Annotated in this window: 290 protein-coding genes, 1 tRNA gene and 2 pseudogenes; 75 read left to right on the forward strand and 218 right to left on the reverse strand. The window is 52.0% G+C overall.

Going from position 1 to position 347,824, the window contains the following annotated elements:
* Window positions 1-1,249 (forward strand): magnesium transporter (gene mgtE / locus SACSAC_RS17210; RefSeq protein WP_037288643.1); only part of this gene is annotated, 1,249 nt, incomplete at its 5' end.
* A 434-nt stretch (window positions 1,250-1,683) separates the two neighbouring features.
* Here mgtE and SACSAC_RS17215 read toward each other — a convergent pair.
* On the reverse strand, window positions 1,684-4,038 hold the full coding sequence (locus tag SACSAC_RS17215; RefSeq protein ID WP_037288645.1) for a heavy metal translocating P-type ATPase: 2,355 nt from the start codon (window positions 4,036-4,038) through the stop codon (window positions 1,684-1,686).
* Between the two features lie 280 nt (window positions 4,039-4,318).
* Between SACSAC_RS17215 and SACSAC_RS17220 the strand changes: the two genes are divergently transcribed.
* Window positions 4,319-4,627, forward strand: coding sequence for an ArsR/SmtB family transcription factor (locus SACSAC_RS17220; RefSeq protein WP_051507534.1), 309 nt, complete (start codon window positions 4,319-4,321; stop codon window positions 4,625-4,627).
* A gap of 279 nt (window positions 4,628-4,906) precedes the next feature.
* On the opposite strand, the gene SACSAC_RS17225 is transcribed toward SACSAC_RS17220, so the two are convergent.
* Entirely contained in the window at window positions 4,907-6,004 is a 1,098-nt protein-coding gene (locus SACSAC_RS17225) for a cation diffusion facilitator family transporter (protein ID WP_084778154.1), read from the reverse strand.
* Between the two features lie 182 nt (window positions 6,005-6,186).
* Window positions 6,187-7,869, reverse strand: coding sequence for a glutamine--tRNA ligase/YqeY domain fusion protein (locus SACSAC_RS17230; RefSeq protein WP_037288648.1), 1,683 nt, complete (start codon window positions 7,867-7,869; stop codon window positions 6,187-6,189).
* 730 nt (window positions 7,870-8,599) lie between these two features.
* Between SACSAC_RS17230 and SACSAC_RS17235 the strand changes: the two genes are divergently transcribed.
* Window positions 8,600-10,807 carry an anthranilate synthase component I gene (locus SACSAC_RS17235; RefSeq protein WP_037288650.1) on the forward strand — a complete coding sequence of 736 codons (2,208 nt, stop codon included), beginning with the start codon at window positions 8,600-8,602 and terminating at the stop codon, window positions 10,805-10,807.
* A gap of 688 nt (window positions 10,808-11,495) precedes the next feature.
* Here SACSAC_RS17235 and SACSAC_RS28490 read toward each other — a convergent pair.
* Together SACSAC_RS28490 and yidC are read right to left on the reverse strand one after the other, a co-directional pair.
* Complete coding sequence (locus SACSAC_RS28490; RefSeq protein ID WP_245608658.1) at window positions 11,496-11,849, reverse strand: hypothetical protein; 354 nt, start codon at window positions 11,847-11,849, stop codon at window positions 11,496-11,498.
* Window positions 11,850-12,376: 527 nt separating this feature from the next.
* Window positions 12,377-13,177: pseudogene (yidC, locus tag SACSAC_RS17245) on the reverse strand (membrane protein insertase YidC); the annotation flags it as partial.
* A 530-nt stretch (window positions 13,178-13,707) separates the two neighbouring features.
* On the opposite strand from yidC, the gene SACSAC_RS17250 reads away from it, so the two are divergent.
* Window positions 13,708-15,813, forward strand: coding sequence for a sensor histidine kinase (locus SACSAC_RS17250; RefSeq protein WP_037288652.1), 2,106 nt, complete (start codon window positions 13,708-13,710; stop codon window positions 15,811-15,813).
* 109 nt (window positions 15,814-15,922) lie between these two features.
* Here SACSAC_RS17250 and aguB read toward each other — a convergent pair whose 3' ends face one another.
* From aguB to SACSAC_RS17270, 4 genes are all read right to left on the reverse strand, one after another.
* A complete protein-coding gene (gene aguB, locus SACSAC_RS17255) occupies window positions 15,923-16,804 on the reverse strand; it encodes an N-carbamoylputrescine amidase (protein ID WP_037288654.1) in 882 nt (293 codons plus the stop codon).
* A 76-nt stretch (window positions 16,805-16,880) separates the two neighbouring features.
* A complete protein-coding gene (locus SACSAC_RS17260; RefSeq protein ID WP_037288658.1) occupies window positions 16,881-17,909 on the reverse strand; it encodes an agmatine deiminase family protein in 1,029 nt (342 codons plus the stop codon).
* 120 nt (window positions 17,910-18,029) lie between these two features.
* The gene (locus SACSAC_RS17265; RefSeq protein WP_037288661.1) at window positions 18,030-19,256 is read right to left on the reverse strand and encodes a multidrug effflux MFS transporter; all 1,227 of its coding nucleotides are present in this window, start codon (window positions 19,254-19,256) and stop codon (window positions 18,030-18,032) included.
* A gap of 175 nt (window positions 19,257-19,431) precedes the next feature.
* Window positions 19,432-20,358 (reverse strand): ketopantoate reductase family protein, encoded by a 927-nt coding sequence (locus SACSAC_RS17270; protein WP_037288664.1) that lies wholly within the window; start codon window positions 20,356-20,358, stop codon window positions 19,432-19,434.
* A gap of 176 nt (window positions 20,359-20,534) precedes the next feature.
* On the opposite strand from SACSAC_RS17270, the gene SACSAC_RS17275 reads away from it, so the two are divergent.
* Window positions 20,535-21,125, forward strand: coding sequence for a TetR/AcrR family transcriptional regulator (locus SACSAC_RS17275; protein ID WP_051507210.1), 591 nt, complete (start codon window positions 20,535-20,537; stop codon window positions 21,123-21,125).
* 89 nt (window positions 21,126-21,214) lie between these two features.
* Window positions 21,215-22,345, forward strand: a complete 1,131-nt coding sequence (locus SACSAC_RS17280; protein WP_037288667.1) for an AI-2E family transporter — start codon at window positions 21,215-21,217, stop codon at window positions 22,343-22,345.
* A gap of 113 nt (window positions 22,346-22,458) precedes the next feature.
* Here the strand turns inward: SACSAC_RS17280 and SACSAC_RS17285 are convergent, their stop codons facing one another.
* Both SACSAC_RS17285 and SACSAC_RS17290 read right to left on the reverse strand, forming a co-directional pair.
* Window positions 22,459-23,346 carry an aldo/keto reductase gene (locus tag SACSAC_RS17285; protein ID WP_037288670.1) on the reverse strand — a complete coding sequence of 296 codons (888 nt, stop codon included), beginning with the start codon at window positions 23,344-23,346 and terminating at the stop codon, window positions 22,459-22,461.
* Between the two features lie 116 nt (window positions 23,347-23,462).
* On the reverse strand, window positions 23,463-23,957 hold the full coding sequence (locus SACSAC_RS17290) for a GNAT family N-acetyltransferase (RefSeq protein WP_037288672.1): 495 nt from the start codon (window positions 23,955-23,957) through the stop codon (window positions 23,463-23,465).
* 197 nt (window positions 23,958-24,154) lie between these two features.
* On the opposite strand from SACSAC_RS17290, the gene xerS reads away from it, so the two are divergent.
* A complete protein-coding gene (gene xerS, locus SACSAC_RS17295) occupies window positions 24,155-25,240 on the forward strand; it encodes a tyrosine recombinase XerS (RefSeq protein WP_037288675.1) in 1,086 nt (361 codons plus the stop codon).
* A 309-nt stretch (window positions 25,241-25,549) separates the two neighbouring features.
* On the opposite strand, the gene SACSAC_RS17300 is transcribed toward xerS, so the two are convergent.
* The 7 genes from SACSAC_RS17300 to SACSAC_RS27265 all read right to left on the reverse strand — a co-directional run bounded on the left by SACSAC_RS17300 (window position 25,550) and on the right by SACSAC_RS27265 (window position 31,263).
* Entirely contained in the window at window positions 25,550-25,960 is a 411-nt protein-coding gene (locus tag SACSAC_RS17300) for a DUF350 domain-containing protein (protein WP_037288677.1), read from the reverse strand.
* Between the two features lie 146 nt (window positions 25,961-26,106).
* Window positions 26,107-26,778 (reverse strand): PspA/IM30 family protein, encoded by a 672-nt coding sequence (locus tag SACSAC_RS17305; protein WP_037293087.1) that lies wholly within the window; start codon window positions 26,776-26,778, stop codon window positions 26,107-26,109.
* A 103-nt stretch (window positions 26,779-26,881) separates the two neighbouring features.
* Complete coding sequence (gene lpdD, locus SACSAC_RS17310) at window positions 26,882-27,229, reverse strand: prenylated flavin chaperone LpdD (protein ID WP_037288681.1); 348 nt, start codon at window positions 27,227-27,229, stop codon at window positions 26,882-26,884.
* 32 nt (window positions 27,230-27,261) lie between these two features.
* Entirely contained in the window at window positions 27,262-28,206 is a 945-nt protein-coding gene (locus SACSAC_RS17315) for a dihydroorotate dehydrogenase (RefSeq protein WP_037288685.1), read from the reverse strand.
* On the reverse strand, window positions 28,203-28,895 hold the full coding sequence (locus tag SACSAC_RS17320; RefSeq protein WP_037288688.1) for a dihydroorotate dehydrogenase electron transfer subunit: 693 nt from the start codon (window positions 28,893-28,895) through the stop codon (window positions 28,203-28,205). Before SACSAC_RS17320 ends, SACSAC_RS17315 begins: the two co-directional genes overlap by 4 nt.
* 352 nt (window positions 28,896-29,247) lie before the next feature.
* Window positions 29,248-30,282 (reverse strand): NADH:flavin oxidoreductase/NADH oxidase, encoded by a 1,035-nt coding sequence (locus tag SACSAC_RS17325; RefSeq protein ID WP_037288691.1) that lies wholly within the window; start codon window positions 30,280-30,282, stop codon window positions 29,248-29,250.
* A 216-nt stretch (window positions 30,283-30,498) separates the two neighbouring features.
* Window positions 30,499-31,263 (reverse strand): MarR family winged helix-turn-helix transcriptional regulator, encoded by a 765-nt coding sequence (locus SACSAC_RS27265; RefSeq protein ID WP_051507211.1) that lies wholly within the window; start codon window positions 31,261-31,263, stop codon window positions 30,499-30,501.
* A 241-nt stretch (window positions 31,264-31,504) separates the two neighbouring features.
* Between SACSAC_RS27265 and SACSAC_RS17335 the strand changes: the two genes are divergently transcribed.
* Together SACSAC_RS17335 and SACSAC_RS17340 are read left to right on the forward strand one after the other, a co-directional pair.
* A complete protein-coding gene (locus tag SACSAC_RS17335) occupies window positions 31,505-31,831 on the forward strand; it encodes a helix-turn-helix domain-containing protein (protein ID WP_037288693.1) in 327 nt (108 codons plus the stop codon).
* Window positions 31,771-32,655, forward strand: a complete 885-nt coding sequence (locus SACSAC_RS17340) for an IS3 family transposase (protein ID WP_169833786.1) — start codon at window positions 31,771-31,773, stop codon at window positions 32,653-32,655. The genes SACSAC_RS17335 and SACSAC_RS17340 overlap by 61 nt, the downstream gene beginning before the upstream one ends.
* A 198-nt stretch (window positions 32,656-32,853) precedes the next feature.
* Here SACSAC_RS17340 and SACSAC_RS17345 read toward each other — a convergent pair whose 3' ends face one another.
* Complete coding sequence (locus SACSAC_RS17345) at window positions 32,854-33,576, reverse strand: amino acid ABC transporter ATP-binding protein (RefSeq protein WP_037288696.1); 723 nt, start codon at window positions 33,574-33,576, stop codon at window positions 32,854-32,856.
* Window positions 33,563-35,038: an ABC transporter substrate-binding protein/permease gene (locus SACSAC_RS17350; RefSeq protein WP_037288699.1), complete on the reverse strand. Its 1,476-nt coding sequence runs from the start codon at window positions 35,036-35,038 to the stop codon at window positions 33,563-33,565. The genes SACSAC_RS17345 and SACSAC_RS17350 overlap by 14 nt, the downstream gene beginning before the upstream one ends.
* Before the next feature lie 207 nt (window positions 35,039-35,245).
* Between SACSAC_RS17350 and SACSAC_RS17355 the strand changes: the two genes are divergently transcribed.
* The 3 genes from SACSAC_RS17355 (at window position 35,246) to SACSAC_RS28690 (ending at window position 38,690) form a co-directional block, all read left to right on the forward strand.
* Complete coding sequence (locus SACSAC_RS17355) at window positions 35,246-36,445, forward strand: M20 family metallopeptidase (RefSeq protein ID WP_037288702.1); 1,200 nt, start codon at window positions 35,246-35,248, stop codon at window positions 36,443-36,445.
* Window positions 36,446-36,664: 219 nt separating this feature from the next.
* Window positions 36,665-38,422 (forward strand): alpha-glycosidase, encoded by a 1,758-nt coding sequence (locus SACSAC_RS17360; protein ID WP_037288705.1) that lies wholly within the window; start codon window positions 36,665-36,667, stop codon window positions 38,420-38,422.
* A gap of 133 nt (window positions 38,423-38,555) precedes the next feature.
* Complete coding sequence (locus SACSAC_RS28690) at window positions 38,556-38,690, forward strand: hypothetical protein (RefSeq protein WP_281175782.1); 135 nt, start codon at window positions 38,556-38,558, stop codon at window positions 38,688-38,690.
* 273 nt (window positions 38,691-38,963) lie between these two features.
* Here SACSAC_RS28690 and SACSAC_RS17365 read toward each other — a convergent pair whose 3' ends face one another.
* The 3 genes from SACSAC_RS17365 to glgB all read right to left on the reverse strand — a co-directional run bounded on the left by SACSAC_RS17365 (window position 38,964) and on the right by glgB (window position 43,060).
* Entirely contained in the window at window positions 38,964-39,335 is a 372-nt protein-coding gene (locus SACSAC_RS17365; RefSeq protein ID WP_037288708.1) for an iron chaperone, read from the reverse strand.
* A gap of 258 nt (window positions 39,336-39,593) precedes the next feature.
* On the reverse strand, window positions 39,594-41,024 hold the full coding sequence (gene glgA / locus SACSAC_RS17370; protein ID WP_037288711.1) for a glycogen synthase GlgA: 1,431 nt from the start codon (window positions 41,022-41,024) through the stop codon (window positions 39,594-39,596).
* The gene (glgB, locus tag SACSAC_RS17375) at window positions 41,021-43,060 is read right to left on the reverse strand and encodes a 1,4-alpha-glucan branching protein GlgB (protein WP_051507212.1); all 2,040 of its coding nucleotides are present in this window, start codon (window positions 43,058-43,060) and stop codon (window positions 41,021-41,023) included. Before glgB ends, glgA begins: the two co-directional genes overlap by 4 nt.
* Window positions 43,061-43,278: 218 nt before the next feature.
* On the opposite strand from glgB, the gene SACSAC_RS17380 reads away from it, so the two are divergent.
* Window positions 43,279-44,493, forward strand: a complete 1,215-nt coding sequence (locus SACSAC_RS17380; protein WP_037288714.1) for a glucose-1-phosphate adenylyltransferase — start codon at window positions 43,279-43,281, stop codon at window positions 44,491-44,493.
* A 50-nt stretch (window positions 44,494-44,543) separates the two neighbouring features.
* Here SACSAC_RS17380 and SACSAC_RS17385 read toward each other — a convergent pair whose 3' ends face one another.
* The 6 genes from SACSAC_RS17385 to SACSAC_RS17410 form a co-directional block, all read right to left on the reverse strand.
* Window positions 44,544-45,092: a GNAT family N-acetyltransferase gene (locus SACSAC_RS17385; RefSeq protein WP_084778159.1), complete on the reverse strand. Its 549-nt coding sequence runs from the start codon at window positions 45,090-45,092 to the stop codon at window positions 44,544-44,546.
* A 19-nt stretch (window positions 45,093-45,111) separates the two neighbouring features.
* The gene (locus SACSAC_RS17390; RefSeq protein ID WP_037288716.1) at window positions 45,112-46,584 is read right to left on the reverse strand and encodes a sensor histidine kinase; all 1,473 of its coding nucleotides are present in this window, start codon (window positions 46,582-46,584) and stop codon (window positions 45,112-45,114) included.
* Window positions 46,581-47,279, reverse strand: a complete 699-nt coding sequence (locus SACSAC_RS17395; RefSeq protein ID WP_037288719.1) for a response regulator transcription factor — start codon at window positions 47,277-47,279, stop codon at window positions 46,581-46,583. The genes SACSAC_RS17390 and SACSAC_RS17395 overlap by 4 nt, the downstream gene beginning before the upstream one ends.
* 59 nt (window positions 47,280-47,338) lie before the next feature.
* A complete protein-coding gene (locus SACSAC_RS17400; RefSeq protein ID WP_037288722.1) occupies window positions 47,339-48,643 on the reverse strand; it encodes an FG-GAP repeat domain-containing protein in 1,305 nt (434 codons plus the stop codon).
* A gap of 52 nt (window positions 48,644-48,695) precedes the next feature.
* Window positions 48,696-49,421: a phosphonate ABC transporter ATP-binding protein gene (locus tag SACSAC_RS17405; RefSeq protein ID WP_037288724.1), complete on the reverse strand. Its 726-nt coding sequence runs from the start codon at window positions 49,419-49,421 to the stop codon at window positions 48,696-48,698.
* Window positions 49,422-49,494: 73 nt separating this feature from the next.
* On the reverse strand, window positions 49,495-50,670 hold the full coding sequence (locus SACSAC_RS17410) for an MFS transporter (RefSeq protein ID WP_037293095.1): 1,176 nt from the start codon (window positions 50,668-50,670) through the stop codon (window positions 49,495-49,497).
* Window positions 50,671-51,016: 346 nt separating this feature from the next.
* Here SACSAC_RS17410 and SACSAC_RS17415 point away from each other — a divergent pair, with 346 nt between their 5' ends.
* Together SACSAC_RS17415 and SACSAC_RS17420 are read left to right on the forward strand one after the other, a co-directional pair.
* Window positions 51,017-51,877, forward strand: a complete 861-nt coding sequence (locus SACSAC_RS17415; protein ID WP_051507540.1) for a helix-turn-helix domain-containing protein — start codon at window positions 51,017-51,019, stop codon at window positions 51,875-51,877.
* 60 nt (window positions 51,878-51,937) lie between these two features.
* Complete coding sequence (locus tag SACSAC_RS17420; protein WP_037288729.1) at window positions 51,938-52,705, forward strand: HAD family hydrolase; 768 nt, start codon at window positions 51,938-51,940, stop codon at window positions 52,703-52,705.
* A gap of 30 nt (window positions 52,706-52,735) precedes the next feature.
* Here the strand turns inward: SACSAC_RS17420 and SACSAC_RS17425 are convergent, their stop codons facing one another.
* The 8 genes from SACSAC_RS17425 to pdhA all read right to left on the reverse strand — a co-directional run bounded on the left by SACSAC_RS17425 (window position 52,736) and on the right by pdhA (window position 63,812).
* Window positions 52,736-55,018 carry a DNA topoisomerase III gene (locus tag SACSAC_RS17425; RefSeq protein WP_037288732.1) on the reverse strand — a complete coding sequence of 761 codons (2,283 nt, stop codon included), beginning with the start codon at window positions 55,016-55,018 and terminating at the stop codon, window positions 52,736-52,738.
* A 342-nt stretch (window positions 55,019-55,360) separates the two neighbouring features.
* Window positions 55,361-56,848, reverse strand: coding sequence for a glutamate synthase subunit beta (locus SACSAC_RS17430; RefSeq protein ID WP_037288735.1), 1,488 nt, complete (start codon window positions 56,846-56,848; stop codon window positions 55,361-55,363).
* 158 nt (window positions 56,849-57,006) lie between these two features.
* Window positions 57,007-57,501, reverse strand: a complete 495-nt coding sequence (locus tag SACSAC_RS17435) for a dihydrofolate reductase (RefSeq protein WP_037288738.1) — start codon at window positions 57,499-57,501, stop codon at window positions 57,007-57,009.
* A gap of 12 nt (window positions 57,502-57,513) precedes the next feature.
* Window positions 57,514-58,308 carry a thymidylate synthase gene (locus SACSAC_RS17440; RefSeq protein ID WP_037288741.1) on the reverse strand — a complete coding sequence of 265 codons (795 nt, stop codon included), beginning with the start codon at window positions 58,306-58,308 and terminating at the stop codon, window positions 57,514-57,516.
* A 195-nt stretch (window positions 58,309-58,503) separates the two neighbouring features.
* On the reverse strand, window positions 58,504-59,928 hold the full coding sequence (lpdA, locus tag SACSAC_RS17445) for a dihydrolipoyl dehydrogenase (RefSeq protein WP_037288744.1): 1,425 nt from the start codon (window positions 59,926-59,928) through the stop codon (window positions 58,504-58,506).
* Between the two features lie 3 nt (window positions 59,929-59,931).
* Window positions 59,932-61,614: a 2-oxo acid dehydrogenase subunit E2 gene (locus SACSAC_RS17450; RefSeq protein WP_037288747.1), complete on the reverse strand. Its 1,683-nt coding sequence runs from the start codon at window positions 61,612-61,614 to the stop codon at window positions 59,932-59,934.
* A gap of 30 nt (window positions 61,615-61,644) precedes the next feature.
* Complete coding sequence (locus SACSAC_RS17455; protein ID WP_037288750.1) at window positions 61,645-62,622, reverse strand: alpha-ketoacid dehydrogenase subunit beta; 978 nt, start codon at window positions 62,620-62,622, stop codon at window positions 61,645-61,647.
* Window positions 62,623-62,744: 122 nt separating this feature from the next.
* Window positions 62,745-63,812, reverse strand: coding sequence for a pyruvate dehydrogenase (acetyl-transferring) E1 component subunit alpha (gene pdhA, locus SACSAC_RS17460; protein WP_037288753.1), 1,068 nt, complete (start codon window positions 63,810-63,812; stop codon window positions 62,745-62,747).
* A 276-nt stretch (window positions 63,813-64,088) separates the two neighbouring features.
* On the opposite strand from pdhA, the gene SACSAC_RS17465 reads away from it, so the two are divergent.
* From SACSAC_RS17465 to SACSAC_RS27270, 3 genes are all read left to right on the forward strand, one after another.
* Window positions 64,089-64,814, forward strand: coding sequence for an alpha/beta hydrolase (locus tag SACSAC_RS17465; RefSeq protein WP_037288756.1), 726 nt, complete (start codon window positions 64,089-64,091; stop codon window positions 64,812-64,814).
* A 211-nt stretch (window positions 64,815-65,025) separates the two neighbouring features.
* Window positions 65,026-65,667 (forward strand): thiamine diphosphokinase, encoded by a 642-nt coding sequence (locus SACSAC_RS17470; protein WP_156951029.1) that lies wholly within the window; start codon window positions 65,026-65,028, stop codon window positions 65,665-65,667.
* A 246-nt stretch (window positions 65,668-65,913) separates the two neighbouring features.
* Window positions 65,914-66,234 (forward strand): helix-turn-helix domain-containing protein, encoded by a 321-nt coding sequence (locus SACSAC_RS27270; protein WP_051507213.1) that lies wholly within the window; start codon window positions 65,914-65,916, stop codon window positions 66,232-66,234.
* Between the two features lie 30 nt (window positions 66,235-66,264).
* Here the strand turns inward: SACSAC_RS27270 and SACSAC_RS17480 are convergent, their stop codons facing one another.
* The 20 genes from SACSAC_RS17480 to SACSAC_RS27755 all read right to left on the reverse strand — a co-directional run bounded on the left by SACSAC_RS17480 (window position 66,265) and on the right by SACSAC_RS27755 (window position 83,948).
* Window positions 66,265-67,239, reverse strand: a complete 975-nt coding sequence (locus SACSAC_RS17480) for a hypothetical protein (RefSeq protein WP_037288762.1) — start codon at window positions 67,237-67,239, stop codon at window positions 66,265-66,267.
* The gene (locus tag SACSAC_RS17485; RefSeq protein WP_037288765.1) at window positions 67,226-67,777 is read right to left on the reverse strand and encodes a hypothetical protein; all 552 of its coding nucleotides are present in this window, start codon (window positions 67,775-67,777) and stop codon (window positions 67,226-67,228) included. The genes SACSAC_RS17480 and SACSAC_RS17485 overlap by 14 nt, the downstream gene beginning before the upstream one ends.
* 3 nt (window positions 67,778-67,780) lie before the next feature.
* Window positions 67,781-68,161, reverse strand: coding sequence for a hypothetical protein (locus SACSAC_RS17490; protein ID WP_156951030.1), 381 nt, complete (start codon window positions 68,159-68,161; stop codon window positions 67,781-67,783).
* A gap of 174 nt (window positions 68,162-68,335) precedes the next feature.
* Entirely contained in the window at window positions 68,336-68,800 is a 465-nt protein-coding gene (locus SACSAC_RS17495; RefSeq protein WP_037288769.1) for a hypothetical protein, read from the reverse strand.
* Window positions 68,801-68,840: 40 nt separating this feature from the next.
* Window positions 68,841-70,919 carry a hypothetical protein gene (locus SACSAC_RS17500; RefSeq protein WP_051507214.1) on the reverse strand — a complete coding sequence of 693 codons (2,079 nt, stop codon included), beginning with the start codon at window positions 70,917-70,919 and terminating at the stop codon, window positions 68,841-68,843.
* A complete protein-coding gene (locus SACSAC_RS17505) occupies window positions 70,916-72,811 on the reverse strand; it encodes an ATPase, T2SS/T4P/T4SS family (RefSeq protein ID WP_037288771.1) in 1,896 nt (631 codons plus the stop codon). The genes SACSAC_RS17500 and SACSAC_RS17505 overlap by 4 nt, the downstream gene beginning before the upstream one ends.
* 3 nt (window positions 72,812-72,814) lie before the next feature.
* Window positions 72,815-73,660 carry a CpaE/TadZ family protein gene (locus SACSAC_RS17510; protein WP_037288773.1) on the reverse strand — a complete coding sequence of 282 codons (846 nt, stop codon included), beginning with the start codon at window positions 73,658-73,660 and terminating at the stop codon, window positions 72,815-72,817.
* A gap of 1 nt (window position 73,661) precedes the next feature.
* The gene (locus SACSAC_RS17515) at window positions 73,662-74,333 is read right to left on the reverse strand and encodes a hypothetical protein (RefSeq protein ID WP_037288776.1); all 672 of its coding nucleotides are present in this window, start codon (window positions 74,331-74,333) and stop codon (window positions 73,662-73,664) included.
* A 12-nt stretch (window positions 74,334-74,345) separates the two neighbouring features.
* Window positions 74,346-75,311 carry an SAF domain-containing protein gene (locus SACSAC_RS17520; RefSeq protein WP_051507215.1) on the reverse strand — a complete coding sequence of 322 codons (966 nt, stop codon included), beginning with the start codon at window positions 75,309-75,311 and terminating at the stop codon, window positions 74,346-74,348.
* A gap of 66 nt (window positions 75,312-75,377) precedes the next feature.
* Window positions 75,378-76,772: a serine/threonine protein kinase gene (locus SACSAC_RS17525; RefSeq protein WP_169833787.1), complete on the reverse strand. Its 1,395-nt coding sequence runs from the start codon at window positions 76,770-76,772 to the stop codon at window positions 75,378-75,380.
* 202 nt (window positions 76,773-76,974) lie between these two features.
* Window positions 76,975-78,057, reverse strand: a complete 1,083-nt coding sequence (locus SACSAC_RS17530; protein WP_084778162.1) for an SAM-dependent methyltransferase — start codon at window positions 78,055-78,057, stop codon at window positions 76,975-76,977.
* Between the two features lie 69 nt (window positions 78,058-78,126).
* Window positions 78,127-78,477, reverse strand: a complete 351-nt coding sequence (locus SACSAC_RS17535; protein WP_051507217.1) for a thioredoxin family protein — start codon at window positions 78,475-78,477, stop codon at window positions 78,127-78,129.
* Window positions 78,474-78,839 (reverse strand): cyclic-phosphate processing receiver domain-containing protein, encoded by a 366-nt coding sequence (locus SACSAC_RS17540; RefSeq protein ID WP_245608659.1) that lies wholly within the window; start codon window positions 78,837-78,839, stop codon window positions 78,474-78,476. Before SACSAC_RS17540 ends, SACSAC_RS17535 begins: the two co-directional genes overlap by 4 nt.
* 32 nt (window positions 78,840-78,871) lie before the next feature.
* On the reverse strand, window positions 78,872-79,699 hold the full coding sequence (locus SACSAC_RS17545; protein ID WP_037288778.1) for an Fpg/Nei family DNA glycosylase: 828 nt from the start codon (window positions 79,697-79,699) through the stop codon (window positions 78,872-78,874).
* Between the two features lie 21 nt (window positions 79,700-79,720).
* Complete coding sequence (locus SACSAC_RS17550; protein ID WP_037288779.1) at window positions 79,721-80,527, reverse strand: HAD-IIA family hydrolase; 807 nt, start codon at window positions 80,525-80,527, stop codon at window positions 79,721-79,723.
* 18 nt (window positions 80,528-80,545) lie between these two features.
* A complete protein-coding gene (gene rnz, locus SACSAC_RS17555) occupies window positions 80,546-81,481 on the reverse strand; it encodes a ribonuclease Z (protein ID WP_037288781.1) in 936 nt (311 codons plus the stop codon).
* 170 nt (window positions 81,482-81,651) lie between these two features.
* A complete protein-coding gene (locus tag SACSAC_RS17560; RefSeq protein WP_037288783.1) occupies window positions 81,652-82,461 on the reverse strand; it encodes an HAD family hydrolase in 810 nt (269 codons plus the stop codon).
* A gap of 69 nt (window positions 82,462-82,530) precedes the next feature.
* Window positions 82,531-83,061, reverse strand: a complete 531-nt coding sequence (locus SACSAC_RS17565; protein WP_037288785.1) for a hypothetical protein — start codon at window positions 83,059-83,061, stop codon at window positions 82,531-82,533.
* 136 nt (window positions 83,062-83,197) lie between these two features.
* Window positions 83,198-83,398 carry a DUF896 domain-containing protein gene (locus tag SACSAC_RS17570; RefSeq protein ID WP_037288787.1) on the reverse strand — a complete coding sequence of 67 codons (201 nt, stop codon included), beginning with the start codon at window positions 83,396-83,398 and terminating at the stop codon, window positions 83,198-83,200.
* Between the two features lie 145 nt (window positions 83,399-83,543).
* A complete protein-coding gene (locus tag SACSAC_RS27755) occupies window positions 83,544-83,948 on the reverse strand; it encodes a LysM peptidoglycan-binding domain-containing protein (protein ID WP_169833788.1) in 405 nt (134 codons plus the stop codon).
* Between the two features lie 250 nt (window positions 83,949-84,198).
* On the opposite strand from SACSAC_RS27755, the gene lexA reads away from it, so the two are divergent.
* Window positions 84,199-84,825 carry a transcriptional repressor LexA gene (lexA, locus tag SACSAC_RS17580; protein ID WP_037288789.1) on the forward strand — a complete coding sequence of 209 codons (627 nt, stop codon included), beginning with the start codon at window positions 84,199-84,201 and terminating at the stop codon, window positions 84,823-84,825.
* 92 nt (window positions 84,826-84,917) lie between these two features.
* Here lexA and SACSAC_RS17585 read toward each other — a convergent pair whose 3' ends face one another.
* From SACSAC_RS17585 to SACSAC_RS17670, 18 genes are all read right to left on the reverse strand, one after another.
* Complete coding sequence (locus SACSAC_RS17585) at window positions 84,918-85,286, reverse strand: hypothetical protein (protein WP_037288791.1); 369 nt, start codon at window positions 85,284-85,286, stop codon at window positions 84,918-84,920.
* A 70-nt stretch (window positions 85,287-85,356) separates the two neighbouring features.
* A complete protein-coding gene (locus SACSAC_RS17590; RefSeq protein ID WP_245608660.1) occupies window positions 85,357-86,313 on the reverse strand; it encodes a D-alanyl-D-alanine carboxypeptidase family protein in 957 nt (318 codons plus the stop codon).
* Window positions 86,314-86,335: 22 nt separating this feature from the next.
* A complete protein-coding gene (coaA, locus tag SACSAC_RS17595; RefSeq protein WP_037288793.1) occupies window positions 86,336-87,259 on the reverse strand; it encodes a type I pantothenate kinase in 924 nt (307 codons plus the stop codon).
* A gap of 182 nt (window positions 87,260-87,441) precedes the next feature.
* A complete protein-coding gene (locus tag SACSAC_RS17600; protein ID WP_037288795.1) occupies window positions 87,442-87,642 on the reverse strand; it encodes a hypothetical protein in 201 nt (66 codons plus the stop codon).
* A 182-nt stretch (window positions 87,643-87,824) separates the two neighbouring features.
* Window positions 87,825-89,153 (reverse strand): type I glutamate--ammonia ligase, encoded by a 1,329-nt coding sequence (glnA, locus tag SACSAC_RS17605; RefSeq protein WP_037288797.1) that lies wholly within the window; start codon window positions 89,151-89,153, stop codon window positions 87,825-87,827.
* Between the two features lie 176 nt (window positions 89,154-89,329).
* Complete coding sequence (locus SACSAC_RS17610) at window positions 89,330-89,743, reverse strand: MerR family transcriptional regulator (RefSeq protein WP_018977629.1); 414 nt, start codon at window positions 89,741-89,743, stop codon at window positions 89,330-89,332.
* Between the two features lie 175 nt (window positions 89,744-89,918).
* A complete protein-coding gene (locus SACSAC_RS17615; protein ID WP_037288800.1) occupies window positions 89,919-91,172 on the reverse strand; it encodes a methionine gamma-lyase family protein in 1,254 nt (417 codons plus the stop codon).
* A 233-nt stretch (window positions 91,173-91,405) separates the two neighbouring features.
* On the reverse strand, window positions 91,406-92,689 hold the full coding sequence (hflX, locus tag SACSAC_RS17620) for a GTPase HflX (RefSeq protein ID WP_037288802.1): 1,284 nt from the start codon (window positions 92,687-92,689) through the stop codon (window positions 91,406-91,408).
* 65 nt (window positions 92,690-92,754) lie between these two features.
* Window positions 92,755-93,438: a YdcF family protein gene (locus tag SACSAC_RS17625; RefSeq protein ID WP_051507219.1), complete on the reverse strand. Its 684-nt coding sequence runs from the start codon at window positions 93,436-93,438 to the stop codon at window positions 92,755-92,757.
* 37 nt (window positions 93,439-93,475) lie between these two features.
* Window positions 93,476-94,027: a ribonuclease FAU-1 family protein gene (locus tag SACSAC_RS17630; RefSeq protein WP_037288804.1), complete on the reverse strand. Its 552-nt coding sequence runs from the start codon at window positions 94,025-94,027 to the stop codon at window positions 93,476-93,478.
* A 205-nt stretch (window positions 94,028-94,232) separates the two neighbouring features.
* Window positions 94,233-96,989, reverse strand: coding sequence for a penicillin-binding protein 1A (locus SACSAC_RS17635; protein WP_037288806.1), 2,757 nt, complete (start codon window positions 96,987-96,989; stop codon window positions 94,233-94,235).
* Between the two features lie 197 nt (window positions 96,990-97,186).
* Complete coding sequence (gene hfq / locus SACSAC_RS17640; protein ID WP_037288808.1) at window positions 97,187-97,429, reverse strand: RNA chaperone Hfq; 243 nt, start codon at window positions 97,427-97,429, stop codon at window positions 97,187-97,189.
* 39 nt (window positions 97,430-97,468) lie between these two features.
* Complete coding sequence (miaA, locus tag SACSAC_RS17645) at window positions 97,469-98,419, reverse strand: tRNA (adenosine(37)-N6)-dimethylallyltransferase MiaA (RefSeq protein ID WP_037288810.1); 951 nt, start codon at window positions 98,417-98,419, stop codon at window positions 97,469-97,471.
* Window positions 98,412-99,191, reverse strand: a complete 780-nt coding sequence (locus SACSAC_RS17650) for a class I SAM-dependent methyltransferase (protein WP_342666474.1) — start codon at window positions 99,189-99,191, stop codon at window positions 98,412-98,414. The genes miaA and SACSAC_RS17650 overlap by 8 nt, the downstream gene beginning before the upstream one ends.
* Window positions 99,192-99,404: 213 nt before the next feature.
* Window positions 99,405-101,495 (reverse strand): DNA mismatch repair endonuclease MutL, encoded by a 2,091-nt coding sequence (gene mutL, locus SACSAC_RS17655; protein WP_037288812.1) that lies wholly within the window; start codon window positions 101,493-101,495, stop codon window positions 99,405-99,407.
* Window positions 101,496-101,655: 160 nt separating this feature from the next.
* Window positions 101,656-104,478, reverse strand: coding sequence for a DNA mismatch repair protein MutS (mutS, locus tag SACSAC_RS17660; RefSeq protein WP_037288814.1), 2,823 nt, complete (start codon window positions 104,476-104,478; stop codon window positions 101,656-101,658).
* Window positions 104,479-105,344: 866 nt separating this feature from the next.
* Complete coding sequence (locus tag SACSAC_RS17665; RefSeq protein ID WP_037288816.1) at window positions 105,345-106,298, reverse strand: aromatic acid exporter family protein; 954 nt, start codon at window positions 106,296-106,298, stop codon at window positions 105,345-105,347.
* A 153-nt stretch (window positions 106,299-106,451) separates the two neighbouring features.
* Entirely contained in the window at window positions 106,452-107,975 is a 1,524-nt protein-coding gene (locus SACSAC_RS17670; protein WP_037288819.1) for a carboxypeptidase M32, read from the reverse strand.
* A gap of 146 nt (window positions 107,976-108,121) precedes the next feature.
* On the opposite strand from SACSAC_RS17670, the gene SACSAC_RS17675 reads away from it, so the two are divergent.
* The 5 genes from SACSAC_RS17675 to SACSAC_RS17695 all read left to right on the forward strand — a co-directional run bounded on the left by SACSAC_RS17675 (window position 108,122) and on the right by SACSAC_RS17695 (window position 110,837).
* The gene (locus SACSAC_RS17675; RefSeq protein WP_051507220.1) at window positions 108,122-108,484 is read left to right on the forward strand and encodes an iron-sulfur cluster biosynthesis family protein; all 363 of its coding nucleotides are present in this window, start codon (window positions 108,122-108,124) and stop codon (window positions 108,482-108,484) included.
* 103 nt (window positions 108,485-108,587) lie between these two features.
* Window positions 108,588-109,169, forward strand: a complete 582-nt coding sequence (locus SACSAC_RS17680; protein ID WP_037288822.1) for a beta-class carbonic anhydrase — start codon at window positions 108,588-108,590, stop codon at window positions 109,167-109,169.
* 236 nt (window positions 109,170-109,405) lie between these two features.
* The gene (locus SACSAC_RS17685) at window positions 109,406-109,945 is read left to right on the forward strand and encodes a PadR family transcriptional regulator (protein WP_037288825.1); all 540 of its coding nucleotides are present in this window, start codon (window positions 109,406-109,408) and stop codon (window positions 109,943-109,945) included.
* 145 nt (window positions 109,946-110,090) lie between these two features.
* Window positions 110,091-110,555 carry a hypothetical protein gene (locus SACSAC_RS17690; protein WP_037288828.1) on the forward strand — a complete coding sequence of 155 codons (465 nt, stop codon included), beginning with the start codon at window positions 110,091-110,093 and terminating at the stop codon, window positions 110,553-110,555.
* Between the two features lie 3 nt (window positions 110,556-110,558).
* The gene (locus SACSAC_RS17695) at window positions 110,559-110,837 is read left to right on the forward strand and encodes a DUF2653 family protein (protein WP_037288831.1); all 279 of its coding nucleotides are present in this window, start codon (window positions 110,559-110,561) and stop codon (window positions 110,835-110,837) included.
* 279 nt (window positions 110,838-111,116) lie between these two features.
* Here the strand turns inward: SACSAC_RS17695 and SACSAC_RS17700 are convergent, their stop codons facing one another.
* Complete coding sequence (locus SACSAC_RS17700) at window positions 111,117-111,926, reverse strand: VOC family protein (RefSeq protein WP_051507221.1); 810 nt, start codon at window positions 111,924-111,926, stop codon at window positions 111,117-111,119.
* 86 nt (window positions 111,927-112,012) lie between these two features.
* Here SACSAC_RS17700 and SACSAC_RS17705 point away from each other — a divergent pair, with 86 nt between their 5' ends.
* Both SACSAC_RS17705 and SACSAC_RS17710 read left to right on the forward strand, forming a co-directional pair.
* Window positions 112,013-112,390, forward strand: coding sequence for a MerR family transcriptional regulator (locus SACSAC_RS17705; RefSeq protein ID WP_037288835.1), 378 nt, complete (start codon window positions 112,013-112,015; stop codon window positions 112,388-112,390).
* Window positions 112,391-112,477: 87 nt separating this feature from the next.
* Window positions 112,478-113,323 (forward strand): oxidoreductase, encoded by an 846-nt coding sequence (locus SACSAC_RS17710; RefSeq protein ID WP_037288838.1) that lies wholly within the window; start codon window positions 112,478-112,480, stop codon window positions 113,321-113,323.
* 192 nt (window positions 113,324-113,515) lie between these two features.
* Here the strand turns inward: SACSAC_RS17710 and SACSAC_RS17715 are convergent, their stop codons facing one another.
* Both SACSAC_RS17715 and SACSAC_RS17720 read right to left on the reverse strand, forming a co-directional pair.
* The gene (locus tag SACSAC_RS17715) at window positions 113,516-115,603 is read right to left on the reverse strand and encodes a glycosyl hydrolase 115 family protein (protein ID WP_156951031.1); all 2,088 of its coding nucleotides are present in this window, start codon (window positions 115,601-115,603) and stop codon (window positions 113,516-113,518) included.
* Complete coding sequence (locus tag SACSAC_RS17720; protein WP_037288841.1) at window positions 115,600-116,337, reverse strand: rhamnogalacturonan acetylesterase; 738 nt, start codon at window positions 116,335-116,337, stop codon at window positions 115,600-115,602. The genes SACSAC_RS17715 and SACSAC_RS17720 overlap by 4 nt, the downstream gene beginning before the upstream one ends.
* Window positions 116,338-116,537: 200 nt before the next feature.
* On the opposite strand from SACSAC_RS17720, the gene SACSAC_RS17725 reads away from it, so the two are divergent.
* Complete coding sequence (locus SACSAC_RS17725; RefSeq protein WP_037288844.1) at window positions 116,538-117,416, forward strand: AraC family transcriptional regulator; 879 nt, start codon at window positions 116,538-116,540, stop codon at window positions 117,414-117,416.
* A gap of 9 nt (window positions 117,417-117,425) precedes the next feature.
* On the opposite strand, the gene SACSAC_RS17730 is transcribed toward SACSAC_RS17725, so the two are convergent.
* Window positions 117,426-120,605, reverse strand: coding sequence for an alpha-mannosidase (locus SACSAC_RS17730; protein ID WP_037288847.1), 3,180 nt, complete (start codon window positions 120,603-120,605; stop codon window positions 117,426-117,428).
* A gap of 93 nt (window positions 120,606-120,698) precedes the next feature.
* Window positions 120,699-121,757 (reverse strand): LacI family DNA-binding transcriptional regulator, encoded by a 1,059-nt coding sequence (locus SACSAC_RS17735; RefSeq protein WP_037288850.1) that lies wholly within the window; start codon window positions 121,755-121,757, stop codon window positions 120,699-120,701.
* A 157-nt stretch (window positions 121,758-121,914) separates the two neighbouring features.
* Between SACSAC_RS17735 and SACSAC_RS17740 the strand changes: the two genes are divergently transcribed.
* The 4 genes from SACSAC_RS17740 (at window position 121,915) to uxaC (ending at window position 127,416) form a co-directional block, all read left to right on the forward strand.
* A complete protein-coding gene (locus tag SACSAC_RS17740; RefSeq protein ID WP_037288852.1) occupies window positions 121,915-122,928 on the forward strand; it encodes a LacI family DNA-binding transcriptional regulator in 1,014 nt (337 codons plus the stop codon).
* Window positions 122,929-123,030: 102 nt separating this feature from the next.
* Entirely contained in the window at window positions 123,031-124,440 is a 1,410-nt protein-coding gene (locus SACSAC_RS17745; RefSeq protein WP_037288855.1) for a tagaturonate reductase, read from the forward strand.
* 13 nt (window positions 124,441-124,453) lie between these two features.
* Window positions 124,454-125,941 (forward strand): UxaA family hydrolase, encoded by a 1,488-nt coding sequence (locus SACSAC_RS17750; RefSeq protein ID WP_037288858.1) that lies wholly within the window; start codon window positions 124,454-124,456, stop codon window positions 125,939-125,941.
* Window positions 125,938-127,416, forward strand: a complete 1,479-nt coding sequence (uxaC, locus tag SACSAC_RS17755; protein WP_084778167.1) for a glucuronate isomerase — start codon at window positions 125,938-125,940, stop codon at window positions 127,414-127,416. The genes SACSAC_RS17750 and uxaC overlap by 4 nt, the downstream gene beginning before the upstream one ends.
* A gap of 839 nt (window positions 127,417-128,255) precedes the next feature.
* On the opposite strand, the gene SACSAC_RS17760 is transcribed toward uxaC, so the two are convergent.
* Window positions 128,256-129,137, reverse strand: a complete 882-nt coding sequence (locus SACSAC_RS17760; RefSeq protein WP_037288860.1) for a helix-turn-helix transcriptional regulator — start codon at window positions 129,135-129,137, stop codon at window positions 128,256-128,258.
* A 222-nt stretch (window positions 129,138-129,359) separates the two neighbouring features.
* On the opposite strand from SACSAC_RS17760, the gene SACSAC_RS17765 reads away from it, so the two are divergent.
* Window positions 129,360-131,351 carry a beta-galactosidase trimerization domain-containing protein gene (locus tag SACSAC_RS17765; protein WP_037288862.1) on the forward strand — a complete coding sequence of 664 codons (1,992 nt, stop codon included), beginning with the start codon at window positions 129,360-129,362 and terminating at the stop codon, window positions 131,349-131,351.
* Window positions 131,352-131,609: 258 nt separating this feature from the next.
* Here SACSAC_RS17765 and SACSAC_RS17770 read toward each other — a convergent pair whose 3' ends face one another.
* Complete coding sequence (locus SACSAC_RS17770; RefSeq protein WP_037288864.1) at window positions 131,610-133,016, reverse strand: NCS1 family transporter; 1,407 nt, start codon at window positions 133,014-133,016, stop codon at window positions 131,610-131,612.
* A 581-nt stretch (window positions 133,017-133,597) separates the two neighbouring features.
* Complete coding sequence (locus SACSAC_RS17775) at window positions 133,598-134,845, reverse strand: pyridoxal-phosphate-dependent aminotransferase family protein (protein WP_037288866.1); 1,248 nt, start codon at window positions 134,843-134,845, stop codon at window positions 133,598-133,600.
* A gap of 280 nt (window positions 134,846-135,125) precedes the next feature.
* Between SACSAC_RS17775 and SACSAC_RS17780 the strand changes: the two genes are divergently transcribed.
* Window positions 135,126-136,757, forward strand: coding sequence for a PucR family transcriptional regulator (locus SACSAC_RS17780; protein ID WP_037288869.1), 1,632 nt, complete (start codon window positions 135,126-135,128; stop codon window positions 136,755-136,757).
* A gap of 70 nt (window positions 136,758-136,827) precedes the next feature.
* Here the strand turns inward: SACSAC_RS17780 and SACSAC_RS17785 are convergent, their stop codons facing one another.
* The 4 genes from SACSAC_RS17785 to SACSAC_RS17800 form a co-directional block, all read right to left on the reverse strand.
* A complete protein-coding gene (locus SACSAC_RS17785; RefSeq protein WP_051507222.1) occupies window positions 136,828-137,316 on the reverse strand; it encodes an SMI1/KNR4 family protein in 489 nt (162 codons plus the stop codon).
* A gap of 19 nt (window positions 137,317-137,335) precedes the next feature.
* Window positions 137,336-137,881 carry a hypothetical protein gene (locus tag SACSAC_RS17790; protein WP_037288872.1) on the reverse strand — a complete coding sequence of 182 codons (546 nt, stop codon included), beginning with the start codon at window positions 137,879-137,881 and terminating at the stop codon, window positions 137,336-137,338.
* Window positions 137,878-138,282, reverse strand: coding sequence for a hypothetical protein (locus tag SACSAC_RS17795; protein WP_037288874.1), 405 nt, complete (start codon window positions 138,280-138,282; stop codon window positions 137,878-137,880). The genes SACSAC_RS17790 and SACSAC_RS17795 overlap by 4 nt, the downstream gene beginning before the upstream one ends.
* A gap of 212 nt (window positions 138,283-138,494) precedes the next feature.
* Entirely contained in the window at window positions 138,495-138,815 is a 321-nt protein-coding gene (locus SACSAC_RS17800; protein ID WP_156951032.1) for a hypothetical protein, read from the reverse strand.
* A gap of 199 nt (window positions 138,816-139,014) precedes the next feature.
* Here SACSAC_RS17800 and SACSAC_RS17805 point away from each other — a divergent pair, with 199 nt between their 5' ends.
* Complete coding sequence (locus tag SACSAC_RS17805; protein ID WP_037288880.1) at window positions 139,015-139,419, forward strand: CBS domain-containing protein; 405 nt, start codon at window positions 139,015-139,017, stop codon at window positions 139,417-139,419.
* Window positions 139,420-139,524: 105 nt separating this feature from the next.
* Here SACSAC_RS17805 and SACSAC_RS17810 read toward each other — a convergent pair whose 3' ends face one another.
* The 13 genes from SACSAC_RS17810 to SACSAC_RS17870 all read right to left on the reverse strand — a co-directional run bounded on the left by SACSAC_RS17810 (window position 139,525) and on the right by SACSAC_RS17870 (window position 153,081).
* Window positions 139,525-141,420 carry a bifunctional homocysteine S-methyltransferase/methylenetetrahydrofolate reductase gene (locus SACSAC_RS17810; protein WP_037288883.1) on the reverse strand — a complete coding sequence of 632 codons (1,896 nt, stop codon included), beginning with the start codon at window positions 141,418-141,420 and terminating at the stop codon, window positions 139,525-139,527.
* A complete protein-coding gene (gene metE, locus SACSAC_RS17815) occupies window positions 141,420-143,858 on the reverse strand; it encodes a 5-methyltetrahydropteroyltriglutamate--homocysteine S-methyltransferase (RefSeq protein ID WP_037288886.1) in 2,439 nt (812 codons plus the stop codon). The genes SACSAC_RS17810 and metE overlap by 1 nt, the downstream gene beginning before the upstream one ends.
* A gap of 436 nt (window positions 143,859-144,294) precedes the next feature.
* Window positions 144,295-145,206, reverse strand: a complete 912-nt coding sequence (locus SACSAC_RS17820) for a DUF6612 family protein (protein ID WP_037288889.1) — start codon at window positions 145,204-145,206, stop codon at window positions 144,295-144,297.
* 209 nt (window positions 145,207-145,415) lie between these two features.
* Window positions 145,416-145,766 carry an immunity 51 family protein gene (locus SACSAC_RS17825; RefSeq protein WP_037288890.1) on the reverse strand — a complete coding sequence of 117 codons (351 nt, stop codon included), beginning with the start codon at window positions 145,764-145,766 and terminating at the stop codon, window positions 145,416-145,418.
* Between the two features lie 434 nt (window positions 145,767-146,200).
* Window positions 146,201-146,809, reverse strand: a complete 609-nt coding sequence (locus tag SACSAC_RS17830; protein ID WP_037288892.1) for a hypothetical protein — start codon at window positions 146,807-146,809, stop codon at window positions 146,201-146,203.
* A 142-nt stretch (window positions 146,810-146,951) separates the two neighbouring features.
* Complete coding sequence (locus SACSAC_RS17835; protein WP_037288894.1) at window positions 146,952-147,590, reverse strand: DUF4241 domain-containing protein; 639 nt, start codon at window positions 147,588-147,590, stop codon at window positions 146,952-146,954.
* 81 nt (window positions 147,591-147,671) lie between these two features.
* The gene (locus tag SACSAC_RS17840; protein WP_037288897.1) at window positions 147,672-148,586 is read right to left on the reverse strand and encodes a cytochrome c oxidase assembly protein; all 915 of its coding nucleotides are present in this window, start codon (window positions 148,584-148,586) and stop codon (window positions 147,672-147,674) included.
* Window positions 148,579-149,049 carry a DUF2243 domain-containing protein gene (locus SACSAC_RS17845; RefSeq protein ID WP_037293137.1) on the reverse strand — a complete coding sequence of 157 codons (471 nt, stop codon included), beginning with the start codon at window positions 149,047-149,049 and terminating at the stop codon, window positions 148,579-148,581. Before SACSAC_RS17845 ends, SACSAC_RS17840 begins: the two co-directional genes overlap by 8 nt.
* Before the next feature lie 276 nt (window positions 149,050-149,325).
* Window positions 149,326-149,844 carry a MarR family transcriptional regulator gene (locus SACSAC_RS17850; RefSeq protein WP_051507223.1) on the reverse strand — a complete coding sequence of 173 codons (519 nt, stop codon included), beginning with the start codon at window positions 149,842-149,844 and terminating at the stop codon, window positions 149,326-149,328.
* Window positions 149,845-150,036: 192 nt separating this feature from the next.
* A complete protein-coding gene (locus tag SACSAC_RS17855) occupies window positions 150,037-151,062 on the reverse strand; it encodes a phosphotransferase (protein ID WP_156951033.1) in 1,026 nt (341 codons plus the stop codon).
* 31 nt (window positions 151,063-151,093) lie between these two features.
* Window positions 151,094-151,453, reverse strand: a complete 360-nt coding sequence (locus SACSAC_RS17860) for a YhjD family protein (RefSeq protein ID WP_037288899.1) — start codon at window positions 151,451-151,453, stop codon at window positions 151,094-151,096.
* A 42-nt stretch (window positions 151,454-151,495) separates the two neighbouring features.
* Entirely contained in the window at window positions 151,496-151,837 is a 342-nt protein-coding gene (locus SACSAC_RS27275) for a YolD-like family protein (protein WP_051507224.1), read from the reverse strand.
* The gene (locus tag SACSAC_RS17870; protein WP_037288902.1) at window positions 151,834-153,081 is read right to left on the reverse strand and encodes a DNA polymerase IV; all 1,248 of its coding nucleotides are present in this window, start codon (window positions 153,079-153,081) and stop codon (window positions 151,834-151,836) included. The genes SACSAC_RS27275 and SACSAC_RS17870 overlap by 4 nt, the downstream gene beginning before the upstream one ends.
* Before the next feature lie 282 nt (window positions 153,082-153,363).
* Here SACSAC_RS17870 and SACSAC_RS17880 point away from each other — a divergent pair, with 282 nt between their 5' ends.
* Window positions 153,364-154,164, forward strand: coding sequence for an SDR family oxidoreductase (locus SACSAC_RS17880; protein WP_037288908.1), 801 nt, complete (start codon window positions 153,364-153,366; stop codon window positions 154,162-154,164).
* Window positions 154,165-154,328: 164 nt separating this feature from the next.
* Here the strand turns inward: SACSAC_RS17880 and SACSAC_RS17885 are convergent, their stop codons facing one another.
* From SACSAC_RS17885 to SACSAC_RS17950, 15 genes are all read right to left on the reverse strand, one after another.
* Window positions 154,329-155,465, reverse strand: coding sequence for a glycoside hydrolase family 88 protein (locus SACSAC_RS17885; protein WP_051507542.1), 1,137 nt, complete (start codon window positions 155,463-155,465; stop codon window positions 154,329-154,331).
* A gap of 79 nt (window positions 155,466-155,544) precedes the next feature.
* Window positions 155,545-158,832 carry an alpha-mannosidase gene (locus SACSAC_RS17890; RefSeq protein ID WP_037288911.1) on the reverse strand — a complete coding sequence of 1,096 codons (3,288 nt, stop codon included), beginning with the start codon at window positions 158,830-158,832 and terminating at the stop codon, window positions 155,545-155,547.
* A gap of 33 nt (window positions 158,833-158,865) precedes the next feature.
* Window positions 158,866-161,295: a heparinase II/III domain-containing protein gene (locus tag SACSAC_RS17895; protein WP_037288914.1), complete on the reverse strand. Its 2,430-nt coding sequence runs from the start codon at window positions 161,293-161,295 to the stop codon at window positions 158,866-158,868.
* 83 nt (window positions 161,296-161,378) lie between these two features.
* Window positions 161,379-163,004: an extracellular solute-binding protein gene (locus tag SACSAC_RS17900; RefSeq protein ID WP_051507225.1), complete on the reverse strand. Its 1,626-nt coding sequence runs from the start codon at window positions 163,002-163,004 to the stop codon at window positions 161,379-161,381.
* Between the two features lie 24 nt (window positions 163,005-163,028).
* Complete coding sequence (locus SACSAC_RS17905; RefSeq protein ID WP_037288916.1) at window positions 163,029-163,904, reverse strand: carbohydrate ABC transporter permease; 876 nt, start codon at window positions 163,902-163,904, stop codon at window positions 163,029-163,031.
* A 34-nt stretch (window positions 163,905-163,938) separates the two neighbouring features.
* A complete protein-coding gene (locus SACSAC_RS17910; protein WP_037288918.1) occupies window positions 163,939-164,907 on the reverse strand; it encodes an ABC transporter permease in 969 nt (322 codons plus the stop codon).
* A gap of 470 nt (window positions 164,908-165,377) precedes the next feature.
* Entirely contained in the window at window positions 165,378-166,808 is a 1,431-nt protein-coding gene (locus SACSAC_RS27760; RefSeq protein ID WP_084778175.1) for a DUF3969 family protein, read from the reverse strand.
* A gap of 378 nt (window positions 166,809-167,186) precedes the next feature.
* Window positions 167,187-167,573, reverse strand: a complete 387-nt coding sequence (locus tag SACSAC_RS17920) for a hypothetical protein (RefSeq protein ID WP_037288920.1) — start codon at window positions 167,571-167,573, stop codon at window positions 167,187-167,189.
* Window positions 167,574-167,746: 173 nt separating this feature from the next.
* Complete coding sequence (locus SACSAC_RS28055) at window positions 167,747-167,905, reverse strand: hypothetical protein (protein ID WP_156951034.1); 159 nt, start codon at window positions 167,903-167,905, stop codon at window positions 167,747-167,749.
* Window positions 167,906-168,320: 415 nt separating this feature from the next.
* Window positions 168,321-168,644, reverse strand: a complete 324-nt coding sequence (locus SACSAC_RS28060) for a hypothetical protein (protein ID WP_156951035.1) — start codon at window positions 168,642-168,644, stop codon at window positions 168,321-168,323.
* A gap of 310 nt (window positions 168,645-168,954) precedes the next feature.
* Window positions 168,955-169,299 carry a hypothetical protein gene (locus tag SACSAC_RS17930; RefSeq protein WP_037288925.1) on the reverse strand — a complete coding sequence of 115 codons (345 nt, stop codon included), beginning with the start codon at window positions 169,297-169,299 and terminating at the stop codon, window positions 168,955-168,957.
* 23 nt (window positions 169,300-169,322) lie between these two features.
* Window positions 169,323-174,149: an RHS repeat-associated core domain-containing protein gene (locus tag SACSAC_RS17935; RefSeq protein WP_037288927.1), complete on the reverse strand. Its 4,827-nt coding sequence runs from the start codon at window positions 174,147-174,149 to the stop codon at window positions 169,323-169,325.
* A 19-nt stretch (window positions 174,150-174,168) separates the two neighbouring features.
* Window positions 174,169-175,674, reverse strand: a complete 1,506-nt coding sequence (locus SACSAC_RS17940; protein WP_037288930.1) for a fibronectin type III domain-containing protein — start codon at window positions 175,672-175,674, stop codon at window positions 174,169-174,171.
* Between the two features lie 406 nt (window positions 175,675-176,080).
* The gene (locus SACSAC_RS17945) at window positions 176,081-176,392 is read right to left on the reverse strand and encodes a YtxH domain-containing protein (RefSeq protein ID WP_037288933.1); all 312 of its coding nucleotides are present in this window, start codon (window positions 176,390-176,392) and stop codon (window positions 176,081-176,083) included.
* A 108-nt stretch (window positions 176,393-176,500) separates the two neighbouring features.
* Complete coding sequence (locus SACSAC_RS17950) at window positions 176,501-178,897, reverse strand: AraC family transcriptional regulator (RefSeq protein WP_037288936.1); 2,397 nt, start codon at window positions 178,895-178,897, stop codon at window positions 176,501-176,503.
* Window positions 178,898-179,061: 164 nt separating this feature from the next.
* On the opposite strand from SACSAC_RS17950, the gene SACSAC_RS17955 reads away from it, so the two are divergent.
* From SACSAC_RS17955 to SACSAC_RS17970, 4 genes are all read left to right on the forward strand, one after another.
* Window positions 179,062-179,775 (forward strand): cytochrome c biogenesis CcdA family protein, encoded by a 714-nt coding sequence (locus SACSAC_RS17955; protein WP_037288939.1) that lies wholly within the window; start codon window positions 179,062-179,064, stop codon window positions 179,773-179,775.
* A gap of 18 nt (window positions 179,776-179,793) precedes the next feature.
* A complete protein-coding gene (locus SACSAC_RS17960) occupies window positions 179,794-180,342 on the forward strand; it encodes a redoxin family protein (protein ID WP_051507226.1) in 549 nt (182 codons plus the stop codon).
* 44 nt (window positions 180,343-180,386) lie between these two features.
* Window positions 180,387-181,613: a peptide-methionine (R)-S-oxide reductase MsrB gene (gene msrB, locus SACSAC_RS17965; RefSeq protein WP_051507227.1), complete on the forward strand. Its 1,227-nt coding sequence runs from the start codon at window positions 180,387-180,389 to the stop codon at window positions 181,611-181,613.
* A gap of 171 nt (window positions 181,614-181,784) precedes the next feature.
* Entirely contained in the window at window positions 181,785-182,306 is a 522-nt protein-coding gene (locus SACSAC_RS17970) for a hypothetical protein (RefSeq protein ID WP_037288943.1), read from the forward strand.
* Between the two features lie 45 nt (window positions 182,307-182,351).
* Here the strand turns inward: SACSAC_RS17970 and SACSAC_RS17975 are convergent, their stop codons facing one another.
* Both SACSAC_RS17975 and SACSAC_RS17980 read right to left on the reverse strand, forming a co-directional pair.
* Window positions 182,352-182,585: a YuzB family protein gene (locus SACSAC_RS17975; RefSeq protein WP_037288945.1), complete on the reverse strand. Its 234-nt coding sequence runs from the start codon at window positions 182,583-182,585 to the stop codon at window positions 182,352-182,354.
* Complete coding sequence (locus SACSAC_RS17980; protein ID WP_051507228.1) at window positions 182,582-184,027, reverse strand: SMI1/KNR4 family protein; 1,446 nt, start codon at window positions 184,025-184,027, stop codon at window positions 182,582-182,584. Before SACSAC_RS17980 ends, SACSAC_RS17975 begins: the two co-directional genes overlap by 4 nt.
* A gap of 134 nt (window positions 184,028-184,161) precedes the next feature.
* Between SACSAC_RS17980 and SACSAC_RS17985 the strand changes: the two genes are divergently transcribed.
* Window positions 184,162-185,718 carry an ABC-F family ATP-binding cassette domain-containing protein gene (locus tag SACSAC_RS17985; RefSeq protein ID WP_037288948.1) on the forward strand — a complete coding sequence of 519 codons (1,557 nt, stop codon included), beginning with the start codon at window positions 184,162-184,164 and terminating at the stop codon, window positions 185,716-185,718.
* A gap of 573 nt (window positions 185,719-186,291) precedes the next feature.
* Complete coding sequence (locus SACSAC_RS17990; RefSeq protein ID WP_051507229.1) at window positions 186,292-186,966, forward strand: hypothetical protein; 675 nt, start codon at window positions 186,292-186,294, stop codon at window positions 186,964-186,966.
* A gap of 67 nt (window positions 186,967-187,033) precedes the next feature.
* Here the strand turns inward: SACSAC_RS17990 and SACSAC_RS17995 are convergent, their stop codons facing one another.
* Both SACSAC_RS17995 and SACSAC_RS18000 read right to left on the reverse strand, forming a co-directional pair.
* On the reverse strand, window positions 187,034-187,924 hold the full coding sequence (locus tag SACSAC_RS17995; RefSeq protein WP_037288951.1) for a fumarylacetoacetate hydrolase family protein: 891 nt from the start codon (window positions 187,922-187,924) through the stop codon (window positions 187,034-187,036).
* Window positions 187,925-187,999: 75 nt separating this feature from the next.
* On the reverse strand, window positions 188,000-188,452 hold the full coding sequence (locus tag SACSAC_RS18000; protein WP_037288955.1) for a MerR family transcriptional regulator: 453 nt from the start codon (window positions 188,450-188,452) through the stop codon (window positions 188,000-188,002).
* Window positions 188,453-188,667: 215 nt separating this feature from the next.
* Here SACSAC_RS18000 and SACSAC_RS18005 point away from each other — a divergent pair, with 215 nt between their 5' ends.
* Window positions 188,668-189,519 (forward strand): aldo/keto reductase, encoded by an 852-nt coding sequence (locus SACSAC_RS18005; RefSeq protein ID WP_037288958.1) that lies wholly within the window; start codon window positions 188,668-188,670, stop codon window positions 189,517-189,519.
* 75 nt (window positions 189,520-189,594) lie between these two features.
* On the opposite strand, the gene SACSAC_RS18010 is transcribed toward SACSAC_RS18005, so the two are convergent.
* The 5 genes from SACSAC_RS18010 to SACSAC_RS18030 all read right to left on the reverse strand — a co-directional run bounded on the left by SACSAC_RS18010 (window position 189,595) and on the right by SACSAC_RS18030 (window position 194,678).
* A complete protein-coding gene (locus tag SACSAC_RS18010; RefSeq protein WP_037288961.1) occupies window positions 189,595-189,876 on the reverse strand; it encodes a hypothetical protein in 282 nt (93 codons plus the stop codon).
* Window positions 189,877-190,142: 266 nt separating this feature from the next.
* Window positions 190,143-191,201 carry a diacylglycerol kinase catalytic domain-containing protein gene (locus tag SACSAC_RS18015; RefSeq protein ID WP_245608661.1) on the reverse strand — a complete coding sequence of 353 codons (1,059 nt, stop codon included), beginning with the start codon at window positions 191,199-191,201 and terminating at the stop codon, window positions 190,143-190,145.
* The gene (locus SACSAC_RS18020) at window positions 191,198-192,235 is read right to left on the reverse strand and encodes an SPFH domain-containing protein (protein ID WP_037288963.1); all 1,038 of its coding nucleotides are present in this window, start codon (window positions 192,233-192,235) and stop codon (window positions 191,198-191,200) included. The genes SACSAC_RS18015 and SACSAC_RS18020 overlap by 4 nt, the downstream gene beginning before the upstream one ends.
* A 173-nt stretch (window positions 192,236-192,408) precedes the next feature.
* The gene (locus tag SACSAC_RS18025) at window positions 192,409-193,164 is read right to left on the reverse strand and encodes an alpha/beta hydrolase (RefSeq protein WP_037288966.1); all 756 of its coding nucleotides are present in this window, start codon (window positions 193,162-193,164) and stop codon (window positions 192,409-192,411) included.
* Window positions 193,165-193,295: 131 nt separating this feature from the next.
* Window positions 193,296-194,678: a HEAT repeat domain-containing protein gene (locus SACSAC_RS18030; RefSeq protein WP_037288969.1), complete on the reverse strand. Its 1,383-nt coding sequence runs from the start codon at window positions 194,676-194,678 to the stop codon at window positions 193,296-193,298.
* Window positions 194,679-194,970: 292 nt separating this feature from the next.
* On the opposite strand from SACSAC_RS18030, the gene SACSAC_RS18035 reads away from it, so the two are divergent.
* Together SACSAC_RS18035 and SACSAC_RS18040 are read left to right on the forward strand one after the other, a co-directional pair.
* Entirely contained in the window at window positions 194,971-196,662 is a 1,692-nt protein-coding gene (locus tag SACSAC_RS18035; protein ID WP_037288972.1) for a DUF6138 family protein, read from the forward strand.
* Window position 196,663: 1 nt separating this feature from the next.
* A complete protein-coding gene (locus SACSAC_RS18040) occupies window positions 196,664-197,014 on the forward strand; it encodes a hypothetical protein (RefSeq protein WP_037288974.1) in 351 nt (116 codons plus the stop codon).
* A gap of 68 nt (window positions 197,015-197,082) precedes the next feature.
* Here the strand turns inward: SACSAC_RS18040 and SACSAC_RS18045 are convergent, their stop codons facing one another.
* The gene (locus tag SACSAC_RS18045) at window positions 197,083-198,612 is read right to left on the reverse strand and encodes an MDR family MFS transporter (protein ID WP_037288976.1); all 1,530 of its coding nucleotides are present in this window, start codon (window positions 198,610-198,612) and stop codon (window positions 197,083-197,085) included.
* A 246-nt stretch (window positions 198,613-198,858) separates the two neighbouring features.
* Between SACSAC_RS18045 and SACSAC_RS18050 the strand changes: the two genes are divergently transcribed.
* Window positions 198,859-199,353 carry a hypothetical protein gene (locus SACSAC_RS18050; RefSeq protein WP_037288979.1) on the forward strand — a complete coding sequence of 165 codons (495 nt, stop codon included), beginning with the start codon at window positions 198,859-198,861 and terminating at the stop codon, window positions 199,351-199,353.
* A 32-nt stretch (window positions 199,354-199,385) separates the two neighbouring features.
* Here SACSAC_RS18050 and SACSAC_RS18055 read toward each other — a convergent pair whose 3' ends face one another.
* Window positions 199,386-200,174 (reverse strand): SDR family oxidoreductase, encoded by a 789-nt coding sequence (locus SACSAC_RS18055; protein ID WP_037288982.1) that lies wholly within the window; start codon window positions 200,172-200,174, stop codon window positions 199,386-199,388.
* 140 nt (window positions 200,175-200,314) lie between these two features.
* Here SACSAC_RS18055 and SACSAC_RS18060 point away from each other — a divergent pair, with 140 nt between their 5' ends.
* Entirely contained in the window at window positions 200,315-200,866 is a 552-nt protein-coding gene (locus tag SACSAC_RS18060; RefSeq protein WP_037288985.1) for a helix-turn-helix domain-containing protein, read from the forward strand.
* A gap of 250 nt (window positions 200,867-201,116) precedes the next feature.
* Here SACSAC_RS18060 and SACSAC_RS18065 read toward each other — a convergent pair whose 3' ends face one another.
* The 6 genes from SACSAC_RS18065 to SACSAC_RS18090 all read right to left on the reverse strand — a co-directional run bounded on the left by SACSAC_RS18065 (window position 201,117) and on the right by SACSAC_RS18090 (window position 207,300).
* On the reverse strand, window positions 201,117-201,812 hold the full coding sequence (locus tag SACSAC_RS18065; RefSeq protein WP_037288988.1) for a hypothetical protein: 696 nt from the start codon (window positions 201,810-201,812) through the stop codon (window positions 201,117-201,119).
* Entirely contained in the window at window positions 201,809-203,017 is a 1,209-nt protein-coding gene (locus SACSAC_RS18070; RefSeq protein WP_037288991.1) for a DUF418 domain-containing protein, read from the reverse strand. Before SACSAC_RS18070 ends, SACSAC_RS18065 begins: the two co-directional genes overlap by 4 nt.
* Before the next feature lie 167 nt (window positions 203,018-203,184).
* Window positions 203,185-203,607, reverse strand: a complete 423-nt coding sequence (locus SACSAC_RS18075; RefSeq protein WP_037288994.1) for a MaoC family dehydratase — start codon at window positions 203,605-203,607, stop codon at window positions 203,185-203,187.
* 177 nt (window positions 203,608-203,784) lie between these two features.
* Window positions 203,785-205,215 carry an NAD-dependent succinate-semialdehyde dehydrogenase gene (locus SACSAC_RS18080; protein ID WP_084778182.1) on the reverse strand — a complete coding sequence of 477 codons (1,431 nt, stop codon included), beginning with the start codon at window positions 205,213-205,215 and terminating at the stop codon, window positions 203,785-203,787.
* Window positions 205,216-205,342: 127 nt separating this feature from the next.
* A complete protein-coding gene (locus SACSAC_RS18085) occupies window positions 205,343-206,512 on the reverse strand; it encodes a saccharopine dehydrogenase NADP-binding domain-containing protein (protein WP_051507230.1) in 1,170 nt (389 codons plus the stop codon).
* Window positions 206,509-207,300 (reverse strand): class I SAM-dependent methyltransferase, encoded by a 792-nt coding sequence (locus tag SACSAC_RS18090; protein WP_037288997.1) that lies wholly within the window; start codon window positions 207,298-207,300, stop codon window positions 206,509-206,511. The genes SACSAC_RS18085 and SACSAC_RS18090 overlap by 4 nt, the downstream gene beginning before the upstream one ends.
* 226 nt (window positions 207,301-207,526) lie before the next feature.
* On the opposite strand from SACSAC_RS18090, the gene SACSAC_RS18095 reads away from it, so the two are divergent.
* Complete coding sequence (locus SACSAC_RS18095) at window positions 207,527-208,615, forward strand: helix-turn-helix transcriptional regulator (protein ID WP_037288999.1); 1,089 nt, start codon at window positions 207,527-207,529, stop codon at window positions 208,613-208,615.
* Between the two features lie 381 nt (window positions 208,616-208,996).
* Here SACSAC_RS18095 and SACSAC_RS18100 read toward each other — a convergent pair whose 3' ends face one another.
* The 3 genes from SACSAC_RS18100 to SACSAC_RS18110 form a co-directional block, all read right to left on the reverse strand.
* On the reverse strand, window positions 208,997-210,175 hold the full coding sequence (locus tag SACSAC_RS18100) for an acetoin utilization protein AcuC (protein ID WP_037289001.1): 1,179 nt from the start codon (window positions 210,173-210,175) through the stop codon (window positions 208,997-208,999).
* Between the two features lie 19 nt (window positions 210,176-210,194).
* A complete protein-coding gene (locus tag SACSAC_RS18105) occupies window positions 210,195-210,827 on the reverse strand; it encodes a GNAT family N-acetyltransferase (protein ID WP_037293164.1) in 633 nt (210 codons plus the stop codon).
* 272 nt (window positions 210,828-211,099) lie between these two features.
* Window positions 211,100-211,459, reverse strand: coding sequence for a DUF3502 domain-containing protein (locus tag SACSAC_RS18110; protein WP_037289003.1), 360 nt, complete (start codon window positions 211,457-211,459; stop codon window positions 211,100-211,102).
* Between the two features lie 341 nt (window positions 211,460-211,800).
* On the opposite strand from SACSAC_RS18110, the gene acsA reads away from it, so the two are divergent.
* From acsA to SACSAC_RS18125, 3 genes are all read left to right on the forward strand, one after another.
* The gene (gene acsA / locus SACSAC_RS18115; protein ID WP_037289005.1) at window positions 211,801-213,579 is read left to right on the forward strand and encodes an acetate--CoA ligase; all 1,779 of its coding nucleotides are present in this window, start codon (window positions 211,801-211,803) and stop codon (window positions 213,577-213,579) included.
* Between the two features lie 213 nt (window positions 213,580-213,792).
* Window positions 213,793-214,389 carry a hypothetical protein gene (locus SACSAC_RS18120; RefSeq protein ID WP_037289007.1) on the forward strand — a complete coding sequence of 199 codons (597 nt, stop codon included), beginning with the start codon at window positions 213,793-213,795 and terminating at the stop codon, window positions 214,387-214,389.
* 15 nt (window positions 214,390-214,404) lie between these two features.
* Window positions 214,405-215,463, forward strand: coding sequence for a hypothetical protein (locus SACSAC_RS18125; RefSeq protein ID WP_037289009.1), 1,059 nt, complete (start codon window positions 214,405-214,407; stop codon window positions 215,461-215,463).
* Window positions 215,464-215,590: 127 nt separating this feature from the next.
* Here SACSAC_RS18125 and SACSAC_RS18130 read toward each other — a convergent pair whose 3' ends face one another.
* On the reverse strand, window positions 215,591-215,953 hold the full coding sequence (locus tag SACSAC_RS18130; protein ID WP_037289012.1) for a DUF4181 domain-containing protein: 363 nt from the start codon (window positions 215,951-215,953) through the stop codon (window positions 215,591-215,593).
* Between the two features lie 156 nt (window positions 215,954-216,109).
* Here SACSAC_RS18130 and SACSAC_RS18135 point away from each other — a divergent pair, with 156 nt between their 5' ends.
* The gene (locus SACSAC_RS18135; RefSeq protein ID WP_037289015.1) at window positions 216,110-216,991 is read left to right on the forward strand and encodes a PhzF family phenazine biosynthesis protein; all 882 of its coding nucleotides are present in this window, start codon (window positions 216,110-216,112) and stop codon (window positions 216,989-216,991) included.
* A 75-nt stretch (window positions 216,992-217,066) separates the two neighbouring features.
* Here SACSAC_RS18135 and SACSAC_RS18140 read toward each other — a convergent pair whose 3' ends face one another.
* The 11 genes from SACSAC_RS18140 to SACSAC_RS18190 all read right to left on the reverse strand — a co-directional run bounded on the left by SACSAC_RS18140 (window position 217,067) and on the right by SACSAC_RS18190 (window position 228,963).
* Window positions 217,067-217,825, reverse strand: a complete 759-nt coding sequence (locus SACSAC_RS18140; RefSeq protein WP_037289017.1) for a MerR family transcriptional regulator — start codon at window positions 217,823-217,825, stop codon at window positions 217,067-217,069.
* Window positions 217,826-218,148: 323 nt separating this feature from the next.
* Window positions 218,149-218,976 (reverse strand): endonuclease/exonuclease/phosphatase family protein, encoded by an 828-nt coding sequence (locus tag SACSAC_RS18145; RefSeq protein WP_037293166.1) that lies wholly within the window; start codon window positions 218,974-218,976, stop codon window positions 218,149-218,151.
* A gap of 138 nt (window positions 218,977-219,114) precedes the next feature.
* The gene (locus SACSAC_RS18150; protein WP_051507232.1) at window positions 219,115-219,831 is read right to left on the reverse strand and encodes an ABC transporter ATP-binding protein; all 717 of its coding nucleotides are present in this window, start codon (window positions 219,829-219,831) and stop codon (window positions 219,115-219,117) included.
* The gene (locus SACSAC_RS18155; protein ID WP_037289019.1) at window positions 219,828-220,946 is read right to left on the reverse strand and encodes an ABC transporter permease; all 1,119 of its coding nucleotides are present in this window, start codon (window positions 220,944-220,946) and stop codon (window positions 219,828-219,830) included. The genes SACSAC_RS18150 and SACSAC_RS18155 overlap by 4 nt, the downstream gene beginning before the upstream one ends.
* A gap of 111 nt (window positions 220,947-221,057) precedes the next feature.
* Window positions 221,058-222,464, reverse strand: coding sequence for a sensor histidine kinase (locus tag SACSAC_RS18160; protein ID WP_245608662.1), 1,407 nt, complete (start codon window positions 222,462-222,464; stop codon window positions 221,058-221,060).
* Window positions 222,461-223,138 (reverse strand): response regulator transcription factor, encoded by a 678-nt coding sequence (locus SACSAC_RS18165; RefSeq protein WP_037289021.1) that lies wholly within the window; start codon window positions 223,136-223,138, stop codon window positions 222,461-222,463. The genes SACSAC_RS18160 and SACSAC_RS18165 overlap by 4 nt, the downstream gene beginning before the upstream one ends.
* 21 nt (window positions 223,139-223,159) lie before the next feature.
* Complete coding sequence (locus SACSAC_RS18170) at window positions 223,160-223,939, reverse strand: apurinic/apyrimidinic endonuclease family protein (RefSeq protein WP_037289023.1); 780 nt, start codon at window positions 223,937-223,939, stop codon at window positions 223,160-223,162.
* A gap of 296 nt (window positions 223,940-224,235) precedes the next feature.
* Window positions 224,236-225,216, reverse strand: a complete 981-nt coding sequence (locus SACSAC_RS18175) for a glycoside hydrolase family 43 protein (protein WP_037289026.1) — start codon at window positions 225,214-225,216, stop codon at window positions 224,236-224,238.
* A gap of 550 nt (window positions 225,217-225,766) precedes the next feature.
* A complete protein-coding gene (locus tag SACSAC_RS18180; protein ID WP_037289028.1) occupies window positions 225,767-226,663 on the reverse strand; it encodes a carbohydrate ABC transporter permease in 897 nt (298 codons plus the stop codon).
* A 17-nt stretch (window positions 226,664-226,680) separates the two neighbouring features.
* Complete coding sequence (locus SACSAC_RS18185) at window positions 226,681-227,559, reverse strand: carbohydrate ABC transporter permease (protein ID WP_037289031.1); 879 nt, start codon at window positions 227,557-227,559, stop codon at window positions 226,681-226,683.
* Window positions 227,560-227,706: 147 nt separating this feature from the next.
* Entirely contained in the window at window positions 227,707-228,963 is a 1,257-nt protein-coding gene (locus SACSAC_RS18190; RefSeq protein ID WP_037289033.1) for an extracellular solute-binding protein, read from the reverse strand.
* A 278-nt stretch (window positions 228,964-229,241) separates the two neighbouring features.
* Between SACSAC_RS18190 and SACSAC_RS18195 the strand changes: the two genes are divergently transcribed.
* Both SACSAC_RS18195 and SACSAC_RS18200 read left to right on the forward strand, forming a co-directional pair.
* Window positions 229,242-230,144: an ArsR/SmtB family transcription factor gene (locus tag SACSAC_RS18195; protein ID WP_037289034.1), complete on the forward strand. Its 903-nt coding sequence runs from the start codon at window positions 229,242-229,244 to the stop codon at window positions 230,142-230,144.
* Between the two features lie 172 nt (window positions 230,145-230,316).
* Window positions 230,317-232,536, forward strand: coding sequence for a carboxypeptidase-like regulatory domain-containing protein (locus tag SACSAC_RS18200; RefSeq protein ID WP_037289039.1), 2,220 nt, complete (start codon window positions 230,317-230,319; stop codon window positions 232,534-232,536).
* A 79-nt stretch (window positions 232,537-232,615) separates the two neighbouring features.
* On the opposite strand, the gene SACSAC_RS18205 is transcribed toward SACSAC_RS18200, so the two are convergent.
* Entirely contained in the window at window positions 232,616-233,548 is a 933-nt protein-coding gene (locus tag SACSAC_RS18205; RefSeq protein ID WP_051507233.1) for an AraC family transcriptional regulator, read from the reverse strand.
* A 167-nt stretch (window positions 233,549-233,715) separates the two neighbouring features.
* On the opposite strand from SACSAC_RS18205, the gene SACSAC_RS18210 reads away from it, so the two are divergent.
* Window positions 233,716-234,474 carry an SDR family oxidoreductase gene (locus SACSAC_RS18210; RefSeq protein ID WP_051507234.1) on the forward strand — a complete coding sequence of 253 codons (759 nt, stop codon included), beginning with the start codon at window positions 233,716-233,718 and terminating at the stop codon, window positions 234,472-234,474.
* 104 nt (window positions 234,475-234,578) lie between these two features.
* Here the strand turns inward: SACSAC_RS18210 and SACSAC_RS18215 are convergent, their stop codons facing one another.
* The 3 genes from SACSAC_RS18215 to SACSAC_RS18225 all read right to left on the reverse strand — a co-directional run bounded on the left by SACSAC_RS18215 (window position 234,579) and on the right by SACSAC_RS18225 (window position 237,766).
* Window positions 234,579-235,409 (reverse strand): energy-coupling factor transporter transmembrane component T family protein, encoded by an 831-nt coding sequence (locus tag SACSAC_RS18215; RefSeq protein ID WP_037289042.1) that lies wholly within the window; start codon window positions 235,407-235,409, stop codon window positions 234,579-234,581.
* Window positions 235,409-237,112 (reverse strand): ABC transporter ATP-binding protein, encoded by a 1,704-nt coding sequence (locus SACSAC_RS18220; RefSeq protein ID WP_037289045.1) that lies wholly within the window; start codon window positions 237,110-237,112, stop codon window positions 235,409-235,411. Before SACSAC_RS18220 ends, SACSAC_RS18215 begins: the two co-directional genes overlap by 1 nt.
* Window positions 237,113-237,208: 96 nt before the next feature.
* Window positions 237,209-237,766: an ECF-type riboflavin transporter substrate-binding protein gene (locus SACSAC_RS18225; protein WP_037289048.1), complete on the reverse strand. Its 558-nt coding sequence runs from the start codon at window positions 237,764-237,766 to the stop codon at window positions 237,209-237,211.
* Between the two features lie 243 nt (window positions 237,767-238,009).
* Between SACSAC_RS18225 and SACSAC_RS18230 the strand changes: the two genes are divergently transcribed.
* On the forward strand, window positions 238,010-238,882 hold the full coding sequence (locus SACSAC_RS18230; protein ID WP_037289050.1) for a CPBP family intramembrane glutamic endopeptidase: 873 nt from the start codon (window positions 238,010-238,012) through the stop codon (window positions 238,880-238,882).
* 234 nt (window positions 238,883-239,116) lie between these two features.
* Here SACSAC_RS18230 and SACSAC_RS18235 read toward each other — a convergent pair whose 3' ends face one another.
* The 6 genes and pseudogenes from SACSAC_RS18235 to SACSAC_RS18260 all read right to left on the reverse strand — a co-directional run bounded on the left by SACSAC_RS18235 (window position 239,117) and on the right by SACSAC_RS18260 (window position 246,922).
* On the reverse strand, window positions 239,117-239,725 hold the full coding sequence (locus tag SACSAC_RS18235) for a hypothetical protein (RefSeq protein WP_156951036.1): 609 nt from the start codon (window positions 239,723-239,725) through the stop codon (window positions 239,117-239,119).
* A gap of 22 nt (window positions 239,726-239,747) precedes the next feature.
* Window positions 239,748-240,250: pseudogene (locus SACSAC_RS18240) on the reverse strand (GNAT family N-acetyltransferase).
* 29 nt (window positions 240,251-240,279) lie between these two features.
* Window positions 240,280-240,966, reverse strand: a complete 687-nt coding sequence (locus SACSAC_RS18245) for a DUF1266 domain-containing protein (protein ID WP_037289054.1) — start codon at window positions 240,964-240,966, stop codon at window positions 240,280-240,282.
* On the reverse strand, window positions 240,966-243,596 hold the full coding sequence (locus SACSAC_RS18250; RefSeq protein ID WP_037289056.1) for a tetratricopeptide repeat protein: 2,631 nt from the start codon (window positions 243,594-243,596) through the stop codon (window positions 240,966-240,968). Before SACSAC_RS18250 ends, SACSAC_RS18245 begins: the two co-directional genes overlap by 1 nt.
* Window position 243,597: 1 nt before the next feature.
* The gene (locus tag SACSAC_RS18255) at window positions 243,598-245,295 is read right to left on the reverse strand and encodes a molecular chaperone HscC (RefSeq protein ID WP_037289059.1); all 1,698 of its coding nucleotides are present in this window, start codon (window positions 245,293-245,295) and stop codon (window positions 243,598-243,600) included.
* Window positions 245,296-245,464: 169 nt separating this feature from the next.
* Complete coding sequence (locus SACSAC_RS18260) at window positions 245,465-246,922, reverse strand: amino acid permease (protein ID WP_051507235.1); 1,458 nt, start codon at window positions 246,920-246,922, stop codon at window positions 245,465-245,467.
* Between the two features lie 164 nt (window positions 246,923-247,086).
* Here SACSAC_RS18260 and SACSAC_RS27280 point away from each other — a divergent pair, with 164 nt between their 5' ends.
* Complete coding sequence (locus SACSAC_RS27280; protein WP_051507236.1) at window positions 247,087-247,545, forward strand: PH domain-containing protein; 459 nt, start codon at window positions 247,087-247,089, stop codon at window positions 247,543-247,545.
* Window positions 247,546-247,842: 297 nt separating this feature from the next.
* Here SACSAC_RS27280 and SACSAC_RS18270 read toward each other — a convergent pair whose 3' ends face one another.
* The 7 genes from SACSAC_RS18270 to SACSAC_RS18300 all read right to left on the reverse strand — a co-directional run bounded on the left by SACSAC_RS18270 (window position 247,843) and on the right by SACSAC_RS18300 (window position 256,488).
* Window positions 247,843-248,988 carry a Gfo/Idh/MocA family protein gene (locus tag SACSAC_RS18270; protein ID WP_037293183.1) on the reverse strand — a complete coding sequence of 382 codons (1,146 nt, stop codon included), beginning with the start codon at window positions 248,986-248,988 and terminating at the stop codon, window positions 247,843-247,845.
* A gap of 380 nt (window positions 248,989-249,368) precedes the next feature.
* The gene (locus SACSAC_RS18275) at window positions 249,369-250,376 is read right to left on the reverse strand and encodes a LysR family transcriptional regulator (RefSeq protein WP_084778189.1); all 1,008 of its coding nucleotides are present in this window, start codon (window positions 250,374-250,376) and stop codon (window positions 249,369-249,371) included.
* Between the two features lie 234 nt (window positions 250,377-250,610).
* Window positions 250,611-251,171 carry a flavin reductase family protein gene (locus SACSAC_RS18280; RefSeq protein ID WP_037289064.1) on the reverse strand — a complete coding sequence of 187 codons (561 nt, stop codon included), beginning with the start codon at window positions 251,169-251,171 and terminating at the stop codon, window positions 250,611-250,613.
* A gap of 133 nt (window positions 251,172-251,304) precedes the next feature.
* Window positions 251,305-252,330 carry a FecCD family ABC transporter permease gene (locus tag SACSAC_RS18285; protein ID WP_037289066.1) on the reverse strand — a complete coding sequence of 342 codons (1,026 nt, stop codon included), beginning with the start codon at window positions 252,328-252,330 and terminating at the stop codon, window positions 251,305-251,307.
* Window positions 252,320-253,333 (reverse strand): FecCD family ABC transporter permease, encoded by a 1,014-nt coding sequence (locus SACSAC_RS18290; RefSeq protein ID WP_037289068.1) that lies wholly within the window; start codon window positions 253,331-253,333, stop codon window positions 252,320-252,322. Before SACSAC_RS18290 ends, SACSAC_RS18285 begins: the two co-directional genes overlap by 11 nt.
* Complete coding sequence (locus SACSAC_RS18295; RefSeq protein ID WP_037289070.1) at window positions 253,334-254,368, reverse strand: ABC transporter substrate-binding protein; 1,035 nt, start codon at window positions 254,366-254,368, stop codon at window positions 253,334-253,336.
* Between the two features lie 485 nt (window positions 254,369-254,853).
* Window positions 254,854-256,488, reverse strand: coding sequence for an AraC family transcriptional regulator (locus tag SACSAC_RS18300; protein ID WP_051507237.1), 1,635 nt, complete (start codon window positions 256,486-256,488; stop codon window positions 254,854-254,856).
* 313 nt (window positions 256,489-256,801) lie between these two features.
* Between SACSAC_RS18300 and SACSAC_RS18305 the strand changes: the two genes are divergently transcribed.
* Window positions 256,802-257,647 (forward strand): alpha/beta hydrolase, encoded by an 846-nt coding sequence (locus SACSAC_RS18305; protein ID WP_051507238.1) that lies wholly within the window; start codon window positions 256,802-256,804, stop codon window positions 257,645-257,647.
* A 340-nt stretch (window positions 257,648-257,987) separates the two neighbouring features.
* Here SACSAC_RS18305 and uvsE read toward each other — a convergent pair whose 3' ends face one another.
* Entirely contained in the window at window positions 257,988-258,989 is a 1,002-nt protein-coding gene (gene uvsE / locus SACSAC_RS18310) for a UV DNA damage repair endonuclease UvsE (protein WP_037289072.1), read from the reverse strand.
* Window positions 258,990-259,287: 298 nt separating this feature from the next.
* Window positions 259,288-260,010: a YceI family protein gene (locus SACSAC_RS18315; protein ID WP_037289074.1), complete on the reverse strand. Its 723-nt coding sequence runs from the start codon at window positions 260,008-260,010 to the stop codon at window positions 259,288-259,290.
* 219 nt (window positions 260,011-260,229) lie between these two features.
* On the opposite strand from SACSAC_RS18315, the gene SACSAC_RS18320 reads away from it, so the two are divergent.
* The 3 genes from SACSAC_RS18320 (at window position 260,230) to SACSAC_RS27285 (ending at window position 263,032) form a co-directional block, all read left to right on the forward strand.
* Window positions 260,230-260,913 (forward strand): response regulator transcription factor, encoded by a 684-nt coding sequence (locus SACSAC_RS18320; RefSeq protein WP_037289076.1) that lies wholly within the window; start codon window positions 260,230-260,232, stop codon window positions 260,911-260,913.
* Window positions 260,898-262,337, forward strand: a complete 1,440-nt coding sequence (locus SACSAC_RS18325; RefSeq protein WP_051507240.1) for a HAMP domain-containing sensor histidine kinase — start codon at window positions 260,898-260,900, stop codon at window positions 262,335-262,337. The genes SACSAC_RS18320 and SACSAC_RS18325 overlap by 16 nt, the downstream gene beginning before the upstream one ends.
* A 371-nt stretch (window positions 262,338-262,708) precedes the next feature.
* Window positions 262,709-263,032: a hypothetical protein gene (locus SACSAC_RS27285; RefSeq protein ID WP_051507241.1), complete on the forward strand. Its 324-nt coding sequence runs from the start codon at window positions 262,709-262,711 to the stop codon at window positions 263,030-263,032.
* Window positions 263,033-263,240: 208 nt separating this feature from the next.
* Here SACSAC_RS27285 and SACSAC_RS18335 read toward each other — a convergent pair whose 3' ends face one another.
* The 8 genes from SACSAC_RS18335 to SACSAC_RS18370 form a co-directional block, all read right to left on the reverse strand.
* On the reverse strand, window positions 263,241-264,293 hold the full coding sequence (locus SACSAC_RS18335) for an MsnO8 family LLM class oxidoreductase (protein ID WP_037289077.1): 1,053 nt from the start codon (window positions 264,291-264,293) through the stop codon (window positions 263,241-263,243).
* A 56-nt stretch (window positions 264,294-264,349) separates the two neighbouring features.
* Window positions 264,350-264,922: an NADPH-dependent FMN reductase gene (gene ssuE / locus SACSAC_RS18340; RefSeq protein WP_037289079.1), complete on the reverse strand. Its 573-nt coding sequence runs from the start codon at window positions 264,920-264,922 to the stop codon at window positions 264,350-264,352.
* Between the two features lie 50 nt (window positions 264,923-264,972).
* Window positions 264,973-267,066, reverse strand: coding sequence for a dipeptide ABC transporter ATP-binding protein (locus SACSAC_RS18345; protein WP_037289081.1), 2,094 nt, complete (start codon window positions 267,064-267,066; stop codon window positions 264,973-264,975).
* A 47-nt stretch (window positions 267,067-267,113) separates the two neighbouring features.
* Window positions 267,114-268,031: an ABC transporter permease gene (locus tag SACSAC_RS18350; protein WP_037289083.1), complete on the reverse strand. Its 918-nt coding sequence runs from the start codon at window positions 268,029-268,031 to the stop codon at window positions 267,114-267,116.
* Window positions 268,028-268,963, reverse strand: coding sequence for an ABC transporter permease (locus SACSAC_RS18355; protein ID WP_037289085.1), 936 nt, complete (start codon window positions 268,961-268,963; stop codon window positions 268,028-268,030). Before SACSAC_RS18355 ends, SACSAC_RS18350 begins: the two co-directional genes overlap by 4 nt.
* A gap of 52 nt (window positions 268,964-269,015) precedes the next feature.
* Window positions 269,016-270,671: an ABC transporter substrate-binding protein gene (locus tag SACSAC_RS18360; protein ID WP_037289087.1), complete on the reverse strand. Its 1,656-nt coding sequence runs from the start codon at window positions 270,669-270,671 to the stop codon at window positions 269,016-269,018.
* A gap of 189 nt (window positions 270,672-270,860) precedes the next feature.
* A complete protein-coding gene (locus SACSAC_RS18365; RefSeq protein ID WP_037289089.1) occupies window positions 270,861-272,228 on the reverse strand; it encodes an LLM class flavin-dependent oxidoreductase in 1,368 nt (455 codons plus the stop codon).
* Between the two features lie 683 nt (window positions 272,229-272,911).
* Entirely contained in the window at window positions 272,912-274,753 is a 1,842-nt protein-coding gene (locus tag SACSAC_RS18370) for a UbiD family decarboxylase (RefSeq protein ID WP_037289091.1), read from the reverse strand.
* Window positions 274,754-275,114: 361 nt separating this feature from the next.
* On the opposite strand from SACSAC_RS18370, the gene SACSAC_RS18375 reads away from it, so the two are divergent.
* A complete protein-coding gene (locus SACSAC_RS18375; RefSeq protein ID WP_037289093.1) occupies window positions 275,115-275,996 on the forward strand; it encodes an AraC family transcriptional regulator in 882 nt (293 codons plus the stop codon).
* 61 nt (window positions 275,997-276,057) lie between these two features.
* Here the strand turns inward: SACSAC_RS18375 and SACSAC_RS28065 are convergent, their stop codons facing one another.
* The 4 genes from SACSAC_RS28065 to SACSAC_RS18390 form a co-directional block, all read right to left on the reverse strand.
* Window positions 276,058-276,201 carry a hypothetical protein gene (locus SACSAC_RS28065; RefSeq protein ID WP_156951037.1) on the reverse strand — a complete coding sequence of 48 codons (144 nt, stop codon included), beginning with the start codon at window positions 276,199-276,201 and terminating at the stop codon, window positions 276,058-276,060.
* 189 nt (window positions 276,202-276,390) lie between these two features.
* Complete coding sequence (locus SACSAC_RS18380; RefSeq protein ID WP_037289095.1) at window positions 276,391-277,032, reverse strand: sugar O-acetyltransferase; 642 nt, start codon at window positions 277,030-277,032, stop codon at window positions 276,391-276,393.
* 93 nt (window positions 277,033-277,125) lie between these two features.
* Window positions 277,126-277,755, reverse strand: a complete 630-nt coding sequence (locus SACSAC_RS18385) for a DapH/DapD/GlmU-related protein (RefSeq protein WP_037289097.1) — start codon at window positions 277,753-277,755, stop codon at window positions 277,126-277,128.
* Between the two features lie 25 nt (window positions 277,756-277,780).
* Entirely contained in the window at window positions 277,781-279,160 is a 1,380-nt protein-coding gene (locus SACSAC_RS18390) for an MATE family efflux transporter (RefSeq protein ID WP_037289099.1), read from the reverse strand.
* 271 nt (window positions 279,161-279,431) lie between these two features.
* Here SACSAC_RS18390 and SACSAC_RS18395 point away from each other — a divergent pair, with 271 nt between their 5' ends.
* Window positions 279,432-279,779: a hypothetical protein gene (locus SACSAC_RS18395; RefSeq protein ID WP_037289101.1), complete on the forward strand. Its 348-nt coding sequence runs from the start codon at window positions 279,432-279,434 to the stop codon at window positions 279,777-279,779.
* A 155-nt stretch (window positions 279,780-279,934) separates the two neighbouring features.
* Window positions 279,935-280,921 carry a 3-oxoacyl-ACP synthase III family protein gene (locus tag SACSAC_RS18400; RefSeq protein ID WP_037289102.1) on the forward strand — a complete coding sequence of 329 codons (987 nt, stop codon included), beginning with the start codon at window positions 279,935-279,937 and terminating at the stop codon, window positions 280,919-280,921.
* Window positions 280,922-281,265: 344 nt separating this feature from the next.
* Here the strand turns inward: SACSAC_RS18400 and SACSAC_RS18405 are convergent, their stop codons facing one another.
* The 3 genes from SACSAC_RS18405 to SACSAC_RS18415 all read right to left on the reverse strand — a co-directional run bounded on the left by SACSAC_RS18405 (window position 281,266) and on the right by SACSAC_RS18415 (window position 284,137).
* A complete protein-coding gene (locus SACSAC_RS18405; RefSeq protein WP_037289104.1) occupies window positions 281,266-282,723 on the reverse strand; it encodes a catalase in 1,458 nt (485 codons plus the stop codon).
* 269 nt (window positions 282,724-282,992) lie between these two features.
* Window positions 282,993-283,766, reverse strand: a complete 774-nt coding sequence (locus tag SACSAC_RS18410) for a winged helix family transcriptional regulator (RefSeq protein ID WP_037289106.1) — start codon at window positions 283,764-283,766, stop codon at window positions 282,993-282,995.
* Window positions 283,742-284,137, reverse strand: coding sequence for a Fur family transcriptional regulator (locus SACSAC_RS18415; RefSeq protein WP_037289108.1), 396 nt, complete (start codon window positions 284,135-284,137; stop codon window positions 283,742-283,744). Before SACSAC_RS18415 ends, SACSAC_RS18410 begins: the two co-directional genes overlap by 25 nt.
* An 892-nt stretch (window positions 284,138-285,029) precedes the next feature.
* Here SACSAC_RS18415 and SACSAC_RS27765 point away from each other — a divergent pair.
* Together SACSAC_RS27765 and SACSAC_RS18420 are read left to right on the forward strand one after the other, a co-directional pair.
* The gene (locus SACSAC_RS27765; RefSeq protein ID WP_084778191.1) at window positions 285,030-285,206 is read left to right on the forward strand and encodes a YjfB family protein; all 177 of its coding nucleotides are present in this window, start codon (window positions 285,030-285,032) and stop codon (window positions 285,204-285,206) included.
* 138 nt (window positions 285,207-285,344) lie between these two features.
* Complete coding sequence (locus SACSAC_RS18420) at window positions 285,345-286,187, forward strand: GNAT family N-acetyltransferase (RefSeq protein WP_051507242.1); 843 nt, start codon at window positions 285,345-285,347, stop codon at window positions 286,185-286,187.
* Between the two features lie 71 nt (window positions 286,188-286,258).
* Here the strand turns inward: SACSAC_RS18420 and SACSAC_RS18425 are convergent, their stop codons facing one another.
* Together SACSAC_RS18425 and SACSAC_RS18430 are read right to left on the reverse strand one after the other, a co-directional pair.
* Entirely contained in the window at window positions 286,259-287,011 is a 753-nt protein-coding gene (locus SACSAC_RS18425) for a hypothetical protein (RefSeq protein WP_037289112.1), read from the reverse strand.
* The gene (locus tag SACSAC_RS18430) at window positions 287,008-287,457 is read right to left on the reverse strand and encodes a flavodoxin (protein ID WP_037289114.1); all 450 of its coding nucleotides are present in this window, start codon (window positions 287,455-287,457) and stop codon (window positions 287,008-287,010) included. The genes SACSAC_RS18425 and SACSAC_RS18430 overlap by 4 nt, the downstream gene beginning before the upstream one ends.
* Before the next feature lie 196 nt (window positions 287,458-287,653).
* Between SACSAC_RS18430 and SACSAC_RS18435 the strand changes: the two genes are divergently transcribed.
* Together SACSAC_RS18435 and SACSAC_RS18440 are read left to right on the forward strand one after the other, a co-directional pair.
* Window positions 287,654-288,523: a class I SAM-dependent methyltransferase gene (locus SACSAC_RS18435; protein ID WP_037289117.1), complete on the forward strand. Its 870-nt coding sequence runs from the start codon at window positions 287,654-287,656 to the stop codon at window positions 288,521-288,523.
* A complete protein-coding gene (locus SACSAC_RS18440) occupies window positions 288,523-289,275 on the forward strand; it encodes an RluA family pseudouridine synthase (protein ID WP_037289119.1) in 753 nt (250 codons plus the stop codon). Before SACSAC_RS18435 ends, SACSAC_RS18440 begins: the two co-directional genes overlap by 1 nt.
* A 93-nt stretch (window positions 289,276-289,368) precedes the next feature.
* Here SACSAC_RS18440 and SACSAC_RS18445 read toward each other — a convergent pair whose 3' ends face one another.
* From SACSAC_RS18445 to SACSAC_RS18470, 6 genes are all read right to left on the reverse strand, one after another.
* Entirely contained in the window at window positions 289,369-289,752 is a 384-nt protein-coding gene (locus SACSAC_RS18445) for a DUF4181 domain-containing protein (RefSeq protein ID WP_037289120.1), read from the reverse strand.
* A gap of 181 nt (window positions 289,753-289,933) precedes the next feature.
* The gene (gyrA, locus tag SACSAC_RS18450; protein WP_037289122.1) at window positions 289,934-292,390 is read right to left on the reverse strand and encodes a DNA gyrase subunit A; all 2,457 of its coding nucleotides are present in this window, start codon (window positions 292,388-292,390) and stop codon (window positions 289,934-289,936) included.
* A 24-nt stretch (window positions 292,391-292,414) separates the two neighbouring features.
* Entirely contained in the window at window positions 292,415-294,394 is a 1,980-nt protein-coding gene (gene parE / locus SACSAC_RS18455) for a DNA topoisomerase IV subunit B (RefSeq protein ID WP_037289124.1), read from the reverse strand.
* Window positions 294,395-294,487: 93 nt separating this feature from the next.
* Window positions 294,488-295,477 (reverse strand): ABC transporter permease, encoded by a 990-nt coding sequence (locus SACSAC_RS18460; protein WP_156951038.1) that lies wholly within the window; start codon window positions 295,475-295,477, stop codon window positions 294,488-294,490.
* Window positions 295,474-296,445 carry an ABC transporter ATP-binding protein gene (locus tag SACSAC_RS18465; protein ID WP_037289126.1) on the reverse strand — a complete coding sequence of 324 codons (972 nt, stop codon included), beginning with the start codon at window positions 296,443-296,445 and terminating at the stop codon, window positions 295,474-295,476. The genes SACSAC_RS18460 and SACSAC_RS18465 overlap by 4 nt, the downstream gene beginning before the upstream one ends.
* A gap of 56 nt (window positions 296,446-296,501) precedes the next feature.
* Window positions 296,502-297,317, reverse strand: coding sequence for a GDSL-type esterase/lipase family protein (locus tag SACSAC_RS18470; protein ID WP_037289128.1), 816 nt, complete (start codon window positions 297,315-297,317; stop codon window positions 296,502-296,504).
* Window positions 297,318-297,536: 219 nt separating this feature from the next.
* Between SACSAC_RS18470 and SACSAC_RS18475 the strand changes: the two genes are divergently transcribed.
* Window positions 297,537-297,609: transfer RNA gene (locus SACSAC_RS18475), tRNA-Lys, on the forward strand.
* A gap of 230 nt (window positions 297,610-297,839) precedes the next feature.
* On the opposite strand, the gene SACSAC_RS18480 is transcribed toward SACSAC_RS18475, so the two are convergent.
* The 10 genes from SACSAC_RS18480 to SACSAC_RS18525 form a co-directional block, all read right to left on the reverse strand.
* On the reverse strand, window positions 297,840-298,391 hold the full coding sequence (locus SACSAC_RS18480) for a CAP domain-containing protein (RefSeq protein ID WP_037289130.1): 552 nt from the start codon (window positions 298,389-298,391) through the stop codon (window positions 297,840-297,842).
* Between the two features lie 178 nt (window positions 298,392-298,569).
* Window positions 298,570-299,025 (reverse strand): GNAT family N-acetyltransferase, encoded by a 456-nt coding sequence (locus SACSAC_RS18485; protein ID WP_037289131.1) that lies wholly within the window; start codon window positions 299,023-299,025, stop codon window positions 298,570-298,572.
* Window positions 299,015-300,205, reverse strand: coding sequence for a formate-dependent phosphoribosylglycinamide formyltransferase (purT, locus tag SACSAC_RS18490; protein WP_037289133.1), 1,191 nt, complete (start codon window positions 300,203-300,205; stop codon window positions 299,015-299,017). Before purT ends, SACSAC_RS18485 begins: the two co-directional genes overlap by 11 nt.
* Window positions 300,206-300,385: 180 nt before the next feature.
* Window positions 300,386-302,230, reverse strand: coding sequence for an ABC transporter ATP-binding protein (locus tag SACSAC_RS18495; RefSeq protein WP_037289135.1), 1,845 nt, complete (start codon window positions 302,228-302,230; stop codon window positions 300,386-300,388).
* A complete protein-coding gene (locus SACSAC_RS18500) occupies window positions 302,227-303,999 on the reverse strand; it encodes an ABC transporter ATP-binding protein (protein WP_037289137.1) in 1,773 nt (590 codons plus the stop codon). The genes SACSAC_RS18495 and SACSAC_RS18500 overlap by 4 nt, the downstream gene beginning before the upstream one ends.
* Window positions 304,000-304,545: 546 nt before the next feature.
* Window positions 304,546-305,502, reverse strand: coding sequence for a pectinesterase family protein (locus SACSAC_RS18505; protein WP_037293198.1), 957 nt, complete (start codon window positions 305,500-305,502; stop codon window positions 304,546-304,548).
* A gap of 24 nt (window positions 305,503-305,526) precedes the next feature.
* Complete coding sequence (locus SACSAC_RS18510; protein ID WP_037289139.1) at window positions 305,527-306,870, reverse strand: glycoside hydrolase family 28 protein; 1,344 nt, start codon at window positions 306,868-306,870, stop codon at window positions 305,527-305,529.
* Between the two features lies 1 nt (window position 306,871).
* Window positions 306,872-308,119, reverse strand: coding sequence for a glycoside hydrolase family 88/105 protein (locus tag SACSAC_RS18515; RefSeq protein ID WP_051507243.1), 1,248 nt, complete (start codon window positions 308,117-308,119; stop codon window positions 306,872-306,874).
* A 111-nt stretch (window positions 308,120-308,230) separates the two neighbouring features.
* A complete protein-coding gene (locus SACSAC_RS18520) occupies window positions 308,231-309,760 on the reverse strand; it encodes an extracellular solute-binding protein (protein WP_037289141.1) in 1,530 nt (509 codons plus the stop codon).
* Window positions 309,761-309,809: 49 nt separating this feature from the next.
* Window positions 309,810-310,682 carry an ABC transporter permease gene (locus SACSAC_RS18525; RefSeq protein WP_245608752.1) on the reverse strand — a complete coding sequence of 291 codons (873 nt, stop codon included), beginning with the start codon at window positions 310,680-310,682 and terminating at the stop codon, window positions 309,810-309,812.
* A gap of 369 nt (window positions 310,683-311,051) precedes the next feature.
* Here SACSAC_RS18525 and SACSAC_RS18530 point away from each other — a divergent pair, with 369 nt between their 5' ends.
* Window positions 311,052-311,939, forward strand: a complete 888-nt coding sequence (locus SACSAC_RS18530; RefSeq protein WP_037289145.1) for a carbohydrate ABC transporter permease — start codon at window positions 311,052-311,054, stop codon at window positions 311,937-311,939.
* A gap of 100 nt (window positions 311,940-312,039) precedes the next feature.
* On the opposite strand, the gene SACSAC_RS18535 is transcribed toward SACSAC_RS18530, so the two are convergent.
* The 12 genes from SACSAC_RS18535 to leuC form a co-directional block, all read right to left on the reverse strand.
* Window positions 312,040-314,280: an AraC family transcriptional regulator gene (locus SACSAC_RS18535; RefSeq protein ID WP_037289147.1), complete on the reverse strand. Its 2,241-nt coding sequence runs from the start codon at window positions 314,278-314,280 to the stop codon at window positions 312,040-312,042.
* A gap of 351 nt (window positions 314,281-314,631) precedes the next feature.
* Window positions 314,632-315,672, reverse strand: coding sequence for a peptide-methionine (S)-S-oxide reductase MsrA (gene msrA, locus SACSAC_RS18540; RefSeq protein ID WP_084778192.1), 1,041 nt, complete (start codon window positions 315,670-315,672; stop codon window positions 314,632-314,634).
* A 36-nt stretch (window positions 315,673-315,708) separates the two neighbouring features.
* Window positions 315,709-316,557: a S66 peptidase family protein gene (locus SACSAC_RS18545; protein ID WP_037289149.1), complete on the reverse strand. Its 849-nt coding sequence runs from the start codon at window positions 316,555-316,557 to the stop codon at window positions 315,709-315,711.
* A gap of 322 nt (window positions 316,558-316,879) precedes the next feature.
* Entirely contained in the window at window positions 316,880-319,297 is a 2,418-nt protein-coding gene (locus SACSAC_RS18550; protein WP_037289151.1) for a putative bifunctional diguanylate cyclase/phosphodiesterase, read from the reverse strand.
* Between the two features lie 223 nt (window positions 319,298-319,520).
* Window positions 319,521-323,327, reverse strand: coding sequence for a dynamin family protein (locus SACSAC_RS18555; RefSeq protein ID WP_051507244.1), 3,807 nt, complete (start codon window positions 323,325-323,327; stop codon window positions 319,521-319,523).
* Between the two features lie 54 nt (window positions 323,328-323,381).
* Window positions 323,382-323,639, reverse strand: a complete 258-nt coding sequence (locus tag SACSAC_RS18560; protein ID WP_037293207.1) for a hypothetical protein — start codon at window positions 323,637-323,639, stop codon at window positions 323,382-323,384.
* 63 nt (window positions 323,640-323,702) lie between these two features.
* Window positions 323,703-324,374 (reverse strand): endonuclease III, encoded by a 672-nt coding sequence (nth, locus tag SACSAC_RS18565; protein ID WP_037289153.1) that lies wholly within the window; start codon window positions 324,372-324,374, stop codon window positions 323,703-323,705.
* A 137-nt stretch (window positions 324,375-324,511) separates the two neighbouring features.
* A complete protein-coding gene (locus SACSAC_RS18570) occupies window positions 324,512-327,247 on the reverse strand; it encodes an S-layer homology domain-containing protein (RefSeq protein WP_051507245.1) in 2,736 nt (911 codons plus the stop codon).
* Between the two features lie 133 nt (window positions 327,248-327,380).
* On the reverse strand, window positions 327,381-328,790 hold the full coding sequence (locus SACSAC_RS18575; protein WP_037289154.1) for an N-acetylmuramoyl-L-alanine amidase: 1,410 nt from the start codon (window positions 328,788-328,790) through the stop codon (window positions 327,381-327,383).
* 321 nt (window positions 328,791-329,111) lie between these two features.
* The gene (locus SACSAC_RS18580) at window positions 329,112-329,501 is read right to left on the reverse strand and encodes a DUF6037 family protein (protein ID WP_051507246.1); all 390 of its coding nucleotides are present in this window, start codon (window positions 329,499-329,501) and stop codon (window positions 329,112-329,114) included.
* A 164-nt stretch (window positions 329,502-329,665) separates the two neighbouring features.
* Window positions 329,666-330,268: a 3-isopropylmalate dehydratase small subunit gene (leuD, locus tag SACSAC_RS18585; protein WP_037289156.1), complete on the reverse strand. Its 603-nt coding sequence runs from the start codon at window positions 330,266-330,268 to the stop codon at window positions 329,666-329,668.
* 34 nt (window positions 330,269-330,302) lie between these two features.
* Window positions 330,303-331,724, reverse strand: a complete 1,422-nt coding sequence (leuC, locus tag SACSAC_RS18590) for a 3-isopropylmalate dehydratase large subunit (RefSeq protein ID WP_037289158.1) — start codon at window positions 331,722-331,724, stop codon at window positions 330,303-330,305.
* A gap of 467 nt (window positions 331,725-332,191) precedes the next feature.
* Between leuC and SACSAC_RS18595 the strand changes: the two genes are divergently transcribed.
* The 4 genes from SACSAC_RS18595 to proC all read left to right on the forward strand — a co-directional run bounded on the left by SACSAC_RS18595 (window position 332,192) and on the right by proC (window position 336,865).
* Entirely contained in the window at window positions 332,192-333,109 is a 918-nt protein-coding gene (locus SACSAC_RS18595) for a LysR family transcriptional regulator (RefSeq protein WP_037289160.1), read from the forward strand.
* Between the two features lie 399 nt (window positions 333,110-333,508).
* Window positions 333,509-334,612: a glutamate 5-kinase gene (proB, locus tag SACSAC_RS18600; RefSeq protein ID WP_037289162.1), complete on the forward strand. Its 1,104-nt coding sequence runs from the start codon at window positions 333,509-333,511 to the stop codon at window positions 334,610-334,612.
* A 29-nt stretch (window positions 334,613-334,641) separates the two neighbouring features.
* Window positions 334,642-335,937, forward strand: coding sequence for a glutamate-5-semialdehyde dehydrogenase (locus SACSAC_RS18605; RefSeq protein WP_051507247.1), 1,296 nt, complete (start codon window positions 334,642-334,644; stop codon window positions 335,935-335,937).
* A 49-nt stretch (window positions 335,938-335,986) separates the two neighbouring features.
* On the forward strand, window positions 335,987-336,865 hold the full coding sequence (gene proC / locus SACSAC_RS18610; protein WP_037289164.1) for a pyrroline-5-carboxylate reductase: 879 nt from the start codon (window positions 335,987-335,989) through the stop codon (window positions 336,863-336,865).
* A gap of 104 nt (window positions 336,866-336,969) precedes the next feature.
* On the opposite strand, the gene SACSAC_RS18615 is transcribed toward proC, so the two are convergent.
* The 6 genes from SACSAC_RS18615 to SACSAC_RS18645 all read right to left on the reverse strand — a co-directional run bounded on the left by SACSAC_RS18615 (window position 336,970) and on the right by SACSAC_RS18645 (window position 344,865).
* Window positions 336,970-338,223: a hypothetical protein gene (locus SACSAC_RS18615; protein ID WP_037289166.1), complete on the reverse strand. Its 1,254-nt coding sequence runs from the start codon at window positions 338,221-338,223 to the stop codon at window positions 336,970-336,972.
* Window positions 338,204-338,674: a hypothetical protein gene (locus SACSAC_RS18620; protein ID WP_037289168.1), complete on the reverse strand. Its 471-nt coding sequence runs from the start codon at window positions 338,672-338,674 to the stop codon at window positions 338,204-338,206. Before SACSAC_RS18620 ends, SACSAC_RS18615 begins: the two co-directional genes overlap by 20 nt.
* Complete coding sequence (locus tag SACSAC_RS18625; protein WP_084778196.1) at window positions 338,671-339,297, reverse strand: sigma-70 family RNA polymerase sigma factor; 627 nt, start codon at window positions 339,295-339,297, stop codon at window positions 338,671-338,673. The genes SACSAC_RS18620 and SACSAC_RS18625 overlap by 4 nt, the downstream gene beginning before the upstream one ends.
* A gap of 370 nt (window positions 339,298-339,667) precedes the next feature.
* The gene (locus SACSAC_RS18635) at window positions 339,668-341,338 is read right to left on the reverse strand and encodes a type 2 periplasmic-binding domain-containing protein (protein ID WP_037289174.1); all 1,671 of its coding nucleotides are present in this window, start codon (window positions 341,336-341,338) and stop codon (window positions 339,668-339,670) included.
* A 134-nt stretch (window positions 341,339-341,472) separates the two neighbouring features.
* Window positions 341,473-343,080: a response regulator gene (locus SACSAC_RS18640; RefSeq protein ID WP_037289176.1), complete on the reverse strand. Its 1,608-nt coding sequence runs from the start codon at window positions 343,078-343,080 to the stop codon at window positions 341,473-341,475.
* 15 nt (window positions 343,081-343,095) lie between these two features.
* Window positions 343,096-344,865 (reverse strand): sensor histidine kinase, encoded by a 1,770-nt coding sequence (locus SACSAC_RS18645; protein WP_051507248.1) that lies wholly within the window; start codon window positions 344,863-344,865, stop codon window positions 343,096-343,098.
* 144 nt (window positions 344,866-345,009) lie between these two features.
* Here SACSAC_RS18645 and SACSAC_RS18650 point away from each other — a divergent pair, with 144 nt between their 5' ends.
* Window positions 345,010-345,960, forward strand: coding sequence for an ABC transporter permease (locus SACSAC_RS18650; protein WP_037289178.1), 951 nt, complete (start codon window positions 345,010-345,012; stop codon window positions 345,958-345,960).
* Between the two features lie 16 nt (window positions 345,961-345,976).
* Window positions 345,977-346,849, forward strand: coding sequence for a carbohydrate ABC transporter permease (locus SACSAC_RS18655; RefSeq protein WP_037289181.1), 873 nt, complete (start codon window positions 345,977-345,979; stop codon window positions 346,847-346,849).
* 410 nt (window positions 346,850-347,259) lie between these two features.
* Here SACSAC_RS18655 and SACSAC_RS18660 read toward each other — a convergent pair.
* The coding region (locus SACSAC_RS18660) for a DnaD domain-containing protein (protein ID WP_051507249.1) at window positions 347,260-347,824 on the reverse strand (565 nt) is incomplete at its 5' end.

A 347,824-nucleotide genomic window follows, 5' to 3' on the forward strand; every position in this document is an offset into this window, starting at 1 on the left:
TCTTGTACAGATTTATCACGAACTTTTGCCCCATGATCAAAATCGATTCCTGCACTTGCTGCCGATCGAACAGCTTGCGGATCTGACCGAATCGACCAGCAATGCCGAACAGGTCGAGATTTTCGGCATTCTGGGACCGGAGCGTTCGATCGACGTTATGCAGCAGATGGACGAAGGCGATTTGGCGCGCTTTTTGCATGATTTGACGCCCAATAAGCGCGAAGAGCTGCTATCCAGCATGCAGGTCAGCAGCGCGACTTCGCTGCGCAAGCTGCTGAGCTATCCGCCGGAAAGCGTCGGACGACTGATGTCGGAGCGCTTTATTGCGATTTCGGCAGAAGATACGCCGAGGCAAGCCACGGAGCACATCCGCCGCGTTGCTTCGATCTCCGACACGATCAGTTATCTGTATGTTGTCGATGAAGAAAAAAGACTGGTCGGCGTCGTGTCGTATCATGATCTGTTTTTCGCCGCGGAAGACGCTACGATTAGCGACCTGATGAAAAAACGCGTAATCACCGTCCCCGTCACGATGGATCAAGAAGAAGCGGCCCGATTGATTCAGGACTATGATTTTCTGGCGCTGCCGGTAATCGACGAATCGCAAAAGCTGTGCGGCGTGATTACGGTGGACGACATTCTGGATATCGTTGTGTCCGAAGCGGACGAAGACGTCGCGAAAATGGGCGGCGGCGGCAAAGATATCGACTTTGACACTAAGGCTTTCGTCGCGGTTCGTCGCCGTCTTCCGTGGTTGATCCTGCTGCTGTTTATCGGGCTGGTATCAGGAAGCATCGTTGGATATTTCGAAGATACGTTGCAGCAGATCGTGGCGCTGGCGTTCTTTATGCCGATGATCGCGGGCATGACCGGGAACACGGGCACGCAGTCGCTTGCGGTCGTGGTGCGTGGACTGAACGGACGCAAGCTAACGGCAAAGACCGTGTGGAAACTGATACGGCGCGAGCTGGTCGTAGGCGTCTCGATCGGCGTATGCTGCGGCATCCTTATTACGCTTATCGCTTATTTCTGGCAAGGGGATTGGATACTCGGAGGGATTATCGGCATTTCGCTGCTGGCGACGCTGATTATCGGGACGCTGACGGGTACCTGCATCCCGCTGCTGCTCAGTCGGTTCAAAGTCGATCCGGCCGTCGCTTCGGGACCGCTCATTACGACGTTGAACGATATTTTGTCGTTGTTTATTTATTTCGGGATCGCTTCGCGGTTTTTGGGGATGTTGGGGTGAGGCGGGACGGCTTTGGATTAGCCGAAAAGTTCCTGTTCGTTAAGGGAGCTTGAGGCGGCGCTGCGGGAGAAATTGCCAGCATATGCTTCCGAAGTGCATTTCTTCGAAATGCTTCACAAGCCGCTGTCTCGCCCGAGAATTTTAGAGTTGACCCTAAGGTCCACTCTAAAATTCTCGGGCTCAAAGGCGTCGTTCACTGAATTTCTCCCTTGCTTGCGAAGCTGCTTAAAGAACAGGATATCGTCAAAACAAAGCCCTCTCGTTTAGCGAGAGGGCTTTGTTTTGATTGGTTTTTAATTGAATGAATGATGGCAGCTATCATTTATTAGGAGAGGATGAATAGCAAAAGTTGAGAACATACCGGTAACACATCAATGCTATAAGTAAGGTTGCGACTATCGAAAACCTTAAATTAAATACGGCCAAGTTACTCGTTACAACGAAGTCTGAACCGATCTGGGTTCGGATGGCTGGGTGGCTTGGGGCGGGATCGGTGTGCGTAGCACCCGCATGGCGTTCAGTACGGCAATCAAAGTGACGCCGACGTCGGAGAATACGGCTTCCCACATGGTGGCGATGCCGAAAGCGCCGAGGATCAGGAAGACGGCTTTGACGCCTAGGGCGAAGATGATGTTTTGCCATACGATGCGGCGAGTGCGTTTGGCGATGCCGATCGCGGTCACGATCTTCGACGGTTCGTCGGTCATGATGACGACGTCGGCGGCTTCGATTGCGGCGTCGGAGCCGAGACCGCCCATCGCCACGCCGATATCGGCGCGTGCCAGCACGGGCGTATCGTTGATACCGTCGCCGACGAACAGGATTTTTTCTTTGGCGCCTTTTTCCCGATCAAGTCTCTCGATCTGTTCGACTTTATGCTCGGGCAGCAATTCGGCGTGGACTTCATCGATTCCGAGACTGCGTCCGACGGATTCCCCCACGCTTCGGACATCGCCGGTCAGCATGACCGTTTTGCGAATGCCCAGATTTTTCAGACCGCGAACGGCTTCCGCCGAGTCCGACTTTACTTCGTCCGCGATTACGATTCGACCCGCGTAACGTCCGTCAACCGCAACGTGTACGACTGTGCCGGCATCCGAAGCTTCGGTGAACGAAATGCCTTCGACGCGCATCAGCTTCGCGTTGCCGGCCAGTACGGTCGACCCATTCAACCGAGCGCGGATGCCGTGTCCGGATACTTCTTCGTAATCGTTCACTTTGGACGCGTCTAGTTCACCAACGAAGGCTTCGCGGATCGAATCCGCAATTGGATGGTTCGAATGCAGTTCGGCATAAGCGGCAGCTTCCAACAATTGTTCGTTTTCAAAACCGGCTTCAGGATGAATCGCGGTTACTTTGAAGCTGCCCTGCGTCAATGTGCCTGTTTTATCGAACACGACTACTTTTACATGGTTCAGTGCTTCCAGATAGTTACCGCCTTTGACCAACACGCCCTGTTTCGACGCTGCGCCAATTCCCCCGAAGAAGCCGAGCGGGATCGAGACAACCAGTGCGCAAGGACACGAGATCACCAGGAAAATTAAGGCACGATAGATCCAGTCAGAGAATAAGGCACCCGGGATGAAGAGCGGCGGAACAACAGCCAGCAGCAGTGCCGTAATGACTACGATCGGCGTATAGGCACGTGCGAATTTGTTGATAAACGTTTCGGTCGGCGCTTTGCGTCCCGCCGCATTTTCAACCAATTCCAAAATTTTGGCTACCGACGATTCACCGAACGTACGCATAACTTCTACGGTCAGCACGCCGTTTTTATTAATGAATCCGCCGAGCACTTCGTCTCCGGCTTTCACGTCGCGAGGAACGGATTCGCCTGTGAGCGCCGAGGTATCCACCAAGGAGGAACCTTCAATGATTCGTCCGTCCAGCGGTACTTTTTCACCGGGGCGAACCAGAATATACGCACCGACAGCTACCGATTCCGGCTTAACTTTCTTCGTTTCTCCGTCTATTTTCAAGTTCGCGTAATCGGGACGAATGTTTAGCAGCGACGTAATGGATTTGCGTGAGCGATTGACAGCCAGGCTCTGGAAGAACTCGCCTACCTGGTAGAACAGCATGACCGCTACGCCTTCCGGATATTCGCCGATTGCGAAAGCACCGATCGTCGCAACCGACATCAGGAAGTATTCGTCAAAGACTTGCCCGCGGAAGATGTTCTTCACCGCTTGCAAGACGACATCGCCGCCAACGGTCAGATACGCCAGCAGGAACAATGCCAGCTCGATGCCTCCGTTAAGCGGAGCGAGCAATGCCGTTGCCATAAGCATCGCCCCTACCCCAAGCCGGATTAACAGCGTCTTTTGACTTCCGTCGTGATCATGGGAGTGTCCGGCATGCCCATGATCACTATGATCGTGACTTTCATGGTCTTGGCCTGTATGCGTATGTCCATGTTCACTCTGCTTCGAATCTTGACCATGCGTATCGGATGCTCCGCTGTGTGCATGACCGAAAGAAGCTGTAGCTACCGCACTTGAGGAAGCCTGGACAATACGTCCCTTAGCGTCAACCGGCTGTCTGGTTCCTTTCAATACAATCCGTACATGAGGCTCAAGCTTTTTAATCGTTCCGGCAGCTTTCGAAGACACTTCCGCTTCTTGCTCCGAATCCGTTTCAAAGGTCAGCGTTTTATTCACGAAATTCAGTGAACAGGCAGATACGCCTTGCATCTTCTGGACGCTATTTTCGATCTTGAGCGCACAGTTCGCACAATCCAATCCTTCAAGCACCCACTCGCGCTTGACGGTTCCCGTAGCGGTTCCCATAACAATCCCTCCCGGCTTGTCTCTTGCATGATGCTATTCAAAAACATTACGGATAATATATGAGCATATGTTCATGTGTTATTTCGATTATAGCCCCCTCCTTCCCCGAAGTCAAAGCTTTCAACCAAAAAAGCCTATTCGTAATCTCAACGATTTTTGTTATAATGAACACATGACGCATACGGGAAGGTGATGAAGCGTGACACAGGAAGCGCTACGCGAAGATTTGACGGACGAGTGCGGCCATGAAGGCGCAGACAGCTCGGCTCCCCGAGACACGCTGGTTCAGATCAAGGAAAATTTTGTGGATGAGTCCACCACTATAGATATGGCCGAAATGTTCAAGGCTCTTGGCGATCCGACTCGGGTGAGAATCATTTATGCTTTGTTGCAAAAAGAGCTCTGCGTGCATGACGTCTGCATCGTACTCGATATGACGCAATCGGCCGTCTCGCATCAGCTTCGGTATCTGCGCAACACTCGTATTGTGAAAAGACGCAAAGTGGGCAAGACGGTGTTTTATTCGCTCGATGATCGGCATGTGGAGGAGATTTTTGCTCAGACGCTGCAGCATTTGAAGCACGGGTGAGGGGAAGATCCTGTTCGCTGAAGAAGCTTGGGCGCTGCGGGAGAAATTGCCAGCATACGCTTCCGAAGTGCATTTCTTCGAAATGCTTTACAAGACGCTGTTTCACGAATAAAGCTTACAGCTTTACTCGTTCAAAGGCGTCTTTCACTGAATTTCTCCCTCCGCTGGAAGCTGTTTTCAAGATCAAGATCTTTTTGGATAATAGAAAAGGGAAGCCCGGAATTTGGGGCTTCCCTTTCTTGGCGTTGCAAAGGCGTTTGCTTTTTGGGACTTGCTGCGTTAGTCGTCGCTGACTTTGCAATCGAAGCCGGGCAGGTCGAGTTGGATGGTGATATGCGAGATGCCAAATTCTTCGGTTAGGAGATTACGGGCTTGCGTTAGTACGGCGGGGCCGTCGGCTGCGTCATTGAGTGTCAGGTGACCGCTGAATAGAGGCAGGTCGGAGGATAAGGACCAGATGTGCAGGTCATGTATGTTTTGCACGCCGGGAATCTCGGAAAGTGCTTTGCGAATTTCGTTGGCATCGTAACCGGCAGGTGTGCCTTCCATCAGAATATGCACGGAGTCGCGCGTAATGCGGTAAGCGCTGAGCAGAACCAAAGCAGCTACGATGACGCTGGCGATCGGGTCGGCCAGATCCCAACCGAAAGCCATAATGAGAATCGCCGCGACGATCGCGCCGACCGAGCCGAGCAGGTCTCCGATGACGTGCAGGAAAGCACTTCGAATATTCAGATTTTCCGACGCATCGCCCCGCATCAGAAGGTAAGCGGCTGCGATGTTAACAAGCAAACCGATAACGGCAATCGTCAGCATGCCTGTGCTCATGACGCTCGGCGGATCGGAGAAACGTTGGAAAGCTTCGTAGAAAATGTACAATGAGATGCCCAGCAGCGCCAGACCGTTCAGGAAAGCAGCCAGAACCTCAAAGCGTTTATAGCCGTAAGTCTTCGCGTTGCTTGCCCGGCGTTCGCCCCAGATCATTGCCAATAAACTGAGTCCTAGCGCTACAGCGTCGCTTAGCATATGCCCGGCATCGGATAACAGAGCCAGGCTGTTGGTGACAAGGCCCCCGATGACTTCGACAACCATGTAGGATGCGATCAGGAAAAACGATAATTTAAGTGCTTTTTTATTCGCGTTATGCGTATGGGAGTGTCCTCCCGGCCCATGCGAATGACCGTGGCCGCCGTGATTATGCGCTTTACGAGGGGTGCCAGAACCAGCTGAATGATGATCGATGCGAGAGGCATGGTTATGCGCGTGATCATTATGCTGATGAGAATCGGAATGGTCGTGTTCATGACTGTCATGAAGCGGATATTCATTGGAACGACGTTGTGCGAATGATTGTTTTTCACCTGGGATCTGACTCATGTAGTTCGCCCTCTTTTCGATTACATATGAGTGATTGCTCATATGTTTACTATAGACCTCTTTTTAATATTTTGCAAGCCGCTTCCGTGACTCCTCATAGAAAAACGCTCCGCCGAAGCGAAGCGTTTACCGATGCTTTTAACATATACGAGTCTTTCGAGAAATGCGATCCAGATTCCGGTTTACTTGCCAGCCTCTTTAGGTTTGGAATCTTTTAATGAAACGATCCGATTAAATACCCTTTCGCCCGAAGGCCCCGCATCCGGATCAAGCGCGTAATAGCCATGACGAATAAATTGGAATCGATCGCCTACAGTCGCGCGCGTCACACTCGATTCTACACGCGCATGAGTGATTTTGACCAAAGAATCCGGATTGACAAGCGATGTCCAGTCATTGCCGGATTCCGTCAATCGAACATCAGGTTTCAACAATGGGCCATAATGACGGACTTCTGCTTGAATGGAATGCTTAACCGAAACCCAATGAAGAGTCGCTTTCACTTTTCGGGCATTAAAGCCGCTTCCGCTCCGCGTGTCCGGGTCATATGTTCCGTGCAGCTCGATAATCTCTCCAGTCCCGGGATCTTTGACGACCTCTGTGCAAGTGATAAAATAGGCCCCTTTCAATCGCACTTCTCTTCCGGGAGCGAGCCGATGGAATCCCTTTATCGGTTCTTCCATAAAATCCTCTCGTTCCAGATATAACTCCCGACCGAACGGCACACGTCGTTTACCCATAGATTCGTTCTCCGCATTATTTTCGATATCCAGCCATTCCGTCTCTCCTTCGGGATAATTGGTGATGACAAATTTGAGGGGCTCAAGTACAGTCATGACGTTGCTCGCTTTAGATTTTAAATCCTGACGCACGGCATGATCCAACAAAGCGATATCGACGGTGCTTGACGTTCGAATCATACCTACATCCCCAATGAATCGGCGAATGCTCTCAGGGGTAACCCCTTTTCGACGCAAACCCATCAGCGTAGGGAGACGGGGATCATCCCAACCCGAAACGAACCCGCCTTCCACCAGTTCTCTCAAATAGCGCTTGCTGGTCACGACTCCGGTAATATTCAAGCGGCCAAATTCTCTTTGTTTAGGAGCTTCCCGGATATCCAGCTCATTCATTACCCACTCATACAACGGTCGATGATCTTTAAATTCAATCGAGCACAGGGAATGGGTGATGCCTTCAACGGCGTCTTGAATCGGATGGGCAAAGTCATACATCGGGTAGATGCACCAGGTGTCGCCTGTCCGGTAATGCGGAGCGTGAATAATCCGGTAAAGGGCCGGATCGCGCAACGTCGGATTGGGCGACTTCATATCGATCTTGGCGCGCAGCACTTTGGCTCCCGCCTCGTATTCCCCTGCTTTCATACGACGGAACAAATCCATATTTTCTTCGACGGATCGTTCCCTGTACGGACTATCGATTCCGGGCTCCGTCAGCGTTCCCCGATACATCGCCATCTCGGTCGGAGTCAAGTCACACACGTAAGCTTTGCCTTTTCGAATCAAATGCAGTGCCGACTCGTAGATATGCTCCGCATAATCAGAGCCGAAAAACACTTCCGGTTCAAGACCCAACCAGCGGATATCCACTTCGATCGCCCGAACGTATTTCATGTCTTCTTTTAGCGGATTGGTATCGTCGAAGCGCAGATTGAATTTGCCTCCGAAATGCTCTGCCATTCCTGCATTGGTTAAAATGGCAAACGCACTGCCGATATGCAAGTAACCGTTCGGCTCAGGCGGAAAGCGAGTCGCGATTGGACGCGAATAAGTTCCGGCCTCAAGGTCGCTTTGAATGATTTTACCGAGAAAATGGTCTGTGTTCATACTTATATCCTCCTCCATTGAGTCTCCGAATTTGCGCAAACTAAAAAATCCCACCTCCAAGACTTGTCGTCTCGGAGGCGGGATTGAATTCGCGGTGCCACTCCGGGTTCGCCGTCGCCTCACGGCAAACGGCCTCGTCAGGTACGTCGCGGCTGCGCCCTATGGCACCCCACGGTTATACCCTAGCTCTATAACAGGAGCACCTGTCGCTTCATCCTTCCGGATCGGAATTCCGAAGCGCTGCGGACGATCTCTGAACTCTCTTCTGCTCATCAGATGGTCGGATAGGGCTTGGTTCAGGTCGACTTTTAACGTCCCTTCTCAGCTTACCGGGATTCTCTGTAGTCAATCAGGCAACCGTACTCTTCCTATCACTCGCGTTTTGGATTTGGAAATCTATTGTTACTCATATGCGCCAAGCGTGAACAGAGTTTATCATACGTGTGGTAAAATGACAATACGTGCCTGTTCCGTAGCGTGTTTGTGCCAAGGAACTTTGACATAACTTCGACTCGGCATTGACAAGCGGCCTGCTGACCCGGTATGATTTGCGATAAGTCCGGAGAGCCGGACGCCCGCGGAGGAGTCCGCATGCAAGACCGAGCCGATTTACCTATACCAGCAGAGCCTGAGCAGAGACAAGAGCAGAGACAAGTTGAGCGGAGCCGAGTCCCCATTTTCAATCACATATCCATCACTTTCTTTCTCTTTGCTCTCCACCCTCGCCTGAATTGAAGGAGGAGAAAAAGTGAAATTTCAAGCCACTCTTAGTCCACAACAAACCACTTACGTAACCCAGGGGAACCTGGAAATCACGCGTACCTTAACCCCTCTCGACTCGTCGGAGGCAGTATCTCCTATTCTTGACCACATCGACAGCCATCGCGGCGCCCTGTTTACTAGCGGCTATGAATTCCCCGGCCGTTATTCGAGATGGGACGTCGGATTTTTAAACCCGCCGATCGAGCTTCGCTCTTCGCGCGGTCTTTTTGAAATTCAATCGTTGAATGAACGCGGCGATCTGCTGCTTGATTTTTTGCATCATCATCTGTCGGCTGATCCTGTATTCGATTTGTCCCGCGACGGCGGTCTGATCTCCGGTTCTATCCTACATCAAGAAGACGAAGAAGAACTGCTGTCCGAAGAAGAACGCACTCGTCGCCCTTCGATCTTCACGCTGATTCGCAGCATTAAGAACGCGCTGGAAGCGCCGGAAGATTCGCAGCTTGGCCTGTACGGCGCGTTCGGTTATGATTTGGTATTTCAATTCGAGCCGATGCCGCTTAAACACGAGCGTACGCTTGAGCGGCCAGACGTTGTTCTTTACCTTCCGGACGAGATCGTCATGGTCGACCGTCAGATGGGGCAAGCGTATAAGTTGAGTTACGATTTTGCGCTGGAGGGTCGGTCGACTGCCGGATTGGATCGCATAACGCCGGAGACGGCAACAGCGACAACTTCCAAAAAAACTCCGCCGCAACTTCCAAAGTACGTTCCGGGGCGTTACGCGAGCCTGGTCGATACCGCCATCGAAGAGTTCAAAGTCGGCAATCTGTTCGAGGTTGTACCGACGCAGACTTTATACGAGCCTTGCCCGGAAGCGCCTTCCGCCGTTTTCCGTAGACTGTGCGAGATCAATCCGAGCCCGTACGGCTTTATCGTCAATTTGGGCACGGAACATCTGGTCGGTTCGTCGCCGGAAATGTACGTGCGCGTCGAAAACAAACGGATGGAAACGTGCCCGATCTCCGGTACGATCAAACGCGGCGCTTCTCCGATCGAGGACGCCGAACAAATTCGCAAATTGCTCAATTCGCATAAAGACGAAGCGGAGCTGAATATGTGCACCGACGTCGACCGCAACGACAAATCGCGCGTTTGCGAGCCGGGATCGGTCAACGTGATCGGACATCGTCAGATCGAGACCTACTCCCACCTTTTCCATACGGTCGATCATGTGGAAGGCACGCTGCGCGAAGGCTGCGACGCGCTCGATGCCTTTATGACGCATATGTGGGCGGTCACGGTCACGGGTGCTCCGAAAAAGGCGGCGATCCGCTGGATCGAAGATCATGAAGATTCCCCGCGCGACTGGTACGGCGGCGCTGTCGGATTTTACAGCTTCGACGGCGGGTTAAATACCGGCTTGACGCTGCGCACGATTCGGATCCGCGGCGGCGTGGCCGAGATTCGGGTCGGCGCGACGCTACTCTACGATTCCATTCCGGCGGAGGAAGAAGAAGAAACACTGACGAAAGGCGCGGCGCTGCTCAAAGCGGTTCGCGGGAATCGGGCAATTGGCGCAACAACGGAACTTTCCGCGGCGGAACAAGCGTTTAACAAGCCTGGCGTAGGCAAAAGATTACTGTTCGTCGACCATGAAGACTCTTTCGTGCATACGCTGGCAGGTTACTTCAAAGAAACGGGCGCCGAGGTGTTGGTTCTCCGTACGCCGGCCGCTTTGCGCGTGCTGCGAAGCGGCGAAGCTTTTGACGGAATCGTACTATCGCCGGGACCGGGACGACCGGACGATTTCCGGATGCGCGAGGTATTGGATCTGGCGCTGCAGCGCGAAGTTCCGCTGTTCGGCGTCTGCCTCGGCCTGCAAGGCATCGTCGAATATTTCGGCGGCAGCCTGGGTATTCTGGGCGTTCCGCAGCACGGCAAGCCTGCTTACGTGACGGCTACCGCCGATTGCCCGTTGTTCGAAGGCATCGACGGCGCATTCAAGGTCGGTCGTTACCACTCCCTGCACGCCGACAGTATGCCCGAATCGCTGGAAGTGACAGCGCGTTCGGAGGACGGCGTCGTTATGGGCATCCGTCACCGGGAGTTGCCGATCTACGCCGTTCAGTTCCATCCGGAGTCGCTGTTGACTGCCGGAGGTCGAATCGGCCACCAGATCATCGGAAACTTTATGCGGACGGCGAACTTGAGCCAGTCGGCGGTGCGGTGAGTTGATGCCAGATTCGATCCAATTGTAACTGATACGTTAAAATACGCCTTACATCCAAGCTGCAACAAGGCTTGGACGTAAGGCGTATTCTGCTGTTCATGTCGATATGAAATGCTTTTAAGATCAATCTTGCTAAAAAGCAATAATATTTTTCTAATGCCGCGACTTTACTCTCCATTCTTGCCAAAAAGCAACAATTTCAAGCGATATCATCTAAAATAGCCAATACCCCTCCAAATTGTTGCTCATACGCAAGAATAAATAGAAAATCGACTTGAATCCTAGAAATTGTTGCTTATACGCACGATTGAATACGAATACTTGAACTTCTTGTTCCGCGACGATAACTTCAAAGCTTCTTCAACGCTTCACTCTTCAACCGGTATCCGCTCACGTACTTTCCTGTTTTTCCTCTAACCTCTTCAAAAACCCCTTTCTCACACATCAATTGCATCAATTTAATGGAAGCTCGATACCCCAAATCAAACTGCCTTTTCAAATCAATCGTCCGCAAAGGCCGTCCCCATGCATAAGCCAACCGAATCACGGATATCTCTCCGATATGCGTATTCAATGAATCCGAACTCGAATGCTGCATTTCTCCGCTAAATCGCGCCAAAACCATACGCAGTAGCGTCTGACATAATTCCGGACGCTGTGACACATCATCGTACGCGAAAGAAATCACCTAAAACCCCATAGCCGTCAAAAAAGTTTCACGATTCAACTCATTGCAGAACTTGCGGCGATCCATATCCTGAACATGCGCTCCGTACCCTTTGATTTCGATCGCGATTTTCGTATCTGACTTGATCCATACAAAATCGCAAAAGTATCGTTGACTCCGCCAATCCAACACTTCGTATTCGGGATGCAAATGGTCGAAATTCTCTTGTAGCGGCCACCAGACATGTTCGCAAAACGTCTTTTCGGCATACAGATGCCCGCGCTTTAGCCGATCTCGGCGTTCTCCGTTTCGGCATGCAAGATGTGATTCCAAAAATAAGGCATAAGCTTTTTCATATTGCTTTTTGTTATTCATGAGCATTGCTCCTTTGCAGATCATATTTTTTTGGGAAATACGGCTAGGGCGTGTCTTCAAACCTCGATGGAAGCAGAGGACGAAAAGGCGGCAAAAGATGCACATTGGCAGGTTTGAAGACACGCCCTAGCACCTTGTCAAGACTAATTGAAAACAAAAAAACGTCCCAACCTATTCCGAAGAATAAGCGGGACGTGCTTCGTCACCGAATCGCGATATGTTTTTAAACGTGCAGGATCGACTTCATCTTTTATTGGGTAGAATCCTTATCCGTCGCCTTAAGCTTTTGCTGGCTTCTTGCTGCCTTTCACAGACGAACTACCGCCTTTTTTCGCAGCTTGATTCCGATTGCCTGACGTATTTGCACTTTTGCCAGTCTTGGCCGTGCCCGTCGTTTGGGACGTTTTGACCGATGCGGCTTGCGAAGATTTGGCATTTGTTTTACCAGGCTTGTCATTTCCGTTATCCGGCTTATCCGTCTCCTCGACCACAGGAAGCTGTGCCTGCATAGCCGCGATTGAATCAGGATCGGACGGATACATCTTGCGGAACAACAGCGTCTGGAGCAGCAAGAACGATCCGCTCGCCATCCAGTACAGCGGCATGGCCGCTGGTGCGCTGAAAGAGAAGAACAACATCATGATCGGCGAAATGTAGCCCATGATCGCCATCTGCTTGCGTTGCTCAAGCGTCATGCTGTATTGGGAGACTTTGGCTTGCACCAGATACAGAATCGCGACCAGAACCGCCATGATCCAGTCCGGCGAGCCCAGCTTGAACCACCAGAACGAATGCGTCGACAGTTCCGGAGTCAGCCGAATCGCCGTATATAGCCCCGACAAGATCGGCAGTTGAATCAGGATAGGCAGGCAGCCGATGTTGAGCGGATTAAACTTATGCTTCTGGTAGATCGCCATCATTTCTTGCTGCATTTGTTTCTGTTGTTCAGGGTCTTTCTTGTTCTCGTACTTCTTCTTCAATTCGTCCATGTCCGGCTGCATCACGCTCATCTTGACTTTCATCTGCTGCTGCGAACGGGCTTGACGCATCATAAGCGGGAACAAGACCAAGCGAACGATTAACGTAATCGAGATGATCCCGATGCCGTAACTGCCGCCGAACCACCCTGCCAGGTGCTGAATCAGATACGAGATCGGGAATACGATATAGTGGTTAAAAAATCCGGGCGTCGAGCTGGTGATTTCGCCGCTCTGCATGCCGCATCCCGACAACAGAACCACCATACCGATCAATACCGCTAATGCGAAAAACTTGCCTCTTTTCGAGCTGAAAATGAATCCTTTGGACTGCGTATTTCCTTGTACCATGCTGCTTTTCCTCCTCGTGAGTTCGAATTAACGTCATCGCACGAGGAAAAGCAATCACCGCCGTCATCATCGGGGGCTTCGCGGCGCCGGATCATCCGACTCAGCCTGGAAGGCGCGCCGGTACCGTGGGGCGCGGGAATAAGATTAAAGTAGTTCCGATAATCGTAATTACCGGCGATAAACCACGTAAAGGACAACCCGCCATACAAAAACAACAGATAAAAATAACGCAAGATCAAGATTAAGCTGATTGAAAATAAATAAGGGAGCAAATCCTGGAGATCGAGCAAAGGATTCACCTCCTTTCACCGTTCAAATGTTTAAATCTTTAATTGTGAATAATATAACATATTCTCGTCCGCTTGTACATCTTCTCCCCGCCTTTTGCTTCAAGCTTCCGCCTTTAAGGTAAACAACGTGTAGAACGCCAATCCATTACCTTACAGAACCGACCGCACATGTACGTTGACCGCGTTTGACAAAGCGCATGCGCTACAGTTCGGTCGGACCGGAAAGCAGGAAGACCCATGATGAGCTATCGAAAAAAACAATTACTCGGCTTCGGCGTGATCCTTTTTTCCCTAATGATTCTGCTCATCGTTCTGGCCGCCATGCTGGACGGAGTCCGTCAGAACTTATCGGAAATTATGGATGAACGCTACGATAAAGTCAGCCGTTCCGCCGCTTTCCGCAACAATTTTGCTTATCTCGACAGCGAAGTCGGTTATCTGATCAACGAAAACGATCCGCAGCAGGTCTCTTCCCACCTCGCCCAGATCGACAGGCGCAGTCAGGCTGCGTACAACCATCTCTCTTATCTTCAGCTTCATATCGGCAAAGACGCCAACGCGAACATGCTCGGTTCTATCCAACAAGGCCTCGATCGGTACATGGACGTCGTCGAACGCATCGACAATGCGCTGGACCGAGGCGATCCCGAAGCGGCTTCAACCCTTTTCGTCGAGGAAGCGCAAGGAATACGGACCAATCTGCTGCGCAATCTGGGCGAGTACACGATGATGCAGGAAGATCGGATGCAGACTGCGCAGGAGGAAGCGGATACTCGTTTCGGTCATATTTTGATGGTCAGCGCGGTGTCGGCTTTGGCGATCATCCTGATCGGAGTGATTTGCGCCTCTTGGGTTATCCGGGGCACGGGACGAAGCCTGAGGCGAATCACGGATATGATGGACCGTTTCGATCCGGGAGCGGTCGAACGGATGTCGCGTTTGACAATCGATACGGACGACGAAATCGGCAATATCGCGAACGGTTACAATCATATGCTGGATGCGTTGGAAGACCACAACCGACGAAGCCGAGCGTTCAATCAACGGATCGAAGAGACCAACTGGCTGCAAATGAAACTCAACGAGCTGCTGCTGTTGTATCATCAAATGCCGGATCAAAAAGCGTTGGCGCAAAAATTCCTTTCGATCGTCGCTCCGGCCGTTCAAGCTTCGTGCGGACTGTTTTATATCCGCGAAACGAAGGACGGAAAAACGAGCTTTTCGCGTATCGCGTCTTACGCGGACGGCAGCTCTCCGGGCACGCAAAAACGCTTTCTGCCCGGCGAAGGGCTGATCGGCCAAGCCGCTATCGACCGGCGCGAAATTTTGATCGATCTTCCCGGCGACCATGCCGCGACGCTTCGGGTAGGCAGCGGCGACTTCCGCCCGAAACAGCTCTGGATCATCCCGATCCAGGCGGACGACCATGTCGAAGCCATCCTGGAACTGTCTTCCGTTCAACCGTTCGCCCCGCTGCACCATGAACTGATCGAACAGCTTCGTTCGACGCTCGGCATCGCGCTGCAAAGCGTATCCGGACGGATCGAAGTCGAACGGCTGCTGCAGGAATCGCAATCGCTCACCGAAGAGCTTCGCCTTTCGTCGCAGTACAAGTCGGAATTTTTGGCCAATATGTCGCACGAACTTCGCACGCCGCTGAACAGTATCTTGATCTTGTCCCAATTGATCGCGGAAAACCCCGAAGATGCGGATAAAGAAAACAAAAGTTATGCGGATATCATCCATCGTTCGGGCGAAGATCTGCTCAGCATCGTCAACGACGTGCTGGATCTGTCGAAGGTCGAAGCCGGCCTGCTGGATATCAATCGAGAAGCCTTTTCGCTACGCGATTTCCCTGAACTGATCCATTACGGCTTCGACGCCCTCGCGCGTCAAAAAAATATCGAATTCGAAATCAAGGTTGCCGAAGATATTCCCGCTTTTTTCTATACGGACGGCAAACGCATGCAGCAAATCGTTAAAAACCTGCTTTCCAACGCGTTCAAATTTACTTCGTCGGGCAAAATCTCCTGTACGCTTCATCCCGTTCGAATCAGCGATCTTCCCTGCGCCGCTCCCGGCGCCGAAGCCGCCATGTCCGCGATCGCCGTTACCGTTCAAGATACGGGAATCGGCATCGCGGAGGACAAACGCGAAGTCATTTTCGAAGCGTTCCGTCAAGCCGACGGCAGCACGGAACGCATGTACGGCGGAACCGGACTGGGCCTGTCGATCTGCCGGGAGTTTGCCAGACTGCTCGGCGGCTGCATGACGCTGGACAGCACGGAAGGCCAAGGCAGTTCCTTCACCTTGTATCTGCCCGAATTGCCGGAAGAATCGGCCTGATTCGAACGCTTCGCAACCGCCTATCATAAAAGGACGACTCTGGGCGAGTCGTCCTTTTTGCTTGCGTCTATGCGATTCGTGCCGATTCGTTACCTTTTTCGGGCTTTTTTTAGCGGCCCATCTTGCGTTCGCCGTCGTACGTCGCCAGCACGCCGTACAATTCCGGTCTGCGATCGCGGAACACGCCCCACTCGATCCGGTCGATCTCCAGTTGGTCGAGATCGAACTCGGCCGTCAAGATTTCTTCCTGGTCGCGGCTCGCTTCGGCAATCTTGTTGCCGCGAGGACCCGCGATGAAGGAAGAGCCGTAGAAGTTGATCGAAGAATCTTCGTCGCTTTCCGGACCGATGCGGTTGGACGCGATAACCGGGATCAGGTTGGAACCCGCGTGGCCGATCATGCAAGCTTGCCAGTGATCCTTCGAATCGATCGAGCTGTCCTGCGGCTCCGAACCGATCGCGGTCGGGTACAGCAGGATCTCCGCGCCCATCAGCGCCATCGCGCGCGCCGCTTCCGGATACCATTGGTCCCAGCAGATGCCGACGCCGACTTTGCCGTACCGGGTATTCCAGACTTTGAAGCCGGTGTCGCCCGGATTGAAGTAGAACTTCTCTTCGTAGCCCGGACCGTCCGGAATATGGCTTTTGCGATACGTGCCGAGGATTTCTCCGTCTGCATCGATCATCGCGAGCGCATTATAGCGGGCATAGTTTTTCTTTTCATAAAAGCTGATCGGCAGTACGACTTCAAGCTCTTTGGCGATCTGCTTGAAATGGTTGATGGCTTTGTTGCTCTCCAGCTCCGTCGCGTACTGATAATACTCCGCTTTTTCCTTCTGGCAGAAGTAAGGCGTCTCGAACAGCTCTTGAAGCAAGATGACCTGCGCGCCTTCCGCTGCCGCTTTGCGCACGAGCGCTTCTGCTTTGCGAATGTTATCGTCGATGTCCCAGGTACAGCTCATTTGGGTCGCGGCTACTTTCACTTTTCTCATAAAACTCCAGCTCCTCTCGATTCTTGTTCTCTGTCATAAAGGGCATCCGCTCAAGCACGATTACCCGATTTTCAAATTAACGGCCTGCCGGAATTTGCTGCGTCGTACAGTGCACATTGCCGCCTTCGCGAATAACGGCCATGCCGTCAACGGTGCGAATGCGAAGTTCCGGGAAGGTCTGCTGCAAGACTTCTTCCGCCAGACGATCGGTCTCGGCCGCCGTTCCGCCGAATACGGGAAGGATAATGCCTCCGTTGACGAAGTAGAAGTTCAAATAGCTCAATGTCAGTCGGGCACCTTCATACTCCGAATAAGGCGGTTGTTGAATTTTAACGATCTCCAGCTTGCGTCCTTTCGCATCCGTTGCTTCTTCCAGAATGCGCAAGTTTTCTTGAGTAATGGCATAGTTCTCGTCCGACGGATCGTCGCAAACTTGAATAATGACTTTACCCGGTGCCGCAAAACAAGCCGCGTTGTCGACATGGCCGTCCGTCTCGTCTCCTGCCAAGCCGCGGTTCAGCCAGATGATTTTTTGCACGTTGGTGAAGTTTTTGACATGCTCTTCGATTTCCTCGCGGCTTAGCGAAGGATTGCGGTTCTCGTTGAGCAGGCATTCTTCCGTCGTCAGCATGGTGCCTTCGCCGTCGACGTGAATCGACCCGCCTTCAAGTACCAGCGGCGCGTCGAATCGACGCAGTCCCAGGTGATCCAGCACGGCAGGCGCTACCGCATCGTCCAGATCCCACGGGGAATATTTGCCGCCCCAAGCATTGAAGCCCCAATTGACGCCGGCACGTTCGCCTTCTGCGTTCACGACGATTGTCGGACCGTTGTCGCGCAGCCAGGCATCATTGTGCGGAATCGCCAGCAGCTCGACCGAATGACCGGCGAACACCGGATGCAGACGCTCGACGTCCTCCGGATTCACGACCAGGGTCACCGGTTCGAATTCGGCGATTGCTTTGACCAGTTCCGTATATCCCCCGCAAACTTCGTCGAAGTTGCCTGGATATACCATCGAGGCCTGTACGGGCCAGGACAACATCGTCCGTTCATGCGGCGCCCATTCGGCAGGCATTGTATAATGAAGATCTTTCGGATTCATGGTTTGTCGTCCCCCTACTTTAGGTTTGAAAAAAATCGTTGATTCGCGAACACCATCATACAATAAGTGCCGAACGCAAACAAGCCATTCCCGTAAAGTACAGGAACGGCCTGCATAAAGTCAATTGGGCGCAATACGACGAGCCGGCAGCACCAACAGCGTATACGACATAAGCGCCAACAGCTCTGCGATTCCGATTACCAACCCCATGGGAAACGCGGTCTGTCCGCTTCCCAGTCCGACGAGCGGACTGGCCGCGGCTCCGAGCAGCAGCGGCATCAAACCGATCAAAGCCGAAGCGCTGCCCGCCGTACGCGGTTCCTGGCTTTGCATCGCGAGGGATGTCGTTGTCGAGGCAACCATCCCTACACTTGCTACGACAAGGAACAGAAGCGGCGCGATCGCCCATAATCCGCCGCCGAGCCAGGTGACGACCGTTAATGAAAGTCCTGCGGAAAACGCGATCACCAGGCCTGTTGCCAGCAGTTTGCTTTCTCCAGTCCGATGAACCAACCGTCCCGTGATTTGCGAGAACAAGACAATGCCCAATCCATTGACGGCAAAAAATAGGCTGTAGCCTTGCGGCGAAACGCCGAACAAGTCTTGAATCACGAACGGCGAGCCCGAAATGTAAGCGAACATGGCTGCCGTGACAAAAGCTTGAGACAACGCGTAGCCGACAAAAGCGCGGCTTCGCAGCAGTTGTCCGAACGTGCCGAGCGTATCGCCCAAACCGCCGGAAGAACGCCGTTCGCGCACCAGCGTCTCCGGAAGCGCCAGCACCACCGCAATCAGCATCAGCGCGCCGATCACGCATAGCACCGAGAATACGCCGCGCCAGGACACATAGTTCAGAATCAAGCCGCCGAAGATCGGGGCGAGAATCGGCGCCAAGCCGTTCACGAGCATAAGCATGGTGAAAAACTTCGTCAATTCGGTTCCGGCATACAAGTCCCGAACGACGGCGCGGGAAATGACGATCCCTGCCGCGCCTGCCGCTCCCTGAACCAATCGCAGCACGATCAGAATCCAGACAGACGGAGCGAAAGCACAGGCCAGTGAAGCAAGCGTGTAAAGAATCAGGGCGATAATCAACGGACCGCGTCGGCCGCGAATGTCGCTGAGCGGTCCGGCAATCAATTGTCCCAGCGCCAAGCCGAGCAAACAGGCGGTGAGGCTCAATTGAGCGAGGGACTGGGTCGTACCGAGATTCTGCGCAAGCGTGGGCAGCGCAGGCAGATACATGTCGATCGACAGCGGACCGAAAGCGGATAAAGCACCGAGGATCAGAATGAATTTCAAACGCTGGGCTCGGCCGACCGGCGTCTTGGCGGAGACGGTTGACATGAAAAATGCAGCTTCCTTTCTTTGGTCGGGTTGTTTATCGGAAAGTTTTATTTCGATAAACATTAATCTTTGAGTATCGATTATCGACCTTTGCCGCGTTTCCGTCAATGCTTGCCGAGTGATTGAGGTCCCTTTTTCGTGGTTTGGGTTTTTATTGATTCCTATTATGAATTTTTCATGTAATGATTTTATATTTTAAAAGATGACTCCAGTTCGGTGTTTGTGTTTCGGATGAGGTTGTCAGGTTGCGGAATTCTTGGTCCAAAGCTTCGATTTCCGCGAAAGAACCGTCGATCAGTTTCGCTGCGGGAAGTCGGTGGTAGAAACTCAGAAGCGTAGGCAGGATGTTTTTGTAGCGACGGATAGCCTTGGCTTGGCCTGCCGGAACCATGGAATAGCCTGCGGCTTCTAATTGGTCGAAACCTTCCCCCATCGCCGCGACGATTTGTTTGAGCAAACGTTTGTCGCGCGCTATGGCTTTGAGGTCGCCGTTGTGGATATGCCAGGCAGCGTTAAGAGGGACAATCGGAACGATATGGTTTTTCAACCAGCCGTCGATGTCCGAATGAAGAGTGAATTTGGCGTTGCTGTTCGCGAATGCTTCTTGCAAAAGCGGAAGGAATGCAGGTTCTCCGCGCAATCCGCCTGCAATCAATTGTCCTTTGCCGAATCGAAGAGATACGACGGTACCGTCTTCCCGGCGTATGCCGCCTCCGACTTGGAACCCGAAAGCCAGATGTTTGTCGCTGTTCGCCAATGCTTTTAACTGTTTTTCGGTTGCGGCGATGTTCGGGTTATTGCCTACCATCATGATATGCTCGCTAATATTGGCTGCAAGAACCGGAAGCACGGCTTCGATATCCGAATATTTCATCACCGTAAAGATCAGATCATAACGATCATTCGGTTCCAGCGTGCGTATCACACGGGGATGATCGGTCGTCGTTTTGCGTTGAAAGTGATGCCGGATCACCAATCCCTTTTGTTCGAGCTGGTCAGCTCTTTTTCCTCGCGCCAAAAAGGTGACTTCATGTTTCTTCTGCATCAATAGCTGTCCAAGCACGCTGCCCAGTACCCCTGCTCCATAAATCAAAATTCTCATATTCTCTCTCCCTTTTCTGCAAAGACATTTATTATTGACAATTGTTGATTCCTGAACATCTGTTGAGTAATATAAACGTATCAAGACTTCAAATTCGCGGCAATGACCGATTAGTTCGCCTTTGTTGTTTACTCAACACAAGAATATAATCTGTTTAGAAAAAAGGAGGGAAACCGATGGACCGACGCGTACGTAAAACGAGGGGTACTCTTTTTGAAACCTTCATCGAGCTGCTTCAGGAAAAAGGATTCGAGCGTATTACCATTCAGGAAATCGCCGATCGCGCCGATGTGAATCGCGGCACGGTTTATCTGCATTTTCAGGACAAATTCGATCTGCTGAACCAATGTATCGACAGTTATCTGCACGAATTGAGCGAAAGCTGCCGTCCGGAAGTTCCGGAGAAGAGTCCCGAAGCTTCCCTGCTGCGCACTTTCGAATATTTGGAGCAGAGCGCCGAACTTTATTCTTTGCTGGTTCGCAGCGAAGGAAATCCGGCTTTCCGTTCGCGATTGTCCTTGATGCTTAAGGAAGGCGTAGGGACGCAATTCGACCGGTTCGTGCAGCATGATCGGATGAACAAAGAAATTGCTGTTCAGTTCCTCACCACCGCGATCGTCGGGCTAATTGAATGGTGGCTGGCGGAAGGGAGGCCTTACCCGCCGGCCGAAATGGTCAAGCAGCTGATGATGTTGCTGGAGGCGCACGGGCTTCCGTGTTCGGCTGCGGAGACGGAGCAGGCCGTCCCTTCGCCATCCATGCATTAACTTGCACCTCGTTTGCTCATTTTGTATGCTTGAACATAAGAAGATCTTCAATTTAGTAGAGAGATCAAGCCAAGAATGGAGAAGTGAGAATGAACCAACCCAGGTCATGGTCAGGACGATTTCGCAGATTGTTTCTGAACAACAAGTTTGTGCTGTTTTTATTCATCGCGCTGCTGGTCGGCGTCAACGTTCTCGTCTTTTCCAAAATATCGTTTATCTTTAACCCGCTTTGGGTGCTGATCAAAACGATCGTCCTGCCGATTATTTTGACGGGCGTCGTTTATTATCTGCTAAACCCGATCGTCGATTTTATGGAAAAGAAAAAGGTCAAACGGGTATACACCATTTCGGTCCTTTATCTGCTGATTATCGGAATCCTTGTGACGGTCATCACGCTGATCGTGCCGGTGATCCGGGAACAGCTGCTGGGATTCTTCGAAAACTTCCCGGCGTACAGCCAAACGATCCAGACCGAATTCGAAAGATGGATCGGCAGCGATCTGGTCGCCCAATTCCAAGCCGCAACCAATTTGAACACCCAGGAAATCGTCAGCACGATCTCCGAACGGGCGACGACCATCCTCAACCATACCTGGACCGGAATCGGCGGGCTGCTCGGCATCGTAAAAGAATTGGTGCTCGCGATCGTGACGCTTCCGTTCATCCTGTTCTATCTGCTCAAAGACGGACACAAGCTGCCGGGCTACATCTTGAGCTTTATTCCGACGAAGCTCCGTCCGGGCTCGCTGACCGTTCTGCAAGAAGCGAATCATCAGATCAGCTCTTATATTCGCGGACAAGTCATCGTCAGCATGTGCATCGGCGTGCTGCTTTACATCGGCTACCGCATCATCGGACTCGAATATTCGCTGGTGCTCGCCATCGTTGCCGCCTGTACCGCGATCGTTCCTTATCTCGGACCTGCGATCGCGATTACCCCGGCGATTATCGTCGCAGCCGTCACCTCGCCGATCATGCTGCTGAAAATGATCGTCGTATGGACGGTCGTGCAATTGGTGGAAGGCAAATTCATTTCGCCGCAAATCATGGGCAAGTCGCTTAAAGTGCATCCGATTACGATCATCTTCGTAATCCTGACGGCGGGCAATCTATTCGGCGTCGTCGGCATTCTGCTGGCTGTTCCGGGTTATGCCGTGTTGAAAGTTCTGGCTACTCATATCTTCGATTGGTTCAAAATGCGTTCGCAGTTGTATTTGTAATATTGCCAAGCAAAAAGCCTCCGGCTCGCTTTACGCGAGTGCGGAGGCTTTTTTATAGGAGCGGCTTTACCGAGCGATGTTCACTCGAAGCCATTGGCGTTTTCGTTTACCGATTACGTGCGTCCCGTCCAATCTGCCGGCGCAATCTCATGCCAACGACGGCGAATCTCGTCATAACGCTCCGGATCAAGCGCGCCCGCTTCAAGCAGCTTGGCGTTCTGCTGCCAGCGATCGGGCTTCGTGGTGCCGACGATCGCCGTATGCACGCCGGGCGTCGACAATGTAAACCGCAGCGCCGTGCCTACGGAGTCCGGTTCGGATTGGAATCCGTACTGGAGTTCGCGCAGGCGTTTCCAATATACGTACGCATAATCGTCGGGATCTACCGTATCGAACAACCAAGCCGCATTGGCGATCGGGCGCTTCACGGTGACACCCATATCCCGTTTGATTGCTTCCGGCAATACCAGATCGATGACCTCTTGATCCGCTACGTTCAGGGAAGTTTCCAAGCTGTCGAACGCATCCGTTTTTACCGCGTACAGCGCATCCGTCGTATCGCCACTGTAACCGATAAAACGGGTCTTTCCTTCTTGTTTGGCGCGTTGCAGGACCTCGATCACCTCGCCTTTGCGCAGCACCTCTTCCGAGCAGCTATGCAAATGAATCATGTCGACATGGTCCACTTTAAGTCTTTTCAAGCTGCGATCGATCGTGGCGGCAAGAACAACCGGGTCCCAGTCGGAACCGTCGATTCGCGAGGCATGTCCGCACTTGGTAAATAGATAGAAGTCGTCGCGACGGTGAGAGATGGCATTCCCGATCAGCTCTTCGCTGTCTCCGTAGCACTCGGCCGTATCGATGATATTGAGCCCTGCATCGATGGCGCCGCCCAGCAGCTTATCCACATCGGCCTGCGAAACTCCGCTTCCGATCTCCGACGCCCCGAAGCCAAGCACGCTCACATCCATTCCGGTCTTGCCGTACGTTCTTTTTTCCATGTTACATCCTCCTCTTCGCGGCGTTAAACTTTGGTCCATTGTCCTTTTACCCATCCTACCGTTTTAAGAAAGCGCATTCTTGAATTTAATATCTTGTCAACGCTAAAAGTAAGGTATTAGTTCTCGAAATACTGGCTCGGATGTCCGTGAAACGGATGCGTTCGCTCTTTGTACGCGCCGTTCGTATAAATTTCGACCGTATTTCGCCAAAAGCGCTGCGCAGGTTCGTTGTTTTTGAGCTGCGTGATTTTCCAGCGTCCCCGGAAACGATCGAACAGCATCACCGCCGCGCTTCCTCCCACGCCGTGCCGACGAAACTTTTGCAGCACGAAAAACTCGACCATGTAATACGAAGGCTTTTTTCCGTTATCGTCGGTTCGTTCCACCAATGCCAGCCCTGCGGGTTCGCCGTCGGCGCGGATCAGAAACGGAAATTTCCGATCTGCCTTGCTCCAAAATTCGTCCAAATCCGGATAATCGGGAAAACGTCCGTTTTCGTCCGCGGCAATATCCAGATACAACGTGAAATCATACAGGTAAAACTGAAGCAGATTCTCGATCACCGCACGACGCTGCTCCGGTACAAGTTCCAATTCCACAATCGGTTTCATGCTTTTCGGCTCCTTTATCCCGTATGATCCGTATCTTCCTTTTCTATCGTAACCGACTCCGCGTCTTTCCGGCAACTTCGCGAACAGATGTGGACGAACAACCGTTTGCCTGCTTCAATGCTGGGTATGGTACACTAAAGACATACGCCCGTTTCGACGGCAGAACCGTTATGTTATTCGTGAAAAGAGGAACCGTCATGAGTATTCAAAAAACAATCGACCGCGCAAAACTTGGCGAAAAATTGCCGGAAATGCCGTGGTACGTTCAACAATTTATCGACTATAAACTGCCTGATCTGTCTCCGTCCACGCTGTTGGAGTACGTGCGGGACTACGAGTCTTTTTTTAACTGGCTGCGCGCCGAAGGTTTATCTTCCGCTACCGCTACGAAAGAGATCACGCTGGAGGAACTGGAATCGCTACGGATGGAAAACGTGACGAGCTATCGTCTTTATCTGACCACTCGCACGGAAGGCACTAATTCGCGTATTACGGTCACCCGCAAGCTGTCGGCACTCCGATCCATGTTCCATTATCTCAGCCAAATTGCCGAAGATGAAGACTTTTACCCGCTACTGAAACGCAACGTCATGGCTAAAATCGAGGTCAAGCGCACCAACAAACCCAAAGATACCGCCGCCAAGCTAAAAGGAAAAATCTTGGAGGAAGAAGAGCTACTCGCGTTCATCGACTACATCCGCGAAGGCTACGCCGCCGATGTCGCAGACAACAAACAAGCCAGCTACGCCCACGCCAAAAACAAAGAACGCGACGCTTCGATTGCAAGCCTGATCCTCAATTCCGGCCTGCGCGTCTCCGAAGTCGTCAACTTGAACATCGCCGATCTGGATATGGGCAACAAAATGCTCTACGTTATGCGGAAAGGCAACAACGACGAGACATTCAAAACCCCTGTCTATTTCCGCGACCAAGCCCGTTTTGACATGGAACGTTATCTGTCTCTGCGAGACGCCGACTACGCCGCCCCCAAACGCGAAAAAGCCCTTTTCCTTGCCATTCCCAACGGCCAAAAAGAAGGCAAACGCATGACCAAACGCGCAATCCAGGCGATGATCATCAAATACGCCAAACGTTTCGGCAAACCATACTTAACCGTCCACAAACTCCGTCACTCTTTCGCGACCGATTATTACCTGCAAAACGACATCTACAAAACCAAAGAACAACTGGGCCACGCCTCCACCGAAACCACCGAAATCTACGCCCACCTCACCGACAAAACTATGTCCGAAGCGATCGAACGGCGCGGCGAGGAGTCTTGAGTTTCCTTGTTTACTTGCCTTTACCTATAATCGAGCAACATATTCGTTTTTAATCTTTATTCTTTTCCTTAAACTAAAAAAGAGAAGCGGCACTGGTCCGCTTCTCTTTTGTTGCGCCGTAAAGTATTGCTCGAAAACGAAGCCGCTAGGCGGAGGGGAAAATTCAGTGAAAGACGCCTTTGAACTCGGAAACTTCCACTAAAAATTTTAATCGGTTTTTCCGAGTGAGACAGCGCCTTGAACGAATTTTCCCCGCAGCCTTTCGCCTTCTTTTACGAACAGGACTTTCCCCGACGTCATCAAAATAGACTAGATGGACAACGCCGCCGTAATAATCATCGCGCCAATGACGTGCAGCGTCCCCGCAAACAACCCGTGCGCCACATTCCCGCGTTCCGTTCCCTCGTCCAGATTGAGATCGCCCCATTTGCGCAAAATAAACTCCACGGCGCTTTCCAAGGCAAGCAAAATTACAAACGAAATAAACGACACGATCCAGGCGCTAACGATGCTCGAAGACCCTTCCAGCACGTATTTCAAAATCAAAGCTTGAGCAAATATTTTCATAACAAGACGGATCGTAACCGCCAGATTGCCTCTTCGGATTTCCTGGAAATCCTTATACTTCGTAAATAACGAGTCGATCACCATTAACAGTGTCAGCAGTACAGCTCCGGAAAGCGTCCATACCGCAAGTCTAGCCAAATCCGAAAATTCCACTTTCCGTCCTCCTTACGCGCCGATTATGTAAAACCATGAAAAAGCGAAGGGAGCCGCCGCGTACATACGTTCCCCTTCGCTTGGCTTTGTTCGCTTTATTGGCGCTTCAGCCGTTATTCTGTTTTGATTTTACTTCGTTGTGCGAATTATTCGTTTTTCTCGTATTGTTTCATCAGTGCTGCCAATTCGCTATCTACGGCGCTGTTTTTGCCCAGTTCAGCAAATTCGTCGTCGAGCGATTTGCCTTTGGAAGACATTTCGTTGCTCGCTTCGGCTTGCGCTTCCATGTTCAGCATCTTCTCTTCCATGCGCTTCAAGCCAGATGTCGCGCTGTCGGAGTTGAAGCCGGACATCGTTTTGTTGATTTCCGTTTGCGCTTTGGCTGCACTGTAACGGGCAACCAGCGTATCGCGCTTGTTTTTCATTTCGGTGAGCTGCTTGCGCATCTCTTCCAGCTTGCCGCGCAGGTTATCCGCAGCCGCTTTGTTTTGGTCGAAGCTGTTTTTGTACTCGTTCATCTTCTGCTCGGCCGTGTTTTTTTCTTCCAATGCGCGGCGGGCCAGATCGACGTTTTGAGCTTTGGCTGCCATATGCGCCTGCTCGGTGCGGCGGTTGACCAGCTCTTGTTGCTCCTCGTACAATTGTTTAAACTTTTTCTCGATGGCGATCTGGGCAGCAACGGCTTTTTCGGCGTCGGCCAAATCTTCCTGCATGTCGCGAATGTATTGATCCGTCAGTTTAACCGGATCTTCAGCCTTCTCGATCAGTGCGTACACGTTAGACAAAGTTAGATCTCGCAATCTTTTGAAAACGGACATCTCTTTTTCCTCCTTGAAAATGCTCTTTTCTGTATTGTTTTGAACCATTACCCTTCCTATTACGCGAGAGGTACAGCATCGGTTTCACAAGGACTGTAAATTTTTAAAAGATTTTTTTCGATGTATCCAACGCTTCATCAATTAGGCGAGCTACGACGCTGCCCACTTCGCTAATTTGTTCGCGCGTGATGCAATCGTAGTGAATCCCCATGACCACGGTTACGGTACGCCCAAGCAAACGAGCCGCGTGCAGGGCAGAAGGCTCGCTGAGCACATGTTCTTGATGTCCGGAAACGATTGTCGTGCTCACCTTATACTCGTCCGCTTCAAGATAAGCTGTCGAGGCTGCTCCAATATGAGCCTCGCCGCCCGTGACCACGAGCAACGTATCTCTTCCAATATCCTGACGTTGCACTCGGATATCTTCAGGGTTAAATGGATAGGTCTCCAAGTTGCACGCCTCCTGTTAGATGGGTCGAACTTCTACAAAATGCCGCGAATTTCGTCCAAGCTCCGAATCCCTTCCGCAAGCATGAATCGTTCCACGCCTTCAGCCAGGTCCGCACCCGCCTGCCAATTGACGAAGTTATACGTACCGACTTGCACCGCTTCGGCCCCTGCCATAATAAACTCGATGATATCCTCCGCGCTCGAGATCCCGCCCATCCCGACGACCGGAATACTTACGCGTTGGCAGACCTGATGCACCATGCGAAGCGCAATCGGCTTGACCGCCGGACCGGACAGTCCTGCATACAAGTTCTCGAATACGCTCCGACGTTTGCGCACATCGATCTTCATGCCGGACAGCGTATTGATCAGCGATACGGCTTCCGCACCTTCTTCCTCGCACATCCGAGCCATATCCGCGATATCCTCGGCATTGGGCGACAGTTTCACCATGAGCGGCAGGGTCGTTGCGGCGCGAACTTCCCGAACGACTTCGCGAGCAATGCAGGTCTTAATGCCATAAGCCATTCCGCCTGCTTTGACATTGGGGCAGGAGATATTCAACTCGATCAGATCGACGGCTTGACGCCCTTCCTGTTGGCGCTTTTGCGAATCTTCTTCTATCAATCGCGCGCCGTCCACATAATCCTGTACCGTGCCTCCGCCGAGGTTGGCGATTCGAACGGTGTCCAACGTTTCCCAGAAGGCGCATTCTTCATCCAAGAAAGCTTGGACGCCTGGATTTTCTAATCCGACGCTATTCAACATGCCCGAGGGCGTTTCATAGACACGGATACCCAAATTTCCGGGTTTCGGATGCAAAGTGATTCCTTTTCCCGAGATTCCGCCGAGCTTGGAGAGATCGTACAATTTCCCGTATTCCTTGCCGAAGCCGAATGTTCCGGATGCCATCACGACTGGATTTTTAAACGTGACCTCTCCGATGCGGCAAACTGTATCCAATGTGGTCTCGATCATGCCAACACAACCTCCTCTGCACGGAAGACCGGACCATCCGCGCACGCCTTTTTCCGACCGTTCTCGCAGCTTACGCTGCATACCAGACAAGCTCCGATTCCGCAGGCCATCCGATTTTCGAGAGATACATAGACGTTCGCCCGACCGGACGACATCGCGCTTTTCATCTGGGCGGTACGCAGCATCGGTTCGGGTCCGCAGATGAAGATCGTGTCGTAATCGTCGAAGTTTACCCGGTCCAGCACGATTCCGCCAAGGTCGATCTCGACAGGATGTCCAAGCGACCGGAATTCATGTTCTTCATACACTTCGACGCTATATCCCAGATACAGGTCGGCTTGCTCCAGATGTCTGGCCGCATAAAAAAGAGGCGCAATCCCGATGCCGCCCCCAATCAGCGCTGTACGGCCTTCCGCCGCCGGAAACCCGTTGCCCAGCGGTCCAAGCAGCGCCACATCTTCGCCCGCTTGCATCCGCGAAAGCATCTGCGTTCCTTCTCCCGCCACTTTATATAGAAACTTCACGCCGTGTTCGTCCTGATCGTACACGCTTAACGGACGAGATAGCAGCGGATAGCTATCCCAGCCCCGCACCATGAAAAATTGTCCTTGCTTCGCTTGAAAGTGTCCTTCCGCATGCATCACGTAAATGCCTTCCGCCACACGCCGGTTGGAAATGATTGTCGCCATATGATCCTCCCCCAGATTGCTGACTTGCGCATATCTTGTCTATGATGCCTTGAGGCGTGGGGGAAAAGCTATGACATGAATCACCCATTTTCAAACTGCCTTTGAAAGTCGCGTGTGCGTGGGAAGCAAGAAGACTGCGAGAGAAATTCGTTCAATTCGCTGTCTCACTCGGAAAAGGGATTGGATTTAACTAAGGTATTTTCCGAGTTCAAAGGCGTCTTGAACTGAATTTCTCTCTCCGTCTTCTCGCTTCCAGCTACGTCAGGCTTTCACGAAAAGCTAGAAGACAATTTATCTCTATCCGCTAATTTCTGCTTTATTAATTTAGTTATTTTAATTGCTTTAATCACTTCTACTTCAATGCCCGATAGCCGCGGCGGTAGGGTTCGGGGACATCGAGATTGCCTTGCAGTTCGCGCGAAGCGTGCACGGCCCAGTAGGGATCGCGGAGCATGCCGCGGCCGACGGCAACGAGTTCGGCGCGGCCTTCGGTGACAACGCGCTGCGCGTCTTCGAAATCGTCGAGCAGACCTACGGCGATGACGGGGACGTCGAGTGCTTTGCGAATTTGTTCGGCCAAACCAACCTGATAACCGGGACCTGCGCCCGGGCCGCCTGCGGAACCGATTGCGCCTTCGCCGCCGGACGTGATATGGAAAATGTCAGCACCGGCATCCCGGTAACGGCGGCTGATTTCGATCGCGTATTCGACATCGTAACCGCCGTCCACATACTCGGCGGCGGAGATTCGCATCAGCACCGGCATATCGGCAGGCACTTCGGCGCGAACTGCCCGGGTAACTTCTTCGCCGAACAAGGCTAGATCTTGTCCGTATTGATCGTCACGTCGGTTGGTCAGCGGCGAATGGAACTGATGGATCAGATAACCGTGCGCTCCATGAATCTCGACCGTATCGAAACCTGCTTGAACCGCTCTGCGTGCCGCGTCCGCATACAGGCTGACCATATTCTGAGCTTCTTCGGTTGTCAGCGCTCTAGGGGTCCGATAGGTCTCGTCAAAAGCAATCGCCGAAGGTGCGACTGGAGGCGTGGCATCTTGTGCTTTTCGACCTGCATGTCCAAGTTGAATTGCGGCTTTGGCTCCGTAACGGTGAATGCCGTCGACGATCTTTTTCCAAGCCGGAATCATCTCGTCGCTCCAAATGCCTGTATCCCTGTTCGTGATTCGTCCGTCAGGATCGATGCCGGACATTTCGGCAATGATAAACCCGGTTCCGCCCACTGCTCGGCTTATATAATGAACCTCATGCCATTCGTTCGGAATCCCGTCCTCGGCATCTACCGAATACTGGCACATCGGCGGCATCACGATTCGGTTCGGGAGCTTCAATCCTTGATATTCAAAAGAAGAAAACAAATCAGCCATTTCTTATACCCCTTCCGTTTTTCAACATTCTATCTTTTCGTAACCCTAAACGCTTTTTATTATACACGCTCCTCCGACTTTGCCAATGTGAGAAGTGAATATCCGTTCTTATATGAAAAACCCGCTTGAGCAAGCACTCAGGCGGGTTGGAAATGATAGCGTGGATGAAATCAACAAACGTTCAATCGCTTAGCCGGCTATTACTCGTTCTTGCTGTTATTCACGCTCTTGTTCGGCGTTACGGTCCGGACCCGAATACGGCGAGTCCGGGAATCCGAATCCTCGGAAATGCCCCAGTCCGTGACCATGACCATGTCGACCGCCCTTCATCCCGCCAAAGCGGAAACGTCCGCCTCCGGGACCGAATCCTCCGCGCCCTCCCGGACCAAACGGCGGGCGCGGCCCTCCTTCGCGTCCCCAGAACTCTCTCGGATCGCGTCCGGCAAAACCATCGCCTTCCATCTGCTTCTCAAGCTCCGCAATCAACCGCTTCAAATATCCGCCGAACTGCTCGCGCTCTTCCTCCGTAAAGCTTTCGAATAGTTTCCCGTCATCCTGCTGATTCTGATCCGCTTGTTCAGCCGCTTCGGCTCCCGCTTCCGTCAACTTCACGTTCATCACGCGGCGATCCGTCTCCGAAGGCGTACGCTCGATATATCCGTTGCGCTCAAGCTTCACCAACAGCTCGCCGAGCGACTGATTACGCATATTCAAAAGGAACGTCAACTCCTTCTGCGTAATCTCCGGCTTCAGCTTCAGCAATGCCAATACCCGTCCTTGTCCGCGATGCGGATTTCCCCCATGCTCCCGATCCCGGCGAATATGGTGGTGATATCTATGCATAAGCGCTGTAGCATGGAAAAACGTTCTCATTAATCCATCATTAAATCCCTGCTCTTCTTCAGGCATTCCTTGCTCTTGATCTCGACGAGGTTCATTATCCATCTCTTCATGCCCTTGATTCCCTTGATGTTCACTCATGAATGAGCCCTCCTTTTTATGAAGGCACCTTAAATTCAGGTACCTTACTTTTATAATATAAAGGTACCTGAATACTTTTGCAACTCTTTTTTATGTCCGAGTTATTTTTGCTTATCCCAAAGTCATTTACGTTTCTATCGATCCATACAAAAAGCCCCGGACCCATATAGAGTGCACCCCTTAAAATGGACATTAGAAAACCCCTTGGGTAAACTAATGAGCATTTGGGGGTGCATTTTTTATGGCAAAAAAAGGACAAACCTTTAAGTCGTATCCGGTCGAACTGAAAAGAGAAGCGATTCGGTTACACATCGAAGAGAAATGGACGTATCGAAAGATTACCGCACATTTCCAAATTCAAGATGCAGATCGAGTCAGAAAGTGGGTCAGGAAATATCGAGAGCAAGGCGAGTTTGGCCTGCTGGATCAGCGAGGACGAAAAGAAGAATATCAAGATACAGACCGACAAATTGAGCGATTGAAGCGGGAGAATACGCTGCTAAAAAAGTGCTTAGCCATCTGGAAGGAGGAAAAACTCAAGCCAAGTATGCGCTTATTCGACAAGTAAACGAGAACCAAACGATTCGGTGGCTATGCCAGATCTTTGGTGTTTCTCGAAGTGGATATTACGCTTGGTTAAAGCGACAAGAGGCTACACCTGAAGCCGCAGACGCCAAGCTTGTTCATGCCATCTATTGGAAATACAACGGCATTTACGGGTACCGCCAGCTTCAACTCTTTCTGTGGCAGGATTGTGGAATCTGGATGAATCACAAGAAAGTACTCCGACTCATGCAGAAGCTCCGGATTCAAGCCAGAGTCCGCAAAAAGCGCAGGTACAGATATACCGCAGACGCAGCCGGACTCGTCGCAGAAAATGTACTCAACCAACATTTCAAAGCCGACAAACCGAACGAAAAGTGGGTAACGGACATCACGCAGTACCGAGTTGGCGAGCGTTGGCTCTATCTCTCCGCAGTCAAGGATCTGTTTAATAACGAAATTGTCGCCTACCAGATCGGAGAACACCCGGACAAAGAACTCGTGAAGCAGACGTTCAAGAAAGCGTTCCGCAAACGAAAAGACGTGACGGGTGTGGTCATTCACAGTGACCGTGGAGCCCCGTACACGTCTCATCTTTACCACGACATGCTGCCCAAGGTTGGCGCCCAAATCAGCATGTCTCGCGGGGGCAATTGTTATGACAATGCCTCCATAGAGAGCTTCTTCTCGCATTTAAAAACGGAAGGACTCTATCCGTATTCTATCCGAAGTTTGGACGAGGCGCAAAGACGGATCGAGCAATACATTCGCTTTTACAACACCAAACGACCACAGAGAAAACTAAACAAACTGACGCCGGTAGAGTACCGACGTCAGTTCATTTCTTAGGGTGTTTTTAACTGTCCATAAAATAGGGGCTTGACTAATAAGTCCGAGGCGCTTTTGTATATTCTTTTGATCTAATCTTTTGATCTAAGGGTCATTCCCTACTCTACACCCTCGGGGAGCGTGATCGCGTGTGGAGCGCTTTTGGCTTTCCGCAAGGAAAACAACCAAGCGACACACGCGATCACGCTCCCCCTCTCCTCACAATACTTTACTCAAAAAATCCTGCGTACGCACATTCTTCGGCGCGCCGAACACTTCTTCCGGCGTGCCTTCTTCAACGATAACCCCACCGTCCATAAAGACGATCCGGTCGCCGACTTCGCGAGCGAAGCCCATTTCGTGCGTGACGATGACCATCGTCATGCCGTCTTCCGCCAGTTTTTTCATCACGTCCAGCACCTCGCCGACCATCTCGGGGTCAAGCGCCGAGGTCGGCTCGTCGAACAGCATCACATGCGGCTGCATTGCGAGCGCGCGCACGATGGCGATACGCTGTTTCTGACCGCCGGACAGTTGCGCCGGATACGCGTTCTTTTTATCAGCCAGACCTACGGATTGCAGTAACGCTTCGGCGCGTTTATCCGCTTCGACTTTCGATAAACCCTGAAGCTTGATCGGAGCCAGCGTAATATTATCCAACACGCTTTTATGCGGGAACAAATTGAACTGCTGGAACACCATGCCCATTTTCTCGCGCGTTTTATCGATGTTATGCTTTTTATCCGTGATCGGTTGACCTTCGAACAAAATCTCTCCGCCCGTTACGTCTTCCAACCGATTCAAGCAGCGAAGGAACGTGCTTTTGCCCGAGCCGCTGGGTCCGATGACCACGACGACTTCGCCTTTTTTGATTTCGGTATCGATTCCGCGCAGGACGTTGTTTTTCCCGAACGATTTTTGCAGATTCTTAACGGCTATCACCGGCACTCAACCTCCGTTCTAATACATTTAACAGCTTGGACAGAATCAGCGTCATGACCAGATAGATGCCTGCGGCAATAACGAGTGGGTACAGACCGGAATAGGTTAGCGTACGCACGGCATTGGCTTGGAACATCAGATCGGCAACACCGATAAACGAGACGATCGAAGATTCTTTGATGATAACCACGAATTCGTTACCGATCGCCGGCAGAACGCCTTTGATCGCTTGCGGAATAATAATCGTGCGCATCGCCATACCGCGAGGCATGCCGAGCGAGCGCGCGGCTTCCATTTGTCCTTTATCGACGTTCTGGATACCCGCGCGGAAAATTTCCGCCAAGTAAGCCGAACTGTTCAGCGACAGCGTGATAATCCCCGATTGCAAGACCGAGAATTTGATATCGAACGCGCTCGCGAGACCGAAGTGAATAATCAGGAGCTGTACGAGCATCGGCGTGCCGCGAAGCACTTCGATGTACGTTACGGCGATCCATTTCAGAATTTTGACGCCCGACAGCCTAAGCAATGCAATCAACAGACCGATCAGGAAACCGAACAACACGCCCAGAGCGGACAGCAGCAGCGTGTACTTCACGCCGTCCGCATAAAACCCGCGATATTTCCAGAAGAACGAGAAAATATTGCTTGGAGCCGTCTCGCCGGAATTCAGTTCGTTGGCTTGTTGAATAAATCCGTCTACCGCATTGGTTGCGCGCAGACGCTCAAGCGTAACGTTGATTTCATTGACAAGCTCGGTGTTGCCTTTTTGAACCGCGATCGCCATCGGCGTATCGCTGTCTTCCGGTACGGCTTCGGCGATCGCGATGCCCGGACGGTTCTTGACCTGCGCTTCCGCAACCGGTCCTTCGAACACGGCGGCATTGACGCGATCCGAGCTCAGCAGGCTGACCACGTCGGAAATGGTCTTCACCGCTGTAACTTGTGCATCCGGAATCGAGTTTGCAATTTCCTCTTGGATCGAACCCGTTTGCACCCCGATTTGCTCGCCTTGCAGCGCATCCATCGTTTTGTATTTATCGACGTCTTCCGAGCGGGTCAGAATGACCTGGCGCGACGTATAATAGAGATCGGAAAAATCAACGTTCTGGCGTCTCTCGTCGGTCGGCGTCATGCCGGAGATGATCATATCGATCCGGCCGCTTTGCAGCGCCGGAATCAAGCTATCGAACGACATTTCTCTAATAACTAACTCGGCGCCCATATCTTTGGCGATCTCTTCCGCGATCATCACGTCGGAGCCGACAACTTTGCTTTTTCCGTCTACCGTCATCAGGAATTCGTAAGGCGCAAAGTCCGGGCTCAACCCGATTGTAAGGGTTCTTTTCTCATCCGTGCTCGATGCGCTCTGTGCATTTGCTTGTCCGTGACCCGGATACAGTGCCAGGGTCAGCATCAACAAAGCCATCAGCATAGGGATTATTCGTTTCAGTCTCAACATGCCCTCTCTCCACTCTCTAAGTAAAATAACAAGTCATCATTATAAAACGATACTCATATTTATACAACAATATTCACGAAATGTCGCGTACTTTTTCAACGTTCATCAAATTGTTTCATTCCTTACAAAGCCGCGTCATCATTGAAAACGTTTCGCTTGCATGATAAGCTTTGACTTCAAGTCCATCGACACAAGGAGCGTTTACTCATGAATAATAAGCAAGCCGTTTTTGATACCATCGATACCTCTTCCGCCGAGCTCAAAGAGATCGCCGTTTATATTGCGCAGAACCCGGAGCTGGGCAACGAAGAATTCAAAGCGTCCACCAGGCTCAAACAGTCCCTCGCGGAACACGGCTTTGAGGTCGAAGCTCCGGTGCTCGATATCGAGACTGCGTTTATCGGTACGTTCCGCTCGGAGAAACCGGGGCCGACCGTCGCGCTTTTATGCGAATATGATGCATTGCCGGAGATCGGTCATGCGTGCGGACATCATCTGATCTGCACGATGAGCCTCGGCGCAGCGATCGGGTTGAAAAATGCCATTGCCGAGCTAGGAGGCATGCTTCGGGTATACGGAACGCCTGCTGAAGAAACTCGCGGAGCCAAGGTGACGATGGCCGATGCCGGATTGTTTGACGACTGCGACTTTGCCCTGATGGCGCATCCGTATTATTCGTTCCAAAAGTCGGGCAGCGCACTGGCGATGGACGCGATTCAGTACGAGTTTTACGGAAAGTCCTCGCATGCGGCCGCCAGTCCCGAAGCGGGCGTGAATGCGCTGGACGCGGTGCTGCTTCTTTTTAACGCGATCAACGCGCTTAGGCAGCAGACCCGTTCGGACGCGCGCATTCACGGAATCATCAATCATGGCGGCGTGGCAGCGAATATTATTCCGGACTATGCTTCCGCTCAATTCTATATTCGTTCAGCGGATCGCCCTTACACCGATAAGTTGGTGGAAAAGATTCGTCGGATCGCGGAAGGCGCAGCGCTCCAGACCGGATGCGAGCTGAAAGTATCGAACTATGAATACTCCTACGACGAGCTGATTACGAACGAGACGCTGTCGGAGACGTTCACGCGCAATCTGATCGAATCGGGTGTCGACGCAAACGTGATCGAAGCTCCGGTAAACGGCGGTTCGGCGGATGTCGGCAACGTATCCACCCGCTGCCCGGCTATTCATCCTTACGTGCAGGTGGTATACGAGCGCCATGAGTTGCATAGTATCGGGTTCCGCGATCTGGCTCAGAAAGACGAAGCTTACGAGGCGATGGTATTCGGGGCTAAAATACTGGCAGGAACGGCTTATGATGTTCTGACCGTTCCGGGATTGCTGGAGAAAGTTCGGGAAGAGTTTATGCAGAATGCTTATCGGGAGAAAGGTTCCGTAACAAAAGTTTAAGCTTGGATCGAATGGAATGATAGGGACTTGGCAAGGTGGCCTGTTTTCGATTGTATCGGAAGCAGGCTTTTTCGTCTTGTAGGATTCTTTTCTTTCCGGGTGTTGGTTTCGATGTAAAGTTTTTCCGGGTAATAACGTCCATCTTTGCGTCGCTGGGTAACTGGATTTATAGGATATGGACTCGTTTAGCAAGATTTTCGTCATTAGGGAGGCGACGTTATGTTTCGGGAAGCAATGTACCACGTACCGCGTGACAAATGGGCTTATTCGTATGATCTCCAGACGATCCACCTGCGTTTTCGCACCAAGAAAAATGATGTTGATCACGTTACCGCGTTAACCGGAGACAAGTATGACTGGAACCGTACATATTTTGAGGTAGAATTGGAAAAGGCGGCGACTGATGAGTATTTCGACTATTGGGAAGGTCCCGTACAGCCCAAGTTCAAGCGTGTCGCCTATATTTTCAGATTGAATTCAGGCAACGAAACGCTGTTCAAAGCCGACAACGAATTCCATGACGGTTTCCCTTCTCCGACCGGAGGATTTTACGAATTCCCTTACATCCATGCTGTTGACCTGTTCGCGGCACCCGATTGGGCGAAGAAAGCGATTTTTTACCAGATCATGCCCGACCGCTTTGCCAAAGGCGATCCTTCGATCGATCCGCCCGGGACGCTTCCTTGGGGGGCGCAGCCTACATTAACCGACTACTTTGGCGGAGATTTGCAAGGCGTGCTGAATCATGTTGATTATCTGGTAGAGCTGGGCGTTAACGCGATTTATTTCACTCCGATCTTCACCGCAATGACCTACCATAAATACGATACCGTTGATTATAAAACGATCGATCCGCATTTGGGCGACAGCACGCTGCTTAAACAGCTTGTTGAAACTTGTCACGGCAAGGGGATTCGGGTCATTCTCGATGCGGTGTTCAATCATTGCAGCGATCAATTCCCGCCTTTCCGCGACGTGGTGCTCAAAGGTTCGTATTCGCCCTACGCGGATTGGTTTCATGTGAACCAGTTCCCGCTTGAGGTCAAAGATGGAATTCCGACTTACGACACCTTTGGATTCTACGGCAATATGCCCAAGTTCAATACCGGCAATGAAGAGGTTCGAAAATACTTGCTCGGCGTCGCGAAGTATTGGATCAAGGAGATTGGGGTTGACGGCTGGCGCTTGGACGTAGCCGACGAGGTCGATCATCATTTTTGGCGGGAGTTTCGGGACGTAGTCAAGACGGCGAAGCCCGATGCTTATCTGGTCGGCGAAGTATGGAGCGATTCGCTCTCGTGGCTGATGGGCGACCAATTCGATTCGGTAATGAACTATCCGTTCTCCGACAAAGTATTGGCTTTCTTCGGCGGAGGCATGGACGGCTACCAGTTTTCGAGCCATATGAGCAGCCTGTTGATGCGTTATCCGCAGCAAACGAACGAAGTAGTCTTCAATATGCTGTGCAGCCATGACACGCCGCGCTTACTGACCCGATTGGGCGGCGATAAGCGGAAATTGAAGTTGGCGATCGTCTTCCTATTCACGTATATGGGCACGCCCTGTATTTTCTACGGCGACGAGATCGGACTGCAAGGCGGCGCGGACCCGGATTGTCGAAAATGCATGGAATGGGATCCGAACAAGCAAGACCGAGAACTGCATGGCTTCTATCGGTTAATGATTATGCTGCGAAAAAGAAATCCTGCGCTGCGCGGCGGACGTTTTCGCTTCCTGATGGCAGAGTCGGGCAATCCCTGCATCGTGTATGAACGGATCGACGATCATATTCATTTTACGATCTGGATGAACAATACCGGTCAGCCCAATATCCTGTCTCACCCGATGGAAACAGACGACTGGCGCGACGCGCTGACCAGCGAAAGCATTCCTACAACGGACGGGCGGCTTGCTATTCCGCTTGATGCTTACGGTTACCGCATTCTATACCGGAATTTGTCACCTGCCGACGCTTAATGCGTCGGCTTTTTGCTTGGTGCAAAAAGAGTTTTAAGCAAATGGAAAAGAAAGCGTTTTAATCTCTGTATTTTGGTTATTTTTTCTTAGGTACGATGTGATGATTACAGCGACTCAGAAGGAGGCAGCCGACATGTTTTTCGTCGTTTCGATGGCAGCTATTGTGGTGTCGGTGTTAGCGACGTTAAGGTGGATTGACAAAGGTTCGATCGGAACCGGAGTGAAGACCGCATTGTTCATGGTTTGTTATTATTTTAGCCCTTTTTAGGGGCTGGAAGGCGTGGGATGGGCGGGGGCGCTGCGGGGTGGGAGGGAGCTGCGATCGCTGTTGAAATCCGATTTCTTGATTGGGAACCCTGGTCAGGGTGGAAATCGGATTTCAAAGGCGAGCACTTCGTTTCTACGCTTCCCTCCCACCCCTCCGCTCAAGCCCATCCGCCCCCGGACTAAAAGCATTCGGGGGTAGAGATTAAAAAAGAACTTCGCTTTGACGAGAGCGAAGTTGCTTCCTACCAAATCGGATTTGACTTAGAGACACTGCTTATTTTCTCCAAAAAGTCGTACAGTCCGCTTTATCTTCGATATTGAACTCGATGATTTCTTTCAACAAGTCGTAATCCACCTGACTTTTCCAAGGAATGCGAAACAACTGGTTCGTATGGGTATAACCCGACGCTGCAATCTTGTCCGCAAAACGATCCAAAGCCGCCTTTTCCGGAGCGACCGACATATGTGCTTTAGCCGTACTGAAAGCAATAATAAACGTCTCATGATCCGTAAACATCGGTTGATTCCAGGCTATCTTGGCCCCTAAATCCGGGAACGTCTCATGAACCCAGGCAAAAATGTTCTCCAACCGTTCCCTTTGAAGCGGATCATCCACCTTATCCAGGTACTCGGCAAATACGTCCATTGAATAACCTCCTTGTTCATGTAGAGATACATCTGAAAATAATCAGGTATGTAACCGTTCATTTCATTGCTATGCACTTATACGTTATAATTCTGCCTGACAACAATCTTTTTAACAAGCCTTTAATCAAAAAAAGACTGAAGCAAAAATCCGGCTTCAGCCTTGCGTACTTAATCATTGCCCTAATAATCCAAAGTAGAAATGTCCTATTCCTTACCGTAGCTCCTTCAAGCTTCCCACCCGAATAGGCATTCTTTGCTACTTACTCAACACCTCATAAATCTCAAGATATTCTTTCGCCGAAGCCAACCAGCTGAAATCTTCGCTCATGCCGTTCTGCACGATCTTTTTCCAAGCTGCATCATCCTGATAAAAGGCCAAAGCACGACGAATGGTATGCAGCATATCATGCGCATTATACGAAGCAAAGGTAAAGCCGTTGCCTTCGCCGGTGTACTCGTTGTAAGCATGGACCGTATCGTTCAAACCGCCCGTCTCGCGAACCACCGGAACGCTGCCGTAACGCATCGCGAGCAGTTGGCTAATCCCGCAAGGCTCGAACATCGACGGCATCAGGAACAGATCGCTTGCCGCGTAAATGTTGCGCGATAGCGGCTCGCTGAACCGAATTTGCGTCGACAGTTGTTGAGGATGGCGGTAAGCAGCCTGACGGAACCATTCCTCGTATCCAGGCTCGCCGGTACCCAAAATAACGACCTGGACATCGTTGCCGTACAAGAGTTCGTCCAATACGCGAACGACCAGGTCCAGTCCTTTTGGCTCAACAAGGCGGGATACGATCCCGATCATCGGCGTTTTTACATTCACGGGCAACCCTAATTCATTTTGCAAAGCTGTTTTATTTTCCCGTTTCTTCGCAATGCTGCTCTTATAACGAGAGTACAACGCCTTATCCGTATTCGGATTATAACTGCGGATATCGATGCCGTTCACGATTCCCGTCAGCTTATCGCCGATCGAAGACAGCAGAGGATCCAGCCCGTAGCCGTAATGAGCGGTGCGAATCTCGTTGGCGTAAGTCGGGCTTACCGTCGTCACTTTTCCGGAATAGACAATGCCTGCTTTCATGAAGTTGACGTTGCCGTAGTATTCCGCTCCGCTCTCCGTAAAGTGGCGGTTATCCAACCCCAACAGCTCGCCGAATACCGCATACGGGAATACCCCTTGATAGAGCAAATTATGAATCGTATACACGGTTTGAATATTATCGTAGAAAGGATCATGCGCATAACGGTCCTGAAGCAGCAGCGGAATCATTCCCGTGTGCCAGTCATGGCAGTGAATAACGTCCGGCTTGAATCCGATCTCCGGCAAAATGTCGAGAACGGCTTTGTTGAAGAAAGCAAAGCGTTCGCCGTCGTCCCCGTACCCGTATACGCCATCGCGTCCGAAGTAAAATTCGTTATCGATGAAATAAACCGGAATTCCCCCGTCGTCATATTCTTCGATTCCGCAATACTGGCTGCGCCAACCCATTTGTACATAAGTGACGCCTTTATGAATCATTTTTTCTTTGTAGGCTTCGGGAATCGCGTTATATTTGGGAAGAACGACACGAATATCCGCTCCCGCCTCCTTCAATGCTCTTGGCAAGGCCCCGATTACATCTGCCAAGCCACCTGTTTTGATAAAAGGAGCCGCCTCGGCGGCTGCAAATAGCAATTTCATTTCGCTTTCCCCTTTCTTGCTGCTGATTTAGCGTCTGCTTTCGGCGATTTAGCCGATTTGTCGGACGTCTTCTTTTTTACTGCCGACTTTTTTGAGGGAGTTTCAGAGATTTTCAATGTATCCTTCAGACGTCCGCTTTTTTTTAGAATCACCATGCCCAAAGCAGGCAACTTCACCGGAAGATGATAGTCGCGGTCATGCCAAGTCCCCTTCTCTGCGCGAATCGGCTTATCGTTCAATAGACCGTTTCCGCCGAAGCGAAGTTCATCCGTATTGAACACTTCCGTATAAGACCCGGACTTCTCTACGCCGATTCGGTAATCGTCATACGTGATCGGTCTGAAATTGATCAGAATATACAGCGTATCGCCCGGCTTCTTTCCTTTTCGCATAAAAGTGATTACGCTTTGTCCGGCATCGGCAGCACTGATCCAATCGTAACCTTCCCAAGCGTGGTCGATTTCCCAGAGTGCCTTTTCCGCCAGGTAAAAATGATTCAAGGCTGCCGTGTACGCATGCATCTTAGAATGGGCATCATAATTGAGCAACAGCCAATCCAACTGCTCCTCGTCCTTCCATTCGATAAACTGGCCGAACTCCCCTCCCATGAAGAGAAGTTTTTTGCCTGGGTGCGTGATCTGATAACCGAGCAGCAGACGCAGACCCGCAAACTTTTCCTCGTAAGAACCGGGCTGCTTGTCCAGCAACGATTTCTTGCCATGCACGACTTCATCATGGGATAGCGGCAGTATGAAATTCTCCGAATGGGCATAAACGAGAGGGAACGTCAGCAGATTATGCAAAGAAGGACGACGATCGAAATCCGACTCCACATATTTGAGCGTGTCGTTCATCCAGCCCATATTCCATTTGTAATTGAAGCCGAGTCCGCCCTCGTGTGCCGGAGCCGTCACCAATGGCCAAGCGCTCGATTCCTCCGCCGCCATAATCGCGTGCGGATAATAGTTAAAAATCGTACGATTGAGCTTGCGCAAAAATTCGATTGCATCGAGATTCTCCACGCCGCCGTATTTATTCGCTTGCCATTGATGGGGCTGCTTCTCGAAATCGAGGCGCAGCATGCTCGTTACCGCATCAATTCGCAGTCCGTCAAAGTGGAATATTTCCAACCAATAAAGCGCGCTGGAAATCAGGAACGACTGAACCTCCGGTTTGCCGAAGTCGAAAGAGAGCGTCCCCCATCCCGGCTTCTCGGCCAGCATCGGATCGGCATACTCGTACAATGGCGTTCCGTCGAATTGTCTGAGACCGTGCGCGTCTTTGGCAAAATGCCCGGGAACCCAATCAAGCAGCACGCCGATGTCAGCCTGATGGCACCGATCGATCAAATACATGAGATCTTTGGCTTCTCCGTAACGACTTGTCGGCGCGAAATATCCCGTGGCTTGATATCCCCATGAGAGGTCGTAAGGATATTCGGTAAGCGGCATGAATTCCAAATGGGTATATCCCATTTCTTTGATATAAGGGATCAATACGTCAGCTAATTCCCGATATGTATAAAAGGTTCCGTCTTCCTTTTGCCTCCAGGTGCCCAGTTGCATTTCGTAAATATTGATCGGCTTTGCATAAGGAGCCCGACGTTTTCTGCGCCAAGATTGATCGCCCCACTCGTAACCGTCTACAGATCCGACGCGAGATGCCGTGTCGGGTCTTACTTCCGCATATACGCCGTACGGATCGGCCCGAAGCAAACGTTCTCCCGTCTTCGACCAGATCTCATACTTATAAAGATCCCCATAACGAACCCCTTCAATAAAGGCGCTCCACACCCCGCCGGATTCAGGTAGAAGTTCAAGCCTGGCTCGGGTTCCGTCCCAATCGTTTTGATTCATGGCTACACCGACGGAAACCGCGTTCGGTGCCCATACCGTGAATCGAACTCCTTCTGCTTTATGTTCGGTGCCCAGATGTGCGCCGAACATCCGGTAGCTGTGAAAAAAGTTACCTTCATGGAATAAATAAATGTCGTCTTGCGATAATGGCTGAGATCCAGCCGCCGGTTGCTTGGCCATCCCTTCACTCTCCCTCGTCCGATACATTCTCCGCTAACTATCTTGATTGAAACAGATCAATAGTTCTATTACCCGCAGAGAGGCCCTATGAATAAGGCGATAGTAAAAAAAATAAATTCAAGAAATTGCAACTCATTTCCATTTTTCATGGTTTCAAAGCTTGCTTCTTCCGTTTAATTATACCTCATGTTGACATACATCACGGGAGGGAAATTAACATGGAAAAGAAAGATTGCATCGCTATGCTACTGGCTGGAGGAGAAGGTCGCAGATTGGCGCCGCTGACGTCTACGATCGCAAAACCTGCCGTACCTTTTGGCGGGCACTACCGTATTATCGATTTTCCTCTCAGTAACTGCCTCAATTCAGGAATCGACACTGTAGGCGTACTGACCCAGTATGCTGCCGAGTCGTTGCATGAACATATTGGAGAAGGCACACCCTGGAAGATCAATGCGCAAGACGGTGAAATCGCGCTGCTGCCGCCTGGCGAACAAGGCGAATATCGCGGAACGGCCGACGCGATCACCAAAAACATCGAATTTATCGACAAATATGATCCTGAGCATGTGTTAATTCTATCGGGCGATCATATTTACCATATGGATTACGCAAAAATGGTTGAAGCCCACAAAGCGTCCGGAGCCGATGCGACTCTTTCCGTAATGGAAGTGCCGCTGGATGAAGCGCATCGCTTCGGTATTGTGACAGCTGATGCCGATCTGCGCATTATCGACTTTACGGAAAAGCCGGCTAAACCGATGAGCAGCTTGGCCTCGATGGGCATTTATGTGTTCAAATGGTCGTATCTGCGAGCTTATCTGCTGGAAGACGCGATGAAAACGGAATCCAATCACGATTTCGGAAAAGATTTGCTGCCTCTGATGCTCGGCGATGGTTCTCAGCTTCATGCCTATGCTTTTGCAGGCTATTGGAGAGACGTAGGTACGGCAAACAGCCTATGGGAATCCCATATGGACCTGCTGGGCGACAAGAGCGAATTCCGCTTGAACAAGTCGGAATGGCCGATGTACACCAAGCGCCAGTTCAGTCAACCGGCTTTGTTCCGTCGCACGCTGGCTCTGTCGCCGATCGATTCGATGGTACATGAAGCTTGCATCGTCGAAGGTTCAGTCAAACATTCCGTGCTTTTCCGAGACGTTGAAGTAGGTAAGGGTTCAACTATCCTGGACAGTGTCGTCATGCCGGGAGCTTCGATCGGACGCAACGTCAAAGTCCAATATGCCATCATCGGCGAAAATGCCGTTATACACGACGGCGCGATCGTTACCGGATCTCCAAGCGACATTTTGATGATCGGACCCAACGAAACGGTGCATGCCAAACCCGTCGTTCGTCCGCAGCCCGTTCATAGTTTGAAGGAATCTTTCGAACCCGTCTCGCTTCGCCGAGCCGGAGGAATGTCTTCGTAATCAAAAAGCCTTTCCCGAGATTTTACATGCATTTCGGGAAAGGCTTTTTTTCATGACGTTTTTTCATACAAATTTACGTAACGTCCTCCAACGCTTCGATTCAAATCGCGTTCAGCGATAAAACGGAACCCGCTTCGCTGATAATAAGCGTTCAGGCTGGGCAGATGAGCCACACAATCGAGTCTTAAGCCCCGTTTATTCAGTCTCGCAGCTTCCTCTTCCGCATAACGAAGCATTTCTCCGCCATAATCCAGCCCTCGATATTCCGGACAAACTGTCAAACGGTGCACATAGAGATAACGTTCATCGTTCAATTCTTTCCAGTAGCCCGGATCGCTGTCTTGAAGCGTAAATAATCCTGCCGGATTCCCGTCTGACGTCAACAAAAATACGCGCCGGCTGTCAAAGTATTCAAGTACCGTTTCCATACTGAACATTTCGGGCTTCCACTGTTCCACGCCTTGGCTAACCATGACTTCAGCCGCTTCACGCAGCATCCCTGCAAGAACCGCTGCATCGTGCTGAACGGCTTCGCGAATGACGAGCACAGCTTCATGTTCGCGGAGCCGTTCATGGGGGGGCCGCTTTTCCGAAGACATCTTTTCGCCCCGCTTTCGGTTATATCGGTTTCGTGTCGGAAGGTTCCTCGTTGAACGTTTTCTCGTCCAATGATTCTTCTTCGACTTTCGGTTCTTCCTCAAGCAGAGGCAGCTTCACGCTTACGGTGGTTCCTACCCCCAGCTCGCTCGTCATATTCAGTTCGCCTTCATGCAGTTCCACAAGCTGCTGCGTGATCGCCAAACCGAGTCCCGTCCCTCCGCCTTGCGTGTTGACCTGGAAGAAACGATCCTTGACCCGCTTCAAATTCTCTTCGTCGATGCCGATCCCGCTGTCTTGAACCGCAGTTCGTACCCAGCCGTCTTCACGGACAACATGCAGCACGATAACCGAACTTTCATGCGAGAACTTGATTGCGTTGTCGACGATATTCAAGAATACCTGCTTCAAACGATTGGCATCCCCGTATACAGGGAAGCTGTCGCCGTCCGCGTCCAGGCGCAACTGTACCTTTTTCAGCTCGGCTTTGGCCCACACGTTCAATACGATCTCTTTGAGCAATTCCTTCAATTCGACATGCGCCATCGTCAGCTTCATCTCGTTCTGTTGAAGCTTCGAGAAGTCCAACAGTTCTTCGACCAGACCGATCAGGCGCTCTGTTTCCTTGGAGATAATGCCCATGCCGATTCGCGTCTCATCGGGATCGTAACCGCCTGAATCGAGCGTCTCGCTCCAGCCTTTGATCGAAGTAAGCGGCGTCCGCAGCTCATGCGAGATCGAAGAAATAAAATCATCCTTGATCTGGTTGCTTCGCACGATCTCCTCGGCCATGTAGTTCAGCGTAGAACCCATCTCGCCAAGCTCGTAGCGATAATCGCCTTCGACCCTGACATCGAACCGACCTTTGGCCATTTGCGCCGAGACCGCGATGATATTGTTGATCGGTCGCACGATCGAATTCGCCAAGCCGATACTGACTATCAAAACAATGACTAGAATCGCTGCAATAATCGCCATCGATACCAGAGTAATCTCGGTAAGGCGTTGATTAACCTTTTCGATCGAAGTCACGAAACGCGCGAGATATACCTGACCTCCGCCGGGCTGAAGAGTAGTCGTCACGGCCATGACCGGTTCTCCCGTTGTCGCTTGGCGTCCGATCCATTTCGACGTGCTTCCCGAAGCCAGCGCTTGCGGGATATCGCTGGTTTGTACCGGTTTGTCCGACGGGAAACCCGACGAACTGATCAGCACTTCGCCTTTGCCGTCGAGAATCTGCAATTCGGCTTCGGGAAGTTTGAGCAACGCCAAAATCTGACTCAGGTATTCCATCTCCCCGTAATCCCCGGCGCTGGTGGAGATCAGCGCGCTTCGTACCGTCACGTCGATATGGCTCGAAATCGAGTTGTAGATCGTGTCGTAATAGTAAGCCCGGATCGCAAACAGAAACACCACTTCCACGAGCATCAGCGCCAGGAAGATGACGATGAAATAGTGCATGACGATCTGCCTGCCGATGCCTTTCTTAATCATTGACCCTGGCCTTTCCACTTATATCCGTGCCCCCATACCGTTTGCAAATATTCCGGTTCGGAAGGGTTATCTTCGATTTTCTGGCGCAGCCTGCGAATGTTTACGTCCACGATCTTCGGGTCGCCCATGTACTCTTTGCCCCAGACGTGGTCAAGCAGCACATCCCGGCTAAGCGGCGTGTTTTCTTTTTCCAGGAAAAATTGAATCAGCGAAAACTCCGTCGGCGTCAGTTCGATCGCCTGGCCGTTTTTCTTGAACTGCTTCGAGATCAAATCGAGCTTGAACGGTCCCGAGTCGAAGGTCACTTTCGCCGCCGTCTCCCGATGCACGTTGACCCGTCTTAACAACGAGTGAATCCGAGCGATCAATTCAGTCGGGCTAAAAGGCTTGCTGACATGGTCGTCGGCGCCTACGGACAGCGCGTATACTTTGTCTTGCTCCTGCACCTTGGCAGTCAGGAAAATGATGCCCATCCGTTCATTCGTTTCCCGTATCCGGCGGCAGACCTCGAATCCGTCAATGCCCGGTACCATGACGTCGAGCAGCGCAATGTCGATCCCCGGCTCCGTTTGCAGAATATGCAGAGCCTCATTACCTTCCCCGGCCTCCAAGACCTCGAATCCGTTCCGCTTCAAGTTAATAACGATAAAGCTGCGGATTGATTCTTCGTCCTCCAAAATCAATACTTTACTCATGAGACTCCCCTTCCCTTATTTTAATCGTGCCTATTTCTGTTGGATTCGTTTTTGACTTTTCAAGTACTCGGGATTCCGGCTTTATCGGCCGCCAGTGCCCCGTCCGGATTTACCCGATACGCGATGACTTGGCTGCTCGTGCCGTACAACTTGATCCAGCCTTTGTCTTCGGATTCGTTTTGCCATTGTGCCGGCGTGAAAAATCGAACTTCCTCTACCCATTCGCGAGTATCGATGGTAACAAACTGCAAATATTTATCGACGATCGATACCGTGTTCAGCGTGACGTTTTTCAACAGGCTTTCGGGAAACGGCTGAAGGACGAATCGTCCGTTCGGATCGCGATATTGCTCCCTGACCGGAGTCAACCCTTTTTCGCCGTCCCAACGGCTGTACAAAGTGAGCATCGGGATGTCTTCCTTATTCTCGAAATAACTCCACCCGTCCGGCATGTTCAGCAAGCCGATCTCGATGATGCCGTCCCCGTCGACGTCTTCGCTTTTTACCCAACCGTCGCGGAACGCCGAATCTTCGCTGAGCACGGATTGAAGGATACCGTTTTTCATCACCACGATCTGCGTGTACGAACCGGAACCGATGATCATATCCAGCACGAGTCCGACCTGGGTTTCCGAGACTTTGCCCGCCGTGACATTGTAGTACCCCGTAACCGTCTTGTTCGGCAGCACGAGCGAAGACAATTCCTGAAAATTATTATCCTGATACTGATAGACTTTGATATCCGTTCCGACGTTCGGCTTCAAGTTGATCAACGCCAGCTCGTTTCGCCCGTCGCCGTTCAGGTCGACCAATGAAAATGCCGAGTAGGCCAGCTTGTTGCCGAGCGTCTCCAATACGGCTTGGCTGTCCGTGCGGACGTAGGAGTACACCATTAGCACATTGCTTCCGGCACTGGCCGGGTTTTCGCCCTCAACGCCGAATCCTGCCAAAATATCGATATGTCCGTCTCCGGAAACATCCATGAATTCCAGTTTGTCCAGCGTCGTCCCTTCGCCTACGATATCCAGCATTTTGACCCAGGTCCCGTCCTGATTTTGCAGAATCATGATATGAAGATTTTCGCCGCTGTTCGCGGATTTGTAAAAAACGATAGCCTCATTGACTCCGTCGCCGTCCAAATCTTCATAACGAACCGCGCTCGTATCGCTCGAATTTTGCGCCCGAACTTCCACGGCACCGGCCGGGAGCTGGCGATCGATCGTATTTCTCAACGCTTCTTTATCCGCCGGAAGGCGAGGTGGCTGGATCAGCGAGGTCGGGTCCGGCAGCGACAGCGTATCGCTGCAACCCGACAATAACAGCAGCCCCGCCGTTCCAACGATGCTTAACCACAATTTTTTCATTCCTTCGCTCACTCTCTTCCAGTTGTGCCTGTCGGACGATTGACGGAAAAAGCTACAGGCGATTTTTCTCGGCCGTAGTCAGACGACGACCCCGTATATCCAGAATCACCTTACCGTCTTCCATTCCCCATATGCGGCTCGCATGACGTTCCGCCAACTCGATCGGAAGAACGGCCACGACCGTTGTTTCCTGCGTCTCGCACAGGTTTTTCAGCATGCCCAGCACATTGTCCGCGGTATGCGGATCAAGTCCGATGACGGGTTCATCCGCCAACAACACGTTCGCTCCGTGCGCAAGCGCCCGCGCCGTCGCGATCCGCTGTCTCTCGCCGCCGCTCAGATTGCCTGCCTTGAGCTTGGCTTTATCCAGCAGTCCGAACGATTCGATCATATCCATGGCTCCCATATAGTCATCGGTGCGAACCATGCCGGTAAGCCGCCGCCAAGCCGGTGTCTGACCGACTTGGCCGATCAATACATTTTTCAAAGCGGTGCGGTTCGGATCGAGATCGGGATTTTGCTGGAGATACGCCCATTCTTTTCGAATGCGGCGTTTGCCCGACCATCCGGCTTTGAACACATCGAGATCATCCACCACGAATGTTCCGCCGTCCCAATCTTCCCTAAGCGCCAGACAACGGAGCAGCATGCTTTTCCCGCTGCCGCTCGGTCCGACGATCGCCACGAATTCGCCGCGAACCAAATCAAAGTCTATGCCTTTAAGTATAGGTGTTTTATCGCTGCTTACGGTCTTTCTCAAGCCTCTCACCTTAATCATTCGCCATCCGACTCCCCTGACTTGGTAAACTTCACTTCTCTAGTGTACCCCGAAACGTTCATTCATTGCCACGTTAGGCGGTCTTTTTCTCGATATTTTTCGCGGTTTTGCCCCGGAAAAAGAATCCCGTCATCCCAAAGAGCACATAGGCGCCGCCCATGATCCAAAAGAGCAGAAACGGCGAGCCGTGCTGCATGCCGAATCCGCCGATTCCCGGCCCGACCATGCTGCCGAGACTGAAGTGGAAGGAAGCGACAACGTTCGCGGACGGAATCAACGCTCTGGGCAGCAAGTCAGCCGCATAAGCCATCCCGAGCGAATAAAATGAACCTACAAGTCCTCCTGCCACAAGGAACAATGCCATGTTGATCCACAAATGCGTTCCGGCTAGCGGTACAAGCGCAAACAACAATCCTCCGCAAATTCCTGCCGCGATCAAAATCGGACGTCGCCCGAAACGGTCGCTTAACATTCCGAGCGGCAATTGCAAGATTAACCCGCCGATCCCGATACATAAAAGAAGCAAGGCAATATCTTCTTTGACCAGACCGATTCGCAGCCCGTATACCGGGAAGTTTCCGTTGAGCGACGCTTCCATATAGCCGTACAGAAAGGCCGGAATCAGCGCAAACCAAGCATACCGATAAATCCGGGGGAAACGCGCAAACCCTTTTTGTTCCTGCAAATCGCGTTCCGGCTTGTACTCGGGCAGATAACGCAGGACAAGAATAAGCACGACCAAGAAGAGCACGGCCAACGAGACAAAAGGAACATAGTCCCCGTAATCGACCAACCCGATCCCCAGCGGCCCGATACTGAATCCGATTCCGTAGGACATGCCGTAAAGAGACAAGTTCCGCCCGCGATTCTCTGCCGGCGTCACTAACAGCACCCATAATTGCGCCACATAATTCAAAGCGCTATCTCCTGCCCCGACGATCAGACGCAGAACGAACCATACGCCAATGCTCGGGATCAGCGGAAACAACGGCAGCGCGATCATCACCATCAACAGACCGCCGATCAGCAGTTTTTTAAATCCGACAACCCCGACCAATCGTTCGGCCACGAGCGTCATCGCGAACGATCCGATATACAAAGCCGCTGAATTCAAGCCGTTAACGGACGCGGAAACGCCTTGCTCCTCCAACAAAATAGACAACAGCGGCAGCAATAACCCCTGACTCAGCCCGGCCATGACGACGATGCCGAGCAATATGTAATAAGAAAATGCAGATCGAGAAGCCAACAAACGATTCCTTCCTTTCGGGGGCAATAATCCAAGACGGAGCCTTTGCCCTTACCTCTGATTATGATGTGAAAATGTAGTCCCTTATCAACGCTAAAAGTAAGGTTACGCCCGTCTTAAATGCACCTAAAGCGTATGCATTTAAACCAAACGCAATCCTCTGATTAAGAGTTGAAAAGGTAGTAGTGGACAAGTTCAGGTGAAACCATACATAATAAGTGCAAAAGATTCATTTCGAACGTCAATCTATTTTTCGAACGCGGTCAACGGCATAGGAGGTCATGATTTGAATAATTACGAAGTCAAAATCGACGTATCCGAGATTTACGAGCTTCTCGGCAGTTTTATGGTACATATTACAAAGAAATGGCTTCAAAATCTCGATATCGGATCGGAGTGGTCGACTGAAGCCGAAGCAGGCATGCCGCCGGAAATGCGCCAGCGCTTCGCGGAAGCGGCGGAATGGCCGTTTTTGGACTTCGACGCCTTGTATGCCCTGGTTATCGAACGCGAAGCAGGCGAAGATATTCCGGCCTTTCTGGACCGATTGTTTGCGGAACCGGCAGAACGCCTGTTGGAACGAATTTCTCCGCAGTTGCCGCTCCTGACCGAAAAAGAGGTGTACCGGATTCAGCGAGACTACACGCCTTTGCTGAAATCATGGTATACTTATTACTTCAAAAATATCCAGGATTCCATCCTTCCCCTTATCGAAGAAGACGCGGTCGAGAAACGCGAGCTGCTGCTTAAAATGGATGCGAGCGCCCTTGTGGAGTACGCATCGGGCGGCCTAGTCGTCGAAACGCCGCTTGATCTGAAGACGGTTATCCTTTTCCCTACCGTACACAACCGCCCGATGAATACGTACTGCTTCTATGAGAATGTACTTCTCATCCAGTACCCGGTCGACGTGCCCGAAGCCGAAGAAGACGAGCCTCCAACCGTGCTGCTTCGTATGACGCGCGCGCTGGCTATGCCGGACCGGCTGAAGCTGCTGCGTTACGTTGCGGATCAGCCGCGCTCGCTTCAGGAAATGGAACGGGATCTTGGACAACCCGCCGAAGCGCTCAAGCATCATATGGTGCTGCTTCGCACCGCCGGATTGCTGCGCACCCATATCGGCGAGCAATTCAATGAAAAATTCAGCATACGTCCCGACGGGGCATCGGAATTGCAAATGTTTCTGGAATCGTATCTTCGGATTTAATCGGTTTCTTCGAATCATTGAACCGAGCCCTGCCGGGAGATTTGAAGGAGTGAACATCCCATGACGGGCACCTGCAAACAACATTTGATTTTCGATCTGGACGATACACTGGTCTATTGCAACCGATATTTCGATCAAATTTTGGACGAGTTTTTCGACCGGATGGTTCGTTGGTTTTCCGCCTACGGATTGGACGCCGAACAAATTCGCCAAAAGCAGTTGGAGATCGATATCGCCGGCGTTCACGTCGTGGGCTTTGCCAGTCACCATTTCCCGGAATCGCTGATTGCGACCTACCGCCATTTCAACTCTGCTTATCAGAGAATTGGCAGTGACGCCGAAGAAGCGCAGCTGATGAAGCTCGGTCTTAGCGTGTACGATCAAGAGGTCGAAGCTTACCCGGGCATGGTCGAGACGCTGGAACGCCTTCGCGGCGAAGGACATGGTCTGTATCTGTATACAGGCGGCGAAGATCAAATCCAGCAGCGCAAAATTGATCAAATGAAGCTGAGTACGTACTTCGGCTCCGATATTTTTATTCGCCAGCACAAAAACGTTCAAGCGCTCGAAGGCATTTTGCAAAAGAAAGTGCTGCCTCGGGAATCCACCTGGATGATCGGCAATTCGCTCCGAACGGACATCGCTCCTGCGCTTAGCGCCGACATCAACGCCGTGTATCTGAAGCAGGAACGCGAATGGGCCTACAATATGATTGATCTGGACGGAACTTCGAAAGGAAGCCTGCATACAATCTCCAAGCTTCCCGAAGTGCCTGATCTGATTAGCCGCTTCGCACGCGCTCCTTTCCAAAAACGGACCCTTTCCTAAGGGCCCGTTTTTTTGCGTGAAAAGGAACGGTTACGTACGCGGTTTCGCCTGATCTGTCTTCTCGACCCGATCCGCAAAAAGGAAATCGAGTTTTTTCTGCTCGGCATTCCAGGACAGCGCGGCATCGAAGGTTCGCTCGCCTTTTTTGAATCCTTTGAGCGTAAGTGTCTGGCCTTTATCGAGCAGGCGTTTGACCTGACTATCCGATATGGCTTTGCCAAGAATCTTTTTCGAGATGGTAAACAGGCATGACGGATAACCCGTGCATCCGTATAGCTTCTTTTTATCCACGACCGGCTTGCCGCAGATCGGACATGCGCCGAGTTCAGGAGAACTCGCACCGCTTCTTCCCTGCTCTCCGTTTTGCTGACTGCCGCCTGGTTTCCCGTAGGCCGGACGCTGTTCGCCGCTTGGCAGCTCGACGGTAAAGGTCCAGCCTTTTTCCGCGGCGACCGCATCGGCGACAATCTTTTGCGCCAGACGTTGGGCCTGCTCCATGAAAGCTTTCGGCGATTCCTGGCCTTGGCCGATTTCGCCCAAACGCTGCTCCCATTTCGCCGTCATTTCTGCCGAAGCCAGCACGCTTTCGCCTAACGCTTCGATTAACACGGTGCCCTTGTTCGTCGCGTAGACCATGTTTTTTCGGACTTCGATATATTGACGGTCTTTCAAGCCCCCGATGATGCCCGCTCGAGTCGCTTCCGTACCCAGACCTTCCGTGCGCTGAAGTACCTTTTCCAGCTCCGCGTTATCAAGATGCTTCCCGGCCGTTTTCATTAAAGTGATCAATTGGCCTTCCGTATACCGCTTGGGCGGTTGGGTCTTGCCTTCTTTGACCTGCACGTCGGCCACTTTTCCGGTATCGCCTTCTTTGACGGGAGGAAGCACGGACATGTCCTCGTCGTCTTCTTCTTTGCCGCTGTTGTCTTCTTCTTTGGCTGAAGCTTTCGTTTTCTTTTTCGGCGCGTTATCGTAAAGCACTTTGCGCCACCCCTCTTGCACGATTACTTTGCCCTTGGTCATAAACGGATCGCGTCCATCGACCCGCGTCACGAGATTCGTATAGTCGATGATCGCCTTTTCTTCGTGCGCGGCAATCAATCGTTTGGCAATAAGCAGATACAGATTCAAATTCATGCCTTGCAGCTTGCCCGGTGTCGGCACCTGCTCAGTCGGAATGATCGCGTAGTGATCGCCGACTTTGGCTGCGTTCACGTAACGTTTGTTGCCGATCAATGTTGATTTGGGCGCAGGAAGAAAAGGACTCAGCTCCTGAAATCCCGCCAGCTTTTTCAAAATATCGGGAAACTGCTTGGCTTCTTCATCGGTTACATAAGACGAGTCGGAACGCGGGTAAGAGATATATCCGTCGAGATACAACTGCTGCAACGCGCTAAGCGTATCCTGCGGCGAATATTTGAAAATTTGGTTGGCCGAAGCTTGAAGAGATGACAAAGAAAACAATTGCGGCGGTTGGAACTCTTTGCGCTCCGTCTCGATCGAATCAACGACGGCGTCTTTACCTTCGCAGCGCGCACGGATCTCTTCGGCTTCTTCCGGCGTCTTTAGACGCGTTTCTTCGCCTTTGAACCAAGTACCTTCATACTCTGCGCCGTCGAATGCGAATTTCGCTTTGACTTCCCAAAACGGCTCAGGCTTGAAGTTGGAAATTTCTTTCTCGCGAGCCACGATCAGCGCAAGCGTCGGGCTTTGGACCCGTCCTGTCGAAAAAACGCCCTGGACGCCTCGACGCTGGAACAGTAACGAATAAACCCGCGAACCGTTCATGCCGACCAGCCAATCCGCGCAAGAGCGGCTAACTGCCTCGTAGTACAGGTTACGCGTCTCGATCTCTTCCTTTAGGTTGGCAAAACCCTGCTCGACCGCACGCGGCGTCAGCGAGGAGATCCATAGACGCTTCATTGGTTTTTTTACGCCGCTAAGTTGAATAACGATGCGCACGATATATTCCCCTTCACGTCCGGCATCGCTCGCGATAATGATTTCTTTGACTTCAGGACGCTTCAACAGATCATTTAATAGATTGAACTGTTTGGCTTTATTCGGTGTAATGCGATGCTTGAATTTACCGGGCAAAATCGGCAGACTATCCAGGCTCCAGCGCTTGTAGGCCGGATCATATTCCTCCGGCGGCACAAGCTCGCAAATATGCCCGACCGCCCAACTGACATAAGCGCCGTCCGGAAACGCGGGGCATTTGTCGATCTGAATATACCCTTGCGTCTTTTTGTGCTTGAACGGCGCGGCCAACTTCGCTCCCTGGTCGGGCTTTTCCGCAATAATCAGCTGCAAATTAATCTCCTCCTGTGAAATACAGCAAGCAAAAGGCCGAGAGCGCTCCTCCCGACCCATTTGGCCACGTTTCTTCGAACGAATATCCGAACTCCTATTTTAGCACGGAGGTTCGATTTTCGCTATAAGGCAAAAGGAAATGCTACATGACTCAATGAAGATAGTATAGTGTTATTTAATATTACACAAAGTACAAAAAAAACTAAAAAAATCTATCTTTATTGCTTATTATGTAATATAATATGACCATAAAATACAATCAAGCAACAAAAAAGGCCACTCATTGAAGAGTGACCCTATCAAACAAAGATTGTTAACCTATCATAGTCAAACCGTTTACCATTAAACGAGTACAGTAGCCCCCATCAGGAACTTATCTACTTCGCGTGCCGCTTCGCGGCCTTCGTTGATCGCCCAGACCACCAAGCTTTGTCCGCGACGCATGTCGCCGGCAGCAAATACTTTTTCCGAGTTTGTTTTGTATTCGCCGTACTTCGCTTTTACGTTCGTCCAACGATCCGTTTGCAAACCCAGCTGCTCCGCCAACGTTTGCTCCGGCCCGTCGAAACCAATCGCGATCAAGGCCATTTGCGCCGGGAACACGCGCTCGGTGCCTTCTACTGGTGCATAGACTTTACGTCCAGTCTCATCAACCGTACGCTGGATTTGAACCGTATGCAGTTCCTTGAGATTGCCTTCTTCGTCGCCGACGAATTTTGTCGTCATGATCGAGAACTCGCGCGGATCGTCGCCGAAGATCGCTTTGGCTTCTTCTTGCGCATAATCGAGCGTGTACACGTTCGGGAATTGCGGCCATGGATTGGCGAGCATGTCGCGCTCAAGCGGCGCTTTTTTGTGCGTGCCGAATTGGGTAACGCTGCTGCAACCGTGACGCAGGGATGTGGCTACGCAGTCGGAACCGGTATCGCCGCCGCCGATTACGATGACGTCTTGACCCGCTGCCGAGATATAGTTACCGTCTTCCAGATTGGAGTCGAGATAGCTTTTGATCGTACCGTTCAGGAAGTCCATCGCGTAGGTTACGCCTTTGAGGTGGCTGCCTTCGATGTTGAACTCGCGAGGCTTGGTTGCTCCGCCGCACAGGACGACCGCATCGAACTCTTCCGTCAATTGCTGAGCGGGAATGTCTTTGCCGATCTCGGTCGAAGTGATGAAGGTGATGCCTTCCGCAGCAAGCAAATCGACACGGCGTTGCACGATATCCTTTTCCAGCTTCATGGACGGAATACCGTAAGTCAACAGACCGCCGACACGGTCGGAACGCTCGTATACCGTCACGTAGTGGCCGGCTTTATTAAGCTGCGCCGCGCAGGCCAGACCCGCAGGACCCGAGCCGACAACCGCTACCTTTTTCCCTGTACGGTTTTTCGGAGGTTCAGGCTGCACCCAACCTTCCGCAAAGCCCTTCTCGATAATCGCTTCTTCGATAGTCTTGATCGTAACCGGTTGGCCGATCAGCCCCACCGTACATGAGCCTTCGCAAGGAGCCGGACAGATTCTGCCGGTGAATTCCGGGAAATTGTTCGTTTTGTGCAAACGGTCGAGCGCCTCTCTCCACAGTCCGCGATAAACGAGGTTGTTCCATTCCGGAATCAAGTTGTGCACCGGACACCCGGAAGTACCGCCGGTCATGTTGACGCCCACATGGCAGTATGGCGTGCCGCAGTCCATACATCTGGCTCCCTGCGTACGCAATTCTTCTTCCGACATATGTTTATGGAATTCTTCCCAATCTTTCACGCGCTCAAGCGGACTGCGATCCGCCGGCAGTTGCCGTTTATATTCCATAAATCCAGTAGGTGTAGACATCGAACGTTTCCCCCATCCGCATAAATTCTCGATTTTTGTTCTCTATTTGATCACAAGCGATATATTTCACCTATAATATCATCTTTCATTTATCGTTTGAAATAGATTATACGGAATTTAATTTGCATTTTCTGAATACGGCGCATTTTGATTCAACGTTAATTTTTGGGGCGTTCATAAACTTCGAATTCGTAACGGTAGACGTTTTTTTCATCACGGATTCCTTCTTGCGAAGAAAGCAGCAGCCACGATGACCAATCTACAGTCGGGAAAACGGCATCTCCTTCAAAGCTCTCTCGCACTCGAGTTACGCGCAAACGATCTGCAATCGGAAGCGATAAGGCATAGATCTCCGAACCCCCGATGATCATGACTTCTTCACCGTCAGCAACAGATAACGCCTCTTCGATCGAATGGACAATTTCCGCGCCGTCAGCCGTATAAGAAGCATCGCGTGTCAACACGATGTTCTTCCGGTCTTTGAGCGGCTTGGACCCGAACGACTCCCAAGTTTTGCGTCCCATCACCACAGTCTTACCTATAGTTTCGCGCTTAAAATAAGCCATGTCGGCCGGAATGCGCCAAGGTAGCGCATTGTCCCGACCAATCACTCCGTTCTCTCCTTGTGCCCAAATCAACGTAATGGTTGGCATGGTTAATCCCTCCTATACGGCAATCGGCGCTTTGATTCCCGGTTGCGGGTTATAATCGATAAATTCAAAATCCTCGTACGCATAATCAAAAATGGATTCCGGTTTGCGCAGAATGCGCAGTTGCGGAAGTTCACCCGGTTCGCGCTCCAACTGTGTCTTTACCTGCTCGATATGATTCGAATAGATATGCACATCGCCGCCCGACCATACAAATTCACCGACTTCCAGACCGCATTGCTGCGCGATCATATGCGTGAGCAATGCGTAGCTCGCAATGTTGAACGGCAAGCCCAAGAAGGTGTCGACCGAACGCATCGTGAGCATACAGGACAATTTACCGTTAGCTACGTAAAACTGGAACAGCAAATGACACGGAGGCAGCTTCATATTGTCGATCTCGGCCACGTTCCACGCACTGACGATGTGGCGACGCGAATCCGGATTATTTTTGATCGAGTCGATCAATTGCGAGATTTGGTCGATCTTGCGGCCGTCCGGCGCTTCCCAGGCACGCCACTGCGAACCGTAGACCGGCCCCAGTTCTCCGTTCTCGTCCGCCCATTCATTCCAGATACGAACGCCGTTCTCTTGCAGGTAGCCTACATTGGTGTCGCCTTTGAGGAACCATAGCAGCTCATGCACGATCGACTTTAAATGAAGCTTCTTGGTCGTCAGCAGCGGAAATCCTTCAGCCAGATCAAAATGCAATTGACGCCCGAATACCGAAACGGTTCCTGTTCCCGTCCGGTCACCGCGCTGTATGCCGTTATCCAGAATATCTTGTAGCAAATCCAAATATTTACGCAAAACATCCACCTCTGTTCTCACTTATCGTTTTTTTAGTTTATCATGCCTGCTGCCAGCTTGAACAGGCTTGAACGTTTAAGAAATCGCACAATATGCATATAAAAAAACGGACGCCTATAACAGGCGCCCGTTCCGGTTAAAATCATCCTCGAAAATCATTTGCGGTAACGCAATCGATTCTCCGTGTTTGATTTCTTAGCGTTTTTTAGGAGCGATAGCATGGATCGGGTTACCCAGAACCAGTTCAGCCGCTTCCATCACGATTTCGCCCAGTGTAGGGTGAGCGTGAATAGTCAGAGCCAGATCTTCAAGAGTTGCGCCCATTTCTACAGCCAGACCCATCTCGGCGATCATGTTTGTCGCTTCAAGACCTACGATTTGGCTACCCAGCACTACGCCAGTGCTTTCTTCAGCCACGATTTTCACGAAGCCTTCAGGGTGGTTCAAGGATACGGCACGACCGTTACCGCCATAGCTGAACTTGCCAGCAACAACGTTGAAGCCTTTTTCTTTCGCTTCTTTTTCAGTCAGACCTACGCTCGAGCATTCCGGATCCGTGAAGACTACAGCAGGCATGCACTTGTAGTCGACCACGGACGAATGTCCAGCGATCGCTTCAGCTGCAACTTTACCTTCGTACGAAGCTTTGTGAGCCAGTGCCAGACCCGGTACGATATCGCCGATTGCGAAGATGTGTGGGATGTTGGTACGGCCTTGCTGATCAACTTTGATCAGACCGCGCTCGTCGAGTTCAAGTTCAATCAGGTCCAGACCCAGTTCGCCATCGGTGTTTGGACGACGTCCAACCGTTACGAGCAGGTAGTCAGCCGTGATTTCTTGCGCTTCTCCGCCAACGGAGAATTTCACGGTAACGTCTTTATCTGTTTGCGTTGCACTTTCAGCTTTGGCATTTGCATGAATCTCAATGCCATTTTTCTTCATGGTTTTCGACACGAGGTTCGTCATGTCTTTGTCGAAGCCTGGCAGCACGCTGTCCAGACCTTCGATAATCGTCACTTTCGTTCCGAACTTCGCGTACATTTGGCCCAGCTCGGCACCGATATAACCGCCGCCGATTACGACGAGGCTTTTCGGAATTTCAGGCAGGTTCAACGCTTCTGTCGAAGACAGAATGCGTCCGCCGAATGGGAAAGGCTTCAGTTCGATCGGACGGGAGCCCGTCGCGATGATGCAGTTCTTGAAACGGTAGCGCGGCGATTCGTGATCGTTGAATACCCGTGCTTCGTTTTGGTTGATGAACATGCACTCGCCGTTGAAGACTTCAACGTTATTGCCTTTCAGCAATCCGCTTACGCCGTTCGTCATTTTTTTGACGACGCCGTTTTTGAACTCTTGAGTTTTAGCGAAGTCGACTTTAACGTCAGTTGCCGTTACGCCGAAAGCATCGCCGTGCAGCGCATTTTCATAGCTATGCGCAGCCGAGATCAGAGCTTTGGAAGGGATACAACCACGGTTGAGGCAGACACCGCCGAGCTCGGCTTTGTCCACGATCAGAACCTTTTGTCCCAGTTGAGCGGCACGGATGGCAGCTACATAGCCGCCGGGTCCCGCACCGATTACCAATGTGTCAATATCCAGGGAAGCGTCTCCTACTACCATTGTTTATACCTCCATTACCATCAACTCGGGGTTAGCGAGTAGGGATTTAAGATAGTTCATGCAGTTTTGCGCAGTCGCGCCGTCGATCAGACGGTGGTCGAAGCTCAAGGACAGAGCCATCATTGGAGCAGCTACGATTTCGCCATTTCTTACGATGGCTTTTTCGCTGATACGGCCGGTTCCGAGAATCGCAACTTCCGGATAGTTAATGATTGGCGTGAAGAACATGCCGCCTGCGGAACCGATGTTCGTGATGGAGATCGTGCTTCCTCTCATCTCGTTCGGAGCAAGTTTGCCTTCGCGGCCGCGTTTTGCCAGATCGCTGATCGACTCGGCAATCTTGAACACGCTCTTGCGGTCAGCGTCTTTGATAACAGGTACGATCAGACCGTTTTCGGTGTCTGTCGCAATACCGATATCGTAGTGTTTCTTGTACACGATCTCGTTGGCAGCTTCGTCGATCGAAGCGTTCAGAGCCGGGAATTCGCGAACTGCGGCAACCAGGGCTTTTACGATGAATGGCAGATAAGTAACCTTAACGCCCTTCTTCTCGGCCAGTGGTTTCATGCGAGTACGGAAAGCAACCAGTTCGGTTACATCGACTTCGTCCATGATCGTAACATGCGGAGCTGTGTATGCCGATTTAACCATCGCGTTCGAAATGGCTTTACGGATACCTTTGAACGGCACGCGCTCTTCGTCGGCTGCTGCCGGAATAGCCGTAGGCGCAGCTGCTGCTTTTGCAGGAGCTTCTGCTTTCGCTGCTGCCGGAGCTTCGCTTGCCGCAGCGGCTGGAGCCGATGCCGCCGCTGGTGCTTGGCCGCCGTTTTTCTTGAAGTTCTCTACGTCTTCACGCGAGATTTTGCCGTTTTTGCCCGTACCTTGTACTTGTCCCAGTTCTACGCCTTCTTCGCGAGCGAATTTGCGTACGCTTGGCGTTGCCAGAACTTCGCGATTCGGAGCTCCCGAAGTCGAAGCGGCTGCAGGAGCCGATACCGGAGCTTTCGCCTCGGCCGCCGGAGCGGATTCTTCGATCGTTTCCGAACCTTCAGGCAGTTCGCCTTCCACTTCGATGATCGCAACGATGTCGCCTACGTGGTGAGTTTCGCCGTCGGCTACGCGAACTTCGAGAACCGTTCCGTTTACCGGACAAGGTACTTCGACGACCGCTTTATCGTTTTGAACTTCCATGATGATATCGTCGTCAGTGACTTTGTCTCCGGCTTTGATATGCATTTTAACGATTTCGCCTTCGTGCAGGCCTTCGCCAAGTTCCGGGAACTTGTAGGCGAATTTGTTGCTGCTGGAAGCCGAACCTTGCGATGCCGAAGGATCAGCCGTTGCAGGGGAAGCAGCAGCGCTCGTATCCGCTCCGCCTACGGCTGCATTCGCTTCTTGGGCAGCGTCAGCTTCAGGTGCGCTTTCCGAACCTTCCGGCAGTTCGCCTTCAGCTTCGATGATCGCAATGATGTCGCCCACGTGGTGAGTTTCACCGTCTGCCGCGCGAACTTCGAGAACCGTTCCGTTTACCGGACAAGGTACTTCAACGACCGCTTTATCGTTTTGAACTTCCATGATGATATCGTCGTCGGTGACTTTGTCTCCGGCTTTGATGTGCATCTTGACGATTTCGCCTTCATGCAGGCCTTCGCCGAGCTCTGGGAATTTATATTCAAATTTTGCCACGTTGCATTACCTCCTTCTGGATATCGCTAATTAAAATTCAAGAACTTTTTTCACATTTGTGATAATGCGCTCTGGTGTTGGCAGCCATGCATCCTCGATTTGCGCAAATGCGTAAACCGTATCCGGAGGAGTCACGCGCAGGACGGGAGCTTCCAGGTGAAGAATAGCTTTTTCGTTGATTTGCGCAATAACTTCAGCGGCTACGCCGGAAGTCTTTTGAGCTTCTTGAACAACGATCGCGCGGTTTGTTTTCTTGATCGAAGCTACGATCGTGTCGATGTCGAGCGGGTTCAGGGTGCGCAGGTCGATAACTTCGGCTTGGATACCCTCTTTTTCGAGTTGCTCAGCCGCTTTTACCGAAGTGTGCACGCACATGCCGTAAGTCAGGATCGTTACGTCCGAACCTTCGCGAACAACATTTGCTTTGCCCAGTTCTACCGTGTATTCGCCTTCCGGCACTTCGGCACGGAATGCATGGTACAGGTTCAAGTGCTCCATGAAGAAGACAGGGTCGTTATCGCGGATTGCAGAAATCAACAGGCCTTTTGCATCGTAAGGGTTCGAAGGAACGACCACTTTGATACCCGGGCTTTGAACCAACAGGCCTTCAAGCGCGTCCGTGTGCAACTCGGCCGCTTTAACGCCGCCGCCGAAAGGCGTACGGAAAACGATTGGCGAGTTGTAACGGCCGCCCGAACGGTAACGCATGCGTGCCGCTTGAACGATCATTTGGTCAAGAGCTTCGAAGATGAAGCCAACGAATTGAATCTCGGCGATTGGACGGAAACCTTGCACGCCCAGACCTACAGCCATACCGCCGATCGCGGATTCGGCCAGCGGAGTATCGAATACGCGCTCTTCGCCGAATTCTTTTTGCAGCCCTTCTGTTACGCGGAATACGCCACCAACGTTACCTACGTCTTCACCGAAGATCAGAACGTTCGGATCACGCTTGAGTTCCACACGCATTGCGTCGCGGATTGCTTCTTTCATATTCATTTGTGCCATTGCTACATTTCCTCCTTAACGTTACGTTCAATGGATACCGCTCTATATGCATGTAAAGCTTGTATGCGCAGGTAAAAGGTTCGGTTGAGTGCCGCCAGGGCACTCAGCCGGAACCGATTCTTTTATTGGAAGTCCGCTTTTTGCTCTTCCAGATGTTTAGGTGTATGTTCGAACATGGAATCGATCAGGCCGGAAACAGTCATTTTCTCTGTTTTCTCTGCCTTTTTGATTTGCTCGGCTACGGTTTCTTTGGCTTCTGCTCTTACGCGTTCGGTGTCTTCCGCAGTCCAAAGTCCTTTTTTCTCCAGGTATTTCGCAAGGCGAGTGATTGGATCTTTCTCGCTCCATTGTCCTTCTTCTTCCTTCGTACGGTACTTGGAAGTATCGTCGGAAAGGGAGTGCGGCTTAACGCGGTAAGTTACGGCTTCGATCAGTGTCGCGCCTTCGCCGTTACGTCCGCGTTCAGCAGCGTCTTGTACCGCTTTGATGACGGCAAATACGTCCATGCCGTCGATTTTAACGCCTTTGATGCCTGCTGCAACCGCTTTGTGAGCGATCGACAGCGCAGCCGTTTGCTTCGCGAACGGAGTCGTGATCGCATAACCGTTGTTTTGCACGAAGAAGATTACAGGAAGTTTGTATACGCCTGCGTAGTTCAGGCCTTCGTAGAAGTCGCCTTCCGACGAACCGCCGTCACCCGTATAAGTGATCGCGACTTGTTTTTGCTTTTTCAGTTTGAAGCCCATGGCAATCCCCATCGCGTGCAGAATTTGCGCACCGATGATGATTTGCGGCATCAGAACGTTAACGCCTTCCGGAATTTGTCCGCCGTGCTGGTGACCGCGGGAATACAGGAAAGCTTGGTACAACGGAAGACCGTGCCATACGAGTTGCGGAATGTCGCGATAACCCGGGCAAACGAAGTCTTCTTTTTGCAGAGCGAACTCGCTGCCTACCATTGTTGCTTCTTGACCGGAAACCGGTGCATAGAATCCGAGACGTCCTTGACGGCCCAAGTTGATTGCTCTTTCATCCCAAGTACGGGTAAAGACCATGCGACGCATAACTTCTTTCAGTTGGTCGTCAGTCAATTCTGGCATCAATGCTTCGTTAACAATTTCGCCATCCGGCGAAAGAACGGAAAGAGCTTCAACGTCTTCCGTATACACTTCATAAGGAACCTTGCTCATTATTTTTCACCCCAATAAAAAATTTGAATATCATGTCCCTCTGTTATATCATTATTATACACCTGTTGCATAGCCGAGTCAAAGAAATTAAGCATATTTGTTCATTAATTTCTTGTATTGTATATATAACAGGAAGCGTATATTAGTATAACAAAAAGGAATTTCCGAACGTTCTACGTCTTTTCGTCCGCACATTTCCAATCTTACCGCATTCTCGCCTGCCCTGTAAAGCGCATGCAAAACCAGCGGTCAAACTTGTAAAAGGAGAGAGTTTCCATGACAGATTCCCGCTACCTTAAACGCACCATTGTGAAGGAAGTCATTGCGAGCAGCTTTTTAAATGAAGAAAGAACACTTCGAATTTACCTCCCCCCCGGTTATAACGAGGTGCTCAGCTATCCTGTTGTCTACTGCCAGGACGGTGAAGAATTTTTCAATTTCGGTCGAATCGCCACCTATGCCAACCAGCTTATTCTCGATGAGGGAGTCGAACCTTTCATTATAGTAGGCATTGAAGTGGACGTTAAAAAGAGAACTGCTGAATATGCTCCGTTCGGAGATCGCCACGAAGCCTATGTGCGCTGTATTATGGAAGAGATTATTCCGTTCGTCGAGCAAAAGTACCGCGCGCGCGAAGACGATCGCATTTTAGCCGGAGATTCATTGGGCGGTTCGATGTCTCTCCATCTGTCCCTGTTATACCCGGGCGAATTCCCTCGAATTATCAGCCTCTCGGGTGCCTACTACGGAGAGTCCCAGGAAATCATTGCGCGAGAGTCTGACTTGAGCTGGCTCGACGCGTACATGATCGTAGGGCTGCAGGAGGATGAATACGAGACGGATCACGGAACATTCGACTTCGTTGACCTCAACCGCCGAACCCGCGATCTGCTGCAAGACCGCGGCGCAACCGTACGCTACGCGGAAAAGGAAGGCAAACATCTCTGGGGATTTTGGCAGAAAGAACTTCCGGACGCACTCATGTATTTTTTAACCCATTGAAGGAATCGCAACGCTTAATTTTTTGTCAATCTTGCAAACTTGGTCGCTAAACGCGCAGCATCAACGCAACTCTGCCGCTTCACTCGATGTCTTTGCGTACATGCGCCGGTTCGGTATACTGAAGAGTAGCAATACCGTGGTTGCGCTTAGACTTTATTGAGCCTGCACAAACGGAGCGCCTCATCCTTTATTTATGAAAAGAGGGTTTGTATTGACTGCCAAACGAGTTATCATCGTCTCAGGTGGATCATGGACCGACGATTACCTGGAATATATCAGCGCTGGCGATCTGCTTATCGGAGCGGATCGCGGCGCCTTGCTATTGATCGAACACGGGTTGACGCCAGATATTGCCGTAGGCGACTTTGATTCGGTATCCCCGGCAGATGCCGAACGAATTCGTTCAGTCAGTATCAAAACCGATTCCTGCGATCCGGTCGACAAAAATTATACGGACACCGAGCTTGCCTTTGAATTGGCTTTGAACCAGCGTCCTTCAGAAATCATCATGTTGGGCGTAACAGGCGGACGGATGGATCATACTCTAGCTAATGTCCAATTGTTGATTCGCGCACTGCACCATCAAGTCGTCTGCACGATTCGCGATGCCAACAATTACATTCAACTGACAAGCAGCCAACTCACCGTAGAAAATCATGGGTTCACATACATATCCCTGATTCCGGCTACGATGGAGGTCAGCGGCGTAACGCTTCAAGGCTTCGAGTATCCGTTAACCAATGCCACGCTTAGACAAGGACAATCGCTGGCGGTCAGTAATAAGCTTGCCGGCCCGACAGGCACAGTATCGATCGACAGCGGATTGTTATTCGTCATTCAAAGTCGGGATTAAAAGCACGATACGAATCAATCGTAAGAGCAAATCAAAAAGCACCAGGCCTTTCCCGAACATGGGTGCAGGACTGGTGCTTTTTTCACTTCCGGAAGGCTTCGGATGTTTCGTTTGTTTGGAAAAAGAATACGTAGACCTTGGCTACTCATTCGTTATATAGTCTAGTTGCAGGCATATTTTGACGCATCTTAAAGCAAGGCAGCCCTATTCCCAATCACTTATTTTGTTCAGAGAAAGGCGGATTTTATGGACATCGGAAGCAAACTGCGCTATTTGCGCAAAGCGCGTCATTTATCTTCGGTGGAGCTTGCTCAACGGGCCAACGTCTCCCAATCCTCAATCAGCGACATTGAATGCAATCGGCGCTCGCCGAGGCTCAATACACTGAGCAGCCTCAGCCGCGCACTGGGTCTCCCCCTTTCCGAGCTGCTGCCCGTCGACGACCTGCTGGAACATCCGTTGAAAGAAGAAGAACGCGAAATCCTCGATTTGTTCGGCCGAATGAACGAATCCCAGCAAAAGAATCTATTGGAGCTTCTGAGAAGCTTTTCCTCACAAAAAAACTAACATCACTTACCAATCAGTCATGATCACTACTTACTTCCGGACCGGGAAATAGCCGGATCTGGCCGCGTCTTTCTCGTTCTCGAATCGCTCTTCGACTTTCGCGGGCAGCTGCGCAGGATCGCGCGAGTAGTATCTGATTCCGGTAGACGGATCAACAGATCCATAGATTACTTTTTTCTTCTTCAGCATGCCGCCGCCGAAGGAATAGTTATTGTACTGCTGGTCGCCCACAGGGATCCCTTGAATGAACGCGACGATTCCGATATCATCGATCCCGTTATCCCACTCTTCCTGCGAAATTTGCGGCAATGTGAACAGATAATCGATTCCGTAGCGCGTCGCATATTGATTATGTCTATTGATCGTATACGCAAGGTCGTTTTGAATCGCATGGATGATAGTTTGCCTGCGGGCGGTCTCGAACGTCGCGCCGTCTCTCAGCAAAGGAATTTGCGTAGAATCAACAACTTCCGTGCGCTGCCCTTGAATCCAACGCGAGGAACTACGATCATACGTTTTCACAAATCCATCCAGGGAAAATTGTACGATATTCCCTTGCTTATCCGCATACGAGTATGGTTTCTTCGGCGACCATACCAGTCTCATCTGTGCCTGACCGCTGTCATCCACGAATTGTTCGGTTGCATAGATGTAGTAGCCGTCATAATCGATCACTGCGACTGCCGGGATATAACCCGCAAGCGCTCCGATCGCGACCGCGTCGCCGTCCACATTAAAGTTCAAAGCCAGCGTTCGATAGAAAGCTTCTACGGCACGCTCTTTGTTGGCCCGAAAAAACTTTTTCGATCCGTACCCGGGTTCGTACCGCTGATCGACCGTTTCGTTCAACATGTACGCCGCATCCTGAATCGCCGTCTTGGTGACCGCATTATAACGATCGGTCAGCTGCATGACTTTATCCAGATCATCCAGGCGCATTGACGCAATTTGAAAAAAAGGCGAAAAGATCAGAACGAAAATAATCGCGAAACTAGTAATCTTCATGCAAGACCATTCCTTCGTAGTTCATCAGAACCGTCGAATTTTCCGTGGTATTGTCGCTCATTAAAAAATCCCAAAGCTGCGTAGCCGCCGTTCTATTTTTATTCGTCATCTGAATGCCGATGTAATCGCCGACCTGCATCGTGTAGCGCCTACCGGGATCATTCGAAGGCAACGTGCTGTCGGGAAACAATACGGCAAGAATTTGTTGATTGTAAAATCCGGAATAGTAAGCGGTAAAGCTATGCTGAAAAGTAACCGAATTTGCCGGATCGCCGTAATCAGGGCTGACTTGCTTATGCAGATGCTCCAGCTCCACTTCATACTGGTTACCTGTTGCCGCCAGTTGAGCATTAAACTCTTCGTACATTTTCGGCGTGATATACCCCTTCGTTCTTGCGCTATCGATAAAATGCATCGCTGCGCCCTGGACCACGATGTTTGCAATTTTATCTTGGCTTCTGGCTTGCTCATATAACGGGTACATGAACAAAAGCAAAACAGCCAAAAGAGCCGCGAATATGCCGGTTACATATTTCATGTTTTATCCCCTAAATACGATTTTGATTAAATATCCCGCGCTGTCCCTCTCGTAAATTGCCCGGTATCTTTTGCTTAAATCAATCCTGCTCGGGTCAAAGTCTTCGTAATTTCCCGTCCGTAAATAAAGCATTCCGTTCACCTCAATATCCAGATCGCTTTCTTGGATATTTCGAATGATGTTCACGATAGCAGCACCGCTATACGTTTCTTCTCCGGGAGCAGAGAGCTTGGCTTTAACCTTTCTGTCCTGATCCGTCTTCAACGCGTAGGCAAGCCGGGTTCCGTGTTCGATCGATTGAATGACGTTCACCGTATATGTACATGCCCCGATGAACAAGAAAAACACAGCTGCCAGTACCATAAAACTCCTCGCATTGCTCATCTATTCCCTCCAACCGGGCAGCAGCCTTCCGAACGGTCCGGAAGGCTGTGGGTACCTTTTCAACGACACAGGTAAGATTACGCCCGCCTGGAATTTGGATCTTAACCCGGTACGAAGTGCTAGGCGAACACAATCCTCTGATTAAAAGTTGACAAGGTACCCGTTCCCTTTGTTTTATTTAGCTTGAACGAACACGATACCGCGAACCATGTTGTTATCATCGCGAACGACCGAAGACTTGAATTTACCCGACGGATTGATGAAATTGTTGTCGGCTTCATCCAATGCGGGAGACAAAACGGTATTGTTTTTTTCGCCTGTAATGATGCCTGTCGTCTGATTGAACTGGCTGCCGTAATAAGTCGAACCGCCTTTACCCGTCTGAACGTATACGCCGAATTGCTTTTCATTGTTATACTGACGGACCGCGTTCATAACTTGGCTGCCGGACAACGTCGTGTTCTCATAGATATTGAAGCGCGTCTGCGACAACTGCGTCTGAATGGTAGAAAATTGAGTTTGGCCTTCTTTTGCAGCGTCTTGCGAAGAAATGAAAATGACGACCACCGTTGTGATCAGCGCGAGCGTCAGAAAAATTCCTGCTGCCAATTTCAAACCCGAAGTTGCATTGCTTCCCATAATAAATAGTCCCCTTTAAAATGAATTTTGGTTGATTGTTTTAAATTTGGCCCAGTTGCGTAATCAGATCCTTCATTTGCATAAACGATACGTACAGGAACGGAACGATGATGTAAGCGCCAAGCATGAACATGACAGGCGCAAATCCGATATCCCTGCCCCAGTTTGCTTTGCTTTCAATCAGACGATCCATCGTTTCTTTTTTCTGTTCCCGGTAATACTCTTGCTCCATTTCCAAATCGTCGAACGCTTCCTGAATCGAAATACGCTCCAGCGCGTTTTCCAAACGTTCGATCATCCGGACAAACGATGGAAAAGGGGCTTCAGTCTTCAACTGCCGCAATGCCGCCGCAGGCCCGCTATCGTAATCGAGCAAACAGCGCTGAAGCGCAGGTTTGAAAATGATTCCGAAACGTTCCATCCATTCCAAAATAATCTGCACGCTCATCCGGTCAAATTGACTCAGAATCGAGATTAACATCCGGAATTGATCGACTTCATTCTGCATTTCCATTCCGCGAATCCGACGTTGAAATTGCATGATTCCCAGCGGAACAAAGTAAACGCCCATCCCCGCCGCAACGGCGATCAACACTTCCCACCATTTCAAATACTCGCTGTTTGCCTGACTCAACTTTTCCACAATGCGCGCTGACATGTCATTTTGTTGAACCTCGCTTAGTGTTGACGTAGCCGATTCTCTCACCAGAACTCGTACCTTATCCTCCCAATCGGACTTTCCGGCATCAATGTCCTGCATGATCCGGTTATCGAGAGAAGTACGCTCCTCCGCTTCCCGGCGCTCTGCATCATCAACCCGCCCCAGCATTAATCCACCTTTGAGATAGGTCGGTGCATTCCAGATTCGTTCAACCTGACCGATATGCGCCGATACAAACATACCCGAGACAAAAAGGACGGCACACAGCGACAGCAGCAGACGTCTTACCGTCAACCATTCAATCATGAGCGGCGAATTGGATTCTTTAATCAACCGCGATAGACTGTAATGCGCCTTCGTATGTTTCTGAGGCACGAATCGGTCAACGACGAAACGAATCGGCCGATACTCATATAGTTTCTTTTCCCAACGAATACCGCCCGATTTCGGCGTATAACGCGACTCTTCCGTTTCTGCGAGCTTGCGAATCAGCACATATGCCGCAACAGCTACCGCGTACAACAGCAGCTTCGCCGCCAGGCCGATCCGCCCTTCGTAAAATTCGCCCATGACAGGAAAATATGTTTCAGCCCAACGCTGAAGCGGGAAAGACAGCAGAATCGGCGCTAATGCAATGACCGTTAAGCTATTTAGCTGATAACTCAAACGGTTTCTTCGCAGCAGGTCGAAGTTGATATCCTGAACGAACTTGCTGATTGCATTCAGGTATAACGAACCTTTCGCCGTCGTTTTGTCGCCGTATTCCATAATCATGCGCGCGATCCCCGTAAATACTTTCAAGTAACGGTTGGGAGCGACTTCATAGTAGGCTGCCAAGCTGCGATCCGGATCTTTGGCTGTTAGTACGCCATGCATCCGTTCACCGTGCAGCTTCATGTCATGACTGGATAACTGCGCGGCTTCATAGATTGCTTCATCCGCCATGCGGGTTGCTTGAAATTGATGCCGATTATCCTCCAAAAAGTCGCGAAAATCCTTCAGCAAGCGATTCTCTACGCGATGAACGAATAGATCGATAAGCATCCCGTTCAAAACGAGACAGCCGATCATACCCAGTAGCACAACGGACACGCTTCGGCCGAATAGAGCAAGAGCCAAAATCAATCCGACGACAATCAGTAAAACGGAGTAGGTGATCTTCATCGTTTCCTTGCGAATAGTCAGTTCATCATATGGACTGATCACCGCAAGCCGTTGACGGATTCGACGCACTTGACCGCGAAAGATCGGGATTTGCGCGGAACGAACATAGGAACGTTGATAGAAGCGATTGAGCTTCGGGTTTTCCTTCTTCATCCCCGGCTGACGATTCATCCAACTGGCGATCGTCTCTTCTTGAACCCCGCTTTTCTTACGCAGCTGTCGCAGAATGATCCAGAGCACAATCGGAACGACGTACAATGCGGAGGCCAGGATAATAAGCAATTTCACACTCATGCCGATTCAATCCCCCAGTACCGGTCCAGAAAGGCGCGAAAATCAGCGGCATCTTCCCTCGACATGTTTCCTGCCATCAACTCTACTTTTCGAGCAGTAGGACGATGTACCGGAACATACCTACCGTCTCGGAATTCGATAATATTCCTCGCTTCGAACGTACGTCCCGTCAAGCGTCGGTAGTAATCGAGATTGGCGCGGGCTAACACTTTAATCGCCGATGCCTCATCCAACTCTCCATCCAATTTTCCTGCAAGTTCGGCAAACCCTTGTTCGTCGGGATCCAGCACGACGCATTCCGTCAACCGTTCGATATACCGGGTACCGTCGCGCTCTTTTTCCAGATGCACATCGAACGCGATGACACTGGCTACCTGTTCCTCGGCGATCCGTTCGTTCTGAAACGTTCCCGTCTTAAGCAATGAGTTTCGCAGCGACCAGATCAAGTCTTTCATCGTTTTGGCGTGATGGCTGAAAACCGTGAATTTACTGGCAACTTGCGACATTTGAACAGCCCAGGCCGCAACCGGATCGGTCGCAACTTCCCCGAGAATGTTAACCGTGCCGTCGGTCTTTTTTTGAAGATCCAAGCCTTCCTGACCGCTGATTTTGTCCGTCTCGCGAAAAGCCAGTGTATTTCGTTCCGGATACAACCTGCGTAAATGCAGCTCGAACGCCAATTCTTGAATCCGCAGATTGAACGTTCCGTAGATCGACTTGACCATCGCCATAAGCAGCGTCGTTTTACCCGAACCTTGCTCGCCCGTCACGGCCGTGACCTGAGCGCCTTTCATCAAATAATCCAGCATTTTCATCGGCAGTTCGGCGCCTTTGACTTGTTCGGAAGCGAGCAAACGCTCCAAACTCAGATTCGGCAAATCGAATTTACGCACAAAGAACGCCCAGCTTTCCGAAAAAGGAGGTCGTACCACGACAACCCGCGAACCGTCCTGCATTTCATTGACCATGTAAGCCTTGGCTTCGGACAGCTGTCCGGGACTGCCGAATTTGTAGATGTTCTGACAGACCCGCTTCAACTCCAGATCGCTGCCGAACCCAAGGAATGCCAAACGAATCGATTTTCCTCGGTAAAAAATCCAGATGCTGTCGCAGCCGCGAGGTCCTTTTTCCCGCATGGATCGCATCAATTCAACTTCATGCTCCAGCTCTTGCATATCGGCAGGCAGACCGGAGACCCCGCCCGAGACGCCGTCAATGGTCTGATCCCGCAGTTCATCGATCGGTCCAAATCCCTTATACTGCTGATACACACGTTGAACGACGATTTGCAGCTTGTCATCGAAAGACAATCGAGGCGCTTCCAGAGCGTAGATATCGCGAATCTCTTCAGGAGTGATGATGTACGATTCCGTCTCGCCGTTTTCGATAATGGACTTCAGTTCTGCCAAACGATGCTTTTCGATCAGCCGGCTTAAGCCCTGCATGCCGTGCTCCAATTTGTAGGCGTGCAGCAAAATATCAAATTTGTCCTGATCGGTAAGCAGCCGCTCGTCGCCGAAAGGCAGCACGCGATCAATCGTCGATTCGTTAATCACTTCTCCGCGCAGAAGCAAATCGGCAATGAATGATTTAACGTAAGTCTTATCCGCCAAACTGCCGGAATTGCACATCTTAAGCGAACTTTTCAGTTCAGCCACGACATTTCTTCTGCGCTCGAACTCTTCAGCCGATAAACCAAGGTCCAACAGATTGGCATTGGTGAATTCATTAATGGCCGCCGTCGCATAGGACTGAAGCGCCTCGATCGTAAGAAGCTCGGCCTCAAGTTCGCGTGCTCCTTGCGCCATGGGACTTTTACGAAGCAGCAGGAGCAGCCACAACAAAATCCCGGCAAGAATCACGCAAATCAGCAGCAAATTAATCCAGTCCATGCCTTATGAGGCTCCTTTCGCGGCATCTACGTGTTTCAGTCTGGTGTTGATGCCGATCTCTTCCAGTACCTTTTCCGCAGTCCGACGAACTTCCATCATGAACGGATAGTTGTCATGCCGCCGATCCAATGAGCGACTGCGCGCCATGAAGCCTTTGATATCCCCATCATTGATCGCATCTCTAAAATCAGAACTGTAAGGCACGGTCAATGCAGGCTCGCGTCTTCCGTACTTGCGCAAAATGTTGGCTGCTTTGTATTTGGAACGAGGATCGTAACCCGAGAACAAGAGCAGTTGTTTTTTGCCATGAAGCTCTTTCGGCCATCCGTTTCGATTGAAATAACGTTCCAGCATATCCGCATTCTGCGTTAAACAAACGACAACGAGATCCGCTTCCGCAAGCGCCTGCGCCGCAGCCGGACTGTCGGTTCCCGATCGGATATCCAGCAAAATGCAGTCGTAATAGTTTCGTGCGTTGGCATAGATATTTCCGATAAGTCCGCCGGCATTCTCGAATTGCAGACGATTCATTCGCTCCGAGCCGCTGAGCAAATCCAGACGATCCCGTTCGATCAAAAGCGCGTTGTTTTTAACCGTTTCCCGCTCCAACTTGCCGCTGCGAGCCAAACGAACCAACGCATCCAGTCCGGTTCCGGCATCGGTAGCCAGGTCTCGACTATATGTATTGATCGAGCGGGAAAAGCCTCGTTCCAGCGTGCTTTCTTCTCCCTGCGGTTGGGAAACCAACGTGCGAATCCGATACTCGCTGCCGATAATCGAAGCAATTGCGGCAACAGAAGAAGTGACGCCTGTGCCATGCCCCATACTCCAAAAGGCGATTTGTCCCATTTTATTTGCTCCTTTCAGCTTTTTTCCACAATTTGCGCGTTTCGCGTTCGTCATTTTCAAGCAATACCGTGGCAATCCCTTGCACGGCTTTTTTCATTTCCGGGGACAGTCCTTTCAGCTTTAAACTGTTGGCATACTGATTGCCAATTTTGATCGCAAGATCACGTTCATCCGGGTAATAGACCAAGGTTTCTTTCCAATCGATCGGAAAAGCTTCAAATTGTTCATTGATATAAGCTTCTCCCGGTTCACGCGCACCTTCCATCCATACTTTATGAAAGGCAGATAGTTCAGCAAGCGGCCGTTCTGTAAAAAAGCTCTCCAAGAGCCGAACGCTTCGACGAACCGAGGTCTGCTCGCATCCCATTACAAGGAATCGCTGCTCCGCTTCCGGCAGCTCGCTGATCCGAAACGGATCGTCCGTGTCATACAGAACAAAATCATAGTCCGCATGGGCAAAAGCTTGCTCACCTCTCGCCGGAATCCAAACTTCAAATCCGTCATACTCCTGCGGCTGGCCCGGAACATCCAACGCCGGATACGAAAATTCGTAACTTCCAAGCGCTGTAGCATCGACAATCAACACGCGCAGCCCGCTTTCGGCTAATATTTTGGCTGTATAAAACAGCAGGTCCGTTTTATCCCGATCACCGATAAAAATAGCTCGTTTCACTCGTCATCCTCCTCAATCGCTTACGCCGGCATCGGAGTTATCCGTGAAAACGGGCTCGCTTTCTGCCGCCTCGGCTTCTTGCGTCGTTCCGGTATCCACGCTTTGCTCTTGAATCAGCGAGTTGTTTTGCGTACCGGGATTGATCGTGCTCATGTTCGCCTTACTATTCAGATACTTCTGAATGTCTTCCGGCGTCAGCAGATCGAGTCCGCTCTCCAGCTTTTCGCGCATCCGGCGTTCCAGCTCGGTCTTCGCACGTTCGACGATATTCGGATCGCTTTCAATCAGATCCAGAACACTTGCGTTTGCCGGATAAGTAATAGTTGCGGCTTGTTGAAGACCCGGTTCAACATAGGTTACCGCGTAGATCGAAGCATCGTTCAGATAAGCGTCCACAATCGCCGACGACATCGTCAAAATCTCGCGTTCGTTCATCTGCACCCAGATTGTTCCCGAAGCCAGATCTTCCGTGCGTTTTTTGGACAATACGATGAAGTCTTCGCCTGTCGGGAACTTTACGCGAACGTCGACGAACTCTCCGGCTTGCAGGCGACTCGGCAGCTCGATCAAGCGAAACTCTTGATTCCGCAGATCTTTAGGCGTCACTTCGCCTTCGTACAGCATCGACTCGCTGACAGGCATGTTTTTGGAAAGCGAAACTTTCGCATAACGCCCTACTGCATCTTCCCGCGCGGACATATCTTCCGGAACGGTCGTTTTAACCACTTCAATCTGGACTAGATCATCCTCCCCGATTTCTTCGCCGGCCTGGATATTACGCGTCAGCGCAAAGACCGGTACGCGCTGCGCGTCCATCTCCGCAATCTGCTGTTCATAACCGCTCCGATCAGCCTCGTAGTTTTTTTCGATATGGCGCACATAAGGAATGCCCGCCGCTGCGCAGATCAATAACGCTGCCGCGGCTCCCGCCCCCGCAGTCAGCAAACGCTGACGCTGGCGAAACCTGATTCTTGACATGATTGTTCTCCCTTCATTTCTGGTTATGCCGATCTTGCTTTTGCAGCTTCAGCTTCGTTTTCCGCTCTATCGGAAGCCCAGTTTCAAGATCGACCGTCTCCCTTTTCTTGCATAAAACGAACCCAGAATCGGCTCAAAAACGTCGCGTTGGTTGCCATCGAACGGATTCGATAGCGAAGGCAGCGAATAGATTCTTTTGTGACCGAGCCTTCGGCGCATTTCCCGCACGGCATCCTCAGCGGCAAAGGGAAGCACGTACGTCCACTTGGGCCTGACGCGCAATGTTTCCCGATGGGCAAAAGCGACTAAATCTCCGCTTCGCCACTCGCTTGCGGAGCCGACAATCACCGGAACGTCCGCCCGCAAAAATTCTTCAAAGTCACGAGCATCACTGCACGTCCCAAGATCCAGGACCACGTATCGGTATCCTCTGCTGAAAATGTCGGTCAAACGGTTGCGTTCTGACGAGGGCCAGTAATCGACTCCCCGAATACTGAACATCCGTCGTCCTCTGAGCGGCTCGCCCTCCCATTCCATCGCAATTCGTTCAAAAGCTCCAGACATTCGGCTCAACTCGACGAGCGCGGTTCGCCCTCCCTCGCGAGCCAGAGTATGTGCCGCGGCAACCGCTATGTGCGTAGCTCCGCAACCTTGGAAGTTGCCCAGCACCGCAATCGTGGATGTGCCTCCAACACCCGGGGTCAACGAAGTTTCGCCTTCGACGGGTTCAGGCTGAATGATTCGCTTGATATCACCGATATGCGGATAACGCTCTTCTCGTCGATAACTGAGCATCCGGCGAATCGCAGGCACCAGCGCCGAAGGAAGATCAGGCCGAAGCGCTCGCTGTGCCTCCGGTGTCCATTCGCTAAACCGACCACCCGTGGAGAGATACAACAGCATCGCCCCCAACGCGTACTGATCGCTGGACGGATCGCTTTGCCCTTCATACTGCTCGGGTGCGGCAAATCCGATAGTCCCCAGCTTTACCGTATCGGCGCTCTTGTCCGGATTGGCACTACGCGCAATTCCAAAGTCGATCAAACGAATAGTTCCGTCTTCACCGATCATCACATTGCCTGGTTTCAAATCCCGGAAAACGACAGGCGGACTTTGCGTATGCAGATACTCCAACGTTTCGCAAATGCGCAATGTCAGCTCCAAGATAAACGGAATGTCCAGGATGCCTCCGGCTTTACTCGCATAATCGCTCAGATTCGAACCTTCGATGTACTCCATGACCAGAAATACTCGACCTTCCGTATCCGGCGCAAAAAAGTCCGCGACCTGAGGCAAACTGCGATGACGCAGCCTGGTCAGCATTCTCGCTTCGTTTTCGATCCTTTCATAATCCGCCGTATCGGCCATCGTCTCCTTGACGGCCCACCACTTGCCCGGAAGCTTGGCATCGGAAGCCAGATAGACCCGACCCATTCCGCCGCTCCCGAGTACGCGTTCCACCCGGTATCGATCTCCTATTACGGCTCCTCGCTCCAATTTCGGCGGGTACGGCATGAATTCACCCCTTTTCGGACAAAAAAAGAAAGCACCCCTCGCAAACCAGGTCCTAAGACCGAATTCGTGAGGGATGCTTTCCCTTTCCGTGCATATGATTTTGAAGTCATTATAAACCTATTGCTTGCTAAGTGTAAAGGCCTATTTCTTAATATTTGATCATGTAAAGCGTAATTTCTTCGCGATTATGGAACAATTGCTTAGCCCGCTGGACCTGTAAACGCGAGTTTTCGAACGAAGCAATGACCTCTTTGATCAGCGCCATCGGCTTTTTGTGCATGAGCTTGATCGTGACGATAGCCGTACCGCCAGGACTTAATCCATGCAGCAAGCCCGTCACCAGTTGAACCATCAATTTGGGGCTCCAACTCATGTCGCACACCAGCAAATCGAATTCGTTTTCTTTGAATTTGACTTCGCTTGCGTTTTTACGGATATAGGTCAGGTTCGGCGACTTGAGAAGCGATGGATGCAGTTTCGCCGGGTCGATCGCGGTTACCTTCAACCCGCGTTCAAGCAGCAGCGACGTCCAACCGCCCGGAGCCGCACCAATGTCTACCGCGCTGCGATAGGCAGAGAGATCCAGTCCGAATTCCCGTTCGGCTTCAAGCAGTTTGAATTTGGCGCGGGACAGCTGGCCTTCCTCGCGGCGGAAACGAACCGCTCCTCCGCTCCAATCCGACAAATTGTCCTCCGGACGCGAAATTCCCGCGTAAATTGCCGAATCCGTCAAATACACCGAGGCAATCCAATCGGCGCTTGCCGTCACGAATTCCACTTCGGATGCCCGAAGCAATTCTTCCAGCCATTCCTTCAACTGCGACGAACTTTCCTCGCCCGCATCAGCGCTTTTTCTCACCTGAAGCGCGACTTTGACGCCTGCTCCCATTACGGGGCTCCGCAGAATAAATGACGCGGCTTCAGCCAACAATTCTCCGGCATTTTCACCTTCGCGTTCGAATTGAACAGGTTGAATATGACGCAGGAAAATAGGACGACTATCCGAAATTTGTTGTACAGCGTTCTGCTCGGATACGTTCAATTTAACCAAAAGAACTTCACGGTCGCTCAATACGCTGCTTTTTACCGAGCCGAAAAGTCGACGAAGCTCTTCCTGTGCATAAGCCGCAAAGTCACGGTTCGCCGTGCAAATGAATAAACTTTCTCCTTGCTCCGGCTCCTGAACTTCTTCTATGTTTTGATTTTCTTGTTCCAACTCGTGCTCACTCAAAATACATTAACCTCCACAGAATCCGCGTATTATATAGGTTTCAACGATACGCAGATTCTCTCTTGTTCGTTATCGTCTTTTTGTTTCGGACCATATGCCTTGCTTCTGCTCTTGTCCGATAAATTCCAGCAAATACGGAACAGAATGCATCGCATAAACCGTACGCGGTTCGCCAGGGTTCGCTGGATCGAAGATACTGAGCGAAGGCGTGCTGCTAATCTGATACTTGCGAATAAACTCAGGAGCGAAATTCAGATCAAGCGCATAAATATCGATTTCCCGGTCCATTTGCTCAATCACGTCCAACATTCTTCGCGCTGCTTTGCAAGTTCCGCAAAAAGGCGTGTGCCCGAATACGATAATCCGGCGTTCCCTCGCTTCGATCCAGTCGGCCAGTTCACGTTCGGTCGATTCTCTCATCGGGACTCTTCGGCGGCGACTTTTCTGCGGACTTCTTCCGGCATGGACCCCTTGTGCAAAATCACATCGTCAGGCTTCCCCGCATACAGGGTCTGATACATGCTCCGCCGACCGTATTCGCTCGAAGTGTGCAGATAGATTTCGCGCGGGAATGTTCCGTTGGCTACAATTCGCGCCGCAACCTCGCTGCCGCTCAATTCTCCGGGACCCATCTCATGATCCAACGACAAAATATCCACTTCGCACGCTTTCAACATTTCCAGGCATTCCTCACCCGTACGCGCCAATGCGAAGCCTTCCGGACAAGGACGCCAGTCATCCATATAGAGATGAATTTTCGGTTTGTTTTCGGTATTCGTCACGTTCTCACTCCTTCCCGAACGAATTCTCCCGATTACGAAAATACGGGAGTTTGCTCGTATTGGCATTGCGGGCAATAGTACGCTTTTTTACCCGACACATCCATCTTTTCGACTTTAGCTCCGCCCTCGGTGCATGGCTGCCCCTCACGTTCGTAAACGCGGCACTGTGCCAAGTATCCGCCCGTTATCGTATCCTTGGCGCTAAGTGGCGTTTGAATGCAGCCTCCCGCATCGATTGCGGCACTCAGTACGCTTTCCAAAGCTTCGTACAAACGAGCTGCACTCTCCCCGTTAAGTTCCTGTACTTTAACCGAAGGCAGCAGTCCCGCGGCAAAGGCGATCTCATCCGCGTAACGAGGACCGATTCCGGCTGCCAACTTCTGACCGGTCAATAGGCTGCGGAGCGCTCCGCGACGCTTTTTAAGCTGAGCGACAAACGATTCCGCGGTAAGTTGACGGGAAAATGGATCGGGACCCAGCGTTTTAACCACATCGTCCAACCCGCGTACAGTCATCAAACGCAGAACGCTTGCTTTGCCGGATACATAAAGCGTCCGTTCTCCAAATCCGATCTCGGCTTGAACGGTGAACGGCGGCTTTTCGTCGCCTTCTCCGCAGTACAACGCTCCATCCTTCGCCAAAGCAATCAACAGGCGGTGACCGTTATCCAGATGGAAAATCAGAAAGGTTCCGCGACGCTCAAGGAACAGCAAGCTTCTTCCCTCTAAAGCTCCCGAAAATTCTTCGGGCGTAACATCCGTGCTGCGCTCATTAGCCAAGAATACTCGATCAATCGGACGATCGAGGATCCACTGGCCTAGTTGTCTGCGATAGTGTTCGATTTCGGGAAGTTCAGTCATCAATCATCGTTCCTTTCTCTTTTAGCTTAACGTTAACACCCATTCTCTCACTTCATGCAAATTATTCTTGACGAGATCAGGCTCGGCTTCAGCAAGGCCTTTGTGACGCTCCAGATTATGCGGAGTCGTAACGCCTTCGTCCGTAAGCAACAATAACGAACGGCAACCGGATTGAACCCCGGCCTTGATATCGGTCATCATGTTATCGCCGATAATCGTGACGCGCGAAGCTTGAGCACCAAGCAAATCAAAAGCAAAGTTCATCAAAATCGACGAAGGCTTTCCGATTACAACAGGTTGGATTCCGGTCATGGATTGCAGAGCCGCCCCTAATGTACCCGCTCCCGGCATCAGTCCGCCTTCGGAAGGAAGCAGCAGGTCGGGATTCGTTAATACGAACTCCGCGCCAGCCAAAATCAAACGTCCGGCCTGTGCCAATTTTTCGTAGGAAAACTCGCGGTCAATCCCTTGCAGTACATAGTCGGGATTCCCGTTTTCGCCAGTGAATTCGTTCAGTCCTGCCGCAGATACCGCTCCGCGCAATCCTGCCTCCCCGAATACAGCCACAGAAGCTCCCGGCTTGCGCCCCGCCATATAGGCAGCAGCTGCCATGGAAGAGGTACACACCTGTTCAGGACATGCGGGAATCCCCATTTTGTTCAACCTCAACGCGACCGTTTCCGGTGCGGCAGAAGAGTTGTTGGTCAAAAAAAGAAACGGAATGCGACGATCATTCAATGTCGCAATGAGTTCGTCCGCTCCGGGTACCATTCGCTCACCATGATACAAGGTTCCGTCCAAATCGATCAAGATACAGCTTTGCGTCATAACCCTTCATTCCTTTTCTTATTCTACGCCTTTCGCAGCCTGGATCGGATAAGATTGGTGTTCGATCGCGAGCTGCGTATGAGGAAATACGGCTTGTGCTTCCTCCAATAAAGGTTGAAGTTGTTCAAAATCCTTATAACGCGAACTGAAATGAGTCAGAATCAACTCGCCCACTCCCGCTTGCTTTGCAGCTTCCGCGGCCTGAACCGCGGTACTGTGGTAATACTTATAGGCCAAATCGGAAAATTCGTCAGTGAATGTCGCTTCGTGAACCAGCAGATCGGCTCCCAATGCCAATGGATGAATACCCGGTGTCGGACGCGTATCGCCGAGAATCGTGACGATTCGGCCACGCTTCGGAGGTCCGAGCACCTGTGCGGGTTCAATAGTGCGCCCGTTCACCGTAATGCATTCTCCATTCTTAAGCTTACCGTATTCCGGCCCCGGACGCACGCCCCATTCCTGCAAAAGTTCCATATTCAAGCTGCCCGGACGATCCTTTTCGGTCACGCGATAGCCATAGCTCTCGATTCGATGCTCCAAAGCCTCGGCTTCAACCTTGATCTGATCGTCTTCAAACACCAACCCGCCTGAATGTTCCACGATCTCCAAGCCGAAATCGATTCGGCTTTGCGTCGCTCGCAGCGTGGCTTCCAAGAAATCTCTCAGACCTTGCGGGCCGTATACGGTCAATGGCGGGGAACCTTCATGCGAAGCCCGGCTGGATAACAGACCCGGCAGTCCAAAGACGTGATCGCCATGCATATGCGTGATAAAAATTTTTTCCAATTTGCCGAGTTTAAGCGGCGAATGCAGAATCTGATGCTGAGTCGCTTCGCCGCAATCGAACAGCCAGGAACAACGCCGTTCCTCCAACATGCGGAGCGCGACGGACGTAACATTGCGCTGCGTGGTCGGCAAGCCTGCATTGGTGCCGAGAAAATAAAGTTCCACAGCCGCACTCCTCCTTCTTTTGACGCCGTCTTGCACGCCGTAAATGCTAATTCAATACCCGAATCCGGATTGCGATAATCGGATTCGTTCGTTATCCCTGTTAAAATGATGAAGCGAAAAAAAAGCCCGCCCGCCGCAGCGGGCGGACGGAATACCGGTTCGCCGATTTCTCAGGAATTGCGGATTCCCGCCAGTGGAAGCAGATCGCGCAACGAGTCGATTTGATGCACAGGGACAATACCGGAGTGCGGCGGACGGCCTACACGGTTAATCCAGACCGAAGGAATTCCCGTGTCCAGTGCTCCGCGAATGTCCGTACTTTGTTTATCGCCAACCATCAAAGCTTCTTCCGGCGCAACGCCCAACAATCCAAGCGCATGATGGAAGATCGAAGTATCCGGTTTGCCTTTTCCGAACGTTCCCGAAATCACGATATGGTCAAAATAAGGAACCAGCTGCGGTACGCCGTCCAACTTTTCTTGTTGCAGCGAAGGGCAACCGTTCGTCAGCATGAGCAACTTTACATTTCCTTTAAGCTGGTCAAGTACGGCATACGTCTCTTCATAGACATACGGACGCTTACGACGTTCCGCGGCAAATAAGGTGGACAATTCCAGTGCCAACGCTTCATCCTCGACCCCGAGATCAGCCAAGCCCAGACGCCAGGCTTCTTTCCGATAAATCGGAGCAATCTCTTGCAATTTACGGAATTCCGGCTGTTCGCCTTTGTCAAAATTCGCCCAGAGTCCTTCGAACGGGCTAATGCCGATCATTTGGGTGAACGGATACGTTTCGTAAGTTGCGTATAGATCGCGAGCACGCTCACGCACTGCCGCTTCAAGGGATTCGGCATTGATTCCCGTACGACGCGCCGCTTCTTCCGAAGTGAATTCAAAAGCTTCTTTTACACTGCGTTCATCCCAGAGCAAGGTATCGTCCAGATCAAAAATTACCGCTTTTACCGTCGTTTCCACCGTCATTTCGTAGTCCCCTCACTCTTCCGTTATAATCGTCGACATGCGTAGCCTTACATGGATTGAAATAAGCGATTACTTCTTTTCGACCGGAATCTGATGTTGCTCCGCAAATTCGGTCACGCGCTGAGCGATTTCTTCCGTCTTGAACATTTTCAGGAAACGGGAGAATATCCAATTCGCGCTTTTTCCTTTTGTCTCAATCGTAACATAGCCTTTTTCGATCCGGAACTTGGCAATATCGCCCGCCAGAAGCGTACGTTCACGGTTGAAGCGAATCGTCGATACCCGGTCTTTGCCCACACGCAAAAACGGACGGCGCAAGAACATGATGACCGCCAAAATCACATACATGACGATAATGAACCAGTACGATGCGCCGGAAGCTTCTTCCACGCCCGACATTTGCGCTCCAACCGTAATAATAGTCAGGAAAATGGCGATAATCATCAGGAACGTCGGGAACATGTAGTTTCTGCCTTTGAACGTGTCATAGGCCTGACTCACTGTTCCTGTCGTACCGATTCGTTCTTGGCCTGTTTTTTGCCTCAAGGTGTTCGTCTTCTGCTGATTTTTACGGACCTGTCTCTCCCATGAACGGGACATTCGTTTTCCCCCTTAGCGATCTATCACTCTTTATGAATCTCTATACAAGAAAAGCTCGCCGGAACGCGGCACTCCCTGTCCGCGAACCGGCGAGCCATTTCCGTTTCGATGAAGCGCTTGCCCTGAACCATAAAAATTAATGCAACTTGCCGCCATTCTTCGGTTCTTCATCAACCCATTCAATCGAATCCAGCTCTTGACGGAAGTTGCGCCGTACGTTGCCGAGATAGATTTCGCGAAGCTTTGCACGCTCTTCCAGCTCTTCTTCGCTCAGTCCTTCGGCTTTATGTTTACGGGCCAGCTCATTGATCCGGCCTACCAAAGTATCGATATCCACTATACACCCTCCTTGTAACCATACTTCTTTATACTTTCACATGAAAAAAAGAGCTTGTCAAGGCGATTGCCCTGCAAGCTCTTTTCCCAATTTCCAACGCATGGCTCACGAATTCGCACCCGTCACATTCCCGCTGCCTTACGATTTAGAAATTAGGTAAAATCAATTCTTCGCCGGCATAAATCTCACTGCTGCTCAGCGCGTTTTTCTGCTTGATTCCCGAGATGAAAATCCGCGTATCCGCGCCTTTTGGTTTATTGCTTTCGGCAATGGACCAAAGCGTATCGCCGGGCGATACCACGACCGTGCGCACTTCCGCCGGAGGCGTGTTGCTCTGAAGAGCATGCACAACTCCCGTTCCTGCGAACAAGCCGATCAGTACGAACAACATCAAACGAACTCTGGCCGCGCCAGTTTTGCTCCAGCGATACTTTGGCATACCGATGCTATGTAAAAGAGTAGGAATCGATGAAAAAATTCGCTGATTGCGCCCTTCATTGTTGCTTCCCACCGTGTCATAGATACTTTTATAAGTTGTGTATTTTGGCATTTTCAACACTCTCCCAAACGTTTGTTCTGCCCTCTGCGAACAATATAGCACGAACATACGTTCAGATCAATAGGTTTCGGAACGTTTGTTCGCGAAAATTTGTTCGCATCATCGCAGAACTTACGTTTGTGCGAACGGAAGTTCTATGATATAATCGTCCCATATCGCATTCAAGATTTTATGATTCTTTTTGGGATGCTTTTGCAAAATATTCAATAATTAAAATGATTAATGGATGGGGTTGATACGAATGTCGAAGATTTCCGTACGCCAACAGGCTATTCTGGAATTTATCCGTACTGAGGTCAAATCCAAGGGATATCCGCCGTCCGTTCGCGAAATTGGCGAAGCGGTAGGTTTAGCTTCCAGTTCTACCGTCCACGGACATCTGGATCGCTTGGAGAAAAAAGGGTTGATTCGCCGCGACCCGACAAAACCGCGCGCGATCGAATTGCTTGGCATGGACGAGTCGGAGAGCAGCAATTTGTTCGCATCGACAATCCGCCGCGTTCCGGTCGTGGGTAAAGTTACCGCCGGCGTGCCGATTACGGCAACCGAGAATATTGAAGATTACTTCCCTCTTCCGCAGACGATGGTTGGCGAAGATCAAGTATTTATGCTCTCCGTTGTTGGAGACAGCATGATTGAAGCAGGCATTAACAGCGGGGATTACGTCGTGGTTCGTCAACAACAGACGGCCAATAATGGCGATATCGTCGTCGCTATGACTGAGGAAGATGAAGCTACAGTGAAGACGTTTTACAAGGAAAAGGATCATATTCGCCTTCAGCCGGAAAACCCAACGTATGAGCCGCTTCGTTTGACTCACGTTACGATTCTCGGCAAGGTCGTAGGTTTGTTCCGTAATTTTCATTGAAGGACGGACGCATAATTGGATTTCAACAACGTCCCAATTAAAAAAACTCCCCGGATAACGGAGGAGTTTTTTTGTGCGGTATAACTTACGCCTTAGTCTGCGGTTTGTTGTCGTCTTGATGATAGGTCCGGCACGTTCGGGCGATGCTTAATTCGAAGCGATCTCTCTTCTTGCGTAGATGAATAGGGCGGGCCCGGAATGGTTATGCCTGCTTCGCGATTAGATAACCACGGAAACATGGCTTTCAGCTTATAAGCTTTACGCAATACGGAAATATGCGTTAATGAAGACTTGTCCGGCCAACGGATATATCCGCTCTGTTCCAGGTTAATCAGCGTGATCGTCACATCCCGGAATGCGCCTCCGCTACGACGCATAAGTCCGGCCATCGATAATAAACGGAAGGCGAGCCATCGATGACGACGCAAAATTCCCAAAATTCTTCGCTCCAAGCGATTCATCTTCACAAACACACCCTCTCGTTCGGAACGTATGTTTGTATCATAAGCGAACATCAGTTCTTTTTCCAGCCTATTTTTGGATTTTCGGATAAACGTTTAGCGCATCTTGGATATGATAAGGCTTGCTCCAAGGACTGCCGTCCGCATCAGCGGTTACCAGCATGTACTCTTTACCGTCTTTGACAGCGATCGAAGCCAAACAGAGACCCGCGGCGCGCGTATATCCGGTCTTTCCGCCAAGGATCCGTCCGCCTTTGAATTGCAGGGTCGGAGCGCTTTCCGATAGCGTGCTGCGCACTGTCATTCCTTGCGGATGGGTGTTTGTCGGCGACATCGAATATTTATGCGTCGTGACCAATTTGCGGAAAGTCGAATTTTTAAGCGCGGCTTTCATGAGGATCGACATATCTTTGACCGTGGTGTAGTGATTGGCATTATGCAGACCCGTGACATTCGTGAAATTCGTATGCTTCATGCCTAGCTGCTTGGCTTTTTGATTCATCTTTTTCACGAAATCCGCTTCCGATCCGGAAACTGCGTACGCCAGTCCAACAGATGCGTCCGCTCCCGAAGGCAGCATCGAACCGTATAGCAGGTCGATCGCTTTGACTTTTTCGCCCCGCTTAAAACCCGCCATCGACGCCCCCTGCTTCTCCAGGCTTGCAAACATCCCGGCCGGCAGTGTCGTCTTCCGTTGAAGGTCCGGCAAATTTTCCAACGCCACGAGTGCGGTCATCATTTTGGTCATCGAAGCCGGATATACTTTTTGATTGATATTTTTCTTCATCAGCACCTGACCGTCACTCATTCGGATCAAAATAGCATTGGAGCTGTAGAGTCCCGAAGCCAGTTTGGAAGACGCGGACGACAAAAGCGTTGATTCGTAACTAGCGGCCTGCGCAGCAAACGTTTGGGCAGGCAGAATACTGCCCGAAACGGCTATAGCCGATGTCATCACGAGCGCTGCCGCAGTTTTCCAAAGTTTGCGTGCATACGCTTCGTTTGTTGCTGTCACTCTTGATTTCACGCTTATGTCTCTCCTTCTATGTTTAGATTTCCCGTAAATAAACTTCATGAATCCGATGGTCGCGTCCTTTTCTCAAGATCAGATCAGCCCGTTGACGCGTGGGTAAAATGTTTTCGTTCAAGTTCAGCAGATTGATGCTCTCCCAGATCTGCGAAGCTCGCTCGACCGCTTCCTGTTTATTCAGGTCCGCATAACGATGGAAGTAAGACAACGGTTCGCGGAACGCCGTCTGTTGCAGGAGCAGGAAACGATCGATATACCAACTGCGAATATCTTCGGCATCAGCGTCGATATACAGCGAAAAGTCGAAATAATCGCTCACGAACACCGGCTGTCTTTTGCTGACTTGAAGTACGTTAATCCCTTCCACGATCAGAATATCCGGATTATCGATCACTTCGAACTCATCCGGCAGCACGTCATACGTAATATGCGAATACAGCGGAGCTTGAACATTGCGCTCACCGTCTCTGACTTTGCTTAAGAAATCGATCAATTGCTTGGTATCGTAGCTCTCCGGGAACCCTTTCCGAGCCATAAGCCCCTTCTCTTCCAATACACGGGTCGGATAAAGGAAACCGTCCGTCGTCACCAGGTCCACCTTCGGGTGATGTTCCCAGCGGGATAAAAGGGTTTTGAGCAAGCGCGCCACCGTACTTTTACCTACGGCCACGCTTCCGGCAATCCCGATAATAAAAGGCTTGTTTACCGGTTCACAACCCAAAAACGCACTGGTAACCTCTCGCAAATACTGTGCCGCCCTGACCTTCAAATTAATCAGACGGGTCAACGGAATATAGATATCCTCTGCTTCACGCAGCGAAATTTTGTCGTTCAGTCCTTTAATTTTCTCCAACTCTTGCTCGGATAGCAGCAGCGGAGTCCGACTTCGCAATGCGGCCCATCTGGCTCGATCGAATTCTTTGAAATTTCCATACGCATTCATATTCAACCGATCCCTCACTCCGACATAGTACCTTCAGTCTAGCAAATTACATCCGTTTTGAACACGCATTTGACTTTGTTTTGAAAAAAGGCGCAATCTTCGATCGTTTCCTCCACGGTAAATACGGTAAACGTTGTTAAAACAAAAACAGCTTCCGGCCTTAGGGCTCGGAGGCTGTTGGTCTAACTGGAAACTTTGAATACATGCTTGTGCCGCGGGTAGCTGACGCCTTTGATCCATACGCTGAAATCGGTATACTGCTGCACGGTACCGCCTTCGTCCACTTCCGACTCGTCGATCGCGTCAATCACGAAGATCGGCACTTGCATCAGGGCAGCCGCGAAAAATTCTTCGTTGCTGATTAGTTCTCTGTACGTTTTCATATGAAGACTCTCCTTAACATGGAAAAATCGACTTCGCATCAGGATCGCGCGAGCCGATTCTTGAGTTGTTTCCATTCTAGCAAGGCAGGAAATAAACGTCCAGATGAATTATTATTTTAATGGATATCGTTATTCGCAAAAAAGAAAATCCTCGGCGCTTAGAGCACCGAGGAATCTGATTTCTAGTAAAGCGTCATGTACTGATCGCGTTCCCATTGGTGGACTTGCGTGCGGTACATGTCCCACTCGATTTCTTTCAACTCGTAGAAGTGCGTCAGAGCGTGTTCGCCCATTGCTTGTACCACGACTTCGTCGCGGATCAGTTCGTTGAGGGCCTCCTTCAGATCGGCCGGAAGGCTCGGGATGCCTTCTTCGATCCGCTCTTCTTCGGACATCACATAGATGTTGCGATCGATCGGAGCCGGGAGTTTGAGCTCTCTTTTGATCCCGTCGAGACCGGATTTCAGCATAACCGCGAGTGCCAGGTAAGGGTTCGCCGCCGGGTCCGGATTACGAACTTCGATCCGGGTGCTCAGGCCGCGCGATGCCGGAATACGGATCATCGGGCTGCGGTTGCTTGCGGACCATGCCACGTAACAAGGAGCTTCGTAGCCAGGCACAAGACGCTTGTAAGAGTTTACGGTCGGGTTGGTTACCGCTGCAAACGCACGAGCATGCTTGAGGATACCTGCCATATAATGACGAGCTGTCTCACTCAGACCGAGCGCATCGCTCTCGTCGTAGAAGGCGTTCTCGTTACCGCGGAACAGCGATTGGTGACAGTGCATGCCGGAACCGTTCATGCCGAACAGTGGTTTTGGCATGAACGTCGCGTGCAGGCCGTGTTGGCGAGCGATCGTTTTAACGACCAGCTTGAACGTCTGGATCTGGTCGGCTGCTTTCATCGCATTTTCGTATTTGAAGTCGATCTCGTGTTGTCCCGGCGCTACTTCGTGGTGGGACGCTTCGATCTCGAAGCCCATTTCTTCCAGCGTGATGACGATCTCGCGGCGACAGTTCTCGCCCAGATCGGTAGGGGCCAAGTCGAAGTATCCGCCTTGGTCGTTCAGTTCGTCAGTTGGATTGCCATTTTCGTCTGTACGGAACAAGAAGAATTCCGGCTCCGGTCCTACGTTCATTGCACTGAAGCCCATTTCTTCCGCTTCTTCCAGTGCACGACGCAGAACAGCGCGAGGGTCGCCCGCGAACGGCTTGCCGTCCGGCATATAAATATCGCAGATCAGACGCGCAACGCGGTTTTCCGTCACCCAAGGGAAGATTACCCAAGTGTCGAGGTCCGGGTACAGGTACATATCGGATTCTTCGATCCGCACGTAGCCTTCGATAGAAGAGCCGTCGAACATCATTTTATTATCCAGCGCTTTAACCAACTGGCTGACCGGAATTTCAACGTTTTTGATCGATCCAAGCAAGTCGGTGAACTGAAGACGAATAAAACGAACGTTTTCTTCCTTGGCGATGCGCAAAATATCCTCTTTAGTGTAACTCAAGATACCCTCTCCTCTTCATGTCTTTTCTTCATCATCGGAGGTCGCATTTACAACCTGATGAGCTGACCGTTTGTAATAATTCGCTAAGACTAAGAAAATCCCTGCCATGGTTCGAAAAGAATCGTTACGATACTCAGCAAAGTGAAGGCATAACCTCACAGGAAACCCATCTCTTCTTACTTTCTATTAAAGAATCGGGAAAGTTCGCCTTGAATCAGCGAGACTTGACCCGGCTTCTTGCCGGAAACCAGTTGCTGCTTAAGCATGCGGTGAAGCTGCGAGTCGGAAAGCTCCTTGCGCTTCTCTTCGGTCGCGGCGTTCAGAACCGTAGCTTCTTCGGACTCCTTCGTGACAGGGTTCATCACTTGTTTGATGCCAGCAATGTTTACGCCTTTTTCAATCAATGCTTTAATCTCCAACAAACGTTCTACATCGTTAAAGGAGAACAAACGCTGATTGCCCGATGTACGTGCCGGAACAATCAAACTATGCTGCTCATAATAGCGGATCTGCCGTGCGGACAAGTCAGTCAGTTTCATTACGATGCCTATAGGGAATAAGGCCATATTTCTGCGAATATCGTCGCCCATGGATTCATCAACCTTCCAGTGTACTATTCTAGGTTCCAACCCGAAAGCTGCCTTAATCCCGGATGCCTGGGCGCATAGCACCCTGTCATTCAGTATGGTTGTTTGGGGTGAAACCTTATTCTCTCTCTTATTGTACATAACCTGATAGGAAGCGTCAATGATGTGTTAGATTAACTCACAGTAAATTGCGATCAAAAAGTGTCTGCAACGCATTAAGCACCCCATATTTCACATGCGAATAGGTTAACCCGCCCTGCAAATATCCGATGTAAGGCTCGCGAATCGGTGCATCTGCAGACAATTCCAGGCTTCCGCCTTGAATAAAGGTCCCCGCAGCCATAATAACCGGATTCTCGTAACCCGGCATATCCCAAGGCTCGGGCACTACATGGCTATCGACCGCAGCCGCCAACTGCACGCCTTGCACGAAAGCAATCAACTGCTCGGCGCGCTCGAACACGATCGCTTGAATCAGGTCCGTGCGCGGCGCATTCCAGGCCGGACTGCTTGCAAATCCCGCCAAATCAAACATGGCAGCCGCGAAAATACTGCCTTTTACCGCTTGTCCGACAATGGTCGGCGCCATGTAAAGGCCTTGATAGATCCCGCGCGTTGTTCCCAACATAGCCCCTACTTCAGCGCCGATGCCCGGGGCCGTCAAACGATAAGCCGCCAGCTCAACCAGGTCTTTGCGTCCGCAAATATAACCCCCGGTTTCTGCCAAGCCCCCGCCTGGATTTTTGATCAAAGAACCTGCCATGAGGTCTACGCCGACTTCGGTCGGTTCTATTTTTTCCGTAAATTCACCATAGCAGTTGTCTACAAATACAATAGCGTCAGGAGACAATTCCTTCACGCGACGTGTCATGGCTCCGATCTCTTCTACCGTAAAAGGAGAACGCCAAGAATAACCGCGCGAACGCTGAATGCCGATCACGCGAGTATTGGGCGTTATTTGACGCTCCACCTCCGTCCAGTCAATATCTCCGTTTTCCAGTAGTGCCGCTTCGCCATACCCAATACCAAAGTCAGCCAGCGAACCCGTGCCGTCGCCTTTTTTACCAATTACTTTATGCAGGGTATCGTACGGAGTTCCCGTGATATACAAGAGCTCGTCGCCCGGACGAAGCACACCGAACAGAGCGGTAGAAATGGTATGCGTTCCCGAGGCGAAGTGGGGACGCACAAGAGCCGCTTCCGCGCCGAATACTTTGGCATAAAGTTCATCCAGCACTTCGCGTCCGCGATCGTTATAGGCGTAACCCGTCGAGGGATTAAAATGATAATCGCTCACTTTGCACTCCCGGAAAGCCTCGATAACCTTCCATTGGTTATGTTCGACAATCGCGTCCACCCCGTCAAAACGAGGGCGTACAAGTCTTTCCGCTTCTTCTTTCCATTGTTCGATCCGCGTATCAAATGTTTTCATCGTTTCTCGATCCGTCCTTCATAGTCAATTCAAATTGGAGTCCTCAAGTTACCGAGTCGCGACATGCTCTTAACCTTATATGTCAGACCTAAGTCTAACACTTCACAGAATTAACGCGTCACACCCGTGTGAGATTACGTTTGCCGCAAACTCGGAAGTCATACAGAGGGCGAACCCGCTTACCGTCCATACGACGGATATGCAAAGTTCGCCTCGGCATCACTTTATAACGTTCAAATTTTATACTCTTCCAGTAGATACGCGTACTTTTCTGCTTCTCCCTTGTGCAAACGCACCTCGTAAACGATATGTTCCTCATCGAATTCCTGCGAGATCACTTCTCCGATTTTGTACAACTGAGAAGCCAGATCGCCGCGAGCAGCCGGGACGCGATAAGTGACGGTTCCGCCGGTTAGTTCCTCTTGAAGACGATTCAGCAGTTTTTCCAAATCTTTCTCGTCGTAGGCGCTAAGGCGCAGATTCCAATCGTCTTCCGGCAAAAGTTCCAATTGTTCCGGCGTGCAAAGATCCTTTTTGTTGTAAATCTGAATCTGAGGCTTATCGACTGCTCCCAGTTCTTGCAGCAGTTGATCGACAACCTTCATCTGATCTTTCAACATCGCCGAGGAAGCGTCTACAACATGCAACACGAGATTGGCTTCGTTAACCTCTTCGAGCGTCGCTCGGAATGCGGCAATCAGATGGTGAGGCAGATTCTGAATAAAACCAACGGTATCCGTCAGCACGATCTCTCTGCCGCCCGGCAGTTCCAAAGTTCTCGACGTCGGATCGAGCGTGGCAAAAAGCTGATTTTGCACGTAAACGTCCGCGTTCGTCAACTGGCGGAGCAGCGTCGATTTGCCTGCATTCGTGTATCCGACCAAAGCGACCTGAACCGTTCCGCTCTTTATGCGACGCTGACGCTGCTGCGCACGATGTTTCTCGACTTCCGCGATTTGGCGCTTCAATTCGTCGATTCGCCCGCGAATATGACGACGGTCCGTCTCCAGCTTGCTTTCGCCCGGACCGCGCGAGCCAATTCCGCCCCCGAGTCTGGAAAGGTTGCGACCTTGTCCCGCCAATCGCGGCAGTAGATAGCTCAATTGCGCCAATTCAACTTGAATGATGCCTTCGCGCGTCTTGGCACGTTGCGCGAAAATATCAAGAATCAACTGGGTGCGGTCGATAATTTTCAGATCCAGCTCTTCTTCCAAATTGCGCACTTGCGCGCCCGAAAGTTCCTGATCGAAGATGGCGGTATTGGCACCCAGCTCATCCGCGATCAGTTTCAATTCCTGAACTTTGCCTTTGCCGATAAACCATCTCGTATCTTTCTTTTCCCGGTTCTGCGACATACTGCTGAGCACTTCGACGCCTGCCGTATCAGCCAAAGCGACAAGCTCTTCCAACGAGTAAACCGGATCGATACCGGAACGCTTCACCTCATCCGTCACCAGACTCACCAGAATCGCCCGTGAATTTTCCTCGGGAGTTGTATCGTAAGTTGTACTTTGCATGCTTTTGTTCTCCTTCTATCCGTATGGGGCTTTGCTTCGAAAACCCGGCATCCCATTATCCCCGATTATTTGCCGTCTGACAATCGGGACTTGTCAAACAACCATTTGGTAAAAGCCAGCATTTCGCGCCCGCGCGTTTGCCAAATATTCAACGCTTCGGTATCGGCCAGTACGAATTGCGGGTCGTCGTAATGTAAAAACTCCGCAATATCTTGCGAACGGGCACCATGAAATTTATGCGTGACGATGGTTGCGGTGCGCACGCCTCGTTCCTCCATGATGCGGCGGCTCAATAGCAGATTCTCATAGGTGCTAGTCGCTTCGTTTTCAAGCCATATATCGGCCTTCGGCACACCGCGTTCGATCAGATATTCAGCCATGCCCTCTGCCTCGGTCAGACGCATTTCGGGACTATCCAAGCCTCCGCTGACGATCAGTTTTGGATACTTCCCGCTTGTGTATCCTTCGTAAGCGGCTTCCAATCTCTCCTTCAGCGCAGGGCTTGGCTTGTTGTCCCAAAGTCGGGCGCCGAGCACGATCGCGACATCCGTAGAGTGTTCCGGCGATAAGGACGTGCCCTGACCGATTCGAACCTGGATATACAACGTCCACAGCGCGAATAACAGGACCCCTGATAATAAAACGATTCCTACGCGCTTTTTCCACCGCCCGCCGCGCTTCGACTTCCGTTCCGGAATATGCACCGGTCCGGCATGTCGAAACGCGGTTGTACGTTCTTCTTCTGCCACTTTCTAAATTCCCCTCTCCTTTGGATGAAGGCTAAAATTAGACCTTCAAAGCGGAAGCCGGGAACAGCCGTCTGCGATGCTCGATCGAAAGTCTGAAGTAAGGAAAGGCATGGGCATCGATCATTCGCAGCAAGCCATGGGCCGTTTTGGTAGCTAGTGCATAATCCGCTTCCGTAATGACCCCTCGTCGCAATGCATCATCCAATTCGTCTTCGTCAAGCAAAAATACGGTTCCGTCCCCCAATACCACGATATCCAGGTACAGGTCGTCGAACCAGGGAACGCCTTGATCCGTCACGCCCTGCGATTTGCAGATATCAATGTACCATTCTACCACTTCCCTTTTTTCGTTGAACATCGTCGTTACGATGAAGTGGGCGTCCTTGGGAAAGTATTGCAGCCAAGAATAGCCCTTGTCAGCCACGCAAAACGTAAGTCCCCCGTACGTTTTCATTAGCGGTTCCTTCAATTTGAGCATGTTGTACAAGGTTACGTAGCCCGTAAAGCGGCGGCTGTCGATATACCGGCACAAGAATCTCCGGTCGGTTACGCGCCGCCAGTTGGCTCTGTCAGCAAATTTACGTTTCATAGGGAACCGACCCTTTCTCTATTCCATTTGCATCAAGCTTATCACATTCTCAGGTCACTTCACAAAAGAAGTGACTTGCTCCTGCCTTTCTATTACCCGTTTTGAGCAAAAATGTACAAAAAAAGCTCCGGAAAGCCGTTTGCGGCTTCCGGAGCTTGCTTGATTTGGTCTGCATTCGCTAACGAAGAGTATGCAGGAAATGAAGTTAAGGTTGGGTCGTTGTCTCGCCTTGCGTCTCGGTCGTACCCTCAACCGTGCCAGGATCGGTGTTTTGAGCATTAGGGTCAACAGCAGGATCGGCCGGCGGGTCCGGCTGCGACTGATCGGCAGGTGCGTCAGGAATCACGGTACCCGGAACGACATTCTCCTCGCCGCCGGAATCTCCTTCGGTTGGCGGAGTCGTCGTTCCCGGGTCGGTGTTTTCCGTCCCCCCGTTATTTCCGTTCCCATTCCCATTCCCATTCCCATTGCCGTTGTTGCCTGAGTTTCCGTTTCCGTTTCCGTTATTGCCCAAATTCCCGTTGTTTTCGCCGTCATCCGTCACCGGAGGCGTCACAGGAACTTCACCTTGATCGATTCCCGGATCAGTTTCCGTCTCATCCGGCGGAATCGTGTCTTCCGGGAGATTCTCTTCCGGGTTATCTTCGGCCGGGACGGTTAACGTGACGGTGTTGGACGCTGCCGATTCGACAATAGGCTCCTCGCCTGCCCGATATGCGGTAACGGCATAACTGTAGGTGAGTCCAGGAAGCGCACCGGTATCGGATGACGAAGCCGACATCAAGCCGTCCGTCAGCAATGAAGGCTGAGCTTCGGATGACTCCTGCCGATACAAACGATAACGAATGTTTTCGCCGGCTACAGGTTGCCATGAAAGCATGATTGTTTGGTTAGCCACGTCGTAAGAGGCTACCAGACCCGACGGCGAAGCGGCAGGTTCAACCGTCTCGGGCTGCGGCGGTTCCGGTGTCTCTACCGTCTCCTGAGCAGGCGCATCCGGCGCTTTGAAATCATTCACCGGCATCCCTTCCATGGCTTGTTTCATGATTCGCGCGAACATGGAAGCTGCCAATCCGCTGCTGTTTTTGAGCATATGCTGCGCATCCGGTTTGTCGTAGCCCATCCAGACGGCGCCCGTCCATTCCGGCGTATAACCGACGAACCATACGTCACGGTTGGCACTGTTACCCTCGATGCCGCTTTGAGTCGTTCCCGTCTTGCCCGCAAGCGGACGACCGATATCGGCTTTGCGGCCGGTACCGTCGGTAATCGTGCTGCGCATCATGTCGGTCATTTCGTAAGCCGTTTGAGCGCTCATGACCTGTTTGGAATTGTCGATTCGACTATAGATCTCGATTTCGTTCGAATCACGAATCGATTTGATCGCATAGGCTTCAATATATTTGCCTCCGTTGGCAAACGAGTTATAAGCCTGAGCCATCTCCAGCGTATTCGTGCCTTTGCTGAGGCCGCCGAGCGCAATACTCAGGTTATGGTCATTTTCGGTCAACGGAATACCTAAAGACTCTGCGAATTGATACCCCGTCTCCACGCCGATCTGGCTCAGCAGCCAAACTGCCGGAATATTGATCGACTCGGCAAGCGCCTCTTTCATCGAAACCGATTGACTATAACCGTGCAAGTTTCTAGGGCTGTAATTGCCGAAGCTTTGCTGTTCGTTGTTGAGCGGCGTGTCTACAGTAAATCCGTTTTCCAGCGCGGGCGCATAGGATGCGATCGGCTTGAACGCCGAACCCGGCTGTCTACGGCTGTTGACCGCGCGGTTGAAGTCGCCCTTATGATAATTACGGGCACCCAGTATGGCGACAATGCTGCCGTTCTGGTTGTTCGTAATCGTCATGGACGCCTGCACCGGCTGGTCGTCGGGACTTTGTTCGAACATCGCGTCATCTTTGAACGCATCTTCCAGACTCTGCTGTGCTTTTGCGTCCATGGTCGTATAAATCTTGTATCCGCCGCGGTTCAGATCATCTTCGGTCAATGCCGTCGTGTCTTCCGCTTCCTGAAGCACATAATCAATAAAGGCTTGGTAATGCGTTTCTTTCGTCTCTGGCGGCGTATACGCATAATCGACTGCCGCCGCTTTATCTTTTTCCGCTTCCGTGATGTAACCTTGCTCATACATCAGCTGAAGCACGACTGCGCGGCGTTCTTTGGACTTGTCGGGATTGGCGATCGGGTTGTAGCGCGTCGGTGCCTTCGGCATCGCCGCCAAGGTCGCCATTTCCCATAGTTCAAGCTTGTTCAAGTCACTTTTGCCGAAGTAACGCTCGGATGCCGCTTTGATGCCGTAATACTGACCGCCGAACGAAATTCGGTTCAAGTACATCGCCAAAATCTCAGGTTTTGAATACTGTCGCTCCAGCGCCAATGCGATCGACACTTCCGTCGCTTTGCGGAAGAATGTCTTATCCGCGGACAAGAAGATGTTTTTCGCTAGTTGCTGGGTAATCGTACTGCCGCCTTCAACTGCGGAACGCGCAATGATGTCTCGTACCGCCGCACGGCCGATCGACCGAAGATCGACGCCCGAGTGCTCGAAGAAGCGTTTATCCTCGGTTGCGACAAAAGCATCCTGAAGCAACTCGGGAATATCCTGCGACTCGACTTCCTCGCCTCGCTGGATTTTGATTTCCCCGATTTGCACACCTGTGCGGTCGTAAATGACTGTCGGCGCTTTGATTTCGATCTTGTCTTTATTCTCTGCCAGGATTTTCTCTCCGCTCACCGTAATGAACAGGTAACCGCCCAGCGCACAAAATACGGCAAAAGCAGCTGTGAAAAACAACGTCCAAAATACGCGTTTCCCCGTTATTCTTTTCTTTTTCTTCGGGGAAGTTTTCTTCTTGGCGGTCGTCGGAGGTTTCTTCCCCCCGCCGTTACCTCCGCTACCGCTGCCTCCGGTTGTCCGGTTGGAGCGGCTCAGTTGTGGGTTAGGCATGATGGTTTGTGACACCCCTTTTGCTTTCTTTGCGCATGTAGACAGTCTGCATACGCGCTCTAACGAAAAGAACAACCTGTGAAGGTTGCTCTCATTCGCAGCTATGGACTTAGACGTTAGGATACAGGAAAAGTTTCAAGAATTGCCGTTACAGGTTTGTCATTCGTTCGTCACTTTTGATAAAAAGTCGAAACGAATTACTCTCCGGACGTTGTCTCTTGCTGAGTCAGGGATACGTTGCGCTGCGGCATGAACGTGGAAATGGCATGCTTGTACACCATTTGCTGACGTCCGTCGCTGTCGATCACGATCGTGAAGTTATCGAATGCCTTAATTGTGCCCCGAATTTGAAAACCGTTAGTCAAGTAGACCGTAGCCGGGATATTCTCTTTGCGCAGTTGGTTCAGGAACGTGTCTTGAATATTAATGGATTTGTTCATAACCGGTACCCCCAATTGTCATTTTACTGTCATTTTCTTTCAAAAATCGGAGCTGAACCTTCCCGTAATTATACCATGAACCTTCTCGTAATTTGCAGAAAAGTTTTCCGGCTCGGAAACGTCAACCCATTGGATGTCTTGCATATGGCGGAACCACGAGAGCTGTCGTTTGGCGAAATGCCGGGTATCCCGCTTCAGCAGGTACACAGCTTCTTCAAGCGTTGCCGATCCGTCCAGGTAAGGCCAGATCTCCTTATAGCCCAATCCTTGCATGGAAACCATGTCCGGCGTATACCCGAGCGACCGAAGCTTCTGAACCTCTTCGATCAGTCCTTGTTCCATCATTTGGTCGATCCGCTCTTCAATACGGTTATATAGCATTTGGCGGTCCATTGTCAAACCGATCAAACATAGGTCGTAAGGCGTGGTCTTTTTTTGCCTGGCCAACTGCTCGGATAAAGTCTCTCCTGTTAGCTTATAAATCTCCAGCGCACGAATGACGCGACGCGTATCATTGGGATGCAATCTTTGTGCGGATTCCGGATCGATATCTCGCAATTTGTCATGGAGCGCTTGTGTTCCTTGCGTTTCGGCAAACAAAGCTTGTTCCATTCGGAAGGCTTCGTCTGCCCCGCTGTCTGCGAATTCGTAGCGATAGCATAAGGATTCAACGTACAGGCCCGTTCCCCCGACGATAAAAGGAAGATTTCCGCGCGCTGTGATTTCCGGGATCAAAGTATTGCAACGTTCCTGGAATTCGGATACGGAAAACGGTTCATCAGGCTCATGGATGTCAATTAAATGATGCGGCACACCATCCATTTCAGCCTCCGAAATTTTCGCCGTACCGATGTCCATCCCCCGATACACCTGCATGGAATCGCCTGAAATAATCTCACAAGAAAAGGCTTTGGCCAACTCGATGCTGAGCTTGGTCTTCCCCACGGCTGTCGGTCCGATCAAGACAAGTAATTTGGGCTTATCAGTCAACTGTAATCACTCCATACGTAATTTTGGCATGGACGCGACCATCTGACGTGAAGCCGAGACGCTCCATTTCTCCGCTACCTTTTTTTTCTTTTAAAACGACTGTTTTGCGTGCTACGCGAACCGCTTCCCCGATCGATTCTTCGCTAAGCGCCCGATCATCCGCAAATGCACGCAGCGGCGAAATCGCGGAAGAATCGTAGACGGGTTTACGGAACATCGGATCGAAATACACCACATCGAAGCTTTTGTCCGGCAATGACTTCAAATAGTTCAGATGGTCCGTGTTGATGACTTCGACGCGCCGCATCGCTTCTGTGACCGTCGGCTTCTCCACTTCGTAGCTTGAAAGTCCCTCGCGAAGCAAAACGGATAGCTCTGCCGAAGCTTCCAGACAGCGAACAAGACCTGTAGGTCCGACTTGGACGGCAAACACGAGCGAGTCGGTTCCCAGACCTGCTGTGCAGTCGAGAACCGTATCTCCGGTTTCTACTCGTGCAGCATCGATCATCGGATCGGGTTCGCCTCTTAATAGACGCTTTGCACGGACATAACCCATGCTTGGATGATATTCGAGCACCGGTTGATCTTCGCGGAAAAGACGAACTTTTCCCTGCGTAACGATCAATACCGCGTCGGCATTATATTTTGAAAATAAATTAGGAATCGAAGTTCGGCCTCTCGGCACAAGCGGGATTCCCTGTTGATTGGCAATTCCGGTTGCCCGCTGAAGTTCGGCTTCAGCGGGTTGGATGCCGGTTGTTACGATCATCATGAAAGGTGTTCTCCTTGCGTTAAGATGCTGATTCGAGATAGGGCGAGACCTTTTCCCGATTGAATGAAATGCTCGCGGGATTGGGCCGCCGATTCGGTGAAGCAGGGCCTTCCCCCAGTTGATTAGAACGCTTACGGGTCATTTTCGAAGCCGGTTGAACCGTCCGGCTTCGAAAATCGGATTGTAGTCGCTTGAAGGATTGGGGGAAGGCTTTTACATAACCCGTTTAAACAATTTTTCCAAATCGTAAGAAGAGAAAGACACCACAATCGGTCTGCCGTGAGGACAGGTGTAGGGTTGCTTACATCTTCCCAGGCGTTCGATTAAGGTCTGGGCTTGAATATCGCTTAAGCGTTGGTTGGCTTTGATTGAGGCTTTGCAGGAGCAGAGTGTAGATGCCTTTTCCCGCAGTTTAGCCAAATCGATCGCGCGTTCGCTCAGTACCCATTCGGCCATCTCTTCAATAATCGAAGATTCATCACCTGCGGGGAACCAATGCGGATAGGCGGTAACACGGAACGTTTGACCACCGAAAGGTTCCATATATACGCCAGCTTGCTCAAACCAACCGAGTCGATCACGGATCTTGGTGCTCTCAGCCGACGTAAATTCCAGTGTGATCGGAAGCAAGAGCTCTTGTGAAGCTTCTTCCGGCTGCCCGAATTTTTCGTAATAATATTCGTAATTAATCCGCTCATGGGCCGCATGCTGGTCGATCAGGTACAGACCTTGATCGTTCTGTGCGATCAAGTATGTGCCGTGATGCTGCCCAATCAGCGTCATTTCCGGAAAAGTCGGGCGCTTAGGCGCTTCTCCGCGGCTGTACAGCTCCGCTGCGCGAGCTAAGGCCGCACTATTTTGCGCAGGCTGAGCCGCTTGCCGGGGATTGGAACCTCCAGACGAAGCGGAACGGCCCGTATAACCCAATCCATGTCCGGGTTCCCGAACTTGTTGAGGACGAGAGTCCTGTGCGCCGCCAATGGCCGGATAGGATATAGAAGCTTTCAGGGCTTCTGGCACCTTGTCTGCGCGTACGGCTGCCCCCTTCGGTCGTGAATCAGGGGAATCGGACGATTCCTTGTTTTTATCGGCAGATGCCGCGGCATTTTGCTGACTTGCCGCGTTGCCTTGAGATGCCTGTTCGGAATGCGTGGCAGCCGATTGGGATTCGCTCGTTGCGGACGGCACATCCTTATCCTGCGGGAGCCCCGATGCCAGATCGCCCAGCAGCCCTTCACGCTTTGGAAAATGAAACTGTTCTTGCACAATCGAGTTGTTTTTGCCGATCCGTTGGTTGACCGCCTTCGGAATCAACACTTCATGCGACAGAGCCGCACGAATCTTGTCTTCCACAAAAGCAACCAGCTCTGCTTCCTTGCTGAAACGCACTTCTAATTTAGCCGGATGCACGTTTACGTCAACAAGCGACGGGTGCATGACCAAACGCAGCACGACAAGCGGATGACGTCCGACCGGGAGCAAAGTATGGTAGGCGCGCATAATCGCTTGGTTCAGCACATGACTACGAATGTATCGCCCATTCACCACCGTAGTTATGGCGCTGCGATTGGAACGGGTAAAGTCCGGCAAGCTGACAAAACCGGAAACGGCAAAGTCCAGACTTTCCCCCTGCAGTTCAATCATGGCTTTGGCGCTCGTGGTTCCGTATACGGCCGCGATGACTTGAAGCAAATCGCCTCCGCCCAACGTTTGCAATAACGAGTTGCCGTTATGCCGAAGAGTAAAAGCCACCTCGGGATGAGATAACGCCATTCGGTACATGTAGTCGGAGATATGCCCAAGTTCAGTCTGGACCGTCTTCATGTATTTCAGGCGCGCGGGCGTATTATAGAACAATTCCTTCACGCGAAAATCCGTTCCGCGCGAAGCGGGAGCGTCTTCGTTGCTTTTCAACGTACCGCCTTCGATAACTAGCCGCCGTCCCGCGCCGTCTTCGCCGCAAGCGGTCACCACTTCGACTTTGGAAACCGAGGCAATACTCGGCAGCGCTTCGCCCCGGAAGCCCAGACTCGTAATCTGAAACAAATCCCGGCCTCCAGAAATCTTGCTGGTCGCATGCCGATAAAAGGCAGTCTCGCAATCTTCCGGATCAATCCCCGAACCGTTATCCGTAACCCGAATCGAAGATAAACCGCCCTCCTCGGTCCATACATCAACCTTGGTCGCGCCCGCGTCAATCGCATTTTCGACCAATTCTTTCACGACCGAAGCCGGTCTTTCCACCACTTCGCCCGCCGCAATCTGGTTGGCAATATGTTCATCCAGTACTTTAATCTTGGCCATATCGTTTCTCCTTTCCCGAGCAACATTGGAAATGTGCTGAATCTAATACCTTGTCAACTCTCAATCATAGGATTATGTTCGCTGGAAACCTACACGCTTTAGGTGGGTTTCCGGCGGGCATAACCTTACTTTTAGTGTTGACAAGGTACTACTAACTTGCCTATAACCTCTGCGCTTCCAGCTTCAATTCGTTCAGAATTTGCATGGCTTGAAGCGGCGTCATGTTCATTACGTCCACATCGCGTACGCGCTGAAGCATTTTCTTGACTTTTGGATCTTCCTTAACCGGTGCCGCTTGAACTTCCTTGGAAGGACGCTCATCGTCTCCAAAAATGGATAATTGCACAACTTCGTCAGCATGAGCTGCCGCGGCATCCTTATGCTCGTGTAAGGTTGTACCCGGGGATTTCTGATGTACAGGAATTTCCTCAGATAACGCTTCTTCCCGAACAACTTCCGGTTGCTTGACCTCTTCTACCGTCTGCGACGTGTAAGATACGGTATCCTCCGCTTGAGGAAGAGCTTCCTCAGACATAGAAACGGATTTTTGGGCACCAGGAACACCTGTCGACTGGCTTACTGCCACCTCAGCCGCAGCCTGTTCGAAACCTTGCAACAACCCGTATGCCCGATCAATAATGCTGCCCGGCAATCCTGCCAGACGTGCACAGTAGATTCCGTAACTCGTGCTGGCTGCTCCTGCAACCAGTTTGCGCAAGAAGGTAACCTTATCGCCACTCTCGCGCACGGCCATGCAGTAATTTTTCAGTCTTGGCAAACTCTCCTCCAGATGAGCCAACTCATGGAAGTGGGTCGAAACCAACGCTTTACAACCGATCGACTCATGCACATGCTCGATGACCGCCTGCGCAATCGCCATTCCTTCGCTTGTCGATGTACCGCGGCCCAACTCGTCGATGATGATCAGACTATCTTTGGTCGCTTGTTGGGTCATTACTTGAATATCGGCCATTTCCACCATGAACGTACTTTGCCCGCCGACAAGGTCGTCCGCTGCGCCGATTCGGGTAAAGATGCGATCCAGTAACGGTACGCTAGCCCGATCCGCCGGAACGAAGCACCCGATCTGAGCCATGATGGAGATCAATGCGACTTGACGCATATACGTGCTTTTACCCGCCATGTTCGGTCCGGTAATAAGCATGATGTTAGCGCCTTGTTCCGCCAAATCAGTCGCATTGGCCACGAATGAGCCGCCTTCCATCACCGCTTCAACGACCGGATGGCGACCATTGTCTACGCTAAGATCGTAGCCGTCATGCAGCTGCGGTCGCACAAAAGATTTCTCCGCACTCGCTTCCGCGAATGCTTGATAAACATCCGTTTCCGCGACACGCTCCGCAAGCGCTTTGAGCCGCGGAATGCGCTCTGCCACCTGCTCACGCAATTCCAAGAACAATCCGTATTCCAAATCCGCCATCTTCTCTTCGGCTTCGAGAATCAACGATTCTTTTTCCTTCAACTCCGGCGTGATGTAACGCTCCGCGTTCGACATCGTTTGTTTTCGCTCATAGCGCCCTTCCGGCAGTTGAGCCAGATTGGCACGCGTAACTTCAATATAATAACCGAATACTTTGTTGTAACCGACCTTCAATGAACGGATACCCGTGATACGGCGCTCTTCGGCTTCCAACTCGGCAATCCAGCGTTTCCCGTTCACGCTCGCTTCGCGCAGTTGATCCAAATGCTCATGGTACCCTTTGCGAATCAAGCCGCCGTCTCGCACGGACACCGGAGGCTCATCTGTCACTGCCGCAGCGATCGCTTCTGCCAAATCCGCGCACTCGTCCATTCGCTGAGCCGTTGCCGCAAGCGTCTGCGAACCGGAATTCAAACATACGGATTTAAGCGCCGGAATCTGAATCAGCGAATCGCGCAGCGCAATCAGATCGCGTCCGTTGGCACTGCCGAAAGCCACACGCCCTACCAGCCGCTCCAGGTCGTAAATTTCACGCAATGCTTCTTGCACGTCACCGCGCAAAATGAGGTCGCGATGCAGATACTCCACGGCCTCTAAACGGTCTTCGATCGTGCTGCGTTGCAGCAGCGGCTTGTCGATCCAACGGCGCAGCGTGCGCGCGCCCATCGACGTTTTCGTACGATCCAGCAGCCAAAGCAGCGAACCCTTTTTCGAACGTTCGCGTACGGTTTCCGTCAATTCCAGATTGCGGCGCGTAAATGGATCAAGAATCATATAATGATTCGGCTCGTACACCGAAATTTTGGTCAGTTGTCCCAATGCTCTTTTTTGCGTTTCGGCTAAATAGGCAAACAGACGCGCCACGCAAATACGACGCTCTTCGTCCAATCTTGCCCAAGACGCTTCGCCGAACTGCTCGCGCGCGCCGTCTTCCTTCCCCTTTTCCCAAGGCGTGCAGACCAATCGGCGTTCCAACGGCGCGATCTGGCTTTCCAGCAGTTGCAGCAGCTGCGCATCGCCTATCGCTTCGACAGGTTGGTAAACACCGACTTCTCCCTTGAGCCATTCCTCGCTCTCCGGCGCGGATGTCACATGCAGATCGCCCGTTGAAAGGTCACAAGCGGCGATTGCCATCATTCCATGGGAACGGGTCACGCAGACCAGATAGTTATTGGACTTTTCCCCAAGCGCGCGGCTCTCCATCAATGTCCCCGGCGTCACGACGCGAACGATCTCGCGGCGCATCATCCCTTTGGAATCGCCCGGCGCCTCGACTTGCTCGCAGATCGCGACTTTGTATCCTTTTTCGATCAGACGCTGAACGTAACCTTCGGCCGCATGGTAAGGCACGCCGCACATCGGTGCTTTCTCTTCCAACCCCGCGTTGCGTCCGGTCAGCGTAATCTCCAATTCGCGCGAAGCGGTAATCGCATCGTCGAAAAATATCTCGTAAAAGTCCCCAAGACGGAAAAAGAGGATCGCGTCCTTCGCTTCTTCCTTGATCTTGACGTATTGTTGCATCATCGGCGTTAAAGTGGCCATGATTCCCCTCCATTTACCTGCTTCTTCTCTTTTTGATTATAGCAGACTTTTTCTAAAAAGCGCGATAATGCGAACGTATGTTCATATTTTATTCAAAAAAGGTTTTTTGATTAAGATCCTGTTCGTCGGAAAAGCTGGGCGCTGCGTGAGAAATTCTTTAGCGTATGCTTTCGATGTGCCTTTCGTTCGAAAGGCTTCAGGTCGCGTGTTGCCTTTGGGAAGCTGGATTTGAATTTTATAAGGAAGCTTACCAAATGCAAAGGCGAACTATAGCATAGGCTTCCGAAGTGCATTTCTTCGAAATGCTTTAGCTCCTACACTGAATTTCTCCCTCCGCTGGCTTCGCTTCCTCTAACAGACTTTCTTTTCAAAAGATAACTTTTTTCATCAGACGCTTGGTTATGATAGGCTTCAAGTGCTTAAAAATCAAATTTACGTTACATCACGCCTCTGCAATTCTATTTCGATTTTGTTCACGACGCATAGGTTTGTCGAATTAAACGATCTAATGAATTAACCTGTTCTTTCAAATAAAAAATGCCACAATCATTCACCGCTCCAGATCATTTCCGACTTTTACGCAGGAAATACAAGAACGATAAAAGACTGCAACACTTTTACTCATTTATTAAGAGATGACTTTAGAAGTTATGAACTTCAAACCCATTTTCCCATGCAATTCAAAGCAAGATTTCAAATCCTCTTTTCTTTCCTACACTACCCTGGCTAGGAGGGCGGAGGGGTGTTCGTGCAGGAGCGAAGCGTTCGCCTTTGAAATCGGGAAATCCCATATACAATCCAATTCCAATTTCCCGATTTCAACACGCGACCGAAACGAACTCCCCGCAGCCCTCCCCGCGCCCCCCTCACGTGATATGCGGAGCCTTATCCTTTTTCGACAACCCCAAATACCGATTCAACTCGCGGCACAATTGCAGGATCGCGGAGCGGACTTCGAATTCTTCGCGCGTTTCCGGGAGGCTCATTTCTTTGAATTGCTCTTCCAGTTCTTTCAGCATTTCTGCTGCATTGCCGGTATAGTGCTCGCTTTTGACGTCTTGTTCCAACCGATCGAACAGTTCTGCCGTCAGCTCGGCTTGGGAAATCTGCCGATAGACTTGCGACACGAGCTGGGCCATCGTTTGGATCGACTCCAGTTGCTGCTTGCGCATCACGAAATACACGCCCCAGAATTCATCGGACTTCAACACTTGATTTTCTCGCGAGCGTCTTGCCAGTTCGAGGCCTTCGGCTACTTTTTTATCCGCTTCGATCAGTTCTTTGCCGTTCCAGACATAATCGGGATTGCGAAGCGTCTTAGCGAACTGGGCAAAAATGCGCGAAAAGCATTCGTCCGCTTCGCTGCGGATTTTGGACAGCTTTTCTTCCGGGTTAGGCATGTAGATCAAGTTGACCAGCATCGCCGAGCCTAATCCGATGACCAACAGCTGCAGCTCTGTCCAGAGCACCGGCCACGTAATTTCTCCCGCGTTAAATACATGGAACACCACAACCGCATTGGTTACGATTCCGCCTTTGAACGTCGCCTTGACGATCACGGGGAACGCAATCAGGATATACAGCGGAATCACCCAATAATGAAAACCAAGCGTACCAAATAAAACACAAGCGACAATCAGACCGACGATCGAGGCGAAAAAGCGATCTACCACCGTTTTGACGCTTCGTTTGATCGTCGTATCCAGTCCCAAAATAGCCAGTAATCCCGCCGACGTGGCTGATGGAATACCGACAAAATGAGCAATCATGATCGAGGCAAAAGCCGCCAACGCCGTTTTGATGACGCGAAAACCAAACATGCGTGCCACCGAATCCTTTCTCCGTTTTTCAGAAATATTCTCTTCACTTTCAAAACTTCCATGTTCCTTACATTTCTCTTCGGAGACAAAAATCCCGCCGTCCTTTTCGGGAATCGGCAGGATTTGTTTGGATTTTCGAGCAAAGATCGCGTGTTACAGCTTCAGATTATACAGGCTTGTGTACTTCTGTTCCAGATAATCTGCCAAGTAATCCGGATTCAATTCCTCGCCGGTGACATCGAAAATGATTTCGGAAGGCTTTTTCGATTTGCCGAAGCGGTAGACTTTGTCCGTAAGCCATTCTTTGATCGGCAGCAGGTTGCCTTGTTCGATCAACTCGTCGAAGTTCGTCAGTTCTTTGCGCAGCGTGTGCATCATTTGCGCCGCATACATATTGCCGAGCGAATACGAAGCGAAGTAGCCGAACGCGCCGCCCGACCAGTGAACGTCTTGAAGCACGCCTTTGGAGTTATTGGGAGGCGTGATACCCAGGTAACTCTCGTATTTGGCATTCCAAACTTCAGGCAGCTTTTTCACATCGAGATCTTCATTGAAGAGCATTTTCTCGATCTCGTAACGGATGATGATATGCAGGTTATACGTCAATTCGTCGGCTTCGATACGAATCAACGAATTTTCCACGCGGTTAGCCGCGAAGTGGAATTTTTCAGGCGTAACGCCTGTGAGTTGATCCGGGAACTGCTTTTGCAATTCGCCGAAGTAGCGCTGCCAGAATGGCAAACTGCGGCCGATCATATTTTCCCAGAAACGCGATTGCGACTCATGAATGCCCATCGACGTGCCTTGAGCCAGCGGCGTTCCGGTAAGTTTCGGATCGACATTTTGCTCGTACAGCGCATGTCCGCCTTCGTGCAGCGAGCTGAACGCCGCGCTCAGCACGTCGTGCTCGTGATAATTCGTCGTGATCCGCACGTCGCCAGGATTCAAGCCTGTCGCGAACGGATGCACGGTCTCGTCCAAGCGTCCTGCGTCGAAGTCGTAACCCATTTCTTTTAAAATGAAATGACTGAACTCCTTTTGGCCTTCTTTCGGATACGTTTCGTCGAGGAACGGCAATTCCGCCACAATCTCCGAAGCCGCAATTGCCTCAGCCAGAGGCACCAGACGCTTTTTCAACCGATCGAATACGTCATCGAGGCGCTCAACGGTCATGTCGGGTTCATACATATCGAGCAGCGTATCGTAAGGCGTGTCTTTCGCTCCCCAATAGCCGATAAATTTGCGCAATATGCCCACGATCTCCGTCAGATAAGGCTCGAACGAATCGAAATCTCCGCTTTCCTTGGCGTCTTCCCATTTCGTTTCCGATTTGGAGGTCAGAATCGTATACGCTTTAAATTCACTTTCGGGAATTTTGCGATTTTGGTCGTAGCTTTTTTTGACCGCTTCCACCAGTCTGCGATCGATGTCGTCCAATTGCGACGCGTTCGCTTCCTGCGTAAACAGATTCAGGTATGTACCCATTTCGTTCGACGTTTCAAGTTTGAAAGCTTCTGTCGAAAGCAAGCCGATCGTCTCTGCGCGCGTTTCCGCGCCTTTGCGCGGGGCTCCCGTACGAAGATCCCAATACATCAGGCCTACCGCTTCATTGTAGCTTCCGATCTTGGCCACCAATTCGCGAAATCCGTTCCATTGTTCCTGTAGTTGTTGTTCCATTCGGAAAGTTCACCTCGTTTGTTTGATCGTTTCGCAAAAATGGTAAAAATTATTGTTTACCTCTTGATCATACGTTTTGAGAGGTCTATAATCAATATCAACAAAAGGTTTTGCAAAATATAATTTTGAAAAAGGAGTCCTGAATCATGTCGATCTCCCTTACTATGAACGTCTCCCCGGAAGCGCAAACCTTGCTGGCAAAAAAATTCGATGGTCAACCCGGCTATCTTCGCGTCGCTTACGACAACGAAGGCTGCGGATGCTCGCTTAGCGGCGCGATCGCTCTCTGGCTCGTGGACGAGCAAAAAGCATCGGATTTGAACATCGCTTCCGATAGCGGCATTTCGTTCATTATCGATAAAAATGACGCTGTCTATCTGGATCAAAACCTCTCAATCACGATCAGCGGTTTCGATAAATCGTCTGTGCGCCTTGCCAGCGACGGCCAATCTTACGGTTCCAGTATCCGAATCGAAGATCGCCGCGCGGCTTCAGAAGTTCGCGCCTGAACCGCTTTCGCCTAATTTCGGCAAAATTCGTGCTTGAAATTCCCCTATGGTGTTATGTAAAATTCGTGATAACGCTCCAGGGCGAAAAAAGGAGGAAGCAGCTTTGACTCAGATTACGGATATTTTGGACCATAATAAAGCGTTCGTCGAAAACAAGGAATACGAAACATTTATCAGCGGTAAGTTTCCTGAGAAAAAAGTCGTCGTGCTCACCTGTATGGACACTCGGCTGACCGAGCTGCTTCCGCGTGCCATGAACCTTCGCAACGGGGATGCCAAGATTTTGAAAACGGCGGGTGCTGTGATTTCTTCGCCATTCGGCAGTATTATGCGCAGTATTTTAGTTGCACTCTACGAGCTGCAAGCTGAAGAAGTGATCGTTGTCGGTCATCATGAATGCGGCATGGCTTCGCTGAATGCGGAACATATCATGGGCAAAATGCGCGAACGCGGGATCTCGGAGGAAGTGCTTGCAACCCTCGACCATTCCGGCGTGCAGCTTGGACAATGGTTCAAGGGCGTGGAAAACGAGACTCAAGGCGTGATGCACAGCGTCAATATGATTGCCAATCACCCGTTAATGCCTGCGGGCGTACCCGTGCACGGCATGTTGATCGATCCAAAAACGGGTGCGTTAGAAGTCATTTGCGACGGTTACGAACGTGACAGCGAAGTTGCGGAGTGACGAAAATTCTGCGTGATCAATCCGCTATGATGTGTTCGTAATGAATTATGAAAAAAGTTTAATATTACGGCGCGGTTCCTTTTCGGGACTGCGCTTTTTCGTTGTTGGCAGGCTATTTAGCCCTTTGCAGGCATCCGAGTTGGTTGCCCCGGCATCTTTTTATGTTGTACACTTTGGGAAGAGGTCGTGCACCGTCCGGCGGCGGGGCGCCCTGAATATGGAGAACGGGTGATTTCATGAATATACTTTCTTACGGCCTGCTTGCTCTGGTTTCACGCAAAGAGGCTTCAGGCTATGATTTGATGCTCAAGATCCAGCCATTCTGGCAAGCCAAGCACAGCCAGATTTATCCACTGCTCGGTAGCATGGAAGAAAAAGGACTGCTCAGTGCCACATGGATTCAGCAAGCAGACAAACCGGATAAAAAGCTGTATTCCATCACGCCCGAAGGCACATCGAAACTGCATGAGTGGCTGCTGGAAGAGACGGCGGCTCCGGTCATGCGCGACGAGTTCAACCTGAAATGCTTCTGTATCCACTTGGCAGAACCTTCCGAGGTTCGTCGCATGTTTGCGGATCGCCGCACTTATCATGTCGATCGCATCAAGTACTATAAGGATATCCAGGACAATATTCCAAAAGAACATCGTAACCCGGGCCATATCGGCTTTGAAGATTACATTTTGTTGCAAAAAGCGATTCTGCGCACCAAAGCCAGCGTAGATTGGATCGATTGGGTCGAGGAAGAGTACGGACAATGGACGGTCGAAGCCTAATCAGCCGCTTTATTTAAAACTTTTCTAAAATAATCATTAAAAATTGAAACGTTCTCGAAATTCCTCCGTATAAGGTCAGGGAAGGGCGAAGTTTAAACTTTGCCCATTATCTAAAGACCTTACTACAGGAGGAATTTCACTTATTATGAGTCGATCCAAAAAGTTCTTTTCCATCATGCTGTCTGTCTTGATCATCTTCGGTGCTTCGGCGATCGTGCCGGACCAAGCAGATGCGCGTCGCGGCGGTGGCGGTTTCAGCTCCGGCCCAAGGTCTTACCAAAGCACGCCGAACAAATCGCAAAATACCGACAGTGTCAATTCGGGCACGCGATCAAACTCCAATACGCAATCCAATAACAGCAGTTTGAACCGTAACAACACGAATAACCGTGGCGGCTTTGGCGGCGCCATGTTCCGCGGCATTTTGTTCGGCGGTATTGCCGGTCTTCTGTTCGGTAGCCTGTTCGCCAATATGGGAGCTTTCGGCGGAATCCTGGGGCTGTTGGTTAACGTTCTTGCTCTGTACATGTTGTTCGTTATCGTCCGCGCCGTTTACCGCAGCGTCAAAGAAAACCGTCGCCGTTCGCGCGAACGCGAAGGACGCTATTAAGCCATGCAGCTTACGATGGATGAAATTATCAATGCGGTCTGTCTGAATATCGCGGAACGCCGGGTGATTAAGCCTACGGAAGTTACGGTTGAGATGTTATGGGATGAGGATTTGGGGTACAGCGCGCATATTACGGTGCAAGGGCGCGACTGGTACATCAACGAAGGTTCGCTGATCGAAGCCATCACCCAATATCTGGACCGGGAATACGGAATTCGTGCTTTTCAAGATCAGATCAGATTGGATTTGACGGATGAAATTATCGCGCATATTGCGGTGTAGGCGTGTTTCCTCTTAAGCTCCTGTTCGTTGATCAGAGGCCGGGAGCTGCGGGAGAAATTGTCAGCCTATGCTTCCGAAGTGCATTTCTTCGAAATGCTTCACAATCCGCTGTTTCTCTCGGAAAATTTGATTTAAGTTTTTATTGGAATTTTCCGAGTTCAAAGGCGTATTTCACTGAATTTCTCCCTCCGCCTGGCGCTTCGCTCAGACTCAAACCTTTTTTAGAAACATTAAGCCTGGTCTTTCAGAGATCAGGCTTTTTTATGTAGAGAATATAGGTTATGCTTTTTCTTTGAGTAAAGGATTCACGATTTCTTTTTTGGATCGGCTCTGTATGTTCAGCGTCAAATTGGGTAAAGAAACGCGCATGTTTTCATGCTGCTTATTCTCCGTTGTCAAAGAAATTTCAATCCTATAATCATGGGCAGGAACGAATCGAATCCACTGACCGCTTTTTCCGGAAAGTTCGATTTCCAGAATTCCCTTTTGTTCGATCTGACGGCATTCTTCGAAAATGGTCTTGACCATTTCCATGTCGCGGGTGCTCCATTTTCCATAAATATCGACGGCAACCATTCCCGTGATGCCCGCGTCTTTGCTATTCGGCACCATATACTGCTCCATGAATGCTCGGCTTTTGTCATCGTTCATTTGTTGGAAGAAAAATTGGAACGGAACTCCTTCGAACGGTTTCACGTAAGCATTGCGCCAAGGCATCGTTCGGGTGAGCAGGTTGAAAAACCAGCGGAATGCCAGAGGTTGGGGTCGGCTGATTTCGATGCCTTTGCCTGATAAGCGTTCATATACGGCGTCCAGATCCGGCACGTCCAGAGCAAAACCCACGACTCCCCGGTGTCCTTCCAAATAACGTTTCGTCCAATCGGCTACCCAACCTCCGCCATCCGGTCGCTTGATGTGCACCATCTCCAGATACTCGCCGCCGATCCACAGATTGGATACTTTAAAACCTCGCGTGCCTTTTCCCCACTTCGGTTCGTACGGTAATCCGCTATCTCGAATCGCTTGAATTCGGGTCGGATCGCTTTGCACATCCGCGTCTACGTTGACTACAAGATGATCGATTTTCATTATAATTTCTCCTTTATCCCCTCTGGCTTCTGTTTAAAATCTTCGTCTCATGTTAAAGTGAGCTTTAACGAAACGAGGTGCAAATCATGTTTACGATCAAAGAAGTACAAGAAAAATTCGGCCTGCCGGCTTCGACATTGCGGTTTTACGAAAAAGAAGGCATCCTTCCGCCAATCGGACGGGATAGCGGCGGGCGTCGATTATATAGCGAACCGGAACTTGAATGGTTGCAGTTGGTCGTTGCGCTCCGCGATACCGGCATGACGATGGATCATATCAAAGATTACGTCGAATTGGTCAAACAAGGCGACGAAACGCTGCATCAACGTCGACAGATCCTGCTGGAGCACAAACAGGACGTCGAACGCAAAATGAACCAGACGCTTGAACACTTGGAGAAAATCAATCGAAAAATGGCGATATACGATCTGCTCGCGCACGGGAAAAGGGACTTTTTGATCTAATCTCAGATGAACTTGAAATTCTCGCTTGACTTAAACTTCACTTTAATTTGTATGCTGACGGTATACCTTTAGAAGGAGTGAATTCATTTGTCGCAGAAAAAAGTATGGTTCATTACCGGTTGTTCCACAGGATTCGGCCGGGAGTTGGCAAGCAAACTGATCGAGCAGCAATATCCCGTCGTGATTACCGCGCGCAATCCCGAATCGCTGTCGGAGCTTGCGCAGGGACGCGAAGACCAGGTACTTGCACTAAAACTGGACGTGACGGATACGCAGCAGATTCAAGATGCCGTGTCCGCGGCGCAACAAAAGTTCGGCCGCATCGACGTGCTGGTGAATAATGCCGGCATCGGCTACTTCGCTTCCGTCGAAGAAAGCCTGGAAGAAGAAACGCGCAACATGTTCGAAATCAATTTCTGGGGATTGATGCATGCGACGAATGCTGTACTCCCCGTGATGCGTGAACAAAAATCCGGCCATATTATCAACTTCTCTTCAATCGGCGGATTAACTTCGTTCCCTACGCTCGGTTACTATCATGCGACCAAATATGCGGTAGAAGGCATTTCCGAGAGTTTGGCGCAAGAAGTGGCGGAAAGCGGCATCCATGTCTCGATTATCGAACCAAGCAGTTTCCGTACCGATTGGGGCGGGCGCTCTTCGGTCAAAACGGAAACCCGGATTCCCGAATACGAAAACACGGTCGGACGCATGCTGAGCGGCATCGGTCAAAGCGCCGGCCAAGAACCGGGCGATCCGGCAAAAGCCGCCGAAGCGCTGATCCATATTGCCGAATTGGACGCGCCTCCTTTGCGCTTGCTGCTCGGCAACGGTGCTTATCAAGCCGCAACGCATAAGTTCACGAACCTGTTGAGTTCGATCGAGGAATGGAAAGAAACGACGATCGGCGCGGATTTCCCGCAGCAACCTTAACATCCCGCGCTGCTCGAAGCCATCGATTCAAACCTCTGATAAACGAGTTTGTCGACCCTATTCGAGATAAGTTCCGCGTAAAGATCTTATCAAAAAGAATTTCTATTTCGTTCTTCTTGATCCTTATTTTAACACGTACTATTAAAAACCGCCTTTCCGATTTGCGGAAAGGCGGTTTTCGGATTGTGCATCTTAATCTTGGGCATCGCTCAGCAGACGTTCCTTTAACCTCGCTGCCAAATCGTCGTCCGTCAGCGGTTCCCGGTGCGTATTCTCCAAATAAATATGCTTCTCCGTTTCCGGCATCAAATATTGCTTGTACCATAGGAAAAAGTCCGGGCTATCCCCGTGCATGCGCAGCACTTTTCGCAACGTATCGACATTTTGCACCGTGCTCGCGATATTGGTTAACCAATCGGCGCGATAAAAGTCGGCCCATTTTCCATGTTCGGCCGCGCGTAGCGCATCCATTCCCCGACGGTAATGCCACAGCGATTCCGAAGCCAACACGAACGCTTGCGGGTATTGCCCCAGTCGATGCGCGGCGTAAGAGCGGCACAGTTGATAAAAGCCTTCACTCCCCGACAAATGCAGCTCGCCGTGAAACCGCAAATGATCCTTGGCACGCTGACGATCATCGTCGCCCAGCTTCGCCAACGTCTCGTCGCATTGTTCAAGCCAACTTTTCCATTTGCCGATGGCAGGCGCAAGCCTTTCTTCGAATGCTTGGATCTGCTGCTCAAACGAGCCTGCACCGACCGCCCAGTCCAGACGGTGATCGCTCTCGGTTTCTTTTCCTTGCAGCCAATGACCGATGATCTGCCTCGCCGGATGATGGTAGTATTGCTCGCCCGCCAAATCGTCGGAATGCGGACCGTAAGGCAGAGTGGCCTCGGCGTAACTTCGATAAAGCCTGGCCAGCGCCTCATGCTCCGATGCGTAATAAGAGCGGACGAAGCTTTGCAAATGCTGCTTCGTATCAATTGCGCCTTCATTCCACAGCGTACTGACGATATCAAGCGGATATACATGGGGCCGAATATTTCCGCTGTTGAGGATGAGATAATCGGATGCTCCCACCGCAAATGCCCCCTCGAGCTCGCTTTTCAAAAAGTCGGCGCTTCCTGCGAACATCGTCAAATGGTTGGAAGCTTGCAGATCGTGGAACGTCACATGCACATATAATCCGTGACGACCCGAATCTTTGGCTGACGGAAGCGAAGGAACCCGAAGATTGATGTCGTCTCTGCGCCGCGATACCATTTTGCCGTACCCGTTATCCGCCCAGACCCTGATCGTGTTCTCGGGCAACGAGATCAACCCTTCTTGATACAACTCCGCAATCTCTCCGTATAAAGCCACGCAGCAGACCGGGTCTTCCACGTATTCGCGGATCATGTCGTATTGCTTTTGCATGACCTGACCGATCAGTTCGCCCCGCTTGAACGGCGTGTCGAAGCTCGGGTCGTCTTCCCAAAAAGGCTTATCGCCCTGTCCGCGGAACGATAATACCCAGACGACTTTTCGATGCCGCTGCTCTTCGATCGCTTGACGCCATAACTGTTCGTACCGTTCCGGCTCTCGCAGATAACTCATTTCCCGCCCGGGATAGGCTCTGGCGAACATTTCGGCTCCCAGCGGCTCGGCATGATGATGCGTCACCCACAATCCCATTTCCGACGCCAACTCATAATGAACGCCGTGGCGCGGCAAATCCGTTCCGGGAATGACCATATTGCCTCCCGAGCGCAGCAAGGCTTCGAACACCGGCTCCCACACTTCGCGCGTCGGCGGATACTCCGGTTTCCAGCCGATCAGACAGACTTCGTCATTCACGAACCAGCCGCGGTATCGGACTTTGCGAGGGGAAGACGCATAATGGACGCAAGGAATACTGATTTCGCTTCGACTTTTGATCTCCTGATCCATCCAATACCAGAAAGGCTGGATGCCCAGAAACATTCGACTGAACGCCAACACGCCGTACACGACGCCCAATTCGTCCCGTCCGACGATATGGAGTACGGATACCTCGTCGGAAACAAACCGAAATTCAAAAGCTTCGGGATGCGCGGGACAAGAATCATTTTCGCCGGCTAAACCGATACGGATCTGCGCTTGCCTCGGATCGGCCGCAAATTCCGGTTCGATTCCGAGCACGGCGGTCAGATCGCGTTTCAGCATTCGCAGTACGTGGGCAATCGCCGCAGAATGAGGTTCGACAGCGTAAATAAGCACTTTCCCGCTCAGATGCAACTCGCGCTTGAACGCATTGCTCATGGAGCAACTACCGGCGTGCTTTTTCCAGTATCCGCTTGCGATTGAACATCGGCGAAAAGCTCGGATAACGGCCGAACCTCCTGAATGCCGATCCCAGCCAACGCCTGTGCAGCCATTCGGGCTATTGCGACGGCACCTTCTTCATTGAGATGCGTGTCATCCATAATGCCTTCCGGATAATTCGGGTGCACGCCCGGTTCAAACTGGGTAAACCACTGCCGGGAACGTTGATGGCCCATCTCCTTGTAAGCCGAAGCGCTGCGTCCTGTCAGATCGATCAACGGCACGTCTTCCCGCAGTGCCAGCGCCTCCATCGCCCGAGGGTAGTCGCCGTGCGTTTGCGTCAGCAATCCGTCGGCGTCGAACCAGCGGCGGGAGATCGAAGTGAGCAGAATCGGCTTCGCCCCTTTCGCGCGCGCTCCGTCTATGTAGCGTTTCAGGTGCTCGCCATAACTCCCCCAAGGACTTGTATGGCGATCCGGATCGTCTTTTTCATCATTGTGTCCGAACTGGATCAGCAAGTAATCGCCTTCTCCCAGCTGCTGCAAGATGCGATCCAATCTGCCTTCATCGATAAAACTCTTACTGCTACGACCGCAGATCGCTTCATTCACGACATTCGCATTAGCTTGTAAAAAGAGTGGCAGCTTCTTCCCCCATCCCTGCATCGGTGCCCGATCTGTCGGATAATCGGCCATCGTTGAATCTCCTGCCAAATAAAACGTAACCACCATTTTAACCTCTCCCCTATTCGCAAATATACAGCTCTCAAAAAAAAGGCTAGCCCAATTTCTGCACGATTACTCCGCTTATAACGCTTACTTGACGAAGACCCCGCTTTTTTTGCTAAAATAGAACGATAAAATGAAAACGCATTATTTGGAATGAAGAAAATCCGTGCGAATAGTAGCGAAATCGTGAAAGGAGCTTTCTTATGAACCTGCAATCGATCCCTGATTTACTTCACTACGGTGACAGCGAAGATGAAATCCGGGCCGAATTCGATCGTCGCTGCGGACACTTTTCTATGATTCAGAATCATTACCATGTGAGCTATGAGCTGTATTATTTGTTTAGCGGAGAGCGAAATTACTTCGTGAAAGACAGCTCTTATCGGATTCATGCGGGAGACCTCATTCTGATCGATTCCAACGCCGTACATAAAAGTACCGACTCCGGTATTCCCGATCATGAACGAATCGTGCTCTATTTCTCGCCGAGCTACTTCGATCGCTTTTCAACGGATGAACGTGAGCTGTTACGCACTCCTTTTACCGTTGGTTGTCCATTGGTCTCATTAAATCTGCAAGAACGGTTGCGCGCCGAAGAGTTATTAATTTCCCTGTTAAATGAACTGAACGTGCGCCCTACCGGTTATCGCCTGCACGTTCAGCATATGGCGGGTGAGTTGCTGCTTCTCGTAGCACGCGCTTCGCGTAAACCAGGCGTATCCACCTTGCCGGAGCCTACGCCCGTTCAGCGAAAAGTATCGGAAGTGGTGCGGCATATCAACGGGAATTTCGCCGAACCGCTCGAGCTGGATGAACTGTCGCGTCGATTCTTTATCAGTCGAAGCCATTTGAGCCGAACGTTCAAGGAAGTAACAGGGTTTGGTTTTGCCGAATATGTGAATATCACCCGCGTAAGGGAAGCCCAACGAATGCTGCGGGAGACCAAGAATAGCGTGACGACGGTCTCGGAACAGGTCGGCTTTGAAAACTTCTCGCATTTCGGCAAAATGTTCAAACGATTATCCGGCGTCTCGCCGCGGGAGTATCGGAATTTGGATCGTTTGAATCGAGAGAACGCGTGAAAAAGTCGGCTATAGGATGACTCGCAGCGTAATGATCTCGTACGGCTTGAAGTTCTGCACGAATTCGCTGGCTTCAATCTCTTCTTCCAGCGGACGTTCCAGCAGATCACAGAGCTGCCATGAACGAACGCCGTAGTCGCTGGCAAGCTTAACTGCAACGCGGCGTCCCGTATATTCATGCAGTCGAACGATGATCGCGTCTCCTTGTTCCGAGCGTTTGACCGCATCGATTGCGATTCCGTCGGTGTCCAGGGTGATCAATGAACGGTTAGCTCCCGCTTCATAGGCCCCGGGCATGGCTCGCGGCGGATCATTGAGCATCCAAGCCTCTTCCGCCGTACGCCCCGCAACCCAATCACCGGAATGCGGAAGCAACGAGTACGTAAAGACATGCTCTCCCTGATCGGCACTCCAATCCGGATCGGTCGCCGATTTAATCAAAGTCAGACGCATCGTGGAATCTTTGATATCGTAGCCGTACTTGCAATCGTTCAGCAAACTGACGCCGTAATCCCGTTCCGACAGGTCTGCCCATTGATGCCCGACCGTCTCGAATCGCGCGTAATCCCAGCTCGTGTTCCAATGTGTGGGCCTTTTTACATTGCCGAACTGGATGTCGTAAGTGGCTTCGGTGGAACGGATCGATACAGGGAATGCCACCTTCAGCAGTTGATGCTGTTCATGCCAATCGACTGTCGTCTCAAAATCGATTCGACGCTGTTTGGCGTACACTTTGATATGCTGCGTCACCGTGGAATCCATATAGCGCCAGTTCATTCGCAGCACGGCAACCAAGGGGCCGCTCCGGATCAGTTCGGCTGCGGTCAATTCCGTCACTTCGCGCTTTTTCTCCAAATACTCCAGATCGATATTCCAGGCGTCATACTCCAGCGGTTTGTCTTCGAACACTTGCAGCACATTGCCGTATTCGCCTTCTTTCAACACCTCGCGCTCCGCTTCACGATCGAAAATCCGCTTCAATTGCCCGGCTTCGTTCCATTCCAGAATATAAAAAGGCGTGCTCAAGCTTCCTTTTTCCCATACAAACGGATCTTCGGTCTTCGTCTTCTCTAACGCTGACGCCGAACGGATCACCGTGCTGCCCATCGGAGTCAAGGAAGGAACTTCGACCAGCCACTCTCCGCCAGATAGATATTGCGCGCGTAGCGATTGTCCTTCCGAATCCGTCCATGTCAGTGGTTCGGATAGAGCAGCGTGTTCGTCTTGCACATGTACCAGCCCGTCATACGGGAAAAACGCTCCGCTGAATACCGTATAGGCAGTAAGCCGCGACGTATCTTCCTTGCCGAATATCGAAGCCGCGGTATCCGCACTACGGATAAGTTGCCGGATCGCTTTTTCAACCAGATCGCTGCCGATCTCTTCCGCTTGATCGTACTCAATCCGCGAATCTTCATACACTTCGCGAATCGCCGATCCCGGAATGATATCGTGGAATTGGTTACGCAGCAGAATCTTCCAACCTTCCAGCAGACGATCTGCCGGATAGCTGTTCAAGTCTCCTTTTTCCGCAGCCAAAAGCACATTCAGCCATTCGGCTTCGCGATACTTGAGCTCCAACTTCCGATTCATCCGTTTGTTATGCGCCTGACTGGTATACGTCCCGCGATGCGTCTCCAGATACAACTCACCGTCCCAGGTATGCACATATTCTTCGGAGGCTGCGATCGTCTGATTGAGCCGTTCGAAGTATTCGTCTGCCCGTCCCGGCTTAACGCTCGGAATCCCCGGAACGGTATCGAGACGCCTGCGCATTTCCAGCATATCGCGGTTGACTCCGCCTCCTCCGTCGCCGTAACCGTAAGCCAGCAGCAATTCGGTATTGATATTTTTGTCCTGATACAGATCCCAGATCCCTTGCACGGAAAACGCTTCGATCACCCCGTTATACGTAATGCCTTGCGATAACGGCTTGGCTCTGGTCGTAATAAAGTGGGTCAGCACCTCACTGCCGTCGATCCCTCTCCACCGGAAGGTATCATGCGGCATTTTGTTATACTGATTCCAGCCCAGCTTAGTCGTCATAAAAGTCTCGATCCCGGATTTTCGCAAAATCTGCGGAAGCGCCCAACTGTACCCGAACACGTCCGGCAGCCAGAGATGCTTGCATTCCACGCCGAATTCTTCCCGGAAAAACTGTGTGCCGTACAGAATCTGACGGACCAGGGATTCGCCGCTCGTCAGATTGCAATCCGCTTCCAGCCACATGGCTCCGCCCGCTTCCCAGCGTCCTTCTTGAACTCTTTCCGCGATTTGGCCGTACAGCTCGGGGTAGTCCTGCTTAATATAGTCGTAGAGCTGAGGCTGGGTCTGCAAAAAGACATATTCGGGAAATTGACGCATCAGACGCAGTACCGTCGAGAAAGAACGCGCCGCTTTTTCCCGGGTATGCGTCAGACGCCACAGCCAAGCTACGTCGATATGCGTATGCCCGATGGCCGTAACTTGAACCGGATGGGGGTCGCGCCGAATATTCGCCAGTCGATGTTGCAGATCCGTATTCGCAGCTTGAATGCTATCGTAAAAGCTGTCGCTGCCCGGCTTGGACCCATCCAGCAGACGGAAAGCTTTATCGAGTGCGGACAACAATTCATGCTTCAACGCGTTATTTTCTTGCAGCTCCCGATAGACGCCGAGTACGGCACGTGCCGTGTAATACAAATTGTCCGTCGGTTCATCCAGCCAAGCCAGCCGTGCCGAACCCAGTACATGCTCCTGTAAAGTCGGAAGACCGCCACCTTCAAGTCCCGACCAGAGGCGAAAAGCAAAACTCAATTCGCGACCCTCTGTATCCGCTTCCAAAAAAACTTCCAAATGATTGGAATCCACACCTTGATACGGATGCCCGTCGATGAATAACAAAGACTCAAATCCACTATTGTAAAAGTCTCCCGTACGACCAAAGTCAAACAGACCCACAATCCGGCGTCCGGTCCATGCCGCAGGAACTTCTACTTTTCGCTGCAACCAAATGTAGCGATCCCGACCTGCCCAACGATCGCCGATTGTATATGTGCGACCTTTTTGAAACGAGCTTGGCGGATAAGCGCCGTTGGTTCCTTCTTCATCTTCAAGACCCGACCATTCATTCAACACAATCGATTCTCTGTAGCGATAGGATTCCAATTCAGCAATGCGTTTCGTCAGCTTTTCGTCTGTAGTAAACATGTTTTCCACCCTTTCATAACACGTGTTATACACTAAGAAAATGGACGGCCTCCAAAAGGAACACCGTCAAATATTTTCGCTCATCTGTATGACTCAAGCACTCTCGCCGGGCTTGAGTACAGCGGGAAGCCATAGCTTGGAGGGCTGCTCGGTTCCGCGCCGCATCTGCAAAAGCACGCTTCGCACCGCCGCTTCGCCCATTTCCGCATAAGGAATTTCTACGCAACTCAATGTCGGTACGCTCAGTATATCTCCTTGAATCGTATTATCCGCAGCCATGATTCGCAGATCGGCGCCAATCGACAGTCCGAATCGGTATGCGCTTCGATACAGATCCGGCACCGCACTGGACCAGTTAAGTAGCACCGGGGACGAAGCATGTTTGGATTCGACCTGCTGCCGGCACCAAGCCTGCCAATCAACTCGCCCTGCCTGCTGCAAATGACGAGAAACCTTTGGCTCCAGCTTATGTTTGCGGCACCATTCCTCGTACCCTTTCCGACGCTGTTGTTCCGCCCAGTTGACTCGCCCTTCATGGGACAAGCTAAATACTTCCGCATATTCGGGAGCAAGCTTTGCGTCGGAAGAACGTTGCCATAAATAGTCCAATGCGGTCTTCATGCTCTTCCGGTAATCGGCGTGCACCGAGTGAATCCCCGCAAATTCGGCGTAGCCCTCTACCGATACATAGGGAACACCGCTCGCTTGAACACGCTCTGCCCACTCTTCGTCGGCATAGCTGGTATCGTCCAAGGTGACGATTCCATCGATTCTTCGTTGTTGATACAGCTCTAGCAGTCCACTTCGGGCTTCTCCGACTTTTCCCCTTCCCGGTGAACTGAGCAAAAGATGATAGCCTTCTATCTCACTTGCTCGTTGCATCCCTTCCAGTACACGCATAAACAAAGGATGGGAGGTATCGCCGAACGCGGCCAGCGTCATGCTCCGCCCGGTCTTCATTCCGCGCGCTCTCGCATCCACATGATAATTCAACTCGCGGATTGCCGCATGTACATTTTCCCGCGTGCGCTCACTTACCCCAATGCCCGGCGTTCCGTTCAATACGGCAGATACGACACTCCGCGATACACCCGCGAGTTTGGCGACATCCTGGCTGGTTACTCTTTTCGGCTTTCCGGATTTATTATTCATTTCTACACCTCGAACCCAATATAACACGTGTTATGTCGACTGTATAGAGATTCTTCTGTCGCAAAATAGGCATTCTTTCCTGTACTTGACGCGTTGACAAAGACTTCCATGCTCGTTATGATGAAAACGTTAACATTTATAGTCGGGAGCGAAAAGCATGATTACGATCAAAGACATTGCACGAGCGGCAGGCGTCTCGCATACAACCGTCTCCCGGGCGTTGAACGGCAGTCCGCTGATCAAGCCGGTTACGCGGGAGCGAATCGCCAAGATTGCCTCGGACATGAATTACGTGCCCAACTACAATGCCAAAAATCTGGTTACGCGCAAATCGAACACGATCGGATTATTCTTTTCCAGCATTGAGCAAGGAACGTCTTCGAGCTTTCTCGCCGATGCGCTCAAAGGCATCCGCCGCGAACTGGACGAGCATTACATGTTGACAGTCAGCGGCATCGACGATGCGGGCAGCTTGGACAGTATCAATCCGCGCCGCTACGACGGGATACTGGTCATGAGCCAGAGCGAGTTGGACAACCGGTTCATCTATCATGTTCAGTCGGCCGATATTCCGCTTGTGGTCTTGAACCGCCAGTTGGACGATCCGTCGATTGCCAATGTGGCGTCGGACGATCGGGTCGGCGGACGCGCGGCAGCGGATCATGCGTTCCAATGCGGACACCGTTCCATCGCAATCATCGAAGGCAAGCCGGGATTCAAGTCCTCCTCCGAACGAAGATTAGGCTATATGGACAGCCTGATCGCGCACGGTCTATCGCCGAATCCGGACTATTTCGTACCTGGGGACTACAGTATCGAGAGTGGATACGCGGCGATGAACACCCTGCTCGATCTGAACAATCGTCCGACGGCCGTCTTCTGCGGCAACGACGATATGGCGATTGGCGCGATGAACGCCTGCTTCGACCGCGGGGTTCATATTCCCGGCGACATCTCTTTGATCGGGTTCGACGATATGATCTTCGCCCAGTATACGAACCCGCCATTGACGACGATTCATAAGTCCGTATCCGAGATCGCCGCCGAAGGAACCAAACTCCTGCTTCAGCGCATGGAACAGCCGAACGCCGAACCGATTCAACGCCTGCTTGGCAGCAAACTGGTACAGCGTCGCTCCGTAGCCGAGTTCGCAAGCGAAGACGATCATTGATTCGACCTGGCAGCCGAATATCTTTTACATTTTCGGCGCCAACTTCTTTTTCACAGCAAAATGTTCACGTGTGCAAAAATTCATTTTAAAGGAGCCAAAAGCATGACAAGTTTACCCCGACTGTCGCGCAGTATCGTGCCTAAAGTAGCCGCTTTTCCCGAAAAGGTTATCCAGTTCGGCGGCGGCAACTTTATGCGGGCATTCATCGATTGGCAGCTTCAGCAAATGAACCGTCAAGGCTTGTTCGGCGGCAACGCCGTTCTGGTTCAGCCGATCTCGGAAGAAGTGAATACGAAATTCGCCGAGCAGGACTATTTGTTTACCGTACTGTTGAATGGGATCGAAAACGGTCAGACGGTGGATTCCGCCGAGGTTGTCGGAAGCGTGAACCGCCTGATTAATCCGTATACGGATTATGAGACGTATCTGGCATTGGCGGATAACGACCAGCTCTCGATCATCGTCTCTAACACAACGGAAGCGGGAATCGTGTATCGTCCCGAAGATCACTTGAACGATAAGCCTCCGGCCGGATTCCCGGCCAAGCTGACCGCCTTACTATATCGCCGATATGCGCTGGGTAAAAAAGGCTTCACCATTATTCCATGCGAGCTGATCGACCGTAACGGCGAAAAGCTGCTGGAAATCGTGAAAAAGCACGCCGAAGACTGGAAGTTGGACGAGGGGTTCCATCTATGGCTGGATACGCAAAATACATTCTGTTGCAGTCTGGTCGACCGGATCGTACCGGGATTTCCCCGCGGTAGAGAGCAGGAAGTGGCGCAACGGCTTGGTTACGAAGACCAATTGGCCGTGACCGCCGAACCTTATCTGCTGTGGGTCATTGAAGGGCCGGAAGCCATCAAGGACGAATTCCCGCTTGCCAAAGCCGGACTGAACGTCGTCGTGACCTCCGATATGACGCCGTACCGCGAACGAAAAGTCCATTTGCTGAACGGTCCGCATACGGCGATGGTCCCGCTTGGCTTGTTGAGCGGGTTGGAAACGGTCGAAGACGTGATGAACGATGCCGCTTTCTCCACCTTCCTTCAGGCGATGATCGAGCAGGAACTGATTCCGATGCTGGATCTCCCGGTAGAAGAGCTTCAGAGTTATGCGCAAGCGGTGCTGGAACGTTTCCGCAATCCGTCGATCCGGCATGAACTGCGCTCCATCTCGCTTAACAGCATCTCCAAATTCAAAGCGCGCCTGCTGCCGATCCTGCTTCGCTACGTTCGGGAACGGGGCGAGCTTCCTCCGCGAATCACGCTTGCTTTTGCCGCATTGCTTTACAGCTATCGCGGGGATCGGATCGCGCGCCAAGATGAAGCTTCGGTATTGGGTATTTTTGATCATGCATGGTCTGAACCCGATTCGTTTATCCCCAATATCTTGGGTCAGACTGCGCTCTGGGGTGTTGATTTGAACGAGATTCCGGGCTTGGCCGCTCGTCTGGAAGGCCATCTGCAAGAACTCGACTCTTCGGAATTACAGCTCCATCAATTTGTATAGGAGGAATACCGATATGCGGACTTTGATGAAAATGAATCCCCGCGACAATGTTGCCGTTGCTCTTCGCCCTTTGTCCGGCGGCGAGCATTTGGATGCGGAAGGTACGGATGTGTCCAGTCTGAGCGATGTCCCGCAAGGCCATAAGATCGCGACCGCTTATATCCCGGCAGGCGGCATCGTCATGAAGTACGGAGCGCCGATCGGCTATGCCGCCGAAGATATTCCAATCGGCGGATGGATTCACACGCACAATATCAAAACCACGCTTGCAGGCGAAGAAGACTATCAATATGAACCGGAGCTGCATCCTGTTGATTATCCGAACCGGGGACTGACTTTTGACGGCTATCGTCGCAAAAACGGAAAAGTCGGCATTCGCAACGATCTGTTCCTCGTCCCGACTGTTGGCTGCGTCAACGGCGTCGCCGAGCTGATGGTTGCCGAATTCAAAGCGATTCATCCTGACCTCGGTCCTTTCGACAACGTGACGGTGCTCAAGCATCCGTACGGTTGCTCCCAACTGGGTGACGATCACCGGATGACGCGCAGCATTCTGATGGACGCCGTCAACCATCCCAATGCGGGCGGCGTGCTGGTGTTCGGACTGGGATGCGAGAACAATATCGTAGCCGAATTCAAGCAGATGCTGGGCGACTTCGACGAATCCCGAGTGAAGTTTCTGGTCGCGCAAGAAGTCGGAGACGAAGTTGAAGCGGGACTGGAACTGCTTGAAGAATTGCATCAAGCGGCTATCGGCGATAAACGCGAGCCCGTCCCTTTGAGCGAGTTGAACGTCGGTTTGAAATGCGGCGGCTCCGACGGTTTTTCCGGCATCACCGCCAACCCGCTGCTCGGCGCTTTCTCCGACTTCCTGATCGGTCAAGGCGGCAGCACCATTCTAACCGAAGTTCCCGAAATGTTCGGCGCCGAAAAAATGCTGATGGCACGCGCCGAAAACGAAGAGGTATTCGAAAATATCGTCTGGCTGATCAACGATTTCAAACAGTATTTCCTGTCACACGGCGAGACGGTCTACGAGAATCCGTCGCCGGGCAATAAAGCGGGAGGTATCAGCACGCTGGAAGACAAGTCGCTGGGATGCACGCAAAAGGCAGGCACTTCCGCCGTTGTGGATGTGTTGAAATACGGCGAAAAGCTGCGTAAAAAAGGACTCAGCCTGCTGCAAGCACCGGGTAACGATCTGGTCGCTTCCTCCGCGCTCGCCGCTTCCGACTGCCAACTGGTACTGTTTACGACAGGACGCGGAACGCCGTTCGGCAGCTTCGTGCCTACGGTCAAAGTCGCGACCAACAATGAGTTATTTGCGAAAAAAGGACATTGGATGGATTTCAATGCGGGACCGCTGTTGGAAAAGCCGATGGAAGAAATTTTGGAGTCGTTTATCACGTATATAATCGAAGTCGCCAGCGGCCGCAAAACGCGGAACGAAGAAAATCAGGTGCGCGAACTGGCTATTTTTAAAACGGGGGTAACGCTATGAACACGACTAACGCAGGCCAAACAGAGCAATGGGCTTCTTCGGAAAATAAAGCGAACACATCGGTTAGAAAGAACGGCTTTCTGAACGACGACTTCCTGCTCTCCACCGATACGGCGCGCAAGTTGTTCCACGAACATGCGCAAAAGATGCCGATTATCGACTATCACTGCCACCTTGATCCGAAAGAAATCTATGAAGACAAACCGTTCGCCAATCTAACGGCAGCTTGGCTGTACGGCGACCATTACAAATGGCGGTTGATGCGGGCGAACGGAATCGACGAAGAACGGATCACCGGTTCGGCTTCCGATTACGATCGTTTCGTAGCCTGGGCGGAAACCGTGCCGAGAACCGTAGGCAATCCTTTGTACAGCTGGACCCATCTGGAACTGCGACGCTTTTTCGGAATTGACTCGCCGCTGAACGAACGCACCGCGCCGGAGATTTGGGAACAGGCCAACGAAAAGCTCAAGCAACCCGAATTTACGCGCCGCGCGCTGATCGCAAATTCCAACGTAAAAATCGTCTGCACCACGGATGATCCGGCGGACGATTTGGAATACCACAGACTGCTTGCGGAAGAAGAAAAGCGCTTCACGGTGCTTCCGACTTTCCGCCCGGATAAAGCGTTGAATATCGATGCACCCGGGTTTCAAGAGTGGATCGCCAAATTGGAAAACGTGTCGGGACGAACCGCTTCCACCTTCGCGGAGCTGGCGGATATTTTGGACGATCGCGTACGCTTTTTCCACGATCGCGGCGGACGGCTGTCCGACCATGCGCTGGATACGCTGAAATACGAAACGGCGGACAGCGACGAGTTGGAACGGATTTTCGCCAAACGTCTGAACGGTGAGGACTTGAGCGAACTCGAAGTGACCCGTTATCGAACCGAACTGCTCACCCGCCTGATCGGCATGTACGCGCGGCAAGGCTGGACGATGCAGCTGCATCTGCATGCGTACCGGAATAACAATACCCCGATGTTCCGTAAGCTCGGCCCGGACACCGGCTACGACGCGCTAAACGATCTGCCGCTGACCCAATCGCTCTCCCGCCTGCTCGACCGCGCAGAGATCGAATCCGGTCTGCCGAAAACGATCCTGTATTCGCTCAACCCGGGCGATTACCCCGCACTGCTGGCGCTGATGGGCTGCTATCAAGGCGGAGGGATTGCCGGAAAAATGCAGTTGGGTTCCGGCTGGTGGTACAACGACACCCGCGAAGGCATGCGCCGCCAGTTGACGCTTCTGGCGGACAACGGCCTGCTATCGCGCTTCGTCGGCATGCTGACCGATTCGCGCAGCTTCCTGTCGTACACGCGGCACGAATATTTCCGGCGCGTATTATGCGAATGGATCGGCGAACTGGCCGATCGCGGGGAAGCACCGGATGATCTGGAGCTGCTGGGACGGATGACGGAGGATATCGCGTACGGGAACGCCGCTTCTTATTTCGGATTCGGCGGGAAATAAAAATAAGATAAGGTCCTGTTCGGGATGGAAAGGCCTACGGGCGGCAGTGGGTTCATTTCGTTACGGTCGCGTGTTGAAATCGAGAAAATAGATTGAAACTATAAATGGTTTTTCTCGATTTCAAAGGCGAACATTCCATTCCTTCACTGAAATGAACCCGCTGCCTGTTGGCCTTTCAGGAACAGAGCTTATCTATTTTTACTTTTTGGGGTAGTTAGGATAGATGAATAATGAAGTACAACAAGCTGCGCCTAGGCGCGGCTTGTTTGGTTTGGGGAAAAGATATTTTTAAGAATAGAGATCCGAAATAACTGGTTTCGCTCACAATTTGCACTACGCTGTTTCCATTGCGTTATCGATTTGTCAATGTAGAGTTGAATAATAAGGGGAGTAATAGCTTAGATTGCAGAAAAAGCAACGTAGAGCTGTTAATTCAGCGATTTGGAAACGAATGAAGTGTCTACATTGCTTAAAGATCAATCTAGCTACGGCTAGTCACGAAATATTCTTTCTACGTTGCTTTCAAAGCACTGTAGCAACTCAAAGAACTTGTTTAGCCATCATAGCCAATGACTTGGATTACATAGAACTTGCTCTCCTCTCCCCTACCCTAACCCTACCCGTTTGATTCTCTTAAAATCCTGTCAGGAAACGAAGCGCTTAGCGGAGGGAGAAATTCAGTGTAGAAGCGTTAGCGTTAGCGTTCGCCTTTGCATTTGGGAAGCTTCCTATGAAAATTCCAATCCAGCTTCCCAAATGCAACACGCGATCGAAACGAATTTCTCCCGCAGCGTCCACGCTTCTTTCACGAATAGGATTTTCCAAGAATCAGTATATTCTCATATCCGAAAAACAGAATGCCGCCGCTGATACTCACCCGGAGTCAGCATCGTCTCCCTTTTAAACAAACGAGAGAAATAAGTGGCATCCCGAAATCCGCACTGTTCGCCGATTTCCGTAAGCGGATCATTCGAGTGCGCCAGCAAACGCTTGGCGCGTTCGATCTGTAAATGGTGCCGATAAGCCAGCGGACTCATTCCGGTATATTGCTTCAAACAACGCGATAAATAATCGAAATGATAATGCAGATCCTGCTCCATTTGCTCGGAATTGAACGGAAGCCTCAGCATGCGCTCTAAGTAAGCCGCACATTCTTCTCCCAGTTGATCCGCACGAGAGCGCACTTGAGACACGGTAAGTTCTTTTTGCAGTTCAAGCAGAAGCTGGCCGAATAAGACATGTAGTTCGTAAGAACGTGCCAGCGTCGGAGTTTCGTACAGACGCAGCATCCGATCCAGCAAAGGCCGCAGCGACGCAAGATCGATTCTGCCGAACTTGGGAATGCGGACAACGCCAGGGCTTGGAGCGGTTTCTTGACTGGATCTTGGCGGCAAAGGTTGGCCCGGTGCCGATTCTTCATGCGATTGCGGCTTAGGCTCGCTCGGAATCATATGCCGAAAATGAATCCAATACACTTCTGTATCGACCTCGGTCAAGCGGTAGCCGCTATGACGCAAGCCTTCCTCCAACACCAACATCTCTTCCTGCCCGATCTCGTATCGCTCTCCCTCCTCTTCCATATACAAAGCGCCCGATCCGCAGATAATCAGATCATATGCCTCGAACACCCGCTCGGCGTGCATCATGCCCTGCCGCCAAATGCCATGTCCGATTGCAGCGATTTGCGGAAAAGGCGGCATAACAAATTCCAACGTCCGCATAGGCTCATTCTCCTTTTTGATCATCGATTAAGCACTTTACTCAATTCGGTCGAGCGGCACTCTACGATTTTTCTCGTACATCCTGCTTGCTTCCCGTTCTTTTCCTTCATGATGTAGAGATTGTACGATACGTAGTCGATATTGTCAGCTTCTTTAAGCCTGAATATCCGCTAGAGTGGTAGATATCGTACGATATTCTAGTCAATCAAGGAGGAACATGGAATGCGATTACGTCAGGTTCATCTGGATTTTCACACATCGGAAGCGATCGGGGACATCGGGCAACGCTTTTCCAAAAAGCAATTCCAGGACATGCTGAAGCTCGGTCATGTAGATTCGATTACGGTCTTCTCCAAATGTCATCACGGTTGGGCCTATCACCCGTCCGAGGCGAACGAGATTCATCCGAATTTGTCGTTTGACCTGCTCGGCGCCCAGATCGAAGCGGCACACGAGATCGGGGTGAACACGCCGGTTTATTTGTCTGCGGGATTGGATGAAAAATTAGCTCGACGACATCCTGAATGGCTGATCCGCGACAAGCAGGAACGGACAAACTGGGCTTCTGACTTTATGGAACCGGGTTATCATCAATTTTGCATGAACACGCCTTACTTGGAAATGCTGGCGGACCAGGTACGCGAAGTCGTGGAGCGTTATGACGCGGACGGCATTTTCCTCGATATCGTCGGCGTGCGCGAATGCTATTGCCAATTCTGCATTGCTGAGATTCGCAGACGTGGTTCAGATCCCCGAAATACGGCAGATATGCAGCAGCTTTGGGAAGAAACGTATCTGAAATACGGAACCGCGATGGATGAAGCCGTTCATGCCTTAAAGCCGGATCTGCCGCTGTTCCATAATAACGGGCATATTCAGCGCGGACGGCGTGATCTGGCTGCGCTCAATACGCATTTGGAGTTGGAGTCGCTGCCCACTGGCGGGTGGGGATATGATCATTTTCCCCTGTCGGCCCGTTATGCGCAGGGACTCGGGATGGACGTGCTCGGCATGACCGGAAAATTCCATCAGTCGTGGGGCGAGTTCGGCGGCTTCAAACATCCCAACGCTTTGCGTTACGAAACGGCACTCAGTTTGGCAAACGGCGCGGGCTGCTCGGTCGGCGATCAGCTGCATCCTTTAGGCGAAATGGATCCGGCCACGTATGCGTTGATCGGGGAAGCGTATGCGGAGGTCGAAGCGAAAGAAGAATGGTGCCGCGACGTCGTATCGGTGGCGGATATCGCATTAGTATCGGCAGAAGCGACAACAACCGATTTCGGCGATAACGCGCGGGATCGCAAAGCGATTGCGGCAGCCGATGCCGGAGCGGTGCGCGTTTTGCTTGAAGGACATTATCTTTTCGACATCGTCGATCTTGAAAGCGATTGGCTTCATTATAAGGTCGTGATCCTGCCGGACTGCATCGGAATTACGCCGGAGCTGCAAAGCAAATTGAACGAGTTCACGGCAAAAGGCGGCAAAATTTTGGCTACGGGACGGTCGGGACTGCTTCCGGACGAATCGGCTTTTGCGTTAAAACTCGGTGCTGAATGGTTAGGAAGATCGACTTTTAATCCGACCTACGTTCGTCCTCACTTTGAGCTTCCTGCACTTCGCCCTGCATCGTTCTTGGTTTATGCGAATGCCTACGAGATCGATTTGGCCGAAACGGGAAAAACACTTGGCAATCGGCAAAATCCGTATTTTAACCGCGACCTGTTCACCTTCAGCTCTCATCGTCACGCCCCTTCCGATCTGCAAAATGCGGGACCCGGAATCACCGAAGGGACAGACGGAATTTACGCGGCATGGAATTTGTTCGCCGACTACGCCGAGTATGGCAGTCTGCCGGTCAAACAAATCCTGCTGCACCTGCTGGATCGATTGTTGGAGTCGGCGGCGGGAGAGCGCACGCTGCATGTCGATCTGCCTGCGCAGGGCATCGCCACGCTTCAGGCGCAGCCTGCGGCGAATCGCCGGGTGCTCCATCTGCTCTATGCCCCTCCCGTGCGGCGCGGCAAGGATACCGAGGTGATCGAGGATCTGCCGCTCGTAAAATCGACGGATGTTCGATTGGCCGAGCAGCGCCCCGTGCGCGAATTGTATCTGGCTCCAGAGCGACAGTCTCTTCCGTTCGTACAGGAAAACGGGCAGGTTCGCTGTACGGTTCCGGAGTGGTCTTGCCATCAGATGGTGGTTATGGAATTTTAAACGACGCGTTCCGATCTACCGCAAATCCGCAAATCTCTTCTGCAACCTTTCGTTTTAATCGGGCGTCTGTGTGAATAGTTCCGATTCAACCGCAGAAGGAGAACGCCATATGCGAAAAAAGCGCAGCCGGTTCCTCATTCCCCATCCGTATTCGTTAGCGCGCTGCTCCGATGCTGCGAACGAAAAAAATACCGCTCCCCGCCGAACGGCGGAGAAGCGGTATTTCGTTTGAACCTTCATGCGGCGAATAGCCGGGAATCAGTTCGAAGTCGTATCGTAAATGGTTCCTTTTTTGAATGAAGATCCTTTGAAAGCGAACTTGCTCAGCAGCAGATAAGCGATACCCGCTGTAACGAAGCCGATGATCCAGCCGATGTCCACAAGCAGGAATGCCGCGCCCGCTCCGATGAGCATGGCGAGAATCGCGCTTGGGTTGTAGCCTTTGTAGTCGCCGTCTTCCCGATACAATTCGGCAGCGTCTACTTTCTGTTTGCGTAGAATGTAGTATTCCACCAGCAGGATGGCTACGATCGGTCCCAGGAAAGCGGAGTAGATCAAGATGAATGTGTTCAAGCCTTGAGCCGAAGAGTCCTGCACCAGCACCCACGGGAAGGAGCAAAGTGCGAGCAGGCCCGTAATCACGACGGAAGCTTTGTACTTCAATTTGGTCACGAGCGAGATGACGTAAGCCGGCGGTACAATGTTGGCTACCATGTTTACCGCTACGGCACCGATGACGATGAAGGCCGATACCGCTACCGTAATGTAAGGGTTGTCGACGATAACCGCGAAAGCTTTAACCGGGTTGGAGATGCCTGTAGCAGCTGCCATCATAGCACCGATTGTCAGAACGAAGCCGTAAGCGATAATAATCGGAACGAAGTACAATGCGCTGCGTTTCTTATCGCTGATGCCGGACTTGAGCTCACGGGAGTAATCGGCGGCGCTCAAGAAGATCGCAGCATAGTTACCGAGGAATACCATGATGAAGGCGAAGAATGGAAGCCCCCATGTTCCTTGTGCGTTTACCCATACGTTCGTAATATCTTCGCTGTGTTGCGTAAGCAGCAGACCGAAGACATAAACGAGTGCGAGCATGATGACGACCGAGGCAAGCGTTTCCACCCATTTGATCGCATGGAATCCGTACAGCGACAAGACAATCTGTACAGCCTGCAAAACAACGAAACAGATTGCAACGTTATCGAATGAACCGCCGCTAAGCACTTTGACGATTTCATTCAATGCGGTACCTCCGACCCAGCTCTGGAAGCCGTACCAGACGATGGCGGGCACGCCGCGCAGGAATGAGGAGATGACCGAACCTTTGATGCCGAACGACATGCGCAGTTGAACCACGTAAGGAATACCTGTGCGGTAACCGAACCGATCGTTAAGCGCAAAGATTACCGAGATGATACCGATTGCCAAAATTGCGGCCACGAAGGTTTGAAGCGCATTCAATGTTGCGACCCCTACGGCGATCAAGCTTGCTCCGAGCGTCATATTCCCGAGATTGACGCCGTCTCCGATCCACATGAACATATACGCTACTGGACCAACCGTTCTTTCACTGTCCCGCTTCGGATTCAGGGATTCGTCCAAATTGCTCACTGCCTGCAATTGTGTGTCCTCCGCTGATTGCCCCGCCAAATTCGTAGACATATTCGCTCACTCCCTCTTTTTGGTTGCCTGTATCGATCCGTTATTTACGGATGAACGGAAGTCCAGTAAGATAACATCACTTTTCTATGTAATGTATTCTTACCCTTTGCTTTATGGTTCTTATTTTATCAGCTTGACGCGGCAAATCATTAGCAAAAACGTAGATTATGAATCTGTTCGCTGTTGATATTGAACAAAAAAAGTTTACATCATTCTTACAATAGAATTTGACTCTTTCTTTTGTTCCTTGCCAAGTCCTTCTTGCAAAAAAATCGGGACATCGGAAACACGCACGGTTCAAGCGGGTTTTCGGGGGCGTAACCTAACCTCTTAAGCAGTCATGGTACGAGTACCTTGTCAACTCTTAACCTTACTTTTAGCGTTGACAAGGTATTGGGTCAGCTTCTTGTCCCGAAATAATAAGACTCCGATTTACAAGGAATTCGCTTCCCGTTTAAAACTTCTCCGCACTATCGCAGGAAAGCAAGAACTCAAAAAAATACCTTTTTTTGAAAAACTTGCGCAAAAGGACCCCGGAAACTTGAGAGGCTCGGAATCCTTTTTGTCGCGGCGCAATCTTTTTACAGAGCCAATGCACCCGCTTCAACCTGCTCGTACACGTCAAGCGCGCCTTGTACGCCGCGTCCGACCGTAATCGGAGCATGGTGTCGGATCAACACGGCTTCCAGCGCAGCCAGAACGAACAGCACGTTCTCTTTGCGGCAGCTGTAGCCCATCGTTCCGATCCGCCAGATCTGTCCGTGCAATGGGCCGAACGAGCTTGCGATCTCGATGCCGAACTGATTCAGCAGCATGCTGCGCACCGACTCGCCGTCCACGCCCGCAGGAATTTTCACGCAGGTCACGACCGGAAGCTTCCAGGCTACGTCGTTGAACAATTCCAGGCCCATGCCGCGAATACCGGCCATCAACGCTTTTTCATGCAGCTTGTGGCGTTCGAAGCGCTCTTCTAGTCCTTCTTCCAACAGAATGCGCAACCCTTCGCGCAGCGCGTACAGCATCGAGGTCGCTTCCGTGTGGTGATTCAGGCGGCGCGGACCCCAGTAGTCTTGCAGCTGGCTAAGATCGAAATAGTTGCTGCGGATCGGATGAGCCACGTAATGAAGGTCGCTTTCTTGCGCAACGCCGCGTTCGACTTTTTTCCGGCTTTCCAAAATGCGTTCCACGCGCTCGTTGTACGTGACAGGCGCCATGCCCGAAGGGACGGAGATGCACTTTTGCGTGCCGCCGATCACCGCATCCAACTGCCATTCGTCTACTTTGACCGGAGTGCCGCCGATCGAAGCCACAGCGTCTACAACCGTCAATACGCCAAGCTCGCGACAAGCCGGGCCGATCTTGTCGAGCGGTTGCATGCAGCCTGTCGAAGTCTCTCCGTGCACGATTGCCAGAATCTTCGGTTGTACACGTTCCACTTCGTCAATGACGGCCTGTTGGTCAAAGACCTCGCCCCATGTACATTCCATCAGGTGAACCTCGGCGCCGTTACGCTCTGCGATCTCCGTAAGCAAGTGACCGAAACGACCGAAGATCGGGATCAGAACTTTATCGCCCGGCTCGATCAAACTGCACAGAACCGCTTCGATCCCCGAGCGGGATGTTCCGTCTACCGGAAACGCCCACTGGTTTTTCGTCTGGAAGGTCTCTCGCAGCATTTCCATCGTCTCGTTCATCATCCGCGTGAACTCCGGATCGAATTGTCCGAGAATCGGCGTCGCCATCGCGCGAAGCACTCTCGGATCGGCTTCGACCGGCCCCGGAGTCATAATCGTTCTCAAAGGTGCATGGATTTCGCGGTACTTCGTCATCTGTTTAACGCCTCCTCGATTTGTCCGTCCGTCAAGGCATGTCTTCGGCCTCATTGCGAAAGGTTCCGAAATATGCCCGATGAGCCGGGTTGTTTCCTTATGCACGTTATGCTCGATAGCCTTTATTCCAACTCTATACGATTTTTGATCGATGTTAGTTTAAATGACTTGGCAAATGCGATTGATTAATTGTAGAATAAAACCACATTGAAATCATTCACGAAATTGTAGAAGAATTAAAAGACTCGTTGTACACGTTAACCAAAGGGGCACGAAAACCATGAAACTTAACGACTTATTGAAACTGCCCGTATTTGACGAAACCATGATCGCAGCGGGAGCAAATGGATTGAATCGCGAGGTCTATACCGTCAATATGATGGACGCTCCCGATATTATCTCTTATTTAAAACCAAATGAACTCCTGATTACAACTGCTTTTCATTTAAAAGATGATTTGATTGCCCTGCTGGAACTTATTCGCGTCATGAGCGCTCAAGGGTGTGCGGCGCTTGGCATTAAAAGCAAACGATACCTCGGCGGCATACCGCAATCAGCCGTACAGTTAGCCGATGAGCTAAACCTTCCGCTGTTGGAACTCCCTTCCAACATCTCGCTTGGAGATATCGTTAACAAATCGCTTAGCCATATCCTCGACATGCGGACAACCGAACTTCACAACGCCATGCAAACCCACCGCCAATTCACCCAACAAATCATGAGCGGCCAAGGCATTCCCAAGCTGCTTGATCAACTGTCTTCCCTGCTCCATCTGCCCGTCGTCTTGCTCGGTCCCTATTTGCAGCCGATCTCGGGACAGTTTACCCGCAACTCGACTGCCGCAAGACTCGAAGTTTCTTTGGCTGGCGGAGGACATCTTCTCGCGACGACTTCGATTTGTTCCTCCTTTTCGCTGCTGGACGAACAACGCGAGACGCTGACCCTTTTCCCCGTTTATACGCATAGACAGCTGCACTACTTATGTATCGAAGGCTTTGTGCCATTGTCTGAAAGTTCATTGATCCTGACGATCGAGCAGGCAACCAATGTAATCGCATTTGAATTAATGAAAGAAAATGCGCTTAAACAGAATCGTCGGCGCATCCAAAACGACTTCTTCGCCAACTTTATCGGAGGCGCATTTTCAGGTAGCGAAGAGATCGCTAGCCGCGGACGCGAATTCGGATTGTCCGGCGACCAACGTTATATTTGCGCGGTTGCCAAGCTGGACGGCGCGGAAAAAACGACTTCTTTCGTCCAATACAAGGCGGAGCAGGATCGGATCGCCGAACATCTCGAAGCCGAGCTGACCAACTTCCGCTACCCCGTTCACCTATTCACTCATGACCGTGCCTATGTGCTGCTCATGCCTCTGATCGATGATTGGAAAACAGTGGAGCCTTCCTTCGTGTCGCTGCTGGAGAGACTGCAACACAAAATCTCGACGCATTACGGCTCCGACCTGTCATTGGGCTTCAGCAGCTACGCCCAACCGCTCGCCCATGTTCCGATCTCTTACAAGGAAGCGAACGAAGCTCTTTATTTCGGCGGAATTGCAGGCAAGAGCCGTTTTATCGAAATTTATCAGCCCAAAGAAGTGCCCGAAATTCTGCGCATGATTCCTTACGAGCACCTGCGCAAGTTTTATACGGACACGATGCAAGGCTTTACGGATGAGACGCTAAAAGACCATCATATGCTGCTTCAAACGCTGTCCGTATATATGGAGACGCACTGTCAGCTCGCAGAAACGGCCAAGCGGCTGTACATCCACCGCAATACCGTAATCTATCGATTGGAAAAATGTGAAGAGATCATCGGGCGCAGCTTGAAAGACCCGGAAGAAACGCTGCGGCTGCGAATGGCGTTTCGGATCAAAGCGCTGCTGCCTGAAGGCGCAACGTCGAAATAATTAACGCGAAAAGATCGCTACCGGTCCGAAAGGATGCAGTAAGCGATCTTTTTTGCAACATAGATTCGGTTCAGTGTCCCCGCTCTTGCAGCAACCGATCCAAGAACCCGACAAAGCTATCCGCATATTCCTCCGGTTCCGCGCCAAAAGGTTCGAACAACATAATCGGATATTCGACCGGTACGTCTGGCTCAACAATCGGCTGCGAGACGTCGAAAAAGAATTCCGCGTCCGCATCCGGCTTGAATAGGTATAACCGATCTTTCGGAATCCAGTCCTGCTCGATGTTTAACCGATATTGATTGATCAGGTCGTCAGGCGCGTCTTCTTGGAATTCCGGCGGAGCCAGCGTAAAGATCTCCGTCCCTCCCAGGCGGAGCATTCCGAATTCTTGCAGCCACCATTTGTACGAATCCGGCAGGCGGTAACCCAGCTCTTTTTCCGCGGCCTCGATCCATTCAGGCTCTACTTTTCCCTTCACCCGGCGTTTGCTTCCGGCGAATCCGTCCAGCCTTCGGCTTAAGTTTTCATGCATATGCGATTCATCCTTTCCCATCATCTGATTTCGCTCTCCCGGTCTATTTCAACACTCCGCCTTTCATATCCTTTTTCATGAGCATGTTTGCCACTTCAAGCGCTTCTGTTCGGCTTGAGGCAGGCGCGCTGATCATTAAGCCTGAACCGCTGCCCCATCCCGAACCGCCGCCTTCCGTTTCTTCGAAAATATTCAGCGTGACGTTCTGAAAAGACTTGTCGGCATACAATCTTCCGTACACGAACGTGAACGGTCCAGTATTCGCATCAAAGCCTCCGTAAGAAATCAGATTATTGCCAGCGATGCCGTTGAGTTTCACTTTGACTTTCCTCTGATTCTCGGTTAATTCCAGTCGGTCGTCTCCCGTATCGATCGTACCCGAAAACGTCGGCGTGCCTTTCCAATCTTTCCAAACCTCGCCGTCGATCTTTACTTGCACAAGCTCTTCATGCCCCGCATTTGCTTCGCCCAGATGGTATCTCACGCCCTGTACGTCCAAATGAACCGGTCTGGGCCAGTAAAGGAAAAAAGCTGCTCCCAGGGCGCATAAAACGATCAACGACAACCACCATCTTTTGCTTATTTTCATGAATCCCAAGGCCCCTCTGTTTTTCCGATTTCGATTTTTTTGCCGGATTCGTTTTTGAAGCGAACCAGACTGTCCGTGTCGATAAACTGTTCGTTATTGGCATAATCGACAATGGCTTTTGCCGTATAAAAAGTTCCCGAATCGATGACCTGAATTTTCACCCTCTCGTATAATCCTTCGGGCCGACGGTAATAGGCATACGTCCAACCTTCGTCTTCCAAAAGCAGCAACTGGTCTTCTTTACTCTCCTTCTGGATACGTTCAGCCAGAGCGGGTAAAGCCTGCGTTTCCTCAGCTTCAACATAACGGATGGGCTCATAGCGGATAAAGGAAATCGTAACCGCGATCGCGATCACTCCAAGCAACGAAAAAAGGGCCCAATGGCGACGGTACATGCTCATATCACAACCTCCAGATTACGATCAGAGTTGGTTTGCGGCAAAACTCAGTCATTTTCCGTTCCTTTTGCCTTAGGCCAATGAAACCCGCCTAATCCGTACGCGGCACGAATGGTTTCCATGTACGTCCGTTCTTCGAAATAAAAAGGACCGAGATCCGGAATCGGCGTTACGCTCGAAGGCGGATAGCCGGTGCTTTCGAATCCGAAATCTTGTCAGACTACGCTTCCGTTTTGCAATTTGATCGAAGCGGATACGGCTCCGCATTCCAGATCGCCGCAACCCGGACAAATAAACAGCGCACGCCGATCGTTCGGCAGATCGCTTTCTCCGATCAACATCATTTTTTCCATCTGCGACTGCTGAAAATAATCCGGACCGAACCCCAGACATGCCACATGACCGTCTTGGGGATTTAGATTCGAGATTCGCTCATATAGCCGCTGGCCGTCAATAATAAAATCCGCATACTCGAACGTGCACGGATACCCTTCGCGTTTTTGCTTGCAAATACTCAATACCGATACATCGGACACTTTCATCCCCGCCTTTTCAAATACTGGTTAATCTTTGATCAAATTTCTTCTTCAAAAACCCTTCTTTAAAAAGACGGGATTTCCATTTAAATAGTTACGCTTTTGTCGTATAACTCGCTAAATATTCAAAAAAGACCTCAACTATGTTTTAATAGGAATAAGGGTTCGGAAATTCGACGGTTAAGGAGTGTATACTTACATGGAAGTCTCGCGTTTTCTTTTACCCAAGGATCAAGTCAAACATATCCCCTCTTCCGCTACGATGCTGGAAGCGATGGATTTGCTGGAGAAGAATCATTATTCCGCGGTACCGATCATCGACGAGCAAGGCCGCTACGTAGGCACGTTGTCCGAAGGCGATCTGCTTTGGAAACTTAAAAACACGTTCAACTTCAATCTGGAGATGATGTCCGATATTTCGCTCAGCAGCATCAAGCGGTATCGGCATAACGAATCGGTCGTGATCGATGCGGATATGGAGGATATGCTGACCCTCGCCGCTGATCAGAACTTTGTTCCCGTAACGGATCACGACGGCGTATTCCTCGGGATCATCCGCCGCCGCGACATCATCAATTATTACAATGACGGGATCATGGACTGAATCGATTTTCCAGGCAATAAAAAAGCTTTCCACGACGTTCGCGCAAGCGAATGGTGGAAAGCTTTTTTTGTTGAGGTATGAGGGTATTTGTTCGGAAGGTTAGGCTTAACTCAATTGGATATTCTGCCCTTTGCGCTTCGCTGCCGCTTCGTGCACGTAACGGGTCAGTTCTGCGGATTGCTCGTAGCGCAGGAACGGAGTCATGATATACACCCCGCTGAAATATTCCAGAATCACGTCGATCAAAGAGCGGGAAATATTCATGCCTTCTTGCATCGCGGCTTCTTTATCATGTTTGTAACGCTGCATCCGGCCCAGCACTTCGTCGGTCAGGCGAATGCCCGGCACTTCGTTATGCAGGAAGGAGGCGTTTTGCGCGCTGATCAGCGGCATGATGCCGATAAAGATTTGCTGCTTCAGATGCTTAGTTGCGTGATAGAGCTCTTCGATCCTTTTTTCGTCGTAAACGGGCTGCGTCATGAAGTAGTCGGCGCCGGCCGCGATCTTTTTCTCCAGACGCTGCACGCCTTTGTCCAGATGGCGCACGTTCGGATCGAACGCGGCGCCGACCGAAAAGTTCGCGCGCAGACCGAGCGAGCGGCCCGAAGGCAATCGGCCTTCGTTGAACTGTTTGGTCAACTTGATCAGATCGAACGAATTATAGTCGTAGACGGAGGTCGCACCCGGGACGTCGCCGACCTTCGACGGGTCGCCCGTGATCGCGATCATCTGATTGATGCCCGAAGCGGCAAGACCCATCAGATGGGACTGAAGCCCGATCATGTTGCGGTCCCGGCAAGCGACGTGCACCAGCGGCTTCACGCCGTACTTGTTTTTGACGACCGAAGCCAGCGACTCATTGGCAATACGCGGACTTGCGAGCGAATTGTCCGCCAGCGTAAGCGCGTCGATTCCGGCTTCTTTGAGAGCTTGAACGCCTTTGAAAAAGCCCTCGGTACGCAGCGTTCTCGGCGGATCAAGCTCGACGATAACCGAATGATCTTTCGCCGCAGTGATCTCGTGGAACCGTTTTTCCGCTGGCGGAGTCTCGCCCGTGCTTGCAAGCTCGGCGACCGTCTCGCGGATTTCGATGCGCTGCGCCTCGGTTTCGGGAAGCGCTTCCGTGATTTTCTCCGTGATTGGCGCTGCACCTTTGACGGCTTCTACCATCGCGGCAACATGCTCCGGCGTCGTTCCGCAGCAACCGCCGATCAGGCGTACACCTTCCCCGCGGAGATCCAATGCGCTTTTCCCGAAATAATCGGCTCCCGAGCGGTATCGGATACGGCCTTCGTTATACTCGGGCAGACCCGCATTCGGATACGCCGACAGGAACGCATGCTTCGGCAGCGGAACCTGCTTCAAATAACGAGTCATATGGAACGGCCCCAACCGGCAGTTCAAACCGACCACGTCCGCACCCAAATCCTCCAAAATGGCAAACATCTCGGCCAGCGTGCTTCCGTCCTGCAAATAACCGGAATCCTGCGTCGAGACTTGCGCCACGATCGGCAGATCCGTTTTTTTGCGAGCCAAAGTCAGCGTAGCGCGCAATTCTTCAGGATCGTAAAAGGTTTCCAGCAACAAACCGTCTACCCCTTCGGACAGCAAAGCTTCGATCTGACGTTCGTTGCTCCGCTTGATCTCGCCGAGCGACACTTCGCCGGGCTTGGTATTGCGGATACCGCCGATCGTGCCCAGAACGTAAGCCCCGGTGCCTTCCGCGGCCGAGCGGGCCAACCGGGCGCCTGCCCGGTTGATCGATTCCAGCTCGTACTCCAGATTATAGCGCTTCAGCTTGTGATCGTTCGCCGCATACGTATTGGTCTGGATCACTTCGGCTCCCGCGCCGAGGTACGCCCGGTGAATCTGGCGCACCTGCTCGGGACGGGTCAGGTTTAGCTCTTCGAAGCAGCGGTCGATGCCGTTCAGATACAACAGCGTGCCCATCGCCCCATCGGCGACGATCACTCTTGTTCGCAGTTCGTCGAGCAGCCCCATTAGATCCGGTCGCCGGTCGCTCCGGCGCCTCCTGCTGCTCCTGCTTTCGCGAACTGTTCGCGCAGTGCGACGGCTGCGGCAACCATCGTTTTCAGCGACGGGATAACTTCTTCTTCGCGACGCGTTTTCAGACCGCAGTCCGGGTTGATCCAGAATTGGGCCGGATCCAGAACTTCAAGTGCGCGCTGCGCGATGGATTCGATCTCGGTTTGGTCCGGCAGGCGCGGGCTGTGAATATCGAATACGCCCAGGCCGATGCCTTTGTCGTACGTGTCGTCTTCGAACGCGGATACCAGGTTGCCGTGGCTGCGCGCCGCTTCGATCGAGATGACGTCGGCATCCAGGTCGGAGATCGCTTGAATGATATCGCCGAACTCGGCATAGCACATATGCGTGTGGATTTGCGTCACGTCCTGCACGCTTGTCGTCGAAGCGCGGAATGCGTAGACCGCATCATCCAGGTACGCCTGCCAGTCTTCGCGTTTGAGCGGAAGACCTTCGCGCAGCGCCGGCTCATCCACTTGGATCATGCCGATACCCGCTTCTTCCAGCGCGCTTACTTCGGAACGAAGCGCAAGAGCGATCTGGTTCTGCACGACGGAACGGGACAGATCGTCGCGCACGAACGACCAGTTGTAGATCGTGATAGGGCCTGTCAGCATGCCTTTGACCGGTTTTTCCGTCAGCGATTGCGCGTACGCACTTTCCGTCACCGTCATCGGGCTCAGCAACTTCACGTCTCCGTACAGGATCGGCGGCTTCACGCAGCGGGAACCGTACGATTGTACCCAGGCAAAGGACGATGTCGTGAATCCGGCCAGCTGCTCGCCGAAGTATTCGACCATGTCGTTACGCTCGAACTCGCCGTGCACAAGTACATCGATGCCGATTTCTTCTTGAATGCGAATCCAACGCTCGGTCTCGGCGTGCAGGAACTCCACATATTGAGCTTCGCTCCACTCGCCTTTTTTCCACTTGCTGCGCGCTTGACGAACTTCGGTTGTTTGCGGCAGGCTTCCGATCGTTGTTGTCGGCAGCAACGGCAGCGGCCAGTGCTTCGCTTGCACGTCGCGGCGCGTCGCATAAGGCGACAGGCGTTCCGGACGGTTAGCATCCAATTTGCCCAGTGCGTCGCGTACCGATTCGTCGTTGCGTTCCGGCGAAGCGTTCAGGGCGGCAACCGCATCTACGCTTTCCTTGATTTCGGCAGCAGCCGCTTCCTCGCCTTCGTTTAGTGCTTTAACCAAAGTCGCGATTTCCGCCAACTTCTCGTCAGCGAAGCTCAGACCGTTTTTGATCTTCGCTTCCAGCTTTTCTTCGCTGCGCGTCGTGACCGGCACGTGCAGCAGGCTCGAAGACGGTTGAATGAACAATTCTTTCGCGTTTGCGGCTTTTTCGATGCGGCGCAGCAGCTCCAGCTTCACGCTCAGGTCGGAACGCCAGATGTTGCGGCCGTCGATGATGCCGACGCCCAGAATCTTGTCTTGCGGGAAGCCGTTCTTTTCGAGAGCAGCCAGGTTGCGACCGCGATCGTAAACGAAATCAAGACCGATTGCTTGCACCGGAAGCTGTACGACTTCTTCGTAACGGGATACCGATTCGAAGTACGTTTGCAGCAGGATGTTCAGCTCAGGCGTAGCGGCATCGAAAGCTTCGTAGATTTTACGCAGGCGCGCAACGTCTTCGTCGCTTGTTTCCAGAACCAGGATCGGCTCGTCGATTTGCACCCATTTTGCCCCGGCTTCGCTCAGTTCTTTCAAGACCTGCACATACAATGGAATGAGTTCGTCCAGCAGCGAGTCGAAACGGTCATTTTCGATACCGCGTGCCAGCTTCAGCAACGTCAGCGGGCCTACGATGACAGGTTTGCCGTCGATGCCGAGTTCTTCTTTGGCTTCGAGGTAGAAGGCCAGTGGACGGTTAACCGTGAGCTTTGGCGTCAGGCCTTGCAATTCAGGTACGATATAGTGATAGTTCGTGTCGAACCATTTGGTCATCGGCGATGCTGCAAAAGCCTTCGTTCCGCGTGCTACGGCGAAGTAAGCATCCAGGCCGTATACCCCTTGTTCATTCGGAGCAAAGAATTTCGTGCCTGCATCTTTCGACGCTGCCGGTTCTTCATCGTGAGTCCCGCTTGCGCAGTTGCAATTCTCATCGTGCGAAACGGTGTTGGCGCCGCCTGTGAAACGCTGCGGCACGAGACCGAACGTGAACGCAGTGTCGAGAATGTGGTCATAAAGCGAGAAGTCGCCGACCGGAATCAATTCCGCTTTCAGGTCGCGCTGTTTCTTCAGATACTCCAGACGAAGTTTTTTCGTTTCGCTTTCCAACTCGGCTGCGTCGATCTTGCCCGACCAGTGCGCCTCCAGAAGTTTTTTCCATTCCCGTTTTTCACCGATTCTCGGATACCCCAAATTCGAACTTTTCGCTTGTGTCATGTTGATCTTCCTCTCTGCCGGATATTCGGAGGTGCCTGCCTGTCGGCGGCTCGTCCGTGACTTTGAGTATGATATTAGGCATCTGGAAGCCAAGTGTCAATCACTCTTAAAAGCCGCCAATACGGCGTTATAGTCAAATTCCATGCTCAGCCCTCGGAATTCCTGATAGCCAGTTCCAACGCCCTTTTCACGCTAAAAAGAGCCAATCCCTTGTCCCATAAGGATTCACGATTGCCTAACCTCCAAAGACAGTCGCACAAGCTTCGAATCGTCTATATCCTGAGGCTATGACTTACTATAGCAAAGACGCATAAGCCAAAAGTCGAGAGAGATCGTCAAAACGGACTTCCCGTCGCGATGCAAGGAACGATTCAGCTCTTCATTGCAGGCGCAAAAAAGCCAACTGCACGAGTGCAGTTGGCTTAAAATGAGCAGCTTATTGTGCGCTGTCTACGACTTCTTGAGGAACGGTAATTGCTTCGATCTCGTTATGCTTCGAAATGGTGCTGTCCATGATCATATGCATCGACATGCTCATGGCTTGATCGCCTTCTCCGCTTTCCGCCGACATCGTCATATCAATCAGCGATTTGGTCGGATAGAACGTTTCTTTGTTGAGCGCGTAAGTCAGGTTCATTTCTTCGATGTTCATTTGATCGAGAGCCGCCGCGGATTGTTCGTCGCCGCCTCCCAGCATGTCCGAAGCCATGGATTTGATTTTGTCGCCCGACAACGAAGCGGTCAGCACGTAATCGTCGCCTTCTTCGGTCACTTTCATGTCGCTGGCCACGGATTTGAATTGGTCAAACGAAGCTTCGAGGTTCGATCCGCTTTCCAGCGTGGCCATCATTTGCGAACGCTGCTCTTCCGGAAGCTTTCTCCATTGTCCTTCCACTTCCATGTAGACCGCGTCGGCCGTAATGTACTGCTTGATATCGGTCGAAGCACCTGCCGCATCGGTTTTGATTTCTTGGTAGCCGCTGATCGCCGGATCAAGCACGATATCGGTATTCATGTTCGTTTTGGACGTATTTTCTTCGCCGTTAAGCGTCATGCTTTGATCGATATTCGCTACCATGTTGTAACTTTTCAGTTCTTTGGTCGCTTCTTGAGCTTTGTTCAGCAGCTCTTCGGCCGACATCGACGATGCCTCGGCCTCAGCCGCCGGTTCTTCCGCAGCAGGCGTTTCAGTTGCTTCCGCAGCCGGCGCTTCCGTCGTCGTTTCCGCAGGTGCAGTTGTATCCGTCGCTGCCGGCGTTTCCGTAGTTGCCGTTTCGTCGTTGTTTCCGCAGGCTGTAATGCTTACAACCAACATCGCCGAAAATACGGCGGTCCAAAGTTTTTTCATTATGTACCCTCCTGGTTTCTGATAAATATGTCTCTTCGGCTTATTAAACCAAAGTGCCTTATTTTTAACGCTTTTCCGACAATTTAACGTCTAAAGCGATAAATAACAAAGCTTTTCCATGTTATCAATAGACCTGGCGAGGGAATACCCGTCATTCGAACGAATTGCTGACTGGGGCTTTTTTCATGCAAGATCGGGACTTAGGTCTGTTAATCCAATTCCGCCCGGGAAAAGAGATCGCGAATCAATGCGTCATCCTCGCAAGCGTCTTTGAATCCGTAAATGAACAGCTCCAACGCTTCGACATCGTCCGAATAGGCAGCAAACATATCGGCTTCCGGATCAAATTTGACGCGGTCGGCAAGATGCGGCATTTTCTCTTCCAGAAATACGGAAGCGAGAGAACCCCAATCGTAACCGTTCCCTTCAAACCCTTCGTCCGCACGCTCGGCAAACACTTCATCCTTATAGAGCCCGGCAGTCAAAATCACCGAGGCTTTGCCTTCACCGTGGTCTACCCACTTGAACGGCTCCATGCTGCGTTTGGCTTCTTCTGTCATCTTCTTTTCCTCCTTGATCCGATGTGATAAAAAACTCCCTATGTCAGTTTACTACATTATAATAGTACTTTGACCGGATCGGATTTGAGGTTCAGCGTAGTCCATCCATCAATATCCGCTCCGCATCCGTTGGTTCAATCCGATCGGTCAATCGCAATCCGGAGCGAATGACGCGTAACGGATCGACATGACGCTTAGCGCTCCGAATCGGGGAATTGAGATTTTTAACGGAAAGAGGCGACGCTTAGCGGTGAAAAAGACTGATTTTAGTGCTGATTTCAGTCACTTTTCCGGTTTAAGCGTCATACGATCCGTTAAAGATTTCAGATCGCGAAAATGGGTGTTCTAACGGATATGCGATCCGCTAGTACTCTGTATCAGGTTAAATAGTGGGTTTACGTTAGCCGAAATGCACACGGGTCTAGGGCGTGTCTTTATTTTTGCTCGGGAATCAACGGAAGACGCTTCAGCCGCTCCGCCAATTCGGCGGGCAGCGGCTCTTCGAGAATTCGAACGATCGCGCGACGGTCCGCTCCGTTTTGCTCCAGATGATGCTCCAACAGATTCGCTTTTTCGGTCCGACCCATAAGCGCATACGCCGCCAGCCATACTTCCGGACTGGCGATCCGCAGCCCGTTCCGAACGCCCGCCGTCAAAGCCGGCATCCGGCATTCTTTCCGATCGGCGCGGATCGCGAATCCGATAATAATCTCCACTTCCGGATTCGTTCCTTCGATTCGCAGTTTGCAGCCGCTTCCGTACAGCTCGCTCGGACCGCTTTCTTCGATCAGCTTCGTTTCGGCAAGCGCCTTTCGCACTTGGGCTTCCGGCGCATCGGTCATCAAGTCCCAATCGCGCACGTTATCCGTTAAACCCAGTCCGAGCAGCATGCCGCTTCCGCCGACGACGTAATCGATTCCCGCACGCTCCAACAAAGAGGTTACGCTTTCCAGCGTGCTTCGCTTTTCGGACATGCCCGAGATTTCTTCCGCAATTCCGCTTTCCGCAGATTCGTATTCCTTTTTATGTACCGCTCTGTTCATGGTCGAACCCCTCCTTGTTCTCCGCAGCTTGTTTGGCCGGTCGTCTTTTTCGGCTTTTTTGCATTGTACCATGAAGCGCGCCCGAGCAGACGAAAAAACGCCGGGAAGGCACAAGGCCTTCCCGGCGCACGATACGCATCTTTTATTCCGACGGACTGTTCACGGCATCGCTTTCCCGGACCACTTGGAAATCGGTCAGCAGCGACACGACTTCGTCGTTCTCGTCGATGCCCCAATACGAAGCGTAAAAACCGTCGCCGAAGCCCGAAGCGAACATGATGACGTTCAATCCGGATTCTTCGTCCGAAGTCAGGTTGCCCCATACGCCGTCATGCTCTTCCAGCACGTCCGCGACCAAATCGTCGTACAGACTGATATATTCGTCGCCGAGTTCTTCCTGAAGCCGGCCGTCCAACGCTTCCAAAGCGCGGATCGCGTCTTCGTCGGCGAAACTTCCGATGCCCGCATCAACCGGATATCCGAACAACTCGTCTTCTTTCAGCGTGCTTTTATCCTGTCCCGGACGCACCGCCAACTCCCAGCGCACCGGTTTGTTGTCGGAAAAACGCAGCTCCGCTCCGGCAATCGTGCCTTTCTGTTCGCTATGCCAAGCATATACCGGGTAAGTGCCGGGCTTGACCTCATATTCGAACGCTTCCAGCGTCGAAGTCAGCGGATCGCAAGCGACCACGCGTCCCGAGACGATCTTTAGCGGATCGAGAGGCTGCGGACGCAGCGATCCGTTGGCAGGCTCCAGCAAATCTTGCAAAAATTTCGACATAGGTTCTCTTCCTCTCTTTTTCGAGAATAAACGACGTCGCGAATCTTTTCGTTTCTGACGCCGATCGAACAGCCTTTCGCTCTACGTACTATGTATACCCTCTTTACCCTTTTCCGAACGAAGAATTCGATTTCCTTCATCCGGCCTATTCGGTGTCGAAGGCGTATGCTGACGCCCGGCTGCCCGATACCCGCGATAGCAAAACAAAAGGATTAACAACAAGTCTACGCCGTCGCCGCCGTAATACATCAGCTGCGCGCCAACTCGGGCATCTGCGATATCCGTGCCAAGCGGCGGGGACGCATACAGGAATTTGCTCAAAATGCCATGCGCCGCAAAAGCCGCGATCATCACGCAAGCCCGAAGTTTCATTCCCGTACGGTGAGGAGAAGGATCGACGGGCAAGATCGAAGCGGTAAACAGATAACCGGCGGCAAAAACGTGAAAATGAACCAGCATATGCAGCATGGCGGAGGTATGCATCGCCGCGTATAAATCCGTCGTATACAGCAGCCACAGCCCGCCTACGTTCAACAGCGCCGCGGTAACGGGATGCGTCAAAACGGCGGCCGGACGGCTGCGCAGCAATCCCGTCAGCATCCGGGCAGAGCGGCGCGGCAAGCTTCGAAGCAGCAGCGTGATCGGCGCGGAATAAACCAACAACAGCGGACCCAGCATGCCGAGCAGCAGATGTCCGAACATATGGGCGGTAAAACTGCCGTGCGACGCTTGAGCGAGCGGACCGGCGACCGCCGAAGCGCAGGCGAGTATGCCGACGCACGCCAGCAGCGAACGGTAAGCCGGCCAACGCTTGTAACGGCGCGAGGTCCAAAACGCCGCACCCAGATAGAGCAGCATCAGCGGCAGAGCCAACAGCATGAGCGGAACAAAAGCGGCGACGCCGTGCGCGGCGTGATGCGCCGACTCGACCGCAGACGCGTCGGCCCCGTGACCATGTCCGGCATGCGCATAAACGAAAACGTTCGCTCTATTCACGCGCCGACGCTCCTTCGCCGGATTCCGTTTTTTCCCGCCGCGTCCGAATCGTCATGATTATCCCCGCGATCAGCAGCAGTGCGCCGGCTATATTCCAGCTCCAATCGTATACCGTCAGATCCACGCCGTACCGGATCTGATGAATCTGCATCAGCTTATGATGAACGATTCCGTCATATAGTTGAAAGACCCCGGCTCCCAGCAGCACGCCGCCAATCCAACGCGAACGGAACCATGCACGCTTCCGGCGCAGATCAGCCAACATGAACAAGGAAGCGACCGAAGCAAACCAGCTGAACGCATGCAGCAGGCCATCCGACACCAGTCCCGCTCCCGTCGTGGAAAGATCGTAAAAATGGTGCCAATGCAGCAGCTGGTGAAATACGACTTCATCGATAAACGCGATACACCCGACTCCGAACAGAATGCCGGACGTCAAGCTTCGCAATCGACTGTTTCCAATCTCGCGCGGAGGCTGTTTGCGGCTTCCGGCATCGCTTGCAAATTCGCTCACGTTTTCTCCTCCTTTTGTAAAAAAACCTCTTTCTTCTATAACCCTTGTTTTGCGACTTCGAATTTCTGCCGATTTATTGGGTGCTGCAAAAAAACAAAAAAGCTGCCGCTCAGGATGGTTAGTCCCGAACGACAACTAAAATCAATGCTGCGTCCTGCGATATGTATGAAGACGATGAGATTGGCAGGAATGATGGCCGTATTTATGAAGCGGTACTGCCAAATTTTAGCGCGCCTTTTCCGAAAAAAGCTGTTGACGTTCGAATTCCGCTCCGGCATGGCGCAGAAATTCGCCGACGAAAGCCAATTGCTCGCCGCTGTAACCGCCCAGGAAAGTCCGGAAACGTTCTTCTTCGCGCTCGTGCAGTTCGCAATGCGTATCGAACACTTCGCGGCCCGCAGGCGTCAGGCGGTAATAAATCTCTTTGCGATTGTGACGCATGCGCTCGCGCTTGACCAGACCTTCGCGTACCAGACGCGTTCCGATCTTGGTCACGCCGGCACGCGACAGACCGATCTTCTCGGCGATGGTCGTTCCGTTGATCGGCTCGTGCCGACCGATGCACTGAATGGCGTTCACCACCGTCAGGTTGCCTACGCGGCTGCCTGTCTCTTCGTCTTCGATCATGGCGCGAAGTCTGGAAGGCTCCGTTTGTCTATGGCTTTCGTACCGATGCAGGAAATCCAAAATCTGTCCGTAAAGTTCCGACGGTGCTGTATGTTGACGGTAAACGCTTGCTTCCATAGCATTCACTCCTTCAGGATATATGGGATGTTTAACTTCAATGTCATTGCTGCTGAGAACAATATATCCTAATTGAGAATGATAATCAACAGAATTTTAAAAAAAATATTTTCCTTGTATACATAAAAGGATGGCTTAAACAAAGGAAAACCGGCTTCCCAAGCCTTTCGGCCGCCGGTTTTCCATTCTCAATTAGATTAAAACTTCAGTTAACAAAAGCTTCAGTTCCGGTTCGTTTCTTCTCATGCGTTCCAAATCCCGGGATAACGAATTCGCTTGTTGTTCCAACACGGTCCAGCCGTCTACGCCTTCCCAAAAGCGAGTGAGAAAATGCAGGAAAACGTCCACTTTGCGCAACCGCATAAGCAGCGGAATCGTGTCGATTTCTTTTGCGCTCAACATGACGCTTTTGCGAAATCCTTCGGCGAACAGACGGATCGGTTCTTCGCCTTTGGGAAGCCCGGACAAGATGACCGCCGCATCCATCGCCCGGACGTCATAAGTGCAGAATTCAAAATCCAGCAGCGCTTCGACGATTTCCGGCTCGTCCGCGCGAACCAGCAGGTTGGATGCGTTGAGGTCTCCGTGTACGAGCTGATGCGGCAGGCTGCGCAGATGTTCCAATTCGCGCGAAATCTCGGCATAAGCTTCCGCCATCCGAACCAGGGAAGGAGCTGCTTTTTTCAACTCGCAAGGCGGGTTCGCAGCCAGGCCGGATACCCGTTCCAGCTTGCAAAGCGGATACGCTTCGCCCAATTCGTAATAAGGGCGGTAAGCCGGCTGTCGCCCGGGATCGATCAAAGCCAACGACGCGGACAACTCGCCTGCCGTTTCCCCGAATGCGCGCAGCGGACGAAGATCTTCGTCTGGCGGACGCACGCCTTCGATATAAGCAAACAAACAAGCAAACCGTCCGCTGCCGTCTTCCAAACGGACCAACGTCTCTCCCTTTGCCGTGCGCAGCGGCACAGGCGTGCGAAAAGACAATTCCGCTTCGTTTAAGGCCAATAAAACCGCATGCTCGAATTCGATTTTTTCCCGTTCCTGATGCGTTTCATACACCCGCAATACATAACGCTCGTGATCATGATCGACAAAACGCGTGGTATTGTTCCAGCCTTTGGCCCCTTCTTGGGGCGTTCCTGCATACTGCGGCAGGTACTGCCGAACCGCGTTCTCCAATACGCCTTCTGCCGCTTTTCCCGCTCTTCCCGTCATACGCTCTCTCCCGTCAACTTTTATCCATTCATTATAACGCCGTTACGGCGGCAAGACGAGCTTCGATCATCTCTTCCACGTCGCATTTGACGCGGCTCCACATCAACGCCATCCGGTCATGATGTCCGCGGCAAACGTATTCGGCATGCAGCTTGTCCTCCATGCGGGTCTGCTTCACGATTTTGATATTGCGGGAACGGAGCTTTTGACGCAGCTCTCTCATCTCGTAACGCGCCTCTTCGCGCAGACGATCGAGTTGCCTGAGCAAAACGGCACGCGTGCGCAGCTTGGATCCGTCGATCAATTTTATGTCCGCATCCAGCACCCGAATCAGGTAGGGCAATTCCAGCATCGCCCGTATCAGGGCAAAATCTTCTTCCGTCGCTCTCATCGGCACGGCTCCTTTCGCGAACGGAACGTCGAATTATGCGGTTTATTCGTCTTTCCATTCGGCACCGGCAATATCCGAATACGCGATTCGGCAAATGCCGGACGCGTTCTCCAATCGAAGCGTTCCCTGTATCGGACTGGCATCGGTCACGACGCCTTCCACCCATTCGACGGAGGAATTTCCCTGCAACCGAAGCTTGACGGAAGAATGAAGCACGAGCGACCGTTTGACCGCTTCGGCAATATGATCCAGTTCGTCCTGATGCAAAATAACGCGCCTGCCTTGATCCCTTTCCGCCGACGCGCGCAGGATGCGCTGTCTGTATTCCGGCAGAATCATGCGACTGGCTTCCCAAATCCCGTTACCCTCGAGTTTTTTCGTCATTTGTAATGTCCTCCGATCTTGTCCGCCCGGTCCTGCGCCCGTCCGGCCTTCGTCAAAGAATGCCCGCGCACGATCGCCGTCTCGCCGAAACGGTCTTTGATTTCGTCCATGGCCCGATCCAGAAGCCTTTGCCGTTCCCGGTCTTCGAATAGCGAGGGTTGGTAAACATCGGAAGACAAAAGCCCGCCCAACGATAAATGAAGCCTTTTGACCGGCATGCCGTCCCAACCGTCCCGAAACAGCCGGAGCGCTTCGCGATACAATTCCGCCGTGATATCGCTGGGGTCGGACAATTTTCCGCGCCGGTGAAACCCTTCGCTTCTCCGATATCCGCCTTCGCCGCCCGCTCCTACCGACAACGAATCCCCCACGCGCTTCATTCGCCTGGCCCTGCGCCCGATCTCAGTACATAATTCGAGCAGCACCGTCTCGATCTCTCCCGCTTCGCGGTAAAGCCGGGGCAGCGTGATCGTCGTGCCGATCTGCTTTTGTTCGCGCTCCGTCCACGGCGATACCGGAGAATCGTCCATGCCGTTCGCGACGCGCCACAATACTTCTCCATTGACTCCCCAGCGTTTTTGCAATTTCGTCACCGGCGTTCGCGCCAGTTCCCCGATCGAAAGGATGCGCAGGGCGAGCAAATGCTTTTCCATGCGCGAACCGACGCCCCACATATGCCGGATCGGCTCAGGCCAAATTAAGGTTTCCCAGTCTTTTTTCGTATGTATGCGGATAATTCCGTTTTCTGTCCGTTTGGCGACCAGATCGCATGCCAATTTAGCCTGAATTTTATTCGCGCCGATGCCGAATCTGGCCCGCACGCCGGTCTCGACGGCGATGCGGGATTGAACGAGCCGCGCCAATTCTTCCGGGTTCCCGCCGTGCAGGCGCAAAGAACCCGTGACGTCCATAAACATTTCGTCGATCGAATAAGGCTCCACGAGATCGGTATAGGCTTCGAGAATTCCGGCGATCAACGCGGAAATTTCGATATATTCGCCCATGCGCGGACGAATCGCGACCAGATCCGGACACTTGGCCAAAGCGGAGCTTAACCGTTCTCCGGTACGAACTCCCTGCCTTTTGGCAATAGCGCAAGCCGCCAGTACCGCGCTTGAAGGAACGGAAGGTTCTCCTACCACGGCAAGAGGACGTTCGCGGTATTCCGGATGTCTGGATTTTTCGACCCCGGCATAAAAGCTTTCCATATCCACCAACATGATGACCCGACTTTTGCCCGGCATGATCTCTCCCTCCCGACAAAGTCAAAATAAACAGCTCGGTTCAGTGCCTTTATTTTCTTATTTCAATATTATACACCGAACATCAGTTCTGTAAACGGGTTTTTTGCGCTTTTTCCAAGCCGATCGAATACGCGCTTTGAAGCAAACGGCAGCTGCGGGTGTCCGAATCCAACAGCCGCCCGGGCAAATATTTTGATTCCCGCGCCGCATTCCCGGGTAAATCCACAAAAGCATGACGGACAAGGACTTTTTCTATCAACCACATCTTGGGAGGGCGACACCATGGCTATTTTCTCGAACAAAAAAACGATATTCATCACGGGCGCCGGTAGCGGGCTGGGCAAAGGAACCGCGATCGGATTGGCCCGTGCGGGGCACCGCGTGATCGCGACCGTGGAAACGATCTCGCAGGTACCCGAGTTTCGCGAATACGCCAAGACGGAAGGATTGGATATCGAAGTCTTCAAGCTGGACGTCAACAATCCGCTGGACCGGGCGCAGGTCGAAGAACATGATTTCGATATTTTCGTCAACAACGCCGCGATCGGCCATACCGGTCCTTTCGCCGAAGTTCCCGTAGATAACGTGCGTCAAGTGTTCGAAACGAATTTCTTCAGTTCGATCGAATTGGCTCAAATTGCCGCACGAAAATTCGTTGCCCAAAAGAAAGGCAAGATCGTGTTCACCAGCTCGATCGCCGGCCTTAGCGTCAACCCGTTCCTCGGTCCTTACTGTGCCTCCAAGCACGCGCTCGAAGCGCTGGCGCAGGCTTTGCAGCAGGAGCTGGAACCTTACGGCGTACAGGTCGCGACGATCAATCCGGGACCTTACAAAACCGGCTTCAACGATATGATGTTCGAGGAAAAAGAAAAATGGTACGACGAAAAAACGAACTTCACCAAACGCTCCGACCTGCTCAAAGGCGAACAAATGCTGGCCCAGCAGTTCGACCCGCAGGACATGATCGACAAAATGGTCGAAATCATTCCGCAGGACAAGCATAACTTCCGCACCGTATGGCCGGAAGCTTCGGAACAGCAGGTCAAGGAATACCAAGCGAAGCTGTGGGAGCAGAAGATTTAAATACGGACGCGGTCATGGATCGCTCGAATGAACCGTCGAGGTACCATTACCGGAATAAGCGTTAAAAAAGACTGTTCTTGAAGCTGTTTGTCGGCTTCAGAGCAGTCTTTTCGCTTGTCAGGCCGTCTCTACCGCGAATCCGAAATCTACGAATCCACGCAGATTCAAGGCTTCCACCTCGGCTTCAACACCCGCACCAACGCCTCGAAATAATAATAATCCCCCCAGATCGTACATTCATCAATCCCTATGCCGCGAGGCTTATTATAGACACTATGCTTCAACACCCCGTTCGACCCCGGCAGATCGCGCGTCGTATATTCCGCGTCGAGCGCGGTCAAGATCGCCAGCGCCTGCCTTTCCGCCTGCCGCCGCTCCTCGCCGGACGGAAGCTGCCTTGCCAACTCCAAGAGTCCGCAAGCCGCAACCGCCGAAGCGGACGAATCCCTCTCCTGCTCGTTTCCCGCCAGAAACACAAGATCCCAATACACGACGCCGTCAGGCGGGGTACGCTCGGCAAAATAATCGGCCAGCGTCTTCGACAGCTCCATCAGATCCGCTTCATGCGTATGCAGATAGCTCAGCATGAAACCGTAAATTCCCCACGCCTGCCCGCGCGCCCAGCAAGAATCGTCCGCATATCCCTGATGCGTCGTGCCGTACTTCGGCTCTCCCGTCTCAGCATTCATGTAATAGGTATGATACGTCGTCCGATCCGGCCGCACGAGATAACGCGCCGACTGCCGGACATGGCTGCGCGCCTGATCCGCGTAGCGCGGATCGCCGGTTTCTTCGCTTGCCCAATACAGCAGGGGCAGATTCATCAGGCAATCGATGATCATGCGTCCGCGCTCTTCGGGATCGTCGAGATTTCCCCACGCCTGCATGATGCCCGCTTGGGGAAGATAGCGCGAAGAAAGCAGCTCCGCCGCGATCAGTCCGGCTTCTCGGGCTTTCGGGTTGCCGGTGATCCGATATTCGTTGACCGCGGACAAACTGTACAAAAAGCCCAAATCATGCGTATCCGTACCGATGCGTCCGTCCAAGCGCGCCCAGTAATCCGGAAGCTGGCTCTCGGCGGCTTGGCGGTATTTGACGTCCCCGGTCAATTCGTAAGCCAACCAAAGCATCCCGCTCCAAAAGCCCGACGTCCACTCGAAGTTGGCGATGGCCGGGTAAACGCCGCCTACGCTGGAAGGAGCCGGGTAGGCGCACGGCCCGAACGTTTCAAGACCGGCGTCGATACGTTTGAGCACGAAAGCCGCGGCACGCTCAAAAATCGGGGTTCGACTCTGCTCCATTTCCGCTGCGGGCCTCTCTTCGTCCACAATGCTCTTTTCTGACTGTACCGGATTCAAAGTCACTTCCTCGGCGTTCTTTTTACTCATCGGATACACCTCCACCAAAGTTCAATCGAAACGTCTTAATCTCATACGGTTTGAGCGTGAACTGCCAAACTCCGGACTGTTCTTCGCCGATCGGACGTTCCAACAAATCCGTTTCCTGCCAACGCAGTGGTCCGGCAAAAGACGACATCTCCGCCTCGCCGCTTCTTCCCTCGCATTCATGCAAACGCACGATCCATCCGTTTCCGTCCTCGGCTGCTTTGAAAGCATCAATAGCCGCTCGCGAATCCGATCCGTTCAGCCCTGTCGCATGCAGCAGCGAGCGGCCATGCAGGCTTGACCTTCCTTCCCAAGCGACGGGCGGGCTGTTCAAGTTCCAGGCTTGCCGTATCGTACCGCCTTCCGCCCAATCTCCGGCATGCGGGAACAGCGAGTACGTAAAGACATGTTCGCCCAGATCCGCTTCCGGGTCCGGATACTCCGCCGACTTGATCAAGCTCAACCGCAGCGTATGGTCTTTGACGTCGTATCCGTATTTGCAATCGTTAAGCAGACTGACGCCGTACCCCCGTTCCGACAGATCCGCCCATTGATGCCCCACCGTCTCGAACCGGGCGTAATCCCAGCTCGTATTCCAATGGGTCGGACGCTTCACGTTGCCGAACTGGATATCGTAAGAAGCTTCGGTGGCCCGAATCGCGACGGGAAAAGCAACTTTCAACAGCTGCCTGCGTTCCTGCCAATCTACCGTCGTACAAAAATCGATGCGGCGATGGCCCGTATACAGGCGCATTTCCTGAGTGATCAACGAATCGCCATACGCCCATTCCATCTCGATCGAAACACGCAGCGGACCGTTTTCTTTTAACCGCATGAATCGAAGGGTGTCCACGGTCCGCATCTTTTCCTTGTAAAACAGATCGATGTTCCAAGCGTCGAATTGCAGCGGCTTGTCTTCAAATACCTGAAATACGTTTCCGCGCTCGCCGGATGCAAGTACTTCGCGTCGATGCTCACGGTCATATAAACGACTCAGGCCCCCTTGTTCATCCCATTCCACAATGTAAAACGGCGTTTCCAACCTGTTTTCTTGCCATATAAATTCGGGTTCGGAAGCGATAGAGCGAGCCGGTTCTATTCGATCCGTACTTTCCGAAGCTTCCGACGGATCGCCCTCCGGATCAAATATCAGCTCAGTGAAACCGAGAGGAACCACATCCCCCGTATCGACCAACCATCCCTTTTCAGTCCGTTGAAAAGCAAGCTGCCGTCCATCCGCCGTACGCCAGCTACAACCAGCCACTTCAATAATGCTGCGCTCTTCCTGCTCGCTCGGTTGTTCATGCGTATCCCAACCCCTGATTTCGACAGGTTCCGAGCTGCTCCAGGAAGAGTCGTTGAATACGGTATACGTGTGATAAGGCTCATCTTCTTCTGATCGCTTTTCTGTAGAGGTCAGTGCTTGAACCGACGCTTCATCGACCGACGCGACCAGCGAATTCGCCTCTTCGTATTCCAGACGCGCATCCTCGTACACTTCTCCGATCGAAGAGCCGGGGATGATATCGTGAAACTGATTGCGCAGCGCGATCTTCCAAGCCTGGTCGAGCCGCTGCTGCCCTGCCGGCGCATCATGCCCGCCCAACAGACCCGCGGCCGCATTCAACAGTTCCGAACGCCGAAGAGCCAGCTCCAGACGCCGGTTCGCTTTTTTGATCCAAGCCTGGCTCGTATACGTCCCCCGGTGATTTTCCAAATAAAGCTCGCCGTCCCACGTATGCACGTACCCTTCCGTCTCCGCCGCCGTGCGCTCCAAACGATCGAAATAGTCGTCTGCCCTGCCCGTCACCGTTCTCGGCAATCCCGGCATATGTTCCAATCGGCGCCGCATTTCCAGCATGTCCCGATTGACCCCGCCGCCTCCGTCCCCGTAACCGTAGCAGAGCAGCAGCTCGCGGTTCATCTCGCGATCTTTGTACTGCTCCCAGATTCCCTGCACCGTTTTCGGCACGATATATCCGTTGTACGTATAGTAGGTCTCTTCCGGAAACTCGATCTCCGGCGTGGTGATAAAATGGGTCAGCACTTCCGAACCGTCGATCCCCCGCCAAACGAAGGTGTCGTGCGGCATCCGATTATACTGGCTCCAACTGATCTTGGTCGTCATGAACGAAGTGATGCCGGATTTGCGCAGGATCTGGGGAAGCGCCCAGCTGTAGCCGAACACGTCGGGCAGCCATAAATAACGGTTCTCCACCCCGAATTCATCCCGGAAAAAGCGCGTTCCGTGCAAAATTTGCCGGACCAACGACTCGCCCGAGCTTAAGTTGCAATCCGCTTCCAGCCACATGGCGCCTCCGGCTTCCCAGCGTCCTTCGGCCACCTTTTTCGCAATCTCTTCGTACAGCCGCGGGTAGTCCTGCTTCACGTATTCATACAGCTGCGGCTGGGTCTGAAGGAACACGTAATCCGGGTAATGCTTCATCAGCTCCAATACGGTGGAAAAAGATCGGGCCGCTTTTTCCCGCGTATGCCGAAGCCGCCAAAGCCAGGCCACGTCGATATGGGTATGCCCGATGCAGTTGACGGTGATCGGATCGGCCGATTGTGGATAGTCCGCGCGCAGCTTACCCAAGCGGCGCTCAAGTTCGGCAAGCGCCGTTTCGACGGATACATAAAAAGATTCCGAGCCGGGCTTCGACCAGTCCAGCAGGCGGAAAGAGCGATCCAACGCCAGCAGCAGATCGCCGCGTTCCGCCCGCGTATCGGCAAGGATATCCGCCGTCTCCAGCATCGCGCGTCCCGTATAGTACAGATCGTCCGACGCCGCATGCAGCAGGGCGATCTCGGCCTGCCCCAACCTATGCTCTTGCAGCGTCTTCGGCCCTCCGCCTTCCAAACCGGACCACAGGCGAAAATGCAGATGAACTTCACTGTCTGCCAGATCGTCCAGGAAAACTTCGCGGTGATTGGAATCGACGCCCTGGCGCGGCTGACCGTTCACGAACAGCAGCGATTCGAATCCTCTGCTGTTGCCGTGCGGCGTGGTGCCGAAATCGAATCGGCCGACAAGGCGGAAGCCGGGCGGCGCAGTCGGAAGCACCGACGACAGACGCAGCCACAAATAACGGTCCCGCCCTTCCCAATGCTGCCCCAGCGGCACGGCCGTCCAGCCTTCGTTGTCGGCTTCCGGCGGTAAGGCGGCAATGTCTCCATCGGGGTCGGGGCAGATTTCCAGCTCTTCGAACTTCGATAACGTTCGATATCTTAGCGATTCCAATTCCGTCAGGCGGGCTTTCAGTTTTTCTTCGGTTTTGAACATGAAGCAAGCCTCCGTTCGACAACAGAATGGTGGTTACGAATCAAGTGCGTTCTTTTCGTCCAAACGAAATTCGGAACGTCCGGCCTGCATTTTCCGCTTCCACATGCCGGAATCAAAGTCGAATCGCAGCCCTTCCGCTTCGCATTCCTCGTTCGGGTCTCGATCGAGCGCGAAATAACACCAGGCGTCCGCGGATAGCGACGTCGCCGCCCGCACTCCTTCCCGATAGTCCAGCGCGGCGCTTCCTTTGAGCAGGGAGCTGAACAAGCATCGCCCTTCCCGCTTGAGGTAACTGCCGTTATGCAGGGCAATCCGCCCCAGCGAACCGTCCTTTTCGTAAAACAAGACCGTGAGGAAAGCATCCGTCTCCCAAACGCCGAACCCCGCATGCGAATTATCGTGCATGACGCGACCGTCCGCGCGGCGGTTGAGCATCAGCTCGATGCGGCCGCCGTCCGCACGTTTTAGGGAGATCGCTTGCATGCCGTCGCCGATTGCGGAATCGGACGATTCGGAAGGTTCCGCATCCGATCCTGCCGTTCCCGTCAATCGCTCGACCGTCCATTCTTCCTCTTCGGAACCCGGCAGCAGAAACACGCTCAGGAACTTGATCCGCCCGTCTTCCGACGCGGAACGGATTTTGGCATAATCGGCTTCGGGAAAAACATCCTCCAACCCCGTTCCTCGGGAAAAAGAGTTCAGATATCCTTGTTCCGAAACATATTCTTTCGTTTCGGGGTAGGGATGCAGCACTTGCAGCTTCATCTCCGCCCGTTCCATGGACAACGACGGCTCCGCCCGGCCTTGTTCGATCTTCATCCCGGCAGGCATATGCAGCAGCCATTCGAACGTGCCGCTCTCCCGGGCTTGCAAATCGTCGATCAGAATCATGGCGCCGTCCACGCAGACGAAATGCCGGTAAAAGCGCCGGTACGCCCCGGCGTAAGGACCTGTGCAATCTGCCAATAGATACCGATAGCCGGGAGTGTCCAGCCAATCGGGAACGGATCCGGGGAATTTGGTTCCTTCCTCGATCAGCGCGGGCGGTTGACCGTGACCGTTGAACAGAACCACGTTGTGCGCGGAAGACTGCCGATAGTAGGCGTTATACAGCGGCTTGGAATACGCGCAGTGCCCGGAATCGTCAACGAAAGTCCGTCCGCCGACGGTCAGGATGAACGTCCCGACGTCCAGATGATTATGATTCCAGCTTTCTCCGGTCTTCACGGCCAGCACCACCTGCTCCCCGCCGCTTTGCCAACGCACGAAGCCGTAGCCCGAATGCCCCAGCACGGCGATTCCTTCTTTTTCGCTCGACACGGGGGGTTGAACAGGCAGATGTTCCGGATAAAAAGCGAACTCGGCCGCTTCCGACGGTTCTCCTTTAATGTCCGCGAACAATCCGAGCATGTCGCCCCGCCGCTGCATATCGGCCAGACGGAGCCAGACGTAGGCATGCAAAGTCCGATCCCCTTCGTCGCCGAAATGAAACGTGCCGACCTGTCCTTTTCCGCGCTCCGATTGACGTTCGGCAGGTTCCGATAAGGGTTTCGATTCAGGGTTCGTCTCTGAGCCTTTATCGCCGTTTTGTGCCCGTTTCCAATAAATCGTTTCCAGATACACATCCGGAATCTGCCGCAGCACCTCCGATTCGCCCAGCTTCGCATCGCCTGTCCGTCTCCGGTACGCGGCTTCGAACACCAGAAAGTTGCCTAACGCGTAATCCAAATACCCCATCGTTTCGACATAATCGCCGTCCGCCCCGAAATTCGCCTGTTTGTTTTGCAGCACGTTTCCTGGATAGGCGAACCACTCGCGGATGCCTTCCGTGATCGTATGCAGCGCTTCGCCCGCGTGAGGAACACGACCGTCGAGCGCTAGCAGCAGCAGACCGGCCGCGGATACGCAGACAATCCACCAATTATGACCCATCGTATCCAGCGCATGAATCTTTTTGACCGGATGCAGCCAATCTTCGTACAGCGGCAGATAAGCTTTCTCGTACAGCATCTGCTCGATTTGCCGCCGCTCCTCCGCGCTGCACGCATGACGCACCGCGTCGTAAGCCGAAGCCAGCCGAAGCCCGATATCCGCCGTCCACAAATCCGACTGCCGCCCGCCGCCGCTCTGGTACACCCACCGGTCTTCTTCGCTTAACAAAGTAATCAATCCCGCGGCCAGCGCTTCCGCTTTCCGGCTGTCCGTCATGCGCGCGTAAAATGCCAGGTTCTGCGCTTCCTTCGCCAGCATCCGCACTTCGTTGCCGAGCGTGAAAAGCTTGCTTCCGCCGTAAGTCAACCAGCGTTCGCGCAGCGAAGCGATTCGCTGCCTCACTTCCCGCACCCACGCCGCGTCCCGGCTTTCCATCTTTTCCGCAAAATCCGCCCAACCCCGGCCCACGACAGGATCGGATTGAATCAAACGCCGGCTTCGGGCCAACGTCTCTTCGTCATAAATCAACATAGTACTCCTCCCGCAAGCGGCTTCGGAGCGAGGATCCGCCCGAAGCCGTTTTTTTCGTTCTATGATCGCCGCGCGGTTCGTTCTTACTCGAACTTCATCGTGTACAGTTCTTTCATGAAGATCCAGGAGTCTTTGTTGTCTTGGTACCACTGCTTGTACCAGTCTTCGAGCGCTTGGCCGCCGGACGCGTACCATGATTTTTTCACGTCTTCGACGCCTTGATCGACGGTATAAGCATCTCCGCTGACGATCGCTTTGGCCATGGTATCGTTCATCGTGTTCCAGCCGTCGTTGAACGTCGTCGTCATTGCTTTATCGAGCGAAGGACGGAACTTGGCATGCGTGAAGCCGGGATGCGGATGCTCGGGGTCGAGGTAGAGCTTGTCCATTTCTTGGGCGATCGCGATCCATTCCTGATCGATCGGGTCGGTCGAATCTGCCGGACGTCCGCCGATCTTGTTGTCGTTCAGGATATACTTCGGCATGAACATGCGGTAGTCGTTGGTGTAACCCATCTGCGTTTCGTTTTTGGCTTCGTCGATCGGCTTCATCGTACCGTCCGCTTCTTTGGTGTAGTTTTCGCCTTCGATGCCGTTCGCGAACGTCTCGACCGTCGACGGCGTGACCATGAAGTCGATATACTGCATGACCGCTTCCGGATCTTTCGCGTTGGCGTTTACCGCCCCCGTCATCTGGAGAGCCGGGTTGAAGTCGGGACCGAAACGGCCGAACTGGCTTTCCGGGAATGCCATCGCCGTGACTTTGGCGTTCGGATCGGTGTTTTTCAGCGTATCGAAGTTTTTACTGATGACGGTGCTGTAAGCCAGGTAGATGCCCAGCTTGCCGCTGGCGAAATCCTGCTCGGCTTTTTGCCCGTTTTTGTCCGATAAGAAGTCTTTGTCCACGATGCCGTTGTCGAACAGCTTTTTCTTGAAATCGTAAGCGGGCTTGATCCGGTCGAATTGGCGTACCAATTGATCGTTTTCGACGATGAACATCTCGTTTTGGAACATGGCATCGATATAATAGGTGGCGAATTGGCTCAAGTTGATGCCGTACGTGTCTTTGACCCCGTTTCCGTCCGGGTCTTGATTGGCAAAGGCGTCCGCTACCGCATACAGTTCGTCAACCGTTTGCGGAACTTCAAGTCCCAGCTTGTCGAGCCAATCCTGACGGATCACCATCGCGCCGAGCACTTCCGGTTTGGTAACCATGCCGATCAGGTACATTTTCCCGTCCGGCTTGGTGCCGAGCGTCTTGAGCGCCGGAACCTTTTCCAGCAGCGCCTTGTATTCGGTACTGTTATTCGCGACCAGATCGTCCAACGGGAGAAGCTGCTTTTGCGCCCAGAGCGAATTCAGGAAATCCGTGTCGTATTCGAGTACAAGATCGGGCGCGTCGCCGGAAGCGAACAGCATGCTGTATTTTTGCTGCGACTCGTTGCGGGGAATCGGCACGAATTTGGCGTTGACCGGACCGTTTTCGTTGATCCATTTGGTCCAGCGGTTGTCCGAGTACGTGCCTTCTTCTTTGGGAATTTGGCCGCGGTCGTAGATGGAGACGCTGACTTCTTTTTTGCCGCCGTCTCCGCTCTCTCCGCTGTCCGCGCTTTGCTTTTCGTTCGTTCCGCAGCCGCTCAATACCATCGACAACGCCATAACCGCCGCGAATCCGCCTGTCACCTTTTTGCTCCAGCTATTTTTGCCCATACTCTTACCCCTCTCTGTTTGTGATCATCCTTTAACCGAACCGATCAGCATGCCTTTGACGAAATATTTTTGCAAAAACGGATACACGATCAGCATAGGAAGAATCATGACGATGATCCCGGCGGAACGGATGGACTCGGGCGCCAGCTTGCGGAAAGCGTCCGGATCGAGCATCGCCAGTTCCGACATGAGCGACTGACTCTGAATCATATTTTGCACGAGCACCGATAAGTTGAAGCGCTCGGGATCATTGATATAAATCAGAACGTTGAAGAAAGAGTTCCAATGCGCCACCCCGTAAAAAAGGGCAATCGTCGCGATGACGGGAATCGACAGCGGAAGCACGATTTGCAAAATGATGCGCCATTCCCCGCTGCCGTCGATCCGCGCCGCATCTTCCAACTCCTCCGGGATATTTTCGAAAAAGGAGCGCAGGACGAGCAGATTGTAGACGCTGACGAGTCCGGGCAGCCATAACGCGCCGTAGTTGCCGACCAGTCCCAGCGACTTCGCCAGCAGATAGTTGGGGATCAGGCCCGCCGTGAACAGCATCGTGAACACGATCGCCAGCGTCAAGAACCGTCTTGCGTAGAAATGCTTGCGGGACAGCGGATAAGCCGCGAGGATCGTGAAGACCATGTTCAGCCCCGTACCCACGAGCGTGATGATCACGCTGTTTTGAAAAGCGCCCACGATATTCGTGTCTTCGATCAGTTTGCTGTACGCGGTCCATGTGAAGTCCTGCGGCCACAAGCTGACTTTGCCGAGCGTGATCGCTTCGTTACCGCTGAGGGACAACGCCAAAATGTGAATGATCGGCAGCAGGCAGCTCAGGGCGGCCAGGGCCAGAATGAAGTAGTTGACGCCGTAAAAGACTTTTTCTCCGCTTGTCGGTTTCACCGTGCTTCTCCTCCTTTTGTCACGCAGCCGCCGTTTACCATAATCCGCGTCCCGAACGTCTGGCAATGCCGTTGACGAGTAGCACCAGCGTCAGCCCGATCAGCGATTCGAACAATCCCATCGCCGTCGCGTAGCTGAATTGTCCCGATCCGAGACCGACTTTGAAGTTCCACGTGCTGATGACCTCGGCCACGTTGACGACGACCGGATTTTGCAGCACGTACACCTGATCGAATCCGACGTCCATCACGTTTCCGATATTGAGGATAAACATTAGGATGATCGTCGGCATCAGGCCGGGCAGCGTAATATGGAGGATTTGCTTCCATTTACCCGCTCCGTCCATGCCCGCCGCCTCGTACAAGCTCGGATCGATCGAAGTCAGCGCGGCCAGGTAGATGATCGCCGACCAGCCCGCCCCTTTCCAGATGCCCGAAGCGACGAAAATGGTGATCCACGACCCTTCTTTGAACAGGAACGGATACGTGCTGCCGGTGAGGCGTTCCAACATATTGTTGACGAAGCCCGTCTCGATCGAGAACATCATCAGCACCAGCCCGCCGACGATGACCCAGTTGAGGAAGTGCGGAAGATAGAGCAGCGTCTGCGCCCAGCGTTTGAACCAAGAGCGGCGAACTTCGTTGAGCAGGATCGCCAGAATGACGGGGAACGGGAAACCGACGAATACCGTCAGTGCGCTCAGCACCAGCGTGTTGCGGATAATGCCGAGCGTATCGGGATTCTGGAACAAATACTTGTAGTTGTCGAAGCCGACCCACGGACTGCCGAGTATGCCGTCCGCGAAGTTGTAGTCCTTGAACGCGATGATAAAACCGAACATGGGCACGTATTTGAAAAGAATGAAAAAGATCGCGATCGGCAGGAACATGATGAGGAGCGGTTTGTTCATGTTCCATCTTCTGCGTCTGCCCAAAGCGCTTTTCGCTCTCATGCGCTCGGCCTTCTCGCTGTTTTTTTGCGCTTGGATGTCCAGGCTGCCCATTGCTTCACCTCCGGGTGGATGTAAGGATCAGATGATACAGGATGCGGCGGAGGCCGAAGATGTGGCACGTCGCATGGGAGAGGGGCGCGCTTTCCGTTTGGGAAGGAATACGGATGGGAGTTTAAGAAAGCGCTTCCTCGTTGGTGCAACGTTAATGTATCGAAAGCGGGAATATTGGGCAATTGTCAGGTTTCGAGGAGGTAACGTTTTTTGCGATTAGCGAGTATCGGACGGAAAAAAGGAGCGAGAAAGCTAGGTGGGGTAAGGGATTCACGTTTTTTGACGGGGTTTCAGAATTTGATTTGTGTGGAGAAGCTTGGGAGCTGCGGGAAAGTTCGTTAAAAACGCTGTCTCACCCGGAAAGTTGAATTGGATTTGAATAAGGGGCTTTCCGGGTTCAAAGGCGTTTTGAACTGAACTTTCCCTTCGCTGTTTGCTTCTTGATTCTTTTAGAATCTGAAGTGCTTTGTTTATTTTCGGAACGTTCGTTCATAGTCTTCGAACCGAATCTTTCGGATGAACTTGCGATCTGCGGTTCTGACGACGATGCCCTCGGCTTTGCCTGCGGACTCGATGCCTACCTGTGTCGTCTCGAACTTTTTCAAATAAGCAAACGTCTCTTCGAGCGAGATCGGAAAGTGCGGACCGTCGACGGTTTGCAACAAAGGCGCAGCTTGGAGGTTCAAACGTTCGAACAGGGATTGCTTTTGTTCATCGACGTAAAAAGGCTGATTGCCGTGTTCGCGCCACTCCGCTATTTTTTCCGGCGGCAGGCTTAAGAGTCGATCAAATTCTTCTTGATTTAGGGTAAACGCGTCGAATGAGCGATAGCTTTGCGTTTTGCGATCCGAGTAGTTTTTGGAAGCTTTGGTCTTGCCGCCGTAAGACTCTTGATAAATGACCGCCAGCGCCCAATCTTCGTCGGCAAAGTCGCTGGTGATCAGTTGTTCGGCCAGCGGTTTTAGAAAATCGGCGATGTTGCCGTAGGGATTGCCGATCCGATCGCCTTTGGCATAGAGCAGCTCTTCTCTTGATCCAATCAGGTAATCGATTTCATCGTCAGGCGTGCGAAGCAGGATGATTCTGGAGTTTTCTCCGTCGACTTTTTCATAGATATAAGCTTGGTTGGATTCGTCAAAACCGATCGAATCGGTAAGCGCATCGTTCAGCCGCCCGCGCTCGCCTAGTTGGTGGTAAGTTTGAATGCTTGGATATTTAGTCAGAGAGTTGATTTTTTTGAGGTCCATGAGGGTAGCTCCTTTTTCGGAAGAATTAATGAGTGAAGAGCGTGCTATTTTGAGCTGTACCAGATCATGGGCAACCTGCTCGCAATCTGCCAGACTTTTATCAAACGTGGTTCCGAACTGGCGCTTGAACAAGTCATAGAGTTGAATCGCGATTTCTTGCACCGACTCGTTATGGACAAGGATGCGAACAACTTCGAACACTTCCCGGTCATACTCTTCGTAAAGCAACGGGTAGATCTCGGCTGGGTTCCATTCGTTTATGATTAAAGTCGCTTTTTCGAAAAAAGGATGTTCCCTCGATCTCTGCTCGTCAAAGTTGTTGACCCAAAACTTTTCGGTTTGTTCGTCAGCCGCGATGCTTTTCAGCAAATTGAATGCTTCTTGCCTGCTTGATTCGATTGAGGCATTTAAATGATTCGGAACCAATCGCGCAACGTCTTCCAACATGCACAGGTCGCTGAAAAATTCTACGATTGCTTCCCGACTCCCTAGATTTTCAAGATACTGCGAAAGGTAGGGTCTTAGAAAAAGACGATAAGCTTGTTCGAAGTCCATTGCGCCGTGTTCCAAAGAATCAAGCATACCTAAAGCTAGAGTCAGAAATAATTTCTCGATTTCGGCTCTGTCGGTCAGTTCGATCTTCAGTTTCTCCAAGCCTCCTTTTCAATCACGAGCTCACTAGTAGCGTTCCCCTAACCGAATTCAATACCCGTCATCGTTATGTATTTTAAGCTTGATTAGAATATGGGCAAGTTCTGAACATTCGCTTTTATCTTTGCAAAAATCGTCTCCTAAATAGTTTACAAACAACGTATAGAGTTGATCCGCTGCTGATTCTACAGAAATTTCGCTCTTTAAAATTTGAAGGATTCCCCTGACTTCGCTGAAATATTCATCGTAAAGCACGGGATAAAATCAGCCGGATTCCATTCGTTTATGATAGATGTCACCATTGCGAACGCATGATTATCTGACTTCAACATATTCACTCTCCAACCAAGCGCATCTAAGTTCTTAAAACTAATCCCTAAACTAATCCGTAATATCTTCCCAGTCGACAGAGTCGCTGAAATCAGAGTTGTGAAGGAAATGCTCAAACAATAAGGTGACCTGACTTAAATTCAAAATTTGATTTTGTTTGACTGTAGTCGGGTTCCCTCCGATCAGTAGTTGAACTTCGGATGGGTTAACGTATGATTTAACTGTGGCTTTTTTATGTATAAATTCAGTCTGATTCTCATATATTCGACTTTCCACGGTGAATTGAAAAGGCCCTCCTCCTACCTGTATATAACTCTCGTGCTCATCTTCAAGAAGTGCAAAGGAATTTGCCACACCGTCCAAACGATTCATTTGGTGCCTCAATTCTTCTATTTCGATATTTGAGATATACACGCCGTTAGCTGCTTCAAATTTCATAATCCCTCTCCCTATGAATATTAACGTTCAAATCAGCTGTTTCGTTTTTCTTGAAATCAATCTTTTTAGCAGGCCGCACGATCTGAATGCTATCTTCTATAGCTTTTTGATTTAAATCTTCGCAATACCCACAACGATAGCATTCCAGAATAAGCATTTCTTTTTCTAGTGTCTCAGTTTTGATAAAAATGTATCTCATCTTCATCACATCTGGGGCATTGTTTTGCTCTTATTTCTGTAACCATATCCCACATTTCATCACTTACTAACATAATAAACGTTTCCAGCTTCATTTTTTCTAATCCTAGCTCTTCTATTCCCTTCCAATTCAAAACCGAATATCCCTTTTCTTGAATGCTATATTCCAAAGGGTTCAAGCTCAATAGAATACCCAAACGATTTGTTTTCAAATGTTCGTCAGAAAAATAAGTTTTGTGTGCATTGAATCAAGATATCAAATCTTGATAATACTTCATGCCATTGGAATCAGATTCTTTAACCATTGTAATAAAACTTTCCCATAGTATTTTTTTCATGGCTTCACAAAGTAATCTTCACCTACTTGCCAAAGCAGTTTCTCAATTTCCTCTACCAATTCTGCTTCATTAGATGTCTCAAAAGATTTCATTGGATTTATCCAGTCGGAATTTTCTATAAGCTCTATACCATAACACCCAAAGGGATCACCTTCAGGATACCATCCTACGTCCAAAACAATAGGGTGTCTCATATTTTTCATTATGCGATTTAATTTGATTTTCCACTTTTAAATATTGAGGTCCAATTTTTCGTGTCTTTATTTTGAGCATAATAAAAATATTCTCTTGGTAAAATTACTCTATTCATTTCTCCATATTGAGAAACAAAATCTTTATATTTTTCTCCATACAAAATGTTCATCCCCTCTAAAAAGAGTTTGCTATTTAATTTATGTATTGAACATTCTTTTGGCCAAACGATTTCAAACCTCTTTTCTTTTTCTTTGATTTTCATGAGAATAGAATATATATAGTTCAAACATTCTTTGTACCATGAGAAGCATCCTTCAAAAGAAACCTCAGTAATAAGCAATAAGTATTGTCTTCAAAAATAATTCTTATCTTTCCTGGAATTGAAACCTATATCATCAAAAAAAATCACTCAGAGAAGAAAAGTTCTCGAAATATTCTTGTTTAAATTCGAACTTGATTCTTACGTAAAAACTTTCCATTCCCAAATTATTTCACCACCTTAATTGGAACCGTATCTAAACCTGTTTGCTTAGCAGTTCCTTATCTTGCTCTAAAGTCTTTCTTATTAAAAACAAGGCTATCCTTACACCTTATAACATGTAGGGATAGCCTAATTTAAATATATTTTAGATATGATTCACAGATTACAATTATGAAGAAGAGTGGTCATCTTCCCTTTGCAAATTCGTTGCCAAGTCAATTGCCTCGTGGATGTATTGTTGCACTTGTCGAATCGATTTGGTTTTTTTACAAAATAAAGGTTCTGTCCAATTATATTTTTTTACAACCACAAGTTTAAACATTCCATTTTTCAAATCGAAATCATGAGACCAACCTAGATCCAAAGTAATTTCCTCACCATATTCGACTTGAATAATATCTTGTTTAAATGACCAAATTTTATCCTGAGGTTGTTCTTCGGGCTCAAGACCTTCTATAAAGTCAAAATCATTTAAAACCACTCGACCTGTTTTGAAATCAAATTGTAGACTCAAATTTCTACTCCTTTTTAAATCCGTTATTTAAGAAGATCGCGAAATTCTTTAGCTGTGATTGGATGACCGTGTATAGTATTAGAGCTAGTTAACTCTACTCGCATATAAGGAGTATTTTCTCCAAGCTTCGCTCCGATAATTTCATCAAAGCCAATAACTTTCCAAGTTTTCCCGTTTGTAGTCGGTATGCCATATTCCCAAGCGTATCTTTCTATGGCTTCAATATTTACTTCGAGTTTATATCTAGCATCTCCGTGTACAGTTGATTTTCGAATACCTTCCCAACCTATCTTTTTATAATTTTTCACACCACGAGGATTATGCTTGTCTCTGTAAGACGACCACGTTATATCAGAACTAACTTCAGCCTCCAAAAGTTCTTTACCTTTCACAATATTAACAAACATCCTACCTTCGGTACTAATCACTTTGCCTACTGGTATAAGACCAATATACGCTAGAGCTTTCTGGAACAGACTTGAATTTTCATCTCTTAGTACATTTATATCATCTAGAATTACAAAGTTTAAAAAATCACCTACAGGGCCGCTCCATCCTTTCCAAGGATCTTTTGAGGAATAAACGTTTCCAGCAAATCCAGTCCATCCTGCACCATGTTCATGCGTATGACCTGTCGGATCAGTATAAATCAACGGATTCCCTTGCACATACGCATACAAATTCAACGTGCCTGGCTTTGCCTTCTCGCCTTCATACGTATCCTCATTAATAAACCGTCCGATATTCGGATCATACCATCTCGCCCGCAGATACTGAAGTTCGGTTTCTTTATCCCAATACTCGCCCGAATAGCGCAACACGTTAGGAACGGTTTCTTCTTCGACGATCGGATTGCCCCATACGTCGTACGTGTAGTGGTTCACTGTTTCGCCAGCAGCATTTTGGATCTCAATTACATCGCCGTGGCCATTGGTCCAATACGTTTGTAAACCAGTTTCACCCGGAATTTGGCGAGCACGAAGCTGACCGTTTGCATCGTAGACATAACCCACCGTGATCGCTACGCCGTTTGCGCTTACTGTGCCTTCCGCGACCAGCAGTGCTCGGTCATCGTAATAATAACGGGTTTTGACGCCGTTCGTTCCGGTACGTTCCGTCATCAGACTATCGCCGTTGTAACGGTAAGAGACGTCGCCTTTTTCCGTGTGAACGCTAGTCAACCGATCACGGGCATCGTACGTGTAATTGGCTTCGCTGAAGTCAACCGGACGTTCGGTGGTCATCTCGCTGCGATTACCGCGTGGATCATAAGCATATGATTCATTAAACAGACTGGATGCTTGAAGTCGGTTTAGGCTGTCATAGCCGAACGTATGGCTTTCTCCGTTGTCCATTTTGGACACGATGTTACGGTTGTTATCATAGTTATACGTATAGCTGCCGAACACCGTATCGTTTTGCGATTGAGTTAAGCTGGATAGATTTAATCCGTCATACCCATATGTTTGGGTTTGTCCGGTATCGGCTGCGATTTGTGAGAGCGTGTTATTCTTTCTATGACTGTATGCGTACGAACCCAAACTCTTGTTTTCGGCGCCTTGTACATTCAACTGATTCAATGTAGGCGACGACACATTATAAGCATGATTTAGTGTTAGGGTAAACGCATCGGAAGTGAAGCTTTGCTGATTTCGCACGCCACGTACTTCATACTCCATCGCCAACGTCGCGCCGTCCGGATAAATTAGTTCAGCGAGCTCGCCGGAATCGTTATACGTATAGGTGGTGGTTCCAGTATGATCACTCATCTGCATACGTCGCCCAGCTTTATCGTATGCATATTGGACATCTTCGTCCGCAACCCTGTCGAGCACTATGAACCCTCGCTCATTATACTCGTACGTACGCTCTTGTCCGTTTCGATCTACATAACGAACCAATTGATCCGCAGCATCGTATGCAAAATTCTCGACTTGACCCAGCGGGTCCGTTTGGCTCAACAAACGACCGATCTCGTCATATCGGTAATTCATTTTTTGACCGTCGGGATAGGTCAATTGCGTGTGATTACCCAATAAGTCGTACGTATACCGCGTAGTTTGTTCAAGAGCATCTTTAACCGAAATTAAGCGTCCGAGCGTATCGTAACTATATGTCGTCACCTTCCCGTTAGCATCTGTAGAAGTCGTCATATTGCCGGATAGATCATAAGTCGTGGCGCTGAGTTTGACGTTGCCGGATGGACGCAGTTCTTCCAATGATACTGGACGATCCATCAAGTCATAACTTGTGCGTGTAACATTCGCCTCTCCGTCCGTAGTGGTTATGGTACGTGCAGAATCATCGTACAAAAACGATATATGACTGAAGCCATTATTTTCCGAAGCCGTGCGGCTCCAATGATCATACGTGTACATAACAGGATTTCCGTTGTAGTCAGTCTTCTTGGCTAATCGCCCATAAATATCGTAGGTGTAAGAAGCTGCCCCCCGGGCGTTTGTTTCCTTGGACAATTGTCCCAGAGGTGTATATTGCTTTTGAATCGTAACGCCTGTCGGATCTGTGACTGTCGTTTTATTCTCAACATCCTGGTAAGTTACTACTGTCTTTGCCCCATCAGGATAAGTTTCTTGCAGTGGACGACCCAAAGCATCATACGTATACTTCGTGACATTTCCGTTTCCGTCAGTAAAAGAAGTCATCAACCCGTTATCCGGATTGTATGCAGCCTGAACGCGATGAGTAGAAGCCTTACCTGCTAGGTCCTTTACTTGAATAGATTGTCCCGTGAGGAAAAAGGTCTTGGAGCCTGTGCCAAATTCCTGTTGAACCACGGTATCTTTTTCGCTTCCCTTTAATGTAACCTTAATCGGATTCGCATTGGCATCATACTCGTAGTTCGTTTGTTGAAGCAGCATCCCGGCTGTATTGGTAGAAATTGTGCTTTGAATATTTCCTGTAGTCGGCACATAGGTATATCGTGTAATCACACTGTCAGTTGCGGTAACGGGTGCTATCACTTTTTTGGGTACGATTTTTGGAATTAACGTAGATACCAGAGCTTCATTTTCGTAAGTGGTTGTAACCCCGCGAGCATCGGTATAAGAAGAAACCAATCCCCAACTGTCGAAAGTTTGTTTCATCGTTTTAGCGGTAATAATCCCCGATTTTCCTGCACTATATTCAGTAGCCGAAATTGGATCAGGCCGCCTCGACGCTTCATTGTATTGGTACGAATCTGTTCGGGACAACGACGGATTATTGATAGGAGCTGTCTTTTTTTGAGTCAGATAAAACGTATCCGGTTGTTCGGTTCCCCAAAATTTACGCTTATACGAATAGGTCGTTCGATATAAACCTTCGGTTACCGGAATGCTGAAATATGCATCCTGAGCATATCCGCCAAGGTAATTCCCGCTGATTCCTACTGACATTTGCCGAGATTCGGATACTGCGGCCGAAGTATAATACGTTTTTTTTCCTGTATAACGTATCGTTGTCTCTACAGCATATTCTCCGATCGTATTTTCTCCAGTGTCTACTGTATAGTGTGTTAAAGCTTTCGTAGGATGCTCTATATCCGTTAAATGGATCCAATCTTGTTTTCCCCAATATACGGTTTTATCTGTACCGGTCGAGAAGCGATACATTTGCAGCAAGTTGAACGGCAGCATATTGTACATCATGTAGGTAAATTTAGTTGATCGTCCAACCGGATCGATCACTTCGGTTAAAATTTGTTTTTGAGTGCCGTTAACGGACGAAGAGACGGCTCGCTTTTTATATGTATATTGAGTAGTACCGATAGCGGCGGTCGTTTGAGTAGAGGAGTACCGAATAGTTAAATAGTTGCTGTTTTTTTTCGTAGCGTCCATTGTAGTGACACCGATGAGAGCAGAATTCGAATCATACATGAAATACTGCATATTGCCGGCATTGTCTACAACCTTGGTCAATTCCCCTGTAGCGCTAAAATAAGAATTCGTGCCTGCTTGATAATTACCTAACACGTAATAGCTATAGGCATTGTCCGAAGAAGGAGAAACTTCTCCAAAAGATAAATAATCGTACGGCAAACGCACCAACCCGGGAGTGTTGTAACTGATTGTATAGCTACCCACTCCCGGCAGATGCAGCACTTTTCCGTCCTCGTTAGATTCGATATACGGAATTTCCCACGACCATCCTTTACCCAAAGGATTGCGATATTCTTCATTCGGTACACGTGTAGCATTCCCGTAGTATGACGGATTGACATAAAGATCATCTTTACCCGCAGAGCTGTTATAGACCCGAGTCAAAGCAAAATCCATATTTCCGGGTCCCGGAAGTACGAGATCGGTTTGCCTAATGGTAAGCGACCCGTCAATAGTCGATATTTGTCCGTCTTGATCACCTACACTAAACGGAACCGTATCACTCTTCAATGATTGCCGTTTCAACGCAATGGAGTCGTAATCGGAATAAGAAGAACGTGAAGCACTCTGACTATTTTTAATTGATTTTAACGCTTTGGCTGTTTGCTGATCATGTTTTTCGTAAGGAGTAAGCTCGCGATCCGGATAACGTTTTTTCATAAGCGCATTGTAACTTTCTAAACTATCAGAAACTTCCAATACTTGCGCGATATCTTTCAGTTCGTATTTTTTAGCAAGCTCTTCAGCTATCCATTCAGATTCAACATCATATTTTTCAGCTACAGAAGAAATTGTAATCAATTGGTCTTCAGGAATGCTTGATGCTTCAAGTTCAGCTTCATATTCGCTTTTTGGCATGACTTCTTCCGCACTCGATAAAGTAGTTCCCCAAAACGCCAAATTAGCCGGTAAAATCATAGTCAAAACAAGCATAACCATTACATACTTTTTAAAAAGTGATTTTAGTTTCATCTTAAATTCCTTTCCGATCTTATTGTCCATGATTTGAGCTTACTTGAAGCAGAATCTGTTGCTCCAACGTGTGCGATGAACCGTCATGATGCCAAAAAACTACACTTAACTTATGCGGACCTTCAGGTAAAGTATCGAACAAGCTCCCAGCCTGAACTATGAATTTGAATCCGCCATTATGATTTTCGTATTCCGGATGATTGAAATAAGTCATTTCATCCGCAACTCCATAGACAGACTCCCCCAACAAAGTATCTTCATTCCAATAATATTCAACTTTATCTACTTTCTGTTCGCTCAAATACCACCCTTTGACAAGCATATTGACTCCTTTCATGGAAACAAAACCTTTCTCGCCATAAAGCTGATATTGACTCCCGCTAGTTATTTCGCCTATATCGGGTAATTTTTCATCGGTATTAATTGGCGGGGTACTATCATCAGAATCCGGTATTGCAGAAAATCCTTCGCGTATTCGTGCCAATAAGTTTCCGTTTGCATTATATTTGAAATTCATTTTTCCGAGTTCAGTCTCAATCAGAGTCAGCCTTCCGTTTGCATCGTAACGATATCGGTAAGTAGCCGGGCCTTTAGGAACTTTGACTGGCGTCACTTCATTTTCCGGTAAGGTTTTAAGGCTTGCCGAGTTAAGAGTAATTACGGCACCGGAAGAATCCTTGCCCGTAATGATAAATTCGAGACTCGCAAAAGCCGTGCTGTCGGGCGTCGTACCCTTTTGAGGCTTTGCACGTTGCGTACTATCTTTGAGAAGTTCTTTTCCGATCAACTGTCCGTTTTCATCCCAAAAAAGCAGTTCCCACTTTAAATCCGATCCAGAGTTCAATACAGCGTGAGAGGCACTCCAGCTATAAGGTTTATTGCCTGCTAACGCAACTTTTTGATAGATACGTATTTGTTTCCCTTTTTCTAGCCCTGCCACAACGACTTGTTGTTTGACGCTTTGATCAGCTTCGCTTATATCTTTGAAAACAAGCGCCGCTTTCGGCTCATCCTGCTCGATCGTCCAGTTACTTGCAAGGTCAGAACCGTCTTCAAATTGCAAAAAACTTCCATTCTTCAACACTTCCCCATATGTATGAATTTGTACAGGTTCGCTAAAATCAGAAATGGCTGAAACGCTTATCGATCTCAAGGTGAATACGTAATTTTCTCCCGGTTGAAGCGCAGTAACGGTATAAGATAATTCTTTTGTTTCTCCAATACGTTTTTCATTTTGATAAACTTCGTAATTCAATTCATCGAAATGAACAGGTGCCTTCCAAAATAAATTTACTGTTGTCGCGTCAATGAGTTCTGCTTTTATTTCTAAAGGCGCCACCACAATTTCAGAACCATTTTCAACATCTGTTTGTATTTCATTCTCATTTCCTGGCTGTTGGATCTCCGTAGATTCATCCTGTTTTTCAATTACTTCTTGCGCATGTATAGACGAAAAGGACATCCCTACAATCGAACCAAATATGACAGACAAAATCATCAAATTCTTACCTTTCAAAAAAAACAATCATATCCCTCCTATGTAATAATGTGGTTTTAACAAAATCAGTATAATCTAGCAAGCAAAAATTGAAAAGAGGTCTAAATTGTCGAAAACCACTCAGCTTATATAGAGATAATCAGTTATATAAAGCTAGCATACGTTCACGAATTAAAACCCCCACCTTATCGACTACATTTAAAACTGAAATATTTCATAAATGATAATGAATTCAAGACTTCACGATAAGATTATTTTCTTTCAAGGTTCTAACGCTTTATTATTCCCTCCATCTTCGGACTCATACGAATACTCATATATTTCGACAATCTTCTTCTTTTGAGTCCAAAATATATAATTTGTTTAAAATATAAAAAAGACTGTCCGCGATGCTTGCGCATCTTCACGGACAGTCTTTTCGCTTAAATTACTTTTAAGATCTAAACTCCTGAACCTCTTGCTTAATATCCGAAGCCGCCGAAGTCGCTTCTTCCTTAAACTCCTTCACCACGTCGACCGATTCCGCGAGCAGGCCTTTGATCTCTTGGCCTTTTGCTTGCAGTTCGCCGCTTTGTTCTTTGATTCGCTGGCCCTGCGTTTTGAGCAGGTCCACCGTGTTCATGAACTTGTCGCGCAGCGTAGCGCCTTCCTGTGCGGCAACGAGTACGGCGAGGCCGGCTCCGATTAGGGCTCCTGCTACCGCGCCGACGATGATTGCGTTATTTTCCGAGTTTGAATTTGCCATGGTTTGTTGCTCCTCTCAGCTATTCGAATAGGCTTGCTGCATCGCTTCTCTTTTAGGTATTACCCACTCCGCGAACGTTTGCCGACGCTTGCAATCTATATTTTCAGATTATTCCGCTCCAAGCTCTGTTTTGCTTCGCGTTCGATACTCTCCCGGCGTCGCCGAAGCGATCTTTTTGAATGCGCGACTAAACGACATATAATTGGCATAACCGACACGCAGCGCAATATCTTGGATCGGATCGGCAGTCTCCCTAAGCAGCTTTTTGGCAGCATCGATCCGCACGCTTGCCAGGTAATCCACGAAGTTCTCCCCGAACGCGTCCTTGAACAATCGGCTCAAATAACTGGAACTCAGCTCGAATCGATCCGCAATCAAAGAGAGCGACAGATTGGGATCGCTAAAGTTCGCGTCGATAAATGCCCGGACCTCCCGAAGCGTCACATGGCTGCTCCGGCTCTCGCGCAGCAGACGCAGTCGCATCGCGTATTCATCCAGCAGACTTCGTACCGTCGACTCCAGTTCATCCAAGGTGTCAAAATGATCCAAAGCCGCACTCAACTTCGGAGCTGCTTCACTGCGCCACAATTCTCTCGCTTCGCCGGGCAGTTCCATCATCTCGCGCAGCAACTGATACGCCAATACGTTCATTAATCCGGACAAATCATCTTTCGGCAGTAACGCCTTGCGCAGCTCGCTAAGCAGCTCTTCCAGTTGCTCTTTCCACTCCGGTTGCCCCAGCCGATAAGCCTGAGCCAGCTCGCGGATTGTACGCAGCACGCCATATAATTCGGCCGCCGCGCCTTTTCGCAAGTCTCTTCGGGCAATGACGCGAGCCCCGCCGAGCGAAGACTTATAGCCCATCGCTTCATCCGCTTCACGAAATCCTTTGGCAAGATCCTCCGGGCGCTCCAGCTTCTCTCCGAGCGCTATAGTAACCGTGCATTTCAGATGGGCAGCCACCCAGACGACTAACTCCTGCAAAATAGCCGACGCCTCCGATACGGTATCCGCTTCTGCTGCATCTTGATCCGCAAAACGCAGCAACAACCCCAACCGCCCTCCCGGCAGCCATTCCGCCCAAAGTCTTGCCCCGCGCCCCTCGGTCAATTCGCCCGCCGCATTGGCAAGCGCATAACGAAGCAATTCGCGACTGCGCTCCGAATAAGCCTGATTGAACTCGTCCGGCCGATCGATTTCGAGTATGCCCACCACAGCCGCACCGAAGCCGTTCTCCAGCTCCAATCGGAGCGTTTCCGTCTCCCATTCCTCCGAACCGACCACGCGCGAACCGTCCAACAGCTCCCGGAAAAACTCTCGTCTGCGGTACACGATATCTTCCCGCTGCCGCTGACGATCCGCTTCGGCACGGGCAATCATGGCGCTCAGCGTCGATTCGATTCGGGCAAACTCGTCCGTGCGTTGCCCTCGGCGGCCTTTTCGCTCCAAACGTTCTCCGCCCTCTTGCTCATTTTCCTGCTTCGCCGTCTCTTCCGCTTGACCTCCCTCGCTGATCTGAGCCGCTTCCGTCAACGCTGCCGCTGCTTGAGCCGTCCCCGGAGGCAGCGCCTCCAGACGCTCCAACAGTTGCATCACCGGTTCGTAATTTCGCCTGGAAACGAACACGGCCCAACCGATTCCCGCCAGAACGATTAACGCGGCTCCTCCGATCCAGACGTACCAAATCCCGGTCAGAATCTGCGATAGCGAATCCCCGATCACGCCGCTACGAATCTCCCACCCCGTATACGCCGACGATACCGCAGACAACTCCCGATTGAACTCGACTGCCGAGCGCGACGCATCCGTTTGCAATTGTTCCACATCGGCCGAAGGCAAATTCGACTCGGTACCGAGCATCAATGCGCCGCCTGCGGTATACAGATGAATAAAGCTTGTCTCTTGCCCGATCATCTCCCGCAGCAGCTCGCGCACCGAATCAAGCGACACGTTCACCACCATCAAGCCTCGTTCTCCGGTCAATAGCGGAATCCCTTTCACCAGTGTGACCACTGTCCGCGGCTGTTCGCCGAATGCGGCAATCTCCCGCGGTTCGGACCAACGTACAGGTATCGGCTCTCCCAGAACTCCCTCAAGAAAAGCCCGATCCGAGAAAGTTGCCAACTGGCCAAAAGATAGATTGCTGAGCACTGCATCGTCCGCCAACCGGTACACATAGATCGAGTCGATCAGCGGATTGGTGAGTTTGAGCCGCGCCAGACGCTTCGAAGCTTCATCAGCGGCCAAATACGGATTTTCCGACGCGGAGAAGAACGCATAAAATTCGCCCGACGAAATCTCCCGATTCATCATCTCCCCGATCGCTCGAAACGAATAATCGAGCGATTGCATAGCCTGACGCGAAAAAACCTCATTAGCTCGGGCAGTTTCCCGCTTCGACAACTCCGCCGACCCGACAAAAAACAGGATCATGAGAATGGCTGGCACAATAATGAGAATAGGCAGGTACGAGAACGTCAATCGGTTAAACCAACTTCTGGACACGCGAACACCTCCTAATCTCATTATAAAATTACATATTTTATCATCCGGCGCAATCCTTTTCGTAATCCTTGTTAAAAAAATCCCTTTGGAGCTAATCCAAACCTCATTATTTTGCGTACAATAGATGTAGAACAACATTATTCCACTACCGGAGGTGACGCTTCTTGCCTGCTGAATCTTTATATATCGGAAGCGTGCTGGCTGCGGGAGTTTTATCCTTTTTCTCTCCCTGCATCTTCCCGATGCTGCCTGTTTACTTCGCCTTTCTCGGCGGATCGGAAGCGGGTCGTCCGAGCGATGCCGCTTCGACGCGTTTTAAAATCAATCCGAAGCTGATCGCTCGCACGCTGCTGTTTATCCTCGGCCTGTCCACCGTGTTCCTGCTGCTCGGCTTCGGCGCGGGCGCGCTCGGCGGCGTAATCAACAGCTCCTGGTTCATGATCGTATGCGGCGCGGCCGTAATCTTGTTCGGCATTCATCAGACCGGCGTGCTCAACCTGATGTTCCTGCAAAAAGAAAAACGGCTCACCTACGACGCGAACAAGCAAAAAGGGTGGCTCGGCGCATTCCTGCTCGGCTTGACGTTCAGCTTCGGCTGGACGCCCTGCATCGGTCCCGTGCTCGCTGCCGTTCTCGGCGTGGCCGCGGGCGGCGGATCGGCAGGTTACGGCGTATGGATGATGTTTATTTATACCGTAGGTATGGCCGTTCCTTTCCTGATCCTCGCCGTATTTTCGGACTTCCTGCTGCGTCGTCTGAAGAATCTATACAAGCATATGGGCAAGATCAAAGTCTTTTCCGGCCTGATTCTGATCGCGATGGGCATTCTGCTGATGACCAACAATCTGGCCGTGCTCACGTCAGCGTTCCAATTTTAACTTTTTAACCTTAAGGAGATGACCGACTTGCAACATGTAAAAAAGAAATGGCTGCCCCTACTGATGCTATTCTCCGTCGTATTACTGCTATCCGCCTGCGGGCAAAACGGTTCAGCAACTTCCGCTTCCGGTGGCACTACGGCAAGCTCTACCCCGGCGCCGCAATTCGATCTTCAAGACTTGAGCGGCAACGAAGTCAAGCTGGCGGATTTTAACGGGGAAAAAGTCTACATTAAATACTGGGCTTCGTGGTGCTCGATCTGTCTCGCGGGCATGGAAGAACTCAATACGCTGGCCGGACAAGACAACGACTTCAAAGTAATCAGCATCGTCGCTCCGAATTTCAAAGGCGAAAAGTCCGAAGCCGATTTCAAAAAATGGTTCGCGGGCCTAGACGAAAGCAATACGACCGTACTGCTGGATCAAGACGGCAAATACGCGCAGCAGCTCGGCGTGCGCGCGTATCCGACTTCGTTCTATATCGATTCGACGGGCGGCTTGGCAAAAACCGTTCCCGGCCACAACACCAACGACGTGATCGCTTCGAACTTTAATGCGATTCCTTAAGGAACGAAGGTTCGTTTTCCCACTATGACGAGGAGGTTCCATTCATGAAAAAAAGAACCCGGCCCGCAGCTTGGCTCTCTCTGGTCTCGCTGATGCTGCTGAGCCTGCTTCTGTCAGCCTGCTCCACGTCCGGCTTCGCCGGAATGAATGCAGCCGGTTCCACGTTCCCTTCGAGCGTTACGGCCGCAAGCATTCCCAATCCGAACGCGGACGTCGACTTTTCCAAATCCGACTTGAAAAAGATTTATCTCGCCGGCGGATGTTTCTGGGGTGTGGAAGCTTACATGGCACGCATCTACGGGGTACAAGATGCCGTATCCGGTTACGCCAACGGAACAGGCGAAAATCCTTCTTACGAAGACGTAATCCAAGGCGACCGCGGCTTTGCCGAGACCGTCGAAGTCACGTATGACCCTGAACTCGTGCCGCTGGACAAGCTGCTGACCGAGTTTTTCAAAGTCGTCGATCCGACCAGCGTCAACAAACAAGGGAATGACCGGGGCATCCAATACCGTTCCGGCGTGTATTACACGGATGACAGCGAGAAATCGGTGATCGAATCGGTCATTGCCAAAGAACAAGAACGGTACAACCAAGACATCGTGACCGAAGTGCTGCCGCTCGAGAACTTCTACATGGCGGAAGAATATCATCAGGATTACCTCGAAAAGAACCCGAACGGCTACTGCCATATCGACATGGGAATCTTGAACGAGCAGGAGATTCCGGCCGACGGCGCAAACGATACTTCGGCGGCAGGCGTGACGACAACGGGCGAAAAATCCGCTGCCGCGACTAAGGCCGAAGGCAAAATCGTGATCGAACCGGCCGACTATCCGAAACGCAGCGCCGAAGAGTTGAAGAGCCTGCTGACCGATATTCAATATAAAGTCGCCGTCGAGCAGGACACCGAACATCCTTACTCCAACGAATATTGGGACACGTACGAAAAAGGGATTTACGTCGACGTCTCCACCGGCGAGCCCCTGTTCGCCAGCGAAGACAAATACGACTCGCAGTGCGGTTGGCCGAGCTTCGTGAAGCCGATTACGCCGGATGTCGTGACGTATCACGAAGATACCGCGTATAACATGGTCCGCACCGAGGTACGCAGCCGCTCAGGCGATATCCACCTTGGCCATGTCTTCGACGACGGCCCGGAAGATCGCGGCGGCAAGCGTTACTGCATCAACAGCGCCTCGATCAAATTCGTGCCGCTGGCGGATATGGATGCGCAAGGGTATGGGTATTTGATCAGCGTGGCGAAGTAAGATTTTCTGACAGACGTTTGCTGCGAAAAAAGGCTTCTTTGAAGCAAGTTTCAGCTTATATAGAAACCAGGATCTCCGTTTGGAGAGCCTGGTTTCTTTTGTGTTCGATTCTTTTTGCATTTTATCTATATATGTTATTATTCTAAAATAAGGAATATTAGGAGGCCGAAAATGAAAACATTTGAGATACTAAGCGAGATTACAATGGAGCTTTGTTACTTCGTACTCACGATGAGAAGAATAGGCCCTTTAGAGATTTCAGAAGATGAAGCAGAACTCTATTTGCAAAAAACGACTTCTCCTGAAGTAGCGGGTTTTATTAAAGACGGGATTAAGGTTCTGAAAAAGTATGGCGGCTTTGAAATGATGAAAATCATGTATGACGTTAGAATGCTTAAATGTCTTCGAAATCCTGATATTGATTTAGAAGAATTGCAAGCGCTCCAATACAGTGTTTATCTTTTTGAATATTGTACAGGTGGAGATTTGGATGAAATGGTACGCTTTTCTCGGCTACTAGTGGAATTTGAGTCTGCGGAAGAAGGCTCCATATTTAATTCCAATGAAGAAGCGCTGATTAAACTGAGAAGAGTACAAGAGTTTCTTAGGAGCAAAGATTATGAGGGCGTTCCTCTCAATCGTGAGGAGTTTGAAACTTATAAAAAAGAAGGCTGGAAGACATCAAGCCACTAAGGCGTGCCTTCCAGCCTCCGATTCGCGATAAACCATACGACCGGATCATGCTTTTTTCTTTTTTACAATCCGCTTCTCCAGCTTTTTAACCAGCTTCTTCGGTGTCTCCGCTCGGACAATCTCACCCTTCACCATCGCAAACGGTTCGGTCCGGCACAATCGGCATTCTTTTAAACAGGAGTCTTTTTTCACTTTCACATCGGCATACTCGCCCTTTAGTGCCTTATAAGCCGACTTCGAGAAACGATCCAAGTTTTTTTCGCAAAATTCGATTTTCATCGCCGTTCCTCCTTCAGATTCCGCAGCACGCTCCGTACTCGAGCAAGCTCGCCCGGAACATAGCGGTCTATATGATCTTGCGTGCTGAATCCAAACTCCTTAAGACGATGGCGAATATTGCCGGGAATATAGTTTTCGTCTGTCGGATGCTGCGCAAGAAGCTGTTCATATACGGGCAGCAGACGCAAATCCGTCACGCCGCCGAGCGATTGAATCGCCGTATGCACGACGTTCGGCGCGGGATCATGCAGCAGCACGCGAATGAACTCGTCCACGTATTCGGCTTTCTGATCCGATTTGCCCGCTTGCCAGATCGCGCTTTTGCGAATCTCCGCGTCTGGATTTCGAAATGCCGGTAAAAACAACGGAAGCGGCTCGATGCCTGCTGCTTCCGCGATATAGCCGAGAAACCGGAATGTCTCTTCATCTGTTTCACGCGGAATCAAAGTTTGGATCTCTTCCGCGAAATTTCGGGCGTTCTTTTTCCGATACCAATGAATCAACTGGGCCGAGGTTCGTCGATCCTCCGCCTGTTCGCTACCCAGTCCTGCAATCAGCATCGGATCGGCAAGATCCGGCGCATGGGCGGCCAGCAGGGTCAACGCCCAATATCGCACGCTATCAGCAGGATCATACAGCAACTTTTCCGCAAGCCGCACTGCCGGTTCTTCGAGACGAGGGAAACGCAGAAGCGCCTTCAACGCTTGCGCGCGGTTCTCGCTGCTGCCTGATGCTTTCGCCTGCTCGACCAACTCTTGTTCGCTTCCTCCGGGCGTCGTGCCGAACCAATGTATCTTGAATCCGGCTATGATCTCGTCCAACCATCGCTCGTACCAATCCAGGAAGTTCTTTTCATGCGTAAAAAAGGGCTTTTGGTATTCCATGTTCATGTACACGACGCGTCCCCGATGCTCGCCGCTGACGATCAGCAGAATCTCGTTATCGCAGCCCATCGTGCCGATCTCGAGCGTACCTTTCAACAGATCGGCGAAAGCCTCGTTATAAGCGTCATCGTCCAGCGATTCGTCCACCGCATACTCTTCCGTATCTTGGGACTGCCAATCCTGGGCAGCCGGACTCATCCGGAAGAGTGAAGCTTGAGTCAAACGCTCCGCATCCGGCTCCATGTTGTCCGTGCCGTAAATGCCGTAATAAGGCCCGGCGCCGCCGTAGGAACCCGGTCCGCCGTTACCGATCCCGGTCAAAAAAGCGGCGAACGCTTCCGGCAGTTGAACGCCCCACTTGGCCTGCAGCGTATTCAATTCCTCAAGCGTCATCGGTTCATTCACCCGGTAACGATGACTGCTAGCACCAAATACCTGCTCCGATTCCGGAGTCTGCGCGGCACGCGTCAGCTTTTGGCGAATTCGTTCGATCTGCCGATCATATAGGCTTAAATTCGGAATTTCTTGCACCGATTCGTTTTTTTGTTCCTTATCCATGCCGTCACTCTCCTTCTTTGCATGAAAACTTTCCGCTGTTTTCCAGGTTTCCATTGAGTTGTGAGCTGTTACCTTTTATAATGAAACGGAAAAAGTTTTAATCGAAATCTAACAGAAAAAGGTGTCTTTCATTAATGAGTATACTAAATGTAGAACGACTGAGCCACGGCTTCGGCGACCGGGCAATTTTTAAAGATGTCTCCTTCCGCCTGCTGAAAGGCGAGCATATCGGCCTGATCGGCGCCAACGGCGAAGGCAAATCCACGTTCATGAATATCGTAACGGGCAAGCTCCAGCCGGACGAAGGCAAAGTCGAATGGTCGAAACGCGTTCGCGTCGGCTACCTCGATCAGCATGCCGTACTGGAAAAAGGCCAAACGATTCGCGACGTGCTCAAAGGGGCTTTCCAATACTTGCTCGATATGGAGCAGGAAATGAACGATATGTACGGACGCATGGGCGACGTGACTCCGGAGGAGCTGGAAGAACTGCTGGAGCAGGTCGGCACGATTCAAGACACGCTGACCGCGCAGGACTTTTACCTGATCGACGCCAAAATCGACGAGACCGCCCGCGGACTCGGCTTGACCGACGTCGGCTTGGACAAAGACGTCAACGACCTTTCCGGCGGACAGCGTACGAAGGTTCTGCTCACCAAGCTGCTGCTCGAGAAGCCGGACATCCTGCTCCTCGACGAGCCTACCAACTATCTGGACGAAGTGCATATCAACTGGCTGACGCGCTATCTGCAAGAGTACGAGAACGCGTTCATCCTGATCTCGCACGATATTCCGTTCCTGAACAGCGTCGTCAACATCATTTACCATATGGAAAATCAAGAGCTGAACCGCTACGTTGGCGACTATGATTATTTCCAAGAAGTCTATGCAATGAAAAAGCAGCAGTTGGAATCGGCTTTCAAGCGCCAGCAGCAGGAGATTTCCCAGTTGAAAGACTTCGTGGCCCGCAACAAAGCCAGCGTAGCGACGCGCAACATGGCGATGTCCCGTCAGAAAAAGCTGGACAAAATGGACGTGATCGAACTGGCTCAGGAACGTCCGAAACCGCAGTTCAACTTCAAAGTGGGCCGTACGGCGGGCAAACTGATCTTCGAAACGAAAAACTTGGTCATCGGCTACAACGAACCGTTGTCCCGCCCGCTTGACCTGAAAATGGAACGCGGTCAAAAAATCGCGCTCGTCGGCGCCAACGGTATCGGTAAAACGACGCTGCTGCGCAGCATTCTCGGCGAGATCCAAGCGATTGACGGCACGGTCGAACGCGGCGAGCATCAGCAAATCGGTTACTTCGAACAAGAAATGAAAGGCGACGGTTCGAACACCTGCATCGAAGAGATCTGGAACGAGTTCCCTTCGCTCAGCCAATTCGAAGTGCGCGCGGCATTGGCCAAATGCGGCCTGACGACGAAACATATCGAGAGCAAGATCACGGTACTGAGCGGCGGCGAAAAGGCTAAGGTTCGTCTGTGCAAACTGATCAACCGCGAAACGAACATTTTGGTACTCGACGAGCCTACGAACCACTTGGACGTCGATGCGAAAGACGAGTTGAAGCGTGCGTTGCAGGCTTACAAAGGCACTATCCTCATGATCTCCCACGAACCTGAGTTTTATAAGGATATCGTGACGGAGACGTGGAACTGTGAGTCTTGGACGACGAAGGTTTTCTAAGAATTGATTCTTGTTGAAGCTGGGGCGGCTGCGGGGGAAATTCGCTCAAGACGCTGTCTCACCCGGAAATTAGATTGAAGTTTTATTGGAATTTTCCGGGTTCAAAGGCGTCAACATGGCGCTGAATGTCACCGCAGGTTTTCTTCGAAATCCTGTATTTCACTGAATTCCTCCCTCCGCCTATCGCTTCGAACTGAATAAAACTTTTAAAATCTTCATCTGTGTATGAGTGTAGATGAAGTGCGGAAAGGCTCCTTTGAAAGGAGCCTTTTTGTGTATGCATAAAGAATGGGAGTTGGCTGTCTATTTTATGCTGATTGATAGACAACAAACTAGGGCGTGTACGCAAACTCCGAAGGAAGAAGATTGACCTGAATTTTTGATCTATGCAAGGAACAATTTCGAAGGCGTGCCGGGGCACGTCAAGAAAGTGCGACGCCGCAGAGGGCGAAAAGGCAGGACAAGATGCACATCGTTGAGTTTGAGTACACGCCCTAGACTATAGAGAGCTAATTTGTAGATCGAGGCGTTGCTTTTATGAGAGGGGGATTGAAGATGGGGAGACGGAAAAGGATGAAGCGGCTCTTGGCTTTAGGCGGGATGGGTTTATTTTTATTGTTGGTCGGGTGTATAGCAGAGAAGGAAGAAGATCTGTCCAAGGTCGCTTCTGTTTCGATGCAAGAAACGGGCGAAGCGCAGGAGGAAGAAATATTGGTAGGCGAAAATATTTCTAAAACAACAGGCTTGGAGACGGTCAATGCCATGGCTACTTTCGTCGGGTATGCCAATGTGGATGAGTTGGATGAAGCATCCGACCTTATTTTGATCGGTACGCCGACTCGGGATTTTATAGAACGCGCCTCCAACAATACCTATTATTCAGACGGACATATTCAAGATATTTCGACCTTGACCGACTTCAAGATTGAGCACGTGATCAAAAATGAAGAAGACGTCGAGTTAGAAGATGTGATTGCAATCATCGAACCCATTTCGATCATTGAACAAAACGGCGTCAAGACCGTACTCACAGTCGAAGATTATGTAGAACTGCAAAAAGGAAAAACGTACATCATTTTTCTGGGCAAAAACACGTACGGTCGGTACAGCGTAATCAATATGAACAACGGTCGCTTTGCTATAGAAGAAGACGGAAATTTGGAGCTTGCTGTCATGGCTGATTCCGTACAAGAGAAACATAGCGAATTCCAAAAAGAGGTGTTGGAAAAATACGGGTTAAATCCTTGAAGACAAGCGTAAAAGAACAGTTCTGTTTAAGAGCCGTTCTTTGCTTTACGCCTTAAGATTGATTGGTTTATTCGCCGATCGTATTGGTCAACTCGCCTAAGCCCTCGATAGAGATCGTCACTTCGTCGCCGGTTTTGAGCCAGACGCGAGCGGTTTCCGGCTGGCCGAACACGACGCCTTCCGGCGTGCCGGTCAGGATTACGTCACCGGGACGCAGCGTGAAATATTTGGAGAGATAAGCGATGATTTCCCGGCAGGAGAAGATCATGTCGGAAGTGTTGGAATCCTGAACGGTTTTGCCGTTGATACTGGCTGAGATGCGCAAAGCGTCAGGGTCGGAGATTTCGTCGGCGGTAGCGATATACGGGCCGATCGGAGCGAATCCGTCGCCTGTTTTGCCGAGGAGCCATTGGCCGGAACGCATCTGTAGGTCGCGTGCGGACAGATCGTTTGCGCAGCAGTAGCCGAAGACGTAATCGAGCGCTTCTTCTTCGCTGACGTTGGATGCGGTACGACCGATCACGATGGCAAGCTCGGCTTCATAGTCAAGCTGTTTCGTTTCGGAAGGGTAAGGAATAATGTCTCCGTGCGCAGCTACCGAGTCAGAGAATTTACTGAACACGACAGGTTGTTTAGGCAGAGGCATATTTGTTTCTTCCGCATGCTTTTTGTAGTTCAACCCGATGCAGATCAGCTTGCCCGGATGCAATACGGCAGGCAGAAAGCGTACTTCGGTTTGCTGCTTCGATTCGAATTTGGAACGATCCGGCCCCAGACGCTCCCACGCATTGCGAATAGACGCGATTCGTTCCGGCGATTTCAGCAGCTCATCCGTGGTCGTCGGCAATGTTGCTCCTTTTTCCAACCATGGAGTGAGCGCGCCGAGCGGCACGATTTTCCCTTCATTGATCAAAACAACCAACGGCCGGCCGCCGCGTTCCACATTAGCAAATTTCATTCCGTTCCCTCCCTTTTCGCCTTATCTCGTGCAGCTTCGATTGGTTCGCGCGAAACTGCACTCTCTTTTGTAGTGTCATTTTTCCTGCAAAACGGTTGAGGCGTAAAATACGTCTCCATGCATATACCGCATTCGCTCCCAAGTTGCCGGATTTGTCGTATCGGGTGTTTTCCCTGCCAGTATCTCTTCATACAACAACATTTTCTCTTCCAAATGAGCCACATGACGTTTCGCTTCTTCCAGCTGCAGACGCGCTTCTTCCCCGTGCTTTTTCATCATGGCGCTTCGCTCGGGAACGGTCGAATCGCCTTGAAGGCAAAGGTCGACATACGTCTTAATCGCTTCGATCGGCATTCCGGACTGCTTCAAACACCGAACGCCGAACAGCCAATTGATGGATTGTTCATCGAACAGCCTCACATTATGCTCGCTGCGCTGTACAGTCGGCACCAGCCCTTTATCGGTATAAAAACGGATTGCGTGTTCCGTCAGCCCTGTAATCTGCGCAGCTTCTTTGACAGTATGCATACTCGGTTCTTCCTCCTTAAAAAACTTCGAAATATTGCTTGCCTTCGTGTAACACGAAGGATTTAAGCTCATTGTAAAGCAAATCGACCTAAAGCGAAAATCTTCGCCGTCAGGTACGCCGCCTCAAAATCAGCCATCAAGTCTGCGTACCCAGATCGTATTTTCCTTTTCAAAACCGATTGCTTTCCCACATTTACCCAACAGGAGGAATTCCCATGCAAAGCGTAACATTAAACAACGGCGTCAAAATGCCCCTTCTCGGCTTCGGCGTTTATCAAATCCCGGATGCGGAACAGTGCGAGAATGCCGTATACGAAGCTCTGAAAACCGGATATCGCTTGATTGACACCGCTGCGGGCTACATGAACGAAGAAGCGGTAGGACGGGCAATCAAGCGCAGCGGCATACCGCGTGAAAATCTGTTCATCACGACCAAACTTTGGATTCAGGACGCAGGCTACGAGAGCGCTAAATCCGCCTTCGCGAAGTCTTTGGAAAAACTCCAGTTGAACTATTTGGACCTGTACCTGATTCACCAACCTTTCGGCGATTATTACGGGGCTTGGCGCGCAATGGAAGAACTTTATTACGAAGGAAAGATCAAAGCGATTGGCGTCAGCAACTTCCTTCCCGACCGCCTGATGGATCTGATCGTGCATAATGAAGTCGTTCCGGCCATTAATCAGGTTGAAACCCACCCGTTCTACCAGCAAGCCGAAAGCTCCGCATTCATGGCCGAACAAGGCGTGCAGCATCAATCATGGGCGCCCTTCGCGGAAGGTCTGGGTAACATGTTCGGCAATGAAACGTTAACCGCTATCTCAAATCGGCACGGCAAATCCGTCGCTCAAGTGATTTTGCGCTGGCTGACTCAACGAAACATAGTCGCCGTTCCCAAATCCGTGAACAAAGAGCGTATCATCGAAAATTTCGACATTTTCGATTTCGAATTGAGCACGGACGAACTTACGCAAATCGCCGCTCTCGATACCGATCAAACGCTGTTCATGTCTTATCACGATCCCAAATTTGCCAAAATGCTGGGTACATTAAAAGTTGAGTTATAAGCAAAAAATAAGCATCCACTGCCGCCTCACCTGAGGCAGTCGCGGATGCTTTCCGTATTTATGCACGATTCGCGCTTATTCGGTTCTTGTCTCGTAAGAGTTTTCCCTGTATTTGTCCCGGGTCGGCTCTTGTCGATCGACGTTCGGTTTGGGTTCGGTTGGCTGCGGCTCCGAATGCCAGGCTTCAACCTTCTTTTTCCGCTTGCGCTGGAACCAACGCTCCAAACGGTTCGCGGACTGGCGTTCGGCAAGCGTCTTCTTGATTCCTTTCATCAGCAGCTTGGAGCGATCCTCGTCGTTACGTTCCAACTCGTGGAGGTCCTTCAGAAATTCATCCTTCATATTATGCATCTCCATGTATAAGGTCTCCTCTCAGTATATCGAACATATGTTCTTTTGTCGAGTTTGGGCACTTTTCGTATCCGGAGAAAAAGAGGCATCGATGCACCGATACTGCGTGCTCATTCTATCTTTCGCCAGCTTGCTCCGTTTTGCGAGGATTTTCTTACTCTTTATTTACCCGCTTTTCTCCCATAGCAAAAAAGCTTTTCTCTGTACGAGAAAAACTTTTTAGGCACGCCTTAAAAATTCAGTATTGAACTCCAAAATTCAAAGCTCTGCGTTCACACCGCCAGCAGTCCTCGCCGCTCCGCTACCGTAATCGAAGCCACGACTCCCGAGCCGAACTCCAGATAATCGTCTTCGACGCCGTCGCTGAAAATCACGCCGCTTTCCGGCATTTGCGACATGATCCGAAGCGGGCTTCGTTCGTCGATTTTGCCGAATACCAGGTTGGCGGAGGTCGCTCGGCTCGGATACGGTTCGCGTACGCTAAAGTACAGGTACGGCGAATCCCAACCGAACGAAGCATCCGGGGCCAGAGTCTGCGCAGGCTGCCCGGCGACTCCCGAAGCGATCCCCGCGGCTCCCGCCAGCACGCTGCGCAGCCAACCGGTCGAGCCCATTCCGGTCGAGACGATGATTCCGCTCGACGACTGCTGCTCGGCGGCCTCGTTCATCCGCAACTCGTAACGGGCCGATACATGCGTCCGCCGCCCGATAAATAGATCGTTGACCGCATACAGCACCTGTCCGTCGTTCAACTCTGCCTGCGCAAGCCGGACTTCTTTGACCGGGCGTTTGTCGCGCAGGATATCGCGCGCCACCGACTGCAATTCCCCGACCGTGAACGGCAGCAGAGCCCCTTCCCACCGCTGCGGGTCCGGATTGACGCCGATCAACGGCCGATACGCCGCATACTTGAGCGTATTGGCGACCAGACCGTCCTGACCCAGCACGACCACCACGTCTTTTTCGCCAAAAATAAAATTCGGTACATGCTCGCGGTCTACCTGCTGCACGCGTCCGACCACGCTCAGCGATTCCGTCGCCTGATGCAGCGCCGCGCGGTAGACCTGATCTTCGCGAATGTAGTCGCCGAAATCCGCCCCAAGCCGTTCGACATAGAACTGCGCCTGCTGAATCGTGTTGTACCGGATGACCAGCTCCTCCAGCCGGGTCCGGCGCTTCACCAGCACGATCTTCGCTTCCGTCTCCGGAGCGCCCGCCGCCGTGCTGCCGGACGGTTGACGGACACGGGTATGTCCGCTTCTGTCGCCGGGCGCTTCGAACGTTGAACGTCGCGCTCCCGCTTCCCGATCTCTTTTTACGAAAAAACTCATCGCTGCGCAGCTCCTTTCGCCGCCTGTCCGCCCATCAGTCCTTGCAGCAGATCCGGCGTAATATTCAACTGGCCGATCTTCTCGGCATTGCCCGCCATTTCCTGGAACGCGATCGCGATCAGTTTGTCCGGCTTCATATCCATATTCGCCATTGCTTGCAGCACGTTCGGATTGACGTTCTCCAACGACTTCATGACGGCGGTCAGCTCGTACGCTTTGGCGTCGGCGGCCGTTTTTTGGTTCGACGTCTCCAGGCCGATCAGTTCTTGTCTCCGCTCTTCCATGCCGATGTCGAAGCTAAGCTGCTCTTTTTCCATCTCGTGACGCTTCTGTTTGACTGCTTGTTCCGCATTGAGCTGCGTTTCCCGAATCTGACGTTTTTTCGTCTCGACCGCAATTTCGGTGTTCAGCTCGTTTTCTTTGACTTGGCGTTCCTGCTGAATCGAAGCGTTGCGACGGCGGTACAGGGCTTCGTCGGCATCCTGCAAAATTTCTTCGCGCGCTTTGGCTTCCAATGCGCGCATCGTGTCTTTATTCGGCAAAATGGCGAGAATCGACAGTCCCATCAGCTCCACGCCGAGCGCGGCCATTTCTTCGTCGTTCGCCAGCTCCCGCCGCATGCTTTGCGCCAGCGTCTCGCTCGCTTGAATCGCTTCTCGGAGCGGCATGCGAGCCAGACCGCGCTTGATGCGCACCTTGACGATGTTGACCACACGCTGACTGAGCAGAGCCGGATCGTCCGACAGGTAGCGGTTCTTTTTCAAATCGTACGTATAGTTCAGCACTTCCGTCATCCGCTTATATTCGGCGATCCGGTAGATAAGCTGACCCTGCACGGTGATCTTCTGATAATCGCTCGTCATCTCGTCGAACATGAACGGAACGTCGATCGACGAGACCGGCACGACCACGACCGACGTCGTCGGCGCATAATAATGGAAAGCAAGCCCGACGCCTTCCTTGACGACTCTGCCGTTCTTAATCTTCATCACGTACTCGCTAGGCTGGAATTTGGCAAAACGGAATCCGAACATGATAGTTCCCCGCTTTCTTTTTCGTTATTGTCATTTCGACTTTAACAAAAATATAGCACAGTTTTTTGATATTATCAATATGATATTAACAAAAAGTTACGAAGAATAGAAATAAAAAAACCTTCTCCCGGAAAAGGACAAGGTTTTGTCAGAACATGATAGGCGCTATCGAGTTAAACATGTTCCAATTGCGACTTTAATATTCTCGTAACGAGTTGCGAAGATTCTGAGACCCGTTCCGAAGCTGATTTCGAAGTTTGTTCGTTCGCCGGATGATCCCGCACATGCTCCAATACCGCATCGAATAATTCAAGCTGATTCGGCGAATGGCAGACCAGATGACCGCTTTGCGGCAGCAGCAGTACCTTTTTATCCGCCGATCCCAGATGTTCGTTCAGATATGCGGAACTACGAGGCTTTACCAGATGATCTTTGGCCCCCTGCACGATCAATGCCGGAGACTTCGCTTCTTCGTACCACTCCAGCGATTCGTCCACGATCCGATAAAACTCGCGCGTGGCGCGGGCCGGAACGGCAAAAAAGTTACGAATATAACGTCCTACCATACGCGGTTGCATCAAAGTTCGGGCAATAGCCGGCGGATGAAGCGGGAATACCGGCGCGGACAATAACGTAATCGACGCGATGCGCTCCTTGTAAAAGGCCGCAAGGCGCGTCGCAATCAGCGCTCCCGTAGAAAATCCGATCAGATGCACGCGGTCGTATTTGGACAGCAGCAGCTTCAGTTGCTCTTCGGCGCTGGCGATCCATTCCCGATTGCCCGCGTCCTGCATTTCTTTGCGACTGCCTCCGTGACCGCTGAGCGTAAACGTACTGACGTCAAATCCTTTTTTCTTCAAAAAATCGGCAAGCGGCTCCATCTCATGCACGCCTCCCGTAAAACCGTGAATCAGCAGGCAGGCCTCCATCTTTACCCTCTCCCGTCCTTTTCGATTCGGTGCTTTCTATGATTATAGCGCTTATCGAATAGATGGAGCAAAGCAGGCAACCTTCTGAACGCGATCAATCACAGCTCACTCACATTTTTGTTGCAAATCCGTCACGTCTTGTTGACTTTGACCCGATACTGCTGCAATAAACGCTCGGCTTCTTCGCGTATTTCAAGATCGGAATCATAGGCGGCACGTTCAAAAAAGAGATGCGCCTGCTCTCCATACTCACTTAGGCGCCGGAGTGCCGCTTTACGAAGCTTGACTCCACAAGAAGCCTCCGTAATCAATCGACCGTATCGAGGCATCAAGCCAGGTAGCGGCAAGCCCTCAAGCGCGCCTACTGCGGTCTCGCGTACCACTTCATCTGCATCATCCAACGCTCGTCCGAATTGCATCGCGTACGCTTCCCGTCCCGGCAAGCGCCCCGCATGGAAGACCGCTTCGCGGCGCATATCCGGATTGGGATGGGTGAAGAACAGAATCAGCGTCGCCAACGGATTCACCGGTCCTTGTTCCAGAATGCGCACAGACTGACACAATACCCGGTGGTCCTCTTCGTCAGTCAGCAATCGTTCGAGCAACAAGGTCAGCTGACCGCCACCAGGCTCACCGTATGCGTCAATCTGTCTGGCTGCATTTAATCGCTCTTCCGCAAGCGGACTTATCAGTGCCTTTTCCAGAAAAGGAAGGGCTTGAACATATTCTTTTTGCGCCAAAATCTCCAGAGCAGCCATTCGCACGGCCGGAGACGCGTCTACGCATTGTTCGAATAGAAAGGACAACGTCTCTTCTTTCAATTTGGGGAGTTTATGCATGCCTTGGATCGCGCTGACCTTGACCTTCTCTTCGAGGCTCGTCAAATATAGATCGATCAGCACGACGTCGTCTCCGGCCCGCTCCATCGCAAACCAGCCCGTATCGTAACCGCCGATGATCTCGTCCAGCCAACGCTCATACCATTCCAGAAAATTTGCTTCATATGTAAAAAAGGGAATTTGATAGCTGCGATCCACGTAGACGACCCGACCCCGGCAAGGACCGTTCAGCACCAGCATCATTTCAAAAGTCCAGCCCATCGATCCGATACCAAGCATACCGCCATACAACTCTTCTTGCAGTCGCCTCCGCTCTTCCGGCTTGATCGAGGGATCATCCAGGAAAGCGATCATCGTTCCCCATTCTTCTGGAGTCATATCCGGAGACAATAGGCATTCTTGCTTCAATGCTCCCGCGATCCTGTCCGAATCAAGCGGCGCTATGCCGTAATACGGACCTGCTCCCCCATTCCCCACAACTTGCAAAAACTCGGAAAACTCATTCGGTAGCGCAATGCCTGTCTTGGCTTCGAACCGGACAATCGCCTCAAGTTCAAGCGGTTCGTTCATTTGATAACCGTGCCGATTCGCTCCGAATTCTTTGAGAGCATCGTCGCGCCGCGTTGCCATCTTCAGCTTCCAGACGATACGCTCCAACTGCGCTTGCTTCTTCACTTCGTGTCCCTCCCCAAGTGTAGACGACCGTGATCGCACTCCCGACGCGCGGTCGCCTTCCGTTCGCTTCTTCGGCCGCGATGAAGCGATAATCCCGTCTCCCTGACGATTCTCGTTCTCTATGTCTGTTGGTTGTATGCTATAATCTCAATTTGTAATGGCTGGAACCGTTGCACGTCTTTGCCACTGTGCTTGATTGTAACTCGTTGGAGGCTTTTGTGCAAAATTCCAAATGACCTATTTTCCTTTCTTTGTAAAGGATTTAAGAAAATGCGCAAGGAGGAAAATGTCGATGTCGAATCTTTCCGATCAACTGCTAGAAGACATCTGGGAACAACTCCGCCCTATTTACGCACGCGAACGGCAGCGTCTGGATGAAGTAAACGAATGGAGCCCTCTTCAGGCCGGCGTATTTAATTATTTGAAAATAAGCCGTCTGACGCCGAAATGGGGCAAAACGCCGTACCGCTTATCGATTGATGTGTATGAACCTTTTTCATGGAGCGATAATTCTTACAAGTTTGAGCTTGACCCCTACATCGAAGACATCACCGAAGACATGCTGCATGATGAATTTTGGCCCGCCTTGTTGAAAAAAGTAAACGAGCTGCGTCTGTCGGATGAGATGGGCTCGCACTTTTTCGACTATCGGTTTGAGCTTGTTGTGGATTTTCAAAGGGAGTCCTCTGTTTCATCGTCCAAGCTGACCGCTACTTTAATGGATGAGGCGAAGCTTGCCAAGTTGCAAGAAACGTTGGCGCATTTTATTGAAACAAAAGTGTTATCCGAGCTTCCTGCGCGTCCGAAGGCCAAAGATTACTTCTTTTTCTCCCGACTGCTCGTGAATCCCGATCTGCTGCCGGAAGGAAGGCTTGCTCCCGATCCGCAACAGCTCGAAGCGCTGTCGCTCAGCCTGAGCCGCAAGCTCAAAGAAACCCCCGAGCGTCTGGCCGAATGGAAGCGCGAGTATGCCCACGCGCTGAAAGGATGGGCCGAAGAGCAATTTTTGCCGCTTTATTTCGACGAGACGGACGAATATCCGCTGCGCTTCCGCGTCAAACCAAGCATCGAACAGCCGACACTCCATTCGGATGTCTTGAACTTTTTCCTCTATACGGCGCTTCAGGTCGGTCACGACGATCCGCAGCTTCGACTGTCCTATCTTCGTTACGCGTCCGATCTGGGTTCAGATACGGCAGCGCGTTATTTGAAGACCGGAAGCGGCAATATGGAAAGTTTGCGCAAAGGAAGTTATTTTCAAGGAAAAGCGAATGACGTACTTCAGACCATCGAATTGAATCTGAGTGTCGAGGAAGAACAAGCGTATTCGGAAGCTCTGACTTATCTATGCGATCTGATGCGCCAGGGATTCCCTAAAGCCTACGCCTTGAAACTGAAAAGCACCGAAAAGCAGTGGCTGCCGCTTAAAAAGCTCGCCAAGTCGCCCCTGCATCGATTCTTCGCCAATGCTCTGCAATACCCGTCACTGTTCCCGGTCATCGCCGAATACGCGGCTTTGGTCATGGAAGAGTTCGCCTGGTACGGAGATGTCGAAGCAGGCGAAAAGTCGGTGATGCCAGGAACCTACGCGGTGCTTGGGCTCGGTCTGCATAGTGAGGATTACGATTCGCTGCTCGTTCGGTACATGCAGCTTGTCGATACCGAGCACCAATCGGCGCATGACGATTATGCGGGCTCATTCGCTTCCGTAAGAGGGGTGAATGAACGTACGTTACCGATCTTGATTTCGATTGTGCTTGGCGGCGGTCAGAGTGCGCGTCCGATTAAGGACTCGCTGATCGATACACCCGAGCTGGCTCGTCAGTTGTCCGCGCAGCTTCTTCCGCTAGAAGATCATGAACGGGAGCTTGTGATCTATCGATTGTTCGGAGGTCACGACAAGCTGGCGCGCAGCATTAAGAAAGCCGAACCGGATATGGCGGCGGCGCTTGAGTCGGTCACGCTCGGTAAAGGAAGGTCATAGAATGAAAAAAAGAATATTAACCCTTGCCGCCTGCATGCTGCTTTTTACCCTGCTGGTCTCTGTGTCAGCCCCTTCGCAAAGCTTCGCTTTCGAAGTCGATGCCGCAACCAAACAAAGGCTTGCCGAACAATACGGCCTGGATGAACCGTCAGAAGCCGAACTTCCTTTTTATGCTAATTTCGGCAGCACGCTGCCTTACGTATCCGGGCATATCGACGACTCGGGTATTTATTTTGACGATTTGCGCGGGGTTGCGCATATGCTCGGCGTTTTCTCCATAATCGAGTATGCGCCTCTGCCGATCTGTACTCGGAATTTCATTGGGTTTCTCGCAAACTTCTCGGAAAGCTAACCCTGTAGAGCAAAGAAAGGCTGTCCCCGTCGCCGAACGCAGCGGGAACAGCCTTTTTCAGCTTTAGCTTATGAACGAGAAGCGTCTGGCTGCTGCGCTCCGTTCGATTCTTCCGCGCCCGCCTTCGCATTGCCCATAAAAGCAATCGCGACGGCCGCCAAAGCAATCGGGATCAGCGCGAACAGGAACATCGAAGTAATCGAATCGGACATGGCGTTCACGATCTTATCCAGAATGTCCGGCGGGATCTGCGAGCGCACGTCGGACTGGAAGACGCTGCGAAGGTCTCCGCCCGCGAAGCCTCCCGCTTCCTGCCCGGCAAAAGCATCCTTCAAACGGCTTGCCAATACGCTGCTTTGGATCGCGCCGAAAATCGTAATCCCAAGCGTCATGCCGAACGAACGCAGGAACGAGTTGGTGGAGTTCGCCGTTCCCCGGTACTGAGGCTCCAGATTGTGCATCGAAGCCGTCGGCAGCATGGAAAAAGAGAATCCGACGCCGAAACCGGCCAGAACCATATAGATCGTAAGCAGGACGCGCGATGTGTCTGGCGACATGAACGCGAGCAATGCCATCCCCGCGAAGAACGAAATCACGGATACGGTCATCAGGCGGCGGAACGGGATTTTAGTCTGGAAAATACCGCCGAGCGCGCTGCCCGCTACCGAGCCCAGCATCATCGGAGTCAGGATCAATCCCGCATTGGTCGCCGAACCGCCGTAAACGGCTTGCACGAACAGCGGAATATAAACCGTGAGAATGATGAACGTCGCGCCGTACAGGAAAGCCAATACCTGCGACGACGCAAATAACCGGCGCTTGAACAACCAGAACGGCAGAATCGGATCAGCCGCTTTGCGCTCGACGAGCACGAAGGCGATAAAGAACACGGCAAAGGCTGCAAACAACCCAAGAATCGCAATCGAATTCCACGCGTAACCGTCCGAGCCGCCCAGCTCCAGCGCGAACATCAGCGCCACGATGGACACGACAAGCGTAACCGCGCCCGCCCAGTCGATCTGCTGCTTGCGATGCACAGCCGATTCTTTGTAGAAGCCGATGATGAAGAACAGAGCCAGCACGCCCAGCGGCACATTCACGTAGAAGACCCAGTGCCAGCTGATCGCTTCCGTGATATAAGCGCCGAGCAGCGGTCCCAGTACGCTGGACAGACCGAATACCGCGCCGAGCATCCCGGTCATTTTGCCGCGTTTTTCAGGCGGGAACATGTCGAAGATGATCGTGAAGGCGATCGGCATCAGCGCTCCGCCGCCTATACCTTGAATCGCGCGGAACAAGCTAAGCTGCGTCATTGTCTGGGCAAGCCCGCAAAGTGCGGAACCCAGTAAAAATACAATCAACCCGAACACGAAAAATCGCTTGCGCCCGTACATATCCGACAATTTGCCGAAGATCGGCATCCCTGCCATCGTAGCGACCATATACGCGGACGTGACCCAAACGAATTGGTCCAATCCTCCAAGATCCGCAACAATGGTTCCCATCGCCGTCGCGACGATCGTATTGTCCATCGCCGCCATCAAGATGCTGAGCAGCAGTCCCGCGACCACCCATTTCGTATTTGCTTGATTACTCATTGCGCGCACCAACCTTTTTTTCTTGTCATGATCTTATTCGTCAATAAAGCATCTGTTGAAGCTTGAACCAAACCTACTAAATCCTAAATGACCGGCGAGTCATTGTCAAGAATTTTTTATGTAAAATTAGGCATACTTATGATAGAAGTATCCTCGCGCTTACTGATTTGCTTCTGCAAAAATGTTCCTTCTCCTGTATAATAAGCCTCAAAGCGATTTGGCTACCCTACTTGAAGGAGGTTTATCATGAGCCGTATTGATTTGGAAAAAGAAGACCGATTCAATGAAAAATTCGACGAGCGGCGAAATTCCGATCCTTATGCTCCTCGCGATCCGTATCATTCCGACGTTCGTTACGATTCGAGACCCGGACCCTATGATGCTTATCCGCCGCCCTACCCGCACGGAAGTCCCGAACCGCGTCCTTACCGTTACCGAATGGCTCTGTCCGGATTTATTCTCGGCTTATTCGGCGCGCTGGTTCCGGCTTCGATCTGGCTGCAGTTCGGGATCGATAGCCGAAACGAGACGCTTGGCGCAATGTCTCTGCTCCTGCTTCCTCTAGCGGGTCTCTGCGCGGTTATCGGACTGATTCTGTCGATTATCTCGGTACGCAGTTCACGCGGTGCAAAATACGCGATTGCGGGCATCTGCCTCAGCATTTTGTCTTTTCTGATCTTCGGCACTTTCTTTATGGTGATCCTTTTCTTCTCGGTGTCGATATTAAGGAGCATCTCATGAATTCGTTTTACCCGGAAATTTTGATTCGAGGATCATAAGGCTTTCACAGAGCCGCCGTCCACTAGGAGGGCCTGGCCGGTGGAGTAGGTGTTGGCGAAGGAGCCGTAGAACGCTACGACGCGGCCGAATTCGTCCGGTTGTCCCAAGCGGCCTAGCGGGATCGAACGTTCGCTAGCTTGACGGACTTCGTCCAAGGATCGGCCTGTTTTTTTCGCGTCGGCTTCGTCCAGTTCCTGAATACGATCCGTGGCGATTCGGCCGGGAGCTACGGTGTTGATTAAAATGCCGTCAGGCGCGAGTTCGGTGGCCAGAGTCTTCGTAAGCGCATGAACGCCCGCACGGAAGACGTTCGACAAGATGAGGCCGTCTATAGGCTGTTTGATCGAGGTTGACGTCAGATTGACGATTCGACCGCCGCCTGCTTTTCGCATATGCGGCAAAGCTTCGCGGATCATGCGGATCGTACCGAGCAGGTTCAATTCGTAAGCGGCTTGCCAGTCGTTGTCCGACATGTCGTCGAAACGCCCTCCTTTGGGGCCTCCGGCATTGCAGACCAATACATCCAGACCGCCAAAACGCTCCGCGGCTTCGCGAATGGCGCGCTGCACGTCGTCCGCTTTTCCCGCGTCCATCACCACGGTCGCAACTTCGACGCCCGTTGCTTCTCCGATCGCGCGCTTCGCCTCCGACAATCGTTCCTCGCTTCGACTGGCAATCGTGACGTTAGCGCCTTCTCGCGCAAATTCCAGCGCCGAGGCGCGCCCGAGACCTTTGCTTGCCGCAGCCACGAACACCGATTTTCCTTTGAGTCCCAAATCCATTTTCCAACCTCCTTATTTTCTCTTCGTCCTTCTTCTATTATACCCAACTACCGAACGCGGTCAGCGCGCTTGCCTTTGCTTCTTGGCTGGCGAACGAGCGAAAATCTTGGTAGGATAATGACACGAAAGGAGCGATGAAGATGGATCTGGGTTCCAATATCCGTACCATACGCAAACGCAAAGGCATCACCATCGCTTCGATTTGCGCCGCTACCGGCCTGTCGCAAGGGTTCATGAGCCAGGTGGAAAACGACAAAACGTCGCCGTCCATCGCCACGCTCGAACAGATTGCCCAAGCTTTGGACGTGCCTTTGGCTTATTTGTTATTGAAAAAAGAAGAACGGATGCAGGTCGTCCGCAAAGAAGAACGACGCCGGACATCCGGGGGGACGGAGCAGGTTGATATCTCGCATATCGGGCGTACGCCGCATCTGCGTATGACATTGATCGACCTGGCTCCAGGCGCCTCGTCAGGCGATACTCCCCATGCCCACGAAGGCGAAGAAATTCATATGATCGTCAGCGGATCGGTCACGGCGCAGCAAGGCGAAGACGTCTATGATTTGCACGAGGGCGATACGTTCAGTTGGAATGCCTGCGTTCCGCACCGGGTCTGGAACGATAGCGACAAGCCTGCCGTTGTGTTGATCGCAGTGTATACGGATTCCAAGCGGGACGCTGAACCGATCTGACCCTTCCCCTCTGGCAGCATAGGCCAAAAAAGCGCATCGCAGGAATGATCCTGCTCGATGCGCTTTTTGTTTTAGGGCGTGTACGCAAACTCCGCCAGGAGCAGATTGAGCTGAATTTTCGTTCTCGGCAAGGAATTTTTCCGAAGGCGTGCCGGGGCACGTCAAGGGAAAATGACGCGGCTGAGGACGAAAAGGCAGGTCAAGATGCATGGCGTTGAGTTTGCGTACACGCCCTAACCTGACCTGTTTCTCAACGCCGTCCGACCAACATCTTTCCTTTTTGAAAAACGACAGAATAACCCAGCTTGTACAGCTCCGCGTAGGGACGCAACGGGTCGCTCGTCGACTCCAATCCTCGGTACCTTGGCCATTGCAGATAATAAGACAGCCAATAATCGCAGCCGATCGAGTAATACGCTTCGTTTAATATTTCGATCGGTTCCGTAAAATCCGTATGTGCGGAAATGACATCGGTCAGCGTTTCGTAAACGATGCTCCCCAGATTATCTTCGGCAACAAAATTAGCAAAGATCGGAGCGATGTCTCCCGGTGCAAGAACGTCGATCGCGGAAATACTCGCAAGCGTCCGTGACGCCTTCCGCGATTGCTCCGGTCCAACGGCGAATAGGCGAAGCAAACCCTCGATCAGTTCGCCGCCGAGCGCTCGAATATGCGCCTCGGTCGCCTCGCCTCGCCCTCCGTTAAAATACCCCGGCACCGCTTCTCCTTCGAAATCCGAAGCATCCAGCATCTCGTAAATCGGACGGATACGAGCCAACAACGCTTCTCCATGCTCAAGAGGTTCAAACACCTTCTCCACGCCTTGTCCCCCCGGCATAAACGACTGGAAGTAACCATACAGTTCTTCTTCCGTCACGCCGTCTTCGCCGTAAGGCTCTTCTCCGATTAGGCCCAGTACATACAAGCCGTATTCCTGCTGATTCATGAAGTCCCGTCACTCTCCTTCTGACTTTTCTTAAACGGCGTAAGTTCCAGATTCGTCCCGGCTCTCCACAACCATTCGAACGGCCCGTAGAGGAAACGGCGAAGCCAATAATGACTGGCGATCATCTGCAAAGCGAAAAAGGCGATTCCGATCGGGACCACGGCCGCCATAGGCAGGCTTCCGATCACGCCGAGCGAAGCAAAGATCCCTTCGCCCGGTGCCTTGAACAAGCTAACAAATACAAGAGATTGCATCAAATAGTTTGTAAACGCCATGCGCCCTACAGCCCGGAACGGTTCCAGCAATCGCGCAGTGCGCGAGCCTTCGCGTCCGGCCAATCCGATAATCAGCAGCACGGCACCGATCGTCACGGCAAAGCAAGCTACCGGATGCAACGTCGTGATCCAGTTATTGTTCCACTCGCTGCTATACAGATACTTGCCGGTCCAGCCAAGCAACAGAAGTCCCGCGCCCAGCGCAGACGCCAAGATCGGATGCTTCGGCAGGCGAGTGAACAGCCCGCTGCGGTAAGCATACATACCGAACAAGAAGAAGGTCAAATGCTCGACCGCCAATACCAACTCGCCGAATCCGGTAGACAAATACGGGCTGGAAAAAAAGGCTTCTTGATTCGGAATCAGCGCTACGCCGTTATAGAGCCAGGAAGCCGGCGATACTGTCTGAAGCGCGGAAGATAGCCCCTCTCCCATCACCGTTTGAATTTCATACGCCGTAACCAGGAACAACACAATCCCCGACAGCAGCAAGACAGGCTTCGGCATCCATAGGAACAGCATGAGCATAAAGCCGTCCAGCGCGTACATAAACAGAATGTCGCCGTTCCAGACCGCAAATACATGCAGTGATCCGAATAAGAGCAGCATCAGCATTCGGCGCAGCAGCATCGGATACGGCCTGCGGCCTTTGCGGACAGCCGCGTCGAAGATCAGCATCATGCTGATTCCGAACATGAACGAGAACAGCGGTCTGGCACTGTTGCCGAATAATACGTCAATCGCTTTCCACAGAAAATTGCCGATGACATCGCCCTCATCAAGCGAAGCACCGGTCAAATGAGAAAGATTGCACATAAATATAGCGAACAAAGCGATACCGCGAAGCTGGTCTAGCACGTTAATGCGTCCGTTCGGCGTACCGGCTGCCGCTTTCAAATGGAGATCGGATGCTGCCTCAGGCGTCGTCATGGGAAGATCAAACCTTTCTCTGTCAAAGACCGCCGAGCGGCCGATGGGTGATGTAGAATTACCTTTTCCCATTGTAGAGGCGGCAAGCCGGCGACTCCTCCTTCGAAAAATACAATTGAATGACAAGTTTGTTACGCCTAGAGGAATATATTCCCATTTATTGATAGTTATTTATCAATCAACGCCGACAGTTCTCCGCTGAAGACCTTTTCGTTTTTGCCGTTATACGTAGATAAAAGAACTGTAACGATTCCGCTGCGGCGCTTCTCTTCAAGACCAATGACTTCCGCTTCTACGCGAAGCTCGTCATCCGGGTAAACGGGCTTAATAAAACGAATATCATTCATGGCCGTGCCCGCTACGACCTCTTCCCCGTACGCTCCCGTCTCGACCCACAACTTGAACGATACCGCCATCGTCTGGATTCCTGAAGCAATGATTCCCCGAAATCTCCCCGCATTGGCTTTCTCTTCATCCAAATGCATGTATTGCGGATCGTATACGGAAGCAAATTCCATAATACTTTCTTTGCTTAACGTGATTGAAGCCGTTTTAAAAACATGTCCAAGCGTAAATTCTTCAAATTTCATAACAAGTTACCTCCGAGTCGATAGATTTCGTTAAAGATACAAAGTGAAGCAACAGCAAAAAAGCCGTTCCGCAGGGAAACGGCTTTAACTTGATCCTTGCGTCTGTCGATGTCGCCGTATATTCATTATCATACGCGCGAAAACGCCAAGCAAACAAGCCTAACGTTCATTGTCCTTTTATAAACCCAACGAAATATACTTCACTTCCAAATACTCCTCAATCCCGTAACGCCCGCCTTCGCGTCCTACGCCGCTTTCCTTGAAGCCTCCGAACGGAGCTTGAGCAGTCGACGGCAGAGGATCGTTCAGGCCGATGATTCCGAATTCAAGCCGCTCGGCAATCTGTACGGCTTCGTTGATCTGTTCGGTAAATACATAAGCGGCCAGACCGTAGGGACTGCCGTTCGCCCGTTCAATAGCTTCGTCGATCGTACGGAACGTCGTTACCGGAGCGAGCGGACCGAAAGTCTCTTCGTTCATGCAGACCATATCGTCTGTTACGTCGGCAATCAGCGTCGGCTGCACGAAATGTCCATTGCCCAAACCAGTGACGCGTTCGCCTCCGACAAGCACGCGAGCTCCTTTGGAACGGGCGTCTTCGATCTGCGCCAGCACTTTGTCCACGGCCGCGGCATTGATTAATGGGCCGATATCCGTTTCTTCATTTAATCCGTTGCCGACTTTAAGCTCCGCTACTTTGTCCGCGGCAAGCTGAACGAATCGATCCGCTACCTTCTCGTGCACGTAGATCCGATTCGTACAGACGCAGGTCTGCCCGCCGTTGCGGAATTTGGAATCGATCATGCCGTCTACGGCTTTGCGCAGGTCGGCATGTTCGGTCACGATAAACGGCGCATGTCCGCCAAGTTCGAGCGATAGCTTTTTCATGGTGTCGGCGGCGCCTTTCATCAGTTCTTTGCCGATCCGGGTCGACCCGGTAAACGACAATTTGCGCACGCGCGGGTCCCGCTGCCAAACGCCTCCGATTTCGCCGGGATCGCCCGTGACGATATTTACGACTCCGGCCGGAATGCCTGCTTCTTCCGCCAGTTCCGCCAGACGCAAAGCCGTAAAAGGCGTTTCCTCCGACGGTTTGATCACGACCGTACAGCCTGCCGCCAAAGCGGGGGCCGCTTTGCGCGTGATCATCGAAGCCGGGAAATTCCACGGCGTGATAAGGGCGGCTACGCCGACGGGCTGCTTGGTTACCCAGATGCGTTTATCGGTCGCGGAAGCAGGAATGGTCTCCCCGTACACCCGCTTGCCTTCTTCGGCATACCATTGAATAAAGCTGTTGGCATAATCGATCTCGCCTGCGGCTTCTTTCAGCGGCTTCCCTTGCTCAAGCGTCATGATCTCGGCAAGTTCTTCCCGATGTTCCGCGATCAACGCATGCCACTTGAGCAGCAGCGCGCTGCGTTCGTTTGCAGGTAGAGCCGACCATTTCGAAAAAGCTTGATGCGCCGCATCGACCGCTGCTTGCGCATCCGCTTCCGTGGCTCGGGCGATATCGCCGATCCGCTCTCCGTTCGCGGGATTGCGGACTTCCATATGTTCGTTCGCGTCTTTCCACGAGCTTCCGATCCGTAACTTTCCTTGCTTATTCACTGGGCATCCGTCCCTTCGTTCTTCCTAAAAAGGCTTGCTGACAAAAGCGGGGTTCAGCAGGTTTCTGCCGAACCCCTTCTCTATTCATATACCCAACGAAGTCATCGACCCACCGACAAACACGGGGCTATCGACTTTCTGCAGAATTGTGCACCTGCTTCGCAGCCGAAACCTCCGGTATTTCGAAAGACAGGTTCGCTTCCAGCTCCGATGCCGACTCCGTTCGCACAGCCGACCAGACGGAATCCGCGTCCAATAGTTCTTCCAGATGCACCACGCCCCGCAGTTCGGGCCGAGCAAGCAGCATTTCGGCCGTATGGGCGGCGACGCGCGCGGTCATATCCGACTGGCGAATTCCGCGAATCGTGCATCCCGATTCAGCCAAGCGCCCGTTACTGCGGCCGTAGGCGACGACACGAACCGCAAATTGCTCGCTGCCCGCATGCAACGCTCCAGCGAGTTTGACCGATAGTGCTCGCATAGGCGGCCAACGCAGCAAGCGAAAGACTCCCAGACGCCGCAGCCCCGCCGCAGCCCGGGCAACGCCGTTTACGTCAAAACCGAGCCGGGTCGATACATCGGATACGCGGAGCGTTCCGGGCAAAGTTCGCTGATCCGAAAACGGAAAACGATAAACCCGTTTTCGTCCAAGTTTACCGCCGAATTCAGCTGTAATCCCGTCGGTCATCGAACGCGCTTTGCGCAGCCGATCCGCTTCCGCGACTTCGAAGTCCGCTCCCATGGAATCGATCGTCCATTCGACCGCGGCCTTGCCATGATGCTCGCCAAGCCCCAACATTAATGAAATCTCGATTCGATCCGTCTCATCCAGTGCGGCAGCCGCTTTGGCCGCAAGAAGATTGGTCAACCCCGGCGCTAGCCCTACGCTGAGAACCGCAGCAGCTTTGGGTGAAGGCACGGCAAGTCTGCCCGCCTTCAACAAAAAATCGACTTTTGCCGTTATATCCATATAATGCGTGCCTTCTTCCAAACACTGCTCGACAAGACCCGGTTCGTCCTGATCGAGACACATGACAATGAGCGCAATAGAGGACAAATCTCTTTTGGATGCATCCGAACCTACAGCCCATTGCATCGGTTTTACGCGTCCGTCAGTTTCTTCCGAGAAACGCTGCGCCGACCGCAAGCTGCGGCCTGCCGCATACACGCGTCCAGGGAATTGATTCGCCAACTGCATGGATATCGTCCGGCCGACGCTTCCATAGCCGCCGATTACTACGATATCCGTTTTCCCAAGCGATAAAGCTGTGCCATTGGATCGTTGAATGTGATTCATGCTTCTCCCTCCTCTTTTTTGAATGCCAACCAGCCGTCGATCAAAAACGCTCCGAAATACCGCTCCGCATGACAGAATCCGCATTCTTCCAATAGCTGCTCGACTACCGAAGACGGAATCGGGTCGGATTGGGGACCCAGCGAAGTCGCAAAGCGAAGCCAATCTTCTTCCGTAATTCCTTGGCTCAGCATATGGGCCCGCCAAGCTTCCATCACGATCGGATACACGGGTGAGTCAAAATCCGCATTCAGCGAAGCAATCAGGAACGGAGCGCCCGGTTTCAATCGATCTGCGATAGCTTGCAGATGCTGCTTTTTCGCTTCGATTCCGCGCACAAAATGCAGGACAAGCATGCAAGCCGCGGCATCGTATTCCCGAGCGTCGAGTAATGGCAAATCTTCTCCCGCATGTTCAGAGCGCTCTTGGCGCCCGTCTTTCAGCTCGCCAAGCACCAGCCTGGTACGCGCAGCAATGCCGCTTTCCTCGATTCGCCGACGCGCTCGCTCCAGCATGACCGGAGAAGGGTCAACGCCCGTGAACGTCCACTGTGGTTCCTCAACTCCGAATGCCTCTAACTCCTGACCGCCGCCTGCACCCGCAATCAGCAGATGAGCGTCATGACCTTTCCCCTGATGCGTTGGATCAAGAGCGGCTCCAAGCAATTTGACGCCCATTTCATATAAATTCGCGTAGCCGGGAATTTTAGCGGCAATCGTCTCCGGGTACCGCGAAGCATGAGGATGGTTCCAATTCATGTTCGCTCCGGTTTGCTGTTCATTTATTGTCATCTTGCTTCCTCCTTCAAGCCCGTTTAAGGCTTCCCTATCGTTGTCGGGCTTGCGATCGATTGCATCTTATGCCGCCTTGCTTATCCAAAGTTTCAAGCAGCAGCATTGAAAAACCCCATTCGAATAACGGATAATGAAGGCAGCAGCTCCGAACTCTTTTCTATTATTTCGAAAGTCGGATGCGATGCCCATCCCAGAAATCAGGGGAATTGCAAGGAGGAAGGGTATGGAACAGCAAATCAGCCGCTTATCGGGCAAGTTGCACCGGGTTGCGGATAAACTTCCCTCCCCGCGCGCTTATCGCAGCGCTTGCCTGTCCCTTTTGGTTGGAGCCGTGCCGTTTGACGGCGCTTGCTTTACCGGAATAGACGGACATACCGGATTGAGTACCGGTTCGGTCACCGACGACATCGTCGAGGCGATTCATCCTCGCCTGTTCGACTACGAATATCGCGGCGAAGACGTCAATCGCTACGACGCTTTGGCCAAGGCGGAAGTACCCGCCGCTTCACTCGTTCTGGCTTGCGGCGGACAGCCCGAGACCAGTGCGCGTTACCGCGAGATCTTGTCCCCGGCCGGATTCGGGGATGAACTGCGCGCCGTTCTGACCGCACGCGGTCGGCGCTGCGGACATCTGTCGCTGCTCCGCACAGAAGACCGTCCTCCCTTTACGGAGGACGATGTGCGCCTCGTGGCGGCGCTGCTGCCGCAAATGGCCGCTTATCTGCGGCAAGCCTCGTTTTCCGAAGAAGACACGGAAAACGAAGCCGGGCAGCCGCTCCCCCTCCCGCACGAATCCGGCGTCTTCGTGCTGGCGGACGATCTGCGGCTGCTGGCCGCGAATCCCTCGGCCGAAAGCTGGCTCGCCGTGCTGCGCGGCGCCGAGCAGATCGGACCGGACGTCACGCCGCGTCCGGTCCGCGCGGTCTGCACCCGCGCCTTATCGCCGTCCGCGCAGGACGGCGATCACGCCGCAGGTGCCGCACGGGTCTGCGTCCCCGTGCCCGGCGGCGTCTACATCGGCATCCGCGCCAGCCGGATGCAAAGCACAGGCGGCGAGGTTCAACTAGCCGTCACCGTCGAGCGCGCAAGACCCGCCGACATTTTACCGGTTCTTGCCGAAAGCTTCGGTCTGACCGAACGCGAACGCGAGGTCGTGGATCGGGTTGTCCAGGGCCTCTCCGGCAAAGAAGCCGCGCTATCGCTGCATATGTCGGAGTACACGCTGCAAGATCACTTAAAATCCGTATTCCGCAAAACGGGAACCAAAAGTCGGCGAGAACTGGTCTGGCGGTTATATTCGCGGTTCAGCTGAGTTGTCGGGCAGATGGCGGATTGCCAACTTCCATGCTCGGCGAGAGCGCATAACGAAAAGCCCTGCCATCTCGCGTGATCGCGCAAATTGGCAGGGCTTTTCGCAGGGCGCGTGTTTCTGTGCATCAACTTCTCGGCAAGGAACTTTTCTGCAGGCGTGTCGGGGCAGCGCGAAAAGGCGGAAAAAGATACACGTTGGCAAGTTTGAAGATACGCTCTAGCAGCTTGACCCATCTGAATCAGACGGGCGTGACTTTACATTTAACTTGCCCAAGGTACTGGCTTCGATTGTTGACTTTTTGAACACATTTTTGCACGACGCATCATGGACTGCGATATGCCGTGCGTCTTATCCTTGTTTATCTTATTGCTCATTTTAATCTTACCGCAAATACATCGAAGCCAACTCCGCCGACCGGCGATTCGCGGCTTCGATCTCCGCCCTTCTCGGCATCGGTGCCCATTCCGACGTATCGTCCAGCCACGTCTCGGGCAGATCTTCCGGGCTTTCCGGTCCCCAGCGCGCCAACCATTCTTCCGGCAAACGCAAACGGGGATCGGCATCGATCTTTTGCAGCAGCGGATGGCCGCTCATTTCCATCCATAGCAGAGCCCAAGCCCTCGGCACGACGCGCCAAATGTCGTATCCGCCGCCGCCCAGCGCTACCCAGCGTCCGTTGCAATGCGTATGGGCGGCTTCATGCAGCATCTTCGGCATTCGGCGATAAATGTCCATGGAGCAATGCACGTGCGCGAGCGGATCAAGGGCATGCGCGTCGCATCCGTGCTGGCTGATAATGATATCCGGTTTCGCTTTGTGCAGCACGTCGTCCAGCACATTCCCGAAGCATTCCAACCAGGAAGCGTCTTCCGTATACGGCTCCATCGGCAGATTGACCGTGCAGCCGAACCCTTCGCCTTCGCCGCGCTGCTCGACCAATCCCGTGCCGGGAAACAAATATTTGCCCGTCTCGTGAATCGAGTACGTATACACATTCGGATCGCTGTAAAAAGACATCTCCACGCCGTCGCCGTGATGCACGTCGGTATCGACATACAGCACCCGCGCCCCGTACTCTTTTCGAATAAAAGAAATAGCGATCGAAGCGTCGTTATACACGCAAAATCCGGAACCGCGCTGCGGCATCGCATGATGAAGACCGCCGGCCAGATTCACGGCATGGCGCGCATCGCCGTCCATGACCAGCTTCGCCGCGCCGACCGTAGCCGCCGCGATGATCTCCGCACTCTGATGCATCCCCGGGAAAAACGGCGTATCTTCCGTATCCAAACCATATTTTTGCGCTTCGCCGATTTTTCGCCCATCCGGACGCAGCGCGCTTAACGCTTTGACGCTCTCCACATATTCCGGCACATGTACCGCATGCAGCAGCGCTTCGTCCAGACGACTGACCGATACGATCGCGGATTTGTTCGGAAAAGCGTTCGCCGACCGCAGCAAATCCCGCGTCAAGGTAATCCGGTGTTGATCGAACGGATGGTCTTTGTCGAATACGTAATTCAAAAAATTCGGGTGAAACATATATACGGCATCCTGCATGCTGCGGCTCCTTTCTTTTTCAGTACATGAACCGCTGCCGGAAACGAAGTCGGTCGAACGCTTCCATCGAAGACTGCGGCACATTCTTTCCTACGCGAACCATCAGGCAATTGGCAGGATGGCTGCAAATCTCGGGATCGTCCGTAGCAAACCAGACCATATCGACGTTTTTCATCAGGTTTTCCATCATTTTCCGGTAGTCCCAGACGCTAAGGCCCGTGCTGTCCAGATCCCAGTGCCAATAATACTCCGTGGTGAATACGATCGCGTTGTCGAGCTGTCCGCCGCGGAATGCGATTTCCAACAGCTTTTTGCTGATTCCCCGGCTTCTGTAATCGTTTGCAACTTCGATCGCGCCCAACTCGACCAAATCGTCCATGTTTCCTTCCGACCACAGTTCGTACTCGTCGGGATAATGGAACGTGACATAGCCGACCACGACATCTTCTTCTAATGCGGCGATGATTCGTCCTTCCGGCAGTTCCGCGATTTCGACCAGCGCTTCCTGCTGTTCGCTCGGGCGGCGAAACGCGTCAAGCTGCGGATGCAGCGTCAGCTTGCGCAATTGCTCGGACGGCAGCGGACCTCGAATAACCAGTTTCCTGTCGCTTTCGCCGATCGTTTCTTCGTGAAACACTTTGATATGCTCCATGCGGCCTCCTTTTCCCGAAACGGCATGTATTTGAAAAAGGCGGCCGCAGCAAGACGAAACGACGCTTGCACGCGAACGGTCCGCTTCTTCTTCGTTTATCATAGCGGTTTTACGCGTCGAACACCATCTTTCGAAATCGTAAAAACGAGCATAAAAAAAGCAGCAGGATTCGAACAGGAGTCTGCTCGATACTGCTGCCAAAGCATGCGATCCATTCGCCGTCCAGCGAAAGATTGAAGGTTTCCCGTGCACAACGGATAAACGTTCTTCCCTTACTGCGCCGCCCGCCAAGCTTCGAACTGCTTTTTGTATTCTTCCACGACTGTGTCCAGTCCTGCCGCTTTCATATTCTGGATCGCGCTCTCAAAACCGCTCTCGTAAGGTACCACGCCATACATCAACGGCAAAATGCTCGTTTGAAGCTCGGCCACGCTGTTGGCGTAAGCGCTGGCGACCGGGGTCGGATCGAAACTGAATCCGATCGTGACGCTGTTGACCGCGTCGTCGGCTACGGTCGTTCTGCGCTCTAGGCGCCCCGGATCGATCGTCGACGCGTAACGGTTCATTTCCACGTTGCCGAGCAGCCAGGTGGACAGCTCGTATTTCGGTCCGCCCGCGTCGGTGAAAGCCAACGTTTCTTTTTTGTTCTTGCCCGCGGCTTTCCGTAAACCATTTCCAGCGATCCGGTACCGTAAATCCTTGCGTCGTCATATCCTTTTTACCTCCCATGATTCATAACTGCTTTATGCTTACGGGAATTGTAGCATCGAACGAACGCAGGACCGATTTCACTTTTGGACAGTTCTTCTTTTTAAAGCCCTTCTTACGAATTCCCTCATAAGCAAAAGAAGAAAACGAATAATAGATGTGCTATACTACAGAAAATTGTAAGCGCTATATCTGTAAATGCATAACTTTGCGGTTTGAGCAGCAGCAGTAGAATTCATTCACGCGTACGCGACAGGAGGCTCTTATGGAAAAGAACACGGCAGAAATCATCGGCGTCGAGGTGCAGCAATCCAATCTGGGCAATTATGAAGAGGCTCGTCTCGCATTTGATTGGATGGAGGAAGAAAAACGCTTCAGTTGGCACGAAACCGGAAAGTTGAACTTGGCTTACGAAGCGATCGACCGACACGCCAAGTCCGGCTTGGCTGACAAGATTGCGCTGCTCTACAGCGATCCGGAACGCGACGAATCGTATACGTTCGAGCAGATGCGGCAGGAGTCGAACCGGGCGGCCAATATGCTGCGCAAGCTCGGCATCGGCAAAGGCGACCGCGTGTTTATTTTCATGCCGCGCACGCCGGAGCTGTATTTTACGTTGTTGGGCATTATCAAAATCGGGGCGATTGCGGGTCCTTTGTTCGAAGCGTTTATGGAAACCGCGGTGCGCGATCGGCTGAAAGACAGCGGCGCGGTCGCGATCGTGACGACGCCGACGCTGGCCGAGCGCGTTCCCGCCCATGAGCTGCCGGAGCTGAAACATGTGATTTTAGTGGATGCTGCAAAGCCGGTCGAAAAAGAAGCGGCCGACACCGACGCGGGCGAAAGCGAAAGCCTGCTCCCGGAAGATTCGCCGTTCGCCGATTTCCATGCCTTGATGCACGAGGCTTCGACGGAAGCGGATATCGAATGGGTGGACCGCGAAGACGGATTGATTCTGCATTACACGTCAGGCTCGACCGGTAAACCGAAAGGCGTCTATCACGTGCACGGCGCGATGGTCCAGCAGGCGTATACGGGACGGATCGTGCTCGATCTTCAACCGGACGACATCTACTGGTGCACGGCCGATCCGGGCTGGGTAACGGGAACGTCGTACGGAATTTTCGCCCCTTGGCTGAACGGCGTGACCAACGTTATTCGCGGCGGCCGTTTCAGTCCCCAAGACTGGTACGAGACGATCCAACGCAACAAAGTCACGGTCTGGTACAGCGCGCCGACGGCTTTCCGCATGTTGATGGGCGCGGGCGACGAAGCGGTCAAACAATACGACCTGTCTTCGCTGCGGCATGTGCTGAGCGTCGGCGAACCGCTGAATCCCGAAGTCATTCGCTGGGGACACCGGGTGTATCAGCGGCGTATTCACGATACGTGGTGGATGACCGAGACCGGCGCGCAGCTGATCTGCAACTATCCGTCGATGGATCTTCGTCCGGGTTCGATGGGGAAACCGATTCCCGGCGTCGAAGCCGCGATCGTGGACGATCAGGGAAATATTCTGCCGCCGCTTCGAATGGGCAATCTGGCGATCCGTACCCCATGGCCGTCAATGATGCGCAAAATTTGGAACAACCCCGCCAAATACGAGGAGTATGTGCGGATTCCCGGATGGTATATCTCGGGCGATTCCGCTTATATGGATGAAGACGGCTACTTCTGGTTCCAGGGACGGATCGATGATGTCATTAACACCTCTGGCGAGCGGGTCGGTCCGTTCGAAGTCGAAAGCAAATTGGTCGAACACCCGGCCGTCGCCGAAGCAGGCGTTATCGGCAAGCCCGATCCGGTGCGGGGCGAAGTGATCAAAGCCTTTATTTCATTGCGCGAAGGATACGAAGCAACCGACGAGCTGAAAGCCGAGATCACCAAATTCGTAAAAGAAGGCTTATCCGCCCACGCCGCGCCGCGCGAAATCGAGTTCAAGGACAAGCTACCGAAGACGCGAAGCGGCAAGATCATGCGGCGCGTGCTCAAAGCCTGGGAACTGAAGCTGCCGGCAGGCGATTTGTCGACGATCGAGGATTGATACCCTGCATATACGCCTATAGATGCAATTCGAAAAAGCCTGTTTCGTTTAAACGACGGTTACAGGCTTCTTTTCCATGTTTGAACGTTCAAACGGTAAAGCCGCCCAGCTTCCAAAATGTAAAATTTTATTTTTTATAACTTTTGATGTTTCTATAAAAAACCCTACGTTTATTAAAGCGTTAAAATACATAGTTGCAGGAGGAATGTCCAGTTGAATATTCGTGCGAAAAAAACGCTGTCGATCCTCGCTTCGGTTGCGCTGACTGTGCCTCTGCTGATTGCTCCGCTTCCTTCGGCTTTTTCCGATTCGACTGCGTTCGCAGCGGTTAACGAAGCTCCCGCCCCGCCGGACGATCCTGCACGAGAAAAGCTGTTGTATGAAATTTCCGTGTTTCAGATCGCCGCCGAAATGATGACGCCTTCCGCCATGCATGGTAATTTGCCCGATCTGTTCGAACAAAAGTATAAAAACCGAATCGTCGCCGAAGCGACGGCAATCGCGCAGAACCCGAATTCCACTCCTACCCAACTGCAAAAAGCACTCAACTACGTCGACTATTCCTTGCACGATTTTTTTGAAAAAGGTAACCCGTACACTTCGTATATTTTAATTAAGATGTCGAGTTACTACATTATGCATTTTCCGAGAAGCGACGAACCCGGTGGATATTCCGAAGAAAAAGTACAGGCGTTAATCGATAAAATGAATCATTTACGAGGTCGGATTGATGCCGGAGAAGACGAATTTACGATTTACCGCGAGTTTATGGAAGAACTTATTTATTTCGATTCTCATCCTAATGTTTAAAAAGGAGGCTATCCATTGAAAAGCTCTGCTCGTCAGACATACGTCAAGTTCGTAGCGGCGGTTCTGGTCTTGTTGGTTGCTTTCGGCTCCGCGTCGACCTACGCACAAGCAAGCAGCGCTGCCGCGAACGGCTATCGGCCTCCTTCCGGAATCGAATTGCAAGATGCCGACCGCACCCGTCTTTTGCAGGAAGCCAGAGCGATGTATCAACTGAACGAAGCTCAAATCTCCTCTTACGACTACGGACCTTATTACGAAAATTTCAAATCGATCAGTCTTGAGGCTTTTGCCGTTGCTTTCGATCCGGCTTCGACTTCGGCTGAACTGACTTCGGCTTTGCAGCCGTTCGATTCGTATCCGCCGTACAACTTATTTTCGGGCGACAGCAATGTCTTCGTGGACGAAATTTTATTTGAAAAAGAACTTCAACTGCATCTGTACACCGAATTCGGCAGCGAGCCGGGCCAATGGACCGAAGCCAACGGCCGGCAGTGGATGGACGATATCGAGCTCGCCCGCGACAAATTGTATCCGTTGATTGCCTGGGATTACTGGGAACCGGAAGTGTGGACGATCTTTTGGGAGCACCTGAATACGGCAGTCAAATTCGAAGATCTGCGCAACGGACGTTCGGACATCCTGTCCCAAACATTCCAGTATCGTACCTATGTGTTGAATCGCCTGGCCGACGGACGCCTTGCGCCCCAGCAAACCGCAGCTTTCGATACGGCTGTTAAAGAACTTGAAAAACTGCTCGTCGTTTCCGCAGCGCCTGAACCGATCGCTGCTGCGTTCGCGCAGATCAAAACGGCTTACGACGCATTGCCGCAGGGCGGTAATCCCGCTTCCGCGCTTGCCGTCGATATCGAAGCCGCCCGGCTGTTGCTGAATCTGCCTAAAGGTATCCGTCCCGGCCAATATCCGGCTTCGGCTTTCGGAACGCTGCGCCGGGCCATCAACGAAGCCCAGCGCTTACTGGAAAAAGGCTCTACACCCGAGCAATTCCTGCAGGCTCAAAGCAAACTAGCCGCAGCTGTAGCCGACTTCCACAGTAAAAAGAAGCCTGGGAGCTGAAGCTGCCGCCAGGCGATTTATCGACGATCGAAGATTGAGCACGGAATAGCCGCTACGCTGTTCAACAAAAACAGCCCGTGTCCGCCATCCGGCGAATACGGGCTGTTTTCGCGCGATCTTTTTACGCTTACGCAACAACGCTCCAGATCGCCACATAAATCAAGCAAAACGCAAGTTGGATCAGCGACATCAGATATTGGTTCGAGCCTTTGAGATATTTCCATTCGAGCAAAGCCCGGAACCCCGTTTGCAAAGACAAATACCCGGCAAAGAACCAGATGATCGCCTGAATGTCTTCCCAGCCCGTCGTGTTGTAGAGAATGAATAAAATCACCATCCCGGCGACGGTCAATCCGATCGAACCCCACACTTCGATTCTGCGGCCGACCGGATGTACAATGCGCTGCAAGACCCCTTTGACCAGAAATCGCTTCAATACGTAAGACAATCCCAAATAAAAACCCAGAAATATAACTAACGGCAAAAACATACGAACTCCCCCTTCCTCATAACTATAGCCCGAAGCATGAGCTTCGGGCCAGTATGCAAAAAGTGTAACGATCTTAAAAAAGCGGAACTTGTCGCATTCGGCGCAATACGTTACAGTAACACAAGCACATTTTTTCCGGAAAAGAGGTTCATTATCATGACGACAATCACCGTACATACGTTGAATGCTTTTGCTTTACAGACTCCAGGTGGCAATCCGGCAGGCATCGTGTTTGAAGCCGAAGGATTAAGCGAGGCGCAAATGCAGGAAACAGCAAGACAAGTCGGCTTTTCAGAAACGGCTTTCTTCTTGCCTGCCACAAATGCAGATTTCCGGTTGCGCTACTTCACGCCGAATGAAGAGGTTGACCTGTGCGGCCATGCTACGATAGCGGCCTTTGTCTTAATGGCTGCACAGCAGCGTATACAGCCGGGACGCTTTTCAATCCGTACGGGTGCAGGTCTGCTTGAGATCGAGCTACGTAGCAACGGTGAAGCTTTTTTGACGCAAACTCTGCCCGTATTCGGGAAATACCTGGATCGGGAACCAATTGTCGAAGCTCTCGGGCTGTCGATCGGCGACTTGGACGAGCGTCTGCCTATCCAGATCGTATCGACCGGCTTGCCGGATATCATGGTGCCTGTACGCAGTGAAGCCCGATTAGCCGATATTCAACCCGACTTTGACGCGATATCCGCAATCAGTCGCATGCACGGCGCGGTCGGCATCCATGCTTTTGCGACAGATACACGTTCAGGAGCCACGGCAAGCTGTCGAAACTTCGCACCGTTATACGATATCCCCGAAGAGAGTGCTACAGGCACCTCGAACGGCGCGTTGGCCTGCTACCTGCATCAATATAAAAGGTTGGACGCATCTGTCGAAGGCCTGTATACTTGCGTGTTCGAACAGGGCCAATTCATGGGACTCCCCTCCCGAATCTATGCTGAACTGAGCCTCGACGATACCGGAAATATGGGTTCGATTCGCGTCGGCGGTTCAGCGTCCGGGATCGACAGCCGAGTCATCCAACTTTAACGCATAAGCAAATAGGCGCGACATCGGATTTCTCCTTTTTCGCGCCTGTCTATTCTTCCGTTTAAAACGTTCACCTTATCCCTCAAATCCGTGATTCCGCGCATAAATGCCCATTGCTTCACACATAAATGCAGCCAACCCTTCCCCGTACTTATCGATATTCTTCGTAAAGCGCTCATCCTGCACATACATCTGTCCAAGCCCGGCAAATGCTTCATACGAATAGGTCCCGAAGTTATCCAAAAACGTGTACCATTCCCCGATAACTTCCTGAGCTCGCGGCGAAGCGGGAACTTCATGTCGAACCTCAGCCAGCGCACTCATTCGCTTATCCCATTCCTGCTGAAACTCCGCCTGACGTTCAGGGGTATTCGTACGCTTGGCAAGCTTGCGCTTCGATTCGTCAATCGCCGCATCTCCCCAACGCTCTCTGGCTTCCTCTTCATACGGGTTATTTGTAAAATCAATGCCTTCGAATCGCTGTTCGTTAGTCATGGTAATCTCTCCTTTGGCATGTTGGATACTATGATCGATATTGGCAATCATCCGCCGTGTATGCGCCATTTTCTCTTCCAGCATAAGCCGCTGAAGCTCCAACGCTTCCAATCGGTCGAAGGCCGGACTATCCAATATTCGGCGAATTTCTTTTAACGAAAATCCAAGTTCCCGAAAAAATAAAATCTGTTGCAACCGTTCCATATCGCGATCCGAATACATCCGATATCCCGCTTCCGTAACCGCATCCGGCCTAAGCAACCCGATCTCGTCATAATGATGTAAAGTACGAACGCTGATCCCCGCAAGCTGCGATACTTCCCTCACCTTTAATGCCAATCCTACTCACCTCCTCTGCATGACCCAGCATAAAACATCACGTTACGTGAGGGTCAAGCGTTTTTTAAAATAGGAGCCAAAAAAGCAAAAAGCTTCCCATCTGCACGAAACATCGCACAAATGAGAAGCTTCTTTTCCTAATGATCTTTATAATCCACCAAGAAAGCAAAACGTAACTGGAAGCGAGAAGACGGAGAGGGAAATTCAGGTCAAGACGCCTTTGAACTTGGAAAACTTCAACTCAAAATTTCAATCGACTTTTCCAAGTGAGACAGCGGATTGAACGAATTTCTCTCGCAGTCTTCTCGCTTCCCGCTCAACTTTTAGCTTCTCCCCAACTCCGCAACCAACGGATAATGGTCAGACGGGTACTTCCCGCCGAAGTGACGCCGATCAATCTCCGACCACCGAACAGCCAAAGGAGCCTCCGCAAAAATATAATCGATCGGTTCGCCCTCCACTCCGCCTGCAAAATCATGGAATGTGCGTCCGCTTTGCCCCCGCAATTGCCGATAACCATCTTCCAAAGCAGGTACAGCGCCTTCGTTCGGCAGCTCTCCCCGTAGATAACGCAGCGGCTGATCCGAGGGTTCGCCGTTCATATCCCCCATTAAAAAAGCTGCATCTTCCGGGTGCATGTTCGCATGTTGCAGCATGACGCTACCTACAAGCTTAGCCCCCTCGATCCGTGCCGCTTCGCCGATATGATCGAAATGCGTGTTATACACACGAACGGTCGCGCCCGACAAGAGATGGCGGAAGCGCCCCCACGTGCAAATACGTGGGTAATCACTGTCCCACCCGAGCGAACCTACAACATCCGGCGTTTCGGATAGCCAAAATTGGCCTTGCTCCAGTTCTTCATATTCATCATGACGGTAAAAGATCGCGCAGTGCTCGTCTTCATTCGCTCCGCGTCTTCCTTGCCCGATCCAGCGATAGTCCGGCAAGCCTTGCTGCAAATCTTCCAACATCAACACATAAGCCTCCTGTACGCCGAAGATCGCAGGCGCATGCGCCGCAACGGTCTCTACTGCCCATGGCGCACGCTGTACCCACTCATTCCCCTCGTCATTGGCCGTATGCGTTCGCAGATTGAAAGTCATGACCTTCAGCTTAAACGCATCCGTGCCTGCTTGTTCCTGATTCATGTGCAAACCTCCCATTTTTTCGAAACGTTTCTATATGATCATGATACCCCTTTCAAACGAATTTGGCGAATGCTAAAACCCGACTCTCCAAAGAGAATCGGGTTCTTGTCTGATCCGTGTTCGTACGCAAATCCAAGGTTATTCTTCTCGCAAAACCCCGCTCTCCAATCTCAGCACGCGGTCGCAATAAGGCAAAATCCGCTCGTCATGCGTCACGATAACGCCTGCTTTGCCTTCGGCTTTGACACGTTCGGCGAGCAGCTTGGTGACATCGCGGCCTCGATCTGCGTCAAGGCTTGCCGTAGGCTCGTCCGCCAAAATCACCGATGGATCATTCATAAGCGCACGTGCAACCGCAACGCGTTGCCGTTCGCCGCCGGACAATTTATCGGGATAATGTTTACGACGGGCAGTCAAGCCAAGCCGTTCCAGCAATTCCGCTGCACGGCGCGCGGCTTGCTCTTTGTCGGCGCGGCCAAGTTTGGCAACAAACCGAAGCTGTTCTTCCACTTTCAGATAAGGCAGAAGATTCGCTCCTTGGAAAATGAACCCGATCTCATGCAAACGTAAATCGGCCAATTGGCGCTCATTCATCCCCGACAGGTTGCGTCCGCCGATATGCACGTCGCCTTGACTCGGTGTGAGCAGCGCTCCGGCAATGGATAAAAAGGTACTTTTGCCCGATCCGGACGGTCCGACTACCGCTACCAGCTCGCCTGACTTTACCGAACAAGACAAACCGTCCAGCACCGTAAGCTCAGATTCGCCGTCCCCGTAAGAATGCGATACCCCTTCCAAATGCAGCTTTATTTCGGCAGACGGGGAAATTGGAACGATGTCCAGTTTCGTATTCATGCTCCGGCCCTCCCTATTGCATCCAATGCGTCTGTTTTGGCAACCTTCACGACCGAGGCCAGTCCGCCAAGCAAAGCAACAGCCAAGAACAGCGAACAACTCAACAGAATCGTACCTCCGTCCAACGCAAACGGCATCGCGGCGGGCAACATCGCTTTCATGATCAGGACCAGACCGACGCCAACCGCCAAGCTCCCCACGGATAACACCAGCACTTGCGCAACGACGCTTCCGGCCAAGTAACGCGTTTTGGCGCCGATCGCTTTTAGAATGCCGAATTGACTGGTCTTCTGAATGGTGATGACGTAGAAAAAGACAGCCAGTACAAATGCCGAGATCACGTACAGGAAAGCGATCATCATCATCAACGACGACTGTTCCGCTTTATGTCCGGGAATCGCCGAGATTGCCTGCGATTTGGTAATCACGTCGGCATCCGATACCGAAGCACGCAATTCATCCGCTTGGGAACTGGAAATGCGCAGCGCGATCGCATTGTAGGCTGTATCCGTCTCGCCGCCTCGCGCAGCCATAATCTCCGAACGGTAAGCTGCCCAATCCGCATCGTTCATCCATACGGCAGGCATATGGCTGTACGACTGGTTTTCCGTAAAACCGCTGACCGTCCATTCCAGACCCGTCGCGCTATCCACGATCGTATCGCCGATTGCGACGCCCGATTCGGCCAGATCATGATCCGCCAACACGGTTCCCGTTGCCGTCTGATTCAATCCCTGACCTTCAACCGTCTGCGGTACCAGCCATCCATCCGCTTGTACCCCGAACAAAGCAATATCGATCTTGCTATCCGAATCCTTTCGCGTCACCGTCGTCATCTGCACGCCTAGCGGCTCGGCTCCTTCCTGCCCGGCAACCGCCTGCGCCTGCTCAACCTGTTCGCTATGCAACGCCGAACGCGCAAACCGGTCGTCCGAGTCTTTTTGCACGATAAAATGATCAGCCGGCATATTGCGAATCGCCGAAGACGTCGCGTTACCCAGTCCGTTCGCAAGTCCGGTCACGAACAGGACCAGAAAAGACACCAGCAGCATAATCGTGACGATCAACACATACCGGGTCCTGGAAAATCGTATTTCCCGCAAAGCCAAAAACATCGGGTTCTCCTCCTTTTTCCCCGCCCAAGCACGTTTTGCGCATTGGGCGACAGTTCTCTCCATCTGCCACCCAGTCTAGGGCCGGAAAATGAACGGAGTATGAACACCAAATTACAATTTCGGCAAACGCACGATAAAGGCCGACCCTTTCCCGACTTCGCTTTCGACCTGGATCGTTCCTCCGTGCAGGTTTACGATTTTTTTCGCGATGGCCAGTCCCAGCCCCGTGCTTCCTCCGTCGGCTCTCGACGGATCCCCGCGATAGAATCGGTCAAATAACAAAGGCAGCTTCTCCGGCGCGATCCCGTTTCCCGTATCCGCGAATCGAAGCACGTTTTCCCCGCCTTCGACTTCTGCCGTAACGGAAATAGACCGCCCCTCGGGAATATGCTTGACCGCATTGGACAGTAAATTGATCCACACTTGGTCGAGCAGCGTCGCATCGCCCATCACCGCAAGCTGATCCGGCACGGACAGACGCAGTGCCAGTCCTTTTTCGCTCATCTGCCATTCCAGCACGTCGACAGCTCTGCGGATTTCGTTCTTCAGCTTGAGCGGACTGCGCACCAAGCCGTCTTCCATTCGGTCCAAGGAAGAAAGAAGCAGCAGCTGCCGTCCCAACGCGGACAATCTTCGACTCTCTTCGCCGATAATCGTCGCGAAACGCAAGCGCTCGGCCTCCGACAATTCGGCAGAAGACAATTCCGAAGCAAACCCTTGAATCGAGGTGAGCGGCGACTGGATCTCGTGCGAGACATTGGCGACGAATTCCCGGCGCGACTCTTCCAAACGCGACAAACTGCGGCTCATCGTCATAAAATGGCCGGCTAATTGTCCGATCTCGTCGCGGCGCTTGGTCGGCAATTCGATATTGTAATGTCCGTCCGCGATCCGCTGGGTCGCTGCTGTCATTCTCGTAATCGGCTTCACCAGATAGCGCGTCGCAATCAGCAGTACCGCGATACTGAATACGACCGTCAACAGGCCCACCATCGCGAAAAAGCTGCGCAGCTCGCCGAATTGCAGAATGACGTCCGGCCGTAAAAAAAGCGCTGCCGGACGACCGTCCAATTCCAGCGGCACGCCGACCGTATTGCTGAGTCGATTATCGAAGAATCCCGTGATAAAAGGCTTGTTCGGGAAATTGGCGACTCCGTGATATTCCCCTCCGGCCAATACTTCGCGCATGGCTTCGGCTTCGAGGTCCTGCTCGCGGAAAGCCCGTCCGTAAAAAGCGCCTGCTCCGCTTGCGTCGGTCACATATAACGCGTAGCCCAGCCTTGCCGCACTCTCCAGATACTCGTCTGCCGCATCAGGACGAAGTTCAGCCATTCTTTTCACTTCGTAGGCGATCTGCGTCAGCTTTTCATCGTTAAAAGGCTTGAGCTGCACATGATAATACACATTCGAAACGAGGAATCCAAGCAGCGCGCCGATCGCGACCGCCAGCAGCGTGGTAAGGCAGACGCGTACATACAGACTTTTAACAGAACGATCCATGCCGAGCTTAAGCCTCACCTGCGGTGCACCTCCAACTTATATCCGATCCCGCGAACCGTCCGAATCGAAAAGTCGTCTCCGTATTCGGCAAAGCGATGACGAAGACGCTTGATATGAACGTCGACCGTGCGCTCGTCGCCTTCGTAATCCGCTCCCCACAGCAGCCGAATCAATTCGCCGCGTTCGAACAGCCGCCCGGGATATTGAGCCAACTGCGCCAGTAGTTCGAATTCTTTTAAAGGCAATAGAAGCGTTGTCTCTCCGTCGTTTACTTCATGGTTTTTGCGATCGACGGTCAGACGATTTAACCGAATTTTCTCGCTGGAAGCCAGCGAATACCGGCGGAACAAAGCATTCATGCGAAATAACAATTCCCGCGGCTCAAAAGGCTTGGTGATATAATCGTCGGTGCCGTGCGCGTATCCGGCTTCTTTGTCTTCCAACTGCTCGCGAGCCGTCAGGAGGATCACCGGAATATCGTACTGACTTCGGATTTCGGTACACAGATCGAGTCCGCTGCGCCCCGGCATCATCACGTCCAGCACAGCCAGATCCACCGAAGCTTCGGCCAGATGCTTTGCCGCTTCGTCGCCGTCTCTGGCTTCAATCACCCGATAGCCTTCCTGCGTCAGCACCGTTCTCAGCAGCGCCCGAATATGGATATCGTCGTCGGCAATCAATACTTTTTTCATTTTTTCGACCCTCCCTGGCTGTTATCGAACCGCTGCATAAAAAGCCGCACTCTCCACCATCGGCGTACAATCCGCATGGTCTCCGGTTAGATTGATCTCGAAAATAAAATCTTTGCCTTCCACAAACGGCTTCACTCGCTCCCAATCGATCAAGCCCGCTCCCAGCGGAAGCGAGTCGTGCCGTTGTCCCATGCTATCGACCAGATGATAGTATCGGGCATACGGCGCGGTCCGCTTCAGCACTTCGCACAGCTTGTCGTTGTCTCCGCGGAAACCGATAAACGTATGGCTAACGTCGACGTTGATCGGCAAATTCAGCGGAACGATCAGGTCGTCGATCAGATACGGATTGCTGTAGCAAAACAATCCTTCCGTCGAATCTTCCCAAAGCAGCAGTCCGCTATCGTAACCTGGAATCGAAGCGATCGCTTCCCTAAGCTTAATCGTCGATTCCCGGTCGATCGGCATATTCCCCATTCCGACATAATGCGCGTGAATGACGCATTTCGCATCTTCCTCCTCGCAAATTCGCAGCAGCTCCGCCGTCGATTCCCGGTAAAAAGCAAACATCTCCGGCTGCTCGCTCAGTATGTCCAAATAAGCCCCCCGATATTTCGACGGATGGTGCATATACGCCTTGATTCCTCTGCTTCGCATTTGCCGAATACGCTCGCGTATAAGCGGTGTACGTTCCATATCGTGTTCCGTTAAAAAAAGCTCGACGATCTCCGGTTCATGACTCAGACGATTCGCGAAACTTTTGTCGTCAATGCCGCCTTTCAGTCGTATGCCTTTTTGCATGTTGATTCCTCCCGTGCTCCTGTGTTCGTTGGACGGTTCTGTCAGTCGAAGCAGCTTCGTCCGACCGCAACCGATTCTTTCTTCATCTTAACGAAAAGAAGGCTGGCGTACAAAGTTCATTTCGCGGCTTCGCGAATTTTCTCGATCGGCGCCTTCATCTCCAAATAAAAAGAAAAAGCCTTTGCTCTTCCCTGAAACCGAAGTTTCGAAAGGAGCAAAGGCTTGTCTTCGACGTAATATGGCAAACGAACGCCGCTGCCGGTAATGTTCGAAAAAGAGTAGGTTGACGAATCTGATTACGAAATCGCCAGTTCGTCCGCGGATGTATCCGGTCTCGGAACGCCGAAGTTAGGCGTTCCGTCTTCGTTCCATTCGATCACCTGAACACGCGCGTGACGGTTCGGGTCGTATAACGGATCGCCGACAATCTCTTTGTAGCTTCTGCCGTGGAACACGAGCAGATCAAGCGAACCGTCTTCGGATACCGTGAAGCTATTATGGCCGGGTCCGTATTGGCCGTTTTCTTCGCAAGTTTGGAACACGGGAACCGGCGTTTTGACCCAGGATTTCGGATCAAGCAGATCGCTGTTTTCATCCGCGGTCAATAGGCCCATGCAGTAGTTGTAATCAGTCGCACTGCCGGAGAACGTCATGAAGATCCGTCCGTTGCGTTTCAGAACCGCCGCGCCCTCATTCACCAGGAACCCGATTTTTTCCCATTCGTATTCCGGCGTTGAAATGCAAACCTGTTCGCCGCGCAGCGTCCATGGATTTTCCATCTCGGAAATATACATATTCGAGTTTCCGACGATCTCCGGATCTTTCTGCGCCCAGACATAGTAGCGAATGCCGCGATGTTCGAACGAAGTCGCATCCAGCGCAAACGACTCCCATTTCGTTTTAATTTGCCCCTTTTCGATCCACTCGCCTTGCAGCGGATTAGCGGAATCGTTTTCGAGAACAAACATACGATGATCAAATAAGCCTTCCTTCGTCTCCGACGTATGCGCCGCCGCGAAGTAGACATACCATTTTCCATCAATAAAATGAATCTCCGGCGCCCAAATATTCGCGCTCATCGGACCGCTGTCATGCTTAACCCAAATATTTTTCGTTTCGGCATCCCGCAATCCGACAAGCGTAGACGCGCGTCTAAGTTCAATCCGATCGTACTCAGGCACAGAAGCAATAAAATAATAGAAACCGTCTGTATGTTTCAAGATAAACGGATCGGCTCTTTGTTCGATCAAAGGGTTAGGCAAGTTGTAAGGTGTCATAAAATATGGTCTCCTATCGGGAATTTGACGGGGGCCGAATGTGGGATCGGCCGGGAGCGGACCGGCACAGGCACGCGTGGGGCGCTCCGGGGCGTGGGGTTCTTACGATCTCGGAATTCAAAGGCGAACGCTCCGCTTCTTCAGAATCCCCAGACCCCTCCGCTAACCGCGTGCCCGGCCGACCCAATCGGCCTGATCAAATTCTTTTTATTTTTATTGGGTAGGTGTGTAAGGCAAATCTTTGCCGAACGCTAATGCTGCGGCAAGTCAAAGCAATAAGGATAAGTACAAAGGATAAATAAAATTGTGATAACGAGTATAAGGCAGTGCCGTTACTACTACCTAAAAAAACAAGAATGAGGCGTTTAAAGGGTGCAAGGGTTTATTCCAGGCCGCGTAGCTTGGGGCGGAGGGGGAAATTCAGTGAAAGGCGCCTTTGAACTCGGAAAATTCCACTTAAAACTTTAATCAGCTTTTCCGAGTGAGACAGCGCCTTGAACGAATTTTCCCCGCAGCCCCTCCCGCAAGCCTCCCCCAGAATAACCCCGCCTTACCCTTTAATCCCCGAGTTCAAATTAATCGACTGAACGAAATATTTTTGGGCGAACAAGAACAGCGCCAGCGTCGGAATGATCGCCAAGATCGCCGAGCCCATCAGTTGTCCGATCATCCGGTAGTTGCCGTAGATATCTTGCAGCAGTAACAGACCCGCCGTTACCGGCATCTTGTCGACGTCCGTGTACACGATAACCGGCCACAGGAAGTCGTTCCACGATCCGGTGAACGAGAACAACGCGCAGACGATCAGAACCGGCTTGATCAGCGGCAGCATGATCGAGAAGTAAATCCGGAAGTGGCTGGCGCCGTCTACTTTCGCCGATTCGTCCAGGTCTTTCGGAATCGCAAGCATGAATTGACGTACCAAGAAGATGTTGCCCATACCCGCAAGACCCGGGATAATCATCGCCCACGGCGTGTTGACCCAACCGAGCGCGTCGATGATTTTGTAGGACGGAATCAGGTTCACGACGCCCGGGAAGAACGAAATCCCCAGCAGCGTGAAGAACAGGAAGTTACGGCCTTTGAAGTTCATGCGTGCGTAACCATAGCCCGTAATCGAGATGACCACGACGACAAGCAGCGTATGCGATGTCGCGATCAAGACGGAGTTCATCAACCAACGCAGAATCGGCGCCGTCGATGTATTTTCCAGAATTGCCGTATAGTTATCCATGATCCAGTTGACCGGAAGCAGTCGGAATCCGGTGCTTACGACTTCGGTCTGGGATCGGAACGATGTCGTGATCCCGAAGATGACGGGAACGATCCAGATGACGCAGAGCAATCCGAGGAATACATAAGCTACAACTTGAGAGACGCTAACTTTCGTGCGCTTACGGCCTACGGCCACAGCGCTTTTATCCAAATCCATGACTGGGTTTGACATCCTGCACTCCTCCTTAATCAGTTCGAGTTACGATTCATGACGTAGTATTGCAGGGCCGAAATCACGAGAATCACGAGGCCCAGCAAGACTGCCATGGCCGAGGCCATCCCCGCAATGGATTCGCCGCTACCAAAGGCAAGTTGGCGGATGTACATCATCAGTACCGACGTACTCTGTTGAGGACCGCCGTCGGTCATCATCAACGGTTGGCCGAAGACGTTGAACGCACCCGCTGTCGTCATGACGAACGTATAGATTAACGGGAAGTTGATCGAAGGCAATGTAATGCTAAAGAATTTACGGATCGGACCCGCGCCGTCCAGCTCGGCCGATTCATACAATTCTTCTGCCACACCGCTGATCGAAGCGCGGTAGATAATCATGTTGCCGCCGATACCGCCCCAGATAGTCAGGATAATAATAATCAACCAAGCGTACGGCTGATGCGTTGCCCAAGCAATCGTGGAACCGAAAAGGTTGCCGGTGATGCCCAACTGTTTGTTAAAAATCAGAGAGAAGATCAGGGCCGATGCCGAGATCGAGATCAGACCCGGTACATAAAGTACGGATTGAATAAAGGTTTTGCCTTTGAGTTTCTTATGAGACAGAGCTACCGCGATCATCAATGGAAGCACGATGAGCGGCGGTACCGTGAACAGGACGAACAGAAGCGTGTTTTTCAGACCGTTAAAGAACTGCGTATGGAACGTCGACGACGTATCGAACAGGATCGTGCTATAGTTCGCGAATCCTACCCAGTTCGGTGAACCGGCCAAGTTCCACTGCGTGAACGAAGCGTAAATGCCGTAAATCGTCGGAATGACGACAAACACGAGAAATAAAATCAGATGCGGTCCCACAAAGAAAGCGGGAGCCAAACTCAGCTTCTTTTTCATAGGCTTTCAGTTCTCCTCTCAAGACTGCCCTGAATCCCGGATCGCGTGCAGGCTGTATGCCGAACCGCTGCCGGGCTTGGAAAAAACGATATGCCCTTTTTGGGCATATCGGTTCTTCTTTTTAATGTAGTCATCTACTTGATGCGATTATTCGCCGGTCTTGGTTGCTGCTCCGGTCGATTCCGTAATCTTGTCTTCGACTTCTTTTTGCATCGTCTGCAAAGTCTCGTCGATGTCTACGTTGCCGCGAACCATGTCGCCGACATACTTGTCGACCGCTTCGGAGATGTACGGATAGTACTCGTACGTGTAGATGTACAACGATTCGATTTCTTTTTCGTCCGAAGTGAAGAACGATTGCATGTATTGCGAGAAGTCAGGGCTTTCCACGACTTGCTTACTCGCAGGAATTTGACCCGCTTTCGCCCACTCTACCGAGTTTTCGCGAATGAATTCGAGGAATGCGCCGATGCCTTGTTCTTTCTCGTCCAAACGTTGTTCGTTGTTGAACATCGCGAACAAGTGGGACGAGGAGCGGTTCGTGAATTTGTCCGGGCTGACCGAGTATACGTTCGTGACGCCGAAGTTCAGGTTCTCGACCGTGGCGTGTGCCGTGGAACTCCATGTTCCGTCTGTCGAGAACAGCACGTTGCCGGATTGGAACATCAGGTAACCGTCTTCGCCGAACGGAGTCATCAGGCCGGCGTCGTTGATTTTTTTGACATCTTCGACCGCCGTCTTCATCACTTCCGTATTGACCGCAGGCTTGCCGTCTTCTTGAATGTCGCCGTTCAAGTTCTGAATCTGTCCGAGCATCGCCCATCCGAGCAACGCATCATTGACCACGTAATCGCCTTCGTCCATCTTGCCTTGCAGGCTCAGGATTTCGTCTACGGTTACGTTATTGTCGTCAAGGAAGCTTTCCGCACCGTATTTGGCCAGCAAGTCCTTATTGTAGTACATCACGTTAGCGTGGATATCGAGCGGAACCGTGTATTGCGTGCCGTCGATGTTGCCTGCGCCCCATGCTTGCGGCAGGTAGTTGTCTTCTTTCAGTTCTGGTTGCGCTTGCATGACTGTCGTCATCGCTTCGAGTTGGTTCTGCTTGACGTACCCCGGCACGCGGTCCGCGTGGATAATTGCCAGATCCGGCACGCCTTTGCCCGAGCTTAATACGGTAGAGATTTTCGTGTACATATCCGCAGTTACGACGTGCTTCACTTTGACTGCCGGATCGGTCTCGTTGTAAGCCTTCACCAAGTTATCCATGTACGCGCCGTCTTCGCCTGTAAGCGGTGTCCAGAACGTGATCGTGTTCGGATCGTTTGCGTTACTGCTGCAACCTGCCAGCAGCGAAGCCGTCAATGCAACACCTGTAAGTAATGCCCCCAATTTTCTTTTCAATGTATTCTCCTCCTGTCTATGTAAACCCTTAACTCGCGTTTAGTATATCCCTAATCTGAAAACGGTGTCAATAACTTTTTAATAAACTTAAAACTTAAATATTGAACTTGATTAACTAATATGTTACTTTAATTTTTGAATGTAACCGTTATTTTGAACTGAGAATATCTTATGTATTAATTTATGTACATGTTAATAATCTTTATGGTATTATTAATTTCACCAAGAGCCGCTATCGGTTCTTTCTATGAAACCAAGCGAAAGAAGTGGGATAAGAGATGCAGTTGGAAATCGATCAGTCCTCCCTCGTCGTCTATGAAGCCTTAGCCAGCGAAGTTCGCATCAAGATCATTCAGCTACTGTCCAAGAACAAAATGAATATCAAGGAACTGGCCGCCGAGCTTGGCATCAGCAGTCCGATCGTGATCAAACATATCAAGAAGCTGGAAGACGCGGGAATTATCAAAACGGAAAAAGTACCGGGCAAGTCGGGGCTGCAAAAGCTCTCTATCCTGAAAGTCGACCATATCGAGATCAACTTTCCGAAAAAGATTTTCCACTCTTTCGATTCTTATGAAACGTCGGTGCCGGTCGGTCATTATACGGACTTCGATTTGAAGCCGACATGCGGACTCGCTTCGGACAAAGACTTCATAGGTCCTGTCGACGATCCAAAGTATTTCATGGACCCGAAGCGGATGGATGCGGAGATTTTGTGGTTTACGCAAGGATTCGTGCAGTACAGCGTGGCAAATTTCCTGAAAAAAGAAGAAAAACTGCAACAGTTCGAGATCAGCATGGAGCTGTCGTCGGAGTTTCCGTTCTCGAACGACGTATGGCCGTCCGATCTGACCTTCACGCTGAACGGCGTCGAGCTTGGCATCTGGACCAGCCCCGGCGACTTCGCCGATACGCGAGGCAAGCTGACACCGGAATGGTGGCCGCATAATCTCAATCAGTACGGCCTGCTCAAAACAATCCGGATTACGGGTCACGGCACGTATGTCGATGGCGATCCGATGTCCGATATTTCGATCGCCGATCTGGATACGAGCTGCGATCGCTGGACATTACGCATCGAGGTTAAGGAAGATGCGAAGAATGTAGGCGGAGCCACGATTTTCGGAAAAAAATTCGGGAATCACAATCAGGATATTTTGTTTAAGATGTACTATTTGTAAGTGGATTTTTCTCTTTAACGAAAAAACCTTGTACACCGCATCGATATCGATTGCGTGCACAAGGTTTTTCTTTTTCTTAAAAATCACGAATCGGGCATAACTTACCTGTTATTTGCCACGTTCGGCATAATAAGAAGATTCCTTGCAATCAAACCGAAAAGGAGTGGGTCGCTTGAACCAGACAAAACCATCCAGAAAACGTCTCACGCTTTGCATCGTCTTCGCTTTGATCGCCGCGACGCTGTTGACCGTTTGGCTGGTGAGCACGTTCGACCGCTTTCAGGCTTTTCAAACCCCGGAGCAAAAGCTGCTGCATGCCATGGAAGACATCGAACAGGCGGACGGGAACAGCAAAGCCAAACTAATCGAACAAACGGTTATCGAACCTTATGCCTATACGCCCTATACGTTCGACGTTCATCTGGGCGCTTCTTCGATGCTACGCTCCGGCAGTACGGAAGACGCGTTGCTGGCGCCGGAAGAACGAATCCCTCTGCTGGAGTGGTATATGCAGAATGCGGAACCGAACCATTACCTGATTCGGGCCGCAGAACAGCTCGCTTATGAATACGATGTACTTGGCAAAAATGCGGACGCTGACCAAGCGTTGGCAGATGCCGCTGCACGTTTATCGAAAAACACAGCGGAGCGTCGCGACCTTTTGCTGCTTCAAGCCGAACGCCACTTGGAATCCGGAAATACGGTTCAGACGCGCAAGCTGCTGGAACAAGCCGGGCCTGCTAAAAACGACATCGTATTTAACGGCCTTTCCGAAACTTACGGTTGGCTCTCCAGCAGACTGCTGTTTGCGGAGGGACAGGCCAAATCGGCTTTGGAGTCGGCTCAGCAGGCGCTTGCCGAACAGGCTCGCATCGAGAAAGACGGCTACACCTCCGAAAGTTATATTGCGCTTGAGGACTATCGAAGCTCGCTAAAAACGGCTTTAAAACAACACGACAGCGACCCATACGTATTCTCGGGCAAATTTGTACGCGGCGACGGAACTCCCGTAACGCGTGCCGGCATCTTTTTGCGCGAAAGCGACCGCAGCCAATATCGGGGGGACAAAGAACCGTATCACGCCGTGACTGACGATACAGGAACATTCGAAATTCGTGGTATCGTTCCTGGATTTTATGAGCTGGAGGTCGGTCTTTCTTATGAACAACTTGAGGATTGGAGCTGGCCGTTTAACTGGGATGATCGGATCGAAATCAAAGGGAATTCGACCATTGAGCGCGAGCTTACGATGACGCCTTTGATCGATCAGCAGTCTCCTGTAGGCGGACAGGAACTAACGGGAGACACGGTCGAATTCCGCTGGGAAAAGGTGGACGGCGCAGCTTATTACGAACTTGGCGGCATGATTCCCAATCACGATAACAGCGGCGGGATGGGATCGATGATTCGAAGCGGGATTACGGACAATCATATTTCGCTTACGCTCGACGAATTATACGGAACATCAGGCGGATTAACGTGGAGCGAAGACAACGACTGGGAATCGACGCAACCCAACACTCTCCTTGCTTATATGAATCCGGAGGCCAAATTTTCGTGGAGCGTCGAAGCTTACGATGCCGAAGGCAACAAGATCGCGCAATCATCCGGTCCCCGGATCGATTCGAAAAGCATCGAGAAACGGCCTGAATTTTATTTGAAGCAACGAACGCTTAACCCAGCAGATCGGCTGGTATTAAAAGGAGAACTTGCTCAAGCGCTAGATCGCTACCGAAGCAACGTTGAAGCCGATCCGAACGATACGGAATCACTACGTCTGCTCACCCGTTTGCTTTACGCGAAGTCTCAGATCGGGGAAGATCAGACTATGCAGGAGCTTATCCCGTTACTGGAGCGCTTAAGCGAGCACAGCACGAATCCGCGCGAAATCGCGAAGTTGCTTTATTTATTTTACGAAAATACCGATTGGGCAAAATATGAACAATACTACCGTCTTTATACGGAGTCGAACCCACAACCGATAGATGCGTATGAGCGTTCGATCCATGCGACAGTGCTGCTGTATCAAGGAAAGATCGACGAAGCTCGTCAGGAATTCTCCGATGCTCTGTCCGATGATGGAACGCATCGTTTTGTCGGTATGGCACTGGCCGCGGAACTCACTGCCCATCAACCTTTAACCAAGGTTCGCGAAATGGCCCGCTCTTATCCCGAACTGAGTCAAGAGAATTCTTGGACGTATTGGTCCGACCTGCTGGAAGCGATGGAAAAGGAACGTTCCGCATCGCCGGACACATTCGATGCACAACTAGACAAGACCTTGACCTCTTTCCTGAACAATCGCCAGGCCGATGTTAAAGCGAAAGCTCCAGCATCAAGCGGCCTGCCTTCGATCGACGACTTTGTCGAAGCATTAGCACAGGTTAACTAATGCCTAAAGCCCGAAGCGTCATATCGCTCCGGGCTTTTTGATGTGTTCACCCGAACCTTCGATTTTTCCCCAAATCCGATCAACTATCCAACCGTTCCCGCATCTGCTTCATATCCTTCGCGGGCGGCAGTCCGAACATGCGCGCATACTCGCGGCTGAACTGCGACGGGCTCTCGTAACCGACGCGGAATGCCGCTTCTGCCGCTTCGCGCGTCTCCGAAAGCAGCAAGCGCCGCGCTTCCTGAAGCCGAATCTTTTTCTGATACTGGATCGGCGTTAATCCCGTCACTTCCTTGAAATGAGCATACAACGACGATTCGCTCATATGAGCCTGGCTTGCCAGTTCTTCCACGCGAAGCGGCTTGTCGTACTCCTGCTGCAAATGATTAACCACGGAAGCGATCCGCTGCGATAACGTACCTCCGGCCGCGAAGCTTCGAATACGTCCGCCCAACTCGCCTTGCACCGCACGGTACAGTAATTCCCGGATCACCAGCGGTGCCAAAGCTTCGATGTCGTCCGGACTGTCGAGCAATCGAACAAGTCGAATCGCCGCATCCAACAGCGCTCGATCCATGCGTCCGATACCGAGTCCGCGATCCAGCTTGCCTTTTTCAACTGTAATCTTCGAACTTCCCGCACCGCCCAACTGCACGATCTGATCCGCCGTAAAATACAGCTGCAAGCTCAAATACGGCTCTTCATCCGAAGCTTCGACGACGCGTCCGCGGATCGGTAATTCGACGGAGGTCGCCAAGTAGGAATAAGCATCATAGGTATAGCGATGTCGGCCCAGCATGACCTGTTTCGCTCTCTGCGCCACAATGCACAGCGACGGCCGATACATCGAATGCACCAACTCGTTCGTCTGATTTTGCCTGATGATGCGCAGTTCGGGAATCGCAGTCGACTGCGACCCCTCAACGGGAGCATGGCGGATCAGCAGATTAGCGAGTTCTTGTCTTGCGGTTTCCCACTGGGGATCTAGCTGTATGTCAGACTGACGCTCCATACGAATCAGCCTCCTTTTTGGTGTACGTTTCTCTTCTATCATGCGTCTTATTGGAGGATTAGGCAAGGATTCCCCGGGATTGATCTACCTGATTCGCTCTTCCAACGCGCATAATACGGGTATAAGAACGACAACATACTTTCTTTTTAAAAGGAGCGACTACTCTTATGAATCCATCTCTCACATCCTCTGCATTTACCGAAAAAACCGTTATTGTGACCGGCTCGTCGCGAGGCATCGGCAGCGCGATCGCGCAAGAATTTGCGGCACAGGGTGCCAACGTGGTGGTCAACTACAGCGGCAACCGCGCAAAAGCCCAAGAAGTTGTTCAACGGATTGAGCAGCAAGGCGGACGCGCGATTGCGATCCAAGCCGATATCAGCGTCATTGCCGACATCGACTACTTGTTTGCGCAAACCATAGAAGCGTTCGGCGGCATCGATATTCTTGTCAATAATGCAGGCCTGATGCACACGGTGCCGCTGCTGCAAGTGACGGAGGAAGACTTCGACCGCCAGTTCGCCGTGAATGTAAAAGGAACCTTTTTCGCTTGCCAAGCCGCTGCGCGACACTTAAACGAGGGCGGACGAATTATTAACTTCTCGACTTCCGTCGTCGGCGCGATGTTCCCCGGGTACAGCGTCTATGCCGGAACCAAAGGAGCTGTTGAGCAATTCACCCGTCAGCTTGCCAAGGAACTGGGGCCCAAAGGAATCACGATCAACGCCGTCGCGCCGGGACCCGTCAATACGGAACTATTCCTGGAAGGCAAATCGGAGCAGCAAGTTGCAGGGATCGTCGGAATGAACGCTTTCGGACGACTTGGAGAAACGAATGATATCACCGGAACCGTTCTGTTTCTGGCGAGCGAGGAAGCACGTTGGATGACCGGGCAGACTCTGCGCGTCAACGGCGGGTTTGTATAAAAGAACAGCAAAAGCCGCTCGTACCTTAGCGTACGAACGGCTTTTTTTAAGAACAATTATAGTAATAGAAGCGTATCGAATCAAAATAAAGCTCGTCTCATACGTTACACGAACGGGTTATAAAACCTCGATCCGTCCCAAAACGTAATGACCAACACGGCAGCCGAAATCAGTACCGCGCCTGCGATTACCAACGTATCCCTTTTGGTCAGCGGCCGGCTTCTGTACCAGGTGCGTTTACGTTTGCGGCCGAAACCGCGTAATTCCAGCGCCGCACTCACCTTCTCGATCCGCTCCAACGTTGCCAGAACGAGCGGAAGCAGAATCGCGGCCATATTTTTCACGCGACGGCCCAGTTTTTCTTTTTTGGACAAATCGATTCCCCGGGCTTGCGCAGCCGTGGAGATATTCACGTATTCCTGCTGCACATCGGGGATGTAACGCATGGTCAGCGAGATCGCATAAGCCACCTTATAACTCACGCCTACGCGATTCAGCGAAGACGCGAATTCACTAGGTTCCGTGGCAAGCAGGAACAGCAATGCGGGCGGCACCACGACAGCGAACTTCAACAGCACATTGAACTGGTAAAATAATTGCTCGGAAGTCAGCGAATAACGTCCGGCGATATGCAGCAGCTCATGCCGGGTTCCGTAGATCTGTACGCCCTGTTCCGGTGAAAAGAGGAAAATCGCTAGTTGATTTAACGCGGAAAAAATCAGAATCAGATACAAGACAAACGAATACTGCTTGAACGGAACTTTGGATATATAAAAAACGCTTAACGAGATGACCAGCATAACGAGCAGACAGCGCGTATCATAACTAACCATTCCTGCGATTGAGAATAACAGAAAGGCGATCAATTTGGTCACTCCGTTTAACCGATGAACGGGCGAACCGACATCGGAGTAAGACAGCAGCTTGGGCGGCATCAGTTCATCATCCTCCTGTCCGAACGAATGAACCGGGATACGAATTCGTCTTCCGGCTGCACGCCGATTCGTCTGGCCAGGATATGCAGCGACGTCTCATGCAGATGCGCTTCTTCAACCACTTGCGCATTGCCCAAAATCCGTGCCGGCGTATCGTCCGCAAGCTTGCGTCCTTCAGCCAGCACAACGGTTCTTTGACCGTATTCCAACATTAGATGCATATCGTGCGTAATCAAAATCAAAGTCATTCCCTGACTGTTAAGCTCCATCAGAAACTTCATCATTTCATTATAATGCCGGAAATCCTGTCCCGCCGTAGGCTCGTCGAGAATCAAGATTTCGGGGCGCAGAACGAGAATCGAAGCAATCGTGGCACGCTTCTTCTGTCCGTAACTGAGCGCCGATACCGGCCAACTGCGGAACGGATATAACCCGCAGACGCGCAGCGTCTCATTGACCCGATCCCGAATCTCGGCTTCCGGAACTCCTCGATTTACCAATCCAAGCGCAACTTCGTCGTACAACAAAGGCTTGGATAGCATATGATTGGGATTCTGCATCACAAAACCGATCACATCGGCACGCTCGCGAATCGTATCCCGGGATAGATCGCGTCCGTTCAGTCGTATTGAACCGGAAGAAGGTTTGTGAAAACCGCAAATCAACCGGGAGATTGTCGACTTGCCCGCTCCGTTGCGACCTGCGATACACAAGATTTCACCACGGCCTACGCTTAATGAGACGTCTTGCAGCACGGGCTTCGCCGGATCGTAGCCGAAAGTAATTCCTTCCAGCTCCAACAACGGCTGCTTGACGTCCGACTTCGGACTCGCCAAATTAGCCTCGTGCCAGCGAATCAACTGCTCCGTGCAGCCTTCAAGATCGACGCTTTCTACGCTTCTTGGACCGATCTCAGGCGTTACTGCGCAACCCGCGTATCGCATAGCCGACAGATGCAGCGGTTCCCGGATTCCTTTTTCACGCAAAAGACCCGAACAAAGCAGCTCGTCCGGCGGTAGATCCGCAACGATCCGTCCTTCTTCGATCACGATAATTCGGTCTACCGGGCAATGCAGCACTTCCTCCAATCGATGTTCCACAATCATAATCGTCCGTCCGGATTCGCGGTGCAATCGGTCGATCAGCTCCACCGTCGCCCGTCCTGCATGGGGATCGAGACTCGCCAACGGTTCGTCAAATAACAAGATCGGCGCTCCGCCAACCAGGCCGCCGGCCAGCGTCGTTTTCTGCTTTTGACCTCCTGACAGTTCTTGCGGAGAAGCATCGAGGAAATCGGAAAATTCGACTTCGGCCGCGGCTTCTTGAACCCGGCGAATCATTTCCGCATGCGGAACGCCGTCGTTCTCCAGCTTAAACGCAATGTCTTCGGCTACCGTCAGACCGACAAATTGACCGTCCGGATCCTGCATCACCGTTCCGATGAAGTCGGACAGCTCGGCGATTCCCATGCCTTTGCTATCCGCTCCCATTATTTTGAGTACGCCCGAATGTTCACCGGGATAAAAATGCGGCGCAAGCCCGTTGATACAGTGCGCCAGCGTGCTTTTGCCGGAGCCTGAAGGACCGACGATCAGTACCTTTTCTCCTTCATGAATCGTTAAGTTGATATCCCGCAGCGTCGGTTCACTCTGCGCGCGATATTGAAATGTAAATTGATCGAACTCGATCACCGGTTTTTTCATGGCTTTCCTTTCTCGTTACCGATCTGATCTGCAAACGAAAAAGCCGGCTGAATGCACCGGCTTTTCTGCGCTTGCTTCTTTCCCAATTTTCACATGCTAGGCTTCCCGCGTCAAGCTTCCGCGCTTCGTGCGCGTTTTGGAATATGCGATGGCGATCAGCGTTCCCAAAATGGCAACCGTCACCATGTTCATAGCGCCAGCCGCAAGACCTTGCGTAAAGACTTTGTTCGCCGGTTCCGCATAGATGAGAATATCCAGCACCGGAGCGACGATAAACCATGCAGCCGCGTTAGCGATGATTTGAGCGATATTGAACCGCAAAATCTCTTTGCCGCCGAATTCGCCGTCATGAATACGAATCCCGCGACTAAACAACCCGGCAAGCAGACCGAATACGCCGGAAGCGATGATCCAGCTGAACCAAGGTCCGAACGAGATCAGATCCGCTACGGTATGGCCGATCAGACCGATCAGCAGTCCCGCCCATGGTCCATACAACAACGCGAACAATGCCAAGATCGCGTAGTTCGTTTGCAAGTTGGTGTTCGGAATTCCTGTCGGAATGGAGCCGAAACGAGCCAATACGACGAACAACGCCGCTCCGATCCCGATCGCGACGACCGTTTTAACCGAGAACCCTTTCGAAGATTGCATAAATTCCCCTCTTTTCTTTATAAACATGCGAATCGTTAAACGATTGCCTTCTTTGCGTTGATTATACCGGGATAAATGTTGTATGGCTACCGTTTTTTTATGAAAAGTATATTTTATTCATCGGAATTATAAGAATAAAGGAATCGGCCGTCGGACCGATAGACATCACCTTTAGGCAATGCTAGCGTTAAACAGACTCGGTTGATCAAAAATCCGGAATTTGGCCTAAGGAGTGTATGTGCAATGGATGAAAAGCAGTCTAAACTCGCTTCATTTTTTCAACACCCGCTAGCATGGATGGTTATTGGTTTCGTCTTGCTTGTTTTGTGTAATAGCCTGCTCGGTCCGATGATCGGTTCGACGGATATTCCGTTTGTCGTATCAATGTCGCTCGTTAGCGGAATCGTCTATGTTGTCGCATACATACTGATCATGAAGGCCATAGCGCGCCGCCGTTTGTCCGAGTTGACGCTTAGCCGCGCCGGACGCGAAACGCTGCTGGGCATCGGAACCGGTATTCTTTTTATCGGAATCAGCGTACTTCTTATTATGGCTTTCGGCGGATACAGCTTCCATTGGTCACCCGCCGGATCAACAGGCGTGCTGCTCGCTGGATTGCTGCTGTTTTCCAGTGCGGCTTTATTCGAAGAACTGGTATTTCGCGGCCTTTTGGTACAAGGAATCGAGCGCCTTGGCGGAAGCTGGATGGCGTTGGCATTGACTTCGATCTTCTTCGGCGGCGTTCATATGGCTAATCCGAACGCAACATTTCTAAGCGCCGCAGCCATTGCGATCGAAGCGGGACTTCTGCTCGGCGCAGCGTTCTTATGGCGGCGGAATCTATGGTTCGTTACGGGACTGCATTTTGCGTGGAATTCTTGCGTCAGTCTCCTTGGGATTCCGGTATCGGGGATTGATTCGGCGGGTTTGTTTGAAGTCCGCGTAGCGGGAAGCGATCTGCTGACGGGAGGTGCTTTCGGAATTGAAGCTTCGATTGTTCCGGTGATTGTGGGCCTGATGCTTTCGCTCTGGATGGTAGCGCGTGCGCATACGGCGGGTCGTTGGCGATCTTTTCGTGAGCGGCGACAGGATATTTTCCCGCAGAAAAAAGCCTGAGTTTCTCAGGCTAGTAGCTTGACCAAGTTAAACGTAAGGTTACGCCCACCTGAAACGCACCTAAAGCGTGTGCATTTCAGTCGAGCGCAAACCTCTATTAAGGTTGGCCAAGCTACTAGGCGGTCGAGAAAGTCACGTGTGCGCGAGGAAAGCCAGAAGAATCCGAGAGAAACTTCCATCATATGTTTCTAAATTTCATCTCTTCCTCGCCTGACGCTTTATAAAGCCGGGACATTAAACCAGAACAATTTCCGGACCGACAGGATCTTCTTTTCCATAATCGTTGTAGGCCCGCACACGGAATTCGATGTTCGATAAATCATCAGGCAGTGGCGGACTGATGATAAAGTTCTGAGACATTTTGCCCGTCGTTCCGGATCCATTTTCCATACGGCAGTCGTAAGGTTGATCGCCCTGGATTTCAAGTACAAATTCACAATGAATACGCTCGGAATAATGAAGATTAAATGATTCTTCCCAGTCTGCGCTTAATACAGCAACACTTGCATTACTGTATTGGCGTACGGTGACCACCGAGTAGAAAACTCCGAGTTGTTCAGCCGATCTCATCACAGGAATCTGACACCTAAATTCGTTCGGCTTCACTCGGGGCTTGTACATATCCTCAAGATTTAAGGTAGAAAATACGGTATGCAGGTATTCTTCATAAAACCCGTATTTCTCTGCCCACTCTTTTACCACGACTTTGAGCGGATGTCCCGGATTCCCTTCCGCCAACTCTTTGCGCTGTTTGAGCAACTCGCAAATTTTTTCATCAACCGGCTGAAGCCTCTCGTTGTAATAACCGTCTTTTCGTTCAAAATCTGCGGCTTCCATCATCATCTTTTCCTCCCGCATTCTGTCGTCATACGATCCGTCTATAGAATTTCTTATCGACCTCCATCACCGGGAACCCGGGCGGCAGCATGTCTACGGTCACTTCGACAAATCCGTTCTTTTCGTAGAAACGGTGGGCAGCTTGGAAAGCGAGCGTCGTTCCGAGCCATATCTCCTCCAGCCCCCGCTGCTCTGCCCAGGTGAAAGCCTCATCCAATAAACGCTTCGAGACGGCATATTGTCCGCCTTGGAATTCTTTTTCACGAACATTTTACGTAACGCTGCCCGATCCTGCCCGATGTCCAACAACGCAATTGTGCCAATGATTTCGCCTTCATGGAGTGCGGTCCAAAAGTTCCCTTTTCCCGTCTGATAAAAGGTCTCGATCTGAAGCAGGTCGGGCTCGTCTTCCAATGTGATCGGAACGCCGTATTCGTTGCGCTGGATATGTAGAATAAGCTCGGCCGTGCGATCTCTCCGCTCAACGGAAGAGGCGTAAGGTTCGACCGTATACGCGGGATTTTTGTTCATGGTACTCCCTCCGATCTTGGCCTTCTATATTAATTGCCCGTCATACTCTCCCACGGCAAGCTTGGCGGCTCCGGCAGCTCGATCTCCCACTCCAGTTCGCGCCAAGGCGTCGATTCGTCCGCAAGAGGTCCGCGCAAAATTCCCACATTGATCTCCGACAACTCCTCCGAGAGATCGCCTGCCCAGAACTGCCTCCCCGCCATATAGGCAACCGCGTAATCGGGCCAACTCCGATACGAATAACGAGCCCGAACCGCCGTATGCAGCAGACAGATTTCTTCTTCTTCCTCGCCGATATACCCTTCCAGACGCGCGCAGCGAAGGTAAAAGGCCAAGCGCCCCAAATCCCAAGCGGCGATCCCCGCAGGCGGCAGCCGATCCATATAGAGATGCACCGTGTATAGTTCGGCATATCGCTCCATTTCCCGCCTGCTTTCCACATAAGCCTTACGTTGTGCCAACGTCATTCCGCTGAGTTTCACACGCATATCCTGAAAACCGGGATTGTGCATCCCTGCCCACATGCGTTCCGCCAAGTGCCTCATACCTTCCGCATCTGTAATCCCCCATAGGTCTTCCAAAATGCCGGATGAATTGAAATTGGCATTGCGACATGCGGCGGGGGTGTACGGAGGTTGCACTCCGTTTTGCGTCAACAAAGGCGCTCCGAGCGCCGTTGCCCAATCCAAAGCACGTTGATATCCGTAAGCATCCATTACCTATTCCAACCCTCCATTTCATAAGGCCGAACATCGCGCGGCTCTATTCGAATCGGACGAAGCTTCATACTGAACGGCCAGCTCTCCCGGCGCGACGGGCTGCGCATTAACTGGCGGAGCGAAGACGGAATCGAGCTTCGTCCTTCCATTTTTTCCAATCTGGATTTGTAATCGGGATGCGACGGGTTTTCTTCATAAGCTGCACGTGCCAACTGTAGCGCCTCCTCCGTCAGACCGATCTCGAACAAAGCAATCGACAGCAGGCTGGTCACGTCGCCGCGTAACCCTGCATCGTAAGCGCGGCGAAGATGCGGCATAGCCGACTCGTACTCGTCTTTTTCCACCAGCATTGCACCGATATAATAATGAAGCGGCGGATAAAACGGCTCGATCGACGGTCGATTCAGCAATTCACTAATCGCCGACTCCGCTTCCGCTGCACGTCCATGTTCAAATAAAACGCTGATTCGCCGCATTTGCGTCTCGGTATCCTCCGGCTCCAGCGCCAAGATTCGATCTGCATAATCTAGTGCCGACGCCTCGCCGCTAGCTGCCAATTCATCCAATGCAAAACGAAGAATTTCGGGATCATCGGGCGTAACTTCGGCTGCGCGCATAAACGTACCCCGCGCTTCATGGCTCCGTCCCAGCTTGCGGTAAGCCCAGCCTTGAAGCAGCAACAGTTTACCGTCGACCTCTGTCGCCTTTTCCGCCTCGGCCAATGCCTCGGCATATCGGCTTTTACGCAAATACAGCTCGCATAAGGCGACGCGAACAATCGGTGAATCTCCGAAGTTCCGAGCGTGTTCCAGACTTTTCAGCGCTTCGTCATAACGTCTCGTTTGGAGTTCGCATAGCCCTTTCATCCATAGCCAATCAGGATGGATCGAACGGTTAGTCGAAGCACGCTCAAAATCTGCCAGCGCGTCCTCGTACTGCCCCAGCCGATAGCGAATGATCGCCCGTTTGCCGTAATGAACGCCTTCCGGTTTCAAGCTCAACGTGCGACTGATCAATTCCAATGCTTCCTTGTGATGATGCTGGCCGATTGCGCAATCCGCCAATGCAGCCCAGATGATAACGTTCTCGCCTGAAAAAAGGGTTTGCGCGGTTTTGAGGTCTTTTTCCGCAGCCGACCATTGTTCGCACCCGGTCCGGTACAATCCGCGGTGCAACCAGGCATAGTACGCATTTTGCGACGAAGAAGAGCTCAAGTCGACCGCCTGATCCAGGCAGCGGGCGCCTTCCTCTTCGCGGCCCAGTATGATCCACACCCGACCGAGCAGCGTCTTCATTTCACTTGTCGATCCGTACATCGGAGCTTCTGTCAGCAATCGTTCGCAATCCGCATAACGCTCCAACTCAAACAACAACTCCCCTGCCGCAAAGCGTGAATCCCGATCCCCCGGATATCTTTTCAACACTTCAAGCAGTTGCCCGACCTGCATCGCCTGCAAATCAAGCAACCGAATACGCAGTTCAATATCCGATGGTTCTAACAGTAACGCTAAATCGCATACTTGCCGGGCCTCGCCGAAGCGTTCCAATTCGCGAAGGCAGCGTGCCAAGCCAAGCAAAGCCTGCGGATCATTGGGCAAAAGGTCGAGCGCACGCTGAATCAAATCCAAAGCCTCCGCTGCACGCTCCGTTTCCAGAAACCGATCGGCCAAGCGCAGTAACGCATCCCGTTCATTCGGAAAAGCAGCAACCAGCGCCTTCCAATCTTCTTCGGCACGCAAATCCTCGCCGAGCAGATGCAGCGTAGTCGCTCGAAGCCGTAACAAATCCGGATCTCGATGAAACAAAATATACGCCGTATCAAACTGTTCCATAGCCTCGCGAAGACGACCGTTCCCCAGCAAAGCCGCTCCGCGTGCTCGTAAAGACAGAAACTCATCATGCAAAAAATCTTTTCCAAAAGGCAAATACTCGAATCTTAACGCTGCGGGCTGGCGAATCGAATTCAGTACGAACGCAGCAAAATCGGGCGGAACCAGCTTGGCAAGCCCAACCTCGTCGTCTGTCCAATAAAAGATTTGGTCGAGCTTTTGCCAGACGGGTAACGGAAGATGAGGATGCTCCGATAAAAAGGCCAGAACCTTCGGTTGCACTTCTTGCTTGAACGAGAAATTCTGCAATTGTTCGTACTCAAGCAGCTCGTTCCATTTTTCAACTTGGATTCGCTGGGCGTAGTCGTTATATAACTCTTCGAACAATCGAATCAAGCCGTCAGGATCAAGAACGTCAACAGGTTGCTCAGAAACGGATGCGGGCATATCGGTCGGACCCGGATGCGCGGGACTGCCCTGTTCGTCGTTAGTTCTTGTTACCCTGCGCCGCTGCGCCAAACGATTCGCTTCTCCCCAAGCAGGCAGACGCTCTGCGTCATGCTCCCCGTTCGATGCTGCCGCATCATTCGCCGAACCGCCGACGGAATGTGCATCCGCGCGCGCCTGCGATTCCAATGTTTTCGCCTGCTCCAATGCTTCGCCGTACGCTTCGCGCAGACGTTGGAACCCTTCCGGATCATCTTCGGGGTGCGTCTTTTTTAAAAGAGCCGCATAAGCGCGTTTGATCGCCCGGCTGTCTGAGGTCGGCGCTATGCCGAGGATCTGCCAGATTCCCATCTCAACGACGATTCCTTTCAAATTGATTCAAAAACTGCTCCAGCCGGTCGGCTTCCTCGCTGATTTCTTTGGCGTCCTGACGGTTCAAAGCCGCTTCGAAGCGCTGCATCGCCAGTCCGATCCACTCGCGCTCGTCGCCCAGACGTTCTTCATATAACCGATCTCCCCGCGCCAGCAGCAAGCGATTTTTCTCACGGTCTCTCGGGTGCATCTTCAACGTTGCCAACTGCGCCAACCGTCGTTCGATCTCTTCGCGGCTCATAACCCCCGGATTCTCCTCAATCACGATGCGATGCACGTCTTCCAATCCGATCGTTTTGACCTCGACTTCCAAAATGCCGTTGATATCGTAGGTATAACGGATATCGATATCCCGAATCCCGGTGGTTCCCGGCGGAAACTCCACTTCCAGCTCGCCGAGCAGCAGGTTATTGGCGGCCAGACGACTTTCTCCCTGATAAATTTTGACGATGATCCGCCGCTGTTCCTCGTTTACGGTCGAAAATCGTTTCACCCGGCTCACCGGAACAAACGTATTGCGGTCGATGATCGGGCTAAAATGGCCGCTTTCGTATTCGCCCGTTTCGTAAGCCATCGCGACTTCCGTGCCAAGCGTATACGGACACACGTCGGTCATGACCACGTCCTGAAGTTCTTCGCTGCGTTCCTTCATGCCTGCTTGAATCCCCGCGCCTACCGCAATCGTCTCATCGGGATCGATACTGGCGGCAGGCAGACGTCCGAACATGCGGCTGAGCATCGAATACACGACCGGCATACGCGAAGCACCGCCGACCATGACGATTTCGTCAATCGCATTCGCATCAATGGAAGCATCGAGCAGCGCGCGTTCGATCGGTTTGCGCAGCCGCTCCACGAGCGGTTGCGTAAGCTTCTCGAACTTTTCGCGGTCGATACGCAGCTCCTTCGTCTCGCCGCCGATGCCCGCGCGCATCAAGATCGGCTGCTGTCTCGACAAGCCCTTTTTGCCCGACTCCGCCTGATCCCGTAAAAAGGCCAGCGTTTTGCGCTCCAACGAAGAAGCCTCCGTGCCGAACGAAGCGAGGAAATGATCGACGATCACGTTCGTGAAATCTTCGCCGCCGAGATAATTGTCTCCCGCTACCGCTTTGACCTCCATCACGCCGTCGAACAGCTCCAGAATCGACACATCGAACGTGCCTCCTCCAAGGTCGAACACGAGAAACTGCGTTTCCGGCTTCTGCTGATGCAGCCCGTAAGCGATAGCCGCCGCCGTCGGCTCGTTGAGCAGGCGTTCGACTTTCAATCCCGCCAGTTCTCCCGCCATTCGGGTTGCTTTGCGCTGCGTATCGTTGAAATAAGCAGGTACGCTGATCACGGCTTCCGTCACGGGCTCGCCCAGATAGTTCTCGGCATCGGCTTTCAGCGCCCGAAGCACCAGCGCCGACAGTTCTTCCGCCCGGAAGCGCCGATCGCCCAGCCGGACTTCTTTGGCCGTACCCATATGACGCTTGAACGCAGCTGCCGTCATCAACGGATGCGTTAGCAGTCTTTCCTGCGCGATCCGTCCTACCAGAATATCGCCGTTGTCGTCCACGCCGACGACAGACGGGATCAAGCGTTCGCCCAAAACGTTGGGAATCAGCTCGGCGCGGCCGTTTTTCCAGACCGAGACGGCGCTATTGGTCGTACCCAGATCGATTCCGATAATGGTCATGATTATTCTCCACCGTTTCTTTGTATGGGATATGAACAATGTATGATTCCCAGTTTAACAGCACAGTCCTAATTTCGACAAATGAGCGAAAACTCTTCTTTTCCTATAAAAAAAGAAACTTCAGGCTGACCTGCCGAAGTTTCTTTGCATGATTTCGATTTTGACTTTCTTAAGAAGCTTTCGTTCCCGCGCTCTCCGTCTTATCCGATTCTCGTAGCTGCTTGCGCAGCAGCGGATAGAACACGATCCCGCTAGCCAGCAGCAGCACGCCGAACCCGAACGTTTTCCAATCGCCCATCCCCGCATAAACGACCCACACGGAATAAATGGTAGCCAAAACCGCAACGATGCCGTCCGTGCGGCGCTCGCGCGCTTTTGCATAACCTTCGCCCGTCAAAGTCAGTTTAAGCTGGTAAACGGAAGCGATCAGATACGGGACCAGATACGCAAGCGTCGCGACCACGATGATGAAGTCGAACGCCTGAGAAATCGAACCGGAGATCGTCGAGAAAATCAGCAGTTGGCCGAGCGCGTTCGAGATCCATAGCGACAGCTTCGGCATGCCTTTGTCGTTTTCCCGTTTAAAAGGCTGAAGAAAAACGCGCTGCTTGGCCGCTTCGTACGGAACTTCGGCGCTCAGCAGCACCCAACCAATCGTCGATCCGATCAAACTGATCAGACCCAGCGCCGCCAGCAGATAACCGCCGTAAGGTCCGAGTACAGCCGTCATCGCGTCGACCAGCGGATTTTGCGACTGCATCAATTGTTCTTTCGGCAAAAGTCCCATGGTCAGAATACTGATGCCGACGTATAGCACGATCGCGATCAGCAGTCCGGCAAACGTCGCCCGGCTGACATCCTTTTTCCGCTTGGCGCGTGCCGCGAACACGGTTGCCGACTCTACGCCGATAAACGCCCACAACGTCACGACCGCCGCCGCATTGATCTGCGACAACAGCGATGCCGAACGGCCCTCCGCATCGATATGCGCCGCCGCGAACTGTCCCATCGTCGAAGATTGAAAAGCAAACAAAGCAATGATAATGAACAAAGCAAAACCGATGACTTTCGTTGCCGTCGCAATCAGGTTCAACCGTCCGGCTCCTTCGATTCCCCGCAATGCCAAAAAGTGAGTTCCCCACAGCAGCAGCGAGCATACGACGAAGTTCAAGCCATGCCCGATCGTCAATTCGAAGCTCCCGATGTTAAGCAGCACGCTCGCGCTGTTCATGATCGGGAAGAACGTCGATAAGTAGCTGGCGAATGTCGTGATGACGGCCACGAAGCCCGCAATATTGCCGATCCAGTAACCCCAGCTCGACATGAATCCCGACAGCAGCGACAACGCCGGGCTGTTCGGGAACAATTCCTTTGCATAAATCTGCGGTCCGCCGTTCAATTCGGGTTTGCGCAACGCCAAATTGCCGAATACGAGCGCCAGCATCAATACCCCAAAGCCCGTTACGGCCCAAGCCAATACCGTACCTGCCGGACTTGCCGCTTCCGCCAGCGAACGCGGCAGCATGAAAATCCCTGATCCGACCATATTCCCCACGACCAAAGCCGTCAGTACCCAAAATCCCAATGTCTTTCCCTTGCTCAACAAAATTACCCCTTTTCCATCCATGCTCTATCTCTGTACCAGGGAGACGCAAAAAAGCATCCCGGCCTTTCATTATACACTTTTCTCTGGTAAAGCGAAAGAGTAAAAGACAAAGAACAGAAACGAAATTGTACGAAGGCGCTTTCGTCCTGTAGAATAAACGGGAGATCAATGATTCGGAGGCGGGTATGAATAATCGATACAAAAGCGAAAAAGACGTATTTTTCTTCACAATGAATTGGGCCATTATCATCGCGCTGCTGATTCTGGTCTGGATGGGCCTCTCGACCGGAGGTTCGCTGCTGTTCATTCCGATGTGGCTGCTCATTTTGATGTTTGTCGTATCCACCTGGTATATGACCAACTACGAGATCGATAAAGGGCATTTGCGCGTGCGCTCGGGACCGCTGAATTGGAATATTCCGATCGACAAGATCGAGAAGATTCGGCGCAAGCGCAGCATGAGTTCGGGTCCAGCGCATTCGCGCAGTCGGCTGGAGATCACGTACGCGGGCGGCAGCATGTTGATTTCTCCGGTGCGGGAAGAGGAATTTTTGAAGCAGTTGAAGGGGATTAACCGGAAGATCGCAATCGATGTGCCGGATGTGAAGAAGGATGACGGCGCGAAAAAAAACCTTTCCCGATAAGGGGAAGGTTTTCTTCGTTTTGAGGGGGTGGTTCGTTTGGGATGCGCTGCGGGAGAAATTGCCAGCGTAGGCTTCCGAAGTGCATTTCTTCGAAATGCTTAACAAGGCGCTGTCTCACTCGGAAAACTGGATTAAATTTTTAGTAGAAGTTTTCCGAGTTCAAAGGCGCCTTTCACTGAATTTCTCCCTCCGCTCACTTCGTCTCCCAGACCACTCTCTCAAAAGATGCAAGCTTTTGGGTGTTGTAAAAAAGAGCTTTCTTTTTCGGCTTTATTGGCCTTCAAAGATTAGACTTTGCTAGTTTTCGAATTCGTTCAGACTGACCCAGCGTTTTTCAGCAGCAGAGCGCTCAACGGCTTCCAGCACGGCTTGGCATTTCACGCCGTCCGCGAAGTTGGGAACGGGTTGGCGGTCTTCGGCGATTGCTTTCATGAGTTCATGCACTTCATGGGTTACGGTGTGTTCGTAGCCGATGGTGTGGCCTGCGGGCCACCAAGCGTGCATGTAGTCGTGCGCAGCGTCGGTGGCAAGTACGCGGCGGAAGCCTTGGACGTCTTCGGCGTCTTCGGAGAAAAAGACTTCCAGTTCGTTCATCCGCTCGAAGTCGAAACGGACGCTGCCGAGGCTGCCGTTGATTTCGAACGAATTGGTGCTGCGATGGCCGTTGGCGAAGCGGGTCGCTTCGAATGTGCCTAATGCGCCGTTTTGGAAACGTGCCATGAACATAGCGGCATCATCAACTGTAACTTGACCGCGAGGGCCTTCGGTACTGCCTTTTGCGGTGAGTCCGGTCATTTCGGTCGGCATCGGGCGTTCTTTGATGAAGGTCTCGGTCATGCCGATGACTTCATCGAACTCGCCGACGAGGTAGCGGGCCATGTCGATGGTATGCGCGCCCAGATCGCCGAGCGAACCGGAACCGGCGATTTCTTTTTGCAAACGCCAGACGAGCGGGAAATCCGGGTCCATGATCCAATCTTGCAGGAAAAGACCGCGGAAATGATAAATTTTGCCCAGTCTGCCCTCTTCGATCAACTTTTTCGCCAATCGTACAGCCGGAGCGAAACGATAGTTGAAGCCGACCATATGCTTAACGCCGGCGGCTTCTGCGGCGGCCAGCATTTCTTTGGCATCGGCAAGGCTTAACGCCAGCGGCTTCTCGCAAAAGATATGTTTGCCCGCGGCAGCGGCGGCGAGCGCAATTTCCTTGTGCGCATCGCTCGGAGCGTTGATGTCGACCAAGTCGATATCTTCCCTGCTCACAAGCTGACGCCAATCAGTCTCGACGCTTTCCCAACCGAATTGCTCGCCTGCCGCGCGTACCGCTTCCGCATCCCGTCCGCAAATCGCAGTCATCACAGGTTTAGGGACATCCGGCAAAAACATAGGCACCGCTCGATATGCGTTGCTATGCGCTTTGCCCATAAATTTGTATCCGATCATGCCAACATTTACGAAATTGTTCAAGAAAGTTCTCCACCCTTCCGGCATCCGCCAATCTCTGATATCGCTTTCATATATATTGTAGCGAAAAGAGCCTGCCAAAGAAAGTTTTATAGATATAGGCAGATTTTCAATGAAATAACGCGGCTTTTGGCATAACAAAAACGGCCTCCTGTTTGTCAGGGGCCGTTTTTCGCCGAAATAATCGTTTTTATCTAGGGCGGTACGCAAACTCAACGCCATGCATCTTGACCTGCCTTTTCGCCCTCTTCTGGATTCGTACTTAAACCGTGTACGATTCCAGCGACGCGGCGTCATTTTCCCTTGACGTGCCCCGGCACGCCTTCGGAAAAATTCCTTGCCGAGAACGAAAATTCAGCTCAATCTGCTCCTGACGGAGTTTGCGCACACGCCCTAGCCAATGCGCGCGAAATGCCGGATTGCAGCTTGCTTCCGCGCAGCGCATCCTCATCGCCGTGACCGGACAATGGAGACGCCGCCAATTCCCCTTCGCGCACCAGATCTCCGAAGATCGAAGACAATTGACGGGTGATAGCCGAATCGTCCTGCCTAAGCGCGACCAGACTGGTCTGAAGCGCAAATTCGGACAACTCGCGCACGCGCACAGGCGTCAAACGTCCTTCCCGTACTTCTTCGCGCGCGCAAACCGCAGGCAGGAATCCGATTCCCGCTCCGCGCAGGATCAGCTTTTTCGCCGTCTCGGAATTATCGACGTGGAACGCGATCTCCGGCGGCGATTCCAATGCTTCGAACGCGCGGTGAATACGAAGCCAATCGAGCGTTCCGCATTCGAAAAAGACGAGTTTGCGTTCCTGAAGTTCGTCTACCGATACCGATTCTTCGTTGGCGAACGGATGGTCCGAACGAACATACAAGTTGATCGGATCTTCGTAAAAAGCCGCGGTACGCAGCGACGGGTGCATTACTTTGCGGATAAACGCCACCTCGATCTCTCCCGCAAGCAGCCGCTTGACCAAGTCGTCCGTGCCGCCGGTCGTCAGCTTGACGTGGATGCCGGGGCAGCGTTCGTGCAGGCGGGGCAGCAGCTCGGGAATCAGATAATTCGATACGGAGATCGTACTGCCGATTCGAAGCTCCTGCGGCAGTTTTTCCGAACGACGGATATGCTGGCGCCCTTTTTGCAGCGTCTTCAGCATTTCTTGGGCATAAGGCAGAAATTTGCGTCCTTCTTCCGTCAAAACGACCTGTTTGCCGATCCGGTCGAATAATCGGCAGCCGAGCTCTCGCTCCAGCGTCTGGATTCTGGCCGTCACCGAAGGCTGCGATAAAAACAGCGCCTCGGCGGTTTTGTTGAAACTCCCGTAGTGATTGATATAGACGAAAGATTCGATATTTTCGATATTCACTCGGCTGCCCCGCTTTCATTATGATTTTTCCGATGAATTAAGTCGGTTTAATGTATCATAGTGTCCGCGAGCGTTACTGTCAATGGATATTCAAGCGCAAGACGGTATAGAAAAAATCAATAAGAGAACGGAATTACATAATATTTCTATAACCCGTTTTATCCGAACCCTTATTGGAAAACCCTTTACGCCCGCTTTTATTTATAGATTTATTCTATATGTATCTGGATTCCTTTATTTAAGCGGCCAGTATGATCTTGGTTCGGCTTGTTCATCCAATACGCGATACGTGGCACGTCCCATGTATAACGGAAGATTCAGCTTGCTCAAGTCCGGCAGACCGTTTTCGCCAAATACGGAATCGTCCCGATACGCTTGCACAATCTCGCCCACGATCCAATAATGGTCTCCATACTCATGAATATCTTTGACCCGACATTCATAAGCAACATAAGCATCGCGAAGAATCGGTACGCCCGTCTGCTCTCCGTCATCGAACTTAAGGTTCAGCGCACTCAACTTATCGACATCTCGTCCGCTCAGCGTGCCTGCGCCCTGAATCTGTTCGCTGCATGCTGCCGGTAAAAAGTGGACACCAAATACGCCGGATTCCCGAATCAAGCCATAACTATGCGTAGCCTCGCGTAGGGAAATCCCGTAGAAAGCCGGACCTGAACCGATGTAGGAATGCCAACCGGATGCCATCACGTTGCGCTGGTCGCCTAATCGGGACGTCACCACAGCGACCATGCCCGGATACGCATAAGCGAGTTCCCCTTCGACTGCTTTTTTCATACCTACCATCTCCTTATTCGTCTCCTAATTTTTTAAACTCGATTTGCAAAAAGGCTTACCCGTACACATCTGTTTCCAGTGTACAGGCAAGCCGATCCGGGAATCAAATCTTTCGAAAATAGGAAGTATGGGTTTAAGCTCTTGACTTGAACAACAAATAAACGAAATACGGCACGCCGATGATCGAAATGACCACGCCGACCGCAAGCTCCGCCGGAGCAAAAATCGTGCGTCCGATCAAGTCACCAAGCGCAACCATAGTCATACCGACGAGACCTGATATAGGCATCATGTAGCGATAATGAATGCCGACCAGTCTACGGGCAATATGCGGGGCAATCAGGCCGACGAAACCGATGCTGCCCGAGACGGATACGCAGGCCGCAACAAGCCCTACGGCTGCCAATACCAGCCATTGCCGCTCCCGTGTAAGCTTAACGCCAAGCCCCAAGGAGTTATCGTCCCGAAGCTGCATGACATCGAGCGTTCGCGACTTGTACCAAATATACGGCGTCAACAACGCAAACCAGGGCAGCATCGCCGTGATGTACCGCCAATTCGAACGATGCAGACTGCCTGCCAACCAGACGGCTGCGGCCTCGAAGTCGCTCGGGCTCATTTTCAAAGACAAATATAAAGTAACGGCTCCGAATCCCGAACTGACCGCAATCCCCACCAAAATCAACTGCTGCGGATCAAGCCGACCGCGACTTTGCGCGAAGATAAAGATCAGCAACGCCGCTGCCAAGCCGCCTAATAGACCAAACATCGGCATCGCCATAAATGACAGCCAGCCGTCTTTAAAATTCAGACGGTCGCGCAGAAGCAGCATGAACAACACAATCGCCATGCCCGCTCCCGCGTTGATCCCCAACATACCCGGGTCAGCCAGACCGTTGCGCGTGATGCCCTGCACGACAGAACCGGCAATCCCGAGACCGAATCCCACCAGTAAAGCAATCAAGATGCGCGGCAGCCGAAAGTCGAATACGACCAAGTCATGCTCCGGCAGCGGGTTGATCCGCAGCAGCGTACGCAGCACGTCTCCCACGGACATATCAAAAGTACCGTTCGTTACGCTCACATACACCGTCACCAGAATCAGGGCAAGCGTAGCGGTCACCACCAGCGTAAGGCGGCGCGGCGTGTTAAAGCGCATTGGCACGCCCTCCCTTCCGCTTGATCAGATACAGAAAGAAGGGTACGCCGATCAAGGAGGTTACGACGCCGATCGGAGTCTCATACGGCGCATTGATAAAGCGGCTGGCAATATCGCACCAGACGAGGAACAAGCCGCCGACAAACGCGCTGCAAGGAATGATCCACCGATAATCGGTTCCGACGAAAAAGCGGACGATATGCGGAACCAAAAGTCCGACGAACGCGATTTTCCCCGCCAAAGCAACCGAGATTCCTGTCAAAATGACCACGGCCAGCATCGAAAGACCTTTTACCAACGCGGTGCGCTGCCCCAGTCCGGCCGCAATATCGTCGCCCATCGACAATACCGTAATCGAACGCGACAAACCGAGCGCAAGCGCGATCCCCGCCACGGCGAAAGGAATCGCGAGTTGGATCAATACCGGATCCATCTGATCCAGGCGTGCGTTGTACCAGAAACTAATCGACTGGGAGACTTGAAAATACATCGCGGCCGCTTCGGCAATACCGCTCAAAAACGTGCCGATAATCGTACCCAGAATCGCCATGCGCACCGGGGAAGTCCCGTTCGGCAGCAGCCAGGCCAGACCGAATACGATACCCGCTCCGATCGCCGAACCTGCCAGAGAGAATAGAATCGTCCCGAAATTCGAGGTTCCAGGCAGCAAGATCATACATAACGTCACGGCCATGACCGAGCCGTCGGAGACGCCCATAATCGAAGGCGAAGCCAGATAATTGCGGGTCATCCCTTGCATAATCGCACCCGACATCGCAAGAAAAGCACCAATCAGCAACGCGCCGACGGCACGGGGAATGCGCGACTGGGTGATAATCTGATGATCGATCTGATCCGGGTTAAAATGAAAGACCGCCTCCAGGACGGTGGAGGCGTCTATATTTTTGGCACCGTATAGAACCGACACCGCCAAGGTGATGACGATCAGCGCAGGCGCGACCGTCGTCAGCACAAGCGGATGGATTCTTCTTCTGCCTCCCATTTACTCGGACAGTTTCTCGGATGCTGCTTTCAGGAACTGATCTCGGCTCCAGGCAGGTCCGCCTTCGGACAACGGGTTCATCAGGTTCACGAACATTTTTCCGTCCTTATGAGCTTTCAACTGTTGAATGATCGGGTTGTTTTGCAGATCTTCAAGCGCGGCAGGCGCTTTGCTGTTTTCATTTTCGGAGAACTGAAGGAACAGGTAATCCGGGTTGATCTCCGCCAATTGCTCGACCGAAATCTCTTGTTGCGCTTCGGCCGATGCGATGATGTCCGGTACTTCGATACCCAGATCGCCGTACAGAATCGCGTTTACGAAAATACCGGCCGGATAGACGAACAGCGAGCCTTGACGAACACGCACAGCCAGCACTCTTTTGCCTTTGATCTTGGTTCCGATCTCTGCTTTGGCCGTCTCGACGTCAGCCGCATATTGATCGATGGCCGCTTGAGCTTCCGTTTCTTTGCCTGTCAGTTCGCCCATAAGTTTCAGGTTATCCTGCCAGTCGTCCGAAATATGCGAAACCAGGATGGTCGGCGCGATTTTTTCCAGTTGAGCCAGCGTTTCTTCCGGGAACTTCGTAGAACCCAGAATCACATCCGGCTTCAGCGACAAGATGGTCTCGAAGTTCGGCTCTGTCTTCTCGCCGATCGACTGCGCGTTGTCCGTGATCGATGCGAACTGCTCCGGGAATTCGCCTGCGTAAGTGATCGCGCCGACCGGATGAATATCCAAGGTTACGGCGTCTTCCATCGCTTCCATAGCGCCAGTGATCACGATGCGTTCTGCTGTAGCAGGAACCGTGTACTCTTTACCGAGGTATGTAATCGTACGGTCACCCGTTGCCGCTTCGGAAGTCGTTTCCTCTGTAGCTTCGTCGGTTGTTGCGGCTTGCGTACTGTTGTCCGTCGTTTCGGCCTGCACCGCCGGTTCGGCCGAAGTTTGCGCCTCGTTGTTACCGCAAGCGGCCAGTAGTCCTACCGTCAGGACCAGGACAAACAGAATGGATAATGTTTTGAATCGTTGTTGCATGATGATTGCTCCCCTTTCGAATCTTCTTTTTATGATAATGATTCTCATTACCAAATCATAAAGCCCTACCCTTTTCAAAACCATGCACAATTCTACGAAAAACAATGGACGATCCTCCGTCAGCGCGGAAAATCGTCCATATAAACATAACTTTACATTAGAATGAGACAAACTTGTATCAGCAACGTGTCCAGAAAGTCTAACGTAGCTGGAAGACAGAAGGCGGAGAGAGAAATTCAGTGAAGGAGCTGAAGCATTTCGAAGAAATGCACTTCGGAAGCGTATGCTATAGCTCGCCTTTGAAATCGGGAAAATTCAGCTAAAAATTTAATCCCTTTTCCCGATTTCAACACGCGACCTACAGGCTTTCGGAGAAAGCCACTTCGTAAGCATCCGCTAACGAATTTCTCTCGCAGCCTTCTGTCTTCCCCGCCGAAGTGACTTTCTCGACAAACGGATAGGCACGCTTGTATCATTTACCTCTCTCAAAAAAGCCGCGCCGCCTCGCGCAGTACCCGCTTATGGGCACTTGGCGAACACTCTCTCCAAGGATCGGAAGGTAAGATGTGAACTCTTCCCGTACGCACCGCGTGTAGTTCCGCCCATTCCGGTGACTGGCGCACAACATCCCAGCCGGGAAGCGTCTCCCCCTCTTGGCAAACCATCAGCAAGATTCGATCCGCTCGAAACGAACTCAACATCTCCAGATTCATCGCATGGCCTTCTTCATAGCGCGAAGGCAGCGGAGGCAGATTAATGCCCAGATCTTCGCGCAATACGCCTGCCGCCGAAGAAGCTCCTGCCGAGTAAAAATCTCCACGCCAGAAACGGAGCAACAGCGTACGTTCGCCCCGTCTACGTTGACCAATCGAACCGCCGATCGTTATCGCCGCTTCCCGATACGAGGCCAACCAGCGTTCAGCCGCTTCCGTCTCGCCTAGCGCAGCTGCCGTCTGCTTTAGCGTCGTCCGCCAATCCTCTTCGGGTCTAATGTAGATGACCGGAGCAATCTGTTCCAATCGCTCTTTTTCTTCCTTAGAAATCAAACTGCTGCATACCATATATTCCGGACGGCTTTCTTCCAATCGCTTCAGATTTCCTTGCCAATCCGCGCCCAATTTATACCCGTCTAGATGTACCGGAATATCCGCGGCATAACGGCTATGATAATAACTGGTCCATTTCGGATGAAGCGGAGCCGCATAAGGCATTACACCTAGAGCCAGTAAATAACCCGTCGATGTCGTGCAATACGCGACGATTCGGCGTGATCGGCTCTTGATATACGCGCTCGGCGTTACTCCAGTCTCCTGCTTGAAGCGGCGACTGAAATAAAATTCATCATTATAGCCTACTTGTTGGGCAACCTCCCGCAATTTGAGTTCGGAATTTGCCATTAACCGCTTGGCGCGGCGAATCCGCAGATCCGTCATATATTCAACCACGCTTTTACCGTAGCGTTTCTTAAACTGATCCACATAATAATTGCGGCTTAAGCCAGCCATGCCTGCCAACTGTTCCAATTTCAGCGGTTCGCGATAATGTTCGTCGATAAACGTCTTGGTCTGCTGCATCAGTACTTGGGAATCATACTCCGGGGAAGCCGCTGCGGACGCCCAATCGCTCACAAGTTCCAAAAACTCAGCCCTTGCCTTCATCCGTTGCGCGGCACCCTTGCTTGTCCAACGACGCCAGATCGATTCGGCTGCTGCCTGTAACCGACCACCCGGCAGCATAACCTCGCCCGTGTCGACTCTGGGCCAGGCTTCTGCCGACAAGGCTTGTAATGTTCCCGGATGCGACTCTTCCTCCCGAAATACGTCAAACGAAATCAAAAAAGCGCCAAATCCGACCTGCGAACCGCCTTCGATGCCAAACGTCCGCTCAGGCGCAAACAACCGAAGGGAACCCGCACGAAGCGGTGCTCGTCCCGATTCACTCACTACCGTACCTTCTCCCTCCACACCTGCAATCCACACATAAGAAGAAGTATGCCGCTGCGGTACACCCAACTGTGAGCGGTAATCAATACGTTCAATTCCGTTCAGACGAAAGATCAGATCCTCGTGCAAGACGTTTGTTTCATGCTGTACTGGACCGCCTTTAACTTTGAAAACCATCGCAATTGCTCCTTTCTCTTCGGCTTCTGTCAGATTCTCGCTTGCCTGACTTTATCTACACGGATCTCTGTTTCCAGCATCCGGATGAGTTCTGTGACTAAAACCCAATGAATGATAACGATTCTCATTGAAATCTATTCTCACTCTACCTGCCGGGAAAGGCGTAGTCAATGCTCTCTAACGTTCTCGTCGGTAGATCGTCCATTGTCCGACGGAACATCGTCCATGTATAAGGCTTGCTCCCAGCGCTATACTCGGATGAAGCAGCTTTTATAATGAATGATTCATATTTATCGTATAGGAGGAACTTTTTATGAACTCAAGCTTCACTATCCCCCCGAGCCGATCCGGCGACGCTCACTCGCCGATCGAACTGCGCGGTACAAGACAGTTCGCTCTGTACTCCGCCGAAGGACGCGAATATCGGATTCTGATGTCTATCCCGGATCGGGAAGCTCCCGCTTCCGGCTATCCGGTCATCTATATGCTCGACGGACACGCTACTTTCGCTACAGTCATCGATGCTGAACGCGCCCAATCTCGCCGCGCCGAAAAAACGGGCGTTGCGCCGTCCGTCATCGTAGGCATCGGCTATCCGAGCGGGCTTCCTTTTTCCTCGGAACGCAGTTACGATTACACGTTGCCCGTCCCGGTCGAAAACCTGCCCGCTTCCCGAGACGGCAAACCTTGGCCCGAACATGGCGGAGCCGACATTTTTCTAACCTTTATCGAGAACGTACTAAAGCCGAAAATCGAAAGTATCCTCCCGATCGATCGCAGCCGCCAAACGCTGTTCGGCCATTCTTTCGGTGGATTATTCACGCTACATACATTATTCACCCGTCCCGAAACTTTCCGCTGCTACATCGCCGGAAGCCCTTCTTTACACTGGGCAAGACCGTTGATTGAAGAGGAAAAACAAGCCTTTATCAAAAAACTGCATACTGAAAAGCACGAGCTAAACCTCCTGATCGCCCTCGGCGAACTGGAAGGCGATCCTCCCCATCATATGGTCCAAAACGCACGCGCCCTATACGACCGTCTCGAACCGCTGCGCGAATACGGCCTGAACGTTAATTTCCGCTTATTCGAAGGCGAAAATCACGGCTCCACCTTGCCCTCCATAGTCAGCCCGATGCTGAGAACGGCGGCTTTGTAGACTGCCTTCAGCAAACGCAACCATATGTTCATTCAAAGCAAGCTGAAGCTCCCTCGTTAATCGTTTTTTACATTAAAAAGAACAGCCAATAAATCTTTGGCTGTTCTTTCTGTACATTTTTCTTTTAGCTTGTCCTTTCCCTAAAGTGAAGAAGTTCATGCCCGTGCGTAGTCAGCGGAGAGAGAAATTCAGGTCAAAACGCCTTTGAACGCGGAAGGCCGAGGGCCTGACAAGTGAGACAGCGTTTGGTGAAGCATTTCGAAGCAATGCACTTCGGAAGCATAGGCTGGAAATTTCTCCCGCAGCGCATCCCCGCACCGCCCCCAACGCCTTCACTGTCTCACACATCAACTTCAATTTTACCCCCGCTCAAAATCTTCACGCCATCACCTTGATACGCTTCAAAATCCTTCATCAGCTGAAACAGCGCCCGATCTTTATGCTTCGCTTCCAGCATCACGTCGATCTGCGGAGACGTTTTGGCTGCTTCACGCAAGAAGTCCAGTAGCGGTCCGACCTTCACGCCGTCCGCATGACTTCGTCGATCCGTCTCGCTTTTCGGGCTGGAAGCATGAATCTTCGGCGGTAAATGCTCGCCTTCCGGTACATCTGTACGAGCGAGCGGCGACTCCCAGGTTTTCGCTACCTCCGGCCACCAGTCCGAAGCCGGTTCACCGATACTATTCGTCCAATGATGATGAATATCCAGCACCATCGGCAGACCTGTGCGTTGTGCGGCTTCCAATGTTTCGCCGACCGTGAATGTCTTATCGTCGTTTTCCAGCGTAATCCGGCTTTGTATATCCGGGTCCAGCTCTGCAAAATGCTCTACAAATCGATTGGCTGCTGTAGGCTTATCCCCGTACGCGCCGCCGATATGGATATTATTTTTCGAGCGCGCATCCAGCCCCATCGCTTTGAGCATACGGACGTGATAGCGCAGATCCCGAACCGACGACACGAGTACCTCCGGTCGCGGCGTGCTCAGCACAGTGTAGTGATCAGGGTGAAAGGACACTCTCAAATTATGCTTGCGCACATAGGCTCCAATCTCTGCAAAAGGCTCGGCCAGCGCGATAAACGGGTCCCAATCCTGGAGATCGGCATGCGTGGCAAGCGGAATCAATTTGGAGGAGAAACGATACATTTCGATTCCTTCTGCCACATTATGTCTCAGCAGCCGCAGCGTATTATGCAGATTGACGGCAGCGATCCGTTCCAGCTCCCGCAGTCCGGCTTCGCGGTCCGGCAGCTTGGCGAAGCGTGCCATGGTCATCGTTTTCGAAGGTGAAGAATCCTGAATTTCAAGCGACATTGCGACATATCCAAAACGAACAATCATTAGCAGCTTCCTTTCTCATACCATGACCGCTTAAGAGGTTAGGTTACGTCCCTCGAAAACCCGCTTGAACCGTGCGTGTTTCCGATGAACGCAACCCTTAAATTTGATGCGGTCAAGTTAGTAGGTGTTCTACTTAGAACATACCGCAAAGAAGCTTGTCGGAATCAGCATGGACATGCGATCCTTTTTTCTCGAAGCAAAAACCCTGCCGCAAATCGCGACAGGGCCTTGGTATAACCTAAAGTTCCGACTTCCTCAGGAGGACATTTTGCAAGCCACCTGAAGATTTGGTTCCTGCTTATTTTTCAAGCGTCAGTTCCAATTGGACGTTAATATCGTTCTCTGTGCTCAGTACAACGGAGTGCGGGTTCGCCAGACCGAAGTCCTCGAAAGTTACGACCGTCGTGCCCGACAGCAGCAATTTCCCGTCTTGGTACGAAGCTTTTGCGTCAAATGTCACAGGCTTTTCGATGCCTTTGAGCGTCAGCGTTCCGTCCAGGGTAAAGTCGTACACTTCGCCGTCCGTCCATTCTTGCGGCAGTCCCTCGAACGCGGTTGCCGTGAATGTCGCTTGCGGGAACTGGCTCATTTGGAAATAGTCATCGCTCTTGATATGGTCGTCGCGCTGCGCATTGCCCGAATCGATGGCATCGATCTCGATAGCGCCGCTGCCTTTCATTTGCGTCGCGTCCGCTACGTTGACATCCCAGGTTCCGCTGACTTGGTCGTCGACGAAGTTAACCGTCTCTTGGGAAGTCGTGACGGAGAAATACACTTTGGACGCGTCCGCGATGTTCCAGGTTCCGTTCAGATCTTCTGCGGCTACTGCCGCTCCTGTACTAGCCGCTTCAGCCGTCGTGCCCGAGGTCGATTCCGTATTCGCCGCCGCTTGCGTAGGAAGCACGCTTTCGATTTCCACGTTGTTGCCCAAATAATTCGTCATAAACGCATAAGTGGCACCGCCGCCGATCACCACGACCGCCGCCGCGGCAATAATCCAATTTCTCGCTTTTTTATTCATGATTTTCTCCTCCTGTGAATCTGTTTTTCGGTATCATACCAGCCCAATGTGTCGGGAACATGTCAAAGGGCTTCTTTTGAAAATTTGTTCTCAAAATCGTTACAATTGACCTAAAAACCCTTGCCCTGCGCCGTTTTGTTTGTAGAATAGAAGCCAAGGATGCATACAGCCCGGAAGTCGAACATGACAAACGGGCCGCTCCGAAGGGAGGAAACAGTCGTGACGACGATTTTAATTATTGAAGACCAGGAAGCGATCGCTCGCGTGCTCGCTGCCTATTTAAAAAAAGCAGGCTTCGGCGTTGAACGAGTATCCGATGGCCGATTAGCTATGCATAAGTTCGAAGAAACGCAGCCTGCCCTCGTATTGCTAGACATCATGCTTCCGGGCATCGACGGTTGGGAGCTGCTTGCGGAAATTCGCAAACGCGGCTCATGCCCGGTCATTATGCTTACGGCGCTGGGTGACATCGATTATCGACTGAACGGGCTAAACGGCGGCGCCGATGATTATATGACCAAGCCGTTCGTACCCGAAGAGGTGGTCGCCAGGGTGAACGCCGTGCTGCGCAGACGCCCCGTATATAGCGGGACCGATGCCAGTAAAAGCTTCGGAGGTCTGCTGATCGACTCCAACGCCCAGCGGGTATCGCTCAATGGTGCAGAAGTTCCTCTTACGCCCCGGGATCTATCGCTGCTCATGTTCTTGTCCGAACATCCGAATCGAATGTTTACGCGGGAGCAATTGATTGAACACGTATGGGGCATGGACTATGAAGGAAGCGATCGCGCAGTTGACTTGTCGATTAAAAGACTGCGTCAAGCGCTATCGCATTGGCCGCCGGAAAACGGCGAGATTCGCACTTTACGAGGAACGGGGTATCAATTTTGGATCGCAGAATGAATCATCTCAGCAAAATGCCCTGGCCGCGCAAGGATAAAAAGCCGCGTAAGCGCAGGGCAACTTCCATACTCACTTATTGGACGCTACGCTACTTTCTGATTTTGTTCGCAGCCTTGGCGATCATTGCGGGCGGCGCTCTGTACGGCATCCGCGAGACCGCCATGGAAAATCGCTCGCGCACGGCGGCCATGCTCGGACAAGAAGTCGCCGATCGGGTGAAAAACAGCGACGGCACCGTCCACATTCCGGATAATTTGAACGCCATTTTGGACGAGCGCATGGGATTGTTCAACATGAATCTCGACGTCTGCCTATTGGTCGCCGATCCGGCAGGTAATGCTTTATTTACAAGACCGCAGATGACCGAACGGCAAGTCGAGGAGAAGCTTGATCCGAATCCGCGCTCGGGCGAGCCGGAATATCAACTGGTTCGAACGCCGATTATGGAAAACGGCGAAGAGATCGGCGGCGTGTATATCAGCCAGTTCCGGAAAACGCCGGCTTACAGCTCTCATGAACTTATGATCTTCGCCGGACTCTTCGGCGTATTGGCTTTGTCCGGCTGGTTCACGATTTATCTCCTCTCGCGCAAACTCTCCCGACCGATCCGTCGCGTAGCAGAAAGCGCAAGGCAGATTCGGAACGGTCACTACGATGTTGAATTGGAGGTCAAGACGGGCGAACGCGAACTTCTTGAGCTGGTTGACTCTTTCCGCGGAATGGCGGGACGTCTGCATCAGCTTGAAGAATGGCGCGAACTCTCCTTGGCGGGCGTCACCCACGAATTGAAAACTCCCGTCACTTCGATCAAGGGACTGGTGATGGCTGTACGGGATGATGTCGTAAGCGGTGAAGAAGCCAAAGAGTTCCTTGATATTGCTCTTCAGGAATCGAACCGCATGGAAAGAATGGTCGCCGATCTGCTGGATTACAATGCTTTTTCTTCGGGCAATGTCGAGGTACGCAGAGATCGGCTTGATCTCAAGTTGCTCGTATCGGAGATCGTTTACCAGTGGAAACTTCCCCATGAATGCGACTCGATCGAAATCGACTATGCGTTTCCTGACGAGATGGTCTATACCACAGGCGATGCGCTCCGCATCCAACAAATTGTCGTTAATCTGCTCAATAACGGAATGCAGGCCGCGCATCCGGATCGCCCTCTCCGCCTGCATATTGCCATCAGCGAATCTAACGGTCGAATCGATGTAGAGGTTGCCGACAACGGTGCGGGAATCGAAGAGTCGGATCGCGATTATATCTTCGATCGATTCTTCCGCAGCGAAAAGAAAAAACGGCAGACTCGCGGACTTGGCCTGGGTTTGACCTATAGCCGATTATTGGCACGCGCGCAGGGCGGAGAACTTCAACTACGTTCAAGCGGGCCGTCGGGGACAACTTTTTCGCTCCAACTTCCTATATAGGACATTAAACCTATTATTTTCGCGAAAAAGGTCTTACAGCTTGAACATAGAACTGCAAACATTCACATTCAACGATCCGATTATTAAATCGGATCGTTTTTTTATAAGATTACGAATTTCCCTGCAATAAAACCAAATAAACCAGGCCTTCCTTCGACATTCCCGATCTCGTTTTGTGTCGAATCTGTGAAAATAGGAGGTTAATAGGTCTTGCGGACTGCGACTATAGGTAGTATTATGGGTCTACAACCTACTGAACACATAATCCGAATGAGGTGACCCAGATGACCCTTTTGGTCGATTATTGCCCAAAGTGCGGAACAATTTTCCAAAAAAACGCTCGAAACCTATGTTCTTCTTGCAGCAGCCAGATGGATCATCATCTGAACCGCTGTTTGGATCACCTGTGGATGCGCCCGCGAAGCACGACTAAAGAACTAGCCGAAGCAACCGGCGTATCGCCGACTGAGCTTCATACTTTTATCAAATCCGGACGTTTGTCCTCTTCTTCTTATTCGAATCTCACTTATCCGTGCGAGTCCTGCGGCCATGATACACGCAGCGGACGACTATGCGGTTCCTGTATGGGCGTGTTCCGCGAAGCGGGAAAACCTCAACCGGATCCCCAAGCTCCTGCGCGTCAGGTGATCGTCAAAACAACGACGAAAATGATGTATACTTCTCGCCATCGTTAAACGGCAGCCTGAATATGCGATTTCATCCATGACCTGCAACCCGACTCTTTATCGAGTCGGATTTTTCTTTTTGCAGACCGTCTCTTTCATGTCGTTCCCTTGTTCAACGCCAAACAAAACGGGCCCATTCCCCTTTTCTATCCAAGGAGTAAGCCCGTCTTATGCATGCTTTTCATTATTATGACCCTAAGCGATGAACCCTCTAAACTTAGACGGCTTCGATTGACGACACTTCAGCTTGATCGGTCTCAATCTCAGTCTCGAAGTAACTTTTCAACAACTCATACGAGTGGATACGCTTGGCAAAGTCGCGAATCGGACTGGTGACAATCAATTCCTCCACTCCGCTACGCGCAGCCGCTTCACGCAGGCGACGACCGACGCTGGCGGCCGAGCCTTTAATCAACGGTGACGGCACATGCTCAATCCGGTATTCCTCGCCTGACTGCTTGCCGAACTCCTCCGCTCGCTCCCGGTCGCCTATCGTAATTTTACGCCCGCTGGCGAGAATCGTTCGGAACAAGTCACTTTCAACCGCGATACCTTCCGCCTCCTCATCGGTGTCGGCCGCGGCGGCGGATACGGACAAGATCGACTCCGGCTGCGAACCATCCACGGATACGAATTTTTCCCGATAACGCTGCAATGCGACTTCCGCTTGATCCAGATCGCCATTGATGAACAACGAGAATACATACGGAAGACCCAACTTGGCTGCGAGGTCCGCGCTGTCCGCGCTTGCGCCGAGCACATAGAGACGAGCAGGCTGCTCAGGCAAAGGTTCCGCACGAAGTCCTTCCAATGGATCACCTTCACCCGGGTCGATCCCATGCAGATAATTGCGCAATTCTTCAAGCTTGCCCGAGAGCGAAGCATCTTCCTCCGGTGCTCCTCTGCGCAATGCCAGCGTAGAGCGCGGCAAGCCGCCCGGCGCGCGACCTACGCCCAAATCCAGACGATTCGGCTCCAGGTTCGCCAACACGTTGAAGCTTTCCGCTACTTTGTACGGGCTGTAATGCTGAAGCATAACGCCCCCCGAGCCTACCCTAATTCGTTCCGTGGAAGCGAGCAGATAAGCAATAAGCACCTCCGGCGACGAACCCGCAACCGAACGCGAATCATGATGCTCGGATACCCAGAAACGATGATAGCCCAACGCGTCCGCACGACGTGCCAGCTCTACCGTATAACGTAATGCCCGTTCGGGCGTATCGCCTTCAAATAATGGGGATTGATCCAAAATGCTCAGCTTAATGCCCATACTCTCTCCTCTTTCCTTTTCCTGATAAATGAATGGTCTAAGCGATATCTTTACAGCTAAACACGTACCCCGGGTAGTTCGGCAGGAACGCTTTCCCGTCTAGCGAGTTCAAGTGCCAGTTCGGACAAGGAACGTTCAAGTCGCGATTGCGTCTCCGCAGACAGGATATATCCGCCTTCGGGACGGCGCTCGATTTCCCGGTCCACGCTGTAGACGCCGCCGAGAATATTGCGCGCGGCCAGTGCGTTCAACACTGGCTTGAGCGAGTAATCGATCGATAGCAGATGCGCGATCGTTCCGCCGACGAAAATCGGAAGCACGGGTTTGTCTCGTAATCCCTCTTGAGGAATCAAATCGAGGAAAGTCTTCAGCACCCCGGAATAGGAAGCTTTGTAAACCGGGCTGGCGAAGACGACCGCGTCTGCCTCTTCGACTTTGCGCAGCGCTTCGCGAATTTCGGCTCCGGCGAAGTTGGCGGTTACGAGGTCGGCAGGCGGAAGTTCAACGATATGCAGCAATTCGCTGGCAAACCCTTCTTCCGCCAATCTTCCCTGCAAATATTGAACCGGACCGTATAGACGGGACGATAGGCCGGGGCTTCCGGAAACGATCAGAATTTTTTGCGTCATGGATGATTCCTCCTCGGGTAAGTGGGATTTCTTATCAGACCGTCAATCATTTACAACGGATAATGGCAAGCCGCCTCATGCTGAACGCCGATGGACGCAAATGCCGGTTCGACGTTGCGGCACAGATCGGTCGCCATCGGGCAACGGGTATGGAAACGGCAACCGGACGGCGGATTGGTCGGAGACGGAATCTCTCCTTGAACAGAGATGGATTCACGCGTCGCAGGCGACATCCCCGGAATCGAAGACAGCAAAGCTCGCGTGTAGGGATGCGCCGGGCGGCGGAATAATTCTTCGCTCGGCGCGGTCTCGACCAGCTTGCCCAGATACATCACGCCGATCCGATTGGAGATATGGCGAACGACTTGCAGGCCGTGCGCGATAAAGACCGAAGTCAATCCCAGCTGCCGCTGCAAATCCTGAAGCAAGTTCACGATCTGCGCTTGCACCGAGACATCGAGGGCGGATACGGCTTCGTCGGCTAAAATGAACTTGGGATTGACGGCGATCGCTCGGGCAATTCCGATCCGTTGCCGTTGTCCCCCCGAAAATTCATGCGGATAACGATTCTGCCAAGACGCTTTCAAGCCCACTTGTTCGAGCAGTTCACTTACCCGCTCACGCCGCTGGGCTTGATTGAGTTTGGTGTGCACGCCTAGCGGCTCAGCGATGATTTCGCCGATGCTCCAGCGCGGATCGACCGTGCCGTAAGGATCTTGATGAATAATTTGCAGATCGCGGCGCGATTCGCGCCAATGCGTCTTGTCTTTGATCGATAATTCGTCTCCGCGATACAACACGCGGCCGCTGGTTTGCGGTTCAAGCTGGAGCAACAAACGGCCGAGCGTGGACTTGCCGCTGCCCGACTCGCCGACAAGCCCGAAGGTCTCGCCTTCGGCAATCGACAGCGATACGCCGTCTACCGCGCGAAGATTGCGCTTGGCCCGCCCCCAACCGCCGCCGAGCGGATAATGCTTCTTCAGGTCTTCCGCTTCAAGGAGAGAAAGCGAATTCGAAAGATTGGCCGGATCGGCCGGAACTTCAAGGAGAGCCGCTGTCGCTTGTCGGGAAGCTACCGCATGAATCGCGGTCGACGGCGGCGCATCGGGTACCGGCGACAAATGCCGCGCAGGCGTTAATTCCGCATGGGTTGCAGCCACAACGGCAGCGGCTTCATCTGCGTGCCAGCAAGCAGCTAGTCGGTTATTTCCTTGATCGCTAAGCGGCGGAACCGACTCTCGGCACTTGTCCGTCGCAAAAGCACACCGCGGATGGAAGCGGCATCCTTCCGGCATCTCGGCCAGCCCCGGCGGCGAGCCTTCGATCGCACGTAACCGTTCGCCTCTCCGACTATCCAGCGTAGCAATCGAATTCAACAGACCAATGGTATACGGATGGCGCGGACTGCCGAGTACGTCGGCCGCCGGTCCCTGTTCGGCCACGCGCCCGGCATACAAGACGACAATTCGATCCGCCATCTGAGCCGCTACGCCCAGATCATGCGTAATCAACAAAATGGACATATTCAGACTGCTTTTCAACTCGTTCAGCAGTTCCAATATTTGCGCCTGAATCGTGACGTCGAGCGCGGTGGTCGGCTCGTCGGCGATCAACAGCTCAGGTCCTCCGGACAGCGCCATCGCGATCATCGCCCGTTGAAGCATACCGCCGGACAGTTCGCCCGGCACCTGCTTCATCCGCAGCTCCGGCTCGGGAATGCCGACGCGGCGCAGCAGCTCGACACCCTCTTTCCAGAACGTCGACCTTTTGCCGCGCCGGTGCGCTTGCATCGTCTCCACGATCTGGCTCCCGATCGTAAATACCGGATCGAACGCGGCCATCGGTTCCTGGAAGATCATCGCAACACGCCGCCCCCGCAGGTTGCGTACAACGCTTTGCGGCAGCGACTCAATTGCCGTATCGCCGAGACGAATACTGCCGCCTGCGATGCTTCCGTTCTCGTAATCGGTCAGGCGCATGATCGCTTTGGAAGCAATGGTCTTGCCGCTGCCCGATTCGCCAACGAGACAGACGGTCTCACCGGGTGCAATGTCGAATGAAATTTCCGATACCGCCGTTAGTATGCCCCTCGGCGTATGCACGTCGATCGTCAGGTCTTTGACTTCAAGCAGTGGCTGTGTCATGCTGCGAAATCTCCTTTCCATATCCCATTTTTACGATAGATTTAGGCTTACGCTCGCCCTTTTCGCTTCGGATCGACAGCATCCCGCCAGCGATCGCCGATCAGATTGATCGACAAAACGAACAATGTGATCGCTAAGCCGGGGAATGTGCAAATCCACCAAGCGACGGTCAAATAACCGCGGCCTTGCGACAACAGCGCTCCCCAATCGGGAATTTCTTTTAACACGCCCAACCCCAGGAAACTAAGTCCCGCTCCGGCCAGAATCGACGAACCGAGTCCCAATGTCGCCATCACGAGCAGCGGTGCAGCGGAATTGGGCAGAACATGCTTGATCAGGATAAAAGACGGCTTGGCTCCGATGGCGCGGGAAGCGAACACGTAGCCTCTTCCGCGGATTGCCATGATCTGCCCTCTCATCACCCGCGCATATCCCGGTACGGAAGAGATCGCGATTGCGAGCACGATATTGCGCAAGCCGGGTCCCAATGCCGCGGCGATCGTTAGTGCCAGCAAGATGCCCGGCACGGTCAGCAGCACGTCCATGATTCGCATGATGACAGTATCCAACTTACCGCCGACGTAACCGGCTACGGATCCAAGCGTTGCGCCGATCAACACACCCACAAAGACCGAGCTGGCTCCGATCAACAATGAATCCCTTGTCCCGTGCACAATCAGGCTAAATACGTCTCGGCCAAAATAGTCCGTCCCGAACAGATGGGCCGCCGAAGGTGCCTGCAAAATTGCGGCAGTGTTCATTTCCGTCGGCGAATACGGGGCGATCCAAGACGGGAACAATGCGCATAACACGAGGAACAGTATCGCGATTCCGGCCAAGCCGATCAGAATATCAGATGAAGCAAAACGCAGCCTTTTTCCGGACTTGGCCGTGGTTTCTGCTTGACTCAAGCCTGCCCGGCCCCGCCATGCACTGCGTCTTGCGGCTCCTGCCGAAGTCTTCATGTTCTCGCTCCTTTCCGTCTGATTCTCGGATCAATCGCCGCATACGACAAATCGACGAGAAGATTGATGCCTACATACACGATTGCGGTAAAAAAGACGATGCCCTGCACGACCGGAAGGTCTTTCGCCATAATCGCATCGGCCAGAATACGTCCAATGCCTTGGCGGGAAAAGACGGTTTCGATGATGACCGTTCCGGCCAACATGTCGCCGATCTGCATGCCGATCAACGTGATCGCCGGAATCAGCGCGTTGCGCAGCACATGTTTGATCTGGATCAAGCGCTCGCGCAAACCTTTGGCCCGAAGCGTCGTGACGAACGGCTCGTTCAGCACGTCGAGCATGCTGCCGCGAACCATCCGCACGATGGAACCCGCTCCGACAAAACCCAGCGCAAGCGCAGGCAGAATCAACGTTTTGAAACCGTCCGATCCCATTGCGGGCAGCCATTTGAGCTGCACCGAGAAAATGAGGATCAGCAGAATGCCCGACCAGAAGGTCGGCATCGAAATGCCGAACAATCCGACGATGCGAGCCAGCAGGTCGATGATGCCGCCTTTGCGTACGGCCGACAGCACGCCCAGCGTAACGCCGACGACGATCGCGACCAGCGCGCTGGCCGCCGTCAGCAGAAGCGTCGAAGGAACTTGATGCAGAATCTTCGGCAGGACCGGTTCGGAGCCGACGAGCGAGCGTCCGAAATCTCCGGTCAGCATATCGCCGAAGTACGCAAGCAGCCGTTCGTGGAACGGGCGGTTCAGCCCCAACTGCTCGCGCAGATTCTCGACTACTTCGGGACTCACGGTCGTCGGATCGACCATCGAGAGCACCGGATCGCCGGGCAGCAGGTAGAAAATGCAGAATACGAGCGCCAGCGATCCGACGATCACGAGCAGCGAGCTGAACAACCGGGAGCCGATAGCCTGGATCATTGCGATGTCCTCCTTTCGCTTCCTTTTTCGAATCGATTATGATTCTGTCGTATTATTTGCTCAAATACACGTCGTTGAAGATCGGATAGCCGAACGGATCGAAGGTCAAACCTTGCACCGATTTTGCAGCGGCAACCGTGTAAGGAAATACGTAGATCGGTAAAATGAGCGCTTGATCGCTGATGTACTGCTGGACTTTTTTATACAACTCCACCCGCTTGGCATCATCCTTCTCGACGCCCGCTTCTTCCAGCCACTTATCGACTTCGGGATCGGACAACCCGTTCAATGTGCGACGTTCGCCTTCTTTGGTCGAGTGGTAGAAAGCGGACAGCGAGTTCGGATCGGCATTGACCTGGCTGTTGCCGTACAGATCGTAATCCCAATTCTGGAATACGACGGTGGCGATATCCTGCGTGATTTCGACTTCCGTTTCGACGCCGATCGCTTTGAGCTGTTCGCGGATCATAGCGGCGATATCATTGCGTTTCTCGCGGTTCGGTGAACCGTCGACGTAGTGCAGAGTCAACCGTTGCCCGTCTTTTTCACGAATGCCGTCCGCGCCTTTCACCCAGCCCAGCTCATCCAGCAGCGCATTCGCTTTGTCCAGGTTCGGGGCGATTTTACCTTCCAGCGATTCGTCGTAACCGAGGATTCCCGGCGTCAACGACGACCAAGCGCGTTCGTAGGTGCCCAGGTACAGCGTTTTGACGATCGTATCGACATCAACGGCCAACTGCACGGCTTGACGGGCTTTCAGCTCGTCCCAAGGCTTTTTCTCAAGGTTGAAAAAGAGCGTGTACGGCAGGCCGATCGTGTTTGTTTTGAATAATTGAGCATTCGGGTCGCTTTCTAGAGCTACGATGTTTTGCGGCGGAACCGTCTCCGCGGCCAATACTTGTCCGCTTTGCACGCCGCCGATCCGCGTCGCTTCCTCCGGCACGATCTTGAACGTCAAATGGTCGAGATAAGCGGCTTTGGTATTTTTCGCTTCGCTGCTTCCCCATGCGTAATCCGGGTTGCGTTCCAGTTTAATTTCCGCATTTTCCGACCAGCTTACGAATTTGAACGGCCCGGTTCCGATCGGATTTTTACCGAAATCTTCGCCTTTTTCTTTGGCTGCCGTAGGCGACACGATGCTCAGCATGCCTTGGCTTAAGTTGCCGAGGAATGCCTGTGACGCAGTCTCCAGATTCAGCTTGATCGTGTACTCGTCAATGACTTCCGAAGACTTGTACGGGCGAAGCAACGCAAGCGCGTTGGCTGCTTTCGTCTCCGGGTAGATGATGCTGTCGAAATTGTATTTGACCGCTTCCGCGTTGAATGGCGTGCCGTCCTGGAACTTGACGCCTTCTTTCAACTTGAGCGTATAGCTCAGGCCGTCGTCCGACTGTTCCCATTCCGTCGCCAGCGAAGGGCCGAGCGATCCGTCCGCGTTGCGAACGAGCAGCGTGTCGTACAGTGCGCCGAATACCCGAACCGAGACGGCTAACCCGCTTCGGCGAGGATCGAGCGTATCCGGCGACGTGGCCAGTGCATATGTAAAATCTCCGCCTTGCACGGGTGCAGAAGCTGTCGCGGTATCGCTTCCCGACGCCGCTTGAGCCGTTGCTTCGCTGTTCGATGACGAGCCGCAGCCCGCCAACACCGTCGTTAATGCGAGCGCGAATGCTCCGAATGCGTAAGCAGGTTTGAATCTTCTTTTCATCGAAAAGCCCCCTTTTAATGGTTCGCTTCATCTTCAACCCCTCCGGGTAAGAAGATGAAGCACACCCGCGATAAGCGATAAGTTTTTAAGCAGTAAGTTTTAAAAGAAGGCCCGAAGCGATTACCCGCTCCGGCCTTAGTTATTACCTTAAGCATGGGCGTAACGAATTCGTATATTGTTGACGTTAGATTAGTTAGCCGTCGCGCTTTCGACCGGATTAGGAGTCGAAGCTTCTCCGCGACGCTGCGCCGTGTACCGGTTTTCCGGAATCGGCACGCCCAGGTTGCCGCGCAGCGTATCCGTTTCGTAATCCAGGCGGTACAGTCCCCGTTCTTGCAGAATCGGTACCACTTGATCGACGAAGTTGCGCAGTCCGCTCGGAATGTCGGTATGGATGATGAAACCGTCCGCGCCTTCGCCTTCGAACCATTCTTGGATACGATCCGCTACGTCTTCGGCCGTACCGATGAAGGTTGTTTTCGGCGTTGCCGAGCGAAGAGCGACTTGACGCAATGTCAGTCCTTGTTCTTTGGCATCGCGCTTGATTTTGTCCGTGCCGCTCTTGAACGCGTTGCTGCCAAGATCGCCAAGATCCGGGAATGCTTCGTCCAACGGGTATTGGGAGAAGTCGTGGTGATCGAAGAATCGACCGAGGTACTCCAGCGCTTTTTCGATCGTGACTAGCGAAGCGATCTCTTCGTAGCGGGCTTCGGCTTCTTCGCGGGTACGGCCCACGATCGGATTGATGCCCGGCAGAATCGCGACGTCTTGCGGCTGACGACCGTTGGCTACGGCGCGCTGCTTCACGTCTTTATAGAAGGCTTGCGCGTCTTCCAGATGCTCGTGTCCAGTGAATACGGCATCCGCAGAACGAGCCGCCAAGCTCTTGCCGTCTTCGGACGAACCCGCTTGGAACACGACCGGTTGTCCTTGCGGCGAGCGGTCGATATTCAGAGGACCTTCAACGGAGAAGTATTCGCCTTTGTGATCCAGACGGTGCAGCTTCTCGGGATCGAAGAAGACGCCCGATTCCTTGTCGCGTACGAACGCATCGTCTTCCCACGAATCCCACAGGCCGCGAACGACGTCCAGATGCTCTTCCGCGATCTTGTAACGATCGGCATGCGCCGGATGGTTACGGATATTGTGGTTGCGTGCCGTACCTTCAAGCGGGGAAGTAACGACGTTCCATCCTGCGCGGCCTCCGCTGATTTTGTCGAGCGACGCGAATTGACGGGCAACCGTGAAAGGTTCGCTATATGAGGTGGAGAGCGTGCCGACCAAGCCGATCTTGCTGGTTACGGCAGCGAGCGCGGACAAAATGGTCAGCGGCTCGAAGCGGTTCAGGAAGTGAGGAATCGACTTTTCGTTGATATACAAACCGTCGGCGATAAACACCAGATCGAACTTGCCTTCTTCTGCGGTCTGCGCCTGGCGTTTATAGAAATCGAAATTGACGCTGGCGTCGCTCAGGACTTCCGGATGTCTCCAACCTGTAACGCTTCCGCCTACTCCATGAATAATTGCACCGAATTTCAAGCTCCGTTTGTTCGTCATTCTCTCTCCGCCTCTCTTTTTCTCAAAATGAATTCTTTTAATTCCGATGGTTTTTGTATGCTTTCGGGTTGAGAAGAAGCTTACCACTCTCGCGGCGTAAGGGTCAATCGTTTGGTTTATAGACATTTTCTATACGCTTATAGAAGAAAATAATGTGACATTTTTGATTGCGGGAAACATATAGAAACAAGCTGTCGAGTGAGTTATGTTTACGGGGGAAGCGAGAAGACTGCGAGAGAAATTCGTTTCGGTCGCGTGTTGAACTCGGGAAAATGGATTTAAGTTTTATTTGTATTTTCCCGATTTCAAAGGCGATACCTAGCATAGGCTTCCGAAGTGCATTTCTTCGAAATGCTTCAGTTCCTTCACTGAATTTCTCTCTCCGTCTTCTCGCTTCCAGTTACGGTAGGCTTGGTCGGCACATTTGGCTTTCTGCGAAAGCTTGTAACTCGCTGAATTCTCCTTAATTTCTTCTATCTTGTGGCTAGGTCAGACTTTTTCGACACGTTAAGAAACCCGCTGTCTTCTATGAGCCGAGGCTTAGAAGACAGCGGGTTTCGGTTGGGTTGTTTCGATTAGCTTGCTTCATAGGAGCGGCAGTTCACTTCGTTTCGAAAAGGTTATTTCAATGGGCCTACTTCGGAAGATCGGCATCTTCTTTCGTTTCGAAAAAGCTGGTCATGTTATCGCTTCGCTCGCAGGATACCTAAGCTGCCGCTCGGAGCGAACAGGCGCTCGATGTGCGCGGTCACTTCCGGGTCCTGGATAAGCGGCGGAGCTTGGTGCGGTTTGGTGCGGGCGTCGATGATGACGTTGTCGCAACCCCAATGCTTGTGTTTGTAGCCTGCGCCGACGCCGTGGATATCGTGCGACGGGTTGCTGCGGGTGAAGCCTGCCCACAGGAAGTTGTCGAAGGAAGCGCCCATGAACTCGGTATCGTCGCAGAGGACGATCATCGGGCAATCTCGGAGCGGGCCTTGCGCTTCGATCGCTTTTGCGAGAGTTTCTATTTCGGATTCGACCGAATCATAGTCGGTGAAAGCCGGTGCCTGAAGCAGAGCTACGCCCGGCATTGCCATTACTGGATTGCTAAAGCCCTTAGGCAGATATTCCAATGCGGCGGGAACCTCAGTAGCCAACTTGCGGATCGGTTTGCCTACGGCGGCGAAAATCACTTTACTGCCGCTGTTCAGTCCCGTACCCGAGTAATCCAGCGTGTCGATTGTCGTATTGGTCTGGAAATGCAAGTCGCGCTGCAAATCGATTCGTTCCAGAATATGCGCGAACAGGGCTTGAATATCATGCGCATTCACCGGAACGTCGTCCTCGGCCGTAATGAACAGGTATTTGGCAAGGCTGAGCTGGCCCGTGCCCAAAATGCGGTTGGCAATAGTTAAGATTTCTGCGGGACGCTTCACCGGTTGGTACGGCGTGTAACGTTCGCTACCCACGGCCAACAGCAGCGGATGCACGCCTGCGGCATCTACCGCATGCACTTCTTTCACGCCCGGAATCTCCTGCTTAACCGCGCCGCCTGTCAGTTCGTGGATCAGCGCGCCGAACGCCGTATCTTCCTGAGGAGGACGGCCGACGACCGTGAACGGGTAAACGGCATTCTTTTTCGCATAGACTTTGTGTACTCGCATCATCGGGAATTCATGCACCAAGCTGTAATAGCCCAAGTGGTCGCCGAATGGCCCTTCCGGCTTGGTCTCGTCGGGATAAATTTCCCCCGTGATGACGAAATCGGCATCATGGCTCACGCAATAGCCGTCCACGTAGCTATAGCGGAAATGTCGGCCCGACAGCAAGCCCGCGAAGGTCAGCTCGCTCAGTCCTTCCGGCAGCGGCATGACGGCAGACAACGTATGCGCCGGAGGGCCGCCGATAAAGCAGCTGACTTTAAGCGGCTGTCCGCGTTTGGCGGCCTTCGACTGATGAACGCCGATTCCCCGGTGAATCTGGTAATGCACGCCGATTTCCCGGTCCTGCTCATAGTCGTTGCCGCTGAGCTGGATACGGTACATGCCCAGGTTGGCGTTCATCACGCCCGGCTTGTCGGGATCTTCGCTGTATACTTGCGGCAACGTGACGAACGCTCCGCCATCGTTCGGCCAGCTTTTGATCATCGGCAAATCAGAGATCCGGATTTCTTCGAAATCGGCCGGAAGGCCATTCTTTTTGATCGGCAGTGCTTTGCGCGCGGCAAAACCGGTTCCCGCGTAACGGTGCGGTTGCTTCAGTGCCTTCATTGGCTCGTTGCGCAGGCCGATAACTTCCTGCGTCGATTCCCAAGTATCGCGGAAGATGTATTTGCTGCGCTCAATCGTGCCGAACAAGTTGGAAACAGCACCATATTTCGAACCTTTCACGTTTTCGAAATACAAAGCAGGTCCGCCGGATTCGAACGCTCTCAGGTGGATGGCGGCCATCTCCAGATTGGGGTCGACCTCTTCCGTGATGCGGATCAAGTGTCCGGCGTTTTCGAGATCGGTGATACATTCTTGCATGCTGCGATATGTCATGGATATAAGGCTCCTATTCGGGGGATCATAATGGTTTTATTTTACCTCACCTCGGAGTGGGATGCCAAATTCTTGGTTGGGGGTGGTGAGAGACGCTGCGGGAAAAATTATAAGCCTACGCTTCCGAAGTACATTTCTTCGAAATGCTTCACAAGACGCTGTCTCGCGCAGAAAGCCTACGGCTTTCCGCGTTCAAAGGCGTCTTTCACTGAATTTCTTCCTCCGCCGGTACCTTGTCAACGCTATCAGTTTATATTTATATTAGTTCTTTATAAATATCGTGTAACCAATATTGCTTAAAAGCTATATTTTAATTAAAATAGTAGCAAAATCGTGTAGTTCGAAGGTGATTGTATTGAATATGAAACTTGAAGTTTTTTCAGATTTGTCCGAACGGTTGAATTACAATCTGCCGGACTTTCCTCTTTATGCGCGAAAAGGTTCGCTGCGTCACTTTGATCGTTACGCTGCCGCATACCATTGGCATCCGGACGTCGAATTCATTTTGATTCTGGATGGTTCCATGGAATATTTCGTTAACGGGCAAACGGTTCCCCTCTCGAAAGGCGAAGGGATCTTCGTGAATAGTAAACGGCTGCATTACGGCTTTTCTGCGGCACAGACAGATTGCACATTTCTGGTAATCGTGATTCATCCTTCATTACTCGGTGAAGGAACGCTTGCCGGGAAAACTTATTTTGAACAAAAATTCGGTTCTGCGACAGAGCATTTTTTACTGTTACAACCTGAGGTACCGTGGCAGCAAAAGGTGTTGGATTCGATCAAACAACTGTACGAACACATGCATGACGGCAGCGACAATCTGTTTCGTCGGATGTCTCAAGCGGCGAACTTATGTGCACTCGTATCCGACCATCTTCAGTCTGCGCCCGAGCAAGGCAATGACGAGCACGCTTGGATGCTGATCCGCGCCATGACTCGCCATATTCACCAGAATTATGAGGAAAAACTGACCATCGACGAGATTGCAGGCGCAGGCTCCGTATGCCGAAGCACCTGCTGTTCATTATTCAAAAAGCACTTGGGCCAAACGCCGAATAATTATTTGATTCAGTACCGGATTCAAAAAAGCTGCGAAATGCTCAAAGAAACGGAACGATCTATCGGAGAAATTGCCTTGGCCAGCGGTTTTCAGACGTCCAGTTATTTTTCGATGGTGTTTCGCAAGCACATGGGCTTTTCCCCGCAGCATTTCCGCCAAACGGTTGAAGCGGTCAAGTAACCCCCGATGTTCCCCTAACCTCAAAAAAGCGGGAACGAAAATCGTTTCCGCTTCACTTCCTTTATTCTTCTTCTTCGAATCGCTTCATGAATCTTTTTTCCTGAGTTTTGGCAATATGCTGAACGCGTTTGGAATACGATACTTTTTTGACGACCACATAAATCAAAATCAAAAGAACAGCCGCAATGACTAATTGCACAACCATAAATCCCCCTCCTAAAGCAATCAAATCGTCTATGTTCAGGATAGGGGATCGGCAATTTTGTTTCTTCCAAAATCGGTTATATGTTTATCAATATCGGACAAGAACCACAACCAGCACATTCGAATTTCGCATATTAAAAGGCTGCCCGATGCGCATACATGCGATCTGGACAGCCTTTTTCTGCTTTTGTCAGGCTTCAATAATTTCGCAATCGGCCAGAATATCCGGTTTATAACGCATGCTGTCTTCTTCCGTGATCGCGCGGATCGTCTTGCAAGGGACGCCCGCCGCGAACGAATGGGCAGGAATATCCCGGGTTACCACGCTTCCTGCCCCGATGACACAACCGTCTCCGATCGTAACGCCGCCGCAAATGGTCACGCCCGCCGATACCCATACATCATTTCCGATGACCACAGGTTTTGCGTAACAGAGCGAAGCCGGGTTGCCGTGCCGATCCAGCATCTGCCTGCGTTCCGAAGCGATAAAAGGATGCACCGGCGTGGCGATTGTTACGTTCGGACCGAAACTAACATTGCTGCCGATTGTTACTTTCGCATCGTCCTGTACGGTCAGATTATAGTTTGCGAAAAAATGTTCTCCGATCTCCGTATGAACGCCATAGTGGAAAAAGATCGGCCCCTGCATAAAAGATCCTTTTCCCAAACGGCCCAACAGCTGATCCAGCAATTCTGCTCTGATTTCCGTCTCGTCCTCGAAGGTCTGGCTGTACTGCTGACTCAGCTTGTGCGAACGCAGTTTGATGGCTTTAAGCTCAGGATTACCCGGCGAAAATAAAATACCTTGATGGATACGTTCTTGTTCCGTCATGATTGGCCTCCTTCAACCACAAATGGGCGGGCAGACGCAACAACGTGTCTATCCGCGGTTCATTTGTTAACGATTACATTCTTAGTCTACCCGTTACCACTCCACCTCGTCAAAACGTTGATCCTTGTAATAATATTCCCGATCCCGATCCGTAATTTCGCGCAGAACACGACACGGATTGCCTGCCGCTACGACATTTGCCGGCACGTTTTTGGTCACTACGCTTCCGGCACCGATCACGCTGCCCGCTCCGATCGTGACGCCCGGCAAAATGATAGCGCCGCTACCTATCCATGCGCCGTCCTCAATCACCACCGGGAGCGCGTACATGCCGCCTTCTTTACGTTTTTCCGGATGCACCGGATGGGCGGTGACCGCGATCGTTACATTCGGACCAAACATGACGTCGTTGCCGATCGTAACTTTATAATCGTCAACAATCGTCAAATTGAAATTCATATACACGCGGCTTCCGACTGTCGTATTGGAGCCGTAAGCCATACGAAGCGGGGGTTCCATCCAGACATGCTCGCCGATTTTGCCAAAAAGCTGCTTCATTAACGCTGCGCGCTCCTCCAAGCGATCAGGATGCAGATTGTTGATCTCGTAACATAACGTTTTGCCGCGTTGTCTGGCTTGGGCTAGCGATTCGGCTTCTTCGGGATAGTTATCGTCATGATCGGTAAACAATTGGCGTGCCGCCATTCTTTCTTGAATATTCATCGAATCGTGCTCCTTTTTAAGAAGATTAGGATGGTTTTTGTTTAAAATCGCGAGTCAAATTGTTCAACCATTTATGCTGACGGTATCGCAGGATCGCCGCCGGGAGCTTGACGAATTCGTCCATGCTAATTACGGCATACAGAACAAGCGGCGGAACCGACCAGACAAAAGCACAAACATAACTAAGCGGGAGCACGATGCCCCACATCACGATCGTGTCGCACCAAAATCCGAATTTGGAATCGCCGCCCGCAGGAAACAGTCCGGCGATCGTGACCGCGTTCAATGATTTGGCGATACAATAAACGGCGCATATATTGAGCATGCCGTGCAGATACTGTTCGGCCGCCGGGTTCAAACGAACCAGAGAAAACACCGGAATTTTCATCGCCAGCACCGTCAAAGCCGCCATAATACCGAAAAATAACGAGTACATGACAAGTCGCCGACCGATCTGTTTTGCTTGTGCGATTTCTCCGCTACCCAAATATTTGCCGATCAATACCGCTCCCCCGCTGGCAATGCCTCCGCATAATACGACGGCCAGATTTTTGACGACGGATGCGACCGAGTTGGCGGCGACCATATCCGCGCTCACATGTCCGATCACCGCGGCAGTCGCCGTCAAAGCTCCTCCCCATACGATATAATTGCCTTGAACAGGGAGGGTATAACGCAGAAAGTCCCGTAAAAGCTTACGCTGTACACGATCCCGTGTCGGCAGTTTTAATCGAATAGGACCACGGGCTGCCGAGTGAACGATACAGCAGATCAATTCGACGACGCGCGCGAACACGGTAGCCGAAGCGACTCCGACAACGGCCTGCTCAGGCTGCCCCGGGAACAAGACGAAGATGAACAATGCGTTCAACGCGATATTGAGCAGCAAGCAGGCGGAACTGATCCATGCGCTCAGTTTGGCCTTTTCCATGCTTCTCATGATGCCCAAATACATCTGCGAAATTCCCATAGCCAAGTAAGAAAAAGCCAAAGGCCGCAAGAATAAGATGCCGTATCGAATCAGTTCGGGATCATTCGTGAAAAATCGCATCAACGCTTCAGGAAACGCGGCAGACACGATAAAAAACACGACAGAAATACCCAACGAAAACGATCCGGCCAAGCTCAGCAACCACTGGATCGTCGACAAGTCTTTTTTGCCCCAGTATTGCGCGGCCAAAATGCTGGCTCCCGTCGACAGTCCCATATAAAACAAAGTCAGCATAAAGGTGATTTGTCCGGCCAAAGAAACAGCGGACATCGCAATCTGACTGACGAATCCCAGCATCAAAACGTCAGCGGAAATAACCAGCGCCGAGACGAGATTTTGCGCGGCAATCGGCAAGACAAGCGAAAATAATTCACGGTTAAACGATTTTTGCGAAGAAGCGATCCGATTCGACAATAATGATCCTGCTCCTTTCCGATTTCGGTAGGCTTGCCCTAAATATAGAGGTTCGATCCGGCAAGCGGCTACCAAAATCGGATATGCTCTTAGCAAAATCGTGCACGCTTTTTATTCGGTCCAAAGAACCAATTTAGTTGTCTTGACCTATTTTAGTATCAGGAATTGTGAAAAAAATGTAGAATTATGTTAGGCATCTTCAGTAACCGTGCTTGAAGCCGATATAAAAGAAGATGTAGAGAAATATATTCGAGAGGCAGGAGAAGAAGAAATGGCACAACCATACAGTATTCAAACCAACCAAGCTGCGAAAAAGGTAGACATGAAAGTAAGCGGTACGTTTACCCCTCAGGACTACCAAAACTTCGTGCGCGATTATGCTAAAATGGCGTCCTCGATCGATGCAAAAACCTTCACTCTTGAAGTCGATTGCCGCGAAATGGACCTGCTTGCGACAGAAGAAGTCGAAAAGCTGAAAGGTTCATTTGCAAGCTATAAAGAAACCGGATTCGAAAAAGTCGTCTTCATCATCAGCACGTCGCAAACGATTATCAAAATGCAGTTGGCGCGCGTAGCACGCGAAGCCGGTCTAAGCAACCACGAAATCATCACGAAGTAATCAAATCTACACATACCTGATTAGGCTCCGGCCCGGATTCACTTGTTCCGGACGCGGAGTCTTCTTTCTTGTACATGTCAAAACAACGAAATACGGCTTGAAGCCTACCCAAACCGATCATGGATCTATATTTAGAGATAAAAGGAGAAAACCGTATGAGTCGTATTCATATTGCTGCTGTTGATATTTACCACCCGGAAAACGCCGTCGGCAACGAATTTTACTTGGATCATTTTGACCGCAGAGATCAAGATATTCGACGTTTCATGGAACACATGGGCAGGGAATCCCGTTACGTGATCGACAATGACGAGGAAAACGGCCTGACGATGGGCATTGAAGCCGCGAAAAAAGTATTGGTCAAAGCAGGTCTGCAAGGATCGGATATCGACATGATCGTCTTTTCGACGCAGGTTCCCGAGACGACTTTCCCGGTCAATGCGTTGTATATTCATGCTGCGATTGGCGCTGGTTCTCACGCGATGGTACTGGACTCGAATGCGAACTGCGCAGGCATGGTCGTCGCTGTCGATCATGCCAGTCGCTATATGCTGACGAGCCCGGAGATCCGCCGCGCCCTGATCGTCGGATCGGACTACAATACGCTGGTTAGCGATCCGGAGAGTGCCGTTACCTATGCCAATTATGGGGATGCGGCAGCTGCGGTGATTTTGGAACGCAGCGAGGCAGAAGGCGGCTTTATCGATTCTATTTATCATACGGATCCTGTAAACCGGGACTTCATTCGTTATCCGGCAGAAGGGTTGGCGAAGACGGTCAAGCACGGCTCGGACGCAAAAGGCATTCTGTGGTTGCCGTTTGAAGCCCACGCCGCTATGCCGCCGACATTCGAAATGTTCGAGAAACTGCTTGGACGCAACGGCTTGACGCCGCAGGACATTGGCAGCTATTGCTTATCGCAGTTCTCGCTAGAGAATGTACTGAAGATTCAACGCCAGTATGAACTGCGTGACGAGCAGATGGTGTATGTGGGCGATCGCTTCGGGTATACGGGGACGAGCAGTCCGTTTATCGCGCTGCATGAAGCGGTGGAAACCGGACGCGTGAAACGCGGGGATCCTGTGTTGTTTTGGTCGATCGGGTCGGGATTTCAGCTTGTTGCGATGTTGTTCCGGTATTGAGCGGATTCGGCTTCGGGGCGGTGCTGAGGCGGCTTCGGGGAGTATTCGTTTCGGTCGCGTGTTGAACTTGGGAAGCGGATTTAAATTTTTAGCGGAAGCTTCCCAAGTTCAAAGGCGAACACTTCGTTCCTACACGAACACTCCCCTCCGCCTGGTGCGGCGCGTTGGAGGCTGAATTCCTCAATATTTTTGGGTTAGGTAAAAAAGATAAGATCATTGTAAAAAAGACCATGGTTCGCATTGAATGCGAATCACGGTCTTTTTTTATCGTCTAATGCAATTCTTTTATCATTAGATTTATCTGCTTTTACTCAGTTGTAGCTTTGACTCGAATGTATGTGCACTTAACGGCCGCCCATGAAGGAAGAAATATCGACGTTCAGGGATTGGGCCAGGCGCATGCCGTATTCGCGGTCGGCGCGGATGAAGTTGCAGATGGCGCGGAGTTTGGTGTCTTCGCTTACCGCGTTCAGATCGTTTACGATATTGGCGATCAGATTGTCGCGCTGCTCGGCGGTGTAGGAACGATATTGGGCGCCGGCTTGGGAGAAATCGTCGGTTTTGAAGATTTTTTGGCGGGTTACATGGCCTTCGAGAGCCGGTTCGGATTCGCGGTATGCGGGATCTTCGGCCGGACTTTCGTCGTAGCCGTTCGGTTCGTAGTTGACTTTCGGCGAAGCGGGATGCATGTTCATGGCTCCGTCTTGTTGATGGTTGCGAACTGGCGCATACGGGCAGTTGATCGGGAGTTGCAGATAGTTCGCGCCCAGACGGTAGCGTTGGGTATCCGGATAAGAGAACAAGCGGCCTTGGAGCAGCTTGTCTTCCGACGGCTCGATGCCCGGTACAAGCGCGCTTGGCGAAAAAGCGGATTGCTCGACTTCGTTAAAGAAGTTTTGCGGATTGCGGTTCAACGTCATCGTGCCCACGGTATGGAACGGGAATTGTTCTTCCGGCCAATCTTTTGTCGGATCAAGCGGGTCGAATTCGTAATCGTCGATGTTTTCCGGTTGGATCATCTGAACTTTGAGCGTCCATTCCGGGAAATTCCCCTCTTCGATTCGGTCGAACAAATCGCGGGTCGCGTGGCTGAAATCTTCACCTTGCACTTCGCGCGCTTCGGCTGCGCTCAGTGTACGTACGCCCTGCTTGGACTCCCATTTATACTTCACGTAAACGACTTTTCCTTCTGCATTTACCCATTTGAAAGCATGCACGCTAAAACCGTCCATTTCGCGATAATTAGCGGGTGTACCATGATCCGAGAATAACCAAGTCATCATGTGCGTCGATTCCGGCGTGCGCGTCATGAAGTCCCAGTAGCGCGAAGGCTCTTGACGGTTCGACTGCGGGTCGGGCTTGAGCGAGTGTACCATATCCGGGAATTTAATCGCATCGCGGATAAAGAATACCGGAAGATGGTTGCCTACAATATCGTAGTTGCCTTCCTGCGTATAAAATTTAACGGCAAAACCGCGCGGATCGCGTGCCGTTTCCGGTGAACCGGTTCCGTGAATGACAGTCGAGAATCGGACAAACACGGGCGTTTCCAACCCGGCTTCGCCCAGAAAAGCGGCGCGCGTATGTTCGGTCATGCTGTTTTCCGTTTTGAATACGCCGTGAGCTCCTGCTCCCCGCGCATGCACGACCCGCTCCGGAATACGCTCGCGGTCGAAATGCGCAAGCTTTTCCAGCAGGTGATAGTCTTCCAGCAGTGCGGGACCTCGGCGTCCTGCCGTTCTTGAATTCTGGTTATCGCCTACCGGCGCTCCTTGGTTGGTCGTCAGCCTCGAATGGGTCATATGAATGATCTTCCTTTCCGGATTGAAGGTAAATGTCTGAATGCAATTATTTAGAATTGGTTTTAGACCGCTTCTAAATCTATAATTGAATTCTACCACCATTCCGGGCGGTCGATCATGAGGAGAACATAAGCGTTTGGTGAAGATCAGGTGAAGGCGAAGCCGAAAAAAGTCCGGGCTCCGCGCTAAGTTTGCTGATGTTCCTACCTCTGCCAATCGAGCGTGATCAACAGATCGGGACGTGCTCAAGAGCTGCGAACAAAGTAGTCCTAATCCGCCAGACGATACCCTACACCTCGTACCGTCGCGACATAGAGTGGCTGGCCGGCACTGTCTCCAAGCTTTTTGCGCAAGCTTTTAACATGGACGTCTACGACATTGCTGCCGCCGAAATACTGTGTTCCCCAGATTCGGTTCAGCATATCTTCGCGCGTCTGCACGGTGCCTTGTCCTTCGATCAATTGCAGCAGAAGCTCGTATTCGGTCTTCGTCAGATCAATGCGCGCACCGCCGCGATATACCGTCATACGGCGACGATCGATACGCAAGTCTTTGAAAATCAATTGGTCGCGTACGCCGTCGAGGTCAGCCGCCGATTCAGCATCCGGCGTACGGAATGCACCCGTTCGCAGGATCCGACGAACATGATGCAAGCCTTCCTGCGGTCTGGCAGGCCAGACCAGCAGTTCTTCATGGGCTCCGATCGATCCCTCGCCGCACAGCATGCGCTCATCGACCAAAAATAATGTCGGGATCGCCGCATGTACCGGATGCATATTCTCGCGAAATGCGCCGACCGGATCTTCGTCCTGCGAACCGCTGACGTCGAAGATCAACAGATCGGCTTGCATCGCCCCCGCTTCGGAATGCTCCCAGCGATGGAAGACCAGCACGTCGAAGCAGGCTTCCATCAGCGTCCGCATCATTTCATGCATGCGTCCGGGAAAAGGGCTGACCATAATGATCCGCCGCGTCATTTCGCAAACCTCCGGCATCGGGGCTTGCATCTCCAGTAGCGTCATTTCTTGCGCTTGCTTCTGCATTCGGCGCACACTCCTTCCACAACGATATGAGCGCCTTCCACCTCGTATCCGGTTTCTTCGGCTACCCGGGCCAACCATTCTTCGGGAATCGCGGTCGTCACTTCATCCACTTTTCCGCACGCTTCGCACACGATATGCTGGTGGTCATCCGTGCGCGCGTCGTAGCGGCTTGCCGTTTCTCCAAGCTTCAACTCGCGAATCATGTCTTTATCCGTCAGATAACGCAGCGAATTATATACGGTTCCGTAAGCAAAGCTATGGCCGCGCTCCACCAACCGGTTCATCACGTCAGCCGCCGTCGGATGATCGACTGCATCGCGTACAATATCGTATACGGCTTGACGCTGGGTCGTTAAATTGATTGTTTTCATCGGGCATTCCTCATTTGGGTTTAATTTTATGTTGAGACACGGTTGAGTTTCATTCTCATTCATTTTGATTTAGAATAAGTATAAATCTATTTCGTAAAGGAATCAAGATGCTTCGGGAAATTAGGCAGGTAAATCCTCACGGATAGTGCACAGAGATATCCGCACATTAGGTTTACTGCTAAGCATAAAAAAAAACGGCCTTCCCGAAGGAAGGCCGTTTCGCAATGACTTGTTATTCTCGCTATCGCTCAAATCGTCGAAGTCATCTTTTTAGCGGTCTTAATGAACGTAATGCTGTACGTCCCGCCGCTTTCACTTGAATAACCGATGAAACCTCTTACCGTTCGCCGAATTTTGTTGCTCTTTCGGCACTCTTGCCAAAACCGAACGATTTCGCTTACCGAAACCGACTCTCATGGATGAATCGTTTCCTAAATAATCTTGATACTGCCCACTGCGCCGGGTACGACCGCCAGATCGTATGCGCTATATGGCGAAACCGTGCGTTATAATTCTGAGTTGTCACTCTACGGTGAGAGACTTCGTTACTTGAAACCTAAAACAACGAAAGCCCTACCTCTCTTCCATCCTTGCGGCTCCGAAGACCGCGCCAGTGTGATCCGGATATCAAAGCATATGCTGCATGTGCATAATTTCGTTATTCAAGTGTCCACAATGCTTATTATTATAGCGCAGTTTTTTGATAAAGTCAAAACGTAGATCCTATTCAGTTATTCGTTCGGCGCGGGTGCTGTGGGAGAATTTCCGGGTTCGTGTTTGATTATAACGCACCAAAAGCCCTATGGCCGATTGCTTTTTTCCGACCGATAACAACTATAGGCTTATGTTCAAAAGGACTCCAAGTCCCTCAGCCGGAAAGGAGGAACCGGACATGGATATTGCGGCACTTTCCACGGTGATAAGTCAGGTGGCCGTCAAGCAGCAAGCATCGGTTCAGGTCATGAGCATCTCGATGGATCAGGCCAAGCAGCAAAGCGATCAGTTTGCCAAAATGTTGGAGACGAGCGTTGCCCCGCATTTAGGCGGCTCGGTCGACTTCCGCGCATAATCGGCAAGGCTCCCGAAAAGACTCGGATGCGGAAACTTCGCACCGGGTCTTTTCGGGTGAGTTCATATTCTTTTCATGCTATAATTCGTTCATCGTCTACTGCTATTCCTACATATCGAATCACAGGAGGTTCACTTGTTGAACGAACAACAACTTCAAGCTATCAAATCGCTCCAACACCTTTGCGAGCAGCGGGACGGTATTCTGCTGAAGCTTAACGACGATATGCTGCGAATGCATTCGCGGGCAGAGCATATGGATTACTTCCATTATGAAGGGGACGCATTGATCGGATTTTTGGCGCTATACGGCTTCGGCGGACAGCTGGAGGTCTGCGGCATGGTTCATCCCGATTATCGTAGACAAGGAATTTTCACGCGTTTATGGAATGAAGCGTTGGCCTCAGGCCGACTGTCGAACGTTTCTTACATTCTGTTTAACGCGCCGAAGGCTTCGCTTTCCGCACCGGAATGGCTCAAAACGATCCGCTGCCGCTACTCTTTTTCCGAATACGAAATGGCTTGGCAAGAGCTACCTGAACAAGATTTTTCCGCGAATACCCCAACGGTCTCCGTTTCTTACCGTCCTTATGAACAAGAAGATCAAAATTATGTGCTTCAGCTTTATGCCGACGGTTTTGATACGAATGAAGAAGATACCGCGGAAATGCTTGCCGAAGAAGCTCACAGCTCCAAACGAATTCGAAGCATGGTCGTGTATCACGGAGAAACGGTAGGTACGCTGGTGATGGATTACGATACGCCGGGCCAGGCCTGGTTATTCGGATTCGTAATCGACGGGGCTTACAGAGGGCAAGGCATCGGACGCGGCATTTTGTTGCAAATCATACGACGCGAAAACGAAGCCGGACTTCAACCCCATATCGGCGTGGAAACGCAAAATGATCACGCGCTGCGGCTTTACGAAAACTGCGGGTTCCGCTCCTATGTCGTGCAAGATTATTACGAACTGCGACTGTAATAGGGAAAAAGCCTTGTTCGTCCGCACGATGCGGATTGAACAAGGCTTTTTCCCGTTAGACATGATCCCCATCAGCTCAAACGTAACGCAGCCGCAGATTCGGTCAGATCCTGCTTGCAGCGTCCGCAAGTGCACGCCTGCTCGGCATTGGTCTCCTCCATGCCGCTGTGCGCAAGTCTCAGATAATCAAGCGACTTCTCATAAGAAACATCGTCCAGCGATAAGTGAATACGTTCGCCTTCCAACACGCTATAGACTTCGATCTTCGCCGGATCGCTTCCGAAGGCGTGGCGACAAAATACCCGCGCCGCATGCCGGTAACCGTCCAACACTTCAGGATCAACATCCACCACGAATTTTTGCAGATGAATTCCTCCTCCCTCGCTTTGCCAAACGGCCTGAAAGATCATTGATAGATCCATGCCAAGCTCGGGAACATGCGTCTCGAACCGCTCGTATAGCATGACCGGACGGTATCCCTCATAACCATTGGATGCGAAAAAGGACTCCAGATGGCGCGCCACCCGATCTTTCAGCTCCCAGTACCTTTTTTCCGAATCGAAATAAGCAATGCGACGCGGCCAGCGGTAATCGACCAGTTCGCCGGCGTCGGCGTGACTGCGCAGCTCCGGTTGGGCCGAGTAATAGCGATTGACGGCGTGACCGACCGCATACTGTACACGCTGCGTCCAATGGTATCCGCCGTCGGATTTGCGGGTCGTGTGAGGTTGTCTGGCCGAGGACAACCAACGCTCCAACCGATGGTCTTGCAGCAGCGGGGTTTCCTCGGCGGAAGGCGCCGGAAGCTCCCTCGCGTTTCTCATACGCCGACCGTGCTGCCGACGAAGTTTCTGCCGAATGCGCGACAATTTTCGCGTTCGTCGCCGGACGGGTTCAATTCGAGTTTGAGAGGCTCAAGAATCATTTCCGCGCCTCGTTCAGCCAGCTTTTCTTGCAGCAGGTCGACAGCTTTCGCGAACTGTTCGTACACCGTGTCGCCGCTGCCGAATACCGCCGCCTTTTTCCCCTTCAGATCCAGCTCGTCCAGGTCGTCATAAAAATCGAGGAACTCGTCCGGCAGCTCGCCGTCTCCCCAAGTGTACGCCCCCAGCATAATGCCGTCGTAGTCGAGCAAAAGGTCAGCGTCGCAGTCCTCGGCCAACTTGATCGTGACCTCGCCGCCCGCTTCTTGAATGCCGCTTGTAATCAGCTCTGACATTTCCTCCGTATTGCCGGTCATGCTGGCGTATATGAGAATGAGTTTGCTCATGATTAGACCTCCAGGTTCAAATTGCAATATTCTCTATCATAATGATAATGATTATCAGTGTCAAATGGTTTTGAATTTCTGGATTTTTGCCCCCTCCTCGGGTACAATGAAAGTCTGGGAATTACGGCGAACGACGGCGTATACATCCTGTAATATTCAGGGCAATAACGATAAAATTAAGGGTGGTTCAATCACAATGTACATGGCTCAAAATTGGAAAGACTATGAACTGATCGATACAGGCGCGGGCGACAAGTTGGAGCGTTGGGGCGACGTGGTCCTGCGCCGTCCGGATCCGCAAATCATCTGGCCGATCGCGGACGAAAGCGGTCCTTGGCGCGAGACGGCAGGACATTACCATCGCAGCTCCGCCGGCGGCGGCGCATGGACATGGAAAAAGCAGCTTCCGGAACGTTGGACGATCAATTACGACGATAAGCTGAAATTCTATATCAAACCGACAAGCTTTAAGCACACGGGCTTGTTCCCTGAACAGGCGACGAACTGGAGCTGGATGATCGACAAGATCCAAAACGCGGGACGGCCGATCCAAGTGCTGAATCTGTTCGCTTATACGGGCGGCGCTACGGTAGCTTCGGCTTATGCCGGCGCAAGCGTCGTTCACGTCGATGCGGCCAAAGGCATGGTTCAATGGGCAAAAGAAAACATCGAACTTTCCGGCCTGAAAGATCGTCCGGTGCGCTTCATTACGGACGACGTGTTCAAATTCGTGCAGCGCGAACAACGCCGCGGCAACAAATACGACGCGATCATCATGGATCCTCCTTCCTACGGACGCGGTCCGAACGGAGAGACATGGAAGCTGGAATCCAGTTTGTACCCGTTCCTTGAATCATGCATGCAGATCCTGTCCGACGATCCGCTGTTCATGCTGATCAACTCGTATACGACAGGCATCTCGCCGACGGTACTTTCGAATATGCTGGAAATGACGATGAAGCCGCGTTACGGCGGACAAATCAGCGCAGGCGAAATCGGACTGCCGATCTCCCGCTCGGGTCTGACGTTGCCGTGCGGCATCCTCGGACGCTGGGAGTCCAAGTAATGCATACCCCGGACGAGCGCTCCTCGGCAGCACTATCCGGCATTTCGGTGTTATTGGAAGACAATCACCTGCTCGGCGTCGTCAAACCCGTCAATATCCCCGTACAGGAAGACGCCAGCGGCGATGCGGATATGCTGACCCTGCTCAAAAACGACCTTAAAATCCGGCACGATAAACCCGGCAATGTATTTCTCGGCTTGGTTCATCGGCTGGATCGTCCGGTCGGCGGCGCCATGATCTTCGCCAAGACGTCGAAAGCCGCTTCGCGATTGTCGGATTCGGTGCGTACGCATTCGATCCGCAAAACTTACGTAGCCGTGACCAACGGTATACCCCGTGAACGCGAAGGCCGTCTGGTGCATCATTTGCTCAAAAACGAGCGCACGAATACGGTCACGACTGTTCGAAAAGGAACGCCGGGAGCCAAAGAAGCCATTTTGGATTACAAAGTGTTGGCTGAGGACGGCAATCGGGCTTTGGTCCATGTCGAACTGCATACGGGACGCTCGCACCAGATTCGCGTGCAAATGAGCAGTATCGGCTGCCCGCTGTACGGCGACCAAAAATACGGAGCAGCGTTGACCAAACCGGGGGAGCAAATTGCGTTATGGTCGGTCCGTCTTCGATTCCCTCATCCGGTAACGAAGGAATCGACGCTGCTGATTTCGCTTCCGCCGGAAACGGCTCCTTGGACGCAGTTTTCGGACAATGCGTACAAGCTGCTGCAAAACGAGCTGGAATACGGAGAATGAAGCCTGTTATGAAAGACAACGAAAAGGCCGAATAACTGCACAAAAAAAGACGTTAGGGAAAGCTGCTTCGAGCAGCCGAACCGACGTCTTTTTTTAGCGGAAATAGATCAGCCATAAGATGAAAAAAATCAGCGTCACCGCAGCGCTCGCGCCGCTGATGCTCCAGGATACGACATGCTTGCGCGTATGCGGAATATATTTGCGTTCCATGTATCCTCTAAACCCTATAACGAGCGAAAGCGTCAGAAAAACAAGAGGATTGGTGCTCATAAAATCGACAGTTAACCATAACGCAATCAGAATGACAACGCCGATGCCAAGTCCCCAACTATATACGCGATAACCGTCGGTTTGGGAAAGATGTTCTTTTTGGAACGTTTGCAATTCCGCTTCGTTCAATACGAGCTTGTTCGCCAACAGCTGCATAAGATAAAGACCGAAGACGGCAAAGACATACACGTACATAATATGAATCATTCTTTTACTCCTGTTCGGTAAAAATAAGATAGGCAAGCCTTATCTATTAGACGCGGAAAGAAAAGTTTCGGTTGCATTTTTCGTAAAAACGTCGAGCCTGACAATGAGTACGACAAAAAAAGACGTTTCGTGCGCTTATGCGCACGAAACGTCTTTTTTGTTGACGATTGACGCTTGCCTTTTAAACGGTCGAATCCCGCTCGAACGAAGGCAGCAAATCAAGTATCGTATCCGATTTTTCTACGTTAATCAGCGCTTTGCCGATATGCTTGCGTTCGGTCAACGGGGCCTTGCCGGCAGGGAACTCAAGTCTCTCCCCGTTGGACAGTACGGCAACAGCCGGCAATGTATCGCTTGTGTTGTATGCCGCCATGATTCGATTGCCGTTCGGCTTCACTCTCTTGCCTTCCTTGAACTCGAAGGTCGCGATGCCTTTGCCTCCGCGACTTTGCGACGGGTATTCCAGCAGCATCGAACGCTTGGCGTAACCCAGATCGGTCACCACCAAGACCTCGCCGTCATCGCCTTTAACGAATAATGCAGCCGTGATTTCGTCTCCATCCTTAAGCTGAATCCCGCGCACGCCGGCGGATACCCGGCCCATCGGGGACACTTCCTGTTCACCGAAGCGGATGCTCATGCCTTGCGCCGTCACCAGCAGCATGTCTCGATCGCCTTCGCTCAGGTTGACCTGAACGACTTCGTCCCCTTCGCCCAGCTTGCAGGCGGCAACGCCCCCGCTGCGCTTGGTCGCGTAATCGCGCAGCGCGGTTCGTTTAACCTGTCCTTTTCGCGTCGTGAAGACCAGCGATTGTTCCGATTCTTCCAGTTCCTTGACCGGAATAATCGAGACAATGCGTTCTTCCTTATCGAGCGGAATAACGTTGACGATTGCCGTACCGTTGTCTTTCCACTTGAATTCCGGAATCTGGTGTACCGGCAGCAGATAGAATTGTCCGCGCTGCGTGAACACAAGCAAACGATCCAAAGTGCTTACGTCAAGCAGTTGACGAATATAATCGCCTTCCCGCGCGCCGGATGCATTACGGTCGCTGCCGGATCGCGTGAACGAAGCCATGCCCGAACGCTTGATGTAGCCTTCTTGCGACAACGAGACGATCACGTCTTCTTGCGGAATCATCACTTCCAGATTCAGCTTGATCTCTTCGACTTCGCTTTGAAGATCGGAACGGCGGTCAATACCGAATTTATCGCGGATTTCGGTTAGTTCTTTGCGAATAACGTTATCCAGCTTCCGGCTGCTTGACAGAATGCCTTCCAGCACGTTGATGCGTTTTTCCAAATCCGAATGTTCTTTTTCAAGCTGCGTAATCTCCAGATTGGTCAAGCGATACAATTGGAGAGTCAAAATGGAATCCGCTTGGCGCTCGGTAAAACCGAACATCCATTGCAAATTGTTTTGCGCGTCCTGACGATTTTTCGAAGCGCGGATTGCGGCTACGACATCGTCCAGAATATTCAGCGCTTTGACCAATCCTTCGAGCACGTGAGAGCGATCTTTCGCCTTTTCCAACTCGTGCGAGGTACGCTTGGTGATGACTTCGCGCTGGTGATTGATGTACGCTTCGAGAATCGCTTTAACGCCCAATTGCTGCGGTGCTTTATTGACGATGGCGACCATGTTGAAGTTGTAGCTGACTTGAAGATCGGTCTTTTTAAGCAGATAAGCGAGAATGCCGTTGGCGTCCGCGTCCTTTTTTAGCTCGACTACGATCCGCATGCCTTCGCGGCCGCTCTCGTCTCGAACTTCAGCGATGCCTTCGACTTTTTTCTCTAATCGAATATTTTCCATTGCCGTCACGAGGCGCGCCTTCACGACTTGATACGGAATTTCAGTGATGACGATTTGCTGCTTGCCGCCGCGTAAATTTTCGATTTCCGTCCGGGAACGAATCTGAATTTTGCCGCGTCCGGTGGAATACGCTTCGCGAATTCCAGCCTCGCCCATGACCGTACCGCCCGTCGGGAAGTCCGGTCCTTGGATATGCTGCATGATACCATCCAGATCGATCTCCGGAGAATCCATGACCGCGATGCAGGCGTCAATGACTTCCCGCAAATTGTGAGTCGGGATTTCGGTGGCAAAACCTGCCGAAATCCCGCTGACGCCATTCACCAAAAGGTTGGGATAACGCGCAGGCAGCACGACGGGTTCTTTTGCCGTATTATCGAAATTGTCTTTAAACTGGACGGTACGCTTGTCGATATCGCGCAGCATCTCCATCGCAATCGTCGACAAGCGAGCTTCCGTATAACGCATTGCCGCTGCCGGGTCATCGTCGATCGAGCCCCAGTTGCCGTGTCCGTCCACAAGCGTATGCGCCATTTTCCACGGCTGAGCCATACGCACCATGCCCTCGTAGATCGAAGAGTCGCCGTGCGGGTGGTAGTTGCCCATCACGTCGCCTACCGTCTTGGCCGACTTGCGGTAGCCTTTTTCCGGCGTGTTGCCCGATTCGTACATGGCGTACAGAATCCGGCGTTGAACAGGCTTCAGACCGTCGCGAACGTCGGGAATCGCACGATCCTGAATAATGTATTTGGAATACCGGCCGAAGCGGTCGCCGACCACTTCTTCGAGAAAAGCCGGTTTGAAAATTTCTTCCGGTACGCTCATCGATTATAAGTCTCCTTCTGTCGCTTATTCTTCCACTTCGGTAAAGTCCACGTTTTCTACAATCCAGCGCTTGCGCGGATCGACCTTGTCGCCCATTAACGTAGATACGCGTTTTTCCGCTTTGGCCGCATCTTCGATCTGAACCTGAAGCAAGGTACGCGTTACAGGGTCCATCGTCGTTTCCCAGAGCTGATCCGGGTTCATCTCGCCGAGACCTTTGTAGCGCTGAAGTTCGAAGTTTTTGCCGCCTTTGGTTAACTTCTCAAGCTCTTCGTCGCTCCATGCGTATACAATTTCGTTTTTGCGCGATCCTTTGCGAGTAATTTTGAACAGCGGCGGCTGGGCAATGTATACACGGCCCTGATCGATCATCGGCTTCATGTATCGGTAGAAGAAGGTCAACAGCAGCACCTGAATATGCGCGCCGTCCGTATCCGCATCGGTCATGATGACAATTTTGGCAAAGTTGCTGTCTTCGATCGCGAACTCGGGACCGATCCCCGCTCCGATTGCCGAGACGATCGCGCGGTATTCCTCGTTTTTCAGAATTTCGGCCAGCTTGGCTTTTTCCGGGTTCAACGGCTTGCCTTTCAATGGAAGGATCGCTTGAATTTTGGAATCGCGCCCCTGCTTGGCAGAACCGCCGGCAGAGTCGCCTTCGACGATAAAGAGTTCCGTCTTCGTGAAGTCTTTGGATTGGGCAGGAGTCAGCTTTCCGTTCAGGTTGGAGCTTTCGCTGCGCTTTTTGCCGGTCCGCATCTCGTCGCGAGCCTTGCGTGCGGCTTCCCGCGCGCGCGCGGCCTGAACGGCTTTGCGGGTCAGGATTTGCGCGGCCTGCGGATTCTCTTCCAAGAACTGCGCGGTCTTGTCCGATACGATCGCATCGACCGCGCTGCGGGCCGAAGCGCTGCCGAGCTGGTCTTTCGTTTGGCCGACGAACTCGACATCGCCCATTTTGATGCTGATCACGGCCATCATGCCCTCGCGCAGATCGCCGCCTTCCAGGTTCTTGTCTTTTTCCTTTAACAAACCTGTTTTGCGCGCATATTCGTTCAAAATACGCGTATACGCCGTCTTGAAACCTGTTTCGTGCGTACCGCCGCCCCGCGTAGGAATGGAGTTCACGAACGAAGCGATCGTTTCCGTATAGCCCGCGTTATATTGGAAAGCCACTTCGACTTCGATATCGTCTTTCTCGGCATAAAAACGCACAACGTCATGCAGCACTTCTTTGCCTTCGTTGAGGAACTCGACGAACTGCTTTGCTCCGCCTTCGTAGTAGAATTCTTCTTCGGTTTCCGTACCTTTGCGGTGATCGGCCAAGACGATGCGCAGACCCGAATTCAGAAAAGCCAGCTCCTGCAAGCGTTCGGCCAATGTGTTGTACGTCAGCGAAATGCCGTTCTTGAAGACGCGAATATCCGGCTTGAACGTAACTTTCGTGCCGGTCTGTCTCGTATTTCCCAGCACCTCAAGCCCCGTTGCCGGTTCTCCGACATGCTCTGCGCCTTTTTTGTCCACGCGGTATTCGAATCGTTGACGATGAATTTTGCCGTCGCGATAAATTTCGACTTCCAGCCATTCGGACAACGCGTTCGTTACCGATGCGCCGACGCCGTGCAAGCCGCCGGACTTTTTATATCCTCCGCCGCCGAATTTGCCCCCGGCGTGCAGAACGGTATAAACGACCTGAGGCGTAGGTACGCCGCTTTTGTGCATGCCTGTCGGAATGCCCCGTCCATTGTCGCGTACCGTGACCGAATCGTCCTTGTTCAACGTCACTTCAATCCGATCGCAATATTTCGCCAAATGCTCGTCGACAGCATTGTCCACGATTTCCCATACCAGATGGTGCAGACCCGAGGAGCTGGTGCTCCCGATATACATACCCGGCCGTTTGCGAACCGCGACCAGGCCTTCGAGCACCTGTATGTCGTCCGCATCGTATCCTTGAACGGCCTGCGGGGCCGCCATCTGTTCTGCCGTATCGATCTGTTCGGCCATGATTTCTCCCTCTTTCTCTCTTGCTCGCCCTTTGCCTCCGGATCGTCAGCTTACCGAAATGCAAACAAGTGTTTTCATTTTTCTCTTTTTATTTTAAGTCAAAACGTCCCTTTTCGTAAAGACGATAAACGAAATAAACACGGAAACCGCTCCCCAGGCCGCTAAAACAGCTAACGAGAAGCCCAATGTCATGCCGTCGATCGGCGCCGGATTACCTGCGAGATACTCCGTAAGCCCCAGATTGACCATAAACAAATATTTGGCGCTGCTCCAAGCCGAAGCCATATTGGTTAAAATGGAGCCTGAGATCAACGCGGCCATCATGACGACAATGCTTGCGGCCGTACTGCGCACGAGAACGGATACCATGAACGCCAACAGCGCAACCACGATTCCGACAAACCAGACCAGTCCCGCCTGCATCAACAGGTATTGCCACTGCGGCGTAGCCTGCACGTACGTCAAATCCACATCCGAACCATTCAATACAAAGCCGGTAAAAATCGGAATACTCCAGCCGGAATAGCCGAAAAAGACGCCCGAAATCAAATAACAGACCGCATAGGCGCTCACGACGATCAATGAAACGAACATGAGCAGGGCCGTCAGTTTGCTTAACAGCACTTTCCAGCGCCGCACCGGCCTTGCAAGCAGCATCTTGATCGTGCCGCCTGTTCGTTCCGAGGATACCAGATCCGAAGCAATGGTCAGAATCATCAAAGGAATAAACAAGGCTGCCGAGTTATCAATGAATTCGCGCGTGAATGTCACGCCGCCCGGTTCGTTCGGATTCACGTCGTTATCGAGGTAATACTGCATCTGCTGAATGTAGATTTGCCGATAGACCTTCCACTCTTGCGGGACCCGGTCGCTGCTCAGAGAGTTCTGGTTATCGATGATCGCCTGCTGAACTTCCAGACGCCAATCCGTACCGTAGCTTTCCTGACGTTCGAGCGATTGCCGCATCTGCGCATAGCTGAAGATCGGCACCATAATGGCAAGAATCAAGAGCACGATGTAAAAGCGCTTTTTCTTGATGATTTTGACGACTTCGTTTTGTACCATAGCCAAAAACCGTTTCACTCGATGCCCTCCCCTTCGGTCATTTGCAGGAAAAGTCGCTCCAAAGTAGGAGCAATTCGGTGAACGCCCCTTACGGCAATGCCTTCGCGGACCATCACATCAATCACTTCGGCTACGCGCTCTTCCGGCGTCTCGGTCACGATGCTGCGCTCATTCAATAAAGCGGCAGCGGCATCTTCAAGAGCTTCCGCACCGACCGAATCCACAATGACGATATCTTTATATTGGACAAGCAAAGCCAGCGCTTTGGCTTTCGGTTCAACGTCCCAAATGACCATTCCTCGGCCTGCCCCCATCAACTCGTCGACCGATCCTACCGCAAGCTCCCGGCCGCCGCCGATAATCGCGACCCGATCGCACAGCAATTGGATCTCGCTCAACAAATGACTGGACACGAAAACTGCGAGCCCTGCCGAAGCCAGTTCGCGGATAAAAGCTCTCATTTCCTTGATTCCTTTGGGATCAAGACCATTGGTCGGCTCATCCAGAATCAGCACTTTCGGCCGGGCAAGCAAGGCTTGCGCGATCCCCAGGCGCTGACGCATCCCGAGCGAATAGGTACGAACCTTCTCATGAATCCGTCCGCCCAGATGGACAAGCTCCGTCACCTCGCGAATGCGTTGTTCGTCAATGCCGTCCTGCATGCGGGCGAAATGCATCAGGTTCTCCCACCCTGTCAGATAAGGGTACATTTCCGGATTTTCGACGATGGAACCGACGTACTTCAGTGCTTCTTCGGGCTGCTTTTGTACATCGAAGCCGCAAATCTCAACGCTTCCCGAGGTCGGTTTAATAAGCCCGACCAGCATGCGGATCGTTGTCGTTTTACCCGCGCCGTTCGGACCGAGAAAGCCGAAAATTTCGCCTTCCCGCACGTCGAAGCTGATGCTATGAATGATCGTTTTACGGCCGATTTTCTTATTTAAATCCCGTACGCGCAGAACGAAACTGTCGTCAGGTTGCTTCATCCCTACCCCGTCCCTTCCTTCAAGTATCGACTTTTTTCAGAGGTCATTATGCCGGCTCATTGCAACCCTTGAACGATTCGTTGCGCAATCCGCTCATAACCGGCTGAATTGGGATGAAAATGGTCGGATGACAAATAGGCACCAGGATCTCGTTCAAAAAGATCGAATGTCGGTGTCAGAACCATATTCTCCCCTTCGGCAATCTGTGCGGATGCCTTGGCATTCCATTCGGTGATCCCCAAATCGCCTTCATCGCGCAGCGATTCGATATCTCCGAACGGATTATATAAACCCAGATAAATAATTCGCGCCGCCGGATTGATGGAACGAAGTTGATCCAGTGCTTCTCCAAGCCGCTCCGAAGCGGCAGGCAGGGCAGCCTCCAACGCGTTTGCATCCGGAGCCTCCGCGCTTGTCTGTAACGCCGCGCCGCCCTGGAACAGATCGTTTGCCCCGATCGACAGCAAGATGACATTGGCTTCTTTCAATACATAACGAACACCGGGCTCGTCCAATTCCGTCAACAATTCCTGCGTAGTCATGCCGTTAATTCCAAGATTATTAAGAAAACGCACTTCGCGGTCGCCGCTTTGATCCAGCAAAGCCGCGGCCCGCCGGGCAAATCCCTGTCCGGTTGTATCTCCGGTTCCCTTGGCAAGCGAGTCGCCGATCGCAACGATCCGGTAACTGCCGTCATCAGTCGAAGGAGCGCGTTCTGTCAAAGGAGCGTCCGCGGCCGCATCGGCGTTTACAAGATTAGGTCTCGGAAATATCAGCTCTCTCGCTCCATATCCGAAGCCGACAGCCAGCAATAAAGCAGAAAGTGCCGAAAGTACGGCCGTTGTTCGCCATGTCCACTTCCACGAATTCATGCTTCTCCTCCTTATATGAAAGACAACAAAAGTTTAAGCTTTCGCGTATGCACCACGTACCTTACCTTAAGTGTTTGTGAAGCAATTTGCAAACGCGGTTCGAAACTTTTTTGTGCTTCTCAAAAAAAATACTTGCTAAGCCATTTTAATTTATGATAGGATATTCCTTGTCGCCAGAAATAATCACTCGCTGATGAAGGCGGCCGTTACAAAAAATATGGGACATTAGCTCAATTGGCAGAGCATTCGACTCTTAATCGACAGGTTGTAGGTTCGATTCCTACATGTCCCATTCTTTCATATAATGAACGCATACAAAGACCCCCAGCCTCGCCAAGAGGTTGGGGGTCTTTGTATTTTATACATAAAGCCCAACGTAACTGGAAACGAGAAAACACCATTAACAGTTTCAATCAATTTTCTCGATTTCAACACGCGACCTAAAGCATTTCGAAGAAATGCACTTCGGAAGCCTATGCTGGCAATTTATCTCGGAGTCTTCTCGTTTCCCCGCCCACCCCATCAACCAATAAACAACTGAACCCAATAGCCATTATAGTAGCCGACGCCGATCGAGGTGAAGCTTGGACTCAAAATATTGCTTCGATGTCCTTCGCTGTTCATCCATCCTTGCATCACGCTTTCGGGCGAACGCTGTCCCATCGCAATGTTTTCTCCCGCCGTTCGGAATGCTACCTTTTGCAGCTTTAATAAATTAAAAGGAGAACCGTAAGTCGGAGAGGTATGGTCGAAGTATCCTTTCTTCGACATATCCATCGCCTTCAAGCGCGAAGCCTTCGCTGTGCCTGCATGGATCGCAAGCGGTTTGAGCCCGGCTTTGCGACGTTCCAAGTTCACCAGATAAACCACTTTGGCGGTAAACTTCGACTTGTCGGTCGTCGTTTTGGCATAGGCGGCTTGATAAGCGGTCTGAGCGTCCGCATTTTGCACAGGACCCATCCCGTAAACGCTGCCCAGCACGAACGTAAAAGCCAAAGCAAGAAGACTTGCCTTTTTGCCTAAGATTGAGCTGTTTAGTCTGGTTTTTCGTCGGTTAACATTTGATGTGCTCATGCTTGTTCCTCCTCTATTTCCTTGATGACTTTAGCTTTCGGCATGGAATTGGAACCTATATCCATTTACCCGCAGAATCAGGCCGGATAATCATTATGCCCGTCTAAACAAAAAGGCCCCGCTCGCAAGAGCTGGAACCGAAAGGTAAGGCATTTGAATGTATGTGGTCTGTTCGTTCTTACAGTGCTTTGATGAATTTGCAGCCGAACTTTTCGAAGCCAGCATGCTGATAGAATTCATGCGCGCCAAGGCGATCTTCACGATTGATTCCTGTCAGGAAAAGGAAACGGCATCCCGATTCCGCCGCCCAGGCTTCTGCCTGCTCCACCAACAAACGGCCGATTCCGCAACCCCGGCAATCCTCGTTGACGATCAATCCGGCGATTTGAACCATCTGCGCTTCCGATCCGCGTGCAGGAATCAAACGCAGCGAGATCATTCCTACCGCTTTGCCGTCTTTTTCTGCCAAATAAGTCTGGTAATTCGGATTGTTTTCGCGCGTTTCCAATTGCTCGCGCATGACGCTAGGCGTCGTAGGATACGACAGTTTTCGCATCAATTCCGTCAATACGGCAGCATCGCTGCAAGAAGCCGTGCGAAGGCTCGCTGTTTTTTCCAATACGTTAGTTGTCATCCGAATACTCCTCTTTTAGCAGGCCGGCCGCTTCGCGGGCACGACTGCGCGCAGTTTCCACATCTTCCGCCGCGCTAAGCGCGACGGCCATTCTGCGACCCGGCTTCGAATCGGGCTTGCCGAATACTCGAACCTGGGTACGCGGGACGCTCAAGGCTTCCGTCAGACCGCCAACTTTGAAATTTTCGCTTGATCGGGTTGCTTTCAACGTTGCCGAAGCACCCGGTGTCAGCAGTTCGACTCCCGTGATCGGAAGTCCCAGAATCGCTCTCGCATGCAGCGCGAACTCCGACAGATCCTGCGTAGCCATCGTCACCATGCCGGTATCGTGCGGGCGCGGCGAGACTTCGCTGAACACAACGCCGTCTTTCGTCAGGAATAATTCAACTCCAAATAGCCCGTAACCGCCAAGCTTGTCCGTGATCGCTTTTGCAATCTGCTTGGCTTCTTCCAACTTGGCATCATCCATCCGGTGCGGCTGCCACGATTCCACATAGTCGCCGTCTTTCTGGATATGGCCGATCGGCGGACAAAACGACGTTCCCGATACGCTCCGAACCGTCAACAGTGTAATTTCGCTTTCAAAGGGCACGAACGCCTCCACGATGACCCGAGTGTTGTTTTTCGCTCTCGCGCCTTCCAGAGCAAATTGCCAACACTTCTCGGTGTCTTCCGGCGTTTTTAGCACACTTTGTCCTTTGCCCGAAGAGCTCATGAGCGGCTTGATCACGCAAGGTACGCCAAGTTCGGCTACCGCCGCTTTCAGTTCATCCAAGGTGTCCGCAAAACGATACGCTGCCGTCGGCAGACCTAATGTCTCCGCGGCCAAACGCCGAATGCCTTCGCGGTCCATCGTCAATCTGGCGGCCGTGGCCGTCGGAATCACGCGGAACCCTTCCGCTTCCAGCTTCTCCAACATCGGAGTCGCGATTGCTTCGATCTCCGGCACGATCAAATCCGGCTTTTCCCGCAAGATCAATTCTCGCAGTACGTTCGCGTCCAACATATCGATCACATGACTACGGTGCGCGACCTGCATCGCAGGAGCACCCTCGTAACGATCGACGGCTATGCACTCAACGCCAAGACGCTGCGCTTCGATCACGACTTCCTTGCCCAGTTCGCCGCTTCCGAGAAGCATGATTTTCTTCGCGTCCGCGGATAATGGAGCCCCCCACATCGTTTAACCAACTCCTACGCGTTTTTGGTTTGTCCTTATCTATTTTGTCTGCTGGCAGACTGAATTGCAACCCCGATCGCTCAAATTTTTATGAAAAAATAGCGAAAACCCGCGAAAAATGTCGCAGGTTTTCCAAGAAAAATTTTAGTTAACGAAGAAACTTTCAAAGAAAACTTCCTTTTACAGAAAACGGAATTGCGCTTCGACCAAACCGTTGTAAATGCCGCCATGTTTAATCAATTCGGAATGCGTGCCTTGTTCCTTGATCTCGCCGTGGTCGAGCACGATGATCTTATCGGCGTGACGAATCGTAGAGAGACGGTGTGCCACGATGAAGGAAGTTCTTCCTTGAAGAAGGATCTTGAGCGCTTCCTGAATCCTCAATTCCGTCTCCGTGTCGATGCTGGCCGTGGCTTCGTCCAGGATCAGGATGCGCGGATCGGCAAGCAGGGCGCGCGCGAACGAAAGCAATTGTCGCTGCCCCATCGAAAGCGCGCTTCCCCGTTCTTCGACTTCCGTATCGTAGCCGCCCGGCAGCGCCATAATAAAGTCGTGCGCTTTGACGGCCCGCGTCACTTCTTCAATCTCCGCGTCGGTCGCGTCCAAACGGCCGAAGCGAATATTTTCGCGAATGGTACCCGAGAAAATGAACGTGTCTTGCAGCACGATTCCGATCTGCGCCCGTAAGCTTTCCAGCTTGACGTCCCGCACGTCGATGCCGTCGAGCTTGACGGAGCCTTCGCTCACGTCGTAAAAGCGGCTGAGCAGATTGATGATCGTCGACTTGCCGGAGCCGGTATGGCCGACGAGCGCGATGGATTGCCCGGCTTTGGCTTCGATGTCGATGCTCTTGAGCGCTTGGCGTCCCGGTTCGTATTCGAACACGACCTTGTCCAGATTGACGTCGCCCCGAATTTTAGGCAGCGGCTTCGCTCCCGGCTTATCGTCGATGCTCGGCTCCTCGTCCAAGAATTCGAAAATGCGTTCCGACGAAGCCATCGCCACGAGCAGCTGGTTGTACATTTGACCCAGGCGGTTGATCGGATCCCAGAAGTTGCCGACGTAGTTCGCGAACGTCACGAGCAGACCGACCGTGACTTCGCCTTGTTGGATCAGGTAAGTACCGTACCAGAACAGGATCATCGATCCGACCCCGCCCGTGATCTCGATCATCGGCCCGAAGGCCTGGTTCATGGTCGAAGCGCGGTTCCAGGATTTCCGGCTGTCCGCGTTCATGCCGTTGAAGAACTTCATGTTTTCTTTTTCCTGCGTATAGGCTTGGGTTACGCGAATTCCCTGGATCGCTTCGTTCAAGTGCGAATTGATCCGGGAGTTCTTGATGCGGACATCCTGCCAAGCCATGCGAATCTTCTGGCGCAGCTTGGTCGAGATGAAGAACATGATCGGAACGGTAATCATCACGGCAAGTCCCAATTTCCAGTTAATCAGCAGCAGAATGACCATGATCCCCGCCAGCTGAACGCAGTCGATCATCGCGTTGACCGCACCGTTCGTGAACAAGTCTTGCAGCGAGTTGACGTCATTCGTCACCCGTACAAGCACGGATCCCGCCGGACGCTTATCGAAGAAGTTGAACGAAAGCTTCTGGATATGCTTAAACAGCGAAGAGCGAATATCGTAAATGACCCGCTGCCCGATAATATTCGTATACTTGATCCGGAAAACGTTGGCGACCCATTGTACGAGATACAATCCGAGCACCGCGGCCGTTACGATGTAGAGCAGCCTTTGGTCGCCGTTTTTGATCGCTCCGTCGATTGCCACGACCCCGGTCAGATACGGAACCGCGAGTTTCGTGACCGTTCCGAGAACCGTCATGATCAGAATCAGCGGCAGCATCTGTTTGGCGTACGGACGCATGTACGAAAATAGCCGGCCGAATTGTTTCCAATTGAACGCCTTGTCGATATCGTCGTCGTCCTTATAGACGAAACGGCTTTGGTTGGGGTCGCTCTGCGCTTTTTTGCCGAGCTTGGGATTGAACTTTTCTCCGTGCGTGCTCACAGGCTCCCCCTCCCTTCTTCGTCTTCCGCCGTTCGCGCGATATGGTCGGCGTATTGAATGTTATAGACTTCCTGATAAGGCCCGGGCTGGGCAATCAATTGTTCGTGACGGCCTCTTTGCACGATATGCCCTTCGTTCAAGACTAGAATTTCGTCGGCATGGCGAAGCGAAGAAATGCGGTGCGCGATGATAAACGTCGTCCGTCCTTTCATCACCTCTTGGAAACCGGCTTGGATTTCGTGTTCGGTCTCCATGTCGACGGCGCTCGTCGCATCGTCCAGAATCAGGATTTTCGGATTTTTGAGCAGCGCGCGCGCTATCGCGATCCGCTGCTTCTGGCCGCCGGACAAGCCCATGCCCCGCTCGCCGACTACGGTGTCGTAGCCGTCCTTCATTTCCATGATGAAATCATGCGCTTTGGCCAACTTGGCCGCGCGAACGACGTCTTCTATCGGAACGTCGTTCATTCCGTACCCGATATTGCCTTTGATCGTCGATGAGAACAAGAAGGTCTCTTGGAATACGGTTGCGATCTGCCCCCGCAGATCTTCAACGCGAAGATCGCGGATATCGACGCCGTCGAACTTGATCGATCCTTCGGTAACGTCATAGGCGCGCATCAGAAGCTGAATGATCGTCGATTTGCCGGCGCCGGTTCCGCCCAGCAATCCGATCACTTTGCCCGGAGGCGCATCCAGATTGATATCATGCACCGCGTGCAGCTTGTTGCCGTAGGCGAATCCGACTTTTTCGAACGTTACCTGTCCGCGAACCGTTTCCGGGTCGAGGGCCAGGGCGTTTTCTTTGTCGCGAACGTCGATCGGTCTGTCCAGAATCCCGAGTACCCGTTCACCGGAAGCTTCGGATTGCGTATAGTTGTTGATATGGAAGCCCAATCCCCACATCGGTCCGATAATGTACCAGATCAAACTGAAGAAAGCGACCAGTTCACCAATCGTCAGCGTTCCGCGAATGACCATCGTGCCGCCGACGCCGAGCAGAAGCACCGCGCAGCCGGAAGCCAGAAGTTCCATAACGGGGAAGTAGCGGCTCCAAAGCCCCGAAGCATGAAGCTGATTGTCTTTGTACCGGTCGTTGCGCAGCGAAAACTTGCCGACCTCGTGCGGTTCGCGCGCAAAAGCTTTGACCGTGCGGACCCCTGTAACGTTCTCCTGAACAGCCGTTGTCAGCGAACCCAGCGCAAGGCGCATTTCCTGAAAGGCCGGATGGATTCGCGATTCGAAGCGGATCGCTACGAATACCAGCGGCGGAATCGTGATCAGCGTCCACAGCGTCAATTGCCAATTGATCGACAGCATCATTGCGGCGCCGAAGCCTACCATCAAGAACAAATTGAGGATTTGGGCGAACCCGAAGCCGATAAACAATCGGATCGCTTCCAGATCGCCGGTCAGACGGGACATCAAATCGCCCGTTCTCGCCGTATCGTAATAACGAAACGACAGAAATTGCAGTTTCTCGTAGCAGGCATTGCGCAGCCGGTAAGCCAAAAAGTTACCGAGACGCGCGCCGAAGAAGCCATGCAAAAACTGCATGATCGCTTTGAGCGTTACGACGCCGACCACTGCCAACGCAAGCTGCGGCACCAATTCGAAATTGCGCGGTGTAATCACGTCATCGATCAAAACCTGAAGTAATTTGGGGTACACCAACCCCAAGGCAGTGGCGATTGCCAGAAAAAGAATCGAGACGAACATATACGTCTTCTTCTCCCAGTAATAGTCCTGCAGTCGCCTGAGAACGTTCATGTCTTTCCTCCTCGTTTTCGGGATTGCCGAATTTCTTTCGGTTTCCCAATTTCCGTATACGGTTGCAATGCTTGAGCATAATGCAGTTTATCACCACGCCTTTATCCCGGCAAAGCGAGGAAAAAAGCGTATTCCGGCAAGGGAGCGGCTCTGCATGCGATTGGCGTTGTCAGCGCATTCATTTATATGAAATAGTCTCATATCCTCGCTTATTCGGCGACTTTGGCGAATTTCGAAAAATATGGCCTAAAAAATTCGAAAACGCTTTAACATTTTTAAAAACAGTCTTTCCAGATAACAAAAAAAGCCCTGTATAATCGCCTGTTCCATACACTTTTCGGACAACTTATATTCAATATCGCGACATCTCTCCACCCTTTCTCTCCAATAGCCGTCCAACAGCTATTCAACAAACCAAAAAGACTGTTTCTATATCAAACGACCCGCATCATGCACGCTGTCCATTCGATTAGAAACGGTCTTTTCTATTACGTTGACCACGCAAACTGCATCTCCAATAGGGTCAACGTACTTATTCGATCGAAATTACCAAAAACGTTCATCCGCAAAAACTTCCGCCTTGCTCCACAATGTGCTTGGGGATGTATCATTAATCGCCCAAAGAACTCGTTGACTTGAGCGATTCGCGGTTATGCTTCCATATTCCCGATAGTCTGCCGTGTGCTCGTTTGCGGCATCCCTCCAATGATCCCAGCCGGCCGGGTAAATATGGCTTCCCATTCGGCAATCGGAAAATACCGTTCGGGCATAAGCTCGCCACGGGCGACCCAGATAGACGGAGGACATTGCAACATCAGGGGCAGCAGTCAGCACACATTCGCGAAAAACATAGCCGAAGGGTTGATGCTCTGGCGTCGAAGCGGCCGTGACGTAACCCGCCGACTCCCGATCCGGACGAGCCAGACTGTGCAATTCGCATTGTTCAAAATAAGCGCAAGCCCCGCCGAATATGTAGTCCACGGTCCCTTCGATTCGGCAATTCATGTACAGCTGCCGGTACTGTTTGTGGCGATGACGGATTTCGATACCTCCGAAGGCAGAACCTTTCTTCGGAGAAGGCGGCAGCGGGCCCGTGAATAACGTATCTTGATGTCCTTTAAATATACAGGAGCGAAAAACAGTCCGATCGCAGTAAGCCGCAACCGCGATCGCCTGCCCGACGGATTCTCCCTGTCCCGCCGTATTCGAGACCGTTATATTTTCCACCTGCAGATCGCTTCCGCCCAAAAAAAGCGTCGGCGTGGCGAAGGTTCCGATCTCCTCGCCGTCCGCTCCCTTTTCCCGGGCATAACGATTCATCTCGATAGTCACTTGGCCTACGCCGATCATCTTCAAGTCGGACCGATGAATTTCGAGCTGCTCGCGGTACGTCCCCGATAAGATATATAACGTTTCGGGAATTTGCGGATCGCGACGTTCCAGTTCTTCGACCGCCTCGCCGATCGTCGCATATTCGCAAAAGGGTTCTGCCCCTACCCACATCGGCATCTTAGATCCCTCCGTTCGTTAAACTTCGCCCGAATCCGCAACTTGCACCAGACGTTCCGGCTGCGCGGTATGCACGGAACGGCAATTCGCAACGTCTACTTCTTCTCCGTTTTCGATATAAAAGGCCGGACCTTCGTGCTGCGCAACCCGCACCCGATGGAACGCGATATCCCGCACGTTTCCCAAATAAAATCCTCTGGCGCGCATCGGCTCAAGATCGGCCATCATGGCAGGAAGCCCGGGCGTCGCATCCTCCGCCATCGAAATCTCGATATCGTCGAAAGTCACTTCGGAGATCGGCATCTCGGCCAAGCCGTACAAAAATCCGGCAGCGGCATGCACCTGGCGAGCCGTAATATGAGCAAAGTGAATCCTGCGGAAGATCGGCGTCTCCTTCGTTACCGGGTACGGATTCTTGTCCCATACATACCGGTCCTGACCGCGCGGTCCGCAGAAATAATACAGATTCAGAATGAACGGGCAAATCACGTTTTCCATGACGATATTGCTGACCCTAATATCTTCGACGATCCCGCCGCGTCCGCGTCTGGATTTGAATCGAATGCCGCGTTCCGTTTCCTTGAACACGCAGTTCTGAATGACTACGTTACGAATGTCTCCGCTCATCTCGCTGCCAAGCACGACGGCACCGTGTCCATGCAGCATCGTGCAGTCGGCAATGGAAATGTTTTCGCAGGGGATTCGCTCTTCCGCGTCTTCGGTGCCGGATTTGATCGCGATACAATCATCGCCGACATCGATATGGCAGTTTACAATCCGTACGCCGGAACACGACTCGGGATTGATTCCGTCGGTATTCGGCGAATCGGCCGGGTTCAAGATCGACAGGTTGTCGATCGTCACGTCTTGGCAGCGCATCGGGTTCACCGTCCAGCTTGGCGAATTCACTAAATGCAAGTCGCGCAGCGTGACCCGGCGGCAGCGATCCAGGCCGATGAGCTTAGGACGCGGATAACGCAGTTCCTCCGAAGCGCCGCGATGCCGATCCCACCATGCTTGTCCGCAGCCGTCCAGCGTTCCGTTTCCGGTCACCGATACGTTTTCCAGATCGGCTCCGTACAGGCAGGACGCGTATACCTGACGGTTCGCTCCCTCCCAACGGGATTCGACGATCGGATACTCGGCGGGATCGGTACTGAATTTCAGCACGGAACCCGGACTGAGCCGAAGCTCGATATGGCTGCGGAGCGAGACGGAACCCGTTAAATAGATTCCCGGCGGCACGAAAACCGTCCCTCCTCCCGCCAACGAAGCGGCATCGATAGCCGCCTGAATTCCGCTCGTCGAAGATTGTTCCGTGTTGGGCAGCGCTCCGTAATCCGTAACGTTATATAGGGCCACGTCAGCTCGCTCCTTCCGCTCCAACCGAGGACACTCCAGTCGATGGCGCGGTCTTGTGCACGGCTTGATCGGACCGGGAAGCGTATTGATCTGATGATGCGCCGGAATTCGTCGGTCTTGGCAGCAACAACTCATACTCGACGCACGCTTGCAAAAATGCGCCCAACCCTTTCTGGTCATTCGTGACGATCGGCTCGCTGATATAATAAGCAAAGCTGCCGTCGCGCTGATCCGCGCCGCCGAGTCCCGCAACCTGGCAGTTTTTGTTCAGGTTGATCCACCCTTCTTTCGTTTCGAGCACGAATTCGTCGATCAGGCCGCGGAAAGCCAGCTCCAACGGCTCCCGCCAGCTATCGTCCAACGCGCCGAGACGGATGCCTTTTGCCATCGCGTAAGCGATCATGGAAGTGGCGGACGCTTCCCGGTAATTGCCTTTCCGGTCGGCCTGGTCGACGATCTGGTACCAGGCGCCGGAATCCGCATCCTGATAACGGCGGAGCGCCGTCAGCGTATCGGTCAAAATCCGCCGCAGCTCCGGAGCGTCGGATTGAGTTGCCGGAAGCAGCTCCAGCGTATCGACGAGCGCCATGACGAACCAGCCGAGCGAACGCCCCCAGAAATGCGGAGACAACCCCGTTTGCGGATCGCACCACGGTTGAACTTTTTTCTCGTCCCAGGCATGATAGAGCAGTCCCGTTTTCGCGTCCCGCGTATGCTTTTCGCATAAAAGGAATTGCTTCGTTACGTCATCCAGCCCTTCGCCTCCGGCAAATTCAAGCTGATATTGCAGATAGAACGGCGCTCCCATGTACAAGCCGTCCAGCCAGATCTGATACGGATAAATCTGTTTATGCCAAAAGGCACCTTCGGAGGTCCGGGGATGGCTTGCCAATTGCCCGCGCAGCAGATCCGCAGCCGTACGGTATTTGGCTTCGCCCGTCTTGTTATGAAGCGCGAACATCAGCTTGCCGTTGTTGATATGGTCGATATTGTACTCATCCTGGGCATAGCCTCGGATCCTACCGTCTTCCTGCACGAATTCGTCTATCTGTTTTTGCATATAAAGAAAGTATCGTTCATCTCCGGTACGACGCCATAACGCTTCAAAACCTTTTAACACCACGCCGTAATCGTACGACCATTTGCCTCCGTGCCCGTTGCACGCATGCAGCAGCGGACTTCGCTCCATGATCGATTCCGCCGTGCGCACGGCCCAGCCTTGCTTGGTCAACTCTTGTTGATGATCCATGTGTGCCTCCCTCATCGAACTCTGATTATTGAGCCAGTAACTTGTCTGTCATGCCGAAGCGGCTACCGAATGATTCCGGCAGCCGCCCGTTACAACGCCGATCTCAACGATTTACGATTGAACTTCTTTGTAAGCGGCTTCATATTCGGCAATGATTGCATCTCCGCCGGATTTTTTCCAGCTTTCAACCGCGGCATCGAATCCGGCACGATCAAGCTCGCCCAGAATGTACTTATACGTCGCGTCCGTGATCGTTTTTTGCAGCTCGGAGCCTTGCGTGTTATACGTCTCCGATTCCAGCGAGTACGCCGGATTCAGTACCGCATAATTGGCGTTGTCCGCGATCAGCTTATCGGATTCTTTTTTCAGCGGGTCGGCGTCATGAATCTTGAACCCGCTCTCTTTCGGACGGCTGGCCGAGAACGGCTGCACTTCCTGCTGCCACAGATCCGTATCCGTAATCGTCGCCGCATCCTGATCGTCCACCGTATAGTGCGTGCCTTCGATGCCGTAAGTCATCAGCGCATAGACGTCTTCGTCGAGCAGGTCGTTGACGAACTTCAGCACTCTTTTCAACTCGGCTTCGTCTTTGACTTCGGATCTCGGGAATGACAGCAGGCCGCCGATGCCGTTGTTGGCTGCCCAGATCGCACGGTCCGCTTCATTGCCAGTCGAGGTGATATCGTTAACGAGCACCAGCTCCATGTCGTCTTGAATGCCTTTCGCCATGTTCAATAAGTTTTTACTATCGAAGATTGCGCCTACGTAGATGCCGGCACGACCTTGCGCGAACTTCTGCTGTTGGTCGGTTTTGGCGGTCACGGCGAAGTCCTGATTAATATACCCTTTTTGATACAGTTCTTTCATGTAATCCATCGTGTCCACGTAACCTTGGGTCATGAACTCCGGCGTCATTTTACCGTCTGCGTCCACTTCCCAAATATTCGGCGTTCCGAAGTAGGAGCTTAGCGTTTTGAATGCCCCGTAGATCAGGTCGCTGCGATCCACAAAGCCTGTCGTATCGTCTTTGCCGTTGCCGTCGGGATCATCCTCCGTGAATGCCCGCGCGACTTCCATCAACTCCGCGGTCGTATGCGGCGTCTCCAGACCCAGCTTGTCGAGCCAATCTTTGCGGATCGTGATGCCGTTGCGCGCCAGATCCTTTTGGAACGGAACCCCGTAAAGCGTCCCGCTGATCGAAGCCGAACGGCGCGTATCCTCGGAAATCTTCGCCAGGTTCGGATAATCGTTCAGATACGGCTCTACGTCCCAGAACAGCCCGGATTTGAGCGAGTTTCGCACGGAAGAGTTATCGAGCAGCGTCAGCGTCACGATATCGGCCAACGAGTCGGAGGCCAGCGAGGTATTGATCCGTTCTTCTTTCGAAGCATCCGGAATCCAGGAGAATTGAATATCGGCGTTGGTCTTCTCTTCAATCTTGTTCAAAATGGTATCGGTCGGCGGAGAAGCGGTGTGCAGGATATTCAGCCAACTGATATTCGCTTTCGAATTTTCGTCGTACGGCTCGCCTGAAGCGGCTTGATTGCTACTTCCTCCACCGCTGCAGGCACTAAGCAGAAGAATTGTGGTACACAGCAGCAGCGCACCCGTTTTACGGGCTTTTCTCGCAACTTTTTTCATGTGATTACCCCTTCTTTTTTGGAATAAAATCTTCGCTTGTGAAGCCTAATCAATACACGCCGTCTTCCCCCATCTTTTTGGCAAGCCGGTTGGACAACATGACCAGCACCAGTCCGACTACGCCTTTGAACAAACCGACGGTCGTACTGTAGCTAAGTTGACCGTTCTTAAGCCCCGCCGTATAGATGTACGTATCGAAAATTTCCGCCACTTCGCGGTTGAGGGAATTCAGCAGCAGGTACATATGCTCGAAGCCGAGATCCAGCGTGCTGCCGATCTTCAGAATGAGCAGGGTGATAATGACCGGACGGATCGCGGGAAGCGTGACATGCCAGGTCTTGCGCAGACGCCCTGCTCCGTCCATCTCCGCCGCTTCGTACAACTGCGTATCGACGACGGTAATCGCGGCCAGGTAGATAATCGTCGACCAGCCGAGTTCTTTCCAAATAATTTGTCCGATGTACACGGTACGCAGCCACTCCGACGAGGTGAGGAAGCTGATCTTAGGCAGTCCCACCGCGGCCAGCAGCTCGTTCAGCACGCCGCCGTCGACCGTCAGGAATACATAAGTAATGGAAACGATGATGACCCAGGACATGAAATGCGGAATGTAGATAATGGTCTGGATCGAGTTTTTGAAAAACTTGTGCCGAACTTCGTTGAGCATGAGCGCGAGAATAATCGGTAACGGGAAAAAGAAAATGATGTTCATCGCGAACAGGACGAGCGTGTTGCGCAGCAGCATAAAGAAGGTAGGTTCCGTGAACAGGCGGATAAAATGTTTCAACCCTACCCATTCGCTGCCCATAATGCCTCGGTACGGCTGGTAATCCTGAAAGGCAATGACCAGGCCTCCCATCGGGAAATACTTGAATACGACAAAATAGAGAAAACCGGGCAGGATCATCAGATACAGCAGCATGTGCTTGCGAATGCTAAATCCGCGTTTGCGCACGGCTTGACGATCATGCTTCAGCAGGGACGCATCGGACACGTTCACCGGCTTTGCCATCGTTAACCGACCTCACTCTCACTTTGAATTCCGATTGCTTTCTCAGCGTAAGCGCAAAGGCCGATTCCGTATATAATCATCACATGATAACGCTTCCAAAATGCCGCCGTTACGGGATTTGTCGTCGACGGAACACTTCTGATGATTACTCCCGGAGCTGATGATTATCCGGTAAACAAAGTCTGATGCGCCCATCACCTCATGCGCGGATTATATACGGAACGCAACGCCGCTGGTATCGTGGAGATAGGCACTCAAGTCCATAAGGAGGTTCATAAGATGGAGCATTCTTCTTCACGTCGCAAGCAAACACTCGGCAGTCGGTTATTCAATATCGTCAACTACACGCTGCTGATCCTGATCGCGCTCATCTGTCTGTTACCGTTCATTAATGTGATCGCCAGCTCGTTCGCGTCCACCCAGGAGGTCGTATCGAAAAAGTTCATTCTGTTCCCGACCACGTTCTCTTTGGATGCTTACCGCTACATTTTATCCACCCCGACGATCTTTAAAGGACTAGGCGTATCGGTCGGCGTGACGTTGGTCGGAACGGTCGTGAGCATGGTGCTGACCGCGCTCATGGCTTACGGACTGTCGCGCAAATATTTAAGAGGGCGCAACTTCATCAACTTCGTCGTCGTGTTCTCCATGCTGTTCAGCGGCGGGATGATCCCGACCTTCCTGGTGGTGAAAGGAACCGGCCTGATCGACTCCTACTGGTCCCTGATTCTCCCGGTTGCCGTCAATGCGTTCAACCTGATCATCATGCGGAACTTTTTCCAGGCGCTGCCTGACGAGCTGGAGGAATCCGCAAAAATCGACGGCAGCAACGACTTCGGCATTTTCCTGAAAATCATGCTTCCTCTCGCTTTGCCGTCGATCGCGACCATCTCGCTCTTTTACGCCGTGACCTACTGGAATACGTATATGACGGCGATCTTGTATCTAACCGATTCCGTCAAATGGCCGATTCAGGTGCTGCTGCGCCAGATCGTTATCGTGTCGAGCGGCATGCAGGCGGAAGGCACATCAGTTGATGTCATCCCTCCCGCACAGACGATCAAAATGGCCGTAATCGTGGTCGCGACCATTCCGATGCTGATCGCGTATCCGTTCGTGCAGAAGCACTTTACGAAAGGCGCGCTGCTGGGAGCAGTCAAAGGCTGATCGGTTCTTGTTGGCACGTCACCCGAACCGGATATTGCGACTGTATATAACGAAGCCCCGTTCTTCTGTGGAGCCACAGGAGCACGGGGCTTTTCGTGCATTACACGTTTTGTCTGAGCTTGCGGTACACGCCGGGCGTCACCTGTTCTTTTTTACGGAACGAACGAATAAAATTTTGCGGATTATGGTATTGAAGCCGTTCGGCGATCTCTTTAACCGTCTTGTCGGTCTCGGTCAGCCATTTTTTCGCCATGTCGAGTCGGTAGCCCATTAGGTAATCGCTGAAGGTGACGGAGAATTCTTTTTTGAAAATGCTGCTGAGGTAGTTGGGATTGTAATGCAGCCTTTCCCCGATCATCTCCAAGGACAGCTCCCGGTCGTACTCCTCATGCACGATATCGGCAATCGTCTGAGACAAGCAGCGGAATTGCTCATTCGTTTTCTTTTCCATGCTGCGAACCATCGGGAAAATGACCTGCTCGACCAGTATGCGCTCCACCTCCTCGGGATTGCGGATACTGAGCAAACGATGGTACAATGCATGATTGTCCGCGGTCAGCAGCACTTCGATCCCGAGCAGCTGCTCCAGTTGGATCAGATTGTTGACCAGCCGCACGAGCATCACTTCCAGGTTCATCGAATTGCGGCTTTTTTTCATGAATTCGGCCAGCAGCGGATACAGCGCCGCCGACACCTGCCCTTCGTCGCCTATGCGGATCGCGTCGAACAGTTTGGATTCCAAGTGCGCCGGATAATGCAGCAGCACCGGACCGGACACCACCGACTCGATATCTTCGTAAAAGATAATTGATTCTTTGCCCAGATTCAAACGCTGATGCAGCGCCTGCTTGCTCATTTCGCATGCTTCGCGGCTTTTGAGCAGATTCGGATAAGCTCGGCTGATGCCGACGCTGACAGACAGCTTGAGATAGTCTTTGACTGCGCGTACCATCTGTTTGGCATATTCCAGCATCTGCCGACGGATCTCCTGCTCGCCGTGATCGTCGAACATCAGAATCGTCGCCTGCGTGTCGTCGTTCAAAATAACCGGCAGCATGCGTATCCGAGCGGGAATAATCTCCTCCGCGATCTTGTTGACCGCGAGCAGCAGCACGTCCCGATCCGGCGTATCCCGTTTGCCTACGTTGTCGAGTTGAACCAGCATGGTGACGTATTGTCTGGACTGGCTTCCTTCGTAGCCCAGACGCTTCAACTGATGCTCCAGCTCCCCTGCCGAGATGCGACTGCGGAACAGATTCAGCACGAACTGCGTCTGAAGCTGCGGCTGTTCGGCTTCCATCAAGGTTTCCAGGCTTTGCTTTTCGCTGAGCAGCCGATTGATCGAAGACAAAATCCAATCGACTTCGTTTTTGCCGCGCGGCGAGGCATGGTCCGGCAGACTGCTCGTGATCTGGCTGATCGGTTTGGTAAAACGGGCAGCGATCACGTAAGCGACCACGGCGATCAGCAAGATCAAAGCCAGCTCCATGGCGATCAATCCGAATCGGGTCGCTTTTAAAGCGCCGGCGATTTCTTTGGGATCAAGCACGGTGAAATAGGTCCAATTGTTGTAAGCGGAGCGCGAATAAATCAAATCGCCTTTCGTTTCATTGCTTGATTTTGCGTCGATCATGCCTTTGGTCTCGCCGTCGCCCGCGATCCGAGTCAAATTCAATCGCTCGGCTTCATGGATCGGCGAGTCCGAGTCGGTATCGTACATCAACTCGCCTTGTTTGTTCAAAATAAACACTCGGGCGCCGTCTTCGCTTCGAAGCGTCCGGCCCAACGTATTCAACGATAGGTCCGACAGCGCGATCGCATCTTTGTTCGTCGAAAAAGCGGGCAGCGTATTGACGAATCGGATTCCGGTCTCCGTTTTGATCCAGAACAGGCCTTTCTCCCGGTTATTGATGTATTGCTGATACAAGCGCTCTTTCTCCGCGGCATCGATATAGGATAGCGTCCCGTTCGAGATCATCCAGTCTCTTTTCAGGCTGATTAACGTATATTCGGCCCCTTCCAAGCCCATCGTGGCGATATAGTTGAGTTGGGAGTTTACTTCCCGATAAGCGACAAAATCGCGTTCGGTAATCGGATTATTAACAACCTGATCAAAAGAGACCGTCGTGCTGTATGTATTGAAAGCGTATTCAATAGTGCGTATTTTTTGCTCCAGATTATTTTTGATTTGGGTAATGGAGTTTTGCTTTTCTTCGGCTACGCTATCGATGACCGACCGGACGGTCTGAATATACGTGTAGATCCCGAAACTGACTGCCAGGGCGACGCCCAGCAGAAGGATTGGAATAAACGTTTTATAAAACATTCTTCCTTTTTTCATCAAATCCCTCCAGCGTCTATAAGATTCTTCCATATTATAACGCTTAAAAGATGGAGGGGGAAGGTCTTAATTTGGTGGGGAAGCGCGGGACACAGAGGGAAAAATTCGTTCAAGACGCTGTCTCGCGCAGAAAGTCTTCGACTTTCCGTGCTCAAAGGCGTCTTTCACTGAATTTCTCCCTCTGCTGGCAGCTTCTTCAAAAGGATAAGACCGTTTGGGGAGTAGTCAGGGAAGGGAAAGTGATTAAAGCAAATGCAAGTGATTAAAGCATTAGCCAAGATCAAATCAAATATCAATTTAGAAATCAAAAATAACACTCAGGCAATTGCAGTTGAAGTATATGCCAGAGTGTTAGTCTGTTTCGCTTTCAGGGAGGAAACGGAGGGCGGCGGAGTTTACGCGGTAGTGGAGATGTTCGTCGCTAGGACCGTCGTAGAGAAGATAACCGAGTTTGATGCCGGTCAGACGGCTGACTAAAGCGGTTCGGACGCCGCCGCCGCCGAGGGCGGCTTCGCGTTTGACCAGGCGGCTGCCGGAGGTCTTGGAGAAAGCGGGCCAGCCGTCGCCGGCGTCGTATTTGTCGGCCGCGTCGAACAAGGGGTCGCCGCTTAGGCGGTCGACGTAAGTGCCCCGGCGCGTTTCGTTCCAGTACGCGTTATCAAAAGCCGGTTCCATATCGCCGCGGATCATGACGTTATATTCGGTCTCGGTCAACTGCTGACGTAACCGTTCGCGGTCGCGGTCGGTATCCCAGTGGTCGCGAATAAACGTATCGCGACCCGAATGTTGGCGGTATAGACGGTAATGGCCGAAGCTGCGTTTATAATAATCCTGATGTTCTTCTTCGGCAGGGTAAAACGGACCGGCTTCGGTAATTTCGGTGACAATTTTGCTTTTGAAGCGGCCGCTTTTTTGCAGATCGCGCTTGGACGCTTCGGCTTCCTGGCGCTGTTGATCGTTGCTCGTGAAAATCGCGGTTCGGTAGGAAGCGCCGCGATCCTGAAATTGACCGCCGGCGTCCGTCGGATCGACCTGCTGCCAGAACAGTTCCAATAATCTTTTGTACGGGAAAATCTCCGGATCGAATACGATTCGCACAGCTTCGGCGTGTCCGGTCGTCTCGCTCGCCACTTCGTCATACGTCGGATTTTCGGTATGCCCTCCGGTGTATCCGGAGACGACCGAGACGATGCCCGGCAATTCGTCGAACGGCGAGACCATGCACCAGAAGCAGCCTCCTGCAAAGATTGCCGTGTCGAATCCGGGTTTGGAAGAAAGGCCCGCATGCGCAGGATCCTTTTGCTCTTGCTGATCCGCTATGCCTTGTTCTGCTTCGGACTGCATCTGGGACGATCGTTTCGCGTGTCCGAACCACCGCTTACCAAGCTTCATTGCGCAGCCTCCTTTCTCAGCGTGTTTGAAAACTTCCTAACTGAGCACGACGCACTTCGCGTCTTCGCCATGTCCGATCTGACTCGATTTTACAATGGGAATGCCCCGGTCTTGCGTCAATTCGAACAGTAGGTCGCGCACGATTCCGAATTCGCCGCGGCTTTCCAATTCCGTGAACGTTCCCAGCAGGAGTCCCGAACAACGCTCCAAAGCCCCGGTCTGGGAGAGTTGGGAAAGCAGCGACGCAATTCTTGCCGCTCCCCCGCCCAACGATTCAAGCAAAAGAACTTTTCCGGTAACGTCCGGCCAATAGGGAGTTCCCGCAAGTTTGAGCAGACAACGCAAATTCCCGCCGATCACATCTCCGTTCAAATATTCTCCCTGCAAAAATTCAAAATCGAAATTATGCAAATCCGGCAATCCTTCAAAGAACGTCCGATAAAAAGCTTCGCGTTGACGTTCTGCGTAGGCCCCAATCAGGTTCATCGTTCGATAATGGTAAGTCCGAATGCCGCTGCGGGCGGACACTGCGTTCAATACCGCGGACAAGTCGCTCAAGCCGAACAACGGCTTGCCGGAATTCCGAATGGCCTCATAATGAAGCAGCGGCAAAATCTGATTCGCCGCATCTCCGCCGGATATATCGAAAATAGCGGCAACCCGCGGATCGGCGAACAAACGATTCAATTCATCTGCACGTTCGCGCGGCGTACCGCTGAAAGGCCCTGCGGTTCGGATCAGCGTGCGCGATTCTTCGACCTGAAGTCCGAAGCTGCGCAATTGCCCGCTCAGCGCTTCGATTCGCGCACGGTCTTCCGGTGCCAAGCCGTCCGAACAAGCGATCAATGCGACCCTATCACCGGATTTCAATCGGAACGAGGACATAAAGATTCTATTCTCCTTTGCTTAGGTGTATACGCAAATTTAACGACGTCATTTTCAAAGTTTGCGGACACGCCCTAAAAGACTTTGCGGCTGCTTCGATCCTATTTTCGCGAGAATCTGCCAACCGCTGCGGTTTTTATTTTACACCATTTTTCAGTATTCGGAATAGGCATAGCGCGTTTGCTGAACGCATGCGCTCGCAATAGTTTCAGATTTTACTATTTCGAATTTTTCATCATATTATTTTTGTTTATATGAAATCAACAGCAAAAATCCCCGATTCAGCGACTTATTGAATCGGGGATCCCATCTATCGGATCGTTCAAGAAACGTGCGCACGGTCTACCTGTTCCGGGGTCAGCGGACGGCTGTAATAAAATCCTTGCACATTATAACATTGAAGCTCTTGCAGCAGCGCTACTTGCTCTTTGGTTTCCACGCCTTCGGCAATGATTTTCAAGCCTAACTGCTTGGCCATCGAAATGATCATTTCGGCGATCGCTTTGCTGTCTTTGTCCGTCGTGATTTTGCGGATGAACGAGCGGTCGATCTTGAGGCAGTTGATCGGAAGGCTGTGCAGATAGCTAAGCGAGCTGTAACCTGTTCCGAAGTCGTCCATGGATACCGAAATGCCGGCTTCTTTAAGTTTGTCGAGAATTTCGATGACATGGTCTTCGTTATGCATCATCGCGCTTTCCGTGATTTCCAGTTCCAGCAGATGCGGATCGAATTCCGTTTCTTGCAGCGTTTGGAGAATCGATTCATAAATATCCGGCTTCATTAGATGAACTTGGGAGATGTTGACCGCCATCGGCAGCGAAGATCGGCCGGCAAGTTCCCAACGTTTCGCTTGCGTGCAGGCAGTACGCAGTACCCATTGTTCGATCGGCACGATCATGCCGCTTTTTTCCGCCAGCGGAATGAAACGCAGCGGCGAAATTTCGCCGTGAACAGGATGATCCCAACGCAATAGCGCTTCGTAACCGATGATGCGGCTGGTACGGATATCGAATTTCGGTTGATAAAGCAGTCGCAGTTGATCGCGGTCGACCGCATATTCGAGTTCTTGTTCCAGCCAGATCTCTTCCTGGCTCGTACGGTCGCTGGCCGCGTCGTAAAAGCGATACTGCGAGCTGCCGTTCTGCTTGGCCACGTACATGGCCGCGTCCGCGTATTTCGTAAGCAGATCGCTCGACAAGCTGTCTTCCGGATAACGCGCGATTCCGACCGAAGCCGACAATTTGACCGTATGTTTGCCGATTTCGAACGGTTCGTTGAAGCGGTCGACGATCTGTCCCGCCCATTTTTCTATTTCGGCGCGGCGGCATACGCCGGGCAAAATGACCGTGAATTCGTCTCCGCCCATCCGCGCGAGAAAAGCGCTCGAAGGAATGCTCTCCTTGATCAGCCGTCCGGCATGCTTGATGACCAAATCGCCGAAAGCATGGCCGAAGAAGTCGTTTACCCGCTTAAAACGATCCAGATCCACGAACAGCAAAGTAAACGGCTCCGGTTTTCCTTCGCCGTAATGCGCATATCGCTCCAGCGTGTTTTCGTAGGAACGCCGGTTAGCCAACCCCGTCAATTCGTCGTGATAAGCCAAATGACGGATTGTTTCCTGATCGCGTTTGCGTTTGGTGATGTTTTTGGCCATGCTGTAAGCGCCCACGACATGCCGTTCCACGACGATCGGCAGCGAAGTCAGCGCATACGACTGCATATTGCCGTCCGGCCCTCTCACGTCGATCTCGGCCGTGCCGTGTCGTCCGCCGAGCACCGTTTTCATGTGTTCGGCCACGATCCGCCGCTGCTCGCCCGAAAACAAATCGCTGAACTTGGAACCGACGACTTTTTTGCCCAACTTTTTGGCGACGGCTTCCGCTTGTTCGTTCATGCCCATCACGACGCCTTGTTGATCGAATTCCAACACGCCGTCGGGGTTATGCTCGTATAAGGAGATGTAATGTTGTTCCCTTTCGAGGATTTTTCGAGTTTGCAGCTTTTCTCTTACGCGCAGGAAATCGTCCGGGATGGCAACGAGGCAGCATACGATAGCCAACATAATGAGGTAGGGGAGCAAAAAAGCCCGATTTTCGCCGATTTCGCCCAGTTGGTTATAGACATCCAAAGGCAGCACGGACAACACGCTCAAAATAGGGGCCCCGAACAGCGCGATGCCGCATAATACGATGCCGGGCAGCGTCCAGCGAGAGTTCAGTCCGAGTTCGCGGTTGCGGTTGGATAACGCCAGCAACCGGATCACGGCGAATCCCACGCATAACGTAAGCCCTACCGTCAAGGCGACAAGATCCGGGTTCCATACCGCGAAGTCGCGGAACAAAATCACGACGTTGACGTAATCGAAAATCAAGATGGTCAACGATACGATCAAGCCGGTCAAAAAGAAACGGCCCGAACCGCTCGGAGGCTTGACCGCGTAGCGCATGGCCAGCGCGGTGGCCGCCAAGCAGCCTAAAACGGTAAAAATAAAATGTATCGCGTAGTATTCCTTGTTGATTGGAAGCGTCAGCGAAAGCGGAGCGATGATATGATCGATGCTGAAAGCGGCCGTAGCCAGCAAAATGACAATGCTTTGCCGTCGCCTGACCCGCCCCGTGCGCAGCTCCGAACTTTTCCATGCCGCTCCGTAGACAATCAACATACATGCCGCAATCGAACCCATTAACGCAATCGTTAAATATACCCCGTTTAGTGATAGGATTTTCAAGATGTCATTCATGATATTCTCTCCCGCCTGCTTAACTTAGGGACCCGATCGTGCCAACTGCATCCATATGACTAACGACAATGAGTCTTTTATCTTATGAGTTACCCAGCAAATTGAGACTCGAAACCTTATTCGAATACAAAAAAAGGCAGACAAGTGACATAAAATGTATGACATTGCCTGCTAAATATTTATTTGGAAACTATCTTGCTTAAAGTCGGGACTTTCGAACGTCTTACACGCTTGCCGTAGTTTCCGATTCCAGTATTTTTTTAAGACGATCTTCGATCCGTCTCCAGGAATCGGTATCGGATTTACCAGACAACGATAATCTAAGTCCTTCGGCCGCTTCTTCCGCCTGCCGCAGAACAGCTTGCGCGAGCTCCTTCTGCTTTTCGGCCAACTGCCTGCCGTAGAAGGATTCGAATTCGGGCAGCCTGGCTTCGGTGATCTGCTGCATGGCTTCGCGGAAAGTCGCCAAAGCGGCTTCGCGAACGAAATCGCGTCCGCGCTGTTCGAAGAAAGCTTTGGGATTTTTGAACAAAGGCCAGAGCGCTCCCCAGTTTAATGCTCCGCCGAGCTTTACTTCGGAAATTTCCGGCGTTTGCCATTCTCCGCCGTCTCCTTGCTCCGGCAGGTCGAACGGAGCTCCCAACGCGGACAGCTTTTCCAAGACGTCCTTCGCTCCTTCTTTCAGCATGCGTTGGCCTGCCCGCTCGACCCGAAGGCCGGTGGCGAGCAGCTCGTTTTCCGCTTCGCGCGCCACCATGCGCGACAACTCCCGGCCGCAAGCCAGGAAAGCCGCTTTGAGATCGCCGCTTCCCGCATGCAGGATCGCCGGGTTAAAGCTTTCGGCGAACCAAGCGTTGAAACGGAACTCGATCCGCTGCCGAACATGGAACAGCAGCTCCCGGATCTCGCGCGACAGCTCGGGAAGCTTATCGGCCGCTCCGCCCGTACCGATGATCGTTTTCGCTTCGGCAAGCGAAAGTTCGATCCGCTCTGCCCGGGCTTGCTTCTCTTGCTCGCCTTGCGTCGCTTCTTCGATCCAGCCGGCGATCCGTTCGCGAGCCGCTTCGATCTCGCGGTCGGCGGCGGCCGCGGCGAGTCCCGCCAATTCTTCGGCGGCGAAATGCATCAGTTCCCGTTCGAAATCCGCGAATCGGTCGATGCCTTCGACATCGGGGAATTCAACGGAACGATATTGCGCGGCGTTGTTTTTTCGCGGCGCGGACTTTTTGCGGTCAAGCGCGTTCAAACTGGACACCGGGTAAATCCTCGGTTTTAAAATGCCCTCCGCGCGCAGCCTCTCTTCCAAGTGCGCGGTTACTCCCGCGCATTCTTCTTCGGAATCGGCAAGATCGGCGGCATTGACGATGAAAAACGTTTTGTCGACGCTGTCGCTGCCTTTGACCCGGCCGAGCTGGGCCAAAAACTGACGATCAGCCCGCGAAAACGCATGATTGTAATACGTCACGAATACGAGCGCGTCGGCATTTTTCATGTAGTCGAACGTAACTCCCGTATGACGGGCATGCACCGAATCCGCTCCGGGGGTGTCCACCAGGACGATGCCTTGGCGGGTCCATTCCGAATCGATGTATACGTCGATCCGCTTGACGAAGCAGGCCCGGCTTTCATCGGCAGCATACAAGCGGAATTCCGCGGATTCCGTAAGCAGTTCGGTTCCGAGCAAAGGCTCGGCAAGATCGTATCCCGCATCCGCGGCACGCAGGAAGCTGTAATGCGCGCGTCCGGACGGATGGATACGATCAGGCGTCAACGACCGGACCTCGGCGCGCCAACGGCCAAGCGCGGGATCCCGAAGTCCCAACAATTCGCACGCGTCCGCCAGATCTCCGGCTACTTCCTCGGCGGTCTTCATGACGATCAGCGCCCTGCCGTGATCCTCGGCGCGTTCAGGTGCCATGATCCGGCTGATAGCCGCGGTTGTCGGATGCGGCGACACCGGCAAATAAGAATCCCCGAGCAAAGCGTTCGCGAAAGAAGATTTTCCGGCGCTGAACGCGCCGAATAATGCCAGAGTGAACCGTCCTTCCCTCAGCGACGCTTCCCGTTCGCGCATGGCACGCAAAGCGGAACTGAATGCCGGCAGCGGTTCAAGCAATCCTACGGCCTCGTTCAAACGCTCGGCCGACGCTTGCAAAATGCCGAGCCGCCCCGAAGCGGCGGATTCTTCCCCGCCTTCGGTCCCGAAAACGGAAGAAAACACTTCCTCGTCGCCTGAATCGTCTGCAGCTTCCGTTTCCCCGGCCGCCGGCTCGATGGTCTCGAGAAGGAAATCGTCTGCGGTTGTCGCTTGAGCGCTCCTGCGCTTCAAATGCCGCTTAGCGCTCAGCAGCTCGTCCAACGCAGCCAGCCGAACAGGCGAACGTTCATCAATGGCGCCGATTATATCGATCAGCCCCGCTTCGCGAACATCCAGCGCTTTGCGGACTTCCCGGCGGCGGCGTGCTTTATCCGCGAACGAGGAAGCTTCCGCGATCTCCCGTTCGAGTAACGCCAACTTTTCCGCGTCCCGCGGTCCGCGGCTGTCCAAAAGGCGATCGGCAAACTCCAACGACGCCCTGCGGAATCGGCCGAGCGCATCGGCACGCAAATCGCCGGTAAAGTTCATCACGTATTCGGGCGACAACCGGACATCGGATTTGAGAAGCCCGGTTATCCAGCCGTTCTCGACGCGCGGAAGCGCCTGCTCGAGCTGCGCCTCCCGATCGGCATCCCAGACGCCGATCTCGCGCCCGAACGCCCGCAAACGTTCCCGGACGTGAACGTCGAGGCCCGCTTCCACGCGTTCGGAGAAATCGGAAGCTGCGGTCTGAAGCCGATCTTCCCGTTCTTTTTCCGTCCGTTTCTTAGAACCGAACAGTCCGCCTGCCCGGAAACCGGGCGCTGCGGATTCCAGATACGACTGAACAAGATCACGCAGCGAAGCAGGCATGATCGGCGCATTATCAAGAATTCGCCCGATATCTGCCATCAGCCGATCGCGAAGCACGGTTCCCGCATCAAGCAGTTCGCTTCGTGCCGACTGAAGCGCTTGCAAGTTCGCTTCCGCGATGCCTTCGTTTTCCGCCTCCGCCTCGGTCAGCGAAGCCGCTTCTTCCGGCCGAATATCCCGTTCGCGAGTCAGATGCCGTTCGATCAAATCATGCGCAGCCAAACGAATACCGCGTCTCAGCAGTTCCTCCCGCTCTTCGAGCAGGCGCTCGATTAGCGTTATAAGACGCTGCCAATCGCTCAGCGGATGATCGGGGTGCTTAACCGACAAATATAAGATTCCGGCAGCGTTAATCTGCCAGTCTGCAAAGGTACGCTCGACCGTTTCCTGGTAATGCGTAAACGGCAGCTCTCCTTCCCGATGCTTATCGACTTGATTCACGATCAAAACGAGCGGCTTGCCCAGATCGGATAAACTTTTGGCAAACGCCAAATTGGTTTCGGATTGAACATGGTTATAATCCATCACATAGAATACGACATCCGCCAAATGCAGCGCGGCATCGGTTGCCGAAGCATGGGCAGCATCGGTAGAATCGACGCCAGGCGTATCCAGAAAGGCTCCGCCATGGCGCAGCAGCGGAATATCCCCCCAAATTTCAACCGTGGCATAGGCTTCCCCGTCTTTGCAATAAAGGGCTAATGCGTCTTCCATCTCTTCAGGCGCCAATATAAGCTTCTTCGGCTTCCCGTGCAGGTCTGAGTCGACTCCCGGCACGTCGGCTGCTTCCGCAGCCGGATGCAAAGTGATCTCCGCACGACGTTCTCCGCTTCGGATAATCGCTGCATTTGCCGTCGTCGGAAGCGGGCCGGACGGCAATAAAGGCCCCCCACACAAGGCATTGATCAGACTTGACTTTCCGGCTGAAAAATGTCCGAGAAAAGCAAGCGTCAGCTCTTTTTGATTCCATTTGTATTCAAGTTGGCTGATCTTGTCTGCTATTTCAGGATCTTCATATGAAATTAGAGCGGCACGCAGCCGCTCTAATTTCTTGTGCAGATCCCTGGAATTCATTGTCATGTCCGCCATATGCTCCTCCAGGTTCAGCGCCGTTTCAACGTTCGCAAGCGAAACTTAAACGGACGGGATGAAAATTTCGAAAATTTTTCCGTGCTGCAAAATCGTGATGTTGCGTTTCTTGTCGCGCATTACAACGACTTCCGGTTTTACGCGCATTTGTTCGATGTACTCTTCGGGAATTTCCGTCACAAGGCCGACCGTTACGCCTTCGATTTCCGTGTCTTCGTTCTCCGGAATATCGCTGACGAGTATTTGCTCGAAGATATCCGAAAATTTCTCGAACTCGTTGGTATATACCGTCACGCATTTCATGTTTTCCATCATGTTTTCCATGTTTTCCATCCTGTCCATCCTCTTTTTGTGTAGTTTTGGTTCTTAAACCGATGTTCGCGTTCTGCGTACCGTTGATGTTTTCATGCGTCTTTTGCCTTCCTTGCACACATCGAGCAGCGGACACACTTGGCAGTTCGGCGATTGCGCCTTGCAATGATAACGCCCGAAGAAAATCAGGCGATGGTGCGTAAGGGTCCATTCCTCTTTCGGCACCTTTTTCATCAACTTCTTCTCGACTTCAAGCACGGAATCGTCCTCTGCCGCAAGGCCCAGTCGCTTCGATACGCGCTCGACGTGGGTATCCACCGCAATGGCCGGCACGTCGAAAGCATTCGATACGACGACGTTAGCCGTCTTCCGGCCTACGCCGGGAAGCTTGACCAATTCGTCATGCACGCTCGGAACCTCGCCTCCGTACTGCTCGATCAACAAATGGCAAAGACTTTGAATATGCTTGGCTTTGTTCCGGTACAATCCGATTCTGCGAATATCCTGCTCCAGCTCTTCACGGGGTACGGCGATATAATCGGCCGGCGCATGATATTTCCCGAACAGATCTTTTGTGACTTTGTTAACCGTAACATCCGTACACTGAGCTGACAACAGTACCGCGATCGTCAATTCAAACGCGTTGCCGTAATCCAGCTCGCAACGGGCGTCCGGATACATGCCAGCAATCGTGTCCAGAATATGTCTGACCTTCGCGTTTGTCATGGCTCAATCCTTCTCCCGCGTCGCGATGCACGAAACTTGACTGCAGAAACCTGATCTCAAAGACAAACCGGCCGGTGCGAACGATAAGGTTCGCACCGAGCCGGCCTGACCGTACCCGGCGGCAGCCGGACGGAAATCTATTGCTTCACGAGCTCGTACACGACGTTGTTATTCAGATACAATACGATTTTATCATCTCCGGCGAGCGATTGCACGCTGATATTCGTTGTTCCCTGGTGAATCCAGGCATCCGGAGCCAATTTGAAGGAATTTGCTTCTGATGATCCGGGTGTTATCTTCACGAATACCGTCTGCGTCAAAGCATCGTATTTCCAGAAACTTTTGCTCACGGCTTGGAAGATCGTGAACGACGTGCTTCCGTCTGGTTGAACGATTGCCTGTACATGCTGGCCGGACGCAAGCGTCCCCAATCCCGATATAAGCGTTCCGTTTTGAACGACATTCAAAGGTCCTGCCGCGGACGAATAAGTCCGGGTTGCTCCCGTCGACGTCTGCAGAGTCACGGTACGGGAGGCCGTATCCACGTTTTGCACCGAACCGATAACGGTATCCGATACCTTTACTTTCGCCACTTCCGATCCGTTGAAGGTGACGTCGACCAAGCTCCCCGGATTCAAGCCCGCATAACCGATCTGCGTGCCTTGCGTATTCTGAATAAGCTTGTTGTCTGCGTACAGGCTTGTTGCAATGCCGCCTTGTTCGACGTTTAAACGGCTGCTTCCCGGCGTCATCGAAGCGACACGGAATTGCTTGGTAGTTTGCACAGCCACGGATTGCAATACGATTCGATCGGTATAAAGGGATGCAACGACTCGATCACCCGTTTTGATATTCGAAATGGTCGCGTAATTAACTCCGTACACTTGGACGACAGTCCCCACCGCACCATAAGGAAGTTTAACGGTTGTACCGTCGTCAAGTTTCAATGTAAGCGACATGGTGGACGCATTAACCTGTTCAACTGTCCCCTCGTATTTATACACAATCTCCATCGCTAACAATCGGCTGTTCACGGCTGTTAAGTTCAGACCGCGCCCCTTGATTAACAACGGCTCAATCCCTTTGAGCGTAGGCGTAGACGAGTTATACGTCAGTTTGGTTGCGGCATCGAGCGTAAACGCGTACGGCTTCCCTGCGGAATCAATGACTGCCAATACTCCTGTCGCAGAATCGTAAGAGCTGATAGTCGCCGCTGTAAGTTGAGTCGCTTCGCGATCCTGCACGACGATTTGAGTAACTTCACCGGCACCGTTCAAAGTTAACGCTACGCGATCTCCCTGAGCCTTGTCGGCGATGAGGTCGGCAAGCGAAGCTGTTTTCCCGTCGATCATCACCGTCGCTTTATCCGCAACCAATTTGACTTCCAATGCTCCCGTATCGGTTTTGTAGGTCAAAGTCGATCCGTCAGCCGATTTCTGATACAACGACGCCGTCACTGTGCGCTCCACGCTTTCCGTGACTTCGATCGTCCGAATCACGTTATTTTCGATCGTATACCCGACTTTGCTGCCTGCTTTAAGATCCGCTACGTTCAAAATTTCATTTTGATAGCGAATAATCGTTGCGGAATCAAGCTTATACTGTTCCGAGATCCCTGTCGAAGCGTTGAAGGTTACCGTGCCGGAAGCCGTATCGATCGCGGTAATGGTGCCGGTATCTTTTTTGCTCACGTTGCCCGAAGTCACTTGAACCGTCAGGATTTTGCCTGCACCGGAATAGGTTTCGCGCAGAAGCGAGATGCGGCTGCCCGCACTAATGCTTTTCGGATCGAGTTTATTGCCGTTTGGATCCAGGAAAACGGTCTCTGCATCATATTCGTATTTCGGATAATCGCTCTCGGTTTTCATGAACAACGTATTCGTTCCGGTTACCCGGTCAAACTCGCCCGTGATCGTCTCGACCTGAACTTTGGCGTCGACGATTTCCACGTAAGCGGCTTGCCCGGCTGTGCCTGCGGCCATGACTTTGGTATACAACTGCACGGACGAGGCGGGCACTTTCGCGTCGGAGTCGGCAGTAAAATAAGCCGTGCCTGCGCCCAGCGCGTACGTCGCGGTCGTTCCGTTGGCATAAATCGTTAAGGAGTTAGCCGTCAATCCCGTTACGATCCCTGTCGTCATTCCCGCATATGTAGGCGTGATATAACTTTCCGCGCGGCTGAAGAATGTCGCCATCTGCGCGCGGGTCACCGACCCGGACGGATTGAACTTATTGTTCTCCACGCCTTGAGCGATACCGAGCTTGACGGCCGTGCTTACATAACCCACGCTTTCTTTAGCAATATCCCCGTTGTCCGCAAACGCCGTAGCTTCGGTCGAAGCCAACGCTTCGGACTCTTTGCCGATCGCGCGCACGAGAATTTTGGTTACCCATTCGCGGCTGGCCGCTTGGGTGCCCCAAGCTTTGCCGTCGATGTCTTTTTCTTCCGCGGACTTGATCAAACCTTTGTCCAAAGCAAGATCCACGTAAGGCTTGAAGTAGTTGCTTACCGTCAGTCCTTCAGGCAGCACGGCTGCTTCAGCTGTTCCCAGCTCGCCTTCGACTCCGGCAAAACGAATCGCCATCGTAATCGCTTCTTGGCGCGTAATGTTATCGGCTGGCTTGAACTGGCCGTTTTGCCCAAGAACAATCCCCTGTGCCGCCAGCTTATAGATATGCTTTTCCGCCCAGTAGCCGGACTTCACGTCGCTAAAGCCCGCTGCGGCCGTTGTCGTCGCCGCGGCAGGCGCAGGTGCCGTCGTTTCGGCCGCCAATGCGAACGAACCTCCGCTCGCTCCCATCATTACGGCCAAAACGGCCGGAACCACCTTTTTCATTTTGAATGTTCCGCTATTGTATTTAAACTGCTGCATGTTCTTTTATCCCCTTTCCTTTCTTCCAAGCGATTAAGCTCTAAACAAAACATTCGCCGCCGGCGCTCTTATTCCTGCCGGCGGCGAATGTATGAAATAATCGTAACTTTTCGACTTCTAAGCGTCGACCCGCCTACAATCCCAAGTACTCGAGCAATCCTTTGGAGATCGCTTCGGCTACTTTTTGTTGGAAAGCTTCGTTTTTCAACTGCGCCGCGTCTCCCGCATGGCTTACGAAGCCGATTTCCAGCAGCGCTGCCGGCATGTCGGTTTCGCGAATGACATGGAAATTGCCGTATTGGACCTTGCGATCCTTGAAGCCCGTAGCTTGAAGAATATACTTATGCAGGGTCGTTGCCAGGGATTTGCTGCTTTCTCGTTGATAATACGTTTCCGTTCCCGTGGCGGCCGACGAACCGCTATTGTTGTGAATAGAGATGAACACGTCCGCGTTGACGTTCTTCGCTACGCGCACCCGCTCCTTCAACTCCAGGAACGTATCGTCGCTGCGAGTCATGACGATATCGACGTTGGCGTTCTTTTTCAAAATGGCTTCGACCTTAAGCGCGATGCCCAGATTGATGTCTTTTTCCCGAATGCCGTTGCCGACCGCTCCGGGATCATGGTTGCCGTGTCCCGCATCGATCACGATGACCTTTTTGCCGTTGCCGCCCACATTGGTGTTCGGCGCCGTCACTTTGTCCAGCGCCACGAATACGGATGTTCCCTCTTTGGAGAGTTTGTACGTATTGGCGCTTTTCAGGTCGATCACGACTTGAACGGTATTCGGGTTGGCCTTGGGAATGAAGTAGCGAATCTGCGAAACGTTGTCGGCATTGTCCGCCGAGATCGTCCCTACGTCGCCTACGCTCATTCCGCTTCCGATCGCAGGACCGAAGCCCGTATTCGACAACTCCAGCAAAATGCGGTTCGGACCGGCGAGCACGGAGTCCTTCACCGTTACGCTCTTATCCGTGGTGATCATCAGGCGATTGTCGCTGAAGCTGATCGCCTGAAGCACGGCCATATTGCCGACCGGCGTCGTTACCGGAGTCAGCGTTCCGCTATCGGACGCGCCCGGTGTCGTGGCTCCGACGGATCCTCCCGCCGGATTGCCGGAAGTGAACAGGGAGACCTTTTGCGCCGCGTTGTCCCATTTGACTTGAAGTCCCATTTGCGCGCTTACGAAGCGCAGCGGCACGTAAGTCGTTTGCTTTTGCGCCATGGCCGGCTGGATCAGGGAAACGAGCGCCCCGTTTACCGAAGCCATGCCCTGGTTAATGGTGAGTACGACGGTATCTGCACCGCTGCCGATGGTGACCTGCTGAGCTGACTGGTTCCATTCGACCTTATAACCCAGTTCTTCGGAAACGACCCGGATCGGAACCATCGTGGTCTGATTGACCGTGAGCACATCCGCGTTGGCAAGCTCCCGGTTATCCAGCACGATTTTGGTTCCGGACGAAGCCGCTTGTCCCGTATGCGGGAGCAAGAACATCAGCATCAGGACTGCCATGACTGTTGTTAACACGTACTTTTTCATTCATCCACCTCTAAATTCTTCGCTTTTTTTCGTCGGACTTAGGTCCTACTCGGGCTTGCTCCCAAACGCCTTTCGAACTACTCCGAACTATTGACATCCCAACAGTTGCTTACGTTAGCTTAGACGCGGACTTTTTTCGAAAGTTGCGGCATTTATTGCATTTTTGTCATCAATCCCGCCATAGCCGGGACTGTCGACGCTTCCCGCTCCATAACAAGCGGATTCTTGACAGCTAACAAATTCCCATACTTCTTATCGGCATTTTCGGTATGTAAAACGTAGAGTTTGAACAAAAAAACCTGACAGCTTTTTTATCTGGTCTTATCCGCGCAGAACTTCCTGCTCGATCTCCGATTTTTCTTCAAGGACTTGCGTCGGGATGAAATCGGCAAAGCGCTCATAAAGTTCTCGAAAAACCTCGCCCAGATTCTCCGCATACTCAATATCAAAATACCCTCTCATTGCGCGCGCATCCAGCATGAACTGCCATTTGGTAGCCGGAACCGTCAACCGGTCCCGAAGCTTGCCTACCCGTAAAAATTCCAGCTGCATCAGCGCTTCAGGAGGCTTTTTGTCATTCTTTGCGTAAGGCCTGACCAAGACAACATACCGCTGCTTGTTGTACTCGAAAAGAAAAGAGTCGACCGAACGCTTTTTTTTCTTCATGTCTTTTTTCAACTTTTCCAAATTACCGAATAACGACGAATCCATCACTTCCTCCTCAATCCAATCCCTGTCGGAAACCCTCACTTATTATAAAACGAAGTGCCGGATTGTTCCAACCCTCTATTATCCGAGTCAACCCAAAGCAAAAAGCACCGCTCCCCGTTATAGGAAAGCGGCGCTTGGGAAATTCGGCTTAAAGCCATGCGAACTTAAACGTATGCCCGTTCTGCGCGCTTCGCTTCGTATGCCGAGATCTCATCCTCATGCTTGAGCGTCAGGCCGATATCGTCGAGTCCTTGCAGCAGGAACTGGCGGCGGTGCTCATCCAGATCGAATTCGATTCTCAGTCCGTGGTCATCCGTCAGCACTTTGTTCTCCAGATCCACATTCAGGCGATAGCCTTCATGCTCGGCTGTACGCGCGAACAGATCCTGGACCTGTTCTTCGGACAGCACGATCGGCAGAATGCCGTTTTTGAAGCAGTTGTTGTAGAAAATGTCGGCGAACGACGGTGCGATGACGCTTCGGAAGCCGTAGTCCATGATCGCCCAAGGCGCGTGTTCGCGGGACGAACCGCAGCCGAAGTTGGCGCGGGAAATCAGTACTTCCGCTCCCGCGTAACGCGGTTTGTTCATCTCGAACGAAGGATTCACCTCGCCCGCTTCGTCGAAGCGCCATTCGAAGAACAGGAACTGGCCGAAGCCTGTCCGTTCGATCCGTTTCAGAAACTGCTTGGGAATGATGGCGTCCGTATCCACATTGACCCGATCCACCGGGGCAACAAGTCCGTTTAATTGTTTGAATGCTTCCATATATAGTCCCTTCTTTCCGGAGATTGGTCAGTGATCAGCTCACGACTTCAGTCTTGAACTGCCAGTCGCGTACGTCTGTGAAGCGGCCTTCGATCGCGGCAGCCGCGGCCATTGCCGGGGATACCAAGTGCGTCCGTCCTCCGCGGCCTTGGCGGCCTTCGAAGTTACGGTTGGATGTCGATGCGCAGCGTTGCCCCGGTTGAAGCACGTCAGGGTTCATCGCCAGACACATGCTGCATCCCGCTTCGCGCCATTCGAAACCGGCTTCCCGGAACACGACGTCGAGGCCTTCTTCTTCAGCCTGCAGCTTGACCCGTCCCGAACCCGGAACGACGATCGCGGTCACCTTCTCCGCCACTTTGTAGCCCTTGGCGATTTCGGCCGCGGCGCGCAGATCCTCGATCCGCCCGTTTGTGCAGGAACCGATAAACACGTAGTCGATCGGAATATCCGACATCCGCGTACCTGGCACGAGATCCATGTATTCCAGCGCTTTTTCGGCGGCACGGCGTTCATTTTCCGTCTTGAAGTCTGCCGGATTCGGCACGACCGAATCGATGTCCGCGCCCATGCCCGGGCTTGTTCCCCAAGTCACCTGCGGAATCAGCGAGTCGACGTCGAATTCGACGACGCGATCATACTCCGCGCCTTCGTCCGTCACGAGTTTTTTCCAATCGGATACCGCCTGCTCGAACGCTTCGCCCTGCGGCGCGTATTGACGTCCGCGGATATGCTCGAACGTCGTCTCGTCCGGCGCGATCAGTCCCGCTCTCGCTCCGCCTTCGATCGACATGTTGCAGACCGTCATGCGCTCTTCCATCGTCAAGCTGCGGATCGATTCGCCGGTATATTCCAGCACGTAGCCCGTCGCGAAGTCCGTACCGTACTTGGCGATAACGCCCAAGATCATGTCTTTCGCCGTTACGCCCGGTTTACGATTGCCGATGAAACGAACTTCCATCGTCTTCGACTTTCCTTGTTGCAAACACTGAGTCGCCAGAACGTGCTCCACTTCGCTCGTGCCGATTCCGAACGACAAAGCGCCGAACGCGCCGTGCGTGGACGTATGGCTATCGCCGCAAACGATCGTTTTGCCCGGATGCGTCAGGCCCAGCTCCGGTCCCATAACGTGAACGACGCCCTGGTCGATCGTGTCGAGGTCAAACAGCTTGACGCCGAAGTCTTTGCAGTTTTGGCTGAGCGTATCGATCTGCTGCTTGGAAATCGGGTCTTTGATATTAAAACGATCCGTAGTCGGTACGTTATGGTCCATTGTGGCAAAAGTACGATCCGGACGACGAACCTGGCGATTGCTCAGGCGCAGACCTTCAAATGCCTGCGGCGACGTCACTTCGTGAACCAAATGAAGGTCAATATAAATGATAGCCGGCTTGCCTTCTTCTTGATGAATCACGTGATTGTCCCAAATTTTCTCGTACATCGTTTTTTTACTCATTGATCTCACCCCGCTGCTGGATTCGAACCGACTGCTCATTTTTCCGTGCCGGTTTTGTTATTGGGTTAAATATAACATGGCGGTGTCTCATTGTTCCAAGATATAATAACTATAATCCTAATAGGTTATACCTATAGACGAATGGTTGATTTGCTCTTTACAATAGGAAAAGCGAGGACGACTTAGTGCCGTTAAACATGTTGAAAAGGTGGCGTAGGTGGGGGAAGCGAGAAGACTGCGATAAAAATTGCCAGCATACGCTTCCGAAGTGCATTTCTTCGAAATGCTTCACAATTCGCTGTCTCACTCGAAAAACTGGATTGGAATTTTATAATGTAGGTTTTTCAAGTTCAAAGGCGTCTTGACCTGAATTTTTCTCTCTGTCTTCTCGCTTCCAGCTACGTTTTACTTTTCTGCATATTTAAGTGTATTAAAGCCGTCAGAAGAATCTAAGGAGCACGATGAATATGGAATTAAGACAACTTCAATATGCGTTGATGATTGCGGCCGAACGTAATTTTTCACGCGCGGCGGAGAAGCTTCATATTGCGCAGCCTTCGCTGAGTCAACAACTGTCCAAGTTGGAAAAAGAACTGGGTGTGTTACTTTTTCAGCGCAATACGAGTACGGTCGAATTGACGCACGCGGGACGGGAGTTTATGAAGCGCGCTCAGCGGATCATCGACGAAATGGAAATTTTGCGCGTGGAGATGGAGGATATTTCGCAGCTGCGCAAAGGAAGGATTACGGTCGGCAGCATGCCGATCACCGGTTCTCACTTGCTGCCGCATGTGCTTCCGGCTTTCCGCGCGGGCTATCCCGGCATTGACGTCACCCTAATGGAGGATACGTCGCATAATCTCGAACGGTTGACGGCGAATGGGAAGACCGATATTAGCTTGCTTTCTCTTCCGCTGACCGAACCGACGCTGGATTACGAGCCGATTGCCGACGAGCCGATCGACCTTGCGGTTCCTCCGGGACATCGCCTGGCTTTGCGCTCCGGGTCCTATCCGTTGGCGGGTGTGGATATGAAGGAATTGGAGCATGAACCGTTTATTATTTTGAAGCAAGGGCAAGGTTTCCGGAAAACGGTGTTGGATCTGTGTCGGCAAGCAGGCTATGAACCGCAAGTTGTATTTGAAAGCAGTAATATGGAGACGCTCCAATCGCTGGTCGCGGCCGGGATGGGCGTCACGCTCGTGCCCCGTTTTGTTGCAAGATCCAAACGAAGCGAACTGGTGCCGGTCTATCTTCCGCTAGCCGATCCCGTGCCTTATCGCACGCTGGTGATCGCTTACCGTAAAGGACGTTCGCTATCCAAAGCAGCCGAAGCCTTTATCGGAACGCTGCGCAGCACGATGACCGGATTGTCGCGTTCTTGATTTCCCGCATAAAATTCCGGCTTTTACAAACGGCTCTCTCCGTGCTATTCTAGGAAAAACCAAAGGTTACATTGCAATGACGGGACCAGTAAGAAAGCGTCCGCCTTCCAGAGAGTAGATTCCGGTGTGGTTTAGGCACGTCGGCATTTCGATGCCCGCGCATAAATCACCGGCTGCGAGAATTTACGGTCAGGCCCTTTCCCAAACCTATCCCCGAGCGATCCGAATGCTAAATTTGGACGGTTCCCCTCCGTTAGCGGGGTTTGAGTAGGGCGACCCGGGTCGTCAATCAAGGTGGTACCGCGGAAGCGCTTATTCGGCTTTCGTCCTTCGCATAGCTGATGCTGTGCCGTGGACGAAAGCCTTTTTATTTTGCGCAGACAGAAAGAAGGAGATTTCATGATCAAACGTATCGTAGTCAAAATAGGCAGCAGCTCGCTTACGGGCAGCCAGGGAGGCTTGAACCACGACGCGATCGCCTATTTCGCACGCGAGCTTGCCGGGCTGTATAAACAAGGCTACCAACCGCTGCTTGTGACTTCGGGCGCCGTAGCCGCAGGCTTCAGCGCGATCGGTTATATGCAAAGACCGAAGAAGCTGCATGAAAAGCAAGCTTCAGCCGCTGTCGGACAAGCGCTGCTCATGCGTGCTTATCAGGAAGCGTTGGCCGAATATGGTCATGTGGCGGCGCAAATTCTGCTGACCCGAACCGACTTTCATAGCCGCAAGCGGATCGGGAGCGCCGTCATGACCATTGAAGAATTGCTCGAGCGCGGCATTTTGCCGATTTTCAATGAAAACGATACGGTCTCCGTCGATGAGTTGAAATTCGGGGATAACGATACGCTGTCGGCGCTCGTCGCCAATCTGGTCAAAGCCGACCGCTTAGTGATCCTCACCGATATGGACGGACTCTACAGCGCCGATCCCCGCCACGACCCGCAAGCCGTCAAATATACCGTAATCGACGAAATCGGCGACGATATCTATCGGATGGCCGGCGGTGCGGGCAGCAACGTCGGCACGGGCGGCATGCGCTCGAAGCTGGACGCCGCAAGAATCGCAACTCGCGGCGGCGTACCCGTATTCGTCGGGCGCGCCAAGGAAGACGGCGATCTTCAAGCCGCCGCCGAAGGCGGAGGCAAAGGCACTCATTTTACCACGACGCTCTCTTCCATGCCTGTCAAGAAACAATGGCTGGGTTATCTCTCCCGTCCGTTCGGCGCATTGATTGTGGATGCCGGAGCGCAGCGTGCTTTGACGGAAAACGGCCGAAGCCTGCTGCCTGTCGGCATTACCGCCGTGGAAGGCCAGTTTCATGCGGGCGATGTAGTCGAAGTGCGCGGACCGCACGGCGATATCGTCGGACGCGGTGTCGTTAACTACGATATGGAAGATTTGCAGCGGGTCTGCGGCTTGCCGGGACCCCAAGTGCTGGAGACGCTCAATGGATTGCATCGCTTGGAAGCGATCCATAGGGATGAATGGATTTCTTTGCAATAAAAAATCAGATCTCCGAGGAGGAATATCAGATGAGCCATGTACAAGGAAATGAACAAGTTTTAGCGAACGGTGCAACGCAAAGCGAAGTTCGCACTAAATCCACGCTGGCGGGAGCTGCCGCTCGTCAAATGGCGATATTGTCGACCGATGAGAAAAACGCGGCTTTATTGGCGATGGCCGATGCGTTGAATACGGAAGCCGCATCTTTGATCGAAGCGAACCGCGAAGACTTGGAGCGCGGACGCGCAAACGGAACCAGCGAATCGCTCCTTGATCGACTGATGCTCGACGAAGCGCGAATCGCCTCGATCGCCGATGCGCTGCGTCTCGTTGCGGATCTGCCTGACCCAACCGGGAAAGTGCTGGAGACCATCGAACGGCCGAACGCACTGCGGATCGAGAAGGTTAGCGTGCCGCTGGGCGTGATCGGCATCGTATACGAAGCCCGTCCGAACGTCACGGTCGATGCGGCGGCACTCTGTCTGAAAACCGGCAATGCCGTTGTTCTGCGCGGCGGATCGGCAGCTTTATCCACGAATAAAAAAATTGCCGAAGTTCTGCGCGCTACTCTTGCCCGGACCGCTCTTCCTGCGGATGCTTTGCAAGTCATTGAAGATGCTTCGCGGTCTTCGGTCGACGAAATGCTGAAACTGAACGGTCTGCTGGACGTCATTATTCCACGCGGCGGTCGTTCACTAATCGATAATGTCGTGCAGAATGCCACGGTGCCTGTCATTGAGACCGGTGCAGGAGTGTGCCATACGTATATCGATGCTTCCGCGAATGCGACAATGGCCGAAGAGATCGCGATCAACGCCAAAGTGCAGCGCCCATCCGTCTGCAACTCCATGGAAACGCTGATCGTGCACGAAGACTTTGCCAAGCGCAACCTCCGCGAATTGGCCGACCGCCTTTTGGAGAAAAACGTGGAACTGCGCGGCGACGAACAAACCGTGGCGCTCGTGCCCGAAGCCAAGCTTGCGACGGAAGAAGATTACGGCACAGAGTACAATGACTATATTCTGAATGTTAAGATTGTAAGCGAGTTGGACGAAGCTACCGCTCATATTGCCAAGTTCGGTACGAAGCATTCGGAATGCATCGTGACGGAAAACGACGTTAACGCGGTTCGCTTCCTCAATGAAGTCGATGCTGCGGCTGTATATCACAATGCCTCCACTCGCTTCACCGACGGCTTTGAATTCGGCTTCGGCGCCGAGATCGGGATCAGCACGCAAAAGCTGCATGCCCGCGGCCCTATGGGATTGCCTGCTCTCACCTCGTCGAAATACCGGATCTATGGCAACGGTCAAATTCGCCAGTAATCCATAGCTTGAAAAGGCACGTTTTTAATTTGGAAAGGATGATTGGTTTATGACTCAAGCTCGTATGTTGATTGAAGAACGCATTTGCTTTTTCGGTGCCGGATCAATGGCCGAAGCCGTTGCTCGCGGCCTGGTTGCCCGTGCCGTCATCGCTCCCGGCAATATCACCTTCTTGAATCGAAGCGATAAGTCGAAGCTTGAAGACTTGAAGCAACGTTACGGCACGCCGGGAACCAATGATCCCGTTGAAAAAGAACAGGTGCTGCGCACTTCGCCGATTATCATTCTGGCTATGAAGCCGAAAGATGCCGCAGAAGCGCTTGAACAACTCGGTAAGCTAATCGGACCGCGCACCGTAATCGTGTCCATGATTGCAGGTCTGTCGATTCAAACACTGCGAAGCCTGCTTGGACGTCCGGAACAACCGGTCGTTCGCACTATGCCGAATACATCGAGCGGCATCGGGCTGGGCGTTACAGGCGTGAGCTACTCCGAAGGTCTGTCGGATGAACAACGCCGCACCGCTCGCCTGTTGTTTGAATCGGTCGGGATCGTTGTTGAAACCAAAGAGGAAAAGATCGACGCGTTGACCGGCATTTCGGGCAGCGGCCCGGCTTATGTCTACTATATGATGGAAGCTTTGATCGAAGCGGGCACACGCGGCGGACTTACGCCTGATCAAGCCCGTGACATGACGATTCAAACCGTATTGGGCGCCGCTCAAATGGTACGTCAAACCGGCGAAGAGCCATCCGAACTGCGTCGTAAAGTCACGTCGCCGAACGGCGCGACCCAAGCCGCAATCGCCAAGCTGGACGAAAGCGACTTCTACGGAGCGGTCATTCGCGCCGCTGAGCGTTGCTCCGAACGTTCGGCCGAAATGGGACGCGAACTGGAAGGCAAGCTGCCGAAATCCGATCAAGCTTAAGCAACTGAGCACGAAAAAAACCGCGATTTCTCCAAGTTGTCCATTCGGAGGAATCGCGGTTTTCTTTTTAACAACAAATTCTATTTCACTCGAGGCCGGCTTTGTTAAGCCTTCGCCCGCTCAGATACGCGCAGCAGCTTAAATCCGCCGCCGATCAGCAGCAATGCCACTACCGCGTTACGAATATAAGGTTCTGCCTCATACAGCAGCGAAGCGATCGACTGCATGTGCACGCTGAGAACCGGCATGATAATCGTTTTAAGCACATAATACAGTCCAAGCGCGACCAACAGTACGCCGATCCAGACCCGATTCGCGTCGAAATTCGCAATCAACGGACGATCGGACAAGGCTTCTTGTCCATAACGCCCTACCTGTTGCAAAGCATCGAAGAAGGCGTAGAACCAGATCAACGGAACGAGGAACAGGAACAGCGACAATCCCAATATATCGAGAATATAAATGCTGCCGAAGAACAAGATCATGAACTGCACGCCTCGTTTCATCAGTCCCAGATACATATGAGCCGCGCCCGGCACGACCGCAAGCAGCAAGCCCATTGTACGGCTTTTGCGTCCGCCTTCGCTGCCCATATCCCACTTGGCAATCAGGGAATAATCCTGCAATTTCTCTCCTACGCGCTTCCTTTCGGCCAACTGAACCGCATCGAACATCCCGTATACCCAAATAATCGGCAGCACTCCCAGGAATAACAGGAACGACTCTTCTCCCGTAAACCCGGTAATGAAAACCAATACGGTCGTCAGACCGAAGAAAGCGGCCAGGAACGAGACACCCCGTTGAATCAGTCCCATATACAAATGGCCAAGGCCGGGTATGAAGCTGAGCAGGATGGTAAGGAATCGCTGAGAGTCCGAAAAATATTCCGGCTCGCGCAGCATATGTCCTTGCCCGATCGGCGGATAAGGCGAATAATCCGACATTTCATCGGAACCGAACTCCATATGCGGAGGCATGCCTTCTTCCATCCGCATTCGCCCGGCTCTGTATGAGGCTTCATCCGGATATTCTCCGTAGTAACCTTGACCCTGCGGCGGAACATGATCCGGTCTATAATAACCTCTCGTCTGCTGGGATTCCTGCTTCGGCGAGCTGTTCAGCACCGCACCGATCAGATCGAACATGCTGATACACCAGATCATGAATGAAAGCCCGAAAGAAATCCCGAGCGGCGCATCATCATAAGTATCTATAGAGGCCATGACCCCGATTCCCGCAATACCGAGCGCAGTTAGAAAGTAAAAGAAACTCCGAATTCTTCTCCCCCAATATAAATGTCCCAATCCCGGTATGACATTCAGCATCAGCGCTACAAATTTACTTCGTTGTCGATTCATGCTTGTTTTCTCCTTTCGCTTTGAAGCCGCTCAGCCAACCTGACGCTCCATCCGCCAACATTTGGCTGTAAGAGACTTTGCCCGCTTCGCCCGCGGCACGCTGTGCCTGCTCGCCCAATCTGTCGAATGCGCCCGTGAACGTCAGCAGCAAGGCTGCCGCGGCCGCCACGGTATACAGGAAAATCGGCTCTGTCCACTTCCGGCCGAAACGACCTTTTCCGGCAGCAGGTTGTTCGGGAATCGCAATCATGACCCGCTCGATAAACGCGATCTCGTCTGCCTGATCCGGCAGGTCTCCGCCTACATTTTCAAGAGCGGCCATATAGTGTTCGAACGCCAATTCGTCACCTTCATTCAGTAAACGTTCCAGGTTGTCTCGCGTGACTTCGGGCAGTGTTCCTTTTACGTACATCGTCCATTCCTTTGGCCCGTAACGTACGATTTCACTCATCGCCATTCCTCCTCCCGCCAGTGCTGCCGAATCCACATCCGCGCCCGATACAATTTGGACTCGACGGTCTTGACCGTAACATGCATCTCCGCCGAGATTTCTTCATAATTTTTGCCTTGAAAATAAAACGCTTCGATCACATCGCGATGTCCCTGCGGCATTTCCGCCATCCGTTTTCGCATCTCGTCCGATTGCTCTTCTCGCAGCATTCGGGTCAGCGGTGCCTCGTCTCCCGACACGACCTTGAGCAGCGCCGGTTCGGAGTCATACAAGTCTTCGCGTCTTCGGCTTTGCTTGCGCTTGAAGTCGATCGCCTTGTTCATCGCGATTCGCGAGATCCACGTCTTGAATCCTTGGGAACGGTAGTCGGGGAGCGATTTGTGAATTTGGATGAACACTTCCTGCGCGGCATCTTCGGCATCCTTCTCGCTGCGCAGTACCGAGAAGGCAATGCGGAATACATGCTGCCTATAAGCGTCGACGAGCTCGCGAAACGCGTCGCGTTCGCCGCGCAGTATGCGTCTGATTAATTCTTGTTCGTCAATCGGGCTCCCCCCCTTTCCAGCCGAATAGACGTGCGTGTTCGTTTTGAACCCTGCGTCTTTTTTGAAAAAAATCGGAATTTAACGATGAAGGGCGTTTGGTTGCTTTTATTGTACAGGTTTCTGTTGTGGAGGAAGTTCCTATTTGTTGGGGGAAGCGCGGGCGGCGGAGGGAGAAATTGCCAGCATATGCTTCCGAAGTGCATTTCTTCGAAATGCTTTACAAGGCGCTGTCTCACTTGGAAAGCCTGATTAAAATTTTAAAGGAATGTTTTCGAGTTCAAAGGCGCCTTTCACTGAATTTCTCCCTCCGCCTGCTCGCTTCGCTGGGTATCAAAACTTTTGGGAATGTAAAAGACGAGGAATCTCGGATTCGATTCCCCGCCTTACATTTGTACATATGAAGTTCAAAAGTATCAAATGACCTTCGTTACACGATTCTCTTTGACGATTACTGTCCGGATACGGATTTGTACCAGTCGTTGACTTCTTGGGTGATTTGTTCGCCGCCGTTGGATTTCCAGCTGGCTACGAATTCGTCGAAAGCGTCAACGGGAAGTTGGCCGTAGATGATTTTGTTGAAGGTCTCCATTTCGGATTGGCGCAGCAGGTTCCATTTGGAGATCATGGTTGGCGTTGCGGCACCGGTGAAGTAGTTTTGTCTGCGCACTTCTTGTTGGGACATGACGACTTTGGCGGCGTACCAGTTTTCCGGTTTGCGGAACTCGGCCATTTGTTTTTCGTATGGCGTGGTCGGTTCTTCGCCGTCCGCCAACTTGACCAACGTCTTCATGTACAGATCCGGAATACGCGCCGGGCCGGTCAGGAACGGGAACTCGTTGGAGAAGTTCGGAATCTTGTCTTTGTCGCTGGTCGGCGTGCCGTCGATCACGTCCCAGTCGTACCCTTTCGCGAAGCCGTATTCGTACTCGCTGCCTGCTTCCGGGTTAGCCAGATTGTCCAGCAAGTAATTGTAGTACAGGAAAATGGCTTCCGGGTGCTCGGCGTCTTTGTTGATCATGATACTGGCGTTAACGCCGGAATTTTGCCACTTGGTGCCGATCAGCCCGTCAGGTCCGGCCGGAACCGGGTAGGCTTTGATCTTGGAGCCTGCGACGTTTTTGAGCAGATCGGGAGCCGGCCAGTCCGGGACCCAGTTGGCGCCGGGCAGAATACCTGCGGTGCCTTTGGTCCAACTCTCCGCCGCTTTCGATTCGTCCCACAGCGCGGAATCGGCATGGATATAGCCTTTGTCCATCCACTCTTGGAGCTTGGCAAGGGCTTGCTTCGCACCCGGATTGACGGAACCGTATTCCAGATTTCCGTCGGCGTCTTTGTTCCACTGCTCTTCGATCGTGCCGTACGCGCCGAATAGCCAGTCCAGCGAACCCATCCACGTATTCGTGTTGTTTTTCAGCGTGATCGCCAATGGGAATACTTCTTCAGGTGCCAAGCCGTCCGGATTCTCGTTCTTGAATTTGTCCATGATCACTTCCAGATCGGCGATCGTTTTCGGCGCTTCGAGATTCAGCTCCTCCATCCAATCTTCGCGCAGCCACAGCTCGGTATCGTCGTTATCCGTATATTCGAGGATCGGCATATTGTACTTTTTGCCGTCCTTCGTAAAGGGATACCACAATTCCGGATGCTCGGCCGAGTGATCCTTGAGGATCTTGTTGGCATACTTGTCGAACAGCTCGTCGATCGGCATAAACTGTCCCGATTCGATAAGCTGGTTCGTCAGCACCGGATTGGTCGGAACCGGCACGAAGTCGGGCAGTTTCTCGCCGGAAGCGACAGCGAGCTGAAGCTTTTGTTTGTATTGGTCGTCGTTCGCCGGGTACCAGGTGTCTTTGTGTTTGATCCCCAGCGTCTCCAACATCCAGCGGTCATGGACGTTGTTTTCTTTCGTGTCGCCTTGCACGTATTTCTTCGGCATGAGCACGGTGCTGATTTCGATCGGCGGATCGTATTTCCCCGCCGCGAAAGCCGCTGTCGCCGTTTCCGACTCGACTGCCGCAGTCTCTGTTTTCCCGTCTCCGTCCGATGCCCCGCTGCAAGCACTGACCGTAAACAGACTCGCTACCGCAAGGATTTTCCAAGCATTACGGATCTTTTTCATTGCTTTATCCCCCCCGTTGTTTGGTCAATCTATACCTTACATGCCTACTGTATCAACTTTTGCGGGAGGGCATCTATATGAGTTTGTTAGGCGGAATAGGACTTTATTAGGCTGTTTCATGCGCTTCTTCTTTTTTATTTCGCGCTGTCCCGATACTCCTGCGGCGTCATGCCGAAGTGCCTTTTGAACACTTTGATAAAATACGCCGGGTCCATATAACCGATCTCCAAGCCGACTTCGTATACTTTTTTATCGGTCGACTTCAACTTTTGGGAGGCTCGTTCCATGCGCAGATTGGCGACATAATCACTAATGCCTTCGCCTGTTTCGATCTTGTAGATTTTGGACAAATGCGTCGGATGCAGGTTCACGTGATCGGCCAAAGCGCGCAGCGAGACATCCAAATGCAGATTTTTATCGGCAAAAGCCTGAACCTTTCTTACGTAGGACGAGCGATTATCCTTCACTTCGTTCGATGTGCCTTCTTGCAACAGATGGAGCGCGGCAATCGACCATTTTCGAAGCCGGGCAATGGAGGAAAAGGCTTCGCCGCGCTGCAGCGGTTCGATCTCTTGTCCAAGCAGGCTTTCAAGCGTGCGCCCGCCCCGGTGAGCCAGGTTGGTATACGAAGCCGCGATCAAAAATCCAGTCTCCATGCAATGTTCCCACGATTCCGACCAATGGCCGTCCAGCTCGTCGCACACGGTGTTCAGCTTCTCCTCGGCCTCGTCCCAACGTCCAGCTTCAAGCAGCGTTTCCAGCGAAGGAGACAGGTAAAGCGAACGCAGCGCCCCCTGCTCGGACGGACCGGCCGGTTCGCTTAGACGCATCACGAACTCCCGTTCATCCCCGACAATTTGCCTGAAATAAGCAGTCGCCCGCCTAAACGCATCCGGTAGTTCTTCAGGAAAACGGAACGGATCGGTCATCACGATGGATAGCGATCCTTTCAAAAACTGCTTGACCTTCTCTTGAAGTCTCGTCGCCAGCTTCTCCAATAATCCTTCGCGAACAGGAGGCGCTTGAGGCTTGAATTGCAGCAGGAATGCCAAATACCCATGCTCTTCCTTTACGCCCCAGACTTCCAGAAACTCGCCCATTACTTCTTCGGCCATGTTGATAATCGCATACTCGATCAGCGGCTGGCCGTTGTTGCGATATTTGCCGAATTCCTCCTCCATCCGTACCAACAACAACGCACAGGTTCCAACGGTAAAAGGCAGCCCGTAGCTGGTTAGTTTCCGCTCCCATTCGTCTGTCGACATTCGCTGGCCGTCCAGCGCGTCGAGCAGCAGACGTCCGCGCAGCAACGGCAAATTCTCGCGCAGCGCATACGTTGTCCGCTCCAGCGAACTGACCATTTCCCAATCGGTATTCAGCTGTTCGACCGCAGAGCCCACGGCGCCCAACAGCTCGGCATCGCTCGGCGGCTTCAGCAAATAATCGACCGCATTGTGCCGGATCGCCTGCTTGGCGTATTCAAAGTCCGAATGACCGGATAATAAGATACATTTGATCTTTCGGTCTCTTTCCCGGATGATTTCAATCAATTCGATCCCCGTCATCTCCGGCATCAGAATATCCGAGATGACGATATCGATCGGATGTGTATCGATCAGTTCCAGCGCTTCCCGGGCGGAATACGCTTTATGCACCTGCTCAATGCCCAGCGTGTGCCACGGTTTGTTCATCGACAGATTGTCGACCCAGTGAATTTCGTCGTCGACGATCAGTAACTGCATATTCCTTCTCTCCTTTTAAAAAAATTCGCTTTCCCAGAAAATCTCCGTCCGAAATCCTCCGGCAGGCGAAGGACCGAAGCGCAATCCCGATCGGCTGCCGAATTGGTGAATCAAACGCTGATGCGTATTCCACAGACCGCAGCCCATCTCTTCTTGCAATTCTTCGTTCATTTTAAGATTTAACGCTTCGTACTGCTCCGCCGTCAAGCCCGGCCCGTCATCGTCGATGGTAATCATGCAGAACCCGTCCGAGCATTCTCCTCGAATGGTGATTTCCCCTGCCGCATACGATTTGGCGACGCCGTGAATCACCGCATTTTCCACAATCGGCTGGATCATCAATCTCGGAATCTCCTGACGGCGCAACTCTTCCGAAATATCGATGCGATAGTCAATTCTGCCGTTGCGGAGCTTCTGGATATCCAGATAATTGACGAGCAGGCGCACTTCCTCTTCCAGAGGCGTGATTTCTTTTTCCATACGCGTGGTGTATCGATAGTAAGCGCTTAAGTTAAACGCCATCGACACTACCGCATCCTCTTCTTTCATCTGCGCCATATTGATGATATAGCCGAGGCAATTGTACAAAAAGTGGGGATTGATCTGGGCCTGAAGTTGCTTAAGCGTCGCTTCTCTGGCCCGGATTTTTTCATTGAACACATTTTCGATCAACTCTTCGGTGCGGCGCGACATCTCGTTGAAGCGTTCAAATACAAAGGAAAATTCGTTGCGGCTGCGTGCATGCAAACGAACGGAATAATCCCCACGCTGTACGCGCAATAGCCCATTCATCAGTTTTCGGATCGGACGCTGTACATTGCGGTAGAGCAGCAAGGATGCCGAGATACCGAGTACAACCAACAACGCTATCGAGAGGTAAAAGAGGTTGCGGCTGAATGCGATGGGGCCAAGTACCTGTCCCAGCGGAACGACGTCAATCAACTGACCGTCCAAATACGCGGAACCGACAGAACTGACCAGATAATCCTCTCCTTCGAGCTTCACAATACGCTGGGCGGTCCGATCAATCGGATTCGTATCCAGATAGGCGATCAGAGCCTTTGATAGTTCGGGGTCTGCGGTACGGTTCAAGATCGGCAGATCCCCTTTTCTATAGTAAAAAGGATCTCCTTTGCCGTCTGCCTTGTACGTATCGAGCATATTCCGAATATTATCCGAGCTGAAGCTAGCTTCCACGACTAGGCTACTGCCGGTAAGCAGACCCTGCTGGCCCAGCGAATCGGTGTAAAACCAATAAAAATACGAGGGTGCGCCTGCGTTTTCCTCATCACCATAACTCCATTTCGTGCTCATATTCCGTTTCAGATAATCCTCGTCGTATCCCCCGCTCCGGGAATAGTTAGAAATGACCTCGTGATTCTGCTGCGAATGCAGCGTGTAGCGCGAAGGCCAAATATCCGTTACACCGGATTGCAGCACCATTTTTTCCTGGACGGCATAACGAGTCTGCATCCGATCATAGGCATCCCCCCATAAGTTCAAACCGTTGAAATCCTGCACATTCGGATCTTTGGAAAAGGTCAAGCTAAAGTCCATCATCTGGCTGACCCTCGAATCGATCTGTCCGGAAAGGAAGGCCAGTTGACGCGCGCTCGACGACTGTAGTTCACCGCTGACGACGTGGAAAGTCATATCGTTCGAATACGTATACGCAAGCAAGATCGGAAGGATCAGGATCAGAATCAGACTGTTCATTTTGGCAAATAAGCTAAAACGTCCGCGGATGTTCCAGCGGCTGCTTGTTTTTTCGGATACGGACTGCATGTTGACATTCCCCCTAATAAAACCATATCGATCCTAACATTGTTATATAGTCAGCCCGAAGAGCCGCTTGATACTATTTATATATAGCAGAGAACGATTAGAAGCAAGACACTTATCATTCACATTTGAAAGCGGGGGTACGCGATGGAAGCCAATCTAAGCGAGCAGACCAAAGATTCGACGGTGCGGCGCAGCAAAAGAAAAAAAGGTCGCAGACAGCCGTGGATTCTGCATTTCATGGTACTTCCGGCGGCCATCATGGTCTTTATTTTTTCCTATATTCCGATGTCCGGCATCGTGATGGCTTTTCAGGATTATAAGCCAGCGCTCGGGTTTGCGGAATCGCCTTGGGTGGGACTGAAGCATTTTCAGTACATGTGGGAAAACGACTACTTCCTGAAGATCACGGGCAATACGCTATTCTTCGCCTGCACCAAAATTATCATGAACCTGATCGTGCCGTTCGTGTTCGCCCTGCTGCTGAACGAGGTTCGGAAAATGGCGCTGAAGCGCTCGATCCAGACGCTCGTTTACCTGCCGCACTTTCTGTCCTGGGTGACGCTGTCCGGCATTCTGATCGACATGTTGGCGCAAACCGGGCTGATTAACCAATTCATCGTCTACCTGTTCGGTACCAAGCCGATCTTCTTCCTGGGCGACGGCAACTGGTTCCGCTTTACGGTGATTGTCAGCGATGTGTGGAAAGAATTCGGCTTCAACACGATCATTTTCCTGGCGGCGTTGTCGGGAATTAATCCAGCATTGTACGAAGCGGCCGAAGTAGACGGCGCGACGCGCTGGAAACAAACGCTGCATATTACGATGCCTTCGCTGGTGCCGATCACGATCGTCATCGCGACGCTTGCGCTCGGCAACGTATTGAACGCCAACTTCGACCAAATCTTCAACCTGTACAGCCCGCTTATTTATCAACAAGGCGATATCATCGACACCTTCGTGTATCGGGAAGGCTTGCTCAGTGGGCAATTTAGCTTTGCCACGGCAGTCAACCTGTTCAAGTCAGTCATCAGCTTGATCCTGATCGCGGTCTCGTACCGTCTGGCTTACCGGTTTGCCGGGTATCGGATATTCTAGAAAGGGGGCCGTATCCATGTATCACAAAACATTATCTTATCGAATTTTTAGCATCTGCAACAATATATTTTTGACGGTGGTCTCGATCGCCTGCCTGCTGCCGCTGCTGCACCTATTGATGGTATCGCTTAGTTCGACCGCTCCCGCCAATGCCGGGCTGGTCACGTTTTGGCCGATCGGATTCACGTTCGAAGCCTATGCCAAGACGTTCGATAATGCCAACTTCCTCGCCTCGCTCTGGGTGTCCGTCGAACGTACGGTGCTCGGAACGGCGCTGGCGCTGGTCGTGAACACGACGGCCGCTTACGCGTTGTCGAAGGAAACTCAGGTATTCCGCGCTCGCAACGTATACCTGTGGTACTTCGTGGTGACGATGCTGTTCAGCGGCGGGTTGATTCCCGGTTATATTTTGGTCTTGAAACTGGGTCTGATGAATACGCTGTGGGCGCTGATCCTGCCGGGACTGGTGGCTGTGTTCAACATCATTTTGCTGCTCAACTTCTTCCGTGGCGTGCCAAAAGATTTGGAAGAAGCGGCGTTTATCGACGGCGCGGGACATCTGCGGACGTTCTTCAGCATCTATCTGCCCCTGTCTCTGCCCGTCATCGCGACCGTATCGCTGTTCATGATGGTCGGCCACTGGAATTCGTATTTCGACGGCATCATTTATATCCGCGATACGGAAAAACTGCCGCTGGCGAGCTTCATGCAAACGATCATCGTGCAAGCCGACATGTCCAAACTCGATCCGGAAGCCGTCGCCAACCTGTCCCAACGGACGATTCGCGCTTCGCAGATCTTTATTAGCGCCCTGCCAATCTTGCTGGTGTATCCGTTCTTGCAACGGTATTTCGTTACCGGGATCGTAGTGGGCGCGGTGAAAGAATAGGAATAGTCACACGTTGGAGAAGCTGAGGCGCTGCGGGAGAAATTCGTTCAAAACGCTGTCTCACTCGGAAATATCGATTAAAGTTTTTGGTGGAATTTTCCGAGTTCAAAGGCGTTTTTCACTGAATTTCTCCCTCCGCTCACGCTTCACGTGGCCCTTCAATTCTTTATAAAAAGGGTAGAAAAAAGAAAAAGACGCTCTCCAAATTTATGGAGAGCGTCTTGCTTTTTGTTTTAAAAAAGTTCTGATCGATGAAGCTTTAGCGGAGGGAGAAATTCAGTGAGAAACGCCTTTGAACTCGGAAAACTTCCACTAAAAATTCTAATCGGTTTTTCCGGGTGAGACAGCGTTCCGAACGAATTTCTCCCGCAGCGCCCCAGCTTCCCCACCGAAACAGGACTTTCCACGGTTTATCGTTGTCCGCGGAACTTTTGGGAATACGCACGGACGTCTTCGGGCGTACGAACGCGGTTGCGGCTCCATTCGAGCAGGATGCGGTCGATGTAGCGGAAATGCAGTTTGCCTGCGAATACCGCTTCTTTTAGAGCCAAAAGAATCAGCTCCTCGGGATATCGATCCTGGTCGATCCAGACGGAGATCGTTTCGCATTCCATCGGAGACAGCGGACGGGCGAATTCTTGTTCGAAAATGCGGAACAAATTATCGACCGTCTCCGCCTCTTCTTCGGGAACGACCGGGCGTTCGGTGCGCCGCTGGTTGCGTCGCTCTTCGGCCAGGCAGCCGGCAATGCGTTCGTAGAGTCCAGCCAGATTGTAACGTTCGTAGCGAATGCCGGATGGCGTGTCCTCGTCTTCATGGATGGCCAAGAAACCTTCCTTGATCAGACGTTGAAGCTTACCGGCGAGTTCGCCCGTTGCAAGTCCGGTGCGTTCTTCCAATTCTTCGAGCGTTGGGAAGTCATTCAACTCGGCTTGGCGGAAGCCGATAAGCTGAATCAGCAGCATCGTCTCTTCC

The sequence above is a fragment of the Saccharibacillus sacchari DSM 19268 genome, from assembly GCF_000585395.1.
Taxonomy (GTDB): domain Bacteria; phylum Bacillota; class Bacilli; order Paenibacillales; family Paenibacillaceae; genus Saccharibacillus; species Saccharibacillus sacchari.

Bases quoted from the DNA above. Each gene is read 5' to 3' on its own strand.
- SACSAC_RS17215 (WP_037288645.1), bottom strand. From the start codon at position 4,038: ATGGGAACCGCTACGGGAACCGTCAAGCGCGAGTGGGTGCTTGAAGGA.
- SACSAC_RS17225 (WP_084778154.1), bottom strand. From the start codon at position 6,004: ATGAGTCAGATCCCAGGTGAAAAACAATCATTCGCACAACGTCGTTCC.
- SACSAC_RS17230 (WP_037288648.1), bottom strand. From the start codon at position 7,869: ATGGAGGAGGATATAAGTATGAACACAGACCATTTTCTCGGTAAAATC.
- SACSAC_RS28490 (WP_245608658.1), bottom strand. From the start codon at position 11,849: ATGAATAACAAAAAGCAATATGAAAAAGCTTATGCCTTATTTTTGGAA.
- SACSAC_RS17250 (WP_037288652.1), top strand. From the start codon at position 13,708: ATGAGCTATCGAAAAAAACAATTACTCGGCTTCGGCGTGATCCTTTTT.
- aguB (WP_037288654.1), bottom strand. From the start codon at position 16,804: ATGAGAAAAGTGAAAGTAGCCGCGACCCAAATGAGCTGTACCTGGGAC.
- SACSAC_RS17260 (WP_037288658.1), bottom strand. From the start codon at position 17,909: ATGAATCCGAAAGATCTTCATTATACAATGCCTGCCGAATGGGCGCCG.
- SACSAC_RS17265 (WP_037288661.1), bottom strand. From the start codon at position 19,256: ATGTCAACCGTCTCCGCCAAGACGCCGGTCGGCCGAGCCCAGCGTTTG.
- SACSAC_RS17270 (WP_037288664.1), bottom strand. From the start codon at position 20,358: ATGAGAATTTTGATTTATGGAGCAGGGGTACTGGGCAGCGTGCTTGGA.
- SACSAC_RS17275 (WP_051507210.1), top strand. From the start codon at position 20,535: ATGGACCGACGCGTACGTAAAACGAGGGGTACTCTTTTTGAAACCTTC.
- SACSAC_RS17280 (WP_037288667.1), top strand. From the start codon at position 21,215: ATGAACCAACCCAGGTCATGGTCAGGACGATTTCGCAGATTGTTTCTG.
- SACSAC_RS17285 (WP_037288670.1), bottom strand. From the start codon at position 23,346: ATGGAAAAAAGAACGTACGGCAAGACCGGAATGGATGTGAGCGTGCTT.
- SACSAC_RS17290 (WP_037288672.1), bottom strand. From the start codon at position 23,957: ATGAAACCGATTGTGGAATTGGAACTTGTACCGGAGCAGCGTCGTGCG.
- xerS (WP_037288675.1), top strand. From the start codon at position 24,155: ATGAGTATTCAAAAAACAATCGACCGCGCAAAACTTGGCGAAAAATTG.
- SACSAC_RS17305 (WP_037293087.1), bottom strand. From the start codon at position 26,778: ATGTCCGTTTTCAAAAGATTGCGAGATCTAACTTTGTCTAACGTGTAC.
- SACSAC_RS17315 (WP_037288685.1), bottom strand. From the start codon at position 28,206: ATGATCGAGACCACATTGGATACAGTTTGCCGCATCGGAGAGGTCACG.
- SACSAC_RS17320 (WP_037288688.1), bottom strand. From the start codon at position 28,895: ATGGCGACAATCATTTCCAACCGGCGTGTGGCGGAAGGCATTTACGTG.
- SACSAC_RS17325 (WP_037288691.1), bottom strand. From the start codon at position 30,282: ATGGCTGATTTGTTTTCTTCTTTTGAATATCAAGGATTGAAGCTCCCG.
- SACSAC_RS27265 (WP_051507211.1), bottom strand. From the start codon at position 31,263: ATGAGTGAACATCAAGGGAATCAAGGGCATGAAGAGATGGATAATGAA.
- SACSAC_RS17335 (WP_037288693.1), top strand. From the start codon at position 31,505: ATGGCAAAAAAAGGACAAACCTTTAAGTCGTATCCGGTCGAACTGAAA.
- SACSAC_RS17350 (WP_037288699.1), bottom strand. From the start codon at position 35,038: ATGTTGAGACTGAAACGAATAATCCCTATGCTGATGGCTTTGTTGATG.
- SACSAC_RS17355 (WP_037288702.1), top strand. From the start codon at position 35,246: ATGAATAATAAGCAAGCCGTTTTTGATACCATCGATACCTCTTCCGCC.
- SACSAC_RS17360 (WP_037288705.1), top strand. From the start codon at position 36,665: ATGTTTCGGGAAGCAATGTACCACGTACCGCGTGACAAATGGGCTTAT.
- SACSAC_RS28690 (WP_281175782.1), top strand. From the start codon at position 38,556: ATGTTTTTCGTCGTTTCGATGGCAGCTATTGTGGTGTCGGTGTTAGCG.
- SACSAC_RS17365 (WP_037288708.1), bottom strand. From the start codon at position 39,335: ATGGACGTATTTGCCGAGTACCTGGATAAGGTGGATGATCCGCTTCAA.
- glgA (WP_037288711.1), bottom strand. From the start codon at position 41,024: ATGAAATTGCTATTTGCAGCCGCCGAGGCGGCTCCTTTTATCAAAACA.
- glgB (WP_051507212.1), bottom strand. From the start codon at position 43,060: ATGGCCAAGCAACCGGCGGCTGGATCTCAGCCATTATCGCAAGACGAC.
- SACSAC_RS17380 (WP_037288714.1), top strand. From the start codon at position 43,279: ATGGAAAAGAAAGATTGCATCGCTATGCTACTGGCTGGAGGAGAAGGT.
- SACSAC_RS17385 (WP_084778159.1), bottom strand. From the start codon at position 45,092: ATGTCTTCGGAAAAGCGGCCCCCCCATGAACGGCTCCGCGAACATGAA.
- SACSAC_RS17390 (WP_037288716.1), bottom strand. From the start codon at position 46,584: ATGATTAAGAAAGGCATCGGCAGGCAGATCGTCATGCACTATTTCATC.
- SACSAC_RS17395 (WP_037288719.1), bottom strand. From the start codon at position 47,279: ATGAGTAAAGTATTGATTTTGGAGGACGAAGAATCAATCCGCAGCTTT.
- SACSAC_RS17400 (WP_037288722.1), bottom strand. From the start codon at position 48,643: ATGAAAAAATTGTGGTTAAGCATCGTTGGAACGGCGGGGCTGCTGTTA.
- SACSAC_RS17405 (WP_037288724.1), bottom strand. From the start codon at position 49,421: ATGATTAAGGTGAGAGGCTTGAGAAAGACCGTAAGCAGCGATAAAACA.
- SACSAC_RS17415 (WP_051507540.1), top strand. From the start codon at position 51,017: ATGGTACATATTACAAAGAAATGGCTTCAAAATCTCGATATCGGATCG.
- SACSAC_RS17420 (WP_037288729.1), top strand. From the start codon at position 51,938: ATGACGGGCACCTGCAAACAACATTTGATTTTCGATCTGGACGATACA.
- SACSAC_RS17430 (WP_037288735.1), bottom strand. From the start codon at position 56,848: ATGTCTACACCTACTGGATTTATGGAATATAAACGGCAACTGCCGGCG.
- SACSAC_RS17435 (WP_037288738.1), bottom strand. From the start codon at position 57,501: ATGCCAACCATTACGTTGATTTGGGCACAAGGAGAGAACGGAGTGATT.
- lpdA (WP_037288744.1), bottom strand. From the start codon at position 59,928: ATGGTAGTAGGAGACGCTTCCCTGGATATTGACACATTGGTAATCGGT.
- SACSAC_RS17455 (WP_037288750.1), bottom strand. From the start codon at position 62,622: ATGGCACAAATGAATATGAAAGAAGCAATCCGCGACGCAATGCGTGTG.
- pdhA (WP_037288753.1), bottom strand. From the start codon at position 63,812: ATGAGCAAGGTTCCTTATGAAGTGTATACGGAAGACGTTGAAGCTCTT.
- SACSAC_RS17465 (WP_037288756.1), top strand. From the start codon at position 64,089: ATGACAGATTCCCGCTACCTTAAACGCACCATTGTGAAGGAAGTCATT.
- SACSAC_RS27270 (WP_051507213.1), top strand. From the start codon at position 65,914: ATGGACATCGGAAGCAAACTGCGCTATTTGCGCAAAGCGCGTCATTTA.
- SACSAC_RS17480 (WP_037288762.1), bottom strand. From the start codon at position 67,239: ATGAAGATTACTAGTTTCGCGATTATTTTCGTTCTGATCTTTTCGCCT.
- SACSAC_RS17485 (WP_037288765.1), bottom strand. From the start codon at position 67,777: ATGAAATATGTAACCGGCATATTCGCGGCTCTTTTGGCTGTTTTGCTT.
- SACSAC_RS17490 (WP_156951030.1), bottom strand. From the start codon at position 68,161: ATGAGCAATGCGAGGAGTTTTATGGTACTGGCAGCTGTGTTTTTCTTG.
- SACSAC_RS17495 (WP_037288769.1), bottom strand. From the start codon at position 68,800: ATGGGAAGCAATGCAACTTCGGGTTTGAAATTGGCAGCAGGAATTTTT.
- SACSAC_RS17500 (WP_051507214.1), bottom strand. From the start codon at position 70,919: ATGAGTGTGAAATTGCTTATTATCCTGGCCTCCGCATTGTACGTCGTT.
- SACSAC_RS17505 (WP_037288771.1), bottom strand. From the start codon at position 72,811: ATGGACTGGATTAATTTGCTGCTGATTTGCGTGATTCTTGCCGGGATT.
- SACSAC_RS17510 (WP_037288773.1), bottom strand. From the start codon at position 73,660: ATGGGACAAATCGCCTTTTGGAGTATGGGGCATGGCACAGGCGTCACT.
- SACSAC_RS17520 (WP_051507215.1), bottom strand. From the start codon at position 75,311: ATGTCAAGAATCAGGTTTCGCCAGCGTCAGCGTTTGCTGACTGCGGGG.
- SACSAC_RS17535 (WP_051507217.1), bottom strand. From the start codon at position 78,477: ATGAGAGAATCGACCGAACGTGAACTGGCCGACTGGATCGAAGCGAGG.
- SACSAC_RS17545 (WP_037288778.1), bottom strand. From the start codon at position 79,699: ATGACTGAACTTCCCGAAATCGAACACTATCGCAGACAACTAGGCCAG.
- SACSAC_RS17550 (WP_037288779.1), bottom strand. From the start codon at position 80,527: ATGACGCAAAGCTGTATCTTGATCGATTTGGACGGAACCTTGTATCAT.
- SACSAC_RS17560 (WP_037288783.1), bottom strand. From the start codon at position 82,461: ATGACGGTGGAAACGACGGTAAAAGCGGTAATTTTTGATCTGGACGAT.
- SACSAC_RS17565 (WP_037288785.1), bottom strand. From the start codon at position 83,061: ATGTCCCGTTCATGGGAGAGACAGGTCCGTAAAAATCAGCAGAAGACG.
- SACSAC_RS27755 (WP_169833788.1), bottom strand. From the start codon at position 83,948: ATGCCAAAATACACAACTTATAAAAGTATCTATGACACGGTGGGAAGC.
- lexA (WP_037288789.1), top strand. From the start codon at position 84,199: ATGTCGAAGATTTCCGTACGCCAACAGGCTATTCTGGAATTTATCCGT.
- SACSAC_RS17585 (WP_037288791.1), bottom strand. From the start codon at position 85,286: ATGAATCGCTTGGAGCGAAGAATTTTGGGAATTTTGCGTCGTCATCGA.
- coaA (WP_037288793.1), bottom strand. From the start codon at position 87,259: ATGAATGCGTATGGAAATTTCAAAGAATTCGATCGAGCCAGATGGGCC.
- SACSAC_RS17600 (WP_037288795.1), bottom strand. From the start codon at position 87,642: ATGAAAACGTACAGAGAACTAATCAGCAACGAAGAATTTTTCGCGGCT.
- SACSAC_RS17610 (WP_018977629.1), bottom strand. From the start codon at position 89,743: ATGGGCGACGATATTCGCAGAAATATGGCCTTATTCCCTATAGGCATC.
- SACSAC_RS17615 (WP_037288800.1), bottom strand. From the start codon at position 91,172: ATGAAAACATTTGATACGCGGATCGAACAATGGAAAGAAGAAGCGGAA.
- hflX (WP_037288802.1), bottom strand. From the start codon at position 92,689: ATGCAAAGTACAACTTACGATACAACTCCCGAGGAAAATTCACGGGCG.
- SACSAC_RS17630 (WP_037288804.1), bottom strand. From the start codon at position 94,027: ATGAAACGTAAATTTGCTGACAGAGCCAACTGGCGGCGCGTAACCGAC.
- SACSAC_RS17635 (WP_037288806.1), bottom strand. From the start codon at position 96,989: ATGCCTAACCCACAACTGAGCCGCTCCAACCGGACAACCGGAGGCAGC.
- hfq (WP_037288808.1), bottom strand. From the start codon at position 97,429: ATGAACAAATCCATTAATATTCAAGACACGTTCCTGAACCAACTGCGC.
- SACSAC_RS17650 (WP_342666474.1), bottom strand. From the start codon at position 99,191: ATGATGATCGTAACAACCGGCATCCAACCCGCTGAAGCCGAACTTCAG.
- mutL (WP_037288812.1), bottom strand. From the start codon at position 101,495: ATGGCCAAGATTAAAGTACTGGATGAACATATTGCCAACCAGATTGCG.
- mutS (WP_037288814.1), bottom strand. From the start codon at position 104,478: ATGGCCACTTTAACGCCGATGATGCAACAATACGTCAAGATCAAGGAA.
- SACSAC_RS17665 (WP_037288816.1), bottom strand. From the start codon at position 106,298: ATGTTTGGTTTTCGCGTCATCAAAACGGCGTTGGCGGCTTTTGCCTCG.
- SACSAC_RS17670 (WP_037288819.1), bottom strand. From the start codon at position 107,975: ATGGAACAACAACTACAGGAACAATGGAACGGATTTCGCGAATTGGTG.
- SACSAC_RS17675 (WP_051507220.1), top strand. From the start codon at position 108,122: ATGTCGATCTCCCTTACTATGAACGTCTCCCCGGAAGCGCAAACCTTG.
- SACSAC_RS17685 (WP_037288825.1), top strand. From the start codon at position 109,406: ATGAATATACTTTCTTACGGCCTGCTTGCTCTGGTTTCACGCAAAGAG.
- SACSAC_RS17690 (WP_037288828.1), top strand. From the start codon at position 110,091: ATGAGTCGATCCAAAAAGTTCTTTTCCATCATGCTGTCTGTCTTGATC.
- SACSAC_RS17695 (WP_037288831.1), top strand. From the start codon at position 110,559: ATGCAGCTTACGATGGATGAAATTATCAATGCGGTCTGTCTGAATATC.
- SACSAC_RS17700 (WP_051507221.1), bottom strand. From the start codon at position 111,926: ATGAAAATCGATCATCTTGTAGTCAACGTAGACGCGGATGTGCAAAGC.
- SACSAC_RS17705 (WP_037288835.1), top strand. From the start codon at position 112,013: ATGTTTACGATCAAAGAAGTACAAGAAAAATTCGGCCTGCCGGCTTCG.
- SACSAC_RS17715 (WP_156951031.1), bottom strand. From the start codon at position 115,603: ATGAGCAATGCGTTCAAGCGCGAGTTGCATCTGAGCGGGAAAGTGCTT.
- SACSAC_RS17720 (WP_037288841.1), bottom strand. From the start codon at position 116,337: ATGGTGGTTACGTTTTATTTGGCAGGAGATTCAACGATGGCCGATTAT.
- SACSAC_RS17725 (WP_037288844.1), top strand. From the start codon at position 116,538: ATGAACCTGCAATCGATCCCTGATTTACTTCACTACGGTGACAGCGAA.
- SACSAC_RS17730 (WP_037288847.1), bottom strand. From the start codon at position 120,605: ATGTTTACTACAGACGAAAAGCTGACGAAACGCATTGCTGAATTGGAA.
- SACSAC_RS17735 (WP_037288850.1), bottom strand. From the start codon at position 121,757: ATGAATAATAAATCCGGAAAGCCGAAAAGAGTAACCAGCCAGGATGTC.
- SACSAC_RS17740 (WP_037288852.1), top strand. From the start codon at position 121,915: ATGATTACGATCAAAGACATTGCACGAGCGGCAGGCGTCTCGCATACA.
- SACSAC_RS17745 (WP_037288855.1), top strand. From the start codon at position 123,031: ATGACAAGTTTACCCCGACTGTCGCGCAGTATCGTGCCTAAAGTAGCC.
- SACSAC_RS17750 (WP_037288858.1), top strand. From the start codon at position 124,454: ATGCGGACTTTGATGAAAATGAATCCCCGCGACAATGTTGCCGTTGCT.
- uxaC (WP_084778167.1), top strand. From the start codon at position 125,938: ATGAACACGACTAACGCAGGCCAAACAGAGCAATGGGCTTCTTCGGAA.
- SACSAC_RS17760 (WP_037288860.1), bottom strand. From the start codon at position 129,137: ATGCGGACGTTGGAATTTGTTATGCCGCCTTTTCCGCAAATCGCTGCA.
- SACSAC_RS17765 (WP_037288862.1), top strand. From the start codon at position 129,360: ATGCGATTACGTCAGGTTCATCTGGATTTTCACACATCGGAAGCGATC.
- SACSAC_RS17770 (WP_037288864.1), bottom strand. From the start codon at position 133,016: ATGTCTACGAATTTGGCGGGGCAATCAGCGGAGGACACACAATTGCAG.
- SACSAC_RS17775 (WP_037288866.1), bottom strand. From the start codon at position 134,845: ATGACGAAGTACCGCGAAATCCATGCACCTTTGAGAACGATTATGACT.
- SACSAC_RS17780 (WP_037288869.1), top strand. From the start codon at position 135,126: ATGAAACTTAACGACTTATTGAAACTGCCCGTATTTGACGAAACCATG.
- SACSAC_RS17785 (WP_051507222.1), bottom strand. From the start codon at position 137,316: ATGATGGGAAAGGATGAATCGCATATGCATGAAAACTTAAGCCGAAGG.
- SACSAC_RS17790 (WP_037288872.1), bottom strand. From the start codon at position 137,881: ATGAAAATAAGCAAAAGATGGTGGTTGTCGTTGATCGTTTTATGCGCC.
- SACSAC_RS17795 (WP_037288874.1), bottom strand. From the start codon at position 138,282: ATGAGCATGTACCGTCGCCATTGGGCCCTTTTTTCGTTGCTTGGAGTG.
- SACSAC_RS17805 (WP_037288880.1), top strand. From the start codon at position 139,015: ATGGAAGTCTCGCGTTTTCTTTTACCCAAGGATCAAGTCAAACATATC.
- SACSAC_RS17810 (WP_037288883.1), bottom strand. From the start codon at position 141,420: ATGGGGCTGCTCGACGAACTGCGAACAAGAGTGATCGTCGCCGATGGG.
- metE (WP_037288886.1), bottom strand. From the start codon at position 143,858: ATGACACAAGCGAAAAGTTCGAATTTGGGGTATCCGAGAATCGGTGAA.
- SACSAC_RS17820 (WP_037288889.1), bottom strand. From the start codon at position 145,206: ATGAAAAAACTTTGGACCGCCGTATTTTCGGCGATGTTGGTTGTAAGC.
- SACSAC_RS17825 (WP_037288890.1), bottom strand. From the start codon at position 145,766: ATGACAGAAGAAGCCAAACGCAGCATGGAGCCGTTCAAGTGGGTAGAC.
- SACSAC_RS17830 (WP_037288892.1), bottom strand. From the start codon at position 146,809: ATGAACAGAGCGGTACATAAAAAGGAATACGAATCTGCGGAAAGCGGA.
- SACSAC_RS17835 (WP_037288894.1), bottom strand. From the start codon at position 147,590: ATGTCGAAATTTTTGCAAGATTTGCTGGAGCCTGCCAACGGATCGCTG.
- SACSAC_RS17850 (WP_051507223.1), bottom strand. From the start codon at position 149,844: ATGGAAGCAAGCGTTTACCGTCAACATACAGCACCGTCGGAACTTTAC.
- SACSAC_RS17855 (WP_156951033.1), bottom strand. From the start codon at position 151,062: ATGACGGGAAGAGCGGGAAAAGCGGCAGAAGGCGTATTGGAGAACGCG.
- SACSAC_RS17860 (WP_037288899.1), bottom strand. From the start codon at position 151,453: ATGAGAGCGACGGAAGAAGATTTTGCCCTGATACGGGCGATGCTGGAA.
- SACSAC_RS27275 (WP_051507224.1), bottom strand. From the start codon at position 151,837: ATGACGAAAAAACTCGAGGGTAACGGGATTTGGGAAGCCAGTCGCATG.
- SACSAC_RS17870 (WP_037288902.1), bottom strand. From the start codon at position 153,081: ATGCCGGGCAAAAGTCGGGTCATCATGTTGGTGGATATGGAAAGCTTT.
- SACSAC_RS17880 (WP_037288908.1), top strand. From the start codon at position 153,364: ATGGCTATTTTCTCGAACAAAAAAACGATATTCATCACGGGCGCCGGT.
- SACSAC_RS17885 (WP_051507542.1), bottom strand. From the start codon at position 155,465: ATGGAGCAGAGTCGAACCCCGATTTTTGAGCGTGCCGCGGCTTTCGTG.
- SACSAC_RS17890 (WP_037288911.1), bottom strand. From the start codon at position 158,832: ATGTTCAAAACCGAAGAAAAACTGAAAGCCCGCCTGACGGAATTGGAA.
- SACSAC_RS17895 (WP_037288914.1), bottom strand. From the start codon at position 161,295: ATGTTGATTTATGACGAAGAGACGTTGGCCCGAAGCCGGCGTTTGATT.
- SACSAC_RS17900 (WP_051507225.1), bottom strand. From the start codon at position 163,004: ATGGGCAAAAATAGCTGGAGCAAAAAGGTGACAGGCGGATTCGCGGCG.
- SACSAC_RS17910 (WP_037288918.1), bottom strand. From the start codon at position 164,907: ATGGGCAGCCTGGACATCCAAGCGCAAAAAAACAGCGAGAAGGCCGAG.
- SACSAC_RS17920 (WP_037288920.1), bottom strand. From the start codon at position 167,573: ATGAAATTTGAAGCAGCTAACGGCGTGTATATCTCAAATATCGAAATA.
- SACSAC_RS17935 (WP_037288927.1), bottom strand. From the start codon at position 174,149: ATGAAACTAAAATCACTTTTTAAAAAGTATGTAATGGTTATGCTTGTT.
- SACSAC_RS17945 (WP_037288933.1), bottom strand. From the start codon at position 176,392: ATGGCAAATTCAAACTCGGAAAATAACGCAATCATCGTCGGCGCGGTA.
- SACSAC_RS17960 (WP_051507226.1), top strand. From the start codon at position 179,794: ATGACCGACTTGCAACATGTAAAAAAGAAATGGCTGCCCCTACTGATG.
- msrB (WP_051507227.1), top strand. From the start codon at position 180,387: ATGAAAAAAAGAACCCGGCCCGCAGCTTGGCTCTCTCTGGTCTCGCTG.
- SACSAC_RS17970 (WP_037288943.1), top strand. From the start codon at position 181,785: ATGAAAACATTTGAGATACTAAGCGAGATTACAATGGAGCTTTGTTAC.
- SACSAC_RS17975 (WP_037288945.1), bottom strand. From the start codon at position 182,585: ATGAAAATCGAATTTTGCGAAAAAAACTTGGATCGTTTCTCGAAGTCG.
- SACSAC_RS17980 (WP_051507228.1), bottom strand. From the start codon at position 184,027: ATGGATAAGGAACAAAAAAACGAATCGGTGCAAGAAATTCCGAATTTA.
- SACSAC_RS17985 (WP_037288948.1), top strand. From the start codon at position 184,162: ATGAGTATACTAAATGTAGAACGACTGAGCCACGGCTTCGGCGACCGG.
- SACSAC_RS17990 (WP_051507229.1), top strand. From the start codon at position 186,292: ATGAAGCGGCTCTTGGCTTTAGGCGGGATGGGTTTATTTTTATTGTTG.
- SACSAC_RS17995 (WP_037288951.1), bottom strand. From the start codon at position 187,924: ATGAAATTTGCTAATGTGGAACGCGGCGGCCGGCCGTTGGTTGTTTTG.
- SACSAC_RS18000 (WP_037288955.1), bottom strand. From the start codon at position 188,452: ATGCATACTGTCAAAGAAGCTGCGCAGATTACAGGGCTGACGGAACAC.
- SACSAC_RS18005 (WP_037288958.1), top strand. From the start codon at position 188,668: ATGCAAAGCGTAACATTAAACAACGGCGTCAAAATGCCCCTTCTCGGC.
- SACSAC_RS18010 (WP_037288961.1), bottom strand. From the start codon at position 189,876: ATGGAGATGCATAATATGAAGGATGAATTTCTGAAGGACCTCCACGAG.
- SACSAC_RS18015 (WP_245608661.1), bottom strand. From the start codon at position 191,201: ATGAGTTTTTTCGTAAAAAGAGATCGGGAAGCGGGAGCGCGACGTTCA.
- SACSAC_RS18020 (WP_037288963.1), bottom strand. From the start codon at position 192,235: ATGTTCGGATTCCGTTTTGCCAAATTCCAGCCTAGCGAGTACGTGATG.
- SACSAC_RS18025 (WP_037288966.1), bottom strand. From the start codon at position 193,164: ATGGAGGCCTGCCTGCTGATTCACGGTTTTACGGGAGGCGTGCATGAG.
- SACSAC_RS18035 (WP_037288972.1), top strand. From the start codon at position 194,971: ATGTCGAATCTTTCCGATCAACTGCTAGAAGACATCTGGGAACAACTC.
- SACSAC_RS18040 (WP_037288974.1), top strand. From the start codon at position 196,664: ATGAAAAAAAGAATATTAACCCTTGCCGCCTGCATGCTGCTTTTTACC.
- SACSAC_RS18045 (WP_037288976.1), bottom strand. From the start codon at position 198,612: ATGAGTAATCAAGCAAATACGAAATGGGTGGTCGCGGGACTGCTGCTC.
- SACSAC_RS18050 (WP_037288979.1), top strand. From the start codon at position 198,859: ATGAGCCGTATTGATTTGGAAAAAGAAGACCGATTCAATGAAAAATTC.
- SACSAC_RS18055 (WP_037288982.1), bottom strand. From the start codon at position 200,174: ATGGATTTGGGACTCAAAGGAAAATCGGTGTTCGTGGCTGCGGCAAGC.
- SACSAC_RS18060 (WP_037288985.1), top strand. From the start codon at position 200,315: ATGGATCTGGGTTCCAATATCCGTACCATACGCAAACGCAAAGGCATC.
- SACSAC_RS18065 (WP_037288988.1), bottom strand. From the start codon at position 201,812: ATGAATCAGCAGGAATACGGCTTGTATGTACTGGGCCTAATCGGAGAA.
- SACSAC_RS18070 (WP_037288991.1), bottom strand. From the start codon at position 203,017: ATGACGACGCCTGAGGCAGCATCCGATCTCCATTTGAAAGCGGCAGCC.
- SACSAC_RS18075 (WP_037288994.1), bottom strand. From the start codon at position 203,607: ATGAAATTTGAAGAATTTACGCTTGGACATGTTTTTAAAACGGCTTCA.
- SACSAC_RS18085 (WP_051507230.1), bottom strand. From the start codon at position 206,512: ATGAATCACATTCAACGATCCAATGGCACAGCTTTATCGCTTGGGAAA.
- SACSAC_RS18090 (WP_037288997.1), bottom strand. From the start codon at position 207,300: ATGACAATAAATGAACAGCAAACCGGAGCGAACATGAATTGGAACCAT.
- SACSAC_RS18095 (WP_037288999.1), top strand. From the start codon at position 207,527: ATGGAACAGCAAATCAGCCGCTTATCGGGCAAGTTGCACCGGGTTGCG.
- SACSAC_RS18100 (WP_037289001.1), bottom strand. From the start codon at position 210,175: ATGCAGGATGCCGTATATATGTTTCACCCGAATTTTTTGAATTACGTA.
- SACSAC_RS18105 (WP_037293164.1), bottom strand. From the start codon at position 210,827: ATGGAGCATATCAAAGTGTTTCACGAAGAAACGATCGGCGAAAGCGAC.
- acsA (WP_037289005.1), top strand. From the start codon at position 211,801: ATGGAAAAGAACACGGCAGAAATCATCGGCGTCGAGGTGCAGCAATCC.
- SACSAC_RS18130 (WP_037289012.1), bottom strand. From the start codon at position 215,953: ATGTTTTTGCCGTTAGTTATATTTCTGGGTTTTTATTTGGGATTGTCT.
- SACSAC_RS18135 (WP_037289015.1), top strand. From the start codon at position 216,110: ATGACGACAATCACCGTACATACGTTGAATGCTTTTGCTTTACAGACT.
- SACSAC_RS18145 (WP_037293166.1), bottom strand. From the start codon at position 218,976: ATGAATCAGGAACAAGCAGGCACGGATGCGTTTAAGCTGAAGGTCATG.
- SACSAC_RS18150 (WP_051507232.1), bottom strand. From the start codon at position 219,831: ATGAATACGAAACTGGACATCGTTCCAATTTCCCCGTCTGCCGAAATA.
- SACSAC_RS18155 (WP_037289019.1), bottom strand. From the start codon at position 220,946: ATGTTTTTGGCTTTGCGGGAAATACGATTTTCCAGGACCCGGTATGTG.
- SACSAC_RS18165 (WP_037289021.1), bottom strand. From the start codon at position 223,138: ATGAAAAAAGTATTGATTGCCGACGACGATATCCATATTCGGGCGCTG.
- SACSAC_RS18170 (WP_037289023.1), bottom strand. From the start codon at position 223,939: ATGCAAAAAGGCATACGACTGAAAGGCGGCATTGACGACAAAAGTTTC.
- SACSAC_RS18175 (WP_037289026.1), bottom strand. From the start codon at position 225,216: ATGACACCTTACAACTTGCCTAACCCTTTGATCGAACAAAGAGCCGAT.
- SACSAC_RS18180 (WP_037289028.1), bottom strand. From the start codon at position 226,663: ATGTCAAACCCAGTCATGGATTTGGATAAAAGCGCTGTGGCCGTAGGC.
- SACSAC_RS18185 (WP_037289031.1), bottom strand. From the start codon at position 227,559: ATGAAAAAGAAGCTGAGTTTGGCTCCCGCTTTCTTTGTGGGACCGCAT.
- SACSAC_RS18195 (WP_037289034.1), top strand. From the start codon at position 229,242: ATGCAGTTGGAAATCGATCAGTCCTCCCTCGTCGTCTATGAAGCCTTA.
- SACSAC_RS18205 (WP_051507233.1), bottom strand. From the start codon at position 233,548: ATGGAGCGTCAGTCTGACATACAGCTAGATCCCCAGTGGGAAACCGCA.
- SACSAC_RS18210 (WP_051507234.1), top strand. From the start codon at position 233,716: ATGAATCCATCTCTCACATCCTCTGCATTTACCGAAAAAACCGTTATT.
- SACSAC_RS18215 (WP_037289042.1), bottom strand. From the start codon at position 235,409: ATGCCGCCCAAGCTGCTGTCTTACTCCGATGTCGGTTCGCCCGTTCAT.
- SACSAC_RS18220 (WP_037289045.1), bottom strand. From the start codon at position 237,112: ATGAAAAAACCGGTGATCGAGTTCGATCAATTTACATTTCAATATCGC.
- SACSAC_RS18225 (WP_037289048.1), bottom strand. From the start codon at position 237,766: ATGCAATCTTCGAAAGGGTTCTCGGTTAAAACGGTCGTCGCGATCGGG.
- SACSAC_RS18230 (WP_037289050.1), top strand. From the start codon at position 238,010: ATGGATGAAAAGCAGTCTAAACTCGCTTCATTTTTTCAACACCCGCTA.
- SACSAC_RS18235 (WP_156951036.1), bottom strand. From the start codon at position 239,725: ATGATGATGGAAGCCGCAGATTTTGAACGAAAAGACGGTTATTACAAC.
- SACSAC_RS18245 (WP_037289054.1), bottom strand. From the start codon at position 240,966: ATGGATGCTTACGGATATCAACGTGCTTTGGATTGGGCAACGGCGCTC.
- SACSAC_RS18250 (WP_037289056.1), bottom strand. From the start codon at position 243,596: ATGGGAATCTGGCAGATCCTCGGCATAGCGCCGACCTCAGACAGCCGG.
- SACSAC_RS18255 (WP_037289059.1), bottom strand. From the start codon at position 245,295: ATGACCATTATCGGAATCGATCTGGGTACGACCAATAGCGCCGTCTCG.
- SACSAC_RS18260 (WP_051507235.1), bottom strand. From the start codon at position 246,922: ATGGATGGAAAAGGGGTAATTTTGTTGAGCAAGGGAAAGACATTGGGA.
- SACSAC_RS27280 (WP_051507236.1), top strand. From the start codon at position 247,087: ATGAATAATCGATACAAAAGCGAAAAAGACGTATTTTTCTTCACAATG.
- SACSAC_RS18270 (WP_037293183.1), bottom strand. From the start codon at position 248,988: ATGATCGGATACAAATTTATGGGCAAAGCGCATAGCAACGCATATCGA.
- SACSAC_RS18280 (WP_037289064.1), bottom strand. From the start codon at position 251,171: ATGAAAAAAGCAGTCGAAGGGGAACTCGCTTATGCGTATCCGGGCATG.
- SACSAC_RS18285 (WP_037289066.1), bottom strand. From the start codon at position 252,330: ATGCGCTTTAACACGCCGCGCCGCCTTACGCTGGTGGTGACCGCTACG.
- SACSAC_RS18290 (WP_037289068.1), bottom strand. From the start codon at position 253,333: ATGGGAGGCAGAAGAAGAATCCATCCGCTTGTGCTGACGACGGTCGCG.
- SACSAC_RS18295 (WP_037289070.1), bottom strand. From the start codon at position 254,368: ATGCAACAACGATTCAAAACATTATCCATTCTGTTTGTCCTGGTCCTG.
- SACSAC_RS18300 (WP_051507237.1), bottom strand. From the start codon at position 256,488: ATGGTTTTCAAAGTTAAAGGCGGTCCAGTACAGCATGAAACAAACGTC.
- SACSAC_RS18305 (WP_051507238.1), top strand. From the start codon at position 256,802: ATGAACTCAAGCTTCACTATCCCCCCGAGCCGATCCGGCGACGCTCAC.
- uvsE (WP_037289072.1), bottom strand. From the start codon at position 258,989: ATGATTGTTCGTTTTGGATATGTCGCAATGTCGCTTGAAATTCAGGAT.
- SACSAC_RS18315 (WP_037289074.1), bottom strand. From the start codon at position 260,010: ATGAATAAAAAAGCGAGAAATTGGATTATTGCCGCGGCGGCGGTCGTG.
- SACSAC_RS27285 (WP_051507241.1), top strand. From the start codon at position 262,709: ATGGATCATCATCTGAACCGCTGTTTGGATCACCTGTGGATGCGCCCG.
- SACSAC_RS18335 (WP_037289077.1), bottom strand. From the start codon at position 264,293: ATGGGCATTAAGCTGAGCATTTTGGATCAATCCCCATTATTTGAAGGC.
- ssuE (WP_037289079.1), bottom strand. From the start codon at position 264,922: ATGACGCAAAAAATTCTGATCGTTTCCGGAAGCCCCGGCCTATCGTCC.
- SACSAC_RS18345 (WP_037289081.1), bottom strand. From the start codon at position 267,066: ATGACACAGCCACTGCTTGAAGTCAAAGACCTGACGATCGACGTGCAT.
- SACSAC_RS18350 (WP_037289083.1), bottom strand. From the start codon at position 268,031: ATGAAGACTTCGGCAGGAGCCGCAAGACGCAGTGCATGGCGGGGCCGG.
- SACSAC_RS18355 (WP_037289085.1), bottom strand. From the start codon at position 268,963: ATGATCCAGGCTATCGGCTCCCGGTTGTTCAGCTCGCTGCTCGTGATC.
- SACSAC_RS18360 (WP_037289087.1), bottom strand. From the start codon at position 270,671: ATGAAAAGAAGATTCAAACCTGCTTACGCATTCGGAGCATTCGCGCTC.
- SACSAC_RS18365 (WP_037289089.1), bottom strand. From the start codon at position 272,228: ATGACGAACAAACGGAGCTTGAAATTCGGTGCAATTATTCATGGAGTA.
- SACSAC_RS18370 (WP_037289091.1), bottom strand. From the start codon at position 274,753: ATGACATATCGCAGCATGCAAGAATGTATCACCGATCTCGAAAACGCC.
- SACSAC_RS18375 (WP_037289093.1), top strand. From the start codon at position 275,115: ATGAAACTTGAAGTTTTTTCAGATTTGTCCGAACGGTTGAATTACAAT.
- SACSAC_RS28065 (WP_156951037.1), bottom strand. From the start codon at position 276,201: ATGGTTGTGCAATTAGTCATTGCGGCTGTTCTTTTGATTTTGATTTAT.
- SACSAC_RS18380 (WP_037289095.1), bottom strand. From the start codon at position 277,032: ATGACGGAACAAGAACGTATCCATCAAGGTATTTTATTTTCGCCGGGT.
- SACSAC_RS18385 (WP_037289097.1), bottom strand. From the start codon at position 277,755: ATGAATATTCAAGAAAGAATGGCGGCACGCCAATTGTTTACCGATCAT.
- SACSAC_RS18395 (WP_037289101.1), top strand. From the start codon at position 279,432: ATGGCACAACCATACAGTATTCAAACCAACCAAGCTGCGAAAAAGGTA.
- SACSAC_RS18400 (WP_037289102.1), top strand. From the start codon at position 279,935: ATGAGTCGTATTCATATTGCTGCTGTTGATATTTACCACCCGGAAAAC.
- SACSAC_RS18405 (WP_037289104.1), bottom strand. From the start codon at position 282,723: ATGACCCATTCGAGGCTGACGACCAACCAAGGAGCGCCGGTAGGCGAT.
- SACSAC_RS18410 (WP_037289106.1), bottom strand. From the start codon at position 283,766: ATGCAGAAGCAAGCGCAAGAAATGACGCTACTGGAGATGCAAGCCCCG.
- SACSAC_RS18415 (WP_037289108.1), bottom strand. From the start codon at position 284,137: ATGAAAACAATCAATTTAACGACCCAGCGTCAAGCCGTATACGATATT.
- SACSAC_RS27765 (WP_084778191.1), top strand. From the start codon at position 285,030: ATGGATATTGCGGCACTTTCCACGGTGATAAGTCAGGTGGCCGTCAAG.
- SACSAC_RS18425 (WP_037289112.1), bottom strand. From the start codon at position 287,011: ATGAGAAACGCGAGGGAGCTTCCGGCGCCTTCCGCCGAGGAAACCCCG.
- SACSAC_RS18430 (WP_037289114.1), bottom strand. From the start codon at position 287,457: ATGAGCAAACTCATTCTCATATACGCCAGCATGACCGGCAATACGGAG.
- SACSAC_RS18435 (WP_037289117.1), top strand. From the start codon at position 287,654: ATGTACATGGCTCAAAATTGGAAAGACTATGAACTGATCGATACAGGC.
- SACSAC_RS18440 (WP_037289119.1), top strand. From the start codon at position 288,523: ATGCATACCCCGGACGAGCGCTCCTCGGCAGCACTATCCGGCATTTCG.
- SACSAC_RS18445 (WP_037289120.1), bottom strand. From the start codon at position 289,752: ATGATTCATATTATGTACGTGTATGTCTTTGCCGTCTTCGGTCTTTAT.
- gyrA (WP_037289122.1), bottom strand. From the start codon at position 292,390: ATGAGCGTACCGGAAGAAATTTTCAAACCGGCTTTTCTCGAAGAAGTG.
- parE (WP_037289124.1), bottom strand. From the start codon at position 294,394: ATGGCCGAACAGATCGATACGGCAGAACAGATGGCGGCCCCGCAGGCC.
- SACSAC_RS18465 (WP_037289126.1), bottom strand. From the start codon at position 296,445: ATGAAGCAACCTGACGACAGTTTCGTTCTGCGCGTACGGGATTTAAAT.
- SACSAC_RS18470 (WP_037289128.1), bottom strand. From the start codon at position 297,317: ATGAATTCGTGGAAGTGGACATGGCGAACAACGGCCGTACTTTCGGCA.
- SACSAC_RS18480 (WP_037289130.1), bottom strand. From the start codon at position 298,391: ATGAGCACATCAAATGTTAACCGACGAAAAACCAGACTAAACAGCTCA.
- SACSAC_RS18485 (WP_037289131.1), bottom strand. From the start codon at position 299,025: ATGACAACTAACGTATTGGAAAAAACAGCGAGCCTTCGCACGGCTTCT.
- purT (WP_037289133.1), bottom strand. From the start codon at position 300,205: ATGTGGGGGGCTCCATTATCCGCGGACGCGAAGAAAATCATGCTTCTC.
- SACSAC_RS18500 (WP_037289137.1), bottom strand. From the start codon at position 303,999: ATGAACGTTCTCAGGCGACTGCAGGACTATTACTGGGAGAAGAAGACG.
- SACSAC_RS18505 (WP_037293198.1), bottom strand. From the start codon at position 305,502: ATGTGGGTAGGGGCAGAACCCTTTTGCGAATATGCGACGATCGGCGAG.
- SACSAC_RS18515 (WP_051507243.1), bottom strand. From the start codon at position 308,119: ATGGATCATCAACAAGAGTTGACCAAGCAAGGCTGGGCCGTGCGCACG.
- SACSAC_RS18520 (WP_037289141.1), bottom strand. From the start codon at position 309,760: ATGAAAAAAGTTGCGAGAAAAGCCCGTAAAACGGGTGCGCTGCTGCTG.
- SACSAC_RS18525 (WP_245608752.1), bottom strand. From the start codon at position 310,682: ATGCTGCTGTATCTGATGATCCTGCCCGGTTTTCTCTATTTTGTCGTA.
- SACSAC_RS18530 (WP_037289145.1), top strand. From the start codon at position 311,052: ATGGAGCATTCTTCTTCACGTCGCAAGCAAACACTCGGCAGTCGGTTA.
- SACSAC_RS18535 (WP_037289147.1), bottom strand. From the start codon at position 314,280: ATGAAAAAAGGAAGAATGTTTTATAAAACGTTTATTCCAATCCTTCTG.
- msrA (WP_084778192.1), bottom strand. From the start codon at position 315,672: ATGAAGCTTGGTAAGCGGTGGTTCGGACACGCGAAACGATCGTCCCAG.
- SACSAC_RS18545 (WP_037289149.1), bottom strand. From the start codon at position 316,557: ATGTCCTCGTTCCGATTGAAATCCGGTGATAGGGTCGCATTGATCGCT.
- SACSAC_RS18550 (WP_037289151.1), bottom strand. From the start codon at position 319,297: ATGAATGACATCTTGAAAATCCTATCACTAAACGGGGTATATTTAACG.
- SACSAC_RS18555 (WP_051507244.1), bottom strand. From the start codon at position 323,327: ATGACAATGAATTCCAGGGATCTGCACAAGAAATTAGAGCGGCTGCGT.
- SACSAC_RS18560 (WP_037293207.1), bottom strand. From the start codon at position 323,639: ATGAAATGCGTGACGGTATATACCAACGAGTTCGAGAAATTTTCGGAT.
- nth (WP_037289153.1), bottom strand. From the start codon at position 324,374: ATGACAAACGCGAAGGTCAGACATATTCTGGACACGATTGCTGGCATG.
- SACSAC_RS18570 (WP_051507245.1), bottom strand. From the start codon at position 327,247: ATGCAGCAGTTTAAATACAATAGCGGAACATTCAAAATGAAAAAGGTG.
- SACSAC_RS18575 (WP_037289154.1), bottom strand. From the start codon at position 328,790: ATGAAAAAGTACGTGTTAACAACAGTCATGGCAGTCCTGATGCTGATG.
- SACSAC_RS18580 (WP_051507246.1), bottom strand. From the start codon at position 329,501: ATGGATTCGTCGTTATTCGGTAATTTGGAAAAGTTGAAAAAAGACATG.
- leuD (WP_037289156.1), bottom strand. From the start codon at position 330,268: ATGGAAGCATTCAAACAATTAAACGGACTTGTTGCCCCGGTGGATCGG.
- leuC (WP_037289158.1), bottom strand. From the start codon at position 331,724: ATGAGTAAAAAAACGATGTACGAGAAAATTTGGGACAATCACGTGATT.
- SACSAC_RS18595 (WP_037289160.1), top strand. From the start codon at position 332,192: ATGGAATTAAGACAACTTCAATATGCGTTGATGATTGCGGCCGAACGT.
- proB (WP_037289162.1), top strand. From the start codon at position 333,509: ATGATCAAACGTATCGTAGTCAAAATAGGCAGCAGCTCGCTTACGGGC.
- SACSAC_RS18605 (WP_051507247.1), top strand. From the start codon at position 334,642: ATGAGCCATGTACAAGGAAATGAACAAGTTTTAGCGAACGGTGCAACG.
- proC (WP_037289164.1), top strand. From the start codon at position 335,987: ATGACTCAAGCTCGTATGTTGATTGAAGAACGCATTTGCTTTTTCGGT.
- SACSAC_RS18615 (WP_037289166.1), bottom strand. From the start codon at position 338,223: ATGAATCGACAACGAAGTAAATTTGTAGCGCTGATGCTGAATGTCATA.
- SACSAC_RS18620 (WP_037289168.1), bottom strand. From the start codon at position 338,674: ATGAGTGAAATCGTACGTTACGGGCCAAAGGAATGGACGATGTACGTA.
- SACSAC_RS18635 (WP_037289174.1), bottom strand. From the start codon at position 341,338: ATGAAAAAGATCCGTAATGCTTGGAAAATCCTTGCGGTAGCGAGTCTG.
- SACSAC_RS18640 (WP_037289176.1), bottom strand. From the start codon at position 343,080: ATGCAGTTACTGATCGTCGACGACGAAATTCACTGGGTCGACAATCTG.
- SACSAC_RS18645 (WP_051507248.1), bottom strand. From the start codon at position 344,865: ATGCAGTCCGTATCCGAAAAAACAAGCAGCCGCTGGAACATCCGCGGA.
- SACSAC_RS18650 (WP_037289178.1), top strand. From the start codon at position 345,010: ATGGAAGCCAATCTAAGCGAGCAGACCAAAGATTCGACGGTGCGGCGC.
- SACSAC_RS18655 (WP_037289181.1), top strand. From the start codon at position 345,977: ATGTATCACAAAACATTATCTTATCGAATTTTTAGCATCTGCAACAAT.